Source organism: Salibacterium sp. K-3, from assembly GCF_054052005.1.
In genome coordinates this window covers 1,836,417-2,297,789 of record NZ_JBSVZE010000001.1, presented here as the reverse complement: position 1 = coordinate 2,297,789, position 461,373 = coordinate 1,836,417, and the positions used below count along the sequence as shown (strand labels likewise).

Annotated in this window: 475 protein-coding genes, 7 tRNA genes, 1 other RNA gene, 5 pseudogenes, 5 riboswitches and 2 other annotated features (2 of these 495 running past the window's edge); of the genes and pseudogenes, 395 read left to right on the top strand and 93 right to left on the bottom strand. The window is 47.3% G+C overall.

The window, feature by feature from the left end; all coding sequences use genetic code 11:
- From ACW9JV_RS11560 to aspS, 4 genes are all read left to right on the top strand, one after another.
- Positions 1–705 carry the final stretch of a RelA/SpoT family protein gene (locus ACW9JV_RS11560; protein WP_457334363.1) on the top strand. Its footprint begins 1,476 nt before the window's first position, so 705 of the gene's 2,181 nt are visible here — the last part of the coding sequence; its start codon lies off the left edge, out of view; it ends in the stop codon at positions 703–705.
- Between the two features lie 26 nt (positions 706–731).
- Entirely contained in the window at positions 732–1,175 is a 444-nt protein-coding gene (gene dtd, locus ACW9JV_RS11555; protein WP_457334361.1) for a D-aminoacyl-tRNA deacylase, read from the top strand.
- Positions 1,176–1,242: 67 nt separating this feature from the next.
- Positions 1,243–1,471, top strand: a binding site (T-box leader).
- 59 nt (positions 1,472–1,530) lie between these two features.
- Positions 1,531–2,814 (top strand): histidine--tRNA ligase, encoded by a 1,284-nt coding sequence (gene hisS, locus ACW9JV_RS11550; RefSeq protein WP_457334359.1) that lies wholly within the window; start codon positions 1,531–1,533, stop codon positions 2,812–2,814.
- Positions 2,811–4,586, top strand: a complete 1,776-nt coding sequence (gene aspS / locus ACW9JV_RS11545) for an aspartate--tRNA ligase (RefSeq protein WP_457334357.1) — start codon at positions 2,811–2,813, stop codon at positions 4,584–4,586. The genes hisS and aspS overlap by 4 nt, the downstream gene beginning before the upstream one ends.
- A 6-nt stretch (positions 4,587–4,592) precedes the next feature.
- On the opposite strand, the gene ACW9JV_RS11540 is transcribed toward aspS, so the two are convergent.
- On the bottom strand, positions 4,593–4,898 hold the full coding sequence (locus ACW9JV_RS11540; RefSeq protein WP_457334355.1) for a hypothetical protein: 306 nt from the start codon (positions 4,896–4,898) through the stop codon (positions 4,593–4,595).
- A gap of 189 nt (positions 4,899–5,087) precedes the next feature.
- Here ACW9JV_RS11540 and ssrS point away from each other — a divergent pair.
- Positions 5,088–5,271: non-coding RNA, 6S RNA (gene ssrS / locus ACW9JV_RS11535), on the top strand.
- Positions 5,272–5,399: 128 nt separating this feature from the next.
- Here the strand turns inward: ssrS and ACW9JV_RS11530 are convergent.
- A complete protein-coding gene (locus ACW9JV_RS11530; protein ID WP_457334354.1) occupies positions 5,400–5,978 on the bottom strand; it encodes an RsfA family transcriptional regulator in 579 nt (192 codons plus the stop codon).
- Between the two features lie 128 nt (positions 5,979–6,106).
- Here ACW9JV_RS11530 and ACW9JV_RS11525 point away from each other — a divergent pair, with 128 nt between their 5' ends.
- A complete protein-coding gene (locus tag ACW9JV_RS11525; RefSeq protein ID WP_457334352.1) occupies positions 6,107–8,266 on the top strand; it encodes an ATP-binding protein in 2,160 nt (719 codons plus the stop codon).
- Positions 8,267–8,285: 19 nt separating this feature from the next.
- Here the strand turns inward: ACW9JV_RS11525 and ACW9JV_RS11520 are convergent, their stop codons facing one another.
- Complete coding sequence (locus tag ACW9JV_RS11520; RefSeq protein ID WP_457334350.1) at positions 8,286–9,566, bottom strand: replication-associated recombination protein A; 1,281 nt, start codon at positions 9,564–9,566, stop codon at positions 8,286–8,288.
- A 229-nt stretch (positions 9,567–9,795) separates the two neighbouring features.
- Between ACW9JV_RS11520 and ACW9JV_RS11515 the strand changes: the two genes are divergently transcribed.
- From ACW9JV_RS11515 to ACW9JV_RS11400, 24 genes are all read left to right on the top strand, one after another.
- On the top strand, positions 9,796–10,497 hold the full coding sequence (locus ACW9JV_RS11515) for a YczE/YyaS/YitT family protein (protein ID WP_457334348.1): 702 nt from the start codon (positions 9,796–9,798) through the stop codon (positions 10,495–10,497).
- On the top strand, positions 10,430–10,849 hold the full coding sequence (gene cymR, locus ACW9JV_RS11510; RefSeq protein WP_457334346.1) for a cysteine metabolism transcriptional regulator CymR: 420 nt from the start codon (positions 10,430–10,432) through the stop codon (positions 10,847–10,849). Before ACW9JV_RS11515 ends, cymR begins: the two co-directional genes overlap by 68 nt.
- A gap of 25 nt (positions 10,850–10,874) precedes the next feature.
- The gene (locus tag ACW9JV_RS11505) at positions 10,875–12,023 is read left to right on the top strand and encodes a cysteine desulfurase family protein (RefSeq protein ID WP_457334344.1); all 1,149 of its coding nucleotides are present in this window, start codon (positions 10,875–10,877) and stop codon (positions 12,021–12,023) included.
- A gap of 16 nt (positions 12,024–12,039) precedes the next feature.
- The gene (mnmA, locus tag ACW9JV_RS11500) at positions 12,040–13,161 is read left to right on the top strand and encodes a tRNA 2-thiouridine(34) synthase MnmA (RefSeq protein WP_457334342.1); all 1,122 of its coding nucleotides are present in this window, start codon (positions 12,040–12,042) and stop codon (positions 13,159–13,161) included.
- 44 nt (positions 13,162–13,205) lie between these two features.
- Entirely contained in the window at positions 13,206–13,865 is a 660-nt protein-coding gene (locus tag ACW9JV_RS11495; RefSeq protein ID WP_457334340.1) for a tetratricopeptide repeat protein, read from the top strand.
- An 18-nt stretch (positions 13,866–13,883) separates the two neighbouring features.
- Positions 13,884–16,169: an SF1B family DNA helicase RecD2 gene (recD2, locus tag ACW9JV_RS11490; protein ID WP_457334338.1), complete on the top strand. Its 2,286-nt coding sequence runs from the start codon at positions 13,884–13,886 to the stop codon at positions 16,167–16,169.
- Positions 16,170–16,256: 87 nt separating this feature from the next.
- Positions 16,257–16,445: a hypothetical protein gene (locus tag ACW9JV_RS11485; RefSeq protein WP_457334336.1), complete on the top strand. Its 189-nt coding sequence runs from the start codon at positions 16,257–16,259 to the stop codon at positions 16,443–16,445.
- 131 nt (positions 16,446–16,576) lie between these two features.
- Positions 16,577–17,539: an N-acetylglucosamine kinase gene (locus ACW9JV_RS11480; RefSeq protein WP_457334334.1), complete on the top strand. Its 963-nt coding sequence runs from the start codon at positions 16,577–16,579 to the stop codon at positions 17,537–17,539.
- A 17-nt stretch (positions 17,540–17,556) separates the two neighbouring features.
- A complete protein-coding gene (gene murQ, locus ACW9JV_RS11475; RefSeq protein WP_457334332.1) occupies positions 17,557–18,465 on the top strand; it encodes an N-acetylmuramic acid 6-phosphate etherase in 909 nt (302 codons plus the stop codon).
- Between the two features lie 40 nt (positions 18,466–18,505).
- Positions 18,506–19,882 carry an extracellular solute-binding protein gene (locus ACW9JV_RS11470; protein WP_457334330.1) on the top strand — a complete coding sequence of 459 codons (1,377 nt, stop codon included), beginning with the start codon at positions 18,506–18,508 and terminating at the stop codon, positions 19,880–19,882.
- Positions 19,883–19,966: 84 nt separating this feature from the next.
- Complete coding sequence (locus ACW9JV_RS11465) at positions 19,967–20,860, top strand: carbohydrate ABC transporter permease (RefSeq protein ID WP_457334328.1); 894 nt, start codon at positions 19,967–19,969, stop codon at positions 20,858–20,860.
- A 14-nt stretch (positions 20,861–20,874) separates the two neighbouring features.
- Positions 20,875–21,720 (top strand): carbohydrate ABC transporter permease, encoded by an 846-nt coding sequence (locus ACW9JV_RS11460; RefSeq protein ID WP_457334326.1) that lies wholly within the window; start codon positions 20,875–20,877, stop codon positions 21,718–21,720.
- 21 nt (positions 21,721–21,741) lie between these two features.
- Positions 21,742–22,617 carry a MurR/RpiR family transcriptional regulator gene (locus ACW9JV_RS11455; RefSeq protein ID WP_457334324.1) on the top strand — a complete coding sequence of 292 codons (876 nt, stop codon included), beginning with the start codon at positions 21,742–21,744 and terminating at the stop codon, positions 22,615–22,617.
- Positions 22,618–22,687: 70 nt separating this feature from the next.
- Positions 22,688–23,764, top strand: a complete 1,077-nt coding sequence (locus ACW9JV_RS11450) for an AI-2E family transporter (RefSeq protein WP_457334322.1) — start codon at positions 22,688–22,690, stop codon at positions 23,762–23,764.
- 314 nt (positions 23,765–24,078) lie between these two features.
- Positions 24,079–26,718, top strand: coding sequence for an alanine--tRNA ligase (gene alaS / locus ACW9JV_RS11445; protein WP_457334320.1), 2,640 nt, complete (start codon positions 24,079–24,081; stop codon positions 26,716–26,718).
- A 103-nt stretch (positions 26,719–26,821) separates the two neighbouring features.
- Positions 26,822–27,094: an IreB family regulatory phosphoprotein gene (locus ACW9JV_RS11440; protein ID WP_457334318.1), complete on the top strand. Its 273-nt coding sequence runs from the start codon at positions 26,822–26,824 to the stop codon at positions 27,092–27,094.
- The gene (gene ruvX, locus ACW9JV_RS11435; protein ID WP_457334316.1) at positions 27,091–27,519 is read left to right on the top strand and encodes a Holliday junction resolvase RuvX; all 429 of its coding nucleotides are present in this window, start codon (positions 27,091–27,093) and stop codon (positions 27,517–27,519) included. Before ACW9JV_RS11440 ends, ruvX begins: the two co-directional genes overlap by 4 nt.
- Before the next feature lie 13 nt (positions 27,520–27,532).
- The gene (locus ACW9JV_RS11430; protein ID WP_090925688.1) at positions 27,533–27,826 is read left to right on the top strand and encodes a DUF1292 domain-containing protein; all 294 of its coding nucleotides are present in this window, start codon (positions 27,533–27,535) and stop codon (positions 27,824–27,826) included.
- A gap of 626 nt (positions 27,827–28,452) precedes the next feature.
- The gene (mltG, locus tag ACW9JV_RS11425; protein ID WP_457334314.1) at positions 28,453–29,580 is read left to right on the top strand and encodes an endolytic transglycosylase MltG; all 1,128 of its coding nucleotides are present in this window, start codon (positions 28,453–28,455) and stop codon (positions 29,578–29,580) included.
- Positions 29,581–29,683: 103 nt separating this feature from the next.
- Positions 29,684–30,352, top strand: coding sequence for an O-methyltransferase (locus tag ACW9JV_RS11420; RefSeq protein ID WP_457334313.1), 669 nt, complete (start codon positions 29,684–29,686; stop codon positions 30,350–30,352).
- 95 nt (positions 30,353–30,447) lie between these two features.
- Positions 30,448–30,924: a transcription elongation factor GreA gene (greA, locus tag ACW9JV_RS11415; protein WP_457334311.1), complete on the top strand. Its 477-nt coding sequence runs from the start codon at positions 30,448–30,450 to the stop codon at positions 30,922–30,924.
- 188 nt (positions 30,925–31,112) lie between these two features.
- The gene (locus ACW9JV_RS11410) at positions 31,113–31,877 is read left to right on the top strand and encodes a YrrS family protein (protein WP_457334309.1); all 765 of its coding nucleotides are present in this window, start codon (positions 31,113–31,115) and stop codon (positions 31,875–31,877) included.
- A gap of 29 nt (positions 31,878–31,906) precedes the next feature.
- Entirely contained in the window at positions 31,907–32,602 is a 696-nt protein-coding gene (mtnN, locus tag ACW9JV_RS11405; RefSeq protein ID WP_457334307.1) for a 5'-methylthioadenosine/S-adenosylhomocysteine nucleosidase, read from the top strand.
- A 90-nt stretch (positions 32,603–32,692) separates the two neighbouring features.
- Positions 32,693–32,932 (top strand): YrhC family protein, encoded by a 240-nt coding sequence (locus ACW9JV_RS11400; RefSeq protein ID WP_457334305.1) that lies wholly within the window; start codon positions 32,693–32,695, stop codon positions 32,930–32,932.
- On the opposite strand, the gene ACW9JV_RS11395 is transcribed toward ACW9JV_RS11400, so the two are convergent.
- From ACW9JV_RS11395 to ACW9JV_RS11385, 3 genes are all read right to left on the bottom strand, one after another.
- Positions 32,920–33,558: an NUDIX hydrolase gene (locus ACW9JV_RS11395; protein WP_457334303.1), complete on the bottom strand. Its 639-nt coding sequence runs from the start codon at positions 33,556–33,558 to the stop codon at positions 32,920–32,922. The two genes, ACW9JV_RS11400 and ACW9JV_RS11395, sit on opposite strands and share 13 nt — an antisense overlap.
- A 33-nt stretch (positions 33,559–33,591) precedes the next feature.
- Positions 33,592–35,574: a S9 family peptidase gene (locus tag ACW9JV_RS11390; RefSeq protein ID WP_457334301.1), complete on the bottom strand. Its 1,983-nt coding sequence runs from the start codon at positions 35,572–35,574 to the stop codon at positions 33,592–33,594.
- A gap of 259 nt (positions 35,575–35,833) precedes the next feature.
- Entirely contained in the window at positions 35,834–36,133 is a 300-nt protein-coding gene (locus ACW9JV_RS11385; protein WP_457334299.1) for a HesB/YadR/YfhF family protein, read from the bottom strand.
- A 135-nt stretch (positions 36,134–36,268) separates the two neighbouring features.
- Between ACW9JV_RS11385 and sigK the strand changes: the two are divergent.
- Positions 36,269–36,706, top strand: a pseudogene (gene sigK, locus ACW9JV_RS11380) (RNA polymerase sporulation sigma factor SigK); the annotation flags it as partial.
- A 2-nt stretch (positions 36,707–36,708) separates the two neighbouring features.
- Here the strand turns inward: sigK and ACW9JV_RS11375 are convergent.
- The gene (locus ACW9JV_RS11375; RefSeq protein WP_457334735.1) at positions 36,709–38,286 is read right to left on the bottom strand and encodes a recombinase family protein; all 1,578 of its coding nucleotides are present in this window, start codon (positions 38,284–38,286) and stop codon (positions 36,709–36,711) included.
- A gap of 40 nt (positions 38,287–38,326) precedes the next feature.
- The gene (locus ACW9JV_RS11370; protein ID WP_457334297.1) at positions 38,327–38,680 is read right to left on the bottom strand and encodes a hypothetical protein; all 354 of its coding nucleotides are present in this window, start codon (positions 38,678–38,680) and stop codon (positions 38,327–38,329) included.
- Positions 38,681–38,888: 208 nt separating this feature from the next.
- Between ACW9JV_RS11370 and ACW9JV_RS11365 the strand changes: the two genes are divergently transcribed.
- On the top strand, positions 38,889–39,095 hold the full coding sequence (locus ACW9JV_RS11365; protein WP_457334295.1) for a hypothetical protein: 207 nt from the start codon (positions 38,889–38,891) through the stop codon (positions 39,093–39,095).
- Positions 39,096–39,289: 194 nt separating this feature from the next.
- Here ACW9JV_RS11365 and ACW9JV_RS11360 read toward each other — a convergent pair whose 3' ends face one another.
- From ACW9JV_RS11360 to ACW9JV_RS11350, 3 genes are all read right to left on the bottom strand, one after another.
- On the bottom strand, positions 39,290–39,451 hold the full coding sequence (locus ACW9JV_RS11360; protein ID WP_457334294.1) for a hypothetical protein: 162 nt from the start codon (positions 39,449–39,451) through the stop codon (positions 39,290–39,292).
- Between the two features lie 125 nt (positions 39,452–39,576).
- Positions 39,577–40,038 (bottom strand): hypothetical protein, encoded by a 462-nt coding sequence (locus tag ACW9JV_RS11355; RefSeq protein ID WP_457334292.1) that lies wholly within the window; start codon positions 40,036–40,038, stop codon positions 39,577–39,579.
- A gap of 315 nt (positions 40,039–40,353) precedes the next feature.
- A complete protein-coding gene (locus tag ACW9JV_RS11350) occupies positions 40,354–41,361 on the bottom strand; it encodes a DUF3231 family protein (RefSeq protein ID WP_457334290.1) in 1,008 nt (335 codons plus the stop codon).
- Positions 41,362–41,619: 258 nt separating this feature from the next.
- Between ACW9JV_RS11350 and ACW9JV_RS11345 the strand changes: the two genes are divergently transcribed.
- Complete coding sequence (locus ACW9JV_RS11345; protein ID WP_457334288.1) at positions 41,620–41,829, top strand: WYL domain-containing protein; 210 nt, start codon at positions 41,620–41,622, stop codon at positions 41,827–41,829.
- Between the two features lie 132 nt (positions 41,830–41,961).
- Here the strand turns inward: ACW9JV_RS11345 and ACW9JV_RS11340 are convergent, their stop codons facing one another.
- Both ACW9JV_RS11340 and ACW9JV_RS11335 read right to left on the bottom strand, forming a co-directional pair.
- Positions 41,962–43,539, bottom strand: coding sequence for a recombinase family protein (locus ACW9JV_RS11340; protein ID WP_457334735.1), 1,578 nt, complete (start codon positions 43,537–43,539; stop codon positions 41,962–41,964).
- 40 nt (positions 43,540–43,579) lie between these two features.
- Complete coding sequence (locus tag ACW9JV_RS11335) at positions 43,580–43,933, bottom strand: hypothetical protein (protein WP_457334297.1); 354 nt, start codon at positions 43,931–43,933, stop codon at positions 43,580–43,582.
- A gap of 208 nt (positions 43,934–44,141) precedes the next feature.
- Here ACW9JV_RS11335 and ACW9JV_RS11330 point away from each other — a divergent pair, with 208 nt between their 5' ends.
- A complete protein-coding gene (locus tag ACW9JV_RS11330; protein WP_457334295.1) occupies positions 44,142–44,348 on the top strand; it encodes a hypothetical protein in 207 nt (68 codons plus the stop codon).
- A 194-nt stretch (positions 44,349–44,542) separates the two neighbouring features.
- Here the strand turns inward: ACW9JV_RS11330 and ACW9JV_RS11325 are convergent, their stop codons facing one another.
- From ACW9JV_RS11325 to ACW9JV_RS11315, 3 genes are all read right to left on the bottom strand, one after another.
- On the bottom strand, positions 44,543–44,704 hold the full coding sequence (locus tag ACW9JV_RS11325) for a hypothetical protein (protein WP_457334294.1): 162 nt from the start codon (positions 44,702–44,704) through the stop codon (positions 44,543–44,545).
- 125 nt (positions 44,705–44,829) lie between these two features.
- On the bottom strand, positions 44,830–45,291 hold the full coding sequence (locus tag ACW9JV_RS11320) for a hypothetical protein (protein ID WP_457334292.1): 462 nt from the start codon (positions 45,289–45,291) through the stop codon (positions 44,830–44,832).
- A 315-nt stretch (positions 45,292–45,606) separates the two neighbouring features.
- Positions 45,607–46,614 carry a DUF3231 family protein gene (locus ACW9JV_RS11315; RefSeq protein ID WP_457334290.1) on the bottom strand — a complete coding sequence of 336 codons (1,008 nt, stop codon included), beginning with the start codon at positions 46,612–46,614 and terminating at the stop codon, positions 45,607–45,609.
- A 258-nt stretch (positions 46,615–46,872) separates the two neighbouring features.
- Between ACW9JV_RS11315 and ACW9JV_RS11310 the strand changes: the two genes are divergently transcribed.
- From ACW9JV_RS11310 to ACW9JV_RS11300, 3 genes and pseudogenes are all read left to right on the top strand, one after another.
- Positions 46,873–47,082 carry a WYL domain-containing protein gene (locus ACW9JV_RS11310; RefSeq protein WP_457334288.1) on the top strand — a complete coding sequence of 70 codons (210 nt, stop codon included), beginning with the start codon at positions 46,873–46,875 and terminating at the stop codon, positions 47,080–47,082.
- Between the two features lie 103 nt (positions 47,083–47,185).
- Positions 47,186–47,512: pseudogene (locus ACW9JV_RS11305) on the top strand (sigma-70 family RNA polymerase sigma factor); the annotation flags it as partial.
- 97 nt (positions 47,513–47,609) lie between these two features.
- The gene (locus ACW9JV_RS11300; protein WP_457334285.1) at positions 47,610–47,954 is read left to right on the top strand and encodes a hypothetical protein; all 345 of its coding nucleotides are present in this window, start codon (positions 47,610–47,612) and stop codon (positions 47,952–47,954) included.
- 238 nt (positions 47,955–48,192) lie between these two features.
- On the opposite strand, the gene ACW9JV_RS11295 is transcribed toward ACW9JV_RS11300, so the two are convergent.
- The 8 genes from ACW9JV_RS11295 to ACW9JV_RS11260 form a co-directional block, all read right to left on the bottom strand.
- Positions 48,193–48,465: an HU family DNA-binding protein gene (locus ACW9JV_RS11295; RefSeq protein ID WP_125554674.1), complete on the bottom strand. Its 273-nt coding sequence runs from the start codon at positions 48,463–48,465 to the stop codon at positions 48,193–48,195.
- Positions 48,466–48,647: 182 nt separating this feature from the next.
- On the bottom strand, positions 48,648–49,019 hold the full coding sequence (mnhG, locus tag ACW9JV_RS11290) for a monovalent cation/H(+) antiporter subunit G (protein WP_457334283.1): 372 nt from the start codon (positions 49,017–49,019) through the stop codon (positions 48,648–48,650).
- On the bottom strand, positions 49,000–49,281 hold the full coding sequence (locus ACW9JV_RS11285; protein WP_457334280.1) for a Na(+)/H(+) antiporter subunit F1: 282 nt from the start codon (positions 49,279–49,281) through the stop codon (positions 49,000–49,002). The genes mnhG and ACW9JV_RS11285 overlap by 20 nt, the downstream gene beginning before the upstream one ends.
- The gene (locus tag ACW9JV_RS11280; protein WP_457334278.1) at positions 49,278–49,757 is read right to left on the bottom strand and encodes a Na+/H+ antiporter subunit E; all 480 of its coding nucleotides are present in this window, start codon (positions 49,755–49,757) and stop codon (positions 49,278–49,280) included. Before ACW9JV_RS11280 ends, ACW9JV_RS11285 begins: the two co-directional genes overlap by 4 nt.
- A gap of 5 nt (positions 49,758–49,762) precedes the next feature.
- Entirely contained in the window at positions 49,763–51,247 is a 1,485-nt protein-coding gene (locus ACW9JV_RS11275) for a Na+/H+ antiporter subunit D (RefSeq protein WP_457334277.1), read from the bottom strand.
- Positions 51,240–51,581 (bottom strand): Na(+)/H(+) antiporter subunit C, encoded by a 342-nt coding sequence (locus ACW9JV_RS11270; RefSeq protein ID WP_457334275.1) that lies wholly within the window; start codon positions 51,579–51,581, stop codon positions 51,240–51,242. The genes ACW9JV_RS11275 and ACW9JV_RS11270 overlap by 8 nt, the downstream gene beginning before the upstream one ends.
- Positions 51,581–51,943 carry a Na(+)/H(+) antiporter subunit B gene (locus ACW9JV_RS11265; RefSeq protein ID WP_457334733.1) on the bottom strand — a complete coding sequence of 121 codons (363 nt, stop codon included), beginning with the start codon at positions 51,941–51,943 and terminating at the stop codon, positions 51,581–51,583. Before ACW9JV_RS11265 ends, ACW9JV_RS11270 begins: the two co-directional genes overlap by 1 nt.
- Positions 51,944–51,999: 56 nt before the next feature.
- Positions 52,000–54,408 (bottom strand): Na+/H+ antiporter subunit A, encoded by a 2,409-nt coding sequence (locus tag ACW9JV_RS11260; RefSeq protein WP_457334273.1) that lies wholly within the window; start codon positions 54,406–54,408, stop codon positions 52,000–52,002.
- Positions 54,409–54,609: 201 nt separating this feature from the next.
- On the opposite strand from ACW9JV_RS11260, the gene ACW9JV_RS11255 reads away from it, so the two are divergent.
- Positions 54,610–54,831 (top strand): hypothetical protein, encoded by a 222-nt coding sequence (locus ACW9JV_RS11255; protein WP_457334271.1) that lies wholly within the window; start codon positions 54,610–54,612, stop codon positions 54,829–54,831.
- A gap of 34 nt (positions 54,832–54,865) precedes the next feature.
- On the opposite strand, the gene sda is transcribed toward ACW9JV_RS11255, so the two are convergent.
- Complete coding sequence (sda, locus tag ACW9JV_RS11250; RefSeq protein ID WP_457334269.1) at positions 54,866–55,015, bottom strand: sporulation histidine kinase inhibitor Sda; 150 nt, start codon at positions 55,013–55,015, stop codon at positions 54,866–54,868.
- 384 nt (positions 55,016–55,399) lie between these two features.
- Between sda and ACW9JV_RS11245 the strand changes: the two genes are divergently transcribed.
- From ACW9JV_RS11245 to ACW9JV_RS11210, 8 genes are read left to right on the top strand one after another with little or no spacing between them, the layout of a single operon-like run.
- Entirely contained in the window at positions 55,400–55,918 is a 519-nt protein-coding gene (locus tag ACW9JV_RS11245) for a YqeG family HAD IIIA-type phosphatase (protein ID WP_457334731.1), read from the top strand.
- Positions 55,915–57,024, top strand: coding sequence for a ribosome biogenesis GTPase YqeH (gene yqeH, locus ACW9JV_RS11240; RefSeq protein WP_457334267.1), 1,110 nt, complete (start codon positions 55,915–55,917; stop codon positions 57,022–57,024). Before ACW9JV_RS11245 ends, yqeH begins: the two co-directional genes overlap by 4 nt.
- Entirely contained in the window at positions 57,024–57,887 is an 864-nt protein-coding gene (gene aroE / locus ACW9JV_RS11235) for a shikimate dehydrogenase (RefSeq protein WP_457334265.1), read from the top strand. Before yqeH ends, aroE begins: the two co-directional genes overlap by 1 nt.
- A complete protein-coding gene (yhbY, locus tag ACW9JV_RS11230; RefSeq protein WP_457334263.1) occupies positions 57,881–58,174 on the top strand; it encodes a ribosome assembly RNA-binding protein YhbY in 294 nt (97 codons plus the stop codon). The genes aroE and yhbY overlap by 7 nt, the downstream gene beginning before the upstream one ends.
- A 14-nt stretch (positions 58,175–58,188) precedes the next feature.
- The gene (locus ACW9JV_RS11225) at positions 58,189–58,761 is read left to right on the top strand and encodes a nicotinate-nucleotide adenylyltransferase (protein WP_457334261.1); all 573 of its coding nucleotides are present in this window, start codon (positions 58,189–58,191) and stop codon (positions 58,759–58,761) included.
- Positions 58,754–59,332, top strand: coding sequence for a bis(5'-nucleosyl)-tetraphosphatase (symmetrical) YqeK (yqeK, locus tag ACW9JV_RS11220; RefSeq protein ID WP_457334259.1), 579 nt, complete (start codon positions 58,754–58,756; stop codon positions 59,330–59,332). Before ACW9JV_RS11225 ends, yqeK begins: the two co-directional genes overlap by 8 nt.
- Entirely contained in the window at positions 59,333–59,686 is a 354-nt protein-coding gene (gene rsfS / locus ACW9JV_RS11215) for a ribosome silencing factor (RefSeq protein WP_457334257.1), read from the top strand. It begins immediately after the preceding gene.
- Positions 59,687–59,700: 14 nt separating this feature from the next.
- Positions 59,701–60,474, top strand: a complete 774-nt coding sequence (locus ACW9JV_RS11210; protein ID WP_457334255.1) for a class I SAM-dependent DNA methyltransferase — start codon at positions 59,701–59,703, stop codon at positions 60,472–60,474.
- Between the two features lie 15 nt (positions 60,475–60,489).
- On the opposite strand, the gene comER is transcribed toward ACW9JV_RS11210, so the two are convergent.
- Positions 60,490–61,317: a late competence protein ComER gene (comER, locus tag ACW9JV_RS11205; RefSeq protein ID WP_457334253.1), complete on the bottom strand. Its 828-nt coding sequence runs from the start codon at positions 61,315–61,317 to the stop codon at positions 60,490–60,492.
- 102 nt (positions 61,318–61,419) lie between these two features.
- Here comER and ACW9JV_RS11200 point away from each other — a divergent pair, with 102 nt between their 5' ends.
- The 3 genes from ACW9JV_RS11200 (at position 61,420) to ACW9JV_RS11190 (ending at position 65,744) form a co-directional block, all read left to right on the top strand.
- Entirely contained in the window at positions 61,420–62,046 is a 627-nt protein-coding gene (locus tag ACW9JV_RS11200; RefSeq protein WP_457334251.1) for a helix-hairpin-helix domain-containing protein, read from the top strand.
- Positions 62,047–62,121: 75 nt separating this feature from the next.
- Positions 62,122–63,417, top strand: a complete 1,296-nt coding sequence (locus ACW9JV_RS11195; RefSeq protein ID WP_457334249.1) for a homocysteine synthase — start codon at positions 62,122–62,124, stop codon at positions 63,415–63,417.
- Complete coding sequence (locus tag ACW9JV_RS11190; RefSeq protein ID WP_457334247.1) at positions 63,414–65,744, top strand: DNA internalization-related competence protein ComEC/Rec2; 2,331 nt, start codon at positions 63,414–63,416, stop codon at positions 65,742–65,744. The genes ACW9JV_RS11195 and ACW9JV_RS11190 overlap by 4 nt, the downstream gene beginning before the upstream one ends.
- Positions 65,745–65,792: 48 nt before the next feature.
- Here ACW9JV_RS11190 and ACW9JV_RS11185 read toward each other — a convergent pair whose 3' ends face one another.
- Positions 65,793–65,930 (bottom strand): YqzM family protein, encoded by a 138-nt coding sequence (locus ACW9JV_RS11185; RefSeq protein ID WP_457334245.1) that lies wholly within the window; start codon positions 65,928–65,930, stop codon positions 65,793–65,795.
- Between the two features lie 293 nt (positions 65,931–66,223).
- Between ACW9JV_RS11185 and holA the strand changes: the two genes are divergently transcribed.
- On the top strand, positions 66,224–67,282 hold the full coding sequence (gene holA / locus ACW9JV_RS11180) for a DNA polymerase III subunit delta (RefSeq protein WP_457334243.1): 1,059 nt from the start codon (positions 66,224–66,226) through the stop codon (positions 67,280–67,282).
- Positions 67,283–67,322: 40 nt separating this feature from the next.
- On the opposite strand, the gene rpsT is transcribed toward holA, so the two are convergent.
- Positions 67,323–67,589 (bottom strand): 30S ribosomal protein S20, encoded by a 267-nt coding sequence (gene rpsT / locus ACW9JV_RS11175; RefSeq protein ID WP_457334241.1) that lies wholly within the window; start codon positions 67,587–67,589, stop codon positions 67,323–67,325.
- Between the two features lie 162 nt (positions 67,590–67,751).
- Between rpsT and gpr the strand changes: the two genes are divergently transcribed.
- From gpr to ACW9JV_RS10985, 38 genes are all read left to right on the top strand, one after another.
- Positions 67,752–68,861, top strand: a complete 1,110-nt coding sequence (gene gpr, locus ACW9JV_RS11170; protein ID WP_457334239.1) for a GPR endopeptidase — start codon at positions 67,752–67,754, stop codon at positions 68,859–68,861.
- A gap of 127 nt (positions 68,862–68,988) precedes the next feature.
- Positions 68,989–70,131 carry a stage II sporulation protein P gene (gene spoIIP, locus ACW9JV_RS11165; RefSeq protein ID WP_457334237.1) on the top strand — a complete coding sequence of 381 codons (1,143 nt, stop codon included), beginning with the start codon at positions 68,989–68,991 and terminating at the stop codon, positions 70,129–70,131.
- A gap of 13 nt (positions 70,132–70,144) precedes the next feature.
- Positions 70,145–70,435: a hypothetical protein gene (locus ACW9JV_RS11160; protein WP_457334235.1), complete on the top strand. Its 291-nt coding sequence runs from the start codon at positions 70,145–70,147 to the stop codon at positions 70,433–70,435.
- Positions 70,436–70,534: 99 nt separating this feature from the next.
- Positions 70,535–72,361: a translation elongation factor 4 gene (gene lepA / locus ACW9JV_RS11155; RefSeq protein WP_457334233.1), complete on the top strand. Its 1,827-nt coding sequence runs from the start codon at positions 70,535–70,537 to the stop codon at positions 72,359–72,361.
- On the top strand, positions 72,358–73,530 hold the full coding sequence (hemW, locus tag ACW9JV_RS11150; RefSeq protein ID WP_457334231.1) for a radical SAM family heme chaperone HemW: 1,173 nt from the start codon (positions 72,358–72,360) through the stop codon (positions 73,528–73,530). The genes lepA and hemW overlap by 4 nt, the downstream gene beginning before the upstream one ends.
- Positions 73,531–73,644: 114 nt before the next feature.
- On the top strand, positions 73,645–74,679 hold the full coding sequence (gene hrcA, locus ACW9JV_RS11145) for a heat-inducible transcriptional repressor HrcA (RefSeq protein ID WP_457334229.1): 1,035 nt from the start codon (positions 73,645–73,647) through the stop codon (positions 74,677–74,679).
- Between the two features lie 51 nt (positions 74,680–74,730).
- Entirely contained in the window at positions 74,731–75,333 is a 603-nt protein-coding gene (gene grpE, locus ACW9JV_RS11140; protein ID WP_457334227.1) for a nucleotide exchange factor GrpE, read from the top strand.
- Positions 75,334–75,367: 34 nt separating this feature from the next.
- Positions 75,368–77,206: a molecular chaperone DnaK gene (dnaK, locus tag ACW9JV_RS11135; protein WP_457334225.1), complete on the top strand. Its 1,839-nt coding sequence runs from the start codon at positions 75,368–75,370 to the stop codon at positions 77,204–77,206.
- 213 nt (positions 77,207–77,419) lie between these two features.
- A complete protein-coding gene (dnaJ, locus tag ACW9JV_RS11130) occupies positions 77,420–78,541 on the top strand; it encodes a molecular chaperone DnaJ (protein ID WP_457334223.1) in 1,122 nt (373 codons plus the stop codon).
- Positions 78,542–78,576: 35 nt separating this feature from the next.
- Entirely contained in the window at positions 78,577–79,539 is a 963-nt protein-coding gene (gene prmA / locus ACW9JV_RS11125; protein ID WP_457334729.1) for a 50S ribosomal protein L11 methyltransferase, read from the top strand.
- Complete coding sequence (locus ACW9JV_RS11120) at positions 79,532–80,287, top strand: RsmE family RNA methyltransferase (RefSeq protein ID WP_457334221.1); 756 nt, start codon at positions 79,532–79,534, stop codon at positions 80,285–80,287. Before prmA ends, ACW9JV_RS11120 begins: the two co-directional genes overlap by 8 nt.
- A gap of 6 nt (positions 80,288–80,293) precedes the next feature.
- On the top strand, positions 80,294–81,628 hold the full coding sequence (mtaB, locus tag ACW9JV_RS11115) for a tRNA (N(6)-L-threonylcarbamoyladenosine(37)-C(2))-methylthiotransferase MtaB (RefSeq protein WP_457334219.1): 1,335 nt from the start codon (positions 80,294–80,296) through the stop codon (positions 81,626–81,628).
- A gap of 21 nt (positions 81,629–81,649) precedes the next feature.
- Positions 81,650–82,318 (top strand): deoxyribose-phosphate aldolase, encoded by a 669-nt coding sequence (gene deoC, locus ACW9JV_RS11110; RefSeq protein ID WP_457334217.1) that lies wholly within the window; start codon positions 81,650–81,652, stop codon positions 82,316–82,318.
- 153 nt (positions 82,319–82,471) lie between these two features.
- Positions 82,472–82,645, top strand: a complete 174-nt coding sequence (gene rpsU, locus ACW9JV_RS11105) for a 30S ribosomal protein S21 (RefSeq protein WP_457334215.1) — start codon at positions 82,472–82,474, stop codon at positions 82,643–82,645.
- Positions 82,646–82,665: 20 nt separating this feature from the next.
- On the top strand, positions 82,666–83,109 hold the full coding sequence (locus tag ACW9JV_RS11100; RefSeq protein WP_457334727.1) for a GatB/YqeY domain-containing protein: 444 nt from the start codon (positions 82,666–82,668) through the stop codon (positions 83,107–83,109).
- 527 nt (positions 83,110–83,636) lie between these two features.
- The gene (locus ACW9JV_RS11095; RefSeq protein WP_457334213.1) at positions 83,637–84,965 is read left to right on the top strand and encodes an NfeD family protein; all 1,329 of its coding nucleotides are present in this window, start codon (positions 83,637–83,639) and stop codon (positions 84,963–84,965) included.
- A 16-nt stretch (positions 84,966–84,981) separates the two neighbouring features.
- Positions 84,982–85,998 (top strand): flotillin-like protein FloA, encoded by a 1,017-nt coding sequence (gene floA, locus ACW9JV_RS11090; RefSeq protein ID WP_457334211.1) that lies wholly within the window; start codon positions 84,982–84,984, stop codon positions 85,996–85,998.
- A gap of 36 nt (positions 85,999–86,034) precedes the next feature.
- Positions 86,035–86,535, top strand: coding sequence for a hypothetical protein (locus ACW9JV_RS11085; RefSeq protein ID WP_457334209.1), 501 nt, complete (start codon positions 86,035–86,037; stop codon positions 86,533–86,535).
- A gap of 143 nt (positions 86,536–86,678) precedes the next feature.
- Positions 86,679–86,981: a sporulation protein YqfC gene (gene yqfC, locus ACW9JV_RS11080; protein ID WP_457334207.1), complete on the top strand. Its 303-nt coding sequence runs from the start codon at positions 86,679–86,681 to the stop codon at positions 86,979–86,981.
- Positions 86,956–88,131: a sporulation protein YqfD gene (yqfD, locus tag ACW9JV_RS11075; protein ID WP_457334205.1), complete on the top strand. Its 1,176-nt coding sequence runs from the start codon at positions 86,956–86,958 to the stop codon at positions 88,129–88,131. The genes yqfC and yqfD overlap by 26 nt, the downstream gene beginning before the upstream one ends.
- 53 nt (positions 88,132–88,184) lie before the next feature.
- Positions 88,185–89,159: a PhoH family protein gene (locus tag ACW9JV_RS11070; protein WP_457334725.1), complete on the top strand. Its 975-nt coding sequence runs from the start codon at positions 88,185–88,187 to the stop codon at positions 89,157–89,159.
- Positions 89,156–89,617 carry an rRNA maturation RNase YbeY gene (gene ybeY, locus ACW9JV_RS11065; RefSeq protein WP_457334203.1) on the top strand — a complete coding sequence of 154 codons (462 nt, stop codon included), beginning with the start codon at positions 89,156–89,158 and terminating at the stop codon, positions 89,615–89,617. The genes ACW9JV_RS11070 and ybeY overlap by 4 nt, the downstream gene beginning before the upstream one ends.
- The gene (locus ACW9JV_RS11060) at positions 89,595–89,993 is read left to right on the top strand and encodes a diacylglycerol kinase family protein (RefSeq protein ID WP_457334201.1); all 399 of its coding nucleotides are present in this window, start codon (positions 89,595–89,597) and stop codon (positions 89,991–89,993) included. The genes ybeY and ACW9JV_RS11060 overlap by 23 nt, the downstream gene beginning before the upstream one ends.
- Before the next feature lie 19 nt (positions 89,994–90,012).
- A complete protein-coding gene (locus ACW9JV_RS11055; protein WP_457334199.1) occupies positions 90,013–90,414 on the top strand; it encodes a cytidine deaminase in 402 nt (133 codons plus the stop codon).
- A complete protein-coding gene (gene era / locus ACW9JV_RS11050; protein ID WP_457334197.1) occupies positions 90,407–91,309 on the top strand; it encodes a GTPase Era in 903 nt (300 codons plus the stop codon). The genes ACW9JV_RS11055 and era overlap by 8 nt, the downstream gene beginning before the upstream one ends.
- A gap of 92 nt (positions 91,310–91,401) precedes the next feature.
- Positions 91,402–91,536, top strand: a complete 135-nt coding sequence (locus tag ACW9JV_RS11045; RefSeq protein WP_457334195.1) for a YqzL family protein — start codon at positions 91,402–91,404, stop codon at positions 91,534–91,536.
- Positions 91,537–91,555: 19 nt separating this feature from the next.
- Complete coding sequence (gene recO, locus ACW9JV_RS11040) at positions 91,556–92,299, top strand: DNA repair protein RecO (protein ID WP_457334193.1); 744 nt, start codon at positions 91,556–91,558, stop codon at positions 92,297–92,299.
- Between the two features lie 298 nt (positions 92,300–92,597).
- A complete protein-coding gene (glyQ, locus tag ACW9JV_RS11035) occupies positions 92,598–93,488 on the top strand; it encodes a glycine--tRNA ligase subunit alpha (RefSeq protein WP_457334191.1) in 891 nt (296 codons plus the stop codon).
- Positions 93,481–95,568 carry a glycine--tRNA ligase subunit beta gene (gene glyS, locus ACW9JV_RS11030; RefSeq protein ID WP_457334189.1) on the top strand — a complete coding sequence of 696 codons (2,088 nt, stop codon included), beginning with the start codon at positions 93,481–93,483 and terminating at the stop codon, positions 95,566–95,568. Before glyQ ends, glyS begins: the two co-directional genes overlap by 8 nt.
- Before the next feature lie 140 nt (positions 95,569–95,708).
- Positions 95,709–96,347 (top strand): helix-turn-helix transcriptional regulator, encoded by a 639-nt coding sequence (locus ACW9JV_RS11025; protein WP_457334723.1) that lies wholly within the window; start codon positions 95,709–95,711, stop codon positions 96,345–96,347.
- A 33-nt stretch (positions 96,348–96,380) separates the two neighbouring features.
- The gene (locus tag ACW9JV_RS11020; protein WP_457334187.1) at positions 96,381–97,199 is read left to right on the top strand and encodes a pyruvate, water dikinase regulatory protein; all 819 of its coding nucleotides are present in this window, start codon (positions 96,381–96,383) and stop codon (positions 97,197–97,199) included.
- A gap of 141 nt (positions 97,200–97,340) precedes the next feature.
- Positions 97,341–97,781 carry a DUF188 domain-containing protein gene (locus ACW9JV_RS11015; RefSeq protein WP_457334721.1) on the top strand — a complete coding sequence of 147 codons (441 nt, stop codon included), beginning with the start codon at positions 97,341–97,343 and terminating at the stop codon, positions 97,779–97,781.
- A 27-nt stretch (positions 97,782–97,808) separates the two neighbouring features.
- Positions 97,809–99,635, top strand: a complete 1,827-nt coding sequence (gene dnaG / locus ACW9JV_RS11010) for a DNA primase (protein WP_457334185.1) — start codon at positions 97,809–97,811, stop codon at positions 99,633–99,635.
- Between the two features lie 122 nt (positions 99,636–99,757).
- A complete protein-coding gene (gene rpoD, locus ACW9JV_RS11005) occupies positions 99,758–100,876 on the top strand; it encodes an RNA polymerase sigma factor RpoD (protein ID WP_026700327.1) in 1,119 nt (372 codons plus the stop codon).
- A 107-nt stretch (positions 100,877–100,983) separates the two neighbouring features.
- Positions 100,984–101,538, top strand: a complete 555-nt coding sequence (locus ACW9JV_RS11000; protein ID WP_457334183.1) for a hypothetical protein — start codon at positions 100,984–100,986, stop codon at positions 101,536–101,538.
- Positions 101,539–101,680: 142 nt separating this feature from the next.
- On the top strand, positions 101,681–102,034 hold the full coding sequence (gene cccA / locus ACW9JV_RS10995; RefSeq protein WP_457334181.1) for a cytochrome c550: 354 nt from the start codon (positions 101,681–101,683) through the stop codon (positions 102,032–102,034).
- Between the two features lie 59 nt (positions 102,035–102,093).
- The gene (locus ACW9JV_RS10990; protein ID WP_457334179.1) at positions 102,094–102,825 is read left to right on the top strand and encodes a tRNA (adenine(22)-N(1))-methyltransferase; all 732 of its coding nucleotides are present in this window, start codon (positions 102,094–102,096) and stop codon (positions 102,823–102,825) included.
- Positions 102,812–103,930: a Nif3-like dinuclear metal center hexameric protein gene (locus ACW9JV_RS10985; RefSeq protein ID WP_457334177.1), complete on the top strand. Its 1,119-nt coding sequence runs from the start codon at positions 102,812–102,814 to the stop codon at positions 103,928–103,930. The genes ACW9JV_RS10990 and ACW9JV_RS10985 overlap by 14 nt, the downstream gene beginning before the upstream one ends.
- A 46-nt stretch (positions 103,931–103,976) precedes the next feature.
- Here ACW9JV_RS10985 and ACW9JV_RS10980 read toward each other — a convergent pair whose 3' ends face one another.
- Both ACW9JV_RS10980 and vrrA read right to left on the bottom strand, forming a co-directional pair.
- Positions 103,977–104,924, bottom strand: coding sequence for a 4-hydroxy-3-methylbut-2-enyl diphosphate reductase (locus ACW9JV_RS10980; RefSeq protein WP_457334175.1), 948 nt, complete (start codon positions 104,922–104,924; stop codon positions 103,977–103,979).
- A 146-nt stretch (positions 104,925–105,070) separates the two neighbouring features.
- The gene (gene vrrA / locus ACW9JV_RS10975) at positions 105,071–105,433 is read right to left on the bottom strand and encodes a VrrA/YqfQ family protein (protein ID WP_457334173.1); all 363 of its coding nucleotides are present in this window, start codon (positions 105,431–105,433) and stop codon (positions 105,071–105,073) included.
- 138 nt (positions 105,434–105,571) lie between these two features.
- On the opposite strand from vrrA, the gene ACW9JV_RS10970 reads away from it, so the two are divergent.
- The gene (locus ACW9JV_RS10970) at positions 105,572–106,861 is read left to right on the top strand and encodes a DEAD/DEAH box helicase (protein ID WP_457334171.1); all 1,290 of its coding nucleotides are present in this window, start codon (positions 105,572–105,574) and stop codon (positions 106,859–106,861) included.
- 13 nt (positions 106,862–106,874) lie between these two features.
- Positions 106,875–107,762, top strand: coding sequence for a deoxyribonuclease IV (locus tag ACW9JV_RS10965; RefSeq protein ID WP_457334169.1), 888 nt, complete (start codon positions 106,875–106,877; stop codon positions 107,760–107,762).
- Between the two features lie 59 nt (positions 107,763–107,821).
- Here ACW9JV_RS10965 and ACW9JV_RS10960 read toward each other — a convergent pair whose 3' ends face one another.
- Complete coding sequence (locus ACW9JV_RS10960; RefSeq protein ID WP_457334168.1) at positions 107,822–108,079, bottom strand: DUF2624 family protein; 258 nt, start codon at positions 108,077–108,079, stop codon at positions 107,822–107,824.
- A gap of 290 nt (positions 108,080–108,369) precedes the next feature.
- On the opposite strand from ACW9JV_RS10960, the gene ACW9JV_RS10955 reads away from it, so the two are divergent.
- Positions 108,370–109,746, top strand: coding sequence for a two-component system sensor histidine kinase NtrB (locus ACW9JV_RS10955; RefSeq protein WP_457334166.1), 1,377 nt, complete (start codon positions 108,370–108,372; stop codon positions 109,744–109,746).
- A 266-nt stretch (positions 109,747–110,012) separates the two neighbouring features.
- Positions 110,013–110,699 carry a lytic transglycosylase domain-containing protein gene (locus ACW9JV_RS10950; RefSeq protein ID WP_457334719.1) on the top strand — a complete coding sequence of 229 codons (687 nt, stop codon included), beginning with the start codon at positions 110,013–110,015 and terminating at the stop codon, positions 110,697–110,699.
- Between the two features lie 69 nt (positions 110,700–110,768).
- Here the strand turns inward: ACW9JV_RS10950 and ACW9JV_RS10945 are convergent, their stop codons facing one another.
- The gene (locus ACW9JV_RS10945) at positions 110,769–112,880 is read right to left on the bottom strand and encodes an RNA degradosome polyphosphate kinase (protein WP_457334164.1); all 2,112 of its coding nucleotides are present in this window, start codon (positions 112,878–112,880) and stop codon (positions 110,769–110,771) included.
- Positions 112,881–112,929: 49 nt separating this feature from the next.
- Entirely contained in the window at positions 112,930–114,501 is a 1,572-nt protein-coding gene (ppx, locus tag ACW9JV_RS10940; protein WP_457334162.1) for an exopolyphosphatase, read from the bottom strand.
- A 175-nt stretch (positions 114,502–114,676) separates the two neighbouring features.
- Here ppx and ACW9JV_RS10935 point away from each other — a divergent pair, with 175 nt between their 5' ends.
- The 5 genes from ACW9JV_RS10935 to ACW9JV_RS10915 all read left to right on the top strand — a co-directional run bounded on the left by ACW9JV_RS10935 (position 114,677) and on the right by ACW9JV_RS10915 (position 118,172).
- A complete protein-coding gene (locus ACW9JV_RS10935) occupies positions 114,677–115,447 on the top strand; it encodes a metal ABC transporter ATP-binding protein (RefSeq protein WP_457334160.1) in 771 nt (256 codons plus the stop codon).
- Between the two features lie 2 nt (positions 115,448–115,449).
- Positions 115,450–116,322 (top strand): metal ABC transporter permease, encoded by an 873-nt coding sequence (locus ACW9JV_RS10930; RefSeq protein ID WP_457334158.1) that lies wholly within the window; start codon positions 115,450–115,452, stop codon positions 116,320–116,322.
- A 57-nt stretch (positions 116,323–116,379) separates the two neighbouring features.
- The gene (locus ACW9JV_RS10925; protein WP_457334156.1) at positions 116,380–117,219 is read left to right on the top strand and encodes a metal ABC transporter permease; all 840 of its coding nucleotides are present in this window, start codon (positions 116,380–116,382) and stop codon (positions 117,217–117,219) included.
- On the top strand, positions 117,216–117,644 hold the full coding sequence (locus tag ACW9JV_RS10920) for a Fur family transcriptional regulator (RefSeq protein WP_457334154.1): 429 nt from the start codon (positions 117,216–117,218) through the stop codon (positions 117,642–117,644). Before ACW9JV_RS10925 ends, ACW9JV_RS10920 begins: the two co-directional genes overlap by 4 nt.
- Before the next feature lie 108 nt (positions 117,645–117,752).
- Entirely contained in the window at positions 117,753–118,172 is a 420-nt protein-coding gene (locus ACW9JV_RS10915; protein WP_457334152.1) for a DUF4190 domain-containing protein, read from the top strand.
- A 67-nt stretch (positions 118,173–118,239) separates the two neighbouring features.
- Here the strand turns inward: ACW9JV_RS10915 and ispG are convergent, their stop codons facing one another.
- Positions 118,240–119,334, bottom strand: a complete 1,095-nt coding sequence (gene ispG, locus ACW9JV_RS10910) for a flavodoxin-dependent (E)-4-hydroxy-3-methylbut-2-enyl-diphosphate synthase (protein WP_457334150.1) — start codon at positions 119,332–119,334, stop codon at positions 118,240–118,242.
- Positions 119,335–119,464: 130 nt separating this feature from the next.
- Complete coding sequence (locus ACW9JV_RS10905) at positions 119,465–119,785, bottom strand: hypothetical protein (protein WP_457334148.1); 321 nt, start codon at positions 119,783–119,785, stop codon at positions 119,465–119,467.
- A gap of 108 nt (positions 119,786–119,893) precedes the next feature.
- Between ACW9JV_RS10905 and ACW9JV_RS10900 the strand changes: the two genes are divergently transcribed.
- Positions 119,894–120,787: a DUF1002 domain-containing protein gene (locus tag ACW9JV_RS10900; RefSeq protein ID WP_457334146.1), complete on the top strand. Its 894-nt coding sequence runs from the start codon at positions 119,894–119,896 to the stop codon at positions 120,785–120,787.
- A gap of 166 nt (positions 120,788–120,953) precedes the next feature.
- Positions 120,954–121,604 carry an NfeD family protein gene (locus ACW9JV_RS10895; RefSeq protein WP_457334144.1) on the top strand — a complete coding sequence of 217 codons (651 nt, stop codon included), beginning with the start codon at positions 120,954–120,956 and terminating at the stop codon, positions 121,602–121,604.
- A 12-nt stretch (positions 121,605–121,616) separates the two neighbouring features.
- Here ACW9JV_RS10895 and ACW9JV_RS10890 read toward each other — a convergent pair whose 3' ends face one another.
- Complete coding sequence (locus ACW9JV_RS10890; RefSeq protein WP_457334142.1) at positions 121,617–122,417, bottom strand: DUF1189 domain-containing protein; 801 nt, start codon at positions 122,415–122,417, stop codon at positions 121,617–121,619.
- 194 nt (positions 122,418–122,611) lie between these two features.
- Here ACW9JV_RS10890 and ACW9JV_RS10885 point away from each other — a divergent pair, with 194 nt between their 5' ends.
- The 9 genes from ACW9JV_RS10885 (at position 122,612) to ACW9JV_RS10845 (ending at position 128,603) form a co-directional block, all read left to right on the top strand.
- On the top strand, positions 122,612–124,249 hold the full coding sequence (locus tag ACW9JV_RS10885) for a Na/Pi cotransporter family protein (RefSeq protein WP_457334140.1): 1,638 nt from the start codon (positions 122,612–122,614) through the stop codon (positions 124,247–124,249).
- A 134-nt stretch (positions 124,250–124,383) separates the two neighbouring features.
- Positions 124,384–124,458 (top strand) — tRNA-Asn (locus ACW9JV_RS10880).
- A 3-nt stretch (positions 124,459–124,461) separates the two neighbouring features.
- Positions 124,462–124,538 (top strand) — tRNA-Met (locus ACW9JV_RS10875).
- Positions 124,539–124,570: 32 nt separating this feature from the next.
- A tRNA-His gene (locus ACW9JV_RS10870) sits at positions 124,571–124,646 on the top strand.
- Positions 124,647–124,677: 31 nt separating this feature from the next.
- Positions 124,678–124,754 (top strand) — tRNA-Ile (locus tag ACW9JV_RS10865).
- A 40-nt stretch (positions 124,755–124,794) separates the two neighbouring features.
- Positions 124,795–124,887, top strand: a tRNA-Ser gene (locus ACW9JV_RS10860).
- Positions 124,888–125,134: 247 nt separating this feature from the next.
- Positions 125,135–126,166, top strand: coding sequence for a tyrosine-type recombinase/integrase (locus tag ACW9JV_RS10855; RefSeq protein WP_457334138.1), 1,032 nt, complete (start codon positions 125,135–125,137; stop codon positions 126,164–126,166).
- A gap of 168 nt (positions 126,167–126,334) precedes the next feature.
- Entirely contained in the window at positions 126,335–127,126 is a 792-nt protein-coding gene (locus ACW9JV_RS10850) for a helix-turn-helix domain-containing protein (protein ID WP_457334136.1), read from the top strand.
- 910 nt (positions 127,127–128,036) lie between these two features.
- Positions 128,037–128,603 (top strand): tyrosine-type recombinase/integrase, encoded by a 567-nt coding sequence (locus ACW9JV_RS10845; protein WP_457334134.1) that lies wholly within the window; start codon positions 128,037–128,039, stop codon positions 128,601–128,603.
- A gap of 13 nt (positions 128,604–128,616) precedes the next feature.
- On the opposite strand, the gene ACW9JV_RS10840 is transcribed toward ACW9JV_RS10845, so the two are convergent.
- Positions 128,617–129,279: an HNH endonuclease gene (locus ACW9JV_RS10840; RefSeq protein WP_457334132.1), complete on the bottom strand. Its 663-nt coding sequence runs from the start codon at positions 129,277–129,279 to the stop codon at positions 128,617–128,619.
- Positions 129,280–129,295: 16 nt separating this feature from the next.
- Positions 129,296–129,640 (bottom strand): helix-turn-helix domain-containing protein, encoded by a 345-nt coding sequence (locus ACW9JV_RS10835; protein WP_457334130.1) that lies wholly within the window; start codon positions 129,638–129,640, stop codon positions 129,296–129,298.
- Between the two features lie 420 nt (positions 129,641–130,060).
- Here ACW9JV_RS10835 and ACW9JV_RS10830 point away from each other — a divergent pair, with 420 nt between their 5' ends.
- From ACW9JV_RS10830 to ACW9JV_RS10760, 15 genes are all read left to right on the top strand, one after another.
- Positions 130,061–130,345 carry a hypothetical protein gene (locus ACW9JV_RS10830; RefSeq protein ID WP_457334128.1) on the top strand — a complete coding sequence of 95 codons (285 nt, stop codon included), beginning with the start codon at positions 130,061–130,063 and terminating at the stop codon, positions 130,343–130,345.
- 726 nt (positions 130,346–131,071) lie between these two features.
- Complete coding sequence (locus ACW9JV_RS10825; protein ID WP_457334126.1) at positions 131,072–132,589, top strand: DnaJ domain-containing protein; 1,518 nt, start codon at positions 131,072–131,074, stop codon at positions 132,587–132,589.
- 83 nt (positions 132,590–132,672) lie between these two features.
- Positions 132,673–133,098: a hypothetical protein gene (locus ACW9JV_RS10820; protein WP_457334124.1), complete on the top strand. Its 426-nt coding sequence runs from the start codon at positions 132,673–132,675 to the stop codon at positions 133,096–133,098.
- Positions 133,099–133,415: 317 nt separating this feature from the next.
- Positions 133,416–135,026, top strand: coding sequence for a TOTE conflict system archaeo-eukaryotic primase domain-containing protein (locus ACW9JV_RS10815; RefSeq protein WP_457334122.1), 1,611 nt, complete (start codon positions 133,416–133,418; stop codon positions 135,024–135,026).
- A gap of 70 nt (positions 135,027–135,096) precedes the next feature.
- A complete protein-coding gene (locus ACW9JV_RS10810; RefSeq protein WP_457334120.1) occupies positions 135,097–136,014 on the top strand; it encodes a hypothetical protein in 918 nt (305 codons plus the stop codon).
- A gap of 20 nt (positions 136,015–136,034) precedes the next feature.
- Complete coding sequence (locus ACW9JV_RS10805; RefSeq protein ID WP_457334118.1) at positions 136,035–136,433, top strand: hypothetical protein; 399 nt, start codon at positions 136,035–136,037, stop codon at positions 136,431–136,433.
- Entirely contained in the window at positions 136,430–136,879 is a 450-nt protein-coding gene (locus ACW9JV_RS10800; RefSeq protein ID WP_457334116.1) for a hypothetical protein, read from the top strand. The genes ACW9JV_RS10805 and ACW9JV_RS10800 overlap by 4 nt, the downstream gene beginning before the upstream one ends.
- Positions 136,833–137,090, top strand: a complete 258-nt coding sequence (locus ACW9JV_RS10795; protein WP_457334114.1) for a hypothetical protein — start codon at positions 136,833–136,835, stop codon at positions 137,088–137,090. Before ACW9JV_RS10800 ends, ACW9JV_RS10795 begins: the two co-directional genes overlap by 47 nt.
- Positions 137,090–137,959, top strand: coding sequence for a hypothetical protein (locus tag ACW9JV_RS10790; protein WP_457334112.1), 870 nt, complete (start codon positions 137,090–137,092; stop codon positions 137,957–137,959). Before ACW9JV_RS10795 ends, ACW9JV_RS10790 begins: the two co-directional genes overlap by 1 nt.
- A 55-nt stretch (positions 137,960–138,014) precedes the next feature.
- Complete coding sequence (locus tag ACW9JV_RS10785; RefSeq protein ID WP_457334110.1) at positions 138,015–138,368, top strand: hypothetical protein; 354 nt, start codon at positions 138,015–138,017, stop codon at positions 138,366–138,368.
- Positions 138,356–140,116 carry a hypothetical protein gene (locus ACW9JV_RS10780; RefSeq protein ID WP_457334108.1) on the top strand — a complete coding sequence of 587 codons (1,761 nt, stop codon included), beginning with the start codon at positions 138,356–138,358 and terminating at the stop codon, positions 140,114–140,116. The genes ACW9JV_RS10785 and ACW9JV_RS10780 overlap by 13 nt, the downstream gene beginning before the upstream one ends.
- A gap of 30 nt (positions 140,117–140,146) precedes the next feature.
- A complete protein-coding gene (locus tag ACW9JV_RS10775; protein WP_457334106.1) occupies positions 140,147–140,755 on the top strand; it encodes a phBC6A51 family helix-turn-helix protein in 609 nt (202 codons plus the stop codon).
- A gap of 537 nt (positions 140,756–141,292) precedes the next feature.
- The gene (locus tag ACW9JV_RS10770) at positions 141,293–141,904 is read left to right on the top strand and encodes a superoxide dismutase (RefSeq protein WP_457334104.1); all 612 of its coding nucleotides are present in this window, start codon (positions 141,293–141,295) and stop codon (positions 141,902–141,904) included.
- A gap of 139 nt (positions 141,905–142,043) precedes the next feature.
- Complete coding sequence (locus ACW9JV_RS10765; RefSeq protein ID WP_457334102.1) at positions 142,044–143,327, top strand: MFS transporter; 1,284 nt, start codon at positions 142,044–142,046, stop codon at positions 143,325–143,327.
- An 87-nt stretch (positions 143,328–143,414) separates the two neighbouring features.
- Positions 143,415–145,421, top strand: a complete 2,007-nt coding sequence (locus tag ACW9JV_RS10760) for a peptidoglycan D,D-transpeptidase FtsI family protein (protein ID WP_457334100.1) — start codon at positions 143,415–143,417, stop codon at positions 145,419–145,421.
- A gap of 38 nt (positions 145,422–145,459) precedes the next feature.
- Here ACW9JV_RS10760 and ACW9JV_RS10755 read toward each other — a convergent pair whose 3' ends face one another.
- Positions 145,460–145,939: a hypothetical protein gene (locus ACW9JV_RS10755; protein WP_457334098.1), complete on the bottom strand. Its 480-nt coding sequence runs from the start codon at positions 145,937–145,939 to the stop codon at positions 145,460–145,462.
- On the bottom strand, positions 145,936–146,292 hold the full coding sequence (locus ACW9JV_RS10750) for a hypothetical protein (protein ID WP_457334097.1): 357 nt from the start codon (positions 146,290–146,292) through the stop codon (positions 145,936–145,938). Before ACW9JV_RS10750 ends, ACW9JV_RS10755 begins: the two co-directional genes overlap by 4 nt.
- A gap of 171 nt (positions 146,293–146,463) precedes the next feature.
- Here ACW9JV_RS10750 and rpmG point away from each other — a divergent pair, with 171 nt between their 5' ends.
- The 5 genes from rpmG to ACW9JV_RS10725 all read left to right on the top strand — a co-directional run bounded on the left by rpmG (position 146,464) and on the right by ACW9JV_RS10725 (position 150,143).
- Complete coding sequence (gene rpmG / locus ACW9JV_RS10745) at positions 146,464–146,613, top strand: 50S ribosomal protein L33 (protein WP_090925779.1); 150 nt, start codon at positions 146,464–146,466, stop codon at positions 146,611–146,613.
- A 159-nt stretch (positions 146,614–146,772) separates the two neighbouring features.
- The gene (locus ACW9JV_RS10740) at positions 146,773–147,330 is read left to right on the top strand and encodes a 5-formyltetrahydrofolate cyclo-ligase (RefSeq protein WP_457334094.1); all 558 of its coding nucleotides are present in this window, start codon (positions 146,773–146,775) and stop codon (positions 147,328–147,330) included.
- Between the two features lie 61 nt (positions 147,331–147,391).
- The gene (locus tag ACW9JV_RS10735; protein WP_457334092.1) at positions 147,392–147,553 is read left to right on the top strand and encodes a hypothetical protein; all 162 of its coding nucleotides are present in this window, start codon (positions 147,392–147,394) and stop codon (positions 147,551–147,553) included.
- Positions 147,554–147,839: 286 nt separating this feature from the next.
- On the top strand, positions 147,840–148,589 hold the full coding sequence (locus tag ACW9JV_RS10730) for an HAD family hydrolase (protein ID WP_457334090.1): 750 nt from the start codon (positions 147,840–147,842) through the stop codon (positions 148,587–148,589).
- A 15-nt stretch (positions 148,590–148,604) separates the two neighbouring features.
- Entirely contained in the window at positions 148,605–150,143 is a 1,539-nt protein-coding gene (locus ACW9JV_RS10725; protein WP_457334717.1) for a rhomboid family intramembrane serine protease, read from the top strand.
- On the opposite strand, the gene ACW9JV_RS10720 is transcribed toward ACW9JV_RS10725, so the two are convergent.
- Positions 150,140–150,928 (bottom strand): hypothetical protein, encoded by a 789-nt coding sequence (locus ACW9JV_RS10720; protein ID WP_457334088.1) that lies wholly within the window; start codon positions 150,926–150,928, stop codon positions 150,140–150,142. The two genes, ACW9JV_RS10725 and ACW9JV_RS10720, sit on opposite strands and share 4 nt — an antisense overlap.
- A gap of 173 nt (positions 150,929–151,101) precedes the next feature.
- Here ACW9JV_RS10720 and ACW9JV_RS10715 point away from each other — a divergent pair.
- From ACW9JV_RS10715 to ACW9JV_RS10685, 7 genes and pseudogenes are all read left to right on the top strand, one after another.
- Positions 151,102–152,575, top strand: a pseudogene (locus ACW9JV_RS10715) (spore germination protein).
- 65 nt (positions 152,576–152,640) lie between these two features.
- Positions 152,641–153,147 carry a hypothetical protein gene (locus ACW9JV_RS10710; RefSeq protein ID WP_457334086.1) on the top strand — a complete coding sequence of 169 codons (507 nt, stop codon included), beginning with the start codon at positions 152,641–152,643 and terminating at the stop codon, positions 153,145–153,147.
- Positions 153,148–153,154: 7 nt separating this feature from the next.
- A complete protein-coding gene (locus ACW9JV_RS10705; protein ID WP_457334084.1) occupies positions 153,155–153,361 on the top strand; it encodes a YqgQ family protein in 207 nt (68 codons plus the stop codon).
- Positions 153,362–153,387: 26 nt separating this feature from the next.
- Positions 153,388–154,362 (top strand): ROK family glucokinase, encoded by a 975-nt coding sequence (locus tag ACW9JV_RS10700; protein WP_457334083.1) that lies wholly within the window; start codon positions 153,388–153,390, stop codon positions 154,360–154,362.
- Between the two features lie 56 nt (positions 154,363–154,418).
- Positions 154,419–155,828 (top strand): aspartate ammonia-lyase, encoded by a 1,410-nt coding sequence (gene aspA / locus ACW9JV_RS10695; RefSeq protein ID WP_457334081.1) that lies wholly within the window; start codon positions 154,419–154,421, stop codon positions 155,826–155,828.
- A 55-nt stretch (positions 155,829–155,883) separates the two neighbouring features.
- Entirely contained in the window at positions 155,884–156,513 is a 630-nt protein-coding gene (locus ACW9JV_RS10690) for a hypothetical protein (RefSeq protein WP_457334079.1), read from the top strand.
- The gene (locus ACW9JV_RS10685) at positions 156,510–157,571 is read left to right on the top strand and encodes an MTH1187 family thiamine-binding protein (protein WP_457334077.1); all 1,062 of its coding nucleotides are present in this window, start codon (positions 156,510–156,512) and stop codon (positions 157,569–157,571) included. Before ACW9JV_RS10690 ends, ACW9JV_RS10685 begins: the two co-directional genes overlap by 4 nt.
- An 825-nt stretch (positions 157,572–158,396) precedes the next feature.
- Here ACW9JV_RS10685 and ACW9JV_RS10680 read toward each other — a convergent pair.
- Positions 158,397–158,471 (bottom strand) — tRNA-Gln (locus ACW9JV_RS10680).
- Positions 158,472–158,598: 127 nt separating this feature from the next.
- On the opposite strand from ACW9JV_RS10680, the gene comGA reads away from it, so the two are divergent.
- From comGA to ACW9JV_RS10630, 10 genes are all read left to right on the top strand, one after another.
- A complete protein-coding gene (gene comGA, locus ACW9JV_RS10675; protein WP_457334075.1) occupies positions 158,599–159,651 on the top strand; it encodes a competence type IV pilus ATPase ComGA in 1,053 nt (350 codons plus the stop codon).
- Entirely contained in the window at positions 159,644–160,681 is a 1,038-nt protein-coding gene (comGB, locus tag ACW9JV_RS10670; protein WP_457334073.1) for a competence type IV pilus assembly protein ComGB, read from the top strand. The genes comGA and comGB overlap by 8 nt, the downstream gene beginning before the upstream one ends.
- A 22-nt stretch (positions 160,682–160,703) precedes the next feature.
- Complete coding sequence (locus tag ACW9JV_RS10665) at positions 160,704–160,865, top strand: hypothetical protein (RefSeq protein WP_457334071.1); 162 nt, start codon at positions 160,704–160,706, stop codon at positions 160,863–160,865.
- A complete protein-coding gene (comGC, locus tag ACW9JV_RS10660; RefSeq protein ID WP_457334069.1) occupies positions 160,862–161,176 on the top strand; it encodes a competence type IV pilus major pilin ComGC in 315 nt (104 codons plus the stop codon). Before ACW9JV_RS10665 ends, comGC begins: the two co-directional genes overlap by 4 nt.
- The gene (comGD, locus tag ACW9JV_RS10655; RefSeq protein WP_457334067.1) at positions 161,173–161,622 is read left to right on the top strand and encodes a competence type IV pilus minor pilin ComGD; all 450 of its coding nucleotides are present in this window, start codon (positions 161,173–161,175) and stop codon (positions 161,620–161,622) included. The genes comGC and comGD overlap by 4 nt, the downstream gene beginning before the upstream one ends.
- Positions 161,609–161,932, top strand: a complete 324-nt coding sequence (locus ACW9JV_RS10650; RefSeq protein WP_457334065.1) for a hypothetical protein — start codon at positions 161,609–161,611, stop codon at positions 161,930–161,932. The genes comGD and ACW9JV_RS10650 overlap by 14 nt, the downstream gene beginning before the upstream one ends.
- A complete protein-coding gene (locus ACW9JV_RS10645; RefSeq protein WP_457334063.1) occupies positions 161,892–162,371 on the top strand; it encodes a competence type IV pilus minor pilin ComGF in 480 nt (159 codons plus the stop codon). The genes ACW9JV_RS10650 and ACW9JV_RS10645 overlap by 41 nt, the downstream gene beginning before the upstream one ends.
- Entirely contained in the window at positions 162,350–162,706 is a 357-nt protein-coding gene (locus ACW9JV_RS10640; RefSeq protein ID WP_457334061.1) for a hypothetical protein, read from the top strand. The genes ACW9JV_RS10645 and ACW9JV_RS10640 overlap by 22 nt, the downstream gene beginning before the upstream one ends.
- A 57-nt stretch (positions 162,707–162,763) precedes the next feature.
- On the top strand, positions 162,764–162,949 hold the full coding sequence (locus ACW9JV_RS10635; RefSeq protein ID WP_457334059.1) for a hypothetical protein: 186 nt from the start codon (positions 162,764–162,766) through the stop codon (positions 162,947–162,949).
- A 111-nt stretch (positions 162,950–163,060) separates the two neighbouring features.
- Entirely contained in the window at positions 163,061–163,300 is a 240-nt protein-coding gene (locus tag ACW9JV_RS10630; protein WP_457334057.1) for a DUF2626 domain-containing protein, read from the top strand.
- Between the two features lie 83 nt (positions 163,301–163,383).
- On the opposite strand, the gene ACW9JV_RS10625 is transcribed toward ACW9JV_RS10630, so the two are convergent.
- Complete coding sequence (locus ACW9JV_RS10625; protein ID WP_457334055.1) at positions 163,384–164,019, bottom strand: MBL fold metallo-hydrolase; 636 nt, start codon at positions 164,017–164,019, stop codon at positions 163,384–163,386.
- A gap of 175 nt (positions 164,020–164,194) precedes the next feature.
- Between ACW9JV_RS10625 and ACW9JV_RS10620 the strand changes: the two genes are divergently transcribed.
- Positions 164,195–164,365: a DUF2759 domain-containing protein gene (locus ACW9JV_RS10620; RefSeq protein ID WP_457334053.1), complete on the top strand. Its 171-nt coding sequence runs from the start codon at positions 164,195–164,197 to the stop codon at positions 164,363–164,365.
- A 51-nt stretch (positions 164,366–164,416) separates the two neighbouring features.
- Here the strand turns inward: ACW9JV_RS10620 and ACW9JV_RS10615 are convergent, their stop codons facing one another.
- Positions 164,417–165,202 (bottom strand): YqhG family protein, encoded by a 786-nt coding sequence (locus ACW9JV_RS10615; RefSeq protein WP_457334051.1) that lies wholly within the window; start codon positions 165,200–165,202, stop codon positions 164,417–164,419.
- Positions 165,203–165,219: 17 nt separating this feature from the next.
- Positions 165,220–166,836 carry a DEAD/DEAH box helicase gene (locus ACW9JV_RS10610; protein ID WP_457334049.1) on the bottom strand — a complete coding sequence of 539 codons (1,617 nt, stop codon included), beginning with the start codon at positions 166,834–166,836 and terminating at the stop codon, positions 165,220–165,222.
- Positions 166,837–166,968: 132 nt separating this feature from the next.
- Positions 166,969–167,058, top strand: a riboswitch (glycine riboswitch).
- A gap of 183 nt (positions 167,059–167,241) precedes the next feature.
- On the opposite strand from ACW9JV_RS10610, the gene gcvT reads away from it, so the two are divergent.
- Genes gcvT through gcvPB form a run of 3 tightly spaced genes read left to right on the top strand, consistent with a single transcriptional unit; the run spans position 167,242 to position 171,163 of the window.
- The gene (gene gcvT, locus ACW9JV_RS10605; protein ID WP_457334047.1) at positions 167,242–168,345 is read left to right on the top strand and encodes a glycine cleavage system aminomethyltransferase GcvT; all 1,104 of its coding nucleotides are present in this window, start codon (positions 167,242–167,244) and stop codon (positions 168,343–168,345) included.
- A 17-nt stretch (positions 168,346–168,362) separates the two neighbouring features.
- Positions 168,363–169,694 (top strand): aminomethyl-transferring glycine dehydrogenase subunit GcvPA, encoded by a 1,332-nt coding sequence (gene gcvPA / locus ACW9JV_RS10600; RefSeq protein WP_457334715.1) that lies wholly within the window; start codon positions 168,363–168,365, stop codon positions 169,692–169,694.
- Positions 169,691–171,163 (top strand): aminomethyl-transferring glycine dehydrogenase subunit GcvPB, encoded by a 1,473-nt coding sequence (gcvPB, locus tag ACW9JV_RS10595; RefSeq protein WP_457334045.1) that lies wholly within the window; start codon positions 169,691–169,693, stop codon positions 171,161–171,163. The genes gcvPA and gcvPB overlap by 4 nt, the downstream gene beginning before the upstream one ends.
- Before the next feature lie 28 nt (positions 171,164–171,191).
- Here the strand turns inward: gcvPB and ACW9JV_RS10590 are convergent, their stop codons facing one another.
- Positions 171,192–171,575, bottom strand: a complete 384-nt coding sequence (locus ACW9JV_RS10590; RefSeq protein ID WP_457334043.1) for a rhodanese-like domain-containing protein — start codon at positions 171,573–171,575, stop codon at positions 171,192–171,194.
- 167 nt (positions 171,576–171,742) lie between these two features.
- Between ACW9JV_RS10590 and ACW9JV_RS10585 the strand changes: the two genes are divergently transcribed.
- On the top strand, positions 171,743–172,579 hold the full coding sequence (locus ACW9JV_RS10585; RefSeq protein ID WP_457334041.1) for a lipoate--protein ligase family protein: 837 nt from the start codon (positions 171,743–171,745) through the stop codon (positions 172,577–172,579).
- A gap of 47 nt (positions 172,580–172,626) precedes the next feature.
- Here the strand turns inward: ACW9JV_RS10585 and dat are convergent, their stop codons facing one another.
- A complete protein-coding gene (gene dat / locus ACW9JV_RS10580; protein ID WP_457334039.1) occupies positions 172,627–173,463 on the bottom strand; it encodes a D-amino-acid transaminase in 837 nt (278 codons plus the stop codon).
- A gap of 262 nt (positions 173,464–173,725) precedes the next feature.
- On the opposite strand from dat, the gene ACW9JV_RS10575 reads away from it, so the two are divergent.
- From ACW9JV_RS10575 to ACW9JV_RS10565, 3 genes are all read left to right on the top strand, one after another.
- Complete coding sequence (locus tag ACW9JV_RS10575; RefSeq protein WP_457334037.1) at positions 173,726–176,293, top strand: vitamin B12-dependent ribonucleotide reductase; 2,568 nt, start codon at positions 173,726–173,728, stop codon at positions 176,291–176,293.
- Between the two features lie 180 nt (positions 176,294–176,473).
- Positions 176,474–176,893 (top strand): transcriptional regulator MntR, encoded by a 420-nt coding sequence (gene mntR / locus ACW9JV_RS10570; RefSeq protein ID WP_457334035.1) that lies wholly within the window; start codon positions 176,474–176,476, stop codon positions 176,891–176,893.
- 138 nt (positions 176,894–177,031) lie between these two features.
- Entirely contained in the window at positions 177,032–177,934 is a 903-nt protein-coding gene (locus ACW9JV_RS10565) for a patatin-like phospholipase family protein (protein ID WP_457334033.1), read from the top strand.
- A 7-nt stretch (positions 177,935–177,941) separates the two neighbouring features.
- Here the strand turns inward: ACW9JV_RS10565 and ACW9JV_RS10560 are convergent, their stop codons facing one another.
- Together ACW9JV_RS10560 and ACW9JV_RS10555 are read right to left on the bottom strand one after the other, a co-directional pair.
- Positions 177,942–178,700 (bottom strand): hypothetical protein, encoded by a 759-nt coding sequence (locus ACW9JV_RS10560; protein WP_457334031.1) that lies wholly within the window; start codon positions 178,698–178,700, stop codon positions 177,942–177,944.
- A 111-nt stretch (positions 178,701–178,811) separates the two neighbouring features.
- Complete coding sequence (locus ACW9JV_RS10555) at positions 178,812–179,201, bottom strand: SA1362 family protein (RefSeq protein ID WP_457334029.1); 390 nt, start codon at positions 179,199–179,201, stop codon at positions 178,812–178,814.
- Between the two features lie 275 nt (positions 179,202–179,476).
- On the opposite strand from ACW9JV_RS10555, the gene ACW9JV_RS10550 reads away from it, so the two are divergent.
- The 25 genes from ACW9JV_RS10550 (at position 179,477) to spo0A (ending at position 200,581) form a co-directional block, all read left to right on the top strand.
- Entirely contained in the window at positions 179,477–179,935 is a 459-nt protein-coding gene (locus tag ACW9JV_RS10550) for a YqhR family membrane protein (RefSeq protein WP_457334027.1), read from the top strand.
- Between the two features lie 68 nt (positions 179,936–180,003).
- The gene (locus ACW9JV_RS10545) at positions 180,004–181,071 is read left to right on the top strand and encodes a M24 family metallopeptidase (RefSeq protein WP_457334025.1); all 1,068 of its coding nucleotides are present in this window, start codon (positions 180,004–180,006) and stop codon (positions 181,069–181,071) included.
- 73 nt (positions 181,072–181,144) lie between these two features.
- Positions 181,145–181,702 (top strand): elongation factor P, encoded by a 558-nt coding sequence (efp, locus tag ACW9JV_RS10540; RefSeq protein ID WP_457334023.1) that lies wholly within the window; start codon positions 181,145–181,147, stop codon positions 181,700–181,702.
- Positions 181,703–181,826: 124 nt separating this feature from the next.
- Positions 181,827–182,726, top strand: a complete 900-nt coding sequence (gene spoIIIAA, locus ACW9JV_RS10535; RefSeq protein WP_457334021.1) for a stage III sporulation protein AA — start codon at positions 181,827–181,829, stop codon at positions 182,724–182,726.
- An 18-nt stretch (positions 182,727–182,744) separates the two neighbouring features.
- Positions 182,745–183,257, top strand: a complete 513-nt coding sequence (gene spoIIIAB, locus ACW9JV_RS10530; RefSeq protein ID WP_457334019.1) for a stage III sporulation protein SpoIIIAB — start codon at positions 182,745–182,747, stop codon at positions 183,255–183,257.
- 34 nt (positions 183,258–183,291) lie between these two features.
- On the top strand, positions 183,292–183,498 hold the full coding sequence (gene spoIIIAC, locus ACW9JV_RS10525; RefSeq protein WP_026700262.1) for a stage III sporulation protein AC: 207 nt from the start codon (positions 183,292–183,294) through the stop codon (positions 183,496–183,498).
- Positions 183,499–183,510: 12 nt separating this feature from the next.
- The gene (spoIIIAD, locus tag ACW9JV_RS10520; RefSeq protein ID WP_457334713.1) at positions 183,511–183,906 is read left to right on the top strand and encodes a stage III sporulation protein AD; all 396 of its coding nucleotides are present in this window, start codon (positions 183,511–183,513) and stop codon (positions 183,904–183,906) included.
- Between the two features lie 4 nt (positions 183,907–183,910).
- A complete protein-coding gene (gene spoIIIAE, locus ACW9JV_RS10515) occupies positions 183,911–185,116 on the top strand; it encodes a stage III sporulation protein AE (RefSeq protein WP_457334016.1) in 1,206 nt (401 codons plus the stop codon).
- Between the two features lie 4 nt (positions 185,117–185,120).
- Positions 185,121–185,756, top strand: coding sequence for a stage III sporulation protein AF (gene spoIIIAF, locus ACW9JV_RS10510; RefSeq protein ID WP_457334014.1), 636 nt, complete (start codon positions 185,121–185,123; stop codon positions 185,754–185,756).
- The gene (spoIIIAG, locus tag ACW9JV_RS10505) at positions 185,746–186,396 is read left to right on the top strand and encodes a stage III sporulation protein AG (RefSeq protein ID WP_457334012.1); all 651 of its coding nucleotides are present in this window, start codon (positions 185,746–185,748) and stop codon (positions 186,394–186,396) included. The genes spoIIIAF and spoIIIAG overlap by 11 nt, the downstream gene beginning before the upstream one ends.
- A gap of 2 nt (positions 186,397–186,398) precedes the next feature.
- A complete protein-coding gene (locus ACW9JV_RS10500; RefSeq protein ID WP_457334010.1) occupies positions 186,399–187,010 on the top strand; it encodes a SpoIIIAH-like family protein in 612 nt (203 codons plus the stop codon).
- Positions 187,011–187,170: 160 nt separating this feature from the next.
- Entirely contained in the window at positions 187,171–187,557 is a 387-nt protein-coding gene (locus ACW9JV_RS10495; RefSeq protein WP_457334008.1) for a hypothetical protein, read from the top strand.
- A 46-nt stretch (positions 187,558–187,603) separates the two neighbouring features.
- Positions 187,604–187,999: an Asp23/Gls24 family envelope stress response protein gene (locus ACW9JV_RS10490; RefSeq protein WP_457334711.1), complete on the top strand. Its 396-nt coding sequence runs from the start codon at positions 187,604–187,606 to the stop codon at positions 187,997–187,999.
- 32 nt (positions 188,000–188,031) lie between these two features.
- Positions 188,032–188,427, top strand: coding sequence for a transcription antitermination factor NusB (gene nusB, locus ACW9JV_RS10485; protein ID WP_457334006.1), 396 nt, complete (start codon positions 188,032–188,034; stop codon positions 188,425–188,427).
- Positions 188,428–188,440: 13 nt separating this feature from the next.
- The gene (gene folD / locus ACW9JV_RS10480; RefSeq protein WP_457334004.1) at positions 188,441–189,304 is read left to right on the top strand and encodes a bifunctional methylenetetrahydrofolate dehydrogenase/methenyltetrahydrofolate cyclohydrolase FolD; all 864 of its coding nucleotides are present in this window, start codon (positions 188,441–188,443) and stop codon (positions 189,302–189,304) included.
- Entirely contained in the window at positions 189,301–190,698 is a 1,398-nt protein-coding gene (xseA, locus tag ACW9JV_RS10475) for an exodeoxyribonuclease VII large subunit (protein ID WP_457334002.1), read from the top strand. The genes folD and xseA overlap by 4 nt, the downstream gene beginning before the upstream one ends.
- Complete coding sequence (gene xseB, locus ACW9JV_RS10470) at positions 190,691–190,939, top strand: exodeoxyribonuclease VII small subunit (RefSeq protein WP_457334000.1); 249 nt, start codon at positions 190,691–190,693, stop codon at positions 190,937–190,939. The genes xseA and xseB overlap by 8 nt, the downstream gene beginning before the upstream one ends.
- A 23-nt stretch (positions 190,940–190,962) precedes the next feature.
- Positions 190,963–191,823: a polyprenyl synthetase family protein gene (locus ACW9JV_RS10465; RefSeq protein ID WP_457334708.1), complete on the top strand. Its 861-nt coding sequence runs from the start codon at positions 190,963–190,965 to the stop codon at positions 191,821–191,823.
- Positions 191,824–192,524: 701 nt separating this feature from the next.
- Complete coding sequence (locus tag ACW9JV_RS10460; protein WP_457333998.1) at positions 192,525–193,112, top strand: hypothetical protein; 588 nt, start codon at positions 192,525–192,527, stop codon at positions 193,110–193,112.
- A 34-nt stretch (positions 193,113–193,146) separates the two neighbouring features.
- Complete coding sequence (dxs, locus tag ACW9JV_RS10455) at positions 193,147–195,036, top strand: 1-deoxy-D-xylulose-5-phosphate synthase (protein ID WP_457333996.1); 1,890 nt, start codon at positions 193,147–193,149, stop codon at positions 195,034–195,036.
- A 3-nt stretch (positions 195,037–195,039) separates the two neighbouring features.
- Positions 195,040–195,852: a TlyA family RNA methyltransferase gene (locus tag ACW9JV_RS10450; protein WP_457333994.1), complete on the top strand. Its 813-nt coding sequence runs from the start codon at positions 195,040–195,042 to the stop codon at positions 195,850–195,852.
- A gap of 118 nt (positions 195,853–195,970) precedes the next feature.
- Complete coding sequence (gene ahrC, locus ACW9JV_RS10445; RefSeq protein ID WP_457333992.1) at positions 195,971–196,420, top strand: transcriptional regulator AhrC/ArgR; 450 nt, start codon at positions 195,971–195,973, stop codon at positions 196,418–196,420.
- Between the two features lie 23 nt (positions 196,421–196,443).
- Positions 196,444–198,165 (top strand): DNA repair protein RecN, encoded by a 1,722-nt coding sequence (gene recN / locus ACW9JV_RS10440; protein ID WP_457333990.1) that lies wholly within the window; start codon positions 196,444–196,446, stop codon positions 198,163–198,165.
- 116 nt (positions 198,166–198,281) lie between these two features.
- Positions 198,282–199,496, top strand: a complete 1,215-nt coding sequence (gene spoIVB / locus ACW9JV_RS10435) for a SpoIVB peptidase (protein ID WP_457333988.1) — start codon at positions 198,282–198,284, stop codon at positions 199,494–199,496.
- A 293-nt stretch (positions 199,497–199,789) separates the two neighbouring features.
- A complete protein-coding gene (gene spo0A / locus ACW9JV_RS10430; RefSeq protein ID WP_457333986.1) occupies positions 199,790–200,581 on the top strand; it encodes a sporulation transcription factor Spo0A in 792 nt (263 codons plus the stop codon).
- Positions 200,582–200,628: 47 nt separating this feature from the next.
- On the opposite strand, the gene ACW9JV_RS10425 is transcribed toward spo0A, so the two are convergent.
- Positions 200,629–200,799: a hypothetical protein gene (locus ACW9JV_RS10425; protein ID WP_457333984.1), complete on the bottom strand. Its 171-nt coding sequence runs from the start codon at positions 200,797–200,799 to the stop codon at positions 200,629–200,631.
- A 109-nt stretch (positions 200,800–200,908) separates the two neighbouring features.
- Between ACW9JV_RS10425 and steA the strand changes: the two genes are divergently transcribed.
- The 3 genes from steA to ACW9JV_RS10410 are packed head-to-tail and all read left to right on the top strand — an operon-like array spanning position 200,909 to position 203,459.
- Complete coding sequence (gene steA / locus ACW9JV_RS10420; protein ID WP_457333982.1) at positions 200,909–202,012, top strand: putative cytokinetic ring protein SteA; 1,104 nt, start codon at positions 200,909–200,911, stop codon at positions 202,010–202,012.
- Positions 202,009–202,689 carry a glycosyltransferase family 2 protein gene (locus tag ACW9JV_RS10415; protein WP_457333980.1) on the top strand — a complete coding sequence of 227 codons (681 nt, stop codon included), beginning with the start codon at positions 202,009–202,011 and terminating at the stop codon, positions 202,687–202,689. The genes steA and ACW9JV_RS10415 overlap by 4 nt, the downstream gene beginning before the upstream one ends.
- A complete protein-coding gene (locus ACW9JV_RS10410; RefSeq protein WP_457333978.1) occupies positions 202,647–203,459 on the top strand; it encodes a hypothetical protein in 813 nt (270 codons plus the stop codon). Before ACW9JV_RS10415 ends, ACW9JV_RS10410 begins: the two co-directional genes overlap by 43 nt.
- 7 nt (positions 203,460–203,466) lie before the next feature.
- Here ACW9JV_RS10410 and ACW9JV_RS10405 read toward each other — a convergent pair whose 3' ends face one another.
- Entirely contained in the window at positions 203,467–203,706 is a 240-nt protein-coding gene (locus tag ACW9JV_RS10405) for a DUF2627 domain-containing protein (RefSeq protein WP_457333976.1), read from the bottom strand.
- A 261-nt stretch (positions 203,707–203,967) separates the two neighbouring features.
- Here ACW9JV_RS10405 and lpdA point away from each other — a divergent pair, with 261 nt between their 5' ends.
- From lpdA to ACW9JV_RS10360, 9 genes are all read left to right on the top strand, one after another.
- Entirely contained in the window at positions 203,968–205,389 is a 1,422-nt protein-coding gene (gene lpdA, locus ACW9JV_RS10400; RefSeq protein WP_457333974.1) for a dihydrolipoyl dehydrogenase, read from the top strand.
- A gap of 25 nt (positions 205,390–205,414) precedes the next feature.
- Positions 205,415–206,431, top strand: coding sequence for a thiamine pyrophosphate-dependent dehydrogenase E1 component subunit alpha (locus ACW9JV_RS10395; protein ID WP_457333972.1), 1,017 nt, complete (start codon positions 205,415–205,417; stop codon positions 206,429–206,431).
- Positions 206,422–207,405 (top strand): alpha-ketoacid dehydrogenase subunit beta, encoded by a 984-nt coding sequence (locus ACW9JV_RS10390; protein ID WP_457333970.1) that lies wholly within the window; start codon positions 206,422–206,424, stop codon positions 207,403–207,405. The genes ACW9JV_RS10395 and ACW9JV_RS10390 overlap by 10 nt, the downstream gene beginning before the upstream one ends.
- A gap of 12 nt (positions 207,406–207,417) precedes the next feature.
- Positions 207,418–208,668 (top strand): dihydrolipoamide acetyltransferase family protein, encoded by a 1,251-nt coding sequence (locus ACW9JV_RS10385; RefSeq protein WP_457333968.1) that lies wholly within the window; start codon positions 207,418–207,420, stop codon positions 208,666–208,668.
- A gap of 104 nt (positions 208,669–208,772) precedes the next feature.
- Complete coding sequence (locus tag ACW9JV_RS10380; protein WP_457334706.1) at positions 208,773–209,195, top strand: BrxA/BrxB family bacilliredoxin; 423 nt, start codon at positions 208,773–208,775, stop codon at positions 209,193–209,195.
- 129 nt (positions 209,196–209,324) lie between these two features.
- Entirely contained in the window at positions 209,325–209,696 is a 372-nt protein-coding gene (locus ACW9JV_RS10375) for a hypothetical protein (protein ID WP_457333966.1), read from the top strand.
- A 96-nt stretch (positions 209,697–209,792) separates the two neighbouring features.
- Positions 209,793–209,867, top strand: a tRNA-Arg gene (locus tag ACW9JV_RS10370).
- Between the two features lie 95 nt (positions 209,868–209,962).
- Positions 209,963–210,982, top strand: a complete 1,020-nt coding sequence (locus ACW9JV_RS10365; protein WP_457333964.1) for an aromatic acid exporter family protein — start codon at positions 209,963–209,965, stop codon at positions 210,980–210,982.
- A gap of 39 nt (positions 210,983–211,021) precedes the next feature.
- A complete protein-coding gene (locus ACW9JV_RS10360) occupies positions 211,022–211,573 on the top strand; it encodes a L,D-transpeptidase (RefSeq protein WP_457333962.1) in 552 nt (183 codons plus the stop codon).
- Positions 211,574–211,637: 64 nt separating this feature from the next.
- Here ACW9JV_RS10360 and prli42 read toward each other — a convergent pair whose 3' ends face one another.
- Positions 211,638–211,730, bottom strand: a complete 93-nt coding sequence (gene prli42, locus ACW9JV_RS10355; RefSeq protein WP_457333960.1) for a stressosome-associated protein Prli42 — start codon at positions 211,728–211,730, stop codon at positions 211,638–211,640.
- Positions 211,731–211,839: 109 nt separating this feature from the next.
- Between prli42 and ACW9JV_RS10350 the strand changes: the two genes are divergently transcribed.
- The 13 genes from ACW9JV_RS10350 (at position 211,840) to trpB (ACW9JV_RS10290) (ending at position 226,041) form a co-directional block, all read left to right on the top strand.
- Positions 211,840–212,976 (top strand): M20/M25/M40 family metallo-hydrolase, encoded by a 1,137-nt coding sequence (locus ACW9JV_RS10350; protein ID WP_457333958.1) that lies wholly within the window; start codon positions 211,840–211,842, stop codon positions 212,974–212,976.
- 68 nt (positions 212,977–213,044) lie between these two features.
- A complete protein-coding gene (locus ACW9JV_RS10345) occupies positions 213,045–213,530 on the top strand; it encodes a transcriptional regulator, SarA/Rot family (RefSeq protein ID WP_457333956.1) in 486 nt (161 codons plus the stop codon).
- A gap of 40 nt (positions 213,531–213,570) precedes the next feature.
- A complete protein-coding gene (locus ACW9JV_RS10340) occupies positions 213,571–214,776 on the top strand; it encodes a DNA polymerase IV (RefSeq protein ID WP_457334704.1) in 1,206 nt (401 codons plus the stop codon).
- A 113-nt stretch (positions 214,777–214,889) separates the two neighbouring features.
- Entirely contained in the window at positions 214,890–217,262 is a 2,373-nt protein-coding gene (locus ACW9JV_RS10335; RefSeq protein WP_457333954.1) for a hypothetical protein, read from the top strand.
- The gene (locus ACW9JV_RS10330) at positions 217,259–217,552 is read left to right on the top strand and encodes an EscU/YscU/HrcU family type III secretion system export apparatus switch protein (RefSeq protein WP_457333952.1); all 294 of its coding nucleotides are present in this window, start codon (positions 217,259–217,261) and stop codon (positions 217,550–217,552) included. Before ACW9JV_RS10335 ends, ACW9JV_RS10330 begins: the two co-directional genes overlap by 4 nt.
- Positions 217,553–217,634: 82 nt before the next feature.
- The gene (locus tag ACW9JV_RS10325) at positions 217,635–218,072 is read left to right on the top strand and encodes a YaaR family protein (protein ID WP_457333950.1); all 438 of its coding nucleotides are present in this window, start codon (positions 217,635–217,637) and stop codon (positions 218,070–218,072) included.
- Positions 218,073–218,235: 163 nt separating this feature from the next.
- On the top strand, positions 218,236–218,697 hold the full coding sequence (locus ACW9JV_RS10320) for a low molecular weight protein-tyrosine-phosphatase (protein ID WP_457333948.1): 462 nt from the start codon (positions 218,236–218,238) through the stop codon (positions 218,695–218,697).
- The gene (locus ACW9JV_RS10315) at positions 218,694–219,548 is read left to right on the top strand and encodes a fructosamine kinase family protein (RefSeq protein WP_457333946.1); all 855 of its coding nucleotides are present in this window, start codon (positions 218,694–218,696) and stop codon (positions 219,546–219,548) included. The genes ACW9JV_RS10320 and ACW9JV_RS10315 overlap by 4 nt, the downstream gene beginning before the upstream one ends.
- Before the next feature lie 123 nt (positions 219,549–219,671).
- Positions 219,672–221,504 carry an asparagine synthase (glutamine-hydrolyzing) gene (gene asnB / locus ACW9JV_RS10310; RefSeq protein WP_457333944.1) on the top strand — a complete coding sequence of 611 codons (1,833 nt, stop codon included), beginning with the start codon at positions 219,672–219,674 and terminating at the stop codon, positions 221,502–221,504.
- Positions 221,505–221,701: 197 nt separating this feature from the next.
- Positions 221,702–222,196 (top strand): PTS sugar transporter subunit IIA, encoded by a 495-nt coding sequence (locus tag ACW9JV_RS10305; protein ID WP_457333942.1) that lies wholly within the window; start codon positions 221,702–221,704, stop codon positions 222,194–222,196.
- A 51-nt stretch (positions 222,197–222,247) separates the two neighbouring features.
- Positions 222,248–223,084 (top strand): PRD domain-containing protein, encoded by an 837-nt coding sequence (locus ACW9JV_RS10300; protein ID WP_457333940.1) that lies wholly within the window; start codon positions 222,248–222,250, stop codon positions 223,082–223,084.
- Positions 223,085–223,213: 129 nt separating this feature from the next.
- Positions 223,214–224,839 carry a citramalate synthase gene (cimA, locus tag ACW9JV_RS10295; protein WP_457333938.1) on the top strand — a complete coding sequence of 542 codons (1,626 nt, stop codon included), beginning with the start codon at positions 223,214–223,216 and terminating at the stop codon, positions 224,837–224,839.
- A gap of 32 nt (positions 224,840–224,871) precedes the next feature.
- The gene (gene trpB / locus ACW9JV_RS10290; RefSeq protein WP_457333936.1) at positions 224,872–226,041 is read left to right on the top strand and encodes a tryptophan synthase subunit beta; all 1,170 of its coding nucleotides are present in this window, start codon (positions 224,872–224,874) and stop codon (positions 226,039–226,041) included.
- Positions 226,042–226,137: 96 nt separating this feature from the next.
- On the opposite strand, the gene uppP is transcribed toward trpB (ACW9JV_RS10290), so the two are convergent.
- A complete protein-coding gene (gene uppP / locus ACW9JV_RS10285) occupies positions 226,138–226,971 on the bottom strand; it encodes an undecaprenyl-diphosphatase UppP (RefSeq protein WP_457333934.1) in 834 nt (277 codons plus the stop codon).
- 199 nt (positions 226,972–227,170) lie between these two features.
- On the opposite strand from uppP, the gene ACW9JV_RS10280 reads away from it, so the two are divergent.
- The 24 genes from ACW9JV_RS10280 to ACW9JV_RS10165 all read left to right on the top strand — a co-directional run bounded on the left by ACW9JV_RS10280 (position 227,171) and on the right by ACW9JV_RS10165 (position 247,872).
- On the top strand, positions 227,171–227,698 hold the full coding sequence (locus tag ACW9JV_RS10280; protein WP_457333932.1) for a TlpA family protein disulfide reductase: 528 nt from the start codon (positions 227,171–227,173) through the stop codon (positions 227,696–227,698).
- A 71-nt stretch (positions 227,699–227,769) separates the two neighbouring features.
- Positions 227,770–228,861, top strand: coding sequence for a DUF3866 family protein (locus ACW9JV_RS10275; protein WP_457333930.1), 1,092 nt, complete (start codon positions 227,770–227,772; stop codon positions 228,859–228,861).
- Positions 228,851–229,384: an NUDIX hydrolase gene (locus ACW9JV_RS10270; protein ID WP_457333928.1), complete on the top strand. Its 534-nt coding sequence runs from the start codon at positions 228,851–228,853 to the stop codon at positions 229,382–229,384. Before ACW9JV_RS10275 ends, ACW9JV_RS10270 begins: the two co-directional genes overlap by 11 nt.
- A gap of 77 nt (positions 229,385–229,461) precedes the next feature.
- Positions 229,462–230,100, top strand: a complete 639-nt coding sequence (spoIIM, locus tag ACW9JV_RS10265) for a stage II sporulation protein M (RefSeq protein WP_457333926.1) — start codon at positions 229,462–229,464, stop codon at positions 230,098–230,100.
- A 114-nt stretch (positions 230,101–230,214) separates the two neighbouring features.
- Positions 230,215–230,700 carry a ferric iron uptake transcriptional regulator gene (gene fur / locus ACW9JV_RS10260; RefSeq protein ID WP_457333924.1) on the top strand — a complete coding sequence of 162 codons (486 nt, stop codon included), beginning with the start codon at positions 230,215–230,217 and terminating at the stop codon, positions 230,698–230,700.
- 101 nt (positions 230,701–230,801) lie between these two features.
- On the top strand, positions 230,802–231,071 hold the full coding sequence (locus ACW9JV_RS10255) for a DUF4227 family protein (protein ID WP_457333923.1): 270 nt from the start codon (positions 230,802–230,804) through the stop codon (positions 231,069–231,071).
- The gene (gene xerD / locus ACW9JV_RS10250) at positions 231,013–231,900 is read left to right on the top strand and encodes a site-specific tyrosine recombinase XerD (protein WP_457333921.1); all 888 of its coding nucleotides are present in this window, start codon (positions 231,013–231,015) and stop codon (positions 231,898–231,900) included. The genes ACW9JV_RS10255 and xerD overlap by 59 nt, the downstream gene beginning before the upstream one ends.
- Positions 231,901–231,924: 24 nt before the next feature.
- Positions 231,925–233,118 carry a phosphopentomutase gene (gene deoB / locus ACW9JV_RS10245; protein ID WP_457333919.1) on the top strand — a complete coding sequence of 398 codons (1,194 nt, stop codon included), beginning with the start codon at positions 231,925–231,927 and terminating at the stop codon, positions 233,116–233,118.
- A 5-nt stretch (positions 233,119–233,123) separates the two neighbouring features.
- Complete coding sequence (locus ACW9JV_RS10240; protein WP_457333917.1) at positions 233,124–233,957, top strand: purine-nucleoside phosphorylase; 834 nt, start codon at positions 233,124–233,126, stop codon at positions 233,955–233,957.
- 1 nt (position 233,958) lies between these two features.
- Positions 233,959–234,789: a purine-nucleoside phosphorylase gene (locus ACW9JV_RS10235; RefSeq protein WP_457333915.1), complete on the top strand. Its 831-nt coding sequence runs from the start codon at positions 233,959–233,961 to the stop codon at positions 234,787–234,789.
- 24 nt (positions 234,790–234,813) lie between these two features.
- Positions 234,814–236,112, top strand: a complete 1,299-nt coding sequence (locus ACW9JV_RS10230; protein ID WP_457334702.1) for a pyrimidine-nucleoside phosphorylase — start codon at positions 234,814–234,816, stop codon at positions 236,110–236,112.
- Positions 236,113–236,212: 100 nt separating this feature from the next.
- Positions 236,213–237,382 carry a D-alanyl-D-alanine carboxypeptidase family protein gene (locus ACW9JV_RS10225; RefSeq protein ID WP_457333913.1) on the top strand — a complete coding sequence of 390 codons (1,170 nt, stop codon included), beginning with the start codon at positions 236,213–236,215 and terminating at the stop codon, positions 237,380–237,382.
- 114 nt (positions 237,383–237,496) lie between these two features.
- Entirely contained in the window at positions 237,497–237,847 is a 351-nt protein-coding gene (spoIIAA, locus tag ACW9JV_RS10220) for an anti-sigma F factor antagonist (protein ID WP_457333911.1), read from the top strand.
- A gap of 2 nt (positions 237,848–237,849) precedes the next feature.
- Entirely contained in the window at positions 237,850–238,290 is a 441-nt protein-coding gene (spoIIAB, locus tag ACW9JV_RS10215; RefSeq protein ID WP_457333908.1) for an anti-sigma F factor, read from the top strand.
- A gap of 11 nt (positions 238,291–238,301) precedes the next feature.
- Positions 238,302–239,051, top strand: a complete 750-nt coding sequence (sigF, locus tag ACW9JV_RS10210) for an RNA polymerase sporulation sigma factor SigF (protein WP_457333906.1) — start codon at positions 238,302–238,304, stop codon at positions 239,049–239,051.
- 65 nt (positions 239,052–239,116) lie between these two features.
- Entirely contained in the window at positions 239,117–239,737 is a 621-nt protein-coding gene (locus tag ACW9JV_RS10205; protein WP_457333904.1) for a stage V sporulation protein AA, read from the top strand.
- Positions 239,719–240,147, top strand: a complete 429-nt coding sequence (locus ACW9JV_RS10200; protein WP_457333902.1) for a stage V sporulation protein AB — start codon at positions 239,719–239,721, stop codon at positions 240,145–240,147. Before ACW9JV_RS10205 ends, ACW9JV_RS10200 begins: the two co-directional genes overlap by 19 nt.
- A gap of 19 nt (positions 240,148–240,166) precedes the next feature.
- The gene (locus ACW9JV_RS10195) at positions 240,167–241,708 is read left to right on the top strand and encodes a spore germination protein (RefSeq protein WP_457333900.1); all 1,542 of its coding nucleotides are present in this window, start codon (positions 240,167–240,169) and stop codon (positions 241,706–241,708) included.
- 90 nt (positions 241,709–241,798) lie between these two features.
- Entirely contained in the window at positions 241,799–243,118 is a 1,320-nt protein-coding gene (gene lysA / locus ACW9JV_RS10190; RefSeq protein WP_457333898.1) for a diaminopimelate decarboxylase, read from the top strand.
- 314 nt (positions 243,119–243,432) lie between these two features.
- Positions 243,433–243,581, top strand: a riboswitch (FMN riboswitch).
- Between the two features lie 181 nt (positions 243,582–243,762).
- A complete protein-coding gene (gene ribD / locus ACW9JV_RS10185) occupies positions 243,763–244,854 on the top strand; it encodes a bifunctional diaminohydroxyphosphoribosylaminopyrimidine deaminase/5-amino-6-(5-phosphoribosylamino)uracil reductase RibD (RefSeq protein ID WP_457333896.1) in 1,092 nt (363 codons plus the stop codon).
- Complete coding sequence (locus tag ACW9JV_RS10180) at positions 244,854–245,513, top strand: riboflavin synthase (protein ID WP_457333894.1); 660 nt, start codon at positions 244,854–244,856, stop codon at positions 245,511–245,513. Before ribD ends, ACW9JV_RS10180 begins: the two co-directional genes overlap by 1 nt.
- Before the next feature lie 34 nt (positions 245,514–245,547).
- Complete coding sequence (locus ACW9JV_RS10175; RefSeq protein WP_457333892.1) at positions 245,548–246,756, top strand: bifunctional 3,4-dihydroxy-2-butanone-4-phosphate synthase/GTP cyclohydrolase II; 1,209 nt, start codon at positions 245,548–245,550, stop codon at positions 246,754–246,756.
- Between the two features lie 16 nt (positions 246,757–246,772).
- Positions 246,773–247,246, top strand: coding sequence for a 6,7-dimethyl-8-ribityllumazine synthase (ribH, locus tag ACW9JV_RS10170; protein WP_457333890.1), 474 nt, complete (start codon positions 246,773–246,775; stop codon positions 247,244–247,246).
- Positions 247,247–247,485: 239 nt separating this feature from the next.
- Positions 247,486–247,872: a GNAT family N-acetyltransferase gene (locus ACW9JV_RS10165; protein WP_457333888.1), complete on the top strand. Its 387-nt coding sequence runs from the start codon at positions 247,486–247,488 to the stop codon at positions 247,870–247,872.
- 45 nt (positions 247,873–247,917) lie between these two features.
- Here the strand turns inward: ACW9JV_RS10165 and ACW9JV_RS10160 are convergent, their stop codons facing one another.
- Positions 247,918–248,427, bottom strand: coding sequence for a DUF309 domain-containing protein (locus tag ACW9JV_RS10160; RefSeq protein ID WP_457333886.1), 510 nt, complete (start codon positions 248,425–248,427; stop codon positions 247,918–247,920).
- A gap of 143 nt (positions 248,428–248,570) precedes the next feature.
- On the opposite strand from ACW9JV_RS10160, the gene ACW9JV_RS10155 reads away from it, so the two are divergent.
- Together ACW9JV_RS10155 and scpB are read left to right on the top strand one after the other, a co-directional pair.
- Positions 248,571–249,326: a segregation/condensation protein A gene (locus tag ACW9JV_RS10155; protein WP_457333884.1), complete on the top strand. Its 756-nt coding sequence runs from the start codon at positions 248,571–248,573 to the stop codon at positions 249,324–249,326.
- On the top strand, positions 249,319–249,894 hold the full coding sequence (scpB, locus tag ACW9JV_RS10150) for an SMC-Scp complex subunit ScpB (RefSeq protein ID WP_457333882.1): 576 nt from the start codon (positions 249,319–249,321) through the stop codon (positions 249,892–249,894). Before ACW9JV_RS10155 ends, scpB begins: the two co-directional genes overlap by 8 nt.
- Here scpB and ACW9JV_RS10145 read toward each other — a convergent pair.
- Both ACW9JV_RS10145 and ACW9JV_RS10140 read right to left on the bottom strand, forming a co-directional pair.
- Positions 249,891–250,592, bottom strand: a complete 702-nt coding sequence (locus ACW9JV_RS10145) for a DUF421 domain-containing protein (RefSeq protein ID WP_457333880.1) — start codon at positions 250,590–250,592, stop codon at positions 249,891–249,893. The genes scpB and ACW9JV_RS10145 overlap by 4 nt on opposite strands.
- Before the next feature lie 78 nt (positions 250,593–250,670).
- Positions 250,671–251,192, bottom strand: coding sequence for a hypothetical protein (locus ACW9JV_RS10140; protein ID WP_457333878.1), 522 nt, complete (start codon positions 251,190–251,192; stop codon positions 250,671–250,673).
- A gap of 108 nt (positions 251,193–251,300) precedes the next feature.
- On the opposite strand from ACW9JV_RS10140, the gene ACW9JV_RS10135 reads away from it, so the two are divergent.
- From ACW9JV_RS10135 to ACW9JV_RS10030, 22 genes are all read left to right on the top strand, one after another.
- Positions 251,301–251,726 (top strand): hypothetical protein, encoded by a 426-nt coding sequence (locus ACW9JV_RS10135; RefSeq protein WP_457333876.1) that lies wholly within the window; start codon positions 251,301–251,303, stop codon positions 251,724–251,726.
- Positions 251,727–251,738: 12 nt separating this feature from the next.
- A complete protein-coding gene (gene spoVAC, locus ACW9JV_RS10130; RefSeq protein WP_457333874.1) occupies positions 251,739–252,215 on the top strand; it encodes a stage V sporulation protein AC in 477 nt (158 codons plus the stop codon).
- A complete protein-coding gene (gene spoVAD / locus ACW9JV_RS10125) occupies positions 252,212–253,234 on the top strand; it encodes a stage V sporulation protein AD (RefSeq protein WP_457333872.1) in 1,023 nt (340 codons plus the stop codon). Before spoVAC ends, spoVAD begins: the two co-directional genes overlap by 4 nt.
- Positions 253,231–253,581: a stage V sporulation protein AE gene (spoVAE, locus tag ACW9JV_RS10120; protein WP_457334700.1), complete on the top strand. Its 351-nt coding sequence runs from the start codon at positions 253,231–253,233 to the stop codon at positions 253,579–253,581. Before spoVAD ends, spoVAE begins: the two co-directional genes overlap by 4 nt.
- An 88-nt stretch (positions 253,582–253,669) precedes the next feature.
- A complete protein-coding gene (locus tag ACW9JV_RS10115; RefSeq protein WP_457333870.1) occupies positions 253,670–254,794 on the top strand; it encodes a D-alanyl-D-alanine carboxypeptidase family protein in 1,125 nt (374 codons plus the stop codon).
- Positions 254,795–254,796: 2 nt separating this feature from the next.
- Positions 254,797–255,396, top strand: a complete 600-nt coding sequence (locus ACW9JV_RS10110; RefSeq protein ID WP_457333868.1) for a nucleoside recognition domain-containing protein — start codon at positions 254,797–254,799, stop codon at positions 255,394–255,396.
- Positions 255,393–255,923 (top strand): spore maturation protein, encoded by a 531-nt coding sequence (locus ACW9JV_RS10105; protein ID WP_457333866.1) that lies wholly within the window; start codon positions 255,393–255,395, stop codon positions 255,921–255,923. Before ACW9JV_RS10110 ends, ACW9JV_RS10105 begins: the two co-directional genes overlap by 4 nt.
- Before the next feature lie 111 nt (positions 255,924–256,034).
- Entirely contained in the window at positions 256,035–256,757 is a 723-nt protein-coding gene (locus ACW9JV_RS10100; RefSeq protein WP_457333864.1) for a pseudouridine synthase, read from the top strand.
- 94 nt (positions 256,758–256,851) lie between these two features.
- Positions 256,852–258,516, top strand: coding sequence for a cytochrome c biogenesis protein ResB (gene resB, locus ACW9JV_RS10095; protein ID WP_457333862.1), 1,665 nt, complete (start codon positions 256,852–256,854; stop codon positions 258,514–258,516).
- Entirely contained in the window at positions 258,503–259,690 is a 1,188-nt protein-coding gene (gene ccsB / locus ACW9JV_RS10090; RefSeq protein WP_457334698.1) for a c-type cytochrome biogenesis protein CcsB, read from the top strand. The genes resB and ccsB overlap by 14 nt, the downstream gene beginning before the upstream one ends.
- 65 nt (positions 259,691–259,755) lie before the next feature.
- Positions 259,756–260,475: a response regulator transcription factor gene (locus ACW9JV_RS10085; RefSeq protein ID WP_457333860.1), complete on the top strand. Its 720-nt coding sequence runs from the start codon at positions 259,756–259,758 to the stop codon at positions 260,473–260,475.
- Positions 260,472–262,256, top strand: a complete 1,785-nt coding sequence (locus tag ACW9JV_RS10080) for an ATP-binding protein (RefSeq protein ID WP_457333858.1) — start codon at positions 260,472–260,474, stop codon at positions 262,254–262,256. Before ACW9JV_RS10085 ends, ACW9JV_RS10080 begins: the two co-directional genes overlap by 4 nt.
- 2 nt (positions 262,257–262,258) lie before the next feature.
- Positions 262,259–262,996 (top strand): class I SAM-dependent DNA methyltransferase, encoded by a 738-nt coding sequence (locus ACW9JV_RS10075; RefSeq protein ID WP_457333856.1) that lies wholly within the window; start codon positions 262,259–262,261, stop codon positions 262,994–262,996.
- A 60-nt stretch (positions 262,997–263,056) separates the two neighbouring features.
- Positions 263,057–263,236: riboswitch (cobalamin riboswitch) on the top strand.
- Between the two features lie 130 nt (positions 263,237–263,366).
- Complete coding sequence (locus tag ACW9JV_RS10070; RefSeq protein WP_457333854.1) at positions 263,367–264,365, top strand: ABC transporter substrate-binding protein; 999 nt, start codon at positions 263,367–263,369, stop codon at positions 264,363–264,365.
- A gap of 7 nt (positions 264,366–264,372) precedes the next feature.
- Positions 264,373–265,392, top strand: coding sequence for a FecCD family ABC transporter permease (locus ACW9JV_RS10065; protein WP_457333852.1), 1,020 nt, complete (start codon positions 264,373–264,375; stop codon positions 265,390–265,392).
- 4 nt (positions 265,393–265,396) lie between these two features.
- The gene (locus ACW9JV_RS10060; protein WP_457333850.1) at positions 265,397–266,713 is read left to right on the top strand and encodes an ABC transporter ATP-binding protein; all 1,317 of its coding nucleotides are present in this window, start codon (positions 265,397–265,399) and stop codon (positions 266,711–266,713) included.
- Positions 266,714–266,737: 24 nt separating this feature from the next.
- Positions 266,738–267,313 carry a cob(I)yrinic acid a,c-diamide adenosyltransferase gene (locus ACW9JV_RS10055; protein WP_457333848.1) on the top strand — a complete coding sequence of 192 codons (576 nt, stop codon included), beginning with the start codon at positions 266,738–266,740 and terminating at the stop codon, positions 267,311–267,313.
- 124 nt (positions 267,314–267,437) lie between these two features.
- Positions 267,438–268,934: a spore germination protein gene (locus tag ACW9JV_RS10050; RefSeq protein WP_457333846.1), complete on the top strand. Its 1,497-nt coding sequence runs from the start codon at positions 267,438–267,440 to the stop codon at positions 268,932–268,934.
- Positions 268,935–268,952: 18 nt separating this feature from the next.
- A complete protein-coding gene (locus tag ACW9JV_RS10045; protein ID WP_457333843.1) occupies positions 268,953–270,071 on the top strand; it encodes a GerAB/ArcD/ProY family transporter in 1,119 nt (372 codons plus the stop codon).
- Entirely contained in the window at positions 270,055–271,161 is a 1,107-nt protein-coding gene (locus ACW9JV_RS10040; RefSeq protein WP_457333841.1) for a Ger(x)C family spore germination protein, read from the top strand. The genes ACW9JV_RS10045 and ACW9JV_RS10040 overlap by 17 nt, the downstream gene beginning before the upstream one ends.
- Before the next feature lie 89 nt (positions 271,162–271,250).
- Positions 271,251–271,961, top strand: coding sequence for a peptidoglycan DD-metalloendopeptidase family protein (locus ACW9JV_RS10035; protein WP_457333839.1), 711 nt, complete (start codon positions 271,251–271,253; stop codon positions 271,959–271,961).
- Positions 271,962–272,051: 90 nt separating this feature from the next.
- Positions 272,052–272,462: a hypothetical protein gene (locus ACW9JV_RS10030; protein WP_457333837.1), complete on the top strand. Its 411-nt coding sequence runs from the start codon at positions 272,052–272,054 to the stop codon at positions 272,460–272,462.
- Between the two features lie 49 nt (positions 272,463–272,511).
- On the opposite strand, the gene serA is transcribed toward ACW9JV_RS10030, so the two are convergent.
- The gene (serA, locus tag ACW9JV_RS10025) at positions 272,512–274,134 is read right to left on the bottom strand and encodes a phosphoglycerate dehydrogenase (RefSeq protein WP_457333835.1); all 1,623 of its coding nucleotides are present in this window, start codon (positions 274,132–274,134) and stop codon (positions 272,512–272,514) included.
- Between the two features lie 101 nt (positions 274,135–274,235).
- Positions 274,236–274,454, bottom strand: a binding site (T-box leader).
- Between the two features lie 120 nt (positions 274,455–274,574).
- On the opposite strand from serA, the gene ACW9JV_RS10020 reads away from it, so the two are divergent.
- Positions 274,575–275,651: a M14 family metallopeptidase gene (locus ACW9JV_RS10020; protein ID WP_457333833.1), complete on the top strand. Its 1,077-nt coding sequence runs from the start codon at positions 274,575–274,577 to the stop codon at positions 275,649–275,651.
- A gap of 17 nt (positions 275,652–275,668) precedes the next feature.
- On the opposite strand, the gene ACW9JV_RS10015 is transcribed toward ACW9JV_RS10020, so the two are convergent.
- Both ACW9JV_RS10015 and ACW9JV_RS10010 read right to left on the bottom strand, forming a co-directional pair.
- The gene (locus ACW9JV_RS10015) at positions 275,669–276,160 is read right to left on the bottom strand and encodes an inorganic diphosphatase (RefSeq protein WP_457333831.1); all 492 of its coding nucleotides are present in this window, start codon (positions 276,158–276,160) and stop codon (positions 275,669–275,671) included.
- Between the two features lie 91 nt (positions 276,161–276,251).
- Positions 276,252–276,494 carry a ferredoxin gene (locus ACW9JV_RS10010; protein ID WP_457333829.1) on the bottom strand — a complete coding sequence of 81 codons (243 nt, stop codon included), beginning with the start codon at positions 276,492–276,494 and terminating at the stop codon, positions 276,252–276,254.
- A gap of 185 nt (positions 276,495–276,679) precedes the next feature.
- Here ACW9JV_RS10010 and ACW9JV_RS10005 point away from each other — a divergent pair, with 185 nt between their 5' ends.
- Both ACW9JV_RS10005 and ACW9JV_RS10000 read left to right on the top strand, forming a co-directional pair.
- Positions 276,680–277,744 (top strand): helix-turn-helix domain-containing protein, encoded by a 1,065-nt coding sequence (locus ACW9JV_RS10005; RefSeq protein ID WP_457333827.1) that lies wholly within the window; start codon positions 276,680–276,682, stop codon positions 277,742–277,744.
- Positions 277,731–279,233 carry a RecQ family ATP-dependent DNA helicase gene (locus tag ACW9JV_RS10000; protein ID WP_457333825.1) on the top strand — a complete coding sequence of 501 codons (1,503 nt, stop codon included), beginning with the start codon at positions 277,731–277,733 and terminating at the stop codon, positions 279,231–279,233. The genes ACW9JV_RS10005 and ACW9JV_RS10000 overlap by 14 nt, the downstream gene beginning before the upstream one ends.
- A gap of 165 nt (positions 279,234–279,398) precedes the next feature.
- On the opposite strand, the gene ACW9JV_RS09995 is transcribed toward ACW9JV_RS10000, so the two are convergent.
- Positions 279,399–279,659 carry a hypothetical protein gene (locus ACW9JV_RS09995; RefSeq protein ID WP_457333823.1) on the bottom strand — a complete coding sequence of 87 codons (261 nt, stop codon included), beginning with the start codon at positions 279,657–279,659 and terminating at the stop codon, positions 279,399–279,401.
- Positions 279,660–279,804: 145 nt separating this feature from the next.
- Between ACW9JV_RS09995 and ACW9JV_RS09990 the strand changes: the two genes are divergently transcribed.
- The 3 genes from ACW9JV_RS09990 (at position 279,805) to ACW9JV_RS09980 (ending at position 282,241) form a co-directional block, all read left to right on the top strand.
- On the top strand, positions 279,805–280,563 hold the full coding sequence (locus tag ACW9JV_RS09990; RefSeq protein ID WP_457333821.1) for a metallophosphoesterase: 759 nt from the start codon (positions 279,805–279,807) through the stop codon (positions 280,561–280,563).
- Positions 280,564–280,677: 114 nt separating this feature from the next.
- Positions 280,678–281,238, top strand: a complete 561-nt coding sequence (locus ACW9JV_RS09985) for a hypothetical protein (RefSeq protein ID WP_457333819.1) — start codon at positions 280,678–280,680, stop codon at positions 281,236–281,238.
- A gap of 16 nt (positions 281,239–281,254) precedes the next feature.
- Complete coding sequence (locus tag ACW9JV_RS09980; RefSeq protein ID WP_457333817.1) at positions 281,255–282,241, top strand: YpdA family putative bacillithiol disulfide reductase; 987 nt, start codon at positions 281,255–281,257, stop codon at positions 282,239–282,241.
- Here the strand turns inward: ACW9JV_RS09980 and ACW9JV_RS09975 are convergent.
- Entirely contained in the window at positions 282,238–283,212 is a 975-nt protein-coding gene (locus ACW9JV_RS09975; RefSeq protein ID WP_457333815.1) for an asparaginase, read from the bottom strand. The two genes, ACW9JV_RS09980 and ACW9JV_RS09975, sit on opposite strands and share 4 nt — an antisense overlap.
- Before the next feature lie 115 nt (positions 283,213–283,327).
- On the opposite strand from ACW9JV_RS09975, the gene prsW reads away from it, so the two are divergent.
- The 51 genes and pseudogenes from prsW to ACW9JV_RS09720 all read left to right on the top strand — a co-directional run bounded on the left by prsW (position 283,328) and on the right by ACW9JV_RS09720 (position 328,173).
- Entirely contained in the window at positions 283,328–283,978 is a 651-nt protein-coding gene (gene prsW, locus ACW9JV_RS09970) for a glutamic-type intramembrane protease PrsW (RefSeq protein WP_457333813.1), read from the top strand.
- Between the two features lie 16 nt (positions 283,979–283,994).
- Positions 283,995–284,159 (top strand): hypothetical protein, encoded by a 165-nt coding sequence (locus ACW9JV_RS09965; RefSeq protein ID WP_457333811.1) that lies wholly within the window; start codon positions 283,995–283,997, stop codon positions 284,157–284,159.
- Between the two features lie 63 nt (positions 284,160–284,222).
- Positions 284,223–284,330, top strand: a riboswitch (SAM riboswitch).
- 101 nt (positions 284,331–284,431) lie between these two features.
- Complete coding sequence (locus ACW9JV_RS09960) at positions 284,432–285,538, top strand: methionine biosynthesis PLP-dependent protein (RefSeq protein WP_457333809.1); 1,107 nt, start codon at positions 284,432–284,434, stop codon at positions 285,536–285,538.
- Positions 285,539–285,569: 31 nt separating this feature from the next.
- Complete coding sequence (locus tag ACW9JV_RS09955) at positions 285,570–287,423, top strand: bifunctional homocysteine S-methyltransferase/methylenetetrahydrofolate reductase (RefSeq protein WP_457333807.1); 1,854 nt, start codon at positions 285,570–285,572, stop codon at positions 287,421–287,423.
- The gene (locus ACW9JV_RS09950) at positions 287,420–287,596 is read left to right on the top strand and encodes a homocysteine S-methyltransferase family protein (protein ID WP_457334696.1); all 177 of its coding nucleotides are present in this window, start codon (positions 287,420–287,422) and stop codon (positions 287,594–287,596) included. Before ACW9JV_RS09955 ends, ACW9JV_RS09950 begins: the two co-directional genes overlap by 4 nt.
- 130 nt (positions 287,597–287,726) lie before the next feature.
- Positions 287,727–287,825: pseudogene (locus ACW9JV_RS09945) on the top strand (vitamin B12 dependent-methionine synthase activation domain-containing protein); the annotation flags it as partial.
- Between the two features lie 130 nt (positions 287,826–287,955).
- Positions 287,956–288,927: a spore cortex-lytic enzyme gene (gene sleB / locus ACW9JV_RS09940; RefSeq protein ID WP_457333805.1), complete on the top strand. Its 972-nt coding sequence runs from the start codon at positions 287,956–287,958 to the stop codon at positions 288,925–288,927.
- A 17-nt stretch (positions 288,928–288,944) separates the two neighbouring features.
- Complete coding sequence (gene ypeB, locus ACW9JV_RS09935) at positions 288,945–290,294, top strand: germination protein YpeB (RefSeq protein WP_457333803.1); 1,350 nt, start codon at positions 288,945–288,947, stop codon at positions 290,292–290,294.
- Positions 290,295–290,378: 84 nt separating this feature from the next.
- Complete coding sequence (locus ACW9JV_RS09930; RefSeq protein ID WP_457333801.1) at positions 290,379–291,071, top strand: flagellar brake protein; 693 nt, start codon at positions 290,379–290,381, stop codon at positions 291,069–291,071.
- A gap of 106 nt (positions 291,072–291,177) precedes the next feature.
- Positions 291,178–291,855, top strand: a complete 678-nt coding sequence (gene cmk / locus ACW9JV_RS09925) for a (d)CMP kinase (protein WP_457333799.1) — start codon at positions 291,178–291,180, stop codon at positions 291,853–291,855.
- Positions 291,852–292,445, top strand: coding sequence for a lysophospholipid acyltransferase family protein (locus tag ACW9JV_RS09920; protein ID WP_457333796.1), 594 nt, complete (start codon positions 291,852–291,854; stop codon positions 292,443–292,445). The genes cmk and ACW9JV_RS09920 overlap by 4 nt, the downstream gene beginning before the upstream one ends.
- Before the next feature lie 97 nt (positions 292,446–292,542).
- Positions 292,543–293,697 carry a 30S ribosomal protein S1 gene (gene rpsA / locus ACW9JV_RS09915; protein ID WP_457333794.1) on the top strand — a complete coding sequence of 385 codons (1,155 nt, stop codon included), beginning with the start codon at positions 292,543–292,545 and terminating at the stop codon, positions 293,695–293,697.
- Positions 293,698–293,716: 19 nt separating this feature from the next.
- A complete protein-coding gene (gene fni, locus ACW9JV_RS09910; protein ID WP_457333792.1) occupies positions 293,717–294,766 on the top strand; it encodes a type 2 isopentenyl-diphosphate Delta-isomerase in 1,050 nt (349 codons plus the stop codon).
- A gap of 73 nt (positions 294,767–294,839) precedes the next feature.
- The gene (locus ACW9JV_RS09905) at positions 294,840–295,439 is read left to right on the top strand and encodes a YphA family membrane protein (protein ID WP_457333790.1); all 600 of its coding nucleotides are present in this window, start codon (positions 294,840–294,842) and stop codon (positions 295,437–295,439) included.
- Between the two features lie 128 nt (positions 295,440–295,567).
- Positions 295,568–296,881 carry a ribosome biogenesis GTPase Der gene (der, locus tag ACW9JV_RS09900; protein WP_457333788.1) on the top strand — a complete coding sequence of 438 codons (1,314 nt, stop codon included), beginning with the start codon at positions 295,568–295,570 and terminating at the stop codon, positions 296,879–296,881.
- Between the two features lie 26 nt (positions 296,882–296,907).
- Positions 296,908–297,561, top strand: coding sequence for a glycerol-3-phosphate 1-O-acyltransferase PlsY (gene plsY, locus ACW9JV_RS09895; RefSeq protein WP_457333786.1), 654 nt, complete (start codon positions 296,908–296,910; stop codon positions 297,559–297,561).
- 12 nt (positions 297,562–297,573) lie between these two features.
- Positions 297,574–298,656, top strand: coding sequence for an NAD(P)H-dependent glycerol-3-phosphate dehydrogenase (locus ACW9JV_RS09890; protein WP_457333784.1), 1,083 nt, complete (start codon positions 297,574–297,576; stop codon positions 298,654–298,656).
- 67 nt (positions 298,657–298,723) lie between these two features.
- A complete protein-coding gene (locus ACW9JV_RS09885) occupies positions 298,724–298,987 on the top strand; it encodes a stage VI sporulation protein F (RefSeq protein ID WP_457333782.1) in 264 nt (87 codons plus the stop codon).
- 242 nt (positions 298,988–299,229) lie between these two features.
- On the top strand, positions 299,230–299,424 hold the full coding sequence (locus ACW9JV_RS09880; protein WP_457333780.1) for a DUF2768 family protein: 195 nt from the start codon (positions 299,230–299,232) through the stop codon (positions 299,422–299,424).
- Positions 299,425–299,473: 49 nt separating this feature from the next.
- Positions 299,474–300,199, top strand: coding sequence for a hypothetical protein (locus tag ACW9JV_RS09875; RefSeq protein ID WP_457333778.1), 726 nt, complete (start codon positions 299,474–299,476; stop codon positions 300,197–300,199).
- Between the two features lie 188 nt (positions 300,200–300,387).
- Positions 300,388–301,869, top strand: a complete 1,482-nt coding sequence (gene spoIVA / locus ACW9JV_RS09870; protein WP_457333776.1) for a stage IV sporulation protein A — start codon at positions 300,388–300,390, stop codon at positions 301,867–301,869.
- Positions 301,870–302,028: 159 nt separating this feature from the next.
- Positions 302,029–302,598, top strand: coding sequence for a GTP cyclohydrolase I FolE (gene folE, locus ACW9JV_RS09865; RefSeq protein WP_457333774.1), 570 nt, complete (start codon positions 302,029–302,031; stop codon positions 302,596–302,598).
- An 18-nt stretch (positions 302,599–302,616) separates the two neighbouring features.
- Positions 302,617–302,853 (top strand): trp RNA-binding attenuation protein MtrB, encoded by a 237-nt coding sequence (mtrB, locus tag ACW9JV_RS09860; protein ID WP_457333772.1) that lies wholly within the window; start codon positions 302,617–302,619, stop codon positions 302,851–302,853.
- Between the two features lie 20 nt (positions 302,854–302,873).
- Positions 302,874–303,683 (top strand): heptaprenyl diphosphate synthase component 1, encoded by an 810-nt coding sequence (locus tag ACW9JV_RS09855; RefSeq protein WP_457333770.1) that lies wholly within the window; start codon positions 302,874–302,876, stop codon positions 303,681–303,683.
- 15 nt (positions 303,684–303,698) lie between these two features.
- Entirely contained in the window at positions 303,699–304,433 is a 735-nt protein-coding gene (locus tag ACW9JV_RS09850; RefSeq protein WP_457333768.1) for a demethylmenaquinone methyltransferase, read from the top strand.
- On the top strand, positions 304,430–305,290 hold the full coding sequence (locus tag ACW9JV_RS09845; RefSeq protein WP_457333766.1) for a UbiA-like polyprenyltransferase: 861 nt from the start codon (positions 304,430–304,432) through the stop codon (positions 305,288–305,290). Before ACW9JV_RS09850 ends, ACW9JV_RS09845 begins: the two co-directional genes overlap by 4 nt.
- The gene (locus ACW9JV_RS09840) at positions 305,290–305,889 is read left to right on the top strand and encodes a UbiX family flavin prenyltransferase (RefSeq protein WP_457334694.1); all 600 of its coding nucleotides are present in this window, start codon (positions 305,290–305,292) and stop codon (positions 305,887–305,889) included. The genes ACW9JV_RS09845 and ACW9JV_RS09840 overlap by 1 nt, the downstream gene beginning before the upstream one ends.
- Positions 305,886–306,749, top strand: coding sequence for a menaquinone biosynthetic enzyme MqnA/MqnD family protein (locus ACW9JV_RS09835; RefSeq protein ID WP_457333764.1), 864 nt, complete (start codon positions 305,886–305,888; stop codon positions 306,747–306,749). Before ACW9JV_RS09840 ends, ACW9JV_RS09835 begins: the two co-directional genes overlap by 4 nt.
- Before the next feature lie 11 nt (positions 306,750–306,760).
- The gene (gene hepT / locus ACW9JV_RS09830) at positions 306,761–307,732 is read left to right on the top strand and encodes a heptaprenyl diphosphate synthase component II (RefSeq protein WP_457333760.1); all 972 of its coding nucleotides are present in this window, start codon (positions 306,761–306,763) and stop codon (positions 307,730–307,732) included.
- 89 nt (positions 307,733–307,821) lie between these two features.
- Positions 307,822–308,265 (top strand): nucleoside-diphosphate kinase, encoded by a 444-nt coding sequence (gene ndk, locus ACW9JV_RS09825; protein WP_457333757.1) that lies wholly within the window; start codon positions 307,822–307,824, stop codon positions 308,263–308,265.
- A 149-nt stretch (positions 308,266–308,414) separates the two neighbouring features.
- Entirely contained in the window at positions 308,415–309,239 is an 825-nt protein-coding gene (locus ACW9JV_RS09820) for a CheR family methyltransferase (protein ID WP_457333755.1), read from the top strand.
- 107 nt (positions 309,240–309,346) lie between these two features.
- Positions 309,347–310,519: a chorismate synthase gene (gene aroC / locus ACW9JV_RS09815; RefSeq protein ID WP_457333753.1), complete on the top strand. Its 1,173-nt coding sequence runs from the start codon at positions 309,347–309,349 to the stop codon at positions 310,517–310,519.
- Positions 310,519–311,607, top strand: a complete 1,089-nt coding sequence (gene aroB / locus ACW9JV_RS09810; protein ID WP_457333751.1) for a 3-dehydroquinate synthase — start codon at positions 310,519–310,521, stop codon at positions 311,605–311,607. The genes aroC and aroB overlap by 1 nt, the downstream gene beginning before the upstream one ends.
- A 1-nt stretch (position 311,608) precedes the next feature.
- A complete protein-coding gene (gene aroH, locus ACW9JV_RS09805) occupies positions 311,609–311,992 on the top strand; it encodes a chorismate mutase (RefSeq protein WP_457333749.1) in 384 nt (127 codons plus the stop codon).
- A 329-nt stretch (positions 311,993–312,321) separates the two neighbouring features.
- A complete protein-coding gene (trpE, locus tag ACW9JV_RS09800) occupies positions 312,322–313,836 on the top strand; it encodes an anthranilate synthase component I (protein WP_457333747.1) in 1,515 nt (504 codons plus the stop codon).
- Positions 313,829–314,854, top strand: coding sequence for an anthranilate phosphoribosyltransferase (gene trpD / locus ACW9JV_RS09795; protein ID WP_457333745.1), 1,026 nt, complete (start codon positions 313,829–313,831; stop codon positions 314,852–314,854). Before trpE ends, trpD begins: the two co-directional genes overlap by 8 nt.
- Positions 314,847–315,602 (top strand): indole-3-glycerol phosphate synthase TrpC, encoded by a 756-nt coding sequence (gene trpC / locus ACW9JV_RS09790; RefSeq protein ID WP_457333743.1) that lies wholly within the window; start codon positions 314,847–314,849, stop codon positions 315,600–315,602. The genes trpD and trpC overlap by 8 nt, the downstream gene beginning before the upstream one ends.
- The gene (locus tag ACW9JV_RS09785) at positions 315,603–316,262 is read left to right on the top strand and encodes a phosphoribosylanthranilate isomerase (protein ID WP_457333741.1); all 660 of its coding nucleotides are present in this window, start codon (positions 315,603–315,605) and stop codon (positions 316,260–316,262) included.
- Entirely contained in the window at positions 316,240–317,436 is a 1,197-nt protein-coding gene (gene trpB, locus ACW9JV_RS09780) for a tryptophan synthase subunit beta (protein ID WP_457333739.1), read from the top strand. The genes ACW9JV_RS09785 and trpB (ACW9JV_RS09780) overlap by 23 nt, the downstream gene beginning before the upstream one ends.
- Complete coding sequence (gene trpA, locus ACW9JV_RS09775; protein WP_457333737.1) at positions 317,436–318,242, top strand: tryptophan synthase subunit alpha; 807 nt, start codon at positions 317,436–317,438, stop codon at positions 318,240–318,242. Before trpB (ACW9JV_RS09780) ends, trpA begins: the two co-directional genes overlap by 1 nt.
- Positions 318,243–318,286: 44 nt before the next feature.
- A complete protein-coding gene (hisC, locus tag ACW9JV_RS09770; protein WP_457333735.1) occupies positions 318,287–319,393 on the top strand; it encodes a histidinol-phosphate transaminase in 1,107 nt (368 codons plus the stop codon).
- An 89-nt stretch (positions 319,394–319,482) separates the two neighbouring features.
- Entirely contained in the window at positions 319,483–320,583 is a 1,101-nt protein-coding gene (locus tag ACW9JV_RS09765) for a prephenate dehydrogenase (protein ID WP_457333733.1), read from the top strand.
- A 278-nt stretch (positions 320,584–320,861) separates the two neighbouring features.
- Positions 320,862–321,737, top strand: coding sequence for a hypothetical protein (locus ACW9JV_RS09760; RefSeq protein WP_457333731.1), 876 nt, complete (start codon positions 320,862–320,864; stop codon positions 321,735–321,737).
- Positions 321,738–321,756: 19 nt separating this feature from the next.
- Positions 321,757–323,025, top strand: a complete 1,269-nt coding sequence (locus ACW9JV_RS09755; RefSeq protein WP_457333729.1) for a tetratricopeptide repeat protein — start codon at positions 321,757–321,759, stop codon at positions 323,023–323,025.
- 55 nt (positions 323,026–323,080) lie between these two features.
- A complete protein-coding gene (locus ACW9JV_RS09750) occupies positions 323,081–323,551 on the top strand; it encodes a YpiF family protein (protein ID WP_457333727.1) in 471 nt (156 codons plus the stop codon).
- A gap of 132 nt (positions 323,552–323,683) precedes the next feature.
- Positions 323,684–324,190: a Rieske 2Fe-2S domain-containing protein gene (locus tag ACW9JV_RS09745; RefSeq protein ID WP_457334692.1), complete on the top strand. Its 507-nt coding sequence runs from the start codon at positions 323,684–323,686 to the stop codon at positions 324,188–324,190.
- A gap of 14 nt (positions 324,191–324,204) precedes the next feature.
- Positions 324,205–324,879 carry a menaquinol-cytochrome c reductase cytochrome b subunit gene (gene qcrB, locus ACW9JV_RS09740; RefSeq protein WP_457333725.1) on the top strand — a complete coding sequence of 225 codons (675 nt, stop codon included), beginning with the start codon at positions 324,205–324,207 and terminating at the stop codon, positions 324,877–324,879.
- 49 nt (positions 324,880–324,928) lie between these two features.
- Complete coding sequence (locus ACW9JV_RS09735) at positions 324,929–325,792, top strand: c-type cytochrome (RefSeq protein WP_457333723.1); 864 nt, start codon at positions 324,929–324,931, stop codon at positions 325,790–325,792.
- An 82-nt stretch (positions 325,793–325,874) separates the two neighbouring features.
- Positions 325,875–326,465, top strand: coding sequence for a lipoprotein heptaprenylglyceryl N-acetyltransferase LhaT (gene lhaT / locus ACW9JV_RS09730; RefSeq protein WP_457334690.1), 591 nt, complete (start codon positions 325,875–325,877; stop codon positions 326,463–326,465).
- A 124-nt stretch (positions 326,466–326,589) separates the two neighbouring features.
- Positions 326,590–327,393, top strand: coding sequence for a sporulation protein YpjB (locus tag ACW9JV_RS09725; RefSeq protein WP_457333722.1), 804 nt, complete (start codon positions 326,590–326,592; stop codon positions 327,391–327,393).
- A gap of 108 nt (positions 327,394–327,501) precedes the next feature.
- A complete protein-coding gene (locus tag ACW9JV_RS09720; RefSeq protein WP_457334688.1) occupies positions 327,502–328,173 on the top strand; it encodes a zinc metallopeptidase in 672 nt (223 codons plus the stop codon).
- A 170-nt stretch (positions 328,174–328,343) separates the two neighbouring features.
- Here the strand turns inward: ACW9JV_RS09720 and ACW9JV_RS09715 are convergent, their stop codons facing one another.
- Positions 328,344–329,210, bottom strand: a complete 867-nt coding sequence (locus ACW9JV_RS09715; RefSeq protein ID WP_457333719.1) for a YitT family protein — start codon at positions 329,208–329,210, stop codon at positions 328,344–328,346.
- Between the two features lie 133 nt (positions 329,211–329,343).
- Here ACW9JV_RS09715 and ACW9JV_RS09710 point away from each other — a divergent pair, with 133 nt between their 5' ends.
- From ACW9JV_RS09710 to ACW9JV_RS09625, 18 genes are all read left to right on the top strand, one after another.
- Positions 329,344–329,682: a nucleotide pyrophosphohydrolase gene (locus ACW9JV_RS09710; protein ID WP_457333717.1), complete on the top strand. Its 339-nt coding sequence runs from the start codon at positions 329,344–329,346 to the stop codon at positions 329,680–329,682.
- A 1-nt stretch (position 329,683) separates the two neighbouring features.
- A complete protein-coding gene (gene dapB, locus ACW9JV_RS09705) occupies positions 329,684–330,478 on the top strand; it encodes a 4-hydroxy-tetrahydrodipicolinate reductase (RefSeq protein ID WP_457333715.1) in 795 nt (264 codons plus the stop codon).
- 12 nt (positions 330,479–330,490) lie between these two features.
- Entirely contained in the window at positions 330,491–330,910 is a 420-nt protein-coding gene (gene mgsA, locus ACW9JV_RS09700) for a methylglyoxal synthase (protein WP_457333713.1), read from the top strand.
- Entirely contained in the window at positions 330,903–331,595 is a 693-nt protein-coding gene (gene bshB1, locus ACW9JV_RS09695) for a bacillithiol biosynthesis deacetylase BshB1 (RefSeq protein WP_457333711.1), read from the top strand. The genes mgsA and bshB1 overlap by 8 nt, the downstream gene beginning before the upstream one ends.
- Before the next feature lie 11 nt (positions 331,596–331,606).
- Positions 331,607–332,755: an N-acetyl-alpha-D-glucosaminyl L-malate synthase BshA gene (bshA, locus tag ACW9JV_RS09690; protein WP_457333709.1), complete on the top strand. Its 1,149-nt coding sequence runs from the start codon at positions 331,607–331,609 to the stop codon at positions 332,753–332,755.
- A 13-nt stretch (positions 332,756–332,768) separates the two neighbouring features.
- A complete protein-coding gene (locus tag ACW9JV_RS09685; RefSeq protein ID WP_457333706.1) occupies positions 332,769–333,941 on the top strand; it encodes a hypothetical protein in 1,173 nt (390 codons plus the stop codon).
- A complete protein-coding gene (locus ACW9JV_RS09680) occupies positions 333,931–334,896 on the top strand; it encodes a biotin--[acetyl-CoA-carboxylase] ligase (protein WP_457333704.1) in 966 nt (321 codons plus the stop codon). Before ACW9JV_RS09685 ends, ACW9JV_RS09680 begins: the two co-directional genes overlap by 11 nt.
- 167 nt (positions 334,897–335,063) lie before the next feature.
- Positions 335,064–335,903, top strand: coding sequence for a 3-methyl-2-oxobutanoate hydroxymethyltransferase (gene panB, locus ACW9JV_RS09675; protein ID WP_457333702.1), 840 nt, complete (start codon positions 335,064–335,066; stop codon positions 335,901–335,903).
- The gene (gene panC, locus ACW9JV_RS09670; RefSeq protein ID WP_457333700.1) at positions 335,900–336,769 is read left to right on the top strand and encodes a pantoate--beta-alanine ligase; all 870 of its coding nucleotides are present in this window, start codon (positions 335,900–335,902) and stop codon (positions 336,767–336,769) included. Before panB ends, panC begins: the two co-directional genes overlap by 4 nt.
- Positions 336,762–337,145: an aspartate 1-decarboxylase gene (gene panD / locus ACW9JV_RS09665; protein ID WP_457333698.1), complete on the top strand. Its 384-nt coding sequence runs from the start codon at positions 336,762–336,764 to the stop codon at positions 337,143–337,145. The genes panC and panD overlap by 8 nt, the downstream gene beginning before the upstream one ends.
- 54 nt (positions 337,146–337,199) lie before the next feature.
- Positions 337,200–340,010: an ATP-dependent DNA helicase DinG gene (gene dinG, locus ACW9JV_RS09660; protein WP_457333696.1), complete on the top strand. Its 2,811-nt coding sequence runs from the start codon at positions 337,200–337,202 to the stop codon at positions 340,008–340,010.
- A 17-nt stretch (positions 340,011–340,027) separates the two neighbouring features.
- On the top strand, positions 340,028–341,329 hold the full coding sequence (locus ACW9JV_RS09655) for an amidohydrolase (protein ID WP_457333694.1): 1,302 nt from the start codon (positions 340,028–340,030) through the stop codon (positions 341,327–341,329).
- A gap of 33 nt (positions 341,330–341,362) precedes the next feature.
- Positions 341,363–341,839 (top strand): PepSY domain-containing protein, encoded by a 477-nt coding sequence (locus tag ACW9JV_RS09650; protein WP_457333692.1) that lies wholly within the window; start codon positions 341,363–341,365, stop codon positions 341,837–341,839.
- A gap of 125 nt (positions 341,840–341,964) precedes the next feature.
- A complete protein-coding gene (locus tag ACW9JV_RS09645) occupies positions 341,965–343,155 on the top strand; it encodes a pyridoxal phosphate-dependent aminotransferase (protein ID WP_457333690.1) in 1,191 nt (396 codons plus the stop codon).
- A gap of 128 nt (positions 343,156–343,283) precedes the next feature.
- Positions 343,284–343,979 carry a DnaD domain protein gene (locus ACW9JV_RS09640; protein WP_457333687.1) on the top strand — a complete coding sequence of 232 codons (696 nt, stop codon included), beginning with the start codon at positions 343,284–343,286 and terminating at the stop codon, positions 343,977–343,979.
- Positions 343,980–343,993: 14 nt separating this feature from the next.
- Positions 343,994–344,656, top strand: coding sequence for an endonuclease III (gene nth / locus ACW9JV_RS09635; protein WP_457333685.1), 663 nt, complete (start codon positions 343,994–343,996; stop codon positions 344,654–344,656).
- Positions 344,649–345,152, top strand: coding sequence for a YpoC family protein (locus ACW9JV_RS09630; RefSeq protein WP_457333683.1), 504 nt, complete (start codon positions 344,649–344,651; stop codon positions 345,150–345,152). The genes nth and ACW9JV_RS09630 overlap by 8 nt, the downstream gene beginning before the upstream one ends.
- A gap of 33 nt (positions 345,153–345,185) precedes the next feature.
- Positions 345,186–348,773, top strand: a complete 3,588-nt coding sequence (locus ACW9JV_RS09625; RefSeq protein ID WP_457333681.1) for a dynamin family protein — start codon at positions 345,186–345,188, stop codon at positions 348,771–348,773.
- A 40-nt stretch (positions 348,774–348,813) separates the two neighbouring features.
- On the opposite strand, the gene ACW9JV_RS09620 is transcribed toward ACW9JV_RS09625, so the two are convergent.
- On the bottom strand, positions 348,814–351,525 hold the full coding sequence (locus tag ACW9JV_RS09620) for a PBP1A family penicillin-binding protein (protein ID WP_457333679.1): 2,712 nt from the start codon (positions 351,523–351,525) through the stop codon (positions 348,814–348,816).
- Positions 351,526–351,605: 80 nt separating this feature from the next.
- On the bottom strand, positions 351,606–352,199 hold the full coding sequence (gene recU, locus ACW9JV_RS09615) for a Holliday junction resolvase RecU (RefSeq protein ID WP_457333677.1): 594 nt from the start codon (positions 352,197–352,199) through the stop codon (positions 351,606–351,608).
- Positions 352,200–352,348: 149 nt separating this feature from the next.
- On the opposite strand from recU, the gene ACW9JV_RS09610 reads away from it, so the two are divergent.
- From ACW9JV_RS09610 to ACW9JV_RS09595, 4 genes are all read left to right on the top strand, one after another.
- Positions 352,349–352,603 (top strand): DUF370 domain-containing protein, encoded by a 255-nt coding sequence (locus ACW9JV_RS09610; protein ID WP_125555557.1) that lies wholly within the window; start codon positions 352,349–352,351, stop codon positions 352,601–352,603.
- 148 nt (positions 352,604–352,751) lie between these two features.
- Complete coding sequence (locus tag ACW9JV_RS09605) at positions 352,752–353,225, top strand: hypothetical protein (protein WP_457333674.1); 474 nt, start codon at positions 352,752–352,754, stop codon at positions 353,223–353,225.
- Between the two features lie 42 nt (positions 353,226–353,267).
- A complete protein-coding gene (locus tag ACW9JV_RS09600; RefSeq protein WP_457333672.1) occupies positions 353,268–353,639 on the top strand; it encodes a YppE family protein in 372 nt (123 codons plus the stop codon).
- 18 nt (positions 353,640–353,657) lie between these two features.
- Positions 353,658–354,488 carry a sulfurtransferase gene (locus ACW9JV_RS09595; protein ID WP_457333671.1) on the top strand — a complete coding sequence of 277 codons (831 nt, stop codon included), beginning with the start codon at positions 353,658–353,660 and terminating at the stop codon, positions 354,486–354,488.
- Here the strand turns inward: ACW9JV_RS09595 and ACW9JV_RS09590 are convergent.
- The 4 genes from ACW9JV_RS09590 to ACW9JV_RS09575 all read right to left on the bottom strand — a co-directional run bounded on the left by ACW9JV_RS09590 (position 354,485) and on the right by ACW9JV_RS09575 (position 357,648).
- On the bottom strand, positions 354,485–355,108 hold the full coding sequence (locus tag ACW9JV_RS09590) for a trimeric intracellular cation channel family protein (protein WP_457333668.1): 624 nt from the start codon (positions 355,106–355,108) through the stop codon (positions 354,485–354,487). The two genes, ACW9JV_RS09595 and ACW9JV_RS09590, sit on opposite strands and share 4 nt — an antisense overlap.
- A 52-nt stretch (positions 355,109–355,160) precedes the next feature.
- Positions 355,161–356,837, bottom strand: a complete 1,677-nt coding sequence (locus tag ACW9JV_RS09585) for an ABC1 kinase family protein (RefSeq protein WP_457333666.1) — start codon at positions 356,835–356,837, stop codon at positions 355,161–355,163.
- Positions 356,838–356,896: 59 nt separating this feature from the next.
- Positions 356,897–357,226: a phasin family protein gene (locus tag ACW9JV_RS09580; protein ID WP_457333664.1), complete on the bottom strand. Its 330-nt coding sequence runs from the start codon at positions 357,224–357,226 to the stop codon at positions 356,897–356,899.
- Between the two features lie 242 nt (positions 357,227–357,468).
- Positions 357,469–357,648, bottom strand: coding sequence for a hypothetical protein (locus ACW9JV_RS09575; protein ID WP_457333662.1), 180 nt, complete (start codon positions 357,646–357,648; stop codon positions 357,469–357,471).
- A gap of 275 nt (positions 357,649–357,923) precedes the next feature.
- Between ACW9JV_RS09575 and ilvA the strand changes: the two genes are divergently transcribed.
- The 5 genes from ilvA to ACW9JV_RS09550 are packed head-to-tail and all read left to right on the top strand — an operon-like array spanning position 357,924 to position 361,313.
- The gene (gene ilvA, locus ACW9JV_RS09570) at positions 357,924–359,171 is read left to right on the top strand and encodes a threonine ammonia-lyase IlvA (protein WP_457333660.1); all 1,248 of its coding nucleotides are present in this window, start codon (positions 357,924–357,926) and stop codon (positions 359,169–359,171) included.
- A 36-nt stretch (positions 359,172–359,207) separates the two neighbouring features.
- A complete protein-coding gene (locus ACW9JV_RS09565; protein ID WP_457333658.1) occupies positions 359,208–359,960 on the top strand; it encodes a DUF3891 family protein in 753 nt (250 codons plus the stop codon).
- A gap of 24 nt (positions 359,961–359,984) precedes the next feature.
- Complete coding sequence (locus ACW9JV_RS09560; RefSeq protein ID WP_457333656.1) at positions 359,985–360,506, top strand: type 1 glutamine amidotransferase domain-containing protein; 522 nt, start codon at positions 359,985–359,987, stop codon at positions 360,504–360,506.
- Positions 360,507–360,550: 44 nt separating this feature from the next.
- Positions 360,551–360,904, top strand: a complete 354-nt coding sequence (locus tag ACW9JV_RS09555) for a thioredoxin family protein (RefSeq protein ID WP_457333654.1) — start codon at positions 360,551–360,553, stop codon at positions 360,902–360,904.
- Positions 360,888–361,313 carry a TlpA disulfide reductase family protein gene (locus ACW9JV_RS09550; RefSeq protein WP_457333652.1) on the top strand — a complete coding sequence of 142 codons (426 nt, stop codon included), beginning with the start codon at positions 360,888–360,890 and terminating at the stop codon, positions 361,311–361,313. The genes ACW9JV_RS09555 and ACW9JV_RS09550 overlap by 17 nt, the downstream gene beginning before the upstream one ends.
- A gap of 41 nt (positions 361,314–361,354) precedes the next feature.
- Here the strand turns inward: ACW9JV_RS09550 and ACW9JV_RS09545 are convergent, their stop codons facing one another.
- Positions 361,355–362,083, bottom strand: a complete 729-nt coding sequence (locus ACW9JV_RS09545) for a metallophosphoesterase family protein (RefSeq protein ID WP_457333650.1) — start codon at positions 362,081–362,083, stop codon at positions 361,355–361,357.
- Positions 362,084–362,264: 181 nt separating this feature from the next.
- Between ACW9JV_RS09545 and ACW9JV_RS09540 the strand changes: the two genes are divergently transcribed.
- Positions 362,265–363,404: a conserved virulence factor C family protein gene (locus tag ACW9JV_RS09540; protein WP_457333648.1), complete on the top strand. Its 1,140-nt coding sequence runs from the start codon at positions 362,265–362,267 to the stop codon at positions 363,402–363,404.
- Between the two features lie 37 nt (positions 363,405–363,441).
- Positions 363,442–363,651: a hypothetical protein gene (locus tag ACW9JV_RS09535; RefSeq protein WP_457333646.1), complete on the top strand. Its 210-nt coding sequence runs from the start codon at positions 363,442–363,444 to the stop codon at positions 363,649–363,651.
- Between the two features lie 74 nt (positions 363,652–363,725).
- Here ACW9JV_RS09535 and ACW9JV_RS09530 read toward each other — a convergent pair whose 3' ends face one another.
- The 3 genes from ACW9JV_RS09530 to ACW9JV_RS09520 form a co-directional block, all read right to left on the bottom strand.
- Positions 363,726–364,718: a DUF2777 family protein gene (locus ACW9JV_RS09530; RefSeq protein WP_457333644.1), complete on the bottom strand. Its 993-nt coding sequence runs from the start codon at positions 364,716–364,718 to the stop codon at positions 363,726–363,728.
- An 89-nt stretch (positions 364,719–364,807) separates the two neighbouring features.
- On the bottom strand, positions 364,808–365,746 hold the full coding sequence (locus ACW9JV_RS09525; RefSeq protein ID WP_457333642.1) for a hypothetical protein: 939 nt from the start codon (positions 365,744–365,746) through the stop codon (positions 364,808–364,810).
- A gap of 29 nt (positions 365,747–365,775) precedes the next feature.
- Entirely contained in the window at positions 365,776–366,825 is a 1,050-nt protein-coding gene (locus ACW9JV_RS09520; RefSeq protein WP_457333640.1) for a toxic anion resistance protein, read from the bottom strand.
- 194 nt (positions 366,826–367,019) lie between these two features.
- On the opposite strand from ACW9JV_RS09520, the gene ACW9JV_RS09515 reads away from it, so the two are divergent.
- The 5 genes from ACW9JV_RS09515 (at position 367,020) to kapB (ending at position 375,074) form a co-directional block, all read left to right on the top strand.
- The gene (locus tag ACW9JV_RS09515; protein WP_457333638.1) at positions 367,020–367,433 is read left to right on the top strand and encodes a DUF2203 family protein; all 414 of its coding nucleotides are present in this window, start codon (positions 367,020–367,022) and stop codon (positions 367,431–367,433) included.
- 15 nt (positions 367,434–367,448) lie between these two features.
- The gene (locus ACW9JV_RS09510; protein WP_457333636.1) at positions 367,449–368,225 is read left to right on the top strand and encodes an NRDE family protein; all 777 of its coding nucleotides are present in this window, start codon (positions 367,449–367,451) and stop codon (positions 368,223–368,225) included.
- 225 nt (positions 368,226–368,450) lie between these two features.
- On the top strand, positions 368,451–373,049 hold the full coding sequence (gltB, locus tag ACW9JV_RS09505) for a glutamate synthase large subunit (protein WP_457333634.1): 4,599 nt from the start codon (positions 368,451–368,453) through the stop codon (positions 373,047–373,049).
- A 36-nt stretch (positions 373,050–373,085) separates the two neighbouring features.
- Positions 373,086–374,570, top strand: a complete 1,485-nt coding sequence (locus ACW9JV_RS09500; RefSeq protein WP_457333632.1) for a glutamate synthase subunit beta — start codon at positions 373,086–373,088, stop codon at positions 374,568–374,570.
- Positions 374,571–374,699: 129 nt separating this feature from the next.
- Positions 374,700–375,074 carry a sporulation phosphorelay system protein KapB gene (gene kapB / locus ACW9JV_RS09495; protein WP_457333630.1) on the top strand — a complete coding sequence of 125 codons (375 nt, stop codon included), beginning with the start codon at positions 374,700–374,702 and terminating at the stop codon, positions 375,072–375,074.
- Positions 375,075–375,118: 44 nt separating this feature from the next.
- Here the strand turns inward: kapB and ACW9JV_RS09490 are convergent, their stop codons facing one another.
- The gene (locus ACW9JV_RS09490) at positions 375,119–376,822 is read right to left on the bottom strand and encodes a PucR family transcriptional regulator (protein ID WP_457334686.1); all 1,704 of its coding nucleotides are present in this window, start codon (positions 376,820–376,822) and stop codon (positions 375,119–375,121) included.
- A gap of 173 nt (positions 376,823–376,995) precedes the next feature.
- Here ACW9JV_RS09490 and ACW9JV_RS09485 point away from each other — a divergent pair, with 173 nt between their 5' ends.
- From ACW9JV_RS09485 to ACW9JV_RS09455, 7 genes are all read left to right on the top strand, one after another.
- A complete protein-coding gene (locus ACW9JV_RS09485; protein ID WP_457333628.1) occupies positions 376,996–378,210 on the top strand; it encodes a cystathionine gamma-synthase family protein in 1,215 nt (404 codons plus the stop codon).
- A gap of 19 nt (positions 378,211–378,229) precedes the next feature.
- Positions 378,230–379,429, top strand: a complete 1,200-nt coding sequence (locus ACW9JV_RS09480) for a M20 metallopeptidase family protein (protein WP_457333626.1) — start codon at positions 378,230–378,232, stop codon at positions 379,427–379,429.
- Positions 379,430–379,456: 27 nt separating this feature from the next.
- A complete protein-coding gene (locus ACW9JV_RS09475; RefSeq protein ID WP_457333624.1) occupies positions 379,457–380,497 on the top strand; it encodes a homoserine dehydrogenase in 1,041 nt (346 codons plus the stop codon).
- Between the two features lie 27 nt (positions 380,498–380,524).
- Positions 380,525–381,967 carry an aldehyde dehydrogenase family protein gene (locus ACW9JV_RS09470; protein WP_457333622.1) on the top strand — a complete coding sequence of 481 codons (1,443 nt, stop codon included), beginning with the start codon at positions 380,525–380,527 and terminating at the stop codon, positions 381,965–381,967.
- A 77-nt stretch (positions 381,968–382,044) separates the two neighbouring features.
- Entirely contained in the window at positions 382,045–383,256 is a 1,212-nt protein-coding gene (locus tag ACW9JV_RS09465; RefSeq protein WP_457333621.1) for a M24 family metallopeptidase, read from the top strand.
- Between the two features lie 126 nt (positions 383,257–383,382).
- Complete coding sequence (locus ACW9JV_RS09460; protein ID WP_457333619.1) at positions 383,383–384,750, top strand: TRAP transporter large permease subunit; 1,368 nt, start codon at positions 383,383–383,385, stop codon at positions 384,748–384,750.
- 19 nt (positions 384,751–384,769) lie between these two features.
- Positions 384,770–385,711: a DMT family transporter gene (locus tag ACW9JV_RS09455; protein WP_457333618.1), complete on the top strand. Its 942-nt coding sequence runs from the start codon at positions 384,770–384,772 to the stop codon at positions 385,709–385,711.
- A 235-nt stretch (positions 385,712–385,946) separates the two neighbouring features.
- Here the strand turns inward: ACW9JV_RS09455 and ACW9JV_RS09450 are convergent, their stop codons facing one another.
- Entirely contained in the window at positions 385,947–386,909 is a 963-nt protein-coding gene (locus ACW9JV_RS09450; protein WP_457333615.1) for a helix-turn-helix transcriptional regulator, read from the bottom strand.
- Between the two features lie 168 nt (positions 386,910–387,077).
- Between ACW9JV_RS09450 and ACW9JV_RS09445 the strand changes: the two are divergent.
- From ACW9JV_RS09445 to ACW9JV_RS09420, 6 genes and pseudogenes are all read left to right on the top strand, one after another.
- Positions 387,078–389,302 (top strand): annotated as a pseudogene (locus ACW9JV_RS09445) (ATP-binding cassette domain-containing protein).
- Between the two features lie 132 nt (positions 389,303–389,434).
- The gene (locus ACW9JV_RS09440; RefSeq protein WP_457333613.1) at positions 389,435–390,349 is read left to right on the top strand and encodes an SDR family oxidoreductase; all 915 of its coding nucleotides are present in this window, start codon (positions 389,435–389,437) and stop codon (positions 390,347–390,349) included.
- A gap of 220 nt (positions 390,350–390,569) precedes the next feature.
- On the top strand, positions 390,570–391,424 hold the full coding sequence (locus ACW9JV_RS09435; protein ID WP_457333611.1) for a tyrosine-type recombinase/integrase: 855 nt from the start codon (positions 390,570–390,572) through the stop codon (positions 391,422–391,424).
- Positions 391,425–391,451: 27 nt separating this feature from the next.
- Positions 391,452–394,433, top strand: coding sequence for a Tn3 family transposase (locus tag ACW9JV_RS09430; RefSeq protein WP_457333610.1), 2,982 nt, complete (start codon positions 391,452–391,454; stop codon positions 394,431–394,433).
- Positions 394,434–394,502: 69 nt separating this feature from the next.
- On the top strand, positions 394,503–395,369 hold the full coding sequence (locus tag ACW9JV_RS09425) for an alpha/beta fold hydrolase (RefSeq protein ID WP_457333608.1): 867 nt from the start codon (positions 394,503–394,505) through the stop codon (positions 395,367–395,369).
- Positions 395,370–395,526: 157 nt separating this feature from the next.
- Positions 395,527–396,210, top strand: coding sequence for a DUF899 domain-containing protein (locus ACW9JV_RS09420; protein WP_457333605.1), 684 nt, complete (start codon positions 395,527–395,529; stop codon positions 396,208–396,210).
- A 266-nt stretch (positions 396,211–396,476) separates the two neighbouring features.
- On the opposite strand, the gene yidD is transcribed toward ACW9JV_RS09420, so the two are convergent.
- Together yidD and dapA are read right to left on the bottom strand one after the other, a co-directional pair.
- Positions 396,477–396,704 (bottom strand): membrane protein insertion efficiency factor YidD, encoded by a 228-nt coding sequence (gene yidD, locus ACW9JV_RS09415; protein WP_457333603.1) that lies wholly within the window; start codon positions 396,702–396,704, stop codon positions 396,477–396,479.
- A 108-nt stretch (positions 396,705–396,812) separates the two neighbouring features.
- Positions 396,813–397,700 carry a 4-hydroxy-tetrahydrodipicolinate synthase gene (dapA, locus tag ACW9JV_RS09410; RefSeq protein ID WP_457334684.1) on the bottom strand — a complete coding sequence of 296 codons (888 nt, stop codon included), beginning with the start codon at positions 397,698–397,700 and terminating at the stop codon, positions 396,813–396,815.
- A 149-nt stretch (positions 397,701–397,849) separates the two neighbouring features.
- Positions 397,850–398,032, bottom strand: a riboswitch (Lysine riboswitch).
- A 209-nt stretch (positions 398,033–398,241) separates the two neighbouring features.
- On the opposite strand from dapA, the gene ACW9JV_RS09405 reads away from it, so the two are divergent.
- The 6 genes from ACW9JV_RS09405 to ACW9JV_RS09380 all read left to right on the top strand — a co-directional run bounded on the left by ACW9JV_RS09405 (position 398,242) and on the right by ACW9JV_RS09380 (position 402,562).
- The gene (locus ACW9JV_RS09405) at positions 398,242–398,514 is read left to right on the top strand and encodes a hypothetical protein (RefSeq protein ID WP_457333601.1); all 273 of its coding nucleotides are present in this window, start codon (positions 398,242–398,244) and stop codon (positions 398,512–398,514) included.
- A gap of 49 nt (positions 398,515–398,563) precedes the next feature.
- The gene (locus ACW9JV_RS09400; RefSeq protein ID WP_457333599.1) at positions 398,564–398,962 is read left to right on the top strand and encodes a type II toxin-antitoxin system PemK/MazF family toxin; all 399 of its coding nucleotides are present in this window, start codon (positions 398,564–398,566) and stop codon (positions 398,960–398,962) included.
- Between the two features lie 120 nt (positions 398,963–399,082).
- Positions 399,083–399,835, top strand: coding sequence for an oxygen-insensitive NADPH nitroreductase (nfsA, locus tag ACW9JV_RS09395; RefSeq protein WP_457333597.1), 753 nt, complete (start codon positions 399,083–399,085; stop codon positions 399,833–399,835).
- A gap of 142 nt (positions 399,836–399,977) precedes the next feature.
- The gene (locus tag ACW9JV_RS09390; RefSeq protein ID WP_457333595.1) at positions 399,978–401,144 is read left to right on the top strand and encodes an alpha/beta hydrolase; all 1,167 of its coding nucleotides are present in this window, start codon (positions 399,978–399,980) and stop codon (positions 401,142–401,144) included.
- A 261-nt stretch (positions 401,145–401,405) separates the two neighbouring features.
- On the top strand, positions 401,406–402,098 hold the full coding sequence (locus ACW9JV_RS09385) for a hypothetical protein (RefSeq protein WP_457333593.1): 693 nt from the start codon (positions 401,406–401,408) through the stop codon (positions 402,096–402,098).
- A 155-nt stretch (positions 402,099–402,253) separates the two neighbouring features.
- Positions 402,254–402,562, top strand: coding sequence for a hypothetical protein (locus ACW9JV_RS09380; RefSeq protein WP_457333592.1), 309 nt, complete (start codon positions 402,254–402,256; stop codon positions 402,560–402,562).
- 36 nt (positions 402,563–402,598) lie between these two features.
- Here the strand turns inward: ACW9JV_RS09380 and ACW9JV_RS09375 are convergent, their stop codons facing one another.
- Positions 402,599–403,942, bottom strand: coding sequence for a YjiH family protein (locus ACW9JV_RS09375; protein WP_457333589.1), 1,344 nt, complete (start codon positions 403,940–403,942; stop codon positions 402,599–402,601).
- A 145-nt stretch (positions 403,943–404,087) separates the two neighbouring features.
- Complete coding sequence (locus ACW9JV_RS09370) at positions 404,088–404,867, bottom strand: HAD family hydrolase (RefSeq protein ID WP_457333587.1); 780 nt, start codon at positions 404,865–404,867, stop codon at positions 404,088–404,090.
- 436 nt (positions 404,868–405,303) lie between these two features.
- Here ACW9JV_RS09370 and ACW9JV_RS09365 point away from each other — a divergent pair, with 436 nt between their 5' ends.
- The 8 genes from ACW9JV_RS09365 (at position 405,304) to ACW9JV_RS09330 (ending at position 422,814) form a co-directional block, all read left to right on the top strand.
- Positions 405,304–408,138 carry a 2-oxoglutarate dehydrogenase E1 component gene (locus ACW9JV_RS09365; protein ID WP_457333585.1) on the top strand — a complete coding sequence of 945 codons (2,835 nt, stop codon included), beginning with the start codon at positions 405,304–405,306 and terminating at the stop codon, positions 408,136–408,138.
- Positions 408,139–408,151: 13 nt separating this feature from the next.
- Positions 408,152–409,441 carry a 2-oxoglutarate dehydrogenase complex dihydrolipoyllysine-residue succinyltransferase gene (odhB, locus tag ACW9JV_RS09360; RefSeq protein WP_457333583.1) on the top strand — a complete coding sequence of 430 codons (1,290 nt, stop codon included), beginning with the start codon at positions 408,152–408,154 and terminating at the stop codon, positions 409,439–409,441.
- A gap of 250 nt (positions 409,442–409,691) precedes the next feature.
- A complete protein-coding gene (locus ACW9JV_RS09355; protein WP_457333581.1) occupies positions 409,692–410,000 on the top strand; it encodes a hypothetical protein in 309 nt (102 codons plus the stop codon).
- Positions 410,001–410,251: 251 nt separating this feature from the next.
- Positions 410,252–413,752, top strand: a complete 3,501-nt coding sequence (gene addB, locus ACW9JV_RS09350; protein ID WP_457333579.1) for a helicase-exonuclease AddAB subunit AddB — start codon at positions 410,252–410,254, stop codon at positions 413,750–413,752.
- Positions 413,745–417,425, top strand: coding sequence for a helicase-exonuclease AddAB subunit AddA (gene addA / locus ACW9JV_RS09345; protein WP_457333577.1), 3,681 nt, complete (start codon positions 413,745–413,747; stop codon positions 417,423–417,425). Before addB ends, addA begins: the two co-directional genes overlap by 8 nt.
- Positions 417,422–418,585: an exonuclease SbcCD subunit D gene (locus tag ACW9JV_RS09340; RefSeq protein ID WP_457333575.1), complete on the top strand. Its 1,164-nt coding sequence runs from the start codon at positions 417,422–417,424 to the stop codon at positions 418,583–418,585. Before addA ends, ACW9JV_RS09340 begins: the two co-directional genes overlap by 4 nt.
- Positions 418,585–421,995 (top strand): AAA family ATPase, encoded by a 3,411-nt coding sequence (locus ACW9JV_RS09335; RefSeq protein WP_457333573.1) that lies wholly within the window; start codon positions 418,585–418,587, stop codon positions 421,993–421,995. The genes ACW9JV_RS09340 and ACW9JV_RS09335 overlap by 1 nt, the downstream gene beginning before the upstream one ends.
- Positions 421,996–422,070: 75 nt before the next feature.
- Complete coding sequence (locus tag ACW9JV_RS09330; RefSeq protein ID WP_457333570.1) at positions 422,071–422,814, top strand: ZIP family metal transporter; 744 nt, start codon at positions 422,071–422,073, stop codon at positions 422,812–422,814.
- A 155-nt stretch (positions 422,815–422,969) separates the two neighbouring features.
- Here the strand turns inward: ACW9JV_RS09330 and ACW9JV_RS09325 are convergent, their stop codons facing one another.
- Positions 422,970–423,302, bottom strand: coding sequence for a CHY zinc finger protein (locus ACW9JV_RS09325; RefSeq protein WP_457333568.1), 333 nt, complete (start codon positions 423,300–423,302; stop codon positions 422,970–422,972).
- Positions 423,303–423,664: 362 nt separating this feature from the next.
- On the opposite strand from ACW9JV_RS09325, the gene ACW9JV_RS09320 reads away from it, so the two are divergent.
- From ACW9JV_RS09320 to ACW9JV_RS09290, 7 genes are all read left to right on the top strand, one after another.
- Positions 423,665–424,099 carry a hypothetical protein gene (locus ACW9JV_RS09320; protein ID WP_457333566.1) on the top strand — a complete coding sequence of 145 codons (435 nt, stop codon included), beginning with the start codon at positions 423,665–423,667 and terminating at the stop codon, positions 424,097–424,099.
- 171 nt (positions 424,100–424,270) lie between these two features.
- Positions 424,271–424,759 (top strand): hypothetical protein, encoded by a 489-nt coding sequence (locus ACW9JV_RS09315; RefSeq protein WP_457333564.1) that lies wholly within the window; start codon positions 424,271–424,273, stop codon positions 424,757–424,759.
- Between the two features lie 248 nt (positions 424,760–425,007).
- The gene (locus ACW9JV_RS09310) at positions 425,008–426,222 is read left to right on the top strand and encodes a NupC/NupG family nucleoside CNT transporter (RefSeq protein WP_457333562.1); all 1,215 of its coding nucleotides are present in this window, start codon (positions 425,008–425,010) and stop codon (positions 426,220–426,222) included.
- Between the two features lie 108 nt (positions 426,223–426,330).
- Positions 426,331–426,753: a GNAT family N-acetyltransferase gene (locus ACW9JV_RS09305; RefSeq protein ID WP_457333560.1), complete on the top strand. Its 423-nt coding sequence runs from the start codon at positions 426,331–426,333 to the stop codon at positions 426,751–426,753.
- Between the two features lie 15 nt (positions 426,754–426,768).
- A complete protein-coding gene (locus tag ACW9JV_RS09300) occupies positions 426,769–426,972 on the top strand; it encodes a DUF6501 family protein (protein ID WP_457333558.1) in 204 nt (67 codons plus the stop codon).
- 75 nt (positions 426,973–427,047) lie between these two features.
- Positions 427,048–427,434 (top strand): hypothetical protein, encoded by a 387-nt coding sequence (locus tag ACW9JV_RS09295; protein ID WP_457333556.1) that lies wholly within the window; start codon positions 427,048–427,050, stop codon positions 427,432–427,434.
- A gap of 495 nt (positions 427,435–427,929) precedes the next feature.
- The gene (locus ACW9JV_RS09290) at positions 427,930–428,754 is read left to right on the top strand and encodes a S1C family serine protease (RefSeq protein WP_457333553.1); all 825 of its coding nucleotides are present in this window, start codon (positions 427,930–427,932) and stop codon (positions 428,752–428,754) included.
- A gap of 44 nt (positions 428,755–428,798) precedes the next feature.
- On the opposite strand, the gene ACW9JV_RS09285 is transcribed toward ACW9JV_RS09290, so the two are convergent.
- Positions 428,799–430,400, bottom strand: coding sequence for an ABC-F family ATP-binding cassette domain-containing protein (locus tag ACW9JV_RS09285; protein WP_457333551.1), 1,602 nt, complete (start codon positions 430,398–430,400; stop codon positions 428,799–428,801).
- A gap of 207 nt (positions 430,401–430,607) precedes the next feature.
- Between ACW9JV_RS09285 and ACW9JV_RS09280 the strand changes: the two genes are divergently transcribed.
- Both ACW9JV_RS09280 and ACW9JV_RS09275 read left to right on the top strand, forming a co-directional pair.
- Positions 430,608–431,501, top strand: coding sequence for a TetR/AcrR family transcriptional regulator (locus ACW9JV_RS09280; RefSeq protein WP_457333549.1), 894 nt, complete (start codon positions 430,608–430,610; stop codon positions 431,499–431,501).
- 1 nt (position 431,502) lies between these two features.
- Positions 431,503–432,921, top strand: coding sequence for an MDR family MFS transporter (locus tag ACW9JV_RS09275; RefSeq protein WP_457333547.1), 1,419 nt, complete (start codon positions 431,503–431,505; stop codon positions 432,919–432,921).
- 35 nt (positions 432,922–432,956) lie between these two features.
- Here the strand turns inward: ACW9JV_RS09275 and ACW9JV_RS09270 are convergent, their stop codons facing one another.
- Together ACW9JV_RS09270 and ACW9JV_RS09265 are read right to left on the bottom strand one after the other, a co-directional pair.
- Entirely contained in the window at positions 432,957–434,291 is a 1,335-nt protein-coding gene (locus tag ACW9JV_RS09270; protein WP_457333545.1) for an APC family permease, read from the bottom strand.
- Positions 434,281–435,102: a carbon-nitrogen hydrolase family protein gene (locus tag ACW9JV_RS09265; protein WP_457333543.1), complete on the bottom strand. Its 822-nt coding sequence runs from the start codon at positions 435,100–435,102 to the stop codon at positions 434,281–434,283. Before ACW9JV_RS09265 ends, ACW9JV_RS09270 begins: the two co-directional genes overlap by 11 nt.
- A 193-nt stretch (positions 435,103–435,295) precedes the next feature.
- On the opposite strand from ACW9JV_RS09265, the gene ACW9JV_RS09260 reads away from it, so the two are divergent.
- From ACW9JV_RS09260 to ACW9JV_RS09250, 3 genes are read left to right on the top strand one after another with little or no spacing between them, the layout of a single operon-like run.
- On the top strand, positions 435,296–436,519 hold the full coding sequence (locus ACW9JV_RS09260; protein ID WP_457333541.1) for a sigma-54 interaction domain-containing protein: 1,224 nt from the start codon (positions 435,296–435,298) through the stop codon (positions 436,517–436,519).
- Between the two features lie 19 nt (positions 436,520–436,538).
- Positions 436,539–437,330, top strand: coding sequence for a carbon-nitrogen hydrolase family protein (locus tag ACW9JV_RS09255; protein ID WP_457333539.1), 792 nt, complete (start codon positions 436,539–436,541; stop codon positions 437,328–437,330).
- A 29-nt stretch (positions 437,331–437,359) separates the two neighbouring features.
- Positions 437,360–438,166: a uroporphyrinogen-III synthase gene (locus ACW9JV_RS09250; protein WP_457333537.1), complete on the top strand. Its 807-nt coding sequence runs from the start codon at positions 437,360–437,362 to the stop codon at positions 438,164–438,166.
- Here the strand turns inward: ACW9JV_RS09250 and mobA are convergent.
- Genes mobA through modA form a run of 3 tightly spaced genes read right to left on the bottom strand, consistent with a single transcriptional unit; the run spans position 438,157 to position 440,208 of the window.
- Positions 438,157–438,735 carry a molybdenum cofactor guanylyltransferase gene (mobA, locus tag ACW9JV_RS09245; protein WP_457333535.1) on the bottom strand — a complete coding sequence of 193 codons (579 nt, stop codon included), beginning with the start codon at positions 438,733–438,735 and terminating at the stop codon, positions 438,157–438,159. The two genes, ACW9JV_RS09250 and mobA, sit on opposite strands and share 10 nt — an antisense overlap.
- A gap of 13 nt (positions 438,736–438,748) precedes the next feature.
- Complete coding sequence (gene modB, locus ACW9JV_RS09240; protein ID WP_457333533.1) at positions 438,749–439,411, bottom strand: molybdate ABC transporter permease subunit; 663 nt, start codon at positions 439,409–439,411, stop codon at positions 438,749–438,751.
- Positions 439,411–440,208 (bottom strand): molybdate ABC transporter substrate-binding protein, encoded by a 798-nt coding sequence (gene modA, locus ACW9JV_RS09235; RefSeq protein ID WP_457333531.1) that lies wholly within the window; start codon positions 440,206–440,208, stop codon positions 439,411–439,413. The genes modB and modA overlap by 1 nt, the downstream gene beginning before the upstream one ends.
- A 209-nt stretch (positions 440,209–440,417) precedes the next feature.
- Between modA and ACW9JV_RS09230 the strand changes: the two genes are divergently transcribed.
- From ACW9JV_RS09230 to ACW9JV_RS09215, 4 genes are all read left to right on the top strand, one after another.
- Positions 440,418–443,741, top strand: coding sequence for a 7TM diverse intracellular signaling domain-containing protein (locus ACW9JV_RS09230; RefSeq protein WP_457333529.1), 3,324 nt, complete (start codon positions 440,418–440,420; stop codon positions 443,739–443,741).
- A 2-nt stretch (positions 443,742–443,743) separates the two neighbouring features.
- On the top strand, positions 443,744–444,442 hold the full coding sequence (locus ACW9JV_RS09225) for a response regulator transcription factor (RefSeq protein ID WP_457333527.1): 699 nt from the start codon (positions 443,744–443,746) through the stop codon (positions 444,440–444,442).
- Positions 444,443–444,571: 129 nt separating this feature from the next.
- Positions 444,572–444,724, top strand: coding sequence for an anti-repressor SinI family protein (locus tag ACW9JV_RS09220; RefSeq protein WP_457333525.1), 153 nt, complete (start codon positions 444,572–444,574; stop codon positions 444,722–444,724).
- A 268-nt stretch (positions 444,725–444,992) separates the two neighbouring features.
- Entirely contained in the window at positions 444,993–446,270 is a 1,278-nt protein-coding gene (locus ACW9JV_RS09215) for an ArgE/DapE family deacylase (RefSeq protein ID WP_457333523.1), read from the top strand.
- Between the two features lie 14 nt (positions 446,271–446,284).
- Here ACW9JV_RS09215 and ACW9JV_RS09210 read toward each other — a convergent pair whose 3' ends face one another.
- The 3 genes from ACW9JV_RS09210 to ACW9JV_RS09200 form a co-directional block, all read right to left on the bottom strand.
- Positions 446,285–446,791 (bottom strand): cupin domain-containing protein, encoded by a 507-nt coding sequence (locus ACW9JV_RS09210; RefSeq protein WP_457333521.1) that lies wholly within the window; start codon positions 446,789–446,791, stop codon positions 446,285–446,287.
- A 74-nt stretch (positions 446,792–446,865) separates the two neighbouring features.
- Entirely contained in the window at positions 446,866–447,156 is a 291-nt protein-coding gene (locus ACW9JV_RS09205; RefSeq protein WP_457333519.1) for a hypothetical protein, read from the bottom strand.
- Between the two features lie 111 nt (positions 447,157–447,267).
- A complete protein-coding gene (locus ACW9JV_RS09200; protein WP_457333517.1) occupies positions 447,268–447,528 on the bottom strand; it encodes an HPr family phosphocarrier protein in 261 nt (86 codons plus the stop codon).
- Positions 447,529–447,857: 329 nt separating this feature from the next.
- Between ACW9JV_RS09200 and ACW9JV_RS09195 the strand changes: the two genes are divergently transcribed.
- The 4 genes from ACW9JV_RS09195 to ACW9JV_RS09180 all read left to right on the top strand — a co-directional run bounded on the left by ACW9JV_RS09195 (position 447,858) and on the right by ACW9JV_RS09180 (position 451,095).
- Positions 447,858–448,103 (top strand): YkuS family protein, encoded by a 246-nt coding sequence (locus tag ACW9JV_RS09195; protein ID WP_457333515.1) that lies wholly within the window; start codon positions 447,858–447,860, stop codon positions 448,101–448,103.
- Positions 448,104–448,186: 83 nt separating this feature from the next.
- A complete protein-coding gene (locus ACW9JV_RS09190) occupies positions 448,187–449,077 on the top strand; it encodes a 5'-3' exonuclease (RefSeq protein WP_457333513.1) in 891 nt (296 codons plus the stop codon).
- Positions 449,077–449,931, top strand: a complete 855-nt coding sequence (locus tag ACW9JV_RS09185) for a CvfB family protein (RefSeq protein WP_457333511.1) — start codon at positions 449,077–449,079, stop codon at positions 449,929–449,931. Before ACW9JV_RS09190 ends, ACW9JV_RS09185 begins: the two co-directional genes overlap by 1 nt.
- Before the next feature lie 69 nt (positions 449,932–450,000).
- Positions 450,001–451,095, top strand: a complete 1,095-nt coding sequence (locus ACW9JV_RS09180) for an NAD(P)-binding protein (RefSeq protein ID WP_457333509.1) — start codon at positions 450,001–450,003, stop codon at positions 451,093–451,095.
- A 98-nt stretch (positions 451,096–451,193) separates the two neighbouring features.
- Here ACW9JV_RS09180 and ACW9JV_RS09175 read toward each other — a convergent pair whose 3' ends face one another.
- The gene (locus ACW9JV_RS09175; RefSeq protein WP_457333507.1) at positions 451,194–452,756 is read right to left on the bottom strand and encodes an FAD-dependent oxidoreductase; all 1,563 of its coding nucleotides are present in this window, start codon (positions 452,754–452,756) and stop codon (positions 451,194–451,196) included.
- 53 nt (positions 452,757–452,809) lie between these two features.
- Positions 452,810–453,559, bottom strand: a complete 750-nt coding sequence (locus ACW9JV_RS09170; RefSeq protein WP_457333505.1) for a sulfite exporter TauE/SafE family protein — start codon at positions 453,557–453,559, stop codon at positions 452,810–452,812.
- A gap of 190 nt (positions 453,560–453,749) precedes the next feature.
- Between ACW9JV_RS09170 and ACW9JV_RS09165 the strand changes: the two genes are divergently transcribed.
- The 3 genes from ACW9JV_RS09165 (at position 453,750) to ACW9JV_RS09155 (ending at position 456,478) form a co-directional block, all read left to right on the top strand.
- The gene (locus ACW9JV_RS09165) at positions 453,750–455,801 is read left to right on the top strand and encodes a catalase (protein ID WP_457333503.1); all 2,052 of its coding nucleotides are present in this window, start codon (positions 453,750–453,752) and stop codon (positions 455,799–455,801) included.
- Positions 455,802–455,931: 130 nt separating this feature from the next.
- A complete protein-coding gene (locus tag ACW9JV_RS09160; protein WP_457333501.1) occupies positions 455,932–456,129 on the top strand; it encodes a hypothetical protein in 198 nt (65 codons plus the stop codon).
- A 58-nt stretch (positions 456,130–456,187) separates the two neighbouring features.
- Positions 456,188–456,478, top strand: coding sequence for a hypothetical protein (locus ACW9JV_RS09155; protein ID WP_457333499.1), 291 nt, complete (start codon positions 456,188–456,190; stop codon positions 456,476–456,478).
- A 6-nt stretch (positions 456,479–456,484) separates the two neighbouring features.
- On the opposite strand, the gene ACW9JV_RS09150 is transcribed toward ACW9JV_RS09155, so the two are convergent.
- The 3 genes from ACW9JV_RS09150 to ACW9JV_RS09140 all read right to left on the bottom strand — a co-directional run bounded on the left by ACW9JV_RS09150 (position 456,485) and on the right by ACW9JV_RS09140 (position 459,061).
- Positions 456,485–457,330 (bottom strand): protein-glutamine gamma-glutamyltransferase, encoded by an 846-nt coding sequence (locus ACW9JV_RS09150; protein WP_457333497.1) that lies wholly within the window; start codon positions 457,328–457,330, stop codon positions 456,485–456,487.
- A 102-nt stretch (positions 457,331–457,432) separates the two neighbouring features.
- Entirely contained in the window at positions 457,433–457,975 is a 543-nt protein-coding gene (locus ACW9JV_RS09145) for a phosphoribosyltransferase family protein (protein ID WP_457333495.1), read from the bottom strand.
- A gap of 12 nt (positions 457,976–457,987) precedes the next feature.
- Positions 457,988–459,061 (bottom strand): NCS2 family permease, encoded by a 1,074-nt coding sequence (locus ACW9JV_RS09140; RefSeq protein ID WP_457333493.1) that lies wholly within the window; start codon positions 459,059–459,061, stop codon positions 457,988–457,990.
- A gap of 247 nt (positions 459,062–459,308) precedes the next feature.
- On the opposite strand from ACW9JV_RS09140, the gene ACW9JV_RS09135 reads away from it, so the two are divergent.
- The 3 genes from ACW9JV_RS09135 to ACW9JV_RS09125 form a co-directional block, all read left to right on the top strand.
- The gene (locus ACW9JV_RS09135; protein ID WP_457333491.1) at positions 459,309–459,758 is read left to right on the top strand and encodes a MarR family winged helix-turn-helix transcriptional regulator; all 450 of its coding nucleotides are present in this window, start codon (positions 459,309–459,311) and stop codon (positions 459,756–459,758) included.
- A gap of 126 nt (positions 459,759–459,884) precedes the next feature.
- Positions 459,885–460,493 (top strand): NAD(P)H:quinone oxidoreductase, encoded by a 609-nt coding sequence (gene wrbA / locus ACW9JV_RS09130; RefSeq protein ID WP_457333489.1) that lies wholly within the window; start codon positions 459,885–459,887, stop codon positions 460,491–460,493.
- A gap of 308 nt (positions 460,494–460,801) precedes the next feature.
- Positions 460,802–461,373 carry the 5' end (the start) of an assimilatory sulfite reductase (NADPH) flavoprotein subunit gene (locus ACW9JV_RS09125; RefSeq protein ID WP_457333487.1) on the top strand. It continues 1,303 nt past the right edge of the window, so only the first 572 of its 1,875 coding nucleotides appear in the window; it begins with the start codon at positions 460,802–460,804; its stop codon lies off the right edge, out of view.

Sequence of the window (461,373 nt, the reverse complement as noted above, 5' to 3'; positions counted from 1 at the left end):
AAAGAGCTGAAATCACAGGGGTACGACCCCAGGCAGGCACTAACCGACGAAAACAAACAGGAGACCGCCGACAAATTCAGTTTCAGCAGTGAAGAGGACATGTTTGCGGCAGTCGGCTACAATGGTGTCAGTCCGAAACAGATCGTAACGAGGCTGACGGATAAAATACGCCAGCAGCAGGAACGGGAAGAAGAACAGAAGCCCGTAGCCGAGGCGGTGAAGGATGTCACCACCCGGACCGAATCGAAAAAAACGAGCGCCGGTGTCAATGTTAAAGGGGTGGACAACCTGCTTATCCGGCTCTCCAAATGCTGTAACCCGGTTCCCGGTGATGAAATCATCGGTTTCATCACGAAAGGCCGCGGGGTGTCGGTCCACCGTACCGATTGTCCGAACGTCCAAAACGTCGAAGAAACGTCCCGTCTGCTGCCGGTGGAATGGGAAGCCACGAATGATAAACGCAAAAACTACAGCGTCGATATTGAGATTACCGGATATGACCGCCGCGGTCTCTTAAATGAAGTGCTTCAGGCGGTAACAGAAACAAAAACCAATATTACAGCGGTTAACGGCCGTTCCGATAAAAATAAAGTAGCGGTTATAGATGTCACCATCTCTATAGCCAATATCGATCATCTGCACCGGGTGGTGGAAAAAGTGAAAAAACTGCCCGACATTTATTCGGTACGCCGCAGAATCCATTAACGAAGACAGGAAAGGATACAGAAGCCATGCGTGTAGTCATACAGCGGAGCAGCAGCGGAAGCTGTGAAGTGGATGGAGCCGTTACCGGTTCCATTGAACACGGAATTGTTCTTCTCGCCGGATTCACCGGAGACGATACGGAAGAGGATATCACATGGATGGCGGATAAGATTGTGAATCTCCGCATCTTTGAAGACGACGCGGGAAAAATGAACGAATCCCTGCTCGACCAGGGCGGAAACATTCTGTCCGTACCCCAGTTCACCCTTTACGGGGAATGCAGAAAAGGAAGGCGCCCGAATTTCATGCAGGCGGCTGCACCGGAGGAAGCAGAATCCCTGTTTCACCGATTTAATGAACGGCTCGCCGAAAAAGGGGCGGCAGTGGAAACCGGACAGTTCGGCGCGGAGATGAACATTTCTCTCACCAACCATGGACCGGTCACTTTCATTATTGATTCCCCTTCGTAAAACAGCTTGACAATCCGTCCGGAGATTCGTATGATAATTATCAGTTATGTATGACGATACAGATGACAAACGGCCGGCGACAGAGAAAGTAAACAGGACCGGGGCATTGCAGAGAGGAACTGCTGCAGCTGAGATCAGTTCCATGCCAGCTTGTTGAAAGACACTCTCGAGGCTCCGCTTCGAAGGCGCATGATGCTTGTAGGGGCGGACGTAACCAGGCGTTAACGGTAAAGAAGCGGAAACATGTCTGTCATGTTTCAACCAGGGTGGCACCACGGGAATAACTCGTCCCTCGTATTTTACGGGAGACGGGTTTTTTATTGCAGAAAATCAGGCGGAGAAAGGAGCTGGAGATATGAATATACGTATACCGAGAGGAACGCAGGATATTCTGCCGGGGCGCTCAGAGCACTGGCAGTACGCGGAGGCAGTCTGGCATGATATCTGCCGCCGATTCAATTATTCGGAAATACGGACCCCGATTTTCGAACAGACGGAATTGTTCCAGCGCGGTGTCGGTGATACGACCGATATCGTCCAGAAAGAAATGTACACATTTGAAGACCGCGGGGGCCGTAGTCTGACGCTGCGGCCGGAAGGAACCGCATCGGTCGTTCGTTCCTATGTCGAAAACAAGCGGTTCGGTCTGCCGGACCAGCCGGACAAACTGTACTATTCCGGTCCGATGTTCCGGTATGAACGCCCGCAGTCGGGAAGGATGCGCCAGTTTGTCCAGTTTGGAGTCGAAGCCATCGGAAGTGCCGATCCTGCTGTCGACGCGGAAGTTATCGCGCTGGCGATGGAGTTTTACAGGGAAACCGGGCTCCACGGACTGAAGCTTGTCCTGAACAGCCTCGGGGACCAGGAAAGCAGAGAGGCTCACCGGCGTGCGCTGATTGGTCATTTCAAGCCTCATATTCAAGAGTTCTGCAGTGACTGTCAAAGCCGGCTTGAAAAGAATCCGCTCCGCATCCTCGACTGCAAAGAGGATAAGGATCATCCGCTCATGCAGGATGCTCCATCCATTCTGGATTATCTCAATGACGATTCCAGGCGGTACTTTGAGACGGTCCAGGAACTTCTGGACAAAATGGATATCGCGTATGAGGTCGACCCGAATCTTGTCCGGGGCCTGGATTACTACAACCATACCGCCTTTGAAATCATGATTGAAGGTGAAGGATTCGGCGCCATTTCCACGCTGATGGGCGGAGGACGCTACAACGGACTTGTGGAAGAACTGGGCGGCCCGGAATCGCCCGGAATCGGTTTTGCCTTGAGTGTGGAACGCCTTTTGATGGCGCTGGATACCCAGGACGTGGACATTCCGGTCCAGAAAGGCCTGGACTGCTATCTCGTGACGCAGGGAGAAGAGCCGGACAAAGAAGGAGCGGCTCTTTTGACAGAGCTTCGGAGAGCAGGAATCACTGCCGACAAGGACTACATGAACAAAAAAATGAAAGGGCAGTTTAAAGCTGCCGACAGGCTGCAGGCGACGTTCACAGCAGTACTGGGCGAAGAAGAATGGAAAGCCGGCAGCATCAATGTAAAAAATATGAAAAGCGGCGGACAGGAAGAAGTTGCGATCAAAGAACTTCCCGCCTATCTGTCAGAGCACTTGAAGGAGGAACAAGAATGATTGGACGGACACATTACTGCACAGACATTACGGAATCCACCATCGGCTCCACAGTGGAATTAAAAGGGTGGGCCCAGACAAGGCGCGACCTCGGACAGGTTATATTTATCGACCTGCGTGACCGCAGCGGCATTGTACAGATTGTGGCGAATCCCGAAATTTCGCCGCAGGCTCTGAAAACTATGGATAAAGTCAGAAATGAATATGTTCTGGATGTGAAAGGTACCGTTGTAAAACGGGACGAAGAAACATATAATGACAAAATTCCAACCGGAACGGTGGAAGTTCAGGTGGAGGACGTACACATTCTCAACGACGCCAAACCGCTTCCGTTCCAGATTGAAGATGACACCGATGTGTCAGAAGATGTCCGGCTGCGCTACCGTTACCTTGACCTGCGCCGTGCTGAAATGCGGGAAACGTTTAAAATGCGTCACCGGACGACGAAATTGATCCGCGATTTTCTGGACGAGCAGGATTTTCTCGAAATGGAAACCCCGATGCTGACAAAGAGTACCCCGGAAGGTGCGCGGGACTATCTTGTGCCGAGCCGGGTGCATCATGGAGAATTCTATGCGCTGCCGCAGTCGCCGCAGCTGTTTAAACAGCTTCTGATGGTTTCTGGTTTTGAGAAATATTATCAGATCGTACGCTGTTTCCGGGACGAGGACCTTCGTGCCGACCGCCAGCCGGAATTCACCCAGGTGGACATTGAAGCATCCTTCATGAAGACCGAAGATTTTCTGCCAATGATGGAACGCATGATGCAACGGGTAATGAAAGACGTTCACGGTGTTGATATTAAAGCACCGTTTAAGCGTCTGACGTATGACGAAGCGATGAACCGTTTCGGATCTGATAAGCCGGATACCCGTTTCGGCATGGAACTGGTCGAGCTTTCCGATATTGTGAAAGACAGCGGCTTTAAAGTATTTACCGATGCGTTGAAAAACGGCGGCATCGTTAAAGGCCTGAATGTCAAAGGCGTTGCTGATTCCATGTCCCGAAAGGAAATCGATGACCTCCAGGAATTCGTCGCCATCTACGGCGCAAAAGGGCTGGCGTGGCTGAAAGTGGAGGAAGACCAGCTGAAAGGCCCGATCGCCAAATTCTTCACAGATGAAGAAACCGCTCAGCTTCGGGAAGCACTCGATGCAGAAGCCGGCGATCTGCTGTTCTTCGGTGCAGACCAGAAACAGATTGTCTTTGATGCGCTTGGTGCGCTGCGACTGAAGTTTGGAAAAGAACTCGGTCTCATTGATGAGAATGCGTTCCATTTCCTGTGGGTAACGGAATTCCCGTTAATGGAGTATGACGCGGATGCAGGCAAATACACAGCGATGCACCATCCATTCACAAGGCCGGTACCTGAGGATATTGATAAGCTGGATGATCAACCGGAAGCGGTGAGAGCGGAAGCGTATGACCTTGTGCTGAACGGATATGAACTCGGAGGAGGATCTCAGCGGATATTCGAACGGGACCTTCAGGAAAAGATGTTTACCGCCCTCGGTTTCAGCAGGGAAGAGGCAGAAGAACAGTTCGGATTTCTCCTGAATGCGTTTGATTACGGTACACCGCCGCATGGAGGGATTGCACTTGGACTGGATCGACTCATCATGATCCTGGCCGGACGCAGCAATCTTCGTGATACCATCGCCTTCCCGAAAACAGCCAGTGCCAGCTGCCCATTAACCGGTGCTCCCGGTGAAGTAAGCGACAGCCAGCTGGATGAATTGGACCTGAAAATAGTCCCCCGGGACGAAGAGTAGTATGTATTAAATGTGATCGGTCTGCTGAAAAGCGGTAATGAAGGGTGATGGATCGGTTTTAATCTGAAAGGTCCGCACCCCGCTGGTCGTATGGAGATACAGGAAACCGATCCGGCCGGGCTCCCAGCGGAAGGAAATATCGAACACTTCCCGCAGCGGATATTGGTGATAGCGGCTTTCCAGCCTGTCTTCGAACAGATAAAGCCAGCCGCTGTATTCCTTCTGTTTCTTCTCCAGCCATTCAATCGTCTGCTCGACGTGGATGACTTCCTGTCTGGCAATCCAGTTGGTTGCAGCATGATCGTTTTCCATAAAAAGCAGCTAGTCCTTTCGTTGAAAAGTTTTAACCTGAATACAGTCTATACCCTGATCCGTTCAGCATGAACCATATTCGGGCAAATTTGGTAAGATCCGCTTATTTTTCACCGAAATCAGCAGACATCCCGGCTGCATTCTTGACCGCTTCATCGATAGATGCTATGATGTAATCAATCAATTTGAAGAGTCCTGAGGTGTACGTGGGACACTAATCGTTTTGAGCCAACAGTTTTACATTGGGAGCCCGGACGTTTCAATTGGAATGGCATGCCTCTTTTAAGTGGAAGTCTGCACAATTGAACAGGGCACCCACCTGCCGAGAGCAGGCTTCAAAACTAAGTCAGTTTGACGGCACATCGGGACTCTTCTCATGTAATCAATATCAGTCAGCCCCAGGGGATGAACTCCTCTGGGGTTTTATATTTATATATTAAAAAATTAGGGGAATTTCTTCTTTCCCTCCGCTGACTATGAGATAATGAACAGCGTGGTTCTTTAACTCTCCACCATTTTTTCGAGGTTACCGTTTCTGTCCATACGAAAAAGGTGGGGAACCGGATCTGTTTCTTCTGTGACAGCCATTTCCCTTGCCCGATTCATCATACTTATAATCGTCTCATAGTCCTGTTTGACGGCTTGGTAGTCGCTGTTTATTCTATCGATCTCCTCCTGCAGTTCACGGTTCCGGGACTCCAGGCGGGTAATCGTTTCGCCTGTCGTCTCCGTTAACGAAGATTCCAGCTGTTTTTCCAGCTCAGCCAGGGCTTCAATAATAGATTCAACAGACGACACTTCAGATGGTTCCGTGCGGTTCTTCACGTTCGAAACAGCTGTGCGTGCCGAATGTCTTAAATATTGTTTACGTTCGCGTTTCGCTGTTTTAATTTCATCCTTATACTTGGCCCGTACGATGGCGTTCCATCGGAAACCGCAGGCCGCCGATGTTCTGTCCAGCGCATCCCCGGCTTCATCAAAAGCATTCAGCTGCGTGCTCCCTTTTCGGATATGCTGCAGAATGGTATCAGCCAAAAATCGGTCGTCCCGGTCGGACCAGGCGTCCTGTCTTACATTCACGGATGCATCTCTCCTTTTTCATCCATAGATTGACAGCTTCTAGTGTAGACGGGAATAGAGAGATATATACGTACAGGATTCACAGGTTTTGACGCCAAAAAGGATGAAGACCAAGGCAGGTGATAAAAATGAAAACCCTCCGATCTAAACTATTAGTGATATTTCTGGTGATAACCTGTGTTCCGCTGACAGCAGCGGGCATTATTTCATACCAGACCCAGAAGAATGATCTGACCGACCGTATTGAACAGACGCTGTTTATTTTTACGGACAACCTGTCTCTTGCGATTGAGGATATTATCCGGGAACGGCTTACCGATCTGGAGCAGCTTTCGGATAATCCCGTCCTGATGGATGAAGAGGCGGAAGAGGAAGAGATCCGGCAGGAATTTATGAAATTCATACATAACCATGAACTGTATTACGGGCTTATCTTTGTCAATCCGGAAGGACGGGTGACCGTAGATACGGACGGCACAGTGGTAGGCAATAATGTCTCAGAGAGGGAATGGTTTCAGGAAGCGGGGGAAGGCGGCCTTTTTCTGTCAGACATTTTTCTTTCTCCGGTGGTGGACAGTCCCATCCTTGCGATGGCCTCCTCCGTGGAAAATGAAGACGGAGAGATTATCGGAGTCATATCTCCGTCCTTTGACCTTGAACATTTATGGTCGTTTTTATGGGACCGCATTGACGAATATTCGGAACAGCAGAAAAACGTTAACACCAATGGGGATACTTTTATTCTGAATCAATCGGGGGACTATATCGCCCACCCGAATCAGGATTACATTCTGCAGAAGAATTTTCTCGAAGAAACAAATAAAAACATAGAATCGATGGAAGAAATCAGGAACCGGCCCGGTCTGATCCATAACGAACAGAAAGAAAGCGTAAGCGCCATTGCCCCTGTCGGTCAGATGGAAGGGTTCAGTAATAACTGGTATGTCGGTATTTCTGTTCCGGAGGAAGAAGTATATGCTCCGCTGAGGAATCTTCTTTGGAAATATCTCGCCCTGTTCAGTGCAGCGCTTTTAATCACCGTAACTGCCGTGTTCAAGTTATCCCGCTACATTGTGAGACCGGTCGAAAAACTGGTATCGGCTACCAGTGATTTTGCCGGCGGGAAAAAGGTGCTGCCGCTTCAATCGAACGCTTATGAAGAAATCAATAAGCTAACAAGGACGTTCAACGACATGACCGAACGTCTGGAGGAGCGGGAGCAGGCACACCGCAAGTCAACACTGATTCTGGAGACGACGGACAACGGGGTTATTTCCATTAACCGGCATGACCTTACGATTACGACGTTTAACCGGACATGCGAAAACCTTTTTCAGTGTGACAAAGAACAGGTGCTGGGCCGGACACTTGAAGATGTAAAAGAGATATGCCCGGATTTTGCTTCGTTTATCCGTCATGTGCAGTTATCCAGTGGAAGTGACCAGCGTTCGCTGATATACGAGTTTGACTGTACCATTCAGGAACGCACACATTCCTTTTTCCTGAGTAATACGCCGCTGCCGGCGCTTGAAAAGAACGGTGGTGTGGAAGATGTTCTGCTTGTGTTTAAAGACATTACAGAGAAGAAAGACATGGAAAAGGAACTGCTCCGCAGTGAAAAATTAAAAGTAATCGGCAGACTGTCGGCCGGGTTTGCGCATGAAATCAGAAACCCGCTGACAACCATCCAGGGTTTCATGCAGCTGTTCAACGAAACATCCGAAACAGGAGGATCAGAGAACTATCATTATCAGATTATGATGTCGGAAATAGAACGGGTGAACAGTATCGTTGAAGATCTGTTAACCATTGCAAGGCCGGAGAAAAAAGAGCAGAAAGAGTATGTCGACCTGAACGAAATGATCCACGAGACGGTCGTTTTATTCCAGGGACGGACGGATCATAAAAATATCACATTGGAAACAGCGCTGCAGGATACGCTGCGGACGGTTTACGCAGAAGAGAAAAAACTGAAACAGGTATTTATGAACTTCATCAAAAATGCCGTAGAAGCGGTGGAGCAGGACGGACGTATTGTTATTGAAACGAAACAATGGTCCGGTACAAACCAACACGGCGTGCTTGTCCGTATTGCAGATGATGGCTGCGGCATGGATGACGAAACGCTCGATAAACTGGGAACTCCGTTTTACACAACGAAGTCGGACGGCACCGGTCTCGGCTTAATGACCTGCTTTCAGATTATTGAAGAAGCCGGCGGGAGGATCCATGTACAAAGTGAAAAAGAAAAGGGGACGGAATTTGAAATCTGGATCCCCGAGCAGTAAAAATGGCAGAGGCACCGGCTCAGGTACCTCTGCCGTTTTCCATATTGTAGTAAATGTCGGCTAATGATCGTTCGAATTTACTGGTGTCTTTGGGTACATAATATCTGTCATTTTTCAGTGTATCCGGGAGATACTGCTGGGGCAGCCACCCTCTCGGATCGTTGTGCGGGTATTGATAGGCGGTGCCGCGCCCGAGGTTTTCCGCTCCTTTGTAGTGGGCATCTTTCAGATGAACGGGAATTTCCGGTGTTCCATGCTTCAAAAGAGCCTCCCGCGCCTGATCAAAGGCAGTATAGGCACTGTTTGATTTCGGGGAAAGGCATAACTCCACGACGACATCGGCAAGCGGTATTCTTGCTTCCGGAAATCCAAGCCGTTCTGCTGCCTCTACGGCCGCAAGTGCTCTCGGGCCGGCCTGCGGACTTGCCAAGCCGATATCTTCATAAGCGGTCACAACGAGACGCCTGCCGATACTGACCAGATCCCCGGCTTCAACGAGCCGTGCGAGGTAATGAAGGGCTGCGTTCACATCGCTCCCGCGGATCGATTTCTGAAAAGCGGACAACACATCATAATGGGCGTCGCCGTCTTTGTCATGCTGGAAACTTTTTTTCTGAATGCACTCTTCGGCGGTGGCCAGATCGATGGTAATCGTTCCGTCTTCCACCGGTGGAGTGGAGAGCACTGCCAGCTCCAGCGCACCGAGCGCCGTCCGGAGATCTCCGCCGCCTGCTTCAGCGAGATGACGGGCGGCATCGCTCTTCAGCTCAGCCGGGTACGTTCCAAGTCCCCTCTCGTCGTCCTCAAGAGCCTGATACAATGCCTCCATCCCTTCTTCGATGGACAGCCGGTGCAGCTCAAAAATCTGGCAGCGGCTCCGGATGGCCGGATTGATAGCGTGATAGGGGTTGGCTGTCGTAGCACCGATCATGATAATCAATCCTTTTTCCAGATGAGGCAGCAGGAAATCCTGTTTCGTTTTATCGAGTCGGTGGACTTCATCCATAATGACGATCAGTTGATTGGAGATCTTTGCCTCTTCCACCGCGATCTCCATATCTTTTTTGTTATGTTCGACGGCATTCATCATTTTAAACGGGGTGTCGGTACTGCCCGCCACTGCCGAAGCAATGGATGTTTTTCCGGTGCCGGGAGGTCCGTAAAGAATCATGGAGGTCAGTTTTCTCGTCTGAATCATGCGCTGCAGCAGCTTTCCTTCGCTGAGAATGTGCTGCTGCCCGATGACTTCACCGGCCGTCCGCGGACGCATACGGTAGGCGAGCGGCTGCTGTTTATTCATAATAAACGCTCCTTCATAAATGGGGACATACCCCGGATGGAAGTGTTACGTTATGTTAGAACATCAGTTCTACTGTAACACAAAAAGAAGAGGAGAAACAGGGAAGAGGCAGAGATAAGACAGCATCTTATGCAAAACCCCCCCGATTCATGCTATAATGACGAAGGATTATATCGAAATGAACAGAAAACAGGACAGTGGCTGCCCTTAATCGGAGAGCAGGGATGGTATGGAAGGAACGTTTGCAAAACATGAGCATTTCATCACAAGATGGCTTGTATTCACAGCCGGAGTCATTATTATGTCTTTCGGCATTGCACTTATGATCAGGGCCGAACTTGGAAGTGCGCCGTGGGATGTGCTGAATATCGGTCTTCGGCACCAGTTCGGATTGACAGTCGGGAGCTGGAGTATCATTGTCGGTATTGTAGTGATCGCATCCGCCTCGATACTGGAACGGCGGCTTCCCCAGGCGGGTGGAATTTTAAATATGTTTCTTGTCGGGATGTTTATCGACCTGTTTCTTTTTATACTGCCGGCGCCGGAAGCCATTGTGATAAGAGTGATAATGCTCCTTGCCGGTATTATTATCATTGGATACGGGATAGGCACCTATATTGCCCCCGGATGCGGAGCAGGCCCGAGGGACAGTTTAATGCTCGCGCTGCAGCAGAAAACAGGCTGGAAAGTATCACGCGTCCGCGGAATTATGGAAATTCTGGTCCTTTTTATCGGATGGGCTCTCGGCGGACCTGTTTTTATTGGAACCGTTCTGTTTTGTATAGGAATCGGCCAGGTGGTGGGCTTTGCCCTGCCGCAGTGTAGAACGATGGTGAACCGACTGATAGAAAGAGGTGGCACAGATGAAAATATCAACCAAAGGCCGTTACGGTCTCACGATTATGATGGCACTGGCAAAAAGGTACGGTGAGGGCCCGGTATCCCTGAAATCGATTGCCAAAGAGCATCAGCTCTCGGAACATTATCTTGAACAGTTGATAGCTCCGCTGCGGAATGCGATGCTGGTAAAAAGCGTGCGCGGTGCCCACGGCGGTTATATGCTGACAAAGGATGCCGCAGATATCACTGCCGGAGATATTATCCGGGTACTGGAAGGACCGATCAGCCCGGTGGAAGTCCTTGATGATGAAGAGCCTGCAAAACGGGATCTGTGGATCAAAATCAGGGACGCAGTTAAAGACGTTCTTGATAATACGACGCTGGATGATCTGGCATCGTTTAAAGGGGACGACGATCACGAATACTATATGTTTTATATTTAAATCACGAGACGGGAGGATGTAACCAATGTCCGCGATTTATGTAGACCATGCGGCTGCCACTCCTGTTGCTCCGGAAGCGGCTGAAGCGATGATGAACGTGCTGAATTCCAATTACGGCAATCCATCCAGCATTCATTCACACGGAAGACAGGCTCGCAAACAGCTGGATGAAGCGCGGCGGACACTCGCGGCAACCATTCACGCCGCGCCGGAAGAAATTGTGTTAACAAGCACCGGCACGGAAGCCGATAATCTCGCCGTAACCGGCTTCGCCTATGCGCATCAAAACAGGGGGAACCACATTATCACATCTGTGGTGGAACATCATGCGGTTCTTCACACATGTGAAAGACTGGAAAAAGAAGGGTTTCAGGTGACATACCTGCCGGTGGATGAAGAAGGCCGGGTAGATGCGCAGCAGGTAAAAGATGCGGTGACGGATGAAACCATTCTGATCACGATCATGCATGGCAATAATGAGACCGGAACGCTCCAGCCCATTGCCGGTATTGCTGCATTTGCTGCCGAAGAGGGCATTGCCGTGCATACGGATGCGGTCCAGTCGTACGGGCTGGAGGTGTTGGATGTACGGGAGATACCTGTCACCATGCTTACCGCGTCTTCGCATAAAATCAACGGTCCCAGAGGGGCAGCGTTTTTATATGTCAAAAAGGGAACCGCCCTCCTTCCGGGAATGACAGGAGGCGAACAGGAACGAAAACGAAGAGCGGGCACAGAAAATGTACCGGCCGCGGCCGGATTTGCTGCTGCCGCAGAGACCGTCGTAAAAGAAAGGGCTCATCACCGCGCCCATACGGCCGCACTCCGGGATCATTTCCTTGCCTGTTTGCGGGAACATGAGGTATCGTTTAAAATAAATGGGCCGGAAGATCACCGCCTTCCTCATATCATTAATGTTTATTTCCCCGGAATTGAAGTGGAGTCTTTTCTCGTCAGGCTGGATATGGAAGGCATTTCAGCGTCCAGCGGCTCTGCCTGCACCGCTGGATCGGTTGAACCGTCCCATGTACTGCAGGCGATGTATCATGATTCCGAACGGGCGCAGGCGTCGGTTCGGTTCAGCTTCGGGATGGTAAACACAATGGAAGAGATGGAACATGTGGCGGCTGTCATTAAAGACATCACAAACAGTATGACAATAGATATTTTTTAACATGGAGGTGAAACCATTGACTTGGACCCGCAAACGTCCGGAAGACACCAGAGTTGTCGTCGGCATGTCGGGAGGGGTGGATTCTTCAGTGACCGCCGCTCTCTTGAAGGATAAAGGCTATGAAGTCATCGGTGTTTTCATGAAAAACTGGGATGACACCGACGAGAACGGTGTCTGTACCGCGACGGAAGATTACGATGACGTGATCACCGTCTGTAATCAACTCGATATCGCGTATTACGCGGTCAATTTTGAAAAGAAATACTGGGATACGGTGTTCACTTATTTTCTTGATGAGTATCAGGCGGGGCGGACGCCGAATCCGGACATTGTCTGTAACAAGGAAATTAAATTCAAGGCTTTTCTGCAGCATGCTCTGACACTCGGTGCCGATTATGTGGCTACGGGCCATTATGCCCGCATCCGCACGGAAAAGGATGGAACGGTTTCGATGCTTCGGGGTGTGGACCGGAACAAGGATCAGACGTATTTTCTGAATCAGCTCAGTCAGAAGCAGCTGGAACGGGTTATGTTTCCTCTCGGAGAGCTGGATAAACAGCAGGTCCGCGATATCGCCCGCGAAAAGCAGCTCCATACGGCAGATAAAAAAGACAGCACCGGCATCTGTTTTATCGGCGAGCGTAATTTCAAGGAATTTCTGAAGTCCTACCTCCCTGCGCAGCCGGGACAGATGGTGACAGAAGACGGAACGGTCAAAGGCACCCACGAAGGGCTGATGTATTACACGCTCGGTCAGCGCCAGGGACTTGGTATCGGCGGCGCCGGCGAACCGTGGTTTGTGCTGGACAAAAACCTTACCCGCAATGAGCTGATTGTCGGTCAGGGCTATTACCATTCCGGCCTGTATTCCGAAGGGCTCCATGCTTCCGGATTCAACTGGATTGATAATACACCAAGGACAGAACCCTTTACCTGTACGGCGAAATTCCGGTACCGTCAGGAAGACCAGAAGGTAACCGTATATCCGAAGGCTGATGGAAGTGCGTACGTGGCATTTCATGAAGCCCAGCGCGCCATCACACCGGGACAGGCCGTCGTATTGTATGAAGGAGAAACATGTCTTGGCGGCGCGACAATTGAAGAAGCGGTAAAAACGGGGGAAAGCGTGGGATCGTAACCGCGTTTTCCCTTTTTACTTTACAGGAAAAAGGAGCGAAAACCATGGATGAAAATGAAAAAGCGATTGAGGCAATTTCAAAAGGAGAGCTGGAAAAAGCGCTGGAACTGCTGAATCAGGCAATCGAGAACAACCCGGAAGACGCGACGGCCTATATCAACTTCGGTAATATCTTAGCTGAAGCCGGAGAACCGGAACGGGCCCTCTCTTTTTACGAGCAGGCGATAACAAAAGATCCGGAAGCAGCCGCCGCCTATTACGGAGCGGGCAATGTCTCCTATAATGCCGAAGAATACAGTGAAGCATTAAACATGTACCAAAAAGCCCATACAGCTGGTCTAGATGATGCCAGTCTGCATTACATGATGGGGCTTGCCTATTATCAGACGGAAAAAATTCCTCACGCGCTTGCCTGCTTTCAGACTGCGCTGGAATGCGATGAAACGGATACGGAGGCCCGATTTTATTACGGCATGTGCCTGGCTCAGACCGAGCAGCTGGATGAAGCAGCAGAACAGCTGGAGCGGGTGGTAAAAGAAGATGACACGCACGCCGACGCTTACTACAATCTTGGGGTGGCCCAGTTAATGAAAAACGACATACAGGCGGCCATTTCCTCCTTTGACAAAGCCGTCGAGGCGCAGCCGGATCATATGCTCGCCATGAACGGCAGAGAACAGGCGGAAAAGATGCTCGAAGAATAAGCCGGAGGGTGGTTTATCATGACAAATGTTCCCATGGCCGGAGAATCTTATATCAGCGGCACGGTCATACATATCATTTTCCGTAATGAAGATAACGGCTATACGGTGCTGCTTGTAAAAGTACAGGAAGCCTCTGAAGACTGCCGCGAAAAAAAGATTACAGCCGTCGGTCATTTTCCCGTCATAGAAACGGATGAACGTTATCGTTTTGAAGGACAGTTCAAGGAACATCCCCGGTTCGGACGGCAGTATCACGTGCAGACTTTCCAAAAAGAGCTGCCCACGGAACGGGATGCTTTTATCCAGTATTTAGCAAGTGACCGCTTTCCCGGGATCGGAGAGAAAACAGCGGAGAAAATGGTCGATGCGTTTGGGGAAAACGTGATTTCCATCATCCTGGACGATAAAGAAAAACTAAAGCAGATCAAAGGGCTGAACGAAAAAACGCGTCAGAACATCTATGAGGCGATGCTTGAAAACCAGGGAATGGAGCGCGCGATGACGATGTTGACCCGGTACGGGTTCGGCATGGACCTTGCCGTTAAAATCTATCACATTTACCGGGAGACGACGTTTGATGTGATTCAGGAAACACCGTACAAACTCGTCTGGGATGTGGAGGGCATCGGCTTTGTGAAAGCGGACAGGCTCGGCCGCAGTATGGGAATCGGCGAGGATGATCCGGAACGGTTGAAAGCGGGTCTCCTCTATGTGGTGTATGAAAGAACGATGCAGAACGGTCACGTGTACGTACCGCAGGAACTGCTGCTCGAAGAAGCGCAGCATCTCTTGAGCGGCAGTGATTTTCAGGCAGATGCCGCCATCCTGCGTCAGCCCCTGCTTTATTTAATAGAGGAAGAAAAGCTGATCGAAGAAGAGCAGCGTTTGTATCTGCCGTCTTTGTATTTTGCCGAGAAAGGGTTTGTAACGAAAGTAAGACATATGACGGCCCTGGAAGAGTCGGATATTTCGTACTCGGAAGCTGATTTTCTGAAAGCACTCGGTGAAACGGAAGAAGAATTCGGTATAGAATATGCCGATCAGCAGAAAGAAGCCATCCAACGGGCAATGGACTCCAGGCTCATGATACTGACGGGCGGACCGGGAACCGGAAAAACGACAGTGATCCGGGCTATCGTACAGATGTTTTCGAAACTGCATGAATTTCCGCTTGACCGTTCGCAGTATAAAAAGGATGAACCTTTTCCGGTCCTGCTCGCTGCGCCAACCGGGAGAGCAGCGAAGCGGATGAAAGAGTCGACCGGTCTGGAAGCTTTTACGATTCATAAATTGCTGGGGTACAGCGGGGAAGGCGGTGAAGATGTATTTGAAAAAGACGAGGATGAGCCGCTGGAAGGGAAGCTGCTTGTCGTCGACGAAGTGTCGATGGTTGATATGTGGCTGGCGAACCAGCTGTTTCGATCGATTCCCGAAGACATGCAGGTCATTCTCGTCGGCGATGAGGATCAGCTTCCCTCCGTCGGTCCCGGACAGGTGCTGACCGATTTGATGGAGTCCGGTATGGTGCCGGTTACCGCGCTTTCCGTCGTCTACCGGCAGGCGGAAGGCTCTTCGATTATCGAACTCGCCCACGCTGTCAAGCAGGGGGTTCTTCCGGATGACCTGGGAACAGCTTATGATGACCGGCGTTTTTTCCCATGCGGCAGGGATAATGCCGTCGACCTGATTGAACAGGTCTGTGCCGGTGCGTTAAAAAAAGGGTATTCACCGATGGATGTGCAAGTGCTCGCACCCATGTACAAAGGACCGGCAGGGGTTCATGAATTGAACCGCCGGCTGCAGCATCTGTTCAATTCCCCTGATGAAAAAAACAGGAAAGTGACGTTCGGAGAGGCGGTCTACTCCAAAGGCGATGTCATCCTCCAGCTTGTCAACAACCCGGAAGAACAGGTTTATAACGGTGACAGAGGAGTGGTGGAAGCCATTTTTGAAGCAAAAGAGACCGAAGACAACCAGATGCAAATTGTCCTTTCTTTTGACGGAAAAGAAGTCACTTACACCCGTCAGGATCTCAATCAGATTATGCTTGCCTACTGCTCGTCCATTCATAAATCACAGGGAAGTGAATTTCCGATTGTCGTTGCTCCTGTTCTGATGTCCTACCGGCGGATGTTGAAACGCAACCTGCTTTATACCGCCGTGACAAGGGCCAGAGATTATTTGATTATCGCCGGCGAACAGCGTGCACTGCAGTTCGCGATTGACAATGACAGTAAAGATGAACGCTATACAATGCTGAAAGAAAAGCTGACACAACAGGAACAGTCCCGGGAAGACACATGAAGCGGAAAGCCATGTATAGAGCAGCCCCGGACTGGGCAGGATGGTTACTGTTTAAGAATAAAATGAAGCAAAGGATCGATATATTCCATGCACTGCCCATATTGCAAATCAACATTAACCGGAAAGCTTGGCGCGGATCATTATTACTGCTGGGACTGTTTCGTCGAATGGACTGTCGAAAACGGCGAATACACCCTCTATCAAGTAGAGGAAGACGGCACCCTATGCTGCCTCGACGATCTTTTCGGAAAACAGTGGTACCTGGAAGAAGGATAAGAACACTTCTGCCATGAAGGGCAGGAGTGATTTTTATATTCACATATTGAAATATAAATACAAAAATAATTTATAATATTGACATTTTGTTTCATTATCGTACAATAAAAGTAACACAAAAGGTTGGGGGGATGATGGTGGGTGTTATAGCAGGTGTGGATGGCGGCGGATCAAAAACAGTCTGCCGGATCAAAAACCCCGGGCACTCCGGTGTCCATTTTCAGGAATGTATCTCCGGTTCAAGCAATCCGCAGACAGCAGGACTATCTGTCTCGCTGCAGACGGTGGCGGACCTGGTGGATCGTACACTTTTTGTGAATGGCATCGCACCACGGGAACTGTCGGTAGTGGCTGTCGGGATCGCAGGACTCCGTACCACCGAAGAAAAAACTCAGTATCAAGCAAAGCTGAAAGAAACATTTTTAACATTTGAATATTCAAAATATTGTAAAATAAAAGTAGAGAATGATGCTGTCATTGCGCTGCGGTCGTATGTCCACCCTCCCCATCCCGGGATACTGCTTGCTTCCGGGACCGGGTCCATCGCATACGGTATTGATTCGTTGCAGAAGGAATGGAGAAGCGGTGGATGGGGGTGGCTGATTGGCGATGAAGGAAGCGGCTGGTGGATCGGATGGAAAACTCTGCAGACGGCAGCTGCCACTCATGATGGAAGAAATGAAGCTGGTCAGCTGCTGGAAGCTGTGTTGAACGAATGGAATCTAGAGGATCCGGCCCGGCTTACAACAGCGGTGTATCAGTCGGAAGATCCCAGAAAGAAAATCGCTGATCTAACAAGGATGACGGCCAGACTGGCTGAAGAAGGCGACTTTGAGGCAGAGGCGGTGCTGGAAGAAGCCGGCCGCCATTTATCAAACCTGCTGATCAATGTATATGAAAAGAGCCGTTTTTTCCCTGTACCCGTTCCCGTTATATTGCAGGGATCGGTGCTGAATCACATCCCTGCTGTAAGAGAAAGCGTGGAAGCCGGCCTCTGCAGGAAAACATTCCGGATATGTGACAGGGAACCCGGAAAAGAACCGGTGGAAGGAGCACTGAATACAGCATCTGCGCTTGCCATGGATATTACGTGACAGAAAGGATCAGTGGGATGAATACAAATTTATCAGAATTAATAACCGAAAAAAGAAATCCAAGGACAAAAGAGCTGGACCATGCAGACACATTGGATGCTCTGCGGCTGATGAATGAGGAAGACAGTAGAACTGTGGAAGCGGTGAAGAAGGAGCTTCCAAAAATCGCGGGAGCAGTGGATGTGATTTACCACAAAATGGTTTCAGAAGGCGGCCGGCTGATTTATCTTGGGGCCGGTACGAGCGGCAGGATTGGAGTTCTGGATGCTGCAGAGTGTCCACCTACCTTCCGGGTTCCCCATGATCAGGTAATTGGTCTGATGGCAGGTGGAGAAAAAGCGTTGTTTCATGCACTGGAAATATCAGAAGATGAAGAAGAAACAGGAAAACAGGATTTACAGAACATTAGCCTTTCAAAAGCAGATGTCGTCATAGGCATTACAGCAAGCGGGAGAACGCCTTATCCTATCGGAGGCTTGAAATATGCGGGGGAAGTTGGTGCATATACGGTTGCGCTTTCGTCCAATCCGAATCCAGAAATAAGCAGCCATGCCGCTCTCTCTCTGGAAGTGGTCACGGGAGAAGAAGTCCTGACGGGATCCACACGTTTGAAAGCGGCGACAGCGCATAAAATGGTGCTGAACATGATATCGACGATGGTGATGGTGCGGAGGGGGAAAGTATATGAGAATTTGATGGTCGATGTTCATGCTTCCAATCATAAATTAAAAGATAGAGCAAGACGGATTGTGATGGAAGCAACAGGCGCCGGTATGAGAGAAGCCGAGTCCGCGTTGTCCGCGTGCGGGGAGGAAGTAAAATCGGCAGTAGTGATGATTTTAGCAGAATGTGAAGCAGAAGAGGCGGTGTCCCGTTTACAACATCATGGAGGTGATATCAGAAAAGCGTTGCAGGAGGTACGTTAATCGGAGACAGAAGGGATATTAAAAAAAGGGGGAAGTAGTAATGAAGCCGCAATTCACGAGATGGTGGAAAACGGTCGGTATTCTTTCAGCGTTCAGCATAGCCGCGGCCTGTTCATCCGGAGGAGAAGGGGACGAAACTGCTGAATCAGACAATTCGGAGCAGAATACGGAAGAAACATCGGACAATGGGGAAAGCGGAGGGGGAGATGGAAGTCTTTCCGGAGATTTTGAAATTCAGTATTTTGTCGGAGGGTACGGGGACGAATGGTGGAAAGAAGTGATAGGAGATTTTCAGGAGCAGCATCCGGATCTCAATATCATAGAACACGCCGGACCTAATATTAACGAAGAAATGCGGACCCGCTGGGTGTCGAACGATCCTCCGGATGTGGTTTACATTGACGGTGCAGGATCCAGTGAAACCCAGATGGTGGAAGATGGACAGCTGATGAATTTGACGGACTGGGCTGCTGATATTGAACTCGAAGATGGATCGAAATTACTGGACAGTTTTATTGTGGAACCTAATAAATATGATGGAGAGTTGTACAGTCTTCCGCTTGTATTTGATACGTGGGGAACCTGGTACGATAAAGCATGGTTTGAAGAAAAAGGGTGGGAAGTACCCGATAATTTTGATCATTTCATGGAAGTAATGGGCAATATTCAGAAAGAAGAAGGAATGGAACCGTTCGTTACAACCGGGCAGTATCCTTATTATTTCCTGCGTGGGGTGCTCAATCCTGCTTTTGGTGCAGCCGGAGGAGATGAACTGCTGGCCGAACTGACAGCCGGGGAAGAAGGAGCCTGGACTAGTGAGGAGACGCTGAGTGTGATGAAGAAGGTGGAAGAAATGGTTGACGCCGGCTATGTTGATTCGGGCTATGCAGCGCTGAATCATACGCAGTCGCAGATGAATTTTCTTATGCATGAAAACGCATTCATACCAGTCGGGTTCTGGCTCCCGAATGAAATGGAAAACGATACTCCCGACGATTTTGAATACGGGTTTACACCGTCTCCATTTCAGGATGAAGGAGAACCCTATGTCGTCGTTCCAGACTTGAGACCGCTTGCTATAGCGGAAAATGCGGATAATCCGGAGGCAGCCAAGGCATTTGTGGAATTTGTTTTCAAAAGGGAGTACGCCCAGCTGTTTTCTGAATATACCGGTGCGATCATGAATATTTCGGATGTGGACCTTAGTGAAAATCCAGAAGTTCCGGAGTATCTTCAGGAAGCCAATGAAATGATTAACGATCCGGAGCAGGTGGAGATACACTCACTCCCTTATCCGATGAGCGCGGATCTGGAACAGCCGATCAGTGATGCTCTTGTGGCATTGATGTCGGGGGATATCACCGCGGAAGAATTTACGGAGAGAGCGGAAGAAGCAGCAGCAGATTATCGTGACTAAATTGGTGAAAAAGGGGATCTCCCAAAGGATGGTCCCCTCTTCCCTGCACAGCCGGTGTCTGTTGTGAAGGAAAGGAGCGGAACCATGGTTCAGACGAAAAGACAGCGGTACGGATTTTTAGCTTTCTGTCTGCTTCCTACGTTTATACTGTTTCTGATATTTACCATTTATCCTTTGTTCAGCGGTATGTATTATTCTTTTTTTGAAATGTCCGGCGTATCCTCCAATAAAGAATTTGTCGGATTTGATAATTATATTGAACTTTTTCAGGATGAAGTGTTTCCACATACGATCTGGCATGATTACTTTCTTGTTGTGACCAAAGTGACCGGCATTATGATTCTTTCCACATTTTTTGCCGTGGCATTAACCCAGCTTCGTATCAAGGAAGCTCCGTTTTACCGGATTGTTTTTTTCTTTCCAAACATTATGAGCATTGTCGTCATAGGAATTCTTTGGATGTTTATTTTTAATCCGGATCTGGGGCTGATTAATTCAGGACTGGAGGCGGTCGGTCTTGGTGAGTGGACGAAAGCATGGCTGGGTAATCCTGACACAGCTTTGTCCGCTCTCGTTCTGCCATCGGTTTGGGCAGGTATCGGTCTTTTCATGTTAATGCTGATTGGCGGTATATTAACCATTCCGGAAAGTTATTATGAAGCGGCAGTCGTTGATGGTGCAAGCGGATGGCAGCAGTTCTGGAAAGTGACAGTTCCGCTTGTGTGGCCGCAGATTAAGAACTCGATCCTGTATATCGTTATTACGACGTTGAACGGTTCGTTCATCATCGTGCAGGTGATGACAGAGGGAGGGCCTGACAATTCCACCCAGGTGATGGGGTCGTATTTGTACCAGCAGGCTTTTCAGCGGAATAATTTCGGATACGGGGCGACGATTGGTGTGGCTATCCTTATTCTTTCGCTGATTACGGTACTGCTTCTGCAGAAATTCATGAAACGGGAAAAAATTCAATATTAAAGGGGGGAGGATGAATGAAAAGCCGAAATAGAAAAGATATTATCAAACAAACCGGGATCAGAATACCATTGATTTTATGGGCCGCCGCTGTATTGTTTCCTATTATCTGGATGGTTTTAGGGTCTTTCAAGTCCAATGCTGAGATCTATGCATCCCCCTGGGGTCTTCCTGAATCATGGAATTTTTCAAATTATGCGGTTGCCTGGTTTGATTACGGCCTTGGCACCAGTGCCTTGAACAGCATCATGGTGACGGCAGGCGGGACCCTGCTCACCATCATTCTGGCTGTTCCTACGTCTTATGCACTCGAAAGGATCCGTTTTAAGGGAAGTACGCTCATGTATAATTTATACCTGAGTGCGATGATGATTCCGCTTGTTCTCGGATGGATTCCGTTGTTTTTCCTGCTGTTGAACATCAATCTGCTGGACAATCTGTTCGGATTAGTATTAGTCTATGCTATGAGCCAGATTCCCTTCAGCGTATTTATTCTTACTGGATTTATGAGCACGATTCCTGCGGACCTCGAAGAAGCAGCGGCCATTGATGGCATGTCACAGTATCGTATGCTGTTCACTGTCATCACGCCACTTTCGATGACGGGGATTATTACCATTTCCATTATGAATGCGATTAACTTCTGGAATGAATATTTTATGGCGTTGATATTTCTGCAGTCGTCAGAGAAATACACCCTTGCTCTGGCTGTTGATTTTATGAAAAACGAGGCACAATACACAAATGCCTGGGGGACGTTGTTTGCCGGGCTGGTGATAGCAATTGTCCCGGTTATCATTGCTTACGCGGTGTTCCAGCGCAGAATTACCAAAGGGATGACAGAAGGTGCTGTAAAAGGATGATCAAAAGAAAAGGTGAAGCGCATGACAGAACAGAACAGCTCCACTTCTTTAAAAGGCGGACTGACCCTGCTGAAAGAAATGAAGGACTATCTCCCACGCTCGGAACAGAAAATTGCGGCCTATATCGTGGACCACCCTGAATTTTCGGTTCAGTATACCGCACAGGAACTTGCTGAAAAAAGCGGAACCAGCAGTGCGGCCGTCATGAGATTGTGCAAGTCGCTCGGGCTGCAGGGACTTCCGGATCTGAAGCTGCGGATCAACGGTGATCTGCAGATGGAGGTATCAAGAGGATACAGGGAAATAGAGCCGGGAGAATCTTACCGGAAAGTTGTACAGAAAATGCTCTCCAACAGCCGGCAGGCCATTCATGAAACGACGGATACGATGAATTATGATCAGCTCGAGCGTGCCGTTCAATACTTGAAAACAAGCAGCCGACTCTACTTTTTCGGTGTTGGAGCATCCAACTTAATTGCCCGGGATGCAGAGCAGAAGTTTATGAGGATTAACCGTAATGTGACAGCCTTTACGGATCCTCATATGGCTGTCACGCAGCTGGCAAATGCAGATCACCATGATCTATTTTTTGCTGTTTCTTTTTCCGGAGAGACCAAAGAAGTGATCCGGGTAATGGAACTGGCCGCCCAAAAAGGGGTGAAAACCATTTCCCTGACCCGGCTCGGCCAGTCTTCTTTATCCGCAGCTGCAGATTGTGCCCTGTACACATCCGCTTCCATGGAACCGACCGTCCGCAGCGGGGCGACATCTTCGAGGCTTGCCCAGCTGTACATGGTTGATGTTCTTTTTATGTGTGTATTGGCTGAAGCTTATGATCATTCTATTCATTACATGGAAGAGACAAGAAAAGCGGTTGATTTTCTGAAACAGGATTAACAGCCTATGTGGTTTTTCATAAATCGGTGCGTATTGTTCCATCCTAGTGGTAAAAGGGGTGGGACAGCTGATGAATCCTGAACAGGAACGGGTCTGGATGCGGCGCATGCTGACCGCGGCTGCGGTGTTGATAATGGTATATCTCATTTATCTGCTGCACCCGGTCTGGCTTCCGATTCTCAAGACAGCAGGAAAGGTTCTGCTTCCTTTTCTTGCCGCCGGAATCATAGCCTACCTGCTTCATCCGGTGATAGATGTGCTGCATAGATGCCGGCTGCCGCGTCCTCTTGCGATAACAGCGGTTTATGTCATCTTTTTCGGGGGAGGAAGCTGGCTGATATGGTATTACAGTCCGGTGATGTATCAGGAACTGGACCGGTTTATCCGCAGTCTTCCGTTTTATTTTGACCAGGCCTATCAATGGATGACGGCGATTCACCAGCGGGTGGAACTTCTTCCCCCGGTCGTGCATGATCATATGGAAGCCGCTTTTCAGGAGGCAGAAACACGGGCAGTCCGGATGATCCGCGGATGGGCAGGGAGATGGAAGGATATATTCGATTTTGCTGTCATGCTGATTCTTCTGCCTTTTCTAGTGTTTTATCTATTAAAAGACTACAGAGCTTTTCAAAAGATGGTAAAGCGACTGACACCGGTAAAATGGCGGAAGGAAGCACATCTTCTTGCCGTATCCATCGATGAGTCCCTCGGCAGTTATATCCGCGGCCAGTTCCTCGTCGCCGGTACGGTCGGACTTTTATCGACGTTTGCACTCGTCTGGATGGAGATTCCAAACGCAGTCGTTCTCGGCCTTTTTATCGGCCTGACGGACGTTATTCCGTATTTCGGCCCGATTCTGGGCGCCGTTCCTGCTGTCATTGCAGCCGGAACTGTATCGATGAATAAGGCGCTTGCGGCAGCTGGTGTTCTGTTTGTCATCCAGCAGCTGGAAGGAAATCTTCTTTCTCCCTATATTGTCGGAAGAACAGTAGATCTGCACCCGCTCGTGCTTGTTTTTGCTCTTCTGCTTGGATTTGAAGCTGCCGGGGTGATCGGACTTCTTGCTGCTGTTCCGCTGTTTGTCATCGTCCACCATATTACACGTACGTTCCGCACCTATAAAAAAGAGAAACTGAAAGAAGATTGACATATACCGTGATATCTTATATAACTAAAGAAGACAATGGATACAGAAAACGTGAAGATGGGAAAAGTAGACTGAAGCCCCTGAACCAGAGACCGTTTTACCAGGCTGTAATAAAACGGCAGGATTGATCAGTTGAAAGCTGGCCCGGAATGCAGACAAACTCTGCCGTGACGCTGCGTTAAAGCATAAAGTTGACAGGCTGGATGCATCCATCGGTCTGTAAACAGGGTGGTAACGCGAGTCATCTCGTCCCTGCATCAAGCGGGACGGGATTTTTTTCGTACATAAATAATAAAACAAGGAGGAAACATGATATGACGGTTCATACCTCGGCAGAAGTAAGACAACAGTTTCTCGATTTTTTTAAGGAAAAAGGGCACGATGTGGAGCCGAGCGCGCCGCTTGTACCACATGAAGATCCGACGCTGCTCTGGATCAACAGCGGGGTGGCTACACTTAAGAAATATTTTGACGGCCGTATCGTTCCGGATAATCCAAGAATTGTAAACGTCCAGAAATCGATCCGCACAAATGATATTGAAAATGTCGGCAAGACAGCACGCCATCACACTTTTTTTGAAATGCTCGGAAATTTCTCGATTGGTGATTATTTTAAAAAAGAAGCGATCGAATTCGCGTGGGAATTTCTGACGAGTGACCGCTGGATCGGATTCGAAGAAGATCGGTTGTCGGTCACTGTTCATCCGGAAGACGGCGAAGCGTATGAGTACTGGAAAAATGACATCGGCTTACCGGAAGAACGTATTATACGCCTGGAGGAGAATTTCTGGGATATCGGTGAAGGGCCGAGCGGGCCGAACACGGAGATTTTTTATGACCGCGGACCGGCCTACGGCGATGACGCCACGGATCCGGAACTGTATCCGGGCGGGGAAAACGAACGGTATCTGGAAATCTGGAACCTTGTCTTTTCCCAGTTCAATCACAATCCGGACGGCACCTATACACCGCTGCCGAAACAGAATATTGATACCGGCATGGGCCTTGAACGAATGGTATCGGTCATTCAGGAGGCACCGACCAACTATGATACCGATCTGTTCCTGCCGATTATACGCGAAACGGAAAAGATAGCCGGCGTGGAATACGGCTCCTCCGGCGATACGGATACCGCCTTGAAAGTCATCGCTGATCACATCCGCACCGTCAGCTTTGCGATCGGTGATGGAGCGCTCCCATCGAACGAAGGCCGAGGTTATGTCCTGCGCCGTCTGCTCCGGCGCGCCGTTCGATATGCGAAAATGATCGGAATTGAACGGGCCTTTATGTACGAGCTCGTGCCCGTTGTCGGAACGATCATGAAAGATCATTATCCGGAAGTGACAGAGAAAGAAGCTTTTGTCCAGAAAGTCATCAAAAATGAAGAAGATCGTTTTCACGAAAGACTAAGCGAAGGACTTGCCATCCTGTCGGATATTATGAAAAAAGAGAAGGAAAATGGAAGCAGCGTCATTTCCGGCAAAGACGTCTTCCGGCTTTATGATACGTACGGTTTTCCTGCGGATCTTACAGAAGAATATGTTATTGAAGAAGGATTTTCCATTAATGAGAAAGAATTTGAAGAAGAGATGCAGGCCCAGCGTGACCGGGCCCGTGCAGCCAGAAAAGACAGCGGATCGATGCAGACACAAGATGCGGTGCTGTCGGATGTGAAAGCAGAAAGTGAATTTGTCGGATATCACACCCTCCAGACGCAAGCCGCCATTCAGGTCATCCTGCATGACCGGGAGATCACCGACACGATCTCAGAAGGAATGACAGCAAGCATCATTCTGGACCGCACCCCGTTTTACGCGGAAAGCGGCGGGCAGGTCGCAGATACAGGAATCATCTATCACGATCAGGCACAGGCACAGGTGATAGATGTCCAGAAAGCGCCGAACGGTCAGAACCTTCATACGATCGAAGTAACGAAAGGTTCGCTGCGGACCGGATCCGTTGTAGACGCCGCAGTACAAGAACGAAGCCGCGTCGATATTGTAAAAAATCATACGGCAACCCACCTTCTGCATCAGGCTTTGAAGGACGTTCTTGGAGAGCATGTGAACCAGTCCGGATCCCTGGTTGAAAAAGACTATCTCCGCTTTGATTTCTCCCACTTCGGGCAGGTTACCACAGAGGAACTGGAACGTATTGAGCAGATCGTTAATGATAAGGTGGCACAGGCTGTTCCGGTTGTAATTGAAGAAATGAAGCTGGAACAGGCAAAAGAGATGAGAGCCATGGCATTATTCGGGGAGAAATACGGCACGGATGTCCGTGTTGTGCAGGTGGATGACTACAGCATCGAGCTGTGCGGCGGCTGTCACGTAAACAATACGGCAGAGATCGGTATGTTCAAGATTGTGTCGGAGGCAGGAATCGGCGCCGGTGTCCGCAGAGTGGAGGCTGTGACCGGAAGAAAGGCATTTGAATACATCAACGAGCAGCTGTCTCTTCTGAAAGAAACAGGAGATCTGTTAAAAGCAAAAACGTTAAAAGACGTCCCTCAGCGGGCCCAGGCTCTGCAGCAGCAGATACGGGAACTGCAGCGGGAAAATGAGTCCCTTGCCTCCAAGCTCGGCAATATGGAAGCAGGGAACCTGATCCATGAAGGAAAAACAGTAAGCAATGTCTATGTCATCGCCAAAGAAGTGGAGGCTCCGGATATGGACGGTCTCCGCAATACGGTCGATGAACTGAAACAACAGCTGGATTCCGGGATCATTGTGCTCGGCACTGTCAACGACGGGAAAGTAAACATTGCAGCAGGGGTTACGAAAGACTTAACGGAGCAGGGCTATAAAGCTGGGGATATTGTGAAACAGACGGCTTCCATCTGCGGCGGCGGCGGAGGAGGCCGTCCCGATATGGCCCAGGCTGGAGGTAAAAACCCGGAAAAACTTCCCGAAGCACTGGCGGCTGTGGAAGATATTATCCAATCCATTTCCTAAACCAGAATAATTAGTGTACAATAAGGGCAGGCTGTGAACTGTTCATAACGGCAGAGGCCGTTGATATACACACGGAAGTATGTAGGAAGAGGAGGTGTATGGAATGGATTATAATGACAGCACCATGAAGTTTAATGTTCAGGACGATACAGCGGATAAAGATGCAGGTGATGTGTTATTTTCCGTGTATCAGGCCCTGGAGGAAAAAGGCTATAATCCGATCAATCAGATCGTGGGTTATTTGTTGTCCGGAGATCCTGCATACATTCCAAGATACAAAGATGCCAGGACACTTATCCGTAAATTGGAAAGGGATGAGATGATAGAAGAACTGGTGCGTTCTTATTTAACGGAACACAGGAAGGAGAATGAATGAAGGTACTGGGACTGGATGTCGGAAACAAGCGGATAGGCGTGGCGGTGTCCGATGCCCTGCGCTGGACAGCCCAGGGACTTGAGACCATTCATGTGAAGGGGGAAGATCCATTGGAATCCTTCCCCCGTATTCAGGAAATCATGAAAGATCATGAGGCTCATGAAATTGTCGTCGGACTCCCGAAAAATATGAACGGAACCATCGGACCACGCGGGGAACAGTGCCTTGCGTTCGCGGAAAAACTGGAACAGGAATATAATGTGCCGGTTTCCATGTATGATGAAAGACTGACCACCCAGGCCGCGGAACGGACGCTGCTGGAAGCAGATGTGAGCCGGAAGAAACGGAAAAAAGTGGTGGATAAAATGGCTGCCGTCATGATTTTACAGGGATATTTAGATCAGGAACAATCAGGTTCCATTTAATGGAGGTATAAAGATGGCTGAAGAAGAAAACGAGCGGATTGTGATCCCGGATGAAGATGGGAATGAACACTTATTTGATTTGCTGTTTACCTTTGATGTGAACGAAACAGGGTATTCTTACATGGTATTGACGGCAGCAGGAGATCAGGAAAGCGAAGAGGAAGAAATTGAAGTATTTGCCTTCCGCTACGAAGAAGGGGAAGAAGAAGGCGAAGAATTATCTCTTTACCCGATCGAATCCGATGAGGAATGGGAAATGGTAGAGGAAATGGTGGAAACCTTCAGTGCAGGAGAAGATGAGGAATAACATCCCTGTCGTTGGAGCTGGGACAAAACATTATCAAAGATAAAAAAATCCGAACGATTTATCCGAACGATTTATGGAAGAAATCGTTCGGATTTTTTGTGTATTGTCCTACTGCTGCGTCAAAATAGGTCGCTTTCCGCGGGCACGGCTCGAAAAGAGGATGATCGGCTAAAACCGGCACGTCCTGGCGGGCGCCGACCTGACCCGCATCGTGCGGGCCCTCGGAAGAAAGGCGCTTCCTGTGGGTACCCGTGACTCGTGCTTTTCTGAGCAGGAGACGACCTATTCTGACTCCACTGGATTGCCGTTTTGAGGCTTAACATGTCCGTAATACTATTCTTTTTTGATTAGGATCAGTCTATCTTTCTCAGCGGAGGCCGGCCACGGAGACTCCTATGGGGTGAGGACGAGCTGAAGATCCACTTGGTAAAGCGGTTTTCTTTACCAAGTTAGCTGAAGCCGTCCCCATGGAAAGCGCAGTGGCCGGCTGCAGCGAGCTCAGTCGTGCTTGTTTTGTTCCGGTTTTCAGTTGACTTCCGGTCTTTTGTCTCAGGCTCTTTTTTTATGTCATTCTGTGAATATTGACGGATACTGTATAATGGAATCGATGGGAGGGGAAAACAGGTATGTTTGGCAGAAAAAAAACCGAGGACTTGACCGAGAAAGAAAAACAGGCAGGTATCGTGAGAAAAATTGTGCTGATCACGCTGGCTGTCCTTGTAACAGCGGTCGCTGCAGCAGCTGTCGGCGGTTATTTATACATATCATCCGCACTGGAACCCGCAGATAAAGATTCGGACGAAACGGTGACGGTGGAAATACCGATAGGCTCGAGTGCTTCCGACATCGGCTCCATTCTGGAAGAAAACAATGTCATCAAAAACGGAACAGTATTTCAGTACTACGTGCGTTATAATAACGAACAGGGATTTCAGGCAGGACAGTACGAATTGTCCCCATCCATGGACATAGATACAGTTATTGATGAACTGAAAGACGGTACGGTTATGGAAGAACCCGCGTTTTCTTTTACGATTCCGGAAGGAACATGGTATGAAGGAATCGTTCAGACTATTGCGGAGGCAGGACCTCATGAAGCGGAAGCTGTCCGGTCCAAACTGGAAGACGAAGCGTATGTGAAACAGCTGATAGAGGAAAATGATGCGGTTACTGAAGCTGTATTGAACGAAGATATCCGGTATCCCCTGGAAGGTTATCTGTTTCCTGCTACGTATGAATTTGTGGAAGAAGATACCTCTATTGAAGAAATCGCTGCCCGGATGATTGAAGAGACAGAGGAGATTATGGTAGAATTTTCGGAACAAGTGGAGGAAAGTGACTATACGTTTCATGAACTTCTGACACTTGCATCGATTGTGGAGCGTGAAGCGCGTAAAGAGGAAGACCGGCCGAGAATTGCCGGCGTCCTGTTCAACAGACTGGAAGAAGGAATGCGTCTCGAAGTAGATCCTACGGTTTCCTATGCTATGGGAGAACATAACTATATGACTTCCAGTAAAGATCTTGAAACCGAATCCCCCTATAACACCTACCAGAATACCGGAATTCCTCCGGGACCGATAGCAAGTCCGGGACTTTCTGCTATTCAGGCCGTCATGAATCCGGAAGAGAATGATTATCTCTTTTTCTACGCAAGGCCGAACGGTGAGGTGATCTATAATGAAGAGTATCGTGATCACCGGGAAGTACAGGAGGAGTACCGACATGAATGGGTGGAAGCAAGGGAAGAATAAACAAAACAAAGGCGGAAAAGCCGTCCGACCATGACTCCGCAGCACGGCTTCCCCGTTTGAATCAGGGGGAGGCCTATTTTGTAAGAAAACAGAGGGTAAAAAAATGAAAGATCACACCGCATTGCTGACGTATATGGAATCTCTGAAGGGAAAAGAACATACACTTTTTCGTAACATGGAAGCCTTTGCACAGGAAGAAAAAATCCCCATAATGGAAAAAGATTCCATGGAAGTGATGCTGCAGCTGCTGAAACTGCATGACAGCCGCAGGGTTCTGGAAATAGGGACCGCTATTGGGTATTCCGCTCTGAGGATGGCAGATGCCCTTCCTGAAGCGCATATCATATCGATGGAAAAAGATGAGCAGTCCCATCAGCGGGCGCTGCAATACAGGAAGGAAAGCGGACTGGATGCCCGCACTTCTTTTTATCTGGGAGATGCGCTGCAAGGGTGGTCATTGCCGGAAGAAGAAGCCGAATTTGATGCGTTGTTTATCGATGCAGCAAAAGGCAGGTACATGGATTTTTTCGAAACGTATCTCCCATATGTTAAGGTAAACGGTCTCATTCTCTGTGACAATGTGTTCTTTAAAGGACTTGCAGCAGATCCCGGACAGGCGTCTGAAAGGCTGCGCCCGATGGCGGAAAAAATCCGTACCTTTAACGAATACATCAGCACACACCCGGGTATAGAGACAACGTTCCTTCCTGTAGGAGACGGGCTGGCGGTCAGCCTGAAAAAAGAAAAGGATTGTAATTTAACGGATGGGTGAGTATGATAATGGCAGAATGACCCATTTTATACCCATTCTATCCAATGGAATGAAGAAAAGCGGAAGTATTGACTGGAAAGAGGAGTGACAGTGAAATGGCAGAAGAAAAACAGCATTACATGACAGAAGAAGGAAAACGTAAGTTGGAAGAAGAATTTGAACAGCTGAAAACAGAACGGCGCCAGGAAGTCGTGGAACGAATAAAAATCGCTAGAAGTTTCGGGGATCTCTCGGAGAACTCCGAATACGATGCAGCCAAAGATGAACAGGCTTTTGTAGAAGGCCGGATCAACCAGATAGAAAAAATGCTGAAAAACGCCGTCATTATAGAAGAGGATGCCACCAATAATTCCGAGGTGGCACTTGGGAAATCCGTTAAGTTCAAAGAGGTTCCGGATGGAGATGAAGAAGTGTATACGATTGTCGGCAGCGCAGAATCCGATCCCCTGGAAGGGAAAATCTCCAATGATTCTCCGATGGCACAGAGTCTTCTCGGACGCAAAGTAGGAGACCATGTTACCGTGAATACACCAGGCGGGGAATTTGATGTGGAAATCCTCGAAGTGAATTAACGCGTGACGCACAGAAAGCAGTGTCCCAACAGGCGGACACTGCTTTTTTCCGCCCTTGGGCCTGCTTGATGAAAATGCTGTGGGAAAAACGGTATATTTTCGGTTTTTCCCTCGCTTCACGTGTTAAAATTTTATATGATATGGGTAGACATGTTATGGATAGAGACAAAACAGGCAGGTGAAAAAAAATGAATGGAAACCAGGGATTTAATGATGAAAATCGATATGAAATGAGAAAGCGCAAGCGTATGAACCGGATCTTGAATATCTCCATTCTCCTTGTCGGCGCCCTGATTGTATTTTTTGCGGTGCAGCTGTTCCTCCCGGGAAGTGAAGAAGCAGCGGAGGATGACACGTCGGAACCGCAGCAGAATGAAGAAACGGAACCCTCTGAAGAGGAGACTACAGAAGAACAGACTACAGAAGAACAGACAGTCCCGGAAGATAACCCTGAAACGGATAATCAGAATGAAACCCCGGATACGAATAATCAGGACGACTCTTCACCTGTAGAAAAACCCACGGATAACAGCACTGATTCTGAGGAGAATAACAGCACCACGGAAGAAGAGAATGATTCAGACTCAGAACCAGATAATGAAGAGAATGATGGGGGAGGAGATTCCGTATCTATTCCTGAAGGCGGCGGTCCTGATGAAGACGAGTGGGAGCCGATCGGCACAGAACAGTCCGGTTCATTTTCTCATAACTTCGATACTGACAGTCAGAACTGGGCTGAGATGGAAGCCGCCCTGCGCTATGCTGCCGGGCTGGACGAAGAGGAAGCCGAAACATGGCGAATTGAAAACGGCGGGGCCCCCAATAGAGCCATAGGATATGTGAGCACATATGAAAACAGGCAGACACCGTATAAAGTAACGATGGAATTTGTAGAAGATGAAGGGTGGAAGCCGGTCGAGGTAGAGCAGGCGGATTCCAATCCCGAGCTTTAAGGATAATCAGGCTGGAAAGGAACGAAAACATGAAAATAGCAGTTATTGGTGCCATGGATGAAGAAGTGGAGGTATTGAAATCAAAACTGGAGGAATGCCGGGAGGAAGTAACCGGCGGAACCCGCTTTTATAAAGGCAGGCTGCACGGAGCAGACGTAGTGCTCATTCAGTCGGGAATCGGAAAAGTCAATGCAGCTGTTGCCACGACGCTCGTCATGGAAAAATTCAGCCCGGATCTTGTGATCAATACCGGCTCGGCAGGCGGATTTAATCCGGAACTGAACGTCGGCGATCTGGTCGTTTCCACCGAGGTCCGTTATAACGACGTAGATGCGACGGTGTTTGGATATGAATACGGCCAGGTGCCGCAGATGCCGGTTGCTTATAAAGCGGATGAAAAACTCAAGGAAAAAACGCTGGCAGCTGCTTCGCAGGAGCAAATACCAGTCACGGACGGTCTTATCCTGTCAGGGGACTCGTTTATGAGTTCAGACAGTCAGATTGCCTTTCTGAAAGAAACATTCGACGAGCCGCAGTGTGCGGAAATGGAAGCTGGAGCGATCGCCCACGTCTGCTGGCGGTTCGACGTGCCGTTTGTCATTATCCGTGCACTGAGCGATGTCGCAGGAAACGATGCCAAACAGTCCTACGACGAATTTCTCGTACAGGCATCTGAAAACTCCGCCGCGTTGGTTCTTGCGTTCATTCAGCATATCACGAATTAGGAAAATACTGCTGTTCCCGCCATGAATGCCCTGTCCTTCTCTCTTTTTTTCTATGATACGATGAAGAAAAAGGGAGGAGGAAACAGCAGAATGGCAGAATCAAAAACAGAACACGATAAAAAAGCCGAAGATTATCATATGTACAGCAGAATTTTCATAACGGCTGCCTGTTTTCTATTCCTCGGACTTCTGCTTCCGGAAAGTATTCCGGCAGCCAAACAGCCTGCCGTGCTCGGTATCATCGGGCTGTTCAGTGCCGCGTCCGTCCTGTTCCATGTTGCAAAAAGCAGGGCGAAACAGCAGGCGGAGTATGAAAATCAGAACCTGTAATCCGTGCCGGCCGTTTCGTTTATGAAATGTTTCATGATCCTGGCGGTCAGTCCCCAGATCACGTAAGGACCGTAATAATAAAAGTATTCAGGATGAGAGCCGGCACTCCATGCGTAATGTCTTCCGTTCGGGATTGCTTCAAACGGGAAGCTTTCTTCCGGCTGGATCTGCAGATGTACAAGGTGTTCCGCCGGTTTTTCGCGGAGGAAAAAAGAGAATGGAACCGTAAATAATTCATCCACTTCCTCTTCATTTGGTTGAAACGAAGCCGCAGGATCAATAAACCCCGCAAACGGATAGATGATTTGATTAAACGGGGATATGATTTTATCGAGGCTGCCGGAAATGGCAGCCTCGTTCTTGTGGATCCCGGTCTCTTCCATAAGCTCGCGGACAGCCGCTTCAGCGGGACCGGCATCCTCATCATCCACTTTTCCTCCGGGAAAGCATATTTCGCCGGGCTGGCGCTTCATATGTCCGGCTCTTACTTCAAATAAAACATGAATGTCATCTGATTTTTCTATTAAAGGCACAAAGACGGCAAAACGGCGCATCCGTTTCTCATCAATAATCCCCTGCGTCCGTCCACTCAGACGTCTTGTGATATCTTCTTTTTTTAAGCTCAATCCCCGACCTTCTCCTTTCCCGTGTTGGATTGTCTAGAGATGCTTCTGAAACCACGATGTCATATGCCGGAGACGTTCGACCCGCAGCGCCGGAGCACCGTTTCGGCTCAGGTCATGGTTGGATTCCGGAAAGCGCAGAAACATCACCTGCTTATCAAGATACTGCAGAGCGGTGAAAAGCTGTTCAGCCTGTTCCACCGGGCACCGGTAATCTTTTTCTCCATGCATAATCAAAAGCGGTGTATCGATATTCTTTACATATTTCAGAGGTGAATGGTTCCAGAGCTTTTCCGGATCGTCTAACATAGGTACGCCCAGCTCCCATTCCGTGAAGAAAAATCCAATATCACTGACTCCGGTAAAACTGGTCCAGTTGGATATAGAGCGCTGGGTGACGGCGGCTTTGAACCTGGATGTCTGCCCGATGATCCAGTTGGTCATAAAACCGCCGTAACTGCCGCCGGTTACACCGAGCCGGTTTTTATCCAGGAAGTCATAATGGTAGAGAACATGATCGACACTTCTCATTAAATCACTGTAATCCATTCCGCCGTAATCCCCGCGGCAGGCATCGGCAAACGTCTGCCCGTAACCGTGGCTTCCCCGTGGATTCATATAGAGTACGGCATACCCTTCGGCTGCAAGCATCTGAAGTTCATGAAAAAAAGTGTTGGCGTACATGGCGTGAGGCCCGCCGTGAATGTTGAGAATAAGCGGATAACGCTGTCCTTCTTCAAGAAACGCCGGCCTCATCAGCCACCCGTGAATATCCCAGCCGTCTTCTGCAGCCGCTGTCACCGGCTCCGGAATGGAGAGATGGACGCTGTGGATGAAGTCCGCATTGACATCTGTCAGGCGGATTTTTCCTCTATCCTGCTTATCGATTTTATAGAAATCCCCGGGATTGGACGGATCGCTGATTCCTGCGATAAACAGATCCAGCCGGGGGTGATAGGTGAAGCCGAATACGTGATTGTCTTCGTCATGAACCGGGGTGATTTCCCCGTTCATATCCATTTGATAGATGCCGGAATTTCCGTTTTCACTCGCGCTGAAATATAGATACTCCTGTTCGGCTGACCAGACAGGAGCGGGGTCGGCTTGTCCGGCGCGCAAATCGGTGATCGCTGCATCTCCGATCTGGACGTCCCACTTGATCGTCACACAGTGCCGTTCTTTGCTGAGAGGATCGATGATCCAGACCTGGTTAAGCGTGGCACCTTTGTAGTCCAGTTCATGGCCGATACAGGCAATCTTTCGCCCGTCATGGGACCAGTTCGCACTGAAAAACACTCCATTGGACTCGGTCAGCTTTACGATGTCTTCTGTTTCCGTGTCGATGATAAAAAGGTCCACAGTCTGTGACACATCTTCATTTTCATCCCGGTTGGCACTGAAAACGATCTGCCTGCTGTCCGGGGACCAGCGTGCGGAATGATGATCATATTCTCCGCTGGTCAGGATGTTTACTTCATTTGTTTTCAGATCGAGAAGGGCAAGATGCTTTCTCCGGCCTCTGCGGAACCCCATGCCTTCCTGTTTATAACGTAAATGCCGGATAACCGCGGGCTTTGTTTCTTCTGTGCCGGTGTTTTCCGGTGCGGAAAAAGGGTCTTCGCCGTTTCGTACATAGGTCGTGAAAAGCAGGTATCTGCCATCCGGGGACCAGTCCGGGTCGGAGGCACCGTGTTTCAGGGTGGTGAGCTGCCGAGGTTCACCTCCTGCTGCTGACATCATCCAGATCTGGCTGGTCCCTGAACGGGTGGACACAAAAGCCAGTTCTGTACCATCGGGAGACCAGCGCGGTGAATGATCCTGAACGTCCCCGAATGTCCACTGCATCGGCATATTGTCGGTAAATTGGTGGATGAATAGATGTGAATTATATTCTGTGTCATTTCGCACCGATGTCTGGACATAGGCATATTTTTCACCGTCACCGGACAGGCGCGGATCGCCGACAACACGAATATTTTTTATATCTTCAGGTGTAACCGCACGTTTCTGGTCAGCCAACTAAACGTCCTCCTTGCTCCGTGATTTCCACCATGTGATGTGAAATAAGTATAGTAAAGATAAGGAAAAACCTCAACGAACAACCTCCGTGTCCGGTTGAAAAAAGTGGAAAGATTATCTGACAAACTCAATGAAAGAATGGCTCCGGTTCCCTATACTGAAAATCAAGGAAACTCCTTTTCTTTTGCCGACTTTCTTTTCCTTGTTGGCATCTCTCTCCACTTGAAGCTGTCCGGTGGATTGCTCCGGACAGCCTTTTTTATCTTTTTTCTTCGGTGTATTCATATTCAATGCTGTCATGATTGCGGCTGTATTTCACGTGCAGGTCGTACCCTTCAAAATACCATTTATCTTTTTCTTCCACATAAAAAATAATGCCGTCCTTCGTTGTTTCGGCCCAGGTTTCGAACGGTTCGGACTTAGATACGCCGAGAGAAAATCCCGGATGGATGGGGGAACGACCGCCGTAGCGGGCGAAAAAGCGAATATAATCCCCTTCCTCGGCATTCATTTCTTCTTCGAACCATTTCAGGGCGGGGGTGCTCAAAGTGATCTCCATGACTGTCAGCCTCCATCTTGTTACTAGTCTATTGTGTACTCTTCCCCGTATGCAGAAGAAAAAAACAATGAAGGGTGGACAAACAACGAAAGCCTTCCCACTGCATAAACTAACAGGGAGAGGAGGGCGATAAAGTTGTCCGGTATTCTTGCTGCCGCACTGTATATCATGAAAGAACTGGCCATGTTCGTCTCCTATGTGAAAAACAATGCCTTTCCCCAGCCGTTGTCCAAAGAAGAAGAGAAAAAACATCTCGAACGAATGCAACAGGGGGACCAGCACTCCAGGAATCTGTTGATCGAACATAACCTGCGTCTTGTGGCCCATATCGTGAAGAAGTTTGAAAATGCCAAAGAAGACACCGAGGACCTGATTTCCATCGGTACCATCGGCTTGATCAAAGGCATTGAAAGCTATTCCCCGGAAAAAGGAACCAAACTGGCGACGTATGCGGCAAGATGTGTCGAAAATGAAATACTTATGCATCTCCGGGCGCTGAAAAAAGTAAAAAAAGATATATCCCTGCATGATCCTATTGGAAGTGACAAAGAAGGCAATGAATTGCCCTTGATACGTTATATGTAATGAGGAGCAAAGGTATGAGGGAGGCGGGGGTAAATCACAAGTTCGAAGTCATCTAAACGCTGCTGCTTGTTTTTGGTGTAAACGGCTTTCTCGATTACTGATTTGAGAAGGGCGTTTTTCTTTTTGATGTCGTCTGTCTTCCTATATAAATCGAGGACGTGTTCGACATGGGGGATAATGTTCTCCTGGGCTGCTTCGCGTTCCTGAAGCAGTTCTATCTCTGATTGAGCGTTGGCGATGTTTGTGTTGATGTCATTCATGCGGTCGGAGATATTTTGCGATCTTTCGAGAAAGGTTTCCTCATCGTACACTCCGCGTTCAAGAAAGTCATGCAGCTTCAGCTTCTGTTTGTTCAGTTCCTTTAATTCTTTCTCCATGGAATGAATCGAGTTCTGTAAAATCTCAAGCTCGTTGGCATCTTCGTTTGCAGTGTTATCCTCATTTCCATAATCCCAGTCAGCCTTGTACCGAGCCAGCCAGTCCTGCAGTCCGTCCAATACTTTCTGTTCGACAAACTCCATTTTGGAGCTGCGGCAGCCACAGTTTTTAGCGTTATTACACATAACGAATGTTTTACCGTCTGTATAAGGGCGCCGGACCATGGTTTTCTCGCAGTACCCACATTTTACGATACCGGCTAGGGGGTTCGTTACACGGCCGCCCAGCTGATAAGGTACGTGATATCTCGTTTTCAAAATATCTTGTGCTTTCTCATACAGTTCCATTGGTACAAGAGGTTTATGCTTGCCTTCAACATCCACCCATTCATTACGGGGACGGGTGCGTGTGTCCTTTGTTTTCCCTGGTGTGGTGGACTTCTTGATATCCTTGCGTTTCCATTGCAGCCGTCCAGCGTATACAGCATTTTTAATGATGTTGAGGACAGCACTCGGCTCCCATAGCTTCCCAGTGTAGGAGGGAGCGCCGATATCATTTAGACGGTTCGCAATTTCAGCGCTGCCAAGGCGTTGATTGGAATTATCCTCTGTATACCAGGCAAATATCTTTCTGACAATCGGAGCTTGTTCAGGGTGAGGGACAAGAGTGCGGTGCTTTCCATCTTTATAAATTTCATAGCCATACGGTGCCTTTGTAGCGATGTAATTGCCGTCTTCGATGGAGCGGAGGCGGCCGCCCTGGAGCCGGCGGTTAATGATCTTAAGCTCTTTCCGGGACATGAACGTTTCAAACTCGGTGTATTCCTCATCCCATTCATCTGATAGATCGTATGTTTTCCGTGTAGTAATAATTTTTGTTTTAGCAGTGCGGAAGGTGTCCAGTATCAGCCCCTGTTCCTGCATATTGCCGCGGCCTAAGCGGTCAATATCCATGACGAGGACGGCGTCGTACTCATGATTCTCAACTTCTTTAAGCAGCTCGAGCATCTCGGGGCGGTGGACCAGGCTTTCCCCGGATACGATTTCCTGACGGATCTTGGTGACGTTAAGGTTTAGTTTCTTTGCTATTTTGAAGAGGGCGTTCTTGTGTTTGGCCAGTGTTTCACCATCACCGCGGGCTTCTGCTTCGATATCGGCACGGGATTTTCTTAGATACATACAGACGTTCAGCATAGTCGTAATCACTCCTACCTTATTGTATTGATAAGAATTAGCGATAGAAGAGTGATGTGGTATCAAGACTTAACACTTCTTCTAAGTCTTCAACCAGCATTATAAAATACTCTGCCTCATTTAACATCCCGGGATCGTAACCATCCCTTTTTAATCGTGACTGGACCATATCTATATTGATTGCGAAACTGTCGTCATCGAATGGATCTCTGACCAACTCCCCCATATCAATGGAAAGTATAGCAAGATCAGCAAAATCTTCTTCATAAAAGCGCTCAACACTCTGAGGGACCCTATAAAAACGGATCTCTCCTCGCTGCTCTCCATCTGATTTCACAAGTGCCCATTTTGCCTGCAGCTCTCCGTCAATCTCTTCGTAGTAAACCCACATAATTTGCGACCTCCTCGCCGACTTGTTCCTGCAGTTGGTTCATCATTCTTTGCGTCGTCAGGTGGGTTTGGATTATTTGTTTCGCCTAATAAATAAGAAACAGTAACATCATATTTCTATGCAAGTATTTATCTTGCAAATGCTCTTATTAATGAATAGGGCAGTCCAAATGGATCCCCCGCATAAAATGTCACGAGGTGATGCACCAATGACTGACAAATATGAAGATCAATCGATGGAGTATTACCACGGGAACACCAAGATTAAAATTGTCGATCCTGGTCCGGTTCCCCCGGAAAAAGTGGAGCGCATTTTAGAACAGTTTCACAAGGTAGGATGGTCCATATGGAATGACCTATCTCCCGAAGAACAAAAAGCCATCAACGCAGAATACGACAAGCAGCGGGCTGATTAAGCCTGCATTATTGGACAAGTTCTCTGTGATTCTATCGTACATTGAAAAACCTATTACCAGGAGGGCAAACACAGAGCGGTGACGGAGAGTACAGATCGAAAATCAGCCGGCAGAACAGATGCTGAAACGATATCAGCGACCGCGAGTGTGACGGTGTATGAGAAAGTGCAAAGTCGCCCTTAGGCGACTTGACACTACAAAAGGGTCCGGCACTCAGAAATGCACTGTTCTAAATCTTGTACAGCATGTTCCATTTTCTCTTTAGGTTCTTCATGTGCTGTATTTAATGCATTATTTAAGTGTCCTAAAGCACTTTCACACTCGTCAATGCATTTTTGAAGTTCGGTGTTATCCATAAGAAACCTCCTTTCAAAAATTAGTACATCCTTAAAGTTTCTAACACGAGTTATTTTATACAAGTTATTTAAGACAATGGAAAACTGCACATTCGACGGATTATGTGCACTTGAAAATATTCTTCTTAATAATCATGGACCATATGCTTTTCATACCATTTTTGGTAAATATAAATGATAGGAACAAGGCTTGTTATGATCAGAAAGAGCTCGAAATTAGTCATATTTTTTAATTCGTAAACATTATACGTTTCAAATACAAGCGGGCTGATGATAAATGCTTGAAATGCGTCCACCATGAAATTCAAACCGAAAAACAGCCATGGGTTTGGGAACGTAATATAAAAAATCAGTATTGTGGTCACAGGAAGAAAACCATATGTAAAAGATGGAATACCGTTAAGAAAAAAGACGTTGTTGGTGACAGTCCACCAATTATATACTTCTGCCATTTGAAAATGGATGGTATCGAGCATCAAAGTGAAAAAGGCTACAGATAAAAATCGTCTAAGCTTTGTTGAATCTAAGAAAATTAATATAAACCAGGGAACAATAAGTAAAACCCAGGGTAAAATATTTTCTCCCATTTGTACTCTCCTCATGATCACTTAGAATTTTGGTCAAAACTACCGGGTACAGCGAATGACAATATTATAAATTATTACAAAGATCCACTTTTTCAGGTTTACCAAAAAAATAAAAATTATTCAGCTGCGCATTTCGTGGCTTATGCGCATGAACACCTAAAAGTGTTAATATAGAAATGATTAAAAGAGAAAAAATCCCAAACAATTGTTTGAAATTTCTGTTAGTATGATAATTGGGGGTTTTAGGCAGTGTGACGGCAACATGAAAACGGCATGGCTGCCGACCATTAAAAGGCGGGCAGATCATTACAAGATCTATTTTTTATTAGCTAATTCATCCCGGTCCGCTGCCCGTGGAGGCTCCTCCATCCATCCGTGTTTAATTATAATTCTCGCCCCACTATCCGCAAACTTTGCGATTTCAGCCATCAGCCTGCTGTACATAACACCGATATCCCTGCGCGGACTCATAGACATGCTTGTACCGTAATACCCAAGACTGATGGCCGTCAAAGTAGAGCAATAGAACATCATCTTTTTGTCAGAAAAGGTGTAAGCCGTTGAATCAGTAACCTCGGAGTCCAACATCATGGGACTGGGCAAATCATTTTCTTTCAGATAGGATTCGAAGATTTCACAATGTTTTTGGGCAATCTCCTTACCTTTCTTAAGATATTGAACCACCTCTTTGTTCTGAGCAACCTGGCTGTACCCCATCATGGTTGCAGACCCTAAAGCATTTCTTTGGAAGTTGGCATAAAGATTGGATATTTCCATCCCCGTTAACGGTCGTCTTTCTCCAAAGTACCCTGTTAAAAAACTTTTATCCTTAACATAATCAAGCGTTTTCGGCTTTGGAAGGTAGGGAGATCTTATATATAGGCCTCTGGATAATAAAAGGTCATTGCTCCATTTTATAATTTTATCTGATTCTGCGAGACAGGTACTGAAAAAATGATAAATATCCTCTCTCACAGCCAAACTTAAAGATATGCCATAATTATTAACTCCAAGTTTTCCTAATTGGTTCAGCGAATTTAAAAAGTACGTATCAGAAAACAAACGGGGGGCTGTTACATCTGCGTCTTCGCTTACGTTAAACCCATGAGGAACAGGATAATTTTCGTTATTAAATAGTTGTGTAATGGTACGAACTTGAGATTGAGAAACCTTTAAGGCGTATTGTAGTAATTCGTTTATCTCATCATCTTCGACGGTATTCACTTCACACTCTAAATGACAAATTGCAGCACTGTCATTCATATATGTTATCCATAATTGTGAGATTTCTGCTGAAGTTAATGAAATGTTTCGTTCTGACATTTGCATCCCTACTCTTTAGAAGAATAATTTTGTTTTTAGTCTGTACCATTTTTAATGTATATATTCTCTTGGGATTAACTTTAATATGAAACGGTATCGTCCGCATACTTATCCGGAAAATGTTAGCTGTTTGTGTCATTTTTTCCATATTGATCTCCTCTTTGTCTTATAATAATACGAACATTCATTCTCTATAGGTCTTGAAACGAAACAAGTGTTCGTATATAATAAAAGAAAAGCGAACGGGGAGGCTTCGTAATGGAAGGTGTCTTGAAGAGAGCTGCAGAGACGAAGGAACCGGTTCAGGTTATATACGAGAGCAGAGATGGAACGCTGAGTCAGAGAACAGTTACAGTACATCAGTTTAATGAAAAGCATGTGCTGGTGTGGTGCCATCATAGAAGAGCCATTCGATCTCTGAAGGTAAGTAACATTTTGTCAGCGGGAAGAATAAAACAATACGCTTGATTATGGAATCCAGAGATGACGCTTGATTATGGAATCCAGAGATGAAGTACCTCTGGATTTTAATATATATAGGAGAAACTCGAAGTACGTATACATATAACAACAAGAAGGCAATGAATTGCCCTTGATACGTTATATGTAATGAGGAGCAAAGGTATGAGGGAGGCGGGGGTAAATCACAAGTTCGAAGTCATCTAAACGCTGCTGCTTGTTTTTGGTGTAAACGGCTTTCTCGATTACTGATTTGAGAAGGGCGTTTTTCTTTTTGATGTCGTCTGTCTTCCTATATAAATCGAGGACGTGTTCGACATGGGGGATAATGTTCTCCTGGGCTGCTTCGCGTTCCTGAAGCAGTTCTATCTCTGATTGAGCGTTGGCGATGTTTGTGTTGATGTCATTCATGCGGTCGGAGATATTTTGCGATCTTTCGAGAAAGGTTTCCTCATCGTACACTCCGCGTTCAAGAAAGTCATGCAGCTTCAGCTTCTGTTTGTTCAGTTCCTTTAATTCTTTCTCCATGGAATGAATCGAGTTCTGTAAAATCTCAAGCTCGTTGGCATCTTCGTTTGCAGTGTTATCCTCATTTCCATAATCCCAGTCAGCCTTGTACCGAGCCAGCCAGTCCTGCAGTCCGTCCAATACTTTCTGTTCGACAAACTCCATTTTGGAGCTGCGGCAGCCACAGTTTTTAGCGTTATTACACATAACGAATGTTTTACCGTCTGTATAAGGGCGCCGGACCATGGTTTTCTCGCAGTACCCACATTTTACGATACCGGCTAGGGGGTTCGTTACACGGCCGCCCAGCTGATAAGGTACGTGATATCTCGTTTTCAAAATATCTTGTGCTTTCTCATACAGTTCCATTGGTACAAGAGGTTTATGCTTGCCTTCAACATCCACCCATTCATTACGGGGACGGGTGCGTGTGTCCTTTGTTTTCCCTGGTGTGGTGGACTTCTTGATATCCTTGCGTTTCCATTGCAGCCGTCCAGCGTATACAGCATTTTTAATGATGTTGAGGACAGCACTCGGCTCCCATAGCTTCCCAGTGTAGGAGGGAGCGCCGATATCATTTAGACGGTTCGCAATTTCAGCGCTGCCAAGGCGTTGATTGGAATTATCCTCTGTATACCAGGCAAATATCTTTCTGACAATCGGAGCTTGTTCAGGGTGAGGGACAAGAGTGCGGTGCTTTCCATCTTTATAAATTTCATAGCCATACGGTGCCTTTGTAGCGATGTAATTGCCGTCTTCGATGGAGCGGAGGCGGCCGCCCTGGAGCCGGCGGTTAATGATCTTAAGCTCTTTCCGGGACATGAACGTTTCAAACTCGGTGTATTCCTCATCCCATTCATCTGATAGATCGTATGTTTTCCGTGTAGTAATAATTTTTGTTTTAGCAGTGCGGAAGGTGTCCAGTATCAGCCCCTGTTCCTGCATATTGCCGCGGCCTAAGCGGTCAATATCCATGACGAGGACGGCGTCGTACTCATGATTCTCAACTTCTTTAAGCAGCTCGAGCATCTCGGGGCGGTGGACCAGGCTTTCCCCGGATACGATTTCCTGACGGATCTTGGTGACGTTAAGGTTTAGTTTCTTTGCTATTTTGAAGAGGGCGTTCTTGTGTTTGGCCAGTGTTTCACCATCACCGCGGGCTTCTGCTTCGATATCGGCACGGGATTTTCTTAGATACATACAGACGTTCAGCATAGTCGTAATCACTCCTACCTTATTGTATTGATAAGAATTAGCGATAGAAGAGTGATGTGGTATCAAGACTTAACACTTCTTCTAAGTCTTCAACCAGCATTATAAAATACTCTGCCTCATTTAACATCCCGGGATCGTAACCATCCCTTTTTAATCGTGACTGGACCATATCTATATTGATTGCGAAACTGTCGTCATCGAATGGATCTCTGACCAACTCCCCCATATCAATGGAAAGTATAGCAAGATCAGCAAAATCTTCTTCATAAAAGCGCTCAACACTCTGAGGGACCCTATAAAAACGGATCTCTCCTCGCTGCTCTCCATCTGATTTCACAAGTGCCCATTTTGCCTGCAGCTCTCCGTCAATCTCTTCGTAGTAAACCCACATAATTTGCGACCTCCTCGCCGACTTGTTCCTGCAGTTGGTTCATCATTCTTTGCGTCGTCAGGTGGGTTTGGATTATTTGTTTCGCCTAATAAATAAGAAACAGTAACATCATATTTCTATGCAAGTATTTATCTTGCAAATGCTCTTATTAATGAATAGGGCAGTCCAAATGGATCCCCCGCATAAAATGTCACGAGGTGATGCACCAATGACTGACAAATATGAAGATCAATCGATGGAGTATTACCACGGGAACACCAAGATTAAAATTGTCGATCCTGGTCCGGTTCCCCCGGAAAAAGTGGAGCGCATTTTAGAACAGTTTCACAAGGTAGGATGGTCCATATGGAATGACCTATCTCCCGAAGAACAAAAAGCCATCAACGCAGAATACGACAAGCAGCGGGCTGATTAAGCCTGCATTATTGGACAAGTTCTCTGTGATTCTATCGTACATTGAAAAACCTATTACCAGGAGGGCAAACACAGAGCGGTGACGGAGAGTACAGATCGAAAATCAGCCGGCAGAACAGATGCTGAAACGATATCAGCGACCGCGAGTGTGACGGTGTATGAGAAAGTGCAAAGTCGCCCTTAGGCGACTTGACACTACAAAAGGGTCCGGCACTCAGAAATGCACTGTTCTAAATCTTGTACAGCATGTTCCATTTTCTCTTTAGGTTCTTCATGTGCTGTATTTAATGCATTATTTAAGTGTCCTAAAGCACTTTCACACTCGTCAATGCATTTTTGAAGTTCGGTGTTATCCATAAGAAACCTCCTTTCAAAAATTAGTACATCCTTAAAGTTTCTAACACGAGTTATTTTATACAAGTTATTTAAGACAATGGAAAACTGCACATTCGACGGATTATGTGCACTTGAAAATATTCTTCTTAATAATCATGGACCATATGCTTTTCATACCATTTTTGGTAAATATAAATGATAGGAACAAGGCTTGTTATGATCAGAAAGAGCTCGAAATTAGTCATATTTTTTAATTCGTAAACATTATACGTTTCAAATACAAGCGGGCTGATGATAAATGCTTGAAATGCGTCCACCATGAAATTCAAACCGAAAAACAGCCATGGGTTTGGGAACGTAATATAAAAAATCAGTATTGTGGTCACAGGAAGAAAACCATATGTAAAAGATGGAATACCGTTAAGAAAAAAGACGTTGTTGGTGACAGTCCACCAATTATATACTTCTGCCATTTGAAAATGGATGGTATCGAGCATCAAAGTGAAAAAGGCTACAGATAAAAATCGTCTAAGCTTTGTTGAATCTAAGAAAATTAATATAAACCAGGGAACAATAAGTAAAACCCAGGGTAAAATATTTTCTCCCATTTGTACTCTCCTCATGATCACTTAGAATTTTGGTCAAAACTACCGGGTACAGCGAATGACAATATTATAAATTATTACAAAGATCCACTTTTTCAGGTTTACCAAAAAAATAAAAATTATTCAGCTGCGCATTTCGTGGCTTATGCGCATGAACACCTAAAAGTGTTAATATAGAAATGATTAAAAGAGAAAAAATCCCAAACAATTGTTTGAAATTTCTGTTAGTATGATAATTGGGGGTTTTAGGCAGTGTGACGGCAACATGAAAACGGCATGGCTGCCGACCATTAAAAGGCGGGCAGATCATTACAAGATCTATTTTTTATTAGCTAATTCATCCCGGTCCGCTGCCCGTGGAGGCTCCTCCATCCATCCGTGTTTAATTATAATTCTCGCCCCACTATCCGCAAACTTTGCGATTTCAGCCATCAGCCTGCTGTACATAACACCGATATCCCTGCGCGGACTCATAGACATGCTTGTACCGTAATACCCAAGACTGATGGCCGTCAAAGTAGAGCAATAGAACATCATCTTTTTGTCAGAAAAGGTGTAAGCCGTTGAATCAGTAACCTCGGAGTCCAACATCATGGGACTGGGCAAATCATTTTCTTTCAGATAGGATTCGAAGATTTCACAATGTTTTTGGGCAATCTCCTTACCTTTCTTAAGATATTGAACCACCTCTTTGTTCTGAGCAACCTGGCTGTACCCCATCATGGTTGCAGACCCTAAAGCATTTCTTTGGAAGTTGGCATAAAGATTGGATATTTCCATCCCCGTTAACGGTCGTCTTTCTCCAAAGTACCCTGTTAAAAAACTTTTATCCTTAACATAATCAAGCGTTTTCGGCTTTGGAAGGTAGGGAGATCTTATATATAGGCCTCTGGATAATAAAAGGTCATTGCTCCATTTTATAATTTTATCTGATTCTGCGAGACAGGTACTGAAAAAATGATAAATATCCTCTCTCACAGCCAAACTTAAAGATATGCCATAATTATTAACTCCAAGTTTTCCTAATTGGTTCAGCGAATTTAAAAAGTACGTATCAGAAAACAAACGGGGGGCTGTTACATCTGCGTCTTCGCTTACGTTAAACCCATGAGGAACAGGATAATTTTCGTTATTAAATAGTTGTGTAATGGTACGAACTTGAGATTGAGAAACCTTTAAGGCGTATTGTAGTAATTCGTTTATCTCATCATCTTCGACGGTATTCACTTCACACTCTAAATGACAAATTGCAGCACTGTCATTCATATATGTTATCCATAATTGTGAGATTTCTGCTGAAGTTAATGAAATGTTTCGTTCTGACATTTGCATCCCTACTCTTTAGAAGAATAATTTTGTTTTTAGTCTGTACCATTTTTAATGTATATATTCTCTTGGGATTAACTTTAATATGAAACGGTATCGTCCGCATACTTATCCGGAAAATGTTAGCTGTTTGTGTCATTTTTTCCATATTGATCTCCTCTTTGTCTTATAATAATACGAACATTCATTCTCTATAGGTCTTGAAACGAAACAAGTGTTCGTATATAATAAAAGAAAAGCGAACGGGGAGGCTTCGTAATGGAAGGTGTCTTGAAGAGAGCTGCAGAGACGAAGGAACCGGTTCAGGTTATATACGAGAGCAGAGATGGAACGCTGAGTCAGAGAACAGTTACAGTACATCAGTTTAATGAAAAGCATGTGCTGGTGTGGTGCCATCATAGAAGAGCCATTCGATCTCTGAAGGTAAGTAACATTTTGTCAGCGGGAAGAATAAAACAATACGCTTGATTATGGAATCCAGAGATGACGCTTGATTATGGAATCCAGAGATGAAGTACCTCTGGATTTTAATATATATAGGAGAAACTCGAAGTACGTATACATATAACAACAAGAAGGCAATGAAATTTCTCTCATTGACGTATTGGAGGAAGACGGTCCCGATGTTGCTGATCTGATTCAGCTGAACATGGAAAAAAAGCAGGTGCTCGCCTATATGGATGTGCTTGATGAACGTGAAAAAGAAGTCATCATCTGCCGCTTCGGCCTGGAAAAGGAAAAAGAAAGGACCCAGCGCGAAATTGCAAAAGAGCTCGGCATTTCCCGGAGCTATGTTTCACGTATTGAAAAGCGGGCGCTGCTGAAACTGTTTCAGGAATTTTATAAGCAGCAGAAACTGGGGAGGTCCGGAAACAACCGGATGAATTTTATTCAGTAAAAGTTGTTGTTTTCATTATATTGAAATTAGGAGGTACCTTTTCGGACCTGGGTGAATATCATGGTTCTGAGATGAATCATGAAAGGAGAGTGTCGTGATGCAGAGCGGGTATCAAACCCAGTGGGATCATCAAGGAAACATGCAGGAGCAGTGCAGGCAGTACATGTATCATGATGTCGTATTAACCTTCCGTGACGGAAGCATGGCAGATGGTATCATTGAAGAGGTCGATTCTGAAAAAATCCAGATGCTGGTGGGCGAAAATGTGATGGCCGATGAGGAGGCAGGGAACAATCGACAGTTTGGGTACGGGTACGGATACGGACCGCAGCGGAGAAGATTCCGCCGTTTCCGGCGCCGGCAGTTTCCGCTGGGAGCGTTGGCAGCCCTGGCCCTGCTTCCTTACATTTCACCATATCCTTATGGACCGTACTATTATTAACGTATCGACCAGAAACATGGAGCTCCAATCTCTTTTCTTATAAAATGCCAATTTTCTCAGGGGTCTAAAATTGGCATATGTATAAAGAAACGGCAGCTAGCAAAACACGAAAGAAGCTTCCCCCTCAAAGGAGAGAGAAGCTTCTTTCCAACGCTTTGTAACCAGGACAGGCTCTCCTGTGTATTTCGGCTCTTTGGATATGTTTCCTTAACTTAACGGAGAGCCGTGTTTGTCCTGATTAGTTGACAGCGTCTTTAAGCTGCTTTCCTGGACGGAATGCAGGGTTTTTCGTTGCAGGAATCTTGATTTCGTCGCCGGTCTGCGGGTTACGTCCTTTGCGGGCCGCACGTTCGCGGACTTCAAAACTTCCAAATCCAACGAGCTGGATTTTATCTCCTTTTTTCAATGTTTCGGTAATGCTGTCGAATACTGCGTCTACTGCTTTGGAAGCATCCTTCTTCGAGATGTCTGCCTGCTCGGCAACAGCATTGATCAAATCTGTCTTATTCATAACATAACTCCCTTTCTTTCCAAGAATATAGAGCCTTTACACTACAAATTTACTTACGAATCCTTGATATGTCAAGTATTGACGGGGAATTTACACAAAAATGCGTCAGATTTATGCCTAGTATCGCCATATTTCACCATTTTATAACCCTTGTCGAAAAGGCAATTTACATATTCAGTAAATCAAGAGCGGGAAGAGCTCTCCTGTTTCCGTTTTTTCGTTTTTAATTGATCCTCAATACTGGAATCCCACAGCGTGACGCCGGTGTGATAGGCGGCTCTTGAAATAAGATGGCCGCCGACCGGCGCTGTAATGAAAACAAAGACGATGCCAAGCAGGATCCGGGCGCTGTAAAGCCCCTCTACGATGGCAAAGAACAGAAAAGCGCCGGTGAGAATACACATCACGCTGAGCGTGGAAGCTTTGGTCGCCGCATGGCTTCTTGTATAAATATCTGGAAGCCGGACGAGGCCGAAAGCACTGATTAAGCTTAAGACAGAACCTGCCAGCACAATGATGCCGATAATCCAGCTGCTAATCTCGTCTGCGCTCAATGACAACACCCTTTTCGATAAATTTAGAAAATGCGACGGTTCCGATGAAGGCCAATATGCCGAGCAGCAGAACTACTTCAAGATAGGCGGTTGTTTCCTGAATGAGAGAGACAACCGCCACCAGACTGATCAGGTTAATTCCGATCATATCCAGTGCTATGACGCGGTCCGGCATCGAAGGCCCCTTCACCACCCGGTACAGGGTGATAAGAATGGAGAGGGAAAGAATGATGGAAGAGGCTGTAAGAATTCCCTGTATCATGTACGACTCACCTCCTGGATCGCTTTTTCAAACGAATCACGAATATCCTTTTTGGCTTTTTCGATGTCGGGCAGATGCATCGCATGGATGAACAGGGTCCTGTTATCCGGGGAAATGTCAACAACGAGCGTTCCCGGGGTCAGCGTAATCAGACAGGATAAAACAGTAACCTCCCAATTTTTGTGGAGATCAATGTCCATTGCAAATATTCCCGGCTGGATTTTCAGTTTCGGCTGCAGAATCTGACCAACCACTTCAAGGGCGGACAGGATCAGTTCTTTTAGAAAGATTAACAGCAGTTTCACTATCGCGTATAAACCGCTGAAGTAAAATTTCTGCGGAAAAAACCCCCGGAGAAAAAACAGGACAGCCAGTCCGATCACATATCCGCTGATAAACGAGGCAAAAGTCCAGGCATCATTCATAAACATCCAGATCAGGGACATGAGAAGATTGATTATTATCTGAAACGTCATTTTCATTACTCCTTTAACACGGCGTCAATATAGATTTGCGGTTCGTGTAAAGTTTCTGCAGCAGTGGAGGCTAACGGATAAATCATCTCCGAACCCAGGCCGAGCAGGGCGGAAACGGCAATCAAAAAAGCGCATGGCAGAAGCAGACCTTTTGTACTGCCGTACTGATCCGCTTTTTCGAGCATAATTTTTCCGTAAAACCCCTGAAGAAAGATGCGGATCATCGAATACAGAACAAGCAGGCTGGCTCCCATCATCACTGCAATAATCACATACTGGCCGGCTTCTGCTCCCCCCTGAATGATCATCAGTTTCCCGATGAATCCGCTGAGCGGAGGAACCCCGACGAGTGCCATGATTGCGGTGAAAAACATCCAGCCGAGCCGGGGATGATGTTTGATCAGACCACCCATCTTCTTCAGATGGCTCGAGCCTGCCGCGATAACCATGGCTCCGATAAGTAAAAAGAGGACACCCTTGATCACCATGTCATGAATGAGATAGAAGACGGCACCGGCGAGTCCAGTTTCTGTCATGGTGGAGACACCGAAAAGGACGAAACCGACAGCGACAATCACATTGTAGACAAGAATTTTTTTGACGTCCTGGTGGGAAACTGCCCCGATAACACCAATCACCATCGTACAGGCAGCTGATATGGCAAGCAGCTGATGGGTGAATCCTGTATCATGAGTGAAAATAATGGTGTATGTACGGAAGATCGAATAAATCCCGACTTTTGTCAAGAGCGCTCCGAAAATGGCGGCCACAGCCGACGGAGGAGCGGTGTAGGAGGCCGGAAGCCAGAAATACAAAGGAAACAGCGCCCCTTTCAAACCGAACACGATGAGAAAGAGAACGGCAATAACGGTCAGAACAGGTGCACCGGTATCCATGCTGCCGATCCGTTCGGAAAGCTGGGCCATGTTCAGCGTTCCTGTCACCGCGTATAAATAAGCAACGGCAATAACGAAAAAGGCAGACGAGACAATATTAACGAGCACGTATTTGAACGATTCCCGCAGCTGCTGTTTCGTGCCGCCGTGTACAATCAGTATGTAAGAAGAAATCAACATGACTTCAAAGAACACAAACAGATTAAAAATATCGCCGGTAAGAAAAGCTCCCATAACCCCGGTAATCAGAAACTGATAAAAAGCATAAAAATAAAATTGTTCTCTTTCCTTTCCGATAGTACCCATCGCAAAGATAAGAATCGGGAGGCTGACGACAGCAGTCGTTGTCGTTAACAGGGAAGCGAGCATATCACCGACGAGTACGATGCCGAATGGAGGTCTCCATCCGCCGAGCTCAAGTGTCTGAATACCTTCCTGATGGATGCTGATCAGAATAAACACTGTAACGGCAATTAATGCCGCGGCAGATATGGCACTCAGTACACGCTGGAAGCGGATCTGCTTTGGCACAAACAGCAGCAGTATTCCCGTGAGCAGCGGTAGTAATATCGGCCATATTAACAAATTAGTCATAGGAATCAGTTCCTCTCATGTTTTCCGTGTTGTCCGTTCCGGTTTCCTGATAGGCCCGGTACCCGAGCACAAGGAAAAAGGACGTTACGCCGAAGCTGATTACGATGGCGGTCAATATCAGCGCCTGCGGCAGCGGGTCAGTGTAAGACGATGCCTCCAGACCGAGAAGCGGAGGGGCGCCTGTTTTTAATCCAGCCATCGTCAAAAGCAGGACATGGGCACCGTGGCTTATAATTGCGGTTCCGATAATAATGCGGATAATATTTTTGGACAATACGAGATAGGTACCGCCCATAAAGAGGACACCGGCCGTGATAGACATTAATATCTCCATTAGCGATCCTCCCCTATGGTCTGAATAATGGTGAGGGTGATACCGACAACAACCAGATAAACTCCAATATCAAAAATGAGCGCCGTGGCAAGCTCCAGTTCCCCGAGTACAGGGAAATGGCGGTAACCGTATGTCTGGGACAAGAATGGTTCATTAAAGAAAAACGATCCCATGCCTGTCCCTACGGCGGTCAGAAGTCCGGCTGCTGTGACGATTTTAAAATCAATCGGCAGCACGTTTTTAATCGTTTCCAGGTCGTAGGCGAGCAGCAGCAGCACAAGGGCGGAACTTGTCATCAATCCGCCGATGAAACCGCCGCCCGGTTCATGGTGTCCGTTGAAGAAAATAAACACCGAAAACATCAAAACAATAAACAAGACAACGTTCGTAACAGTCTGCAGTACGACATCATTCGATTTCACAACTTTTCCCTCCCAGCCAGACGGAGTCGGATCATCGCAAAAATACCGGCAGCGGCAATACCGAGCACGAGAATTTCGAGCATCGTGTCGAACCCTCTAAAATCAACAAGGATCACGTTGACCATGTTCCGCCCGCCGGCTTCTTTGTAGCTAGATTCGGTAAAAAAGCCGGAGATGGATTCAAACATTCTTGAGCTCCCGGCCGAAATACCGATGAGGGTGACGGTTATTCCGACAGCAGCGGAAATGATAAAGTTGCCGACCTTAAACCGAAGGGTTTCGAGATTTTCTGCAATTTGCGGCAGATGGTAAAAACAGAGCAGAAACAAGGCAACTGAAACCGTCTCGATAATAAGCTGGGTTAATGCCAGATCCGGGGCACGGAAAATGACAAAAAACAGCGCAACCGTATAGCCTGCCACCCCGAGCCCGATAATGGCTTTGAGCCGGGAAGTCGTAAACATCACCACGCCGACAGTGCTGATCAGCACTACCGCAAGTACGCCTTCATAAACAGTAATCGGTGCCATCTCCGAAGTATCAATGGTGAACGCCCCTTTATAAAACAGGGTGAACAGCAGTGCAGCGGTGAAAAAGGCGAAAATATAGGCCAGGTAGTTCCGGATGAACCCGTTCATATGTGCCCCGATGACTTTTTGAGACAGTTTCTCCCCTTTGTCCAGCGTTTGATCATAGAGATTGTTAAATGATAATGCCTCCGGAAAAAGCCGGTATACCACGGTCCATTTGTTCATTCCGAGATATAGCAGAACACCGGTGGCAATGACACCAAGCGTCATATAGAGTTCCGTATTAAAGCCGTGCCAGAAGTATATATCGACATAAAACTGCTCGCCTTCCTGCAGCAGGGAAGGAAGAATGGAAGCCATCGCCGGTTCAATGATCGTGTACGACAGAATGTTCGGGAAAAAGCCGATCACAACGACGAGGCTGACAAGCACAATCGGCGAAAGCAGCATGCCAAATGGTGCTTCATGCGGCTTTACATCCAGTTTTTCTGTTTTCAGCCGGCCGGTGAACGTTTTAAATACAAGCATCATGCTGTAAATGAATGTGAACACACTGGCGATCCAGGCAATGATGGGAAATAAAATGCCGATGGTGTCGACATGAAAGTGTTGAAACTTCGTTATGTTCTCCATAGTGGTAAAAAACATTTCTTTACTTAAAAAACCGTTAAACGGAGGCAGTCCCGCCATCGAAAAGCTTCCGATGACAGCAATGGTAAAGGTGATCGGCATAATGATCATCAATCCGCCGAGATTGCGGATATCCCGCGTGCCGGTTTCGTGGTCGACAATGCCGGCCATCATAAAAAGACTGCCTTTAAAGGTGGCATGGTTGAACAAGTGAAAAAGCGCAGCAGTTGTGGCGCCCACAAACATATTTTCATCAATGGTGTCAAAGTGAAGGGCTGCTGCACCGGCACCGAGCATCGAAAAGATCATGCCGAGCTGACTGACGGTGGAATAGGCAAGAATTCCTTTCAGGTCTGTCTGCCGGACGGCGGAGAAAGATCCCCAGAACAGGGTGGTGATCCCAAATCCTGCCACGAGCCAGAGCCATTCTCCGCTGACGGCAAACACCGGGCTTAACCTCGCCACGAGATAAATGCCGGCTTTAACCATGGTTGCCGAATGAAGGTAAGCACTAACCGGTGTCGGTGCTTCCATCGCATCCGGCAGCCAGATATGAAAAGGAAACTGGGCGGACTTCGTGAAGGCGCCGAGCAGAATGGTCAGCATCGCCGGGAGAAAGAGATCGTGAGAGACGACCTCGGACGAAACAGCGATCGTTTCCTGAATACTGAACGTGCCGGTAATCGAGTAAAGCAGGACAAAGCCGACGAGCATGGAAAAACCGCCGAGCACGGTGACCAGCATGGACTTCAATGCTCCGTACAGCGACTTTTCCCGTTCATACCAGTACGCGATTAATAAAAAGGACGAAATACTCGTGATTTCCCAGAACATGTAAAGCACGATCATGTTGTCGGAAAGCACAACGCCGAGCATGGCCCCCATAAACATTAACAGAAAGGTATAAAACGTATGTAAAGATTCTGTTTTTTTGGATAAGTAGTAAATGGAATACAGGACGACAAGCGTCCCGATTCCTGTAATGAGCAGGGCAAACAGAAGCCCGAGTCCGTCTGCGTAGGCACGGAAATTAATGCCGAGGGAAGGGACCCATTCGAAGACGGCAGCCGCTGCCCCGCCTTCGGACGTAACCGGTATGTACTGCAGAAAATAAACAAACAAAATGGCTGGAACAGTTAAGACAAACCAGCCGGTATGTATGGATGGTATTTTTTTGTACAACAGCGGGACGAACACAGCAGCAATAAATGGTGCAATGATGGCAAGATGAAGTGCTGTAAACATATAGAACCTCCTTAACAGTTTACGGGCTGCAAATTCTTTTCACATTATAACTTATAATCCGGCTTAGTGCATCTTTCTTTAACCGGCTTATCGGGCAGAAAAAGGCATCGTGATAAATAGGTAGAAACATGAAATCAAAAATTTTGTGAATAAGAGAAGCCGGTCCGGGTCATAGTAATAAAAAAAGGGAAGGAGTACAGCATGAAGCAGACCTGCATGTTTCAGGGCGCCGTGTTTTTTCTGCTTTTTTTGGTTATCCTTACCGGAGCGTGGATGGCTGACCATTATGTTGAACGAAAAAGGGTGGAAGCATTCTATACGTATCCGGAAAATACAGAAACCCTTTCCTTTTCCAATGAAAACATCGAAAAAGACACGTTCGCCCCAAGAGAATATGTAAAAATAAAAAGCCTTTCCGGATGAAGATCTTTCCGGAAAGGCTTTTTGCAGGTGCTCTTTACAGGGTGATGACGGGTTTCATGCATTTCTCTTTCAGCGAGCGGTTTCTAAGTTCCTGTTCGAGCAGTAAAATGAAATCATCATTTAGTTGAAGACGCAGGGCTTTTTCATACGCTTCGATCAGTAATTCATCCGATAACTGATTCATAAGAGGGCACGACACCTCCTTGACGAGCTTCCTTTTTATTGCATCAGTCTCTGCAGCAGGCCTGCCGCAGGCAGGTTTTTCCTAATCATGATTTCCCGGCGCAATGTAATGATAGTGTACCATGACCTCATAGTGAGAACAACCGTTCGATTTATCCACAGAAGCGGTGGATAAGTTGTTTATAATGCTTATAAAAAACCTGAAAAACCGTAATATTTCGGTTTTTTTTAATGACAATACAGTTATCCACATTTCCCCGTTTTAAAATAATGTCGAAAACTTTTCGGGATGGGATACTGTTTGAAAAAAACTGTTTTTAACGATATACTTTCCCTTTAGCAGGTGTTTGTACGGAAATAAGACGTCAGAAGGGTGTCCCGAGTGATTAAACAATTTATGCCTAACGAATATCTGCCGTCAGTCTTTGATCTGAACCTTGAAGATTTAAGTGAACGGCAGATTAAAGGAATTATAACAGATCTCGATAATACATTGGTGGAATGGAATCGTCCGGAAGCGACACCACAGCTTCTGGACTGGATGTATTTTGTCAAACAGCAGGGGTTTCAGGTAACGATTGTATCCAATAACAATAAAGAAAGAGTTAGTTCTTTTTCGGAACCTACAGGCATTCAGTTTATCCATTCCGCCAAAAAGCCGATGGGTCATGCGTTCCGCAAAGCATGCCGGAAGATGGGGTTGAAGAAAAAGGAAGTGGTCGTGATCGGCGACCAGGTGTTGACGGATGTATTCGGAGGAAACCGGGCCGGTTTTTACACCGTGCTGGTGGTTCCGGTCGGAAGCGGGGACGGCCTCGTCACAAAAATCAACCGCAGCGTGGAACGCCGGGTTCTCCGCCGTTTAAAAGAAAAAGGCCTGATACAGTGGGAGGAATCAAAGTGAAGGAAGACAAGCTGATCTGTCCCGGGTGCGGAGCTTCCATACAGACCGAAAACCCGGAACAACCGGGTTATACTCCAGCGGCTGCACTCGAAAGAGAGATCGTTGTATGCAGACGCTGTTTTCGTCTGCAGCATTATAATGAAGTGCAGGAGATTCCTCTCCGCAAAACAGATTTCACCAATCAATTGCACGACCTGGCTGAAGAAGATGCCCTTATCGTGAAAATTGTAGATTCGTTTGACTTTGAAGGGAGCTGGATTCCGGGTTTCCACCGGTATATCGGCCAAAACGATGTCCTGCTTCTCGTTAATAAAATCGATCTGCTTCCAAGATCCATCAATGAAAACCGGCTGAAAGACTGGGTACGAAGGGAAGCAAAGGAACAGGGGCTGAAACCGGCCGGTGTGATGCTGATGAGCGCGGAAAAAAAGCACAGCGTGGAAGAAGCCGCCGCCAAAATGGATGAACTGCGGTACGGAAAAGACGTGTACATCACCGGCTGTACCAATGTCGGAAAATCGACGTTTATCAATGCATTGATTGAAGTGTTCGGCGGAGATGAAGAACAGCGGATCACCGCCTCAGGTTTTCCGGGAACGACGCTTGATCTTATTGATATTCCGCTGGATGACGGCTGCAGCATGTATGATACTCCGGGGGTTATCAATGAACATCAGATGGCGCACTATGTGAGCCGCAGTGATTTGAAGAAATTAACCCCCTCAAGAGAAATCAAACCGAGAATATATCAGCTCGAAGAAGGGCAGACCCTGTTTGTTGCCGGGCTGGCAAGAATGGATTTCAGCGGGGGAAGCCGTAATTCCTTCGTGGCTTATTTTGCCAATGACCTGCTTATTCACCGGACGAAACTGGAAAAAGCGGATCAGCTGTATGAAAATCATAAAGGAGAGATGCTGTCTCCTCCGGATAAAGAGTCTCTTCCGCAGTTGCCTCCGTTTACCAGCCACACGTTTCATGTTAAACAGCCAAAAACGGATATCGTCCTGTCCGGGTTCGGATGGATAACAGTTGTGGAACCGGACGCGGTTGTGACCGTACATGCTCCGGAAGGAACGGGTGTCACAATGAGAGAGGCGGTGATTTGATGAATACAACGGTACATGCGGAAAAATTATTTGGTGTGATCGGTCATCCCGTCGGCCATTCTCTGTCTCCGCTGATGCACAATGATCAATTTCAGTATCAGGGCCTTCCTTATTTTTATCATGCCTTTGATGTGATGCCGGAATATCTCGGAGAAGCGGTACAGGGGTTAAAAGCCCTTGGTGTATCTGGATTTAATGTGACCGTACCCCATAAAATTGAAGTCATGCAGTATCTGGACGGTCTCGATGAGCAGGCAAAGCTGATCGGCGCTGTGAATACGATTGTAAGAGAAGAAAGCGGCTGGATCGGTTACAATACGGACGGGGAAGGATATGTGCAGTCTCTTCTTAATAAAACCGGGGGAAGTGTTCCGGATGCAGATATACTTGTTATCGGGGCCGGGGGAGCGGCCCGCGCAGTGATTAGCGCTCTTACCGGCCGTGGATCGGCACGGGTGACAATTACGAACCGGACGTTCTCCAAAGCGCAGGCTCTGCAGGAACAAATGGCTGAGCGGGCATCAGTCCGTGCTGTACCGACGGAGCAGGCTGATAAAGAAACACCGTCTTTTGATATTATTATTAACACCACGTCAGTCGGCATGTCACCGCACACCGAAAATATGCCGTGGACGGCAGAACGTATCAAACCGGGCTGTATCTGCAGTGATTTAATTTACAATCCGCTCAAGACGACGTGGCTGCAGCAGGCGGAAGAGAATGGTGCGGATATTCTTAATGGAACGGGAATGTTTGTCGGTCAGGGAGCGATTGCTTTTCAGAAATGGACTGGTATGGAGCCGGATATCGAAAGAATGCATGCTGTTGTTATGAAGCAGCTGGGAGGGAACTCATCGTGTTGACAGGAAAACAGAAACGATTCTTAAGGAAACAGGCACATCGGCTGAAACCGGTGTTTCAGATCGGAAAGGCGGGAGTCACTGATAATCTTGTGAAACAGACAGCTGATGCGCTGGAAGCAAGAGAATTAATCAAAATCAATATGCTGCAGAACTGTATGGAGGATAAACACGACGCCTCTGCAGCACTGGCAGAGGGTGCCGGAGCACATGTGGTCCAGGTTATCGGAAATACGATTGTCCTGTACAAGGAATCGGCGGAAAATAAAACGATCGAGCTGCCGTCCTAGAAGGGATTTCTACTATGACAAAAAAAATCGGCCTGCTGGGAGGGACATTTGACCCTCCTCATCATGCCCATCTCATCATTGCCCAGGAAGCTTTAAGCGTTTTAAAGCTGGATGAGGTCTGGTTTATTCCGGTTTATTCCCCGCCTCATAAATCCCGTGATCAAATGGCCGGTCCCGGGGAAAGACTGCAGATGACAAAGCTTGCAGTAGAAGAAAATCCACGCTTTGTAACATCCGCTGTCGAACTGGACCGCAAAGGCCCTTCCTATACGCTGGACACTGTGAAACGTCTGAACGGACAGTATCCGGGAACATCCTTTTATTTCATTGTCGGAGGAGATATGGCCGCCAGCCTTCCTTCGTGGAAAAATATTGATGAATTAAAAGAACGGGTGACGTTTGCTGTTATTGATCGTCCCGGTTACACTGCGCCGCGCAGTGGTGCGGGAATGTATTACATCGAAGTGCCTTTGATGGACATATCGTCTACGATGATCAGAGAGAGGATCCGCAGCGGAGGAAATATCAAGTATTATCTGCCCGAACGGGTACGTATTTTTATTGAGGAGCATCGGTTGTATGGATAGAAAAGAAGCGCTGGAACGAGTGAAGCCTCATTTGACAGAGCACCGTTATGTGCATACATTGGGGGTAAGAGATACGGCACTCACGCTTGCACGTAAGCTTGGAATCGATCAGGACAAAACAGAAACGGCCGCCATTTTTCACGATTACGCCAAGTTCCGGCCAAAAGAAGAAATGCGCCGCATCATTAAAGAGCAGCAGATGGATGAGAACTTTATCTATTACGGAGACGAACTGCTGCACGCACCGGCCGGATCCTGGCTGGTAAAACAGGAAATCGGTATTACCGATGAAGAAATATTGTCGGCGATTTTCTGGCATACTACCGGAAGACCGCAAATGTCCGATATGGAAAAAGTTATTTTTCTTGCTGATTATATCGAGCCGAACCGCCGCCACCCTGGGGCAGCAGAGGCCAGGGACATTGCCGAAACGGATATCGACGAAGCGGTCCGGACCGCACTCAGCAATACGGTGACGTTTCTCCTGGAGAAACAGCAGCCTGTGTTTCCGGATACGTTGTCCGCTTATAACGACTTAACACTGAAAAAACAGAATGAAGGAGGAGAATGAATGGAAGGAAAGGAACTATTGGAGCTCGCCGCGGGAGCTGCCGGGGACAAAAAAGCAGAGCAGCTGACTGCCCTTGATATGAAAGGAATCTCGCTGATCGCCGATTATTTTTTAATCACCCATGGAAATTCGCACAAGCAGGTGCAGGCTATTGCCCAGGATATTAAAAAACAGGCTCAGCAGTCCGGCGTAGATGTGAAACGCCTGGAAGGCTTCGATGAAGCAAAATGGGTGCTGATTGATCTCGGTGATGTGATTGTTCATGTCTTTCATAAAGATGAGCGTCCGTATTACAATCTTGAAAAATTATGGGGAGACGCTTCCACTGTTCAGCTGGAAACCGCATCCTCCTAGAAAGAGGTTGAAACATGGAGACATACAGCGGCTTTGCCCGGGTATATGACCGTTTGATGGAAGAAGCCCCTTATGCAGAGTGGATCAGCTGGGCGACCGGATTAATGAAAAATGAAGAAGTTCCTCCGCAGACTATTCTGGATGCTGGGTGCGGCACGGGAACAATGCTTCTTGCGCTGCTTGATCTCGGTTATGAGGCAGAGGGGCTTGATCTCTCCGGTGATATGCTGGAGATGGCGCAACAAAAGCTGGAAAGCCGCGGATATGCTCCGGCTCTGTTTCAGAGGGATATGAGACATTTCCACATTCCCGCCACGTATGATGTGGTGCTGTCCTTTTGTGACTCATTAAATTATGTGACGGAAGAAACCGATCTTTTTAACACATTCCAGACGTTTTACAATCATCTGAACGAAGGTGGTTCACTCCTTTTTGATGTTCATTCAGTCCGTTATGTGGAAGAGGTGTTAATGGATTTTTCTTTTGCCGATGCTGCTGAGGATGCAGCTTACATATGGAATGTTGTTCCTTCCGGCAGAACGGCGGAAGTGCACCACGAACTTTCCCTTTTTATCCACGATCAGCACAATCAGTACAGACGTTTTGATGAACAGCACCGGCAGCGCGCTTTTCCCGTTGCTTCGTATCGTTCATATCTGGAACAATCAGGGTTTAAGATCCGCGGTATTTACGGCGATTTTACCTGGAACCCTCCCGGAGAAGACGCGGACCGGATTTTTTTCCATGCAGAAAAACCTGTACAAAACCGCTCTGCCGGTATAAACTAGTAACAGATTACAGTATTATTTTTCCTGAAAAAGAGCACCCATCTCTTTTTTATCCTCTTCGTATTTATGATGGGTCCGCTCGATCACCTCTTCAAACATTCCTTCGCTGAAGCGGCTCAGAACCTTAAGCCCTTCACCGGTTACACCTCCCGGCACATTGACTTTCCGGCGGAGCTCCCCGAGGCTGTAGTGCTTTTCCGAGAGGAGCCGGCCGTAAGCCATCATCATTTTCTCCGCCAGTATTTCCGCTTCTCCATGCTCAATTTCCGTTTCTTCTGCGGCTGCATCGATAAAACGTTCAAGCAGATAGCTGATAAAAGCCGGTCCGCAGCTAATAATGTCGCTCGATACACGGAGCGTACGGTCACTTATCGGCACAGGTTCCGAAAACGTGCCGAGCCACTGTCGGAATACCATTTTTTCTTTTTCTGCCCATTGGCTGCCGAATGTTAAGAGAAGCGGTCCGGTCCCGGTTTTGTTGACAATCGTCGGCACCGTGCGGACGACCCTCCGTGCCGGAAGGCTTTCGAGATCTTCAAGGAGCACCGGACTTGTGATGGTGGCGACGATATGTTCCATCGTCAGATGTTTTTTCAGTTCATCAAGCAGCGGTTCGTATTGTTTTGGCCGGACGCAGATGAAAATGGTGTCTGTGCAGGCAAGCAGTTCTTTCATGCTGCCGGCTGTGTTGACGAGAGGAAATGCAGCCTGAAAGTCTTTGTTACGTTCTTTTGTACGGTTATAAATGTACATATGTTCCGGAGAAAGGCTGTTCTGCTGCAGCATAACTTCCGCCAGCATCCCTCCCATGTTACCAGTCCCTATCAATCCAACATTATCCACGCTGAACCCTCCTTCGTACATATTTCTGTAATGATTCGACTTCCACATTCTATGTGACAATTCTCATAACTATACTGCAAAAAAAACAGAAGAGGTGAAGAAATGAACCGGAATTTGATATACACGCTGGCTGCCGGAACGGCAGCTGCCGCTGTGCTCATTGTTTTTCTTCTGCTGATTGTTTTCCGCCAGGATACGACTGTGCAGGACGTGGAAGATGACGAAGTATTCTGGGAAGAAAAAACCACGGCCGCCGGACCCGAAGCTGGATCAGATGCGGAGCCGGAAAACAGCACCGACGGCCGTATGCAAGAGGTTGTGATCGATGTGAAGGGAGCGGTGGTGGAGCCGGGAGTGTATGAACTAAGGGAAGGCAGCCGCGTTATTGACGCCATAGATACAGCTGGCGGAATGACAGAAGAAGCAGCTCCTGCGGCTGTGAATTTTGCCGAAAAACTTTACGATGAAATGGTGGTGCTTGTTCCAGAAGAAGGAGAAGAGCAACCCGCTGCGGGCGTGCAGGACGAAGGAGAAGCAAAGATTCGTGTTAATTACGCAGAAGCTGCCGAACTCGAGACGCTGCCTGGAATAGGACCTGCCAAGGCAGCTGCGATTATTGCCTACCGGGAGGAGCAGGGATCGTTTGAACAGGAAGAAGATCTGCTTGATGTATCGGGGATCGGGGAAGCGTCCCTGGAGCAGATGAAGGACAAAGTGTCTCTGAAATAATGGTGCAAAGGATTTCAAATATTAGAATCTTTTGATAATATAAAAGAGAAGGTTAATCTGAAAGGGGACATACCAGTGAACGAAGATCAATGGAAGTTGGAAACGAAAGCCGTCCACGCCGGACAGGAAGTGGATCCCGCCACCCAGGCCAGGGCGGTGCCGATTTATCAGACTACGTCTTATGAATTTAAAGACACGGATCATGCTGCGAACCTTTTTTCTCTGTCGGAATTCGGCAACATATACAACCGGATAATGAACCCGACGCAGGATGTATTTGAAAAACGCATCGCCGAACTCGAGGGAGGGGTCGGGGCGCTGGCTGCTGCGAGCGGCAGTTCCGCGATTCAGATTGCCGTTTTGAATATCTGCAGCGCAGGTGATGAAATTGTCGCCTCGAGCGGCCTGTACGGCGGTACGTACAATATGTTTGTGCATACACTGCCTAAACTTGGTATTAAGGTGCACCTTGTGGATGGGAACAATCCGGATGCCTTTGCTGAAAAAATCAATGATAAAACAAAACTTGTTTTTGGTGAAATGATCGGCAACCCGAACGGTGCTGTTCTCGATATTGAAAAAGTAGCTGAAACGGCACATGATCATGGTCTTCCGTTAATCGTGGATGCGACGGTCGTTACACCTGCTTTATGCCGGCCGATGGACCATGGTGCCGATATTGTCGTTCATTCTGCAACCAAATTTATAGGTGGACATGGCACGACCCTTGGCGGCGTTATTGTGGACTCCGGCCGTTTTAACTGGGACAATGGAAAATTCCCGGAATTGACCGAACCGGATCCAAGTTACCACGGTGTGGTGTACACCGAGGCAGTCGGAGAACTCGCCTATATCATCAAAGCTAGGGTGCAGCTCATGCGTGACCTCGGTCCTGCCATCGCGCCGATGAATTCGTTCCTTCTGCTGCAGGGTCTTGAAACCCTTCATCTGCGGATGGAACGCCATTGTGAAAATGCGGAAAAAGTTGTAAAGTATCTGGAAGACAGTCCCCATGTGGAGTGGGTGAACTATCCGGGTCATCCTTCCCATCCGACGTTTGACAAGGCGGAAAAGTATCTTCCTGCAGGAAAAGGAGCCATTTTAACCTTCGGCATTAAGGGAGGAACGGAAGAAGGAAAAGCTTTCATCAACGCCTGCCGTCTTCATTCCCACGTCGCCAATGTCGGGGATGCCAAATCGCTTGTGATCCACCCTGCAAGCACAACCCACCAGCAGCTGACCGAAGAAGACCAGAAAGCGGCCGGAGTTACGCCGGATCTAATCCGGATATCTGTCGGCATTGAGCATGCGGATGATATCATTGCTGACATTGAACAGGCGCTGGAAACAAGTCAGCAGAGCATTACTTGAAAAACGATGCCCTACATTGGGTCATAAGCGGGAGTGCCGCCATTCATTTCGTTGTATCCGGAGAAATATGGACAGCTGGAATGGCGGCTGCTCTCCTTGCTTTCCTGCTGCTTAAAAAACGAGCTTTATCCGCCGTTCTTCTGCTGGTAGTATTTGCATGCTTTGCTGTTCGGACCGAGTGGGCGGAACATGCTCACGTTTCTTCGTTTAGCGGCAGCGAGACGGTCATCCGGGGAACGATAGAGGACGGTGCCTACCGGGACGGCAGCCTTGTACGTTTTACCCTCCGCACGGATACCGGCGAAATGACCTCGCTTCGACTGAGACTTCACGATGAATCAGAAACGCAGAGGACCTCCTCCTATTCACCGGGACGCTTCTGTACCGCACAAGGAACATTAACCCTTCCTTCCTCTTCTTCCAATTTTTACGCCTTTGATTACCGTCAGTATTTAAAACAGCAGCATACTTACTGGGAACTGGATATTTCGTCTGTGGAAGATATTCAGTGTGCATCCGGCATCCAGAGTCTTTCCTATATTTTTAAAGCATGGAGGTACGAAGGAATCAAGCGCATTGAAAGAATGTTTCCGGAGAACCTGAAAGGAATATCAGCAGCGCTTCTCTTCGGGGAACGTGAGCTTCTTGACGCAGAAATCGAAACCGATTATCAAACGCTCGGTTTAATTCATCTCCTGGCAGTGTCAGGCCTTCATGTAGGCCTTCTTTGCGGAATGGTGTATTATCTGCTGCTTCATCTTGGTCTTACCCGGGAAAAGTCGGAATGGATGCTGTTGATCATGCTTCCGCTTTACACTGTCCTCGCCGGAGCTGCTCCATCCGTTTTGCGGGCAGTCTGTATGGTCGCTGCCTATATACTGTGGAGCAAAACCGGCAGGAAAAACGTGGACCCCTTTTTCGTGCTCTGCATCGCGGCGCTTTCTTTTCTTTTCCTTCATCCCTATTATCTGTACCATATCGGGTTCCAGCTTTCTTTTCTTATCAGCGGCTCTCTGCTCCTTTCCCGGAATATACTGAAAAGACAGAGCAGATGGAAGGCGGCTGTCATTGTAAGCATGATTGCCCAGCTTTCCGGACTTCCCATTATTCTGTTTCATTTTTATGAGTTTTCCTTTCTAAGCCTGGTTCTGAACCTGGTGTTTGTTCCGTTTGTCTCCATTCTCGTCCTTCCCGGCGTCTTACTTCTGTTTGTATTCTCCTTTTTGCCGGCTTCTGTTTTTTCCATTGTCTCTTCCCCTTTCAACATGCTCATAGGTCTGGCGCACCAAATACTGGGTATTGCAGGGGATTGGAGTGAGTTCACACTTATCGCGGGAAAACCCTCTCTTTTTATTACAGCTGCGCTGGGTGCTGCCGTTTATTTTTTCTTTTTCCGCCTGGACTGCAGGGGCGCCGGGAAAAGACTGATCTTCCCGGTGCTGGTGATGTCAGGTGTACTGGTATTTCAGCTTTTACACCCTTATCTTTATCCCAGAGGCTATATTACGATGCTCGACGTCGGGCAGGGAGACAGCATTGTGATCGAACTGCCCCGCCGGCAGGAGGTATATCTGATAGATGCCGGAGGCGCACTGGATTTTCCGCGTGAAGAATGGGAAATAAGAGAGGATCCATATGACCCGGGAGCCGATATTGTCGTTCCGTTTTTAAAGGCGCGGGGCATTACAGCGTTGGATAAATTGATTGTCACCCACGGAGATATTGATCATTATGGCGGAGCGTATGCGGTAATGGAGAACATGAAAGTTGGAGAGGTTCTTTACGGCAGAGGGGAGGAATTTAAAGAGGCAGAGAAGCAGTTTCTGCGTGCGGTAAGGAAGAAAGGTATTCCGGTGCTGCCGGCAGAAAAAGGGGGCCGATGGCATGCGGGAGGAAGTTCTTTTCAGGTACTTGCTCCTGAAGGCGGAGAACCTCCGGGAAATGAACGTTCCATCGTTCTGCGGGCAGAATTGGCCAAGCTGAACTGGCTTTTTACCGGGGACTTGGAAAAGGAAGGAGAAGAACAGCTTCTGTCTGCTTATCCCGGTCTGACAGCGGATATTTTAAAAGTCGGCCATCACGGCAGCCGAACGTCTTCCTCACCGTCGTTTATCGAAAAGCTTAATCTGAAAGCAGCACTTATCTCAGCCGGGCGCTGCAATCGTTTCGGACACCCCCATGAAGAAACGCTGGAAACGCTTGCCGAGGCAGGGGCGGCGGTATACCGGACGGACAGAGGCGGCGCCGTTCAGATCGTATACACGGAGGAAAAAATTGAAAACATCAGGCAGGCAGCAACTCACCAACCGCCGGAATGTGAACAATAACAAAAAAGAGCTGTATCACAGGATACAGCCCGAGGTGCTGATATTTTATTAAAACCCGCCTGCTACTTCAATCACGGTAGCAATCACCATAATCAGTGTGAAAAAACCGAAAGGCACAACGAAGCCGACGATCGAGTCGACCAAGTCATTTCGTTTGCTCTGTACATCCTTTTCGAATTCATTCACGGCCATCCCCTCCTTACGCTTGCACTTCTCTGTACATTATAGGACAAGCACGACAAAAAATCCATATCTGATCAACGATCTTGTTTGCTGCAGGGAAGGATGACACTGCCGCCGCTGTAAACAGTTGTCACCTATAACCCGCCCGGACATAGGATAAACTAAAAATGAACCCCGGATATCGTTGATAAAAAGTTGTCCTAGGCCTTTTTATCAACGTTGATTATAAATGGAAAGTGCCTTCCGTGCACTTTCCTTTTCCTTCTTTGTTGCGAAAAACAACCGGGAAGCATAGGATGGAAGGAGACGAACATAGCTATTGGGGTGCAGTATGCATGGATTACATTCCGCTTTTACAAGATATCGAAAATCAAAACATCGCTCCGCTTTATTTATTATATGGAACAGAAGCGTACTTAATAAGTCATGTCATCGAAAAAATTACGGCAAACACTCTCGCGGAAGAAGAGAGGGATTTCAACCACTCCGTGTATGATATGAAGGAAGTTCCTGTAGATACAGCACTGGAAGAAGGAGAGACGCTTCCTTTTTTTGGATCGGGAAGGGTTGTGGTGCTGAAAAACTGTTATTTTTTAACTGGTTCGAAAGAAAAGGAAAAAGTCGAACATAACCTTTCCTATCTGGAGAATTATATCGATCATCCGCCTTCGGAAACGGTCATGATATTCACGGCTCCGTATGAAAAGCTGGATGAACGAAAAAAAATAGTGAAAAAACTGAAGAAACAGGGCGTCTTTCTGGAAGCTGCTGCGTTTGATGAGAAGAATATGGATCAATGGCTTCATCGTTTCTGCCAAAGCAGGTCCGTCTCGATAACATCGGATGCGAAGCAGAAAATGATGCAGCTGGCGGGAAAAGATATGATGATGCTTTCTTCTGAAATGGACAAACTGGCACTTTTCGCAGGTGATGGGAATGAGATCACTGAAGAGATGGTGGAAGAGCTGGTGCCGCGGACACTGGAAGATAATGTGTTTGAACTGGTCGATCATGTCGTGCATGGTCGTGGGGAAAAGGCTTTTCGGATATATTATGATCTGATGAAAAAGAATGAAGAACCGATCAAAATTTTAACCCTGCTGGCAAGGCAGTTCCGAATGATTCTGCACGTCTCCCACCTGAAAAAGACCGGGTATTCCCGCCAGAAAATGGCGTCACGGCTGAAAGTCCATCCCTATGCGGTCAAAATAGCGGAAGAGCAGAGCAGGTCGTATTCAGAAAGCCGCCTGAAAGAGGTGCTTCAAACATTGGCGGAAGCAGATGAGCAGATAAAAACGGGAAAAGTGGATAAAAATCTGCAGCTGGAATTAAGCATTGCCGCCTTAATCACGTGAACAATAAAAAAACGACTCTGCGGAGGAGTCGTTTTCGTTATTACTGGGCGATTTCATTGAAACGCTGATTCATTTTTGATTTAGCTCTTGCAGCTGTATTTTTATGAATCATCTTCTTGTCAGCAGCTTTGTCTACTTTCTTTGTTGCCAGGCTGAGAAGGTTTTTCGCTCCTTCTACATCCTTGTTGTCAGCCTTTTTATTAAATTCCTTGATGGCAGAACGCATCGCTGACTTAAAAGCATGCTGCTTCACACGCTTGGATTCATTTACAATTACCCGTTTTTTCGCCTGTTTGATATTTGGCATGATGTCACCTCCCTTGTTTTGTTCCATCTTCGAGCAAGAATGGAAACACAAGAGGATTCTATCAAAAAACAAATAGACGTGCAACACGAATAACAGGTCGATCGTCGTCCATACTACATAGTAAGAATGAAACAGGACGATACGGAAAGCAGGTGGCTGATAATGGAACTGGATCTGTCAAAAAAAAATGTCCGCACCGACCTGGCCATTGAAGAAAAGGAACTACTGGAAGAACAGGAGATGCGCCGTTCTTCCAGTCAGAAGAAAAATACCGGCATACAGGTTCATGAAAAACAACAGGAAGGTGTCAAGATAACGAAAGTGACGATAAATGAAGAAGGAGCGCAGCGAACTGGCAAGGAAGCAGGGGAATATCTGACACTGGAAGCCCAGGGCGTCCGCAAACAGGACACGAAGCTGCAACAGGCAATGGAAGCTGTTCTCGCCCGGGAAACGGCGCAATTTTTAAAACGGCTTGGGGTAAAAAAAGACGCATCCTGCTTGATTACCGGTCTCGGGAACTGGAACGTAACCCCGGATGCACTGGGTCCGATGGTAGTGGATAACCTGGTGGTGACACGACATCTTTTCAAAGAAGCACCGGAACAGGTGGAAGAAGGGTTTCGGTCTGTCAGTGCTTTTTCTCCCGGGGTGATGGGTCTGACCGGGGTGGAAACGAGCGAATTGATATCAGCTGCCGTTGAAAAGGTAAATCCGGATTTTGTGATAGCCGTCGATGCCCTCGCTTCCCGCTCCATTGAACGGGTGAATACGACAATTCAAATGTCGGATACCGGCATACATCCAGGATCCGGTGTCGGCAATGACCGCCGCGCGCTAAACAGAAAAACACTCGGGATTCCTGTTATTGCTATCGGAATTCCGACGGTTGTAGATGCAGTGACAATTACAAGTGACACCATCGATTTTATGCTGAAGCACCTCGGCAGGGAAATGAAGGAAGAGGAGACCCCTGCTGGAGCGTTGACCCCTGCTGGAATGGTTTTTGGGGACAAAAAGAAACTGCAAGAGGAAGATCTTCCCGCAGAAAAAGAACGGCAGGCTGTACTTGGAATGGTGGGGGGACTGGAAGAACAGGAAAAACGGCAGTTAATTCAGGAAGTGCTCGCTCCGCTCGGACACAACCTGATGGTGACGCCGAAAGAAGTGGACGTGTTTATGGAAAACATGGCCAATGTGGTGGCTGAAGGTTTAAATGCCGCCCTGCATCAGAGTATTTCCCAGAAAAGCACCGGAACGTACACGAAATAGGATGGAACCATCTAAACAAGAGGCTGCCATGAGAAAGGCGGCCTCTTTTCGTTTCACAGGACCTGTATAAATCTTCCGTTCTAATCTATCAGCGTTTTCTCATAGAGTAGAGCAGGGAGGGAACAGCATGTGGAACGAAAACCGGAACAAAAACAGCAGAAGCAATTGGACAGGCCTGCGTAAATGGATGGCAGGCACCTTATGCGGACTTTTGTTTATGATGTTGTTTATTACCACGCTCACGTCAAACGGACAGGGAAATTTGTTCTCCTCCAGGCATTTACATACATGGAGTGCAGATATTCAACAGAACCTCCTCGTCTCGGTGTTTCAGTTTGAAAATTCTTATTTTAAAGAAGCTGTATTTACCGAAAATGAGACTGAATCAGTGCCGAGAATGCTGTTTGAATTAGTGACCAGGTTGGATTTTCATGAGCCCAGAACGCTTCTTGGCCGGGAAATTCCGGGACTTGCTCTGTTTGATGGAAATATTGTCGTGGCCGGGGAAGGTACTGATTTTACGAATATGCCGATAGAATCGGCGCCTCCGATGGAAGTGCTGATGCAGGAAAGAGACGCAGCAGCTGATAGACTGGAAGTATTGGATCCGGAAGAAGGAACAGACAGCCGTCCGTCCGGCGAGGCGGTAGCCCACATTGTACATTCCCACAGTCGTGAATCCTATTACCCGGAACTTGAAGAAGATGTCGAGAGTGCCTTCCACCCCGACGTCAATATTACCAAAGTGGGAGAGCGGCTCGGCAGGGAACTGAATGAAAGAGGGATACGTACCGTGGTGGATACAACAGATATTGAGCAGCAGCTCCACGAAAACGGCTGGGAATTTCCACGGTCCTATGAAGTATCCCGCGATGTGCTTCAGAAAGCTATGAATGAACACGAGCAGCTTGACCTGTTTTTTGATCTGCACCGCGATTCCCAGCCCCGTGACATTACTACTGTCACGATAAATGGAGAAACGCTCGCAAGAACGTTTTTTGTCATCGGAGAAAACAATCCGCATTATGAAAAGAACCTGGAAATGGCAAATAAGTTACACAGCAGACTGGAAGAATCCTATCCGGGATTAAGCAGAGGGGTGCTCACAAAAGGAGGGGGCGGCGTAAATGGCAGATACAATCAGGATCTTTCCGAGCAGTCTGTTCTGATCGAGATCGGCGGCACAGAAAATACATTGGAAGAAACGTATCGTACAGCGGAAGCGCTGGCTGAAGTGATCAGTGCTTATTATGAAGAGACGAATAAGTGAGGAGGAGACATCGTTGAGAATCCTGACCGTTTTTCTTGCGGCGTTGGTATTTTTCCTGGGAGGAATGATGACAGGGGTGCATGTATCGGAGCAGTACCGGATAGAATCATCAGCGATATCTTCCGAAGCGGTGGAGGAGCCTGAAGATGCTCCAGCACCTTCTTCCGCCGGCAAGGATACAGCAGAAGAGCTGCTGGAACGGCAGCAGCAGATCAAAGAATCAAAGAAGATGAATATTTTTTCCGATATCGGAAAAAGCCTGGATGTTTTTGATTCACCGCCTGACTCCCGCAGCAATGATTGAAGTGGAGAATTCCCGTTGATATAATGAAAGTTAGTGTTAACGTACGGCAGTCTTCATGGAATGAAGTGCAGTGTTATTTTGAGCAGGAGTGATAAAAGCATGAACGAGGAAAACAAAGCGAGCAGGCAGAAAAACATCAGAAACTTTTCCATCATTGCCCATATCGACCACGGAAAATCCACCCTGGCCGACCGCATTCTTGAAACCACCCGTTCGCTGCCGGAGCGGGAAATGAAAGATCAGATGCTTGATGCAATGGATCTGGAACGCGAACGCGGCATCACGATCAAACTGAATTCGGTACATTTAAAGTATACCCACACCGACGGGGAAGAGTATACGTTTCATTTAATAGACACACCGGGACATGTGGATTTTTCCTATGAAGTATCCCGGAGCCTTGCGGCCTGTGAAGGAGCGCTGCTCGTCGTGGATGCGTCCCAGGGCATTGAAGCACAGACGCTTGCCAACGTATACCTGGCTGTGGACAATGACCTTGAAATCATCCCGGTTATTAATAAAGTGGATCTGCCGAGTGCCGAACCGGAACGGATCAAACAGGAAATCGAAGATGTTATCGGCATTGACGCCTCCGATGCGGTATATGCTTCAGCGAAAAGCGGTCTCGGGACCGAGGACATTCTGTCACAGATCGTTGAGAAAATACCGGCTCCCGCCGGAAATCCCGAAAGCCCGCTTCAGGCTCTGATATTTGATTCGCTTTATGATACATACCGGGGGGTTATTGCCTATATCCGAATCGTGGAAGGAACCATCCGGCCGGGAGAAAAAATTAAAATGATGCAGACCGGCAAGGAATTTGAAGTGGCCGAAGTCGGTGTGTTCACGCCGAAACCGGTGGGATGTGACGAATTAACCGTCGGAGATGTCGGCTTTTTAATTGCCTCCATTAAGAATGTGAGCGATTCGAAAGTCGGTGATACGATCACCCATGCGCGTCAGCCTGCCGCAGAACCACTTCCAGGGTATAAGACAATGAACCCGATGGTGTTCTGTGGAATGCATCCGGTCGATGCCAGTGATTACAACGCACTCCGGGATGCGCTCGAGCGCCTTGAATTGAACGACAGCTCGCTGCAGTTTGAAGCGGAAAGTTCGCAGGCTCTCGGTTTTGGGTTCCGGTGCGGATTTCTTGGTCTTCTTCATATGGAAATCATCCAGGAGCGGATCGAAAGAGAGTACGGTATCAGCCTGATTACAACTGCACCAAGTGTGATCTACAACGTCTATTTGACAGACGGGGAACTGGTGGAGATTGATAATCCATCGAATATGCCTGACCAGCAGAAAATTGAACTGGTGGAGGAGCCGTTCGTCCAGGCGACCATTATGGTACCGAATGATTTTGTCGGCGCGGTTATGGAAATCTGTCAGAAAAAACGCGGGGAATTTCTGGATATGCGCTATCTTGATGAAAACCGGGTGAACATCGTGTACTATCTCCCGCTTACAGAGATTGTGTATGACTTTTTTGACCAGTTGAAGTCTAATACAAAAGGGTATGCGTCCTTTGATTACGAGTTCTCCGGATACCGGGAATCCAACCTCGTCAAAATGGATATTCTGCTGAACAATGAAGCGGTCGATGCGTTGTCTGTTATCGTCCACCGGGATATGGCCTATGAACGCGGCAAAGCGATTGTAGAGAAGCTGAAGGATCTTATTCCGCGCCAGCAGTTTGAAGTACCGGTGCAGGCGGCGATCGGAAACAGTATTATCGCCCGTTCCACCATCAAGGCCATACGAAAAAATGTGCTTTCCAAATGTTACGGCGGGGATGTGACGAGAAAACGGAAGCTTCTTGAAAAACAGAAGGAAGGCAAACGCCGTATGAAAAGCGTCGGAAAAGTGGATGTACCTCAGGAAGCGTTCATGTCGGTGCTCCGCATGGATGATGACCAATGATGCAGACGGCTGGAGAAAAACAGCTGCTGTCATCCCCTTCTTCCATCTATGTTCATATTCCGTTCTGCAGATATATCTGCCACTACTGTGATTTTAATAAATTTTTTATTGAAAATCAGCCGGTCGATTATTATATTGAGAAGCTGGGCGAAGAAATGAAACGCTCGCTGCCCGGCACTGCCTCCGTCAAGACGATCTATATTGGGGGAGGCACACCGACGGCTTTGACGACGGAGCAGCTTCGGCAGGTGCTTCGGGATGTAAAATCATGTACAGATCCGGCCCGTCCGGTGCAGGAATTTACGGTGGAAGTGAATCCCGGCGAAGCGGACCGGGTGAAGTTTGACATGATGAAAGATGAAGGAGTGACGCGGTTAAGCATCGGCATCCAGACCTTCAATGACCGTCTTCTGCAGCACATCGGCCGCGGCCATACAGCTGATGAAGCCCGGGATACGGTTCAAAAGGCAAGGGAAGCCGGCTTTGACAATATTTCCATTGACTTAATGTTCGGCCTGCCGGAACAGTCGATGGAAGACTGGAAGGAAACGGTGTCGGAAGCTGTGAAGCTGGATATTGATCATGTTTCCGCCTACTCGCTGAAAATCGAAGAAAAAACGATGTTTCACAACTGGTACCGGCAGGGTAAAATAAAGCCGCTCCCGGAAGATACGGAAGCTGCGATGTATGAAGAACTGGAGGACGCCCTTTCTGCTGCCGGGTTTCATGCTTATGAAATCAGCAATTTTGCCAGGCCGGGAAAAGAAAGTGAACATAACAAAACGTACTGGAAAAATGAAGAGTACTATGGTTTTGGTGCCGGTGCCCATGGGTATGTGAATGGAGTAAGATACGCGAATATGGGCCCGCTTCCTCATTACCTGAAAGCGGTGGAAGCCGGGAAACATCCGCTGAAAGAAACACATGAGGTCTCAAGGTCTGAAATGATGGAAGAGGAAATGTTTATGGGACTGAGAATGCAGGAAGGAGTCTCTGCTTCCCGTTTTTTCCGTAAATATCAATGTTCCTATTATGATGTCTATCCGGAAGTGGTAAGGGAGCTGACCGAAGGAGGTCTCCTGTATGATTCCGGAAGCTCCCTCTATTTGACCGAAAAAGGGAAGCTTCTCGGCAATGAGGTGTTTGCGCGGTTTCTACTGGATGATTAAGGGTGAAACGATGTGGAAATATCCCTGTTTTATTGACAAACGTCATCCCTTTTGATAACTTTACAATAGATTTAGCACTCGGATAACCGGAGTGCTAACAGAGGTGATGTTGTCATGCTGACAGACCGGCAGTTATTCATTTTACAGGCAATTGTTGATGATTACATTCACTCTGCGGAACCGGTCGGGTCCCGCAGTCTATCAAAGCGGAACGGCATGAGTTACAGCCCGGCGACGCTCCGCAATGAAATGGCGGATCTGGAAGAAATGGGCTTTCTGGAAAAACCGCACAGTTCCTCTGGAAGAATTCCTTCAGAAAAGGGCTACCGGCATTATGTGGACCACCTGCTGATGCCCCATCAGCTTTCAAGCAGGGACATTCACGACATGCGTTCGCTTTTCGGCCGTAAAGTGATGGAGGCCGAGCAGGTAGTGAAACAGTCGGCGACAATTTTATCTGAATTAACGAGCTATGCGTCTATTGTACTCGGTCCTGAGGTATTCGAGTCCAGGCTGAAGCAGGTGCAGATCATACCGTTGAATAATCATGCCGCCGTCGCTGTTCTCGTCACTGATACGGGTCATGTCGAAAATCATACGGTTTCCCTTCCGGAGGCACTGGACAGCAGTGAACTGGAGAAGATTGCCAATATCCTGAATGACCGACTGGAAGGAGTTCCGCTGTATCAGCTCCAGAATAAAATCATGACGGAAGTGGCCGGGCTGCTGAGGCAGCATATAACCAATTATAATGATGCATTGTTGTTCACTGAAGAAACCCTTCAGAAAAGCAGGCATGAAAAGGTGTATTACGGGGGAAAGACAAACTTACTGTCTCAGCCGGAGTTTAAAGATGTGGATAAAATCCGGATGCTCTTTGAACTGCTTGAAGAAGACCATACCATGCATGAACTTTTGAAGCCGGAACAGAAAGGCTTGATGATACGGATCGGTCAGGAAAATGCGGCGGAAGCCTTTGAAGACTGCAGTATCATTTCGGCCTCGTATTCCTTTAATGGAAATCCGGTTGGAACCATCAGCATTGTGGGCCCTACAAGGATGGAATATCCAAGGGTGATCGGACTTATCGAACATTTATCCAGAGATTTGTCGAAAGTGCTGACAAATCTGTACACCGATCGATACTAAGTTTCCGGGGCTGGACCGGAACAACTTTTGAGTGCAGCGGGAGGTGAAAGTATGAAAGAGAATCATACTTCCACAAAAGAGGAACAGACAGTCGAAGAAGAACATGAAGAAAAGCAGCACAGCGACGATGAGAAAAGCGGGGAATCCGCTGAAACAGAGACTCCGTCCGCAGAAGAGGCTGATACAGAGGAAGAGACAGTGCAGGAAACAGAGCTTGAACAAGCCAGAAGAGAAGCAGAGGAATGGCAGAACAAGGCTCTGCGGGTGCAGGCCGATCTGGACAATGTGCGCCGGCGGGCAAAGGAAGAAAAAGCCCAGGACGCAAAGTACAGGTCCCAGCCGGTTATTGAGTCCCTGCTTCCTGTCCTCGACAACTTCGAGCGGGCACTGAACGCGGCTTCTGACAACGAAGAAGACGGTTCTCTGCTTCAGGGTGTCAATATGGTGTATTCCCAGTTTTTCGAAGCGCTGCAGCAGGAAGGGCTGGAAATCATTCCGACAGAAGGGGAGACATTTGATCCCCACCAGCATCAGGCTGTGATGCAGGTCGAAGAAGATGGGTTTGAATCCAATCAGATTGTGGAAGAACTGCAGAAGGGTTACAAACTGAAAGACAAAGTAATCCGCCCTGCAATGGTAAAAGTAAACGCATAAAAATAGTAAATGTATAATAGGAGGCTGACGAGACATGAGCAGAATTATCGGAATTGACCTGGGTACAACCAACTCTTGCGTAGCAGTAATGGAAGGCGGTGAAGCGCAGGTTATTCCAAATCCGGAAGGAAACCGTACCACTCCTTCTGTTGTCGCGTTCAAGGATGGAGAACGTCAGGTAGGGGAAGTAGCCAAACGCCAGGCTATTACAAACGAAAATACGATCCAGTCCATTAAGCGCCACATGGGAACGGATCACACCGTTGAAATTGAAGGGAAAAAATACACTCCGCAGGAAATTTCCGCTATCATCCTGCAAAAGCTGAAAGATGACGCGGAAAGCTATCTCGGAGAACAGGTAACCAATGCGGTTATTACCGTTCCGGCTTATTTCAACGACTCCCAGCGTCAGGCAACGAAAGACGCAGGGAAAATTGCGGGCCTTGAAGTAGACCGCATCGTAAATGAGCCGACGGCCGCTTCTCTTGCATACGGTCTTGATAAAGAGGACGATCAGACGATCCTTGTTTATGACCTTGGCGGAGGTACATTTGACGTATCGATCCTTGAACTCGGCGAAGGCTTTTTTGAAGTGAAATCAACATCCGGTGACAACAAACTGGGTGGTGACGACTTTGACCAGGTAATTATCGATTATCTCGTATCAGAGTTCAAAAAAGAAAACGGCATCGATCTTTCCCAGGATAATATGGCCCTGCAGCGTCTGAAAGATGCAGCGGAAAAAGCGAAGAAAGATCTCTCAGGTGTTGCACAGACACAGATTTCCCTGCCGTTTATCACCGCTGATTCGAACGGCCCGAAACATCTGGAAATCAATCTCACACGTGCGAAGTTTGATGAGCTTTCCGCCAACCTCGTGGAAAAAACCATGGGACCGACCCGTCAGGCGCTGAAAGATGCGGACATGAAGGCAACAGACATTGATAAAGTCATCCTTGTCGGTGGTTCCACCCGGATTCCGGCTGTTCAGGATGCCATCAAGAAGCTGACCGGAAAAGATCCGCACAAAGGTGTGAACCCGGACGAAGTCGTAGCCCTTGGTGCCGCTATTCAGGCAGGTGTGCTGGCCGGTGACGTTAAAGACGTTGTCCTTCTTGACGTGACGCCGCTCTCCCTTGGTATTGAAACAATGGGTGGCGTAACGACAAAACTGATCGAGCGTAACACTACCATCCCGACAAGCCAGTCGCAGGTATTCTCCACCGCGGCCGATAACCAGCAGTCCGTTGATATCCACGTGCTGCAGGGCGAACGGGAGATGGCAGCGGACAACAAGACACTCGGCCGCTTCCAGCTGAGCGACATTCCACCGGCTCCGCGCGGTGTTCCGCAGATTGAAGTAACGTTTGATATCGACGCCAACGGTATTGTGAACGTCCGTGCTAAAGACCTTGGCACGAATAAGGAGCAATCCATTACCATTACTTCGTCTTCCGGTCTCTCCGAGGAAGAAATTGAACAGATGGTCAAGGATGCCGAAGAGAACGCAGAAGAAGACAGAAAGCGTAAAGAAGCGGTGGAAGTCCGTAACGAAGCCGACCAGCTTGTCTTTACAACAGAGAAGACGCTGGAAGATCTCGGTGACAATGTGGATCAGTCAGAAAAGGATAAAGCCGAAGAAGCAAAGAATAAGGTGAAAGAAGCATTGGAAGGCGATGACATCGAAGCCATCCGCAGCGCTAAAGATGAACTGCAGGAAATTGTCCAGCAGCTTTCCACCAAGCTTTATGAGCAGGCGGCCGAGCAGGCGCAGCAGGCTCAGGGAAATGAAGAAAATTCCGGTGATGATGTCGTAGATGCTGACTATGAAGAAGTAAATGACGACGACAATAACGACAACAGCAGCAAATAACTGCTGCTGCCGGGATAGCCATTCACCTGGAAAGGGAATCGTAATATAGAAAAGTCTGCACGAGGAGCTGCCCCGAAAGAAAGGTTAAGCTGAGCTTTGCTTAGGGTCAGCTCCTTTCTTTTTTTGTGCTCCATATGTCCACAGGCTTGAAGACAGAAACTCAGGAATGATATGATAACTCTTATGGATTAGTGAACGGGAGTGGATAGAACGATGAGTAAACGCGATTATTATGAAGTGCTTGGTCTCGATCAGGACGCTTCTGTTGATGATATCAAAAAAGCATACCGGAAACTGGCCCGTAAATATCATCCCGATGTAAACAGTGAAGAAGGGGCCGAAGAGAAGTTTAAAGAAGTGAAAGAAGCCTATGATACACTGAGTGACCCGCAGAAAAAATCCAACTATGACAGATTCGGTCATGCCGACCCGAATCAGGGATTTGGTGGTGCCGGAGGAGGCGCCGGAGATTTTGGCGGTTTCGGCGATATTTTCGATATGTTTTTCGGCGGTGGCGGCCGCAGAGATCCGAATGCACCTCGTCAGGGTGCCGATCTGCAGTATACGATGACGCTTTCCTTTAAAGAAGCGGCTTTCGGCAAAGAAACCGAAATTGAGATTCCACGTGAAGAAGAATGTGAGACGTGTGACGGAAGCGGCGCCAAGCCCGGAACAAGTCCGGAAACCTGCACAAAGTGCGGAGGTAACGGTCAATTGAATATTGAACAGAACACTCCGTTCGGCCGTGTTGTAAACAGACGTGCCTGTGACCGCTGTCAGGGAACCGGGCAGATGGTAAAGGATAAATGTACCACATGCGGCGGACGCGGATCCGTGAAACGTAACAAGAAGATCAATATTACCGTTCCGGCGGGTGTTGATTACGGACAGCAGGTCCGTGTGGCAGGAGAAGGCGAAGCCGGAGTGAACGGAGGCCCGCCAGGTGATTTATTTGTTGTGTTCAATGTACAGTCCCATGAATTCTTTGACCGGGATGGGGATGATGTATATTGTGAAATGCCGCTTACGTTTGCCCAGGCAGCACTTGGCGATGAAATTGAAGTACCGACCCTGCGCGGTAAAGTGAAACTCAAAATTCCGGCAGGAACCCAGACCGGTACAAACTTCCGTCTGCGCGGCAAAGGAATTCCGAATGTGCACGGACGCGGACAGGGAGACCAGCATGTCAAAGTGCAGGTTATTACTCCGAAAAAACTGGATGAAAGACAGAAAGAACTTATACGCGAGTTTTCCGAACTCAGCGGAGATCATCAGGTGGAAGAGCAGCACCAGAATTTTTTTGAAAAAGTAAAACGCGCCTTTAAAGGAGAATAAGGACCGAAAAAGGTCAGAAAATGGAGCTGGTGTGCGTGAAATGGCTGGAGTTTCGAATTCATACAACACAGGAAGCTGTAGAGCCGATCTCCAATATTCTTCATGAGTCCGGAGCAAGCGGTGTTGTGATAGAGGACTCCGAAGATGTGTACCGGGACTGGGACGGGACTGAAGATGAGATTGTTGATTTGGATGGCAGCGGATATCCTGAAGAAGGAGTCGTGCTGAAATCTTATTTCGCTGAAAGCAGTTTCGTCGGTGAAACATTAGAAGATATCAAGCAGTCGATCAATGATCTGCTGCTGCACGATATTGATATCGGCCGCAATGAAGTAACCATCACCGAAGTGGAACAGGAAGACTGGGCTCATGCCTGGAAACAGTACTATAAACCAGTGAAGGTGACAGATACGCTGACCATCACTCCGTCCTGGGAACCATATGTTCCAAAAAGCCGGGATGAAAGAGTCATTGAACTCGATCCCGGCATGGCTTTTGGAACCGGAACCCATCCTACCACCGTTTTGTGTCTGCAGACACTTGAAGGAGAGATCAAGGGCGGGGAACATGTCATTGATGTTGGTACAGGCTCCGGTGTTCTTGCTGTTGGTGCCGCTAAATTCGGAGCTGCCGGCGTCCTCGGACTTGACCTTGATCAGACCGCAGTGGACGCCGCCCGGGAAAATACGGCGTTCAATCAGGTGGAAGAAACAGTAACCATCAAACAGAACAATTTACTGGACGGGCAGACGGAGCAGGCAGATATTGTCGTGGCTAATATATTAGCAGATATTATTGTCAGGCTTGCCCCGGATGCCTGGAAAGCGTTGAAGCCGGAAGGCATATTTATTGCTTCCGGCATTATATCGGGAAAGAAAAAAGAAGTACTGGACGCTCTTGAAAAGGAGCATTTTGAGATCAGGAGCACCCGTGATATGGAAGACTGGACGGCCGTTACCGCTGTAAAAAAGAAACACCAGGAAGACCGGGGTGGATAAAGTGCAGAAGTATTTTGTTGATCCCGGACAGATGACCGGTGACGAAGTAATCATAACAGGTGAGGACGTCAAGCATATTACGAAAGTGATGAGACTGCAGGCCGGAAGTGACATTGTCTGTCTGAACAATGAGGGACGCCGGGCGCATTGTAAAATCAGAGCTGTGCATGAGGATTCGGTCGAGGCGGACATCCTGGAAGACATCGAAGCCACGCCGGAAATGCCGGTTTATGCAGCGGTTGCCCAGGCGCTGATAAAAGGAGATAAACTGGATCTGGTCATCCAGAAAGGGACAGAGCTGGGAGCCCGTTCGTTCCTCCTGTTTCCGGCAGCCCGGTCTGTGGTAAAATGGGATAACAGTAAAGTGGAAAAGAAGCTGGAACGTCTCCGTAAAATCGCTAAAGAAGCAGCGGAACAGTCAGGAAGACAGTATATTCCGGCTGTTTCCTATTATCCTTCCTCCCGTCAGGTGTTTGAAGCTGCATTACAGTATGAAGCGTCCGTATACCTGGATGAAGAAACGGCAAAACGCGGCCGGCATCGTGCAGCGGCGGATGTTTTTTCTTCTCTGCCTGCATCCATGCTAGCTTTCATCGGACCGGAGGGCGGCATTACCCGGGAGGAGGCCGAAGCTTTGGATCAAAACGGATCCTATCCAGTAAGTTTAGGGCCGCGCATTCTCCGAAGTGAAACAGCTTCTCTTTATTTTCTCTCCGCTCTGTCCTATCATTATGAAATATTGAGGTGAACATTTATGCCTTCTGTTGCATTTCATACCCTTGGCTGTAAAGTAAACCATTATGAAACAGAAGCAATCTGGCAGCTTTTTAAAAAAGCCGGCTATGAAAAGGAAGAATTTGAAAAACAGGCGGACGTCTATGTCATCAATACCTGTACAGTGACCAACACCGGAGATAAAAAAAGCAGGCAGGTCATCCGGCGTGCCGTTCGTAAAAACCCGGAAGCGGTCGTTTGTGTGACGGGCTGCTACGCCCAGACGTCTCCCGCCGAAATCATGGATATCCCCGGCGTGGATGTTGTTGTCGGGACCCAGGACCGGTCCAAAATGATCGGATACATCGAAGAGTTCAAAAAAGAACGGGAGCCTATTAACGGCGTTAGTAATATCATGAAAACGCGGGTGTATGAAGAACTCGACGTTCCGGAATTTACGGACCGTACGAGAGCTTCTCTGAAGATACAGGAAGGCTGTAACAATTTCTGCACGTTCTGCATCATTCCATGGGCCCGGGGTCTGCTTCGTTCAAGAAAACCGGAAGATGTGCTCGCCCAGGCCCGCCAGCTTGTTGAGGCAGGTTATAAAGAAATTGTGTTAACCGGCATTCATACAGCCGGATACGGCGAGGATATGAAGGATTACAATTTTGCGGATCTGCTCAAAGAGCTTGAACAGGTGGAAGGCCTTAAAAGGCTGCGTATTTCTTCTATTGAAGCCAGTCAGATCACCGATGACGTCATTGATGTAATGAACCGTTCCAACAAGATCGTCAATCATCTTCACGTTCCACTGCAGTCCGGTTCCAATACCGTATTGAAGCGGATGAGAAGAAAATATACGACGGAATATTATGCCGAGCAGATCGAAAAACTTAAACAGGCTCTCCCAGGTCTTGCCGTGACGACAGATGTCATTGTGGGCTTTCCAGGCGAGACAGAGGAAGAGTTCCGGGAGACCTATCAATTTATTGCAGAAAATAAGTTCTCTGAACTGCACGTCTTTCCTTTCTCCAAACGAAGCGGCACTCCTGCTTCCAAAATGGACGGGCAGGTGGACAGTGAAACCAAAAATGACCGGGTGCAGCAGCTGATTGAGCTGTCGAATCAGCTGGCTAAAGAATACGCCGCTGATTATGAAGGAAAAGAGCTGGACGTTATTCCGGAAGAAAGAGACGAAGAGACGGGACTTCTCGTGGGTTATACGTCGAACTATCTGCGTGTTAAATTTGAAGGCTCGGAAGAATTAACGGGAAAAATCGTTAAAGTGAAGCTGACAAAAGCAGGATATCCTTACAATATGGGCGAATGTATCAGAACAGCCAGTGAAGAAGAAGACAGAGTGCTTGCATAACCGCAGGAAAGGATGAAGGATATGAATTCACTAGCTTCCACCATTGACCATACCCTGCTGAAACCTGATGCCTCTACCGCCGAGGTTGAACAGCTCTGCCGGGAAGCAGCGGAACACGAATTTGCTTCCGTCTGTATTCACCCTTCTATGGTACCGGCGGCGTCCGCTGCCCTGCAGGGAACCAATGTGAAAGTGTGTACCGTTATTGGTTTTCCGCACGGAGCAACACTGTCCTCTGTGAAAGCATTTGAAACGAAAGAAGTAGTCCGGCTGGGAGCGTCGGAAGTGGACATGGTCATTCATACAGGAGCGCTGAAAAGCGGAAGAGAAGACGATGTGCGCGCCGATATTGAAGCCGTCGTAGAGGCAGCTTCCGACCGGGCGCTCGTCAAGGTGATCATTGAAACGGTGCTTTTAACGGAGGAAGAAAAAGAAAAAGCGTGTCGTGCGGCTGTACAGGCAGGAGCTGATTTTGTCAAAACGTCCACCGGCTTTGCCGGAGGCGGAGCAACACTTGAAGACGTAAAGCTGATGAAGCGGGTGGTCGGAAATCAGGCACAGGTGAAGGCGAGCGGGGGCGTGAAAGACCAGCAGACAGCACTTGCCATGATAGATGCCGGAGCGCAGAGAATCGGCACCAGTTCCGGCGCTGCGATTGTTTCCGGAAAAAGCGGCACATCGTCGTATTAAAACCATCCTGCTTGTCTAGTAGAAAGTATTGATTTTTCAACGTTAATGTTTTATAATTTGTGAAAATAGCTGTTCATTCCATTATGGAAACCGTATGTAGTTTTTCATATTGGAAGAAGCGGCTGTACTGGTTGTTCGGAGGGAGGGATTTACATGGCTGAGACCCGGGTTCGCAAGAATGAGAATATTGATGCCGCTCTTCGCCGTTTTAAGCGCGACCTTTCGAAAGAAGGGACGATGGCTGAAGTTCGTAAGCGCAAGCATCACGAAAAGCCTAGCGAGAAACGCAAGAGAAAATCAGAAGCGGCAAGAAAACGCAGATCCTAAGAGAAGGAAGGTGCTTCACGCTGGAACTCATGGATCGTTTGAATGAAGATGTAAAACATGCCTTGAGAGCGAAAGATAAAAAAAGGCTTTCGGTGCTTCGGGGCGTCAAATCTTCCCTTCAGAATGAAGCGATTAAAGAAGGCAGGGACCTGCAGGAGACAGATGCACTGAACGTCCTGAACCGTGAATGGAAACAGCGGAAAGAATCCCTCCATGAGTTTAAACAAGCGGGAAGAGATGATTTAACAGAAGAGATAGAACAGGAAATGGACATTCTATCTGAATATATGCCCGAGCCTTTATCGGAAGAAGAACTGGACCGTATCATTCAGGAAACCATCACAGAAACAGGTGCTTCTTCCAGTAAGGATATGGGAAAGGTCATGACGGCTGTGATGCCCAAAGTACAGGGAAGAGCCGACGGCAGTTTGGTGAACCAGCTTGTCCGGAAACAATTGACCTGAAAAAAGGCTGGGTCAAAACCTTTATAAGACAGAAAATGCCGAACGATTTTAAGAAATCGTTCGGCATTTTTCGTTGCTAAGATAAACCGCTGCGCCAAAATACTTCGCTTTCCGCGGGAGACGAAGCAATTTGGCTCCGCTAATTTACTGTTCTTGAACAGCGCCACAAGACATTCGTGTTCTCTTCCCCTATTTTTCTTTTGTCCCACTCTTTTTTTGAAACCAGGAGAGTTTAGAGTGTTTGTGCTTCCCAGAACCAGCGTCGGGCGCCATCGACTTGAGGGTCTGCAGGACCCGGGTAACGGTTTTCATAGAAGAGCTTATCATGAAGGCTGGCTTCTTGCGCTTTTCTTCGTTGAAATATCTTTTCATTTCATGGGTGAACAGAGGAAAAAAATGATATAATAAGGATAATAATAACGAAAACTGAAACGTAATTCGGATAAATTCGTAAGAATTCGTACATGAAATCAGGCTATGTATCCGGCTCGGATTGGAAAGCAAACATCAGGAAAAGGGGGAGTGAAATGGTTTCTGTTGTCAAAAAATCGACGGCTTTGCTGTTATCCCTGCTGCTGTTATCAGTCGTGCTGCCCCAAACCGATGCTGAAACTGCCGAAAATGAAAAGGTATACATCATACCGGTGGAGCAGACAGTGGAAAACGGGTTGAAGGCTTTTCTTGAACGTGCGGTGGAAGAAGCTGAATCAGCAGAAGCCGACCACATCATCTTTGAAATCGATACCCCGGGCGGCGCGGTAGATGCAGCGGGGGACATTTCTTCTCTTATGGAAGATGCGTCTGTGCCGACTACAGCATATGTGGTGGAAAAAGCCATGTCTGCGGGGGCATTTCTAGCCTTAAGCGCTGATGAGATCGCCATGGCCCCCGGTACGGAAATGGGCGCGGCCCAGGTCATTACCGGTTCCGGCAATGCTGCCGCCGATAAGGCACAGTCAGGATGGGAAAAGAACATGCAGAACGCCGCCGAACTGAACGGCCGTGATCCACAGTATGCGCTGGCCATGGCGGATCCTTCCGTCGATCTGCCGGAATACCGCGCCGGAGAGGGGGATTTGTTAACGCTTACTGCGGCCGAAGCAGAGGAAGTGGACTATGCTGAGTATACACCGGAAAACAGGGAAGCGCTGCTTGAAGACCTCGGCCTGGCGGATGCAGAAGTGGAAGAAGTCGAGGTAAGCGCGGCCGAAAAAATTGCGAGATTTGTCACAAACCCTGTTCTGATTCCGATTCTGTTGAGTGTCGGAAGCATCGGACTGATTATGGAATTATATTCTCCTGGATTCGGAATTCCAGGTATTGTCGGCCTGTCTTCCCTCTTTTTGTTCTTTTTCGGCCATGTGATCGCCGGGTTCGCGGGATATGAAGCCATAATTCTCGCTGCGGCCGGTCTGGTGCTGCTGGCAGTTGAATTATTTATCCCCGGTTTTGGTATTTTCGGTCTGCTCGGAGCGGCGGCATTTATCGGAAGCCTGTTTTTCGCTTCCTATTCCACTCTGAACATTGCGGTGTCTATAGTGATTGCGCTTCTTCTCTCGGTGGTCACCGTTATTATCCTCTTTTCCGTATTGAAAAAAAGAGGGCCGGCCAAACGATTTGTTCTGGAGGACTCGGTTGCAGCAGATGAGGGTTTTATATCCAATGAAAGCCGCCTTGAATTAATCGGTAGTACCGGGAAATCACTTACACCCCTGCGCCCTTCAGGTTCCATTCTGCTGGGGGAGGAACGGCTTGACGTTGTATCGGAAGGAGGATATATTGAAAAAGGACAAAAGGTGAAAATTGTGGAAGCTGCAGGTTCCAGAATCGTAGTCAGGGAAATATCTGAACAATAAAGAAGGAGGTTCTTTTATGAATCTGCCCCTGGATTTAACATTGATTATTGTTTTGGTGCTGGCATTTATTCTGCTGGCGCTGCTGTTTACGTTTGTGCCGATTGCGCTGTGGATTTCGGCGCTGGCTGCCGGTGTCAAAATCGGTATTTTCCAGCTTGTTGGGATGAGACTGCGCCGGGTTATTCCAAAAAGGGTGGTCAACCCGCTTATCAAAGCGGAAAAAGCCGGTCTTCAGATTGAATTGAATAAACTTGAAGGTCATTACCTGGCCGGCGGTAATGTGGACAGGGTCGTCAATGCTCTGATTGCCGCTCAGCGCGCCAATATTGAATTGACGTTTGAACGCTGTGCCGCTATTGATCTGGCCGGCCGTGACGTGCTTGAAGCGGTGCAGATGAGTGTTAACCCGAAAGTCATCGAAACGCCTTTCATTGCCGGTGTTGCAATGGATGGTATCGAAGTGAAGGCAAAAGCAAGAATCACCGTCCGCGCCAATATTGACCGACTTGTCGGCGGTGCCGGTGAAGATACGGTGATCGCCCGTGTCGGGGAAGGAATTGTGTCGACGATTGGTTCTTCCACCGATCATAAAGCGGTACTAGAGAATCCGGATATGATCTCTCAGACCGTTCTGAAAAAAGGTTTGGATTCCGGAACGGCATTTGAGATTCTCTCTATTGATATTGCCGATATCGACATCGGCAAAAACATCGGAGCCGGGCTGCAGACCGATCAGGCCGAAGCAGATAAGAATATTGCACAGGCTAAAGCCGAAGAACGCCGTGCGATGGCTGTCGCCCATGAGCAGGAGATGAAGGCACGCGTCGAGGAAATGCGCGCCAAAGTGACCGAAGCAGAGGCCGAAGTGCCGATGGCGATGGCTGAAGCATTTAAGGCTGGTAATCTTGGTGTGATGGATTATATGAACTACCGGAATATCAATGCTGATACAGATATGAGAGAAGCTATCGGCCGGGAATCGCAGGGAAGCGATGAAGATGGGAACAACGGACACACAGACAATCATTCGTAATGATGCCGGGGCGCATGGAAAGAAAGGGGGATCCCTTTGGAAGCCTTGTTTGAACTGATCTTCGGCAATATATTTATTCTGGCTCTTGTGATAGGTGGTCTGATTTCCCTGTTCCGGCGGACAGCCGGCAGCGAATCGTCCGAAACGTCCGGCCGCCGGGAACAGGAAGACAGAAAACAGGTGAGTCAAGAACAGAATAAACGTCCCGCTGATTCACGTCCTACCAGACCGGTGCCGGAAGCAGAACAGGAATTATCGAAACCGGAGACACCGGCAGAGGGACGATATGAAAGCCAGATGGAAGAATTGCGAAAAAAACAGGAACGGGCCCGTGAACTCTCCAATACCGCCGGACAGACATTAGCAGCGTCGTCTGCAGCAGCTGCCGGTAAAAAAAGGAGAGTGGCGGGGAGTATCGTACCGGTCACCCCTGAAAATGCGAGACAGGGTGTGCTCTGGTCCGAAATACTGGGAGAACCGAAAGCCAAAAGAAAGATGCCGAACCACGGTGCTTCCCGTTATCAACTTCGAAGATAAAACGCAGCAGAAGATGTACAGACACCAATGATCATATGTTGTCACGGACGCCGGGGATTTTTATCCCGGGCGTTTTTTTTGTGAAACGGAGAGGGATACACAGAAAAAACCGTCATAGGATGAGTATAGGAGGGGGGCATGAGATGCTCGAACAATGGAAACGCTGGCTGTCCGAAAAATTGACGGTACCGGAGGATGTCATGACAAATACGCCCCGCCTTACTATGATCGGTCAGTATCATTTATTGGTGGAAAACCATCACGGCGTCCGTTATTTTTCCGAGGACAGAATCCGCCTGCAAGTCATGGATAAGGAACTGCTCATAAAGGGAGAACAATTTACCATAAAAAAAATTTACCCGGAAGAATTGCTCATTCAGGGAATTATTGAAGAAATAACGTATGAGGATGGTGGAAAGGATGGGAGTATATCAGCATTGGTCTGACGTACGGGTGCGTGTCACCGGTTTCCGGATGGAGGAAGTCGTAAACGAGTGTATCCGGTCTTCCATCGTATTGCAGGACATCGAGAAAACAGACAGCCGCACGATGGTGTTTTATACCCCGGCTGCCAACCTTCATGTCGTGGAAAAGATCGTGCAGCAGTATCAATGCGGAATGGAAGTAGCGAGCCTTCCCCGGAAGGATAAGCTGTGGAATGGATTGAAACAACGTTGGGGCATGGCTGTCGGTCTGGTGCTGTTTTTACTCACTCTTTCCCTCCTCTCCAAAATGATCTGGAGTGTAGATATTCACGGGGCTTCTCCTCCTTTGGAACACCGTTTGCAGAACGAGCTGCGTGACATGGGGGTGAAACCAGGCGGGTTCCAGTTTCTCGTTCCGGATGCAAACCGGATTCAAACGATGCTGATGGAAAACGTGGAAGGTGCGTCCTGGATCGGTCTGCAGCAAAACGGGACAACCTTTCAGTTTGACGTAGCAGAACAGTCCCTTCCCGATAAAACAGAGAACCCGGATCCAAGACACCTGGTTGCTTCTAAAACAGCGGTGATCGAGCGGATCTTTGCTGAGAAAGGGAAGCCGGTGGTGAGGGAAAATGAGCTGGTCCATCAAGGGGACCTTCTGATTTCCGGTCTTATCGGGGAGGAGGAGCATACCGAAACGGTCGCTGCCTCAGGTGAAGTATGGGGAGAGACATGGTATAAAGTAACAGTCAAGCTGCCTGAAGAGCGGCTTCAGGAAACATTGACAGGAGAGTCGGCGAAAAAGTACAGGCTTCGGGTGTTTAATTTTCATCTGCCGGTCTGGGGCTTTCAGGCGGATGAACAATTTAGTAATCATGTGCTGAACGAAAAGGAGCACCGTCCTTCTGCAGGAGAATGGCGTTTCCCTGTTTCTTTAAAGATCGAAGAGTATCAGGAGCGCACAAAAACAAAACAAGATGGAACGGATATCCTCGAACAAACGAAGCAGGCTGCCGATGAAAAAATGAACCATCACCTGCCTGCTGATGCAAAGATCATGTCGGAAAAAATTTTGCACGAGGCCTCCCGTAATGGTAAAGTTAAACTAGTTATCCACTATAAGGTCCTCGAAGACATTAAATCGGAAGAACCGATCATCCAAGGAGAATGAGAAGATTGGCAGAAAAGCACGTGATTGAACTGGAAGTGAAGGACACGAACGAAATGCAGGATTTGTTCGGTCCTCATGATATACATCTGCAGCGAATCGAAGAAAAACTGGATGTTTCCATTATAACACGAGGAGAATCGCTGCTTGTGACAGGGTCGGGAGAAGCAGCTGCTCTGATTGAGCAGGTGCTGGATTGTCTTGTACGCCTGTTGCGTAACGGTATTAAACTTTCGGAGCGGGACGTGATTTATGCAGTGCAGCTCGCACAGAAAGATAAACTCGACCAGCTTGAAGATCTATATCAGGAAACGATTGCCGTTAATGTAAAGGGAAAACCGATCGTTGTTAAAACCCTGGGCCAGAAGGAATATGTGGATGCGATCCGGAAGAAGGATTTAATTTTCGGGATCGGTCCCGCCGGCACAGGCAAGACATACCTTGCTGTTGTCATGGCAGTCAATGCCCTGAAAGAAGGTAACGTAAAAAAGATTGTGCTGACACGACCGGCGGTGGAAGCCGGCGAGAGCCTCGGATTTCTCCCAGGCGATTTAAAAGAAAAAGTCGACCCTTATCTCCGCCCTCTGTATGATGCCCTCCATGATATATTCGGTGTGGAACACACAGCGCGGCTGATGGAACGAGGTACAATTGAAGTAGCTCCGCTGGCTTACATGCGGGGCCGGACGCTTGAGGACGCCTTTGTTATTCTGGATGAAGCACAGAACACGACAAGAGAACAGATAAAAATGTTTTTGACGAGACTCGGCTTCGGATCCAAAATGGTCGTGAATGGTGATTTAACCCAGGTTGACCTCCCGAAAGGACAGCAATCCGGGTTAAAAACAGCGGTGCATATTCTTGAACATATTAAAAACATCGGCTTCGTTTATCTGCAGCCAAGCGATGTCGTACGGCATACGATCGTTCAGCAGATTCTGGATGCCTATGAAGCGGCGGAATCACCAAGAAGTACCGGAAACCGGGGAGAACAGCCCGGCAAATCAGGCGGTCAGGAGGAAAAAAGATGAGCGCTGTTGTAGATTTTATGGACGAAACGGAATCCTTAACGGAGGAACTGCAGCATCTGATGATTGATGTACTGCAGCATGCAGCTGCTGCGGAAGGGCTGCCGGAAGAAGCGGAACTGTCGGTAACCGTGACCGATAATGATACAATACAGGATATAAACAAGCAGTACCGGGGTCTGGACAAGCCAACCGATGTCATATCGTTTGCGCTGAATGAAGGGGCAGAAGAACCTGGGGAAACGGACATGCCGGATCTTCTCGGTGACATTATTATCAGTCTGGAAAAGGCGGAAGAACAGGCCCGGGCTTACGGCCACAGTCTGAAACGGGAAATGGGATTTCTGGCGGTGCACGGACTGCTGCATCTTATCGGCTACACCCATGATGAACCGGAAAAAGAACAGAAGATGTTCGCCCGTCAGGAAGCGGTACTGAATGATTATGGACTTGAAAGATAAAAGAAACACAGGGTGGGGCCGGCTGTTCCGTTCGTTTCGTTACGCCTGGACGGGTTTGATGCTTGTCATCCGGGAAGAACAGAATATGCGTTTTCATCTGCTGGCGGCCGGAGCAGCGGTCATCTGTGGTTTTGTTTTTTCGATTCCGGCGCTTCACTGGATGATTCTCATCGTTGTGATCGGGGGGATGCTGGCGCTCGAAATCGTCAATACAGCGCTTGAACGGACCGTGGATATGATCATCGAAACGTATCACCCAGCTGCAGAAAAAGCGAAAGATATTGCGGCTGCGGCTGTATTTGTATACAGTCTGACAGCAGTGATTATAGGAATTCTTATTTTTTATCAGCCGGTGGTCGAACGGCTGCTTCACTGAATAAAGGAGCGATGTAAACATGAACGAGAAGGAACTTATCCAAAAAGCAGTGGAAGCCAGAAAAGAAGCTTACGTTCCCTATTCCGGATTTCCGGTCGGTGCTGCCGTGTGGAGCGGGGGAGAGGAAGTATTTACCGGCTGCAATATTGAAAATGCTTCCTACGGTCTATCCAACTGCGCAGAACGGACGGCTGTTTTTAATGCGGTCAGCAGCGGCGGCAAGAATATTTCGGCTATTGCCGTAACAGCGGACACGCCTGGACCGGTATCGCCATGCGGCGCGTGCAGACAGGTTCTTTCGGAGTTTTTAAAGGAGGATGCACGGATCATCCTTGCGAATCTGCAGGGTGACTATAAGGTAACCACGATGGCGGAACTGCTCCCGGGAGCCTTTGAAGCAGAGGATATGCAGCATGACTGAAGGATTCAAGTCGGGGTTTGCCGCTATTATCGGCAGGCCCAATGCCGGAAAGTCGACACTGCTGAACCACGTCCTCGGTGAAAAAATTGCCATTATGAGCGACAAACCACAGACAACAAGAAACAGAATCCAGGGTGTATACACGGGCCATGACGCACAGATCATCTTCATCGACACACCGGGCATTCATAAACCAAAACATAAACTTGGTGATTTTATGGTGCAATCCGCGGTACAGACGCTCCAGGATGTTGATATTGTATTGTTTATGATTGATGCGAATGACCGGTACGGGCCGGGGGAAGCGTTTATTCTGGAACAGCTGAAGGCCATTTCCACCCCCGTGTTTCTCGTGATCAATAAGATTGATCAGCTCCATCCGGACCAGCTTCTTGAAAAGATTGACGGATACCGGGAGAAGGCTGATTTTGCAGAAGTAGTTCCGATTTCAGCCTTGCAGGGAAACAATGTGGATACGTTAATCGAGCAGATCACCGGTTATCTTGAAGAAGGTCCTCAGTTTTATCCCGAAGACCAGCTGACCGACCATCCTGAACGATTCGTGGTCAGCGAGCTGGTACGGGAAAAAGTCCTGCACCTTACCGAAGATGAAGTTCCCCATTCCATTGCCGTATACATTGAGGACATGAAAGAACGGGAGGAAGGTGCTGTCTATATTGCTGCGGTTATCGTCGTGGAACGCTCCTCCCAGAAAGGCATCATTATAGGAAAACAGGGAAGCATGCTGAAGGAAATCGGGAAACGGGCGAGAGCGGACATCGAGTCCCTTCTCGGCTCGAACGTGTATCTTGATCTCTGGGTGAAAGTTCAGAAAGATTGGCGGAACAGCCGCTTTCAACTGAATGAATACGGATATTCGGAAGAGGAATACTGATCAGGCAAATATTACAGGGCATGTTCCGGTAAAAGGAATGACATCCTAACCATAGCAGAGCTTTCATGACTTCCGCGAAAGGGGTGTGTGTCATGCCTGAGGAAGAACAACTGCCATGGGACTTATTTTACTTGACAGGAAATATCGACGCTTATTTACTGGCAAAGGAAATGGAACAAAACACTCTGGAGAGAGGCGAAGATGACTCCCGGGTGGACTTGGAATAACAGACAGGGAAGGTAAGCCATGCTTGAAAAAGCAGAAGGAATTGTACTGCGCACCTTTGCATACGGAGAAACAAACAGCATACTCAAGCTTTTCACACGGGAGGCCGGCCGGATTTCGGTCATGGCCCGCGGGGCGAAAAAACCAAAAAGCAGACTTGCTGCCGTCTCCCAGCCGTTTGTGTACGCCTCATTTCTTTATTATAAATCGACTGGAATGAAGACGCTGAACCAGGGGGATACGATCGATTCATTCCGGACGATCCGCAGTGATATCGTCCGGACCGCGTATGCCTCCTATCTCTTGGAACTGCTGGACAAACTGACGGAAGAAAACGAAAAAAATCCATATTTATTTGAACTGCTGCTACAGCTTCTGCAGCGGATGAATGAGGAAGATGATCCGGAAGTGCTGATCCGCATATTTGAAATGAAAATGACAGCGCAGGCCGGTATCAAACCGGTACTTGAAGAATGCGTCTCCTGTGGAAACAAAGAGGGGACGTTTCATTTTTCCATTAAGGAAGCCGGATTTTTATGCCAGCGCTGCTTCCATCTTGACGACAGAAGAATCGGGATACATCCGAAAACCGTACAGCTGCTCCGCACTTTTTTTCATCTTGATATCGGACGTTTCGGTGATATATCGCTGAAAAAGGAAACGAAGGATGAAATCGGTCTCGTTCTGGATTCCTATTATCAGGAATATACCGGTCTTCAGCTGAAATCGAAACGGTTCCTGGAACAGATGCATAAATGGGAATAAATCAATGTAACCCATGGCTTGACAAATTCCGCTGCCGGTCAGTATGATTATGATACAGTGTTTATAGTGCGTCGAAGGAAAGTAGTAGTGATCCTCTGATTACGAAGCGAGCGCAGGATGGTGAAAGCTGCGTTAATCAAGATGATGAAGGCGTTCCGGAGCATTCGTTGTCAGTAAAGCGGCCTGCCGGAAAATGCAGGCAAATAGGGTGGAACCGCGGATCGTCTCGACCCGTCCCTATATACCCGCCTGGTATATAGGGACGGGTCTTTTTAGTGATAAAAAAGGAGGCAGGCTCATGGATATTCAGAACATGATTTTAACGCTCCAGAACTTCTGGGCAAAACAGAACTGCCTGATTATGCAGGCGTATGATGTGGAAAAGGGAGCCGGCACGATGAATCCGATGACGTTTCTGCGCAGTATTGGTCCCGAGCCGTGGAACGTGGCCTATGTGGAACCATCGAGAAGACCGGCGGACGGAAGATACGGAGAAAATCCGAACCGTCTCTACCAGCATCACCAGTTCCAGGTAATTATGAAACCATCCCCGCTCGATATTCAGGATATTTACCTGCGGAGCCTGGAAGAACTCGGCATCAATCCGAGAGAACACGATATCCGTTTTGTAGAAGATAACTGGGAGGCTCCGACATTGAGCGCCTGGGGTCTCGGCTGGGAAGTCTGGCTCGATGGGATGGAAATCACGCAGTTCACATATTTTCAGCAGGTCGGAGGTATCGATGCGGAACCGGTCGCAGTGGAAATCACCTACGGGATTGAACGGCTCGCTTCCTATATACAGGACAAAGAAAATGTCTTCGATCTTACCTGGGTGGACGGCTTTACTTACGGCGATGTTTTTCTTCAGCAGGAGTATGAACATTCCCGCTACACATTTGATGTGGCTGATCACGACATGCTTTTCAAAGAATTTGCCGTGGCAGAAAAAGAAGCGGAACGAGCTCTGGATGAAAACCTTGTGTTTCCAGCTTATGACTATGTCCTGAAATGTTCCCACATCTTTAACCTTCTCGATGCAGGGGGAGCGATCTCGGTAACCGAGAGAACGGGTTACATTGGAAGAGTCCGCAATCTGGCCCGCAAATGTGCGGCGGCCTATTATGAAGAGCGAGAGAGGCTCGGCTTTCCTATGCTAAAAGAGAAGGAGGAATCCCGTCATGAGTAACGAGCATTTTCTGCTTGAAATAGGAATGGAAGAGATGCCGGCCCGATTTGTTACAGACGCGATGCATCAGCTGCAGCAGAAAGTCGGGGAGTGGCTGACGGATAACCGTCTGTCTTATACATCCATTGACGCGTTTTCCACTCCGAGACGGCTGGCAGTCAGGGTGAACGAGCTGGCTTCTGTCCAGGAAGATGTGGTGGAGGAAGCAAGAGGACCGGCGCGCAGCATTGCTGTAGACGAAGAGGGAAACTGGACCAAGGCGGCTTCCGGTTTTGCCCGCGGTCAGGGTGCCGGCCTGGACGATCTTTATTTTAAAGACGTCAAAGGAACCGATTATGTTTTTGTCCGCAATGAAAAGAAAGGACGCCCGGCTGTTGAGCTTCTTACCGGTATCCATGAAGTCATTACCGGGTTGACGTTCCCTAAAAATATGCGCTGGGGTACCTACTCCCTTCGTTTTGTACGCCCGATCCATTGGTTGACGGCACTGTTCGGTGAAGAGGTTATTCCGTTTTCCATAACTGACATTGAAAGCGGAAGAAGATCCTACGGCCACCGGGTGCTCGGCGGCGCAGTTGATATCAGCGGTGCCGGTTCGTATGAACAGGCTCTTCTTGATCATTATGTGCTGGTGGAGCCTGAAAAACGAAAGGAAACGATCTGGCGGCAGCTCCATGATCTGGCGGAAAAAGAGAACTGGAACATTTTAATCACCGAAGAGCTGCTCGAAGAGGTAAATAATCTGGTGGAGTATCCAACCGCGCTTTACGGCCGGTTTGAGGAACGTTTTCTGGAACTTCCGGAAGAAGTGCTGATCACCTCCATGCAGGAACACCAGCGCTACTTTCCTGTGCAGGATGCGTCCGGGCGTCTGCTCCCCTACTTTGTCACCGTGCGCAATGGCGACGCCGAGCATCTGGAAAATGTGCAAAAAGGAAATGAAAAAGTGATCCGGGCCCGATTGTCGGATGCCGTATTTTTCTATAAAGAAGATCAGAAACTGGCGCCGGATGAAGCCACAGTCAAGCTGGATGCGATTGTATTTCAGGAAGATCTCGGGACAATCGGGGACAAAGTCCGCCGGGTCGAGGATCTGGCCGCAGCTTATGCAGACGTGCTGCACCTGAATGAACGGGACGCGGCCTATACAAAGCGGGCTGCAGCGATTTCCAAGTTTGATCTTGTCACCCTGATGGTGGATGAATTCACCGAACTGCAGGGATTGATGGGGGAAAAATACGCAGTGCTTGCTGGAGAACAGCCGGAAACCGCAAAGGCGGTCCGCGAACATTACAAGCCGAAACATGCAGGTGACGATGTATCGGCATCGCTTCCGGGAGCGGTTCTTGGACTTGCTGAAAAAATGGATACAATCGCGGCTTGTTTCGGTATAGGAATGATTCCAACCGGATCGCAGGATCCATACGGCCTGCGGAGGCAGGCTGCAGGAGTATGCCGGATATTAATGGAACATGAGGCGGCTGTGCCACTTGATATGTTTATTGATCAGGCTGTGAAGGAAGCAGAAAAAGCAGGGATTCTGCAGCGCCCTGCTGCCGAAGTGAAAGAGGATATCCTTTCTTTCTTCCGTTTACGTTTGAAAAACCAGCTGGCTGAACAGGGGATACGCCACGACATCGCGGATGCCGTGCTTGAATATCCCGGCAGTCAGGTCCGTGAAATCACAGGAAAAGCTGCCTTTCTGCAATCAGTGTCCGGAAACGTCTCTTTTAAGGACACGGTCGAAGCACTGAGCCGGGTCACCAACATTGCACGAAAAGCAGAGGATAACCTGCCGGAAGTGGATGAAAACCTGCACCGGGAAAAGGAAGAAGTCAATCTCCATCAAGCTTATCAGACCCTCGGCAGTCAGCTGCCGGATGAACTCGAAAAGGCGGACATTGCATCGGCCTATCAGCAGCTGGAAGAACTGAAACCGGTCATTGATTCGTATTTTGACAACGTCATGGTGATGACGGATGATACCGTCTTGAAGAACAACCGTCTTGCACTCATGAAGAACCTGTCAGCTGAAATCAGGCGCTTCGCCGATTTCCGGCAGATTGTATTCTCTTCTTGACCGGTCATACTTTATCTGCCGGCGTTTCTGAAACGTCCGGCTGTGAAATAAAACCTGAAAATAGTCATTGTTCATACAGTAGGATATAATGGAGGAAAGATAGAGACCGCTGCAGGAAAAGAGGCGGCCTAAAGGCGGTGATGATAATCGAACTATCGGACCGGCAGGAGTATATTCTGAATATCGTAAAAGAAAACGGACCCATCACCGGGGAGCACATTGCTGAAAAACTATCGTTAACCCGCGCTACGCTGCGTCCGGACCTTGCCATTTTAACGATGGCCGGATTTTTGGATGCCCGTCCCCGGGTGGGTTATTTTTTCACCGGTAAAACAGGCTCCCAGTTGTTGACAGAAAAAGTGAAAAAATTGACGGTTCAGGATTACCAATCCATTCCAGTGGTCGTCAATGAATCCCATTCTGTCTATGATGCGATCTGTACGATGTTCCTGGAAGACGTCGGAACTTTGTTTGTCGTAAACAGCAGGGCTTGTCTAGTCGGGGTCCTTTCCCGGAAAGATTTGCTCAGAGCAAGCATCGGCAAACAGGATCTGGAAGCAATGCCTGTGAGCATTATTATGTCCAGAATGCCGAATATCGAAATATGCCGAAAAGACGATCTGCTGATTGAAGTGGCGAACAAACTGATAGAAAAACAGATTGATGCGCTTCCGGTGGTTAAAGAAGTGGAGAATCAGCAGTATGAAGTGATTGGGAGAGTGACGAAAACGAACATGACAAAAGTGCTTGTCGATCTCTCCCACGATCGGATGGACTGACAGAAAATTTTTTGACGGCAAGGAGGATGGGGGATGGATTCGATCAACGGCCAGCGACCCATTGTATACGTTGTTTCCGATTCAGTCGGAGAAACGGCGGAACTGGTAGTCAAAGCGGCAGCAAGCCAGTTCGGAGAGCGCGGCATGGAAATCCGGAGAATACCGTATGTGGAAGACGAAGGAACCATTGAGGAAGTCATCGAGCTTGCGAAGGAAGTACATGCCATGATTGCCTACACCCTCGTTATCCCGGAAAAGAATAATTACCTGCTGAAACGGGCACAGGAAGAGGGAGTGGAGACCGTCGATATTATCGGTCCCATGCTGGAAAGAATGACGGCTGTCACTGGAATGAATCCAAAATACGAACCGGGCTTGGTCTACCGGTTAGATGAAGATTATTTCCGTAAAGTGGAAGCGATCGAATTTGCAGTGAAATATGATGACGGCCGGGATCCCGGCGGCATTTTACGGGCTGACATCGTCTTGATTGGTGTGTCGCGGACGTCCAAGACACCATTATCCCAGTATCTTGCCCATAAACGGCTGAAGGTCGCGAATGTCCCGCTCGTTCCGGAGGTGGAACCGCCGGAAGAGCTGTTTAACATTTCGTCGAAAAAATGCATCGGCCTCAGCATCAGCCCGGAGAAACTGAATGATATCCGGACGGAACGTCTGAAATCGCTCGGACTGAAAGCGGAAGCCAATTATGCCAAACGGGAACGGATTGAACAGGAACTGGCCCATTCGCGCAAGGTGATGGATCAGATCGGCTGTACAGTCATCGATGTATCCAGTAAAGCAGTGGAAGAAACAGCCAATTTAATTGCAAACATGTTTCAGAAAGGTTGAGTGTTCAAAACTGAAAAGCTGCTCTTTCCCGCGCAGCTTTTTTGTTTTGCGGGACATGTTTATGACACCGCCGGCAGAATATCTTCTGCTGAAAAGCAGGAATTTGTATAGAATTGTCGAAATAGAAAGGGTGGATCGTGAATAATTATTTATACAGATGCCGATGCCTGTCCAGTCAAACAGGAAATTGACTCGTTTGCTGCAGATCACGGCATTGTCTCGTATTTTGTTTTTACTCTGTCCCATGTTTCCAATCAAACGTACCACTCCACCCCTGTTGTTCTGGATAACGAAGCGGAAGCGGTGGATGTCTACATCTACAATCATGCCGGGGCGGGCGATATTGTAGTTACCGGAGATAACGGCCTTGCTGCCATGATGCTCGAAAAAGGTGCTGTACCTGTTTCCCCGCGGGGCAGGATTTTCCGGAAACAGGACACAGATGCACTGCTTACCGGCCGTCACGAAGGCATCAAGGCAAAACAGGGAAAAACGAAACTAAAAGGACCGCCTCCCATGAAAAAACCGGACCGTCTCCGGTTTGCAGAAGCTCTGAAAGAACTTTACGAGGCGGTAGAATGATCAGCTGGTAAAGCGGGGGATGAAGTGTTGGCAGCTTTCATACCGGAAGAAACCATTACAGAGATACAACAGTCCCTTGATATTGTCGATGTTGTCAGTGAACATCTGCAGCTGAAAAAACAGGGAAAGCATTACCTGGGCCTCTGTCCGTTTCACGGTGAAAAAACACCGTCTTTTTCCGTCTCTCCGGAAAAGCAGCTGTATCACTGTTTCGGGTGTGGAGCCGGCGGAAACGCCATAACGTTTGTCATGGAGATGGAAGGCGTTCCGTTTGTCGAAGCGGTGAACAAACTGGCGGATAAAACCGGTGTGGCCGTGCCGGATCTTGACTCTTCCGGCCCGAATGGGTCAGGGGATGCTGAATATTCGGCACATCATGAAGGTCACGAACTGGCGGCCAAATTTTATCACCATGTGTTAATGAACACGGAACAGGGTAAACAGGCTTATGATTACCTTACAGCACGGGGGATCACAGTAGAGATGATGGAAAGGTTCCAGCTCGGTTTCTCCCCGGATCAGCCGGAAGTACTGAAAGGTCTGCTTGATAAACGCGGATTTGACCTTGAGAAGATGGAAGAACACGGTCTTTTGTACCGTCAGGAATCCACCGGTGAACTGCGGGACCGGTTCCGGAACAGAATAATGTTTCCGATCCGCGACCTGCGCGGCAGAACGGCTGGATTCGGCGGAAGAACCCTCGGAGAGGCGGAACCTAAGTATTTAAACAGTGCGGACTCGGCGTTTTTTCATAAAAATGAACTACTCTACGGATTTGATATTGCAAGAAAAGCCATCCGTAAGGAGAATGCCGCTGTCCTTTTTGAAGGGTACGCAGATGTCATTGCCGCGAATAAAGCCGGCGTGGAAAACGGCATTGCGTCGCTTGGAACATCGCTTACAGATAGACAGGCCCAGATAATACGCCGAAACACCGAACGTATTATAATCTGCTACGATGGAGATAATGCGGGACAAGGAGCCGCCTGGAGGGCGGGAGAGGTTCTTGAAAAACAGGGGCTGCACGTGGAAGCGGCCATGCTTCCTGCCGAGACGGATCCGGATGATTACATTCAGATGTACGGCCCGGAACGTTTCCGCAAAGAAGTGATCGAAGCAGCTTTTCCTTTCATGAGTTTCAAAATACAGGCATTAAAGAAGGATAAAAATCTTCAGGACGAAGGAGAAAAGCTGCGCTATATCGAAGAAGTTTTAACAGAAATGACCGCCCTGCCGCGGGCTGTGGAACGCGATTTTTATCTGAGACAGCTGGCTGATGAATTTTCTCTTTCCCTGGATGCCCTGAAACAGGAACAGTACCGCATCTATAAAGAGCACGGCGGGAAAAAATACGCGGCAAGGCGAAGCGCCGGGCAGGAAGAAGGTAACAATAGACGTGGTGTTGATCACTATGCCGGTACCAGGCTGCTTCCGGCGTATCAAAACGCGGAACGCTATCTGCTCGCTCATATGATGAGGGACAGGGGCACATGCATGGAAGTACAGCAGAGGCTCGGGGGTGATTTCAACCTCGATCAGCACATCGCTCTTGCTGCCCATCTTTATGCCTATTACGCAGAACACAGGACGGCTGATCCAGGAGCATTTATCAATCATCTTGATGACCCTGAGCTGATAAAAGAAGCTTCCGACATTGCAATGCTTGACATTACAGACGACATGTCGGAAAATGAATTAGTTGACTATATGGACAAGATTAAAAATTACCCGAAATGGGTAGAAATAGAACAAATACAGCAAAAACAGAAAGAAGCTGAACGAAATCAGGACTTTGAACTTGCTGCCAGGCTTGGAAACGAAATTATTAACATGAATAAAGCCTTGAAAAAATAAACTCCTTAAAGTAAGATAGAGAGTTATTTTGGGTTATTACTGATGATTTGAACAAAATAAAAAATACGGTCAAGTGTGCAAAAGAGATACAGCGGTTTGAAGATTGGAAGGAGGGGATCGAGATGGCCGAGAAACCAACGCGTCCGCTCGCGGAAGGTGAAATGTCGATCGATCAAGTGAAAGAGCAGCTGCTCGAAACCGGTAAAAAACGGGGAGTGCTCTCATATGCTGAAATAACGGAAAAACTGGCACCATATGACCAGGATTCGGAACAAATGGACGAGTTTTTCGAATATCTCGGAGAACAGGGCATTGACCTGCTGAATGAGGGGGAGGAAGTCCCCAGCATGGAACAAGTGGAAAAAGAAGAAGAAGAACTGGATTTAAATGACTTGAGTGTGCCCCCGGGGATCAAAATCAATGATCCCGTTCGTATGTACCTGAAAGAAATCGGCCGGGTTCCACTCCTTTCCGCGCAGGAAGAGATCACGTACGCCAAACAGATTGAAGAAGGCGATGATGAAGCGAAGCGGCGGCTTGCCGAGGCAAACCTCCGTCTTGTCGTTTCCATCGCTAAACGCTACGTCGGACGCGGCATGCTTTTTCTGGACCTTATCCAGGAAGGGAATATGGGGCTCATTAAGGCTGTTGAAAAATTCGACTACGATAAAGGGTTTAAATTCAGTACGTATGCTACGTGGTGGATACGCCAGGCTATCACAAGGGCGATTGCCGACCAGGCGAGAACGATCCGCATTCCTGTTCATATGGTGGAAACGATCAATAAACTGATCAGGGTTCAGCGCCAGCTTCTTCAGGATCTCGGCCGGGAACCGACACCGGAGGAGGTTTCCAAGGAAATGGACCTGACACCGGATAAGGTAAGGGAAATACTGAAAATCGCCCAGGAGCCGGTATCCCTGGAAACTCCGATCGGCGAGGAAGACGATTCCCACCTTGGAGATTTTATTGAAGATCAGGAAGCCACAGCACCATCTGATGCAGCTGCTTATGAACTGCTGAAAGAACAGCTGGAGGATGTGCTGGATACGTTAACGGACAGAGAAGAAAATGTGCTTCGTCTGCGTTTTGGTCTCGATGACGGCAGAACCCGCACGCTTGAAGAGGTAGGTAAAGTATTCGGCGTGACCAGAGAACGGATCCGTCAAATTGAAGCAAAAGCGCTGCGGAAGCTTCGTCATCCAAGCCGCAGCAAACGTCTGAAAGACTTTCTGGACTAATAGGAAGAGCATATGATTGTCTCTACCGCCACAAAGAGGCAATCTTTTCCTGTTTTATGCAGAACGCTGCGGTTCCGGCTTCTGTAACCGGGCAGAGGAGAATTCGTATGGATGAAGATCGCAAGCACATAGTGATACAAGAAATAAAATACTGGAAGGCGAGCCAGCTGCTTCCGGATGAATACTGCAATTTCCTTCTCATGCTTTATTCAGAAGGGGAGGAAGCGGAAGAGATTCAGGATGAAGCTCCCGCCGCCGCTTCCTCCACCTCCCTGGATAAACGATTAATAGCGATGCTGATTGCGTCGGTTGCCGCTGTAGCTTTAACATTTATTGTAATTTATTTTACTTCTTTTTCCCTGCTATTGCAAACGCTGTCGCACCTGATACTTGCTGGGGCGGTATTTGGGATGGCTTTTTTTGCAAGAAAACAGGACAGTGTGCTGTTTCATCTCCTCTTATCTGCAGGTGCTGTCATCCTGTTTACAGGAAGTACGACAAGTGTCATGCGTTTTGAAGAAAACAATATACTGCTTTATTTGACGATTCTCCTGAATTGTTCGGTCTGGTTGATGGCTGGTTTTTACTGGCGTCTTCCGTACCTGATATGGGCAGGAGGAGCTGGAATTCTTCTATCCGCCCTATTTGCTATTGCCGGTTAAAGGAATGGATATTTGAACACGATGTGACAAAAACTATAAATGTATGCGCGGAGGCTTTTCTTGCTGCGGATAATAAAGTAAAATGATAAATAATGCATCCATATGATTACATCCAAGTACATAGGCTAAAGGGGGAAAAGTCATGAAAGGCAAACCTCTCATTCCATTTTTCCTGATCGCGGTTGCCGGTCTTCTGCTGACCCTGGGGCTCTCTCTTGTCGGAGTCAACCAGCAGGCGGGTGACGGAGAAGAAGGAGGAGAACAGGACCCGGTGGCACGCGGAGAAGAAGTGGTGAATGAAAACTGTATTTCCTGTCACGGGGAGAACCTTGAAGGAGGAAGCGGTCCTGCATTGACCGATGTCGGAAATAAACTGTCGGCCGAAGAAATTGCCGATATCGCGCAGAACGGCAAAGGAGATATGCCGAGCGGCATCGCAACAGCGGAAGAAGCCCAGGCCGTTGCGGAATACTTAATGTCACTGTCAGAAGAATAAAGAAGGAGGACGTGCGTTCCTCCTTCTTTTGATATAAAAGAGAGGAAATACGTAAAACCATGAATCACGAAATACTATCAGAGAGGCTTCGTACCGTTGCGGAAAAAATCCCTGCGGGTTCTGTTATTGCCGATATCGGTACGGACCATGGAGCCATACCTATCTATGCCGTGAAACATAACCTGGCGCCGCATGCCGTCGCATCTGACGTGAATACCGGGCCGCTGGCAGCTGCGCAAACGAATGTAGAAAAAGAGCAGCTGGAGCACCGAATACACATTAGGTCCGGTAACGGACTGCACGTACTACGGGAAGAAGACAATGTTGACACTGTTATCATTTCGGGGATGGGGGGATCCTTGATCACGTCCATTCTGGAAGACGGGAAAGCCTGGACGGAAGGTCTCCGATGTTTGATTCTTCAGCCGAACCTGGGAGCCGTAGAAATCCGGCGTTGGTTCATAAACAATAACTGGGTCCTGAAATCTGAAGATATCCTCGAAGAAAATAATAAAATATACGAAATTCTAACGGCTGTTCCCGGCGATCCGCATCTGCCTTACAGCAGCTCCCTCGATGCCAAAGAGGCAGAGCTTTTATTCGGCCCTTTTTTAATGAGACAGAAAAAAAGTGTTTTTATAAAAAAATGGATGCGGGAAAAAGAAGAATGGAAGAGGGTTCTTGAACAGTTGACAAAGGCGGAACATCCTGACCAGGTAAGGGGAAAAAAGCAGGAACTGATGAGAAAAATCCAATTGGCAGAGGAGGTACTCCACTGTGAAACAAGCTGACGGAAAGAATATTGTACGGGTCTTTGAACAATGGTCCCCCCGTTCTTATGCTGTAGATGGAGATAATGTCGGATTGATGGTCGGAACGCTGAACAAACCGGTACAGCGGGTGATGACGACTCTGGATGTTTCAGACGAGGTAGTGGAGGAAGCAGCCGATAAAAACATTGATCTGATTATTGCCCACCACCCCCTTATTTTTAAGCCATTGTCATCAATCGAGACCTCCGGGGGCAAAGGATCCATTATTGAAAAGTGTATCAAAAATGATATCACGGTTTATGCAGCTCATACGAATCTGGACATTGCAGACGGGGGCGTCAATGATATGCTCACAAAGGCTCTCGGGTTGGAAGAAACAGAAGTGCTCGTTCCGATGTTTGACATTCCATTGAAGAAACTGACTGCCTTTGTGCCGGAAGATCATGTTGAAACAGTCCGGTCCGCTCTTGGGAATGCAGGGGCCGGACACATCGGGGATTACAGCCACTGTACCTTTGCCACAGAGGGGACAGGGACGTTTATCCCGGGCAACAACACGGATCCGTACCTTGGAACACAGGGGAAAATGGAGTTTGCGGCGGAAAAACGAATGGAAACGGTGGTACCGGAAACGATTATGCCGCAGGTTATCGAGGCGCTGGAGGAAGCCCATCCTTATGAAGAACCTGCCTACGATATTTATCCACTCGATCTTGAGGGAGAGGTCATGGGCCTCGGCAGAACAGGGTATCTGCGCGAACCGCTCTCTTATGACGCGTTTATCCAGCACGTAAAGGATTCCCTGGGTGTTAAGAACCTCCGGACAGCAGGACGCGAACCGACAGAAGTGCGCAAAGTTGCCGTGCTTGGTGGAGACGGTAATAAATACTGGAAGAACGCACTGCACAGCGGCGCCGATGTGTACATTACCGGAGATCTTTATTTCCATACCGCTCAGGATGCGGCCATGGAGGGGCTGAACACAATAGATCCTGGACACCATATCGAACAGATTATGAAAGAGGGCGTCAGACGGAAAATGGAAAGCCTGATCGACCTCTCAGCGTACGATATCACATTTTACGCCTCCACCATCTCCACCGAACCATTTACATTCCGCTGAAAAAAGACAAAGACCGGTTTTCCATAAAGAGAACCGGTCTTTGTCTTTATTTCGCTTTGCTTTTTACTTTAGGGAGGATTCTTGATGTTTCCACTTTATTTTCGGTATTCCAGGTGGATGGGTCGTTTTCGTCGTACTGCTTCAGAAAATCGATAACTTCTTTGGTGATCGGTGTCGGCGTCGATGCGCCGGCGGTTACAGCAATCTTCTCAATTCCCTGCAGCCACGCGAGATTAAGCTCGGTAATATCGGCAATCCGACGTGCAGGTGTGCCTGCGTTACTCTCGGAAACCTGGGCGAGCCGGTTCGAGTTATTACTTTTAGGGTCGCCGACAACAAGCATCAGATCAGCATCTCCGGCCTGTTCCGAGACAGCTTCCTGACGCACCTGGGTGGCCTTGCAGATTTCATTGTTAATTTCAGCGGTTGGAAAACGTTCCAACGCTGCGTTCATGATATCAGAAACATCCCACTGGCTCATGGTCGTCTGATTGGTGATGGTGATATTTTCAGTCGGAATCTCAAGTTCCTCGATATCCTCCTTGGTTTCCACCAGATGAACGATATCAGGACCCATGCCTACTGCACCTTCCGGCTCGGGATGACCTTTTTTCCCAATGTAAATGACATGATAACCTGCTTCTCTATTGCTGCTTATTAATTCATGGGTTCGGGTTACATCCGGGCAGGTTGCGTCCACGGTAGTAAGTCCTTTTTCTTCTGCGAGTTCGCGGACTTCCGGGGAGACGCCGTGAGCAGTGAAAATGACGGTACCTTGTTCCACCTCTCTCAGTATTTCAAGACGGTTGGGCCCGTCCAGAGAGATGATACCTTCCTCATCAAACGCTTCTGTCACATGTGTATTATGAACGATCATTCCCAGTATATAAATGGGGCGCGGCAGGTCTACACTTTGGGCAGCCTGTTTTGCGATAACCATTGCATCCACTACACCGTAGCAGTATCCTCGCGGGGCAATCTTAATTACTTCCATAACAGCCTCCTCTGAAACTGAATCAAATAGATCAATGTCATCTGTGAAAACAGACGCCTGCATCACCGTCTCACTTCTGGTGAAATGCTATGATTATTATACTATCTGTGCTGCCAAATGTAAAAGAAGAGCGGATGTTTCGTCTTTTACACATAAAGTTTCGGCGGCGGTGTTTCCCACGTTTCATCATCCACATCCTCTGAGTAATCATGGACACCAGTTGTCTGAACCGGACCGGAAGCCGGTGCGGCCGAAAGCAGTTTCAAAAATGTCGGAAGCTGGCGGACGATCGGATAATACTGCTTCACGTAGGGAGCTGCGGTTTGGGCGAAACGAAGCACCTGCTGCAGTTGAGGAAGAAATTGCTGCAAAGCCGGCATCCGCTGTGGATCGTTTGGAAACAGAAACGAGGGGATGCCTGTATGCTGGTAATGAAATGGCGGGGGAGGCGGTTCAGGTGGACCGAATGGGACCGGCACACGGGGATGGTCATAATAAAAATCAGGCATTTGTTTCATCCTTTCTACTGATCATGATGGTGACAGCTGTGTTTTTGCCCTGTTTATGATAAAATATGAGAGCATTGAAACTGTTGTGCAGAAACAAGGTTACTTTTACTTTTGTTTTATCAGGGAAGGCGGGTAGACATGAAAGGTTTTCAGAGGTTTGATCTTCCTCCTTTTTTACTGGAGGCTCTGGAGGAACAGGATATCCATCAGCCGGCTGATATTCAGGAAAGACTGATACCGGCTGTTTTGAATAAACGGGATGTGATTGGACAGTCCCAGACCGGAACGGGAAAGACACTGGCTTTTCTGCTGCCGATTGCCACGCGGATTGATCCGGATAAACAGCATGTGCAGGCTGTGATTACAGCCCCTACAAGGGAACTTGCCTCGCAGATCCACCAGGAACTGCAGAAACTGTTGCAGCACGGCAGCGGACAACATATTACAGCCAAATCCCTTATCGGCGGAACCGACCGGCAGAAAACGGTAGAAAAATTTCAGAAGCCGCCCCATATCGTGACAGCAACACCGGGCCGTCTGAAAGACATGACAGACAACGGTATTGTCGATGTGAGCAGGGCGGAAATGCTTGTCGTAGATGAAGCAGATCAGATGCTGGACATGGGTTTTATCGAAGAGATTGATCCGGTGGCGGCTAAAATGCCCGACGATTTGCAGATGTTGGTGTTTTCAGCGACGATTCCCGAACAGCTGCAGCCGTTTCTGCGCAAATATATGGACAACCCGCGGCATGTACATGTACGCCCCGAAGAAGCATCGCCGGCAGACATTGATCACTACTTCATTCCGCTGAGAAATCGCAGCCGGACCGAGGTCACCGTACAGCTGGCGGTGAGGCTCCAACCTTACTTTGCGATCATTTTTACTTCCACGAAAGAAGAAGCTGATGAAATGGCGGAAAGAATGAGTATGGAAGGAATAGATGCGGATACACTGCACGGAGATATCAGCCCCCGCCGCCGGAAACAGGTGATGCGGGACATTGATAAACTGGATATCCAGTATCTGATCGCAACAGACCTGGCAGCCAGAGGAATGGATATTGAAGGAGTCTCTCATATCATTAACCATTCCCTGCCGAAAGAACTCGGTTACTATGTACACCGGGCCGGCCGTACCGGCCGCGCCGGGGCGGACGGTGAGGTATATACGCTTGTTGATGAACAAAAGGAATATCCCCGGGTGGCTAAACTCCAGGAGCAGGGTATCCGGTGTCGGTTTATTGATTTCAAAAAAGAAGAATTCAAGCCGCTGGATAACCCGCTTATTCAGGACAAACGACAAAACCGACGATCCCAGGAACCTGCCGGAAACCAAAGGAAGAAGCCTAAAAAGGTAAAACCCGGATATAAAAAGAAAGCGGCGCAGCAGTCACCGGGAAAAGGGAAAAAGAACCGCAGAAAATAAGGAGGAGATAACGGTGTTAATAGGATCCCACGTATCCATGAACGGAAAAAAAATGCTCCTTGGCTCAAGTGAAGAAGCATCATCCTACAATGCTACAGCCATGATGATTTATACCGGAGCACCGCAGAATACACGCAGAAAAGCAATTGAAGATCTGAACATTGAAGAAGGCAGGAAACATATGAAAGAAAACGGCATAGAAGAAGTGGTGGTGCATGCTCCCTACATTATAAATATCGCCAATACGACGAAACCGGAAACCTTTCAGCTGGGTGTGGATTTCTTACGTTCTGAAGTGGAGCGGACTGAAGCAATAGGTGCGCGCCAGATTGTACTGCATCCCGGATCTCATGTAGGAGAGGGAACGGATAAGGGGATAACAAAGATCATTGAAGGACTGAATGAAGTTATTGACCCTTCACAGGATGTTCAGATTGCTCTGGAAACCATGGCCGGTAAAGGCTCCGAATGCGGGCGCACCTTTGAAGAACTGGCTGCCATTATGGACGGCGTGACCCATAATGATAAATTGTCCGTCTGTTTTGATACATGTCACACCCATGATGCCGGATATGATATTATCAACGATTTTGACGGTGTACTGACGAATTTTGACAAAACAATCGGACTGGACCGTCTCAAAGTACTTCATGTCAATGACAGTAAAAATGAAAGAGGAGCGGCAAAGGACCGGCATGAGAACATTGGTTTTGGTTATATCGGTTTTGAAGCGTTAAAAGAAATCGTTCACCATTCCGAAATGGAAAATGTCCCCAAAATACTGGAAACGCCATATGTTGGGACAGACAAGAAAAATAAGAAGCCCCCTTACAAGCATGAAATAGAAATGCTGCACACAAAAGAATTTAATGACAACATGAAAGAAGAACTGATGTCATGATTTAGACAGAGCTGTCTCAAAGACGGCTCTTTTTTTGTTCAAAGCCGAATGGTGTCTGATTATTCCATGTACTGGTAATAAAGCTGTTTGAGCCCCTTCATTGTTTCCGGGGAAACCCCTTTTTCAACTGCATCAAACAAAACTTGATGGGAAGCTTTATCATTAAGACTCCAGGAATAACTCCGCACAACATGGAGGATATGGGACGCTTCCTCCAATGTGATCGGAATACCGAATACACGTCCGTAATATAGGAGATCTTCCGGCTGCATTTCGGCTATTTTAACTTTGATCCACTGTTCTTTGAAAGGATTCATAGTCCACGCTCCTTATGCATAAAATCTGATACAGAAAGTCATTCCGTTACTTTCATTCATGGACAGGCAGGAGGTCAGAAAAGCAGACACTACAAAATCTGTAACAGACCGGAATGCCATCTTCCCTTTATCTCTATGCAGGGAGTATAGAAACGTACCGAAAAAAGAATCCAAAAAATGTAGTAATTTTTGAAAATTTTAGTATAATTGAAAACAGAGTTGAAAATGATATGATAGTCTTATAGAGATTACATGCTGATCTGGGCTTGGTTTAATCAAGGAGGGGTAACATGTATCAATCGCTGCGAACTGTCGGGATATGTGATTTTCAGGAAGAATTCAAGAAACTTAAATCGGATGTGATGGAACTTCTATTATCAGAAGAAGGTTTGATTGTATCTGTCAATGAAACAGCCGGCGCGTTTTTTGCGGAGCAGGATTCTTTTTTTCATTATGTACCTTCTGAGCGAAAACACCAGGCCGAATGTTTTCTCGAAACCATCAAGTCCCGGGGAGCATGCGCGACAGGGAAAATATGTCACCGATTTCAGACGGACAACCAGTACATTCAATACAATGGTATGTGGACGGGGCATTACATTCTGTTGAGCGGTCAAAAACCGGCAGGAAACAGATTTTCGATCGAAACATCGGAACTGCTGCAGCAGTTTGAACACGCCGGTGCTGTTATTAATCGGGACATGAACATGGAAATGTATAATGAAGCTTTTCAGATGTATATGAATGCTGGTGCTTCGGTGGAGACAGGACCTGTAAGAAACAGTATCTACACATTACTGGAAGGAGCGGCGGGGCTGGATGTGGTGCCGAGGCTGATTGAAGAAGTGCTGGAAAAACAGAAAACACTGGAACTGGAAGTGAAAAATGAGCAGGCTGAAAAGTGGCTTTATCTGAAAGGCATATACTTATCCGAAACGGATTGTGTGTTACTTATGATTTACGATCTTACGTATGAAAAGAAGTACCATCATCTTCTTACGTATCAGGATCAGATGGAATCCGTTTCTTACCTCTCGGCCGGAGTTGCGCATGAACTCCGTAATCCGTTATCTGTCATTAAAGGATTTCTGCAGTTGTCATCCTTGACGGAGAGTTTTTACAAATATTCCGATACGATTCTGTCAGAAGTGGAACGAATGAATGAGATTATAGATAATTTTCTGTCTGTGGCCCGTAAAAAAGTGAAAAAAGAAATGAAACTTCCGGACGATCTGCTTGAAAGTGTTATTGATATTATGCGGTCGGAATGTCTGATGCAGGGAGTGCATTTTCGGTATGACGTTGAACCGGCGGAAGGATACATCGAAGTCAACGAGTCATCTTTTAAACAGATTATATTGAATGCGCTTCGAAATTCCATGGATGCTTTTCCGAAAGGAAGGAAACAAAACGAATTTTCATTAAACAGTTTTGCAGAGAACGGATGCTTAATCATTCAACTGAGAGATAACGGCCGCGGCATCCCGAAAGATATTCTCGAAAATCTGGGGAAACCTTTTTTCACTACGAAAGACAAAGGAACAGGTGTAGGGATTCCGCTGTGCAAGAAAATCATGGAAGAACACAACGGTACGTTTCATATTGATAGCGAGGCGGGAGAAGGCACAAAAATCCATCTGTCGTTCCCACTCTATCATAAGGAATAATGAAGGGGGCTGTATCAAAAGATACGGCTCTTTTTTACGACACAATATATAGTACAAGCATTCTCTCCGGAAAGGCTATTATGGAAAATATTTAAAAATAGGGGTGTGTTTTTTTTGACGGTGTATTGGTGGTGTGTTAAAAACATGAATCGTGGATTATTTTATGATCCCATTAATATGTTTCGGTTTGATAACCGAAGGGTATTGCGTAAATCGTTGGTTAGACAGAGCTTTAAATAGAACGGAGGTGAGTCGTATTGAAACTCATGACAATAAAATGGACAGCCTTTCTGATTCCTGTGGTTCTCTTGGCGGCTGGGTTTAATCAATCCCACATGAATGAACTGGAAGGGAAAAGCAAGGAGCTTGAAAAAGCACAGGCGCTGGAAGAGAAAGCAGACTTCCTGGAAAACTCCGAGGAAGTTTCATGGGATGCCGGGTATCATGAATGGAATGATGCAAGGCAGACAGCAGAAATATTGAAAGAAGAAAGCGGCGGAGACTTTCAAATTGATTGGGGCACTTATATGGTTTATCAGGCTGAAAAGAAAGACATCCGTCCCGCCCTTGTATATGAACTACTGAAGGTGGAAACCGGCGGCACCTTTAATCCGGATTTAACGGGACCGCCGACAAAATATGGACATGCTTACGGTATGGCGCAGTTTATGAAAAATACCGGCCCGTGGATCGCTGACATGGCAGGCCTGCCGTACAGCGATTCGATGCTGTTTGATCCTTTTTATTCTATTCAGCTTTCTATTGAATACCTTGATTACCTGCACGACAAGTACGGGAACTGGAATCAGGCACTAACTGCCTACCACCGCGGGGTAGGAGGACTGGAAATGTATGAAGAAGAGCACGGACATGCAGAAAGCTGGTATGCCGAAGAAATTCAGGAGAAAGCGGCAGTGCAGCAGAAAAGAATAGACAGGCAGGAAGAAGAATAACGCGTAAAAATCGTCCAGCGGCCGTATCCAGGCTGCCGGACGATTTTTTGTTTAAATATTCTATTGTTACTATTCATCCTGATGATCAATAAACCGGGCTGCGTGTTCAAACAGGGTAAGCTGGCTGTTTACGGGCTTGTCGTCTGCGGACCGTGTTACATAGCGGTATTTTCCTCCGGAATCCTGCACCCTGGCTTTTTGATTATCATTCAAGATAATGTCGAGCATCGTTTTCAGCCGCTCCTTTAATATGTCATCGAGTACCGGGAACATGATTTCGATCCGTTTTTCCATGTTCCGTGTCATCCAGTCTGCAGACGAAAGAAAATAAGACTCATGCCCGTTATGGTGAAAATAAAAAATGCGGCTGTGTTCAAGAAATCTGCCGACAATACTGCGGACACTGATGTTTTCACTAATGCCGGTTATACCGGGGCGGAGGCAGCAGATGCCGCGAACGATCAGATCAATGGTTACACCGGCACGGGAGGCCTCGTACAGCTTCAAAATAATCGGTTTATCGGTGAGAGAATTCATTTTGGCAATGATGCGGCCGCCCCCGTTTTTTTCATGAAAGGCAATCTCTTCGTCCATCAAGCGAAGCAGTTCCTCCCGGATTTCCACCGGGGAAGTGGAAATATGATTCCATTCCGGCTTACTCCGGTACCCGCTGAGGTAGTTAAAAAAGTTTGTAGCATCTTCCCCGACGTCTTCCCTGGAGGTCAGCCATCCCATGTCCGTGTACAATTTCGCGGTGGAATCATTGTAATTGCCGGTCCCCAAATGAACAAAACGTTCTATGCGGCCGCGGTACTGTCTGACGACGAGCGTGATTTTGCTGTGGGTTTTCAGCCCTGTTATCCCGTAAATGACATGAACTCCCGCTTTTTCAAGCTGTTTGGCCCAGTGAATATTGTTTTCTTCGTCAAATCGTGCTTTAAGTTCTACGAGAACCGTCACCTGTTTTCCGTTTTCTGCTGCTTCTGTGAGCGCATGAACAATCGGGGACTCCCCGCTGACCCGGTAGAGGGTCTGTTTGATCGCAAGAACATCGGGATCTTCCGCTGCAGCGGTAATAAAGTCAATAACCGGCTGAAAGGATTCATAAGGGTGATGAAGGAGAATATCCTTATGTTTCAGTGTATGAAAAATGTCGGTTTCCCCGAGCAGATCTTCGGGAGGCTGGGGAATCAGTGTCTCATAAACAAGATGCTCCCACTCCTGTGCCAGCTGACTGTACAGATGGAATAGAAATGTCAGATCAAGCGGCCCCTTCAACCGGTAAACATCGTTTGGATGGATTTCCAGTTCTTCGGTCAGGTAATTCAACATTCGTTCATCCATTAAGCCGATTTGATATTCAAACCGGACGGCAGCTCCCCACTTTCGTTTTTTCAATTCTTTTTCGATTTCTAAAAGGAGATCGCGGGCTCCTTCTTCGTGAATGGTGAGATCTGCGTTCCGGGTAATCCGGAACGGCGATACGGAGATGACTTTGTATCCGACGAACAGTTCTCCAATAAACTCGCTGATCACCTGTTCGAGCATGATGAACTGTTTACGGTTAGGGAAAGTGCCGGGCATTTCAATAAAACGATTCAATACAGAAGGTACCTGAACGATGGCAACTTGTTCCTGCTGCACCTGATTGGATTCCTGAAGCATCACGGCCAGGTTGATCGATTTATTCAATAGAATCGGGAACGGCCGGTACGCATCCACTGCCATCGGCGTGAGCACAGGAAAAATATATTCCTGAAAATAGTTCCGGATATAACTCAGCTGTCCGGTGCTTAATTCTTCCATCGTCAAAAATTCAATATGTTCCTGATGCAAGAGAGCCATTAACGTTTCCGTGAAAAAATTGTCCTGCAGGTGGATTAATTCCCGTGTTTTTTCGGTGATCTTTTTCAGCTGCTGTTTCGGTGTCATTCCTGCTTTATTTTCGGGTTTGTTGTATCCGGCATCCACTTGATCTTTCAACCCGGCCACCCGTACCATGAAGAATTCATCAAGGTTGGAGCTGAAAATAGCCGAAAATTTCAATCGTTCCAGAAGCGGGTTGGTTTCATCCAGCGCTTCTTCCAGCACTCTCTCGTTAAAAGCAAGCCAGCTCAGTTCGCGGTTATTGTAGTACTCGGGATTATTCAAATCCGGTTCAAACTGTTCGTCCGTTGTCATCGCTAGTTCACCTATCCTTACAGCACATCATTACGAGTTCATCGTAACATTAAAACGTAAAAGTTTTGTTAAGCTCATGTAAAGGAAGAAAATGCAGTGTAATTTTTCGTTTCATAATTTTCTCAAGATGTTTTTTGTATTTCTGACTTTTCATTTCTTCGAAATAACTGCGGACATCCTCCCTGCATCCTATGTACAGGTCAATGGTTTTACCACTTTGCACCGCTGAAACCTCACGTACCACCTGCCGCTTAGTCCGGTCGAGAGCATAGGCTAATTTCAATATGCTTCCAAGCAGTTCATAACGCTTGAATTCCTTTTTGGATACGTAGTCCTGAAAGGGAGGAGAGAGTTGTTTCATCCATGACTTTGATTTAAAGGAAGCAATAAACGCCATGGCCAGTCTTTCCGAGTGAAAAATCCCGTCAATGGAACGGTTGGTCAGTACATAAAACGTATGCTGGCTGCTTGTCTCATCGTTGATAAATTCCCCGATATAAAGCACACGGGCACTCTTTTTCAGAAGTGAAATATTATCCTCCGATTTTAACGTTTCCGGAATAGAGCTTTCCAGCTGCGTATAAAGCTGACGGGCGAGACTGCCGACTTCCTGCACGTATTTTTCATTCATTTCAAATTCCCGGCTAAGTTGAAAAAAACTTTCTTCGGCCACTTCCGGGAGGCATTCCATCGAATGTTCGCGAAGTACTTCTTCGAAGAACAAACCTTCGCGGAGTCCTTTGCTGCTCATCATAAAGTAGTCGGACTGCAGATAGGAAGCGAGTTCGTGAATAATCCGGACGGCCGGGATGATAACGTCCGCGCGGTCTTTGGAAAGGCCTTCTATATTTTCCCGTTCTTTCAGACTGGCTTTTTCAAATCGCTGCATGACTTGTGTAACATCAGCCGGAGACATTTCATATTGATGAAGGCCGGAAAGCGGGTAACTGTTCTGGGCCTGATGGACGAGAGCCATATTTCTGGCACTACCGCCTATACCAACCACAGGAAGACGTGAGGCTTCCTGGAGCCAGGGAAGAGAGTTGAATTGTTCCCGGAGAAAATCGGAAAGACTTTTGAGATCCTCTTTCTGTGGTTCACGGTCGGGAAAGAATTTTTTCTTCAACGTTAAGGCGCCGAATGGAAAACTGTGGGCGTGAATCAGGGACTTGTTTCTGAATAAAGTAATTTCGCTGCTGCCGCCGCCGATGTCGATCGATATCCCGTCTGCAACAGAAGTGGAATTAACGACTGCGAGATAACCGTAATAGGCTTCCTCTTCTTCGGATAAGACCCTGATATCCAAGGAAGTTTCATTTTGAACAACATCGAGTATATCCTGTTGATTGACGGCATTACGAACGGCAGCTGTGGCCACTGCTTTGACGTGATCCACTTCGTGATGGTCCAAAACTTCTTTAAATTGACATAGGGAATCTTTCAGGACATGGATTCCTTCATCAGTAAGTCTGTTCCCTCTGTCAATATGATTGTTCAGCCGTGCCACCAATTTCAGGTTATGAAGTTCCCTGGTACCTTTTTTTTCGTCCAGCTCGTTAATAACAAGCCGTATCGAGTTGGATCCAATATCAATAACAGCTACTTTTTCTTTCGTTGGCATGTTGAACTGACCTCTCTCCCTGTTGTCAAAATCATTGTAATTTTATGATAAACGGTGCGGGGCAAAAGAACAAGTTCGAAGAGGGCAGAATGGTTTACAACAAAAGAGGCTTCTTGTATACTCAAAAACGTATAAATCGTAATCATTACGATAAAGGAACGGGGGATGTCCCGTGGTGAACGACGGGCGTGTAGAAACCATTATTGATATGAGCAATATATCGCTTCAAAGAGGGAAGCAGACGATTTTAACAGATATTTATTTAACGGTGAAAAAAGGCGAATTTTTAGGACTTGTCGGCCCGAACGGGTCCGGGAAATCGACATTAATTAAAATCATGCTCGGTCTGATGCAGCCTGATTCAGGATCCGTTTCGCTGTTTCAGCAGCCGCCCTCGAAGTTCAGGAAGTGGGAAAAAATCGGATATGTTTCCCAGAAAGCTGCTTCGATCAATACCGGTTTTCCGGCAACTGTATATGAAGCCGTTTCGATGGGTCTCTTTTCAAAAATCGGATTATTCCGCTTTTTAAACCGGGATCACAGGAAAAAAATTGATGATACACTGGAGCAGGTCGGGATGTTGGAGTATAAACACCGTAATATCGGTGAATTATCCGGAGGGCAGCAGCAGAGAGTGTTTATTGCGAGGGCATTGGTTAGTGAACCGGAGGTATTGATTCTTGATGAACCGACAGTCGGTGTGGATGCCGCCACCGTGGAACGTTTCTATCAACTGCTGTCCCGTTTAAACAAGGAACAGCATTTGACACTTCTCTTGGTAACCCACGATGTTGGTGTCATGACAAGGTATGTAAGCCATGTGGCATGTCTGCAGCAGACGCTGCACTTTCATGGTTCTTCGAATGATTTTGAAAAAAGCGATCTTACTTCGATGTACGGGGACCATATCGAGGTGCTGACCCACCAGCATGGGGGGCACGATTGACGATGGAAGCATTTTTTACCTATGATTTTCTGCAGAATGCGTTTTTTACCGGAATACTTATAGGATTTGCTGCTCCTGTGCTGGGCGTTTTTATTGTTGTCCGGCGTCTTGCTCTTATTACGGATGCCTTATCTCATATTACTCTTACAGGAATTGCATTCCACTTATTTCTTGCCCAGTCTGTTTCTGTATTACAGGGGCTGAATCCGATTTATATGGGAATGGGTTTTGCGGTAGGCGGATCGCTTTTGATTGAAAAGCTGCGTTCTGTGTACAGCGCCTACCAGGAACTTGCCGTACCGGTCATTTTATCAACCGGTATCGGTCTTGGGGTTATATTTATTTCACTGGCAGATGGATTCAACCAGGATTTGTTTCAGTACTTATTTGGCAGCATTATTGCTGTTACGAGAGAAGATCTTGCTGCTGTTGCGGGGATTACTGTCCTGGTTGCGGCAGTGCTGGCTCTGTTTTACCGACAGCTGTTATTTATTGCATTTGATGAAAACCAGGCCCGTGTCAGCGGTATACCGGTAAAAGGTATGAATGTCCTGTTTATTATTCTGACGGCTCTTGTTATTGCCACTTCGATGCGGCTGGTCGGTATACTGCTCGTTTCGTCGTTAATGACTCTTCCGGTGGCGGCAGCGCTGCAGCTGGCAAAAAGCTTCCGGCAGATGTTTCTGTTTTCAGTTATTGCCGGTGAAACTGCGGTATTCGCAGGCATGATTTCTGCTTTTTATCTGGATGTTTCTTCCGGAGGCATGATTGTCATGGCTGCTCTGGTGCTGCTTGTTCTTTCCATGACTTACCGAAAAGCCGCGGGAAGACCTTTACGGTATCCTGGAAGCGAAAGGGAAACAGCAGTGGAATAAGTTGCAAATATAACGACTTTTCTTATAAAATAATGATAATGAAGATGTGAGGATATCATGGAACTAACATTTTTGGAACGAGGCATCCTGGCAGCACTCTGTATAGGATTAACGGCGCCGCTGTTAGGTACGCTGCTGGCGGTACGGCGTTCTTCGATCATTTCTGAGGCGCTGTCGCATGTCACCTTGACGGGGATTTCCGCAGGCGTGCTTATTGGTGGAACGATCGATCATATTCCTGTGCATCCGCTTTACACGGGATTTTCTTTTTCTCTTGCCGGTTCGCTTTTCATTGAAAAACTGAGACAGGAGTATTCATCGTTTCAGGAACTGGCCGCACCAATTATTTTATCGGCAGGTATCGGGTTAAGTGCTGTTTTCATGAGTATGTCCGCTTCCGGACAAAATGAATGGTATGATTATTTATTCGGTAGTGTGGTATCAGTAGGAGAAGGGGATCTCGTTTTCATTTTGATTACTTTTTTCGCTGCTTCTCTGTTGTTCGGCATTTTTTTTAAGGAGCTTGTTTTTGTTTCATTTGACCAGGAAGGAGCTTCAGTATCCGGTATTGCGGTGAAGAGCGTTAACTTTCTGTTTTCGTTTTTAACAGCATTGGTGATTTCGATGTCGATGAAAGTAGTGGGTATTCTGCTTGTCGGCGCATTGATTTCGCTTCCTGCAGCAGCATCGCTGCAACTTGCATCAAGTTTCAGGGCACTTGTGTTATGGAGTATTGCGATCGGTGAAGCCGCTGTGATTATCGGTGTATACGGCTCGTATCACCTTAATCTCGCCACCGGCGGTGCCATTGTTGTCTCTGCTTCCCTGTTACTCGGGACTGTGCTTGCATGGAAGTCAATTTCGGGACGTTTATTCAGCAGGAGGAATCGTTTATGAATGTAGATCAGGCGCTGTTGCATCTGAAAGAAAAAGGGTATAAATTTACCGGTAAACGGGAACAGCTTCTTTCCGTATTCGCTGAAGAGAAACGCTATCTCTCCGCTAAAGAAGTTCTTAATGCTCTTCAGCATAATTATCCCAATGTGAGCTTTGACACGGTATACCGAAACCTTTCCCTGTTTGAGGAATTGGATATTCTGGAAGTAACGGAACTGGAAGGAGAGAAACGTTTCCGTTTCCGCTGTTCTACCAATCTCCATCACCACCATTTGATCTGCCTTGACTGCGGGAAAACGAAACAGATTCATGCCTGTCCAATGGATTGGCTTGGAAATAATGGAGATGAAGAATTCCAGGTAACCGGTCATAAATTTGAAATTTACGGGTATTGTGAAGCCTGCAGCACAGCCGGCGTCGTGTAATGCTGGATTTTGGCAGAGTGACCTTCCTTCGTCCGGGCATACTAAGACTGCTCTTTCTTATCATTGTTCTAAAAGAGCTGATTATGAAGAGCAGGGAGGGGCAGCAGCATGGACGAAGATCGTCCGGATCAGCAGTATTCCGATGCGATGGACACAGGCGGTAAAGAAAAAGGTCCTGATGATGTGGAAATAGCAGAGGATGAATACACGATGGAAACGGCTTCTGAAGTAGCTTCTCCGGGTATTGGAAGCCGCTCCAATTTAAGCGAACCGGAACGGGAGGAACAGGAGCAGGACGCGACGATGGAAGCTGATATTACTGATAACAGTATTGGAAAAGGGCTTGGTGTCACCGCTCTTATCCTCAGCATCTGTTCTTTGTTTTTTCTCCCGGCTGTAACAGGAGGAGCAGGCATCATACTCGGTATTTTTGCCATCAGAAGGAATGCGGCGGCATTAGGTTGGTGGGCTGTCGGAATTGGTGCTTTTTCCATCGCAGTCACCGTCCTGTTTGCTCCGTTTTTTTAATGAAAGAGAACAAAAAGGGCCGATCATCAAAAAAGCTGTTCCGATTTAAATCGGAACAGCTTTTTGTTTATACCTGTGCTTCCTGGGCGTAGTGTTCTTCGGCAATTTTGTCGACCTCTTTTTTCAGTTCATCGACCATTGTTTCTTCCGGCACCTTACGGATAATTTCGCCGTGACGGAACAGGAGTCCCTCTCCTTTAGCGCCGGCGATACCGATGTCGGCTTCTCTTGCTTCTCCGGGCCCGTTCACTGCGCAGCCGAGCACGGCTACTTTCACCGGCGCTTTGATGGTAGAGATATATTCTTCCACTTCGTTTGCAATGCTGATCAAATCAATTTCGATACGGCCGCAGGTCGGGCAGGAAATTAACGTTGCCGCGTTGGAAGCAAGACCGAACGTCTTCAATAGTTCGCGGCCTACTTTCACTTCTTCGACCGGATCGGCACTGAGTGATATACGCAGGGTACTGCCGATGCCTTTACTCAAGATCGCACCCAGCCCGGCTGAACTTTTTACGGAACCGGCAAATTGTGTACCGGATTCGGTAATGCCGAGGTGGAGTGGATAGGAGAAGGCCTTAGCTGCTTTTTCATAAGCTTCAATAGCTAAGTGAACATCGGACGCTTTCATGGAAACGACTATATCGTAAAAATCCAGTTCTTCCAGGATTTTTATATGATGAAGAGCGCTTTCTACCATGCCGTCCGCGGTAGGATAGCCGTATTTCTCCAGGATATGGCGCTCCAGGGAACCGGCATTTACACCGATCCGGATCGGTATCTGTTTTGCTTTTGCAGCTTTTACGACTTCTTCAACTTTTTCACGGGTTCCGATGTTGCCGGGGTTAATCCGGATTTTGTCTGCGCCGCCTTCGATCGCCTTTAACGCCATCCGGTAATCAAAATGAATATCCACGACGAGGGGAATGTTAATCCGTTTCTTGATTTCCGGGATTGCATCTGCTGCAGGCATATCCGGGCAGGCTACCCGGACGACCTGGCACCCCGCTTCTTCCAGACGGTGAATTTCATTAACTGTGGATTCAATATCGTCTGTTTTTGTGGTCGTCATGCTTTGAACGACAACTTGATCGTTGCCTCCAATAACGAGGTTCCCAACTTTCACCTGTCTTGTTTGTGTGCGGTGGGTGATTTGGCTCATGAATCCATTCGCCCCTTTTATCTTAATTGTATGGCGTATTTTGGTACGGTCTATGCTTTCCAGTTTGAATCAATGCTTATTGTATCAACGTATGGCTTGATTTGGCAAGCGAAGGCGCTTAAAAAAGAATTTACCGTTCCCGGGTGTAGATGGGAAAGCGGTAGGGTTTGTCCACTTGAATGTTTCCCGGGTCCGTCCCGTCGTTTAAGCGTTGAAAATCGCTGGTGATTTTATCAATGGTTACAGGCACCGGTCCTTCATGAAGTTTTTCGATAATCGACAGCACGGTTTGTCCGGATTCTACTGTAACTTCGACAGAACGTGCGTCGTCTAATACTTCAGAAGGAGCCGTCCCGCCATCTCCGGTATCGTCGAGAATCCCTTCTGTCAGATCATAATAAACAGAAATGGAGAGTAATATGAATAAAAACAAGAAAAGCGTTTTTTTCACTGGTACATGCCTCCCGGCTGGACGATAATATGATGTAGTGTAATGATATGCATAAGGAATAATATTCAGAACAAAAAATGAATGAACAAGACTGGAGGAGAAAGATACATGAACAAAATCAAAACGTTGTTTCTGTCGGCAGCAGGTACCCTGACGCTGGCACTGGCACCGATGATGTCGGTGACGGCGGATGCGGCGGAGGGGGACGTTATTGTCACCCTCGGGGAGGACTTGAGTGAAGAGCAGCGCACCAACCTGCTGGACGAAATGCAGGTCGCGGAAGATGTGGAAATCATTACAGTTTCGAATGAAGAGGAGTATGAGTATCTGGGAGAGTATCTCGGTGATGAGATAGGAACCAATGCCCTGTCATCCTCGAAAATTACGATGGCAGCAGAAGGGGAAGGAATCAGTGTAGAGACAAACAACATTAACCAGGTAAGTGAAGGAATGTATGCCAATGCGCTTGTTACGGCCGGGGTGGAAGATGCGGATGTTTATGTTACCGCTCCGATCCCCGTTTCCGGTACTGCAGGCTTAACAGGGCTGCTGAAAGCGTATGAAACCCAGACCGGCAATGATATTTCCGAGGAACAGAAAAAAGTTGCCAACGAAGAAATGGTAAAAACCTCGGAGCTTGGGGAAAGTATTGGCACGCAGGAAGCTACCGAATTGATAACCCGTATCAAAGAAGAAATCAGCAATCAGAACATTGAAACCGAAGAAGACCTCCGAAATCTCATTGAACGAATTGCAGGGGATCTCGGGGTGGAGCTGTCGGAAGAGGAAATGAACGGCCTTGTGTCTCTGTTTGAGCGGATGCAGAACTTAAATATAGACTGGGATCAGGTGCAGAATCAGATCACAGATATCAGGAATAATCTGGATGAATTCCTCAACAGAGAGGACACGCAGTCCTTTATTTCCAATTTCCTTGATTTCGTCAATGAACTGATTGATTCCCTCCGTGGCTGGTTTGAAAACGGGGAAGACACAGCTTGATACTATGTGAACACCGCCTTTTGGTGAAGGCGGTGTTTTTATGAGTGAAAAATTCGAGCGAAAAAGGTAAAATAGAAATGAAACGGTTTAACTGGAGAAAACGTACAGCAGATCATCGATGTTTCTGCTGATTGAATTTTTCCGCTCGAAAAAGGAGCTGATGAATATGGAATGGCTTCAATTTCCCAGTATTGGGTTTCTCGTGGTTTTTTTGGGAACGCTTTTTTTAATGGGGGAAATGCTTGTTAAAGCGAAAGGGTTATTTGCGGTGCTCGGCATCGCGTTTATGAGCCTTTTTTTCACGTTTCATATTGATGCCGGCGGGAATATGTGGATTATTATTCTGTATCTTCTCGGTGTAGCATTAATCATTCTGGATGGTAAAGTCATCAGTGACGGTACGATCGCTCTCTTCGGAGCACTTTTGATGGGACTGGGGCTGGCTGTCCCGACTCCGACTGTCACGTATGGTGTCCTCGTGGTGTTCGGCTACATTGCCGGTCTGTTTGCTTCCGGTCTTTTTCTGAAGGTATTTGCAAGCCGGAACCTCTGGTCGAAGATGATGTTGAAAGACCAGCTGGGAAGTGACCAGGGCTACAATTCCATGAACGAGTCTTTTAAAGAACTGGAAGGAAAACCAGCTAAAACACTGACCCCATTCCGGCCGACCGGAACCATTATTGTTGAAGGCCGGCATTACAGCGCCACGAGTGGAGATCAATGGCTCGAAGCTGATGAAGCGGTGACGGTGGCAGCTGTGGACGGTACAAAAATATTGGTGCGCCGTCAGGATGAAAAAGCCGGAGGCAGCGAATGAGAATGAATTTTCTCATTGCTGTCTCTTTTTTTTCGGCACAGGAAGCTTTCGGTAAATGACGGCGAGCCATACAAACGCGGTAAACCAGTACATCATATTCTGCAGATAGTCTGGAAACTGTCCAGGCATAATATGAATGATAGTAAAAAGGATGGTCGGCATGGTGACAGCGTATGCGCACATAATCCAGATCTGGCGGTAGGACAGTGGGAGTGGGGATTGTTTCCGAATGAGCAGCCCGTAAACCGAGAGTGTGCATATGCCGATAAATTTTAAAGCTGTCGTGAATAAATACATTAACAGAACTGCAGCTGGAATAAAGAGAAAAAGGAGACCGCCTGCCCCATCGATTAAGGATGCCAATTCACTTTTTGAAATGGTAAAACCACCGGCTAGGTCGTAAGAAAACGAGCGCTGCTCGCCTCCGGCGTTCAGTACAAATTCTTCCTCCAGAAATGCAGTAACGTTATGCTGTTCTTTTAGAGATTCCATTTCGTCAGCAGAAAATCGTCCTTCTGCATCAAAAACGATCCGCCTTTTCTGCTCATCTGTGGTATCGACATAAGGTTCCCCCTGCGACACAATTTCCCCCCCGCTGATGGAAAAAGCCGGCATTTCTTCATGGGTGAGAGCGGTCTCGATCTGGTTTATTCCTCCGATCACGGAAGAAGTAAGGGTGATGGCGGAAGGGATACTGGCAGCGAGCATCAAAAAAAATACAAAACCAATGGTCCTGCCAATTCCCTTGAAACGGAACCGTCCTATATATCCCGGCGAATACAGGCTTTTTAAAAACGTTTGAATGATATTCATAAGAAACTCCTTTCCACCCGTCTAATTTTACCGCAGTCGGTGCATTCTAAAAAGAAATGTTACGTCAGCCTTCACAAATCTTAATAAAATCTTTACAAAAACTAAATGACATAGATGAAAATTTAAAGTACAATGCAGGAGGTTTGTCGATAAAAGGGGATTTTAATTTACATTTATTGAAGGGATGAATAGGATTGGAACTTGATATTCAGGCTATCATTTTTTCGTTTTTAGGTGGTCTCGGAATCTTTCTGTTCGGGATTAAATTTATGGGGGACGGTCTTCAGAAAGCAGCCGGGGACCGGTTAAGGGAGATTCTGGACAAGTTTACAAGCAATCCGCTGATGGGTGTGCTTGCAGGTATTATTGTAACAATCCTTATTCAGACCAGTTCCGGTACAACAGTCTTGACAGTAGGACTGGTCAACGCAGGATTTATGACACTTCATCAGGCGATCGGCGTTATTATGGGCGCCAATATCGGCACAACGGCAACAGCTTTTATTATCGGGCTGGACATTGAAGCGTATGCGCTTCCGATTATGTTTGCCGGCACCGTCATGATATTTTTCCTTAAGAATAAAAAAGTCAACAATATCGGCCAGATTCTTTTTGGGTTCGGCGGTATTTTTTACGGACTTAAATTAATGGGAGACGGCGTTGCTCCATTGGAAGGAATGGAATCTTTTCAGAATCTCACCGTCAACATGAGTAACAATCCAATACTGGGTGTTATTATCGGGATCGTATTTACCGTGGCGGTGCAGAGTTCTTCTGCTTCTATCGGACTGCTTCAGGAACTGTATCAGCAGGGGGCAATTATGCTTGATGCAGTAATGCCCGTCCTGTTCGGAGACAATATCGGTACTACGATCACAGCGGTCTTTGCGGCCATCGGTGCTTCGGTTGCAGCAAAGCGCGCCGCTTTTGTGCACGTTATCTTCAATTTGATTGGAACAACGATTATTCTTATTCTGCTTGTGCCGTATACAGGATTAATGGAAAATATACAGGACTGGCTGAATCTGAATGAACGGATGACAGTGGCTTTTGCACACGGGATATTTAATATTTCCAATACGCTGCTGCAGCTTCCCTTTGTTGGTCTCTTGGCCCTTCTTGTCACGAAGCTGATCCCTGGAAATGACACTGAAATTGAATACAAAGCCCGGCATCTGGATACCAGTTTCATTGAGCGTTCGCCGGGAATTGCACTGGGTCAGGCTAAGTCTGAAACACTGCGTATGGCTGAATTTGCCGAAAAAGGGCTGAGCGAGTCGCTGCATTACCTGAAAACGACGCATAAACGCCATTCGGAGTTAACCGTGCAGTTTGAAGAAGCGATTAATAATCTTGACAAAAACATTACAAATTATCTTGTCCTTGTTTCAGAACGCTCATTATCGGATGAAAACTCGAGAATGCATTCATTGTTAATGGATACGGTCCGGGATATTGAGCGGATCGGAGATCACATGGAAAACCTTGTTGAACTGGTGGACTATCAGGTGACCAATAAAGTCACGTTATCCGAAGAAGCATATAAAGACCTGGATGAAATGTTTAATCTCACCATTAAGACACTGCAGAATTCTATCAGCACACTCGAAAATGACGACCCTGCCGAGGCACGGGAAGTAATGAAACAGGAAGAGGAAATTGATAAACTGGAGCGCAAACTCCGCAAAAAGCATATCCTGCGGCTGAATGAAGGAAAATGCTCCGGATCAGCCGGTATCATATTCGTGGATATCCTCAGCAACCTTGAACGTGTCGGAGATCACTCTGTAAACATCGCGGAAGCAGTGCTTGAAGAACAGGAAGAGTCATAAATAAGCGAGTCCGGCCTTCTCGGCCGGGCTTTCTCATCCTGAAAAAATGGTTAAAACTCAGCCTTGACTCGGGTGGGGCATCGTGATAAGATCATTATTGTCGTTGAAAGTGACCGGGCTTTCCATCATTATATTCCACAGTAGCTCAGTGGTAGAGCTATCGGCTGTTAACCGATCGGTCGCAGGTTCGAATCCTGCCTGTGGAGCCATGAGGCGGTGTAGCTCAGCTGGCTAGAGCGTACGGTTCATACCCGTGAGGTCGGGGGTTCGATTCCCTCCGCCGCTACCAATTCTATTCATAAGACGTTCATGCTTCAAACGGCGGTTGTGGCGAAGTGGTTAACGCACCGGATTGTGGCTCCGGCATTCGTGGGTTCGATCCCCATCAACCGCCCCATTTTTTATTCTTCATTCAGGCATCAGTCAATGGACCCTTAGCTCAGTTGGTCAGAGCAAACGGCTCATAACCGTTTGGTCGTAGGTTCGAGTCCTACAGGGTCCACCACCTGTTTCATAAAAACCCGCATGGACAGCTGGTTTTAGTTGGAGGAATACCCAAGTCCGGCTGAAGGGGACGGTCTCGAAAACCGTTAGGGGCTTCACGGCCCGCGAGGGTTCGAATCCCTCTTCCTCCGCCATTTTAAAAAACGTTGATATGCCGAGGTTTAACCGGATGCCTTAACGTTAAGCAATAACGGGATATGGCCGAATTTTGCTAGACGGTTTACCTTATTTAACCGGTATTAACCGTTCACCCCGATTTTTCCACCGGGTAGCAATTCCGCACAATTCGTTCGATACGAACGGAAATCCTTTCCAGCGATTACTTACCGAAATACATATACGATAACGTACGCCCTCTACGCGAAAGTAGGGGGCTTTTTTATGTCTCGAAGAAACAAACGAGCCGGCCGCAAGGTTTTAAACCAACGTAAACCGGTATTGCGTGGGAAGGCGTCACAGAACGTCGAGAGCGCGTTTCGTTTCGTCATCAAGGTCAAGCAGGCGAAGAACTTAAAACGCCGCACATTGGACGACTACGAGGTACACACGCGGTATTTCCTCGATTGGCTGGCCGACCACTACGGCGAAGGTCTATCCATTGAGCGCATCGACATTGACGTCCTCCGGGACTATGCGTACTGGTGTCTCTACGAGAAGGAGTATTACGCCGGGCATCCGTTCCAGGAACGTTTTAAGACGGAACGATCCGGGCTGTCGCCGGTTACTGTCAATATACGGATACGGATTTTAAAAGCGATATTCAACACGCTGCATAAAGAAGGCGTCATCGACGAGAATCCGGCGAAAAATCTCGAAATTATGAAAACGGAACAGGACATGATCCAGCCGTTAGATAAAGACGAAATACGGCGGTTGCTGGCCGTTCCCGATCAGCAGTATTTCGCGCCGTTCCGCAATTATATTGCGATTGTTCTCATGCTCGACACCGGCATCCGGATCGGTGAACTTTGCTCGTTGAACGCGCAAGACATCGACGTCCGGGCGAGGCGGATTATACTGCCGGCGTCTCATAACAAAAACCGGAAAAGTCGTGTGCTGCCGTTATCCGTTAAGACCGCCGCGTTACTTGAACAGCTTACGGAAGAAGTACAGGACAGTTTCGAGACGGATTACGTTTTCATCACTAATTACGGCGAGCCTCTCGATATAAAAACGCTGCATAAAGCGTTATCAGAGTACGCCAAAGCAGCGGAAATCGAGAAGCCGGTCACACCGCACATTCTCCGGCATTGTTTTGCGAAGTACGCCTCGTTGAACGGAATGGACGTATTCACGTTACAACGGATACTCGGCCACGCTGATATATCGACAACGCGCAAATATGTACAAATGACGGATGACGATGCGATGAGCCAGCACGACAAGTACAGCCCAATCGACTATCTGAAATAAAAAAAAAGCGAGCGCCACACGAATATACGGAATATACGTCGGCACTCACTCGTCACAAGGTAATACAAGTGTATCGCAAAAAATCGGCTATGTCAATATTCTGCCGGTCTGCCGTTAAAACCGAACGTATATTCGTGTATGGCGCTCCTACCCGAGGAGTGAACGAAAATGAAGAACGAAAGACGAGAATACCTTCGCGAATATGCCCCGGAAGCCATCCAGCGCCAAACCTTCCGGAATAAGGCGGAGATGGACGCAAAAGTAGACGAACACATCGCCCAGCACGCGGCCGACCTGCCGGACACCGCCGTCGAGATTATCCGATATACGAGCCGGTACAGCTGCAAGTATGCCGGCGTGTCGTTTTTAAAGTACGCCACCATCGCGGCCGCCATCGGCAAAACGAGAATGACCGTCATCCGCAATATAAAGAAGCTGACGGCTGCCGGTATCATCGAAAGCCTGCCGGTTATGCGTCGAGTGAAGGGCGGCAACGGGGCGAATCTGTTCGTTATACAGCCGAGTATTACTCCGCGGGCGTTACCCCGTGAAGCAACGACAGAACCGCCACAGCAGGCCGAGAGAACGTCTCATGCCGAAAGTGAACCATTATATTCCGAGAACCAAGAGATTATTACTAATAATACGTGTCAGGCGAAGCAAGAGTCGTCGTACAGTCCGTCCTATGCTCGTTTCCGCAAAGTGATCCGGCAGTACATCGACGCAGGGCAACGGACAATAAGCCGACTATACGGGGTGTACCTCGCGCAGACAAAATACCTCCGGCCTGGCTACGAGGAAAGCGAGCTGATCGACGCAGCTGTCCGGGCGCTCTCGATAACCTTCCACGCTACCAAACGGCAGCACATCCGCAATATGGCCGGCTACTTCAACGGCGTGTTGTCGCGGCTGTTTGACCGGATGTATGAGGCGGAGGTTTCCGGGATGTTGCCGGCGTAACCGTTCATTTTGGTACAACAAATGTATTTATTATTTTTTTTATTATGTCGATAATGTCGTAGTACTTCGTAGACTGTCGTATTACACCGTACCTATCGGACATTACGTTACCTACCGTGTACTGTCGTAGTAATTCGTTACCTACCGGCATACAGCGAGAGGACGCTAGTACGGACGAGAGGATGAGAGGGCGGTATAATTGGGCGGAAACCCGGCGGCCTGCCTGCCGACATAAACGCGCCGAAATAGCCGGTAGACCTACTACATATAACGTACATATTGCGGAAATTGCACGACATGTAGGCGTAGGTGTGCGAGGGCTGTCCGCTGGGCGGCCGGCTAACATGCGTGACGGGGCGTATTTAAAGACCCTCCGCAAAAACCAGGGGTGGGCGGCAGATAGGCGAAAAGGCGTTCGTATTAACGGCTGGCCGGTAAGCCCTTCGATATGCCCCCGATATACACGATTATATGCACCGCCCGCTTACCGCCGGCCTTGTCATACCGCGTGTTGTCGGCTGCATATTATGCCTGCGTGATACAGACGAGCGTATAACACGGACGATCGCCGACATGACAGCGTTCTTTGTTGTCGCCACATACAACATAATACGCTTGTGTTGTGTTGTTTATGCGCAAAAATGTATCGTTTATTCAGCGACAAACAACGAAAGAAAAACGTTTTTTATCGTTATTATTCAACGGACGAGCAGCGGAAGGCAGGCCGGCAACCCCCCTAAGCTACCCCGTCGGTACCCCGCTCACCTGCCGTTCATAACAACCGCGTGCCGAAATTCATCCGGGGGTCAACGAAATTTTTTCCGTCACCCTATTGCGTCCGGCCGCCCTCTTCCGGTATAATTAACACAACATATTCGGAATAAACGTTGTATTAATCGGGGGGTGCACGATGGCAAACGAAGTACACGCTATTAAATCGGCAAAGGATCGGCAGAAGATGAAGGACGCGTTACACGGCCGCGACCGGCTGTTATACGTCATGGGCGTATCGCTCGGCCTCCGGATTTCCGACCTGCTCACGATAAAGGTCGGCGACGTCCGCGGCAAAGACCGGCTGTATATGACGGAGGAAAAAACCGGCAAGCGGCGTGAAATTAAACTGTCGGCCTCTGTCCGGAAAGAAATCGCGCAGCTGTACGGCGACGACGACGGCGGCAAAAACGTCAGCGATGACGCCTATTTATTCCGGAGCAAGCGAAGCAACAAGCCGATTGATCGCGTCCAGGCTTACCGGATACTAAACGCGGCAGCAGAACGCGCAGGCATCGCCGGCAACATCGGCCGGATCGGTACGCACACTTTGCGGAAAACGTTCGGCTGGATGCTATACGAGAACGGCACGGACATTACTCGGATTATGCACATTTTGCGGCATTCGTCGGAACGGGAAACGCTACGATACATCGGCATCGAACAGGACGAAATCGACGAGGCGTACGAGGGGATTGAGGTGTGAGTGAATACTCTTTTTATAAGATATTGTATTTTTGCAATATAGATTTAACTTCTTCAATCTCATTATTATTCAGTTTGTCTCTTAAACCTCTTTCAAATTCTATATCTCTAGTTTTCTTTTTCAGATCTTCAATTCGTCTTGATATGTAGGGTATTAATATGTTGTCGCGATACTCTTTAGCTTCTTCAATAGTGGAAAAGTTTTGATATTTTGTTTCATCAAAAATGTTAGCATGAACTTTATAAGAATAAATTCTATATTCGCCATTTTTAGCTTTATATCCTTGAGTGTGAATCATGTGCATATCATCATCTGAATATTTACTTCTTATGTTTGTAGAATTAAGTTTACTATTATAAATTCTTAAATTTTCAACACGATTATCTAAAGGGTTATTGTTTATATGATCCACACCGTTTCCCCAGTAGTCTAATTCAGATTTTTCGTTTTCAATAATCATTCTACACATTCTTACGGAATGTTTATTTAAGCTAGTTTTTATTTGAGAGTACTTTTTATTTTTAGTTACAGTCCAACTAAATTTGTAAAGATAATTCTTCCATGTGTGAAGGTCTACAATTACTTCTTTTTTGTATTTGCCGTTTGTTAATAACTTAATATAATCTCGGTTCCCTATTTTAGTTAAGTAATATTCGTTTTTAGCGTTCAAATTCATGATATATTCTCTCCTTTTATTCATTTTCGATCTCGAACGGATTCGACTGGCTCATAATCTCGGACTCCATTTCGAAGGTAATAAGCTGCGTAATATCCGTTATTCCCATCGCGGCCGCAATCTTTTCGAGGGTCGGCACGTGGATTTTCTCGGCATGGCCGCGCGATAGCTGGCTGATCGTCGCCTGCCGGACGCCGGACATTTCCGACAGTTGCATCTGCGTGAGATTTCGTTCCTTCATGCGTTGTTTCAGGTGGATGACGACGAAAAGCCGTTCGTTGGCCGGGTCGTCCGGTTCACTGTTATATAATTCGTTTATAGCGTCCTGGCCTCGTTTAACGCCGTTTTTGTTATCGCTCATATTGCGTCACTTCTTTCGTAAATTGCGTTTGTTACATTCATCATATTATACTTCTAAACGTTTATCAATTTATTTTCGCGAAATGTATTGACTTCAATTATTCCCGGTGATACGATGAATATACTCTAAGACGTTTAGAAGGATAACGATTGTAACCAGCTAGCAAAATTTTTTCACCATATTATACTCCTAGACGTTTAAAAGTGTAATAGAAAGGGTAAAGGGAGGTAGATGCGCTATCCACGTAACAAACGACCCGAACCGCCGAACAATCGGCATATCCCTCGAATATGAGGACGCGGCCATGCTCGTGTTTGCCTTGTCGGACTACTTGCAGCGCGAAGAGGACGAGGACATGCAGGCGTTACTTACGAAACTGAACAATCCGGAATTAATTAGGAAAGAGGAGGCGGAAGAACAATGAACGTTACAACAGCAACAGCCATCGCAGAGGAAATCGAGGTAACTCCGGCAGACATCGAAAATTTCCACTTGGAGGACGACATTTACATCGTTATCCGAACCTATCCGGTCATACCGGGCGTGGTCATCCGAACGTACGGCGACGACAGCGCCGAAATGAGAATTGGCCAGGCCGACATCCCTTTCGCGTTGAACGCCGAGACACGGCCGATTATCGAAAATATCGACGAATTTGAGGCGGTCGAGTTGCTTGCGCTACTGGAGGCGCACGGCATCGAATAAAAAGGGCGGAAGCACATTCAAAGCACCCGCCCGATGATTGTGGGCGGTATTTGGCGATACCCCGGCGGCCGGCGTTTGGCGGCGTTGGCCGGACTTGGCAGCGCAGGAGGGCGCGAGCATTGCGGTTACTTTTGGCGGAGTAATCGCGACATATACAGGCGGTCGGTCGGCATCTGGCGGTGTCGGCCGGCTGCCGTTTAAATTTTGTCCCAAATCGAATGTACATCTGCGCCTTTAAAAGTAGAGGAAATACTTGAGGAATCTTGTCCCACGTAGACGGACGAAATGCTGTATTAGAAATAGAGGCGTTATTTTTTTTTCGCAAAAATTGTGCAAGACGGCATATTCGATTGGCATAGAGAAGTAGGCGGCAAAAAATTCTTCGATAAAATTTCGGAATAGATGTGCGAAACCGAAAAGTTTATAACTACAGTAGTGTATAAGGAAATTTTTGGGAAAGTGTCCAAAATGCTATTTTCACTCTAGTATATATAATAGGAGGGAAATAAATGTGCGACGGGATGAATTGTCCCAACTAAGCGATTTATCTGTGCATTATATAGTAGCAGGAACTTTACGATTGCCCCTAATTTTTTAGATTTGGATTTCGATACTTGGGTAGAAGGTTTTTTAAGAAATTCCCGTGTCAACCCTAAGATTTATGTGATTTTTGGCGTATAACCTAGTAGAGGGTATTTTAAATTCATACGAAAGGGCGGCGATCCTATGGCGTTTGAACCAGTCGATTTCTACGCGCATAAGAGGAAGAAAGAGGTCACGGAAGCAGAGGATGTCCTTTCAACCATCGAGACGGAGATTCGGCAGTATCAGGAAATCATCGGGGAATCCGTGTTAGAGATCGGCAAACGGCTGCGCAAGGTGAAAGACGAGGACTTAACGCACGGCGAGTTTACCGGCTGGCTCGAGAAGGTCGGTATCCAACCGCGGAAAGCCCAGCGCATGATGCAGGCGGCCGACCAACTCGGCGACCTAACCTCGGAACATACGTCAGCGCTGACGGGTTTATCTCCGACCAAACTGTACGCAATGCTATCGCTGCCCTCCGACATTGACCGGCGGAAGTTTATCGAGCAGGCGCATGAGTTGCCGGATCAGCCGGGCGTGACAAAGACCGTGGCCGATATGTCAGCGCGGGAGGTCGAGGCGGTCGTGAAGGCGCGGAAACAGCCCCGGCAGAAACCCCGCGAGACGGGGAAAGAAGGCAGCAAAGGACAGTCGCGGCAGCAGCGGCAACAGCCCAGCGAGGGCGACGAGTTGAACGCAAACAACATACTTCGTCACCGGATGAAGGAGCGGATTCCGCAATTTACGCGGGAATGTGTTCACGACTATGACCTTATTTCCCAGGCCGATACAGAAGTCATATCCGAGTATACCGATCAATTACATCAAGCGGTGGAAGGATCGCTTCACTTATTGAACCAATACGAGGCAGATCCACGCAAAAGGGTGATATTCGAATACCTCTGTCATTCATTGTCGGTTGTAAAAGACGATGAACAATTAAACAGATTCGTCGAGAATTTAGAGGATGAAGGTGAAGAGTCGGAGGTAGAACAAATATCGGAAGACATGTCAATGAGCGACGCTGCCCAACGTATCCGGCCGGACTTGTGGGATTCCCTCGAAGATGGCGAACACGTCCAGATAAGTGACATAAAACCTTTTGCGCGGTTATCACACGACGATCAAGAACGCTGTTTAAAAGAGTGGTGGAGCATCGACGCTAACGTCAACCTCGAAGGCGTGTCCGATAAATATCATTTCGGTATCTCCGGCGACAATTTTAGTCATCTAATCGCGATCATCAATAAAGGAGTACGGGCTGGGTTTTCTGCGCGTACAGAGGAATTAATAGACCAGCTGGACGAGTTTAACCGCATGTCCTGGACGCACGAGGAATACCGGCGGAAACTCGAAGAAATCGAGGGGGAACTCGACCGGCTTATCGCGGAGAGGGAGAGAGCGCAAGAAGAAAGCAAACGGAAATATCAAGGTTTCGACGACTTTTTCCGGCAATTCGGCTCGAAACAACAGGATAACCGCAAATACTACCGGACACTCGGCCTCGAACCCGACGCAAGCCAGGCCGACATCAAGCGGAAGTATCGCGAGTTAATGAAGGTCGTCCATCCGGATCAAGGCGGCAACGATTACCTTTTCGAGTTGGTGAAGGAAGCCTACGACACATTGACCGAAAAGCAAGCGACCGCCGCCGGCTAAACATCGGGAAAATCTCACGTAATGTATGAGGCGGCAGGCTACCGGAGGCCGCCGACAAAATCACGAAGGAGCGCGATGCTAGTATGTCACTATTTACGATGACGTCCGCCGGCCTGCGACAGGTCAACTTAAAGCCGGACTACCTGCCCGAAAGCAAAGCGGAGATTACCGATATGGAGGCGGTGAGGGCGTCGCTGTCGAGGATACGGGCGGAAGTCCTCGCGTATATCGTCAAGCTGGAAGACCGCGGCCGGCTGAATCCCGGCGAAGGCACACAGGTATTTATGCACGCCCGCAGCCGATACACGAAGGTGATACAGACCGCCAAAAACCGGGCAGCCTCGTCCTACATCGGCAAGTATTACGACCGGCTGCTCGACCGGCTGAACACCGAGTATGACGCGGTGGGCGATATGCTCGAATCTGTCCTCCGGCTGGACAACGAGTTATTTCTGACCGCGCAGGATACGTATTGTGCGCTGCTGGATGACGACCTTTACGTTACATGACGGAGTGTGCGGTATATGCCGGCAACTTCAAGGGACTGCCGCCCCGCCTTCGCCTGACGGCTCGGCTAGGTTATACGTATTATTGCGATAAGATAGTTGACCGAGGGAACGTAGTGACCGAAGGTTATGTTTATGCGATAGCATTCGTTGTATATCGGTATATGTCGATGTATACGGAAGGGTCGATATTTCTCGTCATAATAAAAAAATAATAAATACATTTGTTGTACCAAAATGAACAGTAAAGTAGGAGGGAGTAAATGACAGGCTACGATATACACAGTCTGCCGGTACGCTGTCCGCTAACGGGCGAGCCAATGCGCCGGTACACGAAAGCCCACGCCGTCAAAATGGGCTACCCGTCTCTATCAGCCTACAAACGGGATAACGGTCTGACGTACAACACGCTGCCCCAGCGGTCGAAGGAAGCGATCAAACGCCTGTACAACGTCGATTTTACGAAGTGGGTGCAGGGCTTCCACCAGGCCGGCGACATCCGGTATGTGATGCGGGAATACTTTGCGGACTACGACGAAGCAAGGGCGGCCGGCATCCGGAAGGCATCGAAGTTTCCATTAAATGACGCGGCGCTGTATCGGCATTTTACCGGGGAATCACCGCTGGCTGTATTTGCGCACGGCACACACGCCCGGTATTTCGGCTTTGACGTCGACAGCGGAGAACAGGCGGAGGCCCACGCCCGGCAGTTGATCGCGACACTACAGGCGGAAGGTATTGTGGCGGCCGACATCCACGTAAGCTACAGCGGTGGCAAGGGCTACCACATCGAGTTGTTTACGCGGAAGCACCTGACCTTCGCAGACTGGACGCTGATCGGCCGGTATATTCGGGATCAGGCCGGACTGACCGGCGAGGCGATTGAGTTTCGGCCGACGGCAACGAACGGCCAGGCGTGGAAGTTACCGCTGACATTCCATCCGAAAACGGGCAATTTCGCGGGATTCGTCGACCGGGATACCTTCGAGGTCTACAGCGTGCCGGCGTCTCACGATTACCTGCACGCGATCGAGCAGATACAGGATATGGCCGGTATTTTTGCGATGCTGAAACGAGCCAAGCAGCACGAAGCCGACATTTCACAACGGGAAGAAGAGGTGGCGGCGGCACAGGCCGACGAGCCGGACGAGGACGACGAAAAGGCCAGCCGGAACACAGGCGTGACCATTACGGAGTTTGACCTGTTTAAGTCAGCGGCAGAAAAACGGGATACGGCCGTGAAGTTACTGCGCGATGGATTGCCCGGCAAGGGTACGCGGTGGAAGGCGATGCGTAACGTGCTGATTCCGTACTTAAAAACGGAGTTAGGGCATGACGCGGAAGGCACAGAAGAGATCCTAAAAAGATGGACAGAGGAACAAATCGAGATGGGGCATGTATCGACGTCCTGGGATCAATGCGTTAAAGAGATTGAGGCGTTGATAAGAGATTACTTTCCAAAGGTGACGGGGCTGTATACGAAGGTAAGGGAGGTTGATATAACAAAAAAGGAAATCGAATGGATTGCGAGTGTCATCGAGGCCGGTGGCACACAAGCGAGCAGGGATTTTTTATGGACATGCCTACTACTGGAGAAAGCCTACGCGGACAACGAGGGGGAATTTTTTGCGTCAAGGGAGATGATAACAACGCTACTAAGTAAACCGAAAAGGATCGGCCCGAACACAATACAAAGAAGCCGGGAATGGCTGTCCGAGAACGAGTATTTGCGGTACGACGTTCCTGACAACTATTATACCCAGCGAAAGGCTACAGTATACCAATTAAATAAACCATCACATGTAGAAGAAGACGCAGAAATCATGGACAGCTTCACGTTTGACGATGACACAGACAGCCGTGCCTTACTCAAACAAATCGCTGCCAAACTTTACGAGCCTAAGGCTCTCAAAAAATTAAAACTAAACTAATCATGCGCTTTTCTACTTCTACATCTATCACGATACCACGGTAAATGTACATTGTAAAGGGGAAATGTAAATGTCAGTAGCAGAAACAAAATCACCGACGTTACACACGACTGCCCGCCGCCTCCAAACCAAACTGCAACGCGCCCACGTCACCGACTATGAGGCCGCAATTTCCGCGATGACCGAACAAATCGACGAAGAGGTCGAAGCCTTTCCGGAAACCAAACGTAACGACAAGGGCGAGCAGACATCACCGTTTTTTATCCATAATAAGCGGCGCGCGTTGGAAGTCATGGGGGATACGTTGGACTTCGTGGCCGAAAACCTCGAACGGGAGGCCGAACGCGAGGAAATATATCACCGGACGCGGGCAGAGTGGCAGGCGATGGAACACGAGTACACCATCCGATCCACGTACACTTTGCCGGATCTCATCGACGACCTGCTTAAGGACTATGAAAACGATAAAATCGACGCCTATCAATTTAAGGCCATACGCCGGGAGTACCAACCGTGCGCTCACCGGTTTTGTATCACGTATTTCAAGCCGGCTCGTAAAGATCAGCAGTTTTGTTGCGGGGATTGCAGTCAGAAAGAACGAGACGCCCGCAAAGAGTACCGCCGAACGGAAGCCAGTCCGGACTATTCTGCGCCGACATACTTGCCGCGTGAAGCCTACCAATCAAACAGGCTGGCTACGAACGACAATAAGTACAAGGCGAAAGAAATAGCGATGCGGATGGAAGACAACACAAGGGAGTACCTGACCGGCCTGCATAAAGGCGGGCGTGTCGATCGAGATCGGAATGAAAAGCGTTACAGGCAACCGCAGCTGGACGAGGAAGAGGAAGCATCGGAAGGGAAACACGGAGGTATGTCAACGTTTAATATGTACGAGTTGACTTACGAAGAATTGAAAGAAAAAAGTTTAATAAAATCCCTGCAAGGCGCGTCTTGTGGGCTAAAAAGCCGGGAAAAAATCACGTAGTCAATGAAGGAGAGGGTAAAATGCCTCATCTTCAATCTACCACATACTTTAAGTCAAGTAAAGGAGGCAGAAAAATGAAAGCATACGTAAGCCAATCCGTCCAAAATACCGCCCCGCGGGAATATACCGCCGTGGTGACGGTGAGAACGGCCACCCAAACGTACACGTACGAGAATCACTTTACGCAGTCTAACGCTATCTTTGTGGCGTACAAATCGCTGCAGTCGGCCATCCGGAACATGTTGGAGCAAGAGGACATCGAGGAATTTATCGTCGCCACTGACAGCCGGCAGTTGCCGCAGGAAATAACCGGCACGCGCGTCAACGAGAACACGACGCTCCGCCGGATATTCCTCGAATTTATCAACGAATACAGCGTCACCGTCACGTTTGCAACGGAGGAGGCAGACGACGAATGACCGCGGCTACAGCTTATGTAGACGTGCGGATCGACGAACAGACAGCCGGCATCAAAATCGCGTACAAAGGCGTGGACGAAGTATTTCGGACGCATAAAGTCGGCAGCGTCTATATCAACGACCCGCCGGCCTACAAGACGCGGACATTCCTGTTATTACTCCCGGACATTTTCGCGGCGTTGTCGGAAGGTGTCGAAACAGTACGAATCGCCGGCACGAACGCTTTCTTTATGCGGAAGGCACAGCTGGAATCGCGCGCAGGGTCGATAACGGCCAATTACGGCGTATCCCTCGACATACAGACGTTTCCGCGGAATGGTAACGAAACGCGGATAGAGTTACGGGAGTTATCGGAGGACGCGGACGCAAGAAAATCGACAGTATGGGCGGTGATTGACGATGACGCAATTACAGCCGGCGACATGCCGGATCGTGATACGCGTTGAGCCGATAGAGGACGGAATATACGAGGTGAAAACCCGAATTTCCGACGTGGAAACCGGAGAGATTGCAGGCAGGACGGGCGGAATGTATACGACAACAGACAGGGATTTTATCGCGGGACACGCCGCGAAGCAGGCGAGAGAACATGCAGAGGCGCTCGGCTTCGATGAAGTAAAAGACCTCAAAACCATTTTTAAAGGAGTAGATGAATAATGTTAAAAAACAAAACTCTGGAAGATGCAAAACAACACCTCATGACCTCACATGAAATTAAAACCGGTAATATGGGCTTTTTGGCGCAATTGCATAGAGACGGTAAAGAACAAATCGATCAAATTAATGCCGATACCAAACTGTCGGAGGAAGGGAAGCAGGAGAAAAAGAGGGAGTTTCAAGCTGAATTTTCCATGCACGCGTTTAGACAGCTGCACCAAAGAAAGCAGCAACATGACGTAGAGGTACAAAAGGCAAACCGAATCGCGAGAGAAATAGCTTATCAGAAACCGAAAAAGCCTAGAGCGTCGGAATTAGAGAGATTTCAACAAGATTACAATAGGCTAAAAACGGAAATCATGCTCGAACCTAATTCCAACCAAGCCAAAGAGAAACTAGAAAAATTTATTGATACTTATGATGATCCTTATTATAGAAGTGTCTTTCAGGAAGATTTTGCGGAACTGACATCATCGATATTATCAGATGCAGGCCAAGACGCGAGGAAATTAAAGACAGACCTTTATAAAAAATTCCAAGACATCGAGCCTACGGAAGTAAAGGAAGCCCGTAAATTATATGAGGAAACAAACGAGAAAATGGGAGAGGAACACTTTTTCTTAAATCCGTTGATGGAGCAAGATTCGACTTTGTCACAAAAAGCTAAATTTCAACCAATCATGGGAACTGATAACGTCCAGTACATCGATCGTACCGCTGAAATCTTTGAGGCCATGCCGGATGAAGCACCGAAACCTTATCGAGATGAAGAACTGGAAGCCCAAAAACGCGCAGACGAACGAGCGGAACAAGAACACGCAAGGCAGGCAGGGGCCGACGCAATCATGAGAAAAAGCACAGGATTATAAAAACCAGGCGCCCTTTACCGGGCGCTTTCCTATTGTAATAACGAGGTGATAAAACGTGATAACAGACTATACGCCGACCATTAAACGGATCGGCCGGCTATCTCAAACGATTGCTGAGAAATTAAACGAAGGACATCCCTTTGATGCCGTTAAATACGAAAAAGATGAACTGGATCTAAGGATAAACGGCTTAACAGACGCCGATCATCCGGCATTAAGAAAATACGGCCAAGCTGCAAAAGAGGGCATCGAAGAAGGAATAAAACTCCAGCAGATGCACGCAGCCGGCGAGCCACCTCGAAAGATCAAGCGGCAACGGCGGAAAGTTTCCAAAAAGGAAAAGGCGATTAAAAAAGCTGCGGAAGACATCGGCCGACATGAAAGGGAGGCGATAAAATGGCTATCGTAGGAGACGAATGGATCGGACGAAAACAGCGCGATGAACGGCTGAAAAAATTCCGAAAATCGGCGAAGGAACTCGCCCGGCAGGTCAGCGCAGGCTATACGGAACAGGCCGACACGTTAAAAGGAATGGACGCGGAAATCAAACGGCTGCAGGCGATCAATGCCGCCGAGGACGACGTGGCCGTTTTCGCGTACGAGTATTTCTCGGACGAACGTAACGCCGGCAATGCGGCCGGCAACATCATCCGAAACGATGAGGACGGCACACCGCACGAAACAATGGACGAAATGGCAACGATTCACCGCGATTTTTATGACGTTTGCAACGATGCCGCACAACGGAAAAAAGGCGATAACTACGTCATAGCTGCGCCGCGCGGCCACGCTAAAACGCAGATTATGTCGGTAATACAGACGTTGCACGCACTTGTATACCGGCGGAAGGCGTACGTACTGATGTTATCGGAGACGGATTCGCTGTCGAAGAAAATCGTGGCTTCCGTCGCCACACAGCTGAAATACAACGAAAAGCTACGGGAGGATTTCGGTGAGCTGCTTTACTTGCAGACGTTACGGAATGCGAAGGACAACGACGAGGCGTTTATTACGACGGGTAACGTGCTTGTCGAAGCGTCATCGGCAAACAAATCGCTGCGCGGGAAAATGCACCTCGGCTACCGGCCGGATCTTGTTATCGCGGATGATATTTCTTCGATCAACAACGAAGGCACGGAGACGCTCCGCACGCAGCTTATCGAATGGTGGAACAGCGTCATCACGCCGATCGGCTCGAAGGACACCGACATTATTTACGTCGGAACGATGGTGACGCAGTCCGGCCTGCTTGCCGAATTGTTAAACCGGCGCGACTATCACCGCACCTTTTATCAGGCGATTATCAAATATCCGGACGCGCTGCAATTATGGCAGGACTATGAGCAGCTATACGTAACGGAAGATAACTGGCAGGTGGTCGAGGACTTTTACCGCCGTAATGAAGAGGAAATGAACGAGGGCGTACAACTCGCGTGGCCGGCAAACTGGACATACCGGGAGTTACTACACCGCAAAATCAACATGGGGGCGAAGTCGTTTGCCAGCGAATTTATGAACGAAAGTTATGCCGACGACGAGGCGGTATTCCGCGTGGACGAATACGAGTTTTACCGCCGCGCCTTCCATGAAAACAGCGAAACACTCGAATACAACGGCGAATATTACAAATTCCGCGACATGACGATCACCGGCGCATGGGATGTCGCGATGGGCGCGAGTGAACGGTCAGCCTTAAACGCGTTCGTGACCGTCGGCAAGGACGAAAAAAGCGGCCGTATGTTCGTATTGGACGTCTATGCCACGCGGGAAGTACCGTCGCAGTTTATGGACGCGATTCTGCAACGCATGGCTGAATACAAACACGACCGGGTTATCGTTGAAGGGATCGGCGCGTATTCCGAATTTCACCGGCAGCTGCAGGAAGACGCGCGGCGAGCCGGGCTGTACAGTACGCGCGTCGAACTCATCAAATCCCACGGCCGCAAAACGAAGGAAAGCCGAATCGAGCAGCTGGAACCAATGTTTGCAAATAAGTCGCTCATTTTAAACGAACGGCACGGCATCCTGCTCGAACAACTCCGGCAGTACGGCCAGCGAGGGCAGTCGTTGGTGGATGCTATCGACGCGCTATCAATGGCGGTGGAGAACGTGAAAAAACCCAAACGCCGGATCACCGACAAACCGGCGTGGCTGTAAATAACGGAAAAAACGAAGGAGGACGATAATATGTCAAACGGAGGCGCAGCGTGGAGCAAGCACGAAGCCGCAGCAAAAGCAGAAGCCGCCAAACAGCCGACGGAGGAAATCGTGTCTTTACCGATACAGGACGAAACCGGCCTAACTGTACCGGCCGGTAGTTACCGGATTAACGATCAGCAAAAGAAGGCAGCGCAGCTACTAGCCGCGAACGATATGGCGATGAAGAAGGAACGGATGTCCTTTCAGGATATATCCGCGAATATTGGCATCCACCACGATACGCTCAAGACGTGGCGGAGCAATCCGGAATTTCAACGGTATAAAAACGACATCGTTACGCTTTCCCTGCACGACGCTCAGGCGATGGCTACGTCGAGGCTGATCGAGATGGCCGACGGGAGTATTACCGGCACACCGTCGATGAAGGCGATCGAACTTATCATGAAGCTGTCCGGCCGCTTATCGGACAAGCAGGAAATCACGGTGAAGAACGACACCTCGAACGGTATGAAGACGGTAAGCGACGAGGAACTCGACGATATCGTCCAGCAATACGCGGAGATGCACGATCAAGACGAGGTGATCGACGTCAAGCCGGAACAGCCGGACGAGGAGGCGAGCGAATCACCGGAATAAGTAACGCGGGGCTGCTTCGGCGGCTCCGTCTTTTTTTATGTCGCACAGGGCGATCCTCGCGCAATTATTTTCCGACCGACGGGTGATGGCACGTCTAATCGCAAAATTCGACGCTTGACTTGTCCGGCATAATGCGGTATTGTTATCGGTAAATGACACCGCGTAGAGATGCGATGCGGTATCGTATGCCTTCCGGTAAGCAAACGCTGATATGGTCGGTCTTGTAGCGTTATTGTCCGCTTATGGCGATCCCTTGACGGTCTCGAAAACCGTTAGGGGCTTCACGGCCCGCGAGGGTTCGAATCCCTCTTCCTCCGCCATTTTAAAAAATATGTTTATGACTTCTTATATAGTGGTACAGTACGAATGGTGCTCATTGCAGCACCATTCGTTTTTGTTGAAAAGAAAAAAAGAATTTGGTAACGTTAAACATGTCAGGCGAACGAATACCAGCGTTGGTCTGAGCGTTAGCAAATCAAGGTTGTAAGAGCACCACGAATCAGCAGACACATACACTTTTGAAGGAGGAGTTTCATTATGGCAAACCATCAACTTCCAGAATTACCTTACGCATTTGACGCTCTTGAACCTCACATTGATGAAGAAACAATGAAAATTCATCATGGGAAGCACCACAACACTTACGTGACCAAACTGAATGCAGCACTGGAAGGTCACGACGACCTGGCAGGTAAAGACGTAAACGACTTGATCAGTGACCTTAACTCTGTGCCTGACAGCATCCGTACCGCTGTTAGAAACAACGGAGGCGGTCATTCCAACCATACTCTGTTTTGGCAGATCCTCAGTCCGAACGGCGGTGGTGAACCGGCCGGCGAACTTGGCGATGCCATCAAGAGTAAATGGGGCAGCTTTGACAAGTTCAAAGAAGAATTCAAAAATACCGCACTCGGTCGTTTCGGTTCCGGCTGGGCCTGGCTCGTAGTCAATAATGGCGAGCTTGAAATTCAGGACACGCTGAATCAGGATTCCCCAATCATGGAAGGCAAAACGCCTATCCTCGGCATTGACGTATGGGAGCATGCGTATTACCTGAAGTATCAGAACCGCCGTCCCGACTACGTGGATGCGTTCTGGAACCTCGTGAACTGGGATGAAGTAGCAAAGCGCTATAACGAAGCGAAATAAATAAGAACGATAAAAGAACTGCTCTTTGGGGGCAGTTCTTTTTTTCGCTTATATGACCGGTTGTTTCAGGAAGAGCGGCTCTGTTTATTGAATAACCGTCCGCCGCCTGCGGCACAATAGAAGCAGGGGCGGTGGGGACATGTTACGATCAATCACAAAAATATTCTTGGGAAATGTTCCAGTAACAAAAAATTTATTTATGCTTCTTATCATTGGAGGATTGTATGCTGTATCCATTGCGCTGTCCAATACATTTGTCAATATTTATTTGTGGAAGCAGTCCGGGGAGATTCGTGACATAGCCCTGTATCAGCTGGCTTCTGTCATTCTGCAGCCGCCGGCTTTTCTTTTGGCGGGATATATTGCCAAAAAAGCCGACCGGATTTACACTTTACGGGCCGGTGTTTTTATTTTGACGGCCTTTTATCTGTCCGTGTTGATAGCGGGGGAAAATGCAGAACATGTTCTTCTTATTCTCGGCTCCCTGCTCGGTATTGGATTTGGATTTTACTGGCTTGGATACAATGTACTCACGTTCGAAATTACCGAACCGGAAACAAGGGATTTTTTTAATGGGTTTTCCGGATTGTTAACGTCTTTCGCAGGTATGATCGGACCACTCAGCGCAGGTTTTGTCATCACCTGGATGCCGGAGACACAAGGGTATCAGGTTATATTTTTTCTTTCTTTTTTTCTGTTTATGATGGCTGTACTTCTCAGTCTTAAAATGAAGCACCGGCATGCCCGGGGGCCTGTATATGTTAAAAAGGCGGCAGCTGAAATCAAAAGGAACAGAGACTGGCGCCGGATTCTTTATGCCCACTTTATGCAGGGAAGCCGGGAAGGCATTTTCGTTTTTGTCATCATTTTGTGGGTGTACACAGCAACCAACAGTGAGCTGGCGCTTGGTACGTACGGCTTTGTCACGTCAGCCGTTTCATTTCTTGGATACTTTATCGTCGGCAGGATGCTGAGGCCTCATTTTCGTAAACATGCCATATTTATTGGAGGGGCTCTGCTGCTTGTGTCCGTTTTTTTTATCGTATTTCATCCGTCATTTCCCCTGCTGTTGACTTACGGGATTCTTATTTCCGCAGCTTATCCCCTGATGCTTGTTCCGTATGTTTCCCTCACCTATGACGTGCTGGGCAAAGCATCAGATGCCGGAGCGATGCGAATTGAATACCTTGTGACCAAAGAATGGTTTATTAACAGCGGCCGTGCTTTTTCCATCATTTTTCTTCTGATAGGGACTCTCTTTTTTTCAGACAAGACCATCATTCCCATTCTCATGGTCGTATTCGGTGCCGGACACTTCGCGGCGGCATGGTGTATTAAAGAAATTGACACGTCGTTTCTGGTGGATAAGAAAAAAGTAAACGGTGGTATGCCGGAAAACGGAGGAGGAGACTCAGTAACTTGAGTGCTCCTTTTCTTTTTGTTCTCCTTGAAGTATGCTAAAATGAACAGGGTATTGGAACGGATATGTATGAAAGGGAGAGGAAACCAGGTGGCAAATAAGAAATCAGGAAACAATCATGTCCCTTTCCGCTTAAATCTGCTGTTTTTTGCGGTCTTTCTTTTGTTTTCGCTTTTAATTTTCAGGCTGGGTTATATTCAGATTGTACAGGGTGACGAGTTTGAAAGCGATCTGGAGGAGTCTTCCTCTGAGCAGCAGGCCCGCATTGATGCACCCAGGGGGTTGATGTATGACCGCAATGGCGAGATCGTCGTTGATAATGAACTGGCACTTTCTCTGACGTACACGAATAAACAGTCTGTATCTTCAAAAGAAAGACTGAAGATTGCGGACAGGCTTAGTGAACTTATTACGATCGAAACAGATGAAGATGAAACTCTGGACGATAAACTGGACAAACGAACGAAACAGGATTACTGGATAGCCACGCATCCCAAAAAGGCTGAAAATCTTGTGACCGCAGAGGAACGGGAAGAAGCTGAAGAGGAAGATAATGAACTGTATAATCTCCAGTTGGACCGGATAACTGAAGAACAGCTGTCGTCCCTGGATGATGAATTAAAAAAAGCCTATATCTGGGGGCAGATGGTGAGCGGTTATTATGATACGCCGTACCGTATAAAAAAGGATCTCACCCGGAATGAAGCCCATAAAATCAGTGAACGTCTGGATTCACTTCCAGGGGTGGATATTCTGCGCGATGCACAGCGCCAATACTTATATGAAGATGCATTTCCGGATTATTTCGGAAATATCGGCTCCATTCCGCGGGAGCAGCTGGATGAGTACCTCGCAAAAGGATATGCAAGAACAGATGAAGTGGGAACCAGCTTTCTGGAGCAGCAGTACGAGAATGATCTCCGCGGCAAAAAAGGAAGCATCACAGATGGAGACACCTCGAATGGACGCCGCGGGAATGACCTGGTTCTTTCCATTGATATGGCTTTGCAGCAGGAAGTGGACACCATTATTCAGGAAGAGATGGATGCACTTTCGGGGAGCTTTATTAATGAACCCAATGCGTATATTGTTATGATGGAACCCGATACCGGCCAGGTCCTCGCTGCTGCAGGATATCAGGACCAACTGGGGGTTACCGCAAAGTCTTATGAAATGGGATCGACGGTTAAACCGGCAACGGTGATGCTCGGTCTCGATACAGGAGCTGTGAACCAATACACGACCATTGTCGACCAGCCGTTGAGTCTGCCGTCCACCCCAACCATCAGTTCTGTGTACAATATGGGGCCGGTGAATTATTATGATGCGATTGTCCAGTCTTCCAACATATATATGTCCTATGTAGCGATGAACCTGGCAGGATATCAGCCGGGCATTAATCAGAGCTGGGCGAGTACGACGTACAGCCAGGCTTTTGATACCTTCCGCTACTACTATGATCAATTTGGACTGGGAGCGACGACCGGAATCGACTTACCAACAGAATCAACGGGAATTACGGGTGGGAATACACCTCCGGGAAGTCTTTTATATTTGAGTTTCGGCCAGTTTGACACGTATACGCCGCTGCAGCTTGGACAGTATGTATCCACCATTGCCAATGACGGGTACCGGATGCAGCCCCGTCTTGTCGAAGAAATACGGCATCCCAATCCTGATAAGGATGAGCTCGGCGCTGTGAAAAAGCAGTTCGAGCCGAATATCATGAATAAAATCGAGGTGGACAATCAATATATCGATATGGTACAGGAAGCCATGAGAGGCGTTGTTAATGAAAGCAACGGTTCCGCCTATTCGGACTTTCAGGGAGCAGAGTATACGGCCGCCGGTAAGACAGGAACAGCGGAAATTACGCTCCGTCAACAAAGTTCGGGGGCATCGGTGGACGGCGTGAATCAGGCCTTTATCTCATACGCCCCATATGACGATCCAGAAGTAACGGCAGCTGTTATTGTACCCGGGCTGCATGAAAGCTCGGATGTTGCCAAAACCATTGCGAGAAGAGCCCTCGATACCTACTTTAACCTGAAGGAAAATCCTGAATCTCCTTCTTTGGAAGAAAAGGAAGAAGAATAAAAAAACGACAGCGTCCCTGAAAAAGGGAGCTGTCGTTTTTAAGATGTAATATGTTTTATAATGCTCCGGTCACTCATGGTACTGTTTAATTCGTACCGGCCCGGCTGAATGGAAGAAGCGCGTCCGCTTTCCTGCAGTCTGTTCTGAAAAGCAGAGCCGTCATCGATCATTTCAAGCTGCTGCAGGAGAGATGCTACATCGCCGCTTGTCATACCTTGTTCAATATGTAAGATCGTTTTTATTTTATCGCTGTTTCCATTCTCCGGTTCCGCTGCATTTTCTTCTTCCAGAGCGGTGTATTCCTGTTCCGTCAGCACGATATAACCGGAAGATTCGAGAGTAGCGGCCAGCTGTTCTTCGTCCATGGCGTTTGTTTCCCCGTTTTGTTTTTCCTGTGTGGTTTGTTCCGGAGAATCGGACGGGGACTCCTGTAGCGGTGCAAGAAAATAAACGGCGGCCAGACAACAGGCGGCGGCAAACCACCCAAAAGCAAACAACTGTATGCTTGTACGTGTCACATCAGTCCCTCCCTGCTGTGGTTACCAGCCAGCAGCTGCTCCACTTCATTGGTTTTTAATTCCATGACCGCGGCAATTTCTTCGATACTTTTATTCTGCTGGTATAATTGATACGCTTCATGGACAAGTTCCTCCTTGGAATTTTTTCTGGCAGAAGGGGCATGCCCCGGAGCTGTCAGCAGTTCTTCTTCGAGGATACGAAGCCGTTGTTTTACCTGATAGATATCTCCCATCACCTGCAGGGAACGCTGCTCTGCTTCATCTTTCCATTCTTTCTGTTTATTTCCTGCCAAGAAAGAAAGCCCAAAGAGAAACACGCCGAAGAGAATGGAAGAGAGTATTACCCACTCCATGATCTTCCTCCTTTCCATTGACCATGTCTCATATTATACATGCTAACCCCTGCGACGAGAATGATTTTGGTAGATTCTATCGATTTCCGCGCAGTCATGCTTGATACGTTCGGCATTATTTGCTATTATAATTAGGTATGAATGATGTTTAAAACGTAAGGAGGGAATACCATGCGTGTACAAGTGACCATGGCCTGCACGGAAACAGGAGATCGTAACTATATTACGACCAAAAATAAACGTAAAAATCCGGAACGCATTGAGTTGAAAAAATTCAGTCCGCGTTTGAATAAGCACACACTGCACCGGGAGACCAAATAAGCAGCAGGAGAGACCATCTCCCCTGCTTTTTTAATAGGTATAAACGTCCAGCAGGCAGATGCTGCGGCGTTTTTTTATGAAGAAAAGAATTGTGTTTTGTGAATGGATGTTTTCGTGCACGTAGTATCGAAATCAATACAGAAAAAGGACGGAAAAAGGGTGAAACAGAAAAAAGAAATCCGCCTCCAGATCAGGAATACGTTTCAGCAGATGCCTTTATCCGAACTGGAACAGCAGAGTCGAACGATTTACCACCAGCTGTTTCAATCCTGTTTATGGCAGAATGCTTCAACGATTGCTGTTACGATGTCGACAAAAAATGAAATCAACACAAAGCCGGTCATTGAACAGGCATGGCGGGAAGGGAAAATAACCGGCATACCAAAAACAGAACCATTGGATAAGACACTGGCTTTTTATCATATTACTTCATATGAGGAAACAAAACAGGCTTTTGCCGGCATTTGGGAACCGGATCCAACAGCTGCTGTTTTGCTTCAGCCCGGTGCCTTTGATCTGATCATCGTCCCCGGGATGGCATTTGACCGGGAGAAATACCGTATAGGTTTTGGCGGAGGATACTATGATCGTTTTCTTCAGAACATCGATGCGCCTGCATGTGCTTTATTGTATTCTTTTCAGCTGTTTAACTGGATTCCCCGCGAATCACATGATATTCCGCTTGATTTTCTTGTTACAGATACGGGTATCTTTTGAAGAATAGTACATAAAATAACCGCTGCTGCAGAAACTAGAAGAAAAGAGGAGTGGCGGAGTTATGAACAGGATCACAAACATTATCCTGCTGCTGTTAGTAACCATTTTCCTGGTAAGGTTTATGCCGAAGCCTTTATTACGGGGACTTCGGAGAGCGGCTGTAGCTGCAGCGCTGAATATTCCTTTTCTGCGGCGCGCGCTGCTGGGCGCCTTTCTGCATTAGACAAGGATGATTCTGGGACTAAAGAGTATGTCGGTGGTAAAAACCAAACATGTCGGATTCCAGGTTGAGAGGCACCCATATAGCGTACCACGGAAAGCGAAGTATTTTGACGAAGAGATGCATGATGTACAACAAAATTCCGAACGATTCTGTCAAATCGTTCGGAATTTTGTTGTCTCTTGAAGGTTTTGTCCCAGACTCATCTTTTTTTGACTGTATAATACACGGGAATGATTCGATATGATCAGGCTGTACTGCTATAATGAAAAAGAGTGGAGGGAAAGGAATGAAGTGGAATACTATCTGTTTTGATCTTGATAATACACTCTTCAGTCACGAATCAGCTTTTGAGAAAGCAGTACAGTACACGTTTCAAACGATATATATGCCGGATGGAACCGAGTACCCGTTCGCAGCGGTGGATGTGAAATCATGGTTTCAGACGTTCAAGTATCATTCAGACTTCTATTGGGGTTATTTTGAAGACGGGAACTGGACGCATGATCAATATCGTAAAAAGCGGTTCGACGAAACAATGAAAGCATTTGATCTGCCATATCAGAAGGGAGACGCAGAACGGTTTCATAAACGGTATGAAGACGTAGTAGCTGATTTCTGTGTTCCTTTTCAGGGTGTCCACGCGTTACTGACAATTTTGAAAGAAGCAGGGCTGCGCCTTGGAATTATCACGAACGGGCGGATAGCGACACAGCAGAAAAAACTGAGCCGGTTGGGCATTGACACCTTTTTTCCCGAATCTCACCTGATTGTTTCTGAAAAAGCAGGGGTGGAAAAACCGAAAAAAGAAATTTTCGATTATGCGCTTCATCAAATGCAGGGTGATACAAGCGGGGCTTTGTTTATAGGGGATTCCTGGGAATTGGATGTAGCAGGATCGATCCATGCCGGCTGGGATGCGGTATTTCTCAACACAAGGGGAGAATCGAGGACGACCAAAGACGAACCGGAGGCAGAACATGAGGCGTTCCAGGAAACGGCCCGTTATCTGCTGCGAACTCTCCGTCTGAAAGGATGAAAGACAGTGGAGTCGATGCACCGATACTGGAAATTGATCCATCATCTGGTTATCAGGGAAGAAGCGGTAATACTTGAAATCAGTCCCGATAAAAAACAGATATGGCTGGAAGCCGGAAAAAAAGATCACAAAAAAATTATCCGTATCGCAAAAATTGAGTATGACTGGATGAAACAGGTTGAACAAGATGCCGAAGAAGCGGAACGGTCCTATCAACGAATCCAGCGTATGATTCTGGGAAGAAACATTCCTTTTCATACGATATATGTTTCCTCCTATCCCCCGGTTGATCTCTATGAGCCTTTAGAGCGTCAACTGCAGATGAAAAAAACCAGCAGGGCGTATTTTATATCAAAAGATCCGTCAGGTGTGATTGCCGATACAGAGGAACTCGTACTGAGGGAGCTGGGAGCCCGGCATTCCTGGTCCCCGGCATCAGAAGGGGAATGGACTCATGAATCCTGGGCCCGGTACTACCGTAAAGAAGTAAAGAAGAGACAGGAAAAGCTGGAGAACGAAGACCGTTCTCTACTTCTTTTCACAAAACCGCGTATCATATTTTTCCTCCTGGCGGCTATTATCCTCGTGTTTGTGTGGATGGAGCGTACTGGAGAGAGTACAAACCTGCTTACACTGATTGAATTTGGCGCGAAATACAACCCGGCTCTTCTGGATGGGGAGTGGTGGCGGCTATTTACTTCTATGTTTTTACATATCGGTGTGTTTCATCTGGTCATGAACTCCCTTGCCCTGTTCTACATCGGGGGTGCGGTGGAGCGGATGTATGGGACGGCACGCTTTATCGTCATTTATATCACGGCCGGAATATTTGGTTCGCTGGCGAGCTTTGCGTTTAATGAACAGGTTTCAGCAGGTGCTTCCGGAGCTATTTTTGGGTGTTTTGGCGCGCTGCTGTATTTCGGACTTATACACCGTGCTCTTTTTTTCCGGACCATGGGACTGAATGTGCTTTTTATTCTTGGTATCAATCTAGCTTTTGGGTTTGCCGTTCCTGCTGTGGATAATGGTGCACATATCGGCGGGCTGGCCGGAGGATTTCTGGCTTCCGCGCTTCTTCATCTGCCCAGGCACGGCCGGAGATGGACGCAGCTCCCCCCTGTACTGGTAATTCCGGGCCTGGCTGCCGGTCTCTGCTGGTATGGTATCATCAACGAGGATAAACAAAGTGCAGCAATGATCGATGTACAGCTGGCCCAGCAGCATCTGGAGCGTGACAATATTGAAGAAGCACGAAGCATTTTACGTCCGACAGTGGAAACCACGGAAAATGCGTATGCTTCTTTTGTTCTTGGCAACACCTACCTGGCTGAAAACCAATATAAACAGGCGGTGCCGCTTTATCAGGAAGCTGTTTCCCTGAACAGGGAAATGGCGGAGGCTCATTATAATCTGGCTGTTGTCTATGTGCAGCTTGAAGAATGGAAGAAAGCGGACCAATCCCTGAACAGGGCCAGACAGCTTAATATTGAAAACAGATCAGAAGATGTGAATGTCGACGATATCGAAGACACGATAAACGCCAATCTTCCTTAAGGGCTGCTGTAATGAATAAACAGGGAGAGTTTTTGTTTCTGCTTATCCCAGCTGAGAAAGGGCATTATTTTTTTTTGTTGTTTCTTGTGGCTTTCGGTCTCTTTCAGCACCGAATGATATATATCCCGCCACGCTTTTTCGAGTGTGTCCGGGTCAAGGCTGGAAACCTGGCGGGCCATGTATTTCTCCCAGTCCATAAGTGGGAAGACCAGAGAAGATTCCGGCAGTCCACCTTTATCTTTAATCAGCCTTTTCACATGCTGCTGCTGCTGCCGGATGATCGCATCAATCATTTTTCCGGCCTTCTTTTCTTCTTTTGAGTCAGGTCTGGAAAAGGAGTGAAGCTCTGTCATCGGTGTGTCAAGAACATATAACGTACTGCTGCTCCAGTCGTATGAATAGACTGGAGCTTTTTTCATGTAATAAAACCCGGTAAGGTCGTATCTGCCTGAATCCTCGGAAGGTGTTTGTCTGGAAGCAGTAAGAAGGCTTTCCTGTTCGGACCAGGCATCCACGCTGTCTTTCACGTAGCCGTCTTCAAACAAAATCATGTGAATCTGCTGTTCTCCGGCGGGAGAATTTGTTTCAAGGCTGCCGGAGGATTCCAGCATATATTCGTCATTGTCAAGGATATGAAGGACGGCAAGGCTTCCTCCCAAGCTTTTGAAATGGTTTTTTGGCGGTTCATAATCCGCGCGTTTTCCCTCTTCAAACATCGGACCGGCCGTAACTGTTCCAGACGGAATGATGAAAAGACAAAGGAATAAGAATAGAAACATTTTCATCGTTATAACGCTCCTGTCCGCCGGTGAATGATAAGCTTCGGATTGATCAAGGGAACCTGGCTTCCGCTTCCGGCTTTATTCAGCAGTCTTTGCAGAAGAGAAGGGATTCATTCCTGAATTTGTGCATGATTCCCTATCATGAAGGAGACAATGACCGATAAGGAGGGAAAATCATGCCGGAAGATCGCGTACCTGTCTCCCGAAGATTCAGTGATAATAAAGCGTATCTGTCGAACGAACTGGCAGTGGATAAAAATTTCGATATCATCGAACTGGAACTGGAGTATCATGGTATTGAAATGGCTTTATACATGGTGGATGGATTTGTGAAAGACCAGGCAATGACCCAGATTCAGCGCGAACTGGATCATCTTGAGCCCTCCAGACAGAAGAGCAGGGTGATTCAGTCGCTTATCACCTCCCGTATTCCGTATGTGGAGCTTGATACGAGTTCTGATCTGAATGAGGTGGTGAATCAGGTTCTACCCGGTCCTGCGGCGCTCGTTGTAGACGGGGAAGAAGAAGTCATTCTCATAGATACACGTGAATATCCGACGCGTGCCCTGGAGGAGCCGCAGACAGAACAGGTTGTGCGCGGCGCCAAAGATGGCTTCGTAGAAACGATCATTTTTAATACAGCCTTAACGAGGAGAAGAATCAGGGACAGGAACATGAGGATGGAGTACCTCCGTACTGGCAGCCGTTCACTGACGGATATCAGTATCGGTTATATTGCCGACATTGCCGATGAAAATATTGTGGAAAGGATAAAAAAAGGAGTCCGTGAGATATCGAGTGACGGGCTTCCGATGGCGGATAAAACGATAGAAGAGTATTTGTTCGGACAATATATGAATCCTTATCCCCTCGTCCGCTATACCGAACGTCCGGACACCGCGGCGGTTCACCTGCTCGAAGGCCATGTCCTCATTTATGTAGATGGATCGCCGACTGTCATGATTGTTCCGTGTACATTCTGGCATCATCTCCAGCACGCCGAAGAATACCGGCAGAAACCAATTGTAGGTACCATGCATCGTCTGGTCCGCTATGTTTCGGTATTTGTTTCGCGCTGTTTCTTCTGCCCCTATGGTTCCTTTTTGCTTCGGACATGCTGGAGCCTCCGGAGTATATGAACTATATCGGTATTGAGGATAAAGGGGAAGTACCGATGCCGGCACAGTTCATCATAGCTGAAATCGGCATAGAAATGCTGCGGATGGCGGCTATTCATACCCCGTCCGCGCTTGCCACTGCGCTTGGTATTATAGCTGCCATATTGATTGGTGAAATCGCGATTGAAGTCGGTCTTTTTTCATATGAAGTAGTGCTTTACCTTGCTGTAGCTGCTATTGGATCGTATGCTACACCGAGCTATGAATTAAGCCTTGCCAACCGGATATGGCGATTTTTATTTTTTCTGGCTGCTGCCATTTTCGGGGCACCCGGATTTTTCATTTCGATCACAGCGTGGCTGCTGTTTCTTATTACCCTTCGTCCGGCAGGGGTGCCGTACCTGTGGCCGTTCCTGCCGTTTTCGTCCGCTGACTTAGGCGACATTTTCAAACGAAAACCAACCCCTTGAAAAAATGGAGACCAACCGTACCGGCAAAAGGAGATCCGGACAGAATCGATACTGATCGATGACAGCCCGGCATGGAGCGGAAGAGATGGACATAGAATGGTTGTAAATGTTGTCCAGGGAGGCATTTATGTTTATCTCCATGTTGGAATTAACGGCTGCGGGAATGGCACTGGGAGCCGCAGCTATGTATACGCTGAAACAGCAGAAACGGATGACTGTTCTTATTTTTTTACTTTTTGTGTGTGCGTTTTATATCGGGTCGCTTTTGTCCCGGCTGCAATGGCTGCAGGGTGTACAGGCAGATTTTGTTGTTGACGTGCTGCGTTTGTTAATTATCGGCACGGCTGCCGTAACGGGAATGATATCTTACCTGCCGTATTATGGCTTTTTTCATGCACGGGCGGGTTATTTCTGGATGGCTGTTTCTTTCCTTTTTATTTTCATCGGGTGGCATTACGGCCAGTGGGGCTCAACAATAATTGGCGCAATATCGATGTCTCTGCTTTTTGCAGCAGCGTTTGTGATGGGAAACACACTTCAGAGTGTTCTTCATGTGAAAATGAGAGGCCGATTCTTTGTTCCCTATCTTCCATTTGCGGGTCTTCTTTTCTTTTCTTTCTTTATGTTGCTATAATAGATATATGAATAAAGACTTTGAATCACTAACTGATCTAAGAAAATGGCTGATGCAGTTTCATACTGTCATCTACACAAAAGACCGTCGTACCGACCTGCAGCTGCTGGAAGAAGAAATAAAAGAGGCCCGTGACGCAGGGTTAATGGACAGTAAGGATTATACAACGGCATTAATGATTATTAAACATGAATTAAATCAACTCGATAAGTAGGACAAGGAAGGCGGGAAGACTTACATATGGAAGATAAATATCTGCTTGGGATTGATGTCGGAGGCACGTCCGTAAAGTTGGGACTGTTTACTGAACAGGGAGAGTGCAGGGAAAAATGGTCCGTACCTACAAACAAGGATAATGACGGCGAACATGTCCTGGAGGATATCGCCCGCTCCATCCGGCAGAAATGGGGGGAACATAAATTAAGTGTAGCTGATGTAAAAGGCGCAGGTATCGGAGTACCGGGATTTGTCGATGTAAAAAATGGGACGATCGAGTTTGCAGTGAATATCGGCTGGAGAAATTATCCGGTTGCTTCCGTTCTGTCTGATTTACTGGAGATCCCGGTCGTTCTGGATAATGACGCGAATCTTGCAGCCGCTGGTGAATATTGGAAGGGTGCCGCGACGGATGCAGATGACGTGCTGTTATTGACGCTTGGAACCGGAGTCGGCGGCGGTGTGATTATAAATGGAGATATTCTCCACGGTGCTTCCGATATGGCCGGAGAAATCGGGCATGTGACAGTGATACCGGATGGCGGTTATCCATGCAACTGCGGGAAAAAAGGATGCCTGGAAACCACATCTTCAGCAACCGGAATGGTTCGGATGGCTGAGGAAGCAGCAGCAGAAAACCAGGATTCCATGTTGTACATAAAAAAGCAGCAGGCGCCGTTAACAGCAGAAGTGCTGTTTGAATGCGCAGCTGCCGGTGATCAAACAGCTGAATTCGTTATCGAAAATGCCATGAATTACCTTGGGATGGCAGCGGGTAATACCGCCAATGTTCTCAATCCCCGGAAAATAGTTATCGGAGGCGGTGTGTCTGCCGCCGGAGAACAGCTGCTGCAGCCGCTTCGTTCCTATTACGCGGCACACGCACTGCCAAGAGTGGAGCAATACACTAATTTTGCGATAGCAGAACTTGGAAACGACGCAGGGATAACAGGCGCGGCATGGCTGGCTAAACATAAAGCACCTGCCGGGACTCTATGACTCTATGAAACAGCAGCATTAGATCATGATAATAACGTGTTGAAGGAGAAGATCGAATGACGGACTATCGTACGGAAAAAGATTTCCTCGGAGAAAAAAATGTGCCGGAAGATGCTTATTACGGTATTCAGACCATCCGGGCCAAAGAGAATTTCCCGATTACGGATTATCCTCCTCACCCTGAATTAATCCGGGGATTCGGCTACGTAAAAAAGGGAGCTGCGATGGCAAACAGGGATGCGGGCATGCTTAACACGAGCATTGCAGAAGCAGTCATTCAGGCCTCGGAGGAAGTCATTGAAGGCAAATTTAATGACCAATTTATCGTCGATGCGATTCAGGGGGGAGCAGGTACATCATTCAACATGAACGCCAATGAAGTTATTGCCAACCGGGCGATTGAAATATTAGGCGGGAAAAAGGGACACTACCTTATGGTCAGTCCAAATACGCATGTAAATATGGGGCAATCTACCAACGATTCATTTCCGACCGCGATTCACATTGCCTGCCTTCACTTGGCGAAGGGACTTACGACGTCTTTGGATCATCTGCTTGAGACGTTGAAACAGAAAGAAGAAGAATTCGATGATGTGATAAAAATGGGGCGTACGCATCTGCAGGATGCAGTGCCGATACGGCTGGGCCAGGAATTCAGCGCATACCGCCGTGTACTCACAAGAGACTTGACACGGATCAAACAGTCCGTGGATCATCTTTATGAAATCAATATGGGAGCCACGGCAGTGGGAACCGGCTTAAACGCCAATACGGAATATATTGAGAAAGTTCCACAATATTTGTCGGAACTGACCGGTTTTCCGTTCTACAGTGCCGAGAACCTTGTCGATGCGACGCAGAATACGGACGCCTACACAGAACTCTCCGCCGCCTTAAAGGTACATGCAATAAATCTGTCGAAAATGGCAAATGATCTTCGTCTCATGAGTTCCGGCCCCCGTACCGGCCTCAATGAGATTAATCTTCCCTCGCGGCAGCCTGGTTCATCGATCATGCCCGGCAAAGTGAACCCTGTTATGTGTGAAGTAATCAATCAGGTTTCATTCCAGGTTATAGGAAACGATCATACGATCAGCCTCGCTTCTGAAGCCGGGCAGCTGGAACTGAACGTTATGGAACCTGTGCTCGTATTCAATCTGCTGCAGTCCCTGTCTGTTCTGCAGAACGGGTTGAGCGTTTTCCGTGAACACGGCGTGAGCGGTATTACCGCTAATATTGAACACTGCCGGGATCTTGTGGAAAAAAGCGTCGGCATTATTACCGCCATTAATCCGCACGTCGGATATGAAACGGCTTCCCGGATTGCCAAAGAAGCAATCGATACCGGCAGAAGCGTTCGTGACATCTGCCTGGAACGCGATATCTTAAATAAAGAAGAACTGGATAAAATTCTCGATTCAAAAGAAATGACGAACCCTGGCATTGCAGGATCGGAATTTCTGTAGTACCGGGATGAATGAAAAGGAATGACCACGGTTCAGGAAGGGAAAGGGAGCAGGCATGTTCAAAGGAAATAAGCTGGTCGTGCTACTGCCGCTGATATTAATGTTTTTTCTATTCATCGGGGGCGGTTTTTATATCAATCAGGCAGAAAAAGTGAGCAATAAAGATCTTTCCGAAGAAGTGGAGTGGGAGACCACTCTGGAGTCCGGGGAAAATGGAGACCTTCTTAAAGCTTCCTGGCAATGGGGACGTATGCCAAGTGATGGGCTACGGGGAACGGATTATATCGGCGTTACCTTTCTGGACAGGAATGGAGAGCCGGTAACGGAAAGCCAGGTGGAAAACGCTTCGCTGCTTCTTGATCAAAACTCGGGAGATACGATGAAAATAGAGCCGGAAGCGGCAGCAAACGGCATTCGATTTGCTGTGCCTAATGAAATGAATGAGAATGAAACGATCGGAAGCAGCGGAACGGTTCAGGTACGGACACATTCAAATCTTCAGGGGGGACGGGCGGTAATCAGCTATCTTCATACCTGGGAGGAACATGGCGGGATCGCAGCAAAGAATGCGCGCTTTTTTGAACCATCCTTTCATGGAAAAGAAGATAACAATGACTCGTTTTACTGGGTAATGGAACATTTTGTGGAGCATAACTCGGGGGCAGTGGAAGAGGAATCAGGATGAAAGGTTTATCCTATCAAAACGGTGTCATCTTCATAGGACGGGAACATGCCGGATGGGCGGAATGGAACAGGATACGGCCGGAAGCGGCTGTCATGCCGCTGACGTTTTCCTCGATGTTAAAAATCTCCTCCCATGTTTTTCTTTCCATGCCTTCGTGGTATAAGGTAAGCAGTGCCCTTGTTCTCTGTATGATCATTATCCCTTTCATGGTGCGGATGTTTACCGGCATGCCGGTTCACGGACTGCCCTTTTACAGTTTTCTTTATTATCTGATGGGCACCCATTTCTTTTTCCCACAAGAGCTTCGTAAATTTCACGGGGCGGAGCATAAAGTATTCAGCTTTAAGGGAATCAAAAGAAGAAGGAACCTGTACCGGATCAAAAAAGCGCCGATTACGAACCGATACTGTTCCACCAATACTGTTGTGCTCTATTTTGTTTTGACCGCAGCAGGATGTTTATTGATGCTGGCATGGCTGTCCTGGTCAACCGCGTTAGCGGTGTCATCCTATGCCGGCCTGCCGTTGTCTCTTTTCCTGCACCGGATGCTGCAGCTTCCATCCATGAAAATGCTTCGCAGCCCTCTGTTGTTTATTTCTTATGCTGTACAGAGGCACGTTTCATGCGCCGTTCCGGACCGGCGTCATTTACGGACCGCACTGGAGGCATACAGGGCACTGGCAGAGAAAGAATTCCCATATGCGCTGGAAGAAAAGAAACCCGTTTCAACAAAGGAGGTTCAACACATGGCTATTCTCGATATTACAGTAGTACCGGTCGGGACCTCGTCGACAAGCATGAGTGAAGATGTTGCCGGCATACAACAGTTGCTCGACCATCGTTCTGACAAGATCAAGTATCAGTTGACACCTATGGGGACAGTGATTGAAGGGGAGCTGGATGATCTGCTCCCAATTGTGAAAGAAGTGCATGAGCTCCCGTTTCAGCGGGGGGCAGAACGTGTATCCACAAATATAAGAATTGATGACCGGCGCGATAAAGAAAATCAGGATATGAATGATAAAGTGAAGTCGGTGGAAAATAAACAAAACGAATAACCGGTTTCCAGTCTTTAAAAAAAGCAGATCTTTCGAAGTCCGCCCAAGTACAGCTTATGGGATAAAAATGGGATAAAAGAAAATACGAGGGATAAAGATCGAATGTTCAATGATTTTTATCAAAGAGGAAACGGGATATCATGCACGACAAAAAAGAGTCTGGGACAAAAGGATAGAAGCCAACTGAAAAACCGAATAAACGACTAGCTTGCTGCGGCCGGCCACTGCGCTTTCCATGGGGACGGCTTCAGCTAACTTGGTAAAGAAGACCGCTTTACCAAGTGGATCTTCAGCTCGTCCTGGCACGTAGGAGTCTCCGTGGCCGGCCTCCGCTGGTTAGAAAAGCAGGCTGCCCCCCCGTGGAAAGCGAAGTGTTTTGACGAAGCGTTGTAGGATGCAAAACAAAAAGAGGTTGGGACGTTGGCGGAGGAAAGCACGAATGTCTTATGGTACTGTTTTAGGAGCCACATAGTAGCGAAGCCAAAATGCTTCGTCTCCTGCGGGAACAGCACGTGTCTCGAGACCCCACAGGGAGCGGTTTTCTCCCGAGGGCCCGCAGGATGCGGGTCAGGTCGGCGTTGGCACACGACGTGCCGCTCTTAGCCGATCTTCCTCTCATCGAGCCGTGCTCGCGGAAAGCGAAGCATTTTGGCGCAGCGGTTTATCTTAGGAACAAAAGATGCCGAACGATTTTAAAAATCGTTCGGCATCTTTCTATATTATAAAGGTATTGTCCCACTCTCTTTTTCATTCATTTTATAATTTTGTCCCATCCTCTTTTGTTATTTCTTGATGGTTTTGTCCCAGACTCTTCATGGCTTTTGTTGGCTGGGATGGCAGGATTCGAACCTGCGCATCACGGAATCAAAATCCGATGCCTTACCGCTTGGCTACATCCCATTATCCATTATTAGAATGAACGACAGGATTGATATTTATACAAAAATTTTTCAAAAATAAGAAGGATTTCCCCTATCGATGCCGAATAATAATATTGCAGTTATAAAAAGAAAGAGATGGTGGTCGTTTGGAAAACATCGAACTGGACAGTCAGCGTCTGATTGAACAAGCGCTCACGCTGAATGCTTCTGATATTCATCTTCAGCCCGGCACGAAAAAAACAAGACTGTTTTTCCGGATTCACGGGCGTCTCCGACCGGTGAGAGGGCTGAGTGTAAGGTATGCAGAACGTTTGACCGCCCATTTTAAATTCAGGGCGGGTATGGATATTGGGGAACAGAGGCGTCCGCAGAACGGTTCCCTGTCGTTAAAAAATACCAGTCCCCCGGTAGATCTCCGTTTCTCCACCCTGCCGAATTTCCGCCGGGAAAGCCTGGCTGTGCGCCTTCTGCCGCAGCATGAGCATTTTAACCTCACCTCTCTTTCTTACACTTCCAGCGTGACCTCCCGTTTTGGATCCCTTCTCGATGAACCTAAAGGCATGATGATGTTGACAGGACCGACCGGATCAGGCAAAACAACAACGTTGTATGCTTTTTTGAATGAGCTTTATCAACGGAAAGGCGCCCGGATCGTCAGCATTGAAGATCCTGTGGAGATTCATGATGAGTCATTTATTCAGACGGAAGTCAATGAGAAAGCAGGTTTAACGTATCAGGAACTTCTGAAGTCATCGCTCCGCCATGACCCCGATGTGCTGATGATCGGCGAGATCAGGGATGAACATACTGCGGCCATGGCTGTAAGAGCTGCATTAACCGGTCATTTGGTGTTAACGACGATGCATGCCGGCACCGTTCAAGGTGCGGTGCAGCGGCTTAGGGACTTTGGGTGTCTTACCTCTGATTTAAAGGAAACGCTGCTTTGTATCACCTCCCAGGAGCTTGTACCCCGGTACTGCCCTCTCTGCAGAACCCAGCCCTGTTCGATTTACTGCACCAGGTACAGCCACGCCTCGAGAACCGCGTTATTTGATATTTTAACAGCAGAAGAGCTGCAGCAATGTTTATCGGACTCCCGGTATCCAGCTCTGACTATTTCAAAACGTATTCAGCTGCGAAAGGGATACGGTCTCGGCCTTTTTCAACCGGATCACAGAAAGGAACCTGAACATGTTTAAGCGGGGGAGGTGGACGAAGGAAGCCCGCGCGGATTTTCTCCTGAAAACGGGCGCTCTGCTTGCTCAGGGATATCCACTCGATCAGGCGTTGCAGCTGTTATCATGGGAACAGCCGTACACGATCAAAGAAAAGATATATCAGATGGCTGAGGAACTGCGTACTGGTGCCGCCTTTCATGAAGTTCTCCGCCTTTATGATTTTCCTGCTGATGTTGCAGCGTATGTTTTTTTCTCGGAACAAGGAGGTTTTCTGGCAGACGGGCTTCTGGGAGCTGGGGAATTATACCGGAAACGGATCATGGCACGGGGTTCTGTGCAAAAGCTGCTACGCTATCCTCTTGTCTTGTTGTGGGTGCTTTTCATGATCGCCGTTGTCATGGTGAATTATTTATTCCCTTCGTTCCGAACGCTGTTTCAGTCGCTGAATATGGATTTTCCGCTGTTAACCCGGGTTATGCTTCAGGTGTTTCAATATTCTCCTTATGCGGCTGCCGCGCTGCTTCCCCTTCTACTGGGCGGCATGTTTTTCTATATGAAGAGCTTCCGTCATTTAACTCCCCACCGCCAGTTTACTTTTCTCTACCGCCTTCCCTGGATCCGTTCCTACCTGAAACTGTTTCTCACCTATTATTTTTCTCTTCAGTTCAGCAGCATGCTGAAAGGAGGGGTGTCAATTTATGAAGTCTGCCTCGTTTTTGAAAAACAACACCATTTTCCCTTTTTTCAGGAAGAGGGGAGCCGCCTAAAGCAAAAACTGAAAGAAGGGACATCGTTGTCGGCTGCCGTAGCACAAGCCGGTTGGTACCGGGAAGATATGAAATTTGTAATACAGCACGGACAGGCTTCCGGCAGACTGGGAGAGGATCTTGCTTTTTACGGTGAACGAATGCTGGAGATTCTTGAAGAGCGGATGAACAAGAGCTTGATGGTGATCCAGCCGGTTCTGTTTTTTATGATCGGACTGGTGATTCTCGGCATGTTTTTGTCGGTATTTCTCCCCATGTTCCAATTGATGAGTTCCATCCAATAAATAACAGGAAGAAGGAAAAGAAATGACGCTATCTCTGAAGGCTGTGTCCCCGGTTTCATATGAAGCTAAACTCAAAGAACTGGAAAAAAGACTGCAGGCTCTGGAAATCAACAAGGAAGAAGATATCATGACACTGCTTCGTGTATTAGATACAAAAACGGCAGAAAGGAAGTGGAAGGCATGAAAAAGAGAATAAACAACGAGGAAGCTTTTACCATGATTGAGATGATGGTGGTCTTACTTATCATTACAGTTCTTCTATTAATTGCAGTGCCGAATATGGTGAAAAATAATGAAGTAGCACAATCAAAAGGATGTGATGCGACCATGCAGCTGCTGGAAGCTCAGGCCGGAGCATATAAAGTGGAACATGAAACAGAACCGGAAACCCTTGCCGATCTGCAAGAGGAAGGATATGTGGAAACCATCGTCTGTCCTGATCAATCCGCTCTGGCATTAAATGAAGACGGTACAGTGACGAAAGCAGGAGAGTGAAACATTACGTCATGGCAGAAAGGGGCCACACCCTGGTGGAAATGATCATTGTACTGGCCGTTCTTTCCATTATGACGGCTGTTCCGATCCTGTATCTGCAGTCGATGAACGATAAAAAGACCATTGATTATTTTCTGGACATGCTTGAAGAAGATTTACGAACAGCCCAGCAGCTCGCTTATGCCAATCAGGAATGGATATATGTCAAGGAAACAGATCATATGTATCAGATTCGAAAAGGTGCCTACTGGGAAGAGCCCCTGCTACAGCGCGATATACCGGAGAATGTCTCCTTTCAACAAAATACACTGACTTTTGATGAGATTGGTTTTAAAAGTAATGGCAATGCCAGAAAAGCCGGTACGGTTTTTGTTCAGACTCCGTATGAACAATATAAACTTGTTGTACTTGTAGGGAAAGGAAGGGTCTACATTGATAAAAGATGACCATGGCTTCACATTGATGGAAGCTGTAACAGCCCTGGCGCTTCTCTCTTCGTTCTGTCTCGTATTCCTGCCGTTATACCATCAAAGTATGAAAGAACAGAAATCGGTAAATGAAGAAAGAACAGCCCTATTTCTTCTGGAAAAAGAAGCATTGCAGCTTCTTGACCATTCGTCCGGAAACATTACCGGTAAGAAAGAGGGTATATATGAGTGGTCGAGCCAACCACAGCAGTCCGGGACCAATCTCTGTCTTCAATGGGAGGGGGAAAATGACAGGCCGTATAAGAAGTGTCTCTTCGTCCTCCAATAATCAATCCGGCATGACACTGATAGAAGTCCTTTTATCGTTAACTGTCCTTTTTGTTTCTGCGGCTGTGATTGTCAATGTCATGCCGTTATGGAAAGGAGAAGATGCAACGTCAAAACAGGAAATCCAGCTGTTTTTTCAACAACTGCAGGATGATATGAATTATGCCTATGAGGTGGAAGCGGATCCGAATGGCATGAAAATAATGGAGTATCGGGATGAGCGTGAGTATACCCTTTCAAGAGGAAGTATCATACGGAGGAAAAATGGAACAGGCCATGAGATTGTACTTCAGGATGTACAAGGATTTTCGGTGGAGCCGGCTGTATATGGAGCAGAAGTATCTGTCATTGACAACAAAGGTGTAACTTGGTCTACAGTGATTGGAAAGCGGCCGTTGACGGAAGGAGAGAATGATTATTGGGTGAAAAGGGAACCGTAATGCCGGTACTGCTGATTATCTGTTTTTTGTTTACTTCGATGTTACTTTTTCAGGCTGCGGTATTTGTAAATGAAAAACAGAGTGTGGCAAAACAGGAGCAGGTGCTGCAATTGGAATGGCTGCTCCGGAATGGGGAAAAACAATGGAAAAAAGAAGGAGGAAGAATCCAGACGGAGGCAGAAAAAAAGTACGATTTTCAAGATGGCAGTGTAGAGTGGGAACAGAAAGCTGTCTCCGACGATATCTCCCGTCTGACATTCACCGCCGTTACCAATACAGGTTATGGAAGAACCCGGTCATACTTTCTGGAAGCCAAGCAGAAGGAAGCAGAATAAAACACTGGATAAGAGGTTATCCTTATAAATAAGGACGTAAAGAAAAGGAGGAAGTCTGTGACCCCGAATCCCTTATTAAAAGATATCATCAAGCAGGCGGTGGAAGCTCTTGAAGCGAGAATGGGACAGCAGAAGAAAAAAAAGGAGCGGCACGGTTTCCGTCTGGAACAGATTGGATTCCGGTGGTTCGGACTTCTTCCTCTCTCTATTAAGGTGGCACGGCAGAAACGAAAAAAACTGTAAGCCCCGTATTCATAGAGAGGAAAAACATTTACAACCGTTCCATCCCTCGTATATAATGTGAATAGTTATGATATTCCGTATTATCTGCGATTCTGACAAGGGGGGAAGAAAATGGACCGCATGTACCGCATGATGGGGTTCTGGACAGCTGTATTCGCTGTATTGTTCTTTGTAGGCGATATGTTCAATATGGCTGTGCTGTTTTTTGCGCAAACAGCTTTCTTTTTAGCTCTGGGTTACATGAAGCTGACAGAGCGGATGTATATTTATATTTTTGGTGCCTACTTAACGGTGTTTTTTGTCAGTTTCACGTACTACACCACCTTTATTATGGAAGCCGGCTTTCATTAAAGCCGGCTGTACTGCCGGAGTACATACCGGAAATAAAAAGGAGCTTCCCCTTTCATTGGGGAGCTCTTTTTTATGCGGTGCTTCTAAAATCCATGAAGAAACGGGTTATCGTCCATTTCCCGGCCGATCGTCGTCCAGGGACCGTGACCGCAGGCGACATAGGTATCCTCCGGGAGTTCAAGCATTTTGTGGTGAATCGTGCGCATCAACACATTCTGATCACCTCCGGGGAGGTCCGTCCGTCCGATACCGCCGGCAAACAGAATATCGCCGGAAAAGACGGTCCGGCTTGTTTCGTGGAGGAAGCTTACACTGCCCGGGGAGTGACCGGGAGTCTCCAGTACCTGAAAAGTGAAAGGACCGATGGTAAGAGGTCCTTCCCCGTAGATTAGGTGGTCCGCTGCCTCTGCTGTGACGCTGCCGCCGACAGGAAACAGAGAGGATCCGTTTTTTGAAGGATCCATCAGCCACTCTCTTTCTTCTTCATGAAGATAAACAGGAATGTCATATGAGTGACGCAATGTATCTACAGCACCGATATGGTCGAAATGCGCGTGGGTTAATAAAACGGCGAGCGGCTGCGCCTTCAGGCTTTGGATTTTCTCGAGAAGCACGTTGCCGTCTCCGCCGGGATCAAAAACAACGGCACTGCCTTCGCCATCATACAGCACGTAACAATTGGTCTGAATCGGACCTAAAGGTATTGATTCCCATGTCATATGTGAATCCTCCATTTTTTTCAGTATTTCAGGATATTTTAACATACTTATCCGTGAAAAAGCTTAAATTAATGGATGCATGTCTTTTTAAAACAAGGTATAATATGAAACGACATGAATAATGAAACGAAACATATTCGATCTCTGATTTATCGAATAGAAGGGGGGATATTTCATGGCTCTTGGAATTACCATGCTTTTTGTTGCCATCCTCTGCGGCATCGCAACCATTCGTGAAATAAAAAGAAGGAATTTTCTCGCTTTCGGCTTTGCCGGTCTCTCATTACTGGTGTTTGGGTGGTTTTCGATCATGACGATTTTTGTCAGCGGATCCCCGGCGGGATAACAGAAAACGGAGTCTCTGCATGGCTGGCAGAGGCTCCGTTTTTTTGATGTCTCAGATGGAGGAACGGGAAAGATAGAACAGGCCGCTGTTTATAATATCAATCTGGATTTCAGGCTGGTATCTGTTTCGGATTTCATTTTTCTGCCGCTCATAATCTTTTTCGGAAAACGACGAAGCGCGGCTGCAGGCATGAAGCAGAGCGAGTTCTTCGTACATCTTTTTTTCCGCCTTTTCGGCCCACTCATCAGGATGCTCTTTCACAAAACGCTGCGTCTCGTTTTTTATCCGAAGGAGTCCGCTGTCCACCTGGATCAGAGAGGCCATCGGAAAAGAATGATCAGGTATGATCATATCAAGGTGAAGCGGCTGCAGGTGCTCCATCATATGATCGACAAGCTGACCGTGAATCAGCTGCAGGCCATAGGAGACAATCTTATCTTTACGTTGATGGGACAAGAAAGAGTACTTTACATTAACCACCAGCCAGGGATAAAGAGGGGCAGGGGTATCCCGGGGATTGTGATGCTCATACAACAGCGTCCATCTGCCTTTTTGGCGGGCGGACTGAAAGATTTGATGCAGCCTCGGAGTACCTGCATGCAGCCATTCCCCTTTTTCTTTTCCATTACTCTCTCTGTCTGTAAAAAACGTCAGTGTCATCGGCTCTCCTATGTTCCCCGAGCTTTTTACATACTGCCAGTAAAAGGGACGGTTCATCAATTCCTTATCCAATGCTTCCGTTAGTTTGACCTGTATTTTTTTTTCAGATCGATGCAGGATGGAAGCGTTATTTGCCTCAAAATAGCGGTGAAGGTAATGCAGCAGGTCCGTTGTCATCTTTTTGACCCTCCTTTTCAGCCGGAGCCGGGCTCCATCAATTCGTAAAGATGATGCAGTTTTACTTCAATTTCACGATCGGATTCGGCATGTTGCAGCGTTTCAGTAATGTAATTTTCCATTTCTTTTCCAAAATTGGAATCAAGAATGGTATCGAGGGTTCCAATCACGTTTTCAAACAGATGGATCTTGTCGTAAAGCAAAGCCAGCACGTGTTCTTCGATCGTCCGCTTTACAGCAAAATTGTAAATGTGAACGTCTTTTTCCTGACCGAGCCGGTGGAGCCGTCCGATGCGCTGTTCCAGACGCATCGGGTTCCATGGAAGGTCATAGTTGATGATGGTGCTGCTGAACTGCAGGTTGATGCCTTCCCCTCCAGCTTCTGTGGCAATCATCACTTTCGCCCGGTCTCTGAAAATCATCTGCATCCATTCTTTTTTGCTTGGTTTAAAACCGCCGCGGAATGGAACCGACAATATACCGAACTGCTTGAAATACCACTGCAGATAAAGCTGGGTAGCCCGGTATTCCGTGAAAAGCACTACTTTATCTTCGGTCTGACGGATAATATCCAACGCTTTTTCCGCTTTGCTGTTCACCTCGACAGCTTGAATTTTTTCAAGCAGGGAGCGGAACACAGACTCAGACAGTTCCTGTTTTTCATACATATGAGCCAATGTACCGTACACCGCTTCTTTACTGCTGCATGCTTCCCGCAGCAATGTTACTTCCGTGAATCCGTGAAAACGCCGGCTGCTTAAATCCTGCAGTTCTTTCAGTGAATGATAGAAAGATTCTTCTTCCGGGGTGAAGGAAATATAGTTGGAGTGAACCTTACGTTTCGTCCACGTCACCCCTGTCTGTTCTCTTCGATTCCGAACCATGACCTGCTGGACGATATGTTTTACTTCTTTTTCTCCTTTTTCTTTAAATAACCTCTTAAATTCTTTTTGGCTGCCGAGCAGTCCTGGTTTCAACAGATGAATGACATGAAAGAGCTCTCCGGGATTGTTCTGCACCGGCGTTGCTGTCAGCATTAAACAGAATGTCTTTTTTACGAGTCCGGCAAATTCATAGTTTTTTGTTTTAGGGTTTTTCAGCTTGTGGGCTTCATCGAAAATGACCATATCATAATCCTGATCGAGTATAATATCACGATGTGGAGGGCGTTTTGCTGTATCAATGGAGGCAATGACGACATCCGCTTCTTCCCAGACATACGATTTACGCTGCACCACAGCTGGTATCAAAAATTTATTGTTTAACTCTTCCGCCCACTGCCCGGTCAGAGAAGCAGGAACGAGAATCAATGCTTTTTTCACAAGCCCTCTTACCATGTATTCTTTCAAAATGAGACCTGCTTCAATCGTTTTGCCGAGCCCGACTTCATCAGCCAGGATGGCTCTGCCGTCCATTTCTTCAAGGACTCGTTTTGCCGTCTTTTCCTGATGGGGATAGAGGTCAAGGCCGGTGAGATGACGTCGGCACAACAACCCGTCAAAGTCGGGAATGGCTCTCCATTGTTCGGACTCATAGGCAAGCTGAAATTGTTCCCAGGAAGACAGCTGACCGTCCTGGCGGATCGTTTGATCAGACGCATCCCAATCCGTATGATATTTTATATCAGCTGACATTTTATTCGTTCTCCTTTTTGGAAAAGCGATTGTTCCGAAATCAACTCCGTGTTAAAATAAAAGCAATCAAACATGACTAGTATTTGAGACAGAAAGATTTTTATGCATACTGAGGCAATTTCATAGGAGCGGATGAAGGCAGGGGGAGAGCCCGTGTAATACGGCGCCGAAGGAGCAAGCGGTATAAGCGAATCTCTCAGGCAAAAAGACTTCTGCCCGACGCAGCTCTGGAGAGCGCCCGCTATTCGCGGGTCACCCACGAAGACAATCTCCTTTTCCGTTATATTCTAAAAATGTTCGGAAATAACAGAAAGCGGAGAGAAACTTTCTGGTTGTAGGACAGAGAATCCCGTTATAAAAATCGGGGTTCTCTGTCTTTTTTCGTTAAAGAAAGGAAGGGATCACATGAAAGAACTGAAACGTACACCGCTGTTTTCTGCCAGTCAAAACGAGGGAGCGAAAATGGTTGATTTCGGCGGTTGGGAAATGCCGGTTTATTTCACGGGTATTAAAAAAGAGCATGAAGCGGTTCGTGCGGCTGCCGGTCTTTTTGACGTTTCTCATATGGGGGAGGCAATCATTACGGGGAACGGGGCTTCTGCATGGCTGCAGACCGTCATAACCAACGACATATCCAGGCTCTTTCCCGGAAAAGTCATGTATACCCTGCTCTGTAATGAAAAAGGGGGAGTTGTGGATGACCTTTTGATCTATCAGATAGCAGAGGAACAATACCTGCTCGTCCTGAATGCAGCCAATACGCAAAAAGATATAGAGTGGCTGCGTTCTCTTGCGGATGACAACGTGGAAATAAAGGATGTTTCCGATGCGTATGCGATGCTTGCTCTTCAGGGACCGGAGGCTGAAACCATTCTGCAGCGGCTTAGTTCGTTCGAGCTTTCCACCCTTGGTTCATTCCGCTTCCGGCAGGATATCCGTATCGGAAATATAAACTGTTTGGTTTCAAGAACAGGTTATACAGGAGAAGACGGATTTGAAATATATTGTCCGCCGTCAGGATCGACGGCATTGTGGAATATGCTGTTATCAGAAGGGAAACAGGAAGGGCTGCTGCCTTGTGGACTCGGGGCCAGGGATACGCTCCGAATGGAAGCGGGACTTCCTCTTTACGGCCATGAAATCAGTGAAACGATCAGTCCGCTGGAAGCGGGTCTGGGTTTTGCTGTAAAGCTGAACAAAGCCAGCTCTTTTATAGGAAAGGAAGCACTGGAGCAGGAAAAAGCAGACGGGCCGGTCCGTCGTATCATCGGTCTCAAAATGACCGAGAAAGGAATACCAAGAGCCGGGTATCCGGTTCTGAATGGAGACAGAGAAACGACCGGCTTTATAACGACCGGTACACATTCCCCCACGCTAGGAATTCATGCAGGCATGGCTTTGATAAAAAAGGAGGAAAAGAATGCCGGATATTATGTAGAGATACGCGGGAAGACACTGCAAGCCGAACAAATAAAGCTCCCTTTCTATCAAAGGAGGAAAAACCATTGAATTATAGATACCTTCCTATGACCGAAGAAGATAAAAAGGAGATGCTGCAGACGATCGGAGTGGAGAAAACGGACGATTTGTTTCAGGACATTCCTGAAAACGTGCGCACCGGTGAAGAGCTCAAACTGCCGGAGCCGCTGGCAGAACCACACCTTCTAAAAAGATTCAGGCAGTTAAGCGGGAAAAATGCAGATACTGCCACCTATCCATGTTTTCTCGGTGCCGGTGTCTATGACCATTATATTCCATCTGTTGTAGACCATGTCATAAGGCGTTCCGAGTTTTATACCGCCTATACCCCGTATCAGCCGGAGATTTCCCAGGGGGAACTGCAGGCCGTATTTGAATTTCAGACGATGGTAGCGTCCCTGACGGGGATGGATATCGCCAACTCTTCCATGTACGACGGCCACACGGCACTTGCTGAAGCTGCCTTGATGGCGGTCAGCCACAGCAGAATGAAAAGGCAGAAAATAATCGTATCGGAAAGTATTCATCCGGAATCCCTCGCCGTCGTTGAAACGTATGCTTCCGGACCTGACCTGGACGTCGTGCGGATACCTCTGAAAAATGGCGTAACGGATATGGAAGCATTGGAGCGCGAAATGGACAGCGGAACAGCAGCGGTGGCCGTACAGTATCCCAATTTTTTCGGAACGGTGGAAAAGCTGAAAGATATAGAAAAAGCGGTTCACCGCGAAAACGCATTATTTATTGTCTCCAGCAATCCACTTGCTCTTGGGATTCTTACACCGCCGGGTGATTTCGGAGCCGACGTCGTTACCGGAGACATGCAGCCCCTTGGGATTCCGATGCAGTACGGTGGTCCGCACTGCGGGTTTTTCGCTGTGAAGCGCCCATTAATGCGTAAAATGCCGGGCAGGCTGGTTGGGGAGACAGTGGATAAAGAGGGGAAACGCGGTTTTGTCCTTACCCTGCAGACTAGAGAACAGCATATCCGCAGGGACAAAGCGACATCCAATATTTGTTCGAACCAGGCATTGAATGCCCTGGCTTCTTCCGTTGCAATGGCCGCCCTCGGTAAAAATGGTATCCGTGAGATGGCACTGCAGAATATCCAAAAAGCCGGCGCCATGAAAGAAAAACTGAAGGAAGCAGGGATTCCGCTTGTTGATGAAGGACCGGTATTTAACGAGTTTGTAATTGATCTGGGCAGGGATGTTTCGTTTGTGAATCAACAATTATTTGAAAAAGGTGTGATAGGCGGACTTGATCTTGCTGAGGTCGATGACAATCGGACCGGGCAGATGCTTGTCTGTGTAACCGAGATGCGTACAAAAGATGAAATGACCGGATTCGTAGAAGCATTGGAGGGATGGAAAGCATGAATGATGAGCAGCCGCTTGTTTTTGAATGGAGCAGAGAAGGCCGGACCGGCCACTCGCTGCCGGAAAATGACGTACCGGAAACAGCTGTAGAAGATCTGCTGCCCCGTGAATACATCAGAAAAGAAGAGCCGGAACTTCCAGAGTTGTCCGAACTGGATTTGATGAGGCATTATACCGCTCTATCGGCAAATAACCACGGGGTCGATACAGGATTTTATCCCCTCGGCTCATGTACGATGAAATATAATCCCAAAGTACATGAAGATATAGCACGGATGCCCGGTTTTGCCCACATTCATCCATATCAGCCGGCCTCACAGATCCAGGGGGCATTGGAGTTGATGTATGCCCTTCAGTCTATGCTTTGTGAAATAACAGGGATGGATGAAGTAACATTGCAGTCGGCGGCAGGAGCCCAAGGAGAGTGGACCGGATTAATGATGATCCGTGCTTTCCATGAAGCAGCCGGTGAAACCGGGCGGCGCACGGTAATCATCCCCGATTCCGCGCACGGGACCAATCCTGCTTCTGCAAGAGTGGCCGGTTTTGATACGGTTACTGTGCGGACCAATGACGATGGCAGAGTGGATATCAACGATTTAAAGAAGAAGGCGGATGAAACCACGGCCGCGCTGATGCTTACCAACCCAAGCACACTGGGACTTTTCGAAAAAGAGATTATGGAAATAGCGGACGTGATACATGATGCAGGTGGAAAATTGTATTATGACGGTGCCAATTCCAATGCGATCATGGGAAAGACCAGACCCGGAGATATGGGATTCGACGTTGTCCATCTGAACCTGCATAAAACATTCACCGGTCCCCACGGCGGAGGCGGGCCGGGGAGCGGACCGGTTGGTGTCAAAAAGGATCTCATTCCCTACCTGCCAAAGCCCCTGTTGAAAAAAGGCAGGGACGGCTATTACTGGGACGGGGACCGGCCGGATTCGATCGGACGAGTCAAATCGTTTTATGGCAATTTCGGCATTAACGTTAGGGCCTGCGCCTATATTTGGACAATGGGCGCTAAAGGATTGAAGCAGGTATCGGAAAATGCCGTGCTGAATGCGAACTATCTGCTTACCAGGCTTTCACCGTATTTCGACGTGCCGTTCCAACACTTCTGCATGCATGAATTCGTGCTGTCCGGGAGACGGCAGAAAACAGAAGGGGTGTCCACGCTCGACATGGCCAAACGGCTGCTTGATTTCGGTTACCATCCGCCGACCATTTATTTCCCGATGAATGTGGAAGAGTGTATGATGGTGGAACCGACAGAGACGGAATCGAAGGAAACACTCGATGCATTTGCCGATGCGATGATAACAATTGCCCAAGAAGCCTCCGATGATCCGGAAACAGTCACCGGGGCTCCCCATACAACAGTGGTAAAACGCCTGGATGAAACAACGGCAGCTCGAAAGCCGAAATTAACATTCCAGCAACATAAAAACGCTCAAGGATAAGTTCCTTGAGTGTTTTTGGATAACTGTCTTACTTCTTTTTAATTTTTCCCGTCCATTTTTTGAAGCCCTTTTTCAATTGATAAACATCATTGTTGCCTGCTTTTTTCTGAACAATCCGGGCGGCCTGCCGGCTTCTTGCACCGGACTGGCAGTATAAATAGACAGGCTGGTCCTCCCTGATTTCGTTTATACGTTGTTTCAGCTGAGATAATGGAATATTGCGGGCTCCCAGAATATGGCCTCCGTTATATTCCTTGGGTTCCCGTACATCAATCAGTTGTGCTTTCCGGTATCCTTGGATAAACTCCTCCTGTGTTAATTCTGTTAAAAATCCCGGTTTCTTAAAACGCCGGTACAGAAGTACAATCAGGACAGCGAGCAGAATTCCCCATAATATCCATGTTAAAGTCATTCCCACCCCTCCTTTACGTGTACAAGACTACAAGGTGTATTATAATAAGGATTGGGCTTGTTAGCAAAGTTTAATTATTTTTCAAGCGGAAATCTTTTGCCGCGCCAGTTGGTTTGTTACACTAATTCTGCATGAATCGAAAATTTTATCAGGAAGCGGGGTAGAACATGAATAAAGAAACATGGTATTTCATAGATTCCGGCAGCTGTCCCCCCGCCTATAATATGGCGATGGATGAAATGCTTCTGCAGTGGCACAGTGAAGGAAACATTCCACCGGTGGTACGCTTTTATGGATGGAATCCAGCCACTTTGTCCATCGGCTATTTTCAGAAAGTACATAAAGATATTAATCTGGAGGCGGTACAGCAGCACGGTCTTGGTTTTGTGAGACGCCCGACCGGTGGACGCGGTGTGCTGCATGATAAAGAACTGACCTACAGCGTTATTGTATCGGAAGACCATCCGGAAATGCCGGCAACCGTAACAGAGGCATACCGCGTGATTTCGGAAGGAATTCTGGAAGGATTCCGGAATCTTGGTCTGAGTGCCGATTTTTCTATCCCACGCACGAAGGAAGAAGAAGAAGCATTGAAACACCCCCGGTCAGCGGTCTGCTTTGATGCTCCTTCCTGGTATGAACTGGTGGTGGAAGGCCGCAAAATCGCCGGGAGCGCCCAGACGAGACAGAAAGGTGTGATCCTGCAGCACGGATCCATTCTTCTCGATCTGGATGAAGACAAACTGTTTGATCTGTTTCAATATCCAAGCGAACGGGTAAGAGAGCGAATGCAGAAAGGATTTAAAAAGAAAGCGGCTGCCATCAACGAATTGACGGATGCACCGATTACGATGGAAAGCGTTTCTAAAGCCTTCCATGAAGGATTTGCCGAAGGTTTGAACGTCAACTGGAAACCTTATATATTAAGTACGGAAGAAGATGCGGCCGTACGTAAATTGGCGGAAGAAAAATATGACACAGAGGCGTGGAATTACAGGCGCTGAGTCAAAAACCGGCTTCATTCGGAGCCGGTTTTTGAGGTGCTGTGCCTTTATACATGTTTCCACTCTTGAAAAGCGTTTTGAAGCCTGTCTGTTAGCGAGCGGGATGGCAGTGTTTTTTCGATCGTTCCTGTCACCTTGTTAACTGGTACGATTTCATGGCTTGTACTGGAAATAAACAGTTCATCTGCCTTGTGAATGTCTTCCAGGCTGAAAGGCGTTTCCTGAAAAGAGATACCGAGTTCGCGGCAGATCCTTTTAATAAACTGCCTCGTAATTCCCTCGAGAATATAGTTGTCCGCCGGGTGCGTGTAAATGATCCCATCCCGGACCATATAAATATTCGTAGAGGAACCTTCTGTTACGGTACTTCCACGGTGGAGAAGGGCTTCATGACACCCATTGTCTTCGGCACGTCGTTTCGTCATAACATTCCCGAGCAGGTTAATGGTTTTGATATCGCAGCGGAGCCAGCGGATGTCTTCGGCAGCCCATACATTGATTCCCTCTGCCTGCAGGGATGAGGGAACTTTGTCTTCTCTGGTGAACGCGGTAAGGACAGGTGTCAGATCTCTGGAGTAAAGATGATTTCTGTCTTCAACCCCTCTGGTCATCTGAATGTATATGATACCGTTTTGCATGTGATTGGCCTGGATCAGAGACAACATATCGTCTTTTATGCCTTGCAGCGGTTTTGGCAGAGGGATATCAAGTTTGTCCGCGCTTCTGGAAAAACGGTCGAAATGTTCTTCCCACAAAAAAGGTGATCCGTCGTAAAGCCGTATGACTTCATAAATACCGTCGCCAAAATAATAACCGCGGTCTTTCAGGTCGATGCTTCCCTGGTCCTCCGGTATTAGTTGATCATGTATCCACACATATTTCATCGCTGTGTCCTCCTGTAACAGTTGTTTTCCCCATCAACTGTAACATAAATGGAACAGGCATAGAGAATAAGGAATGTCAAACACGAAAAACGATTATTTCCTTCTTCCGGACAATCATAGGTGAACATTGACAGGATTTGCTGTAATATGATTATTTTCAATATATAGTATAGTTTTAAAAATAAGAAGCACAATATATTGAGTATATGTCGGAATTTATGATAAACTTATACATACCATATAAGAAATGGGAGGAACAATAATGAGTACAACCATGCAGGAGACGATGACGATAAACCGGCAGAAATTAAATGAGGATATCTCCCATTTTCCGCAGGTTTATCCCGTCACCGAAGATATGCATGTCACCAAATCCGGTGTATCACGCCTGGTGATGCTGGACCGTTATACATTCAAGGATACGGAAAAACGAACACTGGCCGAAGGAGATTTTGTCGTACTGACGGTGAAGCCGGATCCAAAATTTCCGGCCCGCGGTTACGGATTTATTACGGAACTGGACTGGAGCACCGGTAAAGCGGAAGTGCTTGTAGACGAAAGTTTCCGCCAGGTTCTCGACGGCAGCGAAGCCGAGACCGGCAGAATCACCCGTACTCTGGACGTTATTGAAAAACCGCTCGAAATATATTATGAACAGATTGCTAAACGAAATGCTGAAGGGCTGTCGGATGTTGAGCCGACCCCGGAAAAACAGAAGGAATCGTTTGACTCATTTTATGAGGAACTGGTGCATATGAACTTTGTGCCGGCGGGACGTGTACTTTACGGAGCCGGTGCCGGTACAGATGTCACCTATTTTAACTGCTATGTGATGCCTTTTATTGAAGATTCACGGGAAGGGATATCAGAGCACCGCAAACAGGTCATGGAAATTATGAGCCGCGGCGGCGGGGTAGGCACAAACGGATCCACCCTGCGTCCGCGGAATACACTGGCCAGAGGAGTGAACGGCAAGTCGTCCGGGTCGGTCTCCTGGCTGGATGATATCGCCAAGCTCACTCATCTTGTCGAACAGGGCGGTTCCCGGCGCGGCGCCCAAATGATTATGCTGGCGGACTGGCACCCGGATGTGCTGGAGTTTATCATATCCAAAATGCAGAATCCACGCATATTACGTTTTCTCCTTGAGCATTCCGAAGACGAACAAATCCGTGCCCTTGTTCAGGAAAAACTGAAGTTCACCCTGCTGACCCCGATAGAGGAAACCCTTTATCAGGGTGTGTTGAATTACAAGGAAATCCCGGGACAAGGTGGATTTGACACGAAGGTCATCCAGGAAGCGGAAGAAAAGCTCCGCACCGGAGGCACGTACAGTGTGAACTCTCCGGAATTTCTGACCGGCGCCAACATCTCGGTCTGCCTGACGGATGAATTCATGAAAGCCGTCGAAAACGATGAAGATTACACCCTTCGTTTTCCGGACGTGGAAAACTACACGGAAGACGAGATGAAGCGGTACAATGAAGAATGGCAGGAATCCGGGGATGTCCGCGAATGGGAAGCAAAAGGGTTTGGCATCCGCACGTACCGGACGATAAAGGCGAAAGAATTGTGGAAATTGATCAATATCTGCGCCACGTATTCGGCGGAACCGGGCATTTTCTTTATAGATAACGCAAATGAACTGACAAATGCACAAAGTTACGGCCAGAAAGTGGTTGCCACAAATCCTTGCGGCGAGCAGCCGCTGGCTCCTTATTCGGTCTGCAATCTGGCAGCGGTGAATCTTGCCGAAATGGCAGATAAAGAAAAGAACACGGTTGATTTTGATAAACTCCGTAAGACGGTGGAAACCGGGGTCCGGATGCAGGACAATGTCATAGATGCGACGCCATATTTTCTTGAAGAAAATACAAAACAGGCAAAAGGCGAACGCCGTATCGGGCTTGGTGTAATGGGACTGCATGATCTCTTGATCTACGCCGAAACCGAATATGGTTCCGGGGAAGGCAATCAGCTTGTTGACGATGTTTTCAGGACGATTGCGGTTACGGCCTACCGGACAAGCATTGAACTTGCTAAAGAAAAAGGGAGCTTCCCTTTTCTTACAGGAACCACAGAAGAAGAAACACAAAACCTGCGCCAGGCCTTTGTTGAAACCGGCTATATGAAGAACATGCCGCAGGATATTAAAGACGGGGTTCTTGCCTACGGCATCCGGAATTCCCATCTTCTTACCGTTGCCCCGACAGGAAGTACCGGCACCATGGTGGGGGTAAGCACAGGTTTGGAACCGTATTTTTCCTTTAAATATTACCGCAGCGGCCGTCTCGGTAAATTTATTGAGGTAAATGCCGATATCGTACAGGAATATCTTGACCGCCATCCGGAAGCTGATCCGGATCATCTGCCGGACTTTTTCATTTCGGCGATGGATCTCTCGCCGGAAGCCCATGCCGATGTGCAGTGTGTCATACAGAAATGGGTGGACAGTTCCCTGTCCAAAACAGTGAACGCCCCGCGTGGTTACTCCGTCGAACAGGTCCAGAAAGTATATGAAAGGCTTTATAAAGGGGGAGCCAAAGGCGGTACCGTATATGTGGACGGAAGCCGGGACGCACAGGTTCTTACCCTGACCGCCGAAGAAAATGCTCCTGAAAACGATGCGGAATCAACGGCTGAAAACAGCAACGGCGATGATCCGAAAGTAGTGCTTGTTGATACCATCAAGGATGTCCGGGCCACCACCGTGAATTACGGCAACGAAATCGGAGATACCTGCCCGGTCTGCCGGGAAGGCACTGTAGAGGAAATCGGCGGCTGCAATACCTGCACCAACTGTGGCGCCCAATTGAAGTGTGGTCTTTAAAGGATTTAAAAGGTACACGGAGCTGTCCCGAAAAATGGGCCGGCTCCTTTTCATGAAGAACAGCTGAAAATCCTGACGAAAAACAGCCGGCCTTTGTCGATCGTGCTTCGTTCCTGTATACTGAAAAAGAAAACATTTTTGATTCGTATAAATGTGCCTGGACGTATTGGAGGAACATTCATGCCTACACCGAGTATGGAAGATTATCTGGAACGTATTTATCAATTGATGGAAGAAAAAGGGTATGCCAGAGTATCAGATATTGCCGAAGCGTTGGAAGTGCATCCTTCTTCTGTGACCAAAATGGTCCAGAAACTGGATAAGAAAGAATATCTCGTTTATGAAAAATACAGAGGACTGGTATTGACAGCGAAAGGAAAAAAAGTCGGGAAACGACTCGTGTACCGGCATGAACTGCTGGAAGATTTCCTTCACTTGATCGGTGTGGATGATTCCTTCATTTACAATGATGTCGAAGGGATTGAGCATCATTTGAGCTGGGAAGCGATCGACCGGATCGGCGATGTGGTGCAGTATTTTCAGGAAGACGATAAAAGAGTGCACAACCTCAAGGAAATACAACGGAAAAATGAATCCTGATCCCGGCAGATGCCGGGTTTTTTTAATTTCTTGGCTTAACGTTTCATTCAGACAGAACGCTTCTCCGCCGGCTTTTCACAATTCCGGTCCGGCGCCCATACGATAGCATCATAAGTATGAACATTAAGGGTGAAACACATGAATATAGACGGTGTGTTCGCAGGTGGCGGAGTAAAAGCTTTTGCATTTATAGGGGCGCTGCAGGAGATTGAAAAAAAGGGACTTTCTTTCGAACGTACGGCCGGTACGAGTGCTGGTGCACTGATGGCGGCCTTGATTCAGGCGGGTTATACATCTAAAGAACTGCGTTCCATCTTTATGCCGCTCGAAAGCTCTACGATCGTAGAAGAAACCTTTGTCAACGAACGATTTCCATGGCTTTCCTGGATTTCGGTATATTGGAGAATGGGTCTATATAAAGGTGATAAACTTGAAAAATGGATTTATAAACTGCTTGCCGCAAAACGAATTTATACGTTTAAGGATCTGCCTGCGGGTTCACTTAAAATTATCGCTTCCGACCTGACGGAAGGCCGGCTTCTGCTTCTGCCGGATGATCTTCCCAAATACGGGGTGGATCCAGACCGGTTTCCGGTAGCCCTGGCAGTAAAAATGAGCTGCACGCTTCCCTATATTTTTCAGCCCGTAAAATGGCGCACAAAGAAAAAAGACGTCCACATCATCGTGGACGGAGGAATTTTGAGTAACTTCCCGCTTTGGTTGTTCAAGAATGAACAGACCGGGGAATGCCGCAGACCGGTTATCGGTTTTCAGTTGTCTCCTTCCATGCAGGAAGAAATGCCTTCCCCGAAAATCAAGAATGCCCTCCGCCTGTATCAATCGTTGTTTTCAACGATGAGAAAAGCACATGATCTTCGTTATATATCCAAACATCAGGCCAAAAACATTGTATTTTTACCAGTGGAGAACGTGAAAAGCACGCAGTTTGATCTTGATATTCTTCAGAAAAAAGAACTGATTCAAATCGGTAAGTCAGAAACAAAGAAGTTTTTGCGTCATCACTTCCAGACAGTTGATTAGATGGTTATCAAAACGTGTGAAACGTTCTGGACTGTTGATTTAACCCAAGGCGCACGGAAATCGCGGGGAGAATAAGCGTGATCCATAACCCTGCGCCTGCGGCATGCAAAAAGAGTAAGACAGAGGCAGAAGGGAGCAGTACCTGAGCAGATGCAATTAAAAAAAGGCCTGCAGATCCGATCACGATTACAGCGATTTTTTTGTACATGACACTCGTGACCACCATCCTGCATTTCAGTCTTTCAACACTGTATCCGGCTCCCGAACCGAGCAGGAGTCCGGCATATGGGGCTCCATCCGGAAAAAGGAGCAGAAAAGAAGAGGGAAGGACGAGGGAAAAGGAAAACAGGTAAGGTTCCGGCATGCTGTTGATCCAGTCCATAGACCGGTATACGGCATAAACGATAAACATGCCGAGCAGTCCTCCCATTAAGATGTCCTCATAGGTATGGGGCGTATACAAAACGGTCATCATGACGGTGAAAAGTATGATTCCAAATGAAAACAGAGTGAAACGTCTATCCGACATTTCAGGGATGAGGTATCCCCAAAAGGACACAGCAAGCTGGACCTCTTTCGAAGGAAAGGTAAAACCACCGTTTTCGCCGTCCGGCAACGGCAGAAACATATGTTTGACCAGACCATGAAAATATATGCTGAGTGCTAAAACAATGAGAAGTTTTCCTCCCGCCGGTTTGTCCACTGTCCAGTATAAAAGGGCTGCCATCATGACAAAAATCCACTCATTTGTAAAAACTTGAAACATCTCCCCGGACCACCCCATAGATCTCTCCCCTTTCTTGAACCCGGTGAGCCGTATCGGTTTCAGGCAGCTGCTGAAGGGCTGTCGTCGTATAAACAAAAAACCAGGCTCAGGTTAAAAGAGAGCCCGATTTTTTTTCCGGTTTTTCCTACCTTCAATGACAGTTAAGTTATGGTCATTTTTTCGTTTCGCACCTGTCCTGGGCGGGCGCTTCGGCCCGGTTTTATTTTTGGCCTGCTGTCTGGCGGCTTTCTGATACTTTTTGTCCGAAGATACAGGTCTGCCGCTGGAAGCTTTCGGTCCGGCGGCTTTCTGGTATTGATTCAACGAAACCCGCTTCATGATGACTCTCGTAAATAAAAAATATAAACCGACGGCGACTGCCGTACCGACCAGGATATAGGTGAGAACTCCGATCGGATTTGTGACAAGCTGATAGCCGAGACCGAGGACGGCAAGGCCGAAAACAACGAGAAGGATCGGGTTGCCTGGCAGCCGGGACATAAGATCACCTCCAATAATGGTAAACCCTCTGCAGAACTACGCCGTTTCTCTGCGTAGACATTATGGATCGGCCGGAATGACGAGACGCTTCTTATTACTTCTATTTTACACGATTTAATCGTTTTCCTCTATAGCGGAAGCATGTTGAAAAAATCCATTGATAGTTTATCCATTCCCTTTTTTAAAAAAATTACACATGAAATTCAGCTTTCACTGCCTCCTCCCGGTATGAAACCGGACATCTCATTTCATACTAGGAAACAGGAGGTGGCGTAGTGAACGAGGAATGGATGTATAATCAGAAAGTTGCAGGCATTGGATTTTTCGGCGGGTTGTTTTGGAGTATCATTGGTTATGCGGCGTATCTGCTGAATTTCACAGAGTGGGGGCCGGCAATGGCGGTTCTTCCCTGGGCACTGCCGGAATGGAAAGAAACATATCTTGGTCATCTGGCAGGCATTGTATTTATCGCACTACTTTCGGTCGTAACAGCATTTGTCTATCGTTTTCTATTTCAGAAATGGGAATCGATCTGGATGGGAGCAGCTTTTGGAGTGATGCTGTGGGTGGTTGTTTTTTATTTCCTGCACCCTGTCTTTCCAGGAAAAGAGCCCGTCACATCGATGAGCTTGACAAACATAGTGACAACGATTTGTCTTTATTTAATGTACGGAGTATTTATCGGTTATTCGGTAGCGTATGAATACAGCCAGCTGCAGCAAAGGAAGGCTTGAACTATCCAAGAAAGGGTCCTTGTGATACACTGGCAGACAGGACAAGGAGAAGACTTGGAGGGAAGATCATGAGCGAAAAAGTGGAAAACGTAAGAGAGCAGCTCCACGGTCTGGAAGCTGATGCTGTTATGATAGACAGCCCCGCCAACCGCCGCTATATTTCCGGATTTACAGGGACAGCAGGTGCTGTATTAATTACGCGGGAGCAGGCTTATTTTATTACGGATTTCCGGTATACAGCTCAGGCGGAATCAGAGTGCCCTGCGTTTGACGTAGTCCGGCAAACCTCTTCTGTTTACGAAAAGGCCGGTGAGCTGCTGAAAAAAGAACAGGCTTCCGTGCTTGTATTTGAAAAAGATCATGTGAGTTATGCTGCGTATGAGGCATTGAAACGACATACATCAGCGGAACTTAAACCGATGAGCGGCATGGTGGAGAATATAAGGCTTATCAAGAATGAAGACGAGCTTGAAGTGCTGCAGCAGGCGGTGGATATAGCCGACGATGCATTTGAGCATATTGCCGCTTACATAAAACCTGGTATCAGGGAAATCGATGTGAGCAATGAACTTGAATTTTTTATGCGGCGCCAGGGAGCCGTTTCGTCCTCCTTTGATATTATTGCCGCATCCGGGTCGAGAAGCGCTCTGCCGCACGGTATTGCCTCGAACAAAAAAATACAGAAGGGTGAACTTCTGACACTTGATTTCGGGGCGTATTTTCAGGGATACTGTTCCGATATTACACGAACCGTCGCGGTAGGAGAGCCTCCCAGCAGACTTCGGGAAATATATCAAGTCGTGTATGAAGCACAGTTGAAAGCTGTTGAAGAGATAAAACCCGGGATGACAGGTGCTGAGGCGGATGCCACTGCAAGAGATCATATTGTAAAGCACGGATTCGGAGAGTATTTCGGTCACGGACTTGGTCACGGTCTCGGAATGGAAGTACATGAAGGACCAAGACTTTCACCGAAATCCGATAAAGTGCTGGAACCCGGCATGGTAGTGACTGTTGAACCCGGCGTGTACATTCCTGATACCGGCGGTACACGGATCGAAGATGATATTGTATTGACGGAAAACGGTGCGGATATATTATCGAAGTCTCCGAAAGAGTTAATGATTCTGGGATAATAAATCGTGAACACGCTGTATATGTGTTATAGTGAAAGAGAAAATTGATTTGGCAGAGATGGAGGAAATAGGTATGGTTTCAGTAAATGACTTAAAAACAGGGTTAACTGTAGAAGTAGAAGGGGATATCTGGCAGGTTGTAGATTTTCAGCATGTGAAACCCGGTAAAGGCGCGGCGTTTGTAAGAACGAAGCTCCGCAGTCTCCGCTCGGGAGCAACACAGGAAAAGACATTCCGGGCCGGAGAAAAGATTAACCGGGCCCATATCGAAAACAGAAATATGCAGTATCTGTATTCCAGTGGGGACATTCATACATTTATGGATATGGAGACATTTGACCAGATTGAATTGACAAGTGACCAGATCGAATATGAAAAGAACTTCCTTAAAGAAAACATGGAAGTAAAGATTATGTCTTACGGATCCGAGACCCTCGGACTCGAACTGCCGAATAATGTGGAACTGGAAGTGGCGGAGACAGAGCCCGGTGTGAAAGGGGACACTGCTTCCGGCGGATCGAAACCGGCCATTCTGGAAACAGGATACAAAGTACAGGTGCCCTTTTTTGTCAACGAAGGAGAAAAACTCGTCATTGATACGAGAAAAGGTGAATATGTCTCCAGAGCTTAACCCCAAAGCCTCCGGCTCACCGGAGGCTTTTTTTTTGTATATGGACCACCTCAAGGGTTTGCTTCAGCGGTTCTAGCTGTTTTTCCATTGAATAAAATGTACAAAACGCTTTGGAGGACAACCAATGGAACAAATTTTGTCCCTTCTTCCGGTTCATCTTCATTCACCGTTGATTTCTGCACTGGAGACAGGGGCCGTCGAGGAAATAAGATTGAGGATTCACCAGGCGGTGGAAGTGACTTCCGCTGGAAAAACCGTGTTTTTAACGGACGACAATGGACGGTTCTATATCATGAGAGAGGAGGATATGGAATATACATTACATCAGCTGAGCGAATATTCCCTGTACGCTTTTCAGGAAGAAATGAAACAGGGTTATATTACCACCAGAGGGGGGCATCGTGTCGGTATCGGCGGACAGGTGGTACACGAAAATGGTGTAATTCAATCCATCAAGCATGTCCGCTATTTCAATATCAGACGGGCAGCGGATCACCCGGGGGCCGCCAGGCCGTATGTAAAACGGCTCCTACAGGTGCCCTGCAGTCATACGTTGATATTTGGTCCGCCCCAGGCGGGAAAAACCACGTTTCTCCGTGATCTGGCAAGATCTGCCAGCGATGGAATGCCGGATTGGCAGATTCCGTCGAGAAAAGTAGCGATTGTGGATGAACGCTCGGAGATTGCAGCCTGTTACCGCGGGGTACCCTCCTTTCCAGTGGGAAAGCGGACAGACGTGCTCGATGCCTGTCCGAAAGCGGAGGGAATGATGATGATGATCCGTTCCATGAGTCCGGATATTATTATTGTAGATGAAATCGGGAGGCAGGAGGATGCCGATGCTGTCATGGAAGCTGTACATGCAGGTGCTGCCGTTTTCTGCAGCGTGCATGCCGGTTCATTTCAGGAACTCCGGCAGCGTCCGGTCCTTGCTGAGCTTCTTCGAGCTTCTGTGTTCCAACATATTCTTCAAATCGAACGAAAAAAAGGACAAGTCAAAGCGACAATGGAACAATTCGTATGAAAAGCAGGGAGGATCAGGATGAGCTGGCTTGGAGCAGCATTTATTTTAACCGCTTGTACGTGGGCGGGATTCGAATTTTCCAGAAAACTGACCGAACGTCCCCGGCAGCTAAGGCAGTTAAGAACGGCTCTGCAGAGTTTTGAAGCAGAAATCATGTACGGCATGAGTCCTCTGCCGGAAGCAAGCCGGAAAATGAGCAGTCAGCTCCCGCCCCCTGTTTCCTTTCTGTTTCTTCACTTTTCGGATTACCTGAAACGCGGGGAACGGAATGTCGATGAAGCGTGGACGAAAAGTCTGGAAAGCGTCTGGCCCTATACGGCACTTGCCTCCCGTGAAAGAGAAATTCTGGAACAGTTCGGGACCACGCTCGGCAGATTTGAAAAGACGCAGCAGCAAAAGCAAATAAGACTTGCAATGATACACCTGGAAAAAGAAGAACAGGAAGCAAAAGAAAATGAAAAACGTTACGAAAAAATGTCAAAATCGCTCGGATTTCTCGCCGGGCTCCTTATCATAGTCATGTTCATGTAGCGGTGGGTTTTCGCTGCAGGAAGGAGGGACAATAGTGGCCTATGACGTAAATACAATTTTTCAGATTGCCGGTATCGGCATAATCGTAGCAATGATCCACACGGTACTGAAACAAATGGGAAAGGAAGACTGGGCACACTGGGTCACCCTCATCGGCTTCGTGGTCGTCCTTTACATGGTCGCTTCCATTATCGATGAACTATTCCAGAAGATTAAAAGTGTTTTTTTGTTTCAGGGATAGGAGGCGGTGGCTATTGAAATCGTACAGGTCGTCGGTTTCGGTTTGATCGCCGTATTTTTAATTATCATCGTCCGTGAACAGAATCCTGCACTTGCTTCAGCTATCGCACTTGCAGCGGGCGGCATGATCTTCCTTTTCGTTACGGTTCCGCTGCAGTCGGCGGTGGAGCTGATTGCTGCACTTTCCGGACAAGCCGGGATTAATCATATGTATATCCAGACATTATTAAAAATCATCGGCATTGCCTACCTTGCTGAATTTGGCGCTCATCTGGCACGCGACGCCGACCTGGAATCCATCGCTGCCAAAATAGAACTGGCCGGCAAAATGCTGATTATCATGCTTGCCGTTCCGATTTTTCAGGTATTGGTTGAAACAGTGATGTCTCTGCTTCCGGGTGGAGTGTAAGGAGATGAAAAACATGAAGTACCGGGCTGCGCTCCTTGTATGTGTGATATGTGCAGCTGCCTCCTTTTTTCTGCCGGCTGTATCCGCCGCCGATATGAACATGGATGAAGGAAGAGAAGAGGTACAGGATATCAAAGAGAGCCAGATGGAAGAGGTAAACCTGGGTGATATTACGGAATATTGGGAAAATATCAATAATGAATACGGTGCCTATTTACCGGAATCACAAAAAGGACCACTGCAGGATTTTCTCACTGGAGATAAACAGTTTGCCCCCAAAGAATGGGGAGGTGCATTTCTGAAGTATATTTTTCATGAAGTGACCGCAAACGGAAAATTAATGGGTACCCTCCTCATTCTGGCCGTATTCAGCGCTGTGCTGAAAGCCCTGCAGAATGCATTTGAAACAGAAGTTGTAAACAAAGCGGCCTATGCCGTTGTTTTTCTCGTGTTTATTGTTATTGCTTTAAACAGTTTTTATCTTGCCATGAATTATGTGGAAGAAACGGTAGGAGGAATGGTTCATTTTATGATCGCCCTGCTGCCGTTAATGCTTGCACTGCTGGCTTCAAGCGGGGCGGCCGCATCTTCAGCTTTGTTTCACCCGCTCGTCGTGTTTCTGGTGCAGTCGAGCGGTCTGCTTATTGAAAATCTAATTTTGCCGCTCCTGTTTTTTTCTGCCGTTATCAGCATTGTCAGCAGTCTGAATGAACATATAAAGTTGACGAAACTGGCTGATCTGCTTCGCAGGACAGCGATGGGTATTCTGGCTTTGTTTTTCACAGTATTTCTCGGGGTGATTTCCGTTCAGGGGGCAACAGCGGCGGTGACAGACGGTGTTGCCGTCCGGACAGCGAAGTTCATTGCAGGAAACTTTGTGCCGGTGATCGGACGGGTGTTTACCGACGCTGCAGATACCGCCCTTGGCGCTTCCGTTCTCTTGAAAAACACTGTCGGCCTCGCCGGGCTGTCGATTCTCTTTCTTATCTGTGCGTTTCCCGCCGTTAAGATACTGGTGATCAGTTTTATTTTTCATTTTACAGCAGCAATTGTACAGCCGCTGGGGGACGGGCCGCTGCTTGAAGCACTATCGGTTCTTGGGAAGACTCTTTTATCAATGTTTGCGGCTTTGGCAGCGGTCTCCTTTATGTTCTTTCTGGCGCTGACACTGATCATCGTATCAGGGAATATTTCTTTAATGGTGAGGTGAGAGGATGGATATATTTCATGAATGGATGAGCCATCTGATTATTTTTCTGCTGGCTGCCTTTTTACTTGAACTTCTTCTCCCTTCTTCTTCCTTTCAGAAATATGCAAGACTTGTGCTGTCGTTTATTTTGATGCTTCTCATTATCGAACCTCTTATTGAAATCACCTCACTTGACGCAGAACAAAAGGTGAAACAAACGATGAACGAATGGAGAAAGGAGGCTTTTCAGGTTGGCTCGATGGAGTCGGAAATTGATCAGCAGAAAAACGAAATAGAATCCGGACAAGATGCATATATTTCACAACAGGTATCCAGACGCCTGCTGGAAGAAGTTGAAGAAGGCGTTCAGGAACAATGGGGATGGGAGGTGGAAAGCGTATCAACAGAAACTTCCGGAGACAACGGTGCAGAAGGACCGTTGTCCGTTCGGGTTGTTCTTCGTGATAAGAGTGAAGAAAGAAAACAGGAGAGCGGTGGAATAGAGCCCGTTCGTATTCATGTTGACAGTGATGAAACAGATGATGCCGGGAAGAAACAAGGCAGCTTGAACGATATCCGCACATATCTGGCTGAAACGTGGGAAATGCAGGAAGAGAGAATTGACATTTCTATAGTGGAGGAGGGGGATCGTGGAGGATAAGAAAAATAATATCTCCATTAAAAAGCTGAAAGAGTGGCTTGGACGCGGTGAGGACAGGTCTTCTTCCAAAACTTCTGTTCCTTTGTATCTGGGCATTCTACTTTTGGCGGGTATTATTTTCATGGCTGCCGGTGCGTTTACCGGCGGGGAAGAAGAAACAGAATCACTGCCGGGGCCGACACCGGATTCAGAAGAGACAAGCCGGGAGAACCCCCCTTCATCCAATACAGAAGAGATAGAAAAAGAAATGCAGAACAGACTGCAAACCATGCTGGGAAACATTTCCGGCGTTCAGAATGTCACAGTTATGCTGACGCTGCAGAGAACAGAAAAAAATGTATATGAAAAAGATCGTACCCTGCGGCAGCAGACTACAAATGAAGAAGACCAGGAGGGGGGAACGCGTGTTCTTGAAGAAGGGACATCTGAAGAACAGCTTGTCATTGTACAACAAGACGGGGAAGAATCACCGCTTCTTCTCTATAAAGAAAAACCAAAAGCAAAGGGGGTGCTTGTGGTTGCCGACGGTGTAGAGGATCTGGAAGTGAAAGAATGGGTGGTGGAAGCTGTAACCAGAGTGTTGGATATTGCTCCTCATAAAGTGTCCGTGTTACCGAAAGATCAAACGGAAGGGGAATGAGAATGGTGTTAAAAAAACAGACAGTCTGGCTGATGACAATGATCAGTTTAACTATTGTGCTGGCCGTTTATTATGTAACATCACCGGAAGATACAGCTACAGAAGACACAACAGACCAGGAAGAAACGGCATCGGTAATGGAAGATGAAGAGCTGGCTGAGTGGCTCTCGGATGAAGAAATGGAAACGGCGGTGGAAGAAACTGACCCTGCAGAAGGTGAAAACCCGGACCAGGAGGCAGCAGCGCCGGAAGAAACGACGGACAACCTTTTCAGTGAATTCCGGATGGAAAGAGATGAATCAAGAAGCCGTCTTCGGGAAGAATATACAGAAACGATTGCTTCAGAAGACTTTTCAGCTGCGGAGAAGAGTGAAGCTTATGAAAAAAGGGAAGCATTGGAAGAACAGCAGCACCGTGAAAGCACACTGGAGAATTTGATTGAGGCGGAAGGGTATGAAGAGGCAGTTGTGATTCCCAACGAAGAAAACACCCGGATCATTGTTGCGGCAGAAACCTTATCGGAAACGGATGCAGCAGCATTGAACCGGCTCGCTTATGAACAGCTGGGTGAACAGGAGGTGGTGATCGGCCACCGCGCGGCAGGTCAGAACTAATTGTTGAAAACCTGTATTTCCATACCTTATTGGGTGGATACAGGTTTTTCTTTTTTGCGAAGCATGCTGGAGGATATAATGAAAAAAAGGCGTCGGCATGATATAATTTAACAGGATACAGCAATGTATGATCAGTAAAGGAAATGAGGAGAGATTGTTCATGGAATGGGCGGACTTAACCGAAGGTGCCAAGGCGGTGCTGGAACAGACAAGAAACATGAAGAATGATCAAATACAGATCGTTGAATTTGAAGTGGGATTCGAACATGAATACGGAGAGGGAGACAACACCTACACGGTTTCCATTCAGGAAGATGATTACGAGAACTTGAAGAAGTTCACAAAAGAAAATGAATACGGGGATAAGTATCATATGGCCCGTAATAAAAATATTGTAAAGATCATTCTGCTTGAAGACGGGAAAATTCCGGATAATCTTTCGGAGTTTCCGGTATTTCGACAGTACAAATTTGATTATATTCAGAAGAACGAAGAATCCGGAGACGCGGAGGAGACATCAGAAGAAAGTGAAGAAGATCAGGAGTAATAAAGCGGTAAACGGTTCAGCTGAAACAGCCCTGGAGGTGAAAGGCGTGAGTGAATACCGGATGATCGATCTTGAAGAGGAAAAAAACGAACTGGGGAGTATTGAGATATCCCCTGAGGTCATTGAAGTGATTGCCGGTCTGGCAGCCTCGGAAGTGGATGGCGTGTATGCGCTCAGGGGGAACTTTGCGGCTGGTGTAGCCGAACGGTTCGGCAGAAAAAATCACGGTAAAGGTGTCAAGGTGGAACTGCTGGAAGACGGAGTGAACCTCGATGTTTCACTGCAGCTGCAATACGGAGTGTCTGTTCCGGAAGTGGCAGCAGAAGTGCAGACCAATATTCAACAGGCTCTCGAGACAATGACTTCCATTACCGTTGAAGCGATCAACGTACATGTGCTCGGCATTCAACTGGAAATACAGGAAGAAACGCAGCAGGTCTGAAAGGGCACGGATGAAAAGAAGGAGTAAAAGCAATGAATCGACGTTTAGCAAGACTGCGGGCAGTGCAGATATTATATCAAATAGATCTCACCCAGACGCAGTGGGAGGAAGCATTGGAAAACACCCTTGAAGATGATGAAACAGCGGATGATTTTCTTCTGGAAGCTGTTCAGGGTACGTTGAAACATGGGGAATCCATTGATGAAGCTGTCCGGAATCACCTGGAACACTGGACGCTGGAAAGGGTGGGAAATGTGGACAGGGCGGTGCTCCGTGAAGCTGTTCACGAGATGATGCATATGGAAGAAATCCCCCTGCATGTCAGTGTCAATGAAGCGGTGGAAATCGCAAAAGCTTTTGGAGGAGAAGAATCCGGTAAATTTGTCAACGGAGTACTCTCCAGTATTCTGCAAAGTTATGAACGATGAAGGAGGAACTTTTATGGCAGCGGAAATTATAAGCGGGAAGGAAGTGGCGGCAAGTCTCCGCGGACAGATTAAGGAAGAAGTGCAGTCACTTCGGGATACTGTCACACCGGGTCTTGCTGTAATTCTGGTCGGGGACAACCCGGCTTCCAGGTCTTATGTAAAAGGAAAAGAGAAGGCGTCTGCCGAGGCAGGCATCTATTCGGAACTGACAGAAATGACGGCAGATGTATCAGAAGAAACACTTTTAAATAAAGTGCAGGAGTACAATGATAACCCGGACATTCATGGGATCCTTGTGCAGCTTCCGCTTCCGGACCACATATCTGAAAAGAAGGTCATTGAAAGCATTTCTCCGGAAAAAGACGTGGACGGCTTCCATCCGATTAATATCGGACGCATGATGACGGGGCAGGACGCCTTTCTGCCGTGCACTCCTTACGGCATTCTGCAGATGTTAAAATATAAAGACATTCCCGTCGAAGGAAAGCATACCGTTATCATCGGCCGGAGCAACATCGTCGGCAAACCGGTCGGCCAGCTGCTTCTGAACGAAAATGCAACGGTTACATACTGTCATTCTCGAACTCCTGATCTAAAGCAGTTCAGTGCAGCAGCGGATATTGTGATAGCCGCTGCCGGAAAGGCTGAATTTGTCACGGAGGAATACATTAAAGACGGAGCTGTCGTGATTGATGTGGGGATGAACAGAAAAGAAGACGGTTCCCTGTGCGGAGATGTGGCGTTTGATGAAGTAAAGGAGAAAGCTTCTTTTATTACACCGGTTCCCGGCGGTGTGGGCCCTATGACCATTACCATGCTGTTATATAATACCCTGCAGTCGGCGAAAAGATTGGCGGCAGGTGAACAGGAAAAATGAGTCTGGACGGGCAGTGGCTTACGGTCTCCCAGCTCACGACAAGAGTAAAAAAAACCATTGAAATGGATGATCAGCTTCAGCAGGTGTGGCTCCGTGCTGAAATTTCCAATTTTAAGAAACACAGCCGCGGGCATATGTATTTCACCTTAAAAGATGAAAAGGCGAAAATTTCAGCTGTGATGTTTGCGGGGAACAACCGTAAACTGTCCTTTGCACCTGAAAACGGCATGAAGGTGCTGCTTAAAGGACATGTGTCGGTATATGAACCATTCGGTCAATACCAGCTTTATGTACGGGAAATGGAACCCGACGGGATCGGACAGCTGTATATCCGGTATGAACAGCTGAAAAAAAGCCTTGAGGAAGAAGGCTTATTCAGTGAAGAGCGGAAAAAGCCGCTGCCGGCATTTCCCAAAGAGATCGCCGTGATTACTTCCCCTACGGGAGCGGCGGTAAGGGACATAATAACGACATTGAAACGGAGATTTCCCCCGGCCCGGATCACTCTTTTCCCGGTGCTTGTTCAGGGGAAGGAAGCTCCTTCTTCCATTGTCCATGCCATGGACCAGGCGGACTCCGGGTCCTTTGATGTCATACTGTTTGGAAGAGGCGGGGGTTCGATTGAAGAGCTGTGGGCATTTAATGAAGAAATAGTAGCACGGAAGATTGCCGCTCTGACGACGCCGGCTGTATCTGCTGTAGGGCATGAAACGGACTTTACCATATCCGATTTCACGGCGGATGTACGTGCTGCCACCCCGACAGCGGCTGCTGAACTGGCTGTACCTGTATTGTCCGAATGGACAGCCGCTCTGGAACAGCTGAAAGCAAGGATGTTCCGTGCTTTGAAAACGACAACGGACAGAAAAAGGGAGAACCTGAACCGTCTGGACCGGTCGTATGCTTTCCGCTATCCCTCCCATCTGCTGAAACAGAAGGAACAGGAATTGGACAGACTGCTCGATCGTATGGACAAAAGCCTGGAACAGCGTAAAAAAAACGGAGAAAGGTCGCTGCAGTCTTTAACAGCCCGGCTGCAGCGCCGGCATCCCAGCCGCCTGCTTGAAAAAGAAAAAGAGAGGCTCTCCTCTCTTCATGCGCGTGCCGATAAATCCGTGGCCCGTATAGCAGCGGATAAACGAAGTCAATTTCAGCATGTGCTGCAGAAGCTGCGCATTCTCAATCCTCTGGATATCATTGACCGGGGATACCAGGTCACCTATACCCAATCAGGTAACCTTTTGACTTCCATCTCGCAGGTAAACAAAGGAGATGAGATCACCATGTATCTCCGGGATGGACAGGTTCGTGCGGATGTAGACAGCGTATCGGAAGCAGAGCTCAAGGACAGGTTCAACGAAAAAAACAGGGAAGGAGGCGGTTATCATGAGTGAAGAAGAAAACCAGCAGGAAGACGTATCTTTTGAACAGGCTATGGAAAAGCTGGAAAAAATTGTAGAGAAACTGGAAGAAGGAGAAGTTCCACTTGAAAAAGCCATAGCGATGTATCAGGATGGAATGACTTTATCGAACACCTGTCATGAAAAGCTTCGGCAGGTGGAAGAACAGATGGACCGGATCGTGGAAGAGGACGGCGAAATAAAGCCTCTTACGACAGAGGGGGAGACAGAGTGAGCCTTCCGGAATTGAAACAGTTCATGGATATCCATAAAAAAGAAATTGATCAGAGACTGCCTTCATATATTGATGCGATGGAAGGACCCGACACCCTGAAAGAAGCGATGACTTATTCCATACAGGCGGGCGGTAAAAGGGTCCGCCCTCTTTTAATGCTCGCGGCGGTATCGGCTTTCCGCAAGGTGGAAGAGCAGGATTATCAGGCCGCATGCAGTGTGGAAATGGTCCATACATATTCCCTTGTACATGATGATCTGCCGGCCATGGACGATGATGATTACCGGCGCGGTATGGCGACAAACCATAAAGTGTATGGAGAAGCTTTTGCGGTTCTTTCAGGAGACGGCCTGCTCTCAAAAGCTTTTGAAATGATCAGTACATTAACTCATATCAGTGCGGAGAGGAAACTCAGGCTGGTTACTGAATTGTCAAAAAGCTCCGGACTTGAAGGGATGGTCGGCGGGCAGGCTGCCGACCTGGAAGGAGAAAACAGAAGCCTGGAACTGAAGGAGCTGGAATATATCCATGACCACAAAACCGGAGCCCTTCTTACGTATGCCGTTACGGCAGGAGCTGTTCTTGGAGACGCACCGGAACAGGATATCGAAAAACTGAAAATCTTTTCCAGGGATTTAGGCCTCGTTTTTCAGATCCGGGATGACATCCTTGATATTGAGGGAGATGAAAAGGAAATGGGAAAGGCTTCCGGAAGCGATGCAGGAAGCAATAAAAGCACCTACCCCAGTCTATTGACGATGACAGGTGCAAAAGAAAAGCTCATCTTCCACGCTGAAAAAGCAAAATCCTCTCTTCCATCTGATTCTTCGTACACATCACTTCTCCGGGATTTTGTCGATTATGTGGCAGAACGGGTTCATTGACGCATACGGCATGAGGGTATCATTTGTGGTGTTTCTCTCATTCATGATATAATCAAGGTAACAAAATCGGATGGTGCAGTATTCTAGTCGATTCTCCATTCTCGAGGGCGGGCCTAAAAATCCGCTGAAGGGCATATCGATGAAGTTCCTGGTGTCGGCTCGAGGCGCCCAGCCTTGGGTCGATGCTGGGAGTAAAGGTGTAAGGGCGATCCACAAAGGCATGTGGGCGTGAACCCTTTCACCGCGGAGGCCTTTTCTTCATTGAAAAGGTAAGACCTGCAGTGCGGGCCGAAGGGAAGGTCTGCTTGCAGCGTAGCCTGCCTTGAGTGGAGCTGCGGGGAAGAAGGCAGATAGGAAGATAATAACGCTTGGCCGGCGGTTATCTTCCTATTTTCTGAAACCTGCTCTGCAAAAGAGGCTAAGAGAGTGGCACGGAATTGCCGAGGAAAACTCCTAGACTGTTCCAGATGGACGGATGAAGTGGATTGCAGTGTGTTCTAAGTGGTAATCCAGTCTGATGTGCGGCAACGCCATCAACCGGCCTTTAAAGGGAAACCGCCGGAACGGCGACGATCCGGCAGGCCGGTGGGAAAACCTACTGGACCTAAGACACAATGTTTACTCTTCATGCCGGCCATCCGGTTTTTACATAGCTTTAGTATGTCCAATGTCTTCAAAAAATATCAGGTGATACGTAAAAAATGAAAAGTATCTGGAAAGAATCTATACGATGGAGTCGTTTTATTGCCGTTATCACGCTGGTGTTAGCGGCTATTTTTTCAATGGTTTCCACCGCTTTTCTCTCCGGAGTCGGATGGGCGGTCGGCATGCTCATTGTATTCATTATTGTAATGACGGGTGTGTTTTTTGATATGATTGGGGTGGCTGCCACAGCCGCGTCGGAAAAGCCTTTTCACGCCATGGCCGCCAAAAAACTGCCCGGTGCCTATCAGGCCATGTTAATAACGAGAAATGCGGATAAAGTAGCCAATTTCTGTGCAGACGTAATCGGCGACATTTCCGGTGTTGTAAGCGGTACAGCCGCGTCAGCGGTTGTTCTGCAGCTTACGTTTGCCGCAGGCGCCGGTGACGGCAGCTCACTGCAGTTTGTACTGAATGTTATTTTCACGGCTGTGGTGGCCGCACTGACAGTAAGTGGGAAAGCTCTCGGCAAAACCTTTGCCATCACAAAATCAACGTCTATTATATATCAGGTCGGCCGAGTCATTTATATCAGTGAAGATAAGCTGAAAATAAAAATATTTAAGAAGAAAGAAAAAAACATGTAGACCATATTAAACTCCGAAAGTGAGGGTTCACTTGATGGACGTAAACATGATACAGGATCCGGCATTCATCAAAAACTGCAGCCGTACCGAATTGAAGGAACTGGCCGGAGATATAAGAGATTTTCTTATTCAGCAGCTCTCGGTGACAGGCGGCCATCTAGGGCCGAATCTTGGAGTAGTGGAACTCACCCTTGTCCTGCATGCTCTGTATGAAAGTCCGGAAGATAAACTGGTATGGGATGTGGGCCACCAGACATACGTTCATAAGATTCTGACAGGCAGAGCCGGGCAGTTTGATACGCTTCGGAAGTATCAGGGATTGTGCGGTTTTCCTAAACGCAGCGAAAGTATCCATGATATATGGGAAACCGGGCACAGCTCCACCTCTCTCTCGGCAGCTATGGGTATGGCTGTGGCTAGAGACATAAAGGGAACCGATGAACAGGTGGCGGCGGTTATCGGGGACGGCGCCCTCACCGGCGGCATGGCGCTCGAAGCACTGAACAACATCGGCCATCAGCAGACCAACATGACGATCGTGCTGAATGATAATGAAATGTCCATCGCCCCAAATGTTGGAGCTCTCCACAGTATTCTCGGCCGTCTGCGCACGATGGGCAGATATCAGAAAGTAAAAGACGATCTCGAATACCTCATCAAAAAAATCCCGGCTTTCGGAGGGAGGCTTGCTTCAACAGCGGAACGGCTGAAAGACAGTCTGAAGTACCTTCTTGTTTCCGGTATGTTTTTTGAGGAACTCGGATTTACGTATCTCGGTCCGGTGGACGGCCATGATTTTGAAGATCTCACGTCTAACATTAAATATGCCCGTGATACGGATGGGCCTGTTATTGTTCACGTACTGACGAAAAAAGGAAAAGGATATGGTCCTGCGGAAAAAGATGCTAAAGGCACATGGCACGGTCTGGGTCCTTATAAGATCGAGTCGGGGGAAGTCGTGAAAAAACCGGGACCGCCTGCTTACAGTGCAGTTTTCAGTAATACCCTCCAGCGGATTGCTGCCGGAGACAACAGAGTGGTTGCCCTCACAGCTGCAATGCCGGGAGGGACAAAACTGGATCAGTTCAAAGAGGTGTTTCCGGACCGCATGTTTGACGTCGGGATTGCCGAGCAGCATGCCGTAACAATGGCAGGGGGACTTGCCACGCAGGGAATGAAGCCGGTATTTGCTGTATATTCCACCTTCCTGCAGCGCGGGTACGATCAGCTTGTGCATGACGTCTGCAGGCAGAATCTGAACGTGTTTTTCGGGATTGACCGGGCCGGACTTGTCGGCGCGGACGGGGAAACCCACCAGGGCGTTTTTGATATTGCTTATTTGCGGAGTCTTCCGAACATGACCATATTGATGCCAAAAGACGAAAATGAACTGCAGCATATGATTTATACGGCTTATCAGCATGATGATGGTCCCATTGCCGTGCGCTATCCACGCGGAAACGGGTACGGGGTGGAGATGGATGATAATCTGATGAAGCTGGATATCGGGAAATGGGAAGTAGTGAGAGAAGGAGAGGATGCCGTCATATTAACCTTTGGTACCATGCTTCCTGTTGCAGCCGAAGCAGCGGAACAACTTGCAGGCGACGATATATCAGTACGGGTTGTGAATGCCTGTTCTGCAAAACCGCTTGACAAAGACATGCTTAAACAGCTGTATGACGAAAATAAACCAGTACTCACACTGGAAGAAGCGGCGTTAAAAGGAAGCTTTGGAAGTGCTGTTCTTGAACATTTTCATGATCATGGATGTCACGGAATGGTCATCGAACGAATGGGGATTCCGGACTGGTATATTGAACACGGCAGTGTTCCGGAGTTATATGAAGAAATAGGACTAACCGCTGAGGAAGTGCAGAAAAATATACAGGCTCTTCTTCCCACGACGCAGAAAAGAGCGTGACCTATGAAAAAGGAAAGAATCGATACCCTCCTAGTGGAACAGGGATTTTTTGACTCCCGGGAGCAGGCAAAACGAGCGGTGATGGCGGGTGTCGTTCTGGCTGATGATGTGCCGGTAGATAAACCCGGGACAAAAATCAGCCGTTCGGCCCTGCTCCGTCTTAAGGGAGAGATCCAGCCATATGTAAGCCGCGGCGGCCTGAAACTGGAGAAGGCACTCGACGTTTTTCAGATCGATCTGGAAGGAGAAATATTTCTCGATGTCGGTGCTTCAACGGGAGGATTTACGGACTGCGCTCTGCAGCACGGGGCTTCGTTTGTATATGCCGTGGATTCAGGAACCAATCAGCTGGCGTGGAAACTGCGCAGTGACGAGAAAGTAAAAGTAATGGAACGGTATAATTTCCGTTATGCGGATCCCCAAGACTTCCAGCCGCGCCCCACCCGCGCGGCTGCTGATGTGTCTTTTATTTCCCTGAAACTTCTTCTTCCGCCTCTTACCGGCGTTCTTGCAAATAACAGCGAATTGAGCCTGCTCGTCAAACCTCAATTTGAAGCAGGCAGAGAACATGTAGGTAAAAAAGGAATAGTCCGTGATCTTTCTGTTCACCGGGATGTGTTATCCGACATTACGGAGTTTGCAGAATCGACCGGCTTTGCTGTCGTATCTCTGGATTATTCCCCGATCACAGGTGGAGACGGCAATATAGAATACCTGCTTCATCTTTTATGGAATCCCCCTCAGATACCGGAACATCATGTCCGCCGGGACATTTTCCGGGTAGTGGAACAGGCCGGAGATGCGTATGCTCATTAAGAACGCGGGCTGTTCTGATTTAACATCCCTTTATTTTTAATCACCTCATTGTATAATTATAAATTTTTGGGTATGATGTACATATACATCAAAAATTGAAACAGGCGGGGATGATGACATGAATAAAGGACAACGACATATTAAAATCAGGGAATTCATTTCCGAATATGATATCGAAACGCAGGACGAGCTGGTCGACCGGCTGAAAAAGGGCGGATATAATGTTACCCAGGCGACGATCTCCCGTGACATCAAAGAACTGCATCTTGTCAAAGTTCCGACGGCGGATGGACGCTACAAGTACAGTCTGCCGGCGGATCAGCGCTTCAATCCGCTGCAGAAACTGAAAAGAGCGTTAATCGACAGTTTTATCGGCATTGACCAGACCGAAAATTTAATTGTCATGAAGACTCTGCCCGGAAATGCGAATGCAGTTGCTGCCCTTATCGATAATCTGGATTGGGAAGAGATCATGGGGACCATCTGCGGGGACGATACGATACTGATCATCTGCCGGGAGAAGAGTCAAACGAGTGCCATGATCGACCGGTTTTTAGACATGCTTTAATTCTTTTGGATCGAGGTGCTGTCATGCTCGAAGAGGTCACTATAAAAAATTTCGCCATTATTGAAGAACTGACGGTCCGGTTTACGGATGGCCTGACGGTTCTTACCGGGGAAACCGGAGCGGGGAAATCGATCATCATTGATGCCATCGGTCTGTTGATGGGAGGACGGGGATCGGTGGATTATGTGCGCCATGGAGAGACGAGAGCCGAGATCGAAGGGCTGTTTCATCTTGATATTTCTCATCCGGCCCGGTCCGTTCTGGAACAGACCGGAATTGAAATGGAAGAGGATATGCTGATTATGCGCAGGGACATCACCGATAAAGGAAAGAGCATCTGCCGGATGAATGGGAAGCTTGTTACACTGGCTGTCCTTCGTGAAGTCGGGCAGTCTCTGGTCGATATTCACGGGCAGCATGAACATCAGGATCTGATGCAGCCGGAAAAGCACCTCTCCATTCTGGATCGTTATGCTGGACAGAAAGTTCATGATACATATCAGGATTATCTGGCAAGGTACCGGAAATTTACGCAGCTGCAAAATGAATGGAAAAAATGGCAGGAGAATGATCAGGAAACCGCCAACCGCCTGGATTTTATCCGCTACCAGCTCGATGAAATCGAACAGGCGGAGCTTGTTCCTGGAGAAGATGAAGAACTCGAGAAAGAAAAGTTTATTCTGGCTAATGGAGAAAAACTGTATACACAACTTGGGCACGCCTATGAGAGTCTGTACGGTGAAGGCAGAGCTATGGACTGGGCAGGCCTGGCTGTAAATCACGCGGAAGAGGCGGCGGCTGTTGATGACGAAGTGAAACCGGTGATGGAATCTCTGCAGACAGCCTATTATTCGCTGGAAGAAGCCACGTTTTCTCTCCGAGATCGAATGGATGCTGTTTCCTTTGATCCGGAACGTCTTAATGAAATCGAATCAAGGCTGGAGGAGCTGAAAAAGCTGAAACGAAAGTACGGAGACTCGGTCACGGACATCCTGGCGTTTGCTTCCAGACTGGAAGAAGAGATTGAATCCCTTTCGAATAAGGAAGAAAAAATGGAAGAAATGGAAAAAAAACTTCATGAAACCGTGCTTGACCTTCAAGCGGAAGCTGAAACTCTTACCGATCTGAGAAAGCAGGCGGGGGAAAAGCTTGCGGAAGAAGTAAAACAACAGCTTCAGGATTTGTTTATGGAAAATGCGGTTATGGAGGTGCGGGTCTCGCCGGCAAAAAAAGGTTCATCGTATGAATCGGAACATAATGTTTTGGTATTTAATGAAAACGGACAGGATGAGGTGGAGTTTTTGATGGCTGCCAACGCCGGAGAACCATTAAAGCCATTATCCAAGACAGCCTCAGGCGGGGAACTGTCCCGGATTATGCTTGCACTGAAAACGATGTTGTCCGGTTATCAGCACGTCACGTCGATTATTTTTGATGAAGTCGATACAGGGGTGAGCGGACGTATTGCACAGGCGATTGCCGAAAAAATTTATAATGTCTCCCGCGGAGCCCAGGTATTGTGTATTTCCCATTTACCCCAGGTGGCGGCAATGGCCGACACCAATTTGTATATTGAAAAACAGGAACAGAATGACCGGGTAACAACGAATATAAAACCACTTCAGGACGAGCAGAAAACGGACGAAATTGCCAGAATGATCTCCGGAGTGGAAGTGACCGAATTAACCAGAGACAATGCACATGAATTATTGACGATGGCGGAAAAAATCAAAACCAATTCATGAAAAGCCGACCTTTTTTGGTCGGCTTTTTTTATACTGCCCGCTTATAAATCAAGATATCCGAGGCAACATTAGAAGTACAACAAAACAATATATGCGGGGCTGAGGAGGATGCAGGAATGGAACGGGGGAGAAAAGCCGCAGGAATTATTTTATTGGCCGTTTTTGTAACCATTCTAATGAATGATACAGTACAGTCATATTTGCAAATACCCAATCAGGTGACGACGTTTGAGCAGACAGATAAATATATAGAAGAAGAAGGAAAAATACGAGGCAGTCAATGGGAAGTTACAGAACAAACCCCTTATTTCGCAGCAGTTAAGGCAGGTACACTTCCGGCTAAACGGATTAATATCCAAAAAATCCCTGAGCTGCGCGTCATACCGGGGGGAGATTCAATCGGAGTCAAACTTCAGTCTGAAGGTGCAATGATTGTCGGGTTCCACGATGTCTCCAGTGAAAAAAGGAGATTTTCTCCGGCAGAAGAGGCAGGACTACAATCCGGCGATCAGATTATCGAAATCGATGGAACAAAAATCAGCGGTCTCGAAGATGTTGTCTCGATCATGGAAAATACAGATAAAGATAAAGTAAAGGTTAAAGTGAAAAGAAAAAAAGAGACGTATGATGTTACGGTGAAGCTTCACGAAGGAAAAAACGGGTATGTCATGGGAGCTTATATCCGCAATGCAGCGTCCGGAATTGGTACGCTCACTTTTTATGAACCGGAGCATGGGAAATTTGGAGCGCTGGGACATGTTATTGCAGATTCAGATACGAATAAACCGATCACGGTGGAAAACGGTAAAATCATGAAATCGAACGTTACATCCATTCAAAGGGGAATTGATGGCAATCCGGGAGAGAAGAAAGCATCGCTTTCCAGAGACGAAAAAGCACTCGGAAATGTGACGAAGAATACGTCTTTTGGCGTATTCGGCAAGCTGCAGCCGGAAAGAACCGCAAACCGTGAACCACTGCCGGTCGCTTTTGCCGATGAAGTACAAACCGGTCCGGCAAAGATGATGACAGTCGTGGAAGGGGAAAAAGTGGAAGCTTTTGATATCGAAATTGTGCAGTCCATTCCTCAAATGAAAGCAGCTTCAAAAGGGATGGTAATCAAGGTGAAAGATGAAAAACTGAAGGACAAAACGGGAGGCATTATACAGGGGATGAGCGGCAGCCCCATTATTCAGGATGGCAAAATCGCCGGAGCGGTGACACACGTTTTTGTGAATGATTCGATGTCCGGTTATGCCTGTCATGTCGAATGGATGCTTGAAGAAGCAGGAATAGACACCTTCCGGAAAAAACGGGAAGGTGCAGCGTAACGAAAAAGAGGCGGGACGAACAGATCCCTCCTCTTTCTTGTTTTTAAAGTCTTTTTATTACTCTTGATAAATATGGTAACATAAACATAGTAAAATAAAGATTTTTCGACAAAAATAATGAATAAAAGAAAGTAAAACGTCGAAACAAATCGTAAACGGAAGAAAAAAGAAGATGAGTGAAGCTGATCAATAAATTTAAATAAATTTGAAAAATATGAAGGGTTATCGGTATTGTTGTTGAAATAGAATACTGGGAGAAAATTCATGTATTTACTATGAGGAGGTACGTGTTGGTGAATAGCAATATTAAAGTATGTGTAGCGGATGATAACCGGGAACTCGTTGGATTATTGAATGAGTATATCGGTGCTCAGGAAGACATGGAAGTGGCAGGGTACGCCTATAACGGGCAGGAGTGCCTGAAAATTGTGGAGAACTCCACTCCGGACGTTCTCGTTCTGGACATTATTATGCCGCACCTTGACGGGCTCGCTGTGCTCGAAAAACTATATACAGCTGCATCGCCGATGCCGAAAATTATTATGCTGACCGCTTTCGGCCAGGAAGAAGTGACAAAGAAAGCAGTCAACCTTGGCGCATCGTACTATGTGTTAAAGCCGTTTGACATGGAAACCCTGATATCCAACATAAGAGAAGTGAGCGAAGAGCAGATGTCTTCTTTTGTTCCAAATCACAGTGTCATCAAAGAAACAAGAAATGAGCCGGAAACGATTAATTTAAGCCAGAGTATCACAAACATTATCCATGAGATCGGGGTCCCTGCCCACATCAAAGGTTATATGTATCTGCGCGAAGCGATAACAATGGTATATAATGACATCGATCTTCTCGGCTCGATTACGAAGGTGTTGTATCCCGATATTGCAAAAAAATACGACACGACATCAAGCAGGGTCGAGCGTGCCATCCGCCACGCCATTGAAGTGGCATGGAGCCGCGGCAATTTTGAATCCATTTCGAGGATGTTCGGTTACACCGTAAATGTATCAAAAGCCAAGCCTACAAACAGTGAGTTTATTGCGATGGTGGCTGACAAATTACGCCTGGAACACAAAGTGAGCTAAAAGACAGAAAAGGCCGTTCTGATGAACAGAAACGGCCTTTTTGTTCTTTATTCCAATTTATCGATGTAGGAATCAAACAGAGCGGCAAGCCTGTAATTTATAGGTCTCATCTGTTCAATCCGTTCTTTTTCCGGATCATATTGAATGGTGTACTGTTCTCCGTTATAAGAGCTGACATACATATCATACCCGTGTCTGGATTCCATGTACTGAAACATTTTCCTCCTCCTTCAGCTTCCTTTCTGTTTATAAAATGGCACTTTCCTTCGTCATATATGCATGGTCTGCCTTGTCTTTTGTCCATACTAATCACAGGAGGCGGATCGAGTGAAAATATGGAAAGGCAGTGCCCAGTATCATGAACAAACAAAAAGGCTTGTTCAGTGTATTCATCCAGGAGATATTGCAGTTCTTTCCCACAAAGACATTGATGCCACAGCGGCGGACAGCTTAATCAGGGCGGATGTACAGGCAGTACTGAATGACAAAACGTCGATGAGCGGTTCCATTCCGCAGGACGGAGTGCAGCGCCTGGTGGACCACCATATTCCTGTATTTGATATCCATGCTTCTGGTATCGGTCCCTGTATCCATGGCAGAACGGTTGAAATTCATCAAAACAAATTGTATCTGCGCTACAGCGGCAGATTGATGGAAATGAGCTTACTTACCCGGTATACCCGTAAGCTTATCGAAAGACTGGGAATTAGAGCGGAAATGCAGCGCACCTGTCTGATGGAAGCATTCTTTGAAAACAGCCTTCACTTTGCCGGGAAAGAACTCCCGGACTTTCTGGAGCAGTGGCATTCCTGGGAGCAGGGGCATTCACTTGCGGGAAAGGATGCCTGTATTGTAATCCGGGGGGCGGATTACGTGAAGGATCTTCAATATGCCAGAAAATACATTTTTCCGCCTGATCTCTGTCGGATTGCTGTCGACGGAGCGGCAGATGATATGCGGAGGATAGCGTTTGCCCCGGACTATATTATCGGAGATATGGATTCTGTCAGTCATGCATCTATGAAATGCGGAGCAAAGCTGATTGTGCATCAGGGCCCGGATGGAGATGCCCCGGGTCTGGATCATCTCCTTGAACATAACATGAGTGCCCGGACGGTCCAGTTTGTAGGATTAAGTGAAGATGCTGCAGCCGCTTTCGCTTTGAAAGAGGGGGCGGAACGGATTTTTATGGTTGGAGGACACCGTGATATGGAGGAATACCTTTGCAAAGGAAGACCGGGAATGGGATCTTCCCTTCTCATGCGGATGCTTGCCGGAAGCCGTCTGATTGATCTGAAAGGTATTCATTATGTTCAGGATCGGAGAAGAAATATGCGGAATATTCGATGGCGGGAAAAATTCCGGAATGCGGTTTTCCTGAAAGAAAAGGAGACGTTACGGGGGTTGGAAGGAGGAGATGAAAAGTCGTGAATGTCAGTGTGATCATTCCTGCGTTTAACGAAGAAAAACATATCCGGGCGACCATCCAGGCTGTCAGAAAAGGCGGCTGGGCCCAGGAAATTATCGGTGTTAATGACGGCAGCAGCGACCGTACCGGACGATTGATGGAGCATTACTGCGATACAGCGGTTTCCTTCATAAAAAATCATGGAAAGTCAGCAGCGGTAAAAGCCGGGTGGCTGGCAGCCAGAGGAGAGGTTATTGTCACATTGGATGCAGATCTGGGTGAAAGCGCGGTTCACGGAAAAACTCTCCTGAAACCGATCCTGGAAGAATCGGCGGATCTTGTTATAGGGACAGTTCAAACAGAAGGAAAAGCAGGGATGGGCCTTGTGAAAAAAAGAGTACAGCATGTTCTGAAAGAACGCTGCGGCTTTACCCTCGAGATGCCGCTTTCCGGACAACGGGCTTTTCTGCGCAGGCACCTCCCTGTATTTCAACATATACAGGCCGATCGTTTCGCTCTTGAAACGATGATGAATCTGCATGCTTATCAGAGCGGACTTTCTATTCAGGAGATAGATGTTCCTTTTACTCATGAAGGAAAAGGATCAGGGCTGTCAGGTTTCATACACCGCGGGAGGCAGTGGCTGGAGGTGGAGCGTTGTTTGAGGAAATACGGACACTTATATTCTGCACCGCGCTAATGATGCTCTACGGTGCGGCTGTCTTCACGCTGTTCCATTGGATGGATTGGAAAAAGGTGAACTACAGAGGGGAACCGGTGGCGTTATCAGCCGGGGTTTTCCTGTTTCTGTTTGTGTGGATGTTTGTTCTGTATCATCAGACAATGGAAACACTAATCGTTTTTCTGTATACCGTTTCTGTCTGGACAGCAGGCTGGATCGATGACAGCATGGGAACGGCCTATCCTAAAGGAATACGGGGGCATCTTCGTCTGCTCCGGACAGAACAACAGCTTACGACCGGTGTTGTGAAAATAGCTGTGATTGTGTCAGCATCAGCGGGTGCGGCTTTGTTTCTTGAACAGGAAGTGATACGTAGAACAGCCGCCTTTCTCTTATTTCTTCTGTCGCCTCACGTATGTAATCTGATGGACACAAGGCCTTTAAGGGTGTGGAAATGGTCTGCCCTGCATGGTCTCTTAATCCTGTTTTATATAAATGAAAACGCTCTTCTTACTGCCCCGGCCGCCGCAGGTGTGTTAGCTGCGGGAGCCGGAGTGTGGGCGGTGATGGAAGGGATGGAGCGCAGCATGCTCGGCGATAACGGCGCCGCTCTCGCAGGGACGGCTCTCGCCTGGTGCGGGGTTATCATTCTTCCACTTTCCGTGCAGATCTTCTTCATTATCATCTATATCCTGCTTACCCTCTCTGCGGAATATGTCTCGTTCCACCGCATCATTGGGCAGTCACCTCTGCTTTGTGCCATCGATCAATTTGGAAGAAAAAAATAGGGTGGATTTATTTTGATTTTTTCGTGCGGCGGATGCCGGGTTTATTGTTTTTCCGGTCTCTGTGCAGGACAAAACCGGATATGAACCAGATTCCAAAAACGAGAAGCAGCGCCCCGGCGGCAAACTGCATCCAAAGGAACGGAAATGGGGGCTGCAGAATCTGAAACAGCGTATCTCTCATCAGTTTAATGCCGAGTACAGAAAGAAAACCGGGAAATACAAGTATTAATAAAGCGATAATCCGCATGAACATTCTCCTTGATTGAATCAGGTCGTTAGTCATAAAGGCGTACTGCAGAAAGGTGCAGATTCAGCCTTTATTGTCAAATGTATTGTAAGGGATGAAAGGCGGCGGCGCAAGTTTCAATTCTCCTGTACATGAAACAAACAGATAATGTTAAAATGAAGTATTAGGAAGTAATACTTCATTTTTGCTGGAAGAAATACCATTTCACATGCTATGGTTTTTACATAAACAAATGGAATGAACGGATGAGGAGGAAACGAAGTGCCCAAAGAATATGACCTGGTCATTATAGGAGCTGGTACCGGTGGATATACCGCTGCGGTGAAAGCGTCACAGGAGGGCCTGAAAACCGCCGTAGTTGAAAAGGAGCGCGAAGGAGGAACCTGTCTTCATCAGGGTTGTATCCCGAGCAAATCCCTGCTCGAAAGTGCAAAGAAATACAGGGAAATGAAACATAGTGATCAATACGGGATTACGGCCTCTGAGGTCACACTGCAGTTCCAAAAGGTGCAGGAAAGAAAAAACAGCGTCGTGGATCAACTTTACCGGGGCGTACAAAGTCTTATGGAGAAAGGAAAAATTGATGTTTATAAGGGAACCGGCCGAATACTGGGACCTTCCATATTTTCTCCGAGGGCAGGGACGGTTTCTGTCGAACTGGAAGACGGATCGGAAAATGCGATGCTGCTTCCAAAACATGTTATGATTGCTACAGGTTCCAGACCGAGACAACATCCGGAGGTGAAAGCTGACGGCGAACGAATTTTGACATCCGGCGATGTCCTGCAAATGGACACTCTCCCGTCCTCGATGGTGATTGTAGGAGGAGGTGTGATCGGTGTTGAGTTTGCTTCGATGCTGACTGACTTCGGTGTGGAAGTAACCGTTCTCGAATATGGGCCCCGGCTGCTTCCGCAGGAAGATCTGGAGATTTCAAAGGCCATGGAAAAAGCGCTGAAAAACAGAGGTGTCCATATCTATACGAACAGCAGCGTGACAGAAGAAAAAGAAACATCAGCCCATTTGGTTACGCTGCACGTGGAGCAGAAAGAGCAGGAACTTGAGCTTTCCGCAGAGAAAGTTTTACTATGTATAGGGCGGAGTGCAAATATAGAGGATATCGGGATTGAAAACACGGATATTGAAACAGAACATGGTGCCATCGTTACGAATGAAGCCGGACAGACGAAAGAATCACACATCTATGCAGTTGGTGATGTCAAAGGAGGCATGCAGCTTGCCCATACGGCTTCAAAAGAAGGAATAAACGCAGTAGAACATATTCTTTCACGTGAACCGGCGCGGCTGGATCGAGCCGGGGTTCCCAGATGTACCTACAGCTATCCCGAAACAGCAGCTGTCGGCAGGACGGAAGAAGAAGCAAGGAGCAGATATACATCGGTAAAGACATCTCATGTTCCGTTTCAGGCTTTAGGGAAGGCCGTTGTGCAGGGAGAGACCCAAGGTTTTGCAAAATTTGTTGTTAATGGGGATAATGATGATGTTCTAGGAGTGCACATGATCGGCAGCGGCGTCACCGAATTAATATCCGAAGCCTCCCTCGCCAGCCTTGTGGATGCTTCCAATCTTGAAATGTCCGAAACCATTCATCCTCACCCGTCGCTGTCTGAAATATTCGGGGAAGCCGCCCTTGATGTAGAAGGGAAAGCCATTCATCTATAAATAATGATCGCAGGAGGTAGTAGACATGTCCTCACCCACATACGAACAGCTCGGTTTGTCGGAAAGCCGGGTGCTGTCCATGTATGAAACAATTCTTTTGGCAAGAAAAATAGACGAACGAATGTGGCTGTTAAACAGAGCCGGCAAGATTCCATTTGTTGTGTCATGCCAGGGACAGGAAGCTGCACAGGCAGGAGCGGCAATGGCGCTGGATAAAGATAAAGATTATATTCTTCCTTATTACCGGGATCTGGGCCTGGTGCTGCATTTCGGGATGACTCCGGAGGAGCTTATGATGCAGGGATTTGCAAAAGCGCCGGATCCCAATTCGGGGGGAAGGCAGATGCCGGGTCATTTCGGACAGAAGAAAAACAGAATTGTCACCGGTTCCTCTCCAGTGACGACACAGCTTCCACACGCAGCCGGGTTCGGCCTTGCTGCCAAAATGGAAAAGAAAGATTTTGTCACATTGGTCAGTTTCGGAGAAGGATCAGCCAGTCAGGGAGATTTCCACGAAGGCGCCAACTTTGCAGGCGTACATAAACTGCCGGTCATTTTTTTATGTGAAAACAATAAATATGCCATTTCTGTCCCAATGGACAAACAGTCCGGGTGCGAATATGTTTCGGAAAGAGCTTCGGGATATGGTATGCCGGGCTTTACGATTGACGGAAATGATCCGCTGGCCGTCTATGAAGCAGTCAAAAAAGCAGCAGATCGTGCGAGAAACGGAGAGGGGCCGACGCTTATTGAAACAGTCTCCTACCGTCTCACCCCGCATTCCAGCGATGATGACGACAGCTTTTACAGGACGAAAGAAGAAGTGGAGCAGGCAAAACAGGAAGATGCCGTTTATACCTTTTCTGCCTATCTGAAAGAATGCGGCGTACTGACCGACTCCAAAGAACAGGAAATGCTGGACCGGATGAAGCAGGTCGTGGACAAGGCCACAGAGAAAGCAGAAGAGGCACCGTATGCGGATCCTGAAACGGTGCTTGACTATGTATATGCAGATCAAGGCGGTGATTCGACTTGGCAGTAATGACATACATTGAAGCTGTTACCGCAGCCATGCGTGAAGAAATGACGCGGGATGAAAAAGTGTTCGTCCTCGGCGAAGATGTCGGTGCCCGCGGCGGGGTTTTCCGCGCTACGGAAGGCCTGTATGAAGAGTTTGGAGCAGAAAGGGTGCTTGACACTCCGCTTGCAGAATCTGCGATAGCAGGTGTCGGCATTGGCGCGGCGATGTATGGGATGAGACCAATTGCTGAAATGCAGTTTGCCGATTTTATCATGCCGGCCGTTAACCAGATTATATCTGAAGCAGCCAAAACGAGGTACCGCTCCAATAATGACTGGAGCTGCCCGATTACGATACGTGCCCCTTACGGCGGCGGTGTACACGGAGCCCTGTACCATTCCCAGTCGGTAGAATCCCTGTTTGCCCACGTTCCAGGACTGAAAATCGTCATGCCTTCTACACCTTACGATGTCAAAGGTCTGCTGAAAGCCGCGGTCCGTGATCCGGATCCGGTGCTGTTCTTTGAGCATAAGAGGGCTTATCGTCTGATAAAAGGTGAGGTTCCGGAAGAAGATTATACGCTTCCAATCGGTAAAGCAGATGTAAAAAAAGAGGGTACGGATGTAACGGTCATCAGTTACGGACTTTGTCTCCAATTTGCCATGCAGGCAGCGGAAAAGCTGGAGGATGAAGGTATTTCCACTCATATCCTGGATCTGCGCACTGTATATCCGCTTGATCAGGAAGCGGTCATTGATGCGGCTTCAAAAACCGGCAAAGTACTGCTTGTAACGGAAGATAACAAAGAAGGGAGCCTTATGGGCGAGGCGGCCGCAGTTATCGGCGAGCACTGTCTGTTCGATCTGGATGCCCCGGTACAGCGGCTGGCAGGTCCGGACGTACCATCCATGCCCTACGCTCCGCCGATGGAAAAGTACTTTATGATGAATCCGGAAAAAATTGAAACAGCTATCCGGGATTTAGCGGAGTTTTAGGAGGTTTAAGACATGTCCGAACAAATTAAGATGCCCCAGCTCGGGGAAAGTGTAACGGAAGGAACCATAACAAAATGGCTTGTACAGCCGGGTGACCGGGTGGATAAATATGATCCTATTGCCGATGTGACAACGGATAAAGTAAACGCAGAGGTGCCCTCTTCGTTCTCAGGCATTATCGGGGAACTTGTGGCCGGCGAAGATGAGACGGTCCAGGTGGGAGAGTTAATCTGTTATATTGAAACGCAGGAAAAAACGGATCAGAATCAGAGCCGGAAAGAAGACGGGCATGAACCAGATCAACATGCCCGGCCGGAAGAGTCGGAACAAAAAGGGGACCACTCGATGAAAACGCGATATTCTCCTGCCGTTATGCGTCTTGCACAGGAGCATAATATTGATCTGGCGTCGATGGAAGGATCGGGGCGGGGAGGAAGAATCACCCGTAAAGATGTGGAAAAGACAATTGCTTCTGCCCCCGTTTCCGAAAAACAGGAAGAAGAAGCTGCCCGTTACCCAACGTATAAGAAAAAGCCGCAGGAGGAAATGGAAGTATTGTCGGAAGACAAAGAGATACCTCTCAGTCAGATGAGAAAAGCCATCGCTTCCAATATGGTAAAAAGCAAGGAAGAAATACCCCACGCCTGGACGATGGTGGAAGTCGATGTATCCAATATTGTCACGTACCGGGACCGCATTAAAGATGACTTCAAAGAAAAAGAAGGGTTTTCACTTACTTTTATGCCTTTCTTCATGAAAGCCATTGTAGAAACCCTGAAGGAATTTCCAGAAGTCAATTCGGTCTGGGGCGGGGATAAGATTATCCATAAAAAAGACATCAATATCTCCATTGCGGTGGCAGCGGAAGATTCATTGTATGTCCCTGTAATCAAAAATGCTGATGAAAAAAGTATCAAAGGACTCGGCAAAGAAGTGTATTCCCTTGCTAAAAAAGCCCGGCTCGGCCAGCTGCAGGAAGAGGAGATGCAGGGAGGAACATTTACGATCAATAACACGGGATCATTTGGTTCGGTACAGTCGATGCCGATCGTAAATCATCCTCAGGCAGCTATTCTCTCGATTGAATCCATCATTAAAAAACCAGTCGTTGTGCAGGAGGATATGGTGGCGATCCGGAGCATGGTGAACCTTTGTCTTTCCCTTGACCACCGTATCCTTGACGGTTTGATCTGCGGCCGTTTTCTTGCCCGCGTGAAGGAGAAACTGGAAGGCTTTAATGCGGATAAAGAACATATCTATTAACAGGTATCCGGCCGGACCGGGGCTCAAGTTTCATCGCTTGTACCGTACGGCATGTATCGGCTACAATGAAAGGGAAACAATCCAGGAAAGAAAGGATGAAACACATGGATTTTAATTTCTATGTCAATGATATTGTAGGTCCGGCAAGACAGGAAATGGAAGATGCCGGCTATACTCCGCTCGGTACACCGGAGGAAGTGGAGGATACCCTGTCACAGGAGGGAACCACCCTGGTCATGGTCAATTCCGTGTGCGGTTGTGCCGGCGGTATCGCCCGTCCTGCCGCGGCATACATGAAAAACTATGCAAAGCAGCCGGATCGTTTTGTGACTGTATTTGCAGGACAGGATAAAGAAGCAACGGATGCAGCGAGATCGTATTTCACCGGATATGCACCTTCCTCCCCTTCTTTTGCCCTGCTCAAAGACGGTGAGATCAAGCGTATGGTGGAGCGTCATGAAATTGAGGGCCATGAGCCGATTGAAGTGGTGCAGGAACTGGAGAAAGCGTTCGAAGAACATTGTTAATATGGGTAGAAAAGGAGCTCTCGTGAAAAGGGCTCCTTTTCTTATGCCGATACCACCAGTTATCTTGCTATTTGGAGCCTGAATATGGTAATATAAAATCTGTCTCGAAAATACATAAAGGGCGGACGAATGATGGACGAATTATACCGGAAGATTCAAGAGTATCTGAATATGGACACGGAGATCAGCTTTGAAGAATTCCGTGATTATTATCAGAATGTCATCGATTATCTGGATCACAGACAGGTGGACCCCGACGAATCAGAAATCTGGAAGTCACTGTTTGTAGTGGAAAGCGTCATGTCCAATGCAGAGAATCGGGCAAAATCCGTAAAGAAAACCGCCGAACGGAAGAAATACAAAAAAATGGGGGAACGGACAAAGCTGTATGCCCAGCACTTCACCATGAAACTGAATCAGCTGGGATATTCCCAGGATGAAATTGAGCAGCGTTTTGATACAATGCTTGAAGAGGAAAAAAACGAAAATAAGGAGGCTTAACGCCGGGGAGCCTCCAGTAAGAATTCTTTTTCTTCTTGACGACAACATTCATATTCGATACAATATAACATGTCTTCATTTTAGGGGATAACCCATGCGCCTATGGTGAAATGGATATCACGCGAGATTCCGGTTCTCGTATTCCAGGTTCGAATCCTGGTAGGCGCGCCACCATGATGTTAATATAGGATAAGATACTGCACATGGATCATGTGTAGTTTTTTTATCTACATACTACGACACAAGATATAAGTAAAGGAGTTCCTATGACGGGATGGAAGATAGGATACCGTACGGTAAAAACCTCCATCGGTGCCGCTTTATCCATTTTTATTGCACAGCTTCTGGATTTGGACTTCTACGTTTCGGCTGGTATTATCACCGTGTTGTGCATTTCTGTAACGAAAAAAGAATCGGTCCGGGATTCCTGGGAACGCCTTGTAGCCTGTCTAATCGGCATCATTTTTGCAGGGGTGGTATATGAAGGAATCGGCTATCATTTCGTGTCGGTGGCGGTACTGTTTCTTCTGTTCATCCCGACGGCGGTAGCGGCAGGGGTAAAACGGGGCGTTATCACCAGTGTCGTTATCATGCTCCATTTGTACACCCTGGAGAACATATCCCGGGCCATTATCTGGAACGAACTCCAGTTGATATGTATCGGTATAGGCATAGCTCTGATTATGAATCTCTATATGCCGAGCCGAGAAAACGATCTGACTTGGAAACAGGTCCGGGTGGAGGAATGTTTCCGTGATATATGGAGAGAGTACTCGGCTTATCTCCAATACGGTGACATCACTTGGGATGGCAGGGAAATTGCTGATGCTGCTGCGTTGATTGATGAAGGTAAAAGCATGGCTTTGAATAACATCGAAAATGATTTCATGCGGCACGATGATTATTTTTATCATTACTTTAAAATGCGTGAAAAGCAATTTGACGTCATCAAGCGGATCCTTCCCTTTATTTCCTCGCTCGACCGCACTGTTATACAAGGCAGAAAAATGGCTGTTTTTCTCCAGGAACTTAGTGAAGGAGTATCCCCGGGAAATACATCCGGCTACTTTCTGGAAAAACTGCATGCCTTAAAAAGAGAACTTCAGGACATGGAACTTCCTAAAACGAGAGAAGAATTTGAAGTCCGTTCTTCTCTATTTTATATACTGAATGAGCTTGAATCTTATCTTCTTGTCAAGAAGCGTTTTAAGCCGGATCCAAAACGCACCCGGGCAGTAACCGGGAAACGACTGCATAGAGATCGGAAAAAGAGGCACTCTACGTAAAAAAGCTCCCGTTACAGGCAGCTAAAAGGTGTGGCTGAGATGACAGGAGGACGCTTCTTTCTTATGCTGGCTGTTTTTTCCGTTTTATGGCCGCTGAACCCGGTGCCGGACGCCGGGGATCCTTATATTATTATTAATAAGGCAGCGAATAAACTGGCCTTTGTTCATGAAGGTACCATCCAGAAGCAGTATCCGGTGGCTACCGGAAAAAAAGAAGAGCTGACGCCGGAAGGAGAATTTACGATCATTGTCAAAGCCGTACGTCCTTATTACCGCAGACTTGATATAAAAGGAGGAGATCCTGAGAATCCGCTTGGAAGCAGGTGGATCGGGTTTGATGCGGAACGTACGAATGGACGGGTATACGGCATTCATGGAACGAACCGGCCGGCATCGATAGGGAAGTATGTATCGAACGGATGTGTACGCATGAAGAATGAAGATGTTAATGAATTGTTTGAAAAGGTGGAGAACGGCGTGAAAGTCTGGATAGAAAGCAGTCCGGAGTCGATGGAGACCATCGCAGAAAAGCGGGGCATTCTTCACGACCGGAAGCCTTTTTATCTACAGGAAGACTTAAACAGACAGTGAAAAGTAAAGGGGATACAGAAGGCAGAGGTCCGTTTGACGGGCCTCTGCCCATTGTCAGCCTCTATTAAAAAAAGGTGGCTGCGCCGGTGAGCACGGTGCCGACTACTAATGTTATGATCATAATGTAGATGATGATCTTTTGAAATTTCTTAGGCAATGATCTATCCCTCCATATTTAAGCTCTTTTCTCGTATTGTACTTGTCCGCCACGTAAACCTCAAGCTTTAATCCATTGGAATAAATCACCGCTACAGGAGATGAACGTAATGATAAATGAAGACAGACTCGTAAATGAATTGATGGAGCTGGTTCAGATTGATTCGGAGACCGGCAGCGAACAGAAAATTGCCAGGCATTTAAAAGATGCATTCGAAACATTGGGATGTACAGTTGAAGAAGATGATGCCGCAGAGATAACAGGTCATGGAGCGGGGAACCTGATATGTACATGGCCGTCACACGAAGAGTGCGAAAGCGTGGATACGATCTATTTCACAAGCCATATGGACACTGTTACTCCCGGTGTAAACATTCAGCCTAAACAGGAAAACGGCTGGATTACCAGTGACGGCACCACTATCCTTGGGGCGGATGATAAAGCGGGTATTGCTGCCATGCTGGAATCCATCCGATCCATAAAAGAAGAAAAAATCCCTCATGGAACGGTGCAGTTTGTTCTCACTGTTGGAGAAGAATCCGGATTAGCGGGGGCCAGGGCCCTTGACACTTCTCTATTGAAAGCTGCGTACGGTTATGCGCTGGATAGTGACGGAAGTGTCGGACATATCGTGACGAGCGCTCCCTATCAGAGTAAGCTTCATATGAAAGTTTACGGAAGAACGGCGCACGCTGGGCTCGCGCCGGAAAAGGGAATTTCGGCCATTACGGCGGCGGCCCGGGCTGTCAGCAGAATGCCGCTCGGCAGGATTGATGAAGAAACGACGGCTAATATCGGCCGGTTTCAGGGCGGGGGCCAGACGAATGTCGTTTGTGATGAAGTATCCATTGTCGCAGAAGCCCGTTCACTCTCTGAAGAAAAGCTGAATACCCAGGTGGAAAACATGAAGCAAGCGGTGGAAGAAACGGCAGAAAACATGGGAACAACGGCGGAAGTAGACATAACGAAGATGTACAGCGGTTATACATTACAAAAGGAAGACCCTGTTGTTGCTCTCGCATCAAAAGCAGCTGACACCATCCGTCTGAAACCTGAATTTCTTCAGAGCGGAGGAGGAAGTGATGCCAATATCATCAGTGGGTACGGCATTCCCACAGTCAATCTTGCCGTCGGGTATGAACAGATACACACCACCCATGAAAAAATCCAGGTCTCTGAATTAAATGCCCTTGCTGAACTGGTAAAAACCATTATAGGACAGGCTGCTGTATCAAACAGGCAATAGTTGTTCCTTTTTATGGTAAAGGAATACTGGTATAATACAAGTAGCATGTTGTTAGAGGAGAGACCAAAATGGATCGAATGCAGTGGAACTATCACAGCTACTTAAATCTATTCCGTGGTATTTTGAAAGTAATGGAGGAAGACTGGCAGAAGAATGCTAATGACCTGGGTATCACTCAGGCCGAGCAGCATATTTTGTGGATTATTTATATGGAAGGCCGGGCCGCCATGTCCGAGGTAGCTGCGATCGGCTTGTGGGATCTATCGACAGTAATGCAGATTATAAAACGGTTAAGAGAAAAAAAACTCATTAAAATAGAAAAAAATGAATCGGATCTGCGTGTGTCCTATGTCTCGTTGACAGAAGAAGGGGAAGAGCTCCGAAAAACATCTTCGTACAAACACCATCGTCTGTTTGACTTTCTTCAGGAGTATGAGGGTCAGGGTTCGGAAAACAGAGCGAAGCTGGAAGATTTTCATTCCTTTTTAAAAGAAGCGAACCTGTATTTCCACGGCAGGGAATTCGTTGATTGGGTGGGAAAGACAACCACATAACGTGAAACGCTGCCGCCGTCCGGCGGAAGAGGGGCTGGATATGGAAAAAGGAAACTGGAACGGCAGGATCATATTTCATGTGGATATGAACAGCTTCTATGCCAGTGTAGAGCGAAATCATAATCCCTCTCTGCGGGGAAAACCGCTGGCTATTGCGGGCAACCCGAGGGAACGGAGGGGCATCGTTGTGACCGCCAGTTATGAAGCAAGGGAATACGGAGTTAAAACGACCATGCCTGTGTGGGAAGCTTTAAAAAAATGTCCGGGACTTCTGCTTAGAAAACCGGATTTTGATAAGTACAGAAAAGCGTCGGCACAAATGTTTGAGCTTCTGGAAGAGTACACAGATGTGGTGGAGCCGGTTTCGATTGATGAAGGGTATATGGATGTGACAAGTGTATATAAAAAAAGAGATGTCATGGGACTTGCATCCGAAATCCAAAACCGTCTGGAACGGGAGCTGGGACTGCCTGCAAGCATCGGCATAGCCCCAAACCGATTTCTCGCTAAAATGGCGAGTGACATGAAAAAACCGCTCGGTATTACTGTATTGAGAAAAAGGGATCTGCCGGGAAAACTGTGGCCGCTCCCGATTGAAAAAATGCACGGGGTAGGGAGCAAAACTGCTGAAAAAATGAGACGGATGCAGATTACTACGATCGAAGAACTCGCACGTTTTCCCAAAGACTCTCTGAAAGAACGATTTGGTGTAAATGGCGGAAAGCTTCATGAACGAGCCAATGGTATTGATCCGCGCGGAGTTGATCCTGAAGCTGCCAATGAAGTGAAAAGTGTCGGAACATCCACGACGACCTCCTATGACGTCACACAAAAACAGGAACTGCTCGATATATTGAGCGAATTATCGGAAAAAGTCGAAGAACGCATGAAACGAAAAAATGTCTGTTCCAGCAATCTGCAGCTGACTATCCGCTATAAAGACAGGCATACGATCACAAGAAGCAGACAGCTGGAAAATCCGTTATGGAAAAAAGATGACATATACAGGGAAGCTTCCGCTCTTTTGGAAAAGTACTGGGATACAAATGCGGTCAGATTGCTTGGTATCACCGGTTTACATGTTATCCCGGCCGATCAGGCCTATAAACAGCTGGATTTGTTCAATTACCAGCGGGATTTACAGGACCAGCAGCTTCAGAACACGATGTCCCGCCTTGAGAAAAAATTCGGTCAGGATATTGTTACAACAGGACGCGCACAGATAGGAAAAGGTGAAAACAAATAGTCCCGGAGAAGCGAAATGACAAGCTTTTTCGGGATTTTTAGTGCCAAGGTATGATAAAAAAACTATTGGTGTCCTCCGATATTAGAAGAAGAGAAAGTAAACGGGGTGAAAGGATGCACGTAAATACATATCCAGCGGCCGGTCAAGGAAGGACGTCCCCGGACAGTATGAAGGAAGGGGGAGTCTACCGCGGGCGCGTTCTCGAACGTAATAATGGGGGCCGTGCGCTTCTGGACTTTCAGGGGACGAAAGTGAACGCATCTTTTGAAGGCGGGATGCCGGGGAAAAATCAAATCGCTTTTCAGGTAACAAGCAATAAAGAGGGAGCGCTTCAGGTACGTGCTTTACAGGAGGAAAGAGGTGGAAGTACCGCCTCCATCCAGACCTCGGGTATTTTAAAGAAAGTAGGAATCCGGCAGCCTTCCGAAGGCATGACAAAAGCTGCTTCCATTATGCTGCAGTCCGGATCGGCTTTGACAAAAGATACCGCAGCATCCGTGGAACGGTTTATGGATCAGGCGCCGGGAACCCGCGAACAAAAATTAAACACGATAAAAGCGGCTGCCGGAAAAAACATTGAAATGACAAACGACAACTTACAGCGGGTTCATGAAGGATTGCACAACAGACAGACGGCAGCTATGGTAAACGAATGGACATCATCGTCTCCAGAAGATGGTACCGACCGGGAAACAGCAAAAATAGTCCAGCGGGCGCTGCAGGCAGCATCTGGTTCGGAAAAAGCGGGCATACGTGAAACCGCGGCAGAGATACAGCAAAAGCTGCAGCAGGGGGGCTCCTTAAAAGAAGCTGTGCAGGCAGTGAAAAACCGCCTGCTTCATCACCCGGATCTTTCACGCGAAGCTGCATCGTCCTTGGAAAAAGCTGTGAAAGAAGCGGAATTCCTGTCGGGAACCGGAAAAGATCGACTGTTACAGGCTCTGCAGCAGGCGCTGACAGGGAAAAGGGATCAATCTGTTCATCCGGAACAGCTGTTTCAACAGTTACAACGGGTTGCTGTGATGCCGTCAGGCGCTGATAATCAAGCTCTTCAGCAGCTGCTGCAGCAGACCGGAATATCAGGAGAGGAAGCAGAGCGTGCCACGAAACTTACCGGACAGATGGTGCAGCTTGAGGAATCAGCAAAAAACCGGGTCATGCAGAGTATGAATCAGCTGGTGGAAAGTTCAGCAGTGAAGAATACATCAGCAGGTCCGCCATCTTATCTTCAGAATATGCAGGAAACGGTTCCGGAAGAGAATAGAGCTCGGAAAACGACTCCTCAGCAGGGTGCTGCTGGTGATGCGGGTGCAAAACAGTCATCTGTCCCATTTGAAACGAAACCAATGCTCGAAACAACCATTACAAACAGAATGATAAAGATAACAGAGGAATTTCAACAGATACAGCAGAATACAGTGAAACAGCTTGAACAAACCGGGAAAATACTGGAACAGAACCGGCAGAATGCACCCCAGGCAAAACAGGTGCTGGAAGCGGCGATTCATAAACTGGATCGTTCCATTCTGCGGAGTGATTTTACGCTATTTACAGACATGAAAACAGAACGGGCCATGATGCAGGCGAGCAGCCGGCTGGCTGAAGCAAAGCAGCTGCTGTCCAGCGGAAAGACTCAGGCAGCATGGAAGGTTGTAGACGAAGTCAGGCAGTCCGTTGAATCGATGGAACTGAAAGCTTCGGAGCAGAAGGTTAAGCAGATGATTACCCGGGAAGAAACAGCTGCCCGTAACCGAAGCGTACAGACAGCCCTGCAGCAGACGGCGGAACAGGCACGTGCAGCCGCACAGGAACCTTCACCGCGTCAGGTTTTCGAACTCATCCGCTCGCTTGGCTTAAACCGTGAAAGTGAGATCGGCCGGATGTTGACGACATCCGGCGGGCAGCAGCAGAATCACACAGGGGCCGGACAACTGAATGTGAAAGAAGCCATGCTACAGCTTTTAAAACATGAAAATGAAGGTACCGCCCTGCAGCAGAAATCCAGCCAAAACCTATCCAATCTGACGGGTCAGCAGCTGATGAGTAAAACCGATCACGGAAACAACATGCAGCAGCTGCTGTTTAATCTGCCGGTGCCTGTGAAGGAAAACATGGAGGACCTTCAGGTGTATATACAGTCCCGCCAGGAAGAAGGAGAGATGGACTGGGAGAACTGTAATCTTTATTTTCTTATTGAGACACCATCTCTAGGGGAAACAGGAATCATGATGAATGCCTCTGACAGGCAGCTTTCCATCACATTGAAAAACGATGACCCTCATTTTGAGGAAACTATGAAACCGCTTGTGGAACAGACGACAGAATCCATGAAGGAACTCGGGTATAACATACAAGACATTCAGTATCAGCCGATGTCGCCATCCGGTGATAATCAGGATCCACCGGCAGCAGAGGAAGATATAGAGGAACAGACCGGTTCAATACTTCCTTTTGATACGATGAAAGGGTTCGATTATAAGATATGATGTACAGCGGTTATTTCAATCACAAACAGCAAAAGCAGCAGAATGGTCCTACTGCTGCGGTAATTAAATATGAGGAAGGTGAGACACCACGCGTCACGGCCCGCGGTTCAGGGGATGCGGCACGGCATATTCTTTCTCTCGCAGAAGAAAATGATATTTATCTGCAGGAAGATCCCGGGCTTCTGGAAAGTCTGCTGGACATGGACCTTGGCGAAAACGTGCCGCCGCAGTTGTATTCTGTTATCGCGGAAATTCTGCTGTTAATTGAAGAAATGGAGAAAAAATATTAAGAACCATTTTGCCATCTCCTGTCAACAGATGTTGAACGTATGATAAAATAATGGAAAAACGTCATAGAAGGTCGTGAAACACATGGATATCCAAAAAATTATGCAGACAGGGACGGCTCCCCCTTCCAAAAAGACGAAAGAGGCTCCTCAGCCTGGAGTCCAGTTTTCAGAAGTGATGAATCAACGACGCAGTGAAAAGGCTTATGAGCGTTTCACGAAAATGATCCAGGACATCGATGATCAGGGAAAAGCATTGGCTGAGTCCCGAACGGTGGAAGAGCTAAAAAAATATAAAAAGCTGGTCAAGGATTTTATGGAATCTGTGGAACAAGGGATTCACCTGGAAGAAAAACACGGATTCAACCGGCGCGGGCGGACCAAAGTCTATAAAATTGTGGAGGAAGTCGACCAGAAGCTGATAGATTTAACGGATGCGGTGATGGATCAACAAAAATCGAGTATTGATATACTGGACAAAGTCGGAGAGATAAAAGGACTGCTCGTGAACATGTATGTGTAGGAGTCCGGTGGAAAGAAAAAGGATGAACGGCGTTTTCGATGTTTCCCTCTGCCGGGAACCGGATACGCTTTTTTAATGGGCTTTTATGGAAAGACGGAACCGGTTTGAGGTTGCATGGCCGCCTGGATGCGTTATAATAGTCAAAAACGAGGTGCCCTAGAAGATGAGTGTAAACGTATTATTTTTATGTCTTGGCAATATATGCCGGTCTCCCATGGCTGAGGCTGTATTTCGTGAAAAAGTGAAAAAGGCAGGGCTGGAACATGCAATACAGGTTGATTCTGCCGGCCTAGGCCACTGGCATATAGGAAAACCCCCGCACGAAGGAACAAGGCAGGTGCTGCGCCGGCAAGGGCTTTCAACGGAGAACATGAAAGCGAGACAACTGACGAAAGAAGATCCCGCTTCGTTCGACTATGTGATAGCTATGGACGATGAGAATATGGAAGCTCTTTCCAGAGAGACGGACGCCTATACCGGAAAAATACTGGATTTTCATCCGGAGATTCCCGGCGGAGATGTACCGGATCCTTATCTGACCGGCAGATTTGATGAAGTGTTTGACTTAATACATACCAGTTCCGGCGGGTTGCTGGAATGGATTCGAAAGCGTGAAGATCTATGATGGATTCGATGCAGAAAGCCCTCGATGCCGCAGGGGTGAAGATGAAAATAAAAAACGTCCGGCAGCTTTCCGGCGGTAGTATCAGTAATGCCTATCTAGTCCGGACAGAAAATGCCGATTACTTTATGAAATGGCATGAAGATGCACCGGTTGATTTTTTCCGCCAGGAAGCGCGGGGTCTTCAGTTTCTACAGGAAGCCGGAGCACTTCCTGTACCGGAAGTTCATACGTGGGATAAACATTTTATTGTAATGGATGCTGTACAGGGGAATCCCTCTTCGGGAACGGAAGAAGCCCTGGGGCGGGGTATTGCTTCGCTGCACGCAGTGGAAGGTTCCGTTTTTGGACTCGAGGAGGACAACTTTATCGGCGAACTGCCCCAGACGAACGGCTGGGAAGAATCATGGCTGCCCTTCCTGAGAGATAAACGCCTTCTTCCTCAGATTGAGCTTGCCCGCTCGCTCGGACGTCTGCCAGCAGGACGGTCAAAGAAGGCGTATCGTCTTTTGGATCATCTGAATGAGTGGATTCCGGATCATACGCGGCCGGTGAAACTGCATGGGGATTTATGGAGCGGAAACTGGCTGCCCGGTGAACATGGCTGTCCTTATTTTATTGACCCGGCAGTATGGTATGGGGATGCTGAATTTGAACTGGCTTTTGCCCAGCTTTTCGGAGGGTTCTCCGATACTGTCTACCGGGCTTATGAGGAACGGCATCCGCTTGATCCTTTGTTTGAAGAACGAAAACCAATCTATCAGCTGTATTACCTCCTCGTTCACCTTAATATTTTCGGGGAAAGCTACGGAGGAGCCGTAGACCGGGTGCTGCATAAATACACACGATCATGATGAATTGAATAAAAAAGCGGGTGCTCCCGCTTTTTTTATTTACAATTTTATGTTTTGTACACGTATTTCTTTCTTCAGCATACGATGCAAGGGATCCGACATGGGAAGAAAGGGGTTATATACATGTGTGGAATCACCGGCTGGCTCCGCTTTGATACTGATATGAGAAAGCATGAACGGGTACTGGAACAAATGACGAAAACGCTGCGATTCCGGGGGCCGGATGATGAACAGACGTATTTATCCGAACACATCGGCTTCGGACACACCCGCTTGATTGTGATAGATCCGGAAGGCGGCAGGCAGCCGATGGCTGAAGACATAAACGGCACCCGATTCGTCATCGTATACAATGGAGAACTATACAACACGGAGGACGTACGCCGGGAACTGAAAGCACGAGGCCATTCGTTTCATTCCCACTCGGACACAGCTGTTGTCCTGCATTCATACGCGGAGTGGGGATCTTCATGTGTAGAGCGGCTGAACGGAATTTTTGCTTTTGCTGTATGGGATGAAGCGGACGGAACGCTGTTTCTGGCAAGAGACCGGCTTGGTGTAAAACCATTGTTTTATACGGAGACGAAAAATGGATTTCTTTTCGGATCGGAAATAAAAGCACTGCTTGCTCATCCGGAAGTAGAGGCAGTCGTTGATGAACCCGGACTTTTAGAGTTGTTCAGCCTGGGACCTTCACGCACGCCGGGCTGTGGTATTTATAAGGACATTCATGAAGTGAAACCAGCGCATACGATGGCTGTTTCACGCCGCGGAAAAAAAATTGCCCGTTACTGGAATGTACGGAGCCACCCTCATCCTGACTCGATGGAGGATACAGCAGCGGCTGTGAGGCACTATCTGCAGCATGCTTCCCGCCGTCAGCTCGTTGCCGATAAACCAATCAGCACCTTTTTATCCGGGGGGCTTGATTCGAGTGCTTTAACCGCATTCGCCGCATCCCATCATAAAGAAGCGCTCCGGACCTTTTCGATTGATTATGAAGATAATGAAAAGTATTTTAAAGCAGATGCGTTTCAGCCGGACAGTGATAACTATTACATTAACCAAATGAAGGAAGCGTTCGGTACGACGCATCATTATGAAATACTGGCGGTCGATACACTGGCACAGAAATTGGAAGAATCTGTGTATGCCAGAGATCTGCCGGGAATGGCCGACATTGATTCTTCGCTGTTATGGTTTTGTGAAAGAATAAAAAAACATGCCACTGCGGCTTTATCCGGAGAATGCGCAGACGAAATATTCGGTGGTTATCCCTGGTTTTACAAAAAAGAACTGTTGAACCGGGATGGATTCCCGTGGATGGATTCTTTTTCTGAACGGCAGTCCCTGCTGCACCCGGACTGGAGAAAAAAGCTGGAGCTTAAAGAGCATGCTTACCGGCGTTACCAGGAAACCGTGCGTGAAACGCCGCTTTCCGGAGAAGAAAACGATAAGGAAAAAGCGCATAAGGAAATGGCCTGGCTGAATATGCAGTGGTTCATGCAGACTCTTCTGGAAAGAAAAGATCGTATGAGCATGCGGGCGGGGCTTGAAGTAAGAGTCCCTTTTGCCGATCATGATCTCGTACAGTATGTCTGGAATATACCGTCAGACTGGAAGAGGCTTGAAGGGAGGGAAAAAGGTATGCTGCGCAGTGCATTAAAAGACGTTCTTCCCGACGATGTATTATACCGCAAAAAAAATCCATATCCAAAAACCCATCATCCCCGTTACACCGAAATGATGACATCCAGGCTAAAAGAAGTGCTGGACGACAAAAATGCGCCCCTTCATGAATTGATCGATCCGGCCCAGCTTCAACAACTGGTATCCGGAAGCGGATCATCCTTTACCCGTCCCTGGTTCGGGCAGCTCATGCGGGGACCGCAGCTTCTTGCGTATTTCTGGCAGGTTAACACGTGGCTGAAAACCTATGATATAAAAATCAGGTAACACCGGTAAACGAAATAAGAGCAGAAACAAGAGGGGCCTTCGGGCCGCCTCTTTTTTTAAAGCAGAATATTGGACGTACGTTAAGGTAACGTGTATAAATGAACCGTTATGTATTGCCCTTTCTGTCTGTTCTGATATAAGATAAATACGTGGAAGGAAAAAGAAGGGGGTTACTCTGTGGAAAGAGGTGAGAACCCGTGTTAAAGAATTTATTAAGACGTAACGATTCCAAGACAGTTGCCATAACAGCCCCGGTTACCGGCACTTACATTGATCTGAAAGACGTGCCGGACCCCACATTTTCTGAAAAAATGATGGGAGACGGTTTTGCAGTGGAGCCGGAAGAGGGAAGACTCGTATCTCCGGTAAAAGGAAGGATTGTACAGGTATTTCCGACCATGCACGCCATTGGTATTAAATCCGAGGAAGGGCTGGACATCCTTATACATATTGGTCTGGAAACCGTCGCGATGCAGGGGGAAGGTTTTGACGTGTATGTCAAAGAAGGAGACAAGGTGAAATCGGGCGAACCACTTATTGATTTTTCTATTGACCGTGTGAGAGAGCAGGCAAAGAGTGCGGTTACCCCGCTCGTGCTGACCGAACAGTCTCAGATCTCTGCAATGGAGCGTATGGAAGTAACGAATGTGACTGCGGGCGAGACAGCAGTAATACATGTCACGTATAAATAAAACGACGTTGATTCCGGCGGGAGCTGGTATGACGAAAATGGAGAGTTCAAGATGATCGTGCAGAAAGTCTTAAACCATAACGCAGCAGTCGTTATGGATAATCAGGAGGAAAAAGTCGCAGTTGGGTCCGGTATCGCCTTTCAGAAAAAAAAGAATGATGCGGTTGATCCCGGAAAAGTCGAAAAACTTTTTGTCCTTTCCCGGGAGAACGATCCGGCATTTACCGACCTTCTTGAAAAAGCGGGCGAATGGGAAACCGGTATCATTCAGAACCTGATACACTGGATGGAAAAGCAGTTGGATATTCCGTTTGACAGTCATTCGTACGCCCTCTTGTTTGATCACTTCATTCATCTGCTGAAGCGTCTCGCTGAAGGCTCCCATATTGTTAATTACCTTCTGGAGGAAATCCAGACATTGTATCCGGAAGCATTCCGGACCGCCGAACTGGCAGCCGGGAAACTGGCTGCAGATACCGGATACTGGATTTCATATGATGAAATGGGTTTTTTAGCGCTGCACCTGTATGCGGCGGGCCGGAAAAAAGCCTCGCCCTCGGGGGTGCGGGAACATACAGAAATTATTAATAGAATGACTTCAGTGATGGAAACCTCGTTAAACACAATGTTTCCACGCCGGACCGTGGCTTACGAAGGATTGATCAGCCACCTGCATGTAGCGGTTAAAACAGCGGAACAGGCAGAAGAACTCACGAAAGCGCCTTCGGATATGGTGAACATGATGAAAAACAAGTATCCGGCTTCTTATGAGGCTGCCCGGAATGCGGTTACAGTCTTAAAAGAGGAAAAAGGACTGACAATCCCGGAAGATGAAAGTGTTTACATAGCGATGCATATTCAACGTCTGCTGAGCAGAAAAAGTATGTAGCAGCCCGTGCCCGGATAATCGGCAGCCGGCGTCCGGCGATAGTCAAAAAGGCTTTCATGTGCTATACTGAAGGCTATCATTTCACTTTTGTACCTAAGTGAAAACAGCACGTAAAGCGAGGGATGCAATGTGGTTTCTCATGTGAAACTGTATGATACAACACTGCGCGACGGCACGCAGGGGGAAGGAATCAGTCTGTCGGTCGACGATAAACTGAAAATTGCGGCGAAATTGGATCAGCTTGGGGTGAAATACATCGAAGGCGGCTGGCCCGGTAGCAATCCAAAGGATATGAATTTTTTTGAAGAAGCAAAAAATTTAACCCTTCAGTCGGCTGTGATCACAGCTTTTAGCAGTACGAGAAGGCCGGGGGTGGAAACCGGGCACGATCCCAACCTGCAGCGTATTCTGGAAAGCGGGGTGGAAGCTGCCGCTATATTCGGCAAAGCGTGGGATTTTCATGTCGAAACAGCACTGCAGACCTCTCTTGATGAAAATGTATCCATGATTTTCGATTCCGTTCGTTTTCTGAAAGAAAAAGGGATGGAAGTCATATTTGATGCGGAACATTTTTTTGACGGCTATAAACATAACCGTGACTATGCACTTCGGACTATTACCGCTGCAGAAGAAGCCGGTGCGGACTGTCTGGTGCTTTGTGACACGAACGGCGGATCCCTGCCTTCGGAGATTGCAGATATTCTAAAGGATGTGCAGGAGCATACAACGATTTCGACAGGAATTCACTGCCATAATGACAGCGAGCTTGCGGTGGCCAATACGCTGGAAGCCGTGAAAGCGGGAGCGGACCATGTGCAGGGGACCATCAACGGATATGGGGAACGCTGTGGAAATGCGAATCTTATTTCTATCATTCCCAATCTTCAGTTGAAAATGGGGATTCCGTGTCTCGAAGACGAAAAAATGCCCCAACTCACGGAAACAGCAGTGTACGTCCATGAGCTTGCCAACCAGACACCTCCGAACAGTCAGCCATTCACTGGTAAAAGCGCATTTGCCCATAAAGGCGGGATGCATGTAAACGCTGTGCTGAAACATCCGGAAACCTATGAGCATATTGAACCGGAGAAAATCGGAAATGAACGAAGGGTTCTCGTCTCCGAACTGTCGGGACAGAGCAATCTGCTGTTTAAGGCGGAAGAGCTTGGAATTCCGCTGGACAAAACTGACCCTGCCGTCAAAGACACCATTGAAAAAATGAAACAGATGGAACACAAAGGGTACCAGTATGAAGCGGCGGAAGCTTCGTTTGAACTGTTGATCCGAAACGGTCTTGGAGAAAATCATGATTATTTCCATCTTGATCACTTTAAGATCATAACCGAAAAACAGAAAGAAGGGGCGATCAGTACGGAAGCGCTCGTTAAAATGGATATACAGGGTGAAAATGTCATGACGGCTTCAGAAGGAAACGGCCCGGTCAATGCTCTGGATTATGCCCTCCGTAAAACGATAGGAGAATATTACCCGCTTGTGCACGAAATGTATCTGTCTGATTATAAAGTACGTGTTCTGGACGAGGCGGAAGCAACGGCATCGACTGTCAGAGTATTGATTGAGTCGTCGGACGGGAAGGAAACCTGGAGCACCATCGGGGTATCCGGAAACATCGTGGAAGCGAGCTGGCAGGCTCTCGTTGATAGTATCCGCTATTACTTCATGAAGCACTCCGACCGTCTGAAGAAGATGGAGACGCAGCCGCTGCATCCGGGTGCGGGAGTACAGAATCATTAACATGACAGGAAACCAGGTGGAGGCTGAAGAAGATGTCAAAAACAGATCAAGTGACGGATAACGGTTATTTTGGAGATTTTGGCGGACGTTATGTTCCCGAACAGCTGGAAAAGGTGTTAAACCGGCTGGATGACTATTTTCAGCGTTTCAAGAATGACCCGGAATTTCTGGAGGAGTATGCGTTTTATCTGAAAGAATATGTGGGCAGGCCGAACCCGCTTACCTATGCCGGGAGACTGACCGATAAACTGGGCGGGGCTGCCATCTATTTAAAAAGGGAAGACCTGAACCATACCGGTGCTCATAAGATCAATAATGTGCTCGGACAGATACTGCTCGCCCGTAAAATGGGGGCACACCGTGTCATTGCCGAAACCGGGGCTGGACAGCACGGAGTGGCAACAGCGACGGCCTGTGCGATGATGAATATGGACTGTGTCATATACATGGGACGAGAAGACTTACGGCGTCAGGAACTGAATGTATTCCGTATGGAGCTGCTTGGAGCGCAGGTCGTCGCGGTTGATAAAGGCGGCGGCCGGCTGAAGGATGCGGTGGACGAAGCGCTGCAGGATTTTGTGGAGCATTTTGAAACAACCTTTTATCTGCTCGGATCGGCTGTCGGCCCTCATCCTTATCCGGCAATGGTGCACCACTTTCAAGCAGTGATCAGTGAAGAATCCAGACAGCAGATTCTGGAGAAAGAAGGGCGTCTGCCCGACGTGGTGACGGCCTGTGTCGGGGGAGGAAGCAATGCGATCGGGGCTTTTTCTCATTATATTGACGAGGAAACCACACGCCTTATAGGAGTCGAACCGGTTGAAGCGGCAACGATGACGGAAGGACAGGCTGCCGTTCTTCACGGATTCCGCAGTCTCTGTCTGCAGGATAATGAAGGGAATCCTCTTCCGACAGAGTCGATTGCAGCCGGACTTGATTATCCAGGGGTAGGTCCCGAACACAGCATGCTTCAGACGAGTGGACGGGCTTCTTATGAAACCGTAACAAAGCAGGAAGTACTGGCGGCTTTTCAGGAACTTGCCCGGACAGAAGGAATTATACCGGCTCTTGAAAGTGCCCACGCCATTGCCTGGGTGATGAGAACTGCTCCATCCATGAACAAAGAAGAAGTTATTGTAGTAAACCTGTCCGGACGCGGAGACAAGGATGTAGCAGAAGCGAAAAGACTGCTGGAAGAATAATAATACACCCCGATGTAAAGATCCCGAATGGTTCAACCATTCGGGATCTTTCACCTTAAAGAGGGCGGCCGGCAGCTGTTTTTACACTTGTTTCTGTTATTTGACGGAAGCTGATGGAACCTGGTCGATTACGGTAATGGTAAGGACAGCGAGCAGAAAGCAGTACAAGGCAAAATAAAGCAGTCTGCCGTTATTCAGAAAATTGATCAGCCAGACGATGCCTATCCAGGAAGTGATGAAGGACGCCGTAAACGCTATTGTTAACGGGAGTACACCTAATGAAGCAATACCTCCCGCGGAAAGGTCTTCAAACGCTAGAACCGAAGAGCCTGCAATCACGGGAACGGACAGGAGGAACGAATATCGGACAGCGGTTCTTCGGTTCAGTCCGGCGTATAAAGCGGCGATCAAAGTGCTTCCGGAACGGGAGATTCCTGGACATACAGCCAACGTCTGAGCGAGACCGACAATAACGGCGTCCAGAAACGTCATTTCGGTTTCGGTACGTCGTCCCATGTCATGAACCCGCTCGATTAAAATGAGAAAAACACCGGTCAATGCCAGCGCTGCTGCGATAAAGCCCGGCGTCTTCATTGTTTCAGCGAAAGCATCTTCAAGATAGATCCCGAGCACACCGGTAATGATCGTTGCTGTTATAATATACAGTGCGAAGAAAAACTCGGCGCGGTCTTTATCCCGGCGCTTTGTTATGTAACGAAAGAAGGTTTTCGTTAACTGGACACAGTCTCTTCTGAAATAAAGCACCACGGCAATAATGGAACCGAGATGAAGGATCACCTCAAACGACAATCCGGAAAAAGTGTGCCCAAAGACAAATTGAGCAATAATGATATGGGCGGTGCTTGATATAGGAAGGAATTCAGAAATTCCCTGAACGATGCCGAAAATCAATGCTTCCAGAACACTCATAGATTCCACTCCTCATTGAGATTTCCTATCTTAATCCATTGTTAGTTTAGCAGACCAGAGTGAATCAGGGAAGATAAAATCGGCCTGTCCTGTGATCGTCAAATCTCAGTCACATTCCTATGATGGGAAACCGGAGGCAATGCTAGTAAAATAGAATAAAAAGAACTGCTATATTGTAGAAACGGAGGATATGGAATCCATGATGCAGCGAAAATATATCACCATGCTTGTGCTGGGAGTTTCAGCTCTGGCACTTGCCTACGTTTTATTTTCGAACATATCTGTTCAGAAGGTCGGGACAAGCATAGGGGATGCTGCTCCGCGTTTTGAACTGCCGATGTATAATGAAGAACAGGGGTCATTGACGGATTACGAAGGCGATGTCATTGTCTTAAATATGTGGGCTTCCTGGTGTGGGCCGTGCACAGAAGAGATACCGGCCTTGATGGAATTTCAGGAATCTTACAGAGACGAGGGGGTGACGGTTCTCACTGTGAACATGAATTCGTTTGAACGGAATCAGGAGGAACCGCGGGAGTTTGTTGATACCTATAATATGGACCGCTCTCCTGCGATGATTGATGAAAACGGGGAAGTAGCGGAGTTATACGATATCCAGCGGCTGCCGACAACCTACATCATCGGTCGCGGCCGTACGATAGTGGATAAAACAGTAGGTCCGCTGCGTGTCGAGGACCTGGAGGAACTTGTGAAAAGTGAATTGTGATATACGAGTGGAATGATTTCTGGAAAGAATAAGAAAGGAGGGGCGTACAGTAGTACGAGAGGTGATAGATCATGCATACAGCCATGACGGTCAGAGTGATACAGGTTCTGGAAAAAGCAGAAGGTTATCTCAAACTGAAAACAGATGGCGGGGCCGGCAAAGCCTATCTGTTTTTAACTTCCTTTCCGCCTGTAGCGGCAGGGGACTATGTTAAAGTGAATACGACAGCGGATACACTTCAGCTCGGCACCGGCGGGTGGGATGTTGTCATCTCAACCAACAGCACAAAGTACGTGGTGCCGGGGCCTGGTCACATCATGAAAGCCCGCTACACACCGTTTCAACATAGTGTGTTTTCGGTGGATGACCCGGATCATCCGGATCATAACATATTTCAGCAGTCGTTTTCTCTGGAGCATGTGCCCATCCTGCTGGCTGAGCTTCACAGCATGCTGCCGATTCTGCTGGGGGCGGTTCAAATGTCGGATGATGTTATAAAAGTCGGGGTGGTGCTGTCGGACGAAGCATCTCTTCCGGCGGGATTCAGCGATCATATGACGGAGTGGAAACGATGCACAAACATACATGTGGTCACTGCCGGGCAGGCCTACGGTGGAAATGAAGAAGCGGTCAATATGTTGAATGCCGTCCAGTGGCTGACGTTGAAAAAAAAGGTCGATCTTCTGGTTTTATCTATGGGCCCCGGAACGGTCGGTACGAATACGCCATACGGTTTCAGCGGGATCGCACAGGCTGAATGGGCCAATATGACCGGGTCTCTGAAAGGTGTCCCATTCTGGGTCCCCCGGCTTTCCTTTGAAACATCCAGAAAGCGTCACTACGGTATCAGCCATCATACGACCACTCCTCTCTATCTTTTTACGTACACCCGTTCGATACTGGTTCTTCCTGTGTTGGAGAAACAAAAACGTGTTCATGTGAAAAAGCAGTTGCACACGTTTGGGGAAAACACCCATGTTACCATAATGGAAGAGGACGTGGACAGCCAGCTGCAAACGTGGCTGGCATGGTATAAAAGGGAAAAAAGGAGACTCACTTCAATGGATACTGAAGTAACCAGCGATCCTGATTTTCTAAAAGGGGTGCTCGCACCGCTCGTCTATATTATGAAAAAACGGGAGGAACGTATTAATGGATTATGAAGAAAAAACGTTACATAAGGAATCGATTTATGAAGGAAAAATCATCGATGTCAGTGTTCATGATGTGAAGCTTCCGGATGGAAGCACAGGGAAGCGTGAAATTATAAATCACCCGGGAGCAGTTGCTGTCATCGCACTTTCTCCATCCGGAAAACTTATCATGGTTCGTCAATACAGGAAAGCATTGGAAAAAGAATTATTCGAAATCCCGGCCGGAAAGCTGGAACCCGGGGAAGAACCGGAAACATCCGCTTCCAGGGAAATGGAAGAAGAAACAGGATACAAAGCAGAAGATTTGAAAAAAATAGCTTCTTTCTACACTTCCCCGGGTTTTGCAGATGAAATCATTCATCTCTATGAAGCGGGCCGGGTCATGGAAGGGGAAACATCAACGGATGAGGATGAGTTCGTAGAACTTGTGGAAGTGACGTTGGAAGAAGCGGAGCAGCTGATAAAAGAGGAAAAAATTCATGATGCCAAAACAATGTATGCCGTGCAGCACGTAATGCTTAAACAGCGTTGAATAATAGAATCAGTAATAGAAGAGTCTCTTTGCTCATAAAGTGTACCATGTCCAAAAGGCAGGGAGGCTCTTTTTTCATGATAGAATCAATAAATGAATTTGCGCGTAGACATTGGCTTGAATACCGCTCATTATACTGGTTTTCTATCGTACTGTTGTTTATGGGGGTCATTTTCGGGGCGGTTCTTGTGAACAGTCTCGCCCTTGATCTTAAAAATGACCTGAATGGCTTCGTAAGTCAGTTTTTTTCCCGGTTTCGGGAAGGAACGGACATTTCCCCGCACCATATATTCATGCAGAGCCTAACACGTCATGCCGGCTATCTGATTCTCATGTGGGTGCTTGGCCTGTCGGTCGCCGGAGTACCGTTTATTCTCATTCTGCTTTTTTTAAAAGGAGTGGTTTCCGGATTTACAATCGGGTTTCTTGTACAGCAGATGGGCAGCGGCGGCTTTTTTTTGGCATTCACATCCATCCTGCCGCAGAATATAATAATCATACCTTCTTACATCATCATGGCAGTCGTCTCTATCAGTATTTCACTTAGTATCATTAAACACCTGTTTCAGGCAAATCGATCGGTGCATGTGCCCCGGGTTATAGCAAAATCAAGTGCTGCAGCTGCCTTTCTGCTCATCGGCATATGCGGTGCAGCAGTCGTGGAAGGATATTTGTCGCCGGTATTGATCAAGAGTATGCTGCATTGGATATCGTGATAATTAATATCATTTAATAATAATTATAAAATAATTTTTGTTATCATTATCATTTGACACCTTTCTCAATAGTCACTATAATTTATTATAGTTGATGTCAGGGGGAGGTTCATTATGGAACAGCGCATTGATCGTATCAAAAAACAGCTACATTCCCAAAGTTATAAACTTACCCCGCAGCGGGAAGCCACGGTCCGGGTGCTGCTTGAGAATGAAAAGGACCACCTAAGTGCCGAAGATGTCTATCTGCTGGTGAAAGAGAAAGCACCGGAAATCGGCCTTGCTACGGTATACCGTACCCTGGAGCTTCTCAATGAGCTTGAAGTTGTCGATAAAATCAATTTCGGTGACGGGGTGTCAAGATACGACCTGCGAAAAGAAGGGGCAGATCATTTTCACCATCACCTTGTTTGTATTGAATGCGGCACGGTCGATGAAATTCAGGAAGACCTTCTCGGGGACGTGGAAAAAGTTGTAGAAGCCAACTGGGATTTTAAAATCAAGGATCACCGCCTTACATTTCACGGTGTCTGCCACCGCTGTCGGGAAGAAGAGAACAGCGGATCGGAACATAAAAGTAAAGAAATGAACAAGGCATAATAAAAACCTTTTCGATCGGAAAAGGTTTTTATTTTTTTATGTATAATCTTTCTTTTTTCAGGGAGGATGTTTTATAAGATTAAAAGAAAGGAAGATGACAAATGAGGAAAACGTTGGCAAATATAGTGGAGACATTTAAAATATTTATTGTGTTCAGCGCGTGCCTTCTGGCTTTTTACTATGGTATTCTATGGTTAAGTGATACGTATGAAGGAGATGACCGGCTCCGCAAAACAGAAACGGATGCCAGGCAGGTGCAGGCCGGTGAAATGTCTTCATCGGATGCTCTCCAGAAAAAGGACGGGACCGCAGTTGAAAACGGAACTACTCGATTTTATTCATTACTGTCAGGTGGAGAAGGGTCTGGCTGATAATACGCTCCGCTCCTATGAACGAGATATCGGACGCTATATAGAGTTTCTACAGGATAATAATATTACGGAGGTACAGAGTATTGAACGCTCCTGGATTGTTTCCTTTCTTTACCAACTGAAGGAAAACGGGCGTTCATCATCAACGATTGCAAGAACGATATCTTCGATCCGCGCTTTTCACCAGTTTCTGCTCCGGGATCAGCGAACCGTAAAAGACCCTTCCGAGCTTATAGAAATTCCTAAAAATGAAAAGAAGCTTCCGGATGTATTATCCGCAAAGGAAATAGAATCGTTATTAACTGCTGCTGCAGGAACGACCTCTTTTGCGAAACGAAACAAAGCAATGCTGGAATTAATGTATGCGACAGGTCTCCGAGTCAGTGAGCTGTGCAGCCTCAAAACCGGGGATATTCACCTTCAGATGGGTTTTGTCCACTGCCTTGGAAAAGGAAATAAAGAACGAATTATTCCACTCGGAAAAGCCGCTGCCGACGCTGTCGAAGAATACGTACAAAAGGCGCGTCCGACCTTGATGAAAAAGAAAAGACACGAGGTGCTTTTCGTCAATCATCATGGCAGTCAGCTCTCAAGACAGGGATTCTGGAAAATATTGAAGACTGCGGCGGCGGAAGCGGGGATACAGAAATCACTGACGCCGCACACTCTTCGTCATTCGTTTGCCACGCATCTGCTTGAAAATGGTGCAGATTTGAGGGCTGTACAGGAAATGCTCGGACACGCGGATATTTCCGCTACACAGATTTATACCCATGTGTCGAGCCATAAACTGAAAGATGTATATCTGCATTATCACCCAAGAGCATAATAAGAAAAAGAAGGGAGAGGTCATATGACACCGAAAACGTTTCAACGGATTTTTTTAATTGTCATGGATTCTGTCGGCATCGGGGAAGCCCCTGATGCAGAAGATTATAATGATGCCGGGGCAGATACAGTCGGTCATATTGCCCGGCATAGGGATGGATTGAACATGCCGGTAATGGAAAGACTCGGCTTTGGGAAGATCAAGGAAACAGAAGGTATTGAACCGGTGGAAAACCCGGAAGCCTATTACGGGGTGATGGAGGAAGCATCCAACAGCAAAGACACGATGACCGGCCATTGGGAAATGATGGGCCTTCATATAACAGAACCGTTCCGCACCTTTCCGGATGGCTTTCCCGATGATTTAACGAGAAAGCTGGAAGAGGCATCCGGGAGAGATATTATTGGAAACAAGGTAGCTTCCGGAACAGAAATCATTAAAGAGCTGGGGCGCGAACATATGGACACCGGTGCTCTGATCGTATACACCTCCGCGGATTCTGTCCTGCAGATTGCGGCACATGAAGAAATCGTGCCCGTGGAGGAACTTCACCGGATTTGCAAAAAGGCAAGAGAACTTACATACGAGGCGCCTTATATGATAGGTAGAGTAATAGCAAGGCCGTTTGTCGGCCAACCGGGTTCATTTGAAAGGACATCCAACCGTCACGATTATGCGTTGAAACCATTCGGGCGTACGGTGATGAATGAATTGAAAGATGCCGGTTTTGACAGTATAGCGATCGGCAAGATCAGCGACATCTATGATGGAGAGGGAATTACAAAAACGATAAGGACAGAATCGAATGAAGATGGAATGGATAAAGTAACGCAGTCGGCAAAAGAGGGTTTTCATGGGATATCCTTTTTAAATCTCGTCGATTTTGATGCGAAATTCGGGCACCGCCGGGATCCTGATGGATACGGGAATGTGCTGGAAGAGTTTGATAACCGTCTTCCGGAACTGCTGGAAGAACTCCATGAGGATGATCTTCTCCTGATTACCGCGGATCATGGTAATGACCCTGTTCACCATGGTACGGATCATACCAGAGAGATCGTACCGCTTCTTGCCTGGTCGAAACGATTTGAAAAAGGCTCTGATCTTGGGCGGCGGAAAACATTTGCAGATATCGGTGCTTCGATTGCAGCCAACTTTGGGCTGACCATGCCGGAACATGGAACCAGTTTTTTAGATCAACTACATGATAAAGGGTGAGCGCGATGACAACAAAACAAATTCTCAAAGAAGCATCCCGTTATGTTCAGGAGAAAATAAAGATAACTCCGAAGACGGGCCTTATTCTCGGTTCGGGCCTCGGCGTTCTGGCCGACGAAATAGAAAATGCGGTGACGATACCGTACGAAGATATTCCGGGATTTCCGGTGTCGACGGTGGAAGGCCACGCCGGCCGGCTGGTGGCAGGAACACTCTGTGGTGAAGAAGTTATTGCCATGCAGGGTCGTTTTCATTACTATGAAGGCTACGACCTTCAGGATGTGACGTTTCCGGTACGCGTCATGCGGATGACAGGCGTAGAGACGCTGCTTGTAACTAATGCGGCGGGAAGCGTAAATGAAACATTTTCGCCGGGGAATTTAATGTTGATTAACGACCACCTGAATCTGCTCGGTGATAATCCGCTCATCGGCAGGAACGATGAAACGATCGGCCCCCGTTTTCCGGACCTGTCTTCGGCATATTCCAGGGAATTGATGCGTACCGCGAAATCGGCAGCTTCCTCCTTGGACATTACACTGCAGGAAGGAGTGTACGCCGCCAACACAGGACCGGCATATGAAACGCCGGCAGAAGTAAGAATGATCCGGACACTTGGAGCAGACGCGGTAGGGATGTCCACGGTTCCTGAGGTGATCAGCGCGAATCATACCGGTATGAGCGTTCTTGGTATATCATGTCTGTCCAATATGGCGGCAGGAATATTGGATCAGCCGCTCAGCCATGATGAAGTGATCGAAACGACAGAACAGGTCCGGGAAGACTTTTTGCAGCTGATGAAAGAAATTATCGGACGGATTGCGAAAGGAGACGTATAACATGGAGCATCTTGCCGAGAAGACAGAAGAAGCTTCCGTTTACCTTCAGGAGAAAATCAATATCAAGCCGGAGGTGGGATTGATACTCGGCTCCGGGCTCGGTGACCTTGCGGAGGAAATCGAAGATGCGGTGAAAGTCGACTATGAAGACATTCCCCATTTTCCGGTTTCCACAGTGGAAGGCCATGCCGGCCGTCTTGTGACAGGCATGCTGCAGGGACAGCGAGTTATCGCTATGCAGGGACGGTTTCATTATTACGAAGGATATTCCATGCAGGAAGTAACGTTTCCGGTCCGTGTCATGAAAGCACTCGGCGCTGATACACTGATTGTGACCAATGCCTGCGGCGCCATGAATCCGTCCTTTCAACCGGGGGATCTTATGGTTATCGAAGATCATATTAACCAGACCGGGACGAATCCGCTGCTGGGTCCGAATGACGAAAATCTCGGTCCCAGATTTCCCGACATGAGCCGGGCCTACGACAGCGGACTGAAGCGGACAGCGGTAAGCACCGCGGAACGTCTTGGTTTTTCTCTTCAGAAAGGAGTATACACCGGGATTGCCGGTCCGTCCTTTATGACAGCGGCCGAACTCATTATGCTCCGCCGCCTGGGAGGCGATGTGGTCGGCATGTCAACCGTTCCGGAAGTAATAACTGCAAATCACGCCGGGATGAAAGTGCTTGGGATATCCTGTATTACAGACATGGCTGTGGGAGAGGAAATCGAAGGGGTATCCCATGAAGAAGTAATAGAGACTGCTTCCAAAACAAAACCAAGGTTCATCTCTCTAGTGAAGGAAGTACTGGCATCCAACCTGTCCGCATAATCAGGGAAAGGAATGGTGGAACGAATGAGAATGGTGGATCTTATTACGAAAAAAAGAGATGGTTACGAACTGGCTGATGAAGAAATCCGCTGGTTTGTCAACGAGTACAGCAAGGGGGAGGTCCCAGACTATCAGGCTTCCTCATTTTTGATGGCTGTCTTTTTTCAGGGAATGACTCAGGAAGAAGCGGGAGCGTTGACGTTTTCGATGGCAGCTTCCGGTGAACAGCTTGATTTGTCGGCGATTGAGGGAATCAAGGTCGACAAACATTCAACAGGGGGCGTAGGTGATAAAACGACATTAATTCTGGGCCCGATTGTTGCCGCCCTTGATATTCCGGTTGCCAAAATGTCCGGACGCGGACTCGGCCATACCGGCGGCACCATTGATAAGCTGGAATCTTTCAAAGGATTCCGGACTGAAATGGATCAGGAGGAGTTCATCCGCCTTGTCAACCAAAATAAAATCGCTGTCGCCGGCCAAAGCGGCAATCTTACTCCCGCGGATAAAAAACTGTATGCCCTCCGTGATGTAACGGCGACAGTAAATTCCATCCCGCTCATTGCAAGTTCGGTGATGAGCAAAAAAATAGCTGCCGGCGCCGATGCGATTGTTCTGGACGTCAAGGCCGGGTCCGGAGCATTCATGGAACAAGTGGAGGATGCTGAAAAACTGGCGCGGGCGATGGTCGATATCGGTCATTCACTCGATCGAAAGACGATGGCTGTTATTTCGAATATGGACCAGCCGCTGGGACATTTCGTCGGTAATGCTCTCGAAGTAAAAGAAGCCATCGATACCCTTCATGGCAACGGTCCTTACGATCTGCATGAGTTGAGTGTGACATTGGCTTCGCATATGGCGGTGCTCGGCGGCAGAGCTTCCAGCGAAGAAGAAGGACGGACGCTGGTGGAGAAAGTACTGGAGGATAAATCAGCGCTTGAAAAAATGAAACAGTTTGTTAAGAGCCAGGGAGGGGATCCATCTCCGGTAGATGAACCGGAGCAGCTGTCTTATGCACGGAACCAGATTAACGTACCGGCTCCTGATTCCGGGTATGTCAGCAGTATGCAGGCCGCCCGGATCGGCAATGCTGCGATGATGCTCGGAGCAGGACGCGCTGCGAAAGATGATGTCATTGATCACGCGGCGGGTATAGAACTGAAAGCAAAGATAGGGGACTATGTCAGAGAGGGAGATACACTGGCAGTTATGCACGTTAATCAAGGCGATGACAAAACTGTTTCTGATATAATTCAACAGGCTTACCGTTTTTCCTCAGAACAGGTGGAAAAACCCGGTTTGATTTATAATTCCATATAGCTGGTAAATCTTCAGGATATACATCCTGAAGATTTTTTTGTATATGCACTGAAAATATTGGAAAAAATAGAACGGAGACTATATTGGGAGGTGTCTGTTATTGGGAAAGAACAGAGGGATAAAGCTGATACTGGCAGGTACTGCCGCCATCTTTTTCTGGGGAGGAAGTAAAGCGGAAACGGCAACTGGAAACACATCCGATGACGCGGTCTCCGCTTATGTCATGGAAGCCGGAACCGGGCAGGTGCTTTATCAGGAAAATGAGACAGAAAAGCTGCCGCCAGCCAGTATGACAAAAATTATGACGATGCTTTTAATCATGGAAGCGCTCGAGAAAGAACAGATTCAACTGGATGAAATGGTCCGAACGAGCGAAAAGGCCGCTTCCATGGGAGGCTCACAGATATTTCTTGAAGAAGGAGAAACCATGACAGTTGATCACATGCTTAAAGGAATCGCTGTCGCTTCCGCAAACGATGCCTCGGTGGCAATGGCTGAACATATTTCCGGATCGGAGGATGCTTTTATTCAATCAATGAATGACAAAGCAGAAGAGCTAGAACTGAAACATACCCGTTTTCAGAATACGACAGGGCTCCCTGCGGACGAACATTATACATCGGCGCAGGATCTTGCAGCTATCAGCCGTGAACTGCTCCGATATGAAAAAATCCTTGAGTACACGGGATTATATGAAGATTATTTGCGAAAAGGGGAAAAAGATGAATTCTGGCTTGTGAATACCAATCGTCTCGTTCGCCACTATGACGGAGTGGACGGCCTGAAAACAGGCTATACAAAGGAAGCTAAGTACAATCTGACTGCCACAGCTGAAAAAGATGGAATGAGAGTTATTACCGTACTGATGGGTGCGGAAACTCCGAAAAAAAGGAATCAGCTGACCGCATCGCTGCTTGATGATGCATTTCAGCAGTATGATTATTACAAACTTGCCGGAAAAGGAGATACCATTGCTGCTATCCCGGTGGAAAAAGGAAAGCATTCCAGAGCGGAAGCCGTACTGGCTGAAGATGCGGGTGTTGTACTCAGGAAGGGACAGGACGTAGACGGTATTACTGAAAAGGTAGCAAAAAAAGATGCAGTAACGGCACCGGCTGAGATGGGAGAATCAGTAGGTACCGTTCAGTATTATGAGGAAGATACCCTGTTGTCCGAAAACGAGCTGGTTTTAAAAGAAAATATAGAGCCGGCCGGCTGGACGACATTGTTCAGCCGTTCTATGGAGCGGATGATGGGCGGCATGTCCTGACGGCGTTTTTTTTAACGAAATAACACTAGTTTTGTCATGCGGGAAGGAAATACAGATCCCGTTCAAGAATGGACCAGCGAACCATTTTATTTTTCGAGACTGGGGGGAAGAGATATGAGTCTTACCGTTAATCTGGAACAGGTCGATGATGTAATGTGCATACGGTTGAAAGGTGAACTGGATCATCATTCATCGAGAGAACTCCGCGGACAGGTGGAAGAACATATGGAAATCCACCGCCCAATCCACATTGTGCTGAATCTGGAAGAGCTCACGTTTATGGACAGTTCAGGGATCGGAGTGATCCTCGGCAGATATAAGCAGATTCGAAAGCAGGGCGGGGAAATGGTGGTATGTGCCATTTCAGCACCGGTAAAAAGGCTTTTTGAATTATCAGGGCTGTTTAAAATTCTGCGGTTGGAACACAGGGAGACGGACGCATTACGCATATTGGGGGTAGCCTGAGGATGAAAAATGAGATGAAACTGGAGTTTTCCGCGCTTAGTGAAAATGAGGCATTTGCACGTGTTAGTGTAGGGGCGTTCGCGGCACAGCTGGATCCGGATATGAATGAATTAACAGAGTTAAAAACAGTCGTTTCGGAAGCAGTGACCAATTCTATTCTGCACGGTTATGACGAAAACCCGGCCGGAACAATCAGTGTCATGGTGAAAATCGAAACCGATACGCTGGAAATCACCATCAAAGATGAAGGAGCAGGTATCGACAATATTGAGCAGGCGAAAGAACCTTTGTTCACGACAAAGCCGGAAATGGAACGGTCCGGTATGGGATTTACCATTATGGAAAATTTCATGGATGAAGTAGAAATCATCTCAGAATCCGGAACCGGTACGACGGTATATCTGAAAAAAAGGCTGGCCGGCAGCCGGACACTCTGTAATTAAGGGGAGTCTGCATGAACATTAACATGGAAAAACAGCAGCCTCTTCAGGATCATAAGATCAGGGAATTGATCCAAAACAGTCACAACGGGGACCAGAACGCCAGAGATGAAATTGTCCATAAAAACACAAGGCTCGTCTGGTCCGTGGTGCAGCGTTTTATCAACCGTGGATATGATCCTGAAGATCTATTTCAAATAGGAGTGATTGGGTTAATAAAGTCCATCGATAAATTCGATCTCTCATATGAAGTGAAATTTTCCACTTATGCTGTACCGATGATCATCGGAGAAATTCAGCGGTTCATAAGGGATGACGGTACAGTGAAGGTGAGCCGGTCCCTGAAAGAATTAAATAATCGTGTCCGGAGAGCCAAAGAAGAACTCACGAAAGAAATGGGAAGAGCACCGGGCCTGAAGGAAATTTCGGAAAAACTCGATGTTCCTTCCGAAGAAATTGTATTTGCCACCGAGGCTGCCCGCACGCTGTCTTCCCTGCATGAAACCATTTATGAAAACGACGGCGATCCAATTACACTGATTGATCAGATTGCTGATCAGGCAGACAGCAGGTGGTTTGATCAGATTGCAGTCAAGGATGTTGTAGAACAGCTGGAGGAAAGGGAACAGGTCATTGTATACCTTCGTTATTATAAAGACAGAACCCAGTCGGAAGTGGCAGAACGTCTCGGTATATCACAGGTCCAGGTTTCAAGGCTTGAAAAACGAATATTGGATAAATTGAAAAGCCAGTTGTCGGAATGATGACTGGCTTTTTTTGTATAGCTTGATGAAGGGGCTGTCATACTAAGCAAAAGGAGAGAATGGTGATGAAGCAGCATATCTACGTGCAGTTTTTTTCGAACGGCTCTGTTGAACAGGGGGAGTGTCTCTGTATGAAGGATATTGCACGAGTTGAAGGAGACAGGGAGATTGTTTCGGATGTACTTAATATGGAAGTCTACCGGGTAACGGCAAAGGATAAGAGTCACGTTGTGGTGGATGCGTTGACGGTGCTGCAGAGGATTCATTCCTTTTATCCCGGGTTGACGGTGAGTTTTCTCGGCCGGCCGCAGGCTGTAATAGATGTCCGGACACAAAGCAGGCAGAAATCTATTGCTGCGATGCTGCTCGTATGGTTTCTTTTATTTACCGGCGCAGCCCTTGCCATTATGAATTTCCATGAAGACGTCAGCATGCTTGCTGTCCATCAGAAGTTATACAGACTGATTACAGGCGAACAGCTGCAGCAGCCTCTGTTTCTGCAGATTCCCTACTCATTCGGTCTTGGTCTTGGAATGATTTTGTTTTTTAATCATGTGTTTAAAAAACGGCTGAATGAGGAGCCGAGTCCGCTTGAAATTGAAATGTTCAACTATCGACAGGAAATGGAAGAGTTTGTAGCCGAAACAAAATCAGACCGGAGTTCAAAATGGCCGTCGAAGTCCTGATTACCATTTTTGTGGGATTCAGCGGGGGATTAGCTGTCGGAAGCGGCTTTGTGGCCTTTATTTCGGTGCTCGGCATTATTCCGAGACTGGTACAGATTACAGGTACTGAAAAAGCTTTCCGAACCTATGAAATGGCGGTGACCGGCGGCGGTGTATTTGGGACAATTGCCGTACTTCATCCTGTAACGTTTTCTTTTCCGGCTGTGTTTACCGCACCGGTCGGTCTTGCTTCTGGAATTTTTGTCGGTATGCTCGCTGCAGCCCTTACGGAAGTATTAAATGTGTTTCCGATTCTTGCCAAAAGAGTGGGGATGGAAAACAATGTAATGAGTCTGGTGATGGCGATTGTGCTTGGAAAAACGGCCGGTTCTTTATTTCATTGGCTCATTTATGTATCTCTTTCATTATAATAAATAAGGGGTTTCTTATATGCGCAGAAGAAAATGGATATTCCGGAATAAATCAAACGCCGTAGAACTCGAAAAACGGGGGGTTCCTCCAGAGGAAGCCGGCAATACCAGCCTTTCTTCACGGATCGAGGAAAATGAAGAAATCCTGAAAGAGAGAGTGGGTATCGGGGTCAGTTTTGATGCCGGTATCCGCAGGCTCCACATATTGGGAAGGGAAGTTCAGATTTACTTTATTAACGGCCTCGTCGATATGGAGGCGTTAACCGAGCTTTTAAAAGAATTAATGAAACTGGAAGCAAGAGACCGGGACACACCTTATGTCCGTGAAGCGGTGGAAAATCATCTGACGGAAGTACAGGTCGACTACAAAGACAATCTCGAAGACTGCATCACGGAAATGCTGTCCGGCCTCGTGTTCATACTTGTTGACGGGGAAGACCGGGCATTGGTCGTTGATGTCCGCAACTATCCCGGCAGAAGTCCCAAAGAGCCGGATAATGAAAAAGTTGTACGTGGAGCAAGAGATGGCTATACAGAAAATATAATTGAAAATACCGGTCTCACGAGAAGACGTGTCAGAGATGAAAGACTCCGTCATGAAATTATGCGTGTCGGTATCCGTTCCCATACAGACATCTGCATCTCCTATATTGAAGATATTGCGGATCCGGATATGGTTCAGGTTATAAAAAAAGAGCTTGAATCGATAAATATTGACGGATTGACGATGGCGGACAAAGTGGTCGAGGAGTATATTGTCGATCAGGGAGCCAACCCGCTTCCACTGGTTCGTTATACGGAGCGGCCGGATGTCGCAGCCGTCCATTTGTTTGAAGGCCACGTTGTTATTATTGTGGATGCCTCTCCCAGCGTCATCATTACACCGACTACCTTTTTTCATCATGTGCAGCATGCCGAAGAGTACCGGCAGGCTCCGTTTATCGGGACCTATCTGAGGTGGATTCGTTTTTTCGGGATGTTTGCATCCCTGTTCATTCTTCCGTTATGGCTGCTGGTTGTACTCGAACCCGGGCTTCTGCCGGATGCGCTGAACTATATTGGTCCGAGTGAAGACTCGAATGTATCGGAGTTTATGCAGATCGCCATTGCAGAAGTCGGGATAGAATTAATGAGAATGGCGGCGATTCATACCCCCTCCCCGCTTACTACCGCTCTTGGATTGGTGGCGGCGCTGTTAATTGGGGAAATAGCGATTGAAGTGGGGTTGTTTACCTCAGAAGTTATATTATATGTGGCTTTAAGCGCCATTGGAACGTTTGCGACGCCAAGTTATGAATTGGGCATTGCATTGAAAATATTCCGTTTTATTCTGTTGATAGCTGTTGTTTCGTTTCAAACAACTGGTTTTGTAGTGACAACAACGGTGCTGTTCTTGTTCCTTGCCTCAATCCGATCATTCAATAAACCCTATTTATGGCCGTTTCTTCCATTTGACGGCAAGGCGCTGTGGCAGGTGTTTGTTCGGACGACCGTTCCAAGTCTGCGCCGGCGTCCGAGTATCGTTAATCCACAGGACATCACCCGGCAGAATTCGGAATGATGATGGAAAATCAAAGAGTTTTCCTTTTTCTCCTCATTATTTGATGCTAAAATGTAATCATTCATTGACGAGTGTAAGGGGAGAACAATCATGTATCTTCACGGAACCAGCCGGATAAATAATCACGGGCGGCTGGAAATCGGCGGGGTGGACACGGTTCATCTTGCCGGGGAATACGGCACGCCTGTGTATGTATATGATGTCGCCCTGATGAGAGAGCGCGCGCAAGGTTTTCAGAAAGCTTTTGAAGAAGCCGCTGTTCCGTATCAGGTGGCATACGCAAGCAAGGCGTTCAGCTGCATAGCGATGGTGCAGCTGGCAGCTGAACTCGGTTTGAGCCTCGACGTTGTTTCCGCAGGCGAAATGATGACAGCTGCAAAGGCTGATTTTCCAATGCATCGGGTACATCTTCACGGGAATAACAAAAGTGATGAAGAAATAGCATTCGCACTGGAACTCGGAGTCGGATGTATCGTTGTCGATAATTTTCATGAGCTGTCCATGATTCAAAAACAGGCCCGGAAGAATAATCAGCCGGTGCAGGTGCTGCTTCGGACAACACCGGGAGTGGAAGCCCACACCCACGAATACATTTCCACGGGCCAGGAAGACTCAAAATTCGGCTTTGATCTCCAGAGCGGCCAGGCGGACCAGGCTGTCGAAATACTGCAGGAGGATCCGTATCTAGAACTTCGCGGGGTTCACTGCCACATCGGATCCCAGATATTTGATACGGAAGGTTTTGTCCTGACGGTGGAGAAGTTATTCCGGGAATTCCGACGCTGGAGGGATGAGTATCATTTCATTCCCGCTGTTTTTAACGCCGGCGGAGGATTTGGGATCCGCTATGTGGAAGGCGATGAACCGCTTGCTCCCGAAGAATATGTAAAAGATCTGATTCTGGCGGTTAAAAAAGAAGCAGCCGATGCGGGCATGCCTGTGCCGGAAATCTGGATAGAACCCGGCCGGTCCATCAGCGGGGACGCCGGGACTACGTTGTATACGATCGGATCCAGGAAACATATACCGGGTGTTCGGGATTACGTATCTGTTGACGGGGGAATGACGGATAACATCCGGCCTGCGCTTTACAGTGCCGAATACGAAGGAATGCTTGCCAATCGTGCTTTGGAAGAGCCGACAGAGCGTACTGCCATTGCCGGGAAATGCTGCGAAAGCGGGGACATGCTGATGTGGAATCTTCCTCTTCCGGAAGTGCAGTCGGGTGACATTCTAGCTGTTTTCTGTACGGGTGCTTATGGTTATTCCATGGCCAGCAACTATAACCGGTTTACACGGCCTCCTGTAGTTTTTGTAGAAGATGGAGAGGCAGATCTCGTCGTCCGGAAAGAATCACTGGAAGACCTTCTGAAAAATGACCTCCCGCTCCGTTTAAAACAGAACGTTTAATGATGAACCTCCTCCCGACGGGACACCTGTATGTCGTGTGCCAACGGGTGGAGGTTTTTAGTGACAGGTGTATGGATGCTGAAAAAGGGGGAGTGTTCCAATGATGGAACCTGTCGGAAAATGCAGCAGATGCAGCAAAGAGATACAGTGTCTGGATGGATTTTTGAATGGAGAACTGCAGAAAGACAAGACACTTTTATGTTTCGAGTGTGCAGATAAAGAGAGGAAGTCCGAACGAAATAGTTGACGGTTATGTTTCACGAGGGATAAAATCAGTATATAGTAAAAAACGGTTTGGTTACATCGTTGTATTGTAACCACTTCGGGGTCGGGTGAAATTCCCAGCCGGCGGTGATAGAGCTTAATGCTTTTTGAGTCCGCGACCCGCAGAGGCAGAGCTTCTGCGGTGGATCCGGTGAAAGTCCGGAGCCGACAGTGATAGTCTGGATGGGAGAAGAAAAGCCGTGTTCAAAGCCGGAAAATAACCGGAAGCGCATGTTTTTTATGTCCAAAAAAGCGGAGCAGTCCGGTCATTGAATGGTTGTGTATGAACAAAGCTTATTTCCGTATGTTTTACCACCCTGGAGACGTATACCGTTTTCAGGGTTTTTTGTATTTATTATCAGGAAAAGAGGAAGTCGAAAATGACGGACGAAGAATATATGGATCTTGCTCTTCAACTGGCGGAAAGCACGAAAGGTCAGACATCGCCGAATCCATCTGTCGGGGCTGTCGTTGTAAAAAACGGTCGTCTGTCCGGAGTGGGAGCTCATTTAAAAGCAGGAGAGGCACATGCCGAAATTCATGCGCTCAGACAAGCCGGATCCGACGCTGAAGGAGGGACGATGTATGTAACCCTTGAACCGTGTTCCCATACCGGAAAAACTCCTCCCTGTGTGGAGTCGGTGATAGAAAGCCGCATCCGCCGGGTTGTCATTGCCACACTTGATTCCAATCCAGAGGTGGGCGGAACCGGTGCCGGCAGACTACAGGAAGCCGGAGTAGAGGTGAACATCGGGATCGGAAAAGATCGTGCGGATTGGCTGAACCGCTATTTTACCCACCATATGAAAACAGGCCTCCCGTATGTCACGCTGAAGACCGCTGTTTCACTGGACGGCAAAACGGCTGCTGCGAGCGGGGAAAGTCAATGGATCACAGGTGAAGCATCGAGGGAAGACAGTCATCGTCTCCGTCATGAGCATGACGCCATTCTCGCCGGGATTGGAACCGTACTTCACGATGATCCTTCTTTGACAGCAAGACCCATTAACGGCGCGGTCCAGCCGCTCCGTGTTGTGCTGGACAATCAACTGCAGATGCCCTGCGGTGCGGCGATGCTGCAGGATAATGAGGCGCCGGTGTGGATTTTCTGCGCATGCAACGCCCCTTCCGAAAAAAAGCGTGAGCTGCAGAAAGCAGGAGCGGTCATTCATCAGACCACCACCTCGTATGTATCGGTAAAGGAAGTTCTGACTGTTCTCGGGAACGAAAATATTCTCTCTGTTTTTGTGGAAGGAGGAGCGGAGGTTCATGGAACGTTTCTGGAAGAGAAACAGTTTCAGGAATATGTCTCCTACACAGCTCCTATGCTCATAGGCGGCCGTTCGGCGCCGACAGCTGCCGGCGGAACCGGTATTGCAACCCTGAAAGATACACCTGGACTGGTGATCCGCTCGGTGGATCATCTGGATGGGGATATAAAAGTAACAGCGGTTCGAAAGGAGGAGGATTAATGTTTACGGGTATTGTTGAAGAAACAGCTGCTGTCCGAAGTATCAGGAAAACAGCGGATACGATGGTGCTTACGCTGCATACTCCGGGCATATCCACTGATATAAAAACGGGGGACAGTATTTCGGTAAACGGTGTCTGTCTGACGGTGACATCTTTTAAAGAAGATGCGTTTACCGTCGACGTCATGCCTGAAACAATGTATGCGACCAGTCTGAAAGTACTTGAAGAAGGAAGCCGTGTAAACGTGGAACGGGCCATGCCGCCCTCGGGAAGGTTCGGCGGACATTTTGTGAGCGGCCACGTGGATGATGCCGGTACGATCGCAGCCGTTACACCTTATGAAAATGCGTATTATATCGATGTATCTCTTCCTGCCTATTTACTTCCTTATATGAGTGAAAAAGGTTCGGTGGCTGTGGACGGCATCAGCCTGACAATTTTTAAGGTGAAGGATGCAGATGAGACCATCACTCTCTCACTTATCCCTCATACGTGGCAGGAAACAACAATAAGTGATAAACATATAGGGGACCCTGTCAATATTGAAGCAGATATGCTGATGAAGTATACAGAACGTCTGCTTTCAGCCCGGTTTACCGGTAAAGCGGACGGAGTGGATGAACAAAAATTGAAAGACAATGGATTTATGTCATTCTAAAACAGGATAGGCAGTACGAAAGAGGGTGAATGTGATGGCAGAAGAAAAACTATTTGATCCTATTGAAGAAGCGATATACGAATTAATGCAGGGCAGGACTGTCATCGTCTGTGATGACGAAGACCGTGAAAACGAAGGAGATTTTGTCGCGCTTGCTGATCAGATCAGTACAGAATCCATTAATTTTATGATCACGTATGGAAGAGGACTGGTATGTACGCCTATTACCGAAGACCGGGCCCATGAACTGGAACTGCAGCCTATGGTCGATCAGAATACAGACCCGCATGGAACGGCATTCACAGTCAGTGTGGACCATGAGTCAACCACAACAGGCATTTCTGCCGGCGAGCGCGCGCAAACGATCCGTGAGCTGCTCGATCCGCAAAGCAGAAGTCGTCATTTTAAACGTCCGGGTCATGTGTTCCCGCTTATTGCCAAAAACGGTGGTGTCCTGCGCCGTGCCGGCCACACGGAAGCTGCAGTGGATCTGGCAAGGTTATCGGGTTCTGAACCTGCTGGCGTTATTTGTGAAGTAATAAAAGATGATGGTGAAATGGCAAGGGTGCCGGATCTTCGTGAAATCGCCGATGAGCATGAGCTGAAGATGATTACAATCAAAGATCTAATTCAGTACCGGCATAAAAAAGATAAACTGGTGAAAAAAGAAGCAGACATTAAACTGCCCACCGATTTTGGAGACTTTCGTGCCATCGGTTATACATCGGTGGTGGATGAGAAAGAGAGTGTTGCTCTCATTAAGGGACAGCTTATCCCGGGTGAACCGACATTGGTGCGGGTGCATTCGGAATGCCTGACCGGAGATGTTTTTGGATCCCATCGGTGCGACTGCGGGCCGCAGCTGCAGGCGGCTCTGCAGCAGATTGAAAAGGAAGGCAGAGGGGTGCTGCTTTATATGCGCCAGGAAGGCAGAGGGATCGGTCTGATTAACAAAATGAAAGCTTATCAGCTCCAGGAAGAAGGGTATGATACGGTGGAGGCCAATGAGAAGCTCGGTTTCAAACCGGATCTGCGGGATTATGGAATCGGGGCACAGATTCTGCGTGATCTCGGCATTTCCCAAATGCGTCTGCTGACAAATAACCCCCGGAAAATAACCGGATTGAAAGGGTACGGGCTTGAAGTGGTGGAAAGAGTTGCCCTGCAGCTGCCGTACAACAAGGATAACGAGAAATATATGCGTACGAAGTATTCCAAACTGGGGCATATGCTCCACTTTTAATAAAGGAGAGACAAAATTGGGCCAGGTATATGAAGGAAATGTAGTAGGTACGAATCTGACAATCGGCATTGTGGTTGGGCGGTTTAATGACTTTATTACACAAAAACTTCTGGACGGAGCAAAAGATGCTCTGAAAAGACATGGTACTCCGGAAGAAAATGTTGATACCGCCTGGGTTCCAGGTGCTTTTGAAATTCCATTTGCCGCTCAGAAAATGGCAGAAACTGAAAAATATGACGCCGTTATAACACTCGGTACAGTGATCAAAGGGTCGACCCCCCATTTTGATTACGTCTGTTCCGAAGCGGCAAAAGGGGTAAGCCGGGTATCCCTGGACTATGATCTCCCAGTCATTTTCGGAGTGCTGACCACCAATACAATTGAACAGGCGGTTGAACGAGCCGGCACAAAAGCTGGAAACAAAGGAGCGGAGGCTGCAGTATCCGCCGTCGAAATGGCCAACCTTGATAAAAATTTTCAAAGAGGGTAAACTAAGACCGGAATGAAAAGCATGGTGGATATCCGCCATGTTTTCTCTTTGAAAAGAGACTGGTTTAAGACCGGCTGTTATGTTACATTGGGCGGAAGTTACGAATCATGATGCATAGAATATGCTGAAACATGACGGATTCAGCTGACGAAATTACCCTGAAATCCTCTCTTTTCAAACGAGGAAGATGAAGTATAATGAGAGAAGAAACATACTCTCTCTAATAAGGGATGATGTCAATGTTTATCAAGTTCAAGTCTGCGTATAAAAAGATTGCCATGGGGCTGCTCTCTTATATGCCGGAAGAAAAAGAAGTCAAGAAGCTTCAGGAAACCATGAATTACTACGAGAACGAGGAAAATTGGCAGCTCTATTTATGGAAGGAACAGGAAGATATTGTCGGAGTGATGGGGCTCTATTTTCATGATAATGGTTCCGCCCAATTAAAGCATATATGTGTCAATCCTTCCTATCGTGAAGAGGGGATAGGAAGGAAAATGGTGTTAACCATGAAGGACCGTCTGGAAGGAAACCTCACTGGTTGTGAAGAAACAGAGGAATTCCTCGGCTGTTGCGAAGAAAAAGAATCCGGGAATAATGAAAAAACGGAAGAAGCAAGTGGATGATGCAAAGCACAAGGCTGTTCCGGATGAAAGTCCGGAACAGCCTATTTATTTACCGCGTTTCCGGCGCAGGCGTTCGGCGGGATCTTGTGTTCGATGCCGTAAAATGTGGCGGTGCACCAACTGGTGATTGCTCGTATCGCTGGACTGCTGCCATTCCAGAGAAAGTCTCCTGCATTCCTGTTTACAGTGCTGAATAAGAGCAGGATCAGTGAGAGGAAGATTTATATCATGAAAAGGTCCGTCATGCTGCACGTTGAGAACGGCTTCGTCAAGCTGCTGCTGGAGAGTGTGGGCATCGAGAGCGAGTTCGTGCAGCTGTTTTGTGTTTTCAGCAAGAATGCTGCGGGCGCTTTTCCATATTTTTTCGGCCCCGCGCCGGTTGCTGCGGCGGTGATGGTACAGCCCCACTGCGGTCTGGATTAACCCAACCCAGACACTGCTGCGATTTCCGGGGTCATGTTCTTTCCAGTAATCCTCCAGAATTTCGTGGCATTCGAAATAGTCACGGGAGGCGTGAAATTGTACGAGGAATTGAATGTAGGCGTCCAGATACATCGTTTCCCTGCTTTCTTTTTTGAAACAGAATGTTTGAATATTGTAACATACGTTCAGCTTTTTCTTCATTCGAAAGTCGTAATGCCTGAGAAAGAAGGGATATGATATAATTTACCGTAGTATGGCGGGAGAGGATTCAGTTCATGGAACGATATAGTGTTCAGATCGATACATTTCAGGGGCCGCTTGATCTGCTGCTTCATTTAATTCAGCAGGCCGAAGTGGACATATATAACATACCAGTAGCGGAGATAACCGAACAGTATCTGCGTTACGTTCAGACAATGCAGGAACTGGAGCTCGATATTGCAAGCGAATACTTGGTAATGGCCGCTGCTCTTCTAGAAATCAAAAGCCAGATGCTTCTTCCCGGGGCAGATGATCCGGAAGAGGACGATTTTATGGAAGAGGAAGATCCCAGGCAGGAGCTGATGAGCCGGCTTGTGGAGTATAAAAAATATAAAGAGGCGGCTGCGGAACTGCGGGAAAAAGAACAGGAAGGATCCGGCAGTTATGCGAAAGGGTCTTCCATGGATGACGATGTGATACAGGAGAAGCATGCTGCTGCGGTACCGGAGGAGCTTTCGCTGTTTGATATGCTGGATGCGTATCAAAAACTCAAGGAACGTGTCCGTTATAACGTTACGAAAGAAACGAAAATCACCGGAGAGGAAATCACGATTGAGGACAGGATGTCGACAATTCTATCCTTTTTGAATGAACAGCAGGGGGGAAGTCCGTTTATCGAATTGTTCCCTTCCGGAGAACGGTCGCACATGGTTGTGTCATTTCTTGCTGTTCTGGAATTGATGAAACACCGGAAGATCACCTGTGTGCAGGACGGAAACTTCGAAGAAATTATGGTGTACCAGACAGAGGAGGAGCTTGCCCGTGAATGAAGAAGAGTACCAGCATATTCTGCAGGGGCTGCTGTATGTGTGCGGGGATGAAGGACTAGAGGTTCAGGATGCCGCAAGGGTGCTGGATCTGCCGGAAAAAGAAGCCGAAGAGCAGCTCACCCTTTTACAGCGGTCCACAGAAGAGGTTGTGCCGGGGCTTCAGGTAAAACGTTTTGACAGCCGGTTTCAACTTGTAACGGCAGAAAAGATTGCTCCTTATATAGAAAAGCTGGCGGAAGGGCCGCGGCAGGCAAAACTGTCCCAGGCCGCACTTGAGACACTGGCCATCATCGCCTATAATCAGCCGATTACACGAATCGAAATAGATGATATCCGCGGAGTGAAATCAGAAAGAGCCGTCCAGACCCTTGTACATAAAGCCCTGATAAAGGAAGGCGGACGGGCGCAGGCTCCAGGACGCCCTATTATTTATAAAACGACGGAACGATTTCTGGAGCATTTTAATATTTCTTCCCTGGAGGAACTGCCGGCCCTCCAGGAGGCGACGGAGGAACAAGAAGCGGAGGAGGCCGACTTGTTTTTTAAGGAATTGGATGAAAATGATTAAGAAGAATCCGGATCCCCGTATGTGTCGATATAAAGGGGGAACTGTCCATTCCATTCTGCATAGAGAACCCGGTTCATGTCCGGTATATTCTGAGACTGAAGATGCTGTATAATATCATGTTTGGAAAGATTCGATTCTGTAATATTGTCTTCCACCCATTCCCCGTCCAGAATGACGGCAAGAGGCAGGCTCGGGGGAGGGCCGGGATCGGGAAGAAGATCTGGTTTCAATAAGGACGAGGCGTGCGGCTTCTTAAGAACGCTAACACTGCCATTCGCTTCAAGAATGGCGTAATGAACATCCTGCATGGAAAATACATCTTTATCCCGCAGCAGATGCTGCAATTGATTCAGATCAAGTTTGTTTTTACGGAGTACTTCATAGTCCAGCTTCCCTTCCCGGATAACGATAGCCGGTTTCCCTTCCAGCAGGCTGCGGGTTTCTTTCTTCTTTTGGGTGATCATCTCCACGATACTGACGAGTACAGCCCACAGGATGACGGCGTATAAAATATAATGAAGCCCGATTTCATCATCGTATATTGCGTTGCCGACCAATTCCCCCATAACAATCGAAGAGATGAAGTCAAACGGAGTTAATTGATTGATCTGTGTTTTGCCGAGTATTTTCGTGATCACCAATAGTGCAAAGAAGCCGATCGACAATTCTATCGTAAGCTGCAAGAATTGGGCCTGCATGGCGTCCTCCTGTTATATATGTGCTTATAACATTCACACGCTTAGCGTACCCTGTAGAACATAAAAATACCCCTTTTCTTACTGAAAGTGGAGGAGCAGTTCATCCATTTCCCGCAGAAGTCTGCTTGATGCAAGACGGATATATTCAAATTCATCATGTCCTTTCCCCGAGGAATCCTTTCGAAAAACAGTACGGACCCGGCCGTTTTCGGTTTTCCAGTACGTTTCTACATACGTTTGATAGGACTGAAAAAACTGCATCATTGCCCCGGCACGCTCGGGCCCGAATAACTCCTGCAGATAAATCAAGGAATAACCAGGGTTTTCCACAGTATGGTGAACCGCCTGTGGGTGCGGGGATTTCGTCTGTTTATACACCGTGTCCCGGACGTCCAGTGCTTTCATGTGTATATGATGACGAACTTCTTCCTTTTCCTGATTTCTTTCCTTTTCTTCAAAAATCTTTTCCAATTTGTTGAGTTTTTCTGTCATTTCCTGCTGCCTGCGGTACAGGTTCCTGATTTTTCCCCATTGTACGAACAAAAACAGGAATGCGCAGGCTGACAGAAATGATAGCAGCAGTACTATGACCGGCTCCAATTCATGACCCTCCATTCTTCATTTCCTTCTTATTCAAGTCCGCCATACATAAAAATAAATCTCCTATTCCATACTATAAAGGCAGGATGCAACGGAAGGAAGGGAAAAATGAAAAAGCCAGTTCACAACGTCATGAAGCTGACTTTTCCTATCCTTGTACTTATATTATGTTCTGCAGGGTGCGGGGAAAAAGAAGATGCTTCGCTGACCAACACCGGTTATGTAAAAAATGAATCAGAAGAGCTGCTTGAAGACATGGATGAAGTGTCATCTGCAGCCGCAGTATGGGAAGAGGATAGTCTTTTCGCTGCAGTAACAGTTAATCAGTGGTCAAGGCTGCGTCTTGAGAACGTCCGCAAAAAGGGACATTCTCTCCTCAAGAAACATTATCCGGATACAGACGTACACTTTTCTACTGATTACAAAGTGTGGCTCGAATTAAACAAATTCAAGGAAGATATGAAAAAGGAGCCTCTTCCGGGCAAAAAACGTAAAAAAAGACTGACCGGTATTGAAGATCATATGAAAGGATAAATGGTGTTCTTCATGAGTGACAAATCAGAGACGAACCAAAATCAAACCTATCAGAAATTCGCACAGCAGGCGGAACCTTCTGTCCCGGTGGCAGCCAATTGCCTGAAAGCCTTTCTGATTGGAGGGGGGGTCTGCGCATTCGGGCAGGGAATACGCTCCTTTTTTATTCATTTTTTTAATTTCAACGAACAGACCTCTGGTGATCCGACTCTTGCTGTTTTGATCTTATTGGCGGTGCTTCTGACAGGTTTCGGTGTATATGACAAGATGTCTCAATTTGCCGGGGCCGGAACGGCGGTCCCGGTAACAGGATTTGCAAATTCGATGGCCAGTGCGGCCATTGAATACCGGACGGAGGGCCTTGTGCTGGGTGTCGGAGCCAATATGTTCAAACTTGCCGGTTCTGTTATTGTCTTCGGAACGGTGGCAGCATTTCTTATTGCTCTCATCAAAACAATCTGGATACAGGTCACGGGGGGTTCATTATGATCCAGGGCAGCCGTACGTGGGAGTTTCCAGGACAACCCATTATTGAAACAACCGGTGTCGTCGGCGGACCATTTGAAGCCCGGGGAAACCTGGCGCGGGATTTTGATCACCTTTTTGATGATATATGGATGGGAGAATCGTCTTTTGAAAACGCCCAAAAAAAATTGATGGAGGAAGCATCCTGGACAGCACTTGCCAAAGGAAGCAAAAAACCTGAAGATATTCAGTTTGTACTGGCGGGCGATCTCATTAATCAGATGACGGCAACCAGTTTTGCCTGCCGGTCACTCGGTATTCCGTACCTGGGACTGTTCGGGGCCTGCTCCACATCCATGGAGGGACTTGCCCTGTCATCGCTCTTGATTGAACACGGGGAAGCGGATAATGTGCTGACTGGTTCGGCCAGTCACAATGCTGCTATTGAAAAACAGTTCCGATATCCAACCGAATACGGGGCACAGAAACCTCCAACAGCACAGTGGACAGCTACAGCAGCCGGGGCTGCTGTTATTGGAAGAAAAGAAAGCGGGGCGGCGGTTACTGCTGCGACAATTGGAAAAGTCGTGGACCGGGGGTTGAATGATCCCTTTAATATGGGTGCAGCGATGGCACCGGCAGCGGCAGACACGATTGAAGCTCATTTTATTGATTTGGATCGGGATCCTTCCTATTATGACTGTATCATTACTGGTGATCTGGGACGCGTTGGTCTTCCACTGATGAAAGAACTTCTCCGGCAGCGCGGCATTATGGTAACCGATGATAAGTGCATGGACTGCGGAATCATGCTGTATCATGAAGACCAACAAGTGCAGGCAGGGGCGAGTGGTTCCGGATGTTCCGCGGCTGTCACTTATGGAACGGTTCTTAATCGTATAAAAAACGGGACATGGAACTCGGTGCTTGTCGTAGCTACAGGGGCTTTGTTAAGCCCGCTTACGAACCAGCAGAATGAGTCTATACCGTGTATTGCCCATGCAGCAGCCATTGAACAGAAAGGGGGATACCAATGGCAATGATGTATGTCTGGGCCTTCATCGTCGGAGGTATGATTTGTACGATTGGACAGCTCCTCATGGACGTAGCAAAACTAACGCCTGCTCATACGATGGCAGCCCTTGTGGTGTCGGGAGCAGTGCTTGATGGAATCGGCTTATATGAGCCATTGATTGATTTTGCCGGCGCAGGTGCTACTGTACCGATCACCAGCTTCGGGAACGCTCTTGTACACGGAGCGATGGCTGAAGCGGAACAAAACGGCATTATAGGGGTGATTACGGGCATTTTTGAAGTAACGAGCGCTGGTATTTCTGCCGCGGTCATTTTTTCTTTTCTTGCTGCTCTGGTATTTAAACCAAAAGGCTGATGGATCCGCTCATTCTTTCTTGTTCTCTATTCATAAGAGATGAAGACAGGCATAGATATACTAGTAAGATATGGACAAGGAAGATGGGATGGCTATGAAACGGTTCATCATTACCGCCCTGCTTCTGCTCTCTGCCATGCAGCCGATGATGGCAGCGGCAGAACATACGGAAGGAGTCGATACTTCCGCAGAAGCAGCCGTGCTGATGGAACAAAAGAGCGGCAGAGTCCTTTATGAAGACAACGCGCATGAAAAGCGGAATATCGCAAGTATAACGAAAATAATGACAGCTGTACTGGCACTGGAGTCCGGGAAGTGGAAACAGACGGCAAAAATCAGTGAGAATGCTGCCGGTGTCGAAGGATCCTCCTTGTACTTGAAGCCGGGGGAATCGATGAGCCTGAAGGATTTAACGACAGGTTTAATGCTTCGTTCCGGTAATGATGCGGCGGTGGCCGTTGCGGAATTTGTCGGGGGAAGCACGGATGGGTTTGTGTACATGATGAATGAAAAAGCCCGTGACATCGGCATGGAACATACCCGGTTTACAAATCCGCATGGTCTTGACGATGGCAGCCGCCATTATTCTACGGCGTATGATATGGGACTGTTAATGAAGTACGCCATGCAGAAAGAAACGTTCAGGGAAATAACAGGACTCACGCGGTACGAAGCCCCACAGCAGGACGAAGGAAAAAGAATCTGGCGGAACAAAAACAAGCTGCTTACCTCTCTTTATGAATACAGCACAGGAGGAAAAACCGGATATACGAGTGAAGCAGGACGGACGCTTGTATCCACTGCCGAAAAAAAAGACATGGAGTTAATCGCCGTTACGCTGGATGCCCCATCTGATTGGGACGATCATATCGCCATGTTTGAATGGGGATTTTCGACGTTTGACCTTGTCCAGCTGGCAGAAGCGCGTGAAATCGTGGAGGATGAAAAGCGGGAAAACGGGACGTTATTTCTGCCTCAGGACTTTTCCTATCCATTGGCAGAAGAAGAGAAAAACGAAGTCTCCCGCTCCATCGCATTCACAGAGAAAGAAGACCACCCGGCAGGCATATCAGCAGTTGGGAGGGTGAACTGGAAGCTGGACGGGCAGTCTATTTACAGCATGCCGATTCTTCTGGAGCAGGAAAAAGAAAGCGGGGATGGATGGTTCCACAGCTTTGGTGAATGCCTTCGTATGCTGATTGGAGGTCGGTAGGCGTGGTCCACTATATCTGGATGTTTCTTTTGGCAGCCGGTATTACAACGGCCATGTTCAACGGCAGAATGGAAGATGTGTCGGAAGCGGTGTTTACCGGAGCAGAAGAGGCAGTTACCCTTTGTTTCGGACTGATCAGCGTGATGGTATTCTGGCTTGGTATGATGAACGTTGCCAGGCAGAGCGGGCTGCTTGATCGATTTACAAAATGGCTCAGGCCGGCGGCAGTCAGGCTGTTCCCGGAGATTCCCGCAGACCATCCCGCGATGGGGTATATTCTGTCTAATATGACGGCAAATCTGATGGGGCTTGGAAATGCGGCTACACCGATGGGCATTAAGGCCGTCAAAGAAATGAAAAAACTGAATGATAATAAAGACGAAGCCAGCCGTTCCATGATTACGTTTATGGCACTTAATACGGCAGGTCTGACTCTGATTCCGACCACCGTGATCGCCATAAGGATGAATTATGGATCGTCGGAACCAGCCGAAATTGTTGGAGCTGCAATACTGGCTACCGCTTGTTCAACGGCTGCTGCTCTTGTCATCGACCGATTTTTTCATTACCGGCGTACACGGAAAGGGAAAGGATTGTCATGAGCTGGATGAATACAGTATCTATCTGGGTAGTACCGATGCTTTTATTTGCTGTCATTATTCATGCAGCTATCAAACGGGTGCCGGCGTACGACTGTTTTGTGGAAGGCGGGAAAGACGGATTTCAGATGGCGGTATCGCTAATTCCGTATCTGGTGGGAATGATAACCGCTGTCTCTGTTTTCAGGGCTTCCGGGGCAATGGAGCTCTTTATCACGGCCCTGTCACCGGTGCTGTCCCTGATTGGAATGCCAGCTGAAATCGCCCCTCTTGCCATGATACGGCCGATTTCCGGAACGGGAGCGCTCGGGATGATGAGTTCGCTGCTGGCTGAACACGGGCCTGATTCGTTTATCGGCCGGCTTGCTTCGACGATGCAGGGAAGTACTGATACCACTCTCTATGTTATTACAATTTATTTCGGGGCAGCGGGTGTAAAACGAATCGGAGATGCATTGAAAGTAGGATTGGCTGCCGATGCCGCTGGAATTGCAGCATCGGTCATCATTGTCAGCCTTATATTTTTATAATAAGGAATCTTCTGCCCGGCAGAAGATTTTTTCATTCTAATCCCCTTGGTGCATTTCCTTTGCTTGTGAAACGCGGTTCAGATGGGTAAGATGGAACAAGAGGTGAAATAGATGGAACGACTTCAGAAAGTTATAGCAAATGCAGGGATTACTTCCCGGAGAAAAGCGGAACAATTCATTCAGGAGGGGAGAGTGAAAGTAAACGGCAGCGTAGTGAAAGAACTCGGCACCAAAGTGACTCCCCACAAAGATACGGTGGAAGTTGATCACGTACCGATTGACCGGGAGGAGCCTGTTTATTATCTGTTCTATAAACCGAAACAGGTTATTTCAGCGGTCAGTGATGACAAAAACCGTAATGTTGTAACGGATTTTTTTGAAGAGGAATCAAAACGCATTTTTCCGGTCGGCAGGCTCGATTATGATACATCCGGACTTCTGCTCATGACCAATGACGGAGAATTCGCCAATCTGCTGATGCATCCGAAAAACAAAGTATTTAAAACGTACGTCGCCAAAGTCAGGGGAAAACCTTCAAGGGATGCTTTGAATCAACTAATCAGAGGTGTTGAACTTGAAGATGGCAGAACAGCGCCGGCGAAAGCGAGAATAAAGTCAACCAGTAAAAAGACGAATTCATCAATAATAGAAATCAGCATTCATGAAGGAAGGAACCATCAGGTGCGGCGGATGTTGGAAGCCATTGATCATCCGGTACTGAAGCTGAAAAGGGAGAAGTACGGTCCGCTGACGCTTGAAAATCTGCAGCCGGGCGGAAAAAGAAAACTGAAGCCGGTGGAAGTGAAAAAACTGAAGGAGATCGCTGTCACATAAGTGTCATAAAACGCTTATTATACATTCCGCTGCGGCGGCGTTATAATGATGACAGAGTGCACGACACGGCAGCCGCGAAGATCGAGGTGTTTTCATGGAGAAAGTGAAATGCGAATGCGGCCATCTGAATCCTTATGGCACGCATCTCTGCGAATCCTGTGGTAAACCGCTGGATGAAAGAGATAAACAAGCATCAATGGTGGACATGCGTTATGAAGGGGTGGCCAGAAGGTCCCAAACCTATAACAAAACGATCATTGATAAAATATGGAACTTTTTTTCTTCTGTTAAAGTGGGAATCACCATCATTGTTTTAACGCTGATTGCGTCTTCCATCGGTACGATTTTTCCACAGGAAATGTACATACCCGGGAATGTGGATCCAGCTCAGCATTATGAAGAAGAGTACGGCATTGCAGGACTTATTTATTATACATTGGGATTTCATAATCTGTATGGTTCCTGGTGGTATATGGCGCTGATCGCAGGACTTGGCATATCTCTCATCGTAGCCAGTCTGGACCGCGTCGTTCCATTATACAGGGCCCTGAAAAAGCAGAAAGTATCACGGAATGAAGGATTTCTGAAACGCCAGCGGCTATTCAGTATCAGTGAAACAGAAGACCCGGCTGACATGCTGAAAAAATCGGAAGAACACCTTCGCAGAAAACGTTATAACGTACGTGTGGAAAATGAGAGTATCCTAGCCGAAAAAAACCGGTTTGCCCGCTGGGGTCCCTACATCAATCATATTGGCCTTATTCTCTTTCTAACAGGATGTATGCTTCGGTTCTTTCCCGGGATGTACGTGGATGAGATGGTGTGGGTAAGAGAAGGAGAAACGGAAGCCGTGCCGGGAACGGAACGGCAGTATTATGTGGAAAACGAAGAATTTTTTATAGAAACCTATGATGAAGACGATGAAACCTTCGCTCCGGCTCTCGAGCGTGCAGGCGGGGACCAGGTAAAAACGTACCAGACGAATGCCGTTCTTTATGAAAGCAGCGGCGGCACAGTAGGAACGGATCCTGAACTTACCGAAGTGAAAACCGATGAGATCCAGGTGAATCACCCGCTTCGTTTTGATAATTTCTCCCTTTATCAATATGATTACAAACTTAACGAGTTAAACACGATGTCTTTATCGATGAACAATCGGGAAAGCGGAGAAACAGTCGGAACTATTGATATTGACCTGTTTGATCCGAAGGGCGAATATAATCTTGATGACGGCTACCGGGTAGTGATTGAATCGTATTTTCCGGACTTTGAGTTCAATGAGGAAGGAGAACCCTCTACCGCGTCTGATATTCCGGATAATCCCGCATTTATCTTTCAGATGTTCTCCCCGGAGCACCCGGATGAAGGGGAGTACAGTTTTGTGGCCATCCGGAGCAACGAAGATATTTTTGGTGAAAATACGTACGAAATGTCATTTGAAGGTGTCGAAACCAAAGATGTTACTGCTCTTACTGTGCGCAAAGATTTGACACTGCCCTTTTTAATTGCAGGCGGGAGTATTTTCATGATCGGTCTTATTCTAGGTTCCTACTGGTCGCATCGCCGGATCTGGCTGCGGAGATTCGAAAATGAATTGTGGGCTGCCGGTCATACGAATAAACATTGGGCCTCATTAAAAAAAGATTTCGAATCTCTTTCCGGAAAGACAGGGTTAAACGTTCCAGAGGACAAGCAGGCCAAGAAAGCGTTGGAGGATTCTTCCTCCGAGGGAAGGGATGACAATGATGGTCGAAATTAGTTCTAATTTATTGTTCGCCGCTTTTTTTCTTTACCTGGCAGCAACCGTATGTTTTGCTGTGAGCGTGACAGGCAGGAAATGGCGGGATAAACAGGGCGAGGTTAAAGGAAACCGGCTTGGTACGGCCGGTTATGCTGCAGCATGGATTGGATTTCTACTGCAGGCAGGATATTTTGTTACCAGATGGATCGCAGCCGGCCACGTCCCGGTCAGCAATATGTTTGAATACACGACATTTCTCGGCATGGCGCTGACCATCGCTCTGCTGATTCTTTACGGGATTTATAAAACCGCTGTGCTTGGTATGTTTACCATGCCGATTGTCATGTTGATTATTGCCTTTGCTTCCGTATTTCCGACAGAAGTGGAACCGTTAATACCGGCACTCCAGAGCAATTGGCTGAAAATACATGTGACAACGACAGCGTTGGGGCAGGGTCTATTATCAATAGGGTTTGCGGCCGGACTTGTTTATCTGGTAAGGACGCTGGACTTCACGAAACGGGATAAAAAAGTGTTCTGGCTGGAAACTATCATGTACAGCCTTGTCAGTCTCGTCAGTTTTGTCCTGGTGCGTTATGTTTTTAATTTCTTTCAGTATGAAGCTGTCTTCAACTATGTAAATGAAAATGGAGAAGAAGCTGAAATGGTTTACCACCTTCCTGCGCTTCTAGGTCCGAACGAGGCAGCACTGCAGACACAGGGCGCTCTCGAACCTATTCTGACACTGCCGGCCTGGATACGCAGTGATGATGCCAATACCGTCATCTGGTCGCTTGGAGCCGGTCTGCTCCTTTATATCCTGTTACGTGTCATTTTACGCCGGCCGCTAGGTGGAGCGCTTCAGCCGGTGCTGAAAAACATTAATCCGGATAAGGTGGATGAAGTCAGCTACCGGGCCATCGCCATCGGTTTTCCCGTGTTCACGCTGGGAGGTCTGATTTTTGCGATGATTTGGGCGCAGATGGCGTGGACAAGATTCTGGGGTTGGGATCCAAAAGAAGTCTGGGCCTTAATTACATTTTTGTTCTATGCAGCATATCTGCATCTGCGCTTATCGCGGGGATGGCAGGGAGAACCTTCCGCCTGGCTGTGTGTGATCGGTTTTGTTATTATCATGTTTAACCTGGTATTTGTTAATCTTGTAATAGCAGGACTTCATTCTTATGCGTAATGTTTCCGGCACAGCCGAAGGGTGCAGTGCCCTATACTATTTGTTCTGCAGGAGGTACGACAATAATGGATAAAGAATCAAAAGTGCTTGTCGTAGATGATGAAGACCGGATCCGCCGGCTTTTGAAAATGTATCTGGAACGGGAAGAATTCATGGTGGAGGAAGCGGAAAACGGGGAAGAGGCACTGGATGCAGCGCTTAATAACGATTATGATGTTATACTGCTGGATTTGATGCTGCCAGGAATGGACGGGGAGGAAGTGTGCCGGGAACTACGCAAGTCGAAGGCAACACCTGTCATTATGCTGACTGCAAAAGGCGAGGAAAGCAACCGGGTGCAGGGCTTTGAAGTAGGGACGGACGACTATATTGTTAAACCGTTCAGCCCGCGGGAAGTCGTACTGCGGGTGAAAGCTATATTACGCCGGGCCTCCACCACGAAATTTCTGCAGACTGAGCCTCAGACAAAAGATGTTCTCGTTTTCCCGCATTTGACAATAGACAATGATGCCCACAGGGTTACAGTCAATGACGAAGTGATAAGTCTGACCCCGAAGGAATATGAACTGCTTCTTTATCTCGCCCAGGTTCCGGATAAAGTTTTTTCCCGTGAACAGCTTCTGAAGGATGTATGGGATTATGACTTTTTCGGTGATCTGCGGACGGTGGACACCCATGTAAAGCGGCTCAGGGAAAAACTAAGCAGAGTATCCGAAGAAGCGGCCGACATGATCTCCACGGTGTGGGGTGTAGGATATAAGTTTGAGGCTGCTTCAGACGAATGATCTGGAGGAGTGTTGTCGGGAAACTGTGGGGGACGATTCTGCTTCTCGTTTCAGCTGTGCTGGTTTTGTTAACAGTGCTCCTGCTCCAGTTTTTTGAGCGCTTTCATATTACGGAGGCGGAAGAGCAGTTAACGAATCATGCCAATGTCATCGTGTCTCTTATGGAAGGATATGATGATCCGGAAAATGTAAGGAATACGATTGAACATATGGCTGATTCCTATAACACATCCGTCATCGTCATGCAGAATGAAAGCAGGTGGGAATACCCGGAAGACGATACCGCGGTCAATCTCCCGGTTTCTCTGTTCCGGAATGAACAGCGCCTGGCAAAGGTTCAGACCGAACGGGAACCCGTAATCACCCATGGCGACTTCCCGGCTGAGGAAAACGGTGAACAGATTCATCATGAAATATTTGTCGTCGGCATGCCCTTTGTATCAAATGAGGGAGAAGAAGGGTCTCTGTATCTGTATCAGTCTCTGGATATCATTGAAGATACAACCGGGGAAACAAAACAGATTATCCTTCTATCCGCCGGTATAGCCATTATACTTACCACGATATTTGCGTTCTTTTTGTCGTCCCGGATCACCGCACCTCTCCGGAAAATGCGGGAGCTTGTACTGAATGTTTCCAAAGGTGATTTTGAAACAAAAGTACCGATTATGACAAATGATGAAATAGGCCAGCTCGGTAATGCTTTTAATAAAATGAGACGTGAACTGAACCGGAATATCACGGCACTCAATCAGGAAAAAGAACAGTTAAGCCGGATTTTGACAAGTATGGCGGATGGCGTCATCACGGTGGATCGGAAGGGATCCATCGCTCTTACGAATCCGCCTGCGCATGATTTCCTGCAGACTTACCACTATGAAACCGGTGTGCCTGATCCTCAGGACCGCCTGCCAAAAGAAGTAAAAAAACTGTTTCAGAAAGTCGTGGCACTTGAAGAGGAACAGTGGATTGAGATGGACGTACAGGGTAGAAGTTATGTGGTATTAATGACGCCGCTCTACGATGAAGAATTTGTCCGGGGAGTTGTCGCTGTCATCCGTGACATGACGGAGGAACGCCGCCATGATAAATTGAGAAAAGATTTTATCGCGAATGTCTCTCATGAACTTCGGACGCCGATCTCTATGCTGCAGGGGTACAGCGAAGCAATTGTTGATGATATTGCAGCCAGTGAAGAGGAAAAACAGGAAATCGGCCGTATTATTTACGATGAATCAATGCGTATGGGGCGGTTGGTTAACGAACTGCTTGATCTGGCACGGATGGAAGCCGGCCATATTCAGCTCGACAAACAGTGGGTTGACATTGATTCCTTTGCCGAAAAGGTGTTTAAGAAGTTTCAGGGCCCGGCAAGAGAGGCAGAGGTCAATATGACACTCGACAAACGGATTGAACGGGAGCTTGTTTATTTAGATCCGGACCGTGTGGAACAGGTAATGACGAATCTGATACATAATGCGATCCGGCATACCGGGGATAATGGTGATGTTTATGTCGTGGTGAAGACAAATGCTGCAAAAATGAGCGTTGATATTCAAGATACCGGTGCCGGTATACCGGAAGAGGACCTGCCTTACGTATTTGAACGCTTCTATAAGGCGGATAAAGCAAGAACCCGGGGAAGCGGCGGTACCGGACTCGGGCTCTCCATCGCTAAAAACATTGTCGAAGCGCACGACGGAGATATTTCTGCACGAAGCAGAAAGGATAACGGGACCAGTTTTCGGTTCACGTTACCTGCTTCTGGAGAGGAGGATTGAACGTGAAGGCTTGGTTTGAAGAACATTTCCAGGAAGATTATCTTAAAGTTTACGAACACCGGGACGAAGAAAAAGCAGCCGATGAACTGGCTGATATTATGCGTTACATTCCTCTTGAAAGCGGAATGAAAGCAGTAGATCTCTGCTGCGGAAATGGTCGGCATGCGAGATATCTGGCCGGCAAAGGAATGCATGTCACTGCTGTTGATCTATCTCCTGTCCTTCTGAAAAAAGCGGTAGATTTAACGTTCGGCCTTTCGGTTCAGTACATGCGGGGCGATATCCGCCACATTTCCCTGAAGCAGGAATATGATGCTGCCTTCAATCTGTTTACCAGTTTCGGCTACTTTATAGAAGATAACGAAAATGAGCTGGTATTGGTGCGGGCATCGGAAGCATTAAAAGAAAACGGCTGGTTTTGTTTTGATTATTTGAACCCGGCTTATACAGCTGCCAATCTGGTCCCTTGTGACACCACCGAAAAAAATGGTATCACCGTAACCCAGCGGCGTTTCACAGAAGACGGATTTATCCATAAGAAAATTTCCATAGAAGAAGAAGGATCCAGAAGGGAATACCGGGAAAGAGTAAAAATGTATGACAACGATACGTTGTCGAAGATGCTCCGGCGCAATGGATTTGATATTGAACATTTATTCGGTGATTATGATGCTTCTTCCTACGCGGAAGAGACCTCACCACGTCAGATTTTTATCTGCCGGAAACGACCGGCATCATAAAATACAGTCCCCTCTCGATATTTCATCTGGTTTCCTTTATAATGAATGAGATCTGAAAAAAGCATACCAGCGTGAAAAGGTCATTTCTTTCAGGAGAAATAAAGGGAAACCGGTGAAAATCCGGTACGGTCCCGCCACTGTAAACATGACAAGCTGCAGTCTGGAGCCACTGTTTTTCGGAACGGGAAGGAGTCTGCGGTAGATGTGAGTCAGGAAACCTGCCTTTTCATACGGTGCATACCTTCGAGGAAAGGGACCGCCGCTGATGACACAAGCAGAACATGATTGTTGTGCTGTGAAAAACTATTCATGCGCTCTCCTTCCAGCAAAGGGAGAGCTTTTTTCGTTCAGGGGGAATGAAGAAGGAGGTATGGAATTGAAACAGAAGATTCTGTCCGGCGCGTGCCTGCTGCTAAGTCTTGTGACAACGGGATGTGCTGCGGGAGATACCGGAGATAACCAGGAAGAAAGCGAAGGAAGTGAGGAATCGGAGCAGGAGGCAGACACTTCGGAAAATGGACCTTTTCCGGTTGAAATTACGGACGCCTCCGATGAAACCGTAACACTTGAAAAAGAGCCGGAACGAATTGTCAGCCTAATACCGAGCAATACGGAAATCGCTTTTGCACTCGGCCTGGAAGAAGAGATTGTCGGGGTTTCCGATCACGCTGATTATCCGGAAGAAGCGTCGGAAACAGAAAAAGTAGGCGGCATCGATTTTAACGTGGAAAAAATCATTTCTCTGGAACCTGATCTGGTACTTGCTCATGCTTCTTCTCTTCAGCAGTCGCAGGAAGGCCTGCAGCAGTTGGAAGAAGCAGGTATAAAGGTGCTCGTTGTAAATGAAGCAGCATCTTTTGAAGGAACGTATGATTCGATTGAGATGATAGGAAGGGCTGTCGGAGCTTCAACAGAAGCCGAAGAGGTTATTGCAGGAATGAAAGAAGAAGTCCAGGATATTGAAAAACAGGCTTCAGAAATAACGGAGGAAGAACAAAAAACCGTCTGGATGGAAATTCAGCCTCCGCCTGATATCTATACGACTGGAAGCAATACGTTTCAGAACGAAATCCTCAACATGATCCATGCCGAAAATGCCGCAGGAGGGGAAGAAGGATGGATTCCCTACACGGCTGAGGCTGCTGTTAAACTGAACCCGGATGTGATCATCACCACGTACGGAAGTTTTTCAGAAGGAGATCCGGAAGAACAGATAAAGAACCGTGACGGGTGGAGCAGCGTACCTGCTGTCGAAAACGGAGAAATCCATGATGTAAACAGCGACACGTTAAGCCGTCCCGGACCGCGTTTAACAGAGGGTGCCGAGGAGCTCGCGGAGCTGGTGTATCCGGATGTTTTTGCGGAGTAAGTCATGGATGAGCCTTGGGATCGGGGGGGGTTTTGCGATTTTCAGCATATTAATCGGAATTTCTTCAGGAAGTGTTTCGATCCCTCTTCCGGTCAGTGCCGGAATTCTATGGCGGAGTGTGCTGGGAATGGACATGCCGGCCTCGATATCTGACGCTGATGTATCGATTATTACAGATATAAGGCTTCCAAGGGTGGTTCTTGCTGCTCTTGTGGGAGCTTCGCTTGCTGCGGCTGGTGCCGCGTTTCAGGGACTGCTGCGAAATCCTCTGGCAGATCCATATACGCTTGGCGTTTCTTCCGGTTCGGCGTTAGGAGCTGTTCTTGTCCTTTACACCGGATTTACAATTCCGCTTCTTGGATCGTTTACACTGCCGGCTGTAAGCATCTTTTCAGGGTTTATCACACTGCTTTTTATTCTTGCGTTTGTGCGCTGGATTGAACAGCAGATAAGAACTGAAACCATTATTCTGGCAGGCATTATTGTCAGTTCTTTTCTCGGTTCGCTGTTGTCGCTTATCATTGCTTTAACCGGAAATGAACTGAGACAGATCATCACCTGGCTTTTGGGAAGTGTATCCATGCGTGGATGGGAATATGCCGGCCTCATGTTACCATTCTTTTTGATCGGCCTCATCCTTTTATTCATGAATGTGCGTGAACTGAACGCCCTCGTTTTTGGAGAAGAGACAGCCCGCACCCTTGGAGTCAATCCGGAGAAAAGCAGAATCATTGTACTTGGCGGAGCGTCTCTTTTAACCGGCGCAGCGGTGGCAGTGTCCGGAACCATAGGTTTTGTCGGCCTGGTTGTGCCTCATCTGGTACGCCTGTTGACCGGACCGGACCACCGCCTGCTGCTTCCCCTTTCCATTCTCAGCGGTGCAGGGTTTCTTGTTTTAACGGACCTGGGAGCCAGAACCGTTATTGCTCCAACGGAACTTCCTATCGGGGTCATTACGGCTGTTGCAGGAGCGCCTGTATTCGGCATTCTTCTTTATCATCAACGACGGCGCCCGAAAAGTAGGTGAAAACATGCTAGAAGTGAAACATCTGAGCGGAGGGTATCATGGTGTTCCGATTCTTCATAATATTCATTTCAATGCAGTACCGGGGGAGTTTGTCGGCATTATCGGACCTAACGGAAGCGGCAAGTCAACCCTTGTAAAAATGTTGTATGGAGAGCTCCGTTCCAAAAAAGGAACGATACGTTTGAACGGAACACTTCTTGATGCGCTGACACAAAAACAGATTGCCACCCGTATGGCGGTTCTTCCCCAGCAGGAGGAAGAAACATTCTCCTACACCGTCTCCGAAGTAGTTGAACTCGGCCGCTATCCGTACCAAAAAGGCTGGTTCGGCCGCAGCAGCCGTGAAGACAGGAAAACCGTGGAAGAAGCGATGCGGCAGACTAATGTGGATCAATTAGCCGGGCGTACGCTGGATCAATTAAGTGGTGGAGAAAAGCAGAGGGTATTTCTGGCGAGAGCGATGGCACAGGAACCTGATTACCTGCTGCTGGACGAACCGACGAATCACCTGGATATCGCTTATCAGGTGCATCTTTTCGACATGTTGAAACAATGGGTGTCCGATAAGCAGATGACAGTCATTGCGGCAATCCATGATTTAAATCTGGCTGCTTTATACAGTGACAAACTTCTGCTTTTGAATGAAGGGCGTCAGGAAGTGCTGGATCACCCTTCCAACGTCCTGGACAGGCAATTGCTCCAGCATGTTTACGGTACTGCACTGGCCCGGACTTCCCATCCGTCCGTGCCACGGCCGCAGTTGATGCTCGAACCTGAACATCTTACAGGTGGTATCATTCACCACCCGCTTGAAGAACTGCAGAAAAAAGTGATACATGATCAATGGTACGTCACCTCCGTTATGTACTGGAAGACGCTGTCTTCTGCCGGCGGAGAGGGGTTCAACTGGGAACGCAGCTTTCCCCTTTCCATGGATGAGACAAAGACTATCGGCGCCGGGGCTGATATACATGTCGAAGAGGACATGGATACCTGCATGAAAGTGTATACATCCGTTGTCAAAAGCGACAGCGGGGCTGACGCGGAAGAAACCAGCCGGAGGGTTTCAGTCCATATACTGCTGTTTATCGATTCTGACCTAAACGAAGCAGAAATGGCGGGTGTTCTGGCGGCTGCAGCAGAAGCAAAAGGTGCCGCTTTGAACCGGAAGCTGTCGTTTTCTGATGAATCGATAACCATTGCGGTTTCTAAGCACAGTTCTTCTAATAATACCCAGGAGGATATCCGTCAGCGCAGTGTCCGCCTCGTACGTGACAGCCTGGGCAAAATAGAATGTAATGCTGCAGGAATCAATCGATAAAACCAAAAAGGTGTGATGCAGAGAATGAAATTGTATACAAGAAGCGGGGATCGGGGAAAAACGAGGATTGTCGGCGGCACAAGAGATAAAGATGACAGTAGAATTGAAGCATATGGGACATGTGATGAATTAAACGCATTTACCGCTAAAGCAGCGGCGGAACTGGACGATTCGATGTGTCCGGATATCGCAGCAGAACTGATCCGGATTCAACATGAATTATTCGACTGTGGGAGTGACCTTTCCACCATAAAAGAAGACGCGGAATGGAAAATCGGGCCTGATGCTGTCACTCATTTGGAAGAACGAATGGATGTTTACACCGAAGAAGCTCCGGCGCTGGAACGTTTTATCCTGCCGGGAGGTTCCGCAACTTCCGCGGAGCTTCATATCTGCCGTACGATTGCACGAAGAGCGGAGAGACAGATAACAACCCTCGCAAAAACGGAAAATATTAATGATGAAGTCCGCAAATATATCAACCGATTATCTGATTACTTTTTTGCAGCAGCTCGGGTGATTAATTACCGGATGGACATTGCCGATGTCGAGTATAAACGAAGTGCTGTCGTTTTCCATGAAGAGGAAAAAAGAGAATAGTGCAGCCAGACTCTCCTTTTTGAACAGGAGAGTTTTTTTATACCTTCTATTCAGGTCTGTCGTATAGCGGTCCTTCTTAAGGATCATACTAATCGGTAACAATTCAAGGGGAGAGACAGCCGGAATGCATCTTTTGAGAAGAAAACGTCCATACAAGGCTTCACCTGAATCGCGCAATCCGGAAGAGTGGCTGCAGCAGATTTCCCAAAAAAGCCGGGATGTTGTTGAAGAAAAGATGGATACCCCGTTCGGCACGGTGGTCCTGTATTATGTAAAAAACCTGATTAACACGGAACGCCTTCATAAAGATGTGCTGCAGCCTTTAAAAAAGGAGCCTTGGACGTCCTATCAGGATATAGAGCAGCTTTTGTATCTTGATACGATTCAGAAGACAAACGATATTTCGGAACTGAACGAGAATCTGTTTACCGGCGGAGCTGTTCTGAAACTATTTTCAGAGCAGGACATGCTTATGTTTCCGGTACCTACGAATGTAAAGCGCAGCATTACCATTCCGGAAACGGAATTCAGTGTGGTAGGGCCGCGCGAAGCGTTTGTCGAAACGATGCAGACCAATATATATTTAATAAGAAAACGTCTGCCGGTCGAAGATTTTATTGTGAAAACAATCACGATTGGGCGTTTATCCAAAACAAAGACCTCATTCTTTTATCTAGAATCGATTGCAGACAAAGAAAACGTGAATACGATGCTGCAGCGGCTGCAAGAAGTGGACTACGATGAAGTTCTGGGAGCCAATGCTCTTTCTCAGATGATACAGGATCATTCATTTACCGTCTTTCCCGCCTTTGTTAATACAGAACGGCCGGACCGCACTGCAGCAGCGCTTGCAGAAGGTAAGGTCGTATTTATGTGTGATGGATCTCCGGAGGCTATTATCGCTCCGTCCACCCTGGTGGAATTTTTCACATCCCTGGAAGACTATTATCTGCCGTGGTACACAGCTTCATTTGTAAGAATACTGCGGCTCGTGTCCGTTACATTCTCCATTATTGCGACACCGGTTTATGTTGCGGTACTGACTTTTCACTATGAAATGATCCCAAAAGATCTGCTGTCCACACTGATTGCCTCCAGGAGCAACATCCCATTTCCGCCGTTGATTGAAGCGGTGTTTCTGGAGTTCACGATTGAACTGCTCCGTGAAGCAGGTGCCAGGTTGCCCACCAAGGTGGGACAGACGATCGGCATTGTCGGCGGTATTGTGATTGGGCAGGCTTCCGTTCAGGCAGGCTTGACAAGTAATGTACTTTTAATTGTTGTTGCGCTGGCGGCACTTGCATCCTTTACGGCACCTGTTTATCAAATGGGCAATACGGTGCGTATTATCCGGTTTCCATTTTTGATCGGAGCGGCATTAATGGGCGGCATAGGCATCGCTCTCAGTTTTGTATTTGTGATCGTTCATCTTATCCGCCTGGAATCTCTCGGTCGTCCGTATTTTGCCCCCTTTTTCCCGTTGCGGTTGGCGGACTGGAATGATACGTTTATCCGTCTGCCTTTTAACCTGTTATACAAACGCCCACTTCAAACGAGAGCTTCCTACCGCAGGAAACTGCCTCCGGAAAAAATCGGAAAGGAAAAAGATATAGATGAATAAACGAGAAAGGACACCCGGATGGATAAAATGAAGGTGAATGAGCAGTTTCAGGTACCGGCGGTGATGGCATTCTTTTTGATTCATGCGATTCAGGTAGGTATCGGAGTTCTCAGTTATCAGCAGGTGATTGCGAAAGTGAGCGGCCATGACAGCTGGATTTCCGTCATTCTGGCGGGATTAACTGTTTCTGCACTGATCTGGTTTATCTATTATCTTCTGAACAGCGGCGACACAGACATTGTAGGCATTCATCGCAATGTTTTCGGCAGATGGTTCGGCGGATTATGCAGTCTGGCCTTCATCTTTTATCTATTTGTTCTCGGTATTGTTGTGCTGCGCACCTATATTGAAATTGTTCAGGTCTGGGTGTTTGAAGATATGCCGACATGGATGCTGACGGTTCTGGCCGCCTATTTTCTCTATTACGTCATCAGTGGTGGATTTCGTACAGTGACAGGACTGTGTGTGGCTGGTGTGTTCATTCCTTCGGTCCTGTTTTTTGTCCTTCTAATGCCGCTTCAGTACGGCACATTCATCAATCTGCTGCCAGTATTGGATACCCCGCTCAAGGATCTGATGCTTGGGTCAAAAGAGGCGACGCTGAGTTTTTTAGGGTTTGAAATTCTCCTGCTGTTCTATCCTTTCCTGAAAGAAGCCCGGTCTTCGCAGAAATGGGCACAGCTGGGTCATTGGGCCAGTGTTTTTGTTTATACGGTTCTGATGGTGGTAACCCTTGCTTTTTTCAGCGAACGGCAGTTGCGAATGACAATTTGGCCGACACTGAGTTTATTTAAAATCATTGAATTTCCTTTTATTGAACGGTTTGAATATCTTGGTATTTCGTTGTGGCTTGTTATTGTCGCCCCTAATATTGCCCTTTCTTTCTGGGCTGCGAGCCGGGGAATGAAACGAGTCTTTTCGATGAAACAGCGTAACGCTATTATTGTACTCTTAATCATTACTGTCCTTGTCACACCTTTCATTGAAAACCGGGAAAATATAGAAATGTTTAACGAAGTGGTATCTAGAATCGGGCTTTGGATCGTGCTGGCCTATATTCCGATGTTGTGTCTTTTTCAATACGTGCACAGCTTTTTATCGAACAGAAAGGAAAGATCAAATGAAAAGCCGAATTAGCATTCTCGTTGTCTGTCTGCATGTTGTTATGCTGTCGGGCTGTATGCAGACACAGGTGATTGATGATATCTCGTTAATTCAAACGGTTTCGTTCGATAAAGCGGATAATAACAAATTTTATTATACAGTTTCATATCCATATTTTCTGGAGCAGGGCAAAGAAAGCAAAATCGGAGTGGAACAACGGTCGATTATATCAGAAACACCGGAAGAGGCGCGCAGTAAGCTGAATACAAACTCCCAAAAGCCGCTGCGCTACGGACAGCTGCGGGTAGTGCTGTTTGGAAAGGATGTTGCTGAAGAAGGGGTGGAGCAGTACGTGAAATCCTTTTATCGCAATCCAAGAATTGGAAATCGTATTTTTTTGGCTGTGTCCGAGGGAAACGCCGGCCGTGCTCTGCGCTTTCAGGAAGGTGCGAAACAAAGGATCGGAATGTACTTTTCCAACCTGATTGAACATAATATGGAATTTGAAAACCTCCCGGAGTCCAACATGCATCTATTTTTATTTGATCTTTACAGCGATGGTAAAGATGCATTCCTTCCTTTGGTCAAAAGGGAAGAAAAAGAGCTGAAGCTGACCGGTATCGTTCTGTTTGATGAAGATCATATGACGGCGAAGCTTAATATGGAAGAAACGTTCATTTATAAATTGCTGCTGGCAGGAAGCAGGAACGGGACGAGCCAGTTTGTCATTCGTGGGGGAGACAGAGACAACTATGTAGTCATTGAAAATATTTTCACCAAACTCGACTTCCGCAATATTTCCCAAACACCGCAGGAACCGGAATATGAAGTGAATCTTAATATGAAAGGAGAAATAACCGATCATACCGGGAATTTTGATCTGTCAAATGAAAAAGACATGAAAACAATAGAATCTAAAGTGCAGAAACAGGTACAGACAGCAGCTTTGGAGCTGATACATCGGTTTCAGAAAAAGAATATTGATCCGATTGGGTTCGGAGAGAAATACCGGAGTACAACGAGGAATTGGGATGCTGAGAAATGGAAAGAATCGATTTATCAGGATATGAATGTGCAGGTGAATGTGAATCTGGAGATTCTGCAGTCGGGTGCCATCGAATAAAACTTGTCATAATGGCAGACAAGCCATCATATGCTTATACTGATACTGTTTTATGTTCTATATATCAAAATGATGGAGGTTGTCCATATATGAGCTATATGCAGCGGTTCCTTCTCGTCGGTTTCTTTTCCTTATTTCTGCTTCTGCTTTTCTTTTTTATCGGCGCTTCTTCCATGTATGCCTATGAAGCGGAAGAAGACTACATATGGCCGATTTCCGGTGGTACATTGACGGATACGTTCGGGTCCAGAAACGGAGAGCATGACGGCATTGATATTGCAGCGGAAACGGGAGCGGATGTGAAAGCGGCAGCAGCCGGAGAAATCATCCGGTCCGATTATTCATCGACGTACGGCCATGTTATTATGATCCAGCATGAAGATGAGTCTGAAACGGTATACGCCCATTTGTCAAAAAGGCTGCGTGAAGATGGAGAAACAGTGAAACAGGGCGAACGAATTGGACAAGTTGGCAACACCGGCCGCTCCAGAGGTCCGCATCTTCATTTTGAACTTCACCGGGGAGAATGGAATCAGGAAAAAACGTATGCCGCAGATCCGCTGCCTGTCCTGAAACAGGAAGACAACGCATATGTTACCGGGAACAACCGCACCGCCGAAATTGCCGGAATGATAAAATCGGCAGATGATCAAGGTGAATCTTTCACCTATACGATAGAAAAAGGAGATACGTTGTGGGATTTAGCACGCACGTATGATACGACGGTGGAAACACTCCAGGAAACAAATGATATTGAAGGATCCTTGATTTATCCCGACCAGGAGATTGTTATATCCTGAACGGGTACAAGCACATGCGAAAAAGGCGGTAAAATATGATAAGATAATGACAGCAAAGAGTTACTATAAGCAGCAAAGGAAGCATGAACGATGGAATATTCCCGCCCGCCGATAGAAATGGATTTAAATACGTCTTTTTTGTTATGGCTCAATCAGCAGGAGGATAAACGGTATAACGAAGAGTGGATGCTCGATGCCTTTTTATTCTTTCTCACAAAGCTGTCCCGGCATGAACAGATACGTCTGGATGACCACCATTTTCTTCACCAGCGGTTCTGGAAAGGGATGGAAGATGCATTGAGATATAAGTTGATGAACAGAAGGACAAAACCGAAAGATATCGTTTTTTATCAATTTATTGAGAACGTGGCTTATATGGAGCACTGGATCAGTAAAGAAGAAAAGTATGCCTATATCACGCCGCAGGGACGGGATTTTCTCCGTATGTCAAGAAAAGCCCAGTGGAACCGGATTCTTGGTTACATTTGGCCGGATCCGTAAAGGAAAACCTCCCGGATACACAGGTATCCGGGAGGCTGTAATAGAACATTTATACTTCAATTTTGTCGGCCCGTTTGATTTCTTCGATGGAAGTCAGATGTTCCACGACATCTTCACCAGCTTCCTTGTCCACGGCAAGCATCATGATGGCATCGCCGCCTTCTTCTTTACGTCCGACCTGCATGGTGGCGATGTTAACATCGTGTTCGCCTAGAAGCTGTCCCATTTTTCCAATGACACCGGGTTTGTCCGAGTGCTGGATGTAAATGAGATGTCCGGTTGGATAAAAATCGACGTTAAAGTCATTGATACGGACAATCCGAGGTCCGTATTCTTTGACATAGGTCCCGTGAATCGTGAAACTGCGGTTTTCGCCGGATACGGTAGCCTGCATCAGATTGGAATAACCAAGGGCGTTGGTGTGATGTTTTTCACCGTACGTGATTCCCCGTTCCTTTGCGATAACGGAAGCGTTGACGTCATTGACGGGTGCGTCAATTCGTGTGCTGAGAAAGCCTGCGACGAGAGAACGGGTTAAAACGGACGTTTCAAGTTCCGTCACTTCACCGCTGTAATGTACATCGATGTCCTGAACCGGGCTTTTCATGCTCTGCGATAAAATATAACCCATTTTTTTGGAGAGTTCATAGTACGGCTGCAAGGTTTCGAATTTTTCCTTGGACATTGTCGGCAGGTTGATGGAATTCAGGGCCGGCATCCCGTTTAAAAACTGGAGAACTTCTTCGGATACCTGTTCCGCCACGTTCAACTGTGCTTCTTTGGTGGAAGCGGCAATGTGCGGTGTTGTAATCACATTGTTCAGGCCGACAAGTTTGTTGTCCTGAGCAGGTTCCTCCTCAAATACGTCCAGAGCAGCGCCGCCGACGTGTCCGTTCTCCAGGTGTTCGTAAAGGTCGTCTTCGTCAATAATACCGCCGCGGGCACAGTTGATAATCAGGACACCGGGTTTGGTTCTGCCGATATTGTCTTTATTCAACAGTCCTTTTGTATCTTTTGTAAGCGGGGTGTGAACGGTAATAATGTCCGCGCTCTCCAGTACTTCATTGAGTTCTCCGATTTCAACACCGAGTTTTTCCGCGCGTTCTTCGGTTAAGAAGGGGTCGTAAACGAGGATCGATAAATCAAATCCACGTGCTCTTTTGGCTATTTCCGAACCAATCCGGCCGAAACCGACAATGCCAAGTGTTTTGCCGCGCAGTTCCACGCCCTGGAATGCTTTTCGGTTCCATTCGCCGCCCTGAATGGAGGCATCGGCCTGTGGAATATTTCTGGCGAGGGACATGATCATCGCAAAGGTGTGTTCCGCTGTCGATATCGTATTCCCATCGGGCGCATTGATAACGACGATTCCCCTTTTCGTGGCAGCGTCAATATCAATGTTGTCGACGCCGACTCCGGCGCGGGCGATAATTTCCAGATTGGTCATCTGATCCATAATTTCCGGTGTTACCGTCGTACCGCTGCGTACCAGGAGCGCTTCGTAATTCTCCGGATCATCCACGTCCTTTACGTTTTTCTGAACGCACTCCATATATTCATTGCCGAGAAGGGGGGCCAGACCTTCCTTACTCATAGCGTCAGAAACGAGAATGCGTGCCTTTCTGCTCTTCTCCTCTGTTGTCGGTTTTTCTGCTGCAGGCTGCTGCATCATACCTCTCTCCACTCCTTTACCTGAATTCAATAGTTGCTTCACAGTTATGAAAGAACCGGGAATACCTACAAAAAAAACTCCCTGCCCACACGAATCAATTCGCAAGGGGCGGAAGTTTCCGCGGTGCCACCCTTTTTTAAGTATTCCAACATACTCCTCAGGGAGCTAAAGCTCCAAGGTAACGGATTAACCGTCCGCTTCTACTTTCATTCAAAACGGATGCTCAGAAGCGCTCTCGGAAAAAAGGTTATACCGGTTTCCAGCTGCCCCGGCTCTCTGGGATGAACCTGTATTTCGTCGTTCTTCGTCCCTGCATTATGTTATAACTGTGTACTCATCAAGGACAGTCGTCCTTCATTTATTGATTGTAAATGTATCATAGGAGGATAGGAAAGTCAATATAGATGAGATAAATGATGACCCGTTCCAGGAGGGATAATATGGTCACGTATGATGTGAAAAAAGGGGATACGCTGAGAAAAATTGCGGCCCGTTTTCAGATCGAACCGGAACAGCTGCTTTATGAAAACGGTCTGTCCTGGTGTATGTATCTGGAACCTGGTACAACATTGACTATTCCGCAATCAAATCGACACCGAGGGACAAAAGGGGGAGAGCCCTGTTTACATGAATATGGGTGGAGAGAACTGGAAGAAGACAGGTGCTGGCTTCCGTCTTGGATCCATAACGAAAAAATAGGGACTTCGGTACTCGGTAAACCATTGTGGCTTTTTCGTGCAGGATCCGGCTCGAAAAAAATATTTATCTCAGGAACCTGGCACGGCAATGAATGGCTCAATACGTGGCTTTTAATGAAATTTCTATCCACGCTTGCTGAAAAAGCGGAGAATGGAGGTATCTGGAATGGAATCGATATTCGAGCGCTGCTCCACGACACTGTTCTGTATGTGATGCCGCTTGTGAATCCGGATGGTGTGGAACTTGTTCAGGAAGGGGCAGCTGCCCTCGATGAGCACAGAGACGAAATCATGGACATCAACGGCGGGATGAATGATTTCCGGCACTGGTCCGCCAATGCCCACGGTGTCGATTTAAATCATCAATGGCCTGCAGATTGGAAAGAAGAAGCGGCAGGTTCTCCGGTGCAGCCATTTCCAAGGCATTTTGGAGGAAAAGCTCCTTTGACCGAACCGGAAGCGCAGGCTGTGTACAGGCTCAGCATGAAGGAAGAATTTTCGCATGTCCTCGCGTTTCATTCGCAGGGAGAAGAAGTATACTGGGGATACCGAGGCATGGAACCAACAGAAAGCAGGGAACTGGGGAGACGGCTGGCGGCAGCGGGATCATTCCGGCAGGTTGAGAACGCGGACAGCGGGGCAGGCTACAGGGACTGGTTTATAAAAACATTCCGGCGGCCGGGTTTCACAGTCGAAACCGGCACAGGAAATAATCCCCTTCCACCCGATGCGTCTGCAAGAATATGGGTGACAAGCGTTCCGCTGCTGCTCGAAAGCTGTACATTTCCGGATTTCACACAAAAAAAACGCAGCGGGTAGAGCTGCGTTTTTTAACATTATTGATTGAAGCGTTCGATGCATTCGTCCACCAGTTTGGAAGCAGCTTCTGCATCTTCCCACTTGCCGATCTCCGTTGTTTTATTTTCCAGATCTTTATATGTTTTGAAAAAGTGGGCGATCTCATCCAGTTTATGGCTCGGGATATCCTGAATCGATTGGATGTTGTCAAACCTCGGGTCTTCGACTGGAACACCGATCAGTTTCTCATCTTCTTCCCCGTCATCGACCATGTTAAGATATCCGATCACGCGGGCATCAATGGCGCACCCAGGGAAGGTAGGATTGGTTGCAAGAACGAGGATATCCAGCGGGTCGTCGTCGAGAGCCAGCGTGTTATCGATGTAACCGTATTCTGCCGGATAGAACATGGGAGAAAAAAGAACACGGTCGAGTTTGTAATGTCCTTTGTCTTTGTCAAACTCATACTTGTTCTGGCTGCCGGTTGGTATTTCAATGATTGCTTCTACTTCTCGGTTTTCTGTACTCATGGGGAGAGCCTCCTTTGGTATGTAATGGTTCCGTGAAAATTATAGCAGGAAAAAGTAAAAAATAAAACAAACACTCTCAGCAGCCGGCCTCTTAAGGGCAGGGTATGCCGTGAAAAGGCGAAGAGGCCGTTTTAATGGAATCTGTTGGACATCCTTCATAAGCATCCAGCAGATCATCTTCCAGGTCATCCGGAACTGGAGTGGTGCCGGTATTATCATCAAAGAGAACTTCTGCGAGTCCCTCATCATCATAATCAAATATATCGGGTGCCATCGCCCCACAGGCGCCGCAGGCGATACACGTGTCCTTGTCAACAATGGTATAGTGCGTCATTATCCTTCCCCCTTGGAAAGACAAATTATATAACGATCCAGATAGAACCAACAGTCTGTTTTCGGCTGCATTCTATTTTACATTCTAAGCTTTCATGGTAAACTTTTCAACAGAGCAGAAAATGGATACGAGCGGCTGTCCGGGGAGAGAGGGCGGCCGGCTGCTGACATACAGGGGGGATATTCTTGCAGACGTTACCTTTCCGGCAGCAGGTATTTTTGTTACTTGCTGAACGAATGAATAAGGAACGCTCCATGCAGGCGCTGTACCACATGCTGACAGGCAAAAAATCCTCTCAGACGATCCAGGATAGTAAGTGGTACGGGGTCACTTATTTTTTCCGGATGTTTCCCTATTGGAAAGCTTCAGATTTTGAAGAAGATACGAAAAACCTGCAGAAACAGAGCTATATTTTTTCAGAACATAACCGCCTGGTTATTACGAAACAGGGGGAAAAACAGAATCAATTGTTCCTTTCCAGTTATGCCTGGCCTCCGGTATTCAATGGGTGGCTTTATGGAATAAGCAGTGCTACTTTCTGGAAACGCACGGCCCTGTTTGTGCAGTGCCTTTCTCAGACACTGGCGGGGAACCGCCGTTTCCTGCCTGTCTTTGAAGACATTTCGGTACAGCAGTGGCTGAAAAATAACTGGCCGCAGACAATAGAGCAGAAAAAGGAAACAGCTGCCCTCTTGTTTCATGATATGCACGAGCTGCTTCAGGAACTGGATATTGATGATGCGTTTCTCGTGACAAACCGGATGACGGGATACCATTTCACCGGACAGACGTGGAAACAGCTGTCCCGCCGTCTGGGCATGGATGAAGATGAATGCTGCTTTCGTTTTCAGAGCGCTGTTCATTACCTCCTCCAAAACGCGGATCGCTCTCCGGTACTGCAGCAGGCGGCTGCAGGATTGACCGTCAAAAGTGTACTTACAGAAACGACGAAAAAGACATTCCGTTATCTGAAACTGGGATGGAGCATGGAAAACATAGCTGAGGAACGGAATCTGAAAGCCAGTACGATAGAAGATCACGTCGTTGAAATTGCGTCGGAACATGCTGATTTTCCGATTGATTCTTACGTATCAAAAGCTGACAGGGATCTTATCCTCCACCATTCCCGTATGCTGGGGACAAAAAGGCTTAAAGTACTGAAGGAAGCAGCTCTTCCAAAGCAGCTCGATTATTTTTCCATACGATTGACATTGGCGTTTTACGGGGGAGGAAAGGATGGACGAGCTTGAACAGTTTCTAAAACAACAATTTGGTTACGACGAGTTTAAAGAAAGCCAGCGGTCGATTATAGAAGCAGTGCTGCAGGGAGAAGACGTGTTTGCCATGCTTGCGACAGGAGCCGGAAAATCTCTGTGTTATCAATTGCCTGCTTTGTGGAAGAAGGGGACAGCCATTGTCGTTTCGCCGCTTCTTTCTCTTATGGAAAATCAGGTTCAGGAGCTGAAGCAGGCCGGGATCCGGCAGGCAGCGGCTTACAACAGTTTCTTGAGCCCCCCGGAAAAGGAGTATATCCTCGAACATTTATCAGAATATAAAATTGTCTATATTTCTCCGGAGAGCCTGCAGCAGCCCGAATTTGCCGGGAAGTTAAGCGGACTTGACGTTTCTCTGCTGGCTGTTGATGAAGCCCATTGTATTTCCCAGTGGGGCCATGAATTCCGGACGGACTATTTAAAAATTCATGAGATCCGGCGTCTGGCAGGATTCCCTCCATGTCTTGCTTTGACTGCTACAGCCGCTGAGGAAGCCCGGAAGGATATTATAGAGAAACTGGAACTCCGGCATCCATTCGTACACTGTGATTCCGTGGACAGGCCGAATATTTTTCTCGATGTCAGGAAAACAACAGATGAAGAGGAAAAACTGGAAACTCTGCGGGAGGAGTTATCACGCCTGCCGCTGCCAGGTATGATTTATGTGAGCAGCCGTCATAAAGCGGAAGAACTGGCTTCCTTCATCAGAAAAGAGTGCAGCCTAAACACCTCGGCTTATCACGGCGGCATGACAAAAGAGGACCGTCGTCTCGTACAGCAGCAGTTTCTCTCTGATGAAATAGATGTGATCTGTTGTACGAATGCATTCGGTATGGGTATTAATAAACCCAACATCCGCTTTGTGATTCACTACCATTATTCAAAGGATATCGAATCGTTTGTGCAGGAAATCGGCAGAGCAGGGCGGGACGGGAGGCAGAGTGTCTCCCTTGTCCTCCATGACCGCCTGGACGGTATGCTGCCAAGAAGATTACTCGAACACGAGTTTCCTTCAGAAGAGGATGTGGGGATCATCTGTAAGGATCCAGACCTCCCCGAGTTGTTATCGCAGCGTATTTTCCAGGAAAGGTACGGACTTGAAGAGGTTCATGCCCGTTTTCTGTTATATTATGTACAGGAGTGGCGCCAAAGCTCCCGGACCCATCCTCTTGATGCCTACGTTTCGGACATTATACGACGGCGAAGTGCCTGGAAACGTCAAAAACTCGAGCAGAAAGAGCGTTGGTTGATGCAGGAGGAACAATGCCGCAGGACGGCGCTGCTTGAAGTGTTTGACGAAGATGGCAAAAGCTCCGGTTTCCCGTGCTGTGATCTTTGCGGGGACCATGTAAGATATACAGATGAAGAGCAGCAAAAACAGCGCAGCAGTGCAGAGTTGTCCTGGAAAGAGAGGCTGGCTGTCATTCTGCATCAACATGGAAGGAATGGAGGAGAAGCTCCGTGACATCCCATCATTACGACCAGGCGGAAAATCTCCGCCGCAGATACAGAGAACGCAGACAACAGGAGGATCATGAGAGTTCTGCTCTTCCATCCCGGAAAGAAACCCATTCCAAGTCGTCAAAAAAGATGAAATGGAAGCTCCGCTTTCCAGCAGCACGCCTCCTTCTCATCGTTTTTCTGATGATGGTTGTACTGGCAGTTCTGGCACCGATGTGGCTTGACTGGTAGTTTCCGTGCGGGTGGCGGATGCATCGTCTGTTTCGGTGAGCGGCGAAGACATAATCAGACCGGCAAAACAAAGAAGCACCCCCGCACCCATGAGCAGAAAAGGGAGAATAAGCTGTTTTTTCCTCCAAAGAAAAAGCAGCAGCATAAAAAATCCTGCTCCGAATAATCCGGTTCCCGTCATAAAAATGGTTAAATCCATGAACAACAGCCTCCACTACGTAAATGTTGCCATCCAATTATACCAGCACGCCACTTGAGAAAGCTATGTCTTTCTCTTTGATGCCTGATCATTTTCGTGCGGCGGTTGTGTTTGGAGTGCTCATCAAAGAAAGGTAGATCATGCAATGTCCTATATGAAATATGTGACGGCCTGTGTCAGCGCCGGTTTTCTTTGGATGTTCTATGAAGCAGGACGGACATCTGTAAAGGAAGAAGAGCTGATACTGCCGCAGCTTCCGGAACCATTTACGGGGAAAAGCATCTTTTTCATTACCGATATACACCGCCGGCGTATCCCGGATTGTCTCATCCGCCGGGTGCAGGAGGCAGAAATCGTAATCGTGGGCGGGGACTTATTTGAAAAAGGCGTGCCGTTACAGAGAGTGCGTAATAACATCAGACGTCTGAAACGAATCGGTCCTGTCCTTTTTGTATGGGGCAATAATGATGTCGAAGAGAACCCGGAAGACCTGCTGCAGCTTCTCAAAGAAGAGAATGTGCGGGTGTTGGAAAACAGCATATATTCCTGGCAGTCAGGCGGCAGCATATTGCAGATTGCCGGGGCAGGGGACCGATCCTTGACTGTGGATCGTTCCTTTTTAAGGGCGCAGAAAACATCCGATCCGCTTCTGCTGATTCTCCATGATCCCCGCGATCTGTACCATCTAAAAGACAGCGGCAGGATTGATGCAGCATTTGCCGGCCACACCCACGGCGGCCAGATACGAATCGGCAGGCTGAGCCCGGGAGAACCCGGAGGATGGAAGAACCGCTTCGGCTTTCCGTTATTAATCAGTAATGGATTTGGAACAACGAAGCTTCCTCTCCGTCTTGGTGCTGAGGTACAGACACACCTCATCAGACTGAAACGCGAAGAACTGTAAATCAGATCGTATTTCCCCCTTTATGCACGCTCACCCCTTTTCCATCTGTTGAATACGATAATGGCACAGCGCTCTGTAACTATCGGAAAAGCGGGAAGAACAGGGGGGAGAAGGATGGAATTATATACTTGGCCGGAAGACCGTGTCATGGTCCGCCTTCACAAAGATGACCAGCTCTTTCATGGCTGGAGGATTTTCGATGAATGGTCCGTCGAAGAATCAGAAGTGATGTTTGCGGTATTGTTTCAGATTATCTGCGACCATTTTAATATGCGCGAAGATATACAGATACAGGCAGAGATCAGCCGGCCATGTGATGATATGCTTTTTTTTGTCATTGAATGCCTGGATGAGGAAGGAGAGAAGCTAAGCATTCGGAATCCGGACATTGGATCTACGGAGCTGCTGTTTCGATTCGGCGCTAAAGAACATCTTGTTTCCTTTGCAGAACAGGCAAAAGTTCATGCGCTGAAAGGAGGAACGCTGATTTTTTTCTATCCTTTCTGCTATATGCTGTTTGAAACAAGTGCCGTATCAGATGATCTGGCGATGTTTATGGAAGAATACGGAGAGCGGTCGAATCTCGATGCTTCCTATATCCGCAGAAAAGGCACCGTTATTCAGGAAAAAGATGCTCTACAGTTTCTTGCTGCGGGGCACAGATGGAATATATAACCAAGGAGACATAAAAATGAAACGGGAAGACGTAATCATTATTGGTGCAGGTCCGTGCGGACTTGCTTCAGGTATTGCTTTGCAGCGCAAAGGGTATGATCCGCTGTTAATTGAAAAAGATAATGTGGTGCATGCCATTCAGCATTATCCCCTTCATCAGACGTTTTTCAGTTCTAGTGAAAATCTGGAAATCGGCGGTTACCCTTTTCCTTCGATAGAACGGAAACCGAAACGGCATGAAGCACTGGTATACTACAGAAAGATTGCCGCCAAAAGCGGACTCCGCATTCAATCTTTTGAAAAGGTGGATAAGGTGGAGAAGATATCGGGCGTTTTTGCTGTAGAGACTACACCATGGAATGCACCGAAAACATCATATGAAGCGGATTTCATTGTGGCGGCCACCGGCTATTATGATAACCCTAACAGAATGGGAGTTCCGGGAGAAGATTACCCTCATGTCCATCATTATTTCAGGGAAAGCCACCCATACTTTCAGAAAAAAGTAACAGTGATCGGCGGGAAGAATTCCGCCGTTGATACAGCTCTGGCACTGGAATCGGCGGGGGCGGAGGTCACGGTGCTGTACCGCGGCAGAGAGTTTTCAACCGCGGTTAAACCGTGGATTCTTCCTGATTTTTATTCCCTCGTCCGGCATCAGAAGATAAACATGGTGTATGAAGCTGAGGTGACTGAAATCACTCCGACGAGCGTCTTTTATCAAAAAAATGGACAATCATGCAGTACAGCATCAGACGTTGTATTTGCAATGACAGGTTATCACCCTGATCATTCATTTCTGGAAAGTATGGGAGTGGACATAGAAAGAGATACCGGCCGCCCGGTACACGACCCGGAAACGATGGAGACGAATCAGCCGGGCCTGTATATTGCTGGAGTGATTGCTGCAGGCGATGATGCCAATGAAATATTCATTGAAAACGGGCGCCACCACGGAGAACGAATTGCATCATCGATCGCAGCAGGAAGTGGGCGTGTTTAAGACTGCTCGAAAGACTGCCGCAGTTCTTCCCGTGTGCTGCAGGATTCAAGAGCTGCTATGGCCTGCAGTCTTGCTTTCGGACCGCTTAGTCCGTTTGAAAATATAACTCCTGCTTCCTTTAACATGCGGCCGCCGCCTTCATAACTGTAAACATCCTGGACCGCACCGCTCAGGCACCTGGAAGTCAGAATGACCGGGATATTGCGCTGGAGCAGAGTGTTGAGCGGGTCCAGGATCGAAGGCGGTATGTTGCCGATTCCGAGAGCTTCCAGGACGATACCATCGGGTGGCTGGGAAACAAGGTGTTCCATGAGTTCCTTTTCCATACCGGAATATGTTTTAAGAAGCAGTACGCGCCTGTTCATCGTTACGGGCTGAAAAGAGCGATGATAAAGCGGCTTGCGCCTGATTTGAATGTTTTCTTTCATGATACGGCCGACTGGACCGAACTCCGGACTTTCAAACGAAGCTGTATTGGACGTGTGGGTTTTGATGACATCGGCTGCCGCATGGATTTCTTCGTTCATAACGACAAGCACGCCCATTCCGAAAGACTTGTCACTGGCCGCTGTCCGGATGGCGCCTTCCAAGTTAACAGGACCGTCGGAACTGATATCATCGGCCGGCCGCATCGCCCCGGTTACGACAACCGGAATATCCTGGTCATGAAAGAGATCCAGTAAAAAAGCGGTCTCCTCCATGGTGTCTGTTCCGTGAGTGATAACAACTCCATCGGCAGAAAACTGGTGGATACGGTCGTTCATTTCCTTGTAAAGGGTAAGCATGCATTCGGGAGTCATGTGGGGAGACGGTAGCTGCATGAGATCTTCCTGAATAACATGGAATCTGTTGTCTTTGAGGACATTCCACTGCTGCAGCGGGTTGGTACCGCCGGTTGAGACCCCTCCGCTTTCTTTATCTTCCTTCATGGCGATGGTGCCGCCGGTATGTAAAACAACAATTGTCTTCATCTGAACTATCATCCCTTTCCGCTGAATTTTGCGACTTAATACTATCATAAGCCCTCTTTTCCCGTCTGAAAACACCATGTTAAGATAAGAAAACGAGAGGGGTTGGAAAACGAAAGTGATTGCGCTGATAACAGCAGCTCTGGCACCGTCCATTGCGTTTCTCAGTTATTTTTATCTCCGGAATGAATATGAATCCAATACGCTCATACAGGTGCTTAGAGCCTTTGTTATCGGTGCGCTGCTTGTGTTTCCAATCATGGTGCTGCAGTACGCTCTTGAAGCAGAATCGGTACTGTCGGCGGACCTGGCAAAAGCGTTCGGCAGTGCAGCTGCTCTGGAAGAATTCTTTAAATGGTTCCTGCTGTATTTTGCCGTGTACCGTTTCGTCCCTTTTCAGACGAGATATGACGGCATTTTATATGGGGTTTCCTTATCGCTTGGATTCGCATCAGCCGAAAATCTGATGTATCTGATGGCGCTTGGCATTGACTCAGCTATCGGCCGTGCGTTCCTTCCCGTTTCCAGCCATGCATTGTTCGGCGTGGTTATGGGATATTACATGGGAACTTCCGGAAAAGAGGGGAGGGGACGCTGTTTTTTCTGGCTGCTGCTTTCCCTTCTTGTGCCGCTTCTCCTGCATGGTTTGTATGATTATATTTTACTCACCATCCATGAAAATGTATTATATATCATCGTTCCGTTTATGTTCTTTTTATGGTGGTTTGCCTTATCCCGGACGAAAAAGGCGGATGAAAATACGGCATAGAAAGGGTGCGTAAAGCATGACTGTTGAAACACGGTACCGCGTTATTGTGCGCTGCCCAAGCTGTGGGGAAAAGTACGTGCTGCGCGGACGGACCAACGACAATGGTGAACTCGACACCGGATTTAAACAGTGTATATGCGGCAATGTATCGACGCTCCGCATTGATGCAACACCTGAATAATATTCCTTGTTGCAAAACGTACAGAAATCGTGTACGGTTTTACTAACAATAGATTTATACGGATTCTTATCACGAGAGATGGAGGGAAAGGCCCGTTGATATCTCAGCAACCAGCCGCAGATCGGTCAGGTGCTAATTCCGTCAGGTTTTCTTCAACCTGAAAGATAAGAGGAAGTGAATGTTCGTTCTGTGAAACAGGCCTTCTTCTTATTAGGAAGAAGGCCTTCCTTTTATTCTATTACATATACTACCCAGTTAAAGGTGTGAAGATAATGAGCAGTCGCTATCACGTAGAAACCAGTCTTGTTCAAATAGGAAATAATACAGATGAAAAGACCGGTGCGGTGAATCCGCCCGTTTACTTTTCGACGGCTTACCGCCACCGCGGCATTGGAGAGTCGACAGGCTATGATTATTCGCGCACAGGAAACCCGACCCGGGACATTCTTGAACAATCCATAGCACAACTCGAAGGCGGTACCCAGGGATTCGCATTCAGTTCCGGCATGGCTGCTATTCAAACACTGTTTTCGATGTTTTCTTATGGAGATGAAGTGCTTGCCTCCCAGGATTTATACGGGGGGACATACAGGCTGTTTGAAGAAGGATGGACCCGGTGGGGGGTTGGAATAGAGTACGGCGATCCAAGACATGTGGAGAACTTTGCTTCTTTGATTAATGAACGTACACGCGCGCTGTTTATTGAAACGCCGACTAATCCCCTCATGCAGGAAGCCGATCTTGAAGCGCTGGCCGCCCTTGCCGGAGAGCACGACCTTCTACTTATTGTCGACAATACATTTTATACACCACTTTTGCAGCAGCCCTTGCAGGAAGGGGCGGATATTGTCGTTCACAGTGCATCCAAATACTTAGGCGGGCATAATGATGTGATTGCCGGGTTGGTGGTTACCAAAGATGAAAAGACGGGAAAAACAATCGGCGATTTTCAGAATGGGATGGGAACGATGCTTTCTCCGATGGATTCCTGGCTCTTAATGAGAGGAATGAAGACACTGTCGCTGCGGATGCACAAACATACAGAAAATGCTCGGGCGGTGGCAGCTTATCTCGAAAGCCATGAAAAAATCAGAGATGTCCTGTATCCGGGTCAGGGAGGTATGCTTTCATTCCGCCTGGAACAGGAAGAGTGGGTCAATCCGCTGCTGCAGAACCTGCAGGTTATTACGTTTGCAGAAAGTCTGGGCGGGGTGGAAAGTTTCATAACGTATCCCGCAACGCAGACACACGCAGATATGCCGGAAGAAGTGAGAACTGCCAACGGGGTATGCAACAGACTGCTCCGCTTTTCAGTCGGCATCGAAAATGCGGATGATATCATCGGGGATCTGGATCAGGCTCTGAACGGACTGTCCTGAACGGGATATATGAGGAAAGGATGGACATGTATTGAATATCGTCAGTGAGTTGAAAAAAAGAGTACTGGTAGGGGACGGTGCTATGGGAACCTACCTTTATGATAAAGGATACAGTGGTTCATTTGAATCGCTTAATATTACTGAACCCGGTGTCATCCAACGGGTACATCAGGAATACGCAGAAGCTGGCGCGGACATTATCCAATCCAATACTTATGCAGCCAACACCGTCAAACTTGAAAAATATTCACTGGAGCATGAGGTCGAAGCAATAAACCGGGAGGGGATGCGTCTGGCCAGAGAGGCTGCCGGGACCGACGCTTTTGCTGCTGGTACGATAGGCGGTATCACGGGCGTACAGGAACTGGGTGTTTCCCCCGGGACCATCCAGAACGCTTACCGCATGCAGGCGGAAACGCTGCTTGCTGAACGCCCGGATGCACTGATCCTGGAAACGTTTTACGACTGGAAGGAACTGTTGGATACCACCCGTCTGCTCCGAAGTATGACAGACGTACCAATTATCGCACAGGCCGCACTTGGTGAAGTGGGTGTGATGCACGGCGGGGTTCCGGTCACTGAAGTATTTCGGGAACTAGAGAAGGCAGGGGCTGATGTCGCGGGCCTGAACTGCCGGATGGGCCCCTACCACATTTTACGTTCACTTGAACCGGTGCCGTTAATGGATCATATTTATTTTTCAGCCTATCCAAATGCCAGCCTTCCTGACCTGGATGACGGGCGCTTTGTTTATCAGTCCAATCCGGATTACTTTTATCAACGAGCCCTGGATTTAAAAAACCAGGGTGTCCGCATCATCGGAGGGTGCTGCGGTACCACCCCGGAACATATTGCCTGGACGGCAAAAGCAGTGAAAAACAGCGCGCCGACTGTGGTGAAAGAACCTTCACGGGACGATCACCGGGAAATTCCGGCTGCTTCAAGCATCCAGCCGCCGCACCAGCGGCTCGATGTAATGAACCGGAACAGGCCGAGTGTGATTGTTGAACTGGACCCGCCAAAAAAATTGTCAACAGAGAAGTTTATCCGGGGGGCCGGGGCTCTCTATGAAGCGGGTGCGGATGCGGTTACGATGGCCGATAATTCCCTTGCCAGCCCGCGGATTGACAATATGGCCATGGCGGCTGCGATCCAGAACCGGACAAGTGCCAGACCGCTTCTTCATGTCGCCTGCAGGGACCGGAATCTGATCGGCCTTCAGTCCCACCTGCTCGGCCTCCATGCGATGGGGATACAGGACGTCCTTGCAGTAACAGGGGACCCGACAAAGGTCGGGGACTTTCCAGGTGCTACTTCCGTTTACGATATGAATTCCATCAAACTGATATCCCTCATAAAAGAAATGAACGAGGGGCGTTCATACTCCGGGAAATCACTCGGCGAGAAAACGTCCTTTACAACCGCTGCCGCTTTCAATCCCAATGTTCGAAACCTTCATAAAGCGGTGCAGCGGCTGGAGAAAAAGATCGATGCCGGAGCGGATTATTTTATGACGCAGCCGGTGTATGGAAAAGAACAATTTGAAGAAATATACGAAGCGACAAAACATCTCTCTGCCCCGATCTATATCGGTATCATGCCGCTTGTAAGCAGCAAAAACGCTGAATTTCTTCACAATGAAGTGCCGGGAATTCAGCTTACAGATGACACAAGAGCACGGATGGCGGCTTGCGGGGACAACCGTGAAGCCGCACAGGCAGAAGGAACTGCCATCGCAAAAGATTTGATAGACCAAGCACTACGGTATTTTCAGGGGATTTATTTTATTACTCCGTTTTTACGTTATGATATTACAGCAGAGCTGACAGCTTATGTACGCAGGAAGGAAACCCTGGGACCGGAGGAACGACGTTCGAATAACTGACGGAAGCTGATAAAGAACAGGCTGTGGGATTGATAAGGGGCGGCATCGATGTATTTGTGCTCGAAACGAGTCAGGACATGAGGAATGTAAAAGCGGCTTATACGGGCATTAAAGGGGCCGAAGAACAACACGGGCCAGAACTCCCGCTCATTATATCCTGTTTCAGGTATTGAAGCTTATGAAGAAGACATGAAACCGTAGTGCGAACGTAAGAATGTGATGACCCGCCTCTCCACGTGATTAACGGGTCGTTAATGAACGGAAGAAACTGGAGGAGGTCCGTGAAAAGAAAAGCGGGTAAATGGAATACAGCTTACCGAAGAATATATGATGGAACCGGAAGCCTCCGTATCCGCCATGGTCTTTGCTCCTCCTGAAGTACGATATTTCAGTGTATTATAAGAACCACTCCTTCTGCATATGCAGAAGGAGTTTTTTTATTGGCAGGCGGGGATGTATAAAAAGCATTCTCCGGAAGAAAATAACCATAACCGGCATGAAGTGACAGCAAAGAAGGGGGTTCAGCACACCGATGAAAAAATTGATAGTCCAGAAAAGGGTGGCGGGGCTGCTGCTTTTATGTTTGATCCTGGCCGCTCTGCCAGTCCGGTCCGCAGAAGCTTTTTCCACCCAGGTTATTCAAAAGGGTGCCTCCGGAGATGACGTGGTGGAACTGCAGGCAAGGCTGCAGCATAACGGATTTTATGAGGGAACGATAGACGGAGTATTTGGCTGGGGAACGTATTGGTCTGTCAGAAATTATCAGGACGAATTTGGACTTGACGTAGATGGTCTTGTCGGTCCGGAAATGAAAGAAATGCTGGAAAAGTCGACAGAATACAATGAAGAATTTGTACAGAAAGCACTGGAACAGGGCCGGGAGTTTACGCATTACGGGGGGACTCCTGAGCAAATTCAAAAAGGTCCGAAAGGCAGCGCAGATAATCCGGAAAATGACAATCAACCGAAAAAGCAGAAGGAAAACGGCGGCCCCCCTAAACAAAAACAACGTAACGCAGGGCGCAACGGCCAGCAGGAAAAAGATCGGAATCCTCAAAATAACAAAGATAATCAGACGGACAATAAAGTAGATGAGAACCAGTCCAATCAAGCCAATATCCAGAAAGCCATGAATGTCCCGGAGGGGTATTCCGAAAATGACATCCAGATCATGTCCAATGCTGTATATGGTGAAGCCCGAGGCGAACCATATGTAGGTCAGGTGGCGGTAGCCGCTGTTATTCTTAACCGTATTGAAAGCTCTTCTTTCCCCAATACCGCTTCCGGCGTTATTTTTGAACCGAGAGCCTTCACTGCTGTAGCTGACGGGCAGATTTATATGGAACCGAATGAACAGGCAAGAAAAGCAGTTCTCGATGCGATCAACGGACAAGATCCTTCTGGTGGAGCGATTTATTATTACAATCCGGTAACTGCTACATCAGACTGGATTTATTCGCGTCCCACTGTTAAGAAAATAGGAAAACACAGGTTCAGTAAATGATGGAGGTGAAAGCTTAGGTGGTACGTACTATCATTATAGGAGTACTGGCATTGGCTCTGATTGGAACCGGGTTCTGGGGAGCTGGACAGGCCGGGCAAAAGGAAGAACTGCTTATTCAAAACGAAAATAACTACCAGCGGGCCTTTCATGATTTAACGTTTCATATGGACCAACTGCAGGATGAAGTCGGAACGACGCTTGCGATGAACTCCAAAAAGCAGTTATCCGGAACCCTGGCGGATGTGTGGAGGATCACTGCTATGGCAAGAAGTGAGCTCGGCCAGCTTCCGATCGGGATGATGGCTCTGCATGATACGGAAGAACTCTTAAATAAGATCGGGGATTTCAGTTATGAAACAACCGTTCGGGATCTGGGGCAGGAACCGTTGTCCAATAAAGAATTTGACAGGCTGCAGAAGTTTTATGAACAGTCCGGGGAGATAAAAAATGAACTCCGCAAGCTGCAGGCTTCCTCCATCAAAAACCAACTGAAATGGACCGAAGCCGAAAGTGCTATGGCAGAAAACGGTGAACCGATGGATAATTCTATCGCAAACGGCTTTCAGACGATTGATAATAAGGCTAAAGGATTCAGGGAGAGCGATTTCGGACCGAATGATCCGGTGAACCCGGAAATGGACAAACAGATAGCTGAAAACGTAAAAGGGGATCCGGTCAATAAAGAACAGGCCGTCAAAAAGGCAAAACAGTTTCTCGATATTCCAGACTCCATGAACGTGGAAATATCGGAACTTGGAAAAGGGACAGCATTTGAGGGTTATACGATGACGATGCAGGAACCGGAAGGAGAAGACGCCATCTATGTGGATATGACAAAAAAGGGCGGTCACCCTCTCTGGTTTTTACAGGCAAGACCGGTGGATGAACAGGAGATCAGTCTGAACAAAGCTTCCGAGAAAGCAAAGCAGTTTCTAAAACGGAATGGATTTCAGGATATGGAAATGATAGAAGGAAAACAATATGATACGATCGGAGCTTTTCAGTTCGCGCCGGTTAAGGAAGGTGTAACGATTTATCCAGAGGCGGTCTACATGGAAACCGCGCTCGATGACGGAGAAATTGTCGGGTATAAAGGAGCAGAATATCTGATAAATAAAAAAGAACGATCTTCCCTGTCACCGGCTCTAACCGCCGAAGAAGCGGAAGAGAAATTGAATCCGAGGGTCGAAGTTATGGAACAACGGAAGGCGGTTATCGAAACAGAAAACAAAAAAGAAGTACTCTGCTACGAATTTTTCGGCACCATCAATGATGATACGTATAAAATTTATATCAATGCCGAAAACGGGGAGGAAGAAAAAGTAGAAAAAATGAAGCATGCCGAACCGGTATATGATACGATGTAATAGAAAAATGGGAATCGTTTGAAGAAGAAGCGCTGAGCTTCTTCTTTTCCCGTTTCAGGAAGTACCGTCACGGGGGGAAAACAAATGATAAACATCGGCGATACCATACACCTGGAACTCGAAGAGGTACGGACCTCTTCCAACCGGAAGAAACTGGATATAAAGACGTACCGATGCAAATTGATGGACCATGAGGACGGCGTTTTCATTGTAGATCCACCGATCAATGAAGAAACCGGACGAACCGGCTTTTTTATGGAGGGAGTGGAGCTGCACGCCTGGTTTGTCGGCAGGGATGAAGCGCTGTACACGTTTGAAACGGAAGTGAAGGGCAAAGGCAGAGAAAAAGTAAGGTCGCTTCAGTTGACCGATCCTGGTAAAGACCAGTATGTCAGAATTCAGCGCAGAAATTATGTACGGATTAATACGGCCGTGGATACTGCCGTGTACCCGCATAAACACGGAGCTGCTCCGTTCATTACGTCCACAATTGATATCAGTGGGGGCGGGATGTCCGTGCTGCTTCCCGACGGACACGGTTTGTTTCCACAGGATTCCATCAAGACCTGGGTTGTGCTGCATATGATGGATGGCATCATTCATTATCTGCAGATGAACTGCACTGTTGTGCGGATTATTGAAGGAAACGGCGCCGCCAAAGAAAGATGTTCCCTTAGGTTTGAAGAAATGGATGAAGCGGACAGGCAGCTTATCATCAAATTCTGCTTTGATCAGCAGCTGGAGGTAAGAAAGTATAGGAAAAGCCGGAATCATTAGATTTGTTCCATGGTTTGTGATATGATAATCTGAGAATGATATCAGGAAAAGGGGATATTACTCTTTTTACATCAAAGAAATACATATTGTAACAATGAGGTGCTCTATGAACAAAATCAACATCGCGATTGACGGTCCTGCCGGGGCCGGAAAAAGTACAGTGGCCAGAACCGCAGCCTCTCAATTACAATATGTGTATATCGACACCGGCGCCATGTACCGTGCGCTGACGTGGAATGCTCTTTATCATCATGCTGATATTCAGGATGAAACGCAGATTTCTTCTTTATTAATGAAAACAGACATTGAACTCACGCCGTCCACAGACGGCAACAGAGTGTTTGTTAACGGGACGGAAGTAACTTCCGCCATTCGCTCCACCGAGGTAACTGCAGCTGTTTCTGATGTCTCCGCACACGAAAAAGTGCGTAGAGAAATGGTGAAAAAACAGCAGGAACTGGCGGAAGGAGGGGGAGCTGTTCTCGACGGAAGGGACATTGGAACAACAGTACTTCCCGGGGCAGAGTTAAAAGTGTATCTGTCGGCTTCCGTAGAAGAACGGGCAAGACGCCGCCATCTTGAAAACGCAGATAAAGGAATGCCGTCCGATCTGCAGATGATGATGAAAGACATTCAAATCCGGGATGAAAAAGACGCCGGAAGAGATATATCTCCGCTTGTTAAAGCAGATGACGCTGTTGAAGTGGACACGACACATCTTTCCGCCGACGAGGCGGCTGCTGAAATATGTGCGCTGGCCGAGGAAAGGATTCATCAGACATGATACTGTACCGCATCGGAAAAACATTATGCCGTATCGGCTTTACTCTGTCCATGAAAGTCCGCGTCATCGGCCGGGAGAACATTCCTGAAAACGGGCCGGTACTGCTCTGTTCGAATCATATCAGTAATCTTGATCCTCCCATGGTCGGTTCATTCATGCGGCGTGCCATTTATTTCATGGCAAAAGAGGAACTTTTTGCGAAGAAAGGAATCGGCGGGCTGATGAAAAGACTTGGAGCTTTTCCGGTGAAACGTGGAAGCGGAGACCGCAGAGCACTTAAGAAAGGACTGGAACTTCTGGATGAAGGGCATGTTTTGTGTCTTTTTCCTGAGGGTACAAGGAGTACGACAGGGGAGATAGGCAGCGGTCACGCAGGTTCGGGATTTTTTGCCCTGCGCTCAAAAGCCGCTGTTGTACCTGTAGCCGTCATCGGAACGTATAAGCCGTTCGGAAGTGTAACGGTAATATACGGAAAGCCGCTGGATGCTGAAGCTCTGCGTGAGAAAAAAGTGGATGCTGCGGAGGCCACAGAGACGATCATGGAAGGAATCCGTGATCTGAAAGCAGAACATATGAAGGAAAACAGGTGATCATCCTGTAGTAACATGGGAACAAATTCTTTCCTTGAAAGAATTTAAAAATATTTAGTTTGAAGTTCCTTGAGGACATTGAAGGAGGCAGTAGTCAATGGTTGACGAAATGAATAATGAAATGGCTGGTATGAATGAACTGCACGTTGGTGATCTTGTCAATGCGAAGATCACAAAAGTGGAAGAAAAACAGGCTTATGCGGATGCAGGCTATAAAGTGGATGCTGTTATCCCCATAAGTGAATTGTCCAGTCTTCATGTAGAAAAGGTAGACGACATTCTGCAGGAAGATGATGAACTGGAGTGTAAAGTTACCAAAGTGGAAGACGATGAGCTGGTTCTATCACGCCGGGCAGCGCTTGCGGACAAAGCATGGGGTGAGCTCCAGGAAAAATATAATAACGGTGAACTTCTTGAAGCTGAAGTGGCAGAAGTGGTTAAAGGAGGACTTGTCGTTGATCTGGGTGTCCGCGGCTTTATCCCGGCATCCCTTGTTGAACGTCACTTTGTGGAAGACTTCAGCGATTACAAAGGGCGCACGCTTCGTCTGAAAATCGCCGAAATTGATCCCGACGACAATAAGCTGATCTTATCCCAGCGTGCCGTTCTGGATGAAGAGGCGGATCAGCAGAAAAAAGAACTGCTGGATAACCTTCAGGTCGGTGATGTTGTGAAAGGAACGGTACAGCGTCTGACTGATTTCGGAGCATTTGTGGATATCGGCGGTGTAGACGGTCTTGTTCATATTTCACAGATGGCTCATCACCGGGTGGAGTCTCCAGGTGAGATTGTCAATGAAGGTGATGAGATTGAGGTGAAGATTCTGGCTGTGGATTCGGAAAGTGAACGCGTATCGCTCTCCATTAAAGAGACACTCCCAGGACCCTGGACAACGATTGAAGGACAGATGGAAGCCGGGGATATCGTAGAAGGACAGGTGAAACGGCTCGTGTCATTCGGAGCCTTTGTGGAAGTAGCTCCGGGAGTGGAAGGTCTGGTACACATTTCCCAGATCGCCAACCGTCATATCGGAACGCCGGGTGAAGTGTTGGAAGAAGGACAGGCCGTTAACGTAAAGATCCTGGATATAAATCCGGCAGAACAGCGGATTTCCCTGAGTATCCGGGAACTGGAGAGCGAAGAAACCCCGGATGACAAAGTACAACAGGAATATGAAGCACCAGAAGAAGATCATTCCGGATTTTCCCTTGGTGATATGATTGGCGACAAACTGAAAAAGTATAAAGAATAAAGAATGGGAGTCTGGTAGCGTGTCACGATCAGAACGAAAAAAGGATCACATTCAATACGCTTTGTCTACGGGTCAGCCGTCCTGGAACAGCCTGGATGATATCCGTTTCGTTCATAACAGCCTGCCTGAAACTTCTGTTTCTGATATTGATGTATCTGTCATGATCGGCGAACTTTCTTTAAGTTCGCCGTTTATTATTAATGCGATGACCGGAGGCGGCGGACAGGAGACAGAACGTATCAACCGGTCTCTGGCCCGTGCCGCAGAAACAGCAGATGCAGCGATTGCTGCAGGGTCCCAGATGGCGGCTGTAAAAGATGAACGGGAACGTTATACCTATGAAACGATCCGTACCAATCATACCAGCGGCACGGTTTTTGCAAATCTGGGAAGTGAGCTCACACCGGAACAGGCGGTGACAGCCGTGGAGATGCTTCAGGCTGACGCGCTTCAAATTCATTTAAATGTTATTCAGGAACTTGTTATGCCGGAAGGAGACCGGGATTTCCGCGGCATGACAGATCGTATCCGGGCAGCGGCAGATGCGGTGGAAGTACCAGTTATTGTGAAAGAGACCGGCTCCGGCCTAAGCGCAGATAGCACAAAAGAACTGGAACAAGCCGGCGTGATGATCATAGATGTAGGCGGTCACGGTGGAACAAATTTTTCGCGGATCGAAAATGAACGGCGGAAGCACCATCTCGACTTTTTTAATCAATGGGGCATTCCTACTGCGGCTTCTATTGTAGAGGCTGTATCAGCTCGTGAGTCTGCCTCTCTTATTGCTTCGGGAGGTCTTCGCAGTGGTGTGGATGCGGCCAGGGCTATTGCGCTTGGTGCAGATGCTGCTGCTCTTGCAGGGAAGGTTCTGGCAGCTGTCCAAAACGGTGGTTGGAAACAGGCAGCCTTCTTCCTTGAGCAGTGCATGGATGAACTGAAGATGGTGATGACGGCAGTTGGAGCCTCGACTATTTCCGAACTGCAAAACGTTCCGCTCATTATCGAAGGAAGCACAAGAGATTGGCTCACAGCACGGGGGATCGATCCCAAAACATACAGCCGGCGCTGATTCCGGCATAATTAGTGTCCTCTGGTTTATATGCCTGCATAATGGGCTATACTGCAGGTAAAAAAGGAAAAAAATGAATGCTGTCGTATATTTCATCATCCTATGGTACTTCTGGATAATCCAGACGTTTTTTGGTTCTAAAAATAAATACCGCCTGTTGTCGTCGATTGTTGTGCTCTGTCTGATCATTCTATTCCCGTTTGAACTGCAGATCCAATCCGTTATTGTACGTCCGGTCGCTTTGCTGCTATTTTTCAGTGGAATGTTTTTACTTACCGGAATGGAACCCGGAAGAAGACGAAAACTTCTCTGTCTCTCCGGAGGTTTTTCTTTTTTATTTGCTGCCATGAGACTGGCGGAATGGTATGAGCCGGTTATTTTTCTGTTTGGACATGCTTTCACGTATATATGCGTGTTTTCCGCGCTCCTGCTTCTATTCGGAAGGTCTTTCCGGGAACGTGTCTCGATGGCTGCTGCAATCTGCATTTCCGGTGATTTTCTAGCAGGTATCCACCTTTACCCATGGACGGACTCTCTCGTTCTGGGAGACCCTTTTTTATTAAACATTGTTGTCTGCCTGCTGTTTCTCTCCCATTTGTATGATACGGCGGCAAAGGGAGCTGTTTTTCTATTCCAGAGCAGATCCAGTTCGTTTTCCAATTTGCCCCGTTAAGCCTGCATCTGCTACAATTAATAAGCTGTTTATGCTGTCTATGGAAATATCGGGCAGTGTCAATGATGAACACAGTAAGCGGCTTATAAGCAACGTATTATGTTAATGAGAAGAAAGGAACGAGCACAATGTCCAAACCTGTAGTTGCCATCGTCGGACGTCCGAATGTTGGGAAGTCCACGATTTTCAACCGGATGATCGGGGAACGGCTGGCAATTGTCGAAGATGTTCCCGGGGTTACCCGGGACAGGGTATACAGCAAAGCGGAATGGCTGAACCAGGAATTCAATGTTATTGATACCGGCGGAATTGAAATCGGCGGTGAGCCGTTATTCCAGCAGATGCGTCATCAAGCGGAGATCGCACTTGATGAAGCGGATGTTATCGTATTTTTAACGAATGGACGGGATGGGGTGACCGGATCGGACCAGGAGGTCGCCTCTCTCCTTCTACGGAATGATAAACCGGTTGTCATCGGCGTAAATAAGATCGATAATCCAGAAATGGAAATGAATATTTACGAATTTTACAGTCTTGGATTTGGAGAAGTATATCCCGTTTCAGGCTCTCATGGTCTCGGGATGGGTGATCTGCTTGATGCTGTAGTTCGTCATTTTCCCGATAATGCGGATGAAGATTATGAAGAAGACACGATTAGAATGGCCGTCATAGGGCGCCCTAATGTCGGTAAATCCTCCCTTGTCAATGCTGTACTTGGCGAGGAACGGGTGATCGTCAGCGATATTCCCGGCACTACAAGAGATGCTGTCGATACGGTATTTGAAAGAGACGGTCAGGAATATGCTCTGATTGATACGGCAGGTATGCGAAAACGCGGCAAAGTGTATGAAAATACCGAAAAATACAGCGTTATGAGAGCGCTCCGGGCGATAGAACGGTCGGATGTTGTGTTGATGGTCATTGACGGGGAAGAAGGAATTCTGGATCAGGATAAAAAAATAGCGGGCTATGCTGAAGATGCAGGCAGGGCCATTGTTATGACGGTCAATAAATGGGATGCGGTCGAAAAAGATGATAAGACAATGGCACGTTTTACTGAAGATATCCGTGATGAATTTCAATTTCTGCAGTATGCCCCTGTTGTTTTTCTTTCTGCTGCAACAGGCCGCCGCATGCAGCATTTACTTCCACTGGTGAAACAGGCAGCTGATAATCATAAACTGCGGGTTCCGACAAACGTTTTAAATGATGTCATACTGGACGCTGTTATTATGAATCCAACCCCTACGGAAGGGAACAGACGTCTGCGCATCAATTATGCGACACAGGTTGCGGTCGGTCCGCCGACCATTGTTCTGTTTGTCAACGATCCGGAACTTCTCCATTTTTCTTATCACCGGTATCTCGAGAACAGGCTGCGGGAAGCTTTTCATTTTGAAGCTACCCCGATTAAGCTTATTGCCCGCAAAAAAAGCGATTAGTTATAATTTTTTCCATTCAAAGGAGAATGCAAGTGGAACTCATTTTTTCGATCATTATCGCTTATCTTATAGGATCCATCAGTTTCAGCTATGTTATTGCCTGGAATATGAAGAAAATCGATATCAGGCAGCACGGCAGCGGTAATGCGGGAGCTACGAACATTTTAAGAGTGCTCGGAAAAGGACCTGCAGTCCTGGTCCTTTCTCTGGATGTGCTGAAAGGGGTGGCGGCAGTATGGATTGCCCGCCTTTTGGAAATCACGGATTTTCTGCCTGTATTTACTGCTTTCGGCGAAGTGGAAGGGATAGCTTCCGCCCTGGCGGGAGCTGCTGCTATTGCCGGGCATAATTGGCCTGTGTATTACGGTTTTAAAGGCGGAAAGGGTGTTGCTGCAACCATCGGTGTGGTAGCCAGTCTTGTGTTTTTTCCAGCAGTGTATGTCGGCATTGCTGCGATATTGTCTATTGTAATCACGCGTTATGTATCGCTTGGTTCGCTGATTTTTGCTGCTGCTACACCGATACTGATCGCCCTTACAAATTCTTATTATGATCATCCCGCCCCGTATTTCTATTTGACAGCTGCTATCGGTGTTATTTCCATATGGAAGCATCGGACAAATATCAAACGGCTGATTCAAGGCAGCGAACATAAAATCGGAAGTAAGATATCTTCTTAAAGGTGGGTCAGTATGGCAGAGAGAGTGGCAGTTATTGGTGCCGGCAGCTGGGGGACGGCGCTGGCGTCTGTATTGGCGGAAAACCGCCACGATGTCCGGTTGTGGACAAGAAGAGAAGACCATGCAGAGGAAATCAACCAGAATCACACCAACAGAAAATATCTTCCGGATTTTAAACTGCCCCGGGATATACGTGCTTTCACTGATCTAGAAACCTGTACGGCAGGTACTGACTTTATCCTGCTGGTGGTCCCGGCAAAAGCCGTCCGGGATATGATGAAGGACCTCCAGCCTTTTATTTCGGAGCAGACTGTTTTGATTCATGCCTCTAAAGGGATTGAACCGGACACGTCCAAACGCATTTCGGAAGTCATGGAAGAAGAACGAACCGGAAAGGCAGGGAAAGATACGGTTGTCCTGTCCGGCCCGAGCCATGCCGAAGAAGTATGTGAAAAACAGCCGACAACGGTGACAGTTTCTTCCCATCAATCCGAAGCAGCTGAAGCTGTGCAGGAACTGTTCATGAACCATTATTTCCGTGTGTACACAAATCAGGACATGATAGGTGTGGAAATCGGTGGTGCATTGAAAAATATTATAGCTCTTGGTATTGGTATGACGGACGGACTGGGCTACGGGGACAATGCCAAAGCAGCGTTTATGACCCGTGGGCTGGCCGAAATTTCACGATTGGGAGTGACGATGGGGGCGAACCCTTTGACGTTTAATGGCTTGTCCGGTCTCGGAGATTTAATTGTTACCTGCTTCAGCCATCACAGCAGAAACCGGCGTGCCGGAGATAAAATAGGCCGCGGTGCCCGTCTCGAGGACGTGTTGGATGAAATGGGGATGGTGGTCGAAGGAGTCCGAACGACAAAAGCTGTTTACGGTCTGGCACGGGAGCAGAAAGTGGAAATGCCGATTACGGAAGCTTTGTATGACGTGCTATTTGAAGATACCAAACCGGAAGAAGCCGTCCGGCAGTTGATGGCCAGGGAACGCAAGCATGAAGAGGAAAATATGTCCCTGCTGCTCGAGCCGGCATTTCAAAATAAGTGGAACACAGCGGACCGGGAATCCGGCACAAGAGAATAAGGAAACAGCACGCCTTTTTTCCATCACGCATAGGATGAGGTGAACCGTGAGGAAGGGAGGCTGCTGTATGAAGCATAGCGATTCACTGTTTGACAACATTGAAAAAAACACAAATGTAAAACAGGAAGATGTCATGAAGCTGGTTCAGTCGCTGCAGGGGGCGGATTTTCAGGATGAAAAAACAGTCCGCAAAGTAATCAAGGATGTTGGTGCCCTGGCAGGGAAATCGGTATCCCCCCGGCAGGAAGATGAGTTGGTCAAAGCGATTATGAATAATAATGTGCCGCTCGATCTGGCTTCATTGAGCAAATGGTTTCAGTCCAGCCGATGAAATTAAAAATTTCTTTCCGCTTCAAAGGCATATGCTCATTCCAACAGACCTGTCTATGAATACAGTAAACAGAGTAGAAAGAAGGCTGTACTGAAAAAGGAAAGAATATAGCCGAAACCAGCCGTATTCCGCCCCGATATCGGCTGGTTTTTCATGATTTTGTCACCGTGTGATCTTCTCCGTTCTGCCATGAACAGGGTTCGTTGTGTTATAATGTGGTCTGGAAAAAGGAGGTCGCGGTCATGACGGCGTTACAAAATATGTGGTTTGCTTTTTTCGGGATTTTTTTAATGTTCGCATCGGCTGGTTTATCAGTTTTATCGCACAAGCTGTCGGGATTCTGGCGGTTTCTTGTGCTTGCCGTATCTTTTATATTTCTTGTCACGGCCGGGTTCATTGTTTTTATTATCGTCGTGAGAGGGCCGCTTGCGGAATAGATATAAACATTGTTACGGGACAACCCTTACGACAGAGAGGTGAATGCTGTTGAAGCGGTATATTCCGCTCTTTGGAGGATTGGCAGCTGTCATGCTGCTGTTATCGGGATGCCTGTTCCCACAGGAGCAGCGGGCGGAGAACCAGGTTCCATATGAATCCCAGCTTCTGTCCGTACAACAGGCTGTCGAACAATATCAGAATGATAACGGGGTGCTTCCCATCCGCACGACGGAAGAAGACACACCAATATATCAGAAGTATCAGATTTCATTTCAACCGCTGATTCCAAGATACATGCAGGATCCGCCCGGTAATTCCTTTGAGAACGGCGGAAGTTACCGATATGTTATTATTAATCCGGAAGAGGACCCGACGGTGAAAGTCATTGATTTGAGCATAATGGATAACATTCAAAAGCTGCAGCGTGCCGTCAATCGCTATATTAATGAGAATGACTTTGCTCCGATCAAGGAAACAGCAGGTCCCGGATTATTTCAGATCGATAGGGAACGGCTTGATTACAGCGGCGAGATGAAAATTGAAAGCCCATATCATCCTGATACTTCCCTGCCGATGCTCATTAACGAAAATGGGGAAGTAAGGATTGATTATGCGATTGATCTGAATATCGCCCTGCAGGAATATGACCATGATCTGGAACCCGGAGATGATGTCCGGCGGATTTTAGCAGAAAACTATCCAGTCGTACCTGCTTATTCCGTCCCGTATACTATTGATGAAAACGGAGATCCCGTTTTGAAAGAAAACAAGTAAATCGGTGATTATTCCGGAAAATCGGACAAGCAGCACTTTTGCAGTGAAGGTGCTGCTTTTTTTAATGATTTTCTACGTGTCGTACTAACAGCGTATAAACAAGGCATAAGTTGTAATGAAAAACATAGATATATATTGTCATACACGTAAGACCGGTATCGGAATTATATTGAACAGGAGGGGATCCAGTGGAAAAGGTGGATATCTTCAAGGATATCGCAGAACGGACCGGAGGAGATATATATTTAGGAGTTGTCGGCGCCGTCCGTACCGGTAAATCCACATTTATTAAAAAATTTATGGAGCTGGTTGTGCTTCCGAATATGGGAAGTGAGGCGGATAAAGCGAGAACCACGGACGAACTGCCCCAGAGCGCAGCAGGGCGGACAATTATGACAACGGAGCCGAAATTTGTACCGAATAATGCCGTGTCGCTGGAAGTAGAAGAAGGACTGGAAGTCAATGTGCGGCTCGTGGATTGTGTCGGCTATACAGTGGAAGGGGCAAAAGGGTACGAGGATGAGAACGGTCCCCGGATGATTAACACTCCGTGGTATGAAGATCCGATTCCTTTTCAGGAAGCAGCTGAAATCGGGACCCGGAAAGTCATTCAGGAACATTCCACGCTTGGAGTAGTCGTCACTTCCGATGGTACAATAGGCGAAATTCCCCGTGCCGATTATGTGGAAGCCGAAGATCGAGTGATGGAAGAACTGAATGAAGTAGGAAAGCCGTATATTATGATTATAAATTCCGTACGGCCTCATCATCCGGAAACCGAAGCGCTGCGGCAGGAACTGGCCCAGGAACACGATATCCCGGTGCTGGCGATGAGTATTGAAAGTATGACAGAGCATGATATCAATCACGTGCTGAGAGAAGTGCTGTTCGAATTTCCGGTTCATGAAGTGAACGTGAACCTGCCAAGCTGGGTGATGGTTCTTCGTGATGATCACTGGCTCCGCCAGGAATATGAACAGTCGGTGCGCAACACCGTCAAAGATATTAAACGACTGCGGGATGTCGACAGGGTTGTACAGCAGTTTGCCGGTGACTTTGACTTTATAGAAGAAGCCGGGCTTGCAGGCATTGAGATGGGACGTGGGGTTGCTGAAATTGATTTGTATGCGCCGGAGCATTTATATGACCAGATTTTAAAAGAAGTTGTCGGAGTCGAGATCAGAGGAAAGGATCACCTGCTTCATCTCATGCAGGATTTTGCGCATGCCAAACATGAATATGACCAAGTCAGCGATGCGCTGAAAATGGTAAAACAGACGGGATATGGTATTGCAGCACCGGCGTTGACAGACATGAGTCTGGATGAACCGGAAATTATTAAGCAGGGATCACGGTTCGGTGTGAGGCTGAAAGCTGTGGCACCGTCCATTCATATGATCAAAGTAGACGTTGAATCCGAGTTTGCCCCGATTATTGGTACGGAAAAACAAAGCGAAGAACTGGTCCGTTATTTGATGCAGGATTTTGAAGAGAACCCATTGTCCATATGGAATTCAGACATTTTCGGCCGGTCGCTGAATTCCATCGTCCGCGAAGGAATTCAGGCCAAGTTATCCTTGATGCCCGAAAACGCCAGGTACAAATTAAAAGAAACTTTGGAACGGATAATCAATGAAGGTTCCGGAGGATTAATTGCCATTATTCTGTGAGTAAAAGGAGCTGCCCGGAAAAGGTCAGCTCCTTTTCAAAGAAAAGGAGTTTACATAATAATATTACAGTAAATTAAATGGTTGATTCGTTGCTTTCTATATACCCTTGTGCTAAAATTTCTCAAAGGTCATATTAACTGCAGACGGGGGGAAAAGAAAATGTCCACCTTTAATCATGATAAAATAGAACAGGCTGTTTACTCCATTCTGGAAGCTGTCGGCGAAAATCCGGATCGGGATGGACTGCGTGATACACCAAAAAGAGTAGCCAGAATGTACGAGGAATTATTTCAAGGGCTTACCCAGGATCCTTCCGAGCATCTACAGACGGTATTCGGAGAAGATCATGAAGAACTTGTACTGGTAAGAGATATCCCGTTTTATTCCATGTGTGAACACCATCTCGTACCTTTTTACGGTAAAGCCCACGTCGGATACATACCAAAAGAGGGACAGGTTACAGGATTAAGTAAACTGGCCAGAACGGTCGAAACTGTGGCGAAAAAACCGCAGCTTCAGGAGAGAATAACCTCTACAGTCGCCGATAGCATCGTGGAAACACTGGATCCTCACGGGGTGATTGTCGTGGTGGAGGCAGAACATATGTGTATGACGATGCGGGGAATACAAAAACCGGGGACAGAGACTGTAACATCGGCGGTAAGAGGCTCGTTTGAAAGCGATGAAGCATCAAGGGCCGAAGTATTAACACTGATTAATCGTTCGTAAGACAGGGGGGAGTAAAAAATGGCATCCCAGGATGAATTTTTTGTTATTAAAGCAGAAGAAGACGGCGTAAATGTGATTGGATTAACTCGTGGAACAGATACCAGGTTTCATCATTCGGAAAAACTCGATCAGGGGGAAGTGATGATCGCCCAGTTCACCGAGCATACGTCGGCTGTGAAAGTAAGGGGCAAAGCTGTTATTCAGACAAGCCACGGGGAGCTTAGAACCGAAGAGGGACACGATGGAAATCTTTAAAGATCGGGGGCTCTTTTAACATGAAGGAGCTGTATGATAATGCGGAGGTTCAGCAGATTGAACAGGAATTCAGACAGCTGACAAGCCATTCCTATTTAAAGGAATACATCGAGGAAGCCGGCGTGGAGTATGATCTGATCCTATTTATGATGGAACTGCTTTCGGACTCTTCTCTTTCCGCTGAAGCGGCGAGAGAACAGATTTTGTCGGCGCTTCTTGTGCAGGCTGCCTTTGTCACCCATGAGAAAGTGAGAAGCGGTGGAGGAGAAGCGCTTGAGGATAAAAAACCAAGACAGCTGACCGTTCTAGCCGGAGATTTTTTCAGCAGCCTGTATCATAGCATGCTCGATAAAGATGTACATTCTTCCATAATACCGGTCTTCAGCGATGCCATCCAAAAAATCAATGAGGAAAAAATGAGCCTCCATTTTCGTGAAAATAAAAACGAAGAAGAACTGTTAGCCCGTCTTTTTCTAGTTGAAGGGTGCTTTTTAAAGAATGTGAGTTCGTTTTACGGAAAGCCGGAAATCGGAACTCTTGCCGAATCATTCTTTTTATTAAAACGGCTGGCGCATGAACGGCAGCCAAGATCAACATATTATCTTTCAGCTGCCGCAGGAGCTGTCTATTCCTTTTTGGAAGGCGGGGACACAGAGCAGGTCAGCCCGTGGCCGACAGAAAATATTGATCAGTGGATGACAAATAAAATGATAATGCTGCAGAAGGAACTTCATCAAAAATTACATACGACATCTTCTGTTCAGAACAGGCTTCTTTACCATGTGCTCGAGACTTGGACAGACAACAGGCAGGAAGCGGAAATTAAATAACGGGGAAGGGATGTCATGAATAACCAAAAGGAAGAACGTGTACACAGAGTATTCGAAAATATTCATCATAAATATGATCTCATGAACACGGTTATCAGCTTCCGTCTTCATAAATCGTGGAGACAAAAAACAATGGCTTCACTGAATGTTGAAAAAGGAGCCGAAGTACTGGATCTTTGCTGCGGCACAGCGGAGTGGACGATTGACCTAGCTGAAGCTGCCGGCCGTAACGGGAGGGTAACAGGCGTTGATTTCAGCAGCAGCATGCTTCAAACCGGTGAAAAAAAAGTGAGGCAGCGGGGCCTTACGCAGGTCGATCTGATAGAAGCCAATGTTATGAACCTTCCATTTCCCGATGAATCCTTTGATTACGTCACTATCGGTTTTGGTCTGCGCAATGCTGCTGATTACCCGACCGTGCTCCGCGAAATGTACAGAGTTCTGAAAAAAGGAGGACAGGCGGTATGCCTGGAAACGTCGATGCCGGAAAGCCCCGGTTTTCAACGTCTCTATTCCCTCTATTTCAGGCATATGATGCCTTATCTTGGGAAAATGGTCGCCGGAAATTATGAGGAATATTCCTGGCTTCAGGAGTCGACGGAAGCATTTCCAACGAAAAACCTCCTTACCATTATGTTTGCAGAGGCCGGTTTTCATGAAGTAAAAGTGATACCTTTTTCTATGGGAACGGCAGCTGCACATTCCGCCTTGAAAGCCGGCGGTAATGTTGGAAAGGAAGTACATACATGAGAAAATTAAAAATTATACTGGAAATGATTAAATTTGAACATACGTTATTTGCGCTTCCATTTGCATTTCTTGGCGCTGTTCTCGGGAACTTGATGGTGGAAGGAACATGGCCGTCCCTCGTTGAATGGATCTGGATCACACTTGCAATGGTGGGAGCAAGAAGTGCAGCCATGACCTTAAATAGGGTGATAGATGCCCGGATTGACAAGCGCAATCCACGGACGGCGGATCGCGCGATTCCGGCCGGTTTAATATCCAGGAAGCAGAGTTTCCTGTTTATCGCGGCTTCATTGCTTCTTTTGTTCATATCGGCATTACAGCTGAATATGCTTTCGGTTTATTTACTGCCGGCTGCGGTGTTCTTTTTAACGATTTACTCTTATACGAAACGGTTCACGTGGTTTTGCCATGTTATTCTCGGTATTACGATAGCAATCGCTCCGCTCGGGGGATGGGTCGGGGCAACCGGCACACTCCGCCCGGAAGCGTTTTTTTTGTTCCTCGCTGTTGCGTTCTGGACGGCCGGATTTGATGTCATCTATGCGACCCAGGATAAGGAACATGATCAGCAGGAAGGAATCTACTCGATACCTTCCAGGTTCGGAATCCGCAAAGCGCTGTATGCCGCCCGCTGCTTTCACCTGATCAGCTTTTTTTCCCTCCTGTCGCTGCATTTTTCATCGCCGCTTTCATGGGTGTATCTCGCCGGTGTACTGATTGCCGGTCTTATCATGACATACGAACATTCCATTGTCAGACCTGATGATTTGTCTAAAGTGGGAGTCGCCTTTTTTCCTATGAACGGAGTCATCAGCATCGTGATGCTGTTGTTTACGATTGGAGATGTGCTGCTGTGATGGAAAAAACATTTACGATTGCGATCACCGGTGCCAGTGGTGCAGTGTACGGCGTCCGAGTAACGGAGGAGCTGCTGCGTCAGGGTCACCGAATTCATTTCTTGGTCAGTGAAGCGGGTTGGCAGGTCTTCCGGGAGGAACTTCTGCTTGACACGTCGGACCGGCATGAATGCATAAAACAGTTATTTCCGGAAACCGGCAGTTCGCAGCTGACCGTTCACGGTCTCCAGGATTTCAAAGCCCCGATTGCAAGCGGCTCCTATCATACAGACGGAATGATTGTCGTCCCCTGTTCGATGGGCACCTTGTCCAAAATTGCCAACGGGGTGTCCGGCAATTTAATAGAGCGCACAGCCGATGTGCAGCTGAAGGAAAGACGTCCGCTCCTTCTCGTTCCAAGAGAAACCCCGCTGCACGGTATTCATCTTGAAAATCTGATGAAGGTGGAAAAAAACGGAGCCCTTATAGTGCCGGCAATGCCCGGCTTTTATCATCTGCCGGAAACAAAAGAGGACCTGATCCGATTTGTAACGGGAAAGATACTGGACAGCCTGAGAGTGGATCATGCGTTATTTACAAGATGGGGGCAGAAAAAGTGAGTATCAGAATCGGAGAGATATCCTACACCAATATTATTCCGCACTTTTACTTTCTGGATAAAAGGGAGCTTGAAGATGAGGGATGCCGGTTTTATCCCCGGATCCCTTCTGAACTGAACAACGGCATCAAAGAAGGGACCATTGATGCAGCTGGAATTTCTTCTTTTGCTTATGGGGAAAATGCAGAAGGACTGGAAGTGCTGCCTGATCTGTCTGTATCGTCCCGTGGAAAAGTCGGTTCGATTCTGCTGTTTTCCAGCCGGCCCATTGCACAGCTGGAAGGAGCCGGCATTGCTCTTACGTCATCAAGTGCCACCTCCGTTCACCTGTTAAAAGTCATCCTGGCTGAATTTTACGGGTTGACGAGGGTCGAATATGAAACGATGCCTCCGGACCCTGTGCAGATGAAAACAGACCATGATGCGTTTTTGTTAATTGGAGACGATGCCATCCGTGCTTCCTGGAATCCGGATGAAACCTGGCACTGTTATGATCTGGGAGAATTGTGGTATGAACATACCGGACTGCCTATGACTTATGCGGTTTTTGCAGTGAGAAATGAAGCGGCCTTAAGGCATCCGGAGATAATCAAGAAACTTTTTCAAGCCTTTCATTACAGCAAAGCCCTTTCTCTTCACAGTTCTTTTGACCGGATGATACGGGATGTCCAGCAATGGTTTGGAGGAACTGTGCCGTTCTGGAATAACTATTTCCGGGGCCTCGATTATGACTTCCGCGATAAAGAAAAGACAGGCCTGCTTTATTATTTTGAACTTCTGTATAAACACGGTTTTTTAAAGAAACGCGTAAATCATATCAATATGTGGACGGCCGGAAACGAGGTGCAATACTTATTTTGAAGGTGAATATCATGAAGCTGGCGGACTTGTATATGTTTCTCAAACCGGATATCGCAAAGATAGAAAAAGAACTGGAACGTGCGGTGGAAGCGGATCATCCGGTGCTGCGGGAAGCATCGCTCCATCTTCTCCATGCAGGAGGCAAGCGGATCCGCCCTGTCTTTGTCCTGTTGAGTGCGAAATTCGGACACTATGAGATTGACCGTATCAAACATATTGCTGTGGCCCTTGAACTGATTCACATGGCTTCTCTCGTTCATGACGATGTTATTGATGATGCGGATCTGCGCCGGGGCAGTAAAACAATCAAAGCCCGGTGGGACAATCGTGTTGCCATGTATACTGGAGACTATATTTTTGCAAAAGCAATTGAGAAGGCCTCCTTTTTTGAGAATGAAGCCATTCACCGTGTGATTTCCAATGCCATGATGGAAATGTGCCTGGGCGAGATAGAGCAGATCCGGGATCAATATAACTGGGATCAGCATTTTAAAACATATTTAAGAAGAATCAAGCGAAAAACCGCGCTCCTTATTGCTGTAAGCTGTCAGCTTGGTGCCATCAGTGCAGGCGCTTCCCGTAAAGATCAGAACCGTCTGTACTACTATGGGTATAATGTGGGGATGTCATATCAGATTATCGATGACATTCTCGACTTCACCGGCACAGAAAAAGAACTCGGCAAACCGGCCGGCGGTGATTTGAAACAGGGAAATGTGACACTGCCGGCGTTGTATGCCATGCATCATGACTCATTCTGCCGCGGTGAAATAAACCGTCTGATCGGCGTGCCGGAAAAAGAGCCGCAGGATATTTCCACGCTGCTGGATATGATCAACCGGTCGGGCGGAATTGAATATTCGAAAACCTTGAGCAGGAAATACCTGGAGAAGGCGTATCGTTCACTGGATGGTCTTGAGGATATTTCAGCCAAAAAATCACTGCTGGACATTGCTTCCTATATCGGAAGCAGAAACAGTTGACGCCCTTTTCAGCGTAAGTTGCTAACGCTTTCAACGTTTGGTATAATCATAACGGTTTGAAACAGGATTACATAGAAAGAGGGATAAAGATGGAACAGTCGTTTATTATGGTGAAGCCGGATGGCGTACAGCGAAATCTTGTCGGAGACATTGTTCAGCGTTTTGAAAAGAAAGGCTTCAAGCTTGCAGGAGCTAAATTAATGCACATTCCAAGTGACATGGCGGAAAAACATTATGCTGAATTAAAGGATAAGCCTTTCTTTGATGGTCTGATATCTTTTATAACATCCGGACCGGTTTTTGCTATGGTATGGGAAGGGGATAACGTTATCGCCGAAGCCCGCAAGATGATGGGAGCGACCAATCCGACGGAGGCTGCCCCTGGTACGATACGAGGAGATTTTGCTGTTCAGGTCGGAATGAATGTGATTCACGGATCGGATTCACCCGAAAGTGCAGAACGGGAAATAAATCTGTTTTTTGACAAAAGTGAACTCCAGTCTTATACAAAACAGTTGAGTGACTGGATATAAACCGGTGTTCAGGAACACGTTCCCTTTTTCAGGGGACGTGTTTTTTTAAAATGAAAAAAACAGGAAGCAGGATGTTCGTTCTAAATACTATTCACCCACCTTGTCTCATGATACAATAACAGCATGAATTGGACAGGAGAGGAAACCGAATGAACCGAAAGGACGAAACAGAATCTATACCATCCGGAACAGAACTGGATTATAATCAGTTTAAGGAAAAAGTAAGAGATAAAACGGGAATTGATTTATCGCTTTATAAAGAAGCGCAGATGAAACGGCGATTGACATCTTTTTATGAAAAACGGGGTTTCCAGAGCTTCCAGGATTTTTTTAACAGGGGAATCAGCAGAAATGAAGCTGTTCTCGAAGAGTTTCTGGAGCGGATGACGATAAACGTATCCGAATTTTACCGCAACCCGAAACGATGGGATGTGCTTACCGATATTATACTGCCGAAACTGGCAGAGCAGACCTCCCGTCTGAAAGTCTGGTCGGCGGCTTGTTCCACCGGCGAAGAACCGTATACGATGTCCTTTATCCTGAAAGAAAAAAGCCCCGTTCGTGATTATTCAATCCTTGCAACAGATATTGATGATGTCATTCTTAAACGGGCAATAGCCGGGTTATACACCGAGCGCGCCCTGAAAGAACTTTCTTCCTCCATGGTGGAGCGGTATTTTAAGAAAGAGGATACGGGTTACCGTATTTCAGAGGACATTAAAAAGAACGTAACATACAGAAAGCACAATCTGTTGGCTGACACATATGAAACCGGCTTCGATCTTATTATATGCCGGAATGTTCTCATCTACTTTACTGAAGAAGCGAAACACGAGGTATACAGAAAATTCAATAAAGCTTTGAAACAAGGCGGTATACTGTTTGTCGGCAGCACCGAACAGATTTTTAATCCGGCGCAGTTCGGCTTTGAAACAGAAGACACGTTCTTTTACAGAAAAACAGCGGACGTGTAACGGCGGGAAGGGTGAATATTTTCCGGCAACGGGCTTTTCATTATGATATGATTTCATACATAAACACATGAGTAAGAGAGAATACCGTAGAAGGAGTGGAAATCGGCATGAGATATTTAACAGCGGGAGAATCACATGGACCACAGTTAACGACGATTGTTGAAGGTGTTCCGGCGGGTCTGGAACTCGTTGAAGAAGACATTAACAGAGAACTGCGCCGCCGCCAGGGTGGATACGGACGGGGACGGCGTATGCAGATTGAGAAGGATAAGGTACAGTTTAAGAGCGGTGTCCGCCACGGCCGCACTACCGGCGCACCAATTACAATGGTAGTGGAAAATAATGACTTCCAGTCATGGACTAAAATTATGGGGGCGGAACCTTTATCCGAAGAAGAAGAGAAAAATGTGAAGCGGCAGATTACCCGTCCGCGCCCCGGTCATGCTGACTTGAACGGTGCTGTCAAATACGGGCACCGAGATATGCGCAATGTTCTTGAACGTTCGTCGGCCCGGGAAACAACCGCCCGTGTATGCGCAGGTGCTCTTGCTAAGAAAGTGCTGTATACACTTGGGATGGATGTTGGCGGCCAGGTTCTTGAAATCGGCGGAATCAAGGCGGAAACAGTGGATTACGAAAACATGGAGGACCTTAAAGAGCGGACGGAAGAATCTTCTGTCCGCTGCCTGGATAAAGATGCGGAAGAGAAAATGAAACAGGCAATTGATGATGCCAAAGCTGAAGGAGATTCCATAGGCGGAGTTGTACAGACCGTGATCAGTGGTGTACCGATCGGCATGGGAAGCCACGTTCAATATGACAGGAAGCTCGACTCGAAAATTGCCGGGGCTGTTGTCAGTATTAATGCCTTTAAAGGAGTGGAAGTCGGTATCGGTTTTGATGCAGCGGGAATGCCTGGAAGCCGTGTCCATGACGAAATTGCCTGGAATAAAGATACCGGTTATTACCGCAAGACGAATAATCTAGGCGGTTTTGAAGGCGGGATGACGAGTGGGATGCCGATTATTATCCAGGGAGTGATGAAGCCTATCCCGACGCTTTATAAACCTCTTCAAAGCGTGGATATTGAAACGAAAGAGCCGTTTAATGCAAGCATTGAACGTTCGGACAGCTGTGCCGTGCCGGCAGCATCGGTTGTTATGGAAAATGTTATTTCGTTCGAAGTAGCTGCTGCAGTGCTGGATATGTTCGGTTCGGACAGAATAGATGCAATAAAACGGAGCATAGAGGAACATAATGAATGGGCGGGGGATTTCTAGTGGAGCGCTTAATGATTGAGACGCCGAGCCGGAGATACCCTGTCTATATTGGAGAGGGACTTCGGTTTCAGGCTGGAACCCTGCTTGCGCCCATGCTGGAAGACAAAAGCCGGGTGCTGATCATAAGTGATTCCAACACGGCACCTCTATATGCGGAAACTGTACAGGAAGCTTTGGAGCCTATTCTTCCTGTGCATCTGTATACGATAGAAGCCGGAGAACATTCAAAATCGCTGGAAGGCTATGAACGAGTGCTCACGGCGTGTATTGAATGCCAACTTGACCGGCATTCCGTTATCATTGCCCTGGGAGGCGGCATGACCGGTGATCTGGCTGGTTTTGCCGCTGCCACATATATGAGGGGAATATCATTTGTGCAGATGCCGACGACCCTTCTAGCTCAGGACAGCAGTGTAGGCGGAAAAACAGGCATCAATCATCCGCTTGGTAAAAATCTGATCGGTGCCTTTCATCAGCCTGAAGCCGTTCTCTATGACACGGGAACACTTGCTTCTCTGCCGGATAAACAATGGCGTTCCGGATTTGCTGAAATGATCAAACACGCCTTTATTAAGGATCCTGTGCTGGTGGATCGGTTAAAAGCAGAAGTTCAAAGCACAGAAGATATGAAAAAAGAGAACCTTAAGCAATTTCTGAAAGAATCCATGGCCGTTAAAGCTGATATTGTCAAAGAAGATGAAAAAGAAACCGGTGTGAGGGCATATTTAAACTTTGGTCATACACTCGGACATGCCTTGGAAAAAGTGTCAGGTTACGGGGATTTGACACATGGAGAAGCAGTTGCAGCAGGTATGATATTTGCCTTGAAGCTGAGCAATCATCTCCAGTATTCGAACTGGGATGTAGAGCAGGAAGCTATGTGGTTTAAAAAGCTCGGGTACCGGGTGGATATACCGGCTGCCTTTGACCCAGCTAAGTTAATGGAAACGATGAAAAATGATAAAAAAACGAGAGACGGAGATTTGACTTTTGTTCTTTTGGAAGATACCGGAAATCCATGTACCGTGAAAGTCCAGGAAAGTGATATCCTCCATCTGCTGTCCTCGATGAAAAGGGGGGACACTTGAAATGATACGGGGAGTGCGTGGAGCAACAACCGTGAAGAAAAACGATGATGAACAGATCGTAAACAGCACAAAACGTCTGCTGGAAAAAATGATAAGGGAAAATGACATTTTTCCTGAGCAGGTTTCGCATATTTGGTTTACGGTAACAGAGGACCTTGATGCGGCTTTTCCGGCCAAAGCGACCAGATTAATCGAAGGCTGGCAGTTTGTCCCGGTTATGTGTGCCCGGGAAATTCCCGTACCGGAAAGTCTTCCGTTCTGCATACGGGTAATGATGACAGCCGAAACGGAAGCTGCACAGGAGGATGTACACCACGTATACTTAAATGACGCAGTAAGTCTCCGTCCGGATTTAGAGTTGACAAAAAGGAAAGACTCCCGGTAAGATTACTGTAAGATGAGAAAAAAGCTTAGAAAATGAGAAGAGAAGAGTAGAGTGTAAAGAGGATAGCAGAGTAGAGCGCAGCAGAGCATGATAAGATACGTATGCCTGAAACAGCGCTGTTTCAGGCTTTTATATTTATATTCATCCATAGTGAGCACCTCCTGCATTTATACCGGTGCTGGACAAAGTCCGAAGTCCTGCAGCGAAATAATGCACAGGCATGCTCATTACCCCCGGTTTATACGGGAACAAACATTACCTTTTTCCTGCGTTATACCTTTCTTTTCCTCAAACAGCTCTCTTCTTCCACTATGTAAAGAGGTGAGCACATGTCCGAAACATCTTTTCAAGCCTTTCGGGATCAGGCAGCATCTTACAGCATGATTCCATATGTCCGAACGTTTTTCACAGATACATTGACACCAATAGAAGTGTTTCAGAAATTTCAGGACGAAGCGGTCTTTCTGCTTGAAAGTAAAGATGAAGCTTCTCCGTGGTCCAGGTATTCCTTTATCGGCCTGCGGCCCCGGTACACGATTTCAGATGGGACCGGAAACTACGTCTTTATGGACGAAACAGGAGAAACGCTTATAGAACATCCGTCCCTGCCGGAGCTGGTGGAGCAGTCAATCAGTTATCTTGCCCCCGCTCCCCCGGAAGTGGATATCCCCTTCCGCGGGGGCGCGGTCGGTGTGATCCCTTACGACAGCGTGGAAGATTTTGAACCCGGCCTCCAGACTGAAGATGAATTACCACGTGAAGATCACATCACCCTGCAGTTTTGTGAAACGATCATTGCGATGGACCATGAAAACAGGGAACTGACATTTATCCATTATGATAAGGATACAGATGTTCCTTTATCTTCAAGATATGAAAAAGCTGCCGGTGCTGTGGCACGCCTTCTTGAACATTTGACCTCAAAAGACCGGAATACCGGACATTTGCAGGCGCCGCTGCAAAAGAAGGCAGATGCCGATTTTGAAAAGGTACAGCTGCATTATCCGAAAGAAAAATTCAAACAGGATGTCGAGCGGATCAAGGAATATATCAAGGCAGGCGATATCTTTCAGGCCGTTCTTTCCCAGCGTTTTGAACGGGATGTGACGGTATCTGCTTTTGATATATACCGGACGCTTAGAATGATTAATCCTTCACCTTATCTGTTTTATCTGAAACTGGGGAACAAAGAAGTAGTCGGCAGTTCCCCGGAACGGCTTATTCAGGTGCAGGACAGCCATGTTGAAATTCATCCTATTGCCGGAACAAGAAAACGAGGACGGTCCGTGGAAGAAGATGAAGCTTTGAGCGATGAGCTTATTCAGGATGAAAAAGAGCGGGCTGAACATTACATGCTTGTCGATCTGGCCAGAAACGATGTAGGAAGAGTAGCGGAATACGGAACGGTCGACACACCGGTTCTGCTTGAATTAGGCAGATTTTCTCATGTTATGCACATTATTTCCAAAGTTACCGGCAGGCTGAAAGAAGGAGTGAAGCCTATTGAAGCTCTTCAGGCTTCTTTTCCGGCGGGAACCGTTTCCGGAGCTCCAAAGTTCCGGGCTATGGAAATTCTGAAAGAGCTTGAACCGCACCGACGCGGTATATATTCCGGCGCCGTTTGTTATCTTGGTTATGATGGCAATATTGATTCGTGTATATCGATCCGGACGATGGTGGTTGAAAACGGCAGAGCAAAAATTCAGGCAGGAGCCGGTATCGTTGCGGATTCCATACCGGAACAGGAATATGAGGAGACCCAGAATAAAGCAGCAGCGTTGTTAAAAGCAGTCGAAGCAGCGGAAACGATGTTTTCAAAAGAGGGGGAAAACCACCATGTTTAAACAGTTATTAAAAACATGCATGGAAGGAAACAGCCTTTCGGAAAAAGAAGCAGAACAGGTTATGGATGAGATCATGGAAGGGCGGGCGACCGAGAGCCAGATTGCCAGTCTGCTGACGGTGCTCCGCTACCGCGGTGAAACAGTGGATGAGATGACAGGTTTTGCAGTCTCGATGCGCAATCATGTTGTCCGAATGGAGCATGGCAAAAATAATGTTATTGATACGTGTGGAACTGGCGGTGATATGAGTTCAACGTATAATATATCAACAGCATCCGCCATCGGCCTGTCTTCTGTCGGCGTTAACGTTGCCAAGCACGGCAACCGGTCGGTATCGTCTAAAAGCGGCAGCGCTGATGTGCTGGAGAAGCTCGGCATTCCTGTTCAGACAACTCCGGAAACAGCTGCAGAATGCCTGCACCGGCACCATATGGCATTTTTATTCGCCCCGCTGTACCATGTGGCGATGAAGCATGCTGTGGCCCCGAGGAAAGAGATTGGATTCCGCACCATTTTTAACCTGCTCGGTCCGCTGACGAACCCGGCCAACGCAAAAGCCCAGGTAATCGGAGTGTTCGACAGGGAATACGGGAGGATGATGGCAGAAACCTTAAACAGGCTGGGAGCCGAACGTGCATTGTTTGTTACAGGAGAGGACGGCATGGATGAAGTAACAACAGTCGGAAAGACGTATATCACAGAACTGAAAGATAACGAAGTGCATCAGTATACCGTTTCACCGGAAGATTTCGGTCTCCTTCCATCCGATGTTGAAGAAGCCGTCGTTCAGGATGTCCAGGAAAGTGCGGACCTTATCCGGGGCGTGTTTGCCGGAGAAAATCACGGAGCGGCGAGGGATATATTACTGATGAATATGGCTGCCGGACTGTACGTTGCCGGCAGGTGCAGCACCTTAAGAGAAGGGGCCGGGCTGGCGGCAGAAGCAGTGGACAACGGAACCGTGCAGCAGCAGGTGGAGCATCTGCAGCAGATTGAGGTGGAAACCTTTCATGCTTAATCAGATACTCGATACAAAAAAAGAAGAACTGAACCGTCTGACTATGCCGGAAACGGCAGATGTTTCCCGTTATTCGTTGAAACAGGCGCTGAACGAGGATCCGGATGAGGTACAGGTCATTGCTGAAGTGAAAAAAGCTTCGCCTTCAAAAGGATTGATTCGTTCTTCGTTTGACCCTGCCGGGATTGCCCGTCAATATGAAAAAGGCGGCGCTGCTGCACTTTCAGTGTTGACTGATGAACCCTATTTTCAGGGCAGAAGGGATTATTTAACGAAAATCAAACAGAAAACCAGATTGCCTGTTCTGCGCAAAGATTTTATTATAGAAGAAGTGCAGATTGAAGAAACGAGGCGTATGGGAGCGGATGCGCTGCTGTTGATTGCCGCCGCCCTTGAACCGGAAAAACTTCATGAATTATACAGCGCAGCATTGGAAAAAGACATGGAGGTGCTTGTCGAGTTTCATTCCCTGGAGGAACTCGAATCGGTGCTTCGTTTGTTTGAACCGATGCTGATTGGTATTAATAACCGGGACTTAACAACGTTTGAAACCTCCCTTTACGTTACGGAAGAGCTGGGCGGTCATATTCCCGACGGCAGTCTTTTGGTCAGTGAAAGCGGAATTTATACGGCGGAAGATATTGCTTTTGTGCAGAATGCGGGTGCCAAAGCTGTTCTCGTAGGAGAATCCCTGATGCGTCAGGACAATGTGGAAACAGCTCTGAAAAAGCTGAAAGGAGCATTGTAAATGACAGGACCTAAACTGAAGCTGTGCGGCCTTCATTCTCTGGAAGATGTCATGACGGTGTCACGTTCGGGTGCCGATACAGCCGGATTTGTCATGGCAGAAAGCCGTCGCCGTGTTTTTCCGGAAGACGTAAAAAGCTGGCTCGAAGCATGTCCGCTTCCCGGAAAAAATATTGCCGCTCTGTTTGTTAATGCAGCTGCAGCTGATATCGACCATGCGGTAAAGGTATTAAACCCCGATATCATTCAATGCCATGGAACAGAAACACCACAGGACCTGAAACAAATAAAAGGGGCTTTTGGAAAAGAAATATGGAAAGCCGTACCTCATGATGAAGAAGCGCCGGCGAAAATGGAAGAATATATCGGGGTGTGTGACGGATTTGTTGTAGATGCCAAAGTGAAAGGAGCGTGGGGAGGAACCGGGCAGCGTTTTGACTGGGCCCACGTTCCGCAGTATGTTTCATTTGGCAGAAGGCACAACATCCCTGTGTTGATTGCCGGCGGTGTTACGCCGGAAAATGTAGAAGATCTTGTACGTTTTCATCCCTGGGGTGTCGATGTATCCAGTGGGATAGAAACGAAAGGAAAAAAAGATGGTGCACTTGTAACGGAATTGGAAAAGAGGTTGAACAGGAATGAAAAGCATGTATCCGGATGAAAAAGGAAGATATGGAAAGTTCGGAGGAAAATTTGTACCCGAGACACTTATGTATGCTCTCGAGGAACTGGAAACGGCACTGGATAAAGCGCTCGAAGATAAAGCTTTTATGGATGAATATCATAAAACCCTGCAGGAATATGCCGGAAGAACGACCCCGTTAACGTATGCAGAAAGGCTTACCCGGAATATAAACGGTGCCTCGATCTACCTGAAACGGGAAGACCTGCTTCACACCGGCGCCCATAAACTGAACAATGCCATCGGACAGGCCCTTCTTGCCAAACGAATGGGGAAGAAAAAGATTGTAGCTGAAACAGGTGCCGGCCAGCACGGTGTGGCAACCGCCACGGTATGTGCTGTGATGGGTCTGGAATGTAAGGTGTTTATGGGGGAGGAAGATACCCGCAGGCAGGAGCTTAATGTGTTCCGGATGGAACTGCTCGGTGCTGAAGTGGTGCCGGTTCATTCCGGAAGCAAAACATTGAAAGATGCAACGAATGAAGCGATCCGGTACTGGGTTGCGAATGTGGAGGATACCTTTTATCTTATCGGCTCCGTTGTAGGGCCGCATCCGTATCCCAGAATGGTCCGCGATTTTCAGAGAATCATAGGGGATGAAACGAAAACACAGGCGCTGGAGAAAACGGGTGGACTGCCGGATGCCATCTGTGCCTGTGTCGGCGGCGGCAGCAACGCGATCGGTATGTTTTATCCTTTCCTGGAGGAAAATGTTCAACTTTACGGGGCGGAAGCGGCCGGTGAAGGACTTCACACTGAAAACCACGCTGCGACCATCAGTAAAGGGACAAAAGGGGTTATCCACGGTTCTCTCACTTATTTAATCCAGGATGAAAACGGCCAGATTATCGAACCGTATTCCATTTCCGCCGGCCTTGATTATCCTGGAATCGGCCCGGAGCATGCACACCTTGCAGAATCAGGCCGAGTCGTGTATGAAGGTGTAACAGACAAGGAAGCCCTGGATGCTCTATCTCTACTTACGAAAACGGAAGGGATTCTGCCGGCGGTGGAATCAGCGCACGCCCTGCATCTTGCCTTTCAGAAAGCTTCTCAGATGAGCCATGATGAATCAATGGTGATCTGCTTGTCCGGCAGAGGAGACAAGGACGTTCATTCCATTAAGGAATTTATGGAAAAGGAGGCGGAATAATGGCGCGTACTACCGTGCAGACAGCAGCCGAACAGGCGGCTTATCCGTTATTCATCCCATTCATTATGGCAGGCGACCCGGATCCTGATACGACGGTCGATATTGCACTGGGACTGGAAGAAGCGGGAGCTCATATCCTCGAACTCGGCATTCCATATTCTGATCCGCTTGCTGACGGTCCTTTGCTGCAGCGTTCTGCTGCGCGTGCCTTAGAGCAGGGGATGAGTCTGCAGCGGGCTCTTGAACTAATTCCGGAGATGAGAAAAAAAGGGCTGACGATTCCGGTCATCGTCTTCACTTACTATAACCCGGTGCTGCACATGGGGGAAGAACGTTTTCTCGATCAGGTGAAAGAAAAAGGAGGGGACGGGGTTTTAATACCGGACCTTCCCTATGAAGAAAGCAGGGAGATCAGCAGAATGGCCCGGGGGCGCAAGCTCGTAACTATTTCCCTGGCCGCGCCTACCTCCGGCGGACGAATCGAAAAAATTGCCGGTGAGGCAGAAGGTTTTTTATACTGTGTATCCAGCCTTGGTGTTACAGGAACGAGAGATACGTTTCCTCCGGAAGCCTATTCATTTATCGAAAAAGTAAAAAACAGCAGCAGTGTTCCGGTAGCGGCCGGGTTCGGTATTTCCACCCCTGAACAGGTCGAAAAACTGAAAGGCGTCTGTGACGGGGTGATCGTTGGAAGTGCGATTATGAAACAGGTGGAAGAAAACAGATATCGTCTGCAGAATCCGGTAGAGAAATCAGAAGCACTGTCTGCATTAAAATCGTTTGTGTCCTCTCTTATTTCATCGTAAGATAGAGAGAGAAGATTTTTAGGACGATGAGAGGTGCGAAAACGATGAAAGTGAAATCACAGATTGTCGGTATGGAACCTTACAAACCCGGCAAGCCGATTGAAGAAGTGAAGCAGGAACTCGGACTTTCCGAGGTGCATAAACTGGCCTCCAATGAAAATCCGTACGGCCCATCTCCGAAAGTGAAAGATGCTTATGAACAGGCAGTCTGGAATCTGGAAATGTATCCGGACGGGTATGCAGCAGAGATACGTTCAACTGTAGCATCCCGCCTGAATCTGGAACCATCTCAGCTGATTTTCGGTGCAGGCTCGGATGAAATTATTTTAATGCTCTGCCGTGCGTTTTTAACGCCGGAAACAAATACGGTAATGGCAGCACCTACGTTTTCTCAGTATAAACATAATGCTGTTATTGAAGGAACCGAAATCAGGGAGGTTCCTTTGAAAAACGGGTGTCATGACCTGCCTGCGATGCTCGATAGGATCGATGAAAATACGGGGATTGTCTGGATCTGTAATCCGAATAATCCAACAGGCACATACACGGCAGAAGATGAATTTAAATCTTTCATGAAACAGGTCCCTGATGATGTGCTTGTTGTTTCTGATGAAGCTTATTACGAGTATGTGACAGCACCGGATTTTCCGGATACACTCTCCGCCCTTCATGAGTTTTCCAATCTGATGGTGCTTCGGACTTTTTCAAAAGCGTATGGACTGGCTTCTCTGCGGATTGGGTACGGAGCGGCTTCAAAGGAGCTGATAGAGACACTTGATCCGGTGCGCCCGCCTTTTAATACAACAACAGCCGCCCAGGCGGCCGCTGCAGCTGCCATAAATGATCAGGAGTATGTGGAATCATGCCGGCAGGAGAACAGGGAGGCACTGAATGAGTTTATGGCTTTCTGCGATTCCCGCGGACTCTCCTATCTGCCCACCCAGACGAACTTTCTGCTGATGGATACCGGGATACCGGGCAGCCGGATGTTTGACTCCCTTTTGAAAAAAGGTTTTATCGTCCGTTCCGGCGAGGCACTCGGTTTTCCGACTTCCATACGGGTGACCGCAGGAAAGAAAGAGCAGAACCAGTTATTTCTGGAGGCGTTGGAAGAATGCCTGCACGAAAACAGTATTGCGGCTGATCAGTAATGAGCAGACGGTCGTCCTGCCCCGAGGCAGGGCGTCTGTTTTGTGACGTCATTCAGAAACGGCCTGCAAGCATGAAGGAGGACCAAGAGGTGCCGAGGAAAGTATGTATTATCGGAATGGGACTGATAGGCGGATCGATCGCCCTGTCCATCAAAAAGGAACATCATGTACATATTACAGGAGTCGATATTGACGAGAATCAGCTCAAGCTGGCCCGGTCCCTGCATGTTATTGATGAAGATACGACAGACGCAGCCCATGGAGTGGAAGATGCAGAGCTGATCATTCTGGCCGTTCCAGTAGCCAAAACAGAAGTGATGATTGAAAAACTGCAGGACATGCCTTTGCGTGAAGGAGCCGTTGTGACAGATGTAGGGAGCACGAAAAGCAGTATTGTAAAAAAAGCGGAGCGCCTTCACGAAAAAGGAGTGACATTTATCGGAGGTCACCCCATGGCCGGTTCCCATAAGAGCGGTGTCCAGGCTGCCAAAGCACATTTATTTGAAAATGCCTACTATGTACTGACTCCGGCAGAGGGGACACCGGCGCATATGATTATTCAGCTGCAGAACTGGCTGAAAGGGACCCACGCCCGTTTTATTGAGTTAACAGCGGACAAACATGATCAACTGGCCGGTATGATCAGCCATTTCCCCCACATCATCGCAGCCGGGCTTGTACAACAGGTCAAACATGCGGATAAGGATGATGAACTGGTAACGAGAATGGCGGCTGGCGGGTTTCGGGACATTACAAGAATTGCCTCGGCGAATCCGGTAATGTGGCGTGATATTCTGCTTCATAATAAACAGGTGATGCTGGATCTTATGAAGCAGTGGAAAAGAGAAATGGATTCCGTGGAAGCTATGATTGAAGAAGAGGACAGCGCCGCTGTTCTCGAATACTTCGGCTCAGCCAAATCCTTTCGGGATGGCCTCCCGTCTAAAGAAAAGGGAGCGCTTCCTTCCTATTATGACTTATTTGTTGATGTACCCGACCATCCCGGGGTTATTTCAGATGTCACCGGAGTTCTGGCCGAAACAGGGATCAGTATAACAAATATCAGAATTATTGAGACGAGAGAAGATATCATGGGAGTGCTTCAGCTCACGTTTCGTTCCGACAGGGACAGGCTTGAAGGAAAAGCATGGCTGGAGCAGGCCCTGTATGAAACGTATATCATGGACTGAATAATCGGTATGAAAGGAAACGGAGAGAAAGCCGTTTCCTTCTAAATAATATCGCTTTTTCTGAAGTCATTGACAAAAATGAAAGATTCGTTATAATTAAAAGTAGCGTATGGTTTCTCTCCACTCCTATCCATACTCAACAATGGAATAACTTTTTGTTAACCCGGAATGTAAGCGTTTACTTTCCGGGTCTTTTTTTATGCTGGAGAGATCTTTTTCTTCTTTCCTTTGCCTGACATGCATATAATGCGTCACGGGAAAGGGGAGGAGGAATTGAAATGACGTACTGGCTTATATCTGCTGTAGATCCGGAAAGAAAGAGGACTTGTAATGTAAAAGTTGAGCATCAATCCATTGCCGGGCGGGACAGGTATCATTATGAAAGAACCATGAGGATGGATGCCGGGGGATTTGTGATAAGGCCTGCAGCTTCCGCTTTAGGAGGCAAAGTAGAATCGTTTCTGGAGGCTGACGCCGGGGTGAAATGGACAAGCCTGATAAAGAAAGGTGTTACTACGGTTCTTCTGTTGATGCGCGCCTCTTCCCGTGGTGAACTAAAGGAACGAGAACGCAGCATTAACCGGCAGCTGGATTCTCCCATCGATTATCTTCTCGTACCTTCGATTCCCTCACGAAAACTCACCCCGTCTTTCATCCGCTGGATAACGTTAAACGACTATCCGCTCATTGAAATTACTTTTTCTTCGTATGAAGACTGCAGCCGTGTTTCCTGGGACTGGATACGGCAGGCAGTCGGACCATCTTCCTTAAGTTTGATGTTTCGTTTTCCCCCTACGGAAACTCTTTCCGACATCCGCCAAAAAACCAGGTGGGAGAACCTGCTGTCTACTCTATTTCCTGTACTGCCTTTCGACTCCGGTCCTCTCCTGAATAAAAAAGAACTTCAGATATGCGGACTGTATCCTGATAAAGGTTCTCTCGTTCGAGGAGACGCCGATTATTTGTTATACTATAATACGGAACAAACGATGGATGTCAGCTGGCAGTATTGGTATGCAGACAGGGATCCTGATGTTGTTGTCATGAGGGGACAAGTACTGAAAGCAGGAGAAGACCGCACGTTTTTCGATGGAACCGGGAAGTGCCGCAATGACATACTTCCGGGACGTCTGCGTTCCATTCAACATGCTTAAAAACAACGGAGGTAGTGGATTGAAGTATAATCTGGAACAAATTATGGAAATCATCCAGGACGGGGATACAGAAAAGGGACTGCAGCTGCTTAGTGAATTTGAGAAAAATGCCGACCATCAGGAGAAATATGACCTTGTGCAGCTGTATAATGAATTGGGCAGACCGGATAAAGCGGAACCGTTAATTCAGGAACTTATTCAATATTATCCGGACGAAGGGGAACTTTTGACGACGGCAGCTGAAACAGCGGTCGATATGGATAAGGAAGAAGAAGCAATAGAGTGGCTTTTGGAGGTAAACAAAAATGATGAGGCGTTTCTGCAGGCTCAGATGCTGCTTGCCGACCTTTATCAGCTTCAGGGACTTGATGAAGTGGCCGAATCGAAGTTAAAAACAGCTCTGCAGGAAGCCCCTGATGAACCGGTATTACTGGCCGGGCTGGGAGATTATTATCTGGAGCAGGGCGACTTTTCAAAAAGCATCCCTTATCTGAAACAGGCTGAGCGTCAGGGATTTGAATTTCCTGAAGGAAGCCTCGATCTGCGTCTGGCAGAAGCCTACAGTTCCACCGGAGCTTTTGAAGACGCGCTCTCGTATTACGAAAAAGGTATCAAAGAAAAACAGGAACCGCAGGCATTGTTCGGCTATGGGTATACAGCGCTGCAGGTAAGTGATTATCAGACAGCTGTACGGCAGCTGGAAGAACTTAAAGCAATGGACCCTGAGTTTGTTACGTTATATCCTTACCTGGTCCGGGCATATGAAGGGATTGAACATTTCGAACAGGCCCTGAAGACCGCAGAAGACGGACTGGCAGTGGACGAGTATAATGATCAGTTGTTTCTTGAAGCGGGAAAACTTCATATGGCTCTGGATGATCCGTCCCCGGCTGAAAAGAGACTGAGAGAAGCTCTTTCCCTCAACCCCGGAAACAGGGAAGCCGCTTTTACGGTTCTGGAATTATGGCTCTCGCAGGAAGATTACGAGTCGATATCGGAACTGGCGGCGTACCTGAAAGAAATCGGCGAAGAGGATCCGAGAATCGAGTGGTATCTCGGCAAGGCGCAATGGGAGACCGAAGAACTGGAAAATGCCCTGGAAACTTATAAAGGCATCAAACAGGAATATAACAACAATGCAGCATTTCTGGAGGATTACGGCCGTTTGCTGATGGAACTGGGGCGCCGGGAGGAAGCAGGCGGCTTTTTCCGTGAGGCGCTCACGCTGGATCCTGCCAACACTGAACTCTCTGACTTGTTGATGGATCTGGAAGACAGCGGAGTATAATCAATATTTCCCCGTTCAGTGAGCGGGGAAATATCATTAAGAAAGGAGAATCATAATGAGGTGGTCAACAGAAGATATTCCTTCGTTTGTGAAGGAAAGACAGTATGTAGATACGGCACTGATTCCGCTTCTTCCTGTGGAGTTTGGCGATGGCATCCGGCAGAGTGCGGCAATGAACGAATTCATTACTGTCATGACAGCAGAGATTGAAAAACAGTTCCGGGGCCGCATTCTCCTGACACCGGCGTATACTTATCTCGCCGGTAATGGACATAAACCTTCCGCAGCGGAAATCAACAAATGGATAGAAGCCATGAAAACGGAAAAACTAAAACATATCATCCTGCTTACAGCAGATGCTTCCTGGAAGAAAGCCGAACATGAGCTGGATGCCCTTCTGATATGGATGCCTCTCGTTCCTTTGGAAAATATGGAGGCGTCCTATAAAAAACAGGTAATATCCGAGCAGATGAAACAGCTTCTCCCATTAGTGATGGATAAATGGAAGGAAGAAGGGGACAGCTGAAATTCCTCCACAATTGGTTCTACAAAAGATTGACAGGCTGTTGCCGGCTGGGCTATCATGAGTATGTCCTAGTTTTGTAATGTGTGTGTAAACAATGTCCGGGAGGACGGAATTTATATAATAGGGGGGATACTGGTGAGCGATGAGCAAAATCATAATGTTTCAAGAAGGCAGTTTCTGACCTATACGCTTACCGGCGTGGGCGGCTTTATGGCTGCAGGTATCATACTGCCGATGGCCCGTTTTGCCATTGATCCGGTTCTCCAGGCGGAGTCTGAAGGGGAAATGAAAGCGGTGACAGAGGTGTCAGAGCTTACGGAAGAACCGCAGCGGTTTGACTTTTCCTATCAACAGGAAGATGCCTGGGTAACATCAGAAACGACGGAGACAGCATTTATTTATCAGAGCGGCGAAGAAGTAATTGCACTTTCCTCCACCTGTACGCATTTGGGGTGTAAAGTGAGCTGGGGGTCAAATGCAGATTATCCCGATCAATTTTACTGTCCCTGCCATGGTGGACGTTATGAGAAGGATGGCACCAACATCAAAGGGACTCCGCCGACAGAACCGCTGCACAAGTACGAAGTGGAAATTCGTGAAGGAACGGTTTATGTCGGTAAAGCAGAACCACAAGTTTAGGAGGGGCGTCATTTATGTTACAGCGAGTATATGATTGGGTGGATGAACGCCTGGACATAACTCCGATGTGGCGGGATATCGCTGATCATGAAGTGCCAGAACACGTGAATCCGGCACACCATTTTTCAGCGTTTGTATACTGCTTCGGCGGATTGACATTTTTTATCACTGTCATTCAGATATTGTCCGGCATGTTTTTGACCATGTACTATGTTCCGGATATTGTCAACGCTCACGAATCTGTTCGTTACCTGCAGGGTGACGTGGCTTTCGGGACCATCGTAAGAGGGATGCACCACTGGGGGGCAAGCCTCGTTATAGTTATGATATTCCTACATACGTTACGGGTTTTCTTTACAGGTGCGTATAAAAAACCGAGAGAACTGAACTGGGTCGTGGGTGTACTTATCTTTTTTGTAATGCTTGGACTCGGTTTTACGGGGTATCTGCTGCCCTGGGACATGAAAGCCTATTTTGCGACCGTTGTCGGTCTGCAGATTGCAGAAAGTGTTCCTCTCGTTGGGACATTAACGAAGACACTGCTTGCCGGAGATCCGGAAATCATTGGGGCACAGACCCTGACCAGATTCTTTGCGATCCACGTATTTTTCCTTCCGGGAGCATTGCTCGGTCTGCTGGCGGCACACTTTATCATGATCCGGAGACAGGGAATTTCCGGACCGTTGTAAAAGCCTGAAGCAGAATATACACGTTTTAAGAATCTAAGGAGGGAAACCGATGCATCGTGGAAAAGGCATGAAATTTGTCGGGGATTCACGTGTGCCGGCCGGGCGCAAACCGAATATTCCAAAAGACTACTCGGAGTTTCCAGGTAAAACCGAAGCATTCTGGCCCAACTTTCTGTTAAAAGAGTGGCTGGTCGGTGCGGTATTTCTTATCGGTTACCTGTGTCTGACGGTAGCACATCCGTCCCCGCTGGAAAGGGTCGCTGACCCGACTGATTCCGGTTATATTCCATTGCCGGACTGGTATTTCCTGTTTTTGTATCAATTATTGAAATATGAATATGCATCTGGAGATTTGACCGTTATCGGAGTCGTCATTATACCAGGTCTGGCATTTGGAGCCCTGCTGCTGGCACCTTGGCTTGATACCGGACCGGAGCGCAGAGCATCACGGCGTCCGATTGCTTCCGGATTGATGATTCTTGGTACACTCGCCACAGTTTATCTGACCTGGGAATCTGTAGATCATCATGACTGGGAAGCAGCAGCTCAGCAGGGTGAACTCCGGGATGAAGAAGAAAAGGAAGCCATTTCGGAAGTCGATACGGAAGCAGCCGGTTATCAGATCTATTCCGACCAGGGCTGTATCAGCTGTCACGGAGATCAGCTTCAGGGAACCGGAGCAGCCGGGCCGTCACTGTATGATACGCAATATGATGCCTCCACCATTCAGGAGATAGCGGTGGAAGGTATCGGCGAGATGCCTGCCGGTCAATTTGAAGGAAGCGACGAAGATCTCCAGACGCTTGCCGAATATATTGCCTCCGGAGGAAGCCCCGGTAGTGGTGGAGAAGGAGAGTCTTCGGAAGAAGGATCCGGAGAAGAATCGGGCGGAGAAAACAACAAAGAAGAATAAATCCTGCCCGTGGATTACGGCTGTCCCTTATTACGGGGACGGCCTTTTTTACGAGATCAGTGGGAAATGGTGGTGGATATTAATGGGCATTATACTTCGGTTATTGGGAACACCGCAGATTTTAGCAGTTCTCTTAATTATTAACGGGATTGGAACCATTTATGGGTATTGGTGGTATAAGGTGCAGCTGGTGGAGACCCCGCCCGTTTTTCTGCCTTTTGTACCGGACAGCCCGACGGCAAGCCTTTTTTTCTGCGGAGTGCTGGTACTTTTTCTTTTCAGAAAACACAGCGGTTTGTTGGAGGCACTGGCTGCCGTTACACTTCTGAAATACGGGGTATGGGCGGTTGCTATGAATGTGGCGCAGGGGGGATTCGGGGATGCGCTGCAGTGGGAGCACTATATGCTTATCGTATCTCATGGGGCGATGGCGGTTCAGGCTTTTCTTTTTATGCCGTATTATCGGATAAAAAAATGGCATCTTGCGGCTGCGGCAGTCTGGACGGTACATAATGACATCATAGATTATGTTTACGGCATGTACCCATGGGTGGCTCCTGTACTGTCGGACAAGATCGAACATATAGGATATTTCACATTCTGGCTGAGTGTTTTGTCTGTAACGGCTGTGTTTGCATTCAGTGTAAAGCGCCGTCATTTCCTGACGTTATAAAAGCAGACGCGGAAGACATTTCGGGTCGGATCGGCTTTTTGCATCAATAAGACGAAAAGAACCTCCTCCGGTCTACTCTTGTCCATTCCTTCATAGAATGGATGAAGAGAAGGAGGGGGTTTTTGTGACGTCCACAATAACAGGGAAACGGGCGGCATGGATCCTTTGTGCGGCTGCCGTGTTGATTTTTTTCCATACAGAACCATTGAAAGCAGAAACAGACCCGCCGCCAACGATGGAAATGGTTGATGACAAAGCGGCGTCGATGTATGAAATGGCGGAGAACGGGCAATTTGAAGAAGCAAAGCAGATTCATGCCTGGATTGCGGGACGTCTTCCCGCCATTTCATTTGATGACTATCAATTGAATACTGCCCAGCTGACAGCGTTTCTTCGTTCGTTTGACCGGGCAGGCGGTGCTCTTGTTGACGTTGATATGGAAGAGACAGAACGAGTACGCCGCATTCTTGCATTCCGTCTTGCTGCAGATGCTTCCATACGCAGCACCAATCCGATATGGAAAGAACATGCACGCACGCTTGCCGGACGTCTGGATCGCATAAAAGAGTACCTTGAGAAGGGAGAAACGAAAAAAGCAGAGCAGTTATTTCATGAATGGCAGCGGCAGTTTGAAATCATCCGTCCTGCGATGTATACGGGGGAACAGGAAGAAAATTATATGCCGTTTGTATCTTACATCCGTTTTATGGACAGGCAGAATTGGAGTGATGATGGACAGGTTTCCAGGGTGGAAACATTGTATGATTATTTTCTGAAGGTGTTGGGGGATCATAAAGAGAGTGCAGTGGATCCTTCGCTCTGGGCGGTGATTTTTTCGATTGGAAGCGCGGTATTTGTATCGTTGACATATACAGGATGGAAAAAATATAAAGGCGAAAAAGAGCGCCATCAGATGCGGGATGAATAAAACGTCATAGAACCGTCAAAGTTGGTGGAGCGGTTTTATTGACTTTCTTTGACGTTTTGAATAAAATGAAAGTCAGACAAGGATCGTGGAGGGATTTCAATGAGCATCATGTTATTCATTGGATACATGGCTGTCTTGATGGGCATTCCACTGCTGGCCCAGGCAAAAGTAAAGAAAGCATATAAAAAATATTCAAAAATATCGAACTCCTCCGGAATGACCGGAGCAGAAGTTGCGCAGAAAATCCTGCATGAAAACCGGATTTTCGATGTCAGCGTAGAACCGGTAAAAGGGCAGCTAGCCGACCATTATGACCCAAGAAAAAAAGTGGTCCGTCTGTCGGAGGATAACTATTACGGAACAAGCGTTGCCGGCCAGGCCATCGCATCCCATGAAGTCGGACATGCGATACAGGATGCGCAGGATTACGCATTTCTAAGGTTCCGCAGCACACTCGCCCCGGCAGCCAGCTTTGGATCGAATATATCGATCTTTTTGATTATTGCCGGCGCACTGTTGTCGCTGTCCAATCTTGTTTTAGTCGGGATTGTATTTATGTCGGCGGCGGTTTTATTCCAGCTCATCACCCTGCCGGTGGAGTTTAACGCAAGCAGCAGAGCGATGAATCAGATTGTTTCGACCGGGATTATCCGGAACAGTGAAGAAAAAGAGACAAAAAAAGTACTCGATGCCGCGGCTTTGACTTACGTAGCTGCAGCTCTTGTGGCCGTATTGGAACTGACCCGTTTCATTGCGATGTACTTTTTCATGGAAGAATAAAAATAAAAAGACTCCGGCTCAAGTCATTACCGCAGACAAAATGTCCGACCGATCCCTTAAAGAAATCGGTCGGACATTTTTAAGTTACTGGTCGATCGCCGCGTTAGATCAGCGCCTTTTTCACTTTGAGGTTTTAGTAGAAGGGGCGGGTGCTTTGAGTTATGGTTATATCACGTTTCAATCGGTTTTTTATTTTCATCCAGCGTAAATCCTTCCCCGGCTACGTCCTGGACTTCGTTTATGGTCACAAACGCCTCTGGATCGGCCCGCTCGACAAGATTTTTCAGTCGGACCAGCTCATTACGGGCCACCACACAGTAGAGCACTTCTTTCTCTGATCCGGTAAATGATCCTCTGCCGCGGAACAAAGTCGCCCCACGGTTCATATCCTTTAAAATCAAGTCTGCAATCGCTCGCGGCTGCTCGGAAATAATAAAAGCCGCTTTGGCTGAGTAGGCACCCTGCTGAATGAAATCAATCACTTTGGCAGCTGTAAAAACAGCGACGAGCGTATACATGGCTTCTCTGTAGTCAAGGTAGATGAGCGAAGATGTAATAACCACTGCATCAAACATAAAAAGTGTTCGTCCCATGCTCCAGCCGAGATACTTTACGCCGAGTTTAGCGATGATATCCGATCCGCCGGTCGTGCCCCCGTAGCGGAACACCATACCCAGACCACTTCCAATCAACACACCCGAGAACAACGCGGCAAGAGTCATATCTTCCTGCAGCCCTATTTCCAAAAGCGGGTAAGCCTGAAACACCCACAAAAAGAAAGACAGACTAACCGTACCGATAATCGTATAAATGAAAACAGTTCTTCCGAGAATCTTCCATCCAATAAGGAAGAAGGGAAGATTCAACGCGATATTGGAAACTGCCGGATCGATATTCATAAGAAAATAAAAAAGCAGTGTGATGCCGGTGAAGCCGCCGTCTGCCAGGTTGTTCTGCATATTGAAATACACCAGACCGAAAGCCATGACAGCAGATCCGATAACAATAAAAAAGCTGTTTCTGATGTGCTGGACCATACGAACACTCCTTTGCTTGCCCTGCGTTTGAACCCTGTTTATTATAATGAATAGAGCGGTTCTATACAAGGAGCGCGGTGATTGTCAAACAGGTAGGAATTCGATACGATAAAGAAGAAGGAGAGGAGCAGTTATGGATTCAAAGCGAATGAAGGAGATGCAGGAGGAAGTCGATAAACACATCGGCCAGTATGAAGAAGGATATTTCAGCCCGCTTGCCATGATGGCCCGTTTAGCTGAAGAAACAGGAGAACTGGCCAGAGAAATAAACCATTACTATGGAGAAAAACCGAAAAAAGATACAGAAGAGGACAAGCCCATGGAACAGGAAATGGGTGATATATTATTTGTCCTGATATGCTTTGCAAATTCTTTACATATTAATCTGGATGAAGCGTTTGATCTGGTCATGCAGAAATTCCGCACCAGAGACGCCACCCGCTGGACATTAAAAGAAGAAGGAGACCGATAGGATGACACGCATTATACTTGCAGGGCCACGGGGGAAAATGGGGAAAGAAGCCGTTCAGTTGATACATGAAACAAAAACTTTTGAGCTTGCTGCCGCTGTTGATTCCAAAAATGCAGGAAGGAAGCTGAATGAGCTCCCGGGCATGCCGGATGAACCGGCTGAGGTATATGATGATATGCAGACCTGCCTGGAAGCACTTGATGCAGATGTACTTATTGATTTAACCACCCCGGAAGCAGGCAGAAAACATCTCGAGCTTGCGCTTGACTATCATGTAAGGCCTGTCGTTGGCACAACCGGCTTCAGTGAAGAGGACATCCAGCGGCTGCGGCAGAAATCGGAAGAAAAAGAGATTGGAGCCGTCATTGCCCCGAATTTTGCTGTCGGTGCGATTTTAATGATGAAGCTGTCACAGATGGCGGCCCGTTATTTTTCGGATGTCGAAATCATTGAGATGCACCACGATAATAAACTGGATGCTCCTTCCGGCACGGCGGCCAAAACGGCTTCCATGATTCATGAAGTACGCCCATTTAAAGAACAGGGACATCCGGATGAAAAAGAACAGCAGCCCGGGGCCCGCGGAGCTGAAACAGAAGGCATGCGTATACACAGCGTCCGCCTGCCCGGCCTGGTTGCGCATCAGGAAGTTCTCTTCGGCGGGTCCGGACAGTCGCTGAAAATCCGTCATGATTCATACAACAGGCAGTCGTTCATGCCGGGTGTGAAGCTGGCAGTGGAAAATGTCCTGCATGTTAAAACACTCGTCTACGGCCTTGAAAATCTAATGGAATAGAGGTGGCTGCCGTTGAATATTGCTTTAATTGCACATGATAAAAAGAAAGAAGACATGATCCGGTTTGTAAAAGCCTATGAACCGGTATTGAAACATCACGAACTGCATGCCACCGGCACGACCGGTTCGCGGATCGAGTCGGAAGCCGGTCTTACCGTTTATAAGCATTTATCAGGTCCTCTCGGCGGTGATCAGCAGATCGGGGCGCTCATTGCTGAAAACAATATGGATTTGATTCTGTTTTTCCGTGATCCATTGACGGCCCAGCCTCACGAGCCGGACATCACTGCGTTGTTACGGCTCTCTGATGTACACGCTGTTCCGCTTGCGACAAACATGGCGACTGCTGAGGTTCTCGTAAAAGGTCTGGAAAATGGATTTCTTGATTTTCGTAACCTTCAGCATGGAAATAGGGGAGCCGGCCATGAGTAACAGGCGGCTTCTTTGTATCGGGGCGCATCCGGACGATGTGGAAATCGGAATGGGAGCAACTGCGGCCATGCACGCCGGTCGTGGAGATGAGCTGCATTTGTGCTCATTGACCAGAGGAGAGCTGTCTTCCAACGGGACGGTGGAAACAAGACAGCAGGAAGCAGCTGCATCTGCGGAACTTCTGCAGGTTACCGAAAGGCATCAACTGGATTTTCCGGATAGAGGAATCACAAAAGTCCATGAGCAATACACGGCACTCATTGAACGGATCCGCAGGATAAAACCCGATACGGTGTTTGCTCCTTTTTATGAAGACCGCCATCCCGATCATGCAGCATGCAGCACAGTGGTAAAAGAAGCCCTGTTTGATGCCGGTATTCTGAAGTACCCGGGAGTAACAGGTCCCGCTCATAAACCTGCAGCTTTTTTCTATTATTTTATCAACGGTCTCGGCCACCCTGACTTTTATGTTGATATTGCGGCTTGGCAGCAGCATAAAGAGACGGTACTTTCCTGTTATAAAAGTCAGTTTCTAAAAACCGCAGACAGTGTATCCACTCCGTTGACGGAAGGGTATGTAGAAAGTGTGCGGGCAAGGGATGCTGTTTTTGGAAAACAGGCAGGAACCGGTTATGCAGAAGGATTTAAAACTGCTTCGCCGCTCGTATTACCCTTCATTCCGTAAAGGAGAGCACTATGGCGTATAAAATAGGTATTACATGTTATCCAACCGTTGGTGGTTCGGGAGTTGTGGCGACAGAACTTGGAAAGCTGCTGGCGGAGAAAGGGCATGAGATTCATTTTATTTCTACAAGCCTTCCGTTCCGCCTGAACCAGACGTATACAAATATTTATTACCATGAAGTGGAAGTGAATCAGTACGAGGTGTTTCAGTACCCGCCGTATTCTCTGACCCTCGCAAGCAAAATGGCGGAAGTAGTGAAAAGAGAAGATCTGGACATTCTGCATGTCCACTATGCAGTGCCGCACGCTGTCTGTGCTCTTCTTGCCAAAGATATGACGGACAAAGATATAAAAGTAGTCACCACACTGCACGGCACTGATATTACAGTGCTTGGACATGACCCTTCTTTAAAGGATATTATCCGCTATGCGATCAATAAATCAGATAAAGTGACGGCAGTATCGGAATCCCTGGTAAAGGAAACAAGAACGATGCTGCAGACGTCAAAACCGATCGATACGATCTACAACTTTATTGATGAACGGGTATACCGGCAGGAGGATCCTGCAGAGGATTTGCGTCATTCCTATGGGATATCAGAGAAAGACCGAATTCTTATTCATATTTCCAATTTCCGTCCGGTTAAACGCGCTGTTGATGTCGTACATGCTTTTGCGCGCATTCAATCGCAGGTCCGATCGGTTTTATTCATGATCGGAGACGGTCCCGAAAAACGGTCAGCCTGCCAGGCAGCAGAAGATCTTGGAGTGGCCGACAGGGTATTTTTTCCGGGTAACCAAAAACATATCGTCGATTTTCTGAATATATCGGATGTGATGCTGCTGCTTTCCGAAAAGGAAAGTTTCGGACTTGCGGCCCTGGAAGCAATGGCCTGCGGTGTACCGGTTGTAGGAACGGATGCCGGAGGGATTCCGGAAGTGGTTGTAGATCAGAAAACAGGTTTCATTACTCCGCCGGGAGAACCGGATAAGGCGGGAGAAGCAGCAATTAAACTGCTGGAAGACCCGTTTCTTCATGAACAATGTTCCCTGAACAGCAGGGAGCGGGCCCGTCACGTTTTTGGGGCTGTCAACATTGTCCGCCAGTATGAAGCATTGTATGAAGAGACCGGCGCCCCGCGTACTGTAATGGACACATAAAGGCGGAAGCAGAATGCATATGAAAGGATCATCCTGGGACGCTGCATTTGAGGTACTCGACTATCTGGAAGAGGCCGGCTGCCCTGCTTATATTGTCGGAGGAGCAGTGCGCGATGCGCTGCTTGACAGAAAAATCAGGGATATAGATGTGGCAGCCGCAGCTGCATCTGAAACGGTGAAAGACTTGTTTCCCGGTGCCGTGCAGCCTTCTTCTTCGTTCCCTACATTTATTGTGCGGTGGAAAAAACAAACGTTTGAAATCACATGTTTTCGACCGGACCGCTTTTCTCTTACCTCGGATCTGAAGCATCGTGATTTCACCATCAATGCGATGGCGTTGGATCAAACCGGTGCGCTGCAGGACCCATACGGCGGCCGGAAGGATTTGAACAGCCGCCTCCTCCGTTTTGTAATCAATCCCGTACGGCGTATGGAGGAAGACCCGGTAAGGACACTTCGGGCGTTTCGTTTTGTATCTCAGTACGGCTTTGTCCTGGAAGAGATGACGTGGGACGCACTGTGTATTAATAACACTGGTCTGGCGGAGGCGGCCGAGGAGCGCATTCAGTCAGAAATGGAAAAACTGCTGGAAGGAATGAACGTGTCGAGGGCGGTGGATTTAATGTTTAAGGCAGGCATTCCGGATCACTTTCCTGTCCCGCTCCGGCCCGTATTAGACAGGGCAGAAAAGAAAAATCCATGTATGGATCAGCTTATTACCATCGAAGAGAGATGGGCTGCATGTTTCTACCTGCTGTACAATGGCGAAGCAGCTAAATATGTAAAAAAGTGGCCGATGTCCAAAAACCGGGGCCGGACTATCCGGAATATCATTGATATCATTGCGTCTTGTCCCTCAGAGATAAATTGGAATTCCCGCCTTGTATATCAAAACGGACGGAATCATGCCCTACAGATCGAAAGAGTTCATCAATGGCTGACCGGAAAACAAAACAGCAGCAGACTTGAATGGGTAATGGATATTGATGAGTCACTACCCATTCGATCCCGGAGCGAATTACACGTGAATGGCTCAGACATCGTTCACCTTTATCCAGATCTTCGGGGGGAAACCATCGGTTCGCTGCTTCGTGAACTCGAAGATGAAGTGATTGACGGACGCGCTGCTAATCACCGCTCGAAATTACTATCCTTAATAAAGGAGAAGTTGTCAGATGAGAGATAAATTACTGCAGGTGCTGGAAGATACAGCCGATACGTATGTGTCGGGACAACAGATCAGCCGTCAGCTCGGGATATCCCGGACTGCTGTATGGAAACATATGGAGGAGTTAAGGAAGAATGGATATGAAATAGAAGCCGTACCTCGAAAAGGATACCGGTTGACCCATACTCCAGATATAGCAAGTGCTGATGAAATAAAAGCACGACTGGACACAAAATCATTCGGGAACAGAATGGTTTATAAAGAAGAAGTATCCTCCACCCAGGAAACCGCTCATGAACTGGCAAGAAAAAACGAGCCGGAGGGCACGGTCATTGCTGCCGACAAGCAGGTGAAAGGCAAAGGCCGGCTGGACAGGCCATGGCATTCTCCTTCCGGGACAGGGCTCTGGTTCAGCATTATTCTACGCCCCGACATTATTCCGCAGTGTGCTCCACAGTTGACACTTGTGGCTGCGGTTGCTGTTACTGAAGGCCTGCGAAGGGCTTCAGGAATCGAGGCGCAGATTAAGTGGCCGAATGATATATTGATAAACGAACGGAAAACGGCTGGTATTCTGACCGAAATGCAGTCGGACCCGGACCGTGTTCAGGCAGTTATTATCGGTATCGGCCTGAATATTAACCAGGAAAAACACGATTTCCCTGACGACCTGCAGCAGATAGCAACATCGCTTGCCCTTGAAAATGAAGGGGTGCCCTTCAATCGAGCTGCAATCATTGCGGCTGTGTTGGAAAGTCTGGAACATTGGTACACTCTTTATCTGGAGCAAGGGTTTAAAGAGGTGCGCAGACGCTGGGAAGAACTGGCGGTAACAATCGGAAAGCATGTCCAGGCCGTGACCGCATCAAAAACCGTGGAGGGATACGCTGAAGGAATTACGGAAGACGGCGTTCTTCTCATTACACAGAAAGACGGAACGACAGAAAGAATCTACAGTGCCGATATTGACTGAAACCGGAATATGATATACTGGTACATGGCAGTATCCAGATGGAACTGCACTCAGGCGAAGACCCGTCATAATCACAATCTGCCTTGATCCAGCGTGGACAGGGACGGAGAGGAAAGATTCCAAATGATGGAATCTTTCTCTTCTCCAATAAGAGGGAGGAGAAATCATTGAAAAACAGTGTGACGTTTACAAACATGAAAGCAAAAGAAGAAAACATAGCGATGTTGACCGCCTACGATGCACCGTCGGCAAAAGCAGCGGCAAAAGCAGGGGTGGATATGATCCTGGTGGGAGATTCTGCGGGCATGGTGGTACATGGGTATGGTTCGACCATTCCGGTGACACTCGACGATATGCTTCTACATTCCAAAGCAGTAAAAAGAGGAGCACCTGATGTATTTACGGTAACGGATCTTCCATTCTTGTGTGCCTCAGGCTCTTTTGATGATACACTGCAGGCGGTTAAGCGGCTGATGCAGGAAGCAGGAGTCGAGGCGGTCAAACTTGAAGGAGCCGGCCCCGCTCTGGATGTTATAACATATCTGTCGAAACGGGGGATACCGGTGATGGGTCACCTCGGTTTAACCCCGCAGTCTGCCGGTGTACTGGGAGGATATAAAGTACAGGGGAGAACCGCAGAAGAGGCGGAACAGATTATAAAGGATGCGGAAGCTGTTGAAGAAAACGGCGCGTTTGCGCTCGTTCTGGAATGCGTGCCACAGGAACTGGCTGCCGTCATTACAAGCCGACTTTCGATTCCGGTGATCGGCATCGGAGCCGGAAGCAGAACAGACGGTCAGGTGCTGGTTTTTCACGATGTCACGGGCCTGACGGATGGTTTCGTTCCGTCATTTGTAAAGCAGTATGCAGATCTGCAACAGGAAGCAGAAAGGGCTGCCGGCCGTTATGTCCAGGATGTCAGGCAGGGTGTCTTCCCCGGGAAAAAGCATTCTTTTTCCATGGATGAAGAAGCTGCTCAGAAGCTGTCCGGGGGCATTGGTTCATGAAAAAAATAACAGAAACCGCAGACATGCAGCACCTTGCTCTGAAATGGAAAAAGAAAGGCTGTTCAACAGGCTTTGTTCCAACCATGGGTGCACTTCATGAAGGACACTTGTCTCTAATCAGAACGGCCCGGAAACATCATGACTATGTTGTAGTCAGTATCTTCGTTAATCCGCTGCAGTTCGGACCCGGGGAGGATTATGATTCCTATCCGGCAGACCTGAAAGGAGACGTTGAAAAAGCGGAACAAGCCGGTGCTGATATTGTCTATGCTCCTTCCGTAAAGGAAATGTACCCGGATACACCCGCCCTGAAAATGTATGTAACCGAAGGTATGGATGTGCTCTGCGGGCGTCATAGGCCGGGGCACTTTGACGGAGTGGTCACAGTAGTGATGAAGCTCTTTCAGATCACACAGCCGGATCGTGCGTATTTTGGCCAGAAAGATGCCCAGCAGGCAGCGCTTATTAAAAAGATGGCTGCAGACTTTAATCTTCCGGTGGATATTGCTGTCTGCAGAACGATAAGGGAACGGGATGGTCTTGCCATCAGTTCCAGAAATCAGAATTTGACCAGAGAAGAACGGCTTCATGCACCCCGGCTGTACGAGAGCCTGCAGCAGGCTCATGCGTTATTTCTTAAAGGAGAAACCGACCCTGCTGTTCTGGAAGCAGCTCTGCATGATTATCTTCAGGATGCCGCCGGTGCCGCTGTAGAATATGCAGAAGTTCTGTCGTATCCGTCATTAAAGGGATCTCTGCAGGATACGAAAAATGTAATATTTGCCGCAGCTGTCCGCTTTTCCCGGGCCAGGCTGATCGATAACCTTATTGTTTCAGCGGATGGGAAGGAGAACGGTTATGTATAGAACAATGATGAGAGCCAAACTCCACCAGGCGTTGGTGACGGAAGCGGATCTTAACTACGTAGGAAGCATTACGATCGACCAGGAACTGCTTGAAGCAGTAGATATCTTTGAAAATGAAAAAGTCCAGGTCGTAAACAATAATAATGGAGCCAGGCTCGAAACCTATGTCATATCCGGACGGCGCGGTTCAGGAGTCATCTGCCTGAACGGAGCCGCCGCAAGACTTGTTCAACCGGGCGATACAGTGATTATCATTGCATATGCCCAGGTGGAAAACAAAGAATGCAGGGATTTCAAACCTGTGGTGGCAGTGCTCAATGAAGACAATCGTATTTCAGAGATGCTGCCAAAGGAAAAACCTTCCACTACGCTGTAATACTGAACCATTTGGATGCTGTCGGTAATGGTCCAATGTCCGGGGTGAATACCAATGTCAAGAAAATTTGTCGTAATTGATACTGAAACGACGGGAAATGCCCCTCGAAAAGGGGATAAAATTATTCAAATCGGAGCGGCCCTTGTGGAAGACGGACATATTCAGGAAGTGTGGTCGTCTTTTATCCAGCCGCATTCCTCTATTCCGCTTTTTATTCAGCAGTTGACAGGCATATCTTCTGAAGATGTGAGTAACGCCCCGGAATTCTGTGATATAGCGGAAGTGCTGTGGGGTTGGCTGGATGATGCTTATTTTGTCGCCCACAATGTTCCGTTTGATCTTCAGTTTATCAACAGCGAATTACAGGAAGCAGGTTTCCCGCCTTTTCAGGGGGCTGTCATAGACACCGTCGAGCTGTCCCGGATTTTGTTTCCGTCGGCTCCGGGATATCAACTGTCCAGGCTTACAGAGTGGCTCGGCATTTCCCATATCCGACCCCATCAGGCTGACAGTGATGCCCGGGTAACTGCTTCGCTGCTTCTCAAACTTTTGAATAAACTCAACAGTCTTCCAAAAACAACGGTGAAATGGCTTCAATCCCTGGCACCATATCTTGAAAGTGATCTTGCTGAGGTCATGCGGGAAACTGGATGGAAAAAAGGGAATGCTGCATGGCACAGCATGGAATGGACCGAATATAAAGGAATTGTCTTTAGAAAAACACATAGACAGGTAGAACCAGAAGCACCTGAATTACATGACGGTATAGAAGAAGAGACGGGATTTTTTTCACCGGAAGGAAAACTTGCTTCGGTAAAAGACATGTATGAATACAGAGAAGGACAGGCCGACATGGCTCATAAAGTCAGCCAGGTGCTGCATGAACGCCGTCATCTGCTGGTGGAAGCTGGAACAGGAGCAGGAAAAACGCTCGGTTATCTCGTACCGGCTGTTTTCTACAGTAAACGTACCGGTAAATGTGTGCTTATTTCCACCAATACCATTGCGCTCCAGGAACAGCTGATGTACAGCGAACTTCCGTTGCTGCAAAACGCGGTGCCGTTTTCCTTTTCAGCTATGCTTCTTAAAGGAAAAAGCCACTATTTATCTCTGCGTCGTTTTCGTCAGACACTCGGCACCATTGCAGCTTCTTATGAAGAAGCGCTCGGCATGGCGCAGATTCTGATCTGGATTCTTGAAACGGATACAGGTGACGTAGAGGAAATTAATTTTCCGGGTGGCTCAGGCAGTGCATTTTGGGAGAAAGTATGTACGGATGACACGGACAAACGTGGTTATTTTCCGTCGTGGGAACAGCTGGACTATTACCCGCAGGCAGTGCGTAAAGCAGAACAGGCCGACATAGTCATAACCAATCACGCTCTTTTATTTACCGAAATTAATAACGGCGGCCGCCGTCTGCCATCTCATCGTCATGTCATCATTGATGAGGCGCATCATCTTGATGAATTGGCTTCCCGGCATCTAGGCACTCAAATCAGTTACTTTTCTCTGAATCAGGTACTGAACCGGATCGGAGTGCTTGAAGGAACAGGACTGTTCCAGCGGCTGTTTATCATTGAACAGGATGTAAAAAGTCAGTATTCTATGACATGGTTTCAAAAACGACGGGACTATTTTACATTATTAAAGTATGAAATCGATGAACTGTTCAGGATGATACGGGCTTTCTGTCTGCATGCACCGGAGGCAGAAGAGACGGATGTTGGAAGGTTGTCTGTCCGTTATTTTCCGGAACATATGAACCAACCGGAGTGGCAGCATATGAAAGATGTGCTGAAACGGGTTGAAGCTCAATTTGCGGAGGAGCAGAAAGAACTTCATGATTTCTGTATGAGTCTTTTTTCATTTGTCGGCCCGGAATCGGGAGAATACGGGCTGCTTCAGGATTTATATTCCGCATTGGAAGAAGCTGGTCTGCACATGGATAAGCTTTCGAACCTCTTGATGAGAGAAGATGCAGACTGTGTATATTGGATGGAAGTGGAGAAAAAAGGGGCGGCTAACGCTGCCTATCTGTTCCAAAGGCCCGTGGACGTCTCAGATCTTCTTGCTGATAAGCTGTTCGCACGTAAAGACAGTGTAGTGATGACTTCCGCCTCCCTGACCTTCCGAGGTTCATTTTCCCATGTTATAAACAAGTGGGGACTCGTTGATTTTGCGCCTGATACGATGCAGCTTCCCAGTCCGTTTCCGGTGAAAGAGCGGGCGGAACTGCTTGTTCCGCAGCATATGCCCTCCGTGAAAGACCATTGGTATATTAAGGAAACAGCGGAGTTCATTTTCCATGCCGCCTCGATTACGGAAGGGAAAATCCTCGTTCTCTTTACGTCATTTGATATGCTCCGCCGGACATATGACCAGCTGAAACGGTGGGATGAGGAAAACCAGTTATCTGTTCTTGCCCAGGGAGTGAAAACGGGGAGCCGGTCACGACTGATGAAGATGTTTAAACAACAGGAACAGGCGGTCCTGCTCGGTACGAATTCGTTTTGGGAGGGGGTTGACCTTCCCGGTGAAGACCTCCGCTGTATCATTATTGCGCGGCTTCCGTTTCCGCCTCCGGATGATCCGGTGACAGAGGCCGGTATGGAAAGGGCACGGAAGAACGGCCTTTCTCCTTTTCGGGAAATATCGCTTCCGCAGGCGGTGCTTCGGTTTAAACAGGGATTTGGCAGACTCATCCGGCACAGGCAGGATAGAGGAGTGGTCGTTGTTCTAGATGAAAGGATCATTACCGCAGGGTATGGACGTGCGTTTCTGGAATCCATTCCGGAACTGCCTGTTTTACATCAGCCGGTTGATAACCTGCTCGATGAGATAGCTTCATTTTTTTATGAATAACGGGGAGGGGCCATTGCTTGCAGCATTATATTATTGATCACATCCATCTTCTTTTTTCTGACGGAAAAGTACGTAGAGACTGTTATATGGAAATTAATAACGGCACCATTATCGATATCAAGGAAATGCCTGTACCTGCACAAAAACAGCAGCACATCCGGCGTATCCATGGAAGAGGAAAATGGGTTCTTCCCGGAATGTACAACACACACATGCATACCCCGATGACGCTTTTGCGTGGTGCGGCTGATGATGTTCCCCTGAAAACATGGCTGGAAACAGAGATATGGCCCAGGGAAGCGAAACTGGACAAGAACATTACCGCAGCTGGAACGGATTTGGCCCTGGCAGAAATGATACGGAGTGGAACGGTTGCATTTTTGGACATGTATCATCTCGGTATGGACCATGTATTTGAAAGAACAAAACATACCGGAATGAAAGCTGTTCTGGGCAGAGGAATGATTGGATTCGGTACAGACATCCAGCTCTCACAGAAGCTGGATGAGGCAGTGAAGATGGCTCTCCATTGGAGAGATGAGGGGGAAGGGAAAATAAACGGAATGCTTTTTCCCCATGCCCCTTATACTTGTTCTCCGGAATTTATGTCGGATATTATAGAGGCCGCTCAGGCCGGTAACCTGATGATCGGTACACATGCTTCTGAAACAGCCGGAGAAGTACAAGATCATACAAAAACGTATGAGCGCACGCCCGTGGTTCATTTGGATGAGCTCGGTTTTTACGAACAAAAGGCTGTGTTAACTCATGCCGTTCATGTAAGCGCGGACGATATTGAACGCTTGAAAACAAAACCGGTCACGATTTCGCATAATCCAATGAGCAATGCGAAATTAGGTTCCGGCACAGCGCCTGTCGACCGATTTGTTGAAGCCGGAATTAATGTGACACTTGGAACGGACAGTACAGCCTCAAACAATAACCTCGACATGTTCGAGGAAATGAGGACGGCCGCTCTTTTCCAGAAAGGATACCGGATGAATGCTGCAGCATTGGGAGCAGCGGATGTATTCAGGATGGCTACGGTGAATGGGGCGGATTTTCTTGGATTTTCGGGGAAAGGTCTTCTTCAGCCCGGTGGACCGGCTGATTTTATCATGCTGGATGCGGACCGCCCCCATCTCCATCCTCCTCAACATATGGCTTCCCATATTGTTTACGCAGCGTCGTGCCACGATGTGACGGATGTGTTTGTTGATGGGGAACAGCTCATGAAAGACAGGGAATTATTGACCATGGATGAGGAGCGGATCTTATATAATGCCCGTTATTGGTACGAAAAGCTGGAACAGGAGTAAAAAGAATAAGACAGGACAGAAAGGGAGTCGTGGATGAAACGCTGGCTTCTTCTTATCGGATTAACAGTATTAGTACTTGCCGCTCTCTCCATTCTCGGCTATACGATGGTGCGCTCCTCCCTTGCCGAAGAGCTGGATAAGGCTGAAAACCTGGTGCTGGCCAAAGATAACGTACATTCGGTTCATGATGTCTATTATTATAACGGCGAGGAAACGATATACACCGTTAATGCCGGATTGGCGGACGGGTCCGACGAATGGTTCTTTCTGAACGACAACAGTATTACCTCCCGCCTTCCCTCAGAGGAAAGCATATCGTTGAAAGAGGCAGAAGAAGTCGTTCTTGACCGTTTTGACAGACAGACGATCCGAAGTATTAAACCTGGTATGGAAGACGGCGAGCCGTTATATGAAGTGACGTTCAAAAATGATAGTACTCTCCATTACTATTATTTATCGATGGAAGACGGAGCTTACATCAAACGGTACAGTATCAGGCAGAACGGGTAACAGCACGGCATTGGACTGGAAAATTCCATTATGTCAGGCTGTATAAACACAGCTTGAATTCAAGCAGGGATTTTAATACACTTACGATAACTTATTCTGTAACGTTATGAGGAGGAATCGAAAACATGGAGCTATCAAAAAGAGTATCAGCTCTGACCCCGTCTTCAACTCTGGCTATCACAGCAAAAGCTAAACAATTAAAGGCGGAGGGTCACGATGTCATTGGTCTGGGAGCCGGAGAGCCTGATTTTAACACCCCTTCGTACATAATAGAAGCGGCGGCGGCATCCATGCGGGACGGTTATACAAAATATACACCATCCGGCGGGATGCCTGAACTGAAAAAAGCGGTGGCTGATAAATTTGAACGGGATCAGAATCTTGACTATTCCGAAGAAGAGGTTATCATCGGAACCGGTGCGAAACATATTTTATATACGTTATTCCAGGCTCTGCTTAATGAAGGAGATGAGGTGATTATCCCGGCTCCTTACTGGGTGAGTTATCCGGAACAAGTGAAGCTTGCGGGCGGAACTCCTGTTTACGTTAAAGGGGCAGAAGATAACCATTTTAAAATCACCCCGGAACAGCTGGAGGAACATATTACATCATCTACGAAAGCGGTAATCATTAATTCTCCCGGGAACCCGACAGGCAGTATGTACTCCAGTGAGGAACTGGAAAAGATCGGCCATACGGCATTGAAGCATAACGTTCTGATTGTTTCTGATGAAATTTACGAAAAACTGATTTACGGGGATGCAGAGCATACATCGATGGCACAGCTTTCATCGGACTTGAAAGAACAGACGGTGATCGTTAACGGGGTTTCCAAATCCCATTCGATGACGGGATGGCGGATTGGTTATGCTGCAGGAAACAAGGAACTCATAAAAGCCATGACTAATCTTGCAAGTCACTCCACATCAAACCCCACGTCCAGTTCGCAGTTTGGTGCGCTGGCTGCCTATACCGAAGATGATGGGTCGGTAGAAACGATGAGACAGGCATTTGAAGAGCGACTGAACACAATATATGATAAACTGGTGCAGATTCCGGGGATATCGTGTGTAAAACCGAAAGGAGCCTTTTATCTGTTTCCAAATGTAAAGGAGGCTGCTGCAAACGCCGGATATGATTCTGTGGATCAGTGGGTCGAGGCCCTGCTTGAAGAAGAAAAAGTGGCGGTAGTCCCGGGCAGCGGTTTTGGTTCGCCGGATAATATCCGTCTTTCTTATGCAACCTCCCTTGATTTGCTGGAACAGTCCCTTGATCGTATTCAGGCTTTTATTGAGAAGAAGACTCCCAACTCTTAATGAAAGCACCTGCAGCGTGTCAAGAGGCTGTACAATGTACGCTGCCCCCGGTTCCGGGGGATTTTATTTGAGATCATATAAAAGGGAGTCTGCACCTGTGAAGATGTGCTCGAAAGGGGGAGGACTGAATGGATCAGGAACAGGCGCTTCATATGCTGCAGTATGGCTCTACTTCTGTTTCCAACCTGCTATTTGACTATTATGCAAATATCGGATTAGAGGAGAAAGAAGTAATGGTGCTGCTTCATATTTACAGGTTCATTGAAGATCATCACCCATTTCCGACCCCGGGCGAACTGGCCGGTAGGATGGCTGTATCGGAAGATGAGTGTTCCGGTATGCTGCGGTCGTTGATTAACAATGGATTTTTGGACATGCATACAAACGAAGACGATCATCAGGTCATGTATGAAACGTATTCGCTCGCGCCGTTGTTCCGCAGAATCATCCAGCAATGTTATAGTCCGGAAGAGGAGAGCGGAACGAAGGCGGATTCGGAAGGGGAACTCTATGAACTGTTTGAACAGGAATTTGCCCGGCCGCTTTCGCCGATGGAATACGAAACGATAAATGTATGGATCGATCAGGATAAATATAGTGCCGAGCTGATAAAGGAAGCGCTGCATGAAGCAGTACTGTCCGGCAAACTGAATTTACGCTACATTGACCGGATTTTATTTGAATGGCACAAAAACGGTATCCGCACCAAACAGGAAGCAAAATCCCACCGTGATCGATTCCGCAAATCAACAGGACCCTCTAAAACTGTTTCTAAAGAAAATCTGCCGAATTACCCGAATATCAACTGGCTGGATGAAACATGAAGGACGGATGAAGCATGCTGACTAAAACTCAGATACAGGAAATACTTGAGACCATCAAACAGATGTACCCGGAAGCCGAATGTGAATTATATCATTCCAATGCCTTTGAACTGCTGATTGCAGTCGTATTGTCTGCACAGTGTACGGATGCACTCGTAAACAAGGTGACTCCCGGTCTGTTTCAGAAGTATAAAAAACCCCAGGATTACCTGGATGTCTCCCAGGAAGAACTGGAGAAGGATATTCGTTCCATTGGCTTATACCGGAATAAGGCAAAAAACATAAAAAAACTATCTGCCTCTCTGTTGGAGCAGTTTGACGGTGAAGTGCCACGAACAAGGGAAGCATTGATGAGCCTTGCCGGAGTGGGCAGGAAAACCGCCAATGTCGTAGCTTCTGTCGCTTTTAAAACACCTGCCATTGCTGTAGATACGCATGTCGAGAGAGTGACGAAGCGCCTGGGGATATGCCGCTGGAAAGATAACGTCCGGGAAGTGGAAGAAACATTGATGAAAAAGGTGCCGGAAGACGAATGGGCCGATACCCATCACCGCCTGATATTTTTCGGGAGGTACCACTGCCGCGCCAGAGACCCGCAATGCCCGTCCTGTCCGCTTCTTCACCTATGCCGCGAAGGACAGAAACGTTTGAAACGCGGGGAGATACAGCATGGATGACTTCCTGATTCCTGATCATCTTGCTGCATCGCCTTTTTATAATGAAGCGCTGCTCAATAAAACACGGCTTTTGGAAAACGATGCGCCATTTAAAGAAGAAATTCTCTGGGAGCACGGTTTAGTGGATGATCCCCCATGGGAACATCCACTATTGTACGTTCCGGCAGTAATTCAGAAATGGGATGATCAATATGAGTTTCTCGAGGCGTGTTTCCAGCGTAGACAAACCAAGTCAGCCCGGCCGGTGATGATCAACCGGACGGCTTCGCTGATGTGTGCGCTGTCATGGATGAACAGGCACCGGGTGCCGGGCGCGGAGGCTGACGCATTCAACGCCGGAGCTGCACAAATGAACAGGATGCCTTCCAACGTTGGTGGAAGGCTGTCTTTTATCATCCAAAGACCGGCTCACCACCATAGTTTTATGCAGCTGCGTAGTCTGTATGTCGAATGTAGAAAACAGTTTGCTCTTGTGAAGATTGAAGAAAAAAAGTGAACGGCTTACAGCTGAAGTCACGGGAGGAGAATTATGCCGGAACTACAGATAAAGAATAAGGATTCACTGCGGGACCTTCCTTTTTATGAGGAGGATGAAAAGCGTCTCCTGGCTCTTTCCGCTAAACATCAGGCTCCATGTTTTGAAGCAGCTTTCTGCGGTCATTTTTCGGCGGGAAAATCGACTCTTTTGAATAAACTGTCAGGCATAGAGCTTCTGCCTTCGAGTCCGATACCGACAAGCGCCAACATTATCTCGATTCAATACGGGAAAGCTGGACTGGCTGTAACCACCGGAGAAGGAAAGCGCATGACATGGGACGAAGAAATACCTTGGGATCAAGTGAAAGACTGGGGGATGCAGGGCGAGGAGATAAAAAACATTGATATATTTGTCCCCCTGCCTTTTCTTAACGAATCGACCCGGATTTTTGACACTCCGGGTGTGGATTCCACGGATCCAGCTCATCAGCTTATTACGACAGATCAACTTTACACGGCGGACTGTATCATCTATGTGACAGATTACAACCATGTGCAGTCCGAGACCAATCTTCGGTTTCTGAAGGAAATGAGTGAAGAAAATAAACCTATCATTCTAGTAGTCAATCAAATTGACAAACATAATGAAGCGGAGGTCAGTCTGACTTCCTTTAAAAACGGACTGTATTCCACTCTTTCCCGGTCGGGGATCGAGCCGGTGGAACTATTTTTCACATCGATGAAAGACGAATATCATCCCTGCAATGAATTCGATCGTTTTTCATCCTTTTTAAAACCTATCCTGTTCCATGGCAGGGAGCTCGCAGACGACAGCATGCCGATGCTTGAACAAGGTGCGGTCAACCGCTTGATTGAGCGGCTGAAAGAAGAGAAGATGGAAGCATATGAACAATGGAAGGAAGAGACTGCTGAACGCGGGATCGCGCCGGAAGACGCAGAACAGTCGGACATGATGGAAGAAGCATCCTACCGATTGGAGCAGGAACGAAAGGAAGCCGTTCAGTCGCTGTATGATGAACGGAATCAATTATTTAAAAATGTGACGCTTTTTCCGTATACGACAACGGAAAAAGTAAGATACTGGCTGGAAAGTTGTCATCCGCAATTTAAAAAGGGATGGCTCTTTTCCAGAAAAAAAACGGAAGAAGAACGTGCGCAGCGTAAAGCTGCCGTCCTGGAAGAACTAAATGAAAAAGTGAAAACAGAGCTGTTGTTTCATCTGAAAAACATGCTGCTTGGCTCTGATCTGAATCATGCGTCTAATCCTGAACAGTTCGAAAAGAACGTACAGGAACTGGATTTCAGCGTGGATGAAGATATTTTGGACCGGTTTGCACCGACCTCGGAATTCGACCGTTCCTTCGTGTACACGTTTACCGAAAAAACAGCCGACGCTATTGGGAGACAGCTCAAATCCAATAGCGAATCATTGTTTCAGGAATATGAACATGCCATCAACCACCGGTTTGAACAAGAAGCATCTTTGCTGGAACAGAAACAACAACAGGAAAAAGAGTTGCAGGAGGAATACCGGAAATGGAAGGAGAAAGCCGGACTATTCGATAGAAAGATAGAAGAGTGCCGATTTTTTCTGGAGAACACAGAAGACGGTCCTGATTTCAGAAAACGTCTGCGCGAGACGGCGGAAAAAGCAATTCCGGAAGGCAGCATCCCCGAGATCGCTGTTTCTGAACAGACAGAATCGATTCTTTCCATTCCGGACGAACCGGATCATGAGACCTTGGTGTCTGTGCCGGATATGGATGATTCGTTTGTGGAACCACTGCGCCGATATCTGCAGCAATATCAGGACCGGCCGCTGTTTGAACAGGAAAAGAAGAAACTGGCGCGGCTTCTCGATCAATATGACAATAATACGGTGACAGTATCCCTGTTTGGAGCTTTTAGTGCCGGAAAATCAAGTTTTATTAATGCGATGCTCGGCGAAGCTGTACTTCCTGCATCTCCGCATCCGACCACAGCAGCGGTTAACCGCATTAAAAAAAGTACACCGGAATACTCCCACGGTACGGTTCTTCTGGAAATCAAGGACGAGTCCATATTGGAACAGGAAATTCAGGCAGTATCCCGCGAACTCGGGACAGAACTTGATTTAAAGACAATCCAGTCATGGAAAAAACCTGACCGGAACCGTCTGAACGCGTATCAGCGGACCTATGCCGATTATCTTTTTACGCTCCAGCAGAGCCTGAAAAAAAGAACAGCTCAGCCGGGTACTCTTCTGGAAACGGGCCTTGAGGAGCTCCATTGGTGGGTCGGTAATGAACAATATGCATGCCTGATCCAGGAGGCCGTTATTTACTATGACTGTTCCTGGACAGAAAAAGGACTCGTACTTGTTGATACACCGGGAGTTCATTCCGTTCATGGACGTCATACTAACGTAGCCTTTCAACAGTTGATTCACTCTCATGCCGTTCTTTACGTCACTTATTACAATCATGCATTTTCCAAAGCAGATCATCTGTTTTTGCAGCAGATGGCAGGAGTGAATGAACAATTTGATACAAACCGCCTGTACTTCATCCTTAATGCGTCGGACCTTGCAGATTCAAAGGCAGAACTGGACGGAGTAAAACATTACGTCAAAGAACAGCTTCGTGTAAACGGGGTGGAGAACCCTGATTTATTTTGTCTCTCCAGTAAAAAGGCGCTCGAAACCAGGCAGAATGGAGCAAAGACAGCGACAGATGAAGCTTTTTCTGCGTTTGAACATTATTTTGAAACCATTACAATGGATACACTGAAGGCTGATCATTTGGACCGGCTCTATCAATTCGGCACCCATATTTATCGTCTTCTGCAGTCCATTCTTGCTGATTTTGAAGAGAACGGAGAAAACCTGGAGGAGACGATGCGTGAGCGCCTTCAACTTGTGGAGGAATTCAGGCAGCAGATGACGTTCATTTCATTTGATGGACTGCTCCCTTCTCTTCATAATGAATTACAGCAGCAATGTTCTTATCTGCAGGAAAGAGTAAAATTGATGATACAGGATTATTTCCCGCAGTCTGTCAATCCGGCCGTGCTGGATGCTTCCACCAAACGGGAGCAGAAATCCCGGCTTCAGTCCGCTCTTCAGGAAATGGAAGGACTTGCCCGCACGTATCTGGAACAGGAAATACAGACTATCATCTTCCGGCTGCAGGAGCAGAGTCAGAAATATATCCAGAAGCGGATCCGGCATTTTATGGATAACAACAGACCACCGGCATTAACAATCGAGGCACCGGATCCGGAAACAATACAGGATGCGGCCGGAGCAGGGGACATGAAAAGCAGTTTGTCGATAAGGAACGATAATTTTCTCGATTATTATCAATCCGGGAAAGATTTTTTCGGGAAAGGCAGAGTGCAGGAGTTAAAAGAAGACTATGCCGAAACAGTGCGCACCGAAGCTGCCAAAGATGTAAAATGGTTTGAGGACTGGATGCACCAGCTTCTTATCAGGTACCTGCAGGAACAGGAAGAAAAGACAGAAACGTTTTTCGAACAGGAAACGGAACGGGAGAAAGAACGTATCCACTGGCTCTTTGATCCGTCGAAACAACCTGCGCTTTATGAAGAAGCCGTTTCTTTAAATGATCTGGTCCAATAAAAGCATCCCCCTTTCACAGCAATGTGAAAGGGGGATGCTTTTAATTATCTCCGTTGTCATCCTCTGTACTGCCGGAGTCTGAACTGCTGCTGTCGTCGGTTCCGTCATCGGTTCCGTCATCGGTGGAATTGGACTGGGCGTCTCCGGTGCTGTCGTCCGATCCGTTCCCGTTGTCATCTTCTGTACCGCTGCTGTCATCTGTATTGTTACTGCTGTCGTTATCATTACTGCCATTCTCATTATTGTCAGGTTCTTCACCGTCGGAGGAATCATCTTCATTGTTACTGTCTTCTGATTCCTCCGTTTCTTCTTCATTTTCATCTTCCTGATCTTCATCGGATTCATTCTCTTCGTCATTCTGTTCATCTTCTTCCGGCACATTTACCTGAACCTCAGAGGAGGAACTGGATTGATCCGGTCCTTCTTCATTTACCACGGTAATCCGGAAACTGTGGGTGCTTCCCTTCTGCGGTGAAGACAGAGTGTAACTTAATCCGGACTGGGTGGTAAGTGATTCGTACGAGCCATCTTCTGTACGGTGTTCGATCTCAAAAGCGCGACCATCCAGCTCATTTTGATCATAATCCCAGCTTAGCTGGATTTCATCATCCTCTTCATTATAAACCGCGTTTAATCCGCTGATGGATTCGGGCTCTGCGAATTCATCCGAAACATCTTCCGGACCAGTTCCTTCTACAAACAGTTCCGTGATGATTTCACTTTCCGGAGTATAACGACTGGCTCTGTATCCGGTGCTTCGTTCGATATCGATGGCTTCCACCGAGTCCGGCTGTGTGAAGTCAGGTGTGTCGGTTCCCTCGGAAACATTGGACATCACAAGCCGGAATATTTCCTTTGCGATGTCACTTTCCCCGTCTATAAGATAGTTTTCGCCGCGGCTGCCGCTGAAACCGGTCCAGACGGCAGCCGTGTAACGGGGGGTGTAACCTGCAAACCAAACGTCCGGATCACCGCCGGGAGGGATGTTATACTGTTGATGTTCCTGCTCCGTAAAATTGGTGGTTCCGGTTTTTCCGGCAAGAGGAAGACCGGGGATATCAGCTCCGGTTCCTGTACCTTCATCTACGACATCCTGAAGCATATCCGTTATCATGTAGGCAGTATAATCATTCATAGCCTGCCTTGATTCGTGATCGATTGTAATCTCGCGTCCGTCCCGGAATTCCACACGACGTACGGCGTAAGGCTCTGAATACGTACCTTCATTACCGAAAGCAGCATAAGCACCTGCCATATCAAGACTTGAAAAACCGGGATCTATTCCGCCCAGGGCGGCAGCCGGATAAATATTTTCAATTGGCAGGCCGAGACCGCGGGCGAAATCTCCTGCCTGATCCAGTCCAGTCTGCTGCAGTGCTTTCACAGCAGGAACATTAATGGAGTCAATAAGCGCCTGCCTCATACTTACCGATCCCCGGTACGTCCCGGAATAGTTTTGAATCTGGTCCTCTCCGTCTTCGGTGTAAGTATGCGGCTCATCGACAAGCTGATGATAAGTGGACCACTGGTTGTATTCAATAGCCGGTCCGTAATCCAGAAGCGGCTTGATGGTGGATCCCGGCTGGGCACTGCCGTTGCTGGCATAATTGAACCCTTTGGCAATGTCCTGGCTCTGCCTGTTCCCTACCATAGCCTTTATGGCTCCGGTCTCGGTGTCAATTAAGGTAAACCCGACCTGGAACTGATCACTGTCCGGGTAGCTGCTGATATGCTGGTTTGTCTGGATAACTTCTTCAGCGTATTTCTGCGCTTCGGTATCGAGCGTGGTATAAATTTTCAGCCCGGCCGAATACAGTTCATTGCTGGATATGCCGTCCACGTCTTCCATCTCATTCTGAACATGTGTAATAAACGAATCGTAGACAAGGCCTTCCTGCGTTGGATTATAATCAATCTGTTCGTTGATATTGACGGATTGAGCCTGTTCTGCCTTTTCGCTTGAAATAAAATCATTTTCCACCATTAAATCAATAATCATATTCCTGCGTTCTTTGGCGGTTTCCGGATTCTGAATGGGTTCATAATGATTTGGGCGTCTTGGAATAGCCGCAAGAAGTGCCGCATCTTCTATCGTTAATTCATCTACGGATTTGTCAAAATAAACACTCGATGCTTCTCCGATACCGTAGGCACCCTGCTCAAAATAAATCAGGTTTAAATACATCTCAAGAATTTGATCTTTGGAATACTGCTGTTCAAGCCGGATGGCAAGGTACTGCTCCTGCACTTTTCTGGTGATCGTTTTTTCCGGCGATAAAAAGGCGTTTTTGACAACCTGCTGGGTAATGGTACTTGCACCTTCGGCACCGAAACCTTCTGTCACATTTGCAGCTAACGCACCGAAAACACGGATAATATCGATGCCGAAATGATCATAAAACCGTGCATCTTCCACCGCAATAAACGCTGATTTGGCATCTTCCGGAACATCACTGATGTCGATCAGATCGCGGTTCTGCCCGGCTTGCAGACGGGTCACCTGTTCGCCGTTCTGATCATAGATTTCAGCTGCCTCAGACAATACCAATTCCTCGGGGTCCAGGGCAGGGGCATTGCTGATCATGAACGCAGCGGCTATGCCTCCGCCGAGAACGAGCAGAAAACCTGTGATAAATACGGTAAGAAACAAGTATTTTAATATAGGGCGTTTAGAACCCTTTGATTTGTTTTTCTTATTGGAAGACTCTTGGGCCTGGCGTTTTTCCTGTCTGGAACGGTAATTCTGACTCATGTATTGTTTCTTCCTTTCTCTTTTGTTGCTTTGGCATTGGAAGTCACCGGATTAGTCGTGCTGTAAAACAAAACGTTACATTATGAAAAATACACATCATCGATGATATGAAGATAATCAACCCGTGGACTGTATTTCAGCGGGATCAGATGCCCGTATGTTTCCAGGTCTGATTTAGGTATTGATTTTCTTTTATGCTGTCCGGAATACCAGTCAATAAAACGGGCGGCATCAAACAAGAACGTTTCTTCCAGCAAACTGAAACGGATAATCAGAAAGGCAATTCCGCCGTGCTGTAATACCTCCCGCATATGTTCCACCTGGTGGGCATGAATATTCCCGAAAGGAAAAGAGGTTTTATTTCTGGTTTCTTTTGCTTCAAAATCGATATAACGGCCACGGTAAATCCCATTATAGTCTGTGGTGGAAGGCTGTTTAAAGTAGGCTTCCGTAATTTTTGCAGCACTGCGGTTCGGATAGTCGACATTTACAATTTGAACAGGGGTGGGTTTTTTATGAATTACGGCCCAGCCCGCCGACCGGTAATATTGGTTTGTATCATTAAGGTCCTGTTCCAGTGTCATGCCCCGGTTTGCAAATAGGGAAGGGGAAGATGTGGAACGACCGCGGCGTGTATTGGTATATTTTCTGCCGCCGGGATAACGAAAGGCCATATAAACACCTTCTTTACTGTATGTCATTTCTCCATCTTAGCATATCATGAAGCCTGAAAGAACCATCTATTATCACGTAGACGGCCGAAGTAGACAATCGAGGGTATATTCATGTTACGATTAGGTAGAAAGAGAAAGTGAGGGATTTGATGAATGAGAAGCCGGTTAATCTTGGATTCGGCAATATGATGCCTCCTGAAAGAATTGTATCTATTGTCAGCTCTGATTCTGCACCTACCAAACGATTAATTCAGGAAGCCAGAGAAAGAAAAATGTTAATCGATGTTACAAATGGAAGAAAAACCAGAAGCATCATCCTTGCAGATAGTGATCACGTGCTGCTTTCCGCGATTCAGCCTGAAACAGTAGCCCAGCGGCTGAACGAAAATGACAGCGGCAGTTAGCAGTCAGCTTCGGCCCGGGCCGGAGCTTTTTTTGTAGATTTCTATCTGATTTAAACCTCCTTTTTCGAATCATCACTAGTTCTGTCATCACAGCAGGGATCCACCTTGCGGATGCGGAAGGGTGGAGCAGGAAAAGGAGGAATATAAGATGGAAAAACAAACGATGAAAACAAGAGATATTGCAGCCCGGCTCCAGGTTTCTCCGGCAACGGTATTAAAGTGGTCGAAAAACTACCGCATTCCATACACGGAAAATCAATACGGTCATTATTGTTTTGATGAGGATTCCATGGCGCGCTTTCTGGAAATAAAGGAGAAGCATCAGCACACAGCATCCGCTGCGGGCAGCAATGTCAGTACTTCCGTTATGCTGGAGCGTCTGGCTCAGGCTGAAGAAAATGTACAGGTGCTCGAACGGATGATTATGAATAAAGCGGATGATATTGTGACTTTTCAGATGGTCGAACAGCGTAAAAAAATAGAAGTACTTACAAAAAGGCTGGATAAATTGGAAAAACAGATGCATCAGCAGGAACAAACTTCCCCGTCCCGTAAACAGGATAAATCAACAGCTTCCGTGACCTATACGGAACCGCTGCAAAGCCTTTTTCAGTTTGAATGAAGCATTCTCCGTGATAAGATGATAAAAGAGGGGGGAAATGAAATGTTGCAGGAGCAGAAAGAAGATCTTCATAAAAAAATTCAACTTTTAAAAGATTATAATAATGAATCCCTTCAGAATTTCACGAATAAAGCACAGGATCCCGGGTATTCCCCTGATTTTTATGAGGAAGTAAAGCCTTTTGCCGATAAGGTGAAAGAAACCGCTGATGCGTGGAAACCTTTGGCTGAGCTATGGATTACGGAGGAAAATCCCACGTATTTTTACTTGAAACAGATTGAAGATACGCATGAAAATATCCTGATTTCTTCGATAAGATCTTTTCAGTCCGATACGAAAACAAAACGGTTCCGGGAAATGATCCAGTCGATAGATTATATTCTTTCCGGAATGGAAGAACAACTGAATCTATAAGAGAAAGCGGGAATAGCGATGAACACAATAGTGAAGCCGGAGTGGGTCGAAAGAAAGCGTAAAGATGAGGGTGTCCGGGTTGTGGACTGTCGTTTTCAGCTTGGAGATCCGGATGCAGGCAGGACTGCCTATCTAAAGGATCATATTCCCGGCGCCGTCTATATGGATTTGGATAAGGATCTCAGTGCACCTGTGGAAACACATGGCGGCCGGCACCCGCTGCCTGACATGGAAACGTTTGCCGAAACGTTGTCAACCGCTGGAATTGATCATGACACGGAGGTCATTGCCTATGATGATCAGGGAGGAGCGATGGCTGCCCGGTTCTGGTGGATGATGACATTTGCAGGGCACCGCAGTACGTTTGTGCTGGATCGTCCATTTTCGACATGGAAGCAGGAAGGATTTCCGAGCACGAGTGAAGAGACGGATATAAAAAGAAAAGAATTTGAGCCCGACATTCAGCCGGACATGCTGGCCTCTGTGGAAGAAATGAAGCTGGCCCTGCATGAAGAAACCAGTGCAATCATCGATGGAAGAGAAGGGGCCCGCTACCGCGCTGAACAGGAACCGGTAGATCATACGGCTGGGCATATTCCAGGAGCAGAAAATTATTACTGGAAAGAAGTGCTGGACAAAGATAGTGTATGGAAAAATACAGAAGATTTGCAGCGGCATTTTCAGGATCTTCAAAAAGATGAAAAAATCTATTCATACTGCGGATCCGGCGTGACAGCATGTGTTAATATTCTCGCGCTGAAAGAAGCGGGGTTTGAATATCCAAGGCTGTATGCTGGAAGCTGGAGTGACTGGATTTCCTACGATGACCTTCCGGTGGAAAAAAATTAAGGGGAATCCTTCTGTTCGATATGGCGGCGGCCGCTTTTCGGAAGCCGCCATCCGTAGTGGACGGAAAGCATACGGCATATAACAATCAGAAGAAGAACAGAGAGATAGCCGGGCATGGACGAAATCCAGCCCATGCCGATACCTATACCGGCTGGCAGCGTCCAGGCGATATAAATTTCATGCCGCAGAAAGAGCGGTTTTCTTCCGGCCAGAACATCCCGGATCATTCCGCCTCCGGTACCCGTTAACGCAGCGGCGGCAATGGAAGCGCTGAGCGGCAGATTCATTTCTGCTGCGTAAATGGCTCCCTGTACAGCGAAAGAACCGAGGCCAGCTGCATCAAACAGGAGGCCCCATTTCATCCAGGTTTCAAATAAAAAACGCGGCATCAGAAAAGCAATGGTCATAATGACGAACGCAGTCAGAAACAGCGCTTCCTGTTCCCAAAGCGCAGTAACCGGAACCCCGATCAACAGATTCCGTACAGCCCCGCCCCCAAAGGCTGTGACAAAGCCGAGAATATAAATCCCCATTAAATCATAATCTTCTTCCATCGCCGCGAAAACACCGCTGAGAGCAAATGCGGTTGTTCCGATAATGTTCAGGATTTCCCATGTCACTCCAGACATTCTCCTTTGTTATGAAAAATTCCCGGCCGCAGAAGGCCGGGATTTAAAATCGTCCAGATTTAAATATAGCATAAATGAGCCATAAAAACATAAAAAATGAAATGATGAAACTGATTTCTATAACGGGAAGAGTAACAAGCGGAGAAGAGGAGTCTCCGAACGTGGATCCGATAATAAGACCAACCATAATAATACTGAAAGCAAGCAGTATAATACTGAATGAAAGACGGTTGCTTATCCGGTCCAGTTTGTTCAGGAAAATATTGATTTTCGGTACTTTCATTTCAATACCGACGTGACTGTTGTTCAGTTTGGACAGGGCATCCCGAAGCTCTTTTGGAATGCCGAGCATATAATCGCGCTGCCGAAGTCCTTCCTTCCACCAGTCTTTGGCAATGTTTTTTGGATTGAACTGTTCCATCGCCAGCTTTTTCCCGTATGGTTCTGCTATTTCCACGATGCTTAAATCAGGATCAAGATGTTCGATGATGCCTTCAAACGTAATCAAGGCTTTGGCAAGCATCGTGTATTCTTTGTAGATCTGTATTTCATAACGGTGGGATGTTGCAAAAATATCATTGATCGCTTCCCCGAACCTGATGTCCTGAAAGGATTTTTCATAGTATTTCGAAAGCAGGTAATATACATCTTCGGCAAACTGATCATGATCAATCGTATCGGGTATATCGGCCATTTCATAGATTGCATCGGCAACCTGGTCCGGCTTTTTCCGTGTCATCGCAATAATATAATTAATGAACTGCCGCCGCATTTCCTTATTAAGCCTGCCTATCTGGCCGAAATCAATCAGTCCCGCCGTTTCATACCCGGTAAAGACAACATTGCCGGGATGAGGATCGCTGTGGAAAAAACCGTCCACCATTACCTGATGAAAGAAAGCATCTGTCATGGAGCGCGCCAGTTCCTTTTTGTTGAACTGTTTGTCCGTCTGTTCCAGCTCTGAAATTTTTGTGCCATCCAGAAAAGAGATGGTGAGAACCCGTCTGCTTGAAAATGATTCGAACACTTCCGGAATCTCGAGAGAAGGGAAGTTCTCCATATTCGTGCGCATTTTTTCCGTGTTCCGGGCTTCGACATAATAATCAACTTCGTCCCTGATAGCATCCACATATTCTTCAATAACGTCCTGAAGCCGGTAGTAACGCGCCCATTGAAAGCGCTGGTTGAACAGTCTTGCCAGATCTCTCAGAATTTCAATATCTTTTTCAATCGTTTCTTTTATATGGGGGCGCGAGACTTTAACGGCTACATCACTGCCGTCGTACAGCTCCGCTTTATAAACCTGTCCGATGGAAGCAGCGGCAATCGGTTCTTCAGAAAACACAGCGAATATGTCTTCCAGATTGCGGCCAAGGTCATTTTGTATAATTTCCCGGGCTTGTTCAAACGGGAACGGGGATACTTCATCCTGCAGTTTCTGAAGTTCTTCAATAATAGAGGGAGGGAATATGTCTTCCCTGGTACTGATCATCTGTCCGAGTTTAATAAAAGTTGGGCCCAGCTCCTCCAGCACATTGCGGATTCGCTGTCCGATGGAATGCATGTTAAAATCATCCGGGTTGGAAGCCATCCGTTTCGGAAGTGATAATATGTGGAACAGGCCGACTTCCTGAAGGATATAACCGAAACCATGACGGGCAAGTGTGGCTGCTATTTTTCTGTAACGGTTTGCGTGTTTAAGACCTCGTGTTAATTCCATGTCACAATTCCTTTCCAGGAATAGAAAACCTTAAATTGATGCTGCCGGCGAACACCGATTCATCCGTTTGTATCATTAGAACTGCTTTTTTTTAGGTTCTCGATCTGTTCTTCGAGCTGCTGAAGTTTTGATTCAAGCCTTTCTACATCACTATCTACAGCAAGGCCCATTTCTTTCAGGGATTCCTTTGCTTTATCTTTGGTACGCCCGTTCCATTCGGATTCCGCATGTTTTCCACGCTCGATCAGATCTTCCTTCCATTGTTCAGCTTCACGGGGAGTTATTCTGCCTTTTGTAACGAGGTCATCGATATACGTCTGGATTTTTTCTTTTCCGTAGGCCGCAGCGCCGAGACCGAGAAAAAAACCTCTTTTGAGCATGTCATTCATTGTGTTTCTCCTCCCTGTATCTTATATTGGTACCTGAATTAGCGGATCATCTGTAGAAGAGAAATAAACGCAGGATTTCAATCTTTATTCCGGGTCATTTGTATTTGAAGAGCTGATTTTCTAAAATAAAAAAAGGTGATGCATGAAAAGAAAAACGTTTCAACTTCTGATGTTGAAAAAGGCTTCCCTGAACATAGAATGCTCTATTCAGGCAAGCCTTCAGGATCATACGGAAAAGATGCTTATCCGTTGTCGCGGAGCATGAGATAAATAAACAACAGAATAGCCAGAACCGAAACAACAGAAAGTCCCGCTAAAAAGCCCTTATCCGCATCATTCCAGGCGTTTACCGAGGATGCCGATGCAGCTGCCGGTACGGTGAAAACAATAAGTGCGAAGAGCACTGCACTCAGTCTTGTCATTGGTGATGCCTCCTTTACACGTTGACCTTATATGTATAATGGTAAAAACACCCTGTTACAGCATATCATTATCATACACGGTAGCACACTGTAAAAACAATAATAACATCTTTTTTTATTATATCCCCGGGAAGACAAATTATCAATCCGAGGTCAGGAAAGAAAACGATGGAACAACGGAACAGGACAGTCGAGACCGGGGACATCTCATGTTACAATAAACATGTTCTAAGAGAGAAAACCGGATATGGAAACAAAGGAAAGGAAAATTAGTGATGACAGGTATTCATATTGAAGATATTATTATCGCAAACCAAACATTAAAAGATGTAGTAACACACACGCCGCTGCAGAAAAACCAGGTTCTATCGGAACGTTACGGTGCCAATGTGTATTTAAAAAGAGAAGATCTGCAGGTGGTACGATCTTTTAAAATCCGGGGAGCCTATTACCTGATGCAGAGCTTGTCTAAAGAAACACTGAAAAATGGTGTTGTATGTGCAAGTGCCGGAAATCATGCCCAGGGCGTCGCCTATTCCTGCAAAGCACTGCAGGTGAAAGGGAAAATTTTCATGCCGACCACGACACCGAAACAAAAGATCGGCCAGGTTAAACTGTTCGGGAAAGATTACGTCGATGTGGTTATTACCGGCGATACGTTTGATGATTCCTATCAGGAAGCTCTTGCCTGCGAAGAAGAACATGGAATGGCGTTTATTCATCCCTTCAATAATGAAAAAATTATTGCCGGTCAGGGCACCGTCGGGATGGAGATCATGAACGATATCGAAGAGCAGATTGACTATTTGTTCTGCACGATCGGCGGCGGCGGATTGATCTCCGGGATCGGCACGTATGTCAAATCCATTTCACCGGAAACGAAAATGATCGGCACTGAACCCGGTGGAGCACCGGGCATGAAGGAGTCGATTGGAAAAAATGAAGTGGTGGAGCTCCAGGATATGGATAAATTTGTCGATGGTGCAGCGGTGAAGCGGGTAGGGGATATAACCTATGACGTATGCCGGACCATGCTTGATGATATCTCGCTCGTTCCGGAAGGAAAGATATGTACGACCATACTGGAACTGTACAATGAAAATGCTCTTGTCGCTGAGCCTGCTGGTGCCATGCCGATATCGGCTCTGGATTTTTACAGGGAAGAGATTAAAGGAAAAACCGTCGTATGTGTAGTGAGCGGCGGCAACAACGATATCGGGCGGATGGAAGAAATGCGGGAAAAGTCGCTTCGTTATGAAGGACTGCAGCACTATTTTTTGATTAACTTTCCGCAGCGTGCCGGAGCGCTCCGGGAATTTCTGGATGAGGTACTCGGTCCGGAGGATGATATTACAAGGTTTGAATATACGAAAAAAAACAATAAAGCTAACGGACCGGCACTTGTCGGTATTGAACTGGCGCACCCTGGTGACTACCATACACTGATAGAACAGCTTGACAACAAGAATTTTCAGTACAACGAAATTAATAAAGAGGAAAGCCTTTTTCATTTTCTGATTTAACGACATGGAGGAACGGCTCGTTCGGGAGGACATACCATGATTATTAATGAATCGAATGATTATTACGTATGCATTCCCCAACATGAACACGCCCGGATTTCGGCACTGATCATTCATCATTGGAGGGATCCCGTCGTCAGAATGGATTCATACTGGAATGAACTGGTGCTGGCGGTTCGGGAGCATGACCGTGCCTGGATCCCTTTGGATGCTGCTCCGAAAGCAGATGAAGAGGGGAATCCATTTGATTTTACGGACTATCCTGAATGTCCTAAAATACAGGCGTATCAAAAAGGTATTGTTGAAACCGGGGACATGCACTGTTACAGCGGACTGCTTGTGAGCAGGCATTATGCGTCTTTTTTTGAACATCGATCTGCCGGGACAGGCCGCCTATTTTTGGAACAGGAGCGCCGGCGTCAAAAGAAATGGCGTCGATTTCTGAATAATCCGGAGACCGAAGAAGAGCATCTGAAGCTGCTCCAGTTCTGTGATGATCTTTCTCTGTATGCCTGTATGAACCGGCCTGGTGCAGCCAAGTCAGAAGAAGTATTGTGGTTCCGGGATGGGTTTCGTCAGCGATTTGCCTTTTTGAATAATCAAACGATAAAGGCGCGATTCAGCGGGGAAGGTTCGATCTGTATTACCCCTTTTCCGCTGGAACAGCAGATCGATATCACGATTCAGGGATGTATTGTTTCAAAGATGGCGGTGTTGGATAAAGGATTCAGCAACGCTTATCAGGAAAGCAGAGAATGGAACCGGCATTTGTCTCTGCATTCGGTTTGATTATCAAAAAGAAAGGTGATCCGGATGTCCTTACAAGGAAAACAAATTATCGCTCTGGTTGATGATGATTTCGAAGATCTTGAACTTTGGGTGCCTGTTATGAGGCTGAGAGAAGAAGGTGTCCGTGTTGTATTGACCGGCAGCGAAAAAGATAAGACTTATAAGGGAAAACACGGTGTGCCGGCGGAAACAGAGGCTTCGTTCGACGATATCTCCGGATCTGCCTTTGATGGTATTCTGGTACCGGGTGGATGGGCGCCGGACAAGCTCCGCCGCTATCCGGAAGTAATTGAGATGGTCCAGCATATGGAAGAACATCAGAAGCTGATAGGACAAATATGCCATGCCGGCTGGGTTCTTGTTTCTGCAGATGTACTGAAGAACAAAAACGTAACAAGCACCCCGGGTATTAAAGATGATATGAAAAATGCGGGAGCTCATTGGTATGATAAGGAAGTGATTGTGGACGGACATGTCGTGTCAAGCCGGCGTCCACCTGATATTCCGGCATACACCCGCGCGCTGGTGGAAACGCTGCACCGGTAACAATCCAAAACGGGAAACGTACTGAAAAGGATAAAGGAGTTATAATGAAAGACATTTGCGCAGAAGAGTTCCGCTCTCTGAAAAACAAAAAGGAAAAAGCGGCAGCTGTTGTTTTCTATACGCCGTTATGCGGGACGTGTCAGATCGCTTTACAGATGACGAAACGTCTGGAGGACATTTTCGAGACCGGATTCGCTCAGGCCGATATTAACGCCATGCCGGACATTGCCCGGGAAGAACAAATCAGCAGTGTCCCCTGTCTGAAAGTCATTCAGGATGGCAGAGTGGTCAGAACCATTTATGCATTCGAATCCCTTCCGTCTCTGCTGAAAAGACTGCACGGGTGGCTGCCGCTGAGGGATGGAAAGGAGGGAACAGAAAATGAAGGAAGCTCCTGATTTCGAACTATCTACGTTGGATGGATACGCAGAAACCAGACTTCATAATTTAAAGGGAAAACCGATAATGCTGACGTTTTGGGCTTCCTGGTGTCCGGATTCCCATCGGGATCTGGCCCGGAAGCAGTCCTTTTATGAGCATCTGGATCAAAATAAGCTGCAGTTTCTTACCATTAATGTAACCGGAAGGGAAGGGAAAATGGAAGATCCGGTCCGGTTTATGGAGGAAAACGGCTACACCTTCCCGGTACTTCGTGACGAGAAAACGAAAACGTATGACAAATATCAATGCATTGGGGTACCGACTACTTTTATTCTTGATGAAGAATTACGCGTCGTTAACCGCTTTAACGATAAAGCACCTTTTATGGACATTATAGAAGGAGTTAAGCCGCTGCTTGACCGTTAATAATAAAACGAAGCCCGTTTCATTCAGGGCTTCGTTTTCTATCAGGAAGGTTTTTTTCCGGTATCGACGATCTGTTTCATTTGACGGCTGTTCGGGTAATCATTGGCATCATATTGATCCATGACCCGTTCCTTCTCGTAATCGACCCGTTCAATGGATGCCTCAAATGTGCCGTTTTCCACTTCAAGAAGTACGTAGGAAGGTCGGGGATCTCCATCAAAAGGAAGCCCAATACTTCCGGTGTTGATAAATGTTGTGCCGCCGGCTCTGCGGATATACGGTGTGTGTATATGGCCGTAGACGACGATATCAGCGTCCGGTTCTGTTCCCAGTTTTTCAAGCAGTGTGTCATCAGTAGCATCTGCGGGAATGACATCGAACAGGCTGTCGGGTGCGGCATGAAACGCATGCATGGTTACCGACTGATCAAACGTTTCCAGAAAAGAGGAGGGTAGTTGTTCAAGATAGTGGATATCATCACTGCTCAACCGCTCCACCGTCCAGTCCTGTTCCTGATTCATGATGGCAAGGGCGGAGTCAGGCACTTCTCCCTTTTTTACGCCGCGTATGACCCATTCGTCCGCGTTGCCTTTCAGCACCTTTGCGGGAGTGGATCGGACCGTTTCGAGTGCATTTTTAGGTTCCGGACCGCGGTAACACAGGTCTCCGAGAATATACATTTGATCAATATGTTTTTCTTTCAAATCATTCAGAACAGCTTTCAGCGCTCGAGCGTTGCCGTGAATATCTGATAATAACGCAATCTTCATGAAAGCAGCCTCCTTCTATCTAGTGATACATAACGTTCTTTTTTTATTATACATGAGTTACAGGTGCTGTCATAACGTTTTCCATGTTTTCCGGCCGGTTGGAAGGAGCGTGGCTGGTTGTGTTACAATCATTCATATCTATCAATCGAAAATCAGGGAACGAGGAGAAAGGAGTGACGGGATGAACATTATATCCATTGAACCAACACCAAGTCCCAATACGATGAAACTTATTATGGATGAATCGCTTCCTGCGGGAAAAAGTAATAATTATAAAGCAGAAAATAAAGAGGAGGCGCCGGATTTTATCCGTCCGATCCTTGCAATTGAAGGCATTACAGGTATTTATCATGTCTCTGATTTTATGGCTCTGGAGCGCCATCCAAAAGCGGAATGGGAAGGACTCCTGGCCGAGGTGCGCCGTTTATTCGGGGAAGATACCGCAGGACCGGGTGAAACAGCGGAAGTGGATGATGCCTTTGGTGAAGTGCAGGTACAGTTGCAGATGTTTAAAAATATTCCCATGCAGATTAAAGTGACGTCGGGAGAAGAAGAAAAACGAAAAGGACTGCCGGAACGTTTTCAACAAGCAGCATTTAAAGCTCAGACAGAAGACGATAATATTGTGATGCAGCGCACGTGGGAAGACCACAGCCGCCGATTTGGCGATGATCTGGACGAAATAGCAGAAGAGGCTGCAGAGGAAACAGCGGCTGCCTATCCGCAGGAACGCCTTGATACACTTGTTGAGCTGTCTTTATCAGGAGAGGAAAATGCAAGGCAGTTTGAAGAACGTTTTATAGAAGTGACATCAGAGATGCTTGATGATCCGGATTGGCGGAAACGGTACGCAGCTCTGGATAAAATGAACCCCAAAGAGAAGGATCTGCCAGTCCTTGAAAAGGCCCTGCATGATGAAAAATCATCTGTAAGGAGACTCGCTGTCGTGCATATCGGCATGATTGAACAACCGGTCATTCTTCCTTTACTCCGGCAGGCGATGAGTGATCAGTCGGTAACCGTTCGGCGTACAGCAGCCGACTGCTTTTCGGATTTGGGTGATCCAGCAGGGATACCGGCCATGATAGATGCACTGGAAGATAAAAATAAGCTGGTCCGCTGGAGAGCGGCAATGTTTCTTTACGAAGTGGGGGATGAATCAGCGGTGGAATCCCTTCGTGAAACCGTGAATGATTCTGCGTTTGAAGTAGCACTTCAGGCAAGACTGGCTCTTAAACGGATTGAAGAAGGCGAGAAAGCGGAAGGATCGGTGTGGAAACAGATGACAGAACGGATGCAGAACGATAAAAACAACATATGAACATTATTCTGAGACAATCAAAAAAGGAGGGGTTGTATTGACTAAAGAAGAATTAAAACAGAGCCTGCAGGATAAACAAATGGATGAGGCTCTTGAACTGCTTGAAGAGGCGGAACGAGATGAACTGTCTGAACTGGAACTCGTGGAATCCCTTGGTCTTCTGCGGGATGAGAACTTAAATAATGCTTTGATTCAAATGCTGCAGGAGGAAGGTGTGAAGATCACTTATATTCCTGCACAGGAATAAAGAGAAAGCACCGTACACAAAAAAGGAGCCCTGTGAGGCTCCTTTTTTGTGTACTCCGGATGATGGATTCCAGGTTAGGATTCGTGGTCTTTCGAATAAGCGCTTGTGTAGGTGGAGATGCGGCGTACTCCATTATCCGCCGTGTATTCAAAACGATCGTACACATAATCCTGCGCATCGGATTTTAGTATCCGTTCGTAGTGATGTTGAACAATCAGTGTGGCGGACTTCGATTGGAATGTAAGAAAGTTGACGCCGCTGAAGGAGGAAGCCCCTTCAGACTGAAGCAGTTCATACAGCAGCCGGTTGTGACAGTCCATCAGGTCGGATCTGGAAAAGCCAAAGTCTTCGAGATCCTGAAGCAGGCTCCGGCGGGATGGGTGTTCCAGTTCATTGAGAAGGATGGTAAAAGGCTGGAACTGTTCGGTATGAATTCGGACATTGTCTCCTTCGTCTAATGTAACGGCAGCCCCTGTACGGTCTTTAAAGGTAAAATGCCGGCTGTGGGAGACTGGTGTCCATCTCCCGCTCAATTTTACTTCAAATTCAAACGGGCATCCTTCGAGTTCCAGTTCATCACCGTATAAAGGTTCGTAAAGAAACGGTTGACCATTCTGTTTTTTTATGCGGTAGGTGACATAAGCAGGACCATCTTCTTCCTTACTATCTGGTTTCCCAGCTGGTTCGGGGAGGGAGCCGCCATATGCCGCTTCGACCTCTTTCCACGTTTTTGCCGCGGATAAATACGCATCGGCTGTCGTCTGCAGTTCTTCAATCACAGACGTGACAGCAGTCAGTACCGAGGAGTCAAAGTCCTCTTCCAGAGGCTGGTCCGGGCTTTCTATTTTGCTTCCTGGAACGGTAAGGCTGCGTGCTTTCATATCCGGGATAACATCAGACCTGTGAACAGCAGGCACTTGAAAGAGCCCGGTAATGACCACGGTTCCGGACCATGTTTTTTTAGGAGGGGTAAGGATTTCTTCGAGCCGGGCGTAATACACTCCGTCTTCTCCCTGGTCTACAAGGACCGTACTTCCTATATGTTTGGACGCTTCTTGACGATTCATGATAACCCTCACTTTAATAGTTGCTTTTCGTTTGCGATCCATCTTTATTATACGAAATGGAATGGCTGTTGAGCAAGCTCGACAACAGGTTATTCCGGGGGATGGTTTTTTCTGTGCACCGGATACCTGCGTTCATTCAGTTCAAACAGCTGCTCCATCTGTTCAACTTTTACATGCTCGGTTTTTTCCCGCAGAGAACGTATATTCACTTCCATTTTAACAAGTGCTTCATACAGCTGTTCGGTCTGTTTGTCTCTGTTTTCACCAGAAAGCGATAAGAACGTATCAATCAAAGAGGGGATATCTTTTGTAATCATACGTTTCACGGTATAACGATTTTCAACATCGAGAGAATCAAACAGTTGTCCCGTACGGCGTATTTCTTCCAGAAGACTGGCTAGACGATTATTAATAAGCGGGGGAAGTTCCCGCCATGCTTCTTCTTTTTTATTTTCCAGTTCCTTCAACTGGTAAAACGGTTCGTCAGAAGAATGAATAAGTTCCTTTTCTTTCTCCGGCTGTTCTTCGGCATCCGCCGGTGCAACAGGGGCACCCGTCCGGATCAATCCGCCGAGCAGTGCATCGTCCAGCTGTTCCAGTTTATCAAAGATTCCCTGAAAATACGTTGATTGCTGTATACTGCGTACGAAGGTCTGTCCGTTTTTAATATACTGTACCGTCGCTTCTTTGCAGCGGTTCTGCCGTTCTTTAGGCAGATAGGTTTTGCGGATGTATTCAATGACGATTCTTTTTTTGATGGCTGCTTCGGATTTGTGGTTTTCGTAACTTAACAGTTTCATCCGTTTCTGGTTTACCTTCAGTCTAAAATGGAACATTTTACCATTCTTCTTGAAATGCTGCGCCGGCTTCACCTGTTTGCCGTACTCAATCAACCGATCCAGGGCTGCTTCTGTTTCCTGGACGATGACAAGACCATGCGCATCAGTAAATATATGATCATCCACCGGCCGCATATGGTCCGGCAGAAACCGTTCCAGCCATGGATGCAACAGCCAGTCTTTAGCCAACATGAATCACCTTTTTCGTGTAATAACTGTTATTCAAGTAATTTTGATCTCATTTGTTCATTTAAATCATCGAGTTCCTGTATGAATTTTTTTCCGGATTGAACAATTCGTTCATTGGACTGTTCCGTCATCTCGATGGCGGCGTTGACATCTTCATATGCTTTGCGGAAGGTTTCAATGGCAACAGCCGGTTCTTCGAGTGTTTTCAGCGTGTCTTCCGTGTTGGTTTTCAGCATTTCGGCATTGCTCAAAATCATGTTTTCCGTGGCTTCGTTGACATTCTGTACCGCGTTGATTACTTTGCGCTGATTACCAAGAGCAAGCTGGATGGAGGCGGTGACGGTAATAATGTTTTTCGTCATTGTAATGGCATTAAAAATCGCTTCCTCAAGCTTTTCATTGTTGTCGAGAATAAGATCGACAGAAGCAAGGGACTGCTGCAGTACCATGACGGCCTGATGCATATTTTTCACCCTGGTGACGACTTTTTCCTGCCCTTTTTGAAGGGGAGCGGGATTGTCTTTCCATTCCTCTTTTGTCATTTCCTGTTCGAGCATTTCATTCAGTTGATTGCCTGTTTCGATCTGCGATTCAAGTTCGGTAATACGCTCTTTGGCTGTTTCTTTCAGCTGTTCCAGCATCACATTGTCTTCCTGTAGTTTATCGCGGCCGCCGAGGAGTGTTTCAATGATATTTTCAACCTGCGCTTCCACCGTTTCATATTTTTTGGCGTACTGTTCCATCGGGCTCCGTCGTAACAGTTTATTCCATGTTTTTTTCCAGCGGCTTTCTTTCAGATAATCCGGCTCCAGTTCACTGACCATTCCTTTTAGTTCATGAAGCTTTTCCGGAAGTTCATTGTCTTTCTGGTTCATCATTTCTCGTACCGGGCGTTTTAACGCATCAAGTGATTCTCCAGCTTTTTTCTGCTCCGTTTCCCCGAGGCTGCCGATGGAAGCCAGCAGATCATCCGAGTCTTCCCCGCGCTTGAACCGCTGCAGATATTTTTCCGCTTCATTTACGGTTTCTGCCGCACTGTCTGATAAAGCAGAAGAGCTCTGCTGTCTGTTACTGCTCATGAGATGTCCCTCCTTAACAAAATACAGGTTGATGATCATAATCATTTCCGTTCATTGATAATACATGTACTCTTATTATATCATTTTTTGACGACCTCCGTTGCAAAATGCTTTTCATTCATTTGTATTTTGTGTACGATAAAATTTACAATCAGATTCAAAAACAGAGAATATAATCAGGGGAGGAGGTAAGAATGTCCGCAAAATATTTTGGTTTAAGCGAAGCCAATGCCGTACTGCCGGATGTACGTGAAGAAATGGCCCATCTTCAGCATCTGCAGCATGAATATAAAACGAGTTATCATCATCTTCAGGCCGTAAAGAAGGGAAGACTGGAAGAAGAAGCGAAATATAAAGAGGATATCTTTCTGCTCGAAGCTTCGATTGATTTTCTGGAAATTCAGGCTTTTCATTTGATTGACCAGCTGGAGTCAGCAAGCATATACGTAAAAAGCATTGATGAAGGGATTGTAGATTTTCCGGCACGCCTGCAGGGGAAATCCATTTTTCTATCCTGGCGGCAGGGAGAAGAGTATATTTCCTATTATTATGAATGGTTCGAATCGGTGGAACACCGGAAATTCATTGGAAAGACCGACGATGATTGACAGGAGGAAGCAGGGATGTGCCTCATTGGAATCGGCTTCCGGATTCATCCTGAGTATCCATTGATTGTCGCAGCAAATCGTGACGAATTTTACGACAGACCGGCAGCGCCGCTTCATTCATGGTACGATTCGCCCATTATTGCAGGAAAAGACCTGAAGCAGAGAGGAACCTGGATGGGAGTGACAAAGGCCGGACGTTTTGCTGCTGTAACCAATGTAAGAGATCCGGGAGAAACAAATGCTCCATGGTCCCGTGGGACGATAGTGAAAGATTTCCTCGAAACCGGAGATACAGAAGGTTTTTTTAAGGAACTGAGGAAAAATCGACATTGGTATGGAGGTTACAATTTAATAGGAGGAGACAGGAACGGACTCTACTATGCAACCAATCAGACAGACGACGAAAAACGATTCCTCCCCTCCGGTATATACGGCCTGAGCAACGCATATTTAGAAACTCCATGGCCGAAAGTGAAAAAAATAAAATCAAGCTTTTCGAGATTGATGCTGGGACCTGATTCCAGGATTTCCACGGATTCTCTTTTCGACGTGTTATCCGATTCTGAAGAGGCCGGAGAAGACCAGCTTCCTGATACGGGTATCGGTTTGTCCCTTGAAAAAAAATTGTCACCTTTATTCATAAATATGGAAGGTTATGGGACTAGATCCCAGACGGTGTTCATGTTGTCGAATCAGGGGAGCGTAGTGATCGAAGAGAAGACATTCCGCGAAAATTCTGAGGTGGCGGCACGCTCAACGTTTTACTGGGATCACCGGGTGACAGAAACATAGAGAATATGCATATTTTTTCGTTGTTCATTATAATTATACAAAGGCGCTTTCATTTTTCAAAAAAGAGAAAGGCGAGAAAAACGCAGAGTAAGCGTTTACAAAGCAAAAAAACTTTGTAAAATAATTTGCCGAAATGTCAGAAAAATGATATGCTTTTGTATATTACTTTTTAAAAAAGAGAGAACTGCCAACGGTTAGAAAGATTTGAGAGAGGTGGAGAAGGTAATGACACAGCCTTATATTTCACAGCAAGCGGGCCTTTATCAATCCGAATTTGAACATGACAACTGTGGAATTGGGTTTTTAGCCAATATAAAGGGAAAAAAATCCCACGATATTGTTGAGAATGCCCTGACGATACTGGCCAACCTGGAACATCGTGGAGGCCAGGGAGATGAACCGAATACAGGAGACGGCGCCGGGATGCTTCTGCAGATACCCGACCAGTTTTTCAGAAAGTGGGAGAAGAATCTTTCGTTTTCTCTGCCGGACGAAGGCCATTACGGTGTCGGTATGATGTTTCTTCCGGCCGAGGAAACTAGACGCCGGCAGAGCATCGAAGAAGTAAATAATATCATTGAGGAAGAAGGGCAGAAGCTTCTCGGCTGGAGAGAAGTGCCGGTGAATGACAGTATGATAGGAAATGCTGCGCTTAAAACAAAACCGGCGGTCTTCCAGGTATTTATAGAACGAAGTGAAGCGCTGCAGACCCGGGATGATTTTGAAAGAAAGCTATATGTCGTCCGCAAACGGATAGAAAATGAAGCAGGAACGGCAGTGGAAGAAGGGGATTCTTTTTATTTTGCAAGTCTTTCTTCGCGCACGATTGTATACAAAGGTATGCTCACTACCGAGCAGCTTCCCCAGTTTTACTATGAGCTTCACGATCCGGCATTTGAAACATCAGTAGCACTTGTTCATTCCCGGTTTTCCACCAACACCTTCCCCAGCTGGGAGCGGGCTCACCCGAACCGCTACCTTATTCATAATGGGGAAATCAATACCATTAAGGGAAATGTAAACTGGATGCATGCCCGCGAAGCTGTCGTACGTTCGGAAAAATTCAAAGAAGATCTTGATAAAGTACACCCGATCATTGACCATCACGGCAGTGACTCTTCCATGTTTGACAACACGTTTGAGTTCCTGACTCTGGCAGGACGCTCCATGCCCCATTCCGCTATGTTGATGATACCGGAACCGTGGCAGAATAATAACCATATGCCTGAAGACAAAAAGGCCTTTTATCAGTTTAACAGCACCCTGATGGAACCTTGGGACGGTCCGACGGCAATTGCCTATACCGACGGACGGAAAGTCGGTGCCTGTCTGGACCGTAACGGTCTGCGTCCGGCGCGGTATTATGTGACCAAAGATGACCATATCGTTATGTCTTCCGAAGTGGGTGTGCTTGATATAGACCCGGAAGATATCCTGTACAAAGAACGGCTTCACCCAGGACACATGCTGCTTGTGGACATGGAAGAAGGTCGTATCGTACCGGATGAGGAAATCAAACATGATATTGTAACTGAAAAACCATATAAAAAATGGGTGGATGAATGTCTGACGGACCTGGAAGAGGTGATGGAAAGCCGTGAGGTGTACAACACCGATTTCGATCATTTAAAAGAACGACAGATTGCGTATGGATATACGTATGAAGAACTTGATAAACTGATCAAGCCTATGGCTGCCGGCGGACAGGATCCGGTCGGATCGATGGGCTATGATTCGCCGCTTGCTGCATTATCGGAAAATCCACATCTGCTTTACAATTATTTTAAGCAGCTGTTTGCCCAGGTCACCAACCCTTCCATTGATGCGATACGTGAAGAATTAGTCACCGCGGTAGGCACTACGATCGGTACGGAAGGCAACCTGCTTCATCCGGAACCGGAGAGCGCACGCCACCTTTACTTGAAAACACCGATTTTGAACAATGAAGACTTTGCCAAGCTGCGTTCAGATAAGATAGAAGGATTTCAGTCTGTCACCCTCCCTATGGTGTTTGATGCATCCAAAGGGGAAGGCGCACTGGAGCCGGCTCTGGAGCAGTTATTTGCCGCTGCTGATGAAGCAGTAGCTGAAGGATCCACACTCATCATTCTAAGCGACCGTGATGTGGACAGCAGCTATGCGCCGATACCAGCTCTCTTGGCAGTGGGGGGACTTCACCACCACTTCATCCGTAACGGCATGAGAACACAGGTCAGTATTGCGGTGGAGACAGCGGAACCAAGAGAAGTCCACCATTACGCGGTTCTTCTTGGTTACGGAGCCGAAGCTGTAAATCCATATCTCGTGTTTGACAGTATTGATGAGATGATCCGGGACAACTGGCTGGAAGATACGTCTTACGTAGAAGCAGTACAGCATTACATTAAAGCGTCAACGAAAGGAATCATGAAAGTACTGTCGAAGATCGGAATCTCGACGATCCAGAGTTACCGGGGAGCCCAGATTTTTGAAGCTGTCGGTATTTCTCCGGAAGTGGTGGATAAATACTTCACCTGGACGCCTTCCAGAATCGGTGGTGTCTCTCTTGATATGATTGCGCGCGAGGTGCTGATCCGTCACTCCAAAGCCTATACCACCCGGGAAGGGCAGGACAGAACGCTGGAACCGGGAGATGACATGCAGTGGAGGCGGAACGGGGAACCGCACCAATACAATCCCCATACGATCCACATGCTGCAGCACGCGGCAAAACAGAATGATTACGAACTGTATAAAAAATACTCCAAAGCGATTAATCAGCAGGAAGAAAAGCAGACAACCCTGCGGGGTATGCTGGAATTTAAGACCGAGGGCCGGAATCCGGTAGCCATTGAAGAAGTGGAAGCTGCCGAAGACATTGTAAAACGTTTCAAAACCGGAGGCATGTCATTTGGTGCGATTTCGGAAGAAGCCCATGAAGCACTTGCGATTGCAATGAATAAAATCGGCGGGAAATCCAATTCCGGTGAAGGAGGCGAAGATCCGGACCGCTTCACGCCTGATGCGAACGGGGACTCGCGGCGCAGTTCGATCAAACAGATTGCCTCCGGACGTTTCGGAGCAACGAGCCATTATCTCGTCAATGCGGATGAAATTCAGATTAAGATCGCTCAGGGAGCAAAGCCGGGCGAAGGCGGACAACTGCCTGGAAACAAAGTTTATCCGTGGATAGCAAAAGTCCGCGGTACAACGGCAGGAGTCGGACTTATTTCTCCTCCGCCGCACCATGACATTTATTCGATTGAAGATCTGGCGCAGCTTATTCACGATTTAAAAAACGCTAATCCATCCGCAAGCGTCAGCGTGAAGCTGGTGTCCGGCACAGGCGTTGGAACGATCGCAGCAGGCGTGGCTAAAGGACGTGCTGATGGTCTTGTTGTGAGTGGATATGACGGAGGAACAGGTGCAGCGGCAAAAACAAGCATCAAACATGCAGGACTTCCTTGGGAAATCGGATTGTCGGAAACGCACCAGACCCTTGTTGAAAATAACCTCAGAAACCGTATCAAAGTTGAAACCGACGGCAAACTGATGACAGGAAAAGATGTTGCTGTAGCGGCTCTCCTCGGGGCCGAAGAGTTTGCTTTTTCAACGGCGCCGCTCGTTGTACTCGGATGTGTCATCATGCGTGTGTGCCATTTGGACACATGTCCTGTCGGCGTAGCCACTCAGAATCCGGAGTTGCGCAAAAAATTCATGGGAAGTCCGGACCATGTCGTTCATTTTATGCATTTTGTAGCGGAAGAACTCCGTGAAGTGATGGCAGAACTCGGATTTACCAGTCTGAATGAAATGGTAGGAAGAACCGATCTCTTAAAGCAGAAAGACCATGTAGATAACTGGAAAGCAAATGCTCTTGATCTGTCCAATCTCCTTTACCGCCCGAAGAAACTGGATCAGTCCAAGCATTTCGGACACCGCGAACAGGAACACCAGCTGGAAGAGTCCCTGGACGTTACGACGCTTCTAAAGGCCGCCGATAATGCCATCCAGCATCAGGAACCTGTATTCGGCGAATTTGCCATCCGTAATACAGACCGGGTGACAGGAACCATTGTCGGAAGTGAAGTGACGAAACGATACGGCGTTGAAGGCCTTCCGGAGGATACAATCCGATTTACATTCCGCGGCTCAGCCGGGCAGAGTTTCGGTGCCTTCCTGCCGAAAGGGATGACCCATACTCTTGTCGGCGACGCCAACGACTATTTCGGTAAAGGATTATCCGGCGGGAAAATTATTGCGTATCCTCCTGAAAACTCTACTTTCGCGCCGGAAGAAAGTATTTTGATAGGAAATACCACCTTTTACGGCGCGACCTCGGGTGAAGCATATATCCGGGGTGTTGCCGGGGAACGGTTTGCTGTGAGAAACAGCGGCGTCAATATCGTAGTGGAAGGTCTAGGAGATCACGGCTGTGAATATATGACAGGCGGTACGGTTGTCAATTTAGGTGGAACCGGTAAGAACTTCGCGGCCGGCATGTCAGGTGGAACGGCTTATGTACTGGACCGGGACGGCACATTTGCTTCGTTGTGCAACCGGGAAATGGTTAATCTGGAACCGGTCGAAAATCCGGAAGATATCAAACATCTGAAAAACATGATAGAACGTCACGCCTCCTATACGGAAAGCTCACTGGCTGAAAGTATCCTGCAGCAGTGGAAGAACACCCTTCCGAAATTTGTAAAAGTCATTCCGCAGGATTACAAGCACATGCTGGCCTCCATCGAAAACGCCAAAAATGAAGGGCTCACGGAAGAGGAAGCCATCATGAGCGCTTTTAATGAAACGAAGACGGCGGCAGCGCGAGTAGGAGGAAAATAAACGGCATCGAGATATATAACGTTTGGAGTGAAAGGTATGGGGAAAGCAACAGGTTTTATGGAATATGAGAGGGAAGCCCCTCCTAAAATAAAACCGATGGAACGAATAAAAAACTGGCAGGAATTTCAGCTGGTGATGTCGGAAGAAAAACTGCAGGAGCAGGGGGCGCGCTGCATGGACTGTGCGATCCCCTTCTGTCAGGCCGGTACGACGATGGATGGTTCCGGAGAAATCGGCTGTCCAGTTTACAATCTAATACCGGAGTGGAATGATCTTGTGTACCGGGGGCAGTGGAAAGAGGCTTTAATCAGGCTCCATAAAACAAACAATTTTCCGGAATTCACCGGCAGAGTATGCCCGGCACCGTGTGAAGGCTCCTGTACAGTGGCGTTGAACGATGATCCTGTGACCATTAAATCCATCGAGTTCAATATTGTTGAAAAAGGATTTAAGGAAGGATGGATAAAGGCCGAACCGCCGCAGCAACGCACCGGGAAAAAAGCAGCCGTTGTCGGTTCCGGTCCTGCCGGGCTTGCAGCCGCTGCCCAGCTTAACAAAGCCGGACACCAGGTCACCGTCTTTGAAAAAGACGACCGTATAGGAGGTCTTCTCACTTACGGTATTCCCGATGTAAAACTTTCCTATCATATAATTAAACGCCGTCTTGATATTATGGAAGAAGAAGGCGTGGAGTTTGTCACAAACGCTGATATCGGGGTGACGTATTCAGAAGAAGATCTGAACCGCGATTTTGATTCCGTTATTCTCTGTACGGGAGCGCAGGTTCATCGTGATGTTCCCGCGGAAGGTAGAGGTCTCGACGGAATTCATTACGCGATGGATTTTCTGAGGCCAAATACAAAATCGCTCCTGGACTCCGAGCATCAGGACGGTAACTACATTTCTGCCGAGGGCCGTGATGTCATTGTGATTGGAGGCGGGGATACAGGGGTGGACTGTATTACGACATCCATCCGCCACGGCTGTAACTCCCTGATTCAGTTTGATATCCATCCTGAAAAAGGGGTCGAACGCCCTGAAGATAACCCGTGGCCGCTGTTTCCTGTTGTATACGGCCAGGAAGAAGGGCATAAGGAAGCTGAAGCAGTGTTTGGAGACGATCCACGTGCATATAAAGTCATGACGAAAAAATTCGTCGGCGACGAAAACGGCAGGGTGAAAGAACTTCACACTGTAGATGTCGATACCGTTTACGAAGATGGACAGAAGGTACGAAAAGAAATCCCCGGGACAGAACGGGTTTGGAAGGCTGATCTTGTCTTTCTTGCTGTCGGTTTTACAGGGCCGGAACAGGATCTTCTTGAAAAAATGGAAATTGAAACCGATGAACGAAGTAATGTAGATGCAGCATATGGCGTGTATCAGACGAACAAGGAGCATGTATTTGCTGCCGGAGATAATAGAAGAGGACAGAGCCTTGTTGTATGGGCAATTCATGAAGGCCGCGAAGCGGCACGTGAATGCGATAGATATTTGATGGGCTCCACGAATCTGCCATAAGAGGTGACGGGCTGAGGCCCGCCTCTCTTTTCACAATCAATAAAATTTCACGTACCGTACTTTTATTAGAAAATACTAAAGAATACATGATAAAATAGACAAAACAATGAAACGCAGGAGGAATGTTCGATGACTGGTCCTTTTATAAAAGCATCGTACAAAACCGGCGTGTATGCCGGGGAAAAAATAGATGAAAAAAACGAAAAAACCTTAATGAAAGTGGCTGCTGTGTTGAAACATCCCATGCAGGGAGATCTTCACCAGCCCAAACGTGTGGATGTACCATTGTTTCACGAAAGAAAAGCGCTCGCTGAACACGAAAAAGTCTGGGTTCCGTCGCCGAATGTGAAACCTTTTGAAGAAAATCTTCCATCGTACCGGGATTCTTTGATAAAGGCATTTGAAGATCTGCAGCAGGATTTACTGGGAAGAGGGGATGAGTATTCAGAGAAGTCATTGGAAACAATGGAAAACCTGAAAAAGGATTATGGAATCCATGAATGAAGCATAAAAAGGAACCACATGGAAATGGTTCCTTTTTATTATATCTACGTCTGTTTCTTTTCAGAGGCTGCACTGATGTTATAAAGGCGGATGGAAAGATCAATCAGAAACAGCTCATCTGAATCATCCAGGCTGCATCCTGTCTTTGTCTCAATTTTTCTCAGGCGGTAAGTTAATGACTGCCGGTGAAGATTTAAATCTCTTGCTGTTTGACTGATGTTACCTTTGTTACGGTTGTACACGACAAAGGTGTGGACCAGATCAATGCCGCGTTCACGGGAATAATGGAGCAGTGGGGCAATAATAGCTTCTGTTATACTGCGGAGCTCTTCGTTTTCTGTAAGAGCAAGCAGCGCCCGGTCGAACCTTGTGTTCGCATATGTTGTAATATATCCGGTGCCTTTCTGACGACGGCCGATATCAAGGGCGGAATGCGCTTCTTTATATCCTTCGTGAAAAAAGTCATCTCCGAATGTTTTCGCGATGCCCCATGACATTGAAAAATCAGGGCGTCTCTGCAGTATTCTAAATTCAAGGAGTTCAATAAAAGGATAAGCAGTCTCCACTCCTCTTTCGGTATGGGATTCAACATAAATAATTAATTCTTCTTTCTGGAAAGTAGTCATCGTTTTTGCCTGCAGTGTCCTGCCTGCGTGCTGTACTTCTTCTTCCAACCATTCCCCGATCTGTCTCAGCCATATTTCAAACGAAGGGGCTGATAATATTTCCTTTTCATACAGTTGATCCAGATGTTCCGGCCGGGCAGCTATACATAAATAGGGGATGTTCAAATGATAGCCGAGAGATTTAGCTCTGGAAAGAGCAATATCCTTCGATTCAAATGTTCCCTTTGTCAGACTCCAGACGAAGTCATCTTTTAATCTCATTTCAGTTTCCAGTGCCGCCTGGTCATGGAGGAAACATAACGCTGACGTAGTGACGGCATGTTCAAGTAGAATGAGAATGTTCTCCTGAAAAATATCATCTTCCGGAAGATTGTACGGCCATTCAATCACAATAAATCCCTGAATTTCTCTGGCTCCCTGCACAGTCAGTTGCAGCACCCTTCTCTGGTCCATACGTATCCAGTGCATTTTGTTTGGAAGGGGACCGGAATCAAACGATTCTTCCAGATGAAAATAAAGTGGATCTCCGTGTTGCAGCAGGTGGGCATGCCAGCTTTCTTCGAGTTTCGCCGCACCGGTGCTTTTTGTTTTCAGTGCACCGTGCCTGTCTGTAATCAAAACAGGCATACCGAGACTCCGGGACAGATAGGCTGCAATCTCTGCTGTTCCTTCGCCGTTTAAAATGATTTCCAGCAGTTCTTTGCGGACTTTATCCGAATGGTCTACAAAACTCCGTTCCTGTTGATGCAGCGCAGTAGAAATGGAATGACTGACATCAGCGAAACGAATTTCCCAAGGCAGCTCTATAAGAGGAAAGCCATACGATTCACAATATTTAATGACAATGGATGGTATTTCGATTAAATGTCGGCCGGTTGCAATGATGAGCGCTGCGGCTTGTGCATTCATCACTTCTTTTGTGAAAGCAAGAAGCTTCTGTTCGTCGTTTTCACACCCCATCGCTGCCGTTAACACGACCTCATTTGTTCGGACAAAGTTTTCCACCGGAAGTTCAATGATCGATACCCATTCCACTGGATTGTCCATGCCGGCTGATGTGCTGGTTTTTGGTTCTGCCTGCTCAAGAATCGGAAGCTCGAGCATATCTTTTACGCTGAACATCACGCTACACCCCCCGTCCGTCCTTTCCATCTTGCCTGTCAGATTTGTTTTTATCCATCCTGCTGAAAAGAGAATGGATACTTTTATACAATTTGATGAATGGAATCTTACGTTATCTATCATATGATAAAACCATGAGGAAAGAAAGTACGAAGCAAAAGGGAGTGTTTGTCATGAGAAACGATAAAAATCGAATGATTCAGTCTTCGACCAAAGCAGTGTGGTCCGGAGAGAAAGAATATAGAGCACATGGTGCCACTCAGGTGCCGGTCGTACACAGTGTCGCCTATTCCTATGATGATCTTGATTACTGGTATGACGTAGCCGTCGGACGCGAAGATGGACACATTTACGGCCGCAATACAAACCCTACAGTTGAATCATTTGAACAGAAAATTAAGGAGCTGGAAGGTGCTGAAGCGTCTACAAGCTTCTCAACCGGAATGGCTGCGATCAGTAATTCCCTGTCCACGTTTTTAACTCCTGGAGACCGGATTGTATCAATGAATGATACCTACGGTGGTACAAATAAAATCTTCAGTGAATTTCTGCCGCGGCTTAATATTGATGTAACTCTCTGTGAAACAGGAAATCATCAAGAAATAGAGGAAGAGGTAAGCAAAGGCTGTAAAATACTATATCTGGAAACACCGACAAACCCTACAGTCAAAATTACAGATATTGAACGAATGGTGAGGGCAGCCAGGAAGGTGAATGCGATGGTATTTATCGATAACACTTTTGCCACACCAATTAATCAGAATCCACTCGAATACGGGGTCGATCTTGTGATTCACAGTGCGACCAAATTTCTCGGAGGTCACGCCGACGCTCTCGGAGGGGCGGTATGCGGCAGTCGTGATCTCGTAGAGAAGATTTTTCATTACCGGGAAATTAATGGGGCTACGATGGATCCGATGGCTGCCTACCTGATTTTAAGGGGGATGAAAACTCTTCACCTTCGCCTGAAACAATCCTGCGACTCTGCAATGAAAATAGCAGAATATCTGAAAAATCACGAGCTGGTGGACCAGGTGTTCTATCCGGGATTAAAAGAACACCCCGGTCACGATATTGCAGCCCGGCAGATGAAGCAGTTCGGGGGCATGCTCAGTTTTTCCATGAAAGGCGGGATGGAAGCGGTCCGTGATTTCCTCCCGAAGCTGCAGTACGCTAATCGGGCTGCCAACCTTGGGTCTGTCGAAACGACAGTCGGTCCTGCAAGAACCACAAGCCACGTGGAGAACACTCCGGAAGAACGGGCACAACTCGGCATTCCGGAAAGCCTTGTCCGGTACTCGGTCGGCGTTGAAGACACAGATGACTTGATCGCAGATCTTGAAGCAGCATTTGCCTCGCTGAAAGATACCGCTGTGACGAAAGGGTAACGACAAAGGAGGCTGCACGATGCATTCAACACATTATATCTATCAGAAAGCAGTATCTATCGGGGCGCAGCTTTCCGCATGGCGGCAGCATCTTCACAAGTATCCTGAATTAAGTTTTCAGGAAGAAAACACAGCAGCTTTCGTTAAAGAGAAACTTCAGGAACTGCCGGGCATGATAGTGTATTCCGGAATCGAGGAAACCGGACTGCAAACTGGCGTGATAGGCATCCTGCAGAAAGGAAGCGGTCCTGTTGCTGCACTGCGGGCTGACATGGATGCACTTCCGATACACGAAGAAAATGAGACGTCCTACCGTTCCAGCAGAGAAGACATCATGCACGCGTGCGGCCATGATGCGCATACGACGATGCTGCTGGGAGCTGCACATCTTCTGGCGGAAGAGCAGGAATTTCAGGGTACCGTGAAGTTTATTTTTCAGCCTGCAGAGGAAATGACAGATACAGAAGGACTATCCGGTGCTCCTTATATGATCCGGCATGGGATACTCGAGGATGTTTCCATGGCATTTGCTCTGCATATGGATCCGGAGTATCTTCCCGGTACCATAAGGCTGCATGAAGGTCCGAGCATGGCAAATGTGGATACGTTTCAGGCGGAGATACGCGGAACCGGCGGCCATGGGGCTTACCCTCATCTAGGGACCGATCCATTATGGATGCTGTCCTTTGTCATACAGGCTGTACAGGGAATAACGTCTCGAAGAACGTCACCGCTGCAGCCCGCTGTCATTAGTATCGGCGAGGTGAAAGCTGGTTCTTCGACCAATGTTATTCCCGATCAGGTCACCATGCAGGGAACCTTGCGGAGCTATGACAAAGAAACACGAAAACACCTTGAACAAGAACTGGAGCAGGCTTTTTCCATGGTGACATCGATGGGAGGCGCGTATGAGCTGAAAGTTGAAAAAGGAGAACCCGCGCTTCATAACGATAAAAAGGCTGTTCAGATTTTTCAGGAAACGATCGATCATATGTTCCCGGGGTTCTCCATCAAACGGGAACCATACGGACTGGGTGGAGAAGATTTTGGGTATATGGCGGAGGAAGTGCCCGCCGCAATGTTGTTTCTGGGGGCGGGGTTTCAAGATAAAAACCTGCGCGGTCTGCATATGCCTCGTTTTGATCTGGATGAAGACGTGCTGCCGGCCGGCGCCTCCCTTCTTGCAGGAGCGGCGCTTCAGTATTTTCGCAGCAGCTGAACGATAGACAGAAGGGAGCAGGATACCATGGCACATAAATTGGCATTCATCGGTTTTGGCGGTGTCGGACAGGGGCTTGCTGACATTATTCAGGATAAAGGAAGTTCCCTGATAGAAACGTACGGCGCAGATTTTCAGATTGTCTCCATTGCTGATTTATATAAAGGTTCCCTTCATCACCCGGATGGCTTGGATATACGAGCTGTTTTTGAATCTCTGCATAAAGATGGAACGCTTCATCATTATCCGGAAAAGGAAGGACTGATCAGGGGATGGGATAGTTTAACCACAATTGAAAAGTCCAATGCGGATACAATGGTGGAGATTACATTTACAGATGTACACACCGGCCAGCCGGCCATTGACCACTGTAAAAAGGGATTTGCTGCCGGAAAGAATGCTGTCTTGACAAATAAAGGCCCAGTCGCTCTGGCTTACCAGGAACTGCAGCGGATGGCTGAAGAGCACAATGTTCAGTTTAAATTCGAAGGTACGGTTATGAGCGGAACTCCCGCCCTCAGGATGCCGCTCACTTCTCTGACTGGAAATGAAATAAAAGAAATAAAAGGTATTTTCAATGGTACGACCAATTATATTCTCACCAGAATGGAAACCGGCATGTCATTGGATGAAGCATTAAAAGAAGCCCAGGAAAAAGGCTACGCGGAAGCAGACCCAACGAGTGATCTGGAAGGTTATGATGTCCTTTACAAAGTTATTATTCTGGCAAATGTCATAATGGGGGCCGGACTCACTAAAGACAAAGTTTCCTGCAAAGGTATCACGGAAATAAGCCCTTCAGATATTCAACAGGCTGCATCAGAAGGGAAGAAGTGGAAACTCATAGGAAAAGTAGTGAACGAAGACGGAAGAATTACGGCGGCTGTTGAACCTGAAAAAATTCCACATGATGATCCGCTTGCCGGTATATCTGGAGCATTGAACGCTGTAACGTACGATTGTGACTTATCCGGTCCCGTAACACTGATGGGGGCGGGAGCGGGCATCCCTGAAACCGGATTTGCCCTGTTGGTTGATTTAATAAACATGGAACGAAACCTTGTCTAACATTTCATAGGAAAGGTGGCGGGTAACATGGCAGTAGAAACAGGAAAAGGGAAAATGCTGCTGGCAGGGGAATGGGTGCAGAAAACAGAAGAGATTGATGTCCTAAATCCGGAGAACAATGAGAAAATCGGCTCCATTCCAGCCGGCTCCGCCGATGATATGAAAAATGCGATCGATCTGGCAAAAGAAGGTTCCGACATCGCTGCGAATTTATCAGTCCGGGAACGGATGGATATTCTGACAAAAGCAGCGGATTATATTGAGGAACATCTTGAAGAGTTTGCAAGAACCATTGCTCTGGAAGGGAGCAAGACGATTAACGAAGCAAGAAGTGAAACGACGAGAGCCGCAGAAACGATCCGGATCAGCTCGGAAGAAGCAAGACGCCTTACCGGGGAATCCATCAATTTTGACCAGATGCCTGGCAATACAGACAGAATGGGCTATTATTTCCGCTTTCCGGTAGGTATTATCGCAGCGATAACGCCTTTCAACGACCCGTTAAACCTCATTGCCCATAAGATCGGGCCGGGTATTGCTGCCGGTAATGCGGTGATTATCAAACCGGCTACAGAAACCCCGTTAAGTGCTGTTAAACTGGCAGAAGCGTTTATGAGTGCAGGACTGCCTCCAAAAGTACTGAGTGTCATTACCGGGCGTGCCAGGGATATTGGTGACGTTTTGATTGAAAGCCGGGATGTAAATATGATCAGTTTCACCGGAGGCATGGAAACCGGGGAAAAAATCGCAAAAAAAGCCGGGTTGAAAAGACTTTCCATGGAACTTGGTTCTAATTCCCCGGTTATTGTACGCGCGGATGCAGATTTAAATGCTGCTGCATCTGCCTGCGCCAGCGGAGCTTTTGCAGCAGCCGGCCAGAATTGCCTTTCGGTGCAACGGATTTATGTAGAAGAGGACGTGTATGATACATTCAAAGACCTTTTCCTGAAAGAGACAGCGGAAGTGAAAACCGGCAGCAAATTGTCGGAAGGCACAGACATGGGACCTTTAATCAATGAAAAAGAAGCCATCCGCGTGGAAGAGTGGGTCAATGAAGCGGTGGAAGCCGGAGGCAGCATTTTAACCGGTGGACATCGCAGCGGTGCCCATTATGACCCAACGGTGCTGGAGAATGTGCCGGGTAATGCGGTGATTGTGAAGGAAGAAGTATTTGGCCCGGCGGTTCTTCTTTTTAAAGTGAAAAATCTGGATGAAGCGATTGAACGTTCCAATGATGTGAATTATGGTCTTCAGGCAGGTATCTTTACAACGAACATTAATGCCGCCTTAAAAGCATCCAAAAAACTGCACGTCGGTGGAGTAATGATTAATGACAGTAGTGACTTCCGTATTGATGCGATGCCGTTTGGTGGAGTGAAAGGCTCCGGTCTGGGCCGGGAAGGCGTGGAATATGCCATCAAAGAGATGTCGGAAGAACGGATCATTGCGTTTAAATGGATGGATGAGTAAAAGGAATGGGGCTGCCGCACAGGCATCCCCGCCCCTTTATCACTATGAATGACAGCATTACAGAAAGGGGTGGAAATGTGTTTTACAACGAAGAGTATTTACTAAGAATGAATCATACGAAACAGAAGATGATGGAATACGGCATTGAAGTGCTGCTGGTTTCCAATCCATCCAACATGTTTTATCTGACCGGTTATAATGCCTGGTCTTTTTATGTACATCAAATTCTAGTCGTGATGATTGATGAAGAACAGCCGATATGGATCGGAAGAGAGATGGATGCCCACAGCGCCCAGGTGACAACATGGCTGGATGATAATCATATTATTCCCTATCCGGATGAGTTCGTGCAGTCCACTATTAAACATCCGATGGATTTTGTAGCTAACATCTTGACTGAGATTGGGCAGGGCAACCGCAAAATCGGACTTGAAATGGATGCTTTCTATTTTACAGCGATGTGTTACGAACGGATCACGCAGGGTCTTCCAAATGCTGAATTCCGTAACTTCAGTACCCTCGTAAACTGGGTAAGGCTGATTAAATCCGATGCTGAAATTGAGTGTATGAAAAAGGCTTCAAGAATTCTAGAGAATGCGATGAATGCCGCATATGATACCGCGGATATCGGAATCCGTGAAAATGATGTGGCTGCTGCCATTTATCAGGCACAGATCAGCGGGACTTCGGATTTCGGCGGCGATTACACCTCCATCGTTCCGATGATCCCCTCCAATGAGAATACAGCAAGCCCGCATCTTACCTGGACGGACAAACGGTACAGTTACGGCGATTATCTGACCATTGAAATAGCAGGGGCCTACAAGCGGTATCACACTCCTATGGCGAGAACCATGGCCATCGGTGACGCTCCGGATAAAGTCCGGGACCTGGCGGACGTGGTCATTGAAGGTATCGAAACCACAATGGAACACATTAAACCTGGTATTACAGCAGAAGAAGTGGAGGATATCTGGAGCAGAACCATCGCTAAGCGTGGTTATTTCAAAGAATCCCGGCTCGGTTATTCCATTGGTTTAAGCTATCCTCCGGACTGGGGAGAGCATACAGTCAGTTTCCGCAAAGGAGACCGGACAATCATGCAGCCGAATATGACGTTTCATCTAATGCCCGGCATCTGGCTCGATAATTATGGAGTGGAGATCACCGAATCGATCCGTATTACGGAGAGTGGTTGTGAAACGTTTGCGGATATACCGAGAGACCTTTATATCAAAGAACCATCTCAGGTCAGTTCCTTTACTTCCGGGGAAGGTTCAGCCACGTAAAGCATGCCGCTCTGCAGTCTATTGGTACTGCGGAGCTTTTTTTCTGTTACATAACAAGATTCCATGGAGAAGGCCGGCAGGGCGTGATACGATAGATACGTAGTGTATAAGAAAGAAGGGTGCTTCATGAGTGATAAGTATCTAGGAATGACTGCCTTTACAGCAGTGATTCTGTATCTTCTCCACGTATTTGTTCCCAGTGTCCTTGTTCAGCAGTTATTCAGTGCTATCGCAGCAGTTCTGTTGATTTTTTCCCTATTTAAAATGAATCCTTTAAACCGATCTGTCGTTATCATTCTTCTGCTTATCGGGAGCAGTCTTTTTTATTTCTATAATCCATCGTTTTCCAGGGTATTATACAGCTTTGGTGAAAACATGAATCTTTTAGCCTTGTTTCTCCTCATTCCGTTTTTTGGGATTGTAATGTCGGAAGCAGGTTATCTGCAGGCACTGCAGGCCTTTTTTCTGGAAAGGGAGAAACGGCATGCCTCTCATCCATATAGAACAGGGTTTATCTTAACTGCTTCGATGGGATCCATTTTAAACCTCGGATCAATGCCGCTCGTCTATAATCTAGGATACGAAAGTTTTTCCGCTTTTGAAAATAAACGGTTCGGCATTACGTTGCTGAGAGGTTTTGGATTTTGTATGCTTTGGTCTCCTTATTTCATTAATGTCGGCCTCATTTTAAGTTTATATGACCTTTCCTGGGGAAGGATCGGCATCTTCGGCTTGATCCTGGCCTTGATTTATGCGTTAATCGTGTGGCTTTTTTTCCGTGTGACGGTATTTTCAGGCGAACATTGGGTGAAAAATCAGCAGCCAGCGGTCCAGGACAAAGGCCGGATCAAACATGGATTATGGATGCTCGGTATTTATATTTTGATATTATTAATGCTGTCTTTTGTAATGGAGTTTATCCTCCCTGTTTCCATGCTGACAGCAGTATCTCTTACGGCGCTCTTTCTGCCCGTCATCTGGTCGGGCGGAGCAGGAATGGTACGTACGTACATACAGGGTGCGGCGCAGCACGTTACTCATTCCTTTCACCGTCTATACAATGAAATTGGTATATTTATCACGGCTGGTTATTTTGGTGAGGCGCTGTCCTTAAGTGACGCGGGCAAATGGTTATCGGGGATGATGATGAAAGGGTCCGGAGGAATCATTCCCCTGTTCATTCTATTGTTAATCGCTGTGGCAATGGCATTGGCTTTTGTCGGGATCCATCCTGTTATTATTGTACTTGGATTCGGTAGTTCGCTGCAGCCTGAACAATTCGGCGTTGATCCGGCTTTCATGGGGTTGATGCTTCTGACAGCGTGGATGCTCGCTGTGCAGGTGTCTCCATTTTCAGGTTCCGTATTAATGGCTTCTCATCTAATGAAAGAAAAGCCCCGGCATGTCATTCGCAAAAACGCACCTTTTATTGCGGCGGTGACAGTAGTTCTGACAACAGTTCTCAGTACGATGCATTGGTGGGCGTTATTATAATGATAGATTGGAAGGGAAAATGATGCTGGAACGATCTTCTTTGTGGATGAACTATGTGCTGGTAATCATCGTCATGATGTTGTGGGGGATGAATGTAGCTGCGCTTAAAATTCTGGTTGAATATATGGAACCAGCCGGGATGCAGGCGTTGCGGATATTTGCTGCCGGCGTGGTTCTTCTTCTTATTATTGCTTATAAAGGAGAATGGAGGACCTTTTCGCTGCATGAATGGAAGCATATGAGTATCGCATCAGTACTGGGTATCATCCTTCACCATTTCTTTCTGGCCGCCGGTCTTGCCAACACATCGGCTGTGAATACATCTTTGATTATGGCGCTTGTCCCTCTAACGACAGCCATTCTTGCTATGCTGCTTCTTCATGATTCGGTGACAAAGCTTAAAATAACGGGTGTGATAGTTGCGTTGGCAGGGGCTGTTCTGATAAGTGCTGCCGGCAGCGGTCCAGCGGTCAGCCGGTTATCCATCGGAGATGTTTTTGTTTTTATCGCGATGTTTTCCCAGGCTGCCAGCTTTGTATATATAAGAAAGGCCACCCATACACTGGGATCGAGGGAATTAACCGGTTTTATGTTTTTGATTGGATCTGCTGGTTTATTTGCCGTCAGCGTAGCGATGGAAGACGAAGGAATAACGTCGGCTTTCTCAGCTCCGCTCTGGGTATGGGCTGTTTTTACAGGGTCAGCGGTACTGGCAACCGCCCTCGGCCACCAAATATTCAACCGGTCGATTCAAAGGATAGGGGCAGGGGAAACGGCGGTATTTAACAATTTTGTTCCGTTTTTTGGAATGATCAGCTCCGCTTGGTTTTTAAATGAAGCGATTTACCCCGGGCAGCTGGGAGGGTTTTTTTTCATTGTTGTTGGCGTGCTTCTGGGAACAGGCTATGTCGAACAGAAATGGCTGCAGCATAAAAAAAGGCATCTATTCAAGAATGATTAACGTGGTTTTTTCGTCTCTTTGGGGTAAAGTTTGATCACCTTTCTGGCATGGGCAAGTAAGCTTAGCAGAACGTTTCATTATATATGGAGTAATTGAGCAGAAATGTATAGCACCTGCACGTGATGATCTTAGGAATCAAAACAACATGGGGTCACTCCGAGATACGTGCAAAACTAGGACATAGTAAGGATAAATATTCCATATCTTCATATACTGTCAACGGAAATATAAAACATTACTTTTCATGTTTATAAAACGCCACAGCAGCTTCAGCCATTTCAAGTATCTTATCGTGTAACCCTTTCGGTTCAATTACCTTTATTTGATCTGCAAACCCCAATATATATCCCTTGGCTTCGTCCTCGGTATCAAACGAAAGTTTGACAGGTATCCAGCCTTCCTGATCCCTACTTTCAACAATTTGAACAAATTGTCCCGAGAATTTTAGCCATGCCAAGATAGACGGTGCCACCTCCACCCACACTTCGTAACGAGGCAGGCTTTCTATAAATGCTTTAGTAGAAGATTCCCAATACTGCACAAGATTAAAATCCTTAGGTCTTTCAAATGTTTCTTCTACCGGCGTTGCGGACCGTACCCGTGATGCCCTGTAAATTCGGATGTCATCGTTCTCTTTGGAAGCAATAAAATACCAACGACTTCCCTTGGCCACAAGTCCAAGGGGTTTTATAACACGTTCATTCGTTTTTCCATCCGCACGTTGATATTCAATTTGTAATTTGTGTTCGTTCCAAATTGCCTTTTTAAGGACTTCGAAAGCCACCATTTTTTCTTTTTGTTCAAACCATGTAGTCATGTCAACATGAATACGATTCCAGACATCTTTAGCGTTTTCACGGTAAATGGAAGGAAGCGAAGCGATCAATTTATTCCTGGCTTCTTCGGATGTACGGGCCAAGCCCAAATCATCAAGTAATTGTGTAGAAGAAGGAACAAATAACGCTCGGATTTCAGATTCCTTTAAACCTGTTAAATTGGTTTGATAATCCTCCAATAATGACCAGCCACCGTTTTTCCCCCGTTCTGCTAAAACCGGGATACCGGTTCCACTTAAAGCCTCCATATCTCGATAAATGGTTCGTTCGGAAACCTCCAGCTTCTCTGCTAATTCTTTAGCTGTCATTTGTCCTTGTGATTGTAATAATAAAAGTATAGATACAAGTCGGTCCCCTCTCATCAACCGCACCCTTTTTTATAAATTTGTTATGTTTATTTAATAAAATATGACATAGGTTGTCAAGAATATTCATGTATATTAAGGATAACTCATTGGGATCACTGTTCCATTTGAAAACTTATGGTTGCAGTTCACAACAAATAAAGTTTTAGCCAGGAGGTGCAGCAGGTGATGCACAATCACATCATTTTACGCGATGTCAACGAAAATAATTTAAAAGACATTTCCCTTGAAATCCCGAAAAAGAAAATCACCATATTTACGGGTGTATCAGGATCTGGGAAGTCATCTATCGTCTTTGATACGATCAGTAAGGAAGCCCAACGGCAATTGAACCAAACCTTTACGACATTTATCCAAAATCGATTACCCAAATATACTCAACCGGACGCTTTGTCCATCGAGAATCTTTCCCCTGCTATGGTGATTGACCAAAAGCGTTTAGGTGGAAATGCTCGTTCAACACTTGGTACGGTCACAGATATCTATTCATGGCTGCGATTGTTATTTTCTCGTATTGGAAAACCGTTTATTGGCGAATCCAAAGTGTTCTCCTTCAATAATCCGGAAGGAATGTGTCCGGAGTGCCAGGGAATCGGACGAAGGATAGAGCCGAATGTAGAAAAGTTATTTGATACGACAAAGTCACTTAATGAAGGAGCGATTTTGTTTTCCACTTTCTCCGTGGGGACTTGGTACTGGCAGAAGCATTTGAACTCAGGTATATTCAATCCGGACAAAAAATTAAAAGATTACACAGATACAGAATGGCAAACGTTACTACATGGGAAAGACAAGAAAATCGTATTACCCTTAAAAAATGAACCCGTCAAGTATTTTGAAGGCGTTATAGACAGGTTTAGACGCATGTACTTGAAAAAAGAGATCAATCAATTATCGAATAATGTTAAGAAGTTTATCATCTTATCACATTGCACGGCATGCAATGGAACTCGATTAAGCCAAGAAAAATTGATGGTTATAACATTGCTCAGTTCGCTTCGATGGAAGTAGGAGAATTGAGCAAGGTAATCGAAACGATAGAGGATCCAATAGCAATCCCTGTCATTTCCAACATTGCAAGTAGATTACTTAATTTGATGGACATGGGGCTTTATTATCTTACACTGAATCGGGAAACATCAACTTTATCGGGCGGTGAATCACAGCGCGTTAAAATGATACGACATCTCAATAGCAGTTTGACGGACATGATTTACATTTTCGACGAACCGAGTATTGGACTGCACCCTCGTGATGTACATAGGCTCAATGACATGCTGCAAAAACTCCGGGACAAAGGAAACACCGTGATCGTAGTTGAACATGACCGGGATGTTATTGCAATCGCTGATTATATTGTAGATGTTGGACCGCGGGCAGGCACAAACGGAGGAGAAATAGTTTATGAAGGAAGTGTTCTTGGGTTGTACGATGCTAATACATTAACCGGAAGATATATAAAATCTAGACAACTGATAAAAAAGGAAAGCCGCAAACCCAACGGATACCTTCCCATTGTCGAAGCCTCAAAACACAATCTAAAGAACGTGACTGTTGATATTCCATGCGGTGTACTTACGGCAATTACTGGCGTGGCAGGTTCAGGAAAAAGCACATTGATTTTTGATGAGTTTGTAGCACAGCATCCAGATGCCATTGTTATCGACCAAAAGCCTGTAGGTACCTCAATTCGGTCAAACCCGGCGACATATACGGGCATTATGGATGCCATTCGAGATACCTTTTCGCACGTTAACAAGGTAAGTAAATCACTTTTTAGTTTTAATTCAAAAGGGGCTTGCCCGGAATGCCAGGGGAATGGATTTATTTATACGGACCTTGCATTTCTTGAGGATATTAGAACTACTTGTGAAACTTGTCATGGTAAACGGTTTAAAGATGAGGTTCTTCAATATAAGTTAGATGGAAAATCCATTTCAGATGTTTTAGACATGACGGCATTTGAGGCACTGCAATTTTTTGAAAGAGAAGACATTTGCCGTACATTACAGGCACTACATGATGTAGGCTTAGACTATCTAACATTGGGACAGCCGTTAAGCACCCTTTCGGGCGGAGAATGCCAACGGATTAAACTTGCCGATGAGTTACACAAACATGGATACGTCTACATTTTGGATGAACCAACGACAGGTCTGCATATGTCGGACATCACTAACCTGCTTAACATTTTAAATCGCCTCGTTGAAAACGGAAGTTCTGTGATTGTGATTGAGCATAACATGGATGTCATTAAACAAGCGGATTGGATTATCGACCTTGGTCCTGATGGAGGACGCAAGGGTGGGAAAATTATGTTTGAAGGCACGCCTATGCAATTGACTAAAGAAGGACAATCATTAACGGCACGGTATCTAAGAGAAGATTGAACGGCTTTTAGTATCCACCTATTTAAAAGACTTAATATGACATAAGGTGTCAACATTATAGATTATACTATAGATATTACGAATTGAAGCAATGGAAAAATATTTTAATTATGTAAAGTGAGGAGAATGTAAATGAAATCTTTAAAGGGACAAATAGCTTTGGTAGCTGGTGGAACAAGAGGTGCAGGACGTGGCATTGCTATGGAATTAGGTGCTGCAGGAGCTACTGTCTATATCACTGGCCGTACGACAAGACACGAGATTTCTGAATACGGGCGCCCTGAAACGATTGAAGAAACAGCTGAATTGGTCAATCAGTTAGGCGGTCAAGGTATAGCAGTTCAAGTTGACCATCTTATACATGAAAAAGTACAGACCTTAATAGAAAGAATTGAGAAAGAACATGGAAGGTTAGATATACTAGTAAATGATATTTGGGGAGGTGAGTATCTCGTTGACTGGAATAATACGAGAGTATGGGAGCATTCGCTGAAAAAAGGCTTAAGAATGCTTCGTTTAGCTATCGATACTCATTTGATTACGAACCACTACGCATTACCGTTGCTCATCAAAAACGAAGGCGGACTTGTCATTGAAATGACCGATGGTACAAAAGAGTATAATAGTGAGAACTATCGCTTACCAATGTTTTATGATCTAGCGAAAAGCTCAGTCATCCGTATAGCAGAAGGGCTCGCTCACGAATTAAAACAGCATAATTGCACAGCTGTCTCTTTAACCCCAGGCTGGATGCGATCCGAAATCATGCTTGAAGAATATAGTGTCTGTGAAGACAACTGGTACGAGGCCACTAAAAAAGAACCCCATTTTGCTATTTCAGAAACAACCCGTTTTGTAGGAAGAGCCGTTGTAGCCCTCGCAGCGGATCCTAAACTTTCACGATGGAACGGCCAATCTCTTTCAAGTGGACAGTTGTCTAAAATTTATGGATTCACAGATTTGGATGGTTCACAGCCAGATAGTTGGCGGTATCTCGTAGAAGTTCAAGATGAAGGCAAGCCAGCTAATGTAGAAGGTTATCGATAAGGGAGTGCTCAAAATAGGATCAAACAAAGAAAGGGTCTATTCTTAATAACATTATAGGTTAAAAATTAAAAGTTTTGTTCCGGTTCAATCTAACACAACACAATATTAATTGTGTTGTGTTAGCGGTTGGAAAACCTTACATTGGCTCTAGTTTATGCAACACAATTTATCAGAAGGCGTTAGATTTACAACGCAACACAACTTATGGAGGGCTGTACATATGGAGTTTCTTAACGAGTTCACATCTTATCTCCAGCAACAAGCCAAAAGTAACATTACCATCAAAGGATATAGGCAAGATATAAAAAAATACTTCGAGTGGTTTCACAACTCATATGGTAAAGAATGTAAATCTTTGTACCGTGAAAATGTATTGGAATATGTTAGCTTCTTAAAAAATATCAAGAGACAAAACGCAAAAACAATCAATCGAAAGATTAGCAGTCTTTCCAAGTTTAATGTCTTCCTCATTGAAACAAATACACAGAGCGATATCGTCGTAGATAAATCGGACATGTTAAAGGTTCAAACCTCTTACGCTTCCCCAACGAAAGTGACAGAGGTTGAGGTAAAACAGTTTTTGCAAAATGTGTTGGAAAGTAGTAACAAGCGAAATTATGCCATCGTCGTCCTTATGGCTTACACCGGACTCCGTATTTCTGAGGCACTTACCATTAAATTAGATGATTTTAATTTGCAAACCGGCGAATGTATTATCCGAAATGGAAAAGGAGACAAGCAAAGGGCTGTGCTCTTTAACAGTAAGGTTACTCTTGCCCTAAAACAATATTTAAAAATACGAGATAAATACGTGACTGCAGAGCATTCGCCTTTTCTTTTTCTCAGCAAAAAACGGGACAGGTTAGATCGGACAGTCGTGAATCGCATATTTAAGCATTTTAGTGATTCGGTAACCCCTCATCAATTACGCCATTTCTTTTGTTCGAATGGGATTGAAAAGGGACTTAGTATTCATGAGGTGGCAAACCAGGCAGGTCATTCAAATGTTCATACGACTTTACTGTATACTAATCCGGATCAAGCAAAATTAAAAAATAAAATGGAACTGCTTTAAACATCCTTAAAAACTGGGGGACTTTCTATGTCAGCCATTGATCGAACGGCATACCCACGTTTCAAACGTAACTTCAGCAAAAACGAATTAGATAAGGTTTACACACCCACGTTAGAGGAGTTGCAATGGATTCGTAGTATTGCCCGTGGATCTTCTACTGCCCTTAACCTTACGGTTTTGCTGAAGTGCTTTCAAAATCTCGGATACTTTCCTAAATGGAATGATATCCCATCCACGATTATTACACATATTCGAAACTGCTTTCATCTCGATGATCAAGTAAAGATTGGCTATCAAAACAATCGAACCCTCTATCGCCATTATCAATTTATCCGTGAATATATCAACGTTCGCCCTTATGGAAAGCAGGCACAGAGCGTGGCCATTCATGCGATTCGACAATCAGCCGAAACCATGGATCATCCGGCTGATTTAGTGAGTGTGGCGGTAGCTGAACTGGTGAATCAATCGTATGAACTCCCGGCTTTTAGCACGTTGGACCGGTTATCTCGACGTATTCGGCGGCTCATCAATGAACAGTATTTTCACAACGTTTTGGAACAGTTACCTAAAGAAGAATTCCAACACATCGAACAGTTGTTACATAAAGACGGAGACCATTTTTACAGTCCGTATAATCGCCTGAAGCAGTTACCTAAGAAACCCAATCTGTCCCAAATCAAAGAACAAATTGACCTCTACCATTGGTTGCTATCGTTTGGAGATGGGAACAAATACTTGGAGGGCATCCCTCCCGTAAAAATCAAACATTTTGCCGGACAAGCGAAAGTGTTGGATGTCCAAGAAATCAAAGACTTTGGCGATGCCAAACGTTATACGCTTGTGTTGTCGTTGATCAACGATGTTCAGATGAAAACCAGGGATAACCTCGCCACGATGCTGATGAAACGCATGGGAAATCTCCATAATGCTGGCAAAGACGAATTAGAACGGATTCGTAACCAGCAACGAGAAAAGACCGAGCATCTCGTTTCAACATTCACGGAAGTTCTCTATGCTTTGGAGGAGGATCCTTATGCCGAGGATGCCGGGCAAAAAATCAAAAATGTTTTGGAAGCACGAGGGAATGTCCGTACCCTGCTGGATGACTGTGAAGCCGTAGCGTCATATCATGGCAATAATTATTTGCCCCTGATTCTCCAATTCTTTCGGTCTTATCGCTCCACCTTGTTCCGTTTGACAGAAACCCTAACCCTGACATCGACGAGTCAGGATACCTCCGTCCTACAAGCTCTGGATTTTATCATGGAGCACCATCATCGAAAAACCAATTGGTTGCCGGACGACGTTGATTTATCTTTTGCGACAGAGCAATGGAAACGAACGGTAAGGGTGAAACAAAGCGGTGAATGGAAGCTTCACCGCAGGCATTTGGAGGTTTGTGTCTTTTCCTACATCGCTCAGGAACTGAAAACCGGAGACATTTCCGTGCAAGGTTCAGAAGTCTATGCGGATTATCGTGATCAATTGTTAAGTTGGGACGAATGCCAACCGATGCTGAAAGAATACTGCCATGAAATGGGCTTTCCCATGGATGGCAAGGGATTTGTGAAACAGTTAAAAGTGTGGATGACCCAACAATCAAAAGATGTCGACCATGCGTATCCTCAAAAAGAGCACATTGTAACCATCAATGCCGATGGTCAGCCCATTTTGAAAAAACCACCAAGGAACAAACCCGGTGCGACATTCAAACGTTTGGAAACTTCCATCGAGGAACATATGCCTGAGCATCATGTCATCGATATGCTTGGTAATGTGGACCATTGGGTGAACTGGAGTCGTCACTTTGGCCCTCTTTCGGGTTCAGAACCAAAGTTGGAGCGTCCGAAAGAACGATATATCTTGAATACATTTACGCACGGGTGTAATTTGGGACCCAATCAAGCAGCACGGCATATGCGAGAAAATATCACGCCCAAAACGCTTTCCTTTGTTCATCAACGCCATGTTACGACGCAGAAATTGGACAAAGCGAATCAAGATATTATCAATGCTTATGCAACCTTGGATCTTCCCAAGCGATGGGGAACCGGACAGACAGCTGCAGCTGACGGCACCCAGCGTGATACGTATGAGAACAATTTGCTTGCTGAAAATCATATTCGTTATGGAGGGTATGGAGGCATTGCTTATCATCATATTTCAGACAACTATATCGCTTTATTTAGCCATTTCATCCCTTGTGGCGTATGGGAAGCCGTGTATATAATTGAAGGCCTTTTACAGAACGAGTCCGATGTTCAACCAGATACGCTGTTTGCCGACACGCAGGGGCAATCCACACCGGTCTTTGCGCTCAGCTATTTATTAGGCATCCAACTCATGCCTCGCATTCGGAATATCAAAGCCTTAAAATTTTACCGTCCCACAAAGGATACAACATATGAGCATATTGATGCGTTATTTAGCGATGACATTGATTGGTCATTAATCGAAACGCATTGGCAAGATCTTATGCGGGTCGTGCTTTCTATAAAAGCCGGGAAAATGTCGTCGCCTCTCCTTCTTCGGAAGCTTAGCAATTATAGTCGCAAAAATCGCTTGTATCAAGCCTTCCGTGAACTCGGACGTGTCGTTCGTACCGTTTTCTTATTATTCTACATCTCTGATATGGATGTAAGAAAACAAATTACAGCCGAGACCAACAAAGTCGAAGCTTTTCATGGCTTTTCGGAGTGGCTTTCATTCGGTGGGAAAGGAATAATCGCTACCAACGACCCGGAGCAGCAAGAAAAGATAATAAAGTACAATGAATTGGTATCCAATGCCTTGATCTTTCATAATGTTGTGGATCTTACGAATGTATTACGTTTTTTATCAGGGGAGGGTTATGAGGTACATGCTGATGATATTAACCATCTAAGCCCTTACTTGATGAGCCATATTAAAAGGTTTGGAGAATACACGATTAACTTGGAGATAGCACCTCATCCAGTTGATGGACGATGCTCGCCTTATCCTTTAATAACTTGGAAAATTATTTAAAAGAAAACCTGGTCTAAATTCTACAATGAAAAAGGAATTGGACAACTTAAGGCAAGGAGGATGTCACTTATGAAGAACAATGAAAAGATGGTCCAAGCTAACGGGGTCGATCTCTGTGTCGAGACTTTCGGTAATCCCGAGGATCCCGCAATCATTCTTATTAGCGGTGCTCCGTTGGCTTGCTCCATGCACTGGTGGGAGGACGTGTTCTGCAAACGTCTCGAAGCAGGACCGCGATTCGTTATTCGTTATGACGCCCGCGACTTCGGCCGATCCGTCACTTACGAACCAGGGGATCCGCAGTATAGCCTCCGTGATCTGGCTGCAGACGTTGTCGGCCTTCTCGATACTTTCGACCTGACCAAAGCTCAAATCTTAGGTTTCGGAGTAGGCGGATGGATAGGCCAACTGGTGGCACTTGATTATCCAGATCGGGTGGCATCATTAACTCTCATTTCAACAAGACCCAATGCTCAAGGTCCTACGGATCCCGACCTTCCAGAGCATTCGGAGGAGTTCATGGAACACATTAGAGAATTGCCGGAGCCAGATTGGTCAAATCGAGCCGAAACGATCGATTACATTGTCGATTTTCAACAGGCACTTTCCAATTCGCATTACTTTGACAAAGCAACAAAACATGACCTTGCAGTTCGTATATTTGATCGCACCGCAAACATTGCTTCAAGCATGAAAAACCCACCTCATATTGACAAGGGAGATCGTTGGAGGGAACGACTCGGAGAAATGAGTGCCCCGACACTTGTGATTCATGGCACCAATGACCCATTTTTTCCCTACGGAAATGCCCTTGCACTAGAAAAAGAAATTCCTGATGCCCAATTGATTACCTTGGAACAGGTTGGCCACGAGCTGCCCAGGGAAGTTTGGGACGATGTTATTCCTGCCATTTTACGGCACACAGAAGCCGATTGACAGTATCCGGAGCGAACTATGTCTCCTGCACTGGAAACAAAGAAACTGAAATGGTCAGCCTTCCCGTCGATTAAGACGAACAAATCGACCGAATTTCATAAGGACTATGGAGAAGTATTCGATGTCAACCACACCTTTTAGAGAAAGGACGATGACAATGAACAAGGAAAATATTCATTTGGTAAAAAACAAGATTGCTCGTCCAAACGTTGTCTCTCAAGATGAGTGGTTCAGAGCGCGTGAGGAACTTCTCGTCCAGGAGAAGGAAGTTAGACGCGCACAAGATGCCTTGGCTGCGAAACGCCGCAGGCTGCCGATGGTGAAAATCGATAAGGATTACGTTTTTGAAGGTCCGGACGGTAAAGAGAGTCTAATGAATCTCTTCGACGGGCGTCGCCAACTTATGATCTATCACTTCATGATGGAACCGGGATCGTCTCACCGTTGTCCCGGCTGCTCGTTTTTAGTTGATAATATCGGCCACTTAGCCCATATACATGCCCGTGACACCACCTTGGCCTTGGTGTCCCGTGCGCCACTGACGCAGATTGAGCCGTATAAACGTCGTTGGACGATACCTTGGTATTCATCGTACGGCAGCGATTTCAACTTCGACTTTTGGGCCACCCATGAAGGTGGCGAGCAGGGTGGTGTGAGTGTATTCCTCCGGGATAATCACCATGTCTTCCACACTTATCACACAACGGACCGAGGTACCGACATTCTTTTCGGCTTATACAACTGGCTTGACATGACCCCATTCGGACGACAAAGAGGACTGGGAGGACTCGCCCGAGGGATGGCCGCAAACCCCACGGTACGAGTGGTGGCGCCTCCATGACGAATACGATCACTCTAAAGACTTCGACTGCTGTTGCCATTCGAGAAAGGACCACTCTTAAGCGTTTCGTTTTTGCTCCAGTGCCATAGGGACACAATTGCTTTATGATTTGCGTTTTATTCAGCCGTCTTAAGAAGCTTAAGATGGTTTTGTTTTTCTATCGTGAAATCTTGAGAGATATTGTGGAAGCGGGCGTTCGGGATGGATAATGATGCGTTTAATTCCATATATTGAAAATGCGGCCCCAACATTGAAGGGTGATGCTTTTAGCCCTCTTTCTTCGGCGGGGGGACCGGATCAAACCCTCCAGGGTGAAATGGATGGCATTTACTGACTCTTTTTACCGTAAGCCAGGCTCCTTTCCATGCACCATGTATCTGAACTGCTTCCATTCCATACTGCGAACAGGTCGGATAAAACCGGCAGGAAGGGGGAGTGAACGGAGAGATACATGTCCGATATGCTTTGATCAGAAACAGCAGTACTTTTTTCATCATACAGCCTCCTTTAGCACAAAGAAGCTGCGGTTCCGTTTCAAGAGGGACCGCAGCTATTATTCCGGTTCCGGGTGTCCGTTTAACTTCCAATGACAGGAGGTCCGATCAGCTGACGAAAAAGGTTGTTTTCGGCTGCAGCGCAGAGCGAAGCACACCTAATTCTTCTTCATTCAGACGGATCATCGGCAGGCGGACATCCGCAGAGATAACGCCCTGCAGCTCAAGAGCCGCCTTAATCGGCGCGGGACTCGGAGCAATCGTGAAGGTTTTCATCGTCGACAGCATTTCCCGGTGACATTTCGATGCATATTGAGGATGCCCGTGTACAAAGCTTTGGACCATGTCCTGCATCTCGTTACCAAGGACATGTGCCGCTACGGATACAACCCCGGTTCCTCCGATCGACATGATCGGAAGTGTCAATGTATCATCTCCGCTGTACACATGAAAATTATCCGGTGTACGTTCGATAATGTCAGCGATGGCGTCCAGATCACCGCTCGCTTCTTTCACCGCAGTAATATTTTCGATGGCGGAAAGTTCAATAATGGTTTCGGGGTTCAGACCTGCGGCACTGCGGCCGGGAATGTTATACAACATGACCGGCAGACGGGTGGATTCAGCAATTTTTTTGAAATGAAGGTACATGCCTTCCTGAGAAGGTTTGCTGTAATACGGAGTTACCAGCATGACACCGTCCACGCCTGTTTTTTCCGCTTTTTTGGTCAGTTCCACAGACGCTTTGGTATTATTGCTTCCCGTGCCGGCAATGACAGGGATACGTCCATTCACGACTTTTACAACGTGTTCAAACAGCGTGATCTTTTCTTCTGTCGATAACGTCGGGGATTCTCCGGTCGTACCTGCAATGACGAGGCTGTCTGATCCATTTGAAATAAGATGGTTTACCAGTTTCGTTACCGCGCTGTAATCCACTTCCTCCTGCTCATCAAAAGGCGTAACCATGGCTGTGCTTATTCTTCCAACGTTCATTTTATCCATCACCCTCCGCAAAATTAAAATCGTATTATATTATATATATGACAGACGGATGAGGGCTGGTTCCCGCAAACTGCTTTCGCGCATAAAAAAACAGCAGTGGGAGGGTTCCCAATGCTGCATGAACGTTTCAAACCGTTTATGCGTGAGATAGCCCTCCATATAACGTAAAACGTTATATGACAGTTACGTATCTGTTCAATACGCAACCAGCTGCAAGTTCATGAGAAACTTTCAGCTTCGGCAGATTCCCCTTTCAACAGTATTCAAAGGATCCCATGCTCCTCGTACTGCTTACTGATGGTTTCTGCACCTCTACCCTCACTTCTTTTTAGAAGCAGGAATGTTATTAAGTTATCTTTAGCTTAACAGAAATAATGGCTGGGTGCAATCTATTTTTCAGCCTCGAATCCCCCGAGTAGAACAAAATGGGAAAAGAGATTCTACAATTTTTTTTAAAATACGTTTTATTTTAAGGAAGATTTGCTTTATAATGATCAGAGGGAACAAACCATGCATGGGGGGCTGTCTGGAAATGTCTCAACTTCAGCAGATTGCACTGGAACTTCCAGAAGATTTATATTCTGAAATAGAGCACTTAACCGAAGAGGAAAAAGATTCGTTTTTCCAGGAAGTACTGCAGGAAAAGATCGATCAGCGGAAATCTACGGATTTTCACAACCGCATGAAACAGGGATATCTAGAGATGGCTCAAATAAATATGCAGCTTTGCAGGGAATTTGAAGAAGCAGAAGAGGAAGCTCTCCGGGAAGGAGAGAAACTGATTTATTCCGCAGAGAATGAATAAAGACTCCCTCTTCGGCATATCCTGTAAACGGGACCGGTGAAGGAGGTGAATGGATGATTTGAGCGATACGAGTCATAATCATCACCAAACCAAAAAAGTTGTAAAGCGTGGAGACGTTTTTTTTGCTGACCTTTCACCGGTGGTAGGATCGGAACAAGGCGGCGTCAGACCTGTGCTGATTATACAGAACGATATCGGCAACAGGTTCAGTCCGACCGTCATTGTTGCCGCCATTACAGCACAGATAAAGAAAGCAAAACTCCCCACCCACGTGGAAATTGACGCAGACAAACATCGTTTTGACCGTGATAGTGTTATTCTGCTGGAACAGATCCGTACCATAGACAAACAACGGTTAACAGACAAGATTACACATTTGGATGACGATACGATGGAACGGGTAAAAAAAGGTCTCGCCATCAGCCTCGGTGTAGAAGAGGAACTCTAGAAAATCCAGCTTCATGAATAGTCATACATATCAAAAAGATAGCATGCTTCCTGTTTCCGGGAAGCATGCTATCTTTGTTACAATAAACGGTACATTTTGCTGACAAAGGAGAAATGACATATGAATGACGTGATAAAAACAATTCTTGACCATCGATCTGTCCGAAAGTTCAGCAGTGAACCGGTTGGACAAAAGGAAAGGACACAGATCGTCCGAGCCGCGCAGGCCGCTTCAACTTCCAGTTTTCTGCAGGCCTATTCCATTATTGGTGTAACCGAACAGGAAAAAAAAGATGAACTGGCTGCATTGGCAGGAGGGCAGGAGTATGTCGCGGAAAACGGATTTTTTATGGTATTCTGCGCCGATTTTTCGAGACACCAGTCGGCTGCTTCTCTGCAGGAGAAAAGAATCGACGAAGCGGTGGAAAGTACTGAAGGATTCATGGTTGCAGTGATTGATGCAGCACTTGCTGCCCAGAATGCGGCAATTGCAGCAGAGTCACTTGGTCTTGGCATCTGTTATATCGGAGGTATCCGGAATAACCTCGAGACCGTTCATTCGCTCCTTAAGACCCCCTATCAGGTACTTCCGCTGTTCGGTATGGCAATAGGATATCCGGAAGAACAGCAGGAACAGAAACCAAGACTGCCTGTGGAAGCTGTTTATCATGAAAATACATACAACCAGGATAAACATGTCAACGATCAGCTGCGAAGCTATGATGAAACAATTCTGGATTATTACCGGTCCCGTACCAACGGTAATAAAGAAATAACCTGGACAAGCCAGGCCGCTTCCACTCTTTCGAGGTCCAAGAGACTGTATCTCAATTCTTTTGTAAGACAAAAAGGCTTCTTGACCGGACGTATATAGGAAGATGTCTTTATTTCGGAAGATGGCAGATGCTTCTTTTTTTCGGTAAAAATGTGAAAATGTAAAAGAATGTGGGGGAGTATGGCGGAAAATTGTTATAATGGCTGTATAGATGGTTTTGCATCAGGAAGGAACGATACCGATGTGGAAAAAAGGAATAAAAACAGTCATCATCTTCGTGCTTATGTTCAGTCTCATAACGATCTGGTCGATTGAAAAATGGTCCCAGACTGTACAGGGAGAACTCCCTTCCAAAACGGCTGTTATTTTACATGCCGTCAATCATAACATTGTAACACTCGATACTGACATTTCCCTTCCAAATGTTGTTACACCGGATGGAACAGGAGAAGACGGGGTTACGATGGAACGGGAAGATACAACGATTAAAGCGGGGGAAAAGGCCGAGATTCCGGTTAGAATCTACAGCTATTCCAATACGGAAGATGCCCCCGTGATTGTGTATTACCATGGCGGTGCTTTTCTCGAAGGCTACGGGAGCCTTGAATCCCACAATAATATTATCCGCTCCCTTGCTGCGAAAACCGGAGCGGTTGTCATCAGTCCGGGATACCGGGTGGCACCGGAATATGCTTTTCCCACAGCAGTGGAAGACAGCTATAAAGCCCTGCAGTGGGCCCGCAGCAATGCTGAAAAATATGGCGGTAATCCGGACAGAATCGCTGTTGCCGGCGACAGTTCGGGAGGAAACCTTGCTGCTGTTACAGCGATGAAGGCAAGGGATGAGAAGGGCCCTGATCTATTCGCCCAGCTGCTTTATTATCCGCTTACGACGTTCCGTGATACCGAATTTGATTCGAGAATAACCTATGACAGCGGTTATTATCTTCTTTCCAGACAGATTATGTTAAAAGCCAGAGAGGCCTATACTCCCAAAGAGCAGATGTGGGATAATCCATATTCTTCTCCCCTTGATGCAGAAAACCTGAATGGACTGCCTCCCGCTTATATTGTCACAGCTGAATATGACCCGTTGCGGGATGAAGGAGAATTATACGGGGAAAAGCTTCATGATGCAGGTGTCCCTGTGCAAACCACAAGATACCAGGGAGTGATGCATGGATTTGTCTCTTTTTTTGAGATTATGAGCAGCGGCAATCACGTGTTGAATGAATCGGCACGGTTTGTACAGAAGGCTTCTTCGAACTCCTTGAATCAGGAAGAGACGTATGAAGTAGCGTTGTATAATGGACCATCCGGACTCGCACGGATCCGGGAAGAAGCAGAAGCTTTTGCGATGGGGGCGTTTTTAGTCGGAAAAAGTACAATGAACAGAATCATGAAATAAAAGAAAGAACTGTCCTTAAGCAGGGCAGTTCTTTTTTAGATGTTCAGGAGACTTTCAGAAGTAAATATACATCCTGAGACATCCTGAAACGTTTTCAGCAAGGAATAGAAGACAATAACTCAAAAATAAGTCAAAAAACTTTTAAATACTCTATTTTCTTTTTGCATCTGATGTGATACACTCATCTTTGGAAATCGACAGAACGGTTTCGTGACCGCTGTGGCGGGAGTAGAGAATAATACAGTGGAGGGAGGCTTTCAAATGTTGAAGGCAGTGAAAGATACGTTTAATCAAAAAAAACTGGTATGGGCGGAAGAGACGGCTGGACGTATAGAAGAATACGCAGCTCGTAAAAAACAGCAGACACTTCATAAAATGAAAAAAGAAGAGGAATTGAATCATCTCCTTCATCAGGAAATGGATAAATATCTTTATGCCATTCATCCCTCGTTTCTTCTTCATCCCGATGCCGCCCGGACTCTTCATAATAGATTGCTTGCCCGCTCAGAAGGCAGATTGTCTTTCTCGCTGCATATCACAAGTGAGATCCGGCTGGCGCTGGATTTTTATCATTCGGATCTGGTTGTGTTTATCCGGCTGCTTGAAAAGAAAGGTGTTCGGATTGAGGGAAATGAAGAGCGCTTTATAAACGCGTTGTCCAACAAATTAAGCGAAAATAATTATCGAATCTATATGGAACGTTTCGGGGATTTCGCAGACCATGCCTCTACACTGGAAGAAGCTGTGTGCCGTTATCTCGAGATTGCCGGTGATACAAATAAACACGAGAGCGGGAGAATTGATTTTCTGATCAAATATCTTATCAATAAACAGCTTCTCGTTTCTGATATGGATCATAGAAAAATGAAGAGACTGTTGAAAACACTGGAAAGAAAGTATGCGGAAGACTATCAGGTGACCCGCCTGGAACGAAGAATGGGAGAAATTGGATAAATGGAAGAGCAGACCTGGAATGCCGGGCCTGCTTTTTTATGCCGTCTTTACAGCAGATAGATCCTGCAGCCGGCGGCCGCGGAAAAAAGCCTTTTCGTCTGCCTCCACCTGTGGGAAAATAGGAATAGATCCCAAATACGTCTGGAGGGAGAGTCATGCAGCAGATACCAGATTTCTTCTCTGAAAAAATTCAGGGAGCCAAGGAACAGTTTGAGCGGACCATTGACTGCAAACACACGGAGTTTGATGATCTTTATCCGTATATGAATGAACAGCCTCAGTTTTTTTGGTATAAGCGGTATGTCGCCTGGCAGGAACTTCTGACGATCGTCCGGCTGGCAGATGAGCTTGATGTGGACTGGCAGAAGGAATTTCAGGAATTCCAGGTGTCGTTTATTCAAAACAAAGTACTCGATGCCAAGGTTCTTGATGAATGGTATGGAAAAAAACGAACGGAAGCATAAAAACCCGGATGCCTTCGCAGGCATCCGGGTTTTTACTTAAAAAATCAAGTGTGCACAGCCGATGATGACTGGTAGGGTAATAATGGTACGTTCCAGAAAAATGAGTACGAGTTCGGTAAAACGGATCGGCAGCTTAGAAGCAAGCAGCAGACCCCCGACTTCCGACATGTAGATCAACTGTGTCACTGATAGAGCTGCAATAACGAAACGAGTCAGTTCACTTTCAATACCGGAGCCGAGAATCGATGGCAGCAGCATATCTGCAAAGCCGACAAGCATGGTCTGCGATGCTTCCGCTGCTTCCGGAACCTGAAGCAGTTCAAGAAGCGGGACAAACGGAGTGCCGATAATAGTGAAAAACGGAGTATGCTCTGCAATGACAACGGCTGTAGTACCGAGAGCCATTACTACCGGAAGCACACCGATCCACATATCGAGAACATTTTTGACTCCCCCTGATGCAACCGAAGCAGCGTTATTGCGGGCTGCTTTCCGTGATGCATCCTCGAGACCCTCCTGAAAAATGTTCATAGAGCCTGAACGGGATTCCCGCGTAAAAGGCGCTCCGTCGGCATGCACATCTTTTTTACGCGAAAGCGGCGGGATTCTTGGCATAATGAGTGCTGCGATAAAACCTGCTGCTACGATCGTTCCGTAGTAGGGGAGAATATAAGCCGTTAAATTCATATCCGAGAGAATCACGATGCTGAACGTAATAGACACAACCGAAAAGGTGGTACCAATGACAGCGGCTTCCCGTTTTGAATAGTACCCTTGTTCATACTGTTGATTGGTTAACAGTACACCGATCGTTCCATCACCGAGCCATGAAGCTGCACAATCGATGGAAGACCTTCCCGGAAGTGTAAAGAGTGGGCGCATAATCGGCGAAAACACGGCTCCACAGAATTCCAGCAGGCCGAAATTCAAAAGAAACGGAAGAAAAAGTCCTGCAAATAGAAATACAGTAATCAAAAGCGGGATTAATGACTCCAGCATTAATCCACCGGTAGCTCCAGATATAAGCCATTCCGGACCTAAATCAAACAGCACGATGACAGCAAAAAGAAACCCGAGAATCCGAATGAACAGCCAAAGCCTGTCAACTGCGAACAGCGATTGTTTCAAGCCCCCGGCAGGAGGCCGTATTGCAGCAATCATGGATCCAACGGCGGCTATGCCCATAAAAAGGGCAGCTGCCGCAGGAAGAACAGGCGCCGCCCAGCTTCCCAGAAGATCAGCCAACACAGCTACCGGAATGGTGATTTCCCCGTTAAAACGTATCGGAATCATAAATAGAAAAATACCGGCAGCAGAAAAGAGAAGAAAACGCAGAAGCGATGTTTCTTCTTGATGTTGTTTATTGTTATTCATATTCATGTCCCCACCTCTTCATTTAAATAGAACAACAAAACGTATAAATACATACTATGTTGTATAAATTTACGTTGTTAATTATATAGCAGCATGGTAAGGGACACAATAGGGGCTGTAATTTTCAAACAATTATGAGCAGCGTATGCATTTACAATATACCCGGAAGTTCTGACAGAGCAGCGATCTCCTGATCAAATCCGATACCCTGGACCGGTTTTTTCTGTTCCCGGTTGATCCAGATGCTTCGGATGCCCGCCTGATTGGCACCGGCAATATCGGTTAACAGATTGTCCCCGATCATCACGGCATCTTCCGGGTTTGTATCCAGAAGTTTCAGAGCATGCCTGAAAATGGCCGGATCCGGTTTGCCGAAACCAAACGCCCCGGAGACCAGTATGTATTCAAAATAGGGGACGAGCTGCGGCGTCATGTCCAGTTTCGTATTCTGCAGGGAAGGCGCACCGTTTGTCAGCAGAAAAAGGTTGTAGTCTTTTTTTAATGCTGCCAGTGTTTCAAATGTGTCCGGGTAAACAAAGGGAAGATGCATCCGGTGATAGGGAAACCGGGCAGCCAGCCGGATACCAAGCGGTTCATTTTCGACCCCGTGTCTGCGCAGCGCTTCCACCCACGTTTTTCGTTGATAATCCGGCATTTCCTCGTTCATTTTTCGGAAACCTTTGTCTATTTTATCCGGAAAAGTGCCCCACAATCCTTCAAAAGGATTGATTCCAATCTGTTTCGTGAATGGATGGGATTCCAAGGCAGCATACAATTCCGCCGCCGTCTGCCGTACCGTTTCTTCAAACGCGTCCGGATCGATCCCCGTTACTTCACCTGCTTCAGTGCAGACGGCCCGCAATGCTTCTCTTACACTTTTTTTATCCCACAGCAGTGTATCGTCGAGATCAAATAATAAAGCTCTGGTCATGAATGATTCCCCTTTCTTATTCTTTTTGTTATTATAACTTCCGCAGGCAGAACAAGCATTAAAGAATTTTAGACAGAAGACTTTTATTATGAGGGAATTGATGTACAATAATAACAAGCATACGTGATTTTAAAGTATGTCAAGGTACGTTTTTAATGGTTATCCTTTTATCCGAAGAAAAATTGGAAAAATCAGCACCGGGTTTCTACACATTTATATATGTCTTCAATCCGTGTTATATTTATCTGCGGAGCTTTTGAGAAGGCTTTACCCGCATGTTAAAATAAATTGTAGCGTAAAAAAATTGTCATAAAGCAGGTGTGTAACGTTGAGAGGGGTGAGTGGAAAACAGCCGCTTTAGAATTGGTAATCATATTCGGTCAACTACATATTTTCCAACAGCCAACTATCACGTACCATTTGGAGGTAGAGCCAGATGAGCAAAAACGCAGCCAGGCAGGAACCATGGCAGGAATTTTTTGGTCCGAACCTGGGCTATTTAATGGATCTTTATGAGGAATACAAAAAAAATCCGGAAGCACTGGATGAGGAAACCCGGAAATGGTTTGACACATACGGAGCTCCGGAAACGGAAAGCACTCATACCAACGGGGCAGCAGCGCCTGTGGTATCTGCATCCAGTGATATGGATACGGTCAAAAAAACCGCTGCGGCTATCAAACTGGCCGATAATATCCGAATTCACGGCCATCTCTCGGCAGATGTCAACCCCCTTCAGGAACCAGGAGGCGAAACGTCCTTTTTGAAAGTTGACGAGTACGGGCTGACAGAAGAAGATCTGAAACAGCTTCCTGTCGATCTGATTTGTCCGGATGCCCCCGGGCATATTGAAAACGGTTTTGAAGCAGTAAACCACCTGAAAGAAATGTATACCAGGTCGATTGCTTTTGAATTTGAGCATGTTCACGATGTAGAAGAGCACAAATGGCTCAATAAGCAGGTCGAGTCCGGCGGAATATACGGCTCCCTTTCCGCAGAAAAACGTAAGAAAACGTTTCAGAGCCTGACTGCGGTGGAAAGTTTTGAGCAGTTTGTCCACAAAACATTTGTAGGACAGAAACGTTTTTCCATTGAGGGAGTGGATACACTCGTACCGATGCTGGATGAGTTTTCACAGGATGCAATTCAGGACGGTGCCCGCGATGTCATGATCGGTATGGCACACCGCGGAAGACTGAGCGTGCTCGCACACGTACTCGGAAAACCTTATGACCTTATTTTTTCGGAATTTCAGCATGCCCCGAATAAAGATCTTGTCCCTTCCGAAGGTTCTATCGGTATCAACTACGGATGGACAGGAGATGTAAAATATCATCTCGGGGCCCATAAAAAAGTCGAACAGGAATCATTTGATTCAAGAATCACCCTGGCGAATAATCCCAGCCACCTTGAGTTCGTAAATCCAGTGGTGGAAGGATACGCCCGCGCTTCCCAGGACGACAACTCCCGTCCCGGCTTTCCGCAGCAGGATACATCCAAAGCAGTCGCCGTTCTTATTCACGGAGATGCAGCGTTTCCCGGAGAAGGCATTGTAACGGAAACATTGAACATGAGTCGTTTGAAAGGGTATCAAACAGGCGGCACCCTCCATATCATTGCAAATAACCAACTTGGTTTTACGACCGACACTCATGATTCAAGGTCCACGACGTACGCGAGTGATCCGGCGAAAGGATATGAGATCCCGATTGTACACGTGAACGCGGATGATCCGGATGCCTGTATGGCAGCCGTAAAGCTTGCTTATGAATACAGGAACCGCTTCAGCAAGGACTTTTTGATCGATTTAATCGGCTACCGCCGGTTCGGACACAATGAAATGGATGAACCGGTGGCCACCCAGCCTTACATGTACGATGTTATTAAAGAACATCCGCGGGTGCGTGAAGTGTATGCAGATGAACTCATAAAAGAGAACGTGTTGAGCGGGGAGGAGTCGGAAAATATAAAGCAGGAGACCGATCAGCTGCTGACCTCCCAATATGACAAAGTTGCTGATGCACTGAAAGAAGAGCCGGTGGAAGAAGAGATTCCGGAGGAAGTGGAACGCAGACTTCCGGTGGTCGACACGTCTGTCGAAACGGAAAAATTAAAACAGATCAACAGGGAATTGATCACCTGGCCTGAAGGCTTCAACGTTTTTCCGAAACTGAAAAAGATACTCGAACGCCGGGAAGGACAGCTGGAAGAAGGCGGAAAAATCGACTGGGCCCATGCCGAAACACTGGCCTATGCCACTATACTTTCGGATGGAACACCGGTCCGTCTGACCGGACAGGATACACAGCGGGGAACTTTTGCCCACCGCCACCTTGTCCTTCATGATTACCAAAATGGTGATATCTATTCACCGCTTCATACTCTTTCCAAGGCTGATGCATCTTTTGCGATTTACAACAGCCCGCTTTCCGAAGCGTCCATTGTTGGATTTGAATACGGGTATAACGTGCATGAACCGAGCACCCTGGTTTTGTGGGAAGCACAGTTTGGAGACTTCGCCAATGCCGCGCAGGTTATTTTTGACCAGTTTGTCTCCGCCGGCCGGGCGAAATGGGGACAGAAATCCGGCATCGTTTTCCTGCTGCCGCACGCTTACGAAGGACAGGGCCCGGAACATTCAAGTGCACGTCTGGAACGCTTCCTGACTCTCGCCGCGGAAAACAACTGGAATGTGGCCAATCTCACAAGTTCGGCGCAGTATTTTCATTTGCTCCGCCGGCAGGCTGCGACGCTTGGAACCGAAGAAATGAGACCATTGGTGCTTATGACGCCGAAAAGTCTTCTCCGCAACCAGAACGTATCGTCATCCCCGGAAGAACTCACGAACGATCATTTTCATGCAGTTATGGAAGAACCGTTGACCGGAGGGGAAAAAGAGAAAATAAAACGGATGATTTTTGCTTCCGGTAAAATAGCCGTTGATCTGCATGAAGCAATGGATGAAGACAACGTTCCGGACTGGCTGCATATCATCCGGGTCGAGGAACTCTATCCATTCCCGGAAGAAGAAATCAAACAGATTTTAGCGGAATATCCAAATGTCAATGAACTGCGCTGGGTACAGGAAGAACCGGAAAACATGGGGGCCTGGAGCTACATCCAGCCGTTTCTGAGAAGTATTGCGCCTGACCACGCTGAAACAGGATATATTGGAAGAAGAAGGCGCTCCAGTCCGTCCGAAGGAGATCCAAAAGCACACAAAAAAGAACAAAGCCGCATCATTAACAATGCCCTGACAGGAAAAGAATAAGGAGGACTCATCCATGGCGGAAATTAAAGTACCAGAGCTTGCGGAATCCATCACAGAAGGAACTATTGCAGAATGGTTGAAACAGCCGGGCGATTCAGTGGAAAAAGGGGAGAACATCGCCGAACTTGAAACAGATAAAATTAATGTAGAGATCACATCCGAACATTCCGGTGTTATTCAGGACTTGGCAAAAGAAGCCGGCGACACGGTGGAAGTCGGCGATGTTATCGGCCATATTGATGAAAGCGGTCAGGCCTCCGCCTCCGCCTCCGCCGGCAGCGGAGATTCTTCCACAGAAAAAAGTACACCGGAAAAAACATCCGAAAAAGCCGCAGAGCCGGCTGAAACATCATCTGCTGAAGATGGGAGCAGTGATGAACCGGATGACAATTCCGAAGAACGTCCGGTAGCTTCCCCGGCAGCACGTAAGATGGCCAGAGAAAAAGGACTGGATTTACATGCCGTGCCGACTAAGGATCCAATGGGGCGGGTAAGAAAAGAAGACGTTGAAAACTATGAAAGCAATAAAGCTGCTGCTACCGCCAGCCAGCAGACATCAGCCAAAGAAAGCGCTCCTGCCCCGAAAGATGAATTTGACGGAAAGCCGGTGGAACGGATCAGAATGTCGAGGCGCCGTCAGACTATAGCCAGCCGGCTTGTAGATGTGCAGCAGCATACAGCAATGCTGACCACCTTTAATGAAATTGATATGAGTGCCGTGATGGATGTTCGGAAGCGGTGGAAAGAAACATTCCAGGAACAGCACGATGTCCGCCTCGGATTCATGTCCTTTTTTACAAAAGCGGTAATTGCTGCCCTCAAACACTTTCCGCTGCTCAACGCGGAAATTGACGGTAACGAGATTATTCAAAAGCAGTTTTATGATATCGGCATGGCTGTTTCCACCGAAGACGGACTCGTCGTTCCTGTCGTGCGGGATGCAGATCGGAAATCCTTTGCTGAACTGGAGCAGGAAGTCATTGATCTATCCCTGAAAGCACGTGATAACAAGCTGAGTCTGAAAGACCTCCAGGGCGGCTCGTTCACCATCACCAATGGTGGTGTATTCGGTTCCCTGCTTTCCACGCCGATCTTGAATGCCCCGCAGGTTGGTATTCTTGGTATGCACAAGATTCAGTGGCGCCCGGTGGCCATCGATCAGGAAAAGATGGAAAACCGTCCGATGATGTACATTGCTCTTTCCTATGACCATCGTATCGTGGACGGAAAGGAAGCCGTCAGCTTCCTCGTCAAAATCAAAGAACTTCTTGAAGATCCGGAATCACTGTTACTGGAAGGTTGAACATAAAAAAGGACTGTCCAATAAGGGCAGTCCTTTTTTATGATGTGTTGACTAAAGTTCATAAAATACGCAGGGCAACCTCCAATAATACTGACATTTTTCGATAAGATTTGATGTATAGTTATGAATCTTGTTTAATTTAAATTAAATTAAAATTCCTCTATGTATCTATTGATAAATACATATATCTTTGTGTTATAATTTATTTACACTTTACAAAGTGAGGAAACAGCAGGGGGAGGTCTTACGTATGACCAGCATTAATCTTGATAAAAAATCAGCAGCCTGGATAAGTAAAAACGGTGGTTTCGTTGCTCTGCATCCATTTTATCCTTTCCATCAAAACAAACAGCGCGGGCCTGTAGATGTTATGATGTCATTTGAAAATCCTGAAACCACAGCCGACTATGAAATAGTCACCTGCCATGGAATTACGCTTTATATTCACCGTGACCTTCAAATAAAGCGTGAGCTCCGGATCAGAATCAGCGGATTTGGTCCGTTCCAGCATCTCAGCTGCAGCGGAATTAAACACTTCAGAAAGAAATCAGGCGCTTGAATATTCAGAAAATGGCGGAAGTTTTGAAACGGGCAGACATAAACCAATCCTTCAAATAAACCAGGAAAAAGAAGACGGTCCGAAAAAAGCAGGGGAGTCTTCTTTTTTTATGCCGGTACTCCGGTATTTGTCATCCAGCTGTTTTCAGACGTCAAGACTTTATCTTTTTTCAACATTTGTATAAAATGAAAAAAGCGAACATATGATTTCCGTTATCTTTAAATCGTTTTGTCAAGTCGGGGGGAACGACCATGACTGTCCGTTTTTTTACCGGTAGAACCGGTACAGGGAAAACGTCCGCCATTCAGAATGAAATCGTGCAGACATTAAAACAAACATCCGTACCGGATCGTTCTGTCATTTATCTGGTTCCGGACCAGATGACATTCCAGGCTGAACAGAGCCTGGTTTCAAAACTGGGGACCGGGTTCACCAGCCTGCGCGTATTGAGCTTTTCCCGGATGGCCTGGAACGTCCTGCAGGAGACCGGCGGGATTACCCGGACCTACCTGCAGCAGCACGGTATTCACGTACTTATTCGTAAAATTATCGAAGAACAAAAAGCAGCCTTTCGTCTGTATGAGTCTGCTTCCAATAAAACAGGTTTTATCGAGCAGATGGAGCAGTTCATCACCGAATGCAAACGCCAGATGGTCTCGATTCCCGGACTGCATGAAAAATTAAGGGAACTGGATGACAGGGCGGACAAATCGGGACAGGAACAGGTTCTTGCCGATAAACTGCATGATATTTTAACGGTCTGGGAGCATACCGAGGATTTTCTTGGAGATCGTTATGCCGGAGCGGAAGATTATCTGCAGATGCTGGCTGAACGAATCCCGTCCTCCACCTTTCTTCATCAAGCCGACATTTATGTCGACGGGTTCCATTCTTTTACACCACAGGAGTACAATGTTCTCCAGTCCCTGTACTATCATGTGTCCGATATGACAGTTGCTTTGACCCTGGATCAACCTGATAATGACAAACCGCCGTCTATGCTCGATTTATTTTATCAACCGGCGGTGACGTATCAGAAACTGATGGAAATGAGCAGAAGCAGCGATGCCGGAACGGTCGAGACGATTCACTTTTCCGCCGGCAGAAAACATCAAAGCTCCGGTCTGTTCCATCTGGAGCGATGTTTCGAAAAAAGGCCGATCGAACCAGGACCGGTTGATGATGATATTTTTCTTTCCACGGCAGTGAACCGCCGAACCGAGATAGAAGCCGCGGCGCGTGAAATAAATGAACTGGTGCGTGAAGAGTTCCGATACAAAGATATAGCTGTAGTTACCCGGAATATGGCAGACTATAGTGAAATGCTTCAGTCTGTCTTCCGCGATTACGGCATCCCCTTGTTTATGGACCAGAAGCGGCCGATGCTCAATCATCCGGTAGTGGAATGCCTCCGGTCTTCGCTGGAGGTTCTGTCGGTCGGATGGCGGTATGAACCCTTGTTCCGTGCTTGGAAAACGGACATGTTCTTTTCTCTTGATGAAAACTGGAAAGAGGCGAAGGAAGAACTGGATCACCTGGAAAATTACGTGCTGGCTTATGGAATACAGGAAAAGCACTGGAAACAGAAAGAAAACTGGTCCTTCACAAAAGCCCGGACAAATCAAGAGGGAGAACAGTCCAAAACCATTGAAGATGTCTCTGTCGAGGAGCAGTTAAACCAATCGAGAAGACGTATGGCCGACCCGCTGTTACACCTCGAAAAGCAGATGAAAAAAGCAGAAACCGTGAAGGATTACTGCAAGACGTTGTATACTTTCATCGAAAACCTGTCGATAGCGGAGAAAATCGAAAAAATCCGTGATGAAGATCTTGCTAAAAATGATCTTTCGAAAGCTGGAGAACACGATCAGGTATGGAACGCGCTCGTGGACTTACTGGAGCAGATGGTCGAAATGGCCGGCGCGGAAACCGTGTCGTTTCAGACATTTTATCAGATGATGGAAACTGGTTTACAATCCATGTCGTTTGCGCTCGTTCCTCCTGCTGTGGATCAGGTAACTGCAGCAGATATGGAAAGATCCCGGGTTGCACAGGTGCGTGTCTGTTTTATTTTAGGAGTAAATGAAGGCATTCTGCCTGCATCGTTTGAAGAAGAGGGAATATTGACGGATGAAGAACGGCAGTGGTTTAACCGGGAGGGCATAGAACTTGCCGATGACGCGGAAACAAGACTTTTGAATGAACAGTTTCTTATCTACAGGGCACTGTCTCTTCCCAGGGAGAAACTTTATATCAGCCGGCCGCTGGCAGACGAAGAAGGACGGACGCTGCAGACGTCCAGGTTAATCGGTCAAATCAAAGACATGTTCCCTGGACTTGAAGATAAGCTGCTTTTTAATGAACCGCAGGAATATCCGGAGGATGAACAGGAAGTCTTCGCCGGTGCGAACCGGAAAACCCGCTCCTTTTTGACTTACCAGCTGCAAAGGTGGAAACAGGGATACCCGGTGGCACCTGTCTGGTGGGATATTTATAACTGGTTTGTTGTTCATGCGCCGCGGCCTTCCCTGCAGGTCATGACAAACAGCCTCTTTTTCACCAATCAAGCCGTTCCGGTATCCACGTCCTTAACGAAACAACTGTACGGCCAGCCGCTGAAAGCCAGCGTTTCCAGGGTGGAACAGTTCGAATCCTGTGCATTTGCCCAATTTGCTTCATACGGGCTCCGCCTTCGGGAACGGGAGCTGTATAAACTGGAAGCGCCCGATATCGGTCAGTTATTTCACGGAGCCTTAAAAGAAATGAGCGAGCAGATTCAACAGGAAGGAAAACAGTGGGGAACACTCTCTGCAGAAGAATGCAGAAGCTATGCGAAAAAGTCTGTCAGCCGGGTTGTGCCGACGATTCAAAGAGAAATTCTGCTGAGCAGCAGCCGCTACCGCTACCTGCAGCAGAAACTTGAAACCACCGTCGTGCGTGCCTCTGATATGTTACGCCAGCAAGCCGGTGTTTCAGGATTTACGCCGATGGGTCTGGAACTTGGATTTGGTCCCGACGAGACACTGCCGCCCCTTACCTTCACTCTGTCTGACGGAACAAAAATGGAAGTGGCCGGACGCATTGACCGTGTTGATGGGGCGGAAGGGGAAAACGGCTTTTATGTCCGGATCATCGACTACAAGTCCGGTGCAAAGGATATCCGCCTGTCTGAAGTATATTACGGTCTTGCCCTGCAGATGCTTGTTTATCTCGATGTAGTGCTTTCCTTTTCTGAAGAATGGATCGGGAAGGAAAATCTTAAGCCGGCCGGGGTTCTTTATTTTCATATACACAATCCCTTTCTGCAGGTACCCACCCGGATGAGCGCGGATGAACTGGAGCAGGAATTCCTGAAACGATTTAAAATGAAGGGACTTCTGATGGCCGAGGAAGAACCGGTGAGACTGATGGATACCTCTCTATCGACCGGTTACTCCCAGGTGGTGCCTGCAGCTATCAAAAAGGACGGCTCGTTTTACTCCAATTCATCGGTGCTCAGAGATGAACAGTTTGAAGCGATGCGTACGTTCATCCGTTCAAAGCTTCAACATGATGGTGACAAAATGATGGAGGGAAGAACAGATATCCATCCGTTTAAAAACGGGCAGGCCACCGCCTGTATGTATTGTTCTTTCCGCTCTGTCTGTCAGTTCGATACATCGTTTGAATCGAACAGTTACCGTATGCTCCGTCAAAACCAGGAGGAGATTGTGTCGCACCTTTTCTCCCCGGAGAAGGAGGAAGATGAATAAGATGGGAATACCTGAAAAACCGCAGCACTCCGGATGGACGGATAACCAGTGGGAAGCCGTATCCCGGACGGGGGCGGATATGCTTGTCTCCGCAGCCGCCGGAAGCGGAAAGACCGCTGTATTGGTGGAGAGGATCATCCATAAAATGACCGATCCGGACCAGCTTGTGGATGTGGACCGGCTTCTTATCGTCACGTTCACGAAGGCTGCAGCCGCAGAAATGAAGGGACGTATTTCAGCCGCCCTTGCCAGGGAACTCAACAAACATCCCGGCTCGCTTCATCTTCAGCGGCAGCTCTCCCTCGTCAACCGGGCTCAGGTCTCCACCCTGCATTCGTTCTGCATGAGTGTGATCCGCAAGTATTATTATAAAATAAACATAGATCCGCAATTCCGGATTCTCGACGAAACGGAAGGGGAACTCATGCGGGACGAAGTGCTGGAAAACGTGCTGGAAGATAAGTTCAATGCTCCGGAAAACGACGCTTTCCTGAAAGCAGCCGAACGCTTCAGCAGTGACCGCAGTGACGAAGGGGTGAGGACCATCTTGCGTAAACTGTTCCATTTTTCCAGAGCTCATCCCAATCCGCATCAATGGCTGCAACAAACTGCGGAAAGCTATCAGATTTCAGACAGCACCCCCGTTGAAACAACGGATTGGGGACGGGAAATCCGGGAGGACGCCGATGTCCGGATCCATGCATCACTGGAGAAACTCATCCAGGCTGAAGCTGTCTGCCGAAGGCCTCATGGACCTCAGGGCTATCTAAAAACCCTGGAAGAAGATAAAGCGATGGTCCAGCACCTTCGTGAAATACCGGATTGGAAAAGCCTGTATGAACAGCTTCAGGCAGCAGCGTTTTCCAAACTTCAGACCATCAAAAAAGACGATGACGTGGATGAAACATTGCAGAACCGCGTGAAAACCCTTCGCGATGAAGTGAAAAAAGAGATCCGTTCGCTTCAGACAGAAGCTTTCAGCGTCCCGCCGGAAGATCACCGGCAGGCCATATATGACATGGCCGATTCCATCAATGAGTTGACCCGGACAGTGCTGGAATTTTCGAAAAGGTACGAGGAAGCAAAAGCAGAAAAAAACGTCGTCGATTTTGCGGATCTGGAACATTTAAGTCTATCGATTCTACGGATGGAAGGCTCAGAAGCAGCGGAGGAGTATCAGAACTGGTTTGAAGAAATTATGATTGATGAATACCAGGATACCAATCATACTCAGGAAACCATTCTGAAAACAATCGCAAAAGGGCAGAACCTGTTTTATGTCGGAGATGTCAAACAGAGTGTTTACCGATTCCGTATGGCCGATCCAGGGTTGTTCCTTGAAAAATATCAAACCTACAGCCCAAACAGTGACGAACCCGGACGGCTCATTCATCTTGATCAAAATTTTCGGAGCAGGGAAGAAGTGATTCAGGCTGTCAACTTTGTTTTCCGCCAGCTGATGGACGTCTCCACCGGGGAAATGGATTATGATGAAGCAGCGGAACTCAAAGCGGGAAATAAGGACTACCCGGAGAATGTCGAAGAACCGGAACTTGTGCTGATCAATAAAGGAACGCCACTTTCCGGCACAGCCGATGAGGATATGGAAGATCTGGAAACAGCCCAGCTGGAAGCAAGATGGAGCGCAAGGAGAATCAGGCAGATGCTTCAAGAGGGACACCAGGTACTGGATAAAGAAACGAAGCAGATGCGGAAGATGACTTTTCGTGATGTCGTTATTCTGATGCGCTCGATGAGCTGGGCTTCCACTTTTGTAGAAGAATGCAGGAAAGAAGGACTTCCGATTTATGCGGAACTAAGCGGAGGCTACTTTGAAGCGGTAGAGATAAATGTCATGCTCTCACTATTGAAAATCATCGATAATCCAAGACAGGATATACCGCTGGCTTCTGTTCTCCGTTCACCGATAGGCGGCATGAATGAAGAAGAACTGGCCGCCATTCGTACGATGGACAAACACGGGTCGTTTTATGATGCGCTGAAAAAAGCGGCTGCCGCAGCGGCTGACACGACCTGGAAAGAAAAATGCAGCTCTTTCTGCGACAGGCTGCAGGACTGGCGAGAGAGAGCGCGAAGCGAAGCTTTATCCGAGTTCATATGGGATCTGCAGCAGGAAACCGGATATTACGATTTCGCCGGGGGGCTCCCCGGGGGCCGGCAGCGGCAGGCCAACCTTCTCGCCCTGTATGACCGGGCCAGGACATATGAAAAGACCTCCTTCCGGGGACTGTTCCGGTTTCTGAAATTTATCGAGCGGATGCAGGAGCGCGGTGACGACCTTGGGACAGCACGGGCATTGAGCGAACAGGAAGATGTCATTCGTCTCATGACCATCCATAAAAGCAAGGGGCTGGAGTTCCCTGTCGTAATTCTCGCGGGAATGAACAAAATGTTTAATTTTCAGGATCTCAACCAGCCTGTTCTTTTTCATAAGGAACTGGGCATCGGATCCCGCCATATAGATGCGGAGCAGAGGGTGATGACAGATTCGGTACCGCACCTTGCCGTTAAAATCAGAAATCATAAAGAAAGCATTGCCGAAGAAATGAGGATTCTCTACGTTGCCATGACAAGAGCAAGAGAGAAATTAATTATGACCGGCACGCTTCAAAGAGCAGAAAAAACGCTGGATGAATGGGCGGCGGGATATAACTATGAACAGCTGCTGCTCCCGGAATGGAAACGGCGGAAGGCAAAATCTTTTCTGGACTGGGTAGGACCGGCTGTGTTCCGACACCGCGCTGCCGTTCCTTACTACAAAGAGGAGGAAGAGGTTCATCACGGGCTCTTCAACGATCCAGTGCCGTGGATCATTAATCTGGTGGAACGTTCAGATCTTCCGTCCGTGGAAGAACATGCGCCGGAGGTGGACGAAAAGGTGGAGGACGCACTGCTGCATGCAGAACAGGTTCCTTTTTCCTCCGACCATAGTTCCGATATCGAGGAACGCCTTGCCTGGGAGTATCCGTACCAGACATCTGTCCATACCCGTTCCAAACAAACCGTCAGCGAATATAAGAAAACAGTGCAGGATGAATACAGTGAACCGGTATACCATCCGGTTTTCCATTCACAGTACGCCCACAGACCATCCTTTATGCAGGAGACCGGAATCAAACCAGAAGAAAAAGGAACAGCCCTTCATACGTTTATGCAGCATCTTCCGCTTGATAAAGAAATCACTCCGGCGTTCTGCCGGACGTTTGCCGGAAGACTAGTGGAAAAAGAGTTGTTAACCGAAGAGCAGGCAGCGGTTATTGACGTACATGAGGCGGCCGCTTTCTTTCAGACTGAAATAGGAAGAAGAATGCAGAAGGCTCCCCGGGTTTATCGGGAAACAGCTTTCACTTATGGAATAGATGGAACACCGGAACAGGATCTGGTGCTTCTGCAGGGGGCTGTCGACTGTATTTTTCAGGAAGAGGACGGGACCACCGTTCTGATTGATTATAAAACAGATGCGTATGCGAGCCGGTATCCAGGCAGTCCCCGCAAAGCCGAAGAAATGATGAAACAAAGGTATCAATCCCAGATCTCCCTGTACCGCGAAGCCGTCTCTGCAATATGGGAAACAGAAATCCAGGAGGCTTACATTTACGCATTTGATGGAGGACAATGGATCGATATGAACGAACAGGAGACGTTATCATGAGAGTACTTCATACCGCCGACTGGCACATCGGGCGGACATTGGAAGGCAGAAGCCGACTGGCGGAGCACACTGCCTTTCTCGAAGAGCTGGAACAGATCATTCAGGACGAAGGAGCAGACGTTCTTATCATGGCGGGTGACGTGTTTGATTCCGTGAATCCTCCTGCAGACGCTGAAGCGCTGTTCTATGAAAAAATGGCTGCTATCAACAGCCGCTGCGGCATCCCGATTGTCATCATTGCCGGCAACCATGACCACCCTGAGCGGCTGGAAGCTCCGCGCCGGCTCGCTGCCGCGCAGAATATCCATATTCTCGGTCATCCCGGCCGTACACCGCTCGTAATCCCGGTTGGAAATGAAACGCTTCAGCTTGCTGCGCTTCCATATCCGTCTGAAGCAAGAATGAAAACACTGTTCAGCAGAGATCCGGAAGAAAAGAAAATACAGATGGCCTACCAGAAAAAAATCAGAGAGCTGTTTGAAGCAATGACAGCTTCGTTCAGCCCCGGGGCGGTCCGTATCGCCATGAGCCATGTTTTTGCTGCCGGCGGTTCGGAAAGCGACTCCGAACGCCCGATTGAAGTAGGCGGTGCTTATACGCTTTCCGCGGATACTTTTCCGGAACATGTCCAGTATACTGCTCTCGGACACCTTCACCGCCCCCAGTATATTCACCATCCCGACTATCCGGTTCGTTACGCCGGATCGCCGATTGCTTTCAGTTTTTCAGAAGCCGGCCATCAAAAATCGGTGACCCTCCTGGATATAAAAGCAGATCAGGCATCTCCCGATATTCATGAAATCCCGGTTTCAAGCGGCAGTCCGCTCGTGAAATGGAAGGCTGATCAAGGGATGGAACAAGTGAAGACCTGGATCGGAGAAAAGAAAGATATGAATGCCTGGGTGGAACTGCAGCTTCATTTAGATGACACGCCATCGATGGAAGATATCCAGCTTATTCGACAACACCATCCGGGGATTGTGCACATTTATCCTGTCTTTCCGGAACAATCGGAGACATCACAGGTGGAAAAAAGAAGCAGCCTTCCGATTGATGACCTCTTTCAGAAGTTCTATGAAAAGCAGACAGGAGGAGCTGCGCCGGATCAGGAATTAGTGCAGTTATTTATGGAATTGGTAGAGGAAGGGGATCAACCATAATGCGTCCGCTGGAATTATCATTGAAAGGCCTTCACAGCTTCAGAGAAAAACAGACGGTCCATTTTACCGACCTTATCAGGGAGGGCATCTTCGGTATATTCGGACCGACAGGCAGTGGAAAATCCTCCATTCTGGATGCCATGACGCTCGCGTTATACGGCAGTGTGGAAAGAGCCCCAAATAATACGAATGGTATTATTAATCAGGCAGAAAATGACTTATTTGTCTCTTTTACGTTTCAACTGGGAAGCGGAGATCACAAGACCGTATTGAAAGTAGAGCGCACATACAAACGCTCAGGCAGCCATCATGTGAAAACGGCCGGGGCTCGTCTTCATGATCTGACCGGATCTCCAACGGTTCTTGCGGATAAAACAAGTGATGTGAATAAGAAAGTAGAACAAACGCTCGGTTTGTCTATCCATGATTTCACGCGGGCTGTCGTTCTTCCCCAGGGGAAATTTTCGGAATTTCTCACATTAAAGGGGAATGAACGACGTTTAATGCTTCAACGGATCTTTCAACTGGAGAAGTATGGAGACCAGTTGATCAAAAAAGTGAAAACAGGACTGCAGGATGCTGTACACGCCCGGGAGCGGATCGAGTCGGAACAGCAGGGACTGGGAAGCGACCCGGCGGCTTTCAAAAGAGCCGGACATGAGAAAGCCTATTGGGAAAACCGGCTTCAGGAGGTTCTTACCGATAGAAAGCACATCGAAGAAAAATGGCAGCGGATGAAACAGCACCGTCAGTGGGAGCAGGAATGGAAGGAAAGTGTGCAGAAGCGAAACGAACTGCTGGCTCAGCAAGGCGTGATGGAAGAGCAACGCAGACAGCTTGAACGTTCCGCAACAGCGGAAATACTGCTTCCTTATGCGGAAAGCATGCTGGAGGCACAGACCGAAGAACAAAAGTGGCAGGAAGAAGAAGAGAAGGCCCGTCTCCGTCTTGACAATGCCCGGACCCATTACAATAAAACGGCTCATGACATGGAAGCGTTCACCTCAGAAAAGCAGCAGGCAGAGCAGGAGATTAGACGTCGGGAGAATGACGCAGACAAAGCGGATGAATACCATTCGGAAATGGTTCAATCTAAACATGAACAAAAAAACCTTGAACAAAAGAAAAACGAGATCGAACGACGCATCGGGGAGCAAACAGCGGAAGAGGAAACGATGCAGAAGAATCTGGAAAAATACGAACAGGCTGTCGAGGACTTCCAGGTCGAAATGGAACACTTACAGCAATCCATGGAAGATCCTTATGCATTGATGCAGGCGAAAGAAGAGAAGCAGAGCATCCGTCAGCTGCAGCAGCAGTATGATCAGCTCCAGGACGAAAAGAAAGCGGAGAACAGCCGGGAGCTCACTTTTTCCAGCAGATTAAAAGACTACAAAAGAGATAGACTGAAGCGGCAGGAGCATTTGGAAGAGAGGTTCAGGCAGCTGCTATATTGGTACAATAAATGTTCAGATGAGCTTCCATGGCTCGAACAAATTATCCATCAACTCCAACAGTGGTCCGACAACTGTCGTGATGAAGCGGAACAAATAAAGCAGCATGCGGCAGCAGCCGGGCTGGCCGCCCGGTTAATCGAAGATTCGGCATGCCCGGTCTGTGGCTCCATCCACCATCCCTCACCTGCCAAAAAAGAAAAAACAGAGCAGGACGCAGTCAATATTATGGAAAGAAAAGATAGATTGGATGAATGGGTCCAGCGTCTCCAACAGGCAAAGATGCAGTTCCGGCAACGACAATGGCTGCTTCAGCAGTTGTCAGATCAAATGACAGGTATGATTCCAAGACCTGTAAACCCTTCTGAAGAACCTTTAAAGCATAAGGCGGATTGGTTTCTGCCCACGGTTCATGAGAATAAAGAATGGGAAAAAGCTCTCGAAAAAAAATTAAATGAATGGGAAACAGAGGGCGGCACCATTGACTTTCTGCAGCAGGATATAGAACGGGAAAAGCAGAATATGGACCGGTTATCGATGGAAAGAAACGAACTGTTTCATCAGTGGAAAACAGCATCAAACGGCCTCCAGGAGAAAGTAGACCGGACCGCTGAATTATTGGAACAACTGCATGCCAAGAAAAAAGAGTGGCAGAAGACGTATCCCCGGTTCAGCTATGAAACAATCGAAGAACAACAGCGTGAGCGGATGAAACAGGATGATCGTAAACAAACGCTGCAGAAAAGGATGGAAGATGGCACTTCCTACATCCGGAAGCTGCAGCAGGATATTCAGGAAAAAAAGAATGAGCGTCACAGCACAATGGTTGAACACAAAGAAATAGAGACGAAGCTGAAACAGGTCGCTGATTATGTCCGGGAAAGAGAGAAACAGATTCAGACATTGCTGAATGACGAAGCTTCCCGGGATCTCCGCAGCCGGCTGGAACGTCACAAAAAGGAATGGTCTGATAAAGAACAGCATATGATGAGCGAGATGGAAAAAGCAGCAACAGAAAAACAGGAAGCAGAAAATGCTCATTCGGTCGCCTCCCATGCTCTTAATGAAGCCCAAAAGCGAAATAAGAGCACAGCCCGTAAATGGAAAGAACAGACGGTGAAATATACTGACATGCCAAATGAACCGGACGAAGTAAAACAGTATCTCCTATCGGATCATGATAAAACGGAAAAGGAGAGCATGATCAAACACCATGATCACTCCCTGCATTACTGGCAGAAAGCAAAGGAAGACCTGGAACCGAAGATACCGGCCCGTCCCATTTCTGAAGACGAATGGGGGAGAATGGAAAGCACGAGGAACAGTGTGCTGGAACTGGTGGATTACACAAGGGAGAAGTGGGCAGCCGCGCTGGAAACAATGAAATCCCTGGAGCAGAAAAAAGACCGCTATCAGGCATTGGAAAACGAGCGCCTGGAATGGCATAGTGAAGCCGAGAAGTACCGCAGACTGGATCAGGTGTTCCGCGGCAGAGGTTTTATTGATTTTCTGGCAGAAGAACAACTGCAGCAGGTCACACGTACTGCCTCAGAATGGCTGCGGGAGCTGACAAGAGGCAGATATGCAGTGGAAATCGATGACGAGGGCGGCTTTATTATCCGGGACGAATCAAACGCTGGATTAAAAAGACCTGTTTCGTCCTTGTCAGGAGGGGAAACGTTTCTTACAAGTCTTGCACTGGCACTAGCCTTATCCGCATCGATACAGTTGAAGGGACGCTATCCACTCGAATTTTTCTTTCTTGATGAAGGTTTTGGAACGCTCGATCAGGAGCTGCTGGATACGGTGATGACTGCTCTTGAAAAACTTCAGATGAATAACCTGGCAGTCGGCATTATCAGTCATGTTCCCGACATTCAGGAACGTCTTCTGCATAAATTAATAGTAAAAGAAGCGGAGCCCGGCGGAAAAGGAAGCAGCATAGAACAGGGATAAATGCGTTTACCGTAATTTTATTATGTAAACTAAAACCTGAGATCCACATTTTTTCTGTAAAGGACAGGTGAGGGTATGACAGAGTTCATCACTGCAAGCGGCCTTTCTGCCGGGGCAACAGCACTGGGAGCCGTTCCGGCCATCATGTTTCGGAATACAACCCATCAGGCTAAAGATATGCTGCTTGCTTTCAGTGCGGGCATGATGATAGCAGCTTCCATGTTTGAATTAATACCGGAAAGCCTGAATCAGGGGGGATACGCTGCTGTTATCACGGGAATATTTCTCGGTATGCTCGTTCTCACTATGCTGGAACAGAATATTCCACATGAACATATTGAAAGAAACCATGAGACGCGAGGTTTCGGATTTCAACTGATGGAGCGAAAAGCTTTACTTATCATGACGGCGATCACCCTCCATAATATTCCAGAAGGATTATCTGTCGGAGTTAGTTATAACAGTGGAGTGGAGGGGCTCGGCCTCTTAATTGCACTGGCTATCGGCGTACAGAATGCACCAGAAGGATTTATTGTTGCTTTCTTTTTGGTACAGCAGGGAGTAAAAAAGGGAAATGCTTTTATCCTCGCGGCCTGTACGGGAATGATGGAATGGGCGGCCGCTTTCATGGGATATTGGCTTACAGCTTTTGCCAACCATCTTGTACCGATAGGGTTGGCTTTTGCGGCCGGATCCATGATTTATATCGTATATAAGGAGCTCATCCCGGAAAGTCATGGAGACGGGTTTGCCCTGAGCGCTACGTATTCATTTACCGGCGGTCTGTTATTAATGCTGGCGATGACGTGGTTTTTTTGAACGTACAGTACAGCTTTCCGGTCCACCCGTTAAAGGAGAAGAATAGCAATGAATAATAATAAATTGGAAAAAAGACTTGCTGTTGTTTGTCTGATCGTCGGTATACTGCTTCTGGTATCGTTGATACGAAGTGCTGTACAGTTTTTTTAACTGTCCTACTGAAAATATAATGAATAATGACGGCGGCACGCAGGGTTAAATGCAGCACTGCAGAAAGGGCATTGATAACCGCTTTCCAGATACATCCGTATAGACAGAGCGGTACCACAGCGGCCGCACAATACTGCAGCATGATCGAACTCACTTTGAGGCCATTTCTGCTGTGCTGAACCGCACAGTTCCAGGTGGCATTCATAACAGCAGTAGTACGACCGGCAGCAGTAACATTGAATGGCAATGATGTCATGGTGCTGATGATAATGGGTGCATCTTGTTTCACGATCCATTCCGATTCCGTGAACGTGGATTCCGCTTTTAATGATTTTCATAAAAAACCCCCCGAGGATACACAATAATTAAAGGTTTAATCATATAAAATCAGGGTATTATATTTGGAAATACAAAACAAGAACAAACGGAAAACGGCATCTTTTTTCAGTGGCAGGGAACAGGAACATTTTCAGAATGTACAAAGAGGCATTGACCTAATGAAAAAATTACATTATTATGTTAAATGTAGATACTTGCCGCCGTTTATTCTGTGACAAAAGTTAGAATTTTTGTTCAATTATTCGACAGCTACCCTTGTTTGTGCTATAGTACATGTGTGGAGCAGTGTTCAGAATATGCAGAATGCCCGGTTCATACGCAGATACATTCTGTGTAAAAGTAATATTTAAGGAGGGATATCATGCCTGTTAAAGAGAATCAGGAAACGCTGGTACGTACAAAGGCGAAAGAGCTCTGCAGCGCAATGGAGCTTAGAGGATGGGCAAGTACAAAGTTTGTACCGACTCCTCCTTATGGATATACACTGGTAAGCATGACGGGCTGCCGCGCGTGGTTTGGAAAACGGTGGGGCATGATCTGCGATGACATGGAAGATCATCTTAAAATTGTTCTGGATGTTCCCAGAGGCCGGGTAACAGAAGCAGGACTGAGCCAGAGGCTGGCACTCCCTGTAGCCGCTGAAAATGAGGGAATCAGTTCCGTTGAGATCATTGATAACAGGGACCGGGATACGATCGTTCTTTACCTGTACACAACAGAACTACAGAACCTGGAATTCCGCAGCAGTGAAATAATGGAACTGGTCAGTGATGTCCGCCGTTGGGCATGCCTGTAACACAAACCATGCGTCACCCTATACGGGTGCGCTTATTTTTTACAGCAGACAGAATGATACAGCACCAAATCGCCTTTTCTTTTTTCATCAAAAGAGTAGGAAACTGCTTTTATCCATGTTACAATAATTTAAACTTGATTTTTAGACAATAATTGAAAGACGGGGTGCGGAATGAAAGCGTATCGTCGCAAGTTTTTCTATTTAGGAATAAATAATGAAACATTGGAACCAATGAGCATGGACAGAATCAGACAGGCCGGGTTTGACCTGACCGTCAGCAAAAACGATCTTCCTTATTTAATCAGCTTCTGCAGGGAATGGCGCAGCTTTTTTGAGGAAGCGTCCCGGAATGTCCACCCGCTTTACCGTCCCTATATAGAGGAAGCAGCCTCCTTTTTTGATGAACAGGTCGAACAAATGACGTTGTGTACGGCCCCTCATCATGATTCTACGTCCTATATTCTTCCTTTTACGGACCTTGTGGCATCGTTAATGCTTGCCTATAATGCCTTTGATAAGGTATTGGAAGAATACGAAAATATGCCGGCTCATTTTGAAACAGCCTTAAAATACTACAGGCAGTTTGCGGTACAGTCAGATTCTGACAAATCGCAGTTCATCCTGAATCACCTGCCGGATCTTCGTTTAAGTGTGGAGTGACCATCCTCTGATGTAAATCAGGGGATTTTTTTTGAACATAATGCGAATGTCTTACGAAATAATCATTTACCCCCTCTATTCATTACTCCTTTCCTAAAAACAGGCTCTATATTGTAAGAAATTCTTCTCATCCTTTTTGTACGAATTATTTACTTTTTCCCGTAAATTTGGTAAGTTATCAATGTCTTTCCGCCTCAAGGGAGAAACCGACCTGGCGGGCGGATGATTATAAAAAGAGGAGTGAAACAATGAACTTTTTATGGGGTCTGATGGGTATTGCTTTTATTTTATTTCTCGCTTTTCTTATTTCCAACCGCAAAAAAGCAGTAAATCCGCGCACCGTACTTGGGGGACTGGGATTTCAAGTACTTTTTGCTTTTATTGTACTGCAGTGGGACCCGGGCCGGGACGGTCTGGAAGCATTGACAAGGGGCGTTCAGGCAGTTATTGACAACGCCTACGAAGGGATTGATTTCCTTGTAGGTGGTTTGCTCGACTTGGAGAACGTCGGCACTGTATTTGCTTTTGAAGTACTTCCTATCATTATTTTCTTTTCTTCTTTGATCGCTGTTCTTTATTACATCGGTGTGATGCAGTTATTAATCAAAATCATTGGCGGTTTTTTATCCTTTGTTCTCGGAACGAGCAAAGCGGAGTCGATGTCGGCGGCAGCAAACATTTTCGTCGGCCAGACCGAAGCGCCGCTTGTTGTGCGTCCTTATCTGGCTGATATGACCCGTTCGGAACTATTTGCCGTTATGACCGGAGGACTGGCGTCCGTAGCCGGTTCTGTGTTATTCGGTTATTCACAGCTCGGCATCCCGCTGAATTATCTGCTGGCGGCCAGTTTCATGGCAGCACCGGCCGGTTTGATTATGGCAAAAACAATGATGCCGGAAACAGAAGTATCTGCCACCAGTGACACGATCAAAATTGAAAAAGATACAGAATCACAGAATGTCATTGATGCAGCGGCCCGCGGAGCTTCGACCGGTGTACAGCTGGCTTTGAACGTCGGGGCGATGCTGCTGGCGTTCATCGGACTGATTGCCGTTATCAATTCTGTTTTCGGACTGGTTGGAAACGCGGTCGGGATTGAGAATTTAACACTGGAAATGATTCTCGGATACATTTTCGCTCCGGTTGCCTTTATGATCGGCGTGCCTTGGATGGAAGCTCTTCAGGCCGGTAGTTTCATCGGGCAGAAACTGGTCGTGAATGAATTTGTGGCGTATGCCAGTTTTGCTCCGGAAATTGAATCTTTCACCGAAAAATCTCAGGTTGTTATCACTTTTGCTCTATGCGGATTCGCAAACCTTTCCTCGATGGCGATTATCCTCGGAGGATTTGGATCTCTTGTGCCGGAAAGACGAAAAGAGCTGGCTCAACTTGGGTTAAAAGCAGTAGCCGCTGGTGCTCTTGCTTCCCTGCTCAGCGCCGCAATCGCCGGAATGTTTGTATAAAGAGATAATCGCAGCAGCACGTCCACAGGCGGCGCTGCTGCTTTCTTGTCAAGTGGCGGGGTTCCTGATATGCTTTTAGAAGAATGATAGGGGGAGAGGGGATAGACCATGGAGGAGCTCCATAATGAGGAAGAGATCAGAGCGGTATTTTTTCTTATTCATCAGCTTCGGCCGTATTTGAACGAGGAAAGCTACATACAGACGGTAAGGCGGATGCAGCAGGGCGGGTACCGCCTCTTTGCATGGAAGGACAATACGGAATATACAGCGGTGGCCGGTGTGAAATTCCAGGAGAATTTATATAACGGATACCACCTGTGGCTGGATGACTTTGTCACCGATGAAAGGAAGCGCTCTCAGGGAATTGGACAGCAGGCACTCTCCGATATTGAATCATTTGCCAAACGTCAAGGGGCACAGTACGTGGTTTTATCCTCCGGCCTGCAGCGCACCAACGCTCATTCGTTTTATGAAAGGAAAATGAACTATGTAAGAAAAAGCCTGGTGTTTGCTTCACCGGCTTTGGAATAAAAGGAGGTGTATCGCGTGATTCATTTAAACTGGACGGAAACAGAAACGATTAAACAATTGAAATGCAGGCATGCCGACGCAGAAAAGTACAAGGTGGATAACGTCCTGACCCCCGGTTCGGTATACGACGTGAAAAATGAAACGGAAGAGTTTTATTTTATCATCGATGATACAGGTAGAATCGGAGGTTTTAAAAAGGATTATTTTGATGAAGTGTAAAAGCGCAGTCCAGAGGAAACCAGCGATTTTCTATAGAACAGGCATTTTCCATCCGTAATAAAAAGGTTGATGTAGATGAGTATCTGGTACAAAATCAGTAGAATCTTCAAACCAAGAGAAGAAACCTCCGAAGACCCTAAATATCAGGAACTGAAAACGAGGTATTATGCCGCCGGTTTCACCCGGGTGTTCCGAGAAGCTGAAAAACTTCCGGAAACAGGCGGAAACATAAACAAATTGATTAAAAAAGATGAGGAGCGGGGGGAGCTGCTTCTGGAAGCCGGCAAAGGCAGAGACCGGTTTGATGTCATTATTACCATTGTCCAGACAGCCCCTAATGAAACCGCGGTAGACGTCGTATCTTCCGTCCGTAACAAATCCGGCGACTGGGGGAAAAATTATCCCCTTATTATGCATGTTCTTCAAAAACTGGATCAATCGTTTCCTTCGATCAAAAAGTAAAACAGAGGCAAAAGAGTCTGAGACAAAACTCTAAAATGAATGAAAAATTCCGAACGATTTCCTTAAGGAAATCGTTCGGAATTTTTGTTTTGCATTACGCACCGCTTCGTCAAAACACTTCGCTTTCCGTGGGCACGGCTCGATCCTCCTCGGAAGAAAAACCCTTCCTGCGGGGTATCGAGACTCGTGCTGCTCCCACAGGAGTCTACGTGTTTTGACTACGCTATAGGAGCGCTTCTTAACCTGGATTTTTAAATGTTCGGTTTTCACCAATGTTATTCCCTTTTGTCCCAGTCTCTTTTTTATATGATTGAAAGGCTGCAACACGGGGATAGATGGAATGTCCATTCACAAGAGACAAGCACTTAAAGACTCATTATATTAGAATAACAAAATAACGGAGAGTGTGTTTTATCGATATAATATTAAATGAGAGGTGTTTAGTATGACCCGTATGTTGTATAGTGGAACCAGGGAGCAGCAAAGGAGATGCGCATGAAAAACAGAAATAAAGATTCTCTGGATGAAATGTATGAAAAAGAGTATGAAGAACTTACTTATGAAGAATTTCAGGAAGCTCTGGAAGAAGAACCGGATCGGCATACGAAAGAGAAACGAAGACGGAAAAAGAAACATAAAGGCGTGAAATGGACGGCGGTCATTATTGCCGTCATGCTCGTTTTCCAGACGTCAGCGATGTTATTTGATACGTTCCGCCTCGATGTTCTTGATTTTCTGAAAACATCCTATCGCCTCTCCCAGAATGAAGAGATTCAGGAATGGAAAGAATCTGTCGTTACTATCCAGGGGGAGGGAAAATACCTTCGCAGCCAGGGCACCGGCTTCTTTATTTCAGAAGACGGACTTGCCTTAACCAATCACCATGTTATTGAAAACCAGGATGCCATCGGAGTCAGTACAGAGAACGGAAATATTTATGAAGGAGAACTGCTTGCAAGCGATCCGGAAAAAGACCTGGCCCTTCTCGATATCAAAGGAGAAGGATTTTCTCCACTGCCTCTTCAGGAAAACAATGATACTCCGGGAGATCACATCTATGTGATTGGAAACCCGCTCTCTTTTACTAAAATCGCAAATGAAGGAAATGTACTTGGAAATGAAAGAACTGGAATTGATGCCATGGGACTTTCCGCTCCGATTTACCGCGGAAACAGCGGAAGTCCGGTGATTACGGAAGAGGGGAAAGTCAGCGGAGTCGTATACGCTAAAAAGACCGGAGCAGGACCGGAGCAGGAAACTATAGGGCTCGCAGTCCCCGCTGAAGAAGTAGATGCATTTCTTAAAAAACATCTGGATTAAAAAGCTGTCTATCTTCCTTGAGATAGACAGCTTTTCTGTAAAAATTACTTTTTCTGAAGTTTTTGGTCTTCGATATATTCATCGTACGTTGTCTGTTTATCGATAAACCCGTCCGGGGTGAATTCAATGATCCGGTTGGCAATCGTCTGAATAAACTCATGGTCGTGAGAGGAAAACAGCACGGAACCATTAAAGTTAATCAGCCCCTTGTTCAGAGCAGTGATTGACTCGAGATCCAGATGGTTGGTTGGTTCATCCAGAATTAGTACGTTGGCGCCGCTCAGCATCATTCTGGAAAGCATGCAGCGTACTTTCTCCCCGCCGGACAGTACTTTTGCTTTCTTGAATACTTCCTCGCCGGAAAACAGCATTCTACCGAGAAAACTGCGGATAAACGTTTCGGTCTGGTCATTTGGGGAATACTGCCGGAGCCAGTCGACAAGATTCAAATCCACTTCCTCGAAGAATTCTGAGTTATCTTTCGGGAAATAGGAAATGGATGTCGTCAGCCCCCATTTATAGGATCCGCTGTCCGGTTCCATTTCGCCGGAGATGATTTTAAACAGAGTAGTTTTGGCAATTTCCTGATCTCCCACAAATGCCACTTTTTCATTTCCCCGCAACGTGAAGCTCACGTTGTCAAGAACCGTCACTCCGTCAATCGTTTTACTCAGATTTTCCACGGTCAACAGATCTTTACCGAGTTCACGATCCGGTTTGAACTGAATAAACGGATAACGCCTTGAGGAAGGCTTAATATCATCAAGTGTGATGTTATCGAGCATTTTCTTTCTTGATGTAGCCTGCCTTGACTTTGATTTGTTCGCACTGAAACGCTCAATAAACTCTTTCAGTTCCTTGATTTTCTCTTCCTTTTTCTTGTTTTCTTCTCTGGCCATTTTCTGGGCGAGCTGGCTGGATTCATACCAGAAATCATAGTTTCCGACATACAGCTCAATTTTGCCGTAATCAATATCAGCAATATGTGTACAGACCTGATTCAAAAAGTGACGGTCGTGGGAAACAACGATGACCGTGTTTTCAAAATTAATCAGAAATTCTTCCAGCCACTGTACTGCTGCAATGTCAAGGTTGTTGGTCGGCTCATCGAGCAGAAGAATGTCCGGAGTACCGAACAGAGCCTGGGCAAGCAGTACTTTCACTTTCTCCGACCCGGCCAGTTCCGACATTTTCCTGTCATGCAGTTCTTCGCCTACACCAAGGCCGCGGAGCAGCTGAGCAGCCTCTGTTTCGGCTTCATAACCGCCAAGTTCAGCGAATTCGCCTTCCAACTCCGCTGCTTTCATTCCATCTTCGTCGGAAAAATCCGGTTTCATGTAAATCGCGTCTTTTTCCTGCATCACTTCGTGAAGCCGGGCGTGTCCCATGATGACAACATCCATGACCCGCTCTGATTCATAGGCGAATTGATCCTGTTTCAAAACGGCGAGTCTCTTGCCGTTTTCCATATGAACGTGGCCGCCCGTGGAGTCAATTTCACCTGATAATATTTTTAAAAACGTTGATTTCCCGGCTCCATTGGCACCGATAATCCCGTAGCAGTTGCCGGGGGTGAACTTGATGTTCACGTCTTCAAACAGTTTTTTATCTCCAAAACGGAGTTCTACATTTTGACAACTGATCATCTGCATACATCCTTTTCATTAAGCTACCTGTTATGATAACACATTTTTACCGGTGAACACGAAGGACAGACGAGCAAAGACTTTTCTTTTTCGATTCAAAGTTTTGACAAGCAGCAAGGTGAGCTATAGAATATAATAGGCTGTCGAAACTGAAAAGTTCTAAAATGACTTTGTGGTCACTTCGGATAGAAAGGAAGAAGCAGATATATGGAAAAACATGAAGTGATTATACAAACTGCGCTGCAGATGTTTTCCGAAAAAGGATACTTTTCCACCTCGGTACAGGAAATCGTCTCCTCCTGCGGCATATCCAAAGGAAGCTTTTACAACTATTTTGCCTCCAAGGAAGACCTGTTAATTGAAGTGTTCCGTTACAATCATGAGCAGCTCTTGAAAAAGGCAAAGAGCGTCCACCTGGACGGCACGATCTCCGCAAAACAGCAGTTAATAAATATGATCAGTATGGAACTTGAAGATATCGCGGATAACCGGGAATTTTTTCTGCTTCTGCAGAGAGTGGTTCCGATGCAGGAATACCAAAAACTTCTTCCGCTCATGAAAAAAACAAAAGCAGCCATGATCAACCTGCATAAAGACTGGCTTTTGCACGTATACGGGGATAGGGTCCGAAACCAGATCTGGGACCACGTATTATTTCTCCACGGAGCGATGAAAGAATATATCGGTCTTGTGAAGGAAAACAATACTCATGCTGATCCCGAGGTCTTTGCCCGGGGTATTACGGCCAAACTGGATATCCTGGTGGAATACGGCCGGGAACTCGACCCCATTTTAACGGATGAGTGGATGAGCGAATATGAAGAGATCGCAAGGCACCCGGAAAAGAAAACAAAGGAAGAAGAAAGGGATGAACAGCTGGCTCTTCTCCATGCCGGGATCCAAAAAATGCCGGAAGATAATAAGAAGACAGAGGAACTGGTCAATGCTGCAGGGCTTCTGGAAGAGGAATGGAGAAAACAGGAGCCCCGGCTCTTTCTTATAAGAGCGCTTCTCGATTTTCTGACCCGGCCCGGCCTCGAACAGCACATCGAAAAACTGAAGAATCTTCACGAACAAGAATGTAGAAAAGAAGGCAGATAAGATGACAAATGAACACAAAGACAATCAGCAGCAGGGCATGAAAAAAATTCCCATTATGGCGGTTCTTCTTGTAGGGGCATTCGTAGCCATTCTCAATCAGACACTGCTTGCTACGGCGCTGCCTCCTATCATGGAAGATTTGAATATTACCGAAAGTACGGCACAGTGGCTGACGACGATTTTCATGCTGGTGAACGGCATTATGATTCCCGTCACCGCATTTTTAATTGAAACATTCACCACCCGGCGTCTTTTTATTACAGCGATTTCCACTTTTGCGGTTGGAACGTTAATCTGCGCACTCGCGCCGAACTTTACTATCTTAATGGCAGGCAGAATCGTCCAGGCTGCTGCAGCCGGTATTATGATGCCGTTAATGCAGACGGTTGTGCTGCTTATCTTTCCGATCGAGAAACGAGGCCAGGCAATGGGTTTTCTTGGGCTTGTTATTGCTTTTGCCCCTGCGATCGGGCCTACACTGTCAGGATTCATGGTAGACCATTTCCACTGGCGGACGTTGTTTTATATCGTGTTCCCGATAGCTTTCCTTGATATTATTGCTGCTTACTTCGTCCTGAAAAATGTGACCGAACGGCATTTTCCAAAAGTCGATGTCCTCTCCATTATCCTTTCCACACTTGGATTTGGCGGTATTCTGTATGGATTCAGCACAGCCGGCAATAATGGATGGGGCAGTCCAGAGGTCATTATATCGATGACCGTTGGTGCTGCAGCCTTACTTCTGTTCGGGCGCAGACAGCTGCAGCTTGAGGAGCCGATTCTTGAAATAAGGGTGCTTCGCTACGGCATGTTTACCCTTACCACCGCAGTCGGAATGCTCGTTTTCATGGCGATGGTTGGAGCAGCCACCGTACTTCCGATCTACATGCAGAATTTCCGCGATTTCAGTGCGACAGAGTCCGGATTGATGATGCTTCCCGGTGCGGTTTTAATGGGGATGATGTCACCGATCACCGGCCGCATTTTTGACAAGGTGGGGGCTAAATGGCTCGCCATTACCGGCCTGTTTCTCGTGACGTTATCCAACGTGATGTATACGTTTCTGTCCACCGAGACTACGTTTGCCTACATGACCATCTTTTATGCGATGAGAATGTTCGGGGTAGCCATGGTGATGATGCCGGTTACCACTGCCGGACTTAATGTGCTGCCGCGTCACTTGATCCCGCATGGAACAGCAATGAACAATACGCTGCGACAGGTTGCAGGTTCGATTGGAACCGCCCTTCTTGTCACCGTGATGACCACAGCCTCCCTGAATGAAGGAGGGGGCGCGCCGAATGTAGAAGGATTGATCCACGGGGTCAACATCGCATTCTGGGTCGCATCCGTACTCGGAGCTTTCGGTTTTGTACTCAGTTTCTTTATTAAGCAGAAAACTGCCTCCGACTACGAATAAAAAGAGACCGGTCCTTTACGGGGACCGGTCTCTTTTTATTCATCCATCTGCAGGTCGGGCGTTTTTCGACTGAAAAATCTGGTGAGAATCATCAGATAAATGAAGCCTGCCGCAGCCCATACGGTTCCCAGTATCAATGCGTTCTTATCAAGATTGATAAACAGAGCAATATCAAGGACAGCTCCGATGAGCGGAATAATAAGGTACAGGATGATTTGTTTTCCGCTTCGCTGTTTCTGTTTTATAAAGTAGTGAGCAATAACCGACACATTGACAAAAGTGAATGTCGCAAAGGCGCCAAAATTAATAAAGGAAGTCGAAGTCGTAATATCAAGAAATAAGGAAAGCAGCCCGACCAGCCCTACAATCAGCAGGTTCAGAACCGGAGCTCTTGAAAAAGAACTGATGAACCCAAATATGCGTCTTGGCAGGACACCGTCCCGGCCCATCGCATAAAGCAGACGGGCCGCGCTTGTCTGCGCCGATAACCCTGAAGCAAACTGGGCCAAAATCAGTCCGGCAAGAAAAATCGCACTGAATAGATTGCCGCCGATCTGTTTTGCAATTTCATACGCAGCAGAGTCCGAATTCGCAAACTGACTGAAATCCGGATACACAAGATGAAGAAAATAAGAAGCTGCCATAAAAATGCCGCCGCCGATTAATGTAATCAAGAGAATCGCTCTCGGCAGGGTTTTTTTCGGCTCCACCGTTTCTTCTGACAATGTGGTCACCGCATCAAACCCTAAAAAGGAGTAACAGGCGATTGAAGCGCCCGCAAGCACAAGAGGGAACTCCGCATCCTGTCCCAGAAATGGTGTGAACGTGAATATCGTACCGGTTCCCATGCCCTGGACCAGGTTCACGATGCACAGCAGAATAAACAAGGCTACGACAAGAAGCTGAAAAATCATCATTAACAGATTGACCTTCGTCGTCATCGTAATACCGATTAAGTTAACCGTTGTTGTGACTACGATAAACAATAAAATCCAAACCCAGACAGGCACGGCAGGGAAAGCTGTGTTTAAATAAACTCCTCCGATCAGCCAGATCACCATCGGGAGAAACAGATAATCTAACAGAACGGACCAGCCGACCATAAAACCCAAAGGGGAACTGATCGATTTTCTCGTGTAGGAATAGGCAGATCCCGAAACCGGAAACGCCTGAACCATCCTTCCGTAGCTGTAAGCTGTAAACAGCATGGCGATCATCGCAACAAGATAAGCGGAGGGAACAAAACCCTGAGTCGTATCGGCAAGCACACCGTAGGTGCCAAATACTATCATCGGCGTCATATAAGCGAGTCCGAACAAGACGACCTGGTACAATGTAAGTGTTCGTTTGAGCGTTGGTTCAGCCATCATATCTACCTTCTTTCTCCTGATTTTTCATCCATTCATCCAGTTCTCTGTAAATATCCGGATTAATATTGGCCGTGTAGTTCAGTTTCTCATCTGCTGTTTCACCTATTGGAATATCAACAGTAAAAAGCCCTGTCTCTTTCCCGGCATCCAGCAGCACGTCCCCCTTATTGTCTACAGCCCTGCTTTCGCCGAAAAATGCCAGAGACCCTTCTTGGCCGAGCCGGTTGCACACGATCACCGGTATTTCATTTTCCATAGCTCGGCTTTTCAGATAAATATCCTGATACGTTTCATACGGTTCCATGTTTGCTGTGGATATCAGAATCATGTCTGCTCCTTTTAACCGGAGAAGGCGGGAAACTTCGGGAAATTCCAGGTCATAACAAATCATCATTCCGATGTTTCCATATGGTGTGTCGAACACTGGATACGTTTTACCTTTTTTGAAATAGCGTTTCTCCTCGTCAAACAGATGCGATTTCCGGTAATGGCCGCGGATGTTTCCTTCTGCATCAATAAAAAGCGTACAGATGTAATACGATTCCCCGTCATTTTCCGGGAAGGAAATAACAGCTCCTGTTCCCATTTCCCGGCAGGAAGCGCATATGGACTGTACTGTATTTCCTTCTACTGCCTCAGCATAGAGCCCCGTATCTTCTTCAAGCAGATAGCCGGTTAAAGACATTTCCGGAAAGAGCACGAGATCAGATTGCTGACCACGGGCTTCCTGCAAATACTGCCTGATTGTTAATATGTTCTGCTCTACATCTTTCCATTGAGGCGTGAACTGCGCCAAAGATAGTCGTACCATACACTTCACCCTTTCTGCTCTGCATATAATGCAAATCGTGTGCCAATCAAGAAAAGCTTGATTATTCCGTCTATTTCTCCTATCCTTACATGTAAAGATGATATATTTCATCTAATGATCGGTAAAATCCACATATTTAATGATTTATATCACGTAATGATGATATTTTTCATCTAAACGAAAGGGGAAAATCATGCACGCCCAGTCCCAGCTTCTTGTTTTAACGGATCAGGAAGAAAACATCCTGGAAGTGAAAGGGGAGGAAAAGGATGTATTTCGCTGTTCCAAGCCGATTTTAACAGCAGGACATACGCTCCGTAATATAAAGTGGCACGAAGTTCTGACCGATACGCTCCATTTCGACCACTCCTTTCAATCACTGGAAACAATAAACGGAGAAACCATTTATGTCTGCCGCTATGAACTTCATTCAAATCCTTATACCATCTACCTGTTTCATAACTTTTCTCCCGGACTTAAAGAAGAGGAAACGGATTTTATTGTACAGTCCCCTGCTATGACACGTATTTTAACTATTATTAATAACGTGTCTGACGTAGATTCCACGGTACTGCTGCTCGGCGAATCAGGGGTGGGTAAAAGTGCTGCAGCCGAACTGATTCATAAAAAAAGCAGCCGCAGAAACGGTCCGTTTTTAACGGTGAACTGCGGAGCCCTGCCCGAAAATTTAATCGAATCGGAACTTTTCGGATATGAACCCGGTGCGTTTACCGGGGGCAGAAGCAAAGGGAAGGAAGGGCTGTTCGAAGCCGCACGCGGCGGAACGATCTTTCTTGACGAAATTGCGGAGCTTCCATACTTTATGCAGTCCAAACTGCTGGATGTCGTTCAGGAAAACAAAATCCGGAAAGTCGGTGGTATCCGGGAGAGAGAGATCAACGTGCGGATTGTCGCAGCCACTAATAAAAATCTCACCCGCCTCGTAGAAAAAGGAGCATTCCGGGAAGATTTATATTACCGATTAAATGTCGTACCGTTAACCCTCCCTCCTCTTCGTGAAAGAAAGGAAGATATTCCTCAGCTTGTAACACAGCTTGTGGACATGTTTAATCAAAAATACGGGCGTTCCGTTTCCGTACCGGATGGGGTAAAGGAGCAGTTCCTGGAACGAAGATGGCCGGGTAATATCCGCGAACTTGCAAATACAATTGAGCGGATGATCGTAACAAATGGTACATTTCTGCAGGAGAACAGCGGTTCCGAAAGCCCCGGCTATGATACGGAGACAGAAGAACACTCTTATCCTTCATTGAAAGAGGTAAAAGAGAAGGCAGAAAAAGAATTGATTCTGAAAGTATACAGAACCTATGAGAATACGTATAAGACCGCTAAGGCTTTAGGAGTGGATCAATCCACCATTTCAAAGAAAATCAAAAAATATATTCAATCTGAATAAGTAGAGGAGGACCGCGAGGATGGGGGACAAACACTTTTTCGTAGCGCTTGCTCAAATACGCTGCGAACTTCTGGATAAGGAAAAGAACCTGAAACGCATGGTGGATGCGATGGAACGCGCCAAACAGAAGGGGGCGGATTACATTGTGTTTCCCGAACTGTTTTTAAGCGGATATGTCATGAATGACAGTTTGATGGATCTGGCGGAATCTTTGGAAGGACCAAGCCTGTCTGTTTTAAAAGATACCGCCGCTTCGATGGCTTTAGGTGTCATCGCAGGATTTCCCGAAAAAAATGGAGATAAACTTTACAACGCAGCTGTCTATATCAGCAAAGATGGTACAATAGAGAACGTCTACCGTAAAACCCACCTTTTTTATGAAGAACGAAAATATTTTCATGCCGGATCAGACTGTCCGGTGATTCAACTCCCGGAAGGCAGGGCCGGTATGCTTATTACGTATGACATGGAATTTCCGGAAATGCCGAGACGGCTTGCCCATGCAGGAGCTCAAGTCCTTTTTGTGCTTGCCGCAAATATGACCCCTTATCAAAAATATCAGGACACCTACCTGCATGCGCGCGCGATGGAAAATCACATATTTACGGCTGCGTCCAATAAGGTGGGACTCCATGTGGAAAATATTTTTTTCGGTGAAAGCCAGGCTGTTCATCCAGCCGGTCATTCTCTTTATAAAGCGGGTCATAATGAAGAACTTCCTGTCATTCCTATTGATCTGAATGATACCGCTGCTGCACGTGGAAGACTGGATTACTTCCAGCACAGGCGTCCTGACATTTACTTAACCTAGATCCCACATTTCATCGAGGAGGAGATACCGTGCCGGAAAAACTGAATAGCAGAAAAATAATGATCGCCGCTTCCAGAAAAACCGAAGAAATGACGGCATTGATTGAAAAGCAGGGAGGAAAAGCGGTCGTCTGTCCCCTGCAGGGAACGACATTTCCAGCGGAAGACGAGGTACAGACGGTGCTGCGGAGTGTGATGGAAAAAAAGCCGGACTGGTTTATTTTTATGACAGGAATGGGGACAAACAGTTTGTTTGATGCCGCAGAAAAAACAGGGGAAAGAGAGGCTTTTGTCACCACCGTGAAAAGGGCGGACGTAGCAGCAAGAGGATATAAAACGGCTTCCGCCCTGAAACAGATACAACTTGTGCCGGACGCGCGCGATGATGATGGCACCATAGACGGGCTGATACGATCCCTGGAACCGATCGATTTTCAGAATAAAACGATAGCGGTTCAGCTGCACGGCATCGCATCGCCTAAACTGAACACGTTTCTTTATGACAGGGGGGCGGCTGACATCGTGGAACTATACCCTTACAAATATGCCGCACCGGAAGAAGCTGTCCTCGATACTGCGCTGAAGAACATTCTCGCATCGTCTTATGACGCGGTTTGTTTTACGACACAAATGCAGGTTCATTCCTTATTTCGATACGCCAGAGAACACCAAAAAGAAAAGGAACTGGCCGAAAGGCTGATGACCTCCACAGCTGCGGCAACCGTTGGAAAAGTGACAGCGGAAGCGCTGCGGGAAGAAGGAGTAACAAGAATTGTTGCTCCTGAAAACGAGCGGATGGGAGCGATGATCATGGAACTTGGAGTCTTCTATTCCTGAGAAAGGTGCCAGTCCGTCTGCCTGTTAATATTAATAAATGCCGGTTCACTGTCAGAAAAAGAAAGATAGGATGGCCGGATCTCGTCCAGAAGCGCCCGCATGCTTCGCTCCCCGCTTTGCAGAAGACGCTCTGCCTGTGCATATACGCGGCGGTGGTACATACCGTGGACAGGATGAATGCGGCCTCCTGAAACTGGTATCAGGGCGTCAGAGACGGTCATCGTGTGCGCGGCCTGCCGCAGCATACGCGTCACAAATCCGGTATGGACAGAGGGAACATCAGCAGGCAGCATAAAGATGCATTCAAACGTTGTGAGCATCTGCATCGAGCTGGAAAGGGCGTACAACGGGCCCTGATGCTCTTCTTTTTCGATGAGAATACGTTCCACCGGTTCACGGAAGACGGGGGCAAGCCTTTTGTTAGTTAACAGATACGCGGGCAGTTCCGCATCCAAAAAGGAATGCAGACTCCGTTCATACAGGTACTGCCCTTGAAAGGTTTCAAAGACCTTCTGCGTACCGTAACGAGACGATTTCCCGCCGCACAGTACAACACCGGCTGTTTTCATGCTCCCACGCTCCTCAAATGCTCCATTTTCTCAATATAAACAACAGACAGAAAGAAAGGACGACCACTGACGTGACCCATGCCCATGCCAGCGCCATTTGATTTGCTTCCATTGCTGTAAATACGGCAATCGGCACTGTTTGTGTGATACCGGGCAGATTTCCTGCAAACATGAATGTCGCCCCGAATTCACCGAGTGCTCTCGTAAAACTGAGAATAATGCCGGAGATAACAGCACGGAAACTGAGCGGCAGCGAAATATAAAGAAATACCTTCCATTCATTGGCGCCGTCGGTCCGCGCCGCATGTTCTATGTTTTCATCCACCTGCTGGAGGCCGGTTTTCACAGATTGATACATAAACGGAAAAGCTACAACGGCTGCTGCCAGTACCGCAGCCCACCACGTGAACATGAGGGACTGATGAAACAGCGTTTCGAATACACGCCCGATGGCATGCTGGTTTCCAAAAATAATAATAAGCAGAAACCCTGTTACTGTCGGGGGGAGGACCGTTGGCAGCAGAAACAGCGTTTCAATGAACGTTTTTCCAAAGAACGTTCTGCCCTTCATAAATCCGGCCGCAGCAATGCCTCCCAGTAATACAACAACCAGCGCGGCAGCTGCGGTTTGAAGGGAGAGAAGAACAGGCTCCCAGAATGAAACCGTGTATATCATTACTCGATCGTCTCCGTTTCGAACCCATACTCTGAGACAATATCCGGTAACTTACTGCCTCTCAGAAAATCGAGAAGCTTCTGCGCTTCCTTTTTATGTTTCGTACCCGTTATCACGCCTGCCGGATAAATAATCGGCGAATGGGCGTCCTGACTTATTTCTTTCACGACCTTCACTTTATCGGACTCCAGAGCATCCGTTTTGTAAACAAAACCCGCATCTACATTTCCATTCTCCACATAAGTTAAAACCTGCCGGACATTTTTCGCCTGCACAAGCTGATCCTTCATCTGATTCCATATCCCATGGTATTGTAATGCTTCTTTAGCATAAGCTCCGGCTGGAACACTTTCCGGAACCCCCACAGCAGTTTTCCAGCTTCCGGATTCCAACTCCTGTATGGTGGTAATGGAAGAATCAGCTCCTTCCGGTGTAATAAGCACAAGCCGGTTTTTCATGATGTTTTGTGTATCCGATTCCGTCATTTTATTCCTTTGGATTAAATCCTCCACCTGCTCGGTAGAAGCAGATATGAACACATCAACCGGCGCCCCCTGATCGATCTGCTGTTTCAGGGATCCCGACGAGCCAAAATGAAACGTTATATCCATATCCGGATGTTCGTCGGTAAACGCTTCTTCCACTTCCTTCATCACGTCCTGAAGACTGCTCGCTGCCGCCACCACTAATTCGGTCTGACCCTCTCCCTGTGCCGGTTCTCCGGACCGGCAGGCGGTAAGCATCAGCAGGATTGCCGGCAGAAGGAAAGCATGCCGTAATATTTGTCTACCAGTCAATAATGAGCCTTCTTTCCTCCGGAGTTTTCTAAACGTTGCTCTACATCTAATCATATCTTTTATCATGTTTCAACCCCTGCCCGCTGCTTGACAAGGCTTCATCATACAAAAAATTCAAAAATAGCGCGATTATTTATCAATTTTAACTACATTTTGGCACCGGTATTTAGTATGATTTGATTATACATCGTGCGCAAAGGGGGAGAAAAATGGCAAAAAAACCTGTCATGATCATTTCTATCCTCCTTTTCAGTATGTTTTTCGCGGGAAGGATTGAAGCATCTGTTGAGCTGGAAGAGGAAACAAATCAATATGATATCGCTCGCGATATGGAAGTTCTGGAAGATGAAAGCGGAGACTGGATAATTGAAGATGTCACGGAGCCGCCGGTTTCGGAAGCATTCATAGAGAATAACTCAGCCATACCGAATTATGGATATACAGATTCTCATTACTGGATACGCTATGCGGTACATAACACGTCCGAAAACCCAGACTGGGTGCTGGAAATCGCCTATCCTCCGCTTGACTCCATCGCTCTTTACGAAAAAGAAGGGGAGGCTTATCGTCTGCTTGAAAAAGCGGGCGACCTTCAGCCCTTTCATGATCGAGCCCGCAGCCACCGTAGTTTTGCGTTTGATTTATCGATACCTCCCGGTTCCGAGACGGTCTATTATTTAAAAATTGAAAGCCAGGGAGCGGTCCAGCTTCCGATGACGATGTGGGAAAGAGAAGCTTTCGCTAAAAAGAGCCAGTTGGAATACATGATTCTCGGATTATATTACGGGCTTGCTTTCGTCATGATTCTGTATAACCTGTTTTTATATTTCTCCCTGCGTTTTCGAAGCTATTTATGGTATGTTCTATTTATTTTATGTCTCGTATTTACCCATTTAACACTGAACGGGGCAGCCTATCAATTTATTTGGCCGGAGAGCAGCTGGTGGAACAACCGGGCTATCGTCTTTTTCATGGCCGCTTCGCAGGCGTTTGCACTGCTTTTTGCCAAAAGTTTTCTTAATGTAAAAGAATCGATGCCACGGCTGAACAGGCTGCTGTTCGTATCTGCCTTGTCTCAGTTCATGATTCTTGGTCTTTTAATGTTCAGCTACACGGCTGCTCTGAATTTCGTCATTCTTTCTGCGCTGCTTCTGGTTGTTGTTGTGCTGACAACGGCGGGGGTGCGCTGGAAGCATGGATACCGTCCGGCGCGCTGGTTTTTTATCGGATGGGTGGTCTTTTTAATAGGGGCGATGGTTTCCTCGCTTGCAGACGCCGGCGTAATACCGGTTACTTTTTATACAAAATATGCGTCCCAGCTCGGGTCGGCACTGGAAGTTGTCCTGTTTTCCCTTGCGCTGGCCGATAAGTTCAATACACTTCGGATGGAAAAAGAAAAAGCCGAACGCGAGGCCAAAGAAAGCCGGGAAGAAGCTGTAGAACAGTTAAAAAAAGCGAACCGGCTGAAAGATGAGTTTCTGGCTAATACGTCCCATGAGCTGCGTACTCCTCTGCACGGCATGATAGGAATCGCTGAGTCGATATATGATGGGGCGGAGGATGCTTCCACCTCCGGACTGCGACGTCATGTATCCATGATTATCAAAAGCGGCAGACGCTTGTCCAGCCTCGTCGATGACCTGCTTGATATGTCCAGGCTGCGCCATAAAGAAATGGAGATCCACCGAACACCGGTTTCGTTACATGACAGCATAAAAGTTGTGCTGTCCATCTCCGAGCCGCTTCTTGAGGGAAAGCGCGTATCGGTTATTCAACGTATTCCGGAAGATCTCCCACTCGTCTTTGCGGATGAGAACCGGTTGCAGCAGATTCTTCACAACATCATCGGCAATTCGCTCAAATTTACGGAACAGGGAACCATTACCATTCAGGCGGAATGCACTGGAAATGAGATCAAACTAAACGTTCAGGATACCGGGATCGGCATGACGAAAGAAGAAACATACCACGTATTTCAGGAATTTGAACAGGGGGACACCGTCCGTGGGCGGCATCCAGGAGGTACCGGACTCGGTCTCACTATTACAAAAAAACTGGTAGAACTTCATGGAGGTTCCATTCATCTGGATTCACGGAAAAACGAGGGAACAACCGTAACGGTTTGTCTTCCCGTCTCCCGCGAAACCGGATCTGAACGAATTCACCGTGAAACTCCTGCTCTTTTGTCGGGGGACACCGGCACTGCCTCTTTTACAATGATACGTTCTGTTCCACAAAAAAAGGGACGTATTCTCATTGCAGATGATGAACCCATTAATCTGCAGGTGCTCTGGAACCAGCTCACTTTGGCCGGCTACCAGGTCACAGCAGTGAGCAACGGGAGAGAAGTACTGGAAAAGGTAGAAAAAGAAGACAGCAGTTATGAATTACTGATTCTCGATATGATGATGCCGGAACGCTCCGGATTGGAAGTCACCCGCTGGATACGTGATCGTTTTGCCTTGACAGAACTGCCTATTCTCGTTCTTACAGCCCGCAGCGATGTGTATCATCTTACTGCGGCGTTTGCCGCAGGCGCTAATGATTATCTGGCCAAACCGTACCATAAAGAAGAGTTAACGGCCAGGGCGGCGACATTGGTCGTGCTTTCCCGGGTGATGAAGGAAGTAAAAGAAAAACAAGCCTCGCTGAAACAGGTGAATGAAGAACTGGCCGGACTGAACATGGAACTCGAAGACCGTGTGAAACGCCGAACGGTTGACCTCGAACATAAAACCGAAGAATTACTGCGGATGGAGCAGTCACGGCGTCATCTTTTGACAAACATTTCTCATGAGCTGGGAACGCCGATGACTTCGCTGCAGGGTTACGTCAAAGCGATGATGGACGGCGTTATCGATGCAGGCGACACTCATTATCTGCAGCTTATATATAAAAAAACACTATTTCTCGACCGTTTAATTCAGGATTTATATGATTTATCAAAACTGGAAGCCAGGCAGGTCCGTTTCCGGTGGAGCTGGGAGGGCGTTCCGGCTTTTATTTCCACATTATTATCAACATTCAAAGAAGAAGTGGAATCCCGCTTTCTGACTTTTTCTCTGGAAGATAGAACGGATGATTTCAGTAATCACGAGTACCTGTTTGCCGATCTGGGTCGTCTTGAGCAGGTGGTGCTCAATCTTATCCAAAATGCTGTAAAATATACAGAGAAAGGAGACTCGATCCGGATTGAAGTCATGCCATCCGTCTGTTTTACCGCAGGGGCAGGTGATCCAAAGCAGTACCGTCCGGAAATGAAAGACCGACACATCATTGTCGGTATCCACGACAGCGGCACCGGAATTTCACCGGAATCACTTCCCTATATATTTGAACGTTTTTTCCGCGGGGCAACGTCACGAAACGCAGGCAACGGAAGTACCGGCCTCGGTCTGGCCATATCCAAAGAAATCATCGAGTATCATAATGGAATGATCTGGGCCCGGAGCCGGGGACGGGAAGGAAGTTCCTTTTTCTTTATGCTCCCTTTATATCCCGGTCCGCTCACACCATACACAAAGGAAGGATGACGATGGAGCGAAAAAAAATCTTTGTTGTAGAAGACGAAGAGGACATCCGCAATTTAATCACGCTGTATCTGGAAAGCCGCTATGAAGTCATTAGTGCCGCCGACGGCAATGAAGTGCTTCCCCTCCTGAAAAATCACCGGCCGGATTTGATTCTTCTGGATATCATGCTCCCCGGCAAAAGCGGCATGGAAATCTGTGAAGAATTACGCGAAAACGATATGGAGACACCTGTATTATTTTTAAGTGCGAAACGGGAATTTGAAGATAAAATCCAGGGGCTTGAAACAGGGGCTGACGATTACATTACCAAACCTTTTGATCCCGGGGAGTTAATGGCAAGAGTGCAGGCACATCTGCGTAGAAATGACATCAACCATCAGCACGACAACCGATCGGACAATACATTAAGTACAGGCGACCTTGAAATTGACCTGGACAGCTATACATTGAAGCACAAGGGGAAAGTCCTGCACCTCTTTGCCAAAGAAATGCAGCTGCTGCTCGTCCTCGCCAGACACCCGAACCAGGTGTTCAGTATCGAACAACTGTACGATAATGTGTGGGGTACGGACCGTTTCGGCGACTTAAAAACCGTTTCCGTTCATATCAGCAATTTAAGAAAAAAAATTGAAGAGGATCCTTCCCGCCCCGTTTATATAAAAACCGTCCGGGGCTTCGGATATAAATTCTATAAACCATAAGGAAAAATTTAATTTTTTATTGTTATTTTACCCTATTTTAACCTGGCTTTTATATCATAAGGATGAGAGAAAAAGAGAGCTTCGCAGCATATGCAGCAGAACGGAAATAATGAATCGGAGGAGATAGAAATGAGACGGCCACATTATCATACTCCTTTAGACAGGGAATGGGTGGAATTAATGAAAATGGCAAAAGAGGCTGGAATAACAAAAGAGGAAGTGCAAATCTTCCTGCAGAAACAGAAACATGGCACCTCCCGGAAAGAATCCGCTGCCCGTTGAACGGGGATCCCTGTTCATTTTCAAAACCCTTCAGACTGCTGCGTCAAGGGTTTTCTTTATGACCGAGCGACGCTTTAGAAATGATTCACGAAAACAATGGTTACATGGACAAAAATACCATCCCGGAGCGCTGATTGATATTTCAGCGCTTTTTTTTCGGTCCTTGGAGCTTCTTTGTTTGAGTATAAATGGCTCAATAAGACGATTGATAAAAGAAAAATCGGGAAAAGACCTTATGTAATGGAACAAAAGGTAAAGGGTGATAAGTGTGGAAAAACAGGGTCTTATGCTGACAACGGACGAATGGATCGACCACTTCTGGGAAGAGGAAACGGAGTTTCTTCAGGAAATCGGCAGAATCCCAAGCGAAAGTGGAGAAGAAAAGAGAGTGCAGTTGTATCTGGCGGATTACCTGAAAAAAGAGCTCGGCATGGAGGTCGTCCAATTCACCCCGGATATAAAGAAGTTGTCCACCCATCCCGGTTTTTCTCCGGTGGAGTGGAACTACGAGGAGAGCCCAAACGTAATTGCCAGAGTTCAGGGACAAGCCCCTTCCAAAGGGAACAGTTTAATCTTTCAGGGCCATGTCGATGTCGTAAGTCCGGAGCCGGCATCGATGTGGTCCTGTGATCCGTGGAGCGCACTGCAGAAAGATAACAAAATGTATGCACGCGGTATTCTCGATATGAAGGCCGGTGTGACAGCTATGATTTTTGCGTATAAAGCTCTTCAGGCTGCCGGTTATGAACCGGCTTCAGACTTTATGATTCAGTGTGTCGTTGATGAGGAACGAACGGGCAACGGCGCTCTTGCCGCTCTGGAGGAAGGATATACCGCTGATGCGGCACTCATCCCTGAACCTTTCGGGCAGTATGTTTCAACGGCTCAACTCGGCAGTATCTGGTTCCGCATCACCCTCGAGACGGCCGAGGAAGTGAATGTGGCTGAAAAAGCGATGCTTTTCATGGAAGCTTTAAAAGCGTATGAAAACGAATTAAATCAACGCCGAAAACCGATATCCTTCCACGATCAGGAAAAACCGGTGGAGGTTTGCATCGGCAACTTCCACGCAGGGGATTTCCCGTCCAACGTACCTAAAAAAGCAGTACTTGAATGCCGCTGCGGAGTATTACCGAATCATGATCCGGCAGTTCTGAAGGAGGAAGTGAAAGAGCGCATACTGGCTGCCGCCGACAAGGATTCCTGGCTTCAGCAGCATCCACCGGATATAACCTTTTTCGGCTTCCATGCGGAAGGAATGGAAATGGACAATGACCAAACTCCGTTTTTCAAAACCCTCGACGACGTTCATGAAAAAGTGACGAAAACTCCAGCGGGGAGGAAAGCTCTTCCCGTCACGACAGACGCCCGATTTTTTAATCTGTATTATGATATTCCCGCCGTCTGTTACGGTCCGTCCGGCGGGAATATCCACGGGGTGGATGAATGGGTCGATTTGGATACCCTGAAAGAAGTGACGAAAGTATATGCGGCATTTCTTGCAGCATGGTGCGGCGTTGTCGAAAAGAAAGAGAGCAGGGAATGACTCCCGCTCTCTATTTATTCTTCATGCCACATCTCCAGTAAAGGTCCTTCGGCTCCAAATACGGGATCCTGATCAGGAAGCGGCACCTCTTCGATGTCTTTCAGAACGGCGGGCCTTTCTTCCGGAGCTCCTGTTTTCAAGTTGTAATCCATCCCGTCTGGATAAGCTCCGACGATTTCAAACTCAAAACTGGAACTCATTTTTTTGTGTCCGGTTCCGGCCGGAAGAACAATAACATCTCCCTTTTCCAGATCCAGGCTTGTTCCTTCCTTTCCTCCGATCTTAATGGTTGCTTCTCCATTTATCACACCCAATACTTCATGGGCATTGCTGTGATAATGGTGATAGTCAAACACCCCGCCAACCCAGCTGTTTTTCCAGTTATGACGTTCCAGCACAGGGCGGCAGTCTTCCGGATTTTCCGCAAACACACTGGAGTAGAGAATGACGGGGAGGTGTTCATTATTCGGAATTTCTCCGTCATCCTTAAAGAACATCGGTGTTATTTTTTCCTGCTTCATCGTTTCTCTCTCCTTTTTCTCAAAAATGCTGTATCGTTTGAACGAATACCTTTTTTCCCGGTTCCTGAAACCATTCATTTCTTGGTGTACCGGGAAACGGTGAAAGCAAGATCGTCGTTGCCGTACAGAGAAAGCACACCAAAAAGCGTATCATCTGCGATAGGTTCGGACTCTTCTTTCGGGACCGTCAAGGCTAGGGCTTCTTTTAAGAGAGGGTTGTCCTTCTGCTCCGGGTAGGCCTCTGTGTACAGATGGAACGGATCAAGTTCCTGATTGACGCACCACTGAGCAAAAACGAGTATCATCATTTTTTCATCCTGCTTGTAACTTTCAATTATTTTTTCTTCCATTTCATCTCGTTTCATGAATAACCAATCCTTTTTCTTCAGCATAACAGGTGCGGCTGTTGGCAGCCAGACCCAGGAATAGAAACATTAAAAAGAAGCAGCGCAGGCGCTGCTTCGCGTTGGGAGGAGTCAGGGACGGCTGAATAAATTTTGAATATCCCGTACCGCCTGTCTGGAATCGTGTCCGACGGCGCGGAGGGTAACCTGTTCGGAAGGCTTCAGAAAAGAGGACAGACCTAATAAGCTTTTGCCGTTTACCGTTCTGCTTTCTGATTCCAGTACAATGTAGCTCTCATAGCGGTTGGCCTGGCTGGCCACCGTTTTTAATTTGTTGAAATACGACTTTTCTTCCAGATGAATGACAGCCGTAGATTCCAGTTTTTCACTCATCGTATCACCCTTCTTCCATTTCATTTTTCAGGAAGGTCCACCCTTCCACAGGCAAAAGCCGCATCACGAAAACGTTTCACAATTTCTTCTCATATCCCCTCCTTTTGTGCACATACGACAGACGATATGACAAATCTTCGGCAGGTAGAACCAGTAAAAGCAAAAGGTCTCTTTTGTACTTTTCAGTATAAGGTATTTTACGTTACAGGTGTGTCATGCCGGCAGATGATCTACCAAAAAACACGATGGAACGATGAAAAAGAGCGAAGTATATGTACCGTGAAAAAGGTTATATTACAGAATGACAAAACAAGCAGGGAGGATCGGATATGGCACGAATTGGTGTAGAAGAATCGTTGACCGATATCAAACAGGAGCTGAAGGAGAAGGGACACGAAGTCGTGGATCTCAGGCAGGAAGAAGACAGCAGCGGATGTGACTGCTGTGTGGTTTCCGGCCAGGATCAAAATATGATGAATATGCAGGAAACAGACCTCCAGGCCTCGGTCATAAATGCGCACGGCAGTAATGCAGAGGAAATCTGCCAGCGCGTGGAAGAAAACCTGCAGGCTTGATAAAGAAATAAGTGATCCGCAGTATAGACTTGGCGGATCACTTTTTCATTATGCTATGATGTAAAGGATGGGAGAGGAGATAAATGAAAAACAACCACATCCTTTTGATCGATGGAATGGCTCTGCTGTTCCGAGGGTTTTATGCGACCTCGGTATACGGCAATTACATGTATAATAAAGAGGGAGTGCCGACCAATGCTGTCCACGGCATGATGAAACACTTTCTAAAAGCCGTGGAAACGTTCCGGCCCACGCATATCATCTGCTGCTGGGATATGGGAAGCACCACCTTCCGTACGTCGCTTTATCCGGAATATAAAGCCAATCGCTCCAAGCCTCCGGAAGAACTGATTCCGCAGTTCGAGACGGCGAAAAAAGCCATGGGCGGTTTTGATGTTCCAAATATCGGAGTGGAACAGTTTGAAGCCGATGACTGTATCGGTACCATCGCCAGCCAACTGGCATCCTCGTTTCACGTCACCATTCTGACCGGGGACCAGGATCTGCTGCAGCTGATTGAAAAAAATATAACCGTCGCTGTCATGAAAAAAGGACAGGGGTATTACGATCTTATGGATGAAACCAATGCCGCAGAGCGCAAAGGATGCAGCCCGGCCGCGATCGTTGATATGAAAGCACTGATGGGAGATACAAGCGATAACTACCCCGGTGTAAAAGGGATCGGTGAAAAGACTGCCTTAAAACTACTGCAGGATTATGATACGATTGAAACGCTTCTACAACATCTCGAGCAACTTCCGCCGGGTATAAAAAACAAAATCGAAACCCATCTGGACATGCTGCACCTTTCCAGGAAACTTGCAATGATCCGCACGGATGCCCCGGTTGAATACAGAGAGGAAGATGCCCGCTGGACTGCGGAGGTGGAACAGGCCGCTGCGGTGCTGTCCGAAATCGGGGTATCTGTACCTATGGAAGCTGCATTCCAGATGAATAAAGAAAGAGGTAAATGATGATGAAACCAGGGACGGTCGTAACAGTTTCGGTCATCCGGAAAAAAAAGAACATATATTTCATAGAGACGGAAGGACGGACGCTGGAACTTCCTGAAGCGGAAACAACACGGGAACTTCAGACGGGAGAAAACATAGATATCTTTATTTATACAGATAAACAAGGGAACATAACGGCATCGATGCGTGTGCCGGATGTTACAGCAGAAACGTTTGGATGGGCTTCCGTCACCGAAGTGGTTCCGGAGCTTGGTGTGTTTATCAATCTGAATCTTCCCAAAGACATTCTCGTGCCGAAAGATGATCTGCCGCTCCTGAAAGAAGTATGGCCGGTTGCGGATGATCAGTTGTTTGTTATTCTGACCACTGATAAGCAGGGACGGATGCTGGCAAGGACCGCAGGAGAAGAAGACATTCTTGCCCGGTCCGTTCCGACTTCCCCGTCCTTTCTTCATCAAACAATTACCGGCCGGGTATACCGCGCCGGCAAAGCAGGTAGTTTCATCTTTTGCGAAAACAACCACCGCGCTTTTCTTCATCCCAGCCAGCGGAAAAGAGAACCAAGAATGGGGGAAAAGGTGGAAGTGCGGGTCATTGATGTAAAGGATGACGGCACAATAAACGTATCGCAGCTTCCCGATAAAACAGAAAGCATGGACGAGGACGCTCATTCCATTCTGCTCCATTTATCCAGGAACCGGGGAGAAATTCCATTCAGTGACAAAAGCAGTCCCGAAGACATAGAGGAAACCTTTCATATCAGCAAGGCAGCGTTTAAACGGGCTGTAGGCAGACTGATGAAAAAAGGATTGGTCGAACAAACAAAAGAGGGGACGATTCGGACCAGAGAATGACTATCCCATGTTTCATAACTTTCCGCAGGTATCAAATACTAAATACAAAGAATACCTGGAGGGATACGTATGAACGTTGCTATTATGGGGGCTGGATTGTCCGGACTGTCCTGTGCCTTGATGCTGGAGAAACATGGCATCACCCCGGATATTTTTGAAAAGCGCAGCCGGGTCGGCGACCGGTTTGTGAATGGGGAAGCCTTTATGTCCTTTCTCACAAAACCAATTGATGATGTGGTCCGGTATCTGTCGGAAGAATTTCAATTGTTCATAAAGCCTACTTCTGCCATCAGCCGTTTATCTTTTTATTCTGCGGGACAGCAGGCTGTGATTGATGCACACAGCGGATTCATCACTCTGCGCGGCAGACATCGGTACGCTCTCGAGCAGCAGCTGGCGGAGCAGGTGAAGACCCGCATCCATTATCACTCTGATAAATCCTATGAAGCCTTACAGCAGGACTATACCCACGTCATTCTCGCCACCGGAGATGCATCTTATGCACTTAAACTCCGCAATTTCGAAGAATACTTGTCGGTTTCCTTAAAAGGGGCGATTATAGAAGGAACGTTTGAACGGGATCATGTGCGGATCTGGCTTGATAACAGGATAGCCCCTCAAGGATACGCTTATCTGCTTCCTCTTTCGTCCACAAAAGCGAATCTTGTCATGGCTCACCCGGACGCTTCAGCAGATTCTGAGGGACAGAAAGAAAAACAGTGGCAGCTGCTCCTGAATAATGCCGGACAAGCATTACAGCAGTCCTTCTATATCAAAGACCAGTTTCAGATCAAAAATTACAAAATCGGGATATGCCATGCACCGCGCCTCGGCAATACGTTTTTTACCGGCAACTGCTTCGGCTCTGTCATGCCGTTTTTAGGTTTCGGACAGCTTGAATCCATTCTTACCGGTATATATGCCGCCTATGATTTATGCGGGTACGGAAAGTATGAAGCGTTCACAAAACCGCTGCGGAAAAGTTTTCACGACTCTATGGTCCTGCGGCAGGGGATGGAGTCATTAAACAATGGCGGCTACGATTTTATCGTAAAACAATTGAACACGAGTCTTGGAAAACGACTGTTTACTACCAATGTCAATGTGATCCGGGCCGGCAGTATGCTGCTCCGTCCGTTCATAAGGGAACGGACGGGCAAGTAACAATAGAACAACGCATAAAAATCCGAACGATTCTTAGAAGAAATCGTTCGGATTTTTTGTCTTTGATAACGTTTTCTCCCCAGACTTACCTGAATGGGTCAATATCCTGAATTCTCACTTGTGAGGTTGTCGAGCATCGTATGGGAATGCTGCTGCAAAGGTTTTTCCGCCGGGCCTTCCAGAACTTCTCCGGTATAGGAAAAACGGGAACCGTGGCAGGGACAGTCCCATGTCCGATCGCCGTGGTTCCATTCCACTTCGCAGCCCACATGGGTGCAGGTCGTATCAACGACAAACAATTCCCCATCTTTATCTTTATATGCCCCTTTCCGCTGTCCATCTGCCATAAATACAGCAGCATCATCTTTTGCCAGTCCTCCGATCGAAGAGGGCGGCATCTCCAGTTTTCCTTTGATTAAGTGTTTCGTCACATCCACATTTTCTTTAAGGAAATGTTTAATGCTTGGATCGGCATAAAATCTCGCAGGGCTGAACAATTCACTGTATGGGTTTTCTTTTTTCAATACCAGGTCTTTCAGAAGAAAAGCGGCGCAGGTGCTGTTGGTCATGCCCCATTTACGGAACCCCGTCGCAATATACACATCCGGCTGAGAGGTGGTAACTTCTCCAATATATGGGAGCTTATCAAGCGTTGTTAAATCCTGGGCGGACCAGCGGTACAGAATCTCAGGGTTGTCGAACAGCGTTTCTGCAAAACCCTGAAGGGCCCGGTAATGCTCCAAGGTATCTTTTCCCTGGCCTGTCTTGTGATTTTCACCGACTGCCAACACGATGTCACTGCCATTCATGGATGCAGCACGGAGAGATCGGGCCGGATTACCGGCATTCAAATACATGCCGCCGGGGTAAGGGGTGTTCGTCTTAAAAGCAAGCACATATGACCGGTCTGCGTGCATCCGCGCGGAATACAATCCCGTCCCTTCATAAAAAGGAAAATGAGAACAGCAGATAACCGAATCAGCGCTTATTCGTCTGTCGTTTCTTGTGAGAACCGCTTTTTTCTTCTCTTCATCGGTAATGTGGACAGCGGTCGTCTGTTCATAAATACGCCCGCCCTGATCGAGAAGTTCCCGGATAAGATGTTTCACATACTGCAGAGGATGAAAGCGGGCCTGGTCCGGCATGGACAGGGCGCTATGTATATCCATCGGAAGTGGAATACGGTCTTTCATCTCTCCGTCGATATGAAGAGCCTGATAGGCTTCATATTCTTTCTCAAGTTTACCGGCATCCTGCTCGGTTTCGGCGTACAACCATGCCGTTTCTGTATGGAAATCACACTGTATCTGGTTTTCCATTATATACTGGTTGATAAAACGAAGTGCTTCGACCTGTGCTTCATAATAAAGGCGCGCTGCCGTTTTTCCCATATGCTGGATCAGTTCATCATAAATCATTCCGTGCTGAGCGGTAACTTTAGCGGTCGTATGACCGGTTGTGCCATTTAACAGTCGACCTGCTTCCAGAACGACGACATCCAGTCCTTCTCTGGATAAAAGGGCAGCGGTAGTCAATCCTGTGATGCCAGCACCGACAACAACCACATCAGCCTGCTCGTCGTTTTCCAATTTCTCAAAAGACGGTAGATCAACGCTTTCTCTCCAATAAGGCTCCGGGCTTTCGGGCAGTTGTAAAGCCATATCCATCCCTCCAAATCATGTACTGCCTATAGTATGACAAGGGAGGGACGGTTTTATCCGATTAACAGCCGGATACCTCCGAAGACAGCCAGAATGAGCACAATAATATTAAATACCCGCTGCGGGATCAGAGGCAGAAACTTGATACCAAGATATGTGCCGAAGAGGATCGGGGCAACAAGCCACAGATTGAACGTCAACGAAGCTGTCGTGATCAGTCCGAGAGCTGCATACATAGGTACCTTAATCAGATTCACGGAGATGAAAAACCAGGCGCCTGTTCCGATGAATTCCTGTTTGGGCAGCGCAATGGCCAGTAAGAAAATAGCCATCACAGGACCGGATGCGTTTCCAATCATGGTCGTAAATCCGGCAAGTGTTCCCATGACGGCAATAAACCAGGTGGAGCGCGGTATGTTTTCAGCCCAGGCTGCGCCCCAGCGCTCCCGCGACAACTGAATAACGATCATCATAAGAATGAGCGCTCCCAGCAGTATTTCAATCGGACGGCTTGCTTCTACATAAAATAAGACGATGAATCCTGCACAAAGCCCGCCGAGTACCCATGGAACAAGAGAAAATAGTGTTTTCCAGTTTACACTGCGCCTGTAATACGCAACCGCGATGATATCGGCAGTAATCAGCATCGGCAGAACAATCCCAAGAGATTCACGGGCCGGAAAAATGGAGGCCATCACAGCCACCACGAGAATTCCCATCGTCGGCAGTCCTGTTTTGGCGATGCCTATAAAGAGAGAACAGACAACGACAATGATGATATGTACGAGACCAAGGTCAAACATATGGATCCTCCTTCCACTCCAAATTGTACTACTGAACGATAGGAGGGGAAATAAAAACACATGGAAAAGACCGAATTCTTTTTGTAAAGCCTTTTCATTTGTTGGAATATTATAATTTCGATGTTTGATTTCCCTGTCTTAACGGGTAAAAACATGTAGATTTATTCCAGAAAGGGAGGTTCTACACATAATGAGCGACGACCGCAGACAGAACAAGAACCGTAAAGACAAACAGCTGGAAGAGTACCGTACTGATGATCAGGGAAAAAAGATGACGACCAATCAGGGACAGAAAGTGTCGGAGGATGAGTTTTCCCTGAAAGCCGGTGAACGAGGACCGACATTGATGGAGGATTTCCATTTCCGGGAAAAGATGACGCATTTTGACCATGAACGGATACCGGAGCGGATTGTTCACGCACGGGGATATGCGGCGCACGGCGAGTTTCATGTGTATGATGACTCGATGAAAGAGTATACGAAAGCAAACTTTTTAACTGATCCTGAAAAAACCACACCGGTGTTTGTGCGGTTTTCCACCGTACAAGGATCAAAGGGTTCTCCAGATACAGTCCGGGATGTACGCGGATTTGCAACAAAATTTTACACTGATGAAGGTAACTTTGATCTCGTCGGGAACAATATTCCAATTTTCTTCATCCAGGATGCCATGAAATTTCCGGATCTGGTTCATGCGGTGAAACCGGAACCGCATAACGAAATGCCGCAGGGCGGTTCTGCCCATGATACGTTCTGGGATTTTGTTGCGAATAACCAGGAAGCGGCCCATATGTCGGTCTGGGCCATGTCAGACCGCGGCATTCCGCGCAGCTTCCGTATGATGGAAGGATTCGGTGTTCACACGTTCCGTCTTGTTAATGAAAAAGGCGAAGCCCATTTCGTCAAATTCCACTGGAAGCCGAAACTCGGCGTCCATTCGCTCGTCTGGGATGAAGCGCAGAAACTTTCCGGAAAAGATATAGACTTCCACCGCCGCGATTTATACGAGGCGATTGAAAACGGTGATTATCCGGAGTGGGAGCTCGGGTTCCAGATTATCCGGGAAGACGAGGAATTTAACTTTGACTTTGACATTCTGGATCCGACAAAAGTGTGGCCGGAAGAAGAAGTCCCGGTGAAAATTGTCGGGAAATTAACCTTGAACCGGAACGTAGATAATGTTTTTGCCGAAACGGAACAGGCAGCCTTTCACCCGGGTCATGTGGTGTCAGGCATTGACTTTTCGAACGATCCACTTCTGCAGGGCAGATTGTTTTCTTACACCGATACCCAAATTTCAAGACTCGGCGGGCCGAACTTTCACGAACTGCCGATCAACCGTCCAGTCTGTCCGTTTCATAACAACCAGCGTGATGCCATGCACCGTATGACAATCAATACCGGACAGGTCAGCTACCACAAAAACTCTCTTGCTGATAACACACCGGAGCCCGCCAGTGAAGAAGAAGGCGGCTATGTTCATTACCAGGAGAAAGTCGAAGGGCACAAAATCAGGGCGCGGAGCGAAAGTTTCAAAGACCACTTCTCTCAGGCCGTGTTATTCTGGAACAGCATGAGTGATGTCGAAAAGGAACACATTATTAACGGATACAGCTTCGAACTTGGTAAATGTGAAAGCCGTTCGGTACAGCAGCAGATCGTCGATATGCTTAGCAATATTTCTCTTGATCTGGCTCGTCCGGTAGCAGAAAACCTTGGTATAGAACCTCCACAGGAAGGGGGATCCAGTATTACGAAATCATCGCCGGCTCTGAGCCAGGAAAATACGTCGTTTAAAGCAGAAACCAGGAAAGTCGGCGTTATAGTAGGGGAAGGATTTAACGGAGAAGAAGTAAGTAACGTTATCGCCGGTCTGAAAAAAGAAGGGATTCATCCGGAAATTATAAGCAGTACGCTCGGAACCTGTAAAGCAGCAGACGGACCGGAACTCGAAGTACAGCACACCTTCCTGACGGCAGATTCTCTGTTGTTTGATGCGTTGTATTGCGCCGGCGGTAAAAACACCGATGAAGCGTTCCGGAAGAAAGCGAAAGACTTTATCGACGAAACATTTTTCCACTATAAACCAATCGGAGCTACCCATGAAGGAACATCATGGATCGAGCAGGAAGGAATCGACACCGCTCCCGGTGTGATAAAAGGAAAGGACCCGGATTCCTTTACCTCGGACTTTATCCAGGCCGTCGCCTCCCACCGCTTCTGGGACAGACAAGTTATCTAATAAGGCATGAAGACACCGCTTTCAGGGCGGTGTCCTTTTTTTCCATACTGTGTTATGGTGATCGTACTATCAAACTGATAGGAAATGCTAGCAGTTTGATAGCAGTCATGAAAAAAAAAGGGTGAATATTGTGCAGGAGGAAAAAAGAATCCAGCTGAACGTCCGGGTGGAAAAAGATACAGCAGCAAAACTTGATGAACTGACCGCGTACTACCAGAAACACACCAGGTACGGCAAAGTCCATAAAGGAGACGTATTAACTGACATCATCGAAAAATCCTATGAGATGATGGAAAAACAAGTTTCTATGGAAAGACGTTACAAATAATGAAACCTCCCCTGATATCAATTCGTAAATAGAAGAAACAGAAAAGGAGGAATTATGTATGTCCTTTATTTTTTATGCCATAGCGGGAGCAGGTGCCCTGTTGTTCTTTAACTGGTTAATGGGCTACCGGAAAAACTGGATATCGCTCACCCTGAATAATCGTTACAACGATCTGAAAGAGTACGGGACAGCAGTAGAAAAAGAACTTACAGCAAAAGGACACACAGCGGTGTATGAAGGGAATGGCTATTTTCTCGTGGACGGCCGCAGTTATCTGCTCCAGGGACGCACCCTGCCGATGGGAGGAGTCCCGATGCAGCGCACCGTATTAAAACCCGTACACCGCTGAAGAAAGTCATTCCTCGGGCATCATATAGGTTTGATACCGCTGATGGGATATGGATGTTTCATTATGTTGAATGACAATAACCTGGGGCTTTAAGATCCAGCCGCCGTTACGCATGTTAGTCCGGGACTGCCGGTACAGGCGGCGGCTGTCCGCTCTTGTAACGACGTTGGTCATATAGGCACTCTGCTCGCTTCCCGGCTGGCGGAGCTCGTTTAACGCCCGGATCATTTCAGATGCTGTTGTGATCCCGATACCGTGACCGAAAAACTGATCATCCGTCAATACGATGGCGTTTTCGCCCCGCCACTGCGGGGAAGCAGGGTCGAAATCCGGGTTGTTGAAATAAACAATGTCTCCCGGAATATAGAAGCTGGTTCGAACCGACTGCAAACCTAGGTCGGTGTCGATGTGCCAGCTGTATAAATAAAGATTCGGGAAAAGCCTGTTAAATGCTGGTTTTCCGATCGTCTGCAGCGCAGCATAGTAAAAGACAATAATAACCGCCGTAGCACATTCAAATCCATAAGCACTCCCGTTGCGGTAAATGTCTTCGAGAGCATCGGAAGGAAGGATTCCGTACCGCAGACGGAGGCCCCCGGCACTGGTTACATTCCAGTATGCCGGATCAGCGCGGATGTTGGCGAACACAGCAAACGAGGCGCCGCTTTGATACATAGCTTCGGCAGCTTCTATGATATGACTGCGGAAACGAATATCAAACCGTAATTCCTCCGCAGAACGGTAGGAGTGAGGTTCAGGATCCTTCTGAAGGCGTTCCAGAATCCGTTTTTCTGTGTCCCCCGTTATCCACCCGGAAGCAGGGTGGAAGGGTGTTCCTGAAATATTAATCATCCCGCTCCCTCTTTTCCCCTCTGATTACTACATTCTATGGATCGCAAACAATCATCATGCAGAAAAAAGAACCACATATTCCACGTGGTCCTCTTCCTCTATTTATTCCGGTGAAATTAATGGCAGCTTTTCTAAGAAGGTAATATCGGCCATCTGTGCAGAATTTCCTTCAGCCAGGATGGCGGCTTTTGTCTGCACGTCTCCGCCTGCTTTCTGCACCAACGTTTCCAGAGCCTGCAGCGACTCGCCGGTACTGATCACATCATCCACAAGAGCAATGCGTTTTCCGTTCAGAAAAGCGGCATCGTTTTCATCAAGCACGAGCTGCTGTTCTTTCTGGGTTGTAATGGAAGTGGCGGCACTGATAAGCGGTTCATTCATATATGGTTTTACACTTTTTCTTGCGACGACGTAACGGCTCATTCCAAGCTGTTTGGCAAGTTCATGGACAAAAGGAATACCTTTTGCTTCCGCGGTGACCAGTACATCGACTTCAGGAAGCTGTTCGGCCAGAAGCGGCGCCGCGGCTGTAACCATTTCTGTATCTCCCAGAACGACAAAACTTGCAATGCTGAGCTCAGGCGATACTTGAATAACCGGCAGTTCTCTCGTCAATCCCGCCACCTTAAGCGTATACGTAGACACAACATCTCCTCCTTAAAATCCGAATAATTCGATCAGAAATTCTATGATAATTCCTGCTACCATCCCAAGAAACGGATCTGTTACGGCAGTAACGACCATTGTTATCCCGCCGACAACTCCAGTTCCGGCTCCTTCTCCGGTTAGGGCGGCTGTTGCGTTGGAAGGAAGGGTCACGATGGCACCCAGGACAAATAAAAAGCCGGCGATGGAGGCACTCGGTACGTATCTTCCGATTTTCGAAAGCCATCCGGCAAACAATATCGCAGCCATCATGGCCATCATCAGGACCCCGGACCAAACGGCATGGGGCGCACCGGCGGTTGCGGAAATAATCACTTCCACCGGCGCTCCCCCGAACAGGGAGGACGCCATGTCGGCAAGGCTGCTGATGATTGTAAGGGTATCGATATCGACATCCACCCCGGCAATATCCTGATTGATGCGGCCGAACGCTATGTTGGCACCGATATTTAAACAGACCATTGCCAGCGCACCACGCAGCACCATAGGGCTGAAGATGATCTTCTGCATTTTAAATCCTTCGTTCTGCAGGATTTCCTGCTTCGCTCCACCCGCATTTCGTTTTTGAATATTGGCAGCAACACTGGCCAGAATGACCGAAACCGTAATCGTATACACTAAGTCCTGCAGAGCCATGTATACGATCAAGGCACTGGCAAAGGAAATGATTCCCACTATGCGGTCATTTTTTGCCATATCCCAGGCCACTTTGGAAAGCATAATCCCGACCCCGGCCATCATTCCATTGGTAATTACCGGGCCGATCCAGTCCATCACCCATTCCAGTACGCCCAGAAGTCCAATCAACAGCAATATGGCAGCACCTATAAAGATCATGGACAGCCGTTCCCGCATACTTTTTCCCATTGTTCCGGCAACCGTAATCGTTTCGGCCTGATAGGAAATAACAGCGGCATTGCCGGCAGCCGCACTACCTGCAGCTCCCACCACAAACGCAAGCGCTGTGGGAATGGAGGCAAATCCAAATGCAAGGGCAAGCAGCCCCTGCGGGAGGCCGTTCATCACGCCGCTTACCGCAGCCAGAATGTCTTTAAGAATGTCCATATGGTTCTTCCTTTCTCTTTCCTGAAAAATAGTTCGTGTTTCAGGGAATAATATAAATTGAAAAATGAATAAAAGTACGACATTTGAAAAATTATCACAACATTTTTGTTTAGACAAGGTTTTCAATAGGAAAAAACGAAAAACGATCCACTTGAAAAGTCATATACCATTTGTTAAACTATATTTAATTAAAGATATTTTAATTCGTGATAATTTAATTAGAGATAATTTAAAGGTGATGGTAGCGATGAGTCACCCGGAAGAAAATCAGGATCTTTCTCTCAAAACGCTTGTCGTATTATCCAAGGCTTATCATTCTCTGGAGAAAAGTCTGGCTCAGGATATGAAAGACCATGGGTTGAATCCCAATGCGTTTGCGGTGCTTGAACTTCTTTATCATAAGGGGCGCCAGCCGATCCAGCATATCGGGAAGCGTATATTAATTACAAGCGGAAGTATGACATATGTTATCGATAAGCTTGAAAAGCAGGAGCTGTTGACCAGAGAGCGCTGTCCCAATGACCGCCGTGTCATTTATGCGGTCATCACGGAAAAAGGGACAGATTTAATGGATGAGATTTTTCCAAAACATGCTGCCCGCATTCAGGAATTGTTTTCTATTTTAACGGAAGGAGAAAAACAACAGCTGATTCCAATGCTCAAAAAACTCGGAACAGCTGCTGATGATTCTTCCTAGGAGGTGATAACTGCTTTTTAAAGGCAAAGCGATAGAGGATAACTCGGATCACTCGATGACGGGAAAGGATGACCAAAGGATATGGGACTATTTGATATATTTAAATCCAAAAGGAGCGATGAATCGATGACAACCGTCAACATAGCAATTGTGTATTACAGTTCCACAGGTACGAATTACCGGATGGCCAAATGGGCCGAAGAAGCAGCAAAAGAAGCAGGTGCAAATGTGTACCTGACCCGCGCGCCGGAACTGGCACCGCAGGAAGCGGTAGAGTCCAACCCGGCATGGAAAGCCCACCTGGAAGAAACGAAAGACATACCGGAAGCAAAACCGGAGGATCTGGACTGGGCGGATGCCATCGTGTTCAGCATGCCGACCCGTTTCGGAAATCTGCCCGCCCAGATGAAACAATTCCTTGATCAGACCGGCGGCCTATGGGGAGAAGGTAAGCTTGTCAACAAAGTCGTCAGCGGTATGAGTTCTGCGATGAATGACCACGGCGGTCAGGAAGCTACCGTCAAAAGCCTGTACACCACCATGATGCACTGGGGAGCCATCATTGCAGCTCCCGGCTACAGTGACCCGGTCGCTTTCAGTACCGGCGGCAATCCGTACGGTACCTCGGTAACGGTTGATGGAGAAGGAAACATGCAGATCGACATTGAGCCGGCCGTGAAACATCAAACAAGAAGAACCATCCAGGTAGCAACATGGGTGAAAAACGGCCAGTAAGCATTATGGAGTCATTTGGAAGAACCACCGTTCCTGCAAAGGGGCGGTGGTTTTTTGTGCGCTTGCTGCGGGATATGAGGACTTATTATATTTTCCTATAAGCTAAGTTGAATATTTTAATAGGTAGATGAACAGGGAAAGCCGAAAACCAACTTGACAGATAGGAATAATGAATATACGATAAATTATAATCAATCACAGATCGAATGTTATCGTCCCTTCGCTTATATGGTGTATCGACGTTCATATATAAATAGTGGAAAGGAAATGACTCGATTTCTATTATTCCTTTGCGAGGTGTATAATCATTGCAGCTTCAAGCAAACAACAGCCCGTTTAATGAAGAACAGGTTCAGCTTTTGAATCGTCTTCTCCCAACCCTTACAGAACAGCAGAAAATATGGCTGAGCGGTTATATGACAGCTGCACCATCTGCTGTTTCGGCGGAAGCAGCGGCCGCCGCAGCCCCGGCTTCTCCTGCTGCTGATCCTGCTGTTCAGACAGAGACAGCGGCACCTGAAATTTCAAAAGATGTAACGATCCTGTTCGGTTCCCAGACCGGTAACGGTCAGGGGATCGCGGAAGAACTCTCCGGGAAACTCGAATCACAGGATTTTAATGTCACCCTTTCTTCTATGGACAATTTCAAGACAAATGCATTGAAAAAAGTGGAAAATCTATTTGTTATCGTCAGTACTCACGGGGAAGGGGACCCTCCTGATAATGCGATTTCGTTTCATGAATTTCTGCACGGACGCAAAGCTCCCAAACTGGAAAATGTCCATTACTCCGTCCTTGCTCTGGGCGATACATCCTATGAACATTTCTGCCAGACCGGCCGGGAGTTCGATAAACGTCTCGAGGAATTAGGCGGCGACCG

Coding starts and splice junctions, on each gene's coding strand:
- ACW9JV_RS09450 (WP_457333615.1), bottom strand. CDS start 386,909: ATGAGAGGGGACCGACTTGTATCTATACTTTTATTATTACAATCACAA.
- ACW9JV_RS09565 (WP_457333658.1), top strand. CDS start 359,208: ATGATTATTAATGAATCGAATGATTATTACGTATGCATTCCCCAACAT.
- ACW9JV_RS10135 (WP_457333876.1), top strand. CDS start 251,301: ATGAAAAAGCCAGTTCACAACGTCATGAAGCTGACTTTTCCTATCCTT.
- ACW9JV_RS10300 (WP_457333940.1), top strand. CDS start 222,248: ATGATCGTGCAGAAAGTCTTAAACCATAACGCAGCAGTCGTTATGGAT.
- hepT (WP_457333760.1), top strand. CDS start 306,761: ATGAAGCTGGCGGACTTGTATATGTTTCTCAAACCGGATATCGCAAAG.
- ACW9JV_RS10685 (WP_457334077.1), top strand. CDS start 156,510: ATGAAAGGTTTATCCTATCAAAACGGTGTCATCTTCATAGGACGGGAA.
- ACW9JV_RS11410 (WP_457334309.1), top strand. CDS start 31,113: ATGAATGGAAACCAGGGATTTAATGATGAAAATCGATATGAAATGAGA.
- ACW9JV_RS10360 (WP_457333962.1), top strand. CDS start 211,022: ATGACAGGAGGACGCTTCTTTCTTATGCTGGCTGTTTTTTCCGTTTTA.
- ACW9JV_RS09230 (WP_457333529.1), top strand. CDS start 440,418: ATGGCAAAAAAACCTGTCATGATCATTTCTATCCTCCTTTTCAGTATG.
- fur (WP_457333924.1), top strand. CDS start 230,215: ATGGAACAGCGCATTGATCGTATCAAAAAACAGCTACATTCCCAAAGT.
- ACW9JV_RS09260 (WP_457333541.1), top strand. CDS start 435,296: ATGCACGCCCAGTCCCAGCTTCTTGTTTTAACGGATCAGGAAGAAAAC.
- recU (WP_457333677.1), bottom strand. CDS start 352,199: ATGGCCTTTCGTTATCCCGGCGGCAGAAAATATACCAATACACGCCGC.
- ACW9JV_RS11255 (WP_457334271.1), top strand. CDS start 54,610: ATGAAGCAGACCTGCATGTTTCAGGGCGCCGTGTTTTTTCTGCTTTTT.
- ACW9JV_RS09685 (WP_457333706.1), top strand. CDS start 332,769: ATGCATATGAAAGGATCATCCTGGGACGCTGCATTTGAGGTACTCGAC.
- ahrC (WP_457333992.1), top strand. CDS start 195,971: ATGAATAAAGGACAACGACATATTAAAATCAGGGAATTCATTTCCGAA.
- ACW9JV_RS10255 (WP_457333923.1), top strand. CDS start 230,802: ATGAGGAAAACGTTGGCAAATATAGTGGAGACATTTAAAATATTTATT.
- ACW9JV_RS09645 (WP_457333690.1), top strand. CDS start 341,965: ATGGAGCTATCAAAAAGAGTATCAGCTCTGACCCCGTCTTCAACTCTG.
- ACW9JV_RS10845 (WP_457334134.1), top strand. CDS start 128,037: ATGGCAAACGAAGTACACGCTATTAAATCGGCAAAGGATCGGCAGAAG.
- ACW9JV_RS11280 (WP_457334278.1), bottom strand. CDS start 49,757: ATGACGTTTCAGATAATAATCAATCTTCTCATGTCCCTGATCTGGATG.
- ACW9JV_RS09840 (WP_457334694.1), top strand. CDS start 305,290: ATGGAAAAAACATTTACGATTGCGATCACCGGTGCCAGTGGTGCAGTG.
- murQ (WP_457334332.1), top strand. CDS start 17,557: ATGAATACAAATTTATCAGAATTAATAACCGAAAAAAGAAATCCAAGG.
- ACW9JV_RS09325 (WP_457333568.1), bottom strand. CDS start 423,302: ATGAAAATCATTAAAAGCGGAATCCACGTTCACGGAATCGGAATGGAT.
- comGC (WP_457334069.1), top strand. CDS start 160,862: ATGAAAAAGAGAATAAACAACGAGGAAGCTTTTACCATGATTGAGATG.
- sda (WP_457334269.1), bottom strand. CDS start 55,015: ATGAATCAGTTATCGGATGAATTACTGATCGAAGCGTATGAAAAAGCC.
- floA (WP_457334211.1), top strand. CDS start 84,982: ATGAATCTGCCCCTGGATTTAACATTGATTATTGTTTTGGTGCTGGCA.
- ACW9JV_RS11300 (WP_457334285.1), top strand. CDS start 47,610: ATGCAGAGCGGGTATCAAACCCAGTGGGATCATCAAGGAAACATGCAG.
- ACW9JV_RS09555 (WP_457333654.1), top strand. CDS start 360,551: ATGAAAGACATTTGCGCAGAAGAGTTCCGCTCTCTGAAAAACAAAAAG.
- ACW9JV_RS10465 (WP_457334708.1), top strand. CDS start 190,963: ATGGATATCCATAAAAAAGAAATTGATCAGAGACTGCCTTCATATATT.
- cymR (WP_457334346.1), top strand. CDS start 10,430: ATGAAAATATCAACCAAAGGCCGTTACGGTCTCACGATTATGATGGCA.
- ACW9JV_RS10395 (WP_457333972.1), top strand. CDS start 205,415: ATGTCCTCACCCACATACGAACAGCTCGGTTTGTCGGAAAGCCGGGTG.
- ACW9JV_RS10790 (WP_457334112.1), top strand. CDS start 137,090: ATGTTAAAAAACAAAACTCTGGAAGATGCAAAACAACACCTCATGACC.
- bshA (WP_457333709.1), top strand. CDS start 331,607: ATGGCGTATAAAATAGGTATTACATGTTATCCAACCGTTGGTGGTTCG.
- mntR (WP_457334035.1), top strand. CDS start 176,474: ATGCCTACACCGAGTATGGAAGATTATCTGGAACGTATTTATCAATTG.
- ACW9JV_RS09490 (WP_457334686.1), bottom strand. CDS start 376,822: ATGTTCAGCGTAAAAGATATGCTCGAGCTTCCGATTCTTGAGCAGGCA.
- ACW9JV_RS10155 (WP_457333884.1), top strand. CDS start 248,571: ATGGAACGATATAGTGTTCAGATCGATACATTTCAGGGGCCGCTTGAT.
- ACW9JV_RS11455 (WP_457334324.1), top strand. CDS start 21,742: ATGACAGAACAGAACAGCTCCACTTCTTTAAAAGGCGGACTGACCCTG.
- ACW9JV_RS10230 (WP_457334702.1), top strand. CDS start 234,814: ATGAGAATGGTGGATCTTATTACGAAAAAAAGAGATGGTTACGAACTG.
- dinG (WP_457333696.1), top strand. CDS start 337,200: ATGTCAAGAAAATTTGTCGTAATTGATACTGAAACGACGGGAAATGCC.
- xseA (WP_457334002.1), top strand. CDS start 189,301: ATGAGTCTGGACGGGCAGTGGCTTACGGTCTCCCAGCTCACGACAAGA.
- aroE (WP_457334265.1), top strand. CDS start 57,024: ATGAATACAACGGTACATGCGGAAAAATTATTTGGTGTGATCGGTCAT.
- nfsA (WP_457333597.1), top strand. CDS start 399,083: ATGAATGACGTGATAAAAACAATTCTTGACCATCGATCTGTCCGAAAG.
- ACW9JV_RS10945 (WP_457334164.1), bottom strand. CDS start 112,880: ATGACAACGGACGAACAGTTTGAACCGGATTTGAATAATCCCGAGTAC.
- ACW9JV_RS11260 (WP_457334273.1), bottom strand. CDS start 54,408: ATGTTTACAGCACTTCATCTTGCCATCATTGCACCATTTATTGCTGCT.
- ACW9JV_RS10800 (WP_457334116.1), top strand. CDS start 136,430: ATGACCGCGGCTACAGCTTATGTAGACGTGCGGATCGACGAACAGACA.
- ACW9JV_RS10690 (WP_457334079.1), top strand. CDS start 155,884: ATGTTCAAAGGAAATAAGCTGGTCGTGCTACTGCCGCTGATATTAATG.
- dtd (WP_457334361.1), top strand. CDS start 732: ATGCGTGTAGTCATACAGCGGAGCAGCAGCGGAAGCTGTGAAGTGGAT.
- ispG (WP_457334150.1), bottom strand. CDS start 119,334: ATGAGCCAAATCACCCACCGCACACAAACAAGACAGGTGAAAGTTGGG.
- ACW9JV_RS09430 (WP_457333610.1), top strand. CDS start 391,452: ATGTCAGCCATTGATCGAACGGCATACCCACGTTTCAAACGTAACTTC.
- ACW9JV_RS09620 (WP_457333679.1), bottom strand. CDS start 351,525: ATGAGTCAGAATTACCGTTCCAGACAGGAAAAACGCCAGGCCCAAGAG.
- ACW9JV_RS10625 (WP_457334055.1), bottom strand. CDS start 164,019: ATGACATGGGAATCAATACCTTTAGGTCCGATTCAGACCAATTGTTAC.
- rsfS (WP_457334257.1), top strand. CDS start 59,333: ATGGAAGGAAAGGAACTATTGGAGCTCGCCGCGGGAGCTGCCGGGGAC.
- ACW9JV_RS09845 (WP_457333766.1), top strand. CDS start 304,430: ATGAGAAAATTAAAAATTATACTGGAAATGATTAAATTTGAACATACG.
- ACW9JV_RS09585 (WP_457333666.1), bottom strand. CDS start 356,837: ATGGAATTAACACGAGGTCTTAAACACGCAAACCGTTACAGAAAAATA.
- aroC (WP_457333753.1), top strand. CDS start 309,347: ATGAGATATTTAACAGCGGGAGAATCACATGGACCACAGTTAACGACG.
- ACW9JV_RS10080 (WP_457333858.1), top strand. CDS start 260,472: ATGATCTGGAGGAGTGTTGTCGGGAAACTGTGGGGGACGATTCTGCTT.
- ACW9JV_RS09165 (WP_457333503.1), top strand. CDS start 453,750: ATGAGCGACGACCGCAGACAGAACAAGAACCGTAAAGACAAACAGCTG.
- ACW9JV_RS10405 (WP_457333976.1), bottom strand. CDS start 203,706: ATGCGGATTATCGCTTTATTAATACTTGTATTTCCCGGTTTTCTTTCT.
- ACW9JV_RS09820 (WP_457333755.1), top strand. CDS start 308,415: ATGAACCGAAAGGACGAAACAGAATCTATACCATCCGGAACAGAACTG.
- lysA (WP_457333898.1), top strand. CDS start 241,799: ATGTATCTTCACGGAACCAGCCGGATAAATAATCACGGGCGGCTGGAA.
- ACW9JV_RS11225 (WP_457334261.1), top strand. CDS start 58,189: ATGACAAAAAAAATCGGCCTGCTGGGAGGGACATTTGACCCTCCTCAT.
- spoIIAB (WP_457333908.1), top strand. CDS start 237,850: ATGAAAAATGAGATGAAACTGGAGTTTTCCGCGCTTAGTGAAAATGAG.
- ACW9JV_RS09255 (WP_457333539.1), top strand. CDS start 436,539: ATGGGGGACAAACACTTTTTCGTAGCGCTTGCTCAAATACGCTGCGAA.
- ACW9JV_RS11025 (WP_457334723.1), top strand. CDS start 95,709: ATGATAATCGAACTATCGGACCGGCAGGAGTATATTCTGAATATCGTA.
- ACW9JV_RS09285 (WP_457333551.1), bottom strand. CDS start 430,400: ATGATCAGTTGTCAAAATGTAGAACTCCGTTTTGGAGATAAAAAACTG.
- ACW9JV_RS11360 (WP_457334294.1), bottom strand. CDS start 39,451: ATGGATAACACCGAACTTCAAAAATGCATTGACGAGTGTGAAAGTGCT.
- der (WP_457333788.1), top strand. CDS start 295,568: ATGTCCAAACCTGTAGTTGCCATCGTCGGACGTCCGAATGTTGGGAAG.
- ACW9JV_RS11060 (WP_457334201.1), top strand. CDS start 89,595: ATGATTATGGACTTGAAAGATAAAAGAAACACAGGGTGGGGCCGGCTG.
- nusB (WP_457334006.1), top strand. CDS start 188,032: ATGAATCGACGTTTAGCAAGACTGCGGGCAGTGCAGATATTATATCAA.
- dat (WP_457334039.1), bottom strand. CDS start 173,463: ATGAAATATGTGTGGATACATGATCAACTAATACCGGAGGACCAGGGA.
- ACW9JV_RS11400 (WP_457334305.1), top strand. CDS start 32,693: ATGGCAGAATCAAAAACAGAACACGATAAAAAAGCCGAAGATTATCAT.
- ACW9JV_RS09420 (WP_457333605.1), top strand. CDS start 395,527: ATGAACAAGGAAAATATTCATTTGGTAAAAAACAAGATTGCTCGTCCA.
- spoIIIAB (WP_457334019.1), top strand. CDS start 182,745: ATGAGCTGGCTTGGAGCAGCATTTATTTTAACCGCTTGTACGTGGGCG.
- ACW9JV_RS10955 (WP_457334166.1), top strand. CDS start 108,370: ATGTATCAATCGCTGCGAACTGTCGGGATATGTGATTTTCAGGAAGAA.
- spoIIIAA (WP_457334021.1), top strand. CDS start 181,827: ATGGAACAAATTTTGTCCCTTCTTCCGGTTCATCTTCATTCACCGTTG.
- ACW9JV_RS09455 (WP_457333618.1), top strand. CDS start 384,770: ATGATGCTGGAACGATCTTCTTTGTGGATGAACTATGTGCTGGTAATC.
- addB (WP_457333579.1), top strand. CDS start 410,252: ATGACTGTCCGTTTTTTTACCGGTAGAACCGGTACAGGGAAAACGTCC.
- ACW9JV_RS10365 (WP_457333964.1), top strand. CDS start 209,963: ATGACGGGATGGAAGATAGGATACCGTACGGTAAAAACCTCCATCGGT.
- ACW9JV_RS10900 (WP_457334146.1), top strand. CDS start 119,894: ATGAACAAAATCAAAACGTTGTTTCTGTCGGCAGCAGGTACCCTGACG.
- ACW9JV_RS09335 (WP_457333573.1), top strand. CDS start 418,585: ATGCGTCCGCTGGAATTATCATTGAAAGGCCTTCACAGCTTCAGAGAA.
- uppP (WP_457333934.1), bottom strand. CDS start 226,971: ATGAGTGTTCTGGAAGCATTGATTTTCGGCATCGTTCAGGGAATTTCT.
- dnaJ (WP_457334223.1), top strand. CDS start 77,420: ATGAGTAAACGCGATTATTATGAAGTGCTTGGTCTCGATCAGGACGCT.
- ACW9JV_RS10240 (WP_457333917.1), top strand. CDS start 233,124: ATGACAACAAAACAAATTCTCAAAGAAGCATCCCGTTATGTTCAGGAG.
- ACW9JV_RS09510 (WP_457333636.1), top strand. CDS start 367,449: ATGTGCCTCATTGGAATCGGCTTCCGGATTCATCCTGAGTATCCATTG.
- ACW9JV_RS09850 (WP_457333768.1), top strand. CDS start 303,699: ATGAATAACCAAAAGGAAGAACGTGTACACAGAGTATTCGAAAATATT.
- modB (WP_457333533.1), bottom strand. CDS start 439,411: ATGATATACACGGTTTCATTCTGGGAGCCTGTTCTTCTCTCCCTTCAA.
- ACW9JV_RS11420 (WP_457334313.1), top strand. CDS start 29,684: ATGAAAGATCACACCGCATTGCTGACGTATATGGAATCTCTGAAGGGA.
- ACW9JV_RS09930 (WP_457333801.1), top strand. CDS start 290,379: ATGATAAACATCGGCGATACCATACACCTGGAACTCGAAGAGGTACGG.
- gcvPA (WP_457334715.1), top strand. CDS start 168,363: ATGACCGAAGAAGATAAAAAGGAGATGCTGCAGACGATCGGAGTGGAG.
- hisC (WP_457333735.1), top strand. CDS start 318,287: ATGAAAGTGAAATCACAGATTGTCGGTATGGAACCTTACAAACCCGGC.
- ACW9JV_RS10805 (WP_457334118.1), top strand. CDS start 136,035: ATGCCTCATCTTCAATCTACCACATACTTTAAGTCAAGTAAAGGAGGC.
- addA (WP_457333577.1), top strand. CDS start 413,745: ATGAATAAGATGGGAATACCTGAAAAACCGCAGCACTCCGGATGGACG.
- ACW9JV_RS09475 (WP_457333624.1), top strand. CDS start 379,457: ATGGCACATAAATTGGCATTCATCGGTTTTGGCGGTGTCGGACAGGGG.
- ppx (WP_457334162.1), bottom strand. CDS start 114,501: ATGCCAACGAAAGAAAAAGTAGCTGTTATTGATATTGGATCCAACTCG.
- gpr (WP_457334239.1), top strand. CDS start 67,752: ATGGAACTGGATCTGTCAAAAAAAAATGTCCGCACCGACCTGGCCATT.
- recO (WP_457334193.1), top strand. CDS start 91,556: ATGCTTGAAAAAGCAGAAGGAATTGTACTGCGCACCTTTGCATACGGA.
- ACW9JV_RS10045 (WP_457333843.1), top strand. CDS start 268,953: ATGGATAAAATGAAGGTGAATGAGCAGTTTCAGGTACCGGCGGTGATG.
- ACW9JV_RS10340 (WP_457334704.1), top strand. CDS start 213,571: ATGGAAAAAGGAAACTGGAACGGCAGGATCATATTTCATGTGGATATG.
- ACW9JV_RS10555 (WP_457334029.1), bottom strand. CDS start 179,201: ATGTCCCGGCTGCCAGGCAACCCGATCCTTCTCGTTGTTTTCGGCCTT.
- panD (WP_457333698.1), top strand. CDS start 336,762: ATGTATAGAACAATGATGAGAGCCAAACTCCACCAGGCGTTGGTGACG.
- spoIIIAE (WP_457334016.1), top strand. CDS start 183,911: ATGAAAAACATGAAGTACCGGGCTGCGCTCCTTGTATGTGTGATATGT.
- ACW9JV_RS09990 (WP_457333821.1), top strand. CDS start 279,805: ATGTCCTATATGAAATATGTGACGGCCTGTGTCAGCGCCGGTTTTCTT.
- asnB (WP_457333944.1), top strand. CDS start 219,672: ATGTGTGGAATCACCGGCTGGCTCCGCTTTGATACTGATATGAGAAAG.
- ACW9JV_RS10115 (WP_457333870.1), top strand. CDS start 253,670: ATGGCTATGAAACGGTTCATCATTACCGCCCTGCTTCTGCTCTCTGCC.
- ACW9JV_RS09265 (WP_457333543.1), bottom strand. CDS start 435,102: ATGGTACGACTATCTTTGGCGCAGTTCACGCCTCAATGGAAAGATGTA.
- ACW9JV_RS10815 (WP_457334122.1), top strand. CDS start 133,416: ATGCGCCGGTACACGAAAGCCCACGCCGTCAAAATGGGCTACCCGTCT.
- ACW9JV_RS09855 (WP_457333770.1), top strand. CDS start 302,874: ATGAAGGAGCTGTATGATAATGCGGAGGTTCAGCAGATTGAACAGGAA.
- ACW9JV_RS09880 (WP_457333780.1), top strand. CDS start 299,230: ATGACGGCGTTACAAAATATGTGGTTTGCTTTTTTCGGGATTTTTTTA.
- ACW9JV_RS11460 (WP_457334326.1), top strand. CDS start 20,875: ATGAAAAGCCGAAATAGAAAAGATATTATCAAACAAACCGGGATCAGA.
- ACW9JV_RS09720 (WP_457334688.1), top strand. CDS start 327,502: ATGTTATTCATTGGATACATGGCTGTCTTGATGGGCATTCCACTGCTG.
- ACW9JV_RS11485 (WP_457334336.1), top strand. CDS start 16,257: ATGCACTGCCCATATTGCAAATCAACATTAACCGGAAAGCTTGGCGCG.
- ACW9JV_RS10040 (WP_457333841.1), top strand. CDS start 270,055: ATGAAAAGCCGAATTAGCATTCTCGTTGTCTGTCTGCATGTTGTTATG.
- ACW9JV_RS10850 (WP_457334136.1), top strand. CDS start 126,335: ATGAAGAACGAAAGACGAGAATACCTTCGCGAATATGCCCCGGAAGCC.
- ACW9JV_RS09340 (WP_457333575.1), top strand. CDS start 417,422: ATGAGAGTACTTCATACCGCCGACTGGCACATCGGGCGGACATTGGAA.
- comGB (WP_457334073.1), top strand. CDS start 159,644: ATGTTTAAGCGGGGGAGGTGGACGAAGGAAGCCCGCGCGGATTTTCTC.
- ACW9JV_RS09920 (WP_457333796.1), top strand. CDS start 291,852: ATGATACTGTACCGCATCGGAAAAACATTATGCCGTATCGGCTTTACT.
- ACW9JV_RS11385 (WP_457334299.1), bottom strand. CDS start 36,133: ATGGAGATCACTTTGAGCACCCCCGCCCTGAAATGGTTCGAAGAAGAA.
- ACW9JV_RS10055 (WP_457333848.1), top strand. CDS start 266,738: ATGAAATTGTATACAAGAAGCGGGGATCGGGGAAAAACGAGGATTGTC.
- ACW9JV_RS10890 (WP_457334142.1), bottom strand. CDS start 122,417: ATGAATATCATTCAAACGTTTTTAAAAAGCCTGTATTCGCCGGGATAT.
- nth (WP_457333685.1), top strand. CDS start 343,994: ATGCTGACTAAAACTCAGATACAGGAAATACTTGAGACCATCAAACAG.
- ACW9JV_RS11325 (WP_457334294.1), bottom strand. CDS start 44,704: ATGGATAACACCGAACTTCAAAAATGCATTGACGAGTGTGAAAGTGCT.
- trpE (WP_457333747.1), top strand. CDS start 312,322: ATGTCCGAAACATCTTTTCAAGCCTTTCGGGATCAGGCAGCATCTTAC.
- glyS (WP_457334189.1), top strand. CDS start 93,481: ATGAGTAACGAGCATTTTCTGCTTGAAATAGGAATGGAAGAGATGCCG.
- ACW9JV_RS10010 (WP_457333829.1), bottom strand. CDS start 276,494: ATGACGCACTATACCATTGTTGACAAGGACACGTGTATCGCCTGCGGC.
- mobA (WP_457333535.1), bottom strand. CDS start 438,735: ATGAAAACAGCCGGTGTTGTACTGTGCGGCGGGAAATCGTCTCGTTAC.
- ybeY (WP_457334203.1), top strand. CDS start 89,156: ATGAGCGCTGTTGTAGATTTTATGGACGAAACGGAATCCTTAACGGAG.
- rpsA (WP_457333794.1), top strand. CDS start 292,543: ATGGTTGACGAAATGAATAATGAAATGGCTGGTATGAATGAACTGCAC.
- ACW9JV_RS10560 (WP_457334031.1), bottom strand. CDS start 178,700: ATGTTTCAAGTTTTTACAAATGAGTGGATTTTTGTCATGATGGCAGCC.
- resB (WP_457333862.1), top strand. CDS start 256,852: ATGGAGAAAGTGAAATGCGAATGCGGCCATCTGAATCCTTATGGCACG.
- ACW9JV_RS10565 (WP_457334033.1), top strand. CDS start 177,032: ATGAATATAGACGGTGTGTTCGCAGGTGGCGGAGTAAAAGCTTTTGCA.
- ACW9JV_RS09885 (WP_457333782.1), top strand. CDS start 298,724: ATGAAGCATAGCGATTCACTGTTTGACAACATTGAAAAAAACACAAAT.
- ACW9JV_RS10630 (WP_457334057.1), top strand. CDS start 163,061: ATGGACCGCATGTACCGCATGATGGGGTTCTGGACAGCTGTATTCGCT.
- ACW9JV_RS11335 (WP_457334297.1), bottom strand. CDS start 43,933: ATGTGGGTTTACTACGAAGAGATTGACGGAGAGCTGCAGGCAAAATGG.
- ACW9JV_RS10705 (WP_457334084.1), top strand. CDS start 153,155: ATGAATAAAGACTTTGAATCACTAACTGATCTAAGAAAATGGCTGATG.
- ACW9JV_RS10960 (WP_457334168.1), bottom strand. CDS start 108,079: ATGAATCCTTTCAAAGAACAGTGGATCAAAGTTAAAATAGCCGAAATG.
- deoB (WP_457333919.1), top strand. CDS start 231,925: ATGACACCGAAAACGTTTCAACGGATTTTTTTAATTGTCATGGATTCT.
- trpB (WP_457333936.1), top strand. CDS start 224,872: ATGTCAAAAACAGATCAAGTGACGGATAACGGTTATTTTGGAGATTTT.
- ACW9JV_RS10315 (WP_457333946.1), top strand. CDS start 218,694: ATGATGGATTCGATGCAGAAAGCCCTCGATGCCGCAGGGGTGAAGATG.
- ACW9JV_RS10175 (WP_457333892.1), top strand. CDS start 245,548: ATGGCAGAAGAAAAACTATTTGATCCTATTGAAGAAGCGATATACGAA.
- bshB1 (WP_457333711.1), top strand. CDS start 330,903: ATGAGTAACAGGCGGCTTCTTTGTATCGGGGCGCATCCGGACGATGTG.
- mltG (WP_457334314.1), top strand. CDS start 28,453: ATGTTTGGCAGAAAAAAAACCGAGGACTTGACCGAGAAAGAAAAACAG.
- ACW9JV_RS09460 (WP_457333619.1), top strand. CDS start 383,383: ATGAGTGATAAGTATCTAGGAATGACTGCCTTTACAGCAGTGATTCTG.
- ACW9JV_RS11070 (WP_457334725.1), top strand. CDS start 88,185: ATGCAGGATTTGTTCGGTCCTCATGATATACATCTGCAGCGAATCGAA.
- odhB (WP_457333583.1), top strand. CDS start 408,152: ATGGCGGAAATTAAAGTACCAGAGCTTGCGGAATCCATCACAGAAGGA.
- ilvA (WP_457333660.1), top strand. CDS start 357,924: ATGACAGGTATTCATATTGAAGATATTATTATCGCAAACCAAACATTA.
- ACW9JV_RS10665 (WP_457334071.1), top strand. CDS start 160,704: ATGACGCTATCTCTGAAGGCTGTGTCCCCGGTTTCATATGAAGCTAAA.
- gcvPB (WP_457334045.1), top strand. CDS start 169,691: ATGAATGATGAGCAGCCGCTTGTTTTTGAATGGAGCAGAGAAGGCCGG.
- ACW9JV_RS09195 (WP_457333515.1), top strand. CDS start 447,858: ATGGCACGAATTGGTGTAGAAGAATCGTTGACCGATATCAAACAGGAG.
- ACW9JV_RS10915 (WP_457334152.1), top strand. CDS start 117,753: ATGGACGAAGATCGTCCGGATCAGCAGTATTCCGATGCGATGGACACA.
- ACW9JV_RS09425 (WP_457333608.1), top strand. CDS start 394,503: ATGAAGAACAATGAAAAGATGGTCCAAGCTAACGGGGTCGATCTCTGT.
- panC (WP_457333700.1), top strand. CDS start 335,900: ATGAAAAAAATAACAGAAACCGCAGACATGCAGCACCTTGCTCTGAAA.
- yidD (WP_457333603.1), bottom strand. CDS start 396,704: ATGAAAAAAGTACTGCTGTTTCTGATCAAAGCATATCGGACATGTATC.
- ACW9JV_RS10730 (WP_457334090.1), top strand. CDS start 147,840: ATGAAGTGGAATACTATCTGTTTTGATCTTGATAATACACTCTTCAGT.
- ACW9JV_RS10775 (WP_457334106.1), top strand. CDS start 140,147: ATGTCAAACGGAGGCGCAGCGTGGAGCAAGCACGAAGCCGCAGCAAAA.
- ACW9JV_RS10275 (WP_457333930.1), top strand. CDS start 227,770: ATGCATACAGCCATGACGGTCAGAGTGATACAGGTTCTGGAAAAAGCA.
- ACW9JV_RS11540 (WP_457334355.1), bottom strand. CDS start 4,898: ATGGAAAACGATCATGCTGCAACCAACTGGATTGCCAGACAGGAAGTC.
- ACW9JV_RS09185 (WP_457333511.1), top strand. CDS start 449,077: ATGATGAAACCAGGGACGGTCGTAACAGTTTCGGTCATCCGGAAAAAA.
- ACW9JV_RS09315 (WP_457333564.1), top strand. CDS start 424,271: ATGAAAGCGTATCGTCGCAAGTTTTTCTATTTAGGAATAAATAATGAA.
- ACW9JV_RS09960 (WP_457333809.1), top strand. CDS start 284,432: ATGAGCAGTCGCTATCACGTAGAAACCAGTCTTGTTCAAATAGGAAAT.
- ACW9JV_RS09405 (WP_457333601.1), top strand. CDS start 398,242: ATGTCTCAACTTCAGCAGATTGCACTGGAACTTCCAGAAGATTTATAT.
- spoIVB (WP_457333988.1), top strand. CDS start 198,282: ATGGAACGGGGGAGAAAAGCCGCAGGAATTATTTTATTGGCCGTTTTT.
- ACW9JV_RS10070 (WP_457333854.1), top strand. CDS start 263,367: ATGGAATTGAAACAGAAGATTCTGTCCGGCGCGTGCCTGCTGCTAAGT.
- ACW9JV_RS10280 (WP_457333932.1), top strand. CDS start 227,171: ATGATGCAGCGAAAATATATCACCATGCTTGTGCTGGGAGTTTCAGCT.
- ACW9JV_RS09210 (WP_457333521.1), bottom strand. CDS start 446,791: ATGAAGCAGGAAAAAATAACACCGATGTTCTTTAAGGATGACGGAGAA.
- grpE (WP_457334227.1), top strand. CDS start 74,731: ATGAAAGAGAATCATACTTCCACAAAAGAGGAACAGACAGTCGAAGAA.
- spoVAC (WP_457333874.1), top strand. CDS start 251,739: ATGAGTGACAAATCAGAGACGAACCAAAATCAAACCTATCAGAAATTC.
- ACW9JV_RS09610 (WP_125555557.1), top strand. CDS start 352,349: ATGAATGAGAAGCCGGTTAATCTTGGATTCGGCAATATGATGCCTCCT.
- ACW9JV_RS10830 (WP_457334128.1), top strand. CDS start 130,061: ATGAACGTTACAACAGCAACAGCCATCGCAGAGGAAATCGAGGTAACT.
- ACW9JV_RS09630 (WP_457333683.1), top strand. CDS start 344,649: ATGGATGACTTCCTGATTCCTGATCATCTTGCTGCATCGCCTTTTTAT.
- ACW9JV_RS11350 (WP_457334290.1), bottom strand. CDS start 41,361: ATGTCAGAACGAAACATTTCATTAACTTCAGCAGAAATCTCACAATTA.
- ACW9JV_RS10895 (WP_457334144.1), top strand. CDS start 120,954: ATGGAATGGCTTCAATTTCCCAGTATTGGGTTTCTCGTGGTTTTTTTG.
- ACW9JV_RS10085 (WP_457333860.1), top strand. CDS start 259,756: ATGGATAAAGAATCAAAAGTGCTTGTCGTAGATGATGAAGACCGGATC.
- ACW9JV_RS10780 (WP_457334108.1), top strand. CDS start 138,356: ATGGCTATCGTAGGAGACGAATGGATCGGACGAAAACAGCGCGATGAA.
- mtrB (WP_457333772.1), top strand. CDS start 302,617: ATGGCATCCCAGGATGAATTTTTTGTTATTAAAGCAGAAGAAGACGGC.
- ACW9JV_RS11275 (WP_457334277.1), bottom strand. CDS start 51,247: ATGACTAATTTGTTAATATGGCCGATATTACTACCGCTGCTCACGGGA.
- aspA (WP_457334081.1), top strand. CDS start 154,419: ATGACGGACTATCGTACGGAAAAAGATTTCCTCGGAGAAAAAAATGTG.
- ACW9JV_RS11200 (WP_457334251.1), top strand. CDS start 61,420: ATGAACCGGAATTTGATATACACGCTGGCTGCCGGAACGGCAGCTGCC.
- ACW9JV_RS10000 (WP_457333825.1), top strand. CDS start 277,731: ATGGACGAGCTTGAACAGTTTCTAAAACAACAATTTGGTTACGACGAG.
- ACW9JV_RS09680 (WP_457333704.1), top strand. CDS start 333,931: ATGAGAGATAAATTACTGCAGGTGCTGGAAGATACAGCCGATACGTAT.
- ACW9JV_RS10820 (WP_457334124.1), top strand. CDS start 132,673: ATGTCACTATTTACGATGACGTCCGCCGGCCTGCGACAGGTCAACTTA.
- ACW9JV_RS09180 (WP_457333509.1), top strand. CDS start 450,001: ATGAACGTTGCTATTATGGGGGCTGGATTGTCCGGACTGTCCTGTGCC.
- ACW9JV_RS10840 (WP_457334132.1), bottom strand. CDS start 129,279: ATGAATTTGAACGCTAAAAACGAATATTACTTAACTAAAATAGGGAAC.
- ACW9JV_RS11505 (WP_457334344.1), top strand. CDS start 10,875: ATGTCCGCGATTTATGTAGACCATGCGGCTGCCACTCCTGTTGCTCCG.
- trpD (WP_457333745.1), top strand. CDS start 313,829: ATGTTTAAACAGTTATTAAAAACATGCATGGAAGGAAACAGCCTTTCG.
- ACW9JV_RS10030 (WP_457333837.1), top strand. CDS start 272,052: ATGGAATATTCCCGCCCGCCGATAGAAATGGATTTAAATACGTCTTTT.
- ACW9JV_RS11365 (WP_457334295.1), top strand. CDS start 38,889: ATGACTGACAAATATGAAGATCAATCGATGGAGTATTACCACGGGAAC.
- ACW9JV_RS10920 (WP_457334154.1), top strand. CDS start 117,216: ATGAATGTAGATCAGGCGCTGTTGCATCTGAAAGAAAAAGGGTATAAA.
- lhaT (WP_457334690.1), top strand. CDS start 325,875: ATGGGCATTATACTTCGGTTATTGGGAACACCGCAGATTTTAGCAGTT.
- rpsU (WP_457334215.1), top strand. CDS start 82,472: ATGGCTGAGACCCGGGTTCGCAAGAATGAGAATATTGATGCCGCTCTT.
- ACW9JV_RS09965 (WP_457333811.1), top strand. CDS start 283,995: ATGACTGTTGAAACACGGTACCGCGTTATTGTGCGCTGCCCAAGCTGT.
- ACW9JV_RS10620 (WP_457334053.1), top strand. CDS start 164,195: ATGGCTCTTGGAATTACCATGCTTTTTGTTGCCATCCTCTGCGGCATC.
- ACW9JV_RS10180 (WP_457333894.1), top strand. CDS start 244,854: ATGTTTACGGGTATTGTTGAAGAAACAGCTGCTGTCCGAAGTATCAGG.
- ACW9JV_RS11265 (WP_457334733.1), bottom strand. CDS start 51,943: ATGTTTTCGGTGTTTATTTTCTTCAACGGACACCATGAACCGGGCGGC.
- ACW9JV_RS11440 (WP_457334318.1), top strand. CDS start 26,822: ATGGATTATAATGACAGCACCATGAAGTTTAATGTTCAGGACGATACA.
- serA (WP_457333835.1), bottom strand. CDS start 274,134: ATGATGCAGCAGCCTGCAGCAGAAAAACCGACAACAGAGGAGAAGAGC.
- ACW9JV_RS11345 (WP_457334288.1), top strand. CDS start 41,620: ATGGAAGGTGTCTTGAAGAGAGCTGCAGAGACGAAGGAACCGGTTCAG.
- ACW9JV_RS09275 (WP_457333547.1), top strand. CDS start 431,503: ATGACAAATGAACACAAAGACAATCAGCAGCAGGGCATGAAAAAAATT.
- hisS (WP_457334359.1), top strand. CDS start 1,531: ATGAATATACGTATACCGAGAGGAACGCAGGATATTCTGCCGGGGCGC.
- ACW9JV_RS09290 (WP_457333553.1), top strand. CDS start 427,930: ATGAAAAACAGAAATAAAGATTCTCTGGATGAAATGTATGAAAAAGAG.
- rpoD (WP_026700327.1), top strand. CDS start 99,758: ATGGCCGAGAAACCAACGCGTCCGCTCGCGGAAGGTGAAATGTCGATC.
- ACW9JV_RS11285 (WP_457334280.1), bottom strand. CDS start 49,281: ATGATACAGGGAATTCTTACAGCCTCTTCCATCATTCTTTCCCTCTCC.
- ACW9JV_RS10545 (WP_457334025.1), top strand. CDS start 180,004: ATGAGCGAAAAAGTGGAAAACGTAAGAGAGCAGCTCCACGGTCTGGAA.
- spoVAD (WP_457333872.1), top strand. CDS start 252,212: ATGATCCAGGGCAGCCGTACGTGGGAGTTTCCAGGACAACCCATTATT.
- ACW9JV_RS09305 (WP_457333560.1), top strand. CDS start 426,331: ATGGAGGAGCTCCATAATGAGGAAGAGATCAGAGCGGTATTTTTTCTT.
- ACW9JV_RS11480 (WP_457334334.1), top strand. CDS start 16,577: ATGATGGTGGGTGTTATAGCAGGTGTGGATGGCGGCGGATCAAAAACA.
- ACW9JV_RS11270 (WP_457334275.1), bottom strand. CDS start 51,581: ATGGAGATATTAATGTCTATCACGGCCGGTGTCCTCTTTATGGGCGGT.
- ACW9JV_RS10460 (WP_457333998.1), top strand. CDS start 192,525: ATGAAAAGTATCTGGAAAGAATCTATACGATGGAGTCGTTTTATTGCC.
- gltB (WP_457333634.1), top strand. CDS start 368,451: ATGACACAGCCTTATATTTCACAGCAAGCGGGCCTTTATCAATCCGAA.
- spoIIIAF (WP_457334014.1), top strand. CDS start 185,121: ATGGATATATTTCATGAATGGATGAGCCATCTGATTATTTTTCTGCTG.
- ACW9JV_RS09280 (WP_457333549.1), top strand. CDS start 430,608: ATGGAAAAACATGAAGTGATTATACAAACTGCGCTGCAGATGTTTTCC.
- aroH (WP_457333749.1), top strand. CDS start 311,609: ATGATACGGGGAGTGCGTGGAGCAACAACCGTGAAGAAAAACGATGAT.
- ACW9JV_RS10700 (WP_457334083.1), top strand. CDS start 153,388: ATGGAAGATAAATATCTGCTTGGGATTGATGTCGGAGGCACGTCCGTA.
- ACW9JV_RS10425 (WP_457333984.1), bottom strand. CDS start 200,799: ATGTTTCAGTACATGGAATCCAGACACGGGTATGATATGTATGTCAGC.
- yqeK (WP_457334259.1), top strand. CDS start 58,754: ATGGATAGAAAAGAAGCGCTGGAACGAGTGAAGCCTCATTTGACAGAG.
- sleB (WP_457333805.1), top strand. CDS start 287,956: ATGAAAAAATTGATAGTCCAGAAAAGGGTGGCGGGGCTGCTGCTTTTA.
- ACW9JV_RS10050 (WP_457333846.1), top strand. CDS start 267,438: ATGCATCTTTTGAGAAGAAAACGTCCATACAAGGCTTCACCTGAATCG.
- ACW9JV_RS10325 (WP_457333950.1), top strand. CDS start 217,635: ATGGATATCCAAAAAATTATGCAGACAGGGACGGCTCCCCCTTCCAAA.
- efp (WP_457334023.1), top strand. CDS start 181,145: ATGGTTTCAGTAAATGACTTAAAAACAGGGTTAACTGTAGAAGTAGAA.
- ACW9JV_RS11095 (WP_457334213.1), top strand. CDS start 83,637: ATGGTTTCTGTTGTCAAAAAATCGACGGCTTTGCTGTTATCCCTGCTG.
- kapB (WP_457333630.1), top strand. CDS start 374,700: ATGACTGGTCCTTTTATAAAAGCATCGTACAAAACCGGCGTGTATGCC.
- cccA (WP_457334181.1), top strand. CDS start 101,681: ATGAAAGGCAAACCTCTCATTCCATTTTTCCTGATCGCGGTTGCCGGT.
- greA (WP_457334311.1), top strand. CDS start 30,448: ATGGCAGAAGAAAAACAGCATTACATGACAGAAGAAGGAAAACGTAAG.
- ACW9JV_RS11330 (WP_457334295.1), top strand. CDS start 44,142: ATGACTGACAAATATGAAGATCAATCGATGGAGTATTACCACGGGAAC.
- ACW9JV_RS10825 (WP_457334126.1), top strand. CDS start 131,072: ATGGCGTTTGAACCAGTCGATTTCTACGCGCATAAGAGGAAGAAAGAG.
- ACW9JV_RS11310 (WP_457334288.1), top strand. CDS start 46,873: ATGGAAGGTGTCTTGAAGAGAGCTGCAGAGACGAAGGAACCGGTTCAG.
- plsY (WP_457333786.1), top strand. CDS start 296,908: ATGCAAGTGGAACTCATTTTTTCGATCATTATCGCTTATCTTATAGGA.
- ACW9JV_RS11515 (WP_457334348.1), top strand. CDS start 9,796: ATGGAAGGAACGTTTGCAAAACATGAGCATTTCATCACAAGATGGCTT.
- ACW9JV_RS11020 (WP_457334187.1), top strand. CDS start 96,381: ATGGATTCGATCAACGGCCAGCGACCCATTGTATACGTTGTTTCCGAT.
- rpmG (WP_090925779.1), top strand. CDS start 146,464: ATGCGTGTACAAGTGACCATGGCCTGCACGGAAACAGGAGATCGTAAC.
- ACW9JV_RS11520 (WP_457334350.1), bottom strand. CDS start 9,566: ATGAATAAACAGCAGCCGCTCGCCTACCGTATGCGTCCGCGGACGGCC.
- ACW9JV_RS09155 (WP_457333499.1), top strand. CDS start 456,188: ATGTCCTTTATTTTTTATGCCATAGCGGGAGCAGGTGCCCTGTTGTTC.
- ACW9JV_RS09715 (WP_457333719.1), bottom strand. CDS start 329,210: ATGGTCCAGCACATCAGAAACAGCTTTTTTATTGTTATCGGATCTGCT.
- ACW9JV_RS09480 (WP_457333626.1), top strand. CDS start 378,230: ATGCATTCAACACATTATATCTATCAGAAAGCAGTATCTATCGGGGCG.
- ACW9JV_RS09605 (WP_457333674.1), top strand. CDS start 352,752: ATGGAAAAACAAACGATGAAAACAAGAGATATTGCAGCCCGGCTCCAG.
- ACW9JV_RS11465 (WP_457334328.1), top strand. CDS start 19,967: ATGGTTCAGACGAAAAGACAGCGGTACGGATTTTTAGCTTTCTGTCTG.
- ACW9JV_RS09170 (WP_457333505.1), bottom strand. CDS start 453,559: ATGTTTGACCTTGGTCTCGTACATATCATCATTGTCGTTGTCTGTTCT.
- ACW9JV_RS09435 (WP_457333611.1), top strand. CDS start 390,570: ATGGAGTTTCTTAACGAGTTCACATCTTATCTCCAGCAACAAGCCAAA.
- ACW9JV_RS10710 (WP_457334086.1), top strand. CDS start 152,641: ATGTTTATCTCCATGTTGGAATTAACGGCTGCGGGAATGGCACTGGGA.
- ACW9JV_RS09330 (WP_457333570.1), top strand. CDS start 422,071: ATGACAGAGTTCATCACTGCAAGCGGCCTTTCTGCCGGGGCAACAGCA.
- ACW9JV_RS10795 (WP_457334114.1), top strand. CDS start 136,833: ATGACGCAATTACAGCCGGCGACATGCCGGATCGTGATACGCGTTGAG.
- spoIIP (WP_457334237.1), top strand. CDS start 68,989: ATGTGGAACGAAAACCGGAACAAAAACAGCAGAAGCAATTGGACAGGC.
- ACW9JV_RS10990 (WP_457334179.1), top strand. CDS start 102,094: ATGAATCACGAAATACTATCAGAGAGGCTTCGTACCGTTGCGGAAAAA.
- mtaB (WP_457334219.1), top strand. CDS start 80,294: ATGCCTTCTGTTGCATTTCATACCCTTGGCTGTAAAGTAAACCATTAT.
- ACW9JV_RS10835 (WP_457334130.1), bottom strand. CDS start 129,640: ATGAGCGATAACAAAAACGGCGTTAAACGAGGCCAGGACGCTATAAAC.
- ACW9JV_RS09750 (WP_457333727.1), top strand. CDS start 323,081: ATGAGGTGGTCAACAGAAGATATTCCTTCGTTTGTGAAGGAAAGACAG.
- sigF (WP_457333906.1), top strand. CDS start 238,302: ATGAACATTAACATGGAAAAACAGCAGCCTCTTCAGGATCATAAGATC.
- ACW9JV_RS11470 (WP_457334330.1), top strand. CDS start 18,506: ATGAAGCCGCAATTCACGAGATGGTGGAAAACGGTCGGTATTCTTTCA.
- ACW9JV_RS10450 (WP_457333994.1), top strand. CDS start 195,040: ATGAAAAAGGAAAGAATCGATACCCTCCTAGTGGAACAGGGATTTTTT.
- ACW9JV_RS09975 (WP_457333815.1), bottom strand. CDS start 283,212: ATGAAGACAATTGTTGTTTTACATACCGGCGGCACCATCGCCATGAAG.
- ACW9JV_RS11045 (WP_457334195.1), top strand. CDS start 91,402: ATGCCTGAGGAAGAACAACTGCCATGGGACTTATTTTACTTGACAGGA.
- ACW9JV_RS09760 (WP_457333731.1), top strand. CDS start 320,862: ATGACGTACTGGCTTATATCTGCTGTAGATCCGGAAAGAAAGAGGACT.
- ACW9JV_RS10350 (WP_457333958.1), top strand. CDS start 211,840: ATGATAAATGAAGACAGACTCGTAAATGAATTGATGGAGCTGGTTCAG.
- ACW9JV_RS10810 (WP_457334120.1), top strand. CDS start 135,097: ATGTCAGTAGCAGAAACAAAATCACCGACGTTACACACGACTGCCCGC.
- ACW9JV_RS09550 (WP_457333652.1), top strand. CDS start 360,888: ATGAAGGAAGCTCCTGATTTCGAACTATCTACGTTGGATGGATACGCA.
- ACW9JV_RS09385 (WP_457333593.1), top strand. CDS start 401,406: ATGTTGAAGGCAGTGAAAGATACGTTTAATCAAAAAAAACTGGTATGG.
- gcvT (WP_457334047.1), top strand. CDS start 167,242: ATGAAAGAACTGAAACGTACACCGCTGTTTTCTGCCAGTCAAAACGAG.
- ACW9JV_RS10925 (WP_457334156.1), top strand. CDS start 116,380: ATGGAACTAACATTTTTGGAACGAGGCATCCTGGCAGCACTCTGTATA.
- ACW9JV_RS10335 (WP_457333954.1), top strand. CDS start 214,890: ATGCACGTAAATACATATCCAGCGGCCGGTCAAGGAAGGACGTCCCCG.
- alaS (WP_457334320.1), top strand. CDS start 24,079: ATGACGGTTCATACCTCGGCAGAAGTAAGACAACAGTTTCTCGATTTT.
- ACW9JV_RS10345 (WP_457333956.1), top strand. CDS start 213,045: ATGGATCGAATGCAGTGGAACTATCACAGCTACTTAAATCTATTCCGT.
- ACW9JV_RS09710 (WP_457333717.1), top strand. CDS start 329,344: ATGGATTCAAAGCGAATGAAGGAGATGCAGGAGGAAGTCGATAAACAC.
- aspS (WP_457334357.1), top strand. CDS start 2,811: ATGATTGGACGGACACATTACTGCACAGACATTACGGAATCCACCATC.
- ACW9JV_RS10270 (WP_457333928.1), top strand. CDS start 228,851: ATGGATTATGAAGAAAAAACGTTACATAAGGAATCGATTTATGAAGGA.
- dxs (WP_457333996.1), top strand. CDS start 193,147: ATGGACGTAAACATGATACAGGATCCGGCATTCATCAAAAACTGCAGC.
- ACW9JV_RS11055 (WP_457334199.1), top strand. CDS start 90,013: ATGAACGAGAAGGAACTTATCCAAAAAGCAGTGGAAGCCAGAAAAGAA.
- ACW9JV_RS10590 (WP_457334043.1), bottom strand. CDS start 171,575: ATGACTTTAACATGGATATTATGGGGAATTCTGCTCGCTGTCCTGATT.
- ACW9JV_RS10575 (WP_457334037.1), top strand. CDS start 173,726: ATGAGTACAACCATGCAGGAGACGATGACGATAAACCGGCAGAAATTA.
- ACW9JV_RS11315 (WP_457334290.1), bottom strand. CDS start 46,614: ATGTCAGAACGAAACATTTCATTAACTTCAGCAGAAATCTCACAATTA.
- ACW9JV_RS09470 (WP_457333622.1), top strand. CDS start 380,525: ATGGCAGTAGAAACAGGAAAAGGGAAAATGCTGCTGGCAGGGGAATGG.
- trpA (WP_457333737.1), top strand. CDS start 317,436: ATGGCGCGTACTACCGTGCAGACAGCAGCCGAACAGGCGGCTTATCCG.
- ACW9JV_RS10645 (WP_457334063.1), top strand. CDS start 161,892: ATGACAGGCCGTATAAGAAGTGTCTCTTCGTCCTCCAATAATCAATCC.
- recD2 (WP_457334338.1), top strand. CDS start 13,884: ATGACAAATGTTCCCATGGCCGGAGAATCTTATATCAGCGGCACGGTC.
- yqfC (WP_457334207.1), top strand. CDS start 86,679: ATGCTCGAACAATGGAAACGCTGGCTGTCCGAAAAATTGACGGTACCG.
- qcrB (WP_457333725.1), top strand. CDS start 324,205: ATGTTACAGCGAGTATATGATTGGGTGGATGAACGCCTGGACATAACT.
- ACW9JV_RS10145 (WP_457333880.1), bottom strand. CDS start 250,592: ATGCAGGCCCAATTCTTGCAGCTTACGATAGAATTGTCGATCGGCTTC.
- ACW9JV_RS09905 (WP_457333790.1), top strand. CDS start 294,840: ATGAATGCTGTCGTATATTTCATCATCCTATGGTACTTCTGGATAATC.
- ACW9JV_RS09205 (WP_457333519.1), bottom strand. CDS start 447,156: ATGAAACGAGATGAAATGGAAGAAAAAATAATTGAAAGTTACAAGCAG.
- ACW9JV_RS09595 (WP_457333671.1), top strand. CDS start 353,658: ATGAACACAATAGTGAAGCCGGAGTGGGTCGAAAGAAAGCGTAAAGAT.
- ACW9JV_RS09150 (WP_457333497.1), bottom strand. CDS start 457,330: ATGATTAATATTTCAGGAACACCCTTCCACCCTGCTTCCGGGTGGATA.
- dapA (WP_457334684.1), bottom strand. CDS start 397,700: ATGAACGTTGGAAGAATAAGCACAGCCATGGTTACGCCTTTTGATGAG.
- ACW9JV_RS09140 (WP_457333493.1), bottom strand. CDS start 459,061: ATGGACATTCTTAAAGACATTCTGGCTGCGGTAAGCGGCGTGATGAAC.
- ACW9JV_RS10970 (WP_457334171.1), top strand. CDS start 105,572: ATGAAAGGTTTTCAGAGGTTTGATCTTCCTCCTTTTTTACTGGAGGCT.
- ACW9JV_RS10035 (WP_457333839.1), top strand. CDS start 271,251: ATGAGCTATATGCAGCGGTTCCTTCTCGTCGGTTTCTTTTCCTTATTT.
- recN (WP_457333990.1), top strand. CDS start 196,444: ATGCTCGAAGAGGTCACTATAAAAAATTTCGCCATTATTGAAGAACTG.
- ACW9JV_RS11000 (WP_457334183.1), top strand. CDS start 100,984: ATGGATGAAGATCGCAAGCACATAGTGATACAAGAAATAAAATACTGG.
- ACW9JV_RS11210 (WP_457334255.1), top strand. CDS start 59,701: ATGGAGACATACAGCGGCTTTGCCCGGGTATATGACCGTTTGATGGAA.
- lepA (WP_457334233.1), top strand. CDS start 70,535: ATGAACGAGGAAAACAAAGCGAGCAGGCAGAAAAACATCAGAAACTTT.
- dapB (WP_457333715.1), top strand. CDS start 329,684: ATGACACGCATTATACTTGCAGGGCCACGGGGGAAAATGGGGAAAGAA.
- ACW9JV_RS10235 (WP_457333915.1), top strand. CDS start 233,959: ATGGAGCATCTTGCCGAGAAGACAGAAGAAGCTTCCGTTTACCTTCAG.
- ACW9JV_RS10930 (WP_457334158.1), top strand. CDS start 115,450: ATGGAAGCATTTTTTACCTATGATTTTCTGCAGAATGCGTTTTTTACC.
- folD (WP_457334004.1), top strand. CDS start 188,441: ATGGCAGCGGAAATTATAAGCGGGAAGGAAGTGGCGGCAAGTCTCCGC.
- ACW9JV_RS09355 (WP_457333581.1), top strand. CDS start 409,692: ATGACCAGCATTAATCTTGATAAAAAATCAGCAGCCTGGATAAGTAAA.
- ACW9JV_RS10750 (WP_457334097.1), bottom strand. CDS start 146,292: ATGGAGTGGGTAATACTCTCTTCCATTCTCTTCGGCGTGTTTCTCTTT.
- ACW9JV_RS09390 (WP_457333595.1), top strand. CDS start 399,978: ATGTGGAAAAAAGGAATAAAAACAGTCATCATCTTCGTGCTTATGTTC.
- ACW9JV_RS09575 (WP_457333662.1), bottom strand. CDS start 357,648: ATGACAAGACTGAGTGCAGTGCTCTTCGCACTTATTGTTTTCACCGTA.
- ACW9JV_RS11320 (WP_457334292.1), bottom strand. CDS start 45,291: ATGGGAGAAAATATTTTACCCTGGGTTTTACTTATTGTTCCCTGGTTT.
- ACW9JV_RS09985 (WP_457333819.1), top strand. CDS start 280,678: ATGGAATTATATACTTGGCCGGAAGACCGTGTCATGGTCCGCCTTCAC.
- ACW9JV_RS10320 (WP_457333948.1), top strand. CDS start 218,236: ATGAGTGTAAACGTATTATTTTTATGTCTTGGCAATATATGCCGGTCT.
- ACW9JV_RS10380 (WP_457334706.1), top strand. CDS start 208,773: ATGGATTTTAATTTCTATGTCAATGATATTGTAGGTCCGGCAAGACAG.
- ACW9JV_RS11355 (WP_457334292.1), bottom strand. CDS start 40,038: ATGGGAGAAAATATTTTACCCTGGGTTTTACTTATTGTTCCCTGGTTT.
- ACW9JV_RS10065 (WP_457333852.1), top strand. CDS start 264,373: ATGAGCCTTGGGATCGGGGGGGGTTTTGCGATTTTCAGCATATTAATC.
- ACW9JV_RS10330 (WP_457333952.1), top strand. CDS start 217,259: ATGATGTACAGCGGTTATTTCAATCACAAACAGCAAAAGCAGCAGAAT.
- glyQ (WP_457334191.1), top strand. CDS start 92,598: ATGGATATTCAGAACATGATTTTAACGCTCCAGAACTTCTGGGCAAAA.
- ACW9JV_RS10105 (WP_457333866.1), top strand. CDS start 255,393: ATGAGCTGGATGAATACAGTATCTATCTGGGTAGTACCGATGCTTTTA.
- trpC (WP_457333743.1), top strand. CDS start 314,847: ATGCTTAATCAGATACTCGATACAAAAAAAGAAGAACTGAACCGTCTG.
- ACW9JV_RS11370 (WP_457334297.1), bottom strand. CDS start 38,680: ATGTGGGTTTACTACGAAGAGATTGACGGAGAGCTGCAGGCAAAATGG.
- ACW9JV_RS10980 (WP_457334175.1), bottom strand. CDS start 104,924: ATGGAAGTAATTAAGATTGCCCCGCGAGGATACTGCTACGGTGTAGTG.
- ACW9JV_RS10015 (WP_457333831.1), bottom strand. CDS start 276,160: ATGAGTACAGAAAACCGAGAAGTAGAAGCAATCATTGAAATACCAACC.
- ACW9JV_RS10610 (WP_457334049.1), bottom strand. CDS start 166,836: ATGTCAGCTGATATAAAATATCATACGGATTGGGATGCGTCTGATCAA.
- ACW9JV_RS10375 (WP_457333966.1), top strand. CDS start 209,325: ATGATGGACGAATTATACCGGAAGATTCAAGAGTATCTGAATATGGAC.
- ACW9JV_RS09580 (WP_457333664.1), bottom strand. CDS start 357,226: ATGAATGACATGCTCAAAAGAGGTTTTTTTCTCGGTCTCGGCGCTGCG.
- ACW9JV_RS11495 (WP_457334340.1), top strand. CDS start 13,206: ATGGATGAAAATGAAAAAGCGATTGAGGCAATTTCAAAAGGAGAGCTG.
- ACW9JV_RS10950 (WP_457334719.1), top strand. CDS start 110,013: ATGACAATAAAATGGACAGCCTTTCTGATTCCTGTGGTTCTCTTGGCG.
- ACW9JV_RS10020 (WP_457333833.1), top strand. CDS start 274,575: ATGGTCACGTATGATGTGAAAAAAGGGGATACGCTGAGAAAAATTGCG.
- ACW9JV_RS09375 (WP_457333589.1), bottom strand. CDS start 403,942: ATGAATATGAATAACAATAAACAACATCAAGAAGAAACATCGCTTCTG.
- spoIIAA (WP_457333911.1), top strand. CDS start 237,497: ATGAGTCTTACCGTTAATCTGGAACAGGTCGATGATGTAATGTGCATA.
- ACW9JV_RS10385 (WP_457333968.1), top strand. CDS start 207,418: ATGTCCGAACAAATTAAGATGCCCCAGCTCGGGGAAAGTGTAACGGAA.
- ACW9JV_RS10735 (WP_457334092.1), top strand. CDS start 147,392: ATGAACAGGATCACAAACATTATCCTGCTGCTGTTAGTAACCATTTTC.
- ruvX (WP_457334316.1), top strand. CDS start 27,091: ATGAAGGTACTGGGACTGGATGTCGGAAACAAGCGGATAGGCGTGGCG.
- yqfD (WP_457334205.1), top strand. CDS start 86,956: ATGGGAGTATATCAGCATTGGTCTGACGTACGGGTGCGTGTCACCGGT.
- ACW9JV_RS09225 (WP_457333527.1), top strand. CDS start 443,744: ATGGAGCGAAAAAAAATCTTTGTTGTAGAAGACGAAGAGGACATCCGC.
- ACW9JV_RS09530 (WP_457333644.1), bottom strand. CDS start 364,718: ATGAATCGTCAAGAAGCGTCCAAACATATAGGAAGTACGGTCCTTGTA.
- ccsB (WP_457334698.1), top strand. CDS start 258,503: ATGGTCGAAATTAGTTCTAATTTATTGTTCGCCGCTTTTTTTCTTTAC.
- ACW9JV_RS10855 (WP_457334138.1), top strand. CDS start 125,135: ATGTCTCGAAGAAACAAACGAGCCGGCCGCAAGGTTTTAAACCAACGT.
- ACW9JV_RS11525 (WP_457334352.1), top strand. CDS start 6,107: ATGAAAACCCTCCGATCTAAACTATTAGTGATATTTCTGGTGATAACC.
- hrcA (WP_457334229.1), top strand. CDS start 73,645: ATGCTGACAGACCGGCAGTTATTCATTTTACAGGCAATTGTTGATGAT.
- ACW9JV_RS09310 (WP_457333562.1), top strand. CDS start 425,008: ATGAACTTTTTATGGGGTCTGATGGGTATTGCTTTTATTTTATTTCTC.
- ACW9JV_RS10205 (WP_457333904.1), top strand. CDS start 239,117: ATGAAGCAGCATATCTACGTGCAGTTTTTTTCGAACGGCTCTGTTGAA.
- dnaK (WP_457334225.1), top strand. CDS start 75,368: ATGAGCAGAATTATCGGAATTGACCTGGGTACAACCAACTCTTGCGTA.
- ACW9JV_RS09320 (WP_457333566.1), top strand. CDS start 423,665: ATGCCTGTTAAAGAGAATCAGGAAACGCTGGTACGTACAAAGGCGAAA.
- spoIIM (WP_457333926.1), top strand. CDS start 229,462: ATGATAGAATCAATAAATGAATTTGCGCGTAGACATTGGCTTGAATAC.
- ACW9JV_RS09485 (WP_457333628.1), top strand. CDS start 376,996: ATGAGAAACGATAAAAATCGAATGATTCAGTCTTCGACCAAAGCAGTG.
- ACW9JV_RS09370 (WP_457333587.1), bottom strand. CDS start 404,867: ATGACCAGAGCTTTATTATTTGATCTCGACGATACACTGCTGTGGGAT.
- ACW9JV_RS10770 (WP_457334104.1), top strand. CDS start 141,293: ATGGCAAACCATCAACTTCCAGAATTACCTTACGCATTTGACGCTCTT.
- ACW9JV_RS09980 (WP_457333817.1), top strand. CDS start 281,255: ATGAAACGGGAAGACGTAATCATTATTGGTGCAGGTCCGTGCGGACTT.
- hemW (WP_457334231.1), top strand. CDS start 72,358: ATGATGCAGACGGCTGGAGAAAAACAGCTGCTGTCATCCCCTTCTTCC.
- ACW9JV_RS10160 (WP_457333886.1), bottom strand. CDS start 248,427: ATGTATCTGGACGCCTACATTCAATTCCTCGTACAATTTCACGCCTCC.
- ACW9JV_RS10500 (WP_457334010.1), top strand. CDS start 186,399: ATGGTGTTAAAAAAACAGACAGTCTGGCTGATGACAATGATCAGTTTA.
- ACW9JV_RS11450 (WP_457334322.1), top strand. CDS start 22,688: ATGAATCCTGAACAGGAACGGGTCTGGATGCGGCGCATGCTGACCGCG.
- rpsT (WP_457334241.1), bottom strand. CDS start 67,589: ATGCCAAATATCAAACAGGCGAAAAAACGGGTAATTGTAAATGAATCC.
- ACW9JV_RS09270 (WP_457333545.1), bottom strand. CDS start 434,291: ATGATGGCTGAACCAACGCTCAAACGAACACTTACATTGTACCAGGTC.
- ACW9JV_RS09520 (WP_457333640.1), bottom strand. CDS start 366,825: ATGAGCAGTAACAGACAGCAGAGCTCTTCTGCTTTATCAGACAGTGCG.
- ACW9JV_RS09735 (WP_457333723.1), top strand. CDS start 324,929: ATGCATCGTGGAAAAGGCATGAAATTTGTCGGGGATTCACGTGTGCCG.
- ACW9JV_RS10060 (WP_457333850.1), top strand. CDS start 265,397: ATGCTAGAAGTGAAACATCTGAGCGGAGGGTATCATGGTGTTCCGATT.
- ACW9JV_RS09220 (WP_457333525.1), top strand. CDS start 444,572: ATGAGACGGCCACATTATCATACTCCTTTAGACAGGGAATGGGTGGAA.
- ACW9JV_RS11430 (WP_090925688.1), top strand. CDS start 27,533: ATGGCTGAAGAAGAAAACGAGCGGATTGTGATCCCGGATGAAGATGGG.
- ribD (WP_457333896.1), top strand. CDS start 243,763: ATGACGGACGAAGAATATATGGATCTTGCTCTTCAACTGGCGGAAAGC.
- folE (WP_457333774.1), top strand. CDS start 302,029: ATGTCCACCTTTAATCATGATAAAATAGAACAGGCTGTTTACTCCATT.
- ACW9JV_RS10195 (WP_457333900.1), top strand. CDS start 240,167: ATGCGCAGAAGAAAATGGATATTCCGGAATAAATCAAACGCCGTAGAA.
- ACW9JV_RS09175 (WP_457333507.1), bottom strand. CDS start 452,756: ATGGCTTTACAACTGCCCGAAAGCCCGGAGCCTTATTGGAGAGAAAGC.
- ACW9JV_RS10100 (WP_457333864.1), top strand. CDS start 256,035: ATGGAACGACTTCAGAAAGTTATAGCAAATGCAGGGATTACTTCCCGG.
- ACW9JV_RS09190 (WP_457333513.1), top strand. CDS start 448,187: ATGAAAAACAACCACATCCTTTTGATCGATGGAATGGCTCTGCTGTTC.
- ACW9JV_RS09545 (WP_457333650.1), bottom strand. CDS start 362,083: ATGAAGATTGCGTTATTATCAGATATTCACGGCAACGCTCGAGCGCTG.
- ACW9JV_RS09295 (WP_457333556.1), top strand. CDS start 427,048: ATGAGTATCTGGTACAAAATCAGTAGAATCTTCAAACCAAGAGAAGAA.
- ACW9JV_RS09515 (WP_457333638.1), top strand. CDS start 367,020: ATGTCCGCAAAATATTTTGGTTTAAGCGAAGCCAATGCCGTACTGCCG.
- ACW9JV_RS09890 (WP_457333784.1), top strand. CDS start 297,574: ATGGCAGAGAGAGTGGCAGTTATTGGTGCCGGCAGCTGGGGGACGGCG.
- deoC (WP_457334217.1), top strand. CDS start 81,650: ATGAATTCACTAGCTTCCACCATTGACCATACCCTGCTGAAACCTGAT.
- cmk (WP_457333799.1), top strand. CDS start 291,178: ATGAACAAAATCAACATCGCGATTGACGGTCCTGCCGGGGCCGGAAAA.
- ACW9JV_RS09135 (WP_457333491.1), top strand. CDS start 459,309: ATGAGTCACCCGGAAGAAAATCAGGATCTTTCTCTCAAAACGCTTGTC.
- ACW9JV_RS10765 (WP_457334102.1), top strand. CDS start 142,044: ATGTTACGATCAATCACAAAAATATTCTTGGGAAATGTTCCAGTAACA.
- ACW9JV_RS09200 (WP_457333517.1), bottom strand. CDS start 447,528: ATGAGTGAAAAACTGGAATCTACGGCTGTCATTCATCTGGAAGAAAAG.
- ACW9JV_RS09560 (WP_457333656.1), top strand. CDS start 359,985: ATGTCCTTACAAGGAAAACAAATTATCGCTCTGGTTGATGATGATTTC.
- ACW9JV_RS09650 (WP_457333692.1), top strand. CDS start 341,363: ATGAAACGCTGGCTTCTTCTTATCGGATTAACAGTATTAGTACTTGCC.
- ACW9JV_RS09640 (WP_457333687.1), top strand. CDS start 343,284: ATGGATCAGGAACAGGCGCTTCATATGCTGCAGTATGGCTCTACTTCT.
- ACW9JV_RS09625 (WP_457333681.1), top strand. CDS start 345,186: ATGCCGGAACTACAGATAAAGAATAAGGATTCACTGCGGGACCTTCCT.
- holA (WP_457334243.1), top strand. CDS start 66,224: ATGGAAGGAGACGAACATAGCTATTGGGGTGCAGTATGCATGGATTAC.
- ACW9JV_RS10200 (WP_457333902.1), top strand. CDS start 239,719: ATGGCCGTCGAAGTCCTGATTACCATTTTTGTGGGATTCAGCGGGGGA.
- ACW9JV_RS09440 (WP_457333613.1), top strand. CDS start 389,435: ATGAAATCTTTAAAGGGACAAATAGCTTTGGTAGCTGGTGGAACAAGA.
- mtnN (WP_457334307.1), top strand. CDS start 31,907: ATGAAAATAGCAGTTATTGGTGCCATGGATGAAGAAGTGGAGGTATTG.
- ACW9JV_RS11295 (WP_125554674.1), bottom strand. CDS start 48,465: ATGAATAAGACAGATTTGATCAATGCTGTTGCCGAGCAGGCAGACATC.
- wrbA (WP_457333489.1), top strand. CDS start 459,885: ATGACAACCGTCAACATAGCAATTGTGTATTACAGTTCCACAGGTACG.
- spoVAE (WP_457334700.1), top strand. CDS start 253,231: ATGATGTATGTCTGGGCCTTCATCGTCGGAGGTATGATTTGTACGATT.
- era (WP_457334197.1), top strand. CDS start 90,407: ATGACTGAAGGATTCAAGTCGGGGTTTGCCGCTATTATCGGCAGGCCC.
- ACW9JV_RS09600 (WP_457333672.1), top strand. CDS start 353,268: ATGTTGCAGGAGCAGAAAGAAGATCTTCATAAAAAAATTCAACTTTTA.
- ACW9JV_RS09540 (WP_457333648.1), top strand. CDS start 362,265: ATGAACATTATATCCATTGAACCAACACCAAGTCCCAATACGATGAAA.
- vrrA (WP_457334173.1), bottom strand. CDS start 105,433: ATGCCTGATTTTTATTATGACCATCCCCGTGTGCCGGTCCCATTCGGT.
- trpB (WP_457333739.1), top strand. CDS start 316,240: ATGAAAAGCATGTATCCGGATGAAAAAGGAAGATATGGAAAGTTCGGA.
- ACW9JV_RS09500 (WP_457333632.1), top strand. CDS start 373,086: ATGGGGAAAGCAACAGGTTTTATGGAATATGAGAGGGAAGCCCCTCCT.
- ACW9JV_RS09785 (WP_457333741.1), top strand. CDS start 315,603: ATGACAGGACCTAAACTGAAGCTGTGCGGCCTTCATTCTCTGGAAGAT.
- ACW9JV_RS10725 (WP_457334717.1), top strand. CDS start 148,605: ATGCACCGATACTGGAAATTGATCCATCATCTGGTTATCAGGGAAGAA.
- ACW9JV_RS09400 (WP_457333599.1), top strand. CDS start 398,564: ATGGATGATTTGAGCGATACGAGTCATAATCATCACCAAACCAAAAAA.
- ACW9JV_RS10615 (WP_457334051.1), bottom strand. CDS start 165,202: ATGACAACGGACCTGCTGCATTACCTTCACCGCTATTTTGAGGCAAAT.
- ACW9JV_RS10720 (WP_457334088.1), bottom strand. CDS start 150,928: ATGAAAATGTTTCTATTCTTATTCCTTTGTCTTTTCATCATTCCGTCT.
- ACW9JV_RS09380 (WP_457333592.1), top strand. CDS start 402,254: ATGCAGCAGATACCAGATTTCTTCTCTGAAAAAATTCAGGGAGCCAAG.
- ACW9JV_RS09365 (WP_457333585.1), top strand. CDS start 405,304: ATGAGCAAAAACGCAGCCAGGCAGGAACCATGGCAGGAATTTTTTGGT.
- ACW9JV_RS09995 (WP_457333823.1), bottom strand. CDS start 279,659: ATGGATTTAACCATTTTTATGACGGGAACCGGATTATTCGGAGCAGGA.
- ndk (WP_457333757.1), top strand. CDS start 307,822: ATGGAACAGTCGTTTATTATGGTGAAGCCGGATGGCGTACAGCGAAAT.
- ACW9JV_RS10585 (WP_457334041.1), top strand. CDS start 171,743: ATGAATAAAGAAACATGGTATTTCATAGATTCCGGCAGCTGTCCCCCC.
- xseB (WP_457334000.1), top strand. CDS start 190,691: ATGAGTGAAGAAGAAAACCAGCAGGAAGACGTATCTTTTGAACAGGCT.
- ACW9JV_RS10495 (WP_457334008.1), top strand. CDS start 187,171: ATGGAATGGGCGGACTTAACCGAAGGTGCCAAGGCGGTGCTGGAACAG.
- ACW9JV_RS10165 (WP_457333888.1), top strand. CDS start 247,486: ATGTTTATCAAGTTCAAGTCTGCGTATAAAAAGATTGCCATGGGGCTG.